Source organism: Lysobacter sp. ESA13C (assembly GCF_019970005.1).
Taxonomy (GTDB): Bacteria; Pseudomonadota; Gammaproteobacteria; order Xanthomonadales; family Xanthomonadaceae; genus Lysobacter; species Lysobacter antibioticus_B.
The window spans coordinates 113,965-575,337 of record NZ_JAHXYK010000004.1 but is presented as its reverse complement, the minus strand read 5'-3'; the positions used below and the strand labels follow the sequence as shown (position 1 = coordinate 575,337).

The 461,373-nt window shown below is 67.6% G+C and carries 355 protein-coding genes, 2 tRNA genes, 1 other RNA gene and 4 pseudogenes (2 of these 362 cut by a window edge); 161 read left to right on the top strand and 201 right to left on the bottom strand.

What is annotated here, in order from left to right:
* The 3 genes from LC490_RS11295 to LC490_RS11285 all read left to right on the top strand — a co-directional run.
* On the top strand, window positions 1-9,183 hold the 3' portion of the coding sequence (locus tag LC490_RS11295) for a non-ribosomal peptide synthetase (protein WP_223620243.1). It extends 4,512 nt beyond the left edge of the window; the window shows 9,183 of its 13,695 coding nt (coding positions 4,513-13,695); the start codon falls outside the window, past its left edge; it ends in the stop codon at window positions 9,181-9,183.
* Window positions 9,184-9,239: 56 nt separating this feature from the next.
* Window positions 9,240-10,502, top strand: coding sequence for an aminotransferase class V-fold PLP-dependent enzyme (locus LC490_RS11290; RefSeq protein ID WP_223620226.1), 1,263 nt, complete (start codon window positions 9,240-9,242; stop codon window positions 10,500-10,502).
* A gap of 133 nt (window positions 10,503-10,635) precedes the next feature.
* Window positions 10,636-10,854 (top strand): MbtH family protein, encoded by a 219-nt coding sequence (locus LC490_RS11285; RefSeq protein ID WP_031372417.1) that lies wholly within the window; start codon window positions 10,636-10,638, stop codon window positions 10,852-10,854.
* Between the two features lie 148 nt (window positions 10,855-11,002).
* Here LC490_RS11285 and LC490_RS11280 read toward each other — a convergent pair whose 3' ends face one another.
* Entirely contained in the window at window positions 11,003-12,292 is a 1,290-nt protein-coding gene (locus tag LC490_RS11280) for an MFS transporter (protein ID WP_051885072.1), read from the bottom strand.
* Window positions 12,293-12,677: 385 nt separating this feature from the next.
* On the opposite strand from LC490_RS11280, the gene cyoA reads away from it, so the two are divergent.
* The 35 genes from cyoA (at window position 12,678) to LC490_RS11100 (ending at window position 62,367) form a co-directional block, all read left to right on the top strand.
* The gene (gene cyoA / locus LC490_RS11275; protein WP_223620242.1) at window positions 12,678-13,691 is read left to right on the top strand and encodes a ubiquinol oxidase subunit II; all 1,014 of its coding nucleotides are present in this window, start codon (window positions 12,678-12,680) and stop codon (window positions 13,689-13,691) included.
* A 102-nt stretch (window positions 13,692-13,793) separates the two neighbouring features.
* Complete coding sequence (cyoB, locus tag LC490_RS11270) at window positions 13,794-15,770, top strand: cytochrome o ubiquinol oxidase subunit I (RefSeq protein WP_223620241.1); 1,977 nt, start codon at window positions 13,794-13,796, stop codon at window positions 15,768-15,770.
* The gene (gene cyoC / locus LC490_RS11265; protein ID WP_031372413.1) at window positions 15,763-16,398 is read left to right on the top strand and encodes a cytochrome o ubiquinol oxidase subunit III; all 636 of its coding nucleotides are present in this window, start codon (window positions 15,763-15,765) and stop codon (window positions 16,396-16,398) included. The genes cyoB and cyoC overlap by 8 nt, the downstream gene beginning before the upstream one ends.
* Window positions 16,395-16,790 carry a cytochrome o ubiquinol oxidase subunit IV gene (gene cyoD, locus LC490_RS11260; RefSeq protein ID WP_031372412.1) on the top strand — a complete coding sequence of 132 codons (396 nt, stop codon included), beginning with the start codon at window positions 16,395-16,397 and terminating at the stop codon, window positions 16,788-16,790. Before cyoC ends, cyoD begins: the two co-directional genes overlap by 4 nt.
* Window positions 16,791-17,072: 282 nt before the next feature.
* Complete coding sequence (locus LC490_RS11255; RefSeq protein ID WP_223620225.1) at window positions 17,073-17,852, top strand: SURF1 family protein; 780 nt, start codon at window positions 17,073-17,075, stop codon at window positions 17,850-17,852.
* A gap of 18 nt (window positions 17,853-17,870) precedes the next feature.
* On the top strand, window positions 17,871-19,196 hold the full coding sequence (locus tag LC490_RS11250; protein ID WP_223620224.1) for an ATP-binding protein: 1,326 nt from the start codon (window positions 17,871-17,873) through the stop codon (window positions 19,194-19,196).
* On the top strand, window positions 19,186-19,761 hold the full coding sequence (locus tag LC490_RS11245) for a response regulator transcription factor (RefSeq protein WP_051885069.1): 576 nt from the start codon (window positions 19,186-19,188) through the stop codon (window positions 19,759-19,761). Before LC490_RS11250 ends, LC490_RS11245 begins: the two co-directional genes overlap by 11 nt.
* A gap of 312 nt (window positions 19,762-20,073) precedes the next feature.
* Window positions 20,074-21,483 (top strand): sigma-54 dependent transcriptional regulator, encoded by a 1,410-nt coding sequence (locus LC490_RS11240; RefSeq protein WP_081930935.1) that lies wholly within the window; start codon window positions 20,074-20,076, stop codon window positions 21,481-21,483.
* Between the two features lie 355 nt (window positions 21,484-21,838).
* The gene (locus tag LC490_RS11235; protein ID WP_223620223.1) at window positions 21,839-22,114 is read left to right on the top strand and encodes a hypothetical protein; all 276 of its coding nucleotides are present in this window, start codon (window positions 21,839-21,841) and stop codon (window positions 22,112-22,114) included.
* 4 nt (window positions 22,115-22,118) lie between these two features.
* Window positions 22,119-22,706 (top strand): DUF4255 domain-containing protein, encoded by a 588-nt coding sequence (locus LC490_RS11230; RefSeq protein ID WP_223620222.1) that lies wholly within the window; start codon window positions 22,119-22,121, stop codon window positions 22,704-22,706.
* Window positions 22,703-23,623, top strand: a complete 921-nt coding sequence (locus tag LC490_RS11225; RefSeq protein WP_223620221.1) for a hypothetical protein — start codon at window positions 22,703-22,705, stop codon at window positions 23,621-23,623. Before LC490_RS11230 ends, LC490_RS11225 begins: the two co-directional genes overlap by 4 nt.
* Window positions 23,624-23,689: 66 nt before the next feature.
* Window positions 23,690-25,600 carry a phage tail sheath subtilisin-like domain-containing protein gene (locus LC490_RS11220; RefSeq protein ID WP_223620220.1) on the top strand — a complete coding sequence of 637 codons (1,911 nt, stop codon included), beginning with the start codon at window positions 23,690-23,692 and terminating at the stop codon, window positions 25,598-25,600.
* 15 nt (window positions 25,601-25,615) lie between these two features.
* On the top strand, window positions 25,616-26,068 hold the full coding sequence (locus tag LC490_RS11215) for a phage tail protein (protein WP_031372403.1): 453 nt from the start codon (window positions 25,616-25,618) through the stop codon (window positions 26,066-26,068).
* Window positions 26,069-26,073: 5 nt separating this feature from the next.
* Entirely contained in the window at window positions 26,074-29,007 is a 2,934-nt protein-coding gene (locus LC490_RS11210; protein WP_223620219.1) for a phage tail sheath C-terminal domain-containing protein, read from the top strand.
* A gap of 2 nt (window positions 29,008-29,009) precedes the next feature.
* Window positions 29,010-29,471 (top strand): phage tail protein, encoded by a 462-nt coding sequence (locus LC490_RS11205; protein ID WP_031372401.1) that lies wholly within the window; start codon window positions 29,010-29,012, stop codon window positions 29,469-29,471.
* 19 nt (window positions 29,472-29,490) lie between these two features.
* Window positions 29,491-30,357, top strand: a complete 867-nt coding sequence (locus tag LC490_RS24510) for a hypothetical protein (protein ID WP_305067579.1) — start codon at window positions 29,491-29,493, stop codon at window positions 30,355-30,357.
* An 11-nt stretch (window positions 30,358-30,368) separates the two neighbouring features.
* The gene (locus tag LC490_RS11190; protein WP_223620218.1) at window positions 30,369-30,545 is read left to right on the top strand and encodes a hypothetical protein; all 177 of its coding nucleotides are present in this window, start codon (window positions 30,369-30,371) and stop codon (window positions 30,543-30,545) included.
* Between the two features lie 18 nt (window positions 30,546-30,563).
* Window positions 30,564-31,631 (top strand): contractile injection system protein, VgrG/Pvc8 family, encoded by a 1,068-nt coding sequence (locus LC490_RS11185; protein WP_031372399.1) that lies wholly within the window; start codon window positions 30,564-30,566, stop codon window positions 31,629-31,631.
* A gap of 3 nt (window positions 31,632-31,634) precedes the next feature.
* On the top strand, window positions 31,635-32,357 hold the full coding sequence (locus tag LC490_RS11180) for a phage baseplate assembly protein V (protein WP_223620217.1): 723 nt from the start codon (window positions 31,635-31,637) through the stop codon (window positions 32,355-32,357).
* Window positions 32,358-32,409: 52 nt separating this feature from the next.
* On the top strand, window positions 32,410-34,464 hold the full coding sequence (locus LC490_RS11175; RefSeq protein ID WP_223620216.1) for a hypothetical protein: 2,055 nt from the start codon (window positions 32,410-32,412) through the stop codon (window positions 34,462-34,464).
* Entirely contained in the window at window positions 34,461-34,847 is a 387-nt protein-coding gene (locus LC490_RS11170; protein ID WP_031372396.1) for a GPW/gp25 family protein, read from the top strand. The genes LC490_RS11175 and LC490_RS11170 overlap by 4 nt, the downstream gene beginning before the upstream one ends.
* Before the next feature lie 11 nt (window positions 34,848-34,858).
* Window positions 34,859-37,171: a baseplate J/gp47 family protein gene (locus tag LC490_RS11165; protein WP_223620215.1), complete on the top strand. Its 2,313-nt coding sequence runs from the start codon at window positions 34,859-34,861 to the stop codon at window positions 37,169-37,171.
* Window positions 37,171-40,236, top strand: coding sequence for a phage tail protein (locus tag LC490_RS11160; RefSeq protein WP_223620214.1), 3,066 nt, complete (start codon window positions 37,171-37,173; stop codon window positions 40,234-40,236). The genes LC490_RS11165 and LC490_RS11160 overlap by 1 nt, the downstream gene beginning before the upstream one ends.
* A 25-nt stretch (window positions 40,237-40,261) precedes the next feature.
* Entirely contained in the window at window positions 40,262-41,731 is a 1,470-nt protein-coding gene (locus LC490_RS11155; RefSeq protein ID WP_223620213.1) for a hypothetical protein, read from the top strand.
* A gap of 7 nt (window positions 41,732-41,738) precedes the next feature.
* Window positions 41,739-43,094 (top strand): hypothetical protein, encoded by a 1,356-nt coding sequence (locus LC490_RS11150; protein WP_031372392.1) that lies wholly within the window; start codon window positions 41,739-41,741, stop codon window positions 43,092-43,094.
* 21 nt (window positions 43,095-43,115) lie between these two features.
* Window positions 43,116-44,069 carry an IPT/TIG domain-containing protein gene (locus tag LC490_RS11145; RefSeq protein ID WP_223620212.1) on the top strand — a complete coding sequence of 318 codons (954 nt, stop codon included), beginning with the start codon at window positions 43,116-43,118 and terminating at the stop codon, window positions 44,067-44,069.
* Window positions 44,070-44,083: 14 nt separating this feature from the next.
* On the top strand, window positions 44,084-46,585 hold the full coding sequence (locus tag LC490_RS11140; RefSeq protein ID WP_223620211.1) for a vWA domain-containing protein: 2,502 nt from the start codon (window positions 44,084-44,086) through the stop codon (window positions 46,583-46,585).
* A 24-nt stretch (window positions 46,586-46,609) separates the two neighbouring features.
* Window positions 46,610-48,676 (top strand): hypothetical protein, encoded by a 2,067-nt coding sequence (locus tag LC490_RS11135; protein ID WP_223620210.1) that lies wholly within the window; start codon window positions 46,610-46,612, stop codon window positions 48,674-48,676.
* 9 nt (window positions 48,677-48,685) lie between these two features.
* A complete protein-coding gene (locus LC490_RS11130) occupies window positions 48,686-50,755 on the top strand; it encodes an ATP-binding protein (protein WP_223620209.1) in 2,070 nt (689 codons plus the stop codon).
* 2 nt (window positions 50,756-50,757) lie between these two features.
* The gene (locus LC490_RS11125; RefSeq protein WP_223620208.1) at window positions 50,758-53,889 is read left to right on the top strand and encodes a hypothetical protein; all 3,132 of its coding nucleotides are present in this window, start codon (window positions 50,758-50,760) and stop codon (window positions 53,887-53,889) included.
* A 27-nt stretch (window positions 53,890-53,916) separates the two neighbouring features.
* On the top strand, window positions 53,917-54,381 hold the full coding sequence (locus tag LC490_RS11120; protein ID WP_223620207.1) for a DUF6882 domain-containing protein: 465 nt from the start codon (window positions 53,917-53,919) through the stop codon (window positions 54,379-54,381).
* Complete coding sequence (locus LC490_RS11115) at window positions 54,378-57,074, top strand: glycosyltransferase (protein ID WP_223620206.1); 2,697 nt, start codon at window positions 54,378-54,380, stop codon at window positions 57,072-57,074. The genes LC490_RS11120 and LC490_RS11115 overlap by 4 nt, the downstream gene beginning before the upstream one ends.
* On the top strand, window positions 57,071-58,501 hold the full coding sequence (locus LC490_RS11110) for a class I SAM-dependent methyltransferase (protein WP_223620205.1): 1,431 nt from the start codon (window positions 57,071-57,073) through the stop codon (window positions 58,499-58,501). The genes LC490_RS11115 and LC490_RS11110 overlap by 4 nt, the downstream gene beginning before the upstream one ends.
* Before the next feature lie 159 nt (window positions 58,502-58,660).
* Complete coding sequence (locus tag LC490_RS11105) at window positions 58,661-60,988, top strand: isoamylase (protein WP_223620204.1); 2,328 nt, start codon at window positions 58,661-58,663, stop codon at window positions 60,986-60,988.
* 149 nt (window positions 60,989-61,137) lie between these two features.
* Window positions 61,138-62,367, top strand: coding sequence for a hypothetical protein (locus LC490_RS11100; RefSeq protein ID WP_031372379.1), 1,230 nt, complete (start codon window positions 61,138-61,140; stop codon window positions 62,365-62,367).
* 15 nt (window positions 62,368-62,382) lie between these two features.
* On the opposite strand, the gene LC490_RS11095 is transcribed toward LC490_RS11100, so the two are convergent.
* The gene (locus LC490_RS11095) at window positions 62,383-63,426 is read right to left on the bottom strand and encodes an AraC family transcriptional regulator (RefSeq protein ID WP_223620203.1); all 1,044 of its coding nucleotides are present in this window, start codon (window positions 63,424-63,426) and stop codon (window positions 62,383-62,385) included.
* A gap of 278 nt (window positions 63,427-63,704) precedes the next feature.
* Here LC490_RS11095 and LC490_RS11090 point away from each other — a divergent pair, with 278 nt between their 5' ends.
* Window positions 63,705-64,400, top strand: coding sequence for an alpha/beta hydrolase (locus LC490_RS11090; RefSeq protein WP_223620202.1), 696 nt, complete (start codon window positions 63,705-63,707; stop codon window positions 64,398-64,400).
* 300 nt (window positions 64,401-64,700) lie between these two features.
* On the opposite strand, the gene LC490_RS11085 is transcribed toward LC490_RS11090, so the two are convergent.
* On the bottom strand, window positions 64,701-65,495 hold the full coding sequence (locus LC490_RS11085; RefSeq protein WP_031372376.1) for a helix-turn-helix transcriptional regulator: 795 nt from the start codon (window positions 65,493-65,495) through the stop codon (window positions 64,701-64,703).
* Window positions 65,496-65,701: 206 nt separating this feature from the next.
* Between LC490_RS11085 and LC490_RS11080 the strand changes: the two genes are divergently transcribed.
* Both LC490_RS11080 and LC490_RS11075 read left to right on the top strand, forming a co-directional pair.
* The gene (locus tag LC490_RS11080) at window positions 65,702-66,847 is read left to right on the top strand and encodes an MFS transporter (RefSeq protein WP_223620240.1); all 1,146 of its coding nucleotides are present in this window, start codon (window positions 65,702-65,704) and stop codon (window positions 66,845-66,847) included.
* Between the two features lie 67 nt (window positions 66,848-66,914).
* Window positions 66,915-67,493: an alpha-ketoglutarate-dependent dioxygenase AlkB gene (locus LC490_RS11075; RefSeq protein WP_223620201.1), complete on the top strand. Its 579-nt coding sequence runs from the start codon at window positions 66,915-66,917 to the stop codon at window positions 67,491-67,493.
* 18 nt (window positions 67,494-67,511) lie between these two features.
* Here the strand turns inward: LC490_RS11075 and LC490_RS11070 are convergent, their stop codons facing one another.
* From LC490_RS11070 to LC490_RS11045, 6 genes are all read right to left on the bottom strand, one after another.
* Window positions 67,512-67,718, bottom strand: a complete 207-nt coding sequence (locus LC490_RS11070; RefSeq protein WP_031372373.1) for a hypothetical protein — start codon at window positions 67,716-67,718, stop codon at window positions 67,512-67,514.
* 96 nt (window positions 67,719-67,814) lie between these two features.
* Window positions 67,815-68,486 carry a GIY-YIG nuclease family protein gene (locus LC490_RS11065; RefSeq protein WP_223620200.1) on the bottom strand — a complete coding sequence of 224 codons (672 nt, stop codon included), beginning with the start codon at window positions 68,484-68,486 and terminating at the stop codon, window positions 67,815-67,817.
* An 80-nt stretch (window positions 68,487-68,566) separates the two neighbouring features.
* Window positions 68,567-68,800: a hypothetical protein gene (locus tag LC490_RS11060; RefSeq protein ID WP_031372371.1), complete on the bottom strand. Its 234-nt coding sequence runs from the start codon at window positions 68,798-68,800 to the stop codon at window positions 68,567-68,569.
* A gap of 63 nt (window positions 68,801-68,863) precedes the next feature.
* A complete protein-coding gene (locus tag LC490_RS11055; protein ID WP_081930933.1) occupies window positions 68,864-69,199 on the bottom strand; it encodes a DUF3247 family protein in 336 nt (111 codons plus the stop codon).
* Between the two features lie 90 nt (window positions 69,200-69,289).
* Entirely contained in the window at window positions 69,290-69,655 is a 366-nt protein-coding gene (locus LC490_RS11050; protein WP_031372369.1) for a BON domain-containing protein, read from the bottom strand.
* Between the two features lie 181 nt (window positions 69,656-69,836).
* The gene (locus tag LC490_RS11045) at window positions 69,837-70,019 is read right to left on the bottom strand and encodes a hypothetical protein (protein ID WP_031372368.1); all 183 of its coding nucleotides are present in this window, start codon (window positions 70,017-70,019) and stop codon (window positions 69,837-69,839) included.
* Window positions 70,020-70,207: 188 nt separating this feature from the next.
* Between LC490_RS11045 and LC490_RS11040 the strand changes: the two genes are divergently transcribed.
* Window positions 70,208-70,681, top strand: coding sequence for an MgtC/SapB family protein (locus LC490_RS11040; RefSeq protein ID WP_031372367.1), 474 nt, complete (start codon window positions 70,208-70,210; stop codon window positions 70,679-70,681).
* A gap of 4 nt (window positions 70,682-70,685) precedes the next feature.
* Here LC490_RS11040 and ligD read toward each other — a convergent pair whose 3' ends face one another.
* The 6 genes from ligD to LC490_RS11010 all read right to left on the bottom strand — a co-directional run bounded on the left by ligD (window position 70,686) and on the right by LC490_RS11010 (window position 81,392).
* The gene (ligD, locus tag LC490_RS11035) at window positions 70,686-73,238 is read right to left on the bottom strand and encodes a DNA ligase D (RefSeq protein ID WP_223620199.1); all 2,553 of its coding nucleotides are present in this window, start codon (window positions 73,236-73,238) and stop codon (window positions 70,686-70,688) included.
* Between the two features lie 24 nt (window positions 73,239-73,262).
* A complete protein-coding gene (locus LC490_RS11030) occupies window positions 73,263-74,153 on the bottom strand; it encodes a Ku protein (protein ID WP_223620198.1) in 891 nt (296 codons plus the stop codon).
* A 256-nt stretch (window positions 74,154-74,409) separates the two neighbouring features.
* The gene (locus LC490_RS11025; protein ID WP_223620197.1) at window positions 74,410-75,018 is read right to left on the bottom strand and encodes a hypothetical protein; all 609 of its coding nucleotides are present in this window, start codon (window positions 75,016-75,018) and stop codon (window positions 74,410-74,412) included.
* Window positions 74,981-75,439 (bottom strand): low affinity iron permease family protein, encoded by a 459-nt coding sequence (locus LC490_RS11020; RefSeq protein ID WP_223620196.1) that lies wholly within the window; start codon window positions 75,437-75,439, stop codon window positions 74,981-74,983. The genes LC490_RS11025 and LC490_RS11020 overlap by 38 nt, the downstream gene beginning before the upstream one ends.
* Window positions 75,436-75,804 (bottom strand): hypothetical protein, encoded by a 369-nt coding sequence (locus tag LC490_RS11015; protein ID WP_223620195.1) that lies wholly within the window; start codon window positions 75,802-75,804, stop codon window positions 75,436-75,438. The genes LC490_RS11020 and LC490_RS11015 overlap by 4 nt, the downstream gene beginning before the upstream one ends.
* Before the next feature lie 1,166 nt (window positions 75,805-76,970).
* Window positions 76,971-81,392, bottom strand: coding sequence for a DEAD/DEAH box helicase (locus tag LC490_RS11010; protein WP_223620194.1), 4,422 nt, complete (start codon window positions 81,390-81,392; stop codon window positions 76,971-76,973).
* A gap of 240 nt (window positions 81,393-81,632) precedes the next feature.
* Between LC490_RS11010 and LC490_RS11005 the strand changes: the two genes are divergently transcribed.
* Together LC490_RS11005 and cueR are read left to right on the top strand one after the other, a co-directional pair.
* Window positions 81,633-84,107, top strand: coding sequence for a heavy metal translocating P-type ATPase (locus LC490_RS11005; protein WP_255610796.1), 2,475 nt, complete (start codon window positions 81,633-81,635; stop codon window positions 84,105-84,107).
* Between the two features lie 11 nt (window positions 84,108-84,118).
* Entirely contained in the window at window positions 84,119-84,577 is a 459-nt protein-coding gene (gene cueR / locus LC490_RS11000) for a Cu(I)-responsive transcriptional regulator (protein ID WP_031373912.1), read from the top strand.
* Between the two features lie 290 nt (window positions 84,578-84,867).
* On the opposite strand, the gene LC490_RS10995 is transcribed toward cueR, so the two are convergent.
* From LC490_RS10995 to LC490_RS10965, 7 genes are all read right to left on the bottom strand, one after another.
* The gene (locus LC490_RS10995; RefSeq protein WP_031373913.1) at window positions 84,868-85,158 is read right to left on the bottom strand and encodes a hypothetical protein; all 291 of its coding nucleotides are present in this window, start codon (window positions 85,156-85,158) and stop codon (window positions 84,868-84,870) included.
* An 11-nt stretch (window positions 85,159-85,169) separates the two neighbouring features.
* Entirely contained in the window at window positions 85,170-85,409 is a 240-nt protein-coding gene (locus LC490_RS10990) for a hypothetical protein (RefSeq protein WP_031373914.1), read from the bottom strand.
* Window positions 85,410-85,619: 210 nt separating this feature from the next.
* The gene (locus LC490_RS10985; protein ID WP_031373915.1) at window positions 85,620-86,375 is read right to left on the bottom strand and encodes an SDR family oxidoreductase; all 756 of its coding nucleotides are present in this window, start codon (window positions 86,373-86,375) and stop codon (window positions 85,620-85,622) included.
* Between the two features lie 25 nt (window positions 86,376-86,400).
* Window positions 86,401-87,159: a histidine phosphatase family protein gene (locus LC490_RS10980; protein WP_031373916.1), complete on the bottom strand. Its 759-nt coding sequence runs from the start codon at window positions 87,157-87,159 to the stop codon at window positions 86,401-86,403.
* A 1-nt stretch (window position 87,160) separates the two neighbouring features.
* Window positions 87,161-88,261 (bottom strand): phosphotransferase family protein, encoded by a 1,101-nt coding sequence (locus LC490_RS10975; protein WP_031373917.1) that lies wholly within the window; start codon window positions 88,259-88,261, stop codon window positions 87,161-87,163.
* The gene (locus LC490_RS10970) at window positions 88,258-89,097 is read right to left on the bottom strand and encodes an SDR family oxidoreductase (RefSeq protein WP_031373918.1); all 840 of its coding nucleotides are present in this window, start codon (window positions 89,095-89,097) and stop codon (window positions 88,258-88,260) included. Before LC490_RS10970 ends, LC490_RS10975 begins: the two co-directional genes overlap by 4 nt.
* Window positions 89,094-90,341, bottom strand: a complete 1,248-nt coding sequence (locus LC490_RS10965) for an acyl-CoA dehydrogenase family protein (RefSeq protein WP_031373919.1) — start codon at window positions 90,339-90,341, stop codon at window positions 89,094-89,096. The genes LC490_RS10970 and LC490_RS10965 overlap by 4 nt, the downstream gene beginning before the upstream one ends.
* Before the next feature lie 90 nt (window positions 90,342-90,431).
* Between LC490_RS10965 and LC490_RS10960 the strand changes: the two genes are divergently transcribed.
* Complete coding sequence (locus LC490_RS10960; RefSeq protein WP_223620193.1) at window positions 90,432-91,358, top strand: LysR family transcriptional regulator; 927 nt, start codon at window positions 90,432-90,434, stop codon at window positions 91,356-91,358.
* An 801-nt stretch (window positions 91,359-92,159) separates the two neighbouring features.
* Here LC490_RS10960 and LC490_RS10955 read toward each other — a convergent pair.
* Complete coding sequence (locus LC490_RS10955; protein WP_223620192.1) at window positions 92,160-92,936, bottom strand: TorF family putative porin; 777 nt, start codon at window positions 92,934-92,936, stop codon at window positions 92,160-92,162.
* Between the two features lie 294 nt (window positions 92,937-93,230).
* On the opposite strand from LC490_RS10955, the gene LC490_RS10950 reads away from it, so the two are divergent.
* The 5 genes from LC490_RS10950 to LC490_RS10930 all read left to right on the top strand — a co-directional run bounded on the left by LC490_RS10950 (window position 93,231) and on the right by LC490_RS10930 (window position 97,751).
* Window positions 93,231-94,376 carry a polyamine ABC transporter substrate-binding protein gene (locus LC490_RS10950; RefSeq protein ID WP_223620191.1) on the top strand — a complete coding sequence of 382 codons (1,146 nt, stop codon included), beginning with the start codon at window positions 93,231-93,233 and terminating at the stop codon, window positions 94,374-94,376.
* A 4-nt stretch (window positions 94,377-94,380) separates the two neighbouring features.
* Window positions 94,381-95,538 carry an ABC transporter ATP-binding protein gene (locus LC490_RS10945; RefSeq protein WP_031372313.1) on the top strand — a complete coding sequence of 386 codons (1,158 nt, stop codon included), beginning with the start codon at window positions 94,381-94,383 and terminating at the stop codon, window positions 95,536-95,538.
* A gap of 241 nt (window positions 95,539-95,779) precedes the next feature.
* A complete protein-coding gene (locus tag LC490_RS10940; RefSeq protein WP_223620238.1) occupies window positions 95,780-96,637 on the top strand; it encodes an ABC transporter permease subunit in 858 nt (285 codons plus the stop codon).
* Window positions 96,634-97,449, top strand: coding sequence for an ABC transporter permease subunit (locus tag LC490_RS10935; protein WP_343223013.1), 816 nt, complete (start codon window positions 96,634-96,636; stop codon window positions 97,447-97,449). The genes LC490_RS10940 and LC490_RS10935 overlap by 4 nt, the downstream gene beginning before the upstream one ends.
* A gap of 5 nt (window positions 97,450-97,454) precedes the next feature.
* Window positions 97,455-97,751, top strand: a complete 297-nt coding sequence (locus tag LC490_RS10930; RefSeq protein WP_223620190.1) for a hypothetical protein — start codon at window positions 97,455-97,457, stop codon at window positions 97,749-97,751.
* Window positions 97,752-98,031: 280 nt separating this feature from the next.
* Here LC490_RS10930 and LC490_RS10925 read toward each other — a convergent pair whose 3' ends face one another.
* Entirely contained in the window at window positions 98,032-98,772 is a 741-nt protein-coding gene (locus LC490_RS10925; protein WP_223620189.1) for a SapC family protein, read from the bottom strand.
* 350 nt (window positions 98,773-99,122) lie between these two features.
* Here LC490_RS10925 and LC490_RS10920 point away from each other — a divergent pair, with 350 nt between their 5' ends.
* The gene (locus LC490_RS10920; RefSeq protein ID WP_031372309.1) at window positions 99,123-99,335 is read left to right on the top strand and encodes a hypothetical protein; all 213 of its coding nucleotides are present in this window, start codon (window positions 99,123-99,125) and stop codon (window positions 99,333-99,335) included.
* Between the two features lie 42 nt (window positions 99,336-99,377).
* Here LC490_RS10920 and crcB read toward each other — a convergent pair whose 3' ends face one another.
* On the bottom strand, window positions 99,378-99,764 hold the full coding sequence (gene crcB, locus LC490_RS10915) for a fluoride efflux transporter CrcB (protein ID WP_200875831.1): 387 nt from the start codon (window positions 99,762-99,764) through the stop codon (window positions 99,378-99,380).
* Window positions 99,765-99,905: 141 nt separating this feature from the next.
* Window positions 99,906-101,291, bottom strand: coding sequence for a replication-associated recombination protein A (locus tag LC490_RS10910; protein WP_343223012.1), 1,386 nt, complete (start codon window positions 101,289-101,291; stop codon window positions 99,906-99,908).
* A gap of 283 nt (window positions 101,292-101,574) precedes the next feature.
* On the opposite strand from LC490_RS10910, the gene LC490_RS10905 reads away from it, so the two are divergent.
* The gene (locus LC490_RS10905) at window positions 101,575-102,111 is read left to right on the top strand and encodes an N-acetylmuramidase (protein WP_031372306.1); all 537 of its coding nucleotides are present in this window, start codon (window positions 101,575-101,577) and stop codon (window positions 102,109-102,111) included.
* 123 nt (window positions 102,112-102,234) lie between these two features.
* Complete coding sequence (locus LC490_RS10900; protein ID WP_031372305.1) at window positions 102,235-102,711, top strand: GNAT family N-acetyltransferase; 477 nt, start codon at window positions 102,235-102,237, stop codon at window positions 102,709-102,711.
* Window positions 102,712-102,864: 153 nt separating this feature from the next.
* On the opposite strand, the gene LC490_RS10895 is transcribed toward LC490_RS10900, so the two are convergent.
* The 6 genes from LC490_RS10895 to LC490_RS10870 all read right to left on the bottom strand — a co-directional run bounded on the left by LC490_RS10895 (window position 102,865) and on the right by LC490_RS10870 (window position 109,847).
* Window positions 102,865-103,863, bottom strand: a complete 999-nt coding sequence (locus LC490_RS10895) for a hypothetical protein (RefSeq protein WP_223620188.1) — start codon at window positions 103,861-103,863, stop codon at window positions 102,865-102,867.
* A 413-nt stretch (window positions 103,864-104,276) separates the two neighbouring features.
* On the bottom strand, window positions 104,277-104,909 hold the full coding sequence (gene lolA / locus LC490_RS10890) for an outer membrane lipoprotein chaperone LolA (RefSeq protein ID WP_036148737.1): 633 nt from the start codon (window positions 104,907-104,909) through the stop codon (window positions 104,277-104,279).
* Window positions 104,910-104,998: 89 nt separating this feature from the next.
* On the bottom strand, window positions 104,999-105,142 hold the full coding sequence (locus tag LC490_RS10885) for a hypothetical protein (protein ID WP_161786118.1): 144 nt from the start codon (window positions 105,140-105,142) through the stop codon (window positions 104,999-105,001).
* The gene (locus LC490_RS10880; protein ID WP_031372302.1) at window positions 105,142-105,987 is read right to left on the bottom strand and encodes a class I SAM-dependent methyltransferase; all 846 of its coding nucleotides are present in this window, start codon (window positions 105,985-105,987) and stop codon (window positions 105,142-105,144) included. The genes LC490_RS10885 and LC490_RS10880 overlap by 1 nt, the downstream gene beginning before the upstream one ends.
* 97 nt (window positions 105,988-106,084) lie before the next feature.
* Window positions 106,085-108,448, bottom strand: a complete 2,364-nt coding sequence (locus tag LC490_RS10875) for a DNA translocase FtsK (protein ID WP_031372301.1) — start codon at window positions 108,446-108,448, stop codon at window positions 106,085-106,087.
* 328 nt (window positions 108,449-108,776) lie between these two features.
* Entirely contained in the window at window positions 108,777-109,847 is a 1,071-nt protein-coding gene (locus tag LC490_RS10870) for an alanine dehydrogenase (protein ID WP_031372300.1), read from the bottom strand.
* Between the two features lie 385 nt (window positions 109,848-110,232).
* Between LC490_RS10870 and trxB the strand changes: the two genes are divergently transcribed.
* The 4 genes from trxB (at window position 110,233) to infA (ending at window position 113,631) form a co-directional block, all read left to right on the top strand.
* Window positions 110,233-111,186 (top strand): thioredoxin-disulfide reductase, encoded by a 954-nt coding sequence (trxB, locus tag LC490_RS10865; RefSeq protein WP_057918101.1) that lies wholly within the window; start codon window positions 110,233-110,235, stop codon window positions 111,184-111,186.
* Window positions 111,187-111,355: 169 nt separating this feature from the next.
* Window positions 111,356-112,540 (top strand): GNAT family N-acetyltransferase, encoded by a 1,185-nt coding sequence (locus LC490_RS10860; RefSeq protein ID WP_223620235.1) that lies wholly within the window; start codon window positions 111,356-111,358, stop codon window positions 112,538-112,540.
* Window positions 112,537-113,274 (top strand): leucyl/phenylalanyl-tRNA--protein transferase, encoded by a 738-nt coding sequence (gene aat, locus LC490_RS10855; protein WP_031372297.1) that lies wholly within the window; start codon window positions 112,537-112,539, stop codon window positions 113,272-113,274. The genes LC490_RS10860 and aat overlap by 4 nt, the downstream gene beginning before the upstream one ends.
* A 138-nt stretch (window positions 113,275-113,412) precedes the next feature.
* Window positions 113,413-113,631, top strand: a complete 219-nt coding sequence (infA, locus tag LC490_RS10850; RefSeq protein WP_031372296.1) for a translation initiation factor IF-1 — start codon at window positions 113,413-113,415, stop codon at window positions 113,629-113,631.
* A 173-nt stretch (window positions 113,632-113,804) separates the two neighbouring features.
* Here infA and LC490_RS10845 read toward each other — a convergent pair whose 3' ends face one another.
* Both LC490_RS10845 and LC490_RS10840 read right to left on the bottom strand, forming a co-directional pair.
* Window positions 113,805-114,011, bottom strand: coding sequence for a hypothetical protein (locus LC490_RS10845; protein ID WP_031372295.1), 207 nt, complete (start codon window positions 114,009-114,011; stop codon window positions 113,805-113,807).
* Window positions 114,012-114,130: 119 nt separating this feature from the next.
* Entirely contained in the window at window positions 114,131-114,328 is a 198-nt protein-coding gene (locus LC490_RS10840) for a hypothetical protein (protein WP_031372294.1), read from the bottom strand.
* A gap of 441 nt (window positions 114,329-114,769) precedes the next feature.
* Between LC490_RS10840 and LC490_RS10835 the strand changes: the two genes are divergently transcribed.
* The gene (locus LC490_RS10835; protein WP_223620187.1) at window positions 114,770-115,120 is read left to right on the top strand and encodes a DUF6491 family protein; all 351 of its coding nucleotides are present in this window, start codon (window positions 114,770-114,772) and stop codon (window positions 115,118-115,120) included.
* Between the two features lie 75 nt (window positions 115,121-115,195).
* Here the strand turns inward: LC490_RS10835 and clpA are convergent, their stop codons facing one another.
* The gene (gene clpA, locus LC490_RS10830; protein ID WP_031372292.1) at window positions 115,196-117,478 is read right to left on the bottom strand and encodes an ATP-dependent Clp protease ATP-binding subunit ClpA; all 2,283 of its coding nucleotides are present in this window, start codon (window positions 117,476-117,478) and stop codon (window positions 115,196-115,198) included.
* Between the two features lie 89 nt (window positions 117,479-117,567).
* Window positions 117,568-117,888 carry an ATP-dependent Clp protease adapter ClpS gene (gene clpS, locus LC490_RS10825; protein WP_031372291.1) on the bottom strand — a complete coding sequence of 107 codons (321 nt, stop codon included), beginning with the start codon at window positions 117,886-117,888 and terminating at the stop codon, window positions 117,568-117,570.
* A 156-nt stretch (window positions 117,889-118,044) separates the two neighbouring features.
* Here clpS and LC490_RS10820 point away from each other — a divergent pair, with 156 nt between their 5' ends.
* Genes LC490_RS10820 through hflD form a run of 4 tightly spaced genes read left to right on the top strand, consistent with a single transcriptional unit; the run spans window position 118,045 to window position 120,845 of the window.
* Complete coding sequence (locus LC490_RS10820; protein ID WP_223620186.1) at window positions 118,045-118,605, top strand: YbjN domain-containing protein; 561 nt, start codon at window positions 118,045-118,047, stop codon at window positions 118,603-118,605.
* Between the two features lies 1 nt (window position 118,606).
* The gene (locus LC490_RS10815; protein ID WP_031372289.1) at window positions 118,607-119,101 is read left to right on the top strand and encodes an NUDIX hydrolase; all 495 of its coding nucleotides are present in this window, start codon (window positions 118,607-118,609) and stop codon (window positions 119,099-119,101) included.
* A gap of 5 nt (window positions 119,102-119,106) precedes the next feature.
* Window positions 119,107-120,237 (top strand): tRNA 2-thiouridine(34) synthase MnmA, encoded by a 1,131-nt coding sequence (mnmA, locus tag LC490_RS10810; protein WP_031372288.1) that lies wholly within the window; start codon window positions 119,107-119,109, stop codon window positions 120,235-120,237.
* A complete protein-coding gene (hflD, locus tag LC490_RS10805) occupies window positions 120,237-120,845 on the top strand; it encodes a high frequency lysogenization protein HflD (RefSeq protein WP_031372287.1) in 609 nt (202 codons plus the stop codon). Before mnmA ends, hflD begins: the two co-directional genes overlap by 1 nt.
* A 618-nt stretch (window positions 120,846-121,463) precedes the next feature.
* Here the strand turns inward: hflD and acnB are convergent.
* On the bottom strand, window positions 121,464-124,052 hold the full coding sequence (gene acnB, locus LC490_RS10800) for a bifunctional aconitate hydratase 2/2-methylisocitrate dehydratase (RefSeq protein WP_031372286.1): 2,589 nt from the start codon (window positions 124,050-124,052) through the stop codon (window positions 121,464-121,466).
* Between the two features lie 411 nt (window positions 124,053-124,463).
* On the opposite strand from acnB, the gene acnA reads away from it, so the two are divergent.
* Window positions 124,464-127,262: an aconitate hydratase AcnA gene (gene acnA, locus LC490_RS10795; RefSeq protein ID WP_031372285.1), complete on the top strand. Its 2,799-nt coding sequence runs from the start codon at window positions 124,464-124,466 to the stop codon at window positions 127,260-127,262.
* Between the two features lie 449 nt (window positions 127,263-127,711).
* Here acnA and LC490_RS10790 read toward each other — a convergent pair whose 3' ends face one another.
* Entirely contained in the window at window positions 127,712-128,167 is a 456-nt protein-coding gene (locus LC490_RS10790) for a nuclear transport factor 2 family protein (RefSeq protein ID WP_223620185.1), read from the bottom strand.
* Window positions 128,168-128,462: 295 nt separating this feature from the next.
* Between LC490_RS10790 and LC490_RS10785 the strand changes: the two genes are divergently transcribed.
* A complete protein-coding gene (locus tag LC490_RS10785) occupies window positions 128,463-130,136 on the top strand; it encodes a long-chain fatty acid--CoA ligase (RefSeq protein WP_031372283.1) in 1,674 nt (557 codons plus the stop codon).
* 239 nt (window positions 130,137-130,375) lie between these two features.
* A complete protein-coding gene (locus tag LC490_RS10780) occupies window positions 130,376-131,287 on the top strand; it encodes a crotonase/enoyl-CoA hydratase family protein (protein ID WP_051885052.1) in 912 nt (303 codons plus the stop codon).
* 48 nt (window positions 131,288-131,335) lie between these two features.
* On the opposite strand, the gene LC490_RS10775 is transcribed toward LC490_RS10780, so the two are convergent.
* The 12 genes and pseudogenes from LC490_RS10775 to LC490_RS10720 all read right to left on the bottom strand — a co-directional run bounded on the left by LC490_RS10775 (window position 131,336) and on the right by LC490_RS10720 (window position 159,195).
* Window positions 131,336-133,504, bottom strand: a complete 2,169-nt coding sequence (locus LC490_RS10775; RefSeq protein ID WP_223620184.1) for a response regulator — start codon at window positions 133,502-133,504, stop codon at window positions 131,336-131,338.
* A gap of 3 nt (window positions 133,505-133,507) precedes the next feature.
* Complete coding sequence (locus LC490_RS10770; RefSeq protein WP_255610821.1) at window positions 133,508-134,626, bottom strand: two-component system response regulator; 1,119 nt, start codon at window positions 134,624-134,626, stop codon at window positions 133,508-133,510.
* Between the two features lie 260 nt (window positions 134,627-134,886).
* On the bottom strand, window positions 134,887-136,404 hold the full coding sequence (gene lysS / locus LC490_RS10765; protein WP_031372279.1) for a lysine--tRNA ligase: 1,518 nt from the start codon (window positions 136,402-136,404) through the stop codon (window positions 134,887-134,889).
* 348 nt (window positions 136,405-136,752) lie between these two features.
* A protein-coding gene (gene prfB / locus LC490_RS10760) for a peptide chain release factor 2 (RefSeq protein WP_144436410.1) occupies window positions 136,753-137,881 on the bottom strand; the annotation gives its coding sequence in 2 pieces (ribosomal slippage) (window positions 136,753-137,805 and window positions 137,807-137,881; 1,128 coding nt in all).
* 224 nt (window positions 137,882-138,105) lie between these two features.
* Window positions 138,106-141,009, bottom strand: a complete 2,904-nt coding sequence (locus tag LC490_RS10755) for a VIT domain-containing protein (RefSeq protein ID WP_223620183.1) — start codon at window positions 141,007-141,009, stop codon at window positions 138,106-138,108.
* A 393-nt stretch (window positions 141,010-141,402) separates the two neighbouring features.
* Window positions 141,403-144,012: a glycoside hydrolase family 2 protein gene (locus tag LC490_RS10750; protein WP_223620234.1), complete on the bottom strand. Its 2,610-nt coding sequence runs from the start codon at window positions 144,010-144,012 to the stop codon at window positions 141,403-141,405.
* Between the two features lie 365 nt (window positions 144,013-144,377).
* The gene (locus LC490_RS10745) at window positions 144,378-147,284 is read right to left on the bottom strand and encodes a TonB-dependent receptor (RefSeq protein WP_223620182.1); all 2,907 of its coding nucleotides are present in this window, start codon (window positions 147,282-147,284) and stop codon (window positions 144,378-144,380) included.
* Between the two features lie 171 nt (window positions 147,285-147,455).
* Window positions 147,456-149,879 carry a family 20 glycosylhydrolase gene (locus LC490_RS10740; RefSeq protein WP_223620181.1) on the bottom strand — a complete coding sequence of 808 codons (2,424 nt, stop codon included), beginning with the start codon at window positions 149,877-149,879 and terminating at the stop codon, window positions 147,456-147,458.
* Between the two features lie 293 nt (window positions 149,880-150,172).
* Window positions 150,173-152,524: pseudogene (locus LC490_RS10735) on the bottom strand (GH92 family glycosyl hydrolase); the annotation flags it as partial.
* 204 nt (window positions 152,525-152,728) lie between these two features.
* Entirely contained in the window at window positions 152,729-155,629 is a 2,901-nt protein-coding gene (locus LC490_RS10730) for a TonB-dependent receptor (protein WP_031372271.1), read from the bottom strand.
* Between the two features lie 1,806 nt (window positions 155,630-157,435).
* On the bottom strand, window positions 157,436-158,164 hold the full coding sequence (locus LC490_RS10725) for a copper homeostasis protein CutC (RefSeq protein WP_031372346.1): 729 nt from the start codon (window positions 158,162-158,164) through the stop codon (window positions 157,436-157,438).
* A gap of 8 nt (window positions 158,165-158,172) precedes the next feature.
* Window positions 158,173-159,195 (bottom strand): N(4)-(beta-N-acetylglucosaminyl)-L-asparaginase, encoded by a 1,023-nt coding sequence (locus tag LC490_RS10720; protein ID WP_031372345.1) that lies wholly within the window; start codon window positions 159,193-159,195, stop codon window positions 158,173-158,175.
* Window positions 159,196-159,601: 406 nt separating this feature from the next.
* On the opposite strand from LC490_RS10720, the gene LC490_RS10715 reads away from it, so the two are divergent.
* The 23 genes from LC490_RS10715 (at window position 159,602) to LC490_RS10605 (ending at window position 186,820) form a co-directional block, all read left to right on the top strand.
* Window positions 159,602-160,642: a sigma-54 dependent transcriptional regulator gene (locus LC490_RS10715; RefSeq protein WP_223620180.1), complete on the top strand. Its 1,041-nt coding sequence runs from the start codon at window positions 159,602-159,604 to the stop codon at window positions 160,640-160,642.
* A gap of 218 nt (window positions 160,643-160,860) precedes the next feature.
* A complete protein-coding gene (locus LC490_RS10710) occupies window positions 160,861-161,127 on the top strand; it encodes a hypothetical protein (protein WP_031372343.1) in 267 nt (88 codons plus the stop codon).
* A 28-nt stretch (window positions 161,128-161,155) separates the two neighbouring features.
* On the top strand, window positions 161,156-163,063 hold the full coding sequence (locus LC490_RS10705; RefSeq protein WP_031372342.1) for a phage tail sheath subtilisin-like domain-containing protein: 1,908 nt from the start codon (window positions 161,156-161,158) through the stop codon (window positions 163,061-163,063).
* Between the two features lie 30 nt (window positions 163,064-163,093).
* Entirely contained in the window at window positions 163,094-163,618 is a 525-nt protein-coding gene (locus tag LC490_RS10700) for a phage tail protein (protein WP_031372341.1), read from the top strand.
* On the top strand, window positions 163,615-164,397 hold the full coding sequence (locus LC490_RS10695; RefSeq protein WP_152566252.1) for a hypothetical protein: 783 nt from the start codon (window positions 163,615-163,617) through the stop codon (window positions 164,395-164,397). Before LC490_RS10700 ends, LC490_RS10695 begins: the two co-directional genes overlap by 4 nt.
* A complete protein-coding gene (locus tag LC490_RS10690) occupies window positions 164,394-165,350 on the top strand; it encodes a hypothetical protein (protein ID WP_223620179.1) in 957 nt (318 codons plus the stop codon). Before LC490_RS10695 ends, LC490_RS10690 begins: the two co-directional genes overlap by 4 nt.
* Window positions 165,347-166,630 (top strand): DUF4255 domain-containing protein, encoded by a 1,284-nt coding sequence (locus LC490_RS10685; protein ID WP_223620178.1) that lies wholly within the window; start codon window positions 165,347-165,349, stop codon window positions 166,628-166,630. Before LC490_RS10690 ends, LC490_RS10685 begins: the two co-directional genes overlap by 4 nt.
* Window positions 166,627-168,744 (top strand): ATP-binding protein, encoded by a 2,118-nt coding sequence (locus LC490_RS10680; RefSeq protein WP_223620177.1) that lies wholly within the window; start codon window positions 166,627-166,629, stop codon window positions 168,742-168,744. Before LC490_RS10685 ends, LC490_RS10680 begins: the two co-directional genes overlap by 4 nt.
* Window positions 168,741-169,001, top strand: coding sequence for a hypothetical protein (locus LC490_RS10675; protein ID WP_223620176.1), 261 nt, complete (start codon window positions 168,741-168,743; stop codon window positions 168,999-169,001). Before LC490_RS10680 ends, LC490_RS10675 begins: the two co-directional genes overlap by 4 nt.
* A complete protein-coding gene (locus LC490_RS10670; RefSeq protein WP_223620175.1) occupies window positions 168,998-171,517 on the top strand; it encodes a DUF4157 domain-containing protein in 2,520 nt (839 codons plus the stop codon). The genes LC490_RS10675 and LC490_RS10670 overlap by 4 nt, the downstream gene beginning before the upstream one ends.
* Complete coding sequence (locus LC490_RS10665; protein ID WP_223620174.1) at window positions 171,514-172,227, top strand: hypothetical protein; 714 nt, start codon at window positions 171,514-171,516, stop codon at window positions 172,225-172,227. Before LC490_RS10670 ends, LC490_RS10665 begins: the two co-directional genes overlap by 4 nt.
* A 106-nt stretch (window positions 172,228-172,333) precedes the next feature.
* Window positions 172,334-172,969, top strand: a complete 636-nt coding sequence (locus LC490_RS10660) for a hypothetical protein (protein WP_223620173.1) — start codon at window positions 172,334-172,336, stop codon at window positions 172,967-172,969.
* A 236-nt stretch (window positions 172,970-173,205) separates the two neighbouring features.
* Complete coding sequence (locus LC490_RS10655) at window positions 173,206-173,760, top strand: hypothetical protein (RefSeq protein WP_223620172.1); 555 nt, start codon at window positions 173,206-173,208, stop codon at window positions 173,758-173,760.
* A gap of 24 nt (window positions 173,761-173,784) precedes the next feature.
* Window positions 173,785-174,438: a hypothetical protein gene (locus LC490_RS10650; protein WP_031372331.1), complete on the top strand. Its 654-nt coding sequence runs from the start codon at window positions 173,785-173,787 to the stop codon at window positions 174,436-174,438.
* A 66-nt stretch (window positions 174,439-174,504) separates the two neighbouring features.
* The gene (locus LC490_RS10645) at window positions 174,505-174,828 is read left to right on the top strand and encodes a LysM domain-containing protein (protein ID WP_223620171.1); all 324 of its coding nucleotides are present in this window, start codon (window positions 174,505-174,507) and stop codon (window positions 174,826-174,828) included.
* 4 nt (window positions 174,829-174,832) lie between these two features.
* Complete coding sequence (locus LC490_RS10640; protein WP_223620170.1) at window positions 174,833-175,960, top strand: hypothetical protein; 1,128 nt, start codon at window positions 174,833-174,835, stop codon at window positions 175,958-175,960.
* On the top strand, window positions 175,957-176,499 hold the full coding sequence (locus tag LC490_RS10635; RefSeq protein ID WP_031372328.1) for a phage baseplate assembly protein V: 543 nt from the start codon (window positions 175,957-175,959) through the stop codon (window positions 176,497-176,499). The genes LC490_RS10640 and LC490_RS10635 overlap by 4 nt, the downstream gene beginning before the upstream one ends.
* A gap of 10 nt (window positions 176,500-176,509) precedes the next feature.
* Window positions 176,510-176,869 carry a hypothetical protein gene (locus LC490_RS10630; protein WP_223620169.1) on the top strand — a complete coding sequence of 120 codons (360 nt, stop codon included), beginning with the start codon at window positions 176,510-176,512 and terminating at the stop codon, window positions 176,867-176,869.
* A gap of 28 nt (window positions 176,870-176,897) precedes the next feature.
* Complete coding sequence (locus LC490_RS10625; protein WP_031372326.1) at window positions 176,898-177,254, top strand: GPW/gp25 family protein; 357 nt, start codon at window positions 176,898-176,900, stop codon at window positions 177,252-177,254.
* 19 nt (window positions 177,255-177,273) lie between these two features.
* The gene (locus LC490_RS10620) at window positions 177,274-179,784 is read left to right on the top strand and encodes a putative baseplate assembly protein (protein ID WP_223620168.1); all 2,511 of its coding nucleotides are present in this window, start codon (window positions 177,274-177,276) and stop codon (window positions 179,782-179,784) included.
* Window positions 179,781-182,939: a putative baseplate assembly protein gene (locus LC490_RS10615; protein ID WP_223620167.1), complete on the top strand. Its 3,159-nt coding sequence runs from the start codon at window positions 179,781-179,783 to the stop codon at window positions 182,937-182,939. The genes LC490_RS10620 and LC490_RS10615 overlap by 4 nt, the downstream gene beginning before the upstream one ends.
* Before the next feature lie 8 nt (window positions 182,940-182,947).
* Window positions 182,948-185,200 (top strand): hypothetical protein, encoded by a 2,253-nt coding sequence (locus tag LC490_RS10610; protein WP_223620166.1) that lies wholly within the window; start codon window positions 182,948-182,950, stop codon window positions 185,198-185,200.
* A gap of 18 nt (window positions 185,201-185,218) precedes the next feature.
* Window positions 185,219-186,820: a DUF6519 domain-containing protein gene (locus tag LC490_RS10605; RefSeq protein WP_223620165.1), complete on the top strand. Its 1,602-nt coding sequence runs from the start codon at window positions 185,219-185,221 to the stop codon at window positions 186,818-186,820.
* A gap of 177 nt (window positions 186,821-186,997) precedes the next feature.
* Here LC490_RS10605 and LC490_RS10600 read toward each other — a convergent pair whose 3' ends face one another.
* The 11 genes from LC490_RS10600 to LC490_RS10550 all read right to left on the bottom strand — a co-directional run bounded on the left by LC490_RS10600 (window position 186,998) and on the right by LC490_RS10550 (window position 200,597).
* Entirely contained in the window at window positions 186,998-188,236 is a 1,239-nt protein-coding gene (locus LC490_RS10600) for an XVIPCD domain-containing protein (RefSeq protein ID WP_223620164.1), read from the bottom strand.
* A 163-nt stretch (window positions 188,237-188,399) separates the two neighbouring features.
* On the bottom strand, window positions 188,400-189,152 hold the full coding sequence (gene cobA, locus LC490_RS10595; RefSeq protein ID WP_223620232.1) for a uroporphyrinogen-III C-methyltransferase: 753 nt from the start codon (window positions 189,150-189,152) through the stop codon (window positions 188,400-188,402).
* Between the two features lie 79 nt (window positions 189,153-189,231).
* Window positions 189,232-192,054, bottom strand: coding sequence for a nitrate reductase (locus tag LC490_RS10590; protein WP_223620163.1), 2,823 nt, complete (start codon window positions 192,052-192,054; stop codon window positions 189,232-189,234).
* The gene (gene nirD / locus LC490_RS10585; RefSeq protein ID WP_031372318.1) at window positions 192,054-192,398 is read right to left on the bottom strand and encodes a nitrite reductase small subunit NirD; all 345 of its coding nucleotides are present in this window, start codon (window positions 192,396-192,398) and stop codon (window positions 192,054-192,056) included. Before nirD ends, LC490_RS10590 begins: the two co-directional genes overlap by 1 nt.
* 3 nt (window positions 192,399-192,401) lie before the next feature.
* Window positions 192,402-194,855, bottom strand: a complete 2,454-nt coding sequence (nirB, locus tag LC490_RS10580) for a nitrite reductase large subunit NirB (protein WP_223620162.1) — start codon at window positions 194,853-194,855, stop codon at window positions 192,402-192,404.
* A 20-nt stretch (window positions 194,856-194,875) separates the two neighbouring features.
* Window positions 194,876-196,045, bottom strand: coding sequence for a nitrate/nitrite transporter (locus LC490_RS10575; RefSeq protein ID WP_223620231.1), 1,170 nt, complete (start codon window positions 196,043-196,045; stop codon window positions 194,876-194,878).
* Between the two features lie 1,352 nt (window positions 196,046-197,397).
* Window positions 197,398-197,658 carry a hypothetical protein gene (locus tag LC490_RS10570; protein WP_152566283.1) on the bottom strand — a complete coding sequence of 87 codons (261 nt, stop codon included), beginning with the start codon at window positions 197,656-197,658 and terminating at the stop codon, window positions 197,398-197,400.
* A gap of 601 nt (window positions 197,659-198,259) precedes the next feature.
* A complete protein-coding gene (locus LC490_RS10565) occupies window positions 198,260-198,850 on the bottom strand; it encodes a hypothetical protein (RefSeq protein WP_200875851.1) in 591 nt (196 codons plus the stop codon).
* A gap of 51 nt (window positions 198,851-198,901) precedes the next feature.
* The gene (locus LC490_RS10560; RefSeq protein WP_200875850.1) at window positions 198,902-199,507 is read right to left on the bottom strand and encodes a hypothetical protein; all 606 of its coding nucleotides are present in this window, start codon (window positions 199,505-199,507) and stop codon (window positions 198,902-198,904) included.
* A gap of 109 nt (window positions 199,508-199,616) precedes the next feature.
* A complete protein-coding gene (locus LC490_RS10555) occupies window positions 199,617-200,063 on the bottom strand; it encodes a hypothetical protein (protein ID WP_031372742.1) in 447 nt (148 codons plus the stop codon).
* Between the two features lie 45 nt (window positions 200,064-200,108).
* On the bottom strand, window positions 200,109-200,597 hold the full coding sequence (locus LC490_RS10550) for a DUF4019 domain-containing protein (protein WP_031372741.1): 489 nt from the start codon (window positions 200,595-200,597) through the stop codon (window positions 200,109-200,111).
* Window positions 200,598-200,870: 273 nt separating this feature from the next.
* Between LC490_RS10550 and LC490_RS10545 the strand changes: the two genes are divergently transcribed.
* On the top strand, window positions 200,871-201,632 hold the full coding sequence (locus LC490_RS10545) for a glutathione S-transferase N-terminal domain-containing protein (RefSeq protein ID WP_223620161.1): 762 nt from the start codon (window positions 200,871-200,873) through the stop codon (window positions 201,630-201,632).
* Between the two features lie 34 nt (window positions 201,633-201,666).
* Here LC490_RS10545 and LC490_RS10540 read toward each other — a convergent pair whose 3' ends face one another.
* Complete coding sequence (locus LC490_RS10540; RefSeq protein ID WP_223620160.1) at window positions 201,667-202,887, bottom strand: serine hydrolase domain-containing protein; 1,221 nt, start codon at window positions 202,885-202,887, stop codon at window positions 201,667-201,669.
* Window positions 202,888-203,207: 320 nt separating this feature from the next.
* Between LC490_RS10540 and LC490_RS10535 the strand changes: the two genes are divergently transcribed.
* Window positions 203,208-203,681, top strand: a complete 474-nt coding sequence (locus tag LC490_RS10535) for a DUF1456 family protein (protein ID WP_031372738.1) — start codon at window positions 203,208-203,210, stop codon at window positions 203,679-203,681.
* Window positions 203,682-203,741: 60 nt separating this feature from the next.
* Here the strand turns inward: LC490_RS10535 and LC490_RS10530 are convergent, their stop codons facing one another.
* Both LC490_RS10530 and LC490_RS10525 read right to left on the bottom strand, forming a co-directional pair.
* A complete protein-coding gene (locus tag LC490_RS10530) occupies window positions 203,742-204,818 on the bottom strand; it encodes a CmpA/NrtA family ABC transporter substrate-binding protein (RefSeq protein ID WP_223620159.1) in 1,077 nt (358 codons plus the stop codon).
* A gap of 7 nt (window positions 204,819-204,825) precedes the next feature.
* Window positions 204,826-205,401, bottom strand: coding sequence for an ANTAR domain-containing protein (locus LC490_RS10525; protein ID WP_223620158.1), 576 nt, complete (start codon window positions 205,399-205,401; stop codon window positions 204,826-204,828).
* A gap of 86 nt (window positions 205,402-205,487) precedes the next feature.
* Here LC490_RS10525 and LC490_RS10520 point away from each other — a divergent pair, with 86 nt between their 5' ends.
* The 3 genes from LC490_RS10520 (at window position 205,488) to LC490_RS10510 (ending at window position 208,379) form a co-directional block, all read left to right on the top strand.
* Window positions 205,488-206,468, top strand: coding sequence for an NAD(P)-dependent oxidoreductase (locus LC490_RS10520; RefSeq protein ID WP_223620157.1), 981 nt, complete (start codon window positions 205,488-205,490; stop codon window positions 206,466-206,468).
* Between the two features lie 522 nt (window positions 206,469-206,990).
* A complete protein-coding gene (gene tssA / locus LC490_RS10515; RefSeq protein WP_223620156.1) occupies window positions 206,991-208,037 on the top strand; it encodes a type VI secretion system protein TssA in 1,047 nt (348 codons plus the stop codon).
* A 3-nt stretch (window positions 208,038-208,040) separates the two neighbouring features.
* Window positions 208,041-208,379: a hypothetical protein gene (locus tag LC490_RS10510; RefSeq protein WP_223620155.1), complete on the top strand. Its 339-nt coding sequence runs from the start codon at window positions 208,041-208,043 to the stop codon at window positions 208,377-208,379.
* A 6-nt stretch (window positions 208,380-208,385) separates the two neighbouring features.
* Here LC490_RS10510 and recJ read toward each other — a convergent pair whose 3' ends face one another.
* The 13 genes from recJ to hrcA form a co-directional block, all read right to left on the bottom strand.
* Complete coding sequence (gene recJ, locus LC490_RS10505; RefSeq protein WP_223620154.1) at window positions 208,386-210,122, bottom strand: single-stranded-DNA-specific exonuclease RecJ; 1,737 nt, start codon at window positions 210,120-210,122, stop codon at window positions 208,386-208,388.
* Between the two features lie 8 nt (window positions 210,123-210,130).
* Window positions 210,131-211,072 (bottom strand): phosphoglycerate mutase, encoded by a 942-nt coding sequence (locus LC490_RS10500; RefSeq protein WP_223620153.1) that lies wholly within the window; start codon window positions 211,070-211,072, stop codon window positions 210,131-210,133.
* Window positions 211,073-211,114: 42 nt separating this feature from the next.
* On the bottom strand, window positions 211,115-211,591 hold the full coding sequence (greA, locus tag LC490_RS10495; RefSeq protein ID WP_036149007.1) for a transcription elongation factor GreA: 477 nt from the start codon (window positions 211,589-211,591) through the stop codon (window positions 211,115-211,117).
* Between the two features lie 213 nt (window positions 211,592-211,804).
* Entirely contained in the window at window positions 211,805-215,056 is a 3,252-nt protein-coding gene (gene carB / locus LC490_RS10490) for a carbamoyl-phosphate synthase large subunit (protein ID WP_223620152.1), read from the bottom strand.
* Between the two features lie 7 nt (window positions 215,057-215,063).
* The gene (locus LC490_RS10485; protein ID WP_223620151.1) at window positions 215,064-215,510 is read right to left on the bottom strand and encodes a hypothetical protein; all 447 of its coding nucleotides are present in this window, start codon (window positions 215,508-215,510) and stop codon (window positions 215,064-215,066) included.
* A complete protein-coding gene (carA, locus tag LC490_RS10480) occupies window positions 215,510-216,637 on the bottom strand; it encodes a glutamine-hydrolyzing carbamoyl-phosphate synthase small subunit (protein WP_031372727.1) in 1,128 nt (375 codons plus the stop codon). The genes LC490_RS10485 and carA overlap by 1 nt, the downstream gene beginning before the upstream one ends.
* Before the next feature lie 349 nt (window positions 216,638-216,986).
* On the bottom strand, window positions 216,987-217,952 hold the full coding sequence (locus LC490_RS10475) for a zinc metalloprotease (RefSeq protein WP_081931015.1): 966 nt from the start codon (window positions 217,950-217,952) through the stop codon (window positions 216,987-216,989).
* Window positions 217,953-218,066: 114 nt separating this feature from the next.
* Complete coding sequence (gene dapB, locus LC490_RS10470; RefSeq protein WP_223620150.1) at window positions 218,067-218,804, bottom strand: 4-hydroxy-tetrahydrodipicolinate reductase; 738 nt, start codon at window positions 218,802-218,804, stop codon at window positions 218,067-218,069.
* Window positions 218,805-218,949: 145 nt separating this feature from the next.
* The gene (locus LC490_RS10465; protein ID WP_223620149.1) at window positions 218,950-220,884 is read right to left on the bottom strand and encodes a DUF3857 and transglutaminase domain-containing protein; all 1,935 of its coding nucleotides are present in this window, start codon (window positions 220,882-220,884) and stop codon (window positions 218,950-218,952) included.
* Window positions 220,885-221,361: 477 nt separating this feature from the next.
* On the bottom strand, window positions 221,362-222,495 hold the full coding sequence (gene dnaJ / locus LC490_RS10460; RefSeq protein WP_031372723.1) for a molecular chaperone DnaJ: 1,134 nt from the start codon (window positions 222,493-222,495) through the stop codon (window positions 221,362-221,364).
* A 315-nt stretch (window positions 222,496-222,810) separates the two neighbouring features.
* Entirely contained in the window at window positions 222,811-224,727 is a 1,917-nt protein-coding gene (dnaK, locus tag LC490_RS10455; protein ID WP_031372722.1) for a molecular chaperone DnaK, read from the bottom strand.
* A 228-nt stretch (window positions 224,728-224,955) separates the two neighbouring features.
* Complete coding sequence (grpE, locus tag LC490_RS10450) at window positions 224,956-225,474, bottom strand: nucleotide exchange factor GrpE (RefSeq protein WP_223620148.1); 519 nt, start codon at window positions 225,472-225,474, stop codon at window positions 224,956-224,958.
* A 512-nt stretch (window positions 225,475-225,986) separates the two neighbouring features.
* Window positions 225,987-227,039: a heat-inducible transcriptional repressor HrcA gene (gene hrcA / locus LC490_RS10445; protein WP_031372720.1), complete on the bottom strand. Its 1,053-nt coding sequence runs from the start codon at window positions 227,037-227,039 to the stop codon at window positions 225,987-225,989.
* A 252-nt stretch (window positions 227,040-227,291) separates the two neighbouring features.
* On the opposite strand from hrcA, the gene recN reads away from it, so the two are divergent.
* Entirely contained in the window at window positions 227,292-228,974 is a 1,683-nt protein-coding gene (gene recN, locus LC490_RS10440) for a DNA repair protein RecN (protein ID WP_223620147.1), read from the top strand.
* A gap of 177 nt (window positions 228,975-229,151) precedes the next feature.
* Here recN and LC490_RS10435 read toward each other — a convergent pair whose 3' ends face one another.
* Both LC490_RS10435 and fur read right to left on the bottom strand, forming a co-directional pair.
* Window positions 229,152-229,664 (bottom strand): DUF2199 domain-containing protein, encoded by a 513-nt coding sequence (locus LC490_RS10435; RefSeq protein WP_152566281.1) that lies wholly within the window; start codon window positions 229,662-229,664, stop codon window positions 229,152-229,154.
* A gap of 8 nt (window positions 229,665-229,672) precedes the next feature.
* Window positions 229,673-230,074 (bottom strand): ferric iron uptake transcriptional regulator, encoded by a 402-nt coding sequence (fur, locus tag LC490_RS10430; protein ID WP_031372717.1) that lies wholly within the window; start codon window positions 230,072-230,074, stop codon window positions 229,673-229,675.
* Window positions 230,075-230,295: 221 nt separating this feature from the next.
* Here fur and bamE point away from each other — a divergent pair, with 221 nt between their 5' ends.
* Window positions 230,296-230,697 carry an outer membrane protein assembly factor BamE gene (gene bamE, locus LC490_RS10425; RefSeq protein ID WP_031372716.1) on the top strand — a complete coding sequence of 134 codons (402 nt, stop codon included), beginning with the start codon at window positions 230,296-230,298 and terminating at the stop codon, window positions 230,695-230,697.
* A 101-nt stretch (window positions 230,698-230,798) separates the two neighbouring features.
* Here the strand turns inward: bamE and LC490_RS10420 are convergent, their stop codons facing one another.
* Both LC490_RS10420 and LC490_RS10415 read right to left on the bottom strand, forming a co-directional pair.
* Complete coding sequence (locus LC490_RS10420) at window positions 230,799-231,065, bottom strand: RnfH family protein (RefSeq protein WP_223620146.1); 267 nt, start codon at window positions 231,063-231,065, stop codon at window positions 230,799-230,801.
* Between the two features lie 11 nt (window positions 231,066-231,076).
* Window positions 231,077-231,544 carry a type II toxin-antitoxin system RatA family toxin gene (locus LC490_RS10415; RefSeq protein WP_031372714.1) on the bottom strand — a complete coding sequence of 156 codons (468 nt, stop codon included), beginning with the start codon at window positions 231,542-231,544 and terminating at the stop codon, window positions 231,077-231,079.
* A gap of 336 nt (window positions 231,545-231,880) precedes the next feature.
* Here LC490_RS10415 and smpB point away from each other — a divergent pair, with 336 nt between their 5' ends.
* Window positions 231,881-232,393, top strand: coding sequence for an SsrA-binding protein SmpB (gene smpB / locus LC490_RS10410; protein WP_031372713.1), 513 nt, complete (start codon window positions 231,881-231,883; stop codon window positions 232,391-232,393).
* Between the two features lie 896 nt (window positions 232,394-233,289).
* Here the strand turns inward: smpB and LC490_RS10405 are convergent.
* Genes LC490_RS10405 through LC490_RS10395 form a run of 3 tightly spaced genes read right to left on the bottom strand, consistent with a single transcriptional unit; the run spans window position 233,290 to window position 236,271 of the window.
* On the bottom strand, window positions 233,290-235,515 hold the full coding sequence (locus LC490_RS10405) for a CHASE domain-containing protein (protein WP_223620145.1): 2,226 nt from the start codon (window positions 235,513-235,515) through the stop codon (window positions 233,290-233,292).
* A 55-nt stretch (window positions 235,516-235,570) separates the two neighbouring features.
* Window positions 235,571-235,963: a hypothetical protein gene (locus LC490_RS10400; protein ID WP_223620144.1), complete on the bottom strand. Its 393-nt coding sequence runs from the start codon at window positions 235,961-235,963 to the stop codon at window positions 235,571-235,573.
* Window positions 235,963-236,271, bottom strand: coding sequence for a hypothetical protein (locus tag LC490_RS10395; protein WP_223620143.1), 309 nt, complete (start codon window positions 236,269-236,271; stop codon window positions 235,963-235,965). Before LC490_RS10395 ends, LC490_RS10400 begins: the two co-directional genes overlap by 1 nt.
* A 187-nt stretch (window positions 236,272-236,458) precedes the next feature.
* Here LC490_RS10395 and LC490_RS10390 point away from each other — a divergent pair, with 187 nt between their 5' ends.
* From LC490_RS10390 to LC490_RS10370, 5 genes are all read left to right on the top strand, one after another.
* Complete coding sequence (locus LC490_RS10390) at window positions 236,459-236,830, top strand: helix-turn-helix domain-containing protein (RefSeq protein ID WP_031373591.1); 372 nt, start codon at window positions 236,459-236,461, stop codon at window positions 236,828-236,830.
* 197 nt (window positions 236,831-237,027) lie between these two features.
* Window positions 237,028-237,381: a transfer-messenger RNA gene (gene ssrA / locus LC490_RS10385) on the top strand.
* 116 nt (window positions 237,382-237,497) lie between these two features.
* Complete coding sequence (locus LC490_RS10380) at window positions 237,498-238,208, top strand: hypothetical protein (RefSeq protein WP_031373590.1); 711 nt, start codon at window positions 237,498-237,500, stop codon at window positions 238,206-238,208.
* A 177-nt stretch (window positions 238,209-238,385) separates the two neighbouring features.
* Window positions 238,386-238,946: a hypothetical protein gene (locus LC490_RS10375; protein WP_152566365.1), complete on the top strand. Its 561-nt coding sequence runs from the start codon at window positions 238,386-238,388 to the stop codon at window positions 238,944-238,946.
* Window positions 238,943-239,695, top strand: a complete 753-nt coding sequence (locus tag LC490_RS10370) for a hypothetical protein (RefSeq protein WP_152566364.1) — start codon at window positions 238,943-238,945, stop codon at window positions 239,693-239,695. The genes LC490_RS10375 and LC490_RS10370 overlap by 4 nt, the downstream gene beginning before the upstream one ends.
* A 224-nt stretch (window positions 239,696-239,919) precedes the next feature.
* Here the strand turns inward: LC490_RS10370 and LC490_RS10365 are convergent, their stop codons facing one another.
* The 6 genes from LC490_RS10365 to LC490_RS10340 all read right to left on the bottom strand — a co-directional run bounded on the left by LC490_RS10365 (window position 239,920) and on the right by LC490_RS10340 (window position 255,774).
* Window positions 239,920-240,966: a hypothetical protein gene (locus tag LC490_RS10365; RefSeq protein WP_223620142.1), complete on the bottom strand. Its 1,047-nt coding sequence runs from the start codon at window positions 240,964-240,966 to the stop codon at window positions 239,920-239,922.
* Window positions 240,967-241,567: 601 nt separating this feature from the next.
* On the bottom strand, window positions 241,568-244,513 hold the full coding sequence (locus LC490_RS10360; RefSeq protein WP_223620141.1) for a winged helix-turn-helix domain-containing protein: 2,946 nt from the start codon (window positions 244,511-244,513) through the stop codon (window positions 241,568-241,570).
* Between the two features lie 85 nt (window positions 244,514-244,598).
* The gene (locus LC490_RS10355) at window positions 244,599-247,526 is read right to left on the bottom strand and encodes a winged helix-turn-helix domain-containing protein (RefSeq protein WP_223620140.1); all 2,928 of its coding nucleotides are present in this window, start codon (window positions 247,524-247,526) and stop codon (window positions 244,599-244,601) included.
* Between the two features lie 277 nt (window positions 247,527-247,803).
* Window positions 247,804-248,160, bottom strand: coding sequence for a hypothetical protein (locus LC490_RS10350; RefSeq protein WP_031373586.1), 357 nt, complete (start codon window positions 248,158-248,160; stop codon window positions 247,804-247,806).
* 309 nt (window positions 248,161-248,469) lie between these two features.
* Complete coding sequence (locus LC490_RS10345) at window positions 248,470-248,910, bottom strand: transposase (protein ID WP_223620139.1); 441 nt, start codon at window positions 248,908-248,910, stop codon at window positions 248,470-248,472.
* A gap of 204 nt (window positions 248,911-249,114) precedes the next feature.
* Window positions 249,115-255,774, bottom strand: a complete 6,660-nt coding sequence (locus LC490_RS10340) for a hypothetical protein (RefSeq protein ID WP_223620230.1) — start codon at window positions 255,772-255,774, stop codon at window positions 249,115-249,117.
* 370 nt (window positions 255,775-256,144) lie between these two features.
* Between LC490_RS10340 and LC490_RS24395 the strand changes: the two genes are divergently transcribed.
* Entirely contained in the window at window positions 256,145-256,315 is a 171-nt protein-coding gene (locus tag LC490_RS24395; protein ID WP_255610784.1) for a hypothetical protein, read from the top strand.
* Window positions 256,316-257,032: 717 nt separating this feature from the next.
* Window positions 257,033-257,434, top strand: a complete 402-nt coding sequence (locus tag LC490_RS10330; RefSeq protein ID WP_031370818.1) for a hypothetical protein — start codon at window positions 257,033-257,035, stop codon at window positions 257,432-257,434.
* Between the two features lie 98 nt (window positions 257,435-257,532).
* On the opposite strand, the gene LC490_RS10325 is transcribed toward LC490_RS10330, so the two are convergent.
* From LC490_RS10325 to LC490_RS10315, 3 genes are all read right to left on the bottom strand, one after another.
* The gene (locus tag LC490_RS10325; RefSeq protein WP_223620138.1) at window positions 257,533-260,610 is read right to left on the bottom strand and encodes an autotransporter domain-containing protein; all 3,078 of its coding nucleotides are present in this window, start codon (window positions 260,608-260,610) and stop codon (window positions 257,533-257,535) included.
* 716 nt (window positions 260,611-261,326) lie between these two features.
* Entirely contained in the window at window positions 261,327-264,194 is a 2,868-nt protein-coding gene (locus LC490_RS10320) for a pitrilysin family protein (RefSeq protein ID WP_223620137.1), read from the bottom strand.
* 237 nt (window positions 264,195-264,431) lie between these two features.
* A complete protein-coding gene (locus LC490_RS10315; protein WP_223620136.1) occupies window positions 264,432-265,895 on the bottom strand; it encodes an MBL fold metallo-hydrolase in 1,464 nt (487 codons plus the stop codon).
* Between the two features lie 300 nt (window positions 265,896-266,195).
* On the opposite strand from LC490_RS10315, the gene LC490_RS10310 reads away from it, so the two are divergent.
* The 3 genes from LC490_RS10310 (at window position 266,196) to LC490_RS10300 (ending at window position 269,619) form a co-directional block, all read left to right on the top strand.
* Window positions 266,196-266,747 (top strand): GNAT family N-acetyltransferase, encoded by a 552-nt coding sequence (locus LC490_RS10310; protein WP_223620135.1) that lies wholly within the window; start codon window positions 266,196-266,198, stop codon window positions 266,745-266,747.
* Window positions 266,748-266,756: 9 nt separating this feature from the next.
* A complete protein-coding gene (locus LC490_RS10305; RefSeq protein ID WP_223620134.1) occupies window positions 266,757-267,014 on the top strand; it encodes a DUF6868 family protein in 258 nt (85 codons plus the stop codon).
* 73 nt (window positions 267,015-267,087) lie between these two features.
* Window positions 267,088-269,619, top strand: coding sequence for a cation-translocating P-type ATPase (locus LC490_RS10300; RefSeq protein WP_223620133.1), 2,532 nt, complete (start codon window positions 267,088-267,090; stop codon window positions 269,617-269,619).
* Between the two features lie 3 nt (window positions 269,620-269,622).
* Here the strand turns inward: LC490_RS10300 and LC490_RS10295 are convergent, their stop codons facing one another.
* From LC490_RS10295 to LC490_RS10235, 13 genes are all read right to left on the bottom strand, one after another.
* Window positions 269,623-270,780, bottom strand: a complete 1,158-nt coding sequence (locus tag LC490_RS10295; protein ID WP_223620132.1) for a hypothetical protein — start codon at window positions 270,778-270,780, stop codon at window positions 269,623-269,625.
* Window positions 270,773-273,265 (bottom strand): xylulose 5-phosphate 3-epimerase, encoded by a 2,493-nt coding sequence (locus LC490_RS10290; RefSeq protein WP_223620131.1) that lies wholly within the window; start codon window positions 273,263-273,265, stop codon window positions 270,773-270,775. The genes LC490_RS10295 and LC490_RS10290 overlap by 8 nt, the downstream gene beginning before the upstream one ends.
* The gene (locus LC490_RS10285; protein WP_223620130.1) at window positions 273,262-274,173 is read right to left on the bottom strand and encodes a ribose-phosphate pyrophosphokinase; all 912 of its coding nucleotides are present in this window, start codon (window positions 274,171-274,173) and stop codon (window positions 273,262-273,264) included. The genes LC490_RS10290 and LC490_RS10285 overlap by 4 nt, the downstream gene beginning before the upstream one ends.
* Complete coding sequence (locus LC490_RS10280; RefSeq protein ID WP_223620129.1) at window positions 274,170-275,717, bottom strand: thymidine phosphorylase family protein; 1,548 nt, start codon at window positions 275,715-275,717, stop codon at window positions 274,170-274,172. Before LC490_RS10280 ends, LC490_RS10285 begins: the two co-directional genes overlap by 4 nt.
* Window positions 275,718-275,850: 133 nt before the next feature.
* Window positions 275,851-276,207 (bottom strand): DUF4377 domain-containing protein, encoded by a 357-nt coding sequence (locus LC490_RS10275; protein ID WP_223620128.1) that lies wholly within the window; start codon window positions 276,205-276,207, stop codon window positions 275,851-275,853.
* Between the two features lie 200 nt (window positions 276,208-276,407).
* Complete coding sequence (locus LC490_RS10270) at window positions 276,408-278,087, bottom strand: AarF/UbiB family protein (protein ID WP_223620127.1); 1,680 nt, start codon at window positions 278,085-278,087, stop codon at window positions 276,408-276,410.
* A 52-nt stretch (window positions 278,088-278,139) separates the two neighbouring features.
* Window positions 278,140-278,562, bottom strand: coding sequence for a universal stress protein (locus tag LC490_RS10265; RefSeq protein WP_223620126.1), 423 nt, complete (start codon window positions 278,560-278,562; stop codon window positions 278,140-278,142).
* A gap of 154 nt (window positions 278,563-278,716) precedes the next feature.
* Window positions 278,717-278,971 carry a cyd operon YbgE family protein gene (locus tag LC490_RS10260; protein WP_223620125.1) on the bottom strand — a complete coding sequence of 85 codons (255 nt, stop codon included), beginning with the start codon at window positions 278,969-278,971 and terminating at the stop codon, window positions 278,717-278,719.
* A complete protein-coding gene (cydX, locus tag LC490_RS10255; RefSeq protein WP_082559664.1) occupies window positions 278,971-279,096 on the bottom strand; it encodes a cytochrome bd-I oxidase subunit CydX in 126 nt (41 codons plus the stop codon). Before cydX ends, LC490_RS10260 begins: the two co-directional genes overlap by 1 nt.
* Window positions 279,096-280,235: a cytochrome d ubiquinol oxidase subunit II gene (gene cydB / locus LC490_RS10250; RefSeq protein ID WP_223620229.1), complete on the bottom strand. Its 1,140-nt coding sequence runs from the start codon at window positions 280,233-280,235 to the stop codon at window positions 279,096-279,098. Before cydB ends, cydX begins: the two co-directional genes overlap by 1 nt.
* Entirely contained in the window at window positions 280,235-281,812 is a 1,578-nt protein-coding gene (locus LC490_RS10245; RefSeq protein ID WP_223620124.1) for a cytochrome ubiquinol oxidase subunit I, read from the bottom strand. Before LC490_RS10245 ends, cydB begins: the two co-directional genes overlap by 1 nt.
* 6 nt (window positions 281,813-281,818) lie before the next feature.
* Window positions 281,819-282,025, bottom strand: coding sequence for a cytochrome oxidase putative small subunit CydP (gene cydP / locus LC490_RS10240; RefSeq protein ID WP_223620123.1), 207 nt, complete (start codon window positions 282,023-282,025; stop codon window positions 281,819-281,821).
* Window positions 282,022-282,672 carry a BON domain-containing protein gene (locus tag LC490_RS10235; RefSeq protein ID WP_223620122.1) on the bottom strand — a complete coding sequence of 217 codons (651 nt, stop codon included), beginning with the start codon at window positions 282,670-282,672 and terminating at the stop codon, window positions 282,022-282,024. The genes cydP and LC490_RS10235 overlap by 4 nt, the downstream gene beginning before the upstream one ends.
* Before the next feature lie 228 nt (window positions 282,673-282,900).
* Here LC490_RS10235 and LC490_RS10230 point away from each other — a divergent pair, with 228 nt between their 5' ends.
* Window positions 282,901-283,737: a universal stress protein gene (locus tag LC490_RS10230; RefSeq protein ID WP_223620121.1), complete on the top strand. Its 837-nt coding sequence runs from the start codon at window positions 282,901-282,903 to the stop codon at window positions 283,735-283,737.
* A gap of 17 nt (window positions 283,738-283,754) precedes the next feature.
* Window positions 283,755-284,042 (top strand): hypothetical protein, encoded by a 288-nt coding sequence (locus LC490_RS10225; protein WP_223620120.1) that lies wholly within the window; start codon window positions 283,755-283,757, stop codon window positions 284,040-284,042.
* A 46-nt stretch (window positions 284,043-284,088) separates the two neighbouring features.
* On the opposite strand, the gene LC490_RS10220 is transcribed toward LC490_RS10225, so the two are convergent.
* Window positions 284,089-284,985 (bottom strand): hypothetical protein, encoded by an 897-nt coding sequence (locus LC490_RS10220; protein ID WP_223620119.1) that lies wholly within the window; start codon window positions 284,983-284,985, stop codon window positions 284,089-284,091.
* A gap of 220 nt (window positions 284,986-285,205) precedes the next feature.
* Between LC490_RS10220 and LC490_RS10215 the strand changes: the two genes are divergently transcribed.
* The gene (locus tag LC490_RS10215; protein ID WP_223620118.1) at window positions 285,206-285,928 is read left to right on the top strand and encodes a helix-turn-helix domain-containing protein; all 723 of its coding nucleotides are present in this window, start codon (window positions 285,206-285,208) and stop codon (window positions 285,926-285,928) included.
* On the opposite strand, the gene LC490_RS10210 is transcribed toward LC490_RS10215, so the two are convergent.
* Window positions 285,922-287,958: a PAS domain S-box protein gene (locus tag LC490_RS10210; protein WP_223620117.1), complete on the bottom strand. Its 2,037-nt coding sequence runs from the start codon at window positions 287,956-287,958 to the stop codon at window positions 285,922-285,924. The two genes, LC490_RS10215 and LC490_RS10210, sit on opposite strands and share 7 nt — an antisense overlap.
* A complete protein-coding gene (locus LC490_RS10205) occupies window positions 287,955-288,701 on the bottom strand; it encodes a response regulator (protein ID WP_223620116.1) in 747 nt (248 codons plus the stop codon). Before LC490_RS10205 ends, LC490_RS10210 begins: the two co-directional genes overlap by 4 nt.
* Before the next feature lie 147 nt (window positions 288,702-288,848).
* Here LC490_RS10205 and LC490_RS10200 point away from each other — a divergent pair, with 147 nt between their 5' ends.
* Both LC490_RS10200 and LC490_RS10195 read left to right on the top strand, forming a co-directional pair.
* Window positions 288,849-289,886 (top strand): zinc-dependent alcohol dehydrogenase, encoded by a 1,038-nt coding sequence (locus LC490_RS10200; RefSeq protein ID WP_223620115.1) that lies wholly within the window; start codon window positions 288,849-288,851, stop codon window positions 289,884-289,886.
* 30 nt (window positions 289,887-289,916) lie between these two features.
* Window positions 289,917-291,158, top strand: coding sequence for a DUF4010 domain-containing protein (locus LC490_RS10195; protein WP_223620114.1), 1,242 nt, complete (start codon window positions 289,917-289,919; stop codon window positions 291,156-291,158).
* 27 nt (window positions 291,159-291,185) lie between these two features.
* On the opposite strand, the gene LC490_RS10190 is transcribed toward LC490_RS10195, so the two are convergent.
* Together LC490_RS10190 and LC490_RS10185 are read right to left on the bottom strand one after the other, a co-directional pair.
* Window positions 291,186-291,557: a low affinity iron permease family protein gene (locus LC490_RS10190; RefSeq protein ID WP_223620113.1), complete on the bottom strand. Its 372-nt coding sequence runs from the start codon at window positions 291,555-291,557 to the stop codon at window positions 291,186-291,188.
* A 54-nt stretch (window positions 291,558-291,611) separates the two neighbouring features.
* The gene (locus LC490_RS10185; protein WP_223620112.1) at window positions 291,612-292,166 is read right to left on the bottom strand and encodes a GNAT family N-acetyltransferase; all 555 of its coding nucleotides are present in this window, start codon (window positions 292,164-292,166) and stop codon (window positions 291,612-291,614) included.
* A gap of 163 nt (window positions 292,167-292,329) precedes the next feature.
* On the opposite strand from LC490_RS10185, the gene LC490_RS10180 reads away from it, so the two are divergent.
* A complete protein-coding gene (locus LC490_RS10180; protein WP_223620111.1) occupies window positions 292,330-293,178 on the top strand; it encodes a universal stress protein in 849 nt (282 codons plus the stop codon).
* Window positions 293,179-293,249: 71 nt separating this feature from the next.
* On the opposite strand, the gene LC490_RS10175 is transcribed toward LC490_RS10180, so the two are convergent.
* The 5 genes from LC490_RS10175 to LC490_RS10155 all read right to left on the bottom strand — a co-directional run bounded on the left by LC490_RS10175 (window position 293,250) and on the right by LC490_RS10155 (window position 296,132).
* Window positions 293,250-293,519, bottom strand: coding sequence for a hypothetical protein (locus tag LC490_RS10175; protein WP_031370821.1), 270 nt, complete (start codon window positions 293,517-293,519; stop codon window positions 293,250-293,252).
* A 280-nt stretch (window positions 293,520-293,799) separates the two neighbouring features.
* A complete protein-coding gene (locus LC490_RS10170) occupies window positions 293,800-294,186 on the bottom strand; it encodes a hypothetical protein (RefSeq protein ID WP_031370822.1) in 387 nt (128 codons plus the stop codon).
* A gap of 246 nt (window positions 294,187-294,432) precedes the next feature.
* Window positions 294,433-294,633 carry a hypothetical protein gene (locus tag LC490_RS10165; RefSeq protein WP_152566097.1) on the bottom strand — a complete coding sequence of 67 codons (201 nt, stop codon included), beginning with the start codon at window positions 294,631-294,633 and terminating at the stop codon, window positions 294,433-294,435.
* A gap of 282 nt (window positions 294,634-294,915) precedes the next feature.
* The gene (locus LC490_RS10160; protein ID WP_223620110.1) at window positions 294,916-295,362 is read right to left on the bottom strand and encodes a hypothetical protein; all 447 of its coding nucleotides are present in this window, start codon (window positions 295,360-295,362) and stop codon (window positions 294,916-294,918) included.
* A gap of 299 nt (window positions 295,363-295,661) precedes the next feature.
* Window positions 295,662-296,132: a GNAT family N-acetyltransferase gene (locus LC490_RS10155; RefSeq protein ID WP_223620109.1), complete on the bottom strand. Its 471-nt coding sequence runs from the start codon at window positions 296,130-296,132 to the stop codon at window positions 295,662-295,664.
* 248 nt (window positions 296,133-296,380) lie between these two features.
* Here LC490_RS10155 and LC490_RS10150 point away from each other — a divergent pair, with 248 nt between their 5' ends.
* Together LC490_RS10150 and LC490_RS10145 are read left to right on the top strand one after the other, a co-directional pair.
* Window positions 296,381-297,004: an antitoxin Xre/MbcA/ParS toxin-binding domain-containing protein gene (locus LC490_RS10150; RefSeq protein ID WP_081930626.1), complete on the top strand. Its 624-nt coding sequence runs from the start codon at window positions 296,381-296,383 to the stop codon at window positions 297,002-297,004.
* Window positions 297,005-297,038: 34 nt separating this feature from the next.
* Window positions 297,039-297,515 (top strand): RES family NAD+ phosphorylase, encoded by a 477-nt coding sequence (locus LC490_RS10145; RefSeq protein ID WP_031370827.1) that lies wholly within the window; start codon window positions 297,039-297,041, stop codon window positions 297,513-297,515.
* 127 nt (window positions 297,516-297,642) lie between these two features.
* Here LC490_RS10145 and LC490_RS10140 read toward each other — a convergent pair whose 3' ends face one another.
* From LC490_RS10140 to LC490_RS10125, 4 genes are read right to left on the bottom strand one after another with little or no spacing between them, the layout of a single operon-like run.
* Window positions 297,643-298,419 (bottom strand): DUF4166 domain-containing protein, encoded by a 777-nt coding sequence (locus LC490_RS10140; protein WP_223620108.1) that lies wholly within the window; start codon window positions 298,417-298,419, stop codon window positions 297,643-297,645.
* Window positions 298,391-299,902 carry a TIGR01777 family oxidoreductase gene (locus LC490_RS10135; protein ID WP_223620107.1) on the bottom strand — a complete coding sequence of 504 codons (1,512 nt, stop codon included), beginning with the start codon at window positions 299,900-299,902 and terminating at the stop codon, window positions 298,391-298,393. Before LC490_RS10135 ends, LC490_RS10140 begins: the two co-directional genes overlap by 29 nt.
* A gap of 13 nt (window positions 299,903-299,915) precedes the next feature.
* Entirely contained in the window at window positions 299,916-300,353 is a 438-nt protein-coding gene (locus LC490_RS10130; RefSeq protein WP_051884494.1) for a DUF393 domain-containing protein, read from the bottom strand.
* Between the two features lie 55 nt (window positions 300,354-300,408).
* A complete protein-coding gene (locus tag LC490_RS10125; RefSeq protein ID WP_081930628.1) occupies window positions 300,409-301,086 on the bottom strand; it encodes a MarR family transcriptional regulator in 678 nt (225 codons plus the stop codon).
* A gap of 369 nt (window positions 301,087-301,455) precedes the next feature.
* On the opposite strand from LC490_RS10125, the gene lexA reads away from it, so the two are divergent.
* The 4 genes and pseudogenes from lexA to LC490_RS10105 all read left to right on the top strand — a co-directional run bounded on the left by lexA (window position 301,456) and on the right by LC490_RS10105 (window position 307,538).
* Window positions 301,456-302,124 carry a transcriptional repressor LexA gene (gene lexA, locus LC490_RS10120; protein WP_031370832.1) on the top strand — a complete coding sequence of 223 codons (669 nt, stop codon included), beginning with the start codon at window positions 301,456-301,458 and terminating at the stop codon, window positions 302,122-302,124.
* An 8-nt stretch (window positions 302,125-302,132) separates the two neighbouring features.
* Window positions 302,133-302,756 (top strand): annotated as a pseudogene (imuA, locus tag LC490_RS10115) (translesion DNA synthesis-associated protein ImuA); the annotation flags it as partial.
* 220 nt (window positions 302,757-302,976) lie between these two features.
* The gene (locus LC490_RS10110) at window positions 302,977-304,416 is read left to right on the top strand and encodes a DNA polymerase Y family protein (protein ID WP_223620106.1); all 1,440 of its coding nucleotides are present in this window, start codon (window positions 302,977-302,979) and stop codon (window positions 304,414-304,416) included.
* Window positions 304,413-307,538, top strand: a complete 3,126-nt coding sequence (locus tag LC490_RS10105) for an error-prone DNA polymerase (protein WP_223620105.1) — start codon at window positions 304,413-304,415, stop codon at window positions 307,536-307,538. Before LC490_RS10110 ends, LC490_RS10105 begins: the two co-directional genes overlap by 4 nt.
* A 56-nt stretch (window positions 307,539-307,594) precedes the next feature.
* On the opposite strand, the gene pssA is transcribed toward LC490_RS10105, so the two are convergent.
* Together pssA and LC490_RS10095 are read right to left on the bottom strand one after the other, a co-directional pair.
* Window positions 307,595-308,209, bottom strand: coding sequence for a CDP-diacylglycerol--serine O-phosphatidyltransferase (gene pssA, locus LC490_RS10100; RefSeq protein ID WP_031370836.1), 615 nt, complete (start codon window positions 308,207-308,209; stop codon window positions 307,595-307,597).
* Between the two features lie 279 nt (window positions 308,210-308,488).
* Window positions 308,489-310,462 carry a 3-hydroxybutyrate oligomer hydrolase family protein gene (locus LC490_RS10095; protein WP_051884496.1) on the bottom strand — a complete coding sequence of 658 codons (1,974 nt, stop codon included), beginning with the start codon at window positions 310,460-310,462 and terminating at the stop codon, window positions 308,489-308,491.
* A 100-nt stretch (window positions 310,463-310,562) separates the two neighbouring features.
* Here LC490_RS10095 and LC490_RS10090 point away from each other — a divergent pair, with 100 nt between their 5' ends.
* Window positions 310,563-311,228: a response regulator transcription factor gene (locus tag LC490_RS10090; protein WP_031370838.1), complete on the top strand. Its 666-nt coding sequence runs from the start codon at window positions 310,563-310,565 to the stop codon at window positions 311,226-311,228.
* A gap of 348 nt (window positions 311,229-311,576) precedes the next feature.
* Here LC490_RS10090 and LC490_RS10085 read toward each other — a convergent pair whose 3' ends face one another.
* Together LC490_RS10085 and LC490_RS10080 are read right to left on the bottom strand one after the other, a co-directional pair.
* Window positions 311,577-314,927: a PAS-domain containing protein gene (locus LC490_RS10085; protein WP_223620104.1), complete on the bottom strand. Its 3,351-nt coding sequence runs from the start codon at window positions 314,925-314,927 to the stop codon at window positions 311,577-311,579.
* 425 nt (window positions 314,928-315,352) lie between these two features.
* Window positions 315,353-317,596, bottom strand: a complete 2,244-nt coding sequence (locus tag LC490_RS10080) for a TonB-dependent receptor (protein ID WP_223620103.1) — start codon at window positions 317,594-317,596, stop codon at window positions 315,353-315,355.
* A 259-nt stretch (window positions 317,597-317,855) separates the two neighbouring features.
* Here LC490_RS10080 and LC490_RS10075 point away from each other — a divergent pair, with 259 nt between their 5' ends.
* Window positions 317,856-319,253: a GntP family permease gene (locus LC490_RS10075; RefSeq protein WP_223620102.1), complete on the top strand. Its 1,398-nt coding sequence runs from the start codon at window positions 317,856-317,858 to the stop codon at window positions 319,251-319,253.
* A gap of 125 nt (window positions 319,254-319,378) precedes the next feature.
* On the opposite strand, the gene LC490_RS10070 is transcribed toward LC490_RS10075, so the two are convergent.
* Window positions 319,379-321,466, bottom strand: coding sequence for a S8 family serine peptidase (locus LC490_RS10070; protein ID WP_223620101.1), 2,088 nt, complete (start codon window positions 321,464-321,466; stop codon window positions 319,379-319,381).
* A 513-nt stretch (window positions 321,467-321,979) separates the two neighbouring features.
* Here LC490_RS10070 and LC490_RS10065 point away from each other — a divergent pair.
* Complete coding sequence (locus tag LC490_RS10065; RefSeq protein WP_051884497.1) at window positions 321,980-323,089, top strand: glycoside hydrolase family 99 protein; 1,110 nt, start codon at window positions 321,980-321,982, stop codon at window positions 323,087-323,089.
* A gap of 219 nt (window positions 323,090-323,308) precedes the next feature.
* On the opposite strand, the gene LC490_RS10060 is transcribed toward LC490_RS10065, so the two are convergent.
* Both LC490_RS10060 and LC490_RS10055 read right to left on the bottom strand, forming a co-directional pair.
* Window positions 323,309-323,851 carry a response regulator gene (locus LC490_RS10060; RefSeq protein ID WP_031370844.1) on the bottom strand — a complete coding sequence of 181 codons (543 nt, stop codon included), beginning with the start codon at window positions 323,849-323,851 and terminating at the stop codon, window positions 323,309-323,311.
* On the bottom strand, window positions 323,848-325,056 hold the full coding sequence (locus LC490_RS10055) for an ATP-binding protein (RefSeq protein ID WP_223620100.1): 1,209 nt from the start codon (window positions 325,054-325,056) through the stop codon (window positions 323,848-323,850). The genes LC490_RS10060 and LC490_RS10055 overlap by 4 nt, the downstream gene beginning before the upstream one ends.
* A gap of 243 nt (window positions 325,057-325,299) precedes the next feature.
* Between LC490_RS10055 and LC490_RS10050 the strand changes: the two genes are divergently transcribed.
* Entirely contained in the window at window positions 325,300-325,710 is a 411-nt protein-coding gene (locus tag LC490_RS10050) for a hypothetical protein (RefSeq protein ID WP_223620099.1), read from the top strand.
* A gap of 92 nt (window positions 325,711-325,802) precedes the next feature.
* Here the strand turns inward: LC490_RS10050 and LC490_RS10045 are convergent, their stop codons facing one another.
* The gene (locus LC490_RS10045; protein WP_223620098.1) at window positions 325,803-328,544 is read right to left on the bottom strand and encodes a TonB-dependent receptor; all 2,742 of its coding nucleotides are present in this window, start codon (window positions 328,542-328,544) and stop codon (window positions 325,803-325,805) included.
* Window positions 328,545-329,026: 482 nt separating this feature from the next.
* Between LC490_RS10045 and LC490_RS10040 the strand changes: the two genes are divergently transcribed.
* Window positions 329,027-330,784 carry a DUF1800 domain-containing protein gene (locus tag LC490_RS10040; RefSeq protein WP_051884501.1) on the top strand — a complete coding sequence of 586 codons (1,758 nt, stop codon included), beginning with the start codon at window positions 329,027-329,029 and terminating at the stop codon, window positions 330,782-330,784.
* 12 nt (window positions 330,785-330,796) lie between these two features.
* Complete coding sequence (locus LC490_RS10035) at window positions 330,797-332,230, top strand: DUF1501 domain-containing protein (protein ID WP_051884502.1); 1,434 nt, start codon at window positions 330,797-330,799, stop codon at window positions 332,228-332,230.
* Window positions 332,231-332,488: 258 nt separating this feature from the next.
* On the opposite strand, the gene LC490_RS10030 is transcribed toward LC490_RS10035, so the two are convergent.
* Window positions 332,489-333,394 carry a LysR family transcriptional regulator gene (locus LC490_RS10030; RefSeq protein ID WP_223620097.1) on the bottom strand — a complete coding sequence of 302 codons (906 nt, stop codon included), beginning with the start codon at window positions 333,392-333,394 and terminating at the stop codon, window positions 332,489-332,491.
* Between the two features lie 154 nt (window positions 333,395-333,548).
* Here LC490_RS10030 and LC490_RS10025 point away from each other — a divergent pair, with 154 nt between their 5' ends.
* Window positions 333,549-334,301 carry an SDR family oxidoreductase gene (locus LC490_RS10025; RefSeq protein ID WP_223620096.1) on the top strand — a complete coding sequence of 251 codons (753 nt, stop codon included), beginning with the start codon at window positions 333,549-333,551 and terminating at the stop codon, window positions 334,299-334,301.
* Between the two features lie 90 nt (window positions 334,302-334,391).
* Window positions 334,392-335,321: an SDR family NAD(P)-dependent oxidoreductase gene (locus LC490_RS10020; RefSeq protein ID WP_223620095.1), complete on the top strand. Its 930-nt coding sequence runs from the start codon at window positions 334,392-334,394 to the stop codon at window positions 335,319-335,321.
* A 33-nt stretch (window positions 335,322-335,354) separates the two neighbouring features.
* On the opposite strand, the gene LC490_RS10015 is transcribed toward LC490_RS10020, so the two are convergent.
* Both LC490_RS10015 and LC490_RS10010 read right to left on the bottom strand, forming a co-directional pair.
* Window positions 335,355-335,795: a hypothetical protein gene (locus LC490_RS10015; protein ID WP_031370853.1), complete on the bottom strand. Its 441-nt coding sequence runs from the start codon at window positions 335,793-335,795 to the stop codon at window positions 335,355-335,357.
* Window positions 335,792-336,442 carry a DUF5671 domain-containing protein gene (locus LC490_RS10010; RefSeq protein ID WP_031370854.1) on the bottom strand — a complete coding sequence of 217 codons (651 nt, stop codon included), beginning with the start codon at window positions 336,440-336,442 and terminating at the stop codon, window positions 335,792-335,794. The genes LC490_RS10015 and LC490_RS10010 overlap by 4 nt, the downstream gene beginning before the upstream one ends.
* 388 nt (window positions 336,443-336,830) lie before the next feature.
* Here LC490_RS10010 and LC490_RS10005 point away from each other — a divergent pair, with 388 nt between their 5' ends.
* Complete coding sequence (locus LC490_RS10005) at window positions 336,831-337,295, top strand: nuclear transport factor 2 family protein (RefSeq protein WP_223620094.1); 465 nt, start codon at window positions 336,831-336,833, stop codon at window positions 337,293-337,295.
* Window positions 337,296-337,401: 106 nt separating this feature from the next.
* Here the strand turns inward: LC490_RS10005 and LC490_RS10000 are convergent, their stop codons facing one another.
* On the bottom strand, window positions 337,402-337,845 hold the full coding sequence (locus tag LC490_RS10000; protein WP_031370856.1) for a helix-turn-helix transcriptional regulator: 444 nt from the start codon (window positions 337,843-337,845) through the stop codon (window positions 337,402-337,404).
* A 344-nt stretch (window positions 337,846-338,189) separates the two neighbouring features.
* On the opposite strand from LC490_RS10000, the gene LC490_RS09995 reads away from it, so the two are divergent.
* Window positions 338,190-339,770, top strand: coding sequence for a discoidin domain-containing protein (locus LC490_RS09995; RefSeq protein WP_223620093.1), 1,581 nt, complete (start codon window positions 338,190-338,192; stop codon window positions 339,768-339,770).
* 132 nt (window positions 339,771-339,902) lie between these two features.
* On the opposite strand, the gene LC490_RS09990 is transcribed toward LC490_RS09995, so the two are convergent.
* The 28 genes from LC490_RS09990 to tpiA all read right to left on the bottom strand — a co-directional run bounded on the left by LC490_RS09990 (window position 339,903) and on the right by tpiA (window position 369,854).
* Window positions 339,903-340,943, bottom strand: coding sequence for a TraB/GumN family protein (locus LC490_RS09990; protein ID WP_223620092.1), 1,041 nt, complete (start codon window positions 340,941-340,943; stop codon window positions 339,903-339,905).
* A gap of 219 nt (window positions 340,944-341,162) precedes the next feature.
* Window positions 341,163-343,271, bottom strand: a complete 2,109-nt coding sequence (gene pnp / locus LC490_RS09985) for a polyribonucleotide nucleotidyltransferase (RefSeq protein ID WP_223620091.1) — start codon at window positions 343,269-343,271, stop codon at window positions 341,163-341,165.
* Window positions 343,272-343,527: 256 nt separating this feature from the next.
* On the bottom strand, window positions 343,528-343,788 hold the full coding sequence (gene rpsO, locus LC490_RS09980; protein WP_031370860.1) for a 30S ribosomal protein S15: 261 nt from the start codon (window positions 343,786-343,788) through the stop codon (window positions 343,528-343,530).
* Between the two features lie 222 nt (window positions 343,789-344,010).
* Window positions 344,011-344,658, bottom strand: a complete 648-nt coding sequence (locus LC490_RS09975) for a hypothetical protein (protein WP_223620090.1) — start codon at window positions 344,656-344,658, stop codon at window positions 344,011-344,013.
* Window positions 344,659-344,716: 58 nt separating this feature from the next.
* On the bottom strand, window positions 344,717-345,649 hold the full coding sequence (truB, locus tag LC490_RS09970; RefSeq protein WP_031370862.1) for a tRNA pseudouridine(55) synthase TruB: 933 nt from the start codon (window positions 345,647-345,649) through the stop codon (window positions 344,717-344,719).
* Window positions 345,633-346,067 carry a heme-binding protein gene (locus LC490_RS09965; RefSeq protein ID WP_031370863.1) on the bottom strand — a complete coding sequence of 145 codons (435 nt, stop codon included), beginning with the start codon at window positions 346,065-346,067 and terminating at the stop codon, window positions 345,633-345,635. The genes truB and LC490_RS09965 overlap by 17 nt, the downstream gene beginning before the upstream one ends.
* 195 nt (window positions 346,068-346,262) lie before the next feature.
* A complete protein-coding gene (rbfA, locus tag LC490_RS09960) occupies window positions 346,263-346,682 on the bottom strand; it encodes a 30S ribosome-binding factor RbfA (protein ID WP_223620089.1) in 420 nt (139 codons plus the stop codon).
* A gap of 109 nt (window positions 346,683-346,791) precedes the next feature.
* A complete protein-coding gene (gene infB, locus LC490_RS09955) occupies window positions 346,792-349,434 on the bottom strand; it encodes a translation initiation factor IF-2 (RefSeq protein WP_031370865.1) in 2,643 nt (880 codons plus the stop codon).
* Window positions 349,435-349,641: 207 nt separating this feature from the next.
* Window positions 349,642-351,129: a transcription termination factor NusA gene (gene nusA, locus LC490_RS09950; RefSeq protein WP_031370866.1), complete on the bottom strand. Its 1,488-nt coding sequence runs from the start codon at window positions 351,127-351,129 to the stop codon at window positions 349,642-349,644.
* Between the two features lie 76 nt (window positions 351,130-351,205).
* A complete protein-coding gene (gene rimP / locus LC490_RS09945) occupies window positions 351,206-351,802 on the bottom strand; it encodes a ribosome maturation factor RimP (RefSeq protein WP_223620088.1) in 597 nt (198 codons plus the stop codon).
* 293 nt (window positions 351,803-352,095) lie between these two features.
* Window positions 352,096-352,172 (bottom strand) — tRNA-Met (locus LC490_RS09940).
* Between the two features lie 794 nt (window positions 352,173-352,966).
* Window positions 352,967-354,412, bottom strand: a complete 1,446-nt coding sequence (gene nuoN, locus LC490_RS09935; protein ID WP_031370868.1) for an NADH-quinone oxidoreductase subunit NuoN — start codon at window positions 354,410-354,412, stop codon at window positions 352,967-352,969.
* Between the two features lie 158 nt (window positions 354,413-354,570).
* The gene (locus tag LC490_RS09930; protein WP_031370869.1) at window positions 354,571-356,088 is read right to left on the bottom strand and encodes an NADH-quinone oxidoreductase subunit M; all 1,518 of its coding nucleotides are present in this window, start codon (window positions 356,086-356,088) and stop codon (window positions 354,571-354,573) included.
* 19 nt (window positions 356,089-356,107) lie between these two features.
* The gene (nuoL, locus tag LC490_RS09925; protein ID WP_223620087.1) at window positions 356,108-358,234 is read right to left on the bottom strand and encodes an NADH-quinone oxidoreductase subunit L; all 2,127 of its coding nucleotides are present in this window, start codon (window positions 358,232-358,234) and stop codon (window positions 356,108-356,110) included.
* 6 nt (window positions 358,235-358,240) lie between these two features.
* Window positions 358,241-358,537 (bottom strand): NADH-quinone oxidoreductase subunit NuoK, encoded by a 297-nt coding sequence (nuoK, locus tag LC490_RS09920; RefSeq protein WP_148649187.1) that lies wholly within the window; start codon window positions 358,535-358,537, stop codon window positions 358,241-358,243.
* A 26-nt stretch (window positions 358,538-358,563) separates the two neighbouring features.
* Window positions 358,564-359,202: an NADH-quinone oxidoreductase subunit J gene (locus LC490_RS09915; RefSeq protein WP_031370872.1), complete on the bottom strand. Its 639-nt coding sequence runs from the start codon at window positions 359,200-359,202 to the stop codon at window positions 358,564-358,566.
* 11 nt (window positions 359,203-359,213) lie between these two features.
* A complete protein-coding gene (nuoI, locus tag LC490_RS09910; protein ID WP_031370873.1) occupies window positions 359,214-359,702 on the bottom strand; it encodes an NADH-quinone oxidoreductase subunit NuoI in 489 nt (162 codons plus the stop codon).
* A 13-nt stretch (window positions 359,703-359,715) separates the two neighbouring features.
* Window positions 359,716-360,792 (bottom strand): NADH-quinone oxidoreductase subunit NuoH, encoded by a 1,077-nt coding sequence (gene nuoH / locus LC490_RS09905; RefSeq protein WP_031370874.1) that lies wholly within the window; start codon window positions 360,790-360,792, stop codon window positions 359,716-359,718.
* A 5-nt stretch (window positions 360,793-360,797) separates the two neighbouring features.
* Complete coding sequence (gene nuoG, locus LC490_RS09900; RefSeq protein WP_223620086.1) at window positions 360,798-363,029, bottom strand: NADH-quinone oxidoreductase subunit NuoG; 2,232 nt, start codon at window positions 363,027-363,029, stop codon at window positions 360,798-360,800.
* Between the two features lie 103 nt (window positions 363,030-363,132).
* Window positions 363,133-364,497: an NADH-quinone oxidoreductase subunit NuoF gene (nuoF, locus tag LC490_RS09895; protein WP_031370876.1), complete on the bottom strand. Its 1,365-nt coding sequence runs from the start codon at window positions 364,495-364,497 to the stop codon at window positions 363,133-363,135.
* An 11-nt stretch (window positions 364,498-364,508) separates the two neighbouring features.
* Entirely contained in the window at window positions 364,509-365,036 is a 528-nt protein-coding gene (nuoE, locus tag LC490_RS09890; protein ID WP_223620085.1) for an NADH-quinone oxidoreductase subunit NuoE, read from the bottom strand.
* Between the two features lie 151 nt (window positions 365,037-365,187).
* The gene (locus LC490_RS09885; RefSeq protein ID WP_031370878.1) at window positions 365,188-366,477 is read right to left on the bottom strand and encodes an NADH-quinone oxidoreductase subunit D; all 1,290 of its coding nucleotides are present in this window, start codon (window positions 366,475-366,477) and stop codon (window positions 365,188-365,190) included.
* Window positions 366,478-366,497: 20 nt separating this feature from the next.
* Window positions 366,498-367,217, bottom strand: a complete 720-nt coding sequence (locus tag LC490_RS09880) for an NADH-quinone oxidoreductase subunit C (RefSeq protein WP_223620084.1) — start codon at window positions 367,215-367,217, stop codon at window positions 366,498-366,500.
* Window positions 367,214-367,801: an NADH-quinone oxidoreductase subunit B gene (locus LC490_RS09875; protein ID WP_223620083.1), complete on the bottom strand. Its 588-nt coding sequence runs from the start codon at window positions 367,799-367,801 to the stop codon at window positions 367,214-367,216. Before LC490_RS09875 ends, LC490_RS09880 begins: the two co-directional genes overlap by 4 nt.
* A complete protein-coding gene (locus LC490_RS09870) occupies window positions 367,792-368,148 on the bottom strand; it encodes an NADH-quinone oxidoreductase subunit A (protein WP_031370881.1) in 357 nt (118 codons plus the stop codon). The genes LC490_RS09875 and LC490_RS09870 overlap by 10 nt, the downstream gene beginning before the upstream one ends.
* 178 nt (window positions 368,149-368,326) lie before the next feature.
* Window positions 368,327-368,411: transfer RNA gene (locus LC490_RS09865), tRNA-Leu, on the bottom strand.
* 122 nt (window positions 368,412-368,533) lie between these two features.
* Entirely contained in the window at window positions 368,534-369,028 is a 495-nt protein-coding gene (secG, locus tag LC490_RS09860; protein WP_031370882.1) for a preprotein translocase subunit SecG, read from the bottom strand.
* 73 nt (window positions 369,029-369,101) lie between these two features.
* Complete coding sequence (gene tpiA / locus LC490_RS09855) at window positions 369,102-369,854, bottom strand: triose-phosphate isomerase (RefSeq protein ID WP_223620082.1); 753 nt, start codon at window positions 369,852-369,854, stop codon at window positions 369,102-369,104.
* Window positions 369,855-370,034: 180 nt separating this feature from the next.
* Between tpiA and LC490_RS09850 the strand changes: the two genes are divergently transcribed.
* Both LC490_RS09850 and LC490_RS09845 read left to right on the top strand, forming a co-directional pair.
* Window positions 370,035-370,571: a DNA-deoxyinosine glycosylase gene (locus tag LC490_RS09850; RefSeq protein WP_031370884.1), complete on the top strand. Its 537-nt coding sequence runs from the start codon at window positions 370,035-370,037 to the stop codon at window positions 370,569-370,571.
* 559 nt (window positions 370,572-371,130) lie between these two features.
* The gene (locus tag LC490_RS09845) at window positions 371,131-372,279 is read left to right on the top strand and encodes a hypothetical protein (RefSeq protein ID WP_051884506.1); all 1,149 of its coding nucleotides are present in this window, start codon (window positions 371,131-371,133) and stop codon (window positions 372,277-372,279) included.
* Between the two features lie 135 nt (window positions 372,280-372,414).
* Here the strand turns inward: LC490_RS09845 and LC490_RS09840 are convergent, their stop codons facing one another.
* Window positions 372,415-373,350, bottom strand: coding sequence for a 2-oxoglutarate and iron-dependent oxygenase domain-containing protein (locus tag LC490_RS09840; RefSeq protein ID WP_031370886.1), 936 nt, complete (start codon window positions 373,348-373,350; stop codon window positions 372,415-372,417).
* Window positions 373,351-373,630: 280 nt separating this feature from the next.
* Here LC490_RS09840 and LC490_RS09835 point away from each other — a divergent pair, with 280 nt between their 5' ends.
* A complete protein-coding gene (locus LC490_RS09835) occupies window positions 373,631-375,490 on the top strand; it encodes a sulfatase-like hydrolase/transferase (RefSeq protein ID WP_223620081.1) in 1,860 nt (619 codons plus the stop codon).
* A 511-nt stretch (window positions 375,491-376,001) separates the two neighbouring features.
* Here the strand turns inward: LC490_RS09835 and glmM are convergent.
* From glmM to prmB, 11 genes are all read right to left on the bottom strand, one after another.
* The gene (gene glmM / locus LC490_RS09830) at window positions 376,002-377,342 is read right to left on the bottom strand and encodes a phosphoglucosamine mutase (RefSeq protein WP_223620080.1); all 1,341 of its coding nucleotides are present in this window, start codon (window positions 377,340-377,342) and stop codon (window positions 376,002-376,004) included.
* Between the two features lie 184 nt (window positions 377,343-377,526).
* Window positions 377,527-378,417: an acetyl-CoA carboxylase, carboxyltransferase subunit beta gene (accD, locus tag LC490_RS09825; RefSeq protein ID WP_031370889.1), complete on the bottom strand. Its 891-nt coding sequence runs from the start codon at window positions 378,415-378,417 to the stop codon at window positions 377,527-377,529.
* Between the two features lie 116 nt (window positions 378,418-378,533).
* Window positions 378,534-379,334: a tryptophan synthase subunit alpha gene (trpA, locus tag LC490_RS09820; RefSeq protein ID WP_223620079.1), complete on the bottom strand. Its 801-nt coding sequence runs from the start codon at window positions 379,332-379,334 to the stop codon at window positions 378,534-378,536.
* Between the two features lie 134 nt (window positions 379,335-379,468).
* Window positions 379,469-380,683 (bottom strand): tryptophan synthase subunit beta, encoded by a 1,215-nt coding sequence (trpB, locus tag LC490_RS09815; protein WP_031370891.1) that lies wholly within the window; start codon window positions 380,681-380,683, stop codon window positions 379,469-379,471.
* A 155-nt stretch (window positions 380,684-380,838) separates the two neighbouring features.
* On the bottom strand, window positions 380,839-381,507 hold the full coding sequence (locus LC490_RS09810) for a phosphoribosylanthranilate isomerase (RefSeq protein WP_031370892.1): 669 nt from the start codon (window positions 381,505-381,507) through the stop codon (window positions 380,839-380,841).
* Complete coding sequence (truA, locus tag LC490_RS09805; RefSeq protein ID WP_031370893.1) at window positions 381,504-382,298, bottom strand: tRNA pseudouridine(38-40) synthase TruA; 795 nt, start codon at window positions 382,296-382,298, stop codon at window positions 381,504-381,506. Before truA ends, LC490_RS09810 begins: the two co-directional genes overlap by 4 nt.
* A gap of 109 nt (window positions 382,299-382,407) precedes the next feature.
* Entirely contained in the window at window positions 382,408-384,393 is a 1,986-nt protein-coding gene (locus tag LC490_RS09800) for a FimV/HubP family polar landmark protein (RefSeq protein WP_223620078.1), read from the bottom strand.
* A 352-nt stretch (window positions 384,394-384,745) separates the two neighbouring features.
* Window positions 384,746-385,768: an aspartate-semialdehyde dehydrogenase gene (locus tag LC490_RS09795; RefSeq protein WP_223620077.1), complete on the bottom strand. Its 1,023-nt coding sequence runs from the start codon at window positions 385,766-385,768 to the stop codon at window positions 384,746-384,748.
* A 106-nt stretch (window positions 385,769-385,874) separates the two neighbouring features.
* Window positions 385,875-386,936: a D-glycerate dehydrogenase gene (locus tag LC490_RS09790; RefSeq protein WP_223620076.1), complete on the bottom strand. Its 1,062-nt coding sequence runs from the start codon at window positions 386,934-386,936 to the stop codon at window positions 385,875-385,877.
* The gene (aroC, locus tag LC490_RS09785; protein WP_031370897.1) at window positions 386,923-388,038 is read right to left on the bottom strand and encodes a chorismate synthase; all 1,116 of its coding nucleotides are present in this window, start codon (window positions 388,036-388,038) and stop codon (window positions 386,923-386,925) included. Before aroC ends, LC490_RS09790 begins: the two co-directional genes overlap by 14 nt.
* Before the next feature lie 612 nt (window positions 388,039-388,650).
* Complete coding sequence (gene prmB, locus LC490_RS09780) at window positions 388,651-389,580, bottom strand: 50S ribosomal protein L3 N(5)-glutamine methyltransferase (protein ID WP_223620075.1); 930 nt, start codon at window positions 389,578-389,580, stop codon at window positions 388,651-388,653.
* Window positions 389,581-389,904: 324 nt separating this feature from the next.
* Between prmB and LC490_RS09775 the strand changes: the two genes are divergently transcribed.
* The 3 genes from LC490_RS09775 to LC490_RS09765 are packed head-to-tail and all read left to right on the top strand — an operon-like array spanning window position 389,905 to window position 392,433.
* A complete protein-coding gene (locus LC490_RS09775) occupies window positions 389,905-390,552 on the top strand; it encodes an SCO family protein (protein WP_031370899.1) in 648 nt (215 codons plus the stop codon).
* Window positions 390,549-391,397 (top strand): archaetidylserine decarboxylase, encoded by an 849-nt coding sequence (gene asd, locus LC490_RS09770; protein WP_223620074.1) that lies wholly within the window; start codon window positions 390,549-390,551, stop codon window positions 391,395-391,397. The genes LC490_RS09775 and asd overlap by 4 nt, the downstream gene beginning before the upstream one ends.
* Window positions 391,398-391,437: 40 nt before the next feature.
* A complete protein-coding gene (locus tag LC490_RS09765) occupies window positions 391,438-392,433 on the top strand; it encodes a hypothetical protein (protein ID WP_223620073.1) in 996 nt (331 codons plus the stop codon).
* A gap of 49 nt (window positions 392,434-392,482) precedes the next feature.
* Here LC490_RS09765 and LC490_RS09760 read toward each other — a convergent pair whose 3' ends face one another.
* From LC490_RS09760 to LC490_RS09740, 5 genes are all read right to left on the bottom strand, one after another.
* Window positions 392,483-394,267, bottom strand: a complete 1,785-nt coding sequence (locus tag LC490_RS09760; RefSeq protein WP_223620072.1) for an XVIPCD domain-containing protein — start codon at window positions 394,265-394,267, stop codon at window positions 392,483-392,485.
* 90 nt (window positions 394,268-394,357) lie between these two features.
* The gene (locus LC490_RS09755) at window positions 394,358-394,822 is read right to left on the bottom strand and encodes a hypothetical protein (RefSeq protein ID WP_152566101.1); all 465 of its coding nucleotides are present in this window, start codon (window positions 394,820-394,822) and stop codon (window positions 394,358-394,360) included.
* 109 nt (window positions 394,823-394,931) lie between these two features.
* Complete coding sequence (locus LC490_RS09750; RefSeq protein ID WP_051884517.1) at window positions 394,932-395,621, bottom strand: lysoplasmalogenase; 690 nt, start codon at window positions 395,619-395,621, stop codon at window positions 394,932-394,934.
* Window positions 395,618-396,835 carry a M50 family metallopeptidase gene (locus tag LC490_RS09745; RefSeq protein ID WP_223620071.1) on the bottom strand — a complete coding sequence of 406 codons (1,218 nt, stop codon included), beginning with the start codon at window positions 396,833-396,835 and terminating at the stop codon, window positions 395,618-395,620. Before LC490_RS09745 ends, LC490_RS09750 begins: the two co-directional genes overlap by 4 nt.
* Before the next feature lie 27 nt (window positions 396,836-396,862).
* Complete coding sequence (locus tag LC490_RS09740) at window positions 396,863-398,443, bottom strand: transglycosylase SLT domain-containing protein (RefSeq protein ID WP_031370906.1); 1,581 nt, start codon at window positions 398,441-398,443, stop codon at window positions 396,863-396,865.
* A gap of 241 nt (window positions 398,444-398,684) precedes the next feature.
* On the opposite strand from LC490_RS09740, the gene LC490_RS09735 reads away from it, so the two are divergent.
* From LC490_RS09735 to LC490_RS09720, 4 genes are all read left to right on the top strand, one after another.
* The gene (locus LC490_RS09735) at window positions 398,685-400,220 is read left to right on the top strand and encodes a helicase HerA-like domain-containing protein (RefSeq protein ID WP_036148070.1); all 1,536 of its coding nucleotides are present in this window, start codon (window positions 398,685-398,687) and stop codon (window positions 400,218-400,220) included.
* Window positions 400,221-400,367: 147 nt separating this feature from the next.
* A complete protein-coding gene (locus tag LC490_RS09730) occupies window positions 400,368-400,868 on the top strand; it encodes a copper resistance protein NlpE (RefSeq protein ID WP_081930633.1) in 501 nt (166 codons plus the stop codon).
* Window positions 400,869-400,878: 10 nt separating this feature from the next.
* Complete coding sequence (gene greB / locus LC490_RS09725) at window positions 400,879-401,394, top strand: transcription elongation factor GreB (RefSeq protein ID WP_031370909.1); 516 nt, start codon at window positions 400,879-400,881, stop codon at window positions 401,392-401,394.
* A 7-nt stretch (window positions 401,395-401,401) separates the two neighbouring features.
* Window positions 401,402-401,881 carry a GNAT family N-acetyltransferase gene (locus LC490_RS09720; protein ID WP_036148071.1) on the top strand — a complete coding sequence of 160 codons (480 nt, stop codon included), beginning with the start codon at window positions 401,402-401,404 and terminating at the stop codon, window positions 401,879-401,881.
* Between the two features lie 72 nt (window positions 401,882-401,953).
* Here the strand turns inward: LC490_RS09720 and LC490_RS09715 are convergent, their stop codons facing one another.
* Both LC490_RS09715 and LC490_RS09710 read right to left on the bottom strand, forming a co-directional pair.
* A complete protein-coding gene (locus LC490_RS09715) occupies window positions 401,954-402,598 on the bottom strand; it encodes a hypothetical protein (RefSeq protein ID WP_031370911.1) in 645 nt (214 codons plus the stop codon).
* 196 nt (window positions 402,599-402,794) lie between these two features.
* Entirely contained in the window at window positions 402,795-403,199 is a 405-nt protein-coding gene (locus LC490_RS09710; protein ID WP_031370912.1) for a hypothetical protein, read from the bottom strand.
* 129 nt (window positions 403,200-403,328) lie between these two features.
* Between LC490_RS09710 and LC490_RS09705 the strand changes: the two genes are divergently transcribed.
* From LC490_RS09705 to LC490_RS09690, 4 genes and pseudogenes are all read left to right on the top strand, one after another.
* Window positions 403,329-404,147 (top strand): helix-turn-helix transcriptional regulator, encoded by an 819-nt coding sequence (locus LC490_RS09705; protein WP_223620070.1) that lies wholly within the window; start codon window positions 403,329-403,331, stop codon window positions 404,145-404,147.
* A gap of 91 nt (window positions 404,148-404,238) precedes the next feature.
* On the top strand, window positions 404,239-404,688 hold the full coding sequence (locus LC490_RS09700; RefSeq protein WP_223620069.1) for a metalloregulator ArsR/SmtB family transcription factor: 450 nt from the start codon (window positions 404,239-404,241) through the stop codon (window positions 404,686-404,688).
* Between the two features lie 43 nt (window positions 404,689-404,731).
* Window positions 404,732-405,283, top strand: coding sequence for an SRPBCC family protein (locus tag LC490_RS09695; protein ID WP_223620068.1), 552 nt, complete (start codon window positions 404,732-404,734; stop codon window positions 405,281-405,283).
* Window positions 405,284-405,529: 246 nt separating this feature from the next.
* Window positions 405,530-405,892 (top strand): annotated as a pseudogene (locus tag LC490_RS09690) (FKBP-type peptidyl-prolyl cis-trans isomerase); the annotation flags it as partial.
* 868 nt (window positions 405,893-406,760) lie between these two features.
* Here LC490_RS09690 and LC490_RS09685 read toward each other — a convergent pair.
* From LC490_RS09685 to LC490_RS09675, 3 genes are all read right to left on the bottom strand, one after another.
* Window positions 406,761-407,747: an LLM class flavin-dependent oxidoreductase gene (locus LC490_RS09685; protein WP_223620067.1), complete on the bottom strand. Its 987-nt coding sequence runs from the start codon at window positions 407,745-407,747 to the stop codon at window positions 406,761-406,763.
* Between the two features lie 308 nt (window positions 407,748-408,055).
* Window positions 408,056-408,526 (bottom strand): hypothetical protein, encoded by a 471-nt coding sequence (locus LC490_RS09680; protein WP_223620066.1) that lies wholly within the window; start codon window positions 408,524-408,526, stop codon window positions 408,056-408,058.
* Between the two features lie 50 nt (window positions 408,527-408,576).
* Window positions 408,577-408,729 (bottom strand): hypothetical protein, encoded by a 153-nt coding sequence (locus LC490_RS09675; RefSeq protein WP_161786141.1) that lies wholly within the window; start codon window positions 408,727-408,729, stop codon window positions 408,577-408,579.
* Between the two features lie 320 nt (window positions 408,730-409,049).
* Between LC490_RS09675 and LC490_RS09670 the strand changes: the two genes are divergently transcribed.
* From LC490_RS09670 to LC490_RS09660, 3 genes are all read left to right on the top strand, one after another.
* On the top strand, window positions 409,050-414,974 hold the full coding sequence (locus LC490_RS09670; protein WP_223620065.1) for an alpha-2-macroglobulin: 5,925 nt from the start codon (window positions 409,050-409,052) through the stop codon (window positions 414,972-414,974).
* 26 nt (window positions 414,975-415,000) lie between these two features.
* Entirely contained in the window at window positions 415,001-417,379 is a 2,379-nt protein-coding gene (pbpC, locus tag LC490_RS09665; protein ID WP_223620064.1) for a penicillin-binding protein 1C, read from the top strand.
* 109 nt (window positions 417,380-417,488) lie between these two features.
* Window positions 417,489-418,157 (top strand): hypothetical protein, encoded by a 669-nt coding sequence (locus LC490_RS09660; RefSeq protein WP_152566324.1) that lies wholly within the window; start codon window positions 417,489-417,491, stop codon window positions 418,155-418,157.
* A gap of 25 nt (window positions 418,158-418,182) precedes the next feature.
* On the opposite strand, the gene LC490_RS09655 is transcribed toward LC490_RS09660, so the two are convergent.
* Together LC490_RS09655 and LC490_RS09650 are read right to left on the bottom strand one after the other, a co-directional pair.
* On the bottom strand, window positions 418,183-419,496 hold the full coding sequence (locus tag LC490_RS09655) for a sorbosone dehydrogenase family protein (RefSeq protein WP_223620063.1): 1,314 nt from the start codon (window positions 419,494-419,496) through the stop codon (window positions 418,183-418,185).
* A gap of 690 nt (window positions 419,497-420,186) precedes the next feature.
* Complete coding sequence (locus LC490_RS09650) at window positions 420,187-420,870, bottom strand: cold shock domain-containing protein (RefSeq protein WP_223620062.1); 684 nt, start codon at window positions 420,868-420,870, stop codon at window positions 420,187-420,189.
* 289 nt (window positions 420,871-421,159) lie between these two features.
* Between LC490_RS09650 and LC490_RS09645 the strand changes: the two genes are divergently transcribed.
* Complete coding sequence (locus tag LC490_RS09645) at window positions 421,160-422,092, top strand: alpha/beta hydrolase (protein ID WP_223620061.1); 933 nt, start codon at window positions 421,160-421,162, stop codon at window positions 422,090-422,092.
* Window positions 422,093-422,429: 337 nt separating this feature from the next.
* Here the strand turns inward: LC490_RS09645 and LC490_RS09640 are convergent, their stop codons facing one another.
* Window positions 422,430-424,148, bottom strand: a complete 1,719-nt coding sequence (locus tag LC490_RS09640; protein ID WP_223620060.1) for a serine hydrolase — start codon at window positions 424,146-424,148, stop codon at window positions 422,430-422,432.
* A 140-nt stretch (window positions 424,149-424,288) separates the two neighbouring features.
* Here LC490_RS09640 and LC490_RS09635 point away from each other — a divergent pair, with 140 nt between their 5' ends.
* Complete coding sequence (locus LC490_RS09635) at window positions 424,289-425,572, top strand: TIGR03862 family flavoprotein (RefSeq protein WP_223620059.1); 1,284 nt, start codon at window positions 424,289-424,291, stop codon at window positions 425,570-425,572.
* 66 nt (window positions 425,573-425,638) lie between these two features.
* Here LC490_RS09635 and LC490_RS09630 read toward each other — a convergent pair whose 3' ends face one another.
* The 4 genes from LC490_RS09630 to LC490_RS09615 all read right to left on the bottom strand — a co-directional run bounded on the left by LC490_RS09630 (window position 425,639) and on the right by LC490_RS09615 (window position 428,098).
* On the bottom strand, window positions 425,639-426,067 hold the full coding sequence (locus tag LC490_RS09630; RefSeq protein ID WP_223620058.1) for a hypothetical protein: 429 nt from the start codon (window positions 426,065-426,067) through the stop codon (window positions 425,639-425,641).
* Between the two features lie 30 nt (window positions 426,068-426,097).
* Window positions 426,098-426,460, bottom strand: coding sequence for a hypothetical protein (locus tag LC490_RS09625; RefSeq protein ID WP_223620057.1), 363 nt, complete (start codon window positions 426,458-426,460; stop codon window positions 426,098-426,100).
* Between the two features lie 84 nt (window positions 426,461-426,544).
* On the bottom strand, window positions 426,545-427,174 hold the full coding sequence (locus LC490_RS09620) for a hypothetical protein (protein WP_223620056.1): 630 nt from the start codon (window positions 427,172-427,174) through the stop codon (window positions 426,545-426,547).
* 183 nt (window positions 427,175-427,357) lie between these two features.
* On the bottom strand, window positions 427,358-428,098 hold the full coding sequence (locus LC490_RS09615) for a sulfurtransferase (RefSeq protein WP_031373190.1): 741 nt from the start codon (window positions 428,096-428,098) through the stop codon (window positions 427,358-427,360).
* A gap of 207 nt (window positions 428,099-428,305) precedes the next feature.
* Here LC490_RS09615 and LC490_RS09610 point away from each other — a divergent pair, with 207 nt between their 5' ends.
* Window positions 428,306-428,617 carry an HPF/RaiA family ribosome-associated protein gene (locus LC490_RS09610; RefSeq protein ID WP_031373189.1) on the top strand — a complete coding sequence of 104 codons (312 nt, stop codon included), beginning with the start codon at window positions 428,306-428,308 and terminating at the stop codon, window positions 428,615-428,617.
* 136 nt (window positions 428,618-428,753) lie between these two features.
* Here the strand turns inward: LC490_RS09610 and LC490_RS09605 are convergent, their stop codons facing one another.
* The gene (locus LC490_RS09605; RefSeq protein WP_223620227.1) at window positions 428,754-429,365 is read right to left on the bottom strand and encodes a hypothetical protein; all 612 of its coding nucleotides are present in this window, start codon (window positions 429,363-429,365) and stop codon (window positions 428,754-428,756) included.
* Window positions 429,366-429,755: 390 nt separating this feature from the next.
* Entirely contained in the window at window positions 429,756-436,427 is a 6,672-nt protein-coding gene (locus tag LC490_RS09600) for a putative Ig domain-containing protein (RefSeq protein WP_223620055.1), read from the bottom strand.
* Window positions 436,428-436,744: 317 nt separating this feature from the next.
* Here LC490_RS09600 and LC490_RS09595 point away from each other — a divergent pair, with 317 nt between their 5' ends.
* The 4 genes from LC490_RS09595 to LC490_RS09580 all read left to right on the top strand — a co-directional run bounded on the left by LC490_RS09595 (window position 436,745) and on the right by LC490_RS09580 (window position 439,036).
* Window positions 436,745-437,275, top strand: a complete 531-nt coding sequence (locus tag LC490_RS09595; protein ID WP_031373185.1) for a tail fiber protein — start codon at window positions 436,745-436,747, stop codon at window positions 437,273-437,275.
* Window positions 437,276-437,338: 63 nt separating this feature from the next.
* Window positions 437,339-437,869 (top strand): tail fiber protein, encoded by a 531-nt coding sequence (locus tag LC490_RS09590; RefSeq protein WP_031373184.1) that lies wholly within the window; start codon window positions 437,339-437,341, stop codon window positions 437,867-437,869.
* A 31-nt stretch (window positions 437,870-437,900) separates the two neighbouring features.
* On the top strand, window positions 437,901-438,431 hold the full coding sequence (locus LC490_RS09585) for a tail fiber protein (protein WP_031373183.1): 531 nt from the start codon (window positions 437,901-437,903) through the stop codon (window positions 438,429-438,431).
* A gap of 53 nt (window positions 438,432-438,484) precedes the next feature.
* Window positions 438,485-439,036, top strand: a complete 552-nt coding sequence (locus LC490_RS09580) for a GNAT family N-acetyltransferase (protein WP_031373182.1) — start codon at window positions 438,485-438,487, stop codon at window positions 439,034-439,036.
* Window positions 439,037-439,152: 116 nt separating this feature from the next.
* On the opposite strand, the gene LC490_RS09575 is transcribed toward LC490_RS09580, so the two are convergent.
* The 4 genes from LC490_RS09575 to soxR form a co-directional block, all read right to left on the bottom strand.
* Window positions 439,153-439,443 carry a hypothetical protein gene (locus tag LC490_RS09575; protein ID WP_031373181.1) on the bottom strand — a complete coding sequence of 97 codons (291 nt, stop codon included), beginning with the start codon at window positions 439,441-439,443 and terminating at the stop codon, window positions 439,153-439,155.
* A gap of 642 nt (window positions 439,444-440,085) precedes the next feature.
* Window positions 440,086-440,511: an Ig-like domain-containing protein gene (locus LC490_RS09570; RefSeq protein ID WP_223620054.1), complete on the bottom strand. Its 426-nt coding sequence runs from the start codon at window positions 440,509-440,511 to the stop codon at window positions 440,086-440,088.
* Window positions 440,512-441,208: 697 nt separating this feature from the next.
* A complete protein-coding gene (locus tag LC490_RS09565; protein ID WP_031373179.1) occupies window positions 441,209-441,718 on the bottom strand; it encodes a DUF1993 domain-containing protein in 510 nt (169 codons plus the stop codon).
* Between the two features lie 88 nt (window positions 441,719-441,806).
* Window positions 441,807-442,286 (bottom strand): redox-sensitive transcriptional activator SoxR, encoded by a 480-nt coding sequence (gene soxR / locus LC490_RS09560; protein ID WP_051885232.1) that lies wholly within the window; start codon window positions 442,284-442,286, stop codon window positions 441,807-441,809.
* 71 nt (window positions 442,287-442,357) lie between these two features.
* On the opposite strand from soxR, the gene LC490_RS09555 reads away from it, so the two are divergent.
* Window positions 442,358-443,353, top strand: coding sequence for an NADP-dependent oxidoreductase (locus tag LC490_RS09555; protein ID WP_223620053.1), 996 nt, complete (start codon window positions 442,358-442,360; stop codon window positions 443,351-443,353).
* Window positions 443,350-444,786 (top strand): MFS transporter, encoded by a 1,437-nt coding sequence (locus tag LC490_RS09550; RefSeq protein WP_223620052.1) that lies wholly within the window; start codon window positions 443,350-443,352, stop codon window positions 444,784-444,786. The genes LC490_RS09555 and LC490_RS09550 overlap by 4 nt, the downstream gene beginning before the upstream one ends.
* 848 nt (window positions 444,787-445,634) lie before the next feature.
* Here the strand turns inward: LC490_RS09550 and LC490_RS09545 are convergent.
* The 3 genes from LC490_RS09545 to LC490_RS09535 all read right to left on the bottom strand — a co-directional run bounded on the left by LC490_RS09545 (window position 445,635) and on the right by LC490_RS09535 (window position 450,209).
* Window positions 445,635-446,855: a glycosyltransferase gene (locus LC490_RS09545; protein ID WP_223620051.1), complete on the bottom strand. Its 1,221-nt coding sequence runs from the start codon at window positions 446,853-446,855 to the stop codon at window positions 445,635-445,637.
* A gap of 49 nt (window positions 446,856-446,904) precedes the next feature.
* Complete coding sequence (locus LC490_RS09540; RefSeq protein WP_223620050.1) at window positions 446,905-449,742, bottom strand: type 2 lanthipeptide synthetase LanM family protein; 2,838 nt, start codon at window positions 449,740-449,742, stop codon at window positions 446,905-446,907.
* A gap of 242 nt (window positions 449,743-449,984) precedes the next feature.
* The gene (locus LC490_RS09535; RefSeq protein ID WP_200875773.1) at window positions 449,985-450,209 is read right to left on the bottom strand and encodes a DUF6229 family protein; all 225 of its coding nucleotides are present in this window, start codon (window positions 450,207-450,209) and stop codon (window positions 449,985-449,987) included.
* Window positions 450,210-450,563: 354 nt separating this feature from the next.
* On the opposite strand from LC490_RS09535, the gene LC490_RS09530 reads away from it, so the two are divergent.
* Complete coding sequence (locus LC490_RS09530; protein ID WP_223620049.1) at window positions 450,564-452,042, top strand: phospholipase D-like domain-containing protein; 1,479 nt, start codon at window positions 450,564-450,566, stop codon at window positions 452,040-452,042.
* Window positions 452,043-452,121: 79 nt separating this feature from the next.
* On the opposite strand, the gene LC490_RS09525 is transcribed toward LC490_RS09530, so the two are convergent.
* Complete coding sequence (locus LC490_RS09525) at window positions 452,122-452,808, bottom strand: hypothetical protein (RefSeq protein ID WP_223620048.1); 687 nt, start codon at window positions 452,806-452,808, stop codon at window positions 452,122-452,124.
* A gap of 187 nt (window positions 452,809-452,995) precedes the next feature.
* Between LC490_RS09525 and LC490_RS09520 the strand changes: the two genes are divergently transcribed.
* Entirely contained in the window at window positions 452,996-454,822 is a 1,827-nt protein-coding gene (locus tag LC490_RS09520) for a PHB depolymerase family esterase (RefSeq protein ID WP_223620047.1), read from the top strand.
* A gap of 79 nt (window positions 454,823-454,901) precedes the next feature.
* Window positions 454,902-455,393, top strand: a pseudogene (locus tag LC490_RS09515) (YgjP-like metallopeptidase domain-containing protein); the annotation flags it as partial.
* A 47-nt stretch (window positions 455,394-455,440) separates the two neighbouring features.
* Here LC490_RS09515 and LC490_RS09510 read toward each other — a convergent pair.
* On the bottom strand, window positions 455,441-455,797 hold the full coding sequence (locus LC490_RS09510; RefSeq protein ID WP_223620046.1) for a darcynin family protein: 357 nt from the start codon (window positions 455,795-455,797) through the stop codon (window positions 455,441-455,443).
* A 76-nt stretch (window positions 455,798-455,873) separates the two neighbouring features.
* Here LC490_RS09510 and LC490_RS09505 point away from each other — a divergent pair, with 76 nt between their 5' ends.
* Complete coding sequence (locus LC490_RS09505; RefSeq protein ID WP_051884232.1) at window positions 455,874-456,560, top strand: TetR/AcrR family transcriptional regulator; 687 nt, start codon at window positions 455,874-455,876, stop codon at window positions 456,558-456,560.
* A 30-nt stretch (window positions 456,561-456,590) separates the two neighbouring features.
* Here the strand turns inward: LC490_RS09505 and LC490_RS09500 are convergent, their stop codons facing one another.
* Window positions 456,591-457,871, bottom strand: coding sequence for an MFS transporter (locus LC490_RS09500; protein ID WP_031369984.1), 1,281 nt, complete (start codon window positions 457,869-457,871; stop codon window positions 456,591-456,593).
* 271 nt (window positions 457,872-458,142) lie between these two features.
* On the opposite strand from LC490_RS09500, the gene LC490_RS09495 reads away from it, so the two are divergent.
* The 3 genes from LC490_RS09495 to LC490_RS09485 form a co-directional block, all read left to right on the top strand.
* Window positions 458,143-459,204: an oxidoreductase gene (locus tag LC490_RS09495; RefSeq protein WP_223620045.1), complete on the top strand. Its 1,062-nt coding sequence runs from the start codon at window positions 458,143-458,145 to the stop codon at window positions 459,202-459,204.
* Window positions 459,205-459,392: 188 nt separating this feature from the next.
* Complete coding sequence (locus LC490_RS09490) at window positions 459,393-460,253, top strand: AraC family transcriptional regulator (protein WP_031369986.1); 861 nt, start codon at window positions 459,393-459,395, stop codon at window positions 460,251-460,253.
* A gap of 132 nt (window positions 460,254-460,385) precedes the next feature.
* On the top strand, window positions 460,386-461,373 hold the 5' portion of the coding sequence (locus tag LC490_RS09485; RefSeq protein ID WP_223620044.1) for a carboxylate-amine ligase. 143 nt of this gene lie beyond the right edge of the window; only the first 988 of its 1,131 coding nucleotides appear in the window; its start codon is at window positions 460,386-460,388; the stop codon falls past the right edge of the window.

Below are 461,373 nucleotides of genomic sequence, written 5' to 3'. Positions count from 1 at the left end.
CGCTTCGATCTCGAAGGCCACGGCCGCGAAGCCATCCTCGACGGCGCCGACCTGTCGCGCACGGTCGGATGGTTCACCAGCCTGTTCCCGTTGCAACTCAGCTTGCCGCGCGGCGAACGCGAAGCCGCCCTGCGCGGCGGCGCGCCGCTCGAGCGCGCGCTCAAATCGGTCAAGGAGCAACTGCGCCGCCTGCCCGACCACGGCATCGGCTACGGCCTGCTGCGCTATCTCAGCGACGCCGGCCGCGAGGCCTTGCAGCCGCTGCCGCCGTCGCAGATCGGCTTCAACTATCTGGGCCGTTTCAGCGTCGCCGGCGCCGGCGCCCACGAGCCGCACTGGACCCTGGCCGACGAGGCCGCACTCGGCGGTGACGGCGACGAGGCGCGTCCGCTCGCGCATGCGCTCGATCTCAACGCCAGCACCGAGGACGGCGCCGAGGGCCCGGTGCTCTGCGCCGGTTGGAGCTGGGCCGGCGAATTGTTCGAGGAGGACGCGATACGCGATCTCGCCGAAACCTGGTTCGCGGTGTTGCGCCGCATCGCAGAGACCGTCGCCGACACCGAGCGGCATCTGCTGACGCCCTCGGACGTGCCGCTGACCGCGCTCGACCAGACCCAGATCGAGGCCATCGAAGCCGCGCAACCGCCCCTGCTCGATCTGCTGCCGCTGTCGCCGCTGCAACACGGCTTCCTGTTCCACGCCGTCTACGACCAGGACGCGGGCACGCCTGCAACCGCGGCGGCCGACAGCTACGTCGTGCAGATGGCCTTCACCCTCGACGGCGAGCTGGACGGCGCCGCGCTGCGTCGCGCTGCGCAGGCGCTGCTGCAACGCCATCCGAACCTGCGCGCGGCCTTCGTCCATCAGGACCTGGCCGCGCCGGTGCAGGCGATACCGCGCGATGCGGTGCTGCCGTGGCGTTCGATCGCCCTGGAAGGCAATGCCGAAGCGCGCAGCACCGCACTCGACGCGCTGCTGCACGAAGACCGTGCGCAAGGCTTCGATCTCGCACGCGGCCCGTTGCTGCGCTTCACCCTGGTGCGCGAACACGAGCGCCTGCATCATTTGGTGCTGACCAATCACCACATCGTCTTCGACGGCTGGTCGCTGCCGATCCTGCTCGAAGAACTGTTCGCCTTGTACGGCAACGGCGGCGACATCGATGCCTTGCCGCGGGTCGCGCCGTATCGCGATTATCTCGCCTGGCTGTCCAAGCGCGACCGCGGCGCCGCGCAACAGGCCTGGCGCGCTTACCTCGACGACGTCGACGAAGCCACCCGCGTGGCCGGCGGCACACGCGCCGAGGCGAGCACGCAAGTGCTCGCCCGAAGCCTGCCCGAGGCCTTGAGCTGCCAGCTGAGCCATCAGGCGCGCCGGCTCGGCCTGACCCTCAACACCCTGACCCAGGCCGCCTGGGCCTTGTTGCTCAGCCGCATCACCGGCCGCGACGACGTGGTCTTCGGCACCACCGTATCGGGGCGCCCGCCGGACCTCGCCGGCGTCGAACGCATGGTCGGCCTGTTCATCAACACCGTGCCGGTGCGCGTGCGTCTGCAGCCGCAGCAAAGCCTGGAAAGCCTGTTGCGGACCGTGCAGGCCGAGCAATCGGCCTTGCTCGAACATCAGCACTTGAGCTTGCCGGAGGTGCAACGACTGGTCGGGATCGGCGAGCTGTTCGACACCCTGACCGTGTTCGAGAACTACCCGATCGACGAGACCGCGTTCGGCGACGACGGCGCCAGCGTGCCCGGTGCCGGACTGCGCATCGGCCGCCACAGCCAGCACGGCGGCGATGCCTCGCATTACCCGCTCGGCCTGGCGGTGATGCCGGGCGAGGCCCTGCGCCTGAGCCTGAGCCACCGCGACGACGCTTTCGACGCGGCCCAGGCCGCACAACTGCTCGGCGCCTATGGGCGCATTCTCGAAGCGATCGCGCAGGACCCGGCGCGCAGCCTCGGAAGAGTCGAACTGCTCGACGACGGCGCACGCGAACGCCTGCTGCTGGCCTATAACGCCACCGCGGCCGAAAGCACCGGCTGCACCGGCCTGCACGAGTTGTTCCAGGCCCAGGCCGCCAGCACGCCGAACGCGCCGGCCCTGGTCGGCGCCGACAGCCAGCTCGACTACCTCGCCCTGGAACGTCGCGCCAACCGTCTCGCCCATGTCCTGATAGCGCGCGGCATCGGCGCGGAGGATCGCGTCGCGGTGGCGTTGCCGCGCTCGCCGGAGGCCATCGTCGCCTTGCTGGCCGTGCTCAAGGCCGGTGCCGTCTATCTTCCGCTGGACCCGCAACATCCTTCGGAACGTCTCGGCCATATCCTCGGCGATGCGCGGCCGGTGCTGCTGGTCGCCCACGAGGCCTTCGCCGCTCGCCTGCGCACCCTGGGCGATGCGACGCCTGTGCTTGCGATCGACGCGCCGGCGACGCGCGAACTGATGCAACTGGCCAGCGAACGCGCCCCGCGCGACAGCGACCGTCGTTGCGTCCTGCGCGATCACCACATTGCCTACGTCATCTACACCTCCGGTTCGACCGGACAGCCGAAGGGCGTCGCGGTCGAGCACCGTCAGGCGCTGAATTCGATCCGCGCCCGTGCCACGCGCTATGCGCCGCATCGCAGCGCGGTGCTGCTGCCGTCGCTGGCCTTCGATGCCTCGCTCGCGGCGATCTTCGGCAGCCTCGCCATCGGCGCCAGCCTGGTCTTGCCGGCCAGCGGCCTCGAACACGATCCGCAGGCCCTGGCCGCCCTGGTCCGGCAACACCGGGTCGAGCAATGGATCAGCGGCCCGAGCCTGTATGCGGCGGCGCTGGAACATGCCGACGCCCTGGCCACGCTGCGCAGCGTCGTACTCGGCGGCGAAGCGATTCCGCCGAGCGTCCGCCAACTCCACGGCGAACGCGCTCCGCTGGCGCGGCTGTACAACGAATACGGCCCCACCGAAGCGACGATCTGGTGCTCCTCCGCCGAGGTCGGCGAAGCCGATGCGAGCGAACTGGGCTGCATCGGCGGGCCGATCGCCAATACCGGCTTCTACGTGCTCGACGCCGCCCTGCAACCGGTCCCGGTCGGAATCGCCGGCGAGTTGTACATCGCCGGCGCCGGCATCGCCCGCGGCTATCTCGGCCGCGCCGGCCTCAGTGCCGAGCGCTTCGTCGCCACCCCGTTCGAGCCGGGTGCGCGCATGTACCGCACCGGCGACCGCGTGCGTTGGCGCGACGACGGCCAACTGGCCTACCTCGGCCGCGTCGACCAGCAGGTCAAGATCCGCGGCTACCGTATCGAGCTCGGTGAGATCGAGGCCGCGCTGGCCCAGGCCGGCCATGCGCGCAATGCGGTGATCCTGCGCGAGGACCGGCCCGGACAGAAGCAACTGGTCGCCTACCTGGCCGGCGACCGCATCGATACCGCGGCGTTGCGCGAGACGCTCGCCGGGCAACTGCCCGACTACATGCTGCCCGCGGCCTTCGTGGTGCTCGACCGACTGCCGCTGACGCCGAACGGAAAACTCGACCGCAAGAGCCTGCCGGCGCCGGATTTCGCCACCGGCTCGCGCGAACCGCGCGATGCCCTCGAAACCCTGCTGTGCGAGTTGTTCGCACAGGTGCTCGGTCTGCAGCGGGTCGGCATCGACGACAGCTTCTTCACCCTCGGCGGCGACAGCATCGGTTCGATCCAACTGGTCAGCCGCGCGCGCCGCGCCGGCCTGCGCTTCAGCGCCCGCGACGTGTTCCAGCAGCAATCCGTGCAAGCCCTCGCACGCGTCGCCACGGCGATAGAAGGCGTGGGCACGGCGCCGGTGGAAGCGCCGGTCGGCGTGGTGCCGGCCACCCCGATCATGCATTGGCTGTTGCAGCAGGACGGGCCGTTCGACCATTTCGCCCAATCGATGTTGCTGCAGGTGCCGCGACTGCAACGCGAGCCGCTGATCGCCGCACTGCAAGACCTGATCGACCATCACGATGCCCTGCGTCTGCGTCTGAAGGGCGACGACGTGCTCGAAATCGGCGAGGCCGGCAGCGTCGCCGCGATCAGTTGCCTCAACCACGTCGATCTGCACGGGCTCGACGCGCAGATCCGCACCTGGACCATCAACCAGCACGCCCAGGCCGCGCAACAGCGTTTGTCGCCGCGCGAAGGCCAGATGCTGCAGGCCGTATGGTTCGACGACGGCGACGATTCGCGCTTGTTCCTCGCCCTGCATCACCTCGTGGTCGACGGCGTGTCCTGGCGCATCCTGATCCCGGACCTGCAAGCGGCCTGGGAAGCCCGCAGCGCCGGTCGCGCCGCCGAACTGGAAGCGGTGCCGACCTCGCTGCGTCACTGGGCGCTGGCCTTGCCGAAGGCGGCGGCCCGGCGCAGCGGCGAGCTGCCGTTCTGGCGTTCGATGCTCGACGGCCTCGATCCACCGCTGGCTACCCGAACGCCAGCTCCGCAGAGCGACACCAACGCCGGCCGGCACAGCCTCGGCCTGCGCCTGCAGCCCGAGGTCACCCGGCTGCTGCTGACCCGCGCGACCGAACGCATCAACGGCCGCATCAACGATGTCCTGCTGTGCGCGTTCGCCCTGGCCGTGGCCGAATGGCGTCAGCGTTACCTCGGCATCGACCTCGATACGGTCCGCTTCGAGCTCGAAGGCCACGGCCGCGAGGCCATCGTCGACGGCGCCGATCTCTCGCGCACGGTCGGTTGGTTCACCAGCCAGTTCCCGCTGCAGCTGTCGCTGGCGGATATCGAGCGCGATGCGGCCCTGTCGGGCGGCCCCGAGCTCGAACGCGCGCTCAAGTCGATCAAGGAACAACTGCGCCGCCTGCCCGACCAGGGCATCGGCTACGGCCTGCTGCGCTACCTCGACCCGGTCGCCGGCGCAGCCTTGGCGGCCTTGCCGGCGCCGCAGATCGGCTTCAATTATCTGGGCCGTTTCGCCATCGCCGGCACGACCGCGCAGCAGCATTGGACGCCGGCAAGCGAAGTCTTGCTCGACGGCCCCGCCGGCGCGGCGCAGGGCCTGGGACATGCGCTCGACCTCAACGCCACCACCGAAGACGGCCCGCAAGGCCCGGTGCTGTGCGCCGCCTGGAGCTGGAACGGCGAACTGTTCGACGAGATCGCCGTGCGCGACCTCGCCGAGACCTGGTTCGCGGTGCTGCGCCGCATCGCCGCCACCGTCGCCGCCGGCGAGCATCGGCTGCTGACCCCGAGCGACCTGCCGCTGATCGCGCTGGATCAGCGCCAGATCGAAACCATCGAGGCGAACCAACCGCGCTTGCTCGACGTGCTGCCGCTGTCGCCGCTGCAACACGGCTTCCTGTTCCACACCCTCTACGACGAACAAGCGCAGGACCGCTACATCGTGCAGATGGCCTTCACCCTGAGCGGAGCGCTCGATGCCGCGCGTCTGCGTCGCGCCGCCCAGGCCTTGCTCGAACGCCATCCGAACCTGCGCGCCGCCTTCCTCCATCAGGGCTTGCGCGAGCCGGTGCAGGCGATTCCCTGCGAGGTCGATCTGCCCTGGCAGGAACACGCGCTCGACGGCGAGGAGGCGAGCCGCGAGGCCGCACTCGAAGCCTTGCTAGTCGACGACCAGCGCCGTCGCTTCGATCTCGGACGCGGACCGTTGCTGCGCTTCACGCTGATTCGCGACGGCTCCGACCGCGACGGCCATAGCGCGCGTCACCATCTGCTGTTCACCAGCCACCATATCCTGCTCGACGGCTGGTCCTCGCCGATGCTGCTGCAGGAGCTGTTCGCCCTGTACCGCAACGATGGCGACGGCGCCGCTCTGCCGCAAGTCGCGCCGTATCGCGATTACCTGGGCTGGCTGTCGACGCGCGATCGCGAGCGTTCGGCCGCCGCCTGGCGCGAGGCCTTGGCCGGTCTCGCCGAACCGACCCGCCTGGCCACGGCCTCGACCGCGGCGACGGTGCCTACTGCGTTGTCGCTGAGCTTGCCGGCCAGGCTCGGCGATGCGCTCGCGCTGCAGGCGCGGCGCCATCAGCTGACCCTCAACACCCTGGTCCAGGCGGCCTGGGCGATCGTGCTGGGGCATCTGACCCGTCGCGACGACGTAGTGTTCGGCGTGACCGTGTCGGGACGCCCGCCGGACGTCGCCGGCATCGAACGCATGATCGGTTTGTTCATCAACACCGTGCCCTTGCGCCTGCAACTGCGGCCGCAGGAGCGCCTGCTCGAATTGTTGCGACGCTTGCAATTGCAGCAATCGGGCCTGCTCGAACACCAGCACCTCAGCCTGGCCGAGATCCAGCGCATCGGCGGGCTCGGCGAGTTGTTCGACAGCTTGCTGGTGTTCGAGAACTTCCCGGTGGAGCCCTCCGCGGTCGGTTGCGGCAATGACGACCACGACAGCGTCGAGATCGCGCTGCGCGGCAATCACGGCGCCGCGGCGACGCACTACCCGCTCGGCCTGTCGGTAACGCCGCCGATGCCGGGGCAGCCGCTGCATCTCGACCTCAGCTATCGACCGGACCTGCTGGATGCCGCGCGTGTGCGCGCTATCGCCGGCCGTTTCGCGCGCGTGCTGGAAGCCATCGCGCAGGCTCCGGACACCCGCGTCGCCGCTCTCGATCTGCTCGACGACGACGAACGCGCGCAGGCACGGCAACGCAACGACACCGCACGTGCGGTGCCGGACGCGACCGCGATCGCGCTGTTCGAGGCCCAGGCTGCGCGCACGCCGGATGCGGTGGCGCTGATGTTCGGCGAGCAACGCATCGCCTATGCCGAACTCGACCGCCGCGCCGACCGACTCGCCCGCCGCCTGCAAGCCGAGGGCATCGGCCCCGACAGCATCGTCGGCCTGTGCGTGGAGCGCTCGCCGGACGCGGTGGTCGGCCTGCTCGGCATTCTCAAGGCCGGCGGCGCCTACCTCGCGCTCGACCCGGACTACCCGCAGCAACGCCTGGCTTACATGCTCGGCGACGCGCGTCCGGTGGCCGTCGTCACCCAAGCTTCGCTCCGTACGCGCCTGCCGGAATCGCCGGCGCGGCTGATCCTTATCGACAGCGAAGACGCTATCCCCGAGGCCCCGGTGCGCGACACTCCGCATCCCGAGCACCTCGCCTATCTGCTCTACACCTCCGGTTCGACCGGCAAGCCGAAGGCGGTCATGGGCACGCACCGCAACGTCGCCTCGCGCCTGCACTGGGACATCGAGTCGGACGGCGAAGTCGAGGAGATCTACGCGCAAAAGACCACGGTCAACTTCATCGACGTGCTGTGGGAACTGTTCATGCCGCTGATCCGCGGCCAGCGCGTGCTGGTCCTGACGCGCGAACAGGCCACCGAGCCCGAGCGCCTGATCGAGGCGCTCGCCGAGGCCGAAGCGACCCGCATCGTGCTGGTGCCTTCGTTGTTGCGGGCCATGCTCGACAGCGGCATCGATCTCGCCGCCCGCCTGCCGAAGCTCTACTACTGGTCGTGCAGCGGCGAAGCCTTGAGTTTCGAGCTGGCGAACCGCTTCAAGGCGGCCTTGCCCAAGGCGCGCCTGCTCAACATCTACGGCACCTCCGAGTTCTGGGACGCGACCTGCTTCGAGGCCCGCGCCGAGGACACCGGCGACCACGGCGTGCCCCTGGGGCGCTTGATCGACAATATGCGCGCCTACGTGCTCGATCCCTTCCTGCGGCCGGTGCCGGTGGGTGCGCCCGGCGAACTCTACGTCGCCGGCAGCGGGCTCAGCCGCGGCTATCTGCGCCAGGCCGGGCTCAGTGCCGAGCGCTTTCTTGCGAATCCGTTCGAGCCCGGGGCGCGCATGTACCGCTCCGGCGACGTGGTGCGTTGGCGCGAGGACGGCGAGCTGGAGTACCTCGGCCGCGCCGATCATCAGCTCAAGATCCGCGGTTTCCGCATCGAGGCGGGCGAGATCGAGGCCTTGCTCGCAGCCGACGACGCGGTCGCCCAGGCCACGGTCAGCGTTCGCGAGGATCGGCCCGGGCAGCGGCAACTGGTCGCTTATCTGGTGCCGGCCGCGGGCCGTCGCCCGGACCCGCAGACCTTGCGCGAAGCGCTTGCGGCGCAGCTGCCGAGCCATATGCTGCCTTCGGCCTGGGTGGCGATCGAACGCCTGCCGCTGCTGCCGAACGGAAAAATCGACCGCAAGGCGCTGCCGCCCGCCGACGCGCCCGCACGCCGCGCCGCCAGCACGCCGCAGCAACAAGCGCTGTGCGCCTTGTTCGCCGAAGTGCTGGGACTCGACGAGGTCGGCATAGACGACGACTTCTTCGAACTGGGCGGCCATTCCTTGCTCGCACCGCGTTTGATCGGCCGCATCCGCAGCACCCTCGGCGCCGAACTGTCGACCCGGGTCCTGTTCGAGACCCCCACCGTCGCCGCCTTGGCGCAACGGCTCGCCGAGCCGCTGCAGGCGCTGTCGTCGCTGCAACCGTTGCTGCCGATCCGGACCCAGGGTTCGTTGCCGCCGTTGTTCTGTCTGCATCCGGCCGGTGGCCTGGGCTGGTGGTATAGCGGCCTCGCACGGCATATCGATCCGCAGCGACCGATCTATGCCTTGCAGGGTCGTGCACTGACCGACGGCGCGAGCTTGCCGGAGCGCCTGGAAGACGTCGCCGAGGACTGCCTGGCGCAGATCCGCGCCGTGCAACCCGAAGGGCCGTATCACCTGCTCGGGTGGTCCTACGGCGGCGTGCTCGCGTTCGAGATCGCGCAACGCCTGCAGCAGGCCGGCGAACAGGTCGCGCTGTTGGCTTTGCTCGACAGCTACCTGCTCACCGCCTTGCCGCAGTTCGACCCGACGGCGAACGACAAACCGCGCGAACGCATCCTGCACGAGTTCCTCGAACACAGCGGTTGCGACCTCGCCGGTTACGACGCCGCGGTGCCCGACTACGCCCGCGCCGCGCAGTTGCTCGACGGCAGCGTCTATTCGGGCTTCGACGCCGGCCAACTCGAACGCTTCATCGCCGCGACCGCCAACGACGTCGCGATGCTCGGCCGCTACCTGCCGCGCCAGCGACTGCAGGGCGAGCTGGTCTATTTCAACGCCGCCGCCGGCAAGGGCGATGGCGATCCGGGCGCAGCCGAATTCCAGGCCCAGGTCGACGGCCGCGTACATGTCCACGACATCGAGTGTCGACACGACGAGATGGCGCACCCGCAGCACCTGGCCCGGATCGGCCGGCTGCTCGCCCAGCGCTACCGGATCTGAGCCATGACCTCCTTTTCCCTCGATTTTCCCTTTGACCTGATACGAGACAGCGCACCATGACGCGGTTCAATTTCAACGGTCGCAAGACCCTGCCCTCGCGCGGCCAGGCCTGGAGCGAGCTGCAGGAAGCCATGTCCGATCTGCGCAGCGGCGACGCCGACTGGCGCCACGGCCGCACGCCTCTGCACGTCTATTACGCCGGCGAGGACGTGCTCGACGTCGCCCGCCAGGCCTATGCGATGTTCATCAGCGAGAACGCCCTGGCGCCGGCGGCGTTCCCTAGCCTGAAGCGGATGCAGGACGACATCATCGACATCTCGCTGTCGCTGCTCGGCGGCGGCGACGATGCCGGCGGCACCATGACCTCGGGCGGCACCGAAAGCATCATGCTGGCGGTGCGCAGCGCCCATCGCGCCTTCCGCGAGCGGCGTCCGCAGGCGCGTCCGCACTTGCTGCTGCCGACCAGCGCGCATCCGGCCTACGACAAGGCCGCCGACCTGATGGGCCTGGACGTAGTGCGGGTGCCGATCGGCGCCGACTACCGCGCCTGCGCCGACATCCTCGCCCGGCACATCAACGACGACACGATGATGATCGTCGCCTCGGCGCCGTCGCTGCCGTTCGGCACCATCGACCCGATCGCCGACATCGGCCGGCTCGCGCTCGAACGCGGCGTGTGGTTGCACGTCGACGCCTGCATCGGCGGTTTCCTCGCCCCGCACGTGGCCAAGTTCATGAGCGGCCTGCCGCGCTTCGACCTCAGCGTGCCCGGCGTGCGCTCGCTGTCGGCCGACCTGCACAAGTTCGGCTACGCCGCCAAGGGCGCCTCGGTGATCCTGTACGCCGATGCCGAAGACCAGGAACACCAGTACTTCGAGTACTTCGACTGGCCCAAGGGCATTTACCGCACCGAAACCCTGACCGGCACCCGCCCCGGCGGCGCCGTCGCCGCGGCCTGGGCGGTGATGCATTACCTCGGCGAGGCCGGCTACCGCGCGCTCGCACAGCGGGTGATGCACATCCGCGACCGTTACATCGAAGGCATCGACCGCATCCCGGGCCTGCACTTGCTCGGCCAGCCCGACCTCAGCGTGATCGCCTTCGCTTCCGACCGCTACGACATCCACGACGTCGGCGACGCCATGGAGGCCCGCGGCTGGTACATCAGCCGGCTGTCGAACCCGGCCGCATTGCACATGACCGTGACCCCCGGCCACGACCAGGGCGTCGACGATTACCTGAGCGACTTGGAACGGTCGATCCCGCATGCGGACCGGCCGGTCCTGCGTTCGCAATCGCGGACCGTGGTCACGTACTGATCGCAGCGCCGATCCGGATCATGCGCGATCGATCCGATCGGTAACCCAAGCACGACATCCTTCCACCCTCGGGACCGGCGAACACCGCACCGCTCGCCTTCCCCTTCATCGCAACCGCAAGCAGGAGCACGATATGAGCAATCCCTTCGACGATCCCAACGGCAGCTTCCTGGTCCTGGTCAACGACGAGAACCAGCATTCGCTGTGGCCCGAATTCGCCGAAGTTCCGGCCGGCTGGCGCAGCGTGCACGGCCCCGGCGCGCGCCAGGCCTGCCTGGACTACATCGAGACGAACTGGACCGACATGCGTCCGGCCAGCCTGATCAAAGCGCAGGAACAGCACGCGCATTGAAGGACGCGCGCGATCGGACGCTCCGGCCACCGGCCGGATGCGTCGCGATCGCGAGTGGCGAAAGAATGAAACGACGACGGGCCGACCCGACGGTAAGCGGTCGGCCCGCACGACGCGCCCCGGACGACGCGTCGGAATACGCAGCGGTTTAGCTGCGCAGCTTCAGGGCGCGGTTGACGCCCAGCGCCGCCAGGGTGCAGATCGCGCCCGACAGCAGGTACACGCCGACGAAGGCCAGGCCGAAGTGCGCGCACAGGCCCAGCGCCACCAGCGGCGCGAACGCGGCGCCGATCAGCCAGGCCAGGTCGGAGGTCAGCGCGGCACCGGTGTAGCGGTACTTGGAGCCGAAGTTGGCGGTCACCGAACCGGCGGCCTGGCCGTAGGACAAGCCGAGCAGGATGAAGCCGATCAGGATGAACACGTCTTGGCCCACTTCGCCGGACCCGAGCAGCGTCGGTGCGAAACCGCTGAACATGGCGATCGCCGCGGCCAGCGCCGCCAGCGTGCGCGGGCGGCCGTAGCGGTCGGCGATTACGCCCGACACCACCATCGAGCCGCAGGCCAGCAGCGCGCCGACGATCTGCACGCCGAGGAACTGGCTTACCGACTGATCCGAATACAGCAGGATCCACGACAGCGGGAAGATCGTGACGATGTGGAACAGCGCATAGCTGGCGAGCGCAGCGAAGGCGCCGATGACGACGTGGCGGCCCTTCTGCTGGAACAGCTCGACCACGTCGGTGGGTTCGAGCTCGTGCTCGCCGAGTTCGCGCTCGTACTCGTGGGTCACGACCAGGCGCAGGCGAGCGAACAAGGCGACGACGTTGATCGCGAACGCCGCGAAGAACGGATAGCGCCAGCCCCAGTCGAGGAAGTCGCTCGGCGCCAGGCTGGTGTTGAGATAGGCGAACAGACCGGCGGCGATGATGAAGCCGGCCGGCGCGCCGAGCTGGCCCAGCATCGCGTACCAACCGCGGCGGTGCTTCGGCGCATTGAGCGCGAGCAGCGACGGCAGGCCATCCCAGGAACCGCCGAGGGCGATGCCCTGGCCGACCCGGAACAGCGACAACAGCGCGATCGAGAGCACGCCGATCTTGCCGAAACCGGGCAGGAAGGCGATGCCGGCGGTGCAGGTGCCGAGCAGGAACAACGCGACGGTGAGCTTGGTGCTGCGGCCCCAGCGGCGCTGGATCCACATGAAGGTCACGGTGCCGATGGGGCGCGCGACGAACGCCAACGCGAAAATCGCGAACGACCACAGCGTGCCTTCCAGGCGGCCCAGGAACGGGAAGAACACCGTCGGGAACACCAGCGCCGAGGCGATGCCGTAGACGAAGAAGTCGAAGTACTCCGAAGCGCGGCCGATCACCACGCCGACCGCGATGTCGCCGGGCGCGACCTCGGCATGCGAACCGGTGTCGTGCACCGAAACGGTCATGGAGGAATCCGGGTTTGCGTGATTTGGCGTATGCATCGTCGATTCGGTGGTGGGCGCCGCGGCACGGTCGTGGCGACCGGGCCTGGACACTGTGCCTAAACAGGCGGGTACGTTCAGTTAAAGCGCGTCCGACGGCGACGGAACCGGAAACGACGCCCCAGGCCCCAAATGCGGCAAAGGACGAACGCCCGGCTACCGGGACGACGCTAGCTTCCCACCACCGGCCCGGCGCTGCCATAGGACAAAACGTCCAATCGTCGTCACAGTCCTGCGCCTCTACAGTGCGCGCATCGCCGCGACTGCCGCGGCCTCGATCGTGCTGCTTGCTCCTTAGATGACCGCCATCGAACCCCTGCTCCGCCCGTCCCTGCTCCGCCGCCTGTTGATGGCCGCGGCCATCCTGCCGCTGGCCGGCTGCAACACGATCTTGCTGAACGCGCCCGGCGACGTCGCCGCGCAGCAAGGCGACCTGATCGTGGTGTCGACCGTGTTGATGCTGCTGATCATCGTGCCGGTGATCGCGCTGACCCTGTATTTCGCCTGGCGTTACCGCGCCTCCAACACCAAGGCCACCTACAAGCCGGACTGGGATCATTCGACCCAGCTCGAGCTGCTGATCTGGGCCGCGCCGCTGCTGATCATCATCGCGCTCGGCGCGATCACCTGGATGAGCACGCACACACTCGATCCCTATCGCCCGCTCGACCGCATCGCCAAGAACCGTCCGGTGCCGGCCGACGTGAAACCGCTGGTGGTCGAGGTGGTGGCGCTGGACTGGAAGTGGCTGTTCCTCTATCCCGAGCAGAACATCGCCACGGTCAACGAACTCGCCGCGCCGGTCGATCGCCCGATCCAGTTCAAGATCACCGCCTCCACGGTGATGAACTCGTTCTACATCCCGGCACTGGCCGGACAGATCTACGCCATGCCCGGCATGGAAACGCAGTTGCACGCGGTGATGAACAAGCCGGGCGACTACGAAGGCTTCTCGGCCAACTACAGCGGCGCCGGTTTCTCGCACATGCGCTTCCGCTTCCACGGCCTCGACCAGGCCGGCTTCGATGCCTGGGTCGCGAAGAATCGCGCCAGCGGCGCGACGCTCGAGCGCGCCGGCTACCTGGAACTGGAAAAGCCCAGCGAGAAGGAACCGGTGCGCCGCTACGGCGCGGTCGCCCCGGGCTTGTACCGGGCCATCCTCAACCGCTGCGTCGACAGCAGCAAGATGTGCATGGACGAGATGATGGCCATCGACGCCGGCGGCGGCCTCGGCCTCAACACCGATGCGCTCGCGCCGCGCCGCAAGGGCGACCTGCGCGGCGGCCCGGTGGTGACCTCGGCGATGTGCCTGACCGAACCCTCGGCCGGCTCGACCCTGGGCGTGGCCACGCTCGCCCCCTGACCTGTTTCGTAAACGCATTCACCGGGCGCGCCGAACGCGCGCCGAGTCCGCCCGCGGACTTCTGGAGTCGAGATGTCTGACCAATCCAACCTCGCCACGATGATCTTCGGCCGGCTCACCTGGGACTCGATCCCGCTGCACGAACCGATCCTGATCGCGACCTTCGCCATGGTCGTGCTGGGCGGCCTCGCCGTGGTCGCCGCGATCACCCGCTACAAGCTGTGGGGCTATCTCTGGAACGAGTGGTTCACCAGCATCGATCACAAGAAGATCGGCATCATGTACATCGTGCTGGGCCTGATCATGCTGATGCGCGGCTTCGCCGACGCGATCATGATGCGCCTGCAGCAGGCGATGGCGTTCGGCGACAACGCCGGCTACCTGCCGCCCGAGCACTACGACCAGGTCTTCACCGCCCATGGCGTGATCATGATCTTCTTCGTGGCCATGCCGCTGGTCACCGGCTTCATGAACTACGTCGTGCCGCTGCAGATCGGCGCGCGCGACGTCGCGTTTCCGTTCCTCAACAACTTCAGCTTCTGGATGACCGCCTGCGGCGCGGCCCTGGTGATGGTCTCGCTGTTCGTCGGCGAGTTCGCCAAGACCGGCTGGCTGGCGTATCCGCCGCTGTCGGGCATCGCCTACAGTCCCGGGGTCGGCGTCGACTACTACATATGGGCGCTGCAGATCGCCGGCGTCGGCACCTTGCTGTCGGGCATCAACCTGATCGCGACCATCGTCAAGATGCGCGCGCCCGGCATGAGCATGATGAAGATGCCGGTGTTCACCTGGACCTCGCTGTGCACCAACGTGCTGATCGTGGCGGCGTTCCCGGTGCTGACCGCGGTGCTGTTGCTGCTCTCGCTCGACCGCTACGCCGGCACCAACTTCTTCACGAACGATCTGGGCGGCAACCCCATGATGTACGTGAACCTGATCTGGATCTGGGGCCACCCGGAGGTCTACATCCTGATCCTGCCCTGCTTCGGCATCTTCTCCGAGATCGTCTCGACCTACAGCGGCAAGCGCCTGTTCGGCTACGCCTCGATGGTCTATGCGACGGTGGTCATCACCATCCTGTCCTACCTGGTGTGGCTGCACCACTTCTTCACCATGGGCTCGGGCGCCAGCGTCAACTCGTTCTTCGGCATCACCACGATGATCATCTCGATCCCGACGGGCGCGAAGATCTTCAACTGGCTGTTCACCATGTACCGCGGCCGCATCCGCTTCGAGGTGCCGATGCTGTGGACGATCGGCTTCATGGTCACCTTCACCATCGGCGGCATGACCGGTGTGTTGCTGGCGGTGCCGCCGGCCGACTTCGTCCTGCACAACAGCCTGTTCCTGATCGCTCACTTCCATAACGTGATCATCGGCGGCGTGCTGTTCGGCCTGTTCGCCGGCATCAACTTCTGGTGGCCCAAGGCCTTCGGCTTCAAGCTCGACCCGTTCTGGGGCAAGTGCTCGTTCTGGTTCTGGATCACCGGCTTCTTCTTCGCCTTCATGCCGCTGTACGTGCTCGGCCTGATGGGCGTGACCCGGCGCATGAGCCACTTCGAGGACCAATCGCTGCAGATCTGGTTCGTCATCGCCGCCTTCGGCGCGGTGCTGATCGCCATCGGCATCGCCTGCATGTTGATCCAGTTCGTGGTCAGCATCCGCCGCCGCCACGAGCTGCGCGACGAGACCGGCGATCCCTGGCAGGGCCGCACCCTGGAGTGGTCGACCTCCTCGCCGCCGCCGGACTACAACTTCGCCTTCACCCCGGTGGTGCACGACAACGACGCCTGGCACGACATGAAGCAGCGCGGTTACCAGCGTCCGACCTCGGGCTTCTTGCCGATCCACATGCCCAAGAACACCGCCGCGGGCGTAGTGATCGCCGGCCTCAGCACGCTGTGCGCGTTCGCCCTGATCTGGCAGATGTGGCTGGTCGCCGGCCTGTCCTTCGCCGCCATGCTGGTCGCCGCCATCGTCCACACCTTCAACTACAAGCGCGACTACCACATCCCGGCGGAGCAAGTGACCGCCACCGAAGCCAAGCGCACGCAACAACTGGCCGCCGCCCATGTCTGACGCCCACGCCATCGCCACCCACACGCCCGACGGGCGCCCGGTCTTCTTCGACCTCAAGGGCAAGCACCATCCGGAGAACGGCACCCTGCTCGGGTTCTGGCTCTACCTGATGAGCGACTGCCTGGTGTTCGCCTGCCTGTTCGCGGTCTACGGCGTGCTGGGCCGCAGCTACGCCGCCGGCCCGTCCGGCGCCGACCTGTTCGACCTGCAACTGGTCGCGATCAACACCTCGATGCTGTTGCTGTCGTCGATCACCTATGGCTTCGCGATGATCGCGATGCAGAAGCGCAAGATCGCCGCGGTGCAGGGCTGGCTGGCGATCACCGGCTTGTTCGGCCTGGCCTTCATCGGCTTGGAACTGTACGAGTTCGCCCACCTGATCCATGAAGGCGCCGGCCCGCAGCGCAGCGCGTTCCTGTCCTCGTTCTTCGCCCTGGTCGGCACCCACGGCCTGCACGTCACCTTCGGCATCGTCTGGCTGGTCACCTTGATGGTGCAGGTCGGCAAGCACGGCCTGACCGCCGAAAACCGCCGCCGCCTGCTGTGCCTGTCGATGTTCTGGCATTTCCTCGACGTCGTCTGGATCGGCGTCTTCACCTTCGTTTACCTGATGGGAGTGCTGCCGTGACCGAGCCCACCACTCACGCCGCGCACGATCATGGCCACGGCCATGACGACCACGACGACGGCGCCCACGGCAGCGTCGGCAGCTACACCATCGGCTTCCTGCTATCGGTGGTGCTGACCGCGATTCCGTTCTGGCTGATCATGGCCAAGGTGATCCCGAACTCCGGCACCGCCGCCTTCGTGGTGCTGGCCTTCGCCGTGGTCCAGATCGTCGTGCACATGGTGTATTTCCTGCACATGAACACCAAGTCGGAGGGCGGCTGGAACATGCTCGCGCTGATCTTCACCCTGGTGTTGGTGGTGATCCTGCTGGCCGGTTCCTTGTGGGTCATGCACCACCTCAACGTCAACATGATGCCGATGGCACCGCACGACATGCGCAACATGCCTTGATTCGGGATTCGGGATTCGGGATTCGGGATTCGGGATTCGGGATTCGGGAATCGGGAATCGGGAATCGGGAATCGAGTTTCGGGTCTTCGGTTCTCGCCGTGTTCTTTTTGCCCGTCGTTCCCGCGAAGGCGGGAACCCAGGGTTTCACCGCGACATGACTCTGAAGTCTCTGGATCCCCGCCTTCGCGGGGATGACGGATGAGGAGTACGTAGGCCGCTGCACGAGCTTGAAATCGAGCAACACCGAACGCCCTATCGGCGATCCATGAAGAGGCCCCGACCATGACCGCGAACCCCGCCAAGCGCCCGCGCAGCCGCTTCGCCCTGGCGGTCCTGTCGTCGGTCTTTCTCGCCGCCTTCCTCGGCCTGATCGCCCTCGGCGGCTGGCAGGTGCAACGCCGCGCCTGGAAGCTCGATCTGATCGAACGCGTCGAAGCGCGCGTACATGCGCCGCCGGGCGCGGCGCCCGGGCCGGCCGATTGGCCCCAGGTCAGCGCCGCCCGCGACGAATATCGCCACGTCCAGCTCGAAGGCCGTTATCTGGGCGGAAAAGACAGCCTGGTCCAGGCCGTGACCGCGATCGGCCCCGGTTTCTGGCTGATGACTCCCTTCCAGACCGACGAGGGCCCGATCGTGCTGGTCAACCGCGGCTTCGTCCCGGGCAAGCGCGAAGCCGCTGCCGCGGCCGCTTCGGCCGACACCCGGGTCACCGGCCTGCTGCGCCTCAGCGAACCCGGCGGTGGTTTCCTGCGCAAGAACGCGCCGCAGCAGGATCGCTGGTACTCGCGCGACGTGGCCGCCATCGCCGCCGCCCGCGGCCTGCAGCGCGTCGCGCCCTACTTCGTCGACGCCGACCGCCACGACGAGCCCCCTGTCGCCGCCAACGCCGAGCCGGCCTGGCCGGTCGGCGGACTGACGGTGATAAAGTTTCCCAACAACCATCTGGTCTATGCGCTGACCTGGTTCGGGCTGGCCCTGATGGTCGCTGCCGCCGCATGGCGGGTGGCGCTGGAAGAACGTCGGCGCCGTCGCGCCGCCGCGTCGCTCGACGACATCCGCTGAGGGCCGCCGATGCAGGATTTGCCGCTACCCCGCACGCTCGACGCCGAAGCGCCCGCCTCGACGGCCTCGCGCGACAGCGCCGGGGTCAAGAACATGCACCAGCTGATCCAGTTGCGCTGGATCGCGGTGATCGGCCAGGTCGCGACCATCGTCTTCGTCCACTTCGCCTTCGGCATCGCCCTACCGCTGGCGCCGATGGCGATCGTCTTGGCCTGCCTGGCCGCGTTCAACCTGGTCAGCCTGCTGCGCTGGCGGCACCGCGAGAAGGTCACCAACGGCGCCCTGTTCCTCGCCCTGCTGGTCGACGTGGTCACCCTGACCGCGCAGCTATACCTGAGCGGCGGCGCCGCCAATCCGTTCGTGTTCCTGTACCTGCTGCAGGTCGCGCTGGCCGCGGTGTTGCTGCGCTCGTGGGCGAGTTGGGCGGTGGTGTTCGCGACCAGCGCCTGCTTCATCGCCCTGACCATGTTCGCCGGGCCCGTGGTGATTCCGGCCGACCCGACCCGCGGCCTCGCCGACCCTTACGTCCAGGGCATGCTGCTGTGCTTCGTCCTCAACGCCACCTTGCTGGTGGTGTTCATCACCCGCATCGGCCGCATCCTGCGCGCCCGCGATGCGCGCCTGGCCGACCTGCGCCAACGCGCAGCCGAGGAAGAGCACATCGTGCGCATGGGCCTGCTGGCCTCGGGCGCCGCGCATGAGCTCGGCACGCCGCTGGCGACGCTGTCGGTGATCCTGGGCGACTGGCGGCGCATGGCGCCGTTCACCGAGCAACCCGAGTTGCTGCAGGAGCTCGACGAGATGCAGACCCAGCTGCATCGCTGCAAGACCATCGTCACCGGCATCCTGCTCTCCGCCGGCGAAACCCGCGGCGAAGCCCCGGCCGAGACCACGGTCGGCGCCTTCCTCGACGAACTAGTCGACGAGTGGCGAACGACCCGCCCGGTGCGCGGATTCGATTACGCCAACGGTTTCGGCGAAGATCTGCCGATCGTCTCCGACTCGGGCCTCAAGCAGATGATCTGCAACGTGCTCGACAACGCCCTGGAGGCCTCGCCCGACTGGATCGGCCTGGAAGCCTCGCGCGACGACGACCGCCTGGTGCTGAAGGTCAGCGACATCGGCCCCGGCTTCGCCCCGGCGATGCTCTCGCACTTCGGCAAGCCCTATCAGTCGAGCAAGGGCCGCCCCGGCGGCGGCCTGGGCCTGTTCCTGGCCCTCAACGTCGCCCGCACCCTCGGCGGCAGCATCACCGCGCAGAACCGCAGCCCGCGCGGCGCCATCGTCGCGATGACCCTGCCGCTGTCGGCGCTGACCCTGGTCGAGGCCGCCGATGAGCCCTGATCTCAAGAGTGAAGATCCCGGCCCGCCCCGGGACGCACCGCGCGAACTGCTGATCGTCGAAGACGATGCGGCCTTCGCCCGCACCCTGACCCGCTCGTTCGAGCGCCGCGGTTATCTGGTGCGCAACGCAACCGACCTCGGCGAAGTCGATGCCCTGCTGCGCGAACACTCGCCCGGTTTTGCGGTGGTCGACCTCAAACTGGCCGGCGGCGACTCCGGCCTGGCCTGCGTGCAAGCCCTGCACGCCCACGACCCCGACATGCTGATCGTGGTCCTGACCGGCTACGCCAGCATCGCCACCGCGGTCGAAGCGATCAAACTCGGCGCCTGCCACTACCTGGCCAAGCCCTCCAACACCGACGACATCGAAGCCGCCTTCGGCCGCGCCGGCGGCGACGCCACGGTCGAACTGACCGAGCGTCAGACCTCGATCAAGACCCTCGAGTGGGAGCGCATCCACGAGATGCTCGCCGAAACCGACTTCAACATCTCCGAGACCGCCAGGCGGCTGGGGATGCACCGAAGGACCCTGGCGCGGAAGCTGGGGAAGCATCGGGTCAAGTAGATCGAGCACGGAACTCGCTGACGAGCCCGGCCAATTATTCAATCGTTATCAATACCTTGAAGCGATAACTTCGCCTCTGCATCGGTGCGTCCGGGATCCTCTTCTGGCTCGGAGCGAGACGCTACCGCCGGTCGGAATCCCCCCCGATGTTACGTAAACGAACACCCCCACCGTGACCGGCGCGGGGATGGCGCCGCGTTGATCGTCCTGCAACACCTCGAAAACCTCCGGCTTGGCCTGGCGCCCCACGGCGCCGCGCCGTGGTCGGTTGCGCGGGTATCTGGCGGACTGTCCCGGTCATGGAGGCGTGCGATGGAAGTCCCCCGATGGGCCGTGGTTCCGCTCGCAAGCGCGCCTGCAGAAGCGCGCGACGTGCGCGAGGTGCTCGCGGCGTTGTCGTGTTGCGCCTCGGTCGAGCTGTCGCCATCGGGTTATCTGCAGGCGGCGATCCAAAGCGCCGACGGCATCGTCCTGGTACCAGGCCTCGATGGGCTGGCGACGATTCCCGAGTCGATCGCGGCGATCCGGCACGAGCGTCCGCAATTGGCGATCGTGGTGGCGACCCGCGATGCCGGAGACAGCGAGCTCGATGCCCTGATCCTGGCCGGCGCCTCGGACTTCGTATCCCTGCCCTCGACCGTGTCGGAATGGCGGGTGCGCCTGCATCGTGCGCTGCACACCGCTGCGGCGCCTTGCCGCGGCGAGCCGGTACAGGAGGAGGAACCGCACATCCGCGGTTTCGTCCACGGCAGCAAGGTCTGCGCGGCGATCGCGGCGCGTCTGCCGACCCTGGCCCGCTGCGACGCCAGCGTGTTGATCACCGGCGAGACCGGCACCGGCAAGGAGGTCTGCGCGCAGGCCATCCATTACCTGTCGATGCGCGCCGACCGCCCCTGGGTCGCGGTCAACTGCGGCGCCATACCGGTCGAGCTGGTCGAGAACGAACTGTTCGGCCACGTCAAAGGCGCCTATACCCATGCCCACAGCGCCTGCCCGGGCCTGGTGCGCGAAGCCGAGGGCGGCACCCTGTTTCTCGACGACGTCGACTGCCTGCCGCTGTCGGCGCAGGCCAAGCTGCTGCGCTTCCTGCAGGAACGCGAATACCGGCCGGTCGGCTCCAACACCGTCCATCACGCCGACCTGCGGGTGATCGCCGCCAGCAACTGCAATCTGTGCACGCTCTCGCAGAGCGGCGGCTTCCGACAGGACCTGTATTACCGCCTCAACGTCCTCAACATCACTCTGCCGCCGCTGCGGCAACGGCCGGAGGACGTGCCGATCCTGGCGCGCCACTTCGCCGCCCATTTCGCCCGCGAGTTCGGCCGCGCGCCTGCCGGTTTCTCCTACGGTGCGCTCGAACGGCTGCTGCGCCACGATTGGCCCGGCAACGTGCGCGAGCTCAAGCACGTGATCGAGCGCGCGGTGCTGTTGTCGAGCGGCCAGGTGCTGGTCGCAGAAGACATCGAGATCGAACCGGCCTCGCCCGACCTGCCCCTGCCGCGCTCGTTCGGCCTGGCCGCCGATTCGTTCCGGGCGGCGAAACAACGCGTGGTCGAAGACTTCGAGCGCGGCTACGTCGAGCACCTGCTCGCCGCGCACGCCGGCAACGTCACCCACGCCGCGATGGCGGCCAAGAAGGACCGCCGCGCCTTCTTCGAGCTGATGCGCAAGCACCGCATCGAACCCAAGCGCTTCCGCGCGTTCGAGTCGCAGCTCACCTGATCGCAGCGCTATCCGCGACGGCGACGGCAACCGCCGTGCCCGCGGCATCGTCGCGCCTGCATGTACGGCCGAACGGGTCTCCCGGATATGCGCCATTCGACGATGCGGTCGGCCTGTCCGTGCGCTCACAGGACAAAGCCACGCACTGCGCGGACAAAAACATCCTGGCTGCGCAGGCTTGAAAACACGGCGTTTGCGGCCGGCAATGTGACGGCCGTCGGGTTCGCGCCCGGATCAAAACATCCGCCCTCGCTCGCCGTGCCGCATCGATAACGCCCACTGCGCAAGCGTTTGCGTCATCCATCGCCGTTGGCATCGCTCTTGCATTGATCTGGTGCGCAGAGGGTCGATCGCGATGGACGAAAGCTCCGCGGTATCGGCATGTGTGAAGGCATTGGCCAGCTATATGCGAGCCAATCCGCACGCGTGCGATACCGCCGAAGGCATCCATCGCTGGTGGTTCGGAAGCGAGCACGAGGTCGCCATGGACGAATTGCAGGAGGCGCTGGACTGGATGAAACGCTGCGGGGTGATCGAGGAGACCGTGGCGGCTGACGGCCGCAGGCGCTACCGGCGGCTCGCCGGCGATGCGCTGCTCAGCGCTTTGCTGACGCAACGGCGCGGAGACTGAGGCCATGGCGAACTACCGCGCCATCGCCGCCACCAGTACCGCACTGGCCGGTCTGCTGCGCGATCGCTATCCGCGCGACGAATTCGGCGCCGGCCTCGACATCAGCCTGTACCAGGCGCGCGACTTCGAGTCGCCGATGCAGGACGGCTTCTCGATCTACCTGTTCCGCGTCGCCGTCAACGGCGCCATGCGCAACCTGACCCTGCGCCGTTCGCCCGACGGCCGTCGCTATCGTCCGTCGCTGCCGCTCGACCTGCACTACATGATCACGCCCTGGGCGCAGGACAGCGAACGCCAGCAGCGCATGCTCGGCTGGGTGATGCGCTTGATGGAAGACACCAGCGTGCTCAGCGCCGGCCATCTCAATCACTACATGCCCGAAACCGACACCTTCGGCGCGCAGGAAGGCATCGAGGTGGTCTGCGACCCGCTGTCGCTCAACGACTATCTGACCCTGTGGGATCGCCTGCGGCGCCTGCCGTCCTCGGCGACCTATGCCTTGCGCATGGTGCTGATCGATTCCGACGTCAGCGTCGACGACGCCGCCGCGGTGCAGAGCCGCCGCTTCGAAGTGCACGAGGCGATCACGTGAGCGCGGTCCTGTTCGAACTCGAAGTGCTGCAACGCAATGCCGCGCTGGGCCTGCGTTTCTGGGACATGGCGACGGCCAGCTCGGTCATCGACGGCCTGGTCGTCGAGGTCTACCCACGCAGCGCCCCGAACGCGCGCAAACGCGCCCTGCCCAATCCCAGCGGCATCTACGTGGCGCATCGGGTCAGCGGCCTGATCGATTTCGAGTTCGACCAACGCGAACCGGTCGAACAACCCTGGATCGATGCGTTGAACGCGTCGCCGCCGGCCTCGGGCTACCGCATCGAAGTCAGCGACCCGTTCGGCCGCTTTCTGCCGTTGGCCTTCGATGCCGAATTGCCTGCACGCGGGCTGTTCACCTGGCTGGCGCCATGGATCTCGCCGCCGCAGCCGCTCGCCCTGCCCGGCACGGCCTCGTCGCCGCCGCAGTTGCTGATCGAACGCATCCCGCTGTTCTCGGCGCCGAGCCGCCCCCTGCCGCAACCGCTCGCCGTGACCTATGCGCAGTTGCGCGAGGCCGGCACCCAGCGCGTGCCGGCCTGGAGCCTGCTCGCGGTCGACATCGACGGCGCGCCGCGCGGCATCGGCATGGCCGACCGCGACGGCCGGGTAGCGGTGATCTATCCCTACCCCGAGCCGCCGCGCACGCCGCTGTCGTCGCCGCCGGAAGCGCGCAGCGATTTCCGCTGGATGGTCGAGCTCAGCGCGTTCTGGTCGCCGACCTCGCCGCCGATCGAAGCGCCCGCCGTACCCGATCTCGCCGACGTGCTGGCGCAACTGGCCACGCCGTGCACGGTGATCGATTCGCTGTCGTCGCCGGCGCCGCCCCGGCGCCTGGAGTACCGCCGGCCGATGACGGCCAGAACCGAAGGGCAGCCGGCGGCGGACGCTTCCTGGCTGTTGGTATCCACCGCATGACCGCGCCGCGCCACTACGCCGACACGCGCGCCAAGACATGCGCCGTCTTAGGCAAGGAGAACTGCTATGTCTGAGTACCTGGCTCCCGGTGTCTTCGTCGAGGAAGTCTCCTTCCGCGCGAAATCGATCGAGGGCGTGAGCACCACCACCACCGGCTTCGTCGGTCCCGCCCGCTACGGCCCGCTCGACATCGAGCCGGAAATCGTCACCAGCCTGGTCGAGTTCGAACGCACCTACGGCGGTCGCGACAAACTGGTGTTCCAGGACGCCGGCGAAGTCGACAACTACCTCTGGCACGGTGTGCGCGCCTTCTTCGAGGAAGGCGGCAAGCGCCTCTACGTCAGCCGCGTGTTCACCCCCATCGACGCGACCGACGAACGCCCGGGCTGCGCCCGCGGCGGCCTGCCCGGCAGCCCCTCGTCGATGATGGTGTACGCGCGCTTCCCCGGCCGCGCCGGCAACGCGCGGGTCGGCTTCACCTTCAACGTCGGCCAGAGCCTGCTCTCCGACGTCGACGGCGTTACTTTCGCCAACTCGCTGCAATCGCGCGACGTGGTGTGGATCCGGCCGCGCGCCGGCGCGCCGTCGCCGGCGGTCGAGGACGGTTATTACCTCGCCCTGTGGGATGCGGCCAACGAAAGCTGGGCCTTCGTCTCCAGCGGCGACGACATCGGCACCGCCGAGGCCACCCTGACCGACCTCAGCGCCGCCAACTACGAGCTGCGCGTGGTCACCGTAACGGTGGTCGTGCAGCCGCTCGGCGGCGGCGACGCCTTCGTCGCCCCCGACCTGCCGCTGGACCCGCTGCACCAGCGCGCCGGTTCGCCGGATTCGCTGTTCGCCTATTTCGCCGAGTTCCCGGCCAGCCTCAGCCGCGCCCGCACCCTGCCGATCGTGATCCGCGCCGAAGACGTCGCCGCGATCGGCACCGGCACCGAATTGCTCGGCGCCTTCTTCGATGCCGACCCCAACGCATCGGTGTCGCCGCCGGTGGGCTTGCGTGCGGCCATGCAGAACTCGCAGAGCACGCCGGCCGAACGCAGCCTGGCGATCCTGATCGACGACGGCGACGACGGCCTGCGCCCGTTCGCGTCCGCCTACGAGGGCGAGGTCGACAGCGCCGACCGCAAGACCGGCCTGCGCCAGTTCGAGGACCTGGAAGACATCTCGATCGTCGCCGCGCCGGGCTCGACCTTCGGCTACGGCGCCGGCTATGCGACCCATGCGCCGTCGATCGTGCGCGCCCTGATCCGCCACGCCGAACGCATGAAGTACTGCATCGCCGTGCTCGACAGCGGCGACAACCAGGCGATCAGCGAAGTGCGGGCGATGCGCGCCCAGCTCGATTCCAAACACGCCGCGCTGTACTACCCCTGGGTGCGCGTGCTCGATCCGCTGACCCAGCGCGAGACCCATATGCCGCCGTCGGGCTTCGTCGCCGGCATCTACGCCCGCAACGACGTCAACCGCGCGGTCTACAAAGCGCCGGCCAACGAGGTCGTCAACCTGGCCCTGGGCTTCGAGCGCTTCCTCAACAAGGCGCAGCAGGAAGTACTGAACCCGGAAGGGATCAACTGCTTCCGCTATTTCGAAGGCCGCGGCATGCGCCTGTGGGGCGCGCGCACGATCAGCTCCGACCCGGAATGGAAGTACGTCAACCTGCGGCGCTACTTCGCCTATTTGGAGCGCTCGATCGACAAGGGCACGCAGTGGGCGGTGTTCGAGCCGAACGGCGAACAGTTGTGGGCCAACGTGCGCCGCACCATCGAGGACTTCCTCCTCAACGAATGGCAAAGCGGCGCCTTGCTCGGCGACAAACCGGAGAAGTCGTATTTCGTCAAATGCGACCGTTCGACCATGTCGCAGAACGATCTCGACAACGGCCGCCTGATCTGCCTGATCGGCGTGGCGCCGCTGCGGCCCGCCGAGTTCGTCATCTTCCGCATCGGCCAGTGGACGGCCGACCGCAAAGTCTGATCGGAGAGCAACGTCATGGCCACCCTTCGCGACCGCCCGTACGTGCAGTTCAATTTCCTCGTCGACCTGGGCGACGGGGTCACCGACGGGCCGCAGGCCGGGTTCCAGGAGCTCAGCGGCATCGGCATGGAAGTCACCGTGTCCGAATACCGCACCGGCAACGCCAAAGAAAACAGCGTGATGAAGATCACCGGCATGAACAAATCCACCGACGTGACGATGAAACGCGGCGTGATCGGTTCGCTCAACCTGTACCAATGGCTCGACCAGATCCGCAACGGCGACCAGAAGGCCATGCGCACGGTGACGATCCATCTGCAGAACGAGGACCACACCCAAATCGTGCAGACCTGGAAGCTGTTGCGTGCGCGGATCATCAAACACACCAGCGGGCCGTTCAACGCCAAGGGCACCGATGTGGCGTTGGAAGAGCTGACCCTGTCCTACGAACGGCTCGAGATGGAGTGAGGATCGTGGCGAACGCGCGCCGGCTGCCGGGCATCCAGGTCGACGTGGCTCCGCCGCTCGCGGCGGAGGCGCTGCCGCGCCTGGACGTGGCGGTATTCGTCGGCTTCGCCTCGACCGGCCCGCTGCACCTGCCGGTCGCGGTCGAAAGCGCGGCGCAGTACGCGACCGTGTTCGGCGCCGACGCGGCGCTGGCCTGGGACGAACGCCGCGGCGAGCGCGTGCATGCGCATCTCGGCCCTTCGGTACGCGCCTTCTTCGCCAACGGCGGTCGCCGCTGCTGGGTGATACGGGTTGCGCGCAGCGCCGAGATGGAGCGCGTGCGCGCCGAGGTCGACGCCGACGCCGATCCCTCGCTCGCGGTCGCCGTCGGCAACCGCTTCGCTCTGTCCGGAATGCTGTCGATTGCCACGGCCGGCGGCGAGGCCGAACCGGCCATCGTCGCCACGCGCTGCGAAGGTTCCTGGTCGGATCCATTGCGCGTCAGCGTGTCGGTGCAGTCGCGCGGTTTTGCCCTCGACGCCTGGTCCGGCGTCGATTCGCCGGCTTCGGGCCGATACGAATTCCTGACCCGGCACGCGCTGCGCGGCGGCGACCTGCTGCAGTTCGGCCGCAGCGTCGGCGATTGCGCCTATGCCCAGGTCGAGGACGTCGCCGCGGGTGCGACACCGGCGGCGCCGTACCAGGTCTCGGTGCGCATGCTGGCCGCGTTCGAACGCATCGTCGCCGAGGCCTCGCCGCCGGGCGAGCTTGCCGGTGTCGCCCACCTCGCCGGTCTGGAACTGCCGCTCGCGGCGACTCTACTGGCGCCGCCGAGCTTCGACAGCGATCCCGATTCGGCCGCCGAACCCGCACCGCTTGCCTTGCGCTTCGGCGAGCCGCTGCCCGAATCCGCCTTCGAGGTCGGCGCCTGGGTACGTTTCGATGCCGCCGGCGCGGTCCACTGGTTGCGCATCGACGAAGCCGACCGCGCGCCGGACCTGTCGGCGAGCCCGCCGTCGGCGACGACCTTGCAGGTGCTTGCGACCGTGCATGGGCCAGCCTGGCGCAGCGCCGATCTCGCCACCGCGCCGCTCGGCACGGTGGCCTCGGCGCAAGTGTTGGAAATCGAACTGCTTGCGACCTCGGAGAACGGTCCGCAAGCGCGGCTGCGCCAGTTGGCGTTGACGCCGAGCCGGCCCGGCAACTTCTGGGAACTACAACGCGACGGCGATTTCTATCGCGTGCACGACGATCTCGCCGCTGCGGCGCCGGCGCAATTACAACGTTTTCCACTGGCGCCCGACGAAGCGCCATTCCCCCTGGCCTGGCTGCCGCTCGGTGCGAGCGGTCTGTTCGGCGCGGCGGTCGGCCCGCTGCACCGCGAGCAGACCGCGCTCGAACGCGATGGCCTGGCAGCGTTCGACAGCGGATTGTTTCTCGACCCGGAACTCGCCGACGACGGCGTCGACGCCCTGCTCGCGCATGCCGACGACATCCGCCTGATCCGCGAGCAGACGCGCCCGCTGTACGGGCTGCACGCGGTGTTCGGCATCGGTGCCGGCGGCTTGTTCAACGAGGCCAGCCTGATCGCCGTGCCCGACGCCATCCACTGCGGCTGGCAACGGCGTGGCGCAGACGACCCGGAACCCGCGCAAGCGCCACCCGCGACGACGCCGGCGCATTGGCGCGCGCATCGCGGTGCCTGCCTGGCGACGGTGCCGGCCGAGTCCCTCTTGGCGACGCCCGATTTCGGCCGCTTCCTCGATTGCGGCACACGCCTGATCGAAGCGCCGCTGCTCGACGGCCCCGATGCGCCGATGCCGCCCGGCACCTATCGCTTGAGCTGGACCGAGAGCGAGCCCGGTGCGGTCTATGCCCTGTTCGAGGCCGGCAGCGCCGATTTCAGCGACGAACGCGAGATCTACCGCGGCGCCGACGGCGAGTACGTGGCGATGAGCCAACGCGAAGGCCTGTATCACTATCGCGTGTTCGCCTGGGTCGGCGACGAAAGCAGTCAGGGCTCGAATCCGGTCACGGTGCGCGTGCGCGCCGACGACTGGGAACAGGTGGCTCCCGAATCGGCCGGCGACCTGCACGAGGCCGACTGGCTCGAGGTGCATCGGGCCAGCCTGCGCTTGGCCGCGGCCTGCGGCGATCTGTTCGCGGTGCTGTCGATGCCGCGCCATTTCCGCACCGCCCAGGCCCTGCGCTACACCCAGCGCCTGCGCGCCGTACGCACGCCGACCGATCAAGCCGGGCCGAGCGATCCGCACGCCTTCGGCTTCGACGAAGCCCGCGCCCTGAGCTACGGCGCACTGTACTTCCCCTGGTTGCAGTCGGATGCACGCGCGAGCGGCACCGACAGCGCCGGTCAGCGCCCCTTGCGGGTCGTACCGCCGGACGGCGTCTCGGTCGGCGTGCTGTCGAAGCGGGCCTCCATGCGCGGCGCCTGGATCGCCGCCGCCAACGAACCGATGAAGGATGTGGTCGCATTGACCCCGCCGATCGCCGACAGCGACCGCCAGGCGCTGCAAGACGCGCAGATCAATCTGCTGCGCAACGATCCGCGCGGCTTCTTCGCCCTGTCCGCCGACACCCTGGCCCTGGACGAAGCGCTGCGGCCAATCAACGTGCGCCGCCTGCTGATCCTGCTGCGGCGCATGGCGCTGCGCCACGGCACCCGCTACGTGTTCGAGCCCAATGGGCCGGTGCTGTGGCGTTCGGTGCAGCGCGGCTTCGACTTGCTGCTGACCGATCTGTTCCAACGCGGCGCCTTCGCCGGCGCCACCGCCGCGCAGTCCTTCCGCGTGGTCACCGACGAGGGCGTCAATACGCCGCAGTCGGTCGACGCCGGCCGCTTCGTGGTCGAACTGCGGGTGGCGCCGTCGCTGCCGATGCGTTTCATCGCCGTGCGCCTGGCCCAGAACGGCGAGCGCCTGGCCGTGATCGAGGAGCTCTGAGCATGGCCGCCCAGCCCTACCCGTTCACCAATTTCAACTTCGCCGTCGAGATCAACCGCGGCGACGACGCCAAGCCGCTGGTCAATGCCGCGTTCGCCGAATGCGACGGCCTGGAAGTGAACATGGAAGTGAAGACCATCCGCGAAGGCGGCGCCAACGACCGCCAGATCCGCCTCAACGGCATGGTCAGTTACGGCCAGCTCACTCTGAAGCGCGGCATGACCGAGAACTTCGACCTGTGGCGCTGGTTCAAGGACAGCGTCGCCAACCCGCGTTTGCGCGCCAATGCCGAAGTGGTGCTGTTCGCCGCCGACGGCAGCACCGTGCGCGCGCGCTTCCAGCTCTCGCGCTGCGTCCCGGTCAAGCTCAAGGCGCCGGCGCTGAACGCGCGCGACGGCCAGGTGGCGATCGAGGAACTGCAGGTGGCCTACGAGACCCTGGCCCTCAAGGAGCTCGACGCATGAAACGCGCGGAGGCCACGTCATGAGCCTGGAAAAAGCCCAGCTGATCGAACTCGACCAGAGCTTCGCCAACGAGAAATCGGGCGGGCGCAAGGTCGCGGTGCAGTTCAATCCGGAAACGCTGAAGGTCACCTTCGCCAACCAGATCGTGCAACCGCAGGGCGGCGACCAGGCCGCCGGCAACGCCGGCCGTCAGTTCGTCGGCGCCGGCACCACCAAGCTCGCGCTGCAATTGTGGTTCGACGTCACCGCGATGGAGAAGGACGCGGTCGACGATGTCCGCCGCCTGACCCAGGACGTGGTCTATTTCATGACCCCGCAGAAGTCCGAAGAAGACCCGAAGAAACTGTCGCCGCCGGGGCTGCGCTTCCACTGGGGCACGTTCCTGTTCGACGGCATGGTCGAGGGTATGGAAGAGACCCTGGAGTTCTTCTCGCCCGACGGCAAGCCGCTGCGCTCCAGCATCACCATGACCCTGTCGCAGCAGAAGATCCTCGAAGCCAAGTTCGAGGGCGAAGGCAAGGTGCCCAACCAGCCCGGCCAGGCGCCGTTGAAGAGCGCCAACGAGGGCGACTCGCTGCAATCGATGGCCGGCAAGAGCGGCAAGCCGGACTGGCAGGGCATCGCCTCGGCCAACGGCATCGAAGACCCGCTGCGCATGTCGCCGGGCCAGTTGGTCGATCTCAATCTTTCCGCCGGCGCTTCGATCGGCGGCGGTGTCGGTGTCGGCGTCGGCATAGGCGTCGACGCGGGCATCGGCGGCAGCGCCTCGGTCGGCGCCGGTTTCGGAGCCGGCGTCGGCGGCAGCGTCGGTGTCGACGCCGGTGCCAGTGTCGGCCTCAACGCATCCCTCGGCGGCAGCGCCGGCGGCTCGATCTCGTTCGGATAAGGACCACCGCCATGGCCGTAGTCATCAACGAATTCGAAGTGTTGGCCGAGCCGCGACCGGCGGCGAAGTCCGATGCGAACAGCGGCGCCAAGTCCGAGGGTGAGGCGCCGGAGAAGCTCGAACCGCGCGACGTGCAGATGGCGTTGCGCCACATCGACCAGCAATCCCTGCGCGTCTGGGCGCATTGACGGAGCCATAGCCAGCCCATGGGCGATACCGCGACATTGCCGATCAAAGCTTCGCGTCCGTCGGTGGAAATCGACGGCAAGCGCGAAGCCACGCTGACCAGCTCGCTGATGTCGCTCGACATCGTCGAGTCGGAGGCCGGCCTGGCCCGCTGCGAGCTGGTGTTCGGCAACTGGGGCGGCCCGGACAAGGGCGGCTTCCAGCACTTCGGCCGCGACCTGCTCGAGTTCGGCAAACCGCTCACCATCAAACTCGGCGACGGCAAGTTGTTCGAGGGCCGCATCAGCGCGCTGTCGGCGAAGTTCCCCGACGGCGGCACGCCGCAGATCGGCGTCTGCGCCGAAGATCGTTTGCAGGACCTGCGCATGACCCGGCGCACCCGCGCCTTCGCCGACGCCAGCCTCGCCGACATCCTGCGCAGCATCGCCGGCGACCACGGCCTGCAGGCGCAGGTCGACGTGCAAGGCGAAACCTACAAATTACTGGCCCAGGTCAACCAGAGCGACCTGGCCTTCCTGCGCGACCTGGCCCGGCGCGAAGACGCGCAGATCTGGGTCGAGGGCACCCAGCTCAAGGCCGCGCAACGCGCGCAGCGCAACGGCCAGTCGCTGGAGCTGTCCTGGGCCGGGCCCTTGCGCGAGTTCGAGGTCTGCGCCGACCTTGCCCATCAGCGCACGCGCCTGGTCGGCGCCGGCTGGAGCGTCGCCGACAAGCGCGTGGCCAAGCACGAGGCCGATGAAGCCGCGATCCGCGCCGAACTCAACGGCGGCCCCAGCGGCGCCGAGACCCTGCAACAGGCCTTCGGCGCACGCGTCGACGCGCTCGCCCATGGCCTGCCGAGTTCCGACGGCGAAGCGCGCGCCCTGGCCGAAGCCAGCTTCCGCCACATGGCGCGACGCTTCATCACCGGCCACGGCGTGGCCGAGACCAAGGATGCCCTGCGGGTCGGCACCAAGCTGAGCATCAAGGGCGTGGGGCCGCTGTTCGAAGGCGACTACACCGTGACCGAAGTGCAGATCCGCTTCGATCCAAAACTGGGCGTGCGCACCGAATTCTGGTGCGACCGGCCCGCGATCGGACGGGGCTGAACCATGCGCATCGTCGAACTGCCGCCGTTCGAACAACTGTTGAACGAACGCCTGCCAAGCGGCTGGGGCGGGCGCTGGTACGGCGTGTTGGTGGCGCTGGTCACCGACATCAAGGACCCCGACAACCAAGGCCGCGTGCAGATCACCCTGCCGTGGTCGCCCGACGCCAGCGGCCAGCGCTACGAAGGCTGGGCACGGCTGGCGACGATGTTCGGCGGCAACAACCGCGGCAGTTGGTTCGTGCCCGACGTCGACGACGAAGTGCTGGTCTGTTTCGAACACGGCGACCCGCGCCGCCCCTACGTGATCGGCGGCCTGTGGAACGGCCGCGACCAGCCGCCCGAGTCGATGGACGGCGCCGGCAACAACTACAAGAAGGTGCTGCGCTCGCGCAACGGCGTGAAGATCACCCTCGACGACCAGGACGGCCGCGAACAGCTGTTGCTGGAAACGCCCGGCGGCCAAAGCTTCACTCTCAAGGACGGCCCCGGTGCGGTCGAGATCGAGGACAGCAACGGCAACTCGGTGAAACTGGAAATGTCCGGCATCACCGTCACCGCCGCGGCCAAGGTCACCGTCAACGCCAGCCAGGTCGCGGTCAGCGCCGGCATGGTCACGGTCGACTCGGCGATGTCGCGTTTCTCCGGCGTCGTGCAAGCCGACACGGTGATCTGCAACAGCATCATCAGCGCCTCCTACACCCCCGGCGCGGGGAACATCTGGTGAAGCCGATGACCGCCACGCGCCGAGTTCGCCCGCCATGCCCGCGGAGGACGCCATGAACGCCCATCCCTTACGCTGGCAGGCGCCGCAACCGCTGTGGTCGCGCTTCGGCGACGCCGCCGGCGCCGCGGCCACGCCGGAGCAGGCTCGCCCGGCGATCCTGCGCTTCGCCAGCGACGACTTCATGGAGCAGTTGCTCGGCACCCTGGCGCGCGACCCGACCCGCATCGACAAACTGGTCGCGCGCTACGAGACCTGGCGCAAGCCGATGGTCGACCCGCCCGACCTGGTCGAACGCGCGCCGATGCCGCAATTGGTGCAGGCTTCCAGCCGCAGCGCCGCAGCCAGGCTGCCGAAGCCGAGGGTGGCCCCGGCCGACGCGGATGCGCCGCCGTTGAAGCTGTATCAGCCCGCGCATCAGCGTCATTACGTGGCCACCGCGAGCCTGGTCTGCGGCATCCAGGGCCTGCCCGAGCACGCGCTGGTGCGCGGCGGCGGCGAAGAAGTCGGCATGGTGCTGCGGCGGCTGATGCCGGTGCCCGGCGACGCCAGCGGAACGCTGCACGAATTCGCCTACCTGAAGGACCTGCAGGGCGCGCGTTGGCAGCGTTGCAACGACAACAGCGACTTCGTGCCCGGCGAGGACCGCCTGCCGGCGTTCGCCTTGAGTTTTCTCGACGACGGCCAGCATCGACGTGCGCTGTGGGCCGGCAGCGTCCCGGTCGGCCGGCGCGAGGAGTACCTCGGCTGCCGGGTCGATACCGCGCCTTCGCCGGCGTACGCGGCCGCCCAGCGCGAACAACTGTCGCCGAGCGTTCCGGCCCCGGCGAACTCCAAGCTCGCGCGCACCTCGCAGTTCCAGATCGACGTCAGCGAGCCGTGGAAGACCATGATCCGCTCGGCCTTCAAGCTCGCCGCCGCGCCGGCCTCGACGCCGACCATCGGCGACGAAGCCGAACCGCCCGGCGATCGCGTCACCCGTGCGTTCAATTTCAATCTGCAGCAGCAAAGCGCGTCGTGGCTGGTGCTGCTGGATTGCGCCGACCATCTGCAGACCTATCTGCCCGATGTCTGGAACGCGATCGACAACAACGGCGCCGGCTATGCCGCGCTGTCGAGCAACCGCCGCGCCCTCTACGACTGGCTCGGCACGGTGGTCATGAGCGCGCCCTTGATCGCCGCACTGCAACCGACCGCGCAATACCCGGTCGCCGCCTCGATGCGCGCCGCACTCAAAGCCATCCGCGCGCCCGGCGTGCGCGAAAAACTCGAAGCGAGCACCGCGACCTTCGCCGCCACGCCCGACACCCGCGGTCTGCCGGACTGGCCGCGCTTCAGTTTCTGTCTGGCCGGGGTCGAGCAAAGCCTGGCCGCGAACGGGCCATACAGCGCGCTCGACAGCCTCGGCGACGATGCCTCGATCGATCCCGACCCGGTCGCCGGCAACGTGCCGGGCCAGGATGTGGCGCGCAAGGTCGACCGGTTCACCGCGCTGTACGCGCGCGCACTCGAAGCCACCACCGAAACCGACGCGCCGCCGGTGCCGTTCGCGTTGCAGGTCAAGAACGCGCTCGGCAACAACCTCGGCGCCAACCTCGGCGACGGCGGCTGGTTCGTGCTGCGCTTCGTCCACGGCCGCCGCGACTGCGGCCCGCTGCATCCGCCGCTGTTGTCGGCGCCGACCGAACGCTTCCGCCTGGCGAGCTTCTTCGATTCCGATGCGCCGGCGCGGCCGATCCGCATCTCGCTGCCGGCCGACACCAGCCCCGCCGGCCTGCGCAAGTATCAGAAGAACACCGCCTTCGTGCTCTCGGACATGCTCTGCGGCCAGGTGCAACGCGCCAAGGGCATGGGCCTGGTCGACCTGGTGCTGTCGGTGCTGCCGTGGCCGTTCCACAAGGACCTGCCCGCCGGCGACGGCGCGCCGTGCCAGAGCGGCGGCATCAACATCGGCATGATCTGCTCGCTGTCGATTCCGATCATCACCATCTGCGCGCTGATCCTGCTGATCATCATCGTCATCCTGTTCGACTTGATCTTCCGCTGGCTGCCCTACTTCGTGATCTGTTTCCCGGTGCCCGGGCTCAAGGGCAAAAAGGACTCCTCATGAGCATCTTCGGTCGGAGCCTGTCGTTCCCGCCGCGGGTCGGCGCCGACGGGCGTTTCGTCTGGTCGTCGGGCGAGGACAACATCCGCGAATCGATCGCGGTGATCCTCAAGACTGAGCCCGGCGAGCGCGTCGGCGTGCCCGAGTTCGGCGCCGGCCTGGCGCGCTTCCTGTTCGAGCCCAACAACCCGGCCACCCATGCGCGCATGCGCGATGCGGTGCAACGCGCGCTGACCCGCTGGGAGCGGCGCATCGAAGTCGAAGCGGTCGAAGTGGCCGCGCACGCCACCGAAGCCGAGACCGCGGTGGCCACGATCACTTACCGGCTGGTGGCGACCGCCTCGCGCGAACGCATCAGCCTCGCCATTCCGCTGGCCGTGACCTGAGGCCCGCATCCATGCCGCTGACGCCCCCGCCCATCGACGATCGCCGCTTCGCCCAACTGGTGGAAGACACGCTGGCGCGGGCGAGCGTGCACACGCCGGAGTGGACCAACTTCAACCAGAGCGACCCGGGCGTGACCCTGGTGCAGTTGTTCTCCTTCCTCACAGAGAACCTGCTCTACCGCGCCAACCTGACCCCGGAGCGCAACCGCCTCAAGTTCCTGCAGATGCTGCGCATTCCCCTGGCCAGCGCGAGCGCCGCGCAAGGCCTGGTGGCGATCGCCAACGAGCGCGGCCTGCCCAAGGTCGAAACCTTGCCGGCCGACCTGGAAGTACGCGCCGGCTCGGTACCGTTCCGCACCCAGCTCGGGCTGGACGTGTTGCCGGTCGAGGCGCGCGTCTACTTCAAGCGCCGCCTCGACGATCCCTCGCAGGAACTGCTGGATTACTACCGGCTGCTGTACGCGTCCTATCAACTGCCGTTCCCGTCCGAGGTGCAGCTGTACAAGACCCTGGCGCTGGATCGCAAGGTCGTCGACAGCGTCGACCTCAATGCCGACACCGTCGACCGCTCGTTGTGGATCGCCCTGCTGGCGCGCAAGACCGATGCGCCCGGCGATCCCGAGGACCCGTGGAAGTCGGTGCGCGATGCGCTCGGCGGCCGCACCCTGACCCTCGGCCTGGTGCCGGCGCTGGATGCGGTGAGCGCGCAACTGCTGCCGGCCGGCAACGCGCAAAGCCGGCAGCTGCTGCGCTTCGAATTGCCGAGCGTGCCGGCCGACGGCCGCGTACCGCGCGACGCCAGCGACCGTCCCGCACCGAGCTATCGCCAACTCGAGCCGCGCACCGAAGTCGACCTGCTGTCGGTCCCCGGCGTGGTGCAACTGGCGCTGCCGCCGGCCGCACAACTGAAAGTCTGGCAGGACATCGACCCGCTCGAAGGCGGCGTCGGCGACATGCCGCCGACCCTCGACGACGCGGCTCTGGCCGGACGCGTGATCACCTGGCTGCGCGTGCGCGCCGACGGTGCGGCGCAAGCGCGGATGCGCTGGGCCGGCATCAACGCCACCCCGGTGCGGCAGATCCAGCGTATCGCCGCCGAACCGCTCGCCGACGGCGACGGCCGGCCCGATCAAGTGCGGCGGCTGTCGCGCCGGCCAGTGCTGCGCCATTCGGTCAGCGTGTCGACCCGGGTCGGTGCGGCGGCGGCGCGTCGCTGGAGCGAGATCGACGACCTGGCCGCGGCCGCGCCGGAAGTGCCGGTCTCCGATCCGCGCTCGAGCACGCGCGACCTGGCCTGCGTCGAAACCGGCCCGACCGAGGTGTTCGAGCTCGACCCCGAAGCCGGCGAACTGCGCTTCGGCGATGGCCTGCGCGGGCGCCGCCTGCCGCTCGGTGCGCGCGTATTCGCCGCCTACGAGTTCTGTCTCGGTGCACAGGGCAATGTCGCCGAAGGCAAGATCGACAACGCTCCGCAACTGCCGTCCGGCTTCGTCGTGCTCAACCCGGTGCAGACCTGGGGCGGCGCCGACGCCGAATCGGCCGATACCGGCGAGAAACAGGTGCGCCGGCATCTGCAGCATCGCGACCGCATGGTCAGCATCGACGACTTCGAGTCGGTCGCTTACCGCGCGCCCGGCGTGCAGATCGGCCGCATCGAGGTGTTGCCGGCCTTCCATCCCGACCTGTCGCCGAACGAACCCGGCTCGGCGCCCGGCGTGGTCACCTTGATGGCGATCCCACGCTCCGACCCGACCCAACCCGATGCGCCGCGCGCCGACCGTCTGTTCCTCAACGCGCTGTGCCGCCATCTCGATCCGCGTCGCCTGGTCACCACCGAACTGGTCGTGCGCGGCGCCGAGTACAAGGGCATCTGGATCTCGGTGGGCATCGAAGCCGCAGCCGGTTATGCGATCGCCCAGGTCGTCGACGACGTCAAGCGCCGTCTGCGCGAAGTGCTGGCGCCGATCGGCCCGGCCGGCGCGATGCCGCGCAACGGCGCCTTGTTCACGCCGCGCGGCGCCGACCCGGCACGCGGCTGGCCCTTGCGCACCGCCGTCGCCAGCCGCGTCTTGCTGGCCGAAGTCGCGCGCGTGGCCGGCGTGACCTCGGTCGCCGACGTGCTGCTCGCCGAAGGCGAACTCAGCGCCAGCGACGTGGTCGAGATGAGCGGGCTGGAACTGCCGCGCATCCTCGGTATTTCGGTCGTCGCCGGCGAAGCCATGTCGCTGGATGCCCTGCGCGGTGGCGGCAGCGCCGGCGGCAGCGGTTCGACGGGCTCGACCACGCCGCTGTTGCCGGTGCCGGTCGTGCCGGAGACCTGCTGATGAACGTCAACGGCGCCCGCTTCCAGATGCTGTACGGACGCGACGACTGGGCGCGTTGCACGACCGCCGACTTTGCCGAGGCCACGTTCGCCGAGTCCGCAGCGACGCAGCCACTGGCGTTCTGGTGGGAAGTCTTCGCCAGCCCGATGCCGATCCCTCCAGCGACCCTGCCCGGATGGGACCCGTCGCGCAGCGAGATCACCCTGCAGCCGCAAGCGATCGAACTGCCGGCGACGCTCGGCGAAACGCCGCTGAGCCTGGACGCGCGCCGCCCGGCCGCCGCCGATCGTCACGGCAATGTCTATCGCGTGGCCGACGATGCCGCCTCCCTGCGGGTCGCCTCGACCGAAGGCGGCAGCGAAGCGCCGTTCTGGCCGGCCGACCCAGCCGACTGCGCGCAGACCCGCCGCGAGCGGCGCCTCGCCTTCGAGACTCATCAGGCCGCGCAGGCGCACGCCGCCGACCGCTACCTCGCGGTAGTCGTTACCGAAGACGACTACCTCGTCGCAGCGTTCGCGCGCGGCGACCTGTGCGGCCTGATGAGTTTCGACCTGATCTCCGGCGGGCCGCCGCTGGAAACCAGTTGGCCGGCGGCGGTACCGTTCGAACCCTTCGACCTGTGCCCGCGCCATGGCGGCGGCGCCTGGGTATTGGATCGCGTGCATCGGCGCTTGTGGGAACTCGACTGCACCCTGGCCGTGGTCAACAGCGGGCAGACCGCGCTGCCGTTGAGCGCAGCGGTCGTCGACGACTTCCAACCGCATTCCGGGCCGCTGCGCGAGCAAGCGGCGGTGCAATTCCCCGCCGGCTTGGACCTGGCGGCGCTGAGTCTGCCCGTGCTCGATCCGATCGCGATCGAATCCATCGGTGCGGGCACCGTCTTGCTGCTCGACCGCGACGCGCCCCTGCAACGCTCGCGCGTGGTGCGCTTGCGCCGCGAGGGTTCGGCCTGGTCGGTCGATGCCTCGCAATGGCTCGATGCCCTGCCCGCGCTCGCCCACGACATGGTCTACGCCAGCGGCCTTGGCCATACCCCGGCCTCGGTGGCCGAACTGGCGCCGCCGCGCTTGTTCATCGCCAGCGAAGTCGGCAACCAGGTCCACGCTTTCGAAGTGATCGACAACGACGGGCAGTTCGCCCTGCGCGCGCCGGCCGAGCTGTATCCACTGCGCCGCTACGGCGGCCGCGCCCTGGTCTCGGTTGCGGGCAAGGCCCATTACGACTGCGGCCTGGGCCTGCCGCGCTGGACCCCGGTGGTGCAGCAGCACCGGCAACGCTATGCCGCGCAAGCGGTGTTCGTGACCCCGGTGTTCGACAGCAACGAGCTCGGCACGGTCTGGGACAAGCTGTTGCTCGACGCGGCGATTCCGCCCGACACCGCGATCACCATCGAAAGTCGCGCCGGCGACGAACTCAGCGGTTGGTTCGACGGCGAGCCGCAACCGGCGGCGGATGCGCAAGTCATCGGCAGTTGGCTGCTCGAACCGGTGCCGCGCTTGCGCACGAGCGGCCCGGAGCTGCCCTGGCTGCGTCGCGAAGCCGCACGCGCGACCCGCCGCGAAGCCGGTGCCGGCACCTGGGAGTTGCTGCTGCAGCAAGCCCACGGCCGCTATCTGCAACTGCGCGTGACCCTGGTCGGCCGCAACGGCACCGCCACGCCGCGCCTGCGCGCCCTGCGCGTGTGGTCGCCGCGCTTCTCCTATCCGCAGCGTTTCCTGCCGGCGTTGTACCGCGAAGACAGCGCCAACGGCGATTTCCTCGAACGCTGGCTCGCCAACTGCGAAAGCACCCTGACCCAGATCGAGGACCGCGTCGCCAACGTGCAGTCCCTGTTCGATGCGCGCACGGTGCCGCAGGACGCGCTGGCCTGGCTCGCCGGCTGGTTCGACCTGGCCCTGGACCCGTCCTGGGACGAACGCCGCCACCGCCTGCTGGTCCGCCACGCCATGGATTTCTTCCGTTGGCGCGGCACTGTGCACGGCCTGCGCGTCGCCCTGACCCTGGCCTTCGAGCCGGGCTTCGATGCCGCCATGTTCGACGGCCCCGACCCCGACGACGAAGGCGCCGGCCGCATCCGCATCGTCGAGTCCTATCAAACGCGCCTGATCGAAACCCTGATCGCCGATGCCGCGCTCGGCAGCACCGCGTCCGACGACGGCCTGCGCAACGTGGTGATGCAAAGCTTGTGGACGCCGGCCGAAGGCAATGCCGGCCTGGTCGATCGTTATGCCGCCTGGCTGCAAAGCACGGCATCGGCCTTGCAGCAGATGACGCCGTTCTCGCTGGCACCGCCGCCGAACACCGCCGCGCATCCCGATGCCGCGCAGGAATGGAACGCGTTTTGCTCGGCGCACCTGGGTTTCGTGCCCAGCGTCGGCGCCGCCGAGCGCAGTCGTTGGCAGGGCTTCCTGATGTCGCGCTACGGCAGCCTGCCAGCCTTGAACCTCGCGCACGCCAGCGCCTACGCGCAGGTCTCGCAGATCCTGCTGCCGGGTGCGCCGTCCGCGCGCGAAGCCGCCAGCCAGGATTGGCAGGAGTTCTGCGCGCGCAGCGACGGTGCGCGCGAACGCAAGCTGTGGCACGACTTCCTGGCCCGGCGCTATCGCCGCATCGAGCGCCTGCGCAGTGCGCACCTCGCCGCCTGGCCCGAGTTCGAACAGGTGCCATTACCCGATCGCCTGCCGGCGAGCCTGGCTGCGCAGACCGACTGGCTGCAGTTCGAGCGCCAGTTGCTGGCGATGCATCGCACTGCGCACCGCTTCTCGGTGTTGCTGCCGGTGGCGAGCGTAATCGCCGACCCCTACCTCCTCGACGAACGCCTCGCACTCGCGCGGCGCATCGTCGAACTGGAAAAACCCGCGCACACCGTGTTCGACGTGCGCTTCTACTGGGCCTTCAACCGCGTCGGCGAGGCGCGGCTCGGGCTCGACACACAGTTGGGTGCCGGCAGCCGCGCAAGCGAGCTGATCCCCGATGCCGTGGTGGGCCGCGCCTACCTCGGAGCCAGCTTCGTCGGCGGTGCGCCGCGCCATCAAGGGCGCGACCGGCTGTCGCTCGAATGCTGAGCCGCCAAGTCTCAAGGAGCGAATCATGGGCTGCTGCAACGAACCGGTGACCACGCTGACGGGCCTGCCCGCAGACCCCACGCAGCATGTCAATTACGAGCGCGGCATGGTGCTCGGCGTGGACGACTTCACCCAGGAGTTCGCCTATCTGGCCGGACGCGACCAATGGCTGGCGCGCGACGCCGTCGGCTACGGCACGCTGAGCGGGCTGCGCATCCAATTCGAGAACGACGGCAGCGACGGACCGCGCCTGCACGTCGCCGCCGGTTCGGCACTGGTACCCAGCGGCAAGCTGGTGTGCGTGCCGGCCGATCAGTGCGCGGTGCTCAACCGCTGGCTGGCCAAGCCCGATAACGCCGCGCTGGTGAACCGGATGCTCGACCCCGGCTCGCCGCCGTTGTCGCCACCGCTCTCGCCGCCGCTGTCCCCGCCCGCGGTCGGCGCGGGCGAGATCTCGCTGTACCTGACCCTGTGCTACGCCGACTGCAAGACCCGGCCGGTGCCGATCCCCGGCGAGCCGTGCCGGTCCGAAGACGAGTTGATGAAACCCTCGCGCGTCGCCGACGACTTCCGCCTGGAACTGCGCCAGCACGCGCCGGCCCAGGTCGAAGAAGACGCCTTGCGCGATTTCGTGCGCTGGCTGCGCCGCAACGTCAGCGTGTTCGACAGCAGTCCGCCGCAGATCGCCGATCCCGACGCCTGGCTCGAGGCGATGCGCGGCGCCGTGCAGCCCTGGCTCGATGCGCAATCGATGTCGCCGCCGCTGTCGCCGCCGGCCTCGTTCGCAACCCTCGGCGATTATCTGTTCGATCTCGGCTCGCCGCGGCTCAGCCTTGCGCGCGAGCAACAATGCGAGTTTCTGCGCACCGCGTTCCGCTTCTGGGTCACCGAACTGCGGCCGCTGTGGATGGCCATGCGCTGCCATCGCCCGCAATACCCGGACGGCGATTGCGTGCTGCTGGCGCGGATCAGTTTCGAGGTGGTCTGGGTCGGCGGTTCGCCGAGCGGCGCCTGGCAGGTCGACGGCAGCCCGGCCAGCCTGCGCATCGACGAAAGCGCGCGGCCCTTCCTCGCCCATCTGCGCCTGCTGCAGGAATGGGCGCTGTGCGGCTGCGATTGCGCCGGCACCGGCGACGCCGCCGGGGCGGCGTTCGACGGGCCGATGCCGCTGGAGTTCGACGCGCCGATGGCGATCTCGCCGATGCAGGTGCCGATCCAATTCTCCGACCAGGACCTGGCGCTCGACGACAGCCAGTACCTGGTGATCGGCCGCAGCGCCGCCAAGCTCGCCCTGACCTTGCCGGCCTCGGTGCCGATGACCGCGGGGCGCACTTACGTGATCAAGAACCTCGACGTCGGCGCCTTGACCGTGTTCGCCGACACCCTGGTCGGCGACGGCATCGACGGCCTGCCCGAGTTCTCGGTCAAGAAGAAAAAGGCCGTCACCCTGGTCGCCGACGGCGCCGGGCAATGGCATTCGATCGGGACCGCATGAGGCCGCCATGAGCACTCTCGACAACGTCCTGCAGCTGCAACAACCCGTCAAAGAAGGCGGCATCCGCACCGTCAACTTCTTCAACGGGCGCCTGCTCACCAGCAAGGACCTGACCCGCGAGCAAGTCGCACGCCGCGAGGCCGACGCCCGGCTCGGGCTGGCGCTCGGCGACGGCGTCGCCTTCGGCCTGGAAGCCGCACGCGATGCCGACCTCGACCAGCCCAGCGCACCGGTGTTGCGGGTGCGCGCCGGGCTGGCGGTCAATCGCGCCGGCCAGACTCTGTGCCTGACCGCCGACACCAGCGTCGCCCTGACCCGGCGTTTCGATGCCGGCGAGGCCGCGGCCTGCGACTGCGTGTTCGCCAACTGCAATCCGCTCGCCGACGGTGTCTACGTCGCCGGCGCCGGCGTCTACGTGCTGACCATCGCGCCGGCGCAGACCAGCGAAGGTCGCGCCCCCACTAACGGTTTGGACCCGAGCAACGTGCGCTGCAACACCGACACCACCGTCGACGGCGTGCAGTTTCGGTTGCTTGCGCTGAATCCATTGCGCTTCGCCGACCTCGACCCGTCCTCGTCGCAGTTCCGCAATCGCCTGGCGTATCGCTGCTTCGGCATCGAGGCGCGCGACGCCAACGCGCTCGATCCTTGGCAGAGCGACCCGCCGAACTACGGTCTGGTCGACGAACTGCGCGACAGCGCGCTCAGCGACTGCGACGTGCCGATCGCCCTGGTCTACTGGACCAGCGCCGGCTTGAACTTCGTCGACACCTGGGCGGTGCGGCGGCGCCTGCTCGAACCCGATGCCTTGTCGGGCTATGCCTTCCAGCGCAACCCGCTCGACCCGGCCGAACTGTCCTCGTTCGCGTTCCAGGCGCGCGTCCGCCGCCTGGTCGAAACCCATGCGATGTGCGCGCAGTTCCAGCAGCACCTGGCCGATCTGCTCGCCGCATCGGCGGCGCCCTCGGCCTTGATCGCGACCCAGTATTTCCGCTACCTGCCGCCGTTCGGGATCGTGCCGCTGCACAGTCTGTCGCTGCGCGGTTTTTCCGACACCACTTTCTTCACCGGCATCGTGCGCCGGCCCGCGCCGGGTTCCGGGCAGAGCACGCCCTTCATCGACGCGCGCCAGCTCGGCGCCCTGCAGGCGCAAGCGCTGGCCTCCACGCCGACCGACGTGAACCAGAAGGAATTCGTCTGGGTGTATCGCCCCTGGCAGAACGTCAAAGCCTCGCGCGAAGGCGAGCCGGTGCAACCGATGCTGGTCTTCGCAAGCGGACAACTCCCCGACATCGCGGTCGCGCGGTTCGACATGGCGCGCCTGGACTACAGCAACCTGGCCGGTTGCTGCGGCGCCCCATAGCCAGCACTCAGGAGAACTTCCATGGCACTTCCCTCACAGGTACAGCCCGGCGATGTGATGTCATCGGACCTGATCAACGCGATCCTGGATGCGCTCGCCCAATTGCAGGGCGGCCCCGGCGGCGGCACGCAGACGGTGCCGAACCTGTTCGGCTCGCTGCTCAGCGAGGCCCGCGCGATCCTGCTGCAACCCGGGCGCCAGCTCACCCTCGGCTTCACCCTCGATGTCGCCGGCGCGGCGGTCGATCCGCTCGCCGCGGCCAACGCCAACCTGGTGGTGCTCAACCAGAGCCCGCCGGCGCAGATGCGCGTGGCGCCGGGCACACCGATCAACCTGGTAGTGTCGCGCGCCGCCGGCAGCGTGCCGAATCCGGGCAATCAGCCGCCGACCATCTCGCGCACCGAAACCGTCAGCGGCGTGGCCTCGACCAGCTTCGCGGTGAACACGCCGCTGGCCATCGTCGGCACCAACTTCAGCGCCACCGCGGCGCAGAACACGGTGACCTTCAACAACGTGCCCGCGGCCTCGGTCAACCCCGACCCGGTCGACCCGACCCGACGCCTGCTCGTGGTGGTGCCGGCCGGCATTCCCGGCGCGCCCGCAACCGGCGGCGCACCGCCCCTGCCCGGCGTCACCATCCGCATCGTCACGCCGAACGGCACGCCGGCGACGACTCAGATCACCGTCACCGCACCGGTGCCGGCGCAGCCGACGATCAGCAACGTCGCCCCGGCGGCGCAGCTCGAAGGCAACAACATCACCATCACCGGCACCAATTTCACCGCGGCGGCGCAGGTGCGCATACGCGGCACCACCGCGGCGATCGTCAGCGCCAATGCGACCACCATCGTCGCCACCGTGCCCAACTTCCCCGACATCCCGCAAGGCCCCGTGGTTGCGGCGACCGTGATCGTCTCGGTCCCCGGCTTCAGCGACATCGCATACACCGGCACCTTCAACGTAGTGGGCGCCTGAACCAGGAGAGTTCCATGACACGCATGACACGTCATATGCGTTTTCCCCGCGCCGGGTCTTGGTTGCTCGGCGGACTGTTGGCGATAGGCTCATCCGCCGCGTGGGCCCAGACCCTGACCTTGCAGGTGCCTTCGCGCGGGCCCAGCCCGCCGACCATGCAGACGGCCATGTCGGCGATCGAGTTCGATGCCGCTTCGATCGGCGGCGGATCGACGATCTCCGTCGACGGCACCAGCATCGCGGTCGCCGACGCCGGTTGCGCCGGCGTGGCCTGCAAGGCGGTCGGGGTCAGCCCGACCGGCGACATCGCCACGGTGACCCGCATCAGCGGCACTCAGCGCGCCCGTCTCGACATCAGCTACAAGAGCGTGTTCCCGGGTAATTTCTGCGCGCCGACCATCACCCCGGCCGGCTTGTCGATCACCTTGGAACTGACCGGTTTCACCTTCGGCGCCGGCAGGGGCTATCGCATTACCAGCTTCATGGCGCCTTCGGATGCGTCCTGCGACATCGCCTATGTGCGCGTACCGACCAGCCGGCCTTCGATCTCCGGCGCCGGTGCCGATTATCTGGGACGCCTGCCACTGAATATCGTGCTGGTGATCGACAAGTCGCCGAGCATGGACTGGGTGATTCCCGGTTCGCCGGACAAACGCTGGGATCGAATGAAGTCCTCGGTGCAATTGTTCGCCTCGGTCTGGGATGCGGTCGGCGCGCCGCCACCGCCGGCGACGATCTCCTCCGAAGGCCATGCCGACGATAGGCTCGGCATGGTCCTGTTCGGCGGCACCGCGGTCGAATCGCCGCTCGACGGCCTCAACTTCTTCAAGCAGCGCGGCGCGATCGCCGCGCCGTGGGCCGTGCCCGTCGCGGCCGGCCTGGCCGACGACACCTACATCGGCGGCACCTCGATCGGTGCCGGCACCACGATGGGGCGCGCCCGTCTGGTTCCGGTCGAACAACTGGTCGGCGATACCGCGGTCGTGCTGTTCACCGACGGCGAGCAGAACAACCCGCCGTGCATCTCGCGCCAGGGCGAGGTGTTGGCGCCGGTCGAGAAGCCCTATCCCGGCAAGCCGCCGGGCACGACCTATCTGGACAAATGCGCGGTCGCCGCGGCGATGCCGAGCAGCGCGCTGCTGACCTTGAACGGCGGCATCCTGGCTCGCGACGTGCTGCCGCGCGGCCCGATCTTCACTATCGGCCTCGGCGAAGGCGGCATGGCCGCGAGCGCGGAACTGCTCGACGAAATCTCCGGCGAAACCGCCGGCCGTTCGGCGTTCCCGAACAACGGCGTGGCGATGGACAACAGCTTCGTCGACAACCTGGTGACTCACCTCAAGGGCGGCACGGTGTCGCTGTTGGATCGCACGCTCGGCGATCTGGCCGCCGGCACGCCGGCGTCGACGCCGTTCAACTTCATCGTCGACCCCTCGCTGACCCGCGTCACCTTCGTGTTGAGCTGGGAGGGCAGCGCCCGTGAAGCGGGGCTGGAGATCCGCCGCCCCGACGGCACCATGACCACCGCCATCCAGAATGCCGCCGGGCCGAGCTTCCGCGTCGCCAGCGTCAACATTCCCCAGGCCGGCCCGGCCGGCGACTGGAAGGTGACAGTGCGGCAATTCGGCACCGCCGGCCTGAAGTACCAGTTGTCGGCCTACGGCGTGGAAAGCCGCCTGGGCGCGCGCGTCACCGAAACCCCGCGCCTCGGCACCGCCAGCCCGATCGGCGTCGTCGCCGAAGTCGGCTGGGAGCACGGCCCGCTCGCCGACCTGCCGGCCGGCGCGATCCGCGCCATCATCGAGCGTCCCGGCGCCAACCTCGGCACCTTGTTGCACGACGCCGGCGCCCAGCCGATCGACGGCGAGATCCGCAACGACACCTCGCCGCTGTCGATGAAACTCGACCAGCTGATCCGCACCACCGGCCTGCTGGACAAGATCGAACCCAAGCCGGTCGGCGAAGCGATCGAACTCAAGCATGTCGGCAACGGCCGCTACGAAGGCAAGTTCGACGCCACCAACGTCGGCGGCCGCTACCGCATCCGCATCGAGTACGACTGGAACGACCCGCGCACCGGCACGATCCGCCGCCGCGACCTCGCCGAACGCCAGGTGCCGGTGATCCCGACCGCGAAGGACTCGGCGGTGCGGGTGCAGCGCGAGCCGCGCAGCGCCGATGCGGTGATCGTGATCACGCCGCGCGACAAGTTCGGCAACTACGTCGGCCCCGGCCATGAAGGCGGCTTCAACGTCAAGATCGACGCCGGCACGATCGCCGGCGCGCCGACCGACAACGGCCTCACCGGCGAGTACACGATCAAGGTGGGCGGGCTCGCCCCGGGCGACGACCCCAAGGTCAGCATCGTGTTCGCCGACCAGGTGCTGCGCGACGGTCCGCTGTCGAGCTTGGGTACCGGCACCGAACCGCCTTCGCACGAGCCGTGGTGGAAGCGCTGGTGGTGGCTGATCCTGCTCTTGCTGCTGGTGTTGTGGCTGCTGTTGCGGCGCAAGTAAACGCCGCCCTCCGCCGAGGCCCGCATGCTCCGACTGGACTCGCGATGCGATCCGAACCAACTGCGCAGCGTCAGGCTGCGCAGCGCGGAGCGCGACACGCTGCGGGCCCGGCAGGGCCTGGAGCGGGCCTTGGCTGCGGTCGACTGGAGCCTGAGCGAACTGCCGCCGAACGCACTGTTGCTGGTACGCAAGCTGCAGACCATGTCTCACTCCATGGCGGCCTTCGGCCCGCGCGTGGCGCAAGCCCTGCGCGAGCAGCAACGCTACGCGAAACGCCCCTGGCGCGACGACGGCGCAGCGAGCGCCGACGCGGTCTGGTTCGACGAAGGCGAACTGGCCGCCTGCCTGATCCGCGATTGGCTGCGCGGTCACGTCTCGCAGCGTTGGTGGTGGCGCACCGTGCTGGGCCGGGCCGCGGTCGACGAGTGGCTGCGCGAGCAGGTGCTCGGCCGCGGCCAACACGTGGCGGCCACGCTGAATCTGCTGGCGCCGAACGGCGACGCCGCGGCCTGGCTGTCGCGCTTGCACGACGGCGATGCGAGGCGCGCATTGACGGCGCTGGCACGGGATTACGACGCGCCGCTCGCCCTGGCCTTCGCTGCCGCGCCCGAGACGGCGAAGACGGCAACAATCCAAACGAGCGTCGCTTCGGGTTCGTACGAGGCGCCGCATCGTCCGCATGGAGCCGGTTCCGGCGTTCGTTCCGAGCCAGACGCAAGCAGACGCACGTCGCCATCGCGTCGCGACGACACCCGCCTGCTCGCGGCACTACCCGAACTACGCAACGAAGCATTGCGGCCGACGACGCTGCGCCTGCTCGCATTCGCCCTGGCGGTAGTGCGCGAACCGGGCTGGCTGCGCAGCGCGTCCTTCGCCGATGCGGTAACGAGGTGGACGCAATCGTGCACGGCGGTGGCGCCGACAAAGTCGTTGTTGCCGCCGCCGGCCTCAGCACCCGCGTCGAATTGGCAACCCGGCAACACGACCCCGCTCGTCGCGCCGACGGCTACGGGCGAAACGATCGCATCGCCCGTGCACGCCATCCAATCCGCGGCCGCGAACGCCGCGCGCATCGTATCGGAAGCACCGACACCGCCTATGTTCGATTCATCGGCACGACCGAACAGTGAACCGGCAGCCAAGCGCGGCAAACGCAAGCCGTCGCCAGCGCCGATTGCAGCGCAATCCGGGGCCGGTACCGACCGACCGGCCTGCGTGATGGCCAGTAAGTCGGCGGCGAGTGCTGCGCTCGAACCTGCGACCGCCACGGAGCCTGTTCGAGTCGAGGCCGCCACCGATGTCGAACCGGCGCCACCCGAGAGCACGCCGCAGACCGCCTTCAACGCCGGCGGCGTGCAGATCGACAGCGACTACGGCGGCCTGCTGTACCTGCTCAACGCGGCCTTGGCGCTGGAGTTGTACGGCGATTTCAGCATGCCGCGTGCGCGCGGCCTGGCCCTGTCGCCATGGAACTGGCTGGCGCTGATCGGCGAAGCCTGGTTCGGCGCGGAATTTCGCCGCGACCCACTGTGGCGGCTGTTGGCCGATCTGGCCGGCCGCAAACCGCAGCAAGCGCCCGCATACGACTTTGTCGCACCGCTCGACTGGGCCATCGACGAGGCTTGGCTGCAGCCCTGGGATGCGGCCGAAACAGTCGCCTACCACGCCGGTACACGACGCTTGCGGCTGTGGCATCCACAGGGCTTCGTGCTCGCCGATCTGCCGCGGGCCGCATCGACTCCGGCCGTGCAGGCCGCCGACTGGTGCACGCAACGCACTGCCTTGCACGAGACCAGGCTCGTTCGCATGCCGCAGGCACCGACGCCTTCGCCACGCCAACGCAACCGCCGCTGGCTGCATTACCTGCTCACTTACCTGGAAGCGCGCCTGGCCCGCGCCCTCGCCGTCGACGACGGCGATATTCCCACTCTGGTCTGTCGCCACCGGGCGCAATTGCATTGCAATCTGGTCGACGTCGAGGTGCGTCTGTCTTTGGACGCGCTGCCCTTGTGTCTGCGCCTGGCCGGGCTCGACCGCGACCCCGGCTGGATTCCGGCCGCCGGCCGCAGCATCCGTTTCCGCTTCGTCTGAGGGCCGCGCATGAACGCCTTCCTCGCTCCGAGCGTCATCGCCTTCGCCGAAACGCCGTTCACCGCGCCCGCACACCTCAAGCTGGCGCTGTACGGAGTGATCGCGAGCATCGCCGAGGCCTGCACCGACGGCGACATCGACGACGCCGTGCAGGCCTACCCCTTCCTTGCCGACTACCTCGAAGAGATCGAGCGCGAAGTCGCCGCCGGCGCCTGCTTGTCGGCACGCTGGCGAGCCGCATTGGCCGAATGGGAAGGCCGCGCCGAAGCGCAAGCGCAGCGCTTGCCCTTGTCGGCCCTGCGCCGCGCCGGCTTGAACCCGCTCGACGTCGAGCTGCTGCTGGCAATCGGCCTGATCGAAGAGGACCCGCGTTTCGGCCTGGTGTTCGAGCAGGCACAGCGGCGCGACAACCGGCCGAGCTTCGGCCTGTTGATGGCCTGGTGGCGCGATCGCGGCGACGGCGACGACCGCATCGATCAGGTACGCAAGTCGCTGCAAAGCCTGATCGAACACGGCCTGGTGCAGTTGTCCAATCCGGAAGCGCCGCGCCCGGACTGGACCCCGAGCGTGACCCTGGCGGTGTGGGACGGCCTGCGCGGCGAATTGAGTTCGACCCGCTGGCTGCGCCATATCGCCCACGCGCAACTGCCGCAGTTGAGCGATTACGTCTTCCCTCTCGCCGGACTCGATGGCCAGGCCATCCTCGACGCCCTGCGCACCGGCGCGAGCGCACCGGCGCTGTTGATCCGCGGCCCGATCCACAACGGCCGCAAGACCCTCGCCGGCGCACTCGCCCACACCCTCGGCAAGGACCTGCTGATCGCCAGCGAGGCGGTGTTCGAAGACGAAACGCGCTGGCGTCTGTTCGGCACCCTGGCGGCGATGCTCGACGCGCTGCCCGTGGTCGAAGCCGATTCCTCGCCCGGCGAGACCCGGCGCCTGGCGCCGCTGCCGCTGGTCGACACGCCCTTGTTCGTGGTCACCGGCCGTCACGGCGCCTGGGCCTGCGAAGACCGCCGGCCGATGCTCGACATCGAACTGCCGCTGCCCGGCCCCGCGCAACGGCAACGCCATTGGTCGGCGTGCCTGCCCGAGCAATCGGCCGAGACCCTGGCCGACCTGTCCGGGCGCATGCGTTTGTCCAGCGGCCACGTGCGCCAGGTCGCGGCGGCGGCAAACGCGTTCGCACGCCTCGCCCAACGCGAGCGCCCGCAACACGACGACCTGCGCCGCGCCTGCCGCAGCCTGCAGACCGCACGCCTGGAAACCCTGGCCACGCGCCTGCAGGCAGCCGGCTCGCTCGACGACCTGATCGTCGACGACGCCACCCGCGAAGAGATCGACGCGCTGGCGACGCGCTGCCGCTGGCGCGAACCGCTGGCGAGCGGTTCGGCCGAGGTCGCGATGCACGGGGTCGGCGTGCGGGCCCTGTTCGCCGGCTCCAGCGGCACCGGCAAGACCCTGGCCGCGCGCCTGCTGGCGGCCGAGCTCGGCAAGGACGTCTATCGCATCGACCTGTCGGCGACGGTCAACAAATACCTCGGCGAAACCGAGAAGAACCTCGATCATGCCTTGAGCGCAGCCGAAGAACTCGACGTGGTGCTGCTGCTCGACGAAGGCGATGCGCTGATGGCCAACCGCACCGAGGTCGGCTCCTCGCACGACCGCTACGCCAACCTCGAAACCAATTTCCTGCTGCAACGCATCGAGTCCTTCGAAGGCATCCTGGTGGTCACCAGCAACGCCGCCGACCGCATCGACCGCGCCTTCGCCCGGCGCATGGACGTGGTGGTGAACTTCCGCGCCCCCGATGCCTGGCGACGCTACGAGATCCTGCGCCTGCACCTGGCCGGCGACGGCTGCGACGAAGGCTGGCTGCAGGACGCCGCCAGCCGCTGCGCCCTCAGCGGAGGCCAATGGCGCAACGTGGTCATGCACGCGCGCCTGCTCGCTCTGCAGAGCGGCAACGCCATCGCCGCGGTGCACCTGCAGGCGGCGCTGACCCGCGAATACCGCAAGATCGGTGCGAACTGCCCGATGCGTGCGCTCGATCCGCCACGCGGCGGCCCCGGACACTGACGATGGCCGTCGCGCGCGTCGCCAAACGGGCCAACCCGCGCAACGACCCGCGCTACAAGCGCGTGGTCGACAAACTCAACGCCGACAGCCGCAAGCTCAAGCAACACCCGCCGCCGTCGCGCAAGTCCGACGAATCCGGCAAGGCCGCCAAGGGCCCGGCCAACGAGAAAGCCGCCGGCGCGCGCGCCAAGCAGGTCGACCAACTCGAAGAGGCCGAGACGCCGAAACCGGAGACCGCCAGTTTCCTGTCGATACTGCGCGCCGAAATCGCCAAGGTCATGCCCAAGACGCTCGGCGACACCGAGAAGTTCATGAAGGGCGGCTCGGGCAACGAGATCAAGGGCTCGCTCAAAGGCGAAGTCGGCAACCAGAAACAGGCCGCCACCGGCGACCTGCAGCAGACCTCGAACGCACCGCCGTCGGAAGCCGGCGTCCCGGCCAAGCCGGTCACGCCGATTCCGCCCGAGCCCGGCGTGCCGCCGCCGCAGGTCGACGCCGCCGCGGCGATGCCGGCGCCGAAACCCGCCGCCGAGATTTCGCTGGAAGAAAGCAAGACCGAAGTCGCCGATGCCAAGAAGGCGACCAAGCAGACCGACACTCGCCTGAAGAACGCCAGCGACCCGCGCTTCTCGGCGGTGATGACCGCCGAGAAAGCGGTGCAGAAGGATTCGGATGCCGGCCCCGGCAAGTACCGCGGCAAGGAAGGCGCGACCCTGGCCAAGGCCGCCGGCCAGGCCAAGGCGGTCGCCGGCAAGGGCGTCAGCAGCCTGCTCTCGGTCAAGGGCGGCAGCAAGACCAAGGTGCTGTCGAAGCAGGAACAGCAGAAGGCACGCGAAGAGCTGGAACTGAGCAAGTTCAGCAACTTCGTCGTCGCCACCTTCAACACCGCCAAGGCCGCGGTCGACAAGCGCCTGGAGAACCTGGAGACCTCGGTCAACACGATCTTCGACCAGGGCACCGACGCCGCGCTGGCGCGCATGAAGAGCTACGTCGAAGACGCCCTGTTCGACTACAAACTCAAACGCTATCTGTTGATGCCGGGCGGCTCGCTGCTGTGGATCAAGGACCAGATCCTCGACCTGCCGCCGGAGGTCAACCGCTTCTACGAGGCCGGGCGCAATCTGTTCACCGCGGCGATGGACGCGCTGGCGGTCAAGGTCGCCAACCTGGTCGAACGCGAATTGGCCGCGGCCAAGAACGACGTCGCCCAGGCCCAGGCCAAGATCGCCACCGCGCAAGCGGCGCTGTCGCCCGGCGTGCGCGCCCGCGGCGCCCAGCTCACCGCCGAATACGCCGAAAAATTCAACGAACTCAAGTCCGGCATCGAGGACAAGAAGCAGGCGCTGGCCGAAGGCCTGGCGCAGAAGTACAAGGAAGCCTTCGACAAGGCCGACGAAGCGCTCAAGGCGATCCAGGATTCCAACAAGGGCCTGGTCACCCAGGCCAAGGAGAAGATCGCCGAAGTCGCCAAGGCGCTGATGGAGTTCAAGGACAAGCTGATGGGCATCCTGCGCAAGGGCGCGGACACCATCGACCTGATCCTCGACAACCCCGGCGGCTTCCTGTCCAACCTGATCGCCGCGGTCAAGGGCGGCTTCTCGGCCTTCGCCGGCAACATCCTCGGCCACCTCAAGCGCGGCTTCATCAAGTGGCTGTTCGGCGCATTGGCCGGTACCGGCATCGAGATACCGAGCGACCTGACGGTGGTGTCGATCCTGAAGATGGTGCTCGGCGTGTTGGGCATCACCTACGACCGCATGCGCGCCAAGGCGGTCAAGCTGCTCGGCCCGACCGCGGTGGCGGTGATCGAGAAGCTGGTGAGCTATCTGCAGACCCTGATCGGCGGCGGCCCGGCCGCGCTGTGGGAGCAGATCAAGGGCGACCTGTCCAACCTCAAGGACATGGTGATCGGCGCGATTCAGGACTGGATCGTCACCACCATCGTCAAGAAGGCGGTGGCCAAGGTCGTGTCGATGTTCAACCCGGCCGGCGCGATCATCCAGGCGATCATGATGATCGTCAACGTGGTGATGTTCGTGGTCGAGCGCGCCGCGCAGATCATGGAATTCGTCGAGTCGGTCATCAACTCGATCCATGCCATCGCCACCGGCTCGATCGGCGGCGCGATCAGCAAGGTCGAACAGGCCCTGGGCAACGCCGTGCCGATCCTGATCGGCTTCCTCGCCGCGCTGATCGGCCTGGGCGGCATCAGCGCCAAGATCAAGGGTTTCATCACCAAGGTCCAGACCAAGGTCGACCAGGCCATCGACAAGGCCATCAAGAAGGCGGTCGCCTACATCAAGAAGCTGTTCGGGAAGTTGACCGGGAAGAGCGACACCCCCGAGCAGAAACAAAAGCGTCTGGACGAGGGATCGGCGGCGGCGCTGGCCGCGGTCAACAAGTACTCCGGCAAAAAGGTCGGCATGATCGTGCTCAAGCCCTTGCTGTTCGCGGTCAAGGTCCGTTATCGCTTGACCACGCTGGAACCGGTCAAGCAAGGCGACAAGTGGGCGATCCGCGCCGAGGTCAATCCGGTCAAGATCACTCAGACCAACGTGCTCGTCGGGCCGACGGTCACCGAAGTGGAGATCGGCTACGAATCGCATTGGCCGTTGGACGAATTCACTTCCAAGGCCAACGCGATCAAGCGTGCGGCTGAAGGCAAGACCGCTAACCAAGCCCAGACTCTTGGGTTCGAAGCCGGCAGCACGACCAAGCAGAAGTCGACCAAGCCGCTGCGCCAGGGCGGACAGGACCGATTCCGCAGCGAAATTCATGCCGCGATCGACAAAATTCCGGTACCAGCCGACAAGGCTGCCGCGCGCGTGCTAATGACCCAGTTGCAAGCCGACCACCAGCAGGAACTGCAGATGGGAGGTACCGACACCGCTGAGAACATGGCCATGATCGAAAATCGCATGAACTCGCAGCTCGGCGCGATGTTCCGCGGTCAGCTCAAGAATCTCGCTCCCGACACCAAGCTCGATAAGGTCGTCGTCGAGACCGCGACCGGCACCGCGCCAGCCGCGGCGCATCGCCCCAGCGGCGCGGCAGCGGCATTGCAGACCATGTTGCTCCAGTACGCGGCCAAGATCGGTTCGCCAGCGACCATACGTAGCTGGTTCAAGCTTTGATATCAAATCACCACAGGAATCGAGAGCATGAACGCAGACGAGTATGAAACCTGGGTCGAGACGGCACGCGAACAAACCCGGCAACGCATGGCCGAGGCGCAGATGCGCTACGGTCTGGGGACGTTCAAGCGCTATCAGATCGACCTGCCCACCGCGACGATACGTTTCTATGATGAGAGCGGCGCCGAGCGAGTCTGCGCCGACATCCAGGTCGCGGGCAGCTGGGCGCCGGAAGCGGAGTCGTGGCTGTGGGGTTGGGACAATGAGTCGGTGCCTGCCTCGGCCTCGGCCCAACTCGCCGCGGTACGGGATCGCGGCATACGCGAGGATATCGAGCAACTGCGCGAGTCCTTCGCGCCTTGCGACGAGGCCGAAGCGTGGTCGATGGCCTCCCTGGCCGCCAACGTGCTCGATGCGCAATGCGTGTATCGGGCCCCCGGAGCCAAGAACAAACTGTTCCTGTTGCTGATGGCGATACACCCGCGTCAATGAACGCTCTGTCCGCCTATCGCGGCGCTCGCTCCGGCGCGGACCTCGTCGTCTGCGGCTGCGGCCCTTCCCTGTTGCAGTTGCCTCAGCCGCAGCGCTTCGTGACCATCGGCGTCAACGACGTCGGCCGCTTGTTCGACCCGACCTATCTGGTCGTGCTGAACCCGCGCCAGCAGTTCAAGCTCGACCGCTTCCGCTACGTCGAGCAATCCAATGCGCAGGCGCTGTTCACCCAGATCGAGCTCGGGCGGGTGCGGCCGCCGGTGGTGCGCTTCAAACTCGGCCAGTACGCCGGCACCGAAGCGGGCGCCGACGACGCGCTGCACTACACCCAGAACTCGCCTTATGTCGCGGTCTGCCTGGCCGCCTACATGGGCGCACGGCGGATCGGCCTGATCGGGGTCGACTTCACCGACGATCACTTCTTCGCCTCCACCGGCCGCCATGCCCTCGCCGCCCGGCTCAAGGAAATCGACGGCCAGTACGGCAAGTTGGCAGCCGCACTCGGCCGACGCGGCGTCGAGTTGCTCAACCTCAGCGCGATCAGCCGCCTGAATTCGCTGCCGCGAGCGCGGATCGACGCTTCCGGCGAATGGCTGCGCGACCCCGCCACCCTGCACCGCCTGCCCACGCCGGTGCCCACACCGGCCTCGGTGCGGGCATCTACGCCGACAACCGCAAGATCCCGCGCGCCCGCAAGGAGCTCCGCCATGAAAGTCGCGATCGAAAAACGTACCCCCGGCCTGGTCGGCGATCTGTTCGAGACCCTTGCCGTCTCGGTCGCCGCGCTTGGTCATACGGTCAGTCGCGACCCGCGTGCGACCGCGCGCAATCCGCGCGTGCTGTCGATCGTCTGGAACGGCCGCGGCCATAGCCTGCTGGGCCCGACGCTGTACTGCGAACACGGTTGGCTGCCGCGCGCCGACTACCAGATCAGCCCGCGCGGCATCAACGCCGATTCGCATGCCGCGCCCTTCGTCTGGGACGGCCAGCGCCTGAGCGCCGAGCAGGACGCCGCCCTCGACCTGCGCCTGGCCGCGATCAAGTCGACCGGTTTCAGCGGCTACTACCAGTACATGCAGGCCAATCGCGAACACCGCATCGAGCTGCCGGCGCAGTTCCTGCTGGTGCCGCTGCAGATCGAGTCGGACACCAACATCATCCGCCACGCGCCCTCGTCGCTGCGGACCATGCAGGCCCTGATCGATCACGTTAGCCGCCTCGACCCGCCGTGGCCGGTGATTTTCAAGCAGCACCCGGCCGACGCACGCACCCGCAACCGCCATCTGCGCCTGCAACTGCGCCGCAAACAGGACCTGCTGTGGCCGCAGACCCGCGGCAATATCCACGAGATGCTGCGCAGCGGCGCTTGCCGCGGCATCCTCACTCTCAACAGCAACGTCGCCCACGACGGCCTGCTCTGGGACGTGCCGGCGATCGTGCTGGGCCGCAACGTCTGGCCGCGCAGCGGCGCGGTGAAGCCGTTCCTGACCGAGGCGCCGCGCGATTGGGCGCTGCTCGCCGAAAGCGCGGCCAGCGCCGAAGGCATCACCTGCCGCCGCGCCTATGCGCAGCATCTGATCGCCCACCAATGCAGCCTGGGCGAGGCCGCCGACCCGCAGCGCGTCGCCGGTCTGCTCGAACTCGCCCTGCGCGAACGGCCGCTGGCGCCGACCGGCACGGTGATTCCGCGCGTCCTGCCGCGTACCGCCGTGCGCAAAGCCGCGCCGATGCCGGCGCCGTCGTTGCCGACCCTCAACGTGGTCGCCGAGAACAAGGGCTGGCTGTTCGAGCACTGGAAGCAGGCGCTCGCCGCGGCCGCGCCGCCCGGTTACCGCGTCGCCGCCACCCAGAAACCGCTGCCCCAGGCCGAGGCCTGGATCTTCCTGCGCGCCCGCGAAGCCGCACGCAGCCCCGATCCGATGCGCAGCGTGGTGCAGTTGCACGACATGAGCGGTGCCGAGGCGTACCGGCGCGGCGGCGCGCGTGCCGACGTCGCCCGCTGCAGCGGTCTCGTCCTCGCCCATCCCGATCAGCAAGCGATCCTGGCCGCGAGCGGCATCGACCTGTCGAAGCGACAGTGGATCGTGCGGCCAGTCGGCTGGAGCGAGGCCGCGCCGGCGCCGCCTAACGAGGACGCGGTGCCGGTACTGGCCTGGGTCGGCCGGCCGGCGAACCAGCAAGGCTGCGACGCCAGCGGCCTTGCCGACTTCATCGCCGCCGTACAACGGGCCAAGTCGCCGATGCGCATCGCCCTGGTCGGCGAACGTCTCGATGCCGCCGCCGCGAGCCTGCGCCGCGCCGGCATCGATTGCGCGGTCATGGGTCTCTCGCAATGCCCGCTGTCGCGCTGCGGCGAATGGATCGGGCGCTGCGACGGCGTGGTCGTAACCAGCGCCAGCGACTGCGGCCCCTGGCCCTTGTTCGATGCGGTGCGCGCTGGCGTGCCGGTGGTCGCCACCCGGGTCGGCTGGGCCGAGCAGTTGCTCGGCGACGGCCGTTGCGGCCATCTCGTCGACGACATCGATACGATGGCCGCGGCGATCGATGCGGTGCTCGGGCAACGCAGCCATTGGCGAGAGCGACGCCTGGCCTTGCCGCCGCAATGCCCCGAGTTCGGCATGGCCGCCTGGGTGGAAGCCAATCTACGGCTGGCGGTCGCGCTCGCGACCGGCGGCGAGCGAGCCGTGGCATGAAGACCCATCCGCTCCGCACCGTCGTCGCGCCGCCTAAACCGAAGCCGAAATCGGCACCGAACCCGGCACCGAGCCCGCTTGCGCGCGCCAAGCCCCGCAAGGCCGGCAAGAAGAAAGGCCCGCCGCCGCCATGGCTGGCCGACCAGGCTTTGAATCTGCTGCTGGCGCAGTACGAATTCGACAGCGTGCTGGATGTCGGCTGTGGCGACGGCCTGCAGGCGCGTCACCTCGCCAAGCACGGCAAGCGCGTCACCACGATCTCGTTCGAGTCCTACGGCGCCCATCGCCCGGACTTCGTCGGCGACTTCGAGGACTTCGCCAGCGACGAGCGCTACGACCTGGTCTGGTGCTCGCATGCGCTCGAACACCAGGCTAACGTCGGCCTGTTCCTGCAACGCCTGGTGAGTTTCGTCGCGCCAGGTGGCTTGCTCGCCATTACCGTACCGCCGGCACGGCCCTACATCGTCGGCGGCCACCTGACGGTGTGGAACGCCGGGCTGCTGCTGTACAACCTGATCGTCGCCGGCATCGATTGCCGCGAGGCCCGGCTCAAGGTCTACGGCTACAACATCTCGTTGATCGTGCGGGTGCGCAAGGCCGAGTTGCCCGCGCTGCGCCACGATATCGGCGACATCGAACGCCTCGCACCGTTCTTCCCGATGCCGGTGCAACAGGGTTTCGACGGCCGCATCGAAGAGATCAACTGGGAGCGGCCGCGTGGCGCCGCCATCGCGAGCATCGATCGCGGCGCGCATGCGGCGGCGAAGGCCGCTCCGGCGATGCTGGCAGCGGCCCCGGTGATCGATGCCGGCGCCGCGCTCGACATCGCCGCGTTTCGCGCCTTGCCGGTGCCGCATAAAAGCGACCTTGACAATCTGCTCGCTGTGACCCGGGCGCACTGCCCGAGCGGTCATGTGATGGAGTTCGGCGTGTTCCGGGGGCGTTCGCTCAGCGCCCTCGCCAACGCCCTGCCCGAACGCAGCGTGCACGGCTTCGACACCTTCAGCGGTTTGCCGATCCCCTGGCAACGCAGCGCCGACAGTGTCTATCCGGCCGGCCATTTCGATACCGGTAGCCTGCCCGAGGTGCCGGCGAATGCGCGGTTGTGGCGCGGCGAATTCGGCGCCAGCCTGCCCGCCTGGCTGGCCGCGCATCCCGGCCCCGCGGCGCTGCTGCACATCGACTGCGATCTGTACGAGTCCACCGTCACCGTGTTGACCTTGATGGACGAACGCATCGTGCCCGGCACGGTGTTGGTGTTCGACGAGTTGTGCGACTGGAACGAATCCGGCGTGTACCCGGCCTGGCGCGAGGGCGAATGGCGGGCGCTGCGCGAATGGCTGCAACGCCGTCCGCGCCGGCTGCGGCTGTTGGCGCGCGGGCCGAAGTTCTCCGCCGCGATCCAGGTGCTCGCCGCGCCCTCCTGAGCATCCGACCGACGCGGCGACGCCCGCGAGCCGCGTCCGCGATCACGGAACGCGGCATTGAATACGATTGCAGCCGTTCCGGAGCAGCGCAGCAACGGCCTTAGAGTAGCTCGGCGCGCGCAGACTGCGCGCCTTCCGACTCGACAGGAGTGCGTGGCGATGCGCGATCAGACGCGGTGGTGGAACGGCGTGGCGAGTGTGGTGCTGGCAACGATGTTGGGCCTGCTGGGCAACGGCCAGGCACGCGCCGCCATCGATGCCCAGCAGTTGGGCGCGCGCTACGACGCCAGCCAGAGCAATCTCAACTTTCGCGTCTATTCCTCGCGCGCCACTCGCATCGAGGTGTGGTTGTACAAGACCGCCTCCGGCGCGCAGGAAGTCGCTCGCCTGAGCATGACCAAGGATGCGGCAACCCAGGTCTGGTCGAAGTCGGTCGCGACCAGCACCATCAAGACCAGCTACGGCATCACAGGCACGGTCTACTACGGGTATCGCGCCTGGGGCCCCAACTGGCCCTACGACGCCGCCTGGAGCAAGGGCAGCGGCACCGGTTTCGTCAGCGACGTCGACAACGCCGGCAACCGCTTCAATCCGAACAAGCTGCTGATCGACCCCTACGCGCGCGAACTCAGCCAGGACCCGAACACCGCCGCCTGCGCCGACGGCACCCTCTACGCCAGCGGCGCCAGTCATCGCAACAAGGACAGCGGCGCCTGCGCCGGCAAGAGCGTGGCCCTGCCCGCCGATGCCTCGTCGATCGGCAGCAAGCCGACCCGCGCGCTCAAGGACGAGGTGATCTACGAAGTGCACGTGCGCGGCCTGACTCGTAACGACGCCAGTGTGCCTGTCGCCGAACGCGGCACCTATGCCGGCGCAGCGCGCAAGGCCGCCTACCTGGCGGGGCTCGGCGTCACCGCGGTCGAATTCCTGCCGGTGCAGGAGGCGCAAAACGACCAGAACGACGTCGACCCCACCTCGACGACGAACGATAACTACTGGGGTTACATGACCCTGAACTATTTCGCCCCGGACCGCCGCTACGCCGCCGACAAGAGCGCCGGCGGGCCGACCCGCGAATGGAAAGCGATGGTCAAGGCCTTCCACGACGCCGGCATCAAGGTCTACATCGACGTGGTCTACAACCACACCGGCGAAGGCGGCCCCTGGGGCGGCAGCGACGGACTGACCGTGTACAACCTGCTGTCCTGGCGCGGCCTCGACAACCCCGCCTATTACTCGCTGACCGCCGACCTCAAATACCCCTGGGACAACACCGGCGTCGGCGGCAACTACAACACCCGCAACACCGTGGCCCAGAACCTGATCGTCGACTCGCTGGCCTATTGGCGCGACGCGCTCGGCGTCGACGGCTTCCGCTTCGATCTGGCCTCGGTGCTCGGCAACAGCTGCCAGCACGGCTGCTTCAACTTCGACAAGAGCGACGCCGGCAACGCGCTCAACCGCATCGTCGCCGAACTGCCGCCGCGCGCGGCAGCGGGCGGCGCCGGTCTCGACCTGATCGCCGAACCCTGGGCGATCGGCGGCAATTCCTATCAGGTCGGCAACTTCCCCGCTGGCTGGGCGGAATGGAACGGCCTGTACCGCGATGCCCTGCGCAAGAAGCAGAACAAGCTCGGCGTCGAAGTGGTTACGCCGGGCACCCTGGCCTCGCGCTTCGCCGGGTCCAGCGACCTCTACGGCGACGACGGCCGCAAGCCCTGGCACTCGATCAATTTCATGGTCGCCCACGACGGCTTCACCCTCAACGACCTCTACGCCTACAACGACAAGCAGAACAACCAGCCCTGGCCGTACGGGCCTTCCGACGGCGGCGAAGACCACAACCTGAGCTGGGACCAGGCCGGCGTGGTCCTCGAACAACGCAAGGCCGCGCGCACGGGATTGGCCTTCATGATGCTGAGCGCCGGCGTGCCGATGATCACCGGCGGCGACGAAGTGCTGCGCACCCAATTCGGCAACAACAACACCTATAACCTGGACTCGGCGGCGAACTGGCTGTACTGGACCCGCGACAGCATCGAGGCCGACCACGAGACCTACAGCAAGCGCCTGATCGCCTTCCGCAAGGCGCATCCGGCGCTGCGTCCGGCCAATTTCTACAGCGGCTCGGACGGTAACGGCAACGTCATGGAGCAGTTGCGCTGGTTCAAGCCCGACGGCGCCCAGGCCGATGCGGCGTATTTCAACGGCAGCGGCAACCACGCCCTCGCCTGGCGCATCGACGGCAGCGAGTTCGCCGACCCGGCCAGCGCGATCTACGTCGCCTACAACGGCTGGTCGGGGCCGGTGAACTTCGTCCTGCCCTGGCCCGGCAACGGCAAGCAGTGGTACCGCGTCACCGACACCGCCACCTGGAACGAAGGCCCGAACGCAGTCGCGGTGCCGGGCTCGGAAACCCTGATCGGCGGCGAGAACGCGACCTATGGATTGCAGGCGCGTTCGCTGCTGCTGTTGATCGCGAAGTGATCGCGAGCGCCGCACCTGCGAGGTGGCCGTGATCGCCATGCCGTCGCGTTGTATGGGCTGATCCGCGACGGGAAAACGTCGGGCGACGCGTGTCGCCCGTCACGCTCCGCATCGCGGCCGCGTCGGTTCCGATACGCCGGGAGGCCCGCATGTGGCAGTTCCAGACCATCCGCAATCCAAGCGAGGCCTCGCTGTGGTTCAGCGACGGCCTGCCGATCGATAGCTGGCGCGGCGGCAAGGGCGTATCGAGCCGCTTGATCGTCGACGGCGAGGGCTTTCTCGACGTCACCGATTTCCAGAACGGCTTTCCGTTCGGTCCGGTGATGGATTTCATCGACTTCAACGGCGCCGATTTCGACTACACCCCGAACCCGAGCGCGAGCTTCGACCTGTACCTGCCCGGCGACGGCAGCTTCACGGTGACCGCGGCGGCAACCGGGGTTACCCGATCCGGACAGCTCAAGCCCTTGCCGGTGGTCGCGGCCGCCGATGCGGCCTACCTGGACCAGATGATCGCCGACAAGTACGTGCCCTATCAGGACATCCCCGATGCGCCGGGCAAGAGCTTCGCCCAGATCGCCGCGCTCGGCGCGCAGTTGTTTCCGTTCTCGCCGTACAGCTTCCAACTGGCGATGTCGATCTACGACTGGACCACGGCCTCGTTCACTCGCCTGGTGTTCATGAAGATCTTCGAATACACCGGCATGAGCCAGTCGCCGTTGCCGCTGGACCAGGACAGCATCGCCACGGCGATCTGGGAATCGAACTGGAACACCTACAACCCGAGCAACGCCGACTACATGAACTCCTTCATGATGACGCCGGCCTCGTCCCTGGCCGACGTGCAGTCGCAACTGGCCGCGGTGGCGACCCGGTTGCAGCAGTTCAGCGACGTCGAGAACCGTTTGCTCGCCGCTGCCTATCAGGCTATGCCGCGCACCAGCATCGTCGACCAGCCGCAGCTCTTCAGCGGGCAGATGGACATCTACCAACTCGGCATGGAGCACTTCGGCATCGAGTTCCTGCAGTGCCCGCTCAATGCCGGCCCCGACACGGTGCCGCTGCAGATCGACTTCAACCAGGCCATCGCCGATTACATCCGGCCCGGCGACACCATCACCACCAAGATGGTCTGGAGTTTCGGCAGCAGCATGAGCGAGGCGATGCAGTACCAGAACGGCATCGTCCTGGTCGCCAACCCGCCCGACGGCGCCTGGGTCTGGGATGCCGCCAGCTACATCACGCCGCTGTCGGACGACCCGGACAAGATCGAATACACCTTCGCCCCGGGGACCTCGTTCCTGGTGCAGTCGGTCGAACAGACCCAGAACAACGGCGTCGACGTCTGGGTCATCACCTTGCTCGTGTCCGGCGCTTGAGCGCCGCCGGCGCACTCAGCGCAGCGGCGGTTCGCGCAGCCGCTTGCGGTAATCGCTCGGCGCGCTGCCGAACACACGCCGGAAGCCGCGGCTGAAGGCCGGCTCGGAGCCATAACCGACCTGCGCGGCGATCTGCGAAATGCGCAGGTCGGTGCGCAGCAGCAGGTCTGCGGCGAGCTGCATCCGCCATCCGGCCAGATAGCGCATCGGCGGTTCGCCGACGCGTTCGGCGAAGCGCTGGCCGAGCGCGGAACGCGACTGATGCAGCCGTGCGGCCAACGCCTCGACGGTCCAGTCGAACGCCGGTTGCGCGTGCAGCAAGGCCAGGGCGCGGGCGACCAGCGGATCGCGCAAGGCGGCGATCCAGCCGCGTTGCTGCGTTGGCGCCTGCGCCAACCAATGCCGCACCGCCCAGATGAAAACGATGTCGATCAAGCGCGCGATCATGATCCGGCTGCCGATGTTCGGCTGCCGCGCCTCCTTGCGCATCGCCGCGAAGCTCAGCGCCAGCCATTGCTCGGGCGAGTCCTCGCTGGGGCCGTCGGCGCCGCCGGTGCGGACGTGCAGCCATTCGGGCAAGGCCCGCACCAGCGAGGCGCCGCTGAGCGCCTCGAACTCGAATACGCCGCTGGTCAGCTGCGCGCACGCACCGCGCTGTGCGCCCGTCGCGACCGCGTCTGCCAGGATCCGATGCGCGTGCCCTTGCGGCAGGATCAGCAAATCGCCCGGCTGCGCGACGATCCGCTGACGGCCGCCCTGCGCAGCTTCGATCACGAACAGGCAAGGCGCGTCGGCGACGAAATGGAACATCGCCCGGCCGCGCGGATGGCGCAGTGCCTGGCCGAGGCGCAGTCGAGTCTCGCCGAGCAGTTCGCCATGGAGTCGCGCCAGGCGAAAGGCCTCGAAGAACACATCGGTTTGGATCGGATCGGTCTGAAGCGGGTCTGCGGGCGGGTCGGTTCGTGCGGGGGGTTTGCGGGCCTTGCGCGCCTGCGCGGGCGGCGGCGCGACGACAGGATCGACGTTTCGGGCGGCGCGGACGCTCTGGCGTTTCGGCATCGGAGTGCGGCGTTTCGGTCACGCCGCGGCCGCGGCTGGGCTCTAAGTTAAGCGCTCGGGCCGGCACCGCCACAAGCCCCGCCGCGGCGACGTTGCGAACCTGCAACCGTGGGCCACGGCTTCACGGCGGGCATACACGCGGGCATGAAACGCTCGCCGCTCGCGAGGTATGAAGCGCTCGCTGATCGCGAGCTTGGGCCGCCGGCCCCGTCGGGTCGCCACGCCAACGGGCGATTCAGGCATCCAGTGCGTTGGCACCACCATTCGGGAACACCAACATGAGCAGTCAACCGACCATCGTCCTCGTCCACGGCTTCTGGGGCGGTGCGGCCCACTGGAGCCGCGTCATCGTCGAGCTTGCCCGCAAGGGCCACGCCCTGCGCGCAGTCGAGCTGCCGCTGACCTCGCTCGCCGACGACGTCGAGCGCACCCGCAAGATGGTCGCCCAGGTCGACGGGCCGGTGCTGCTGGTCGGCCATTCCTATGGCGGCGCGGTCATCACCGAGGCCGGCAATCATCCGCACGTGGCCGGGCTGGTCTATATCGCTGCGTTCGCGCCGGACGCCGGCGAAAGCCCCGGCGGCATCACCCAACAGGCAGTGCCGCAGGCGGCACCCGACCTCGCCCCGGACAGCGACGGCTATCTGTGGCTGAGCGCCGACAAGTTCCACCAGGACTTCTGCCAGGACCTCAGCGCCGACGAAGGCCTGGTCATGGGCGTGACCCAGAAGGCGCCGTTGGCCAGCACCTTCGGCGACACCGTCGCTACCCCGGCTTGGAAGAGCAAGCCGAGCTGGTACCAGATCTCCAGCCAGGACCGGATGATCGCACCGGAAAACCAGCGGCGCATGTCGGCGCGTCTGAACGCGCGCAAGGTGATCGAGCTCGATGCCAGCCATGCCTCGCTGGCTTCGCGCCCGGCCGAGGTGGCGGCGCTGATCGAGGAAGCGGCCGCGGCGCTGGGTTCTCGCTGACAGCGGTTTCGGCGAGCGGGATGCTGGCGTCCCGCTACGCTGGAGCTTCGTCGTGGCTGCAAGGGCGTGGTCGCGGCTCGCGCCGCTCCTACTCAGAAGCACGCAGCTCAGGGGGTAGGAGCGGCGCAAGCCGCGACCGCGAAAACCCGGAATCGACGCCGGCATCGGACACAGCTCGGACAACGAGAGCCGACTGAACCGTCTGTTCGCACGCCGGCCATCTCAACAAAGCAGGACATCGAATGACGGGGGTATTTGCGGATCATGGTCGCGGCTTGCGCCGCGCCTACCCTTGGCGACTCAAGCGCCCTCGCGCGCAGGCCCATGCGACATCGCCAGATACCGGCTCGGCGGCATGCCGATCAGGCGCTTGAACATGGTCGTGAACGCCGAGGCGCTTTCGTAACCCAGGTCCAGCGCCAGGGTCGTGATCGGCTCGCCCGCGGCCAGCCGCGGCAAGGCGGCGAAGATCGCCGCCTGTCGGCACCATTGGGCGAAACTGGTGCCGGTTTCGCCGCGGAAACGGCGGGTGAAGGTGCGCCGGCTCATCGCCAGGTCGCGGCACCAGTCGTCGATGGTGTCGTGCGGCGAGGGATGCGCGAGGTAGGTGCGGCAACGCTTGGCCAGGCGCGGATCGGCCGGAAAAGGAATGTCCAGCGGCAACACCGGCGCGCGTTCGATTTCCTGCACGATCAGCGAATAGATCAGGTCCGGCCGCGACCCGCTCTCGGCCTGCAACGGCAGGTCTAGGGTTTCCAACAACAGCTCCCGCATCAGCGGCGACACCCCGACCACCCGACAGTCCCGCGGCAAGGCCGCGCTGAGCTCGGGCTCGATATAGACGCTGCGCGTGCTGATCGCGACCAGCACATGCACGTCGTGGGCCATGCCGGCCGGAATCCAGGCCGCGCGTTCCGGCGGCACGATCCAGCGCCCGGTCTCGGTGCCGACCACCATGATCCCGTATGCGGCGTACAGCAGCTGCGAGCGGCGATGGCGGTGCCGGGCGATGCGATGGTGGCTCGGGTGGTCGTTCGAGGTCGCGACGATACGGCCCGGCAAGGCGTCGACCTGGGTCGCAAGGACATTGCGCATTGGCCCGATCTCGAAGATTGTTGACCTGAACAATAATGCGGGCATGCGCACGGCGGCGTCTACTGGTCGCCATGACCACCCTCGATACCCCGAACGCGTCGAACGACGCATCGATCGATACGCTCGCGACCGCCGCCCTGCCCGCTTTCGAAGCGGATCACAAACCCGCCGAAGCGGCCGGCCGCATCGCTTTGCCGATCCTGGCGATGCTCAGCGTCTGCCATCTGCTCAACGACATGATCCAGTCCTTGCTGCCGGCGATCTATCCGCTGCTCAAGGACGCGTTCAAGCTCGATTTCGGCCAGATCGGCCTGATCACCCTGACCTTCCAGGTCACCGCTTCGCTGTTACAGCCCTTGGTCGGCATCTACACCGACAAACGGCCGATGCCCTACTCGCTCGCCATCGGCATGGGCTTCACCCTGACCGGCCTGTTGCTGTTGTCGCGCGCATCGAGCTTCCCGATGTTGCTGCTCGCCGCGGCCCTGGTGGGTTCGGGCTCGTCGGTGTTCCATCCGGAGTCCTCGCGGGTGGCGCGCATGGCCTCGGGCGGCCGCCACGGCCTGGCTCAGTCGCTGTTCCAGGTCGGCGGCAACGTCGGCTCCGCACTGGGCCCCCTGCTCGCCGCCTTCGTGGTGATGCCGCGCGGCCAGGGCAGCGTCGGCTGGTTCGCTTTCGCCGCGCTGACCGCAATCGTGATCCTGAGCCGCATCGGCGTGTGGTACCGCGAACAGATCCCGGCGCAACGCAAGAAACAGGCTAGCGCTGCGCGCGCGTCGCTGCCGCGCAAGACCATCGCCCGCAGCATGGCGGTGCTCGCGGTGCTGATCTTCTCCAAGTATTTCTACATGGCGAGCCTGTCGAGCTACTACACCTTCTACCTGATGGAAAAATTCCAGCTCAAGGCGCAGGACGCGCAGGTGCACTTGTTTGTCTTCCTCGGCGCAGTCGCCGCCGGCACCTTGCTTGGCGGGCCGATCGGCGACCGCATCGGCCGCCGCTATGTGATCTGGTTTTCGATCCTCGGCGTGTTGCCCTTCACCCTGCTGCTCCCGCACGCCAACCTGTTCTGGACCACTGCACTAACCGTGGTGATCGGCCTGGTCCTGGCCTCGGCGTTCTCGGCGATCCTGGTCTATGCGCAGGAGCTGGTGCCGGGCCGCACCGGCGTTATCGCCGGCCTGTTCTTCGGCTTCGCCTTCGGCATGGGCGGCCTCGGCGCCGCGGCCCTGGGCCAGCTCGCCGACCGCATCGGCATCGAAGCGGTGTACGCCCTGTGCGCCTACCTGCCGGCGATCGGCCTGCTGGCCTGGTTCCTGCCGAAACTTGAGAAGCCGGCAGCCGCTGCCTGACGACCGCGAGCTGCGAGGCTGCGGCGCCCGTCTCGCAGCTTGAGAATGTTTCGTCGCATCATGCGCTATGCACCAGCATTCGTTGTTCGAGGCCGACCCGCAGCAACCGATCCGCGACGCCGAAGGCGGCGTGCGTTATCTGCCGGGCGTGTTCGATGGCGAGTGGTCGATGCGCTTGTTCTCGGCCCTGCTCGAACAGGCCGCGTGGACCTCGCAACAACGCATGATGTACGAGCGGCTGATCGACGTGCCGCGGCGCATGGCGATGTATCGCCTCGATCGCGACGCACTGCCGCCGATGCTCGCCGACACCGCCGAACGCATCGGCGAATTGTTGACGACCCCGTTCAACAGCGTCGGCCTGAACCTGTATCGCGACGGCCGCGACAGCGTCGCCCTGCACAACGACAAGCTGCACAACCTCGCACAGGGCCGGCCGATCGCAGTGTTATCGCTCGGCGCAACACGGCGCATGACCGTGCGGGCCAAGCGCCCGCCGCACGCAACCTGGCAGCTGCAGCTCGAATCCGGCAGCCTGGTGGTCATGAGCCATGCCTCGCAGCAGCATTACGACCATGGCATCCCCAAGGCGCCCGGCGTCGTCGACCCACGCATCAGCCTGGCGTTCCGGGTGCGTACCGATTGAGTGCGTCCGCCCGGCGGATCAGCCCATGGTCGAGGCGTGCCCGGTCGAAGCCTGCAGGGCCGCCGCCAGCGCCGCGTCGCCGGATACCAGATCGTTCCAGCTCAGCGCGATGCCCTTGCGCCGGCCTTTCTCGGACAGTTTGAGGCCATCGGGATCGACCGTCAGCGTGTACAGCTTGCCGTCGATCTCCACTTCGCGTCGCATCGGCTTGTCGAGTCGGGTCATGGTCGTATCGCTCCTGTGTGCGGTCGGATGCCGAAGCCTTGCTAGCCGATCTGCTTGCCGATCTGCGCCGTTCGAACGCTGGCGCGATCCGAACTCTCAGTCTCTCGAACCGCTCGCTCGATACCACGCCAGCAAGGCCTCGGGCAGGCGCGGTTCCAGCTCGACGCCCAAGGCCGCATGCGCATCGAGCGAGTCCAGCAACTTGCGCCGCAAGGTCCGCAACCCGGGTTGGTCGAGCAGCGAGACATCGCCTTGCAGTTGCGTCATCAGGGCGGCGCTGCGGTCGTACAAGTCATCGCCCTGCGCGGCGAGTTGCCGCCCCAGCCATTCGCGCAGCGGGCGATGCACGGTATGACCGACGGCTTGCAGGCGCACCGCCTCCTCGGCCAGCGCCCGATAGGCGCCGCGATACCACTCGCTGTGGCCGCCGGCCTGCGCGTTCACGGTCAACGGCGCCGGTGCGTTGTAGTCGCTCAGGCGACGGCGCAGGTCCAGTTCCAGCTTGCGCGCATCGCCGACGGTCTCGGTTTCGACCAGGAAGGCCAGGTCGAGATCGAAGAACTCGAAAAACCGCGTTTGCAGCGCTTGGATGCGCCCTAGCGGCCCGCGCGAGAAGCCCAGCTTGAGCAGGTCCTCGTAAGCGCAAGGCAGCACGTACAGATAGCAGACGCCTTCGCTGGCACTGTGGATGACCGCGGGGTCGGACGAGCGGATGGCGCGCATGCCGCTAGCATCGCCGATCGCCGGTGAAGCCGAAAGCATGCTCATAGGACGTTCCGCAACGGCTCTGAAAACTGTGCGCAAGTTCGAGGATTTGCGGATCGGCCCCGGTTGCCGACGCCCCAGGCTCATGCGCGGTCCGCCACCCCGCTGACGCCGGCGCTGCGGGCGCAATGCACGCAGCAGTAGAAGGTGCCGTCGTCCTCGATGCCGTGCCCGACGATGCGGCAGTCGCAGTGCGCGCAGCGCGGCGCCATGGCGTGGATCGCGCACTCGAAGGAATCGAAGGTGCCGCTGCGCGTCCCCATCGAAACGGTGAAGGTCTTGTCGTACTGGTTTCCGCAAACCTCGCAAACGGCCATGACGGGCTCCTGTGGTGTGGCGGCGCGGCGTCCGGCGAGATCGGCCTCGCCCACCGGCGCCGGCTAGCTGCCCGTCGGTTTCCCGCGGGCCGATGGACGAACGAATTCGCGTTCGTCGGATTGCAACGGGCAAACTTTCAGGATCTCGTCGAGCCAAAGATAGGCGACGCGGTCGCCGCCGCGGATGTCTTCCAGTCGCAGCACCGCATTGCTGCCTTCGTTGCCGTGGGCGTCGAGAAAGGTCTGCAGACTCGGCCGGGTCGCGACGACCCCGACCTGCCGACTGCCATCGACCAGAACGATATCGACCAAGCCTTCGTCGGGAAGCCGCTCGATCAAAAGGCTCAATCGGCGGATCTCGGCGGGATCGGTGTGAACACGGTCGGCTAGCTGGGTCATCGCTCCGTCCTATGGACTGTCCGTATGTGGACTGTCCTATGAGGAACTGTCCTTATGAGAGTCGGCAGGCCGGGGAATGCCGGCCGTCGCTTACTTGTTGTGGGCGCTCCTGGCCGAGACCAGCCCGGTGCTGTCGACCTTCTTGACGCCGTCGATCTTGCGCGCGATCTCGACGGCCTTGTCGGCCTCGGTCTTGCCGTCTACGTGACCGGACAGTCTGACTACGCCGTTGACGGTCTCGACATTGATATCGGTGCCGGTCACGCCCTTGGTGGCCAACAACTCGGCCTTGACCTTGGTGGTGATCCAGGTATCGCTGACCGGCTGCGCCGACTCGTTGCCGGTGCCCGTGGCCGGATCGTTGCCGGCGGGGCTGCCGTTGGATTGCGGCGCCGCCAGGGCGGTGCCGGAGACGGCCAGGGTCAGGGCGAGAATCGCGAGACGCATGGATTTCATGATGGAGCCCTCATATATGGGAGCGAGACATTCGGGATCGAGATACGGGATCGAGACATACGAGATCGGGCATGGGACCGCGCCCTGCGCCAGGCCATGAAGCCGCGGCCATGGTCGGAACGCTTGCTGCGTACGGCACGGGCCAGTTCGATGCCTTCGGGTGATGGAACTGCGATGGAGCTCAGTGATGGTCTTTGCGGCCCGAGCCGGATTTCTTGCCGCCGCCGTCCTGCTTGTTGACGGTGGCCCAGGCGCGCTCTTCGGCTTCCTTCTGCGATACGCCGTCTTTCCTGTATTGCTGCTCGATATGCTCGGCCTGGCGTTTCTGCTTGTCGGTATAGGACGACTTATCTCCACGAGACATGACCGGTCTCCTGATCGGAATCGTTGGAATCACGATGCCGACGCTAACCGCCGGAGAGTTAAGGCCGGGACAGCGCGTCGTTAGCGCGGGGTGTGCGGTTCATCTGCGCGCCGTCGCGACGGCAGCCGGTCACCGACGCCTCACATGACCCGGGTTATCAAGAGCGCTTACCCAGCCGGAGCGCATTCATGGAGCTGTTGAGTCAGCTGTGGGTCGTCGGCGGCACCGCCTACGCAATGGTGCTCGGCGGCACCATCGGCCTGGAGCGCGAACTGAAGAATCGACCGGCGGGATTCCGCACCCACATGCTGGTCGCGGGCGCCTCTTCGCTGCTGGTGGGCGTGGGCCAATTGGCGATCATGGACCCGCGTTTCCGCATTCCCTTCCTGGTCAACATCGATCCCTTGCGCCTGGTCGAGGCGGTCGTCGCCGGCGTGTCGTTCATCGGCGCCGGCACGATATTCGCCCAGCGCGGCGGCCAGGCGGTGTCCGGCGTCACCACCGCGGCCTCACTGTTGATGGTCGCAGTGATCGGCGCCAGCACCGGCCTGCGTTATCACCTGCTCGCCTTCGCAGCGACCGTGCTGACCTTGCTGGTCCTGTTCCTGCTCAACTTCGCCGAGCGCAAGGCCGGCACGAAACCACCGGACCAATCGACCTGAGGTTTCATATCGTCGGCAAGCGTTGTCGGCTCTCGGCGAAACCCTCCCAGGGATCGCTGCGCAGGCGCGCAGCGCGACGTAGTGCCTTGGCCAGATCGAAGTCAGTCGAGGAACGCGCTCGCGAGAATTCGTCCCAGCTCAGCGGCATCGCCACCGGCGCGCCTTCGCGCGCGCGCAGCGACCAACTCGCCACGCTGGTGGCGCCGCGCGCATTGCGCAGCCAGTCGATGAAGATGCGCCCCTTGCGGGCGACCCTGGATGCCGTCGCGACATAGCGCAGCGGCGCCTGCGCGACCATGGCGTCGGCTAAGGCCTCGCTGAAGGCTTTGACCTCGGCCCAGTCCGGGCCGGGCCGGATCGGCACTACCACGTGCATGCCCTTGCCGCCGGACAAGCGCGGCCAACTGTCGAGCCCGATCTCGGCGAGCCGGTCGCGCACATCGCGCCCGGCCCGCTTGAGCTCGCTCCAGGCGATGTCCTCGGCCGGGTCCAGGTCGAACACCAACCGGTCCGGCCGGTCCGGCGCCTGTCGTTTCGCGCCCCAGGGATGGAATTCCAGGGTGTTCATCTGCACCAGCGCCAACACGCCTTCGATGTCGCGCACGTAGACGTAGTCGGCCTGACCGGCGGACTCGCGCAGGCGGACCGGATGCACGCCCTCGCCCAGGCTGTCGGCGTGGTGTTTCTGGAAGAAACACGCCGATGCGATGCCGTCGGGGCAGCGCAGCAAGGACAGCGGACGTTCGATCAGTTCCGGCAGCAGCCAGGCCTCGACCGCGCGGTAATAATCGGCGACCTCGCCTTTGCTGATCTTCGCGGCGGGATAGACGATGCGTTCGGGATGGCTGAGCCGGGTGTCGCTCATCGCGGTTTCCTCGATGGATCGGGCGCGGATGGGCCGGGCGCGCCCCGCCCTGGCGCGTCGCGGCGCAGGCTCAGCCTGCGCGGCTGCGACGGCGGCGCTCAGGTCGGCGGCCCGTTTGTCCTCGCGCAGCCGCACGAAGCTGGCCTGGCGGATCAGGCCTTCCTTGCCGCGTCCGCGCGAATGCACGTCGACGACGAGTTCCGGCACGACCCAGCGCACCGAACCTAGCGGAAACGGCACGTGCCCGGGCAGTTCCACCGCCGCCTGTTCGCTGTGCAGCGCCTGCAGGCGCTTGCTCAAGCTGCGCAAGGCCGCATCGCTGAAACCGCTGCCGACGCGACCGACATATACCAGGCCGTCGGCGCCGGGCCGGGCCAACAGCAGGGAGCCGAAACCCTGGCGGCCGTGCTTCGGCGGCGTATGCCCGACGACGATGAATTCATCGTCTGCGACGTGCTTGAGCTTGATCCAGGCCTGGCTGCGGCCGCCGTGGTAAGGCGCATCGGCGCGCTTGCAGACGATGCCTTCCAGGCCGGCCTTGACGCTCGCCGCCAGCACCTGCCCGGCGTCGCCTTCGACATGTTCGCTGAAGGCCAGCACGTCCGAGGTCGAAGCCGCCAACACCTCACGCAGCAGGCCTCGGCGCTGCGCCTGCGCCGCCCCGCGCAGGTCGATGCCGTCCAGATACAGTAGGTCGAAAATCACATAGCGCAGCGAATCCAACTGCCCGGATTCGAGCAGGCGCTGCAACTCACCGAAATCGCTGCGGCCGCTGCGATCGGAGGCGATCAACTCGCCGTCGAGCACCGCGCTGCGCAGCGGCAGGCCGGCGATGGCCTCGGTCAGGTGCACGAAGCGCTCGCTCCAATCGACCTTATTGCGCGATTGCAGGCGCACGCCACGCTGGACGTAGGCGAGCATGCGATAGCCGTCCCACTTGACCTCGAACTGCCAGTCGCCGCCGTTCGGCGGGTGCTCGCGCAACGTCGCCAACTGCAGTTCGACGTCTTTCGGCATCGGCGCCGCGACGGCGCCGGCGATCTTCGCGGCGGCGCTGCGCCAGGCCCCGGAACCGCCTGCCCCGGCCTCTCGTGCGTTGGCGGTGGTCGCTCGGGATTTCCTGGCGACCTGTTTCGCTGGCGGCGGCGCAGGCTTGGCGGCCGCGGCGGGCTCGTCGAGCATGCGATCGGCGTCGCTGTCGCGCGCATGCTCGTCGCTGCGCTTGATCAGCAACCACTGCTGCCGTTTACCGACGGGGCGGGTCCGCACCAGGGTGAAGCGGCCCTGCAGGCGCTCGCCGTCGAGTTCGAAGTCGAGCTTGCCGGCGGCGATCTGGTCGAGGGCGTCGTCGTCGGTGCGCCAGGTGCCCTGATCGAAAATGTCGACATGGCCGGCGCCGTACTGGCCTTCGGGAATGTCTCCCTCGAAATCGGCATAGGACAGCGGGTGGTCTTCGACCTCGACCGCGAGACGGCGCTCGCCGGCACGCAACGACGGCCCCTTCGGCACCGCCCAGCTCTTCAGCACGCCGTCGGCTTCCAGGCGAAAGTCGTAGTGGCGGGCCCGCGCATGATGCAACTGGACGACGAAGATCGGCGCCTTGCGCCGCCCGCGACGCGCGCGGCCGCGGTCGGCGTCCGGCTCCGGCGTGGCGTCGAAGCGACGTTTGCGGACGTAGTCGCGCAGCGTCACGGCGCAGTCCTCAGAGCCGCGCCGTCACGCCGACTTGCGCGTGCGCTTCTTGGCCGCCTTCGCGGTCTTCTTGGCCGGGGCTTTTTTGGCCGCGCGCTTAGCCGCACCCTGCCCGCCCTTTTTCTCCAGGCTGCGCTTGAGCAGTTCGGCGAAGTCGATGACGTTGGTCGCGGCGTTCTCCGGCAGCTTGGTTTCGTCGGCAGGCTTGCCATGCACGACCTTCTTCGACTTGACCCGCTGCTCGATGACTTTGTGCAGGCGTTGGCGGAAGTCGTCCTTGTAGCTGTCCGGCTTCCACTCGCCGCTCATCGACTTGATCAACTGCTCGGCCATCTCGACCTCGCGCGGCGATATCTTCCACTTCGTCATGCTGCCCTCGGGCAGTTTGTAATCGCTGGGGTCGACCAGTTCCTGGGCGTAGCGCAGGATCATCAGCATCAGGGCGTCGCCCTGCGGCACTACCGCCGCCAGGTATTCGCGGGTGCGGATCACCACCCGGCCGACGCCGACCATGTCGGTGCGCTTGAGCACCTCGCGCAGCAGGACGTAGCCTTTCTCGGCTTTCTTGCCGGGTTCGAGCACATAGGGCTTCTCGTAAAACTCGGCGCCGATCGAGGCGGCGTCGACGAAGGTGTCGATATCGACGGTTTCCTTGTGGTCCGGTGCGGCCGCGGCGATGTCGGCCTCCTCGATCACCACATAGCTGCCCTTGTCGTACTCGAAGGCCTTGACGATATCCTTCCACGGCACTTCTTCGCCGGTCTCCTCGTTGACCCGCTCGTAACGGATCGGCGCTTTGTTGCGGCTGTCCAGCATGCGGAAATGCAGGTCGACGCGACGCTCGCCGGTCATCAGTTTGACCGGGATGTTGAGCAATCCGAACGACAGGGTTCCGGTCCAGATCGGGCGCGCCATGGCTACCTCGCAAGGCCGGCCTGAATCGCCGGCGGGAACATCGGGTCTCGACTGTGCCGCCGCGGGCGTTGAACCGGAGTGAACGGCGACACCTTGCGAAGGCCGTCTCTCCCGATTTCGCGCCCGCAGGTCGGCGAGCGTCGCGCCGCGGAGGCGCCGCTACGGGTCGCGACGTTCCTGAGTTGCCGCGACCGGCTGCATCCGCGTGAGCGAACCGTGGCCGGCCGCGACAACCCAGGGCCGCGCTCCCCTGCAATCACAACATCTGGCTGCGGGCTTTCTCGGCCCGAGCCGCGCCGATCGCGGTCTCGACCTGCTTGATTTCCTCGGGCGGCGGCAGAACCGCCGGCAACCCGAGCGACTCGATCCACAGCTCGCGGGTCCAGCCGGTCGTGTGATAGAGGTGATGGTCTTCGTCGGACTCGACCGCTTCATGAGCCTGCTTGAGCACCTCGAGGCCATCGCCCTTCGCATGCTCGACCAAGTGCCCGATCAGCTCCCAATTCATATGGTCCTTGGTCTCGGCCAGCACCACGCATTCGGCGGCGACCAGTTGTGCGGCATCGGGGTCGCCGGCTTTCTGCGCCATCCGGATGGCTTGCTCCAGCGCTTGGCCGATGTGGCCGACGACCTCGCGTCCGGGGCTGCGTTGTTTCGGGTCCAGGCCCAGTTCCTTGAACACGTTGAGCAATACTTTCTCGTGGGTGCGGGTTTCGGCGAGATAACCTTGCCACTCTTTATGCAGGTCTTCGTTGACGGCGCATTCGACCGCCGCCTCGTAAATCTTGATACCGCCCTGTTCGGTTTCGAGCGCTTGCAGCAGCAGCTCACGAACCTGCGGGGCGTGCGGCTGGGTCTTCTTCATCCTGTTTCTCCTGATGGGGGGAAAGGGTTTGTCCATCGGCGCCGATGGGGTGGCGCTTGCGAGCGCCGCGGGCGAGCCGTTCGTAGCGCTCGCGGAACTTCTCCAAGGTGTCTTCGTCGAGCTCTTCCAGGTCGAGCAAGGCGTTCTCGGCGGCCTCGGTGGCACGAATCAACTCATCGAGTTTGATCTGCACCGCGGCCGAGTCGCGGTTCTGCGAGTTCTGGATCAGGAACACCATCAGGAAGGTGATGATGGTCGTCCCGGTATTGATGACCAACTGCCAGGTGTCGCTGAAACCGAACAAGGGACCGCTGACCACCCAAACAAGCACCACGCCGAGCGCGAGACCGAAACACAGCGGATGCCCGGTGAAGCGGGAAGCCGCTTTCGCTCCGCGCTCGAAGGCGTGGCGCAGCGTCATGGGGGCGAACTCCGCTGTTCGAGCCGGCCCCAGGCCGCCTCCACCACCGTGCGGGCTTCGTCCCAATCCAGGCGCGAGGCGCCGCGGGTACGGCGATAGCACACGCCGATGCCGTCCTGCATCTCCTCCAGGGTCCGGCCTCGACTGCGCATGTAAGCGTCCAGGCCCAGTTTCACCGCCGGCTCGTAATCGCTGTAGCGCAAGCCCGGCCGATCGATCAGACCGCGATAGTGGCTGCGCCAATAGGCCAGTTCCGAATCGAGGTCCAGCACGGCCAGCGACAGCGCCGAATCCGCGGCATCGGTGGTCGACGAGTCGATCGTCGAAATATCCGTCTCGTGAAAACGGTTCGTATAGACGGTCATGGTCGACTCCTAGAACAAGAACCCGGGCACATGGCGAGCGATCAGTGCACGGGCAGGACCGAACGGAGTGAGGATCACCCGGTGCCGCGACGACGTCGCGACACGCTCGCTGTTCGACGAATCGATTCCAGGCCCCACAGTGCCACCACGGACCGCGAAGGCGACGTTACGGTCGCAACGATTTATTTTCGATGCATTCATCAACGTCATGGGGATTCCATGCATCGGCTTAACGCTTCAGCGAGAAACGGCGACGCAGTTCGCAGGCATGCCTGTCGATTCGGAGAAACGGATCGACAGGCACGCTGAACAGGGCTGGGGATTAATGACCATCCACTAGCTGCAACCCCTTGCATCTCGGGGTAGGAGCGGTGCGAGCCGCGGCCGGGCTTTCGTGCGGCGACGCAGTTGCTCCATTTTGGCTGCCGCGGCTTGCGCCGCTCCTACCCTTTGGTTCGCGGGCATTTGTTGCTGTCGCTATTGCCCTTGCTGCTGCCGTTGCTGTGCGCGGCCTATGCCTCGCGAGACCGAAGGACACCCGGAGGGCGGCGCGCAGGGACGCGCGCCGTGCAACACCGGGACAGGGATGTCCCGTGTGTTGCATGCCTGCGTATGCAACGAACGTGCGGGCTTGTGATCCAAAGAGAAAGCATTTTTCTTTGGCTACTTTTGACCGAAGGGAATCCAGACGGACTTTTGTTGCTTATGACAAAAGAAAGTAACCCGCCGCTTTAGTGGCGGAAGCTCTTATCGTTTGATCTTGATCTTTCTGGAAGTTTCAAGTTTCTGATCATTAAGATCAAACGCAAGGAGCTTTCGCCCGCAAGCGGGCGAGTTACTTTCTTTTGTCTAAAGCAACAAAAGTCCGTCTGGATTCCCTTCGGTCAAAAGTAGCCAAAGAAAAATGCTTTTGCTTTGAATCACAGGCCCGCACGATCGGTGCATCCGCGGGGATTTTTCATACGGGACATCCCTGTCCCGATGAAAAACGGCGCGCATCCCTGCGCGCCGCCCTCCGGGTCTTCTTCAGCCTTCGCGAGCGTGAGGCTGCGCACAGCCAAAGCTGATGCCAGAGTCAAGGGCAAGGGCAAAGGCAAAGGCAAGAGCAAGAGCAAGAGCAAGAACAAGGGCAAGGGCAAGGGCAAAAACCTATCGACATATTCCGATCAATGCCGCGCCAGATTGCGCATGACCTCGTCGATGCTGGCCTCGGCCGCAGCCGCGGCGCTGCCCGGCCGGCGCAACAGCAGGCGATGGACGTCGCGCTGAATGTCCGCAGGCAACTCGACCAGTTCTTCGACCTGACCGGCGAGCAGGCTGGCCACCGCCACGCCATCGCGGAAGGCGATGCGCGCGCCGGGGATGCGCGGCACTTTTACGCCGGCGAGTACGCTGCCGGCGAGGTTCAGCGGGTCGGCCGCGGACACGCAGACCACCGCACCGTCGTGGGCACGCTGGCGGATCTGGCGCAGGCTGTTGACCGCATCGGGCAAGGCGAATTGCTCGCCGGACATGCCGCTGACGAAACGGCCGCCGCGGATCTCGCCGCGCGCTTCCAGGCGCCGATAGACGCGCAGCAGGTCGCGCCACGGCGGCAGCCAGGCGGCTTCGCGCTGGATCAGGCGCCAGAACACCACGCCGTAGCGTTCGAGCAATCGCCAGGCGATGTGCTCGTTGGCTTCGGCGTTGCGCGCCGCGTCGGCAGGCGCGCCCTCGCCTTCGGCCGGCCCCGTCAACGACCAGCGGCCGGCATCCTGCAGGTCGGTCAGCAAGGCGCGGCGACGGCGGGCGCCGTGGGTCGACACGCGCTTGGACGGCGGCACCAGCAAGGCACGCAGGCCGGCGTAGCTGTCGCAGGTGATGCGGCCGCGGGTGACCAACTCGCCGAGCGCTTCTTCCAATTCGGTGCGCAGCAGATGCGCATTGCGTTCGAGTTCGTCGAAGAACGAGGCGCCGCGCGCTTCGAGCGCGGCGAGGACGCGTTGCGCGCGCGACGACACCGGCGCCGGGTCGGCCTTGCGGCCGGCGGCGAGGCGCCAATCGGCCAACGCGCGCCGCGGCAACAGCACGATCGGCGTCTGCCGCACGCTCGGCACGCCTTGCGGCACCGATGCTGCGGAGGTGCCGTTGACCGCGCCGGCATTCGCGTCCGGACGCAAACGCGCCCAGGTCACCCGGCCGGCGCTGCACAGTTCGTCGAGCCAGCTCGAATCGTAGTCGGCGATGCGCGCCGGCAGCAGCTCGCTTTCCCACACCGAAGCCGGCGCTTCGTAGCCTTCCAGTTGTTCCAGCACCGCGCGCAGGGCCTGCGGCCCGTTCATCCGCGTCGATGCGGTCGAATGCTGCCAATCGAACAGGAAGCGGGCGAAGTCGCGCGGTTCGACCGGTTCGATCTCGCGCCGCAGGCGGCCGACGGTGTAACGGTGAATGCGCGCCAGCAGATGCCGTTCGCACCATTCCTCGTCGCCGCCGAGCAGGCTGTCGCGGCCGAAGCGGCCGCGCATGACATAGCCTTCCTGCTCCAGCCGCAACAGCGCCAGTTCGATCTCGCCGACATCGCGGTGGCCGTCGCGAGCGAGGGCCGCGACCGTGGTCGGGCCGAGCGCGGTCAGGCGCGAACGCAGCAGCTCGACCGAGGCCTCCTCACTGCTCCACGCCGTCGCCAGGTATTCCTCGGGCACGACCACCGCCGGCTCGGCCACGGCGTCGGCGAACAGTGCTCGCGCCTGTGGCAGGTTCTCGGTCGCGACCCACCACGCCGGTGCGGGTTCGCTCGCCGACAACCGCAGGGCGGTGGCGCGGCCGCTGTCGGCCAATGCCGTCAGCCAGCGCGGCCAATCGTTCGCCGCGGCCTCGGCGACGGTGACGAAGCCGAGCCCCATCAGCGCCTCGTGCATTTCGTCGGCGTCGCGGACTTCCGGCCAGGCCTCGCCGCGGACTGCCTCGATGGCCTCCGGATCGAGCCGGCCCAGATCGCCGGCGTTGTCGGCCTCGGCATAGCGCCGCGCCATCACCGCCTGGGTGCGGCGTTCTTCCAGCGGCGCGTCGTCGAGGAAAGCATAGGGCCGCGCATTGATCGCCTCGGCCGCAATCGGCGACGGCGCGGTGACGTCGCGCCCGATCACCTGCACCTCGCCCTGTTCCAGCCGGCGCAGCATGCGCAGCCAACCGGCGCTGTCCATCGCCTTGTACAGACAGTCGTGCAGGGTCTGCGCGACCAGCGGATGGTCCGGCACCTCGCGCTCGCCGACCAGGTTCTCGGCGCAGGCGACCTGGTCCGGGAACACCGTCGCCAGCAAATCCTCGCTCTTCATCCGCTGCAATTGCGGCGCAACCTTGCGGCCGCCGACGAAACGCGGCAGGGCCAGCGCAGTGGTCGCGTTCCAACGCCAGCGCACCGCGAACAGCGGCGCATCGAGCAAGGCCTGGGTCAACACGTCGAGGGCCGAGGCCGAGTGCAGATAGCGGGCGACGTCTTCGAGCGGGAAGCTGTGGCTGGTCGACAGCGACAGCACGATCGCGTCCTCGGTGGCCGCGGCTTGCAGCTCGAAATTGAACTTGCGGCAGAAACGCTTGCGCAGGGCCAGACCCCAGGCGCGGTTGATGCGGCTGCCGTAGGGCGAATGGATCACCAGTTGGGTGCCGCCGGATTCGTCGAAAAAGCGCTCGAACACCAGGCGCTGCTGGCTCGGCACAACACCGAGCGCCTGGCGCGTGCGGCCGAGGTAGTCGACGAGTTGGATCGCAGTCTCGGCGTCGAAACCGAAGGTCTCGCTGAGCGCGCGCGCAGCCTCCCCGGCCTGCGGCGAGGCCGCGAGCAAAGTCTCGACCGCCTCGCGCAGCCGCGACACGCTGGCCGACAATTCGTCGCTGCGGCCCGGCGCTTCGCCGAGCCAGAACGGAATGTTCGGCGGCTGGCCCTGCGCGTCCTCGACCCGCACCCGCCCCGGCTCGACGCGCAGGATGCGGTAGCTGGCGTTGCCGAGCTGGAACACGTCGCCGGCGAGGCTTTCGATGGCGAAATCCTCGTTGACGTTGCCGATGGTGACGGCCTCGGGTTCGAGCAACACCGTGTAGTCGCCGGTGTCGGGGATGGTGCCGCCCGACATCACCGCGGTCATGCGGCTGCCGCGACGCGCGCGCAGGCGGCCGTGCACGGCGTCGCGATGGATATAGGCCGAACGCGGCCCACGCCGGGTGGTGAAGCCGTCGGCCAGCATGCGCACGATCGCATCGAAATCCTTGCGTTGCAGCCCGGCATAGGGCCAGGCGCGGCGCAGGCAGGCGTACAACGCGTCCTCGCCCCACTCCTGCGCGGCGACCTCGGCGACGATCTGTTGGGCCAGCACGTCCAGCGGCGCCGACGGAATCTGCAAGGCATCCAGCTCGCCGCGGCGCACGCTGTCGAGCAAGGCCGCGCACTCGACCAGGTCGTCGCGCGACTGCGGGAACAAACGCCCCTTCGGCACGCCGCCGACATGATGGCCGGCGCGGCCGACGCGCTGCAGGAAAGCGGCGATCGCACGCGGCGAACCGAGCTGGCAGACCAGGTCGATGTCGCCGATGTCGATGCCCAGTTCCAGCGAGGCGGTCGCCACCAGCACCCGCAATTCGCCGCGCTTGAGGCGCTGCTCGGCGTCCAGGCGCAGCTCGCGCGCCAGGCTGCCGTGGTGCGCGGCGACCGCGTCCTTGCCGAGGCGGTCGGCGAGATGGCGCGCGGCGCGTTCGGCCATGCGCCGAGTGTTGACGAACACCAGGGTGGTGCGGTGTTCGCCGACCAGGGCGGCGAGGCGTTCGTAGACCTCGTCCCACTGCTCGTGCGACATCACCGCCGACAGCGGCGAGCCCGGCAGTTCCAGGGCCAGGTCGCGCTGCTTGGCGTAGCCGATGTCGACGATCGCGCAGTCGGGGCGGCCGGCCGCGTCAACCGCATCGGCGCCGACCAGGAAACGCGCCACTTCGTCGATCGGTTTCTGCGTCGCCGATAGGCCGATCCGCACCGGCGGTTGCGCGCACAACTCGCGCAGGCGTTCGAGGGTCAGGCTGAGATGGCTGCCGCGCTTGTCGTCGGCGACGGCGTGGATTTCGTCGACGATCACCGTGCGCACGGTCGAGAGCATGGTCCGGCCTGACTCCGAGCCCATCAGCACGTACAGCGACTCCGGCGTGGTCACCAGGATGTGCGGCGGCTTGCGCCGCATCGACTGGCGTTCGCCGGCCGGGGTGTCGCCGGTGCGCACCGCGGTGCGGATGCCGGGGTCGTCCAGGCCCATGCCGCGCAAGGCTTCGCCGATGCCGGCCAGCGGCGCTTCGAGATTCAGGTGGATGTCGTTCGACAAGGCCTTCAACGGCGAGACGTAGACCACCGCGGTCTCGTCGCGCAGGCCTTGTTCCAGGCCTTCGCGGACCAGCGCGTCGATCGCGGCCAGGAACGCGGTCAGGGTTTTGCCGGAACCGGTCGGCGCCGCCACCAGGGTGTTGCGGCCGGCGCGGATGGCCGGCCAGGCCAGTTCCTGGGCCTGGGTCGGCGCCGGAAACGCCGAGCGGAACCAGGCGGCGATGGCGGGATGGAAGTCGTCGAGGACCATGCGTTCGCCGCGTCGCCGCGGCCTCGGGTTGTCCAGCCTAGATGGGGTCGATTCTGGCATCCCTAAACCGCAGCGAGACCGGAATCGAAGCGTTTGCGCTTGTCCGGTGAACCATTCAGCCCGGCTGCGGGCGCCCGCCAGGCAAGCGGACGCTCGTCACGCCGGCCGAAGCTTGACCTTCCCATCATGGGAAGCCCCAACCTGCCCGGCATCCGAACCAGGACTTCCGAGAGAACGCCCATGAATGCCGCCGCACACCCGACCCCGCTATACCCGCCGGCCGATCCGGCCGCGGCGCCCGCCGCCCATTCCTTGCGTTTCGGCATCGTCGGCATGACCTGCGGCTCGTGCGTGGCGCGGGTGGAGAAGGCCTTGCTCGCGGTGCCCGGCGTCGTCCGCGCCAGCGTCAACCTGGCCACCGAAACCGCCGAGCTAGGCTCGGCCACGGCCGTCTCAGCGGCTGAGATCGAACGCGCGGTCGCCGCCGCCGGCTACGCGGTGGTCGTGCGCGAGGTCGAGCTGGAACTGCGCGGCATGAACTGCGGCTCCTGCGTGGGGCGAATCGAGAAAGCCTTGAGCGCGGTCGCCGGAGTGGTCGCGGCCTCGGTCAACCTCGCGACCGAGCGCGCGACCGTAAAAGTCTTCGACGGTGTCGAAGCGGCCGCGTTGATCGAAGCCGTCGAGCGCGCCGGCTACGCCGCGGCCCTGCCCGCCGCTGCCCCCTCCGACGACGACGGCGGTACGCCGCAGGCCTCCCGGCAGGCTGAAACCGCGGCCGCGCCGATGTCGCGCGAGACCCGCCACCTGCTGATCGCCGCCGCGCTGTCGCTGCCCTTGGTCGCACCGATGCTCGGCCTGCTGTTCGGCGAGCATTGGATGCTGCCCGGCTGGCTGCAGTTCGCGCTCGCCACGCCGGTGCAGTTCTGGCTCGGTGCGCGCTTCTATCGGGCCGGCTGGCAGGCCCTGCGTGCGCGCAGCGGCAACATGGACCTGTTGGTCGCGCTCGGCACCAGCGCCGGTTACGGCCTGAGCCTGTATCACCTGCTGCGCGGCGACAGCAGCGCGCTGTACTTCGAAACCTCGGCGGTCATCGTCACCTTGATCCTGCTCGGCAAATGGCTGGAGGCGCGTGCCAAGCGCCAGACCACCGCGGCGATCCGCGCGCTGCAGGCGCTGCGTCCGCTCAGTGCGCGGGTGTTGCGCGACGGCGTCGAAACCCTACTGCCGATCGCGCAATTGCGCGTAGGCGACCGGGTCGTGGTGCGCCCGGGCGAACGCATCGCCGCCGACGGCCGCATCGACGAAGGCCGCACCCATGTCGACGAATCGCTGATCACCGGCGAGTCGCTGCCGGTCGCGCGCGGCGAAGGCGACCGCGTCACCGGCGGCGCGGTCAACGGCGAAGGCCGCATCGTGGTCGAAACGCTCGCGGTCGGCGCCGAGAGCGCGTTGGCGCGGATCATCCGCCTGGTCGAGGACGCGCAGGCGAAGAAGGCGCCGATCCAACACCTGGTCGACAAGGTCAGCGCGGTGTTCGTGCCGGTGGTGATCGTGCTCGCGCTGGCCACCCTGCTCGCTTGGGGCCTGTCCACCGGCGATTGGAACCAGGCCATCCTCAACGCGGTCGCGGTGCTGGTGATCGCCTGCCCTTGCGCGCTGGGCCTGGCCACGCCGACCGCGATCATGGCCGGCACCGGCGCCGCCGCACGCGCCGGCCTGCTGATCAAGGATGCCGAAGCGCTCGAGCTTGCACACCGCATCGACACCGTCGCCTTCGACAAGACCGGCACCCTGACCGCCGGCGAGCCGGTGTTGGCCGAACTGATCGCCATCGACGGCGATCGCGACGCGGTGCTGGTGCAAGCCGCGGCGCTGCAATCGGGCAGCGAGCATCCGCTCGCCAAGGCCGTGGGCCGGGCCGCCGATGGACTGACCCTGCCCTCGGCCTCGACCGTCGTCGCCGTGCCCGGGCGCGGTCTGCGTGGCCGGGTCGAGGGCCGCTCGTTGTTGCTCGGCAGCACCCGCATGCTCGAAGAACTGGGCGCCGAGTTGTCGCCGTGGCGCGCGCAAGCCGAGCGCTTGAGCGCGAGCGGCCACAGCGTGTCGTGGCTGGCGGCCGAGGATCAGCCATCCGTTGCGGCCGTTCGCGTGCTCGCTCTGCTCGGCTTCCGCGACACCCCGCGCCCGGACGCCAAGGCCGCCGTCGCGCGCCTGCATACGCTGGGCCTGCGCACCGTGATGATCTCCGGCGACCATGCCGGCGCCGCGCGCAGCATCGCCGATGCGCTGGGCATCGACGAGGTGCGCGCCGACGTGCTGCCGGAACAGAAAGCCGCTGTAGTCGCCGAACTGGCTCGCCGCGGCACGGTGGCGATGGTCGGCGACGGCGTCAACGATGCCCCGGCGCTGGCCGCGGCCGATGTCGGCATCGCCATGGGCAGCGGCACCGACGTGGCGATGCAGGCCGCCGGCATCACCCTGATGCGTCCGCAGCCGGGCCTGGTCGCCGACGCGATCGACATCTCGCGCCGCACCACCCGCAAGATCCGTCAGAATCTGTTCTGGGCCTTCGGCTACAACGTGGTCGGCATCGCCCTGGCGGCGATGGGCTGGCTGGATCCGATCATCGCCGCTGCGGCGATGGCCTTCTCCAGCGTCAGCGTGCTCGGCAACACCCTGCTACTGCGCCGCTGGCGCCCGGCCGCCGGCCGATGAGGACCGCATCCATGCCCCGCAATGCACTACCGCCCGAACTCGCCCAGGCCAAGGCCGACGGCCTGCACAACATCGGCGAAGCCGCCGCCCTCAGCGGGGTCAGCGCGAAGATGATCCGCCACTACGAAAGCATCGACCTGATCCCGCCGGCCGGGCGCAGCATCGCCGGCTACCGCTTGTACAGCGACAACGACGTGCACCGCCTGCGCTTCATCAAGCGCTCGCGCTCGCTGGGGTTCTCGATCAAGCAGATCGAGACCTTGCTGGGGCTGTGGGACAACCGCTCGCGCGAAAGCGTCGAGGTCAAGCGCCTGGCCCTGGCCCATGCCGAAGAGCTCGCCGGCAAAATCCGCGAGATGCAGACCATGCAGCGCACCCTGGAAGAACTGGCCCACCGTTGCCACGGCGACCACCGGCCGGATTGCCCGATCCTGGAAGATCTGGCGGAAAGCCGGGGCATTTCAGGGTAGGAGCGGCGCAAGCCGCGCCCACGATGTCGCGGCTGCGATTGACGCCCGAGGCAGGTTGCGACAGAGATGTGCATGGCGGCTGCAACGACATACGCCGCCGCCCGCATTGTCGCGGCGGCGGTCGATGCGTTTCAGGTCATTCGCGATGCGCGCGTCGGTCCCAACAACATGCGCCGTCGCGCGACTGTCGCGGTCGCAGCTTACGCAGCTCCTACAAAAGCTTCCGTAGCGACGCCTCCCCCTGTAGGAGCGGCGTGAGCCGCGACCGGAACGCTACGAAGACCCCACGATCAAGCGTGATTGCGCGTCGCCGCCGCCAGGGCCTGGCGGGTTTCCTCGCCGTCGCGCCGGCCCATGGCTTCGGCGGTCTCGGCGAGCCAACGCTTGGCCTCGTCTTCGCCGTCGCTGTCGACCCGGCGCAGATACTCGGGGGCGATCCGCGCCAGTTCGTCGCGCAGGCGTTGCGCACGCTCGTCGTATTGACGGATCAAGGCGTTCTCGTCGGACGCCTCGATCGCACCGATTTCGCGCATCGCCTGCAGGCGCTCGAGCCATTCGCGACGGCGCTGCTCCGGGTCCATCGCCGCGCGGCTCAATTGAAGCCGATGTCGTAGGCCGTGTTCAACACGAACTTGGCCGCTTCGGGCAGATCCGAATCCTGCGCGGCGTCGTTGGCCAGGCCGAGGAATTGGTCCGCGGCGCCGGCGACGAAATCGCCGATCACGCCACCGATTTCCCTGCCGATCATCGTGCCCAAGGGGCCGCCGAGCGAACCGATGCCTGCGCCGAGTGCCTGACCGATACCGCTCGCTAGATCGCCGAAAAGAGACATGGACAGTTCCTTTGTGGGGGATGGCGGAATCCAGTGTCGCCACGGAGAAATCCAGGTCAATCTGGGAATGACCCTAGGCGTGCGCGCCAGCGATGCTGAATCGGCGAGCGTTCGAGAACATGAACGAGGCGATGTTCCCGGCGCATGCGAGGAATCTCATCGCACGACGCATGCGTAGCGCTCAACCGCGCCAGCCGATGCGCGGCCCACTCAGTTGAGCTTGGCCACCCACGACAGCGGCAAGCGCTTCATCAACCAGCCCAACAAGGCCCAAGGCCACCAGGGCACGTAGGCCTTGGCCGATTCCCTGTCGATCGCACGCACCAGCAAACGGCAACCGGTGGCTTCGTCGATGATGTACGGAGTCTGCTTGGCCGGCGCCTGCTCGTTCATTTCGGTGCGGATATAGCCCGGGAAAATCGTGCTGACCTTGATCGAGGGCTTGCGCAGCATATCGGTGCGGATGCCTTCGGCGAGCGAGGCGACGCCGGCCTTGCTCGCCGCATAAGCGGTGAGGCCGCCGCGCATGCCGCGCATCGCGCTCATCGACGAGATCAATACCAGGTGGCCGAGGCCGGCTTCGCGAAAGATCTCCATCGCCGCTTCGCACTGCGCGAGTGCGGCGAGGAAATTGGTCTCGACGATGCTTCGATTAAGGGCGAACTGGCCCTTGCCGACCGGCGCGCCCTGGCCGATGCCGGCATTGACGATGACGCGGTCGAGCGCGCCGAGTTCGGCACGCAGGGAACGGAACACCGCGAACACCTGCTCGTGATCGGTAACGTCGAGGCTGCGGATGGCGACGCGGATGCCGGGATGTGCGGCTTCCAGTTCGGCTTTAAGCGCTTCCAGGCGATCGAGGCGTCGCGCGCACAGAGCGAGGTCGCTGCCGGCGCGTGCGAACTCGCGCGCCATGCCGCGTCCGAGTCCGGAACTGGCTCCGGTGATGAGGATGTGCTTGCGCATGCGGCCGGCTCCTGAAGCGATAAGTTCAGCGATAAGTGATGAGGTCGTCGCGCGTGTATAGATGCGCATGGCCGTTGAAGGTGGACAAGCGCAGGCCGCTGCGGGCGACATGCAGTTGGGTGACGCTGGCGTTGACCAGGCTCCAGCTCAGGCGCAGCGCCTGCGCATCGGGCGCATCGAGCAGGCCCTGCACGACCGCGGCGATCGGGCCGCCCGAGGTGAACACCCACACGTTGCTCGAACCCGCCGCGGCATCGGCGGCCGCTTGCAAGGCGTCGCGGCAACGTTGCCGGAACGCCGGCCAGGTTTCGCTGTAGTCGGGGTCGTGATCGCCGCTGGACCAGCGCGTCATCGCCGCGGCGAACAGCGACTGGAAGGCGCGGCGCGGATCGGCGGCAGCGCCCAGATCGGCGACCAGACGTTCGTGGTCGATGTATTCGGGTCGATGGCGGGCGACGATCTCGCGATGGTCGAATTCGTTCCAGCGCGGGTCGGTGTGTGGGCCTGGGTCAAAGTGCCCGGCATCCGAGGACCCAACCTGTGAGGATCCAGCCAAGCCGCCGTCGTTGCCGCAGGCGGAACGCATCGCCGCCAGACATTCCTGCGCGGTCTGCCGGTGCCGGCGCATGCCCCCGACGACGACGCGGTCGCCGTCTCGCCACAGCGGGGCGAGCGCGGCGCCGAGCAGGCAGGATTGTTGGCGACCCAGCGTGCTGAGTTCGTCGTAATCGGCCGCGCCGAATGCGGCCTGGCCGTGGCGGATCAGATGGATGCGCGCCGCCATCTCAGCCGCCCCACCCACGGCGGTCGCGCGCGATCGCGCGGCGGCAACGCCAATGCAGATAGTTCACCGACAGCCAGAAGCGCTTGAAAGCCGGGTTGCGGGTCTGACCATGGTGATAGCGGTAGTAGATCTGTTGCGCGATCGCCGACAGACGGAACAGCCCATAGACTTCGTAGAACGCCCAGCTACGCGGGCGCAGGCCGGTGCGTTCGCTGTAGTAGTCCATCACCTCGCGACGGCTGAACATGCCGGGCAGATGGGTCGGTTGGCGGCGGGTGCTTTGGGCGATGAAGTCGTCGCCGGCCTCGACCCAGTAAGCCAGGGTATTGCCGAGGTCCATCCGCGGGTCGCCGAGCGTGGCCAGTTCCCAGTCGAGCACGCCGATCACCCGGGTCGGGTCCTGCGCATCGAGCACCACGTTGTCGAAACGGAAGTCGTTATGGGTGAGGCAGATGCGCTCGTCCTGCGGCAGATTCGCGCGCAGCCAATCGACGATGCCGCGGCCGTTCGGCACGTTCCAGGTGCGGGCGTCGGCATAACGCCGGCTCCAGCCGTCGATTTGGCGTTGGATGTAGCCGGCGCCGGCGGCAAGTCGCTCCAGGCCTGCCGCACGGTGGTCGACCTGATGCAATGCGATCAAGGTATCGAGCACGTTGACACACAGGCTGCGGACCTGGTCGCGCGACAGCTCGACACCGGCCGGCAGGTTCTTGCGCGGGATCAGGCCGTCCAGGCGCTGCATCACGTAGAACTCGGCGCCGATCACCACCTCGTCTTCGCAATGGGCGTACATCACCGGCACGAACGGGAACACCGGCTTCAACGCTTGTTGGATGCGGAACTCGCGGCCCATGTCGTGCGCCGACTTGGCTTTCTTGCCGGCCGGCGGGCGACGCAGGATCAGGTCGTCGTTGTCGTAGTGCAGGCGGTAGGTCCAGTTCGACGCGCCCCCTGCGTATTGGCTGACCACCGGCCTGCCGCGCAGATGCGGCAGGCGCGGCTTGAGCCAGGCATCGACGGCGGCGGCGTCGAGTTCCTCGCCGGCGCGCACCGCGCGGCTGCCGTCGCCGGAGACGGCCGCATGGGCGGGCTGTGCGGTCATGCCCTGCCGTCCGCCGCCGCGGTTTTCTTGCGTGCGCGGCCGCCCTGCCCGGCACGGCGCATCGCCGCTTCGTAGAAACGGTACGGCAGCAGGCGCTTGAGCATCCAGAAGCGTTTTGCCGAGGCGTGGGTGAGGATGCGGAATTCGCCGCGGGCGACGCCGTCGCGGATCATCGCGGCGATCTCGTCGGCGCCGATGCTGGCTTCGTCGACCAACTTGCGCATCCAACGCGCATAGCGCGGATCGGTGCTGCGCAGGCTTTCGCTGAGATTGGTGCGGAAGAACGCCGGACAGGCGACGGCGATGCGGATGCCGTCGGCGTCAAGTTCGGCCTTGAGCGTCTCCGACAGCGCGACCACCGCAGCCTTGGTGGCGTTGTAGGCGGCCGCGTACGGCGGATGGATCAGCCCAGCCATCGAGGCGATGTTGAGGATGGTGCCGCCGCCCTGCCGACGCAGCATCGGCGCGAAGGTCTTGCAGCCGCGCACGACGCCGAGCAGGTTGATGTCGATCATCCATTGCCAGTCGGCGATCGGCATCGCCTCGACCGGGCCCATGTCGGCGACGCCGGCGTTGTTGACGACCAGGTCGACGCCGCCCCAGTTCGCCAGCAACCAGTCGGCCGCGGCTTGCAGGTCGTCCTCGCGGGTCACGTCGCAGTGCAGGTAGTGCGCGGTCGTGCCGAGCGCCTGCAAGGCCGCGAGGGTTTCCGCGCCGCGCACGGCATTGACGTCGCCGATGCACACGCGCGCACCGTCGCGCGCATAGCCTTCGGCGAGTGCGCGGCCGAGGCCGGAGGCGCCGCCGGTGATGAAGACTCGTTGAGCTGCGCTCATGCGGCTTCCTTGTGGCTGCGGCCGAGGCCGTACTTGGCCAGTTCCATGCGCGCGACCATGGCGCGATGCACTTCGTCGGGGCCGTCGGCGATGCGCAGGGCACGCGCGATCATGAACAAGCCGGTCAGCGGCACGTCATGGGAAACGCCGGCGCCGCCGTGGATCTGGATCGCCTGGTCGACGATGTCCTGCAGCAGGTTCGGCGCGACCACCTTGATCGCCGAAATCTCGGTCATCGCCGCCTTCACCCCGAAACGTTCGATCTTCCAGGCCGCATACAAGGTCAGCAGACGCGCCTGATCGATGGCGATGCGCGCCTGGGCCACGCGTTCGAGGTTGCCGCCCAGGCGCAGGATCGGCTGACCGAATGCCTGGCGCGCGCTGCCGCGGCGGATCATCAGTTCCAAAGCGCGTTCGGCCGCACCGATCGCACGCATGCAGTGGTGAATGCGGCCCGGCCCGAGCCGGCCCTGGGCGATCGCGAAGCCCTGCCCCAAACCCAGGATCAACTGGTCCCTGGGCACGCGCACGTTCTCGAATACGACCTCGCCGTGGCCATAGGGAGGGTCGTATTCGCCGAAGGTCGGCAGCATGCGTTCGATGCGTACGCCCGGCGCGTCCAACGGCACCAGCACCATGCTGTGGCGCGCGTGAGGTTCGGCCTCGGGATTGGACAGGCCCATGAAGATCGCCAGGCGCGCATCGGGATGGCCGATGCCGGTCGACCACCATTTGCGCCCGTCCAGGACCAGTTCGTCGCCGTCGACGCGGACGCTCGCCTGCATATTGGTCGCGTCGGACGAAGCGACCTCGGGCTCGGTCATGCAGAACACCGAACGGATCTCGCCGGCCAGCAACGGCGCCAACCACTGCGCCTTCTGCGCCGGCGTGCCGAAGTGATGCAGCACTTCCATGTTGCCGGTGTCGGGCGCATTGCAGTTGAAGACTTCGGCGGCGAATTCGTAATGCCCCATCGCCTCGGCCAGCGGTGCGTATTCGAGCACCGACAGGCCGCCACCGAGTTCGACATCGGGCAGGAACAGGTTCCACAGCCCGGCCTCGCGCGCCAGCGCCTTGAGTTCGGCGATGCGCGGATGCACCCGCCACTGCCGCCAGTCGGCGCCGGCATTGAGCTGCGCGTTCTCGCGCCGGTACTGCGCCTCGAACGGCGCGATATGTTCGGCGATGAAACCGCGCAAGCGTTGCAAGTGCTCGACGGTGCGGGCGCTCGGAGCGAAGTCCATCACGGATTCCTGGCGCGGGCGGTGGCCCGGTCGGGATCATCCTAGGCGGCCGGCCGGGCTGAATGAAGTGATATTTGCTAACTTCGCATGATGAGCCAAATTCATAGCAAGACCGACCAGCTCGACCTCAACCTGCTCAAGGTGTTCGAGGCGGTCTACCGCGAACAAAACCTCAGCCGCGCCGCCCAGGCCTTGTTCCTGACCCCGTCGGCGGTCAGTCATGCCCTGGCCCGCCTGCGCCTGCAGTTCGGCGACCCCCTGTTCGTCCGCGACGGCCGCCGCATGAGCCCGACCCCGGCCTGCCAGCGTCTGGCGCCGAGCCTGCTCGACGCCCTCGGCCGCTTGCGCGAGCTGTTGCAGCAGTGGGACCGCTTCGACCCGGCGCGGACCCGGCAGTCGTTCCGCGTCGGCATGCCCGACGCCACCGAAAGCGCCCTGCTGCCCGCGCTCGCGCAGGCCCTGGACGCGCAGGCCCCGGGTGCGACCTTGGCCAGCGTGGCGGTGGCGCGGCGCGAACTCGGCCGCGAACTGGCCGGCGGCCAGGTCGACCTCGCGATCGACGTCGCCCTGCCGATCAGCGAACCGGTGCGGCATCGGCCTTTGTTCCAGGACAGCTTCTGCGTGGTGATGCGCCGCGGCCATGCCTTGGCGAAGCGCCTGAGTCTCAAGCAGTACCTGCAGGCGCGCCATGTCGCGGTATCGACGCGCGCCAGCGGCCAGGTGATCGAGGACATCGCCCTGCTCAACCTCGGCCTGCAGCGGCAGATCGCCCTGCGTTGCCAGAACTACCACTCCGCCTGTCAGGTCGTGGCCGAATCCGAGTACCTGCTGACCATGCCCGCTGGGCTTGCTGGCCGTATCGCCGCGAGCGCGCAGTTGCAACGCGCCGCGGTGCCGTTCGCGCTGCCTGCGGCGCAATTGCATTTGTACTGGCACGCGAACAGCGAGTCCGATCCGGCTAATCAGTGGTTGCGGGAGGTGGTGGTCGAGGTCTGCGAGCGGGGGTTGTTCGGGTAAGTAGCGTGCCTTTAGGAGTAGGAGCGGCGTCCTACTGGATTTCCTTCGGTCACAAGCCGCGACCGCGCTGTAACGGGTTTTCGGCACTTCGTTCAAGCAAGATCAAGATCTAGATCAAACGCTTAAAGCTTCCGCCACTAAAGCGGCGGGTTACTTTCTTTTGTCATAAGCAACAAAAGAAAGGTAACCAAAGAAAAATGCTTTTTCTTTGAATCACAAGCCCGCACGAGCGGTGCATACGCGGGGCTTTTTCATACGGGACATCCATGTCCCGATGAAAAACGGCCCGCATCCTTGCGGGCCGCCCTTCGGGTCTTCTATTGCCTTCGCGAGGCGAAGGCTGCGCACAGCAAAAGCAACAGCAACAGCAACAGCAATGGCAAGACTGCTTTGGGGTAGGAGCGACGCAAGCCGCGACCTCTTTCATGCAGCGACGCAGGTCCACCATTGTCGTGGTCGCGGCTTGCGCCGCTCCTACCCTCGGAGCACGAGCATCAGCCGTTGTCGTTGCTGTGCGCCGCTCCGAACTCGCGAAGGCCATAGAAGACCCGGAGGGCGGCCTGCATGGATGCAGGCCGTTTTTCATCGGGACAGGGATGTCCCGCATGAAAAATCCCTGCGTATGCATCGATCGTGCGGGCCTGTGATTCAAAGCAAAAGCACTTTTCTTTGGTGACTTTCTTTTGTTGCTTTAGACAAAAGAAAGTTACCCGCCGCTTTAGTGGCGGAAGCTCTTGGCGTTTGATCCTGATCTTGACCTTGACCCTAGAAAAACGATCCCCCGCGATCGTCCGTGGCCCCCTAAAACTTCCACCCCACCACCAAACTCACCCGCCCATCCGCCAACTTCCCATCGTCGAGCGCCTCCGACAACTCCGCCCCATAACTGGAGGTATCGGTGTACTGCAACTCCGCCTGCACCGGCCCGAACTCCCGCGTCAGCGCCAGCAGATAATCGTTGTAGCTGTCGCCTGCGGCGTCTTCCAGGTCGTAATGACCGATCTGAGCCTTGAGGCCGAAGCCGCTCTCGCCGAGCGGCCATTCGCCGCCCGCGTTCCAGTAGTAACCCTTGCCGCCCAGGCCGAAAATGTCCGGCGAATACGCCAGGCCGACGTGGTAATGCTCGGCGAAACTCAGAGTGCCTTCGAGCTCGGTGTAGTCGTAGTCGAAGCCCGAGCGAGCGCCGGGATACGCGGCCCGCATCAGCGCCACATCCAGTTCCAGACCGGGCCGCAATTCGCCGGCCCAGCCGAGGTAGCCGTCGAGTTCGTAGTCGATGCCGTCGTCCTCTTCGCCGGCGGCGGTGAAGTCGATGCTCGAAGCCCACAAGCCCGCATAGAAGCCGCTGCGATGTTCAAGCTCGATCTCGGCCTGCAGCGCCGGGTCTTCCTGGGTCTGGGACACGCCGCGCCAGATGTAGTCGCTGAGCGCGCTCACGCCGCCGTGCACGGCCCAGGCCGGCGGTTCGGAGGCCGTGGCGTCCTGTGCGGCGGCGGGCAGCGGCGACAGCACAGCCAGACCCAAGGCCAACAGGATCGCGCTCGGTGCGCAGCGACGAAGGTGCGGGCGATCGGACATGCGGGTCTCTCCAGGCGGGCTGCCGGCGACGATAGCGCAGTCGGCCTGCCCTCACCCGAACTCTCTGCGCCCTCCCCCCAACCCCACCCCGGCCAGAACGCATAGCGCCTTGGCGTTCGTGAGCTCGCAAGCCGCGCTCGCTCACCCCGTCAACGGGAGAGGAGCTAAAGCCATCCGAGGCGGGCCGGCGATCGGGTCCTTCGCGTGAAGGCCGGCGCAAAGGGCTGTCTTACATTGACACCGCCCGAGCGCCCTCCGAACATCCCCGCCATCGCACCTGTTTTGGAGAACACCGTGATCCTGCGCCTCGCCCCGCTCGCCTGCGCCCTGATGCTCGTCGCCTGCGGCGGCAAACAGCCCGACCAGGCCGCGCCCGCCGCGCCGGCCGGCGCCGAGGAGAAGGTGCTCAACGTCTACAACTGGTCCGACTACGTCGCCGACGACACCATCAAGAACTTCGAGACGGCTACCGGCATCAAGGTCAACTACGACGTCTACGATGCCAACGAAACCCTGGAGAGCAAGCTCACCGCGGGCGCATCGGGCTACGACGTGGTGTTTCCGTCGGCGCGTCCGTTCGCCCAACGCCAGGTCAAGAGTGGGCTGTATGCGGCGCTCGACAAGAGCAAGTTGAGCCACTGGAAGCATCTCGACCCGCAGTTGCTGCAGAACCTGGACGGCATCGACCCGGGCAACGCGCACCTGGTGCCGTACATGTGGGGCACCACCGGGCTCGGCGTCAACGTCGACAAGGTTCAGGCCGCGCTCGGCCCCGGCGCCGCACTCGATACCTGGTCGCTGTTGTTCGATCCCGCCAACGCCGCCAAGCTCGCCAAGTGCGGCATCACCGTGCTCGACGACGACCAGGAAGCCTTCGGCGCGGCGCTGATCTGGCGCGGACGCGATCCCAACGCCGGCACCGCCGACGAGATCGAGGTGGTCAAGAAGGTCTACGAGGCGATCCGGCCCTACGTGCGCACCTTCAACAACGCCGAGTACAAGGATGCCTTCGCCAACGGCGACGCCTGCCTGGTGATGGGCTATTCCGGCGACATCGCCCAGGCCAGCACCGACGCTTTCGATGCCGCCGCCAAGGCCGGCAAGCCGGCGCCGAACCTGCGCTTCGTGCTGCCCAAGGAAGGCGCGATCCGCTGGGTCGACGTGATCGCGGTACCGAAAGACAGCAAACACTCGGGCAACGCCCACGCCTTCATCGATTACCTGCTCGATCCGAAGGTCGCCGCGGCGATCAGCAACCACGTCGCCTACGCCAGCGCCAACAAGGACGCGTTGCCATTGGTCGACCCGGCCATCGCCCAGGACCCTGGCGTGTATCCGCCGGCGGAGGTGCGTGCCAAGTTGATCGACCCCAAGTCCCTGCCCGAAGACGTGCAACGCCAGCGCGTACGCGCCTGGACCCGCATCAAGAGCGGGCACTGAGCGCGTGAGCGTCCCCGCCCGCAGCGCCGCCCTCGAACCCTGGCGCGACCCGTCCGCACAGCCGTTCGTGCGCATCGAAGGCGTGACCAAGACCTACGGCAAGGTCTACGCCTGCGACGACATCTCGCTGGACGTATACCGCGGCGAGTTCTTCGCCCTACTCGGCGGCTCGGGCTCGGGCAAGAGCAGCCTGCTGCGCGTGCTCGCCGGCTTCGAGACACCGGACCGCGGCCGCGTGCTGATCGACGGCGTCGACGTCACCGACCTGCCGCCGTACCAGCGCCCGGTCAATATGATGTTTCAGAGCTATGCGCTGTTCCCGCACATGAGCGTGGCCCAGAACATCGCCTTCGGCCTCAAGCAGAGCCTGCCCGGCGAGGCCCGCCTCGGCGCCGGCGAGATCCGCGACCGGGTGCAGGCGATGCTGGAACTGGTACGCATGCCGCAGCTCGGCAACCGCAAGCCCGACCAACTCTCCGGCGGCCAGCGCCAGCGCGTCGCCCTGGCCCGCGCGCTCGCCAAGCAACCCAAGCTGCTGCTGCTCGATGAGCCGCTCGGCGCGCTCGACAAGAAGCTGCGCGAGCACACCCAGTTCGAGTTGGTCAGCATCCAGGAACGGGTCGGCACCACCTTCATCATGGTCACCCACGACCAGGAAGAGGCGATGACGATGTCGTCGCGGATCGCGGTCATGGACACCGGCCGCATCGTCCAGGTGTCGACACCGGCGGTGTTGTACGAATACCCGGCGACCCGCTTCGTCGCCGAGTTCATCGGCGGCATCAACCTGCTCGACGGACGCGTGCTCGGCCACGACGACGGCGGTCTGCTGCGCGTGCATTGCGACGGGGTCGGCGGCGAACTGCTCGCGCGCCATCCCGATCCGCTGCCCGAAGGCACCGCGGTCGGCATCGCCGTGCGCCCGGAGAAAATCGACGTCCACGAAACCCGCCCCGAAGGCCTGGACAACGCCGTGGTCGGCAAGGTCCGCGACATCGCCTACCTCGGCGACGTTTCGATCTATCACGTCCAGACCGAGGCCGGCGCGACCTTGCGCGTGCAGGAAACCCACGTCGCGCGCAGCTCCGAGCCGCATTACGACTGGGACGACAGCCTGTGGCTGTCGTGGGATGCGAGCAGCGCGGTGGTGCTGACGTCGTGAAGGCTGACCTCGTGAAGCATGGCCTCGTGAGCGGCGGACTCGTGCATCGCCGGCTCATGCGTGCCGGAACGGTCTGCGCGGCCGTGCTGGGGATGCGCCCATGAGTGGGATGGAGCAAAAGCGGGACTTGGGGGGCTGGGGTTTCTGGGCGGATGTCGTTCAGAACCTCTTCGGTTGGTTCCGCGCGGTTGGCGACGAGTTTCGCAGCCGCCGCGGCCGCCTGCTGGTGACCGCTGTGCCGATGCTGTGGATGGCGCTGTTCTTCCTGGTGCCGTTCCTGATCGTGCTCAAGATCAGCTTCGCCCAGGGCCTGTTCGGCCAGGTGCCGCCGTACACCCCGCTGATCGAGACCGGTGCCGACGGCGCCACTTCGCTGCGCCTGCATGCCTCCAACTACACCGCGTTGCTGTCGGACCCGCTGTATATCGCCGCGTATCTGAAATCGCTGCTGTTCGCCTCGGTGTCGACCCTGTTCTGCCTGCTGTTGGGCTATCCCATCGCCTACGGCATCGCCCGCGCACCGCGGGTGCTGCGCCTGTTGCTGTTGGTGCTGGTGATCCTGCCGTTCTGGACCAGCTCGCTGCTGCGCACCTATGCCCTGATCGGCCTGCTGCGCGCCAACGGCCTGATCAGCCAGGCCCTGGCCTGGACCGGCCTGATTGAGCCCGGCGAGGCGGTGCTGCACACCGACCTGGCGGTCTATATCGGCATCACCTACAACTACCTGCCCTTCATGATCCTGCCGCTCGCCGCGACCCTGGTGCGGCTCGACTTCACCCTGCTCGAAGCCGCCGCCGACCTCGGCGCGAAACCCTGGCAGGCCTTCGCGCGCGTGACCCTGCCGCTGTCGATCCCCGGCATCATCGCCGGCACCTTGCTGGTGTTCATCCCGGCGGTCGGCGAGTTCGTGATCCCCGACGTGCTCGGCGGCCCCGACGCGCTGACCATCGGCCGCGTGCTGTGGACCGAGTTCTTCACCAACCGCGACTGGCCGCTGTCGGCGGCGATCGCCATCGCCATGCTGTTGCTGATCGTGCTGCCGACCCTGCTGTTCGAGTATGTCGAGAACCGTCGCGTGGCGCGCGAGGCCCGCTCGTGAGGCGGCGCCCGTTCACTCTGTACACGATGATGGCGCTGGGCTACGCCTTCCTGTACCTGCCGATCGTCTCGGTGATCGTGTTCTCCTTCAGCGGCTCCGAACGCGCCACCACCTGGGGCGGGTTCTCGCTGCAGTGGTACGGCGCGCTGATGCGCAACGAGCAGATCCTGGAGGCGGTGCAGCGCAGCCTGACCATCGCCGCGATCTCGGCCACCTCCGCGGTCGCGCTCGGCACCGCGAGCGGGCTGGCGCTGTCGCGCTTCGGCCGTTTCCCGGGCCGCGGCATCCTCAGCCTGATGAACTCGGCGCCGATGGTGATGCCCGACGTCATGCTCGGCCTGTCCTCGTTGCTGCTGTTCGTCGGCGTGCAGCAGTTGTTCGGCTGGCCCGAACGCGGCATGACCACGATCACCCTCGCCCACATTACCCTGACCGCCTGCTACGTCACCGTGGTGGTGCGCTCGCGCATGACCTCGATGGACGCGAGCCTGGAAGAAGCGGCGATGGACCTGGGCGCGAAGCCGTGGCGGGTGTTCTTCGTCATCACCCTGCCCCTGATCGCCCCGGCCCTGCTCGCCGGCTGGCTGCTCGCCTTCACCCTGTCGCTGGACGACCTGGTCATCGCCAGCTTCACCTCCGGTCCGGGCTCGACCACCCTGCCGATGCTGGTCTATTCCAAGGTCAAGATCGGCGTGACCCCGGAGATCAATGCGTTGACCACGATCATCGTGCTGTTGGTGGCGATCGGGGTCAGCGTGGCGGGTGTGTTGATGCATCGGCGCGAACGCAAGTTGGCACGGTTGCGCGATTGAGGCGCATGCGCGACAGCTCGGCAAGGTCGTGTGTCCTGACCGTTGCCGTTGCCGTTGCCGTTGCCGTTGCCATTGCCATTGCCATTGCCATTGCCATTGCCATGAAGAGCTTGGCGCAGTACCGAACTCGCGAGAACACTTGGAGACCCGGAGGGCGGCGCACAGGACGTGCGCCGTTTTTCGATAAGACAGGGACGTCTTATCGAAAAATCCCGGCGCAAGCTGCGTACTCGCACGGGAGCTTCGTCAAGGAAAGCCCTTTTCTTTGGTTACCTTTCTTTTGGGCCAGCAAAAGAAAGTAACCCGGCCGCGTAGCGGACGGAAGCTCTGCTCTTGCTCGAGGGATTTGCCCTCTTGCTTGAGGGACACGCCGGAGGCCGCGAAAACGTGGTCGCGACTTACGTCGCTCCTACCCTGGACTCCAGTCGGAAGCGACGCGAGATCAGAGCGTCGTGGCCGCCGGTTTAAAGAGTAGGAGCGGCGCGAGCCGCGACCGCGCCGTGTCGGCCTCGCGGCGTATCGCTCAAGCAAGGTCCAGATCTAGATCAAACGCCAAAAGCTTCCGCCACTAAAGCGGTCGGCTCAGTTCGTCGCCGGGGCGGCCTTGCTCTGCGCTTCTTGCGCCAAGGCCGAAAGCCGGTCGAGGTTCTGCATCGAAGTCAGATGGGTATAGATCAGCCCAAGCGCGCCGGTACGCAGCAGTTCCGGGATCAGCGCGTCGCCGAGCTTGAACAAACGCTCTTCCGACACGACGTAGACGCCGCCGAGTTCGCGCTGCGGTTCGCCTTCGCCGCCGAAACGGATCACCCGCTGCTCCAGCAGGTCGAGTTCCTTGAGCTTGGCGGTGAACGCGGCGGTGCGCCGGAACTCTTCGTGGTAATTCGACATGAAGCCCATCGCCCGCGCCAGGCTCTCGGTGTCCTCGCCGTTCTCCTGGAACAGCGGCTCGCCCTCTTCTTCCGACAGACCGTCGTAGCCCATGTCGATGCAGACCGTCATCGTATTGTTGGCGCGGTCTTCGCTGAGGATGAAGGGATACTGGCGCAGGAACGCCGGCACGTAGCCGCGCTTCCAGCGCGCGTCTTCGCCGACGTAGAGGTTCTCTTCGTTGCGCAGGCCGACCATGATCGCCGGCAGGAAATCGCCGCTTTCGAGCTTGGCGAACACGATGGCGTATTCGCAGGCGGCCTGCAGGAACTCGACCGTGGTCAACGGCACCGAGTTGAGACCTGCGGCGAAACGGGCGTTGTGCGAGGACGAACGCAGACGCAGGCGGCGATGGGTGTGGCGGTTCAGCGGCACGACTTTGTCGTAGATCAGCATGGAAGTCCCGAATCTGTGGTGTGCCCGCCGACCCGGCGGGTGCGGCGACGATGCCGCATCGCCAGGACAGTTACAACGGGGCCGGCCACTCCCGACGGCGCCTCCCGGCCACCGGCTGCCGCCTTCGCCACAGGGCCGCCCGGCACCGGCCGAAAGCAACTTTCAGGTGCACCAGTGCCTGTCAAAGCTGTCATCACGTCCGATCCCATATCGTGACTGCCGGCACATACAAGCCATACGTGCCGGGTGCTGAGAGGGGAAGTGCTTTGTTCAAGGTGTCATTGCGGGAACACGCTCTGCTGAGCGTTCTAGTGGGGTTGCAACGCGGGGTGCAACCGGAAACCAGTCACATGAAGCATGCATTGATCGAGGATGGGCTGGCCCTGAGCCACGACGGCCGCCTGATCTTGTCGAATGCCGGCATGACCTTGTTGCAGGCGCTGCAGCACATGGTCTGGGCCGAGGTCGAATCCCTGCAGCAGGTCCTGGCCAACAAGGTCGCCGCGCCAAGCGACGACGTGCTGCGCATGTCGCGTCGTCCGGTCCCGCCGTCCATCGAGTAATCGCGGGCGGCCGCTCAGCCGACGCGGCTCGGCCGGCGCCGCTCAGCCAGCACGACCCCAGGCCTGCACGCTGGCGATGCCGGCCGCGGTCATCGCGAACGAGCCCAGCATGTGCAACGCAGCCACGCCGAAGGCCCAGCCGAACTGCTCGCGCCCCAGCAAGTGCACGACTTCGGCCGAGAAGGTCGAGAAGGTGGTCAGCCCGCCGAGCAGGCCGGTGATGACGAACAAGCGCCACTCCGGCGCGATCGCGGGGTGTTGCGAGAACCAGGCCACGGCCAGGCCGATGCCGTAGCCGCCGATCAGGTTCGCCGCCAGGGTGCCCAAGGGCAGGCTGGCATGGCTCGGATTGAGCCACAGGCCCAGGCCCCAGCGCACCCAGGCGCCGATCGCAGCGCCGAGGCCGATTGCGAAGAACGAAGCCAACACCGTATGCGATCTCCCGTTATGCGCCGGCCTGTAGCGGCCTGCCCGCTGCCATCTGACACGCTCCCGTCTGACCGTCCGACCCGTCGCGGCCGGCCTGAACGGCCGCCGCGTTCGAGTATGTCCTCGCCAGCCGCCCTCGCCTCAGCCGCCCTCGCCTTCGCCCTGCCCGTCGCCCTCGCCGCGCGCCTGCGAACGCAGCGCGCGCAGGCGCGCGAGTTTCTCGCCGAGCTTGATCTCCAGACCGCGCGCGACCGGCTCGTAATACACCCGTTCGCCCATCGCCTCGGGAAAGCCGGTCTGGTCGAGGGCGATGCCGCCGTCCGCGTCGTGGTCGTACTGATAGCCCTTGGCGTAGCCCAGGCGTTCCATCAGCTTGGTCGGCGCATTGCGCAGGTGCATCGGCACGTCCTGGGTGCCGTACTGGCCGACATCGCTCTTGGCCGCGTTGAAGGCCGCATAGGCCGCATTCGATTTGGCCGTGCTCGCCAGGTAGATCACCACCTGGGCCAGGGCCAGGTCGCCTTCCGGGCTGCCGAGCCGGTCGTAGGTGTCCCAGGCGTCGACCGCCATCTGCTGGGCGCGCGGATCGGCCAGGCCGATGTCTTCGACCGCCATGCGCACGATCCGGCGCGCCAGATAATGCGGATCGCAGCCACCGTCGAGCATGCGCGCGAACCAGTACAGCGCCGCATCCGGGTTGGAGCTGCGCACGGATTTGTGCAGCGCCGAGATCTGGTCGTAGAACTGGTCGCCGCCCTTGTCGAAGCGGCGCGTGCGGTCGGCCAGCACCTGGGCCAGGGTCGCCTCGGTGATCAGGCCGTCTTCGTCCTGCGACAGTTCGGCGGCGATCTCCAGCAGGGTCAGGGCGCGGCGTACGTCGCCGTCGGCGGCGGTGGCGATCTGCAGCAGCAGTTCGTCGCCGACCTGGATCGACTGCCCGCCCAGGCCGCGCTCCTCGTCCTCGAGCGCGCGGCGCAGGGTCTGGCGGATGTCCTCGGGCGAGACCGACTCCATCACGTGCACGCGGCAGCGCGACAACAAGGCCGAATTGAGCTCGAACGACGGGTTTTCGGTGGTGGCGCCGACGAACAGGATGGTGCCGCGCTCGATGTGCGGCAGGAACGCATCCTGCTGGTTCTTGTTGAAACGATGCACCTCGTCGACGAACAGCACGGTGCGGCGGCCGTCGGCGAACCGGTGGGCGGCCTCGGCCAGCACCTGGCGCACTTCCGGCAAGCCCGACAGCACCGCCGAGATCGCCTTGAACTCGGCATCGGCGTAGCGCGCCAGCAGCAGCGCCAGGGTGGTCTTGCCGCAGCCCGGCGGCCCCCACAGGATCATCGAGTGCACGCGTCCGGACTCGACCGCGCGGCGCAGCGCCGAACCCGGCGCGAGCAGGCGGCGCTGGCCGACCATCTCATCGAGCGCGCGCGGACGCATGCGTTCGGCGAGCGGGCGCAGGCCGTCGCGGTCCACGCTCAACAGGTCGCGATCGTTAGCGGAGGAAGAGACGTTGCGGCGGGCCACGGGGCGAACGGGTTCCGGTGTCGGGCGGTCCGACACGATAGCAAGATCGCGGCGGCGGCGAGCCGCGCCTGGGCGCAAGTCCTTGATCCAGCGGGATAACGCAAACCGTGTGGCAGGTCTGAGCCGAACCCAGGAGCGAAGGTAGCGGCAAGCACGCCGGCGAGTGAGTAGGATCCGCGACCGGGCCTGCGTACGCAGGCCGCTCACAGCCCCGTCCCGGCGACGTTCTTGTTCACGAACCCGGTACGCCGGAACTCCATCCACCTACACAGCGAGCATCGCGATGGCGGATTTCAACGCGTTTTTCCCGCAACTGCTGAAGTTCGAGGGCGGCTACGTCGACGACCCGGCCGACCCGGGCGGCGCGACCAACAAGGGCATCACCCTGGCGACCTTCCAGGCGCATGCGCAGGCACTGCTCGGCATCGCGCCCACCCTCGACAACCTCAAGGCACTGAGCAACGGCCAGGCGGCGATCCTCTACAAGACCTTGTACTGGGACCCGCTCCAATGCGACGCGATCGGCCTGCAGTGCCTGGCCGAGGACCTGTTCGATTTCCAGGTCAACGCCGGCTTCCATGCGGTGTCGTTGGTGCAGACCCTGCTCGGCCCGCCGGTGGTGGCCGACGGCCGGTTCGGCCCGGACACGGCCGCGGCACTGCAGGCCGCCGATCAGGCGGCGCTGTACCCGCACTACCGCCAGGGCCGCATCGACTACTACCGCAACCTCGCCGCCGCGCATCCGGTGCTGCAGCGCTTCCTGGCCGGTTGGCTGGCACGCGCGGAGTGGTTCCCGGAGCAGGCGCCGGCATCGAGCTGAGGCCGCTCGGACCACTGCGCTAAGGACCGATCTCGCCATTCCTGTCGATGCATCGCGACAGCACAATGAGCGATCCATCGGCATCAAGCACCCGACGCTGCCAGGCAGCGTCGCCGCTCATCAATGACCAAAGCCCTGCTTCGGATCCGCCCGGCACGCTCGAACGACCGCGCCGCCGTACTGGCCCTGCTCGAGGAAACCTTCGTCGATACCTGGCGCCCGCAACTGAGCGCCGAGGCGATCGCCGCTTATCGCAACGGCGGCGGTACCGAACGCTTCGTCGATGCGCACCTGGGCCGCTTCGTGGTCGCCGAACTCGATGGGCGCCTGGCCGGCTTCGCCCACCGCGACGGCGGTTTCGTCGGGGCTCTGCATGTGACCGCCCCGGCACGCCGGCACGGCGTGGCCAGGCAACTGATGGCCACGCTGGAGACAGCGATGCGCGAAGACGGCATCGCGACGGCGAGCCTGGAAACCGACACCTTCAACACCGGCAGCCAGGCCTTGTACCTGGCCTTGGGCTATCGCGAAACGGCGCGTTATCCCGACCAGGAATGGAACAGCGGCCTGACCACGATCCGTTACGAAAAGACGCTGTAGCTGCGCCGTGCGCGACGCGGCGAGGTTACGCTTGACGCATTCGCTCTAGTCGCCGCGACAAAAAACGCGAGCCCCGCAGGGCTCGCATCAACGGCCGCCGACTGCGGCCATCGGGACGACCCGCATCGAGATCGGATCAACCCGTCCGAGCGCTTACCACTGTGCCCACGACGAGGCCGGGACATGCTGCTCGGCGTGCGCGATCACCGCCGCCACCGACGTCAGGTGCCCCACCGCCACCAGCCAACGCGCGGTATGCCACTCGGTGCCGACGATCTCGGTCGAGAAATCGTCGTCGCCCAACATCGACATCAGCCCGAGTTCGTAGGGCGCGCCCTGGCGGCGGCTGGCGTAGACGAGGGTCGGCTCGTGCGAATAGAACGCCATGCAGGTGCCCTGGTTCGGCTGCTCGACCATGTCGGGGCGATCGCACAAGGCGATGGCGTGGCCGCTCTGGTAGTAGTTCTCGTTCCAGGGCCATTGCTTGATGTCGTGGCTGAGGCCGGGCGTGGTCGACGGCTGGAAGCGCTGGAACTGGGAACCGTTGAGGCTGTAATAGGCGTAACGCAGGAAATTGACGTCGACGAACGCGACCGGCAGTTCCGATAGGGCCTTGACCGGGTTCTGCGCGCCCGAGAAATCCTTGCGGATCGACATGTCCAGCATCATGGCTTCGCGCGGCATGGCGAAGCCGTCGCCGAGCGTGACGCCGAAGGCCATGTCGTAAGGCGCGACCTGCGCCGGACGGCCCCGACAGGTACCGGAGAGATTCGGCTCGTCGTAGAGCAAAGGGTCGATGCCGAGCAGGATGCCGTGGCTGGCCGGCGTGCCGAGCTGGGCGCCGCTCCAGTTCGGGATCGAACCGGTCAGCAGCGAGGTGCGGCCGGTGCAGTCGCCGCCCTGGGTGGGGTTGTACTCGTTGCCCTCCCTGCTGCGCGTGGTCATCTGGAAGTCGGCGCCGACGTTGTCGTGCGGTACGGCCAGGCGGCCGGCGATCCACAGGCCGGTGATCATCGGCGAGCGAGTATTGTGCGGCGCAACTTTTTCGTTGAGCCGGATGCGGATGATGCCGTTGTCTTTCTCGAAGGTCTGGTCCTGGGCGGCCGCCATCGTCGGCAGCAACAAGGCGATCAATAACGATAGACGCTTCATGCGGTCGTGCTCCAGTCGGGTCGCTGGCGGGGCAACGCGCGCATGCGGCCAGCTTCGCTCCTGCGCCGGCTTCGCCTCGGTCTGGCGAAGCGCGGCGAGCATGTCACCGTGTCCGCGTCGGGGCATCCGGCGCCTTGGTTCGTGCTGTGACGCCGCGCAGCATGCGACGCGGCGCGGCCGCAGATCGGTACGGCCCGGCCCGGCGAATAACGCGACGCATCGCGACGATGCGCTGCGACCCGGCTCACAAACACGGCCCCCTGCGGCGCAAACGCTTTGATCGATGTCGCGCTTTGCGACATCGGTGTTCGCAGACGTGCGCACAAACGAAAAACGCGAGCCCCGGCGGAGCTCGCGTTTCGGTGATTGCGCGGTGCCTCGTTACCCAGCGCGGCGTCGCCGCGCGGTGTCGCTCAGCCTTCGCCGATCACGTCCACGCCCTTGGCCGGCGCGTACTTGAACGTGGTCGCCGGGAAGCTCGGATTGCGCTTCCAGCCGCTAAAGCTGATCTCGGTCTTCTGGCCCAGCGCGTCGACGATTTCCATCTTCGCCAGGCCGCCGGCGTTGAAGCCGAGCTTGGCGCTGCGGAAGCTGGCGTCGTTCCCGGTCTTGGGTTGCAGCGACAGCCAGTTGAGGCCGCCGTTGCTGCCGTTGTCCTTGACCACGAACATCGCATCCAGGCGGGTCGGGTCGATCAGCGCGGCAAGCGGGCTGTTCTGTTCCTCGGCGCCTTGCGGACGCACCGTGACCTGCTTGAGGTCGGGCTCAAAGACCCAGACCTTCTTGCCGTCGGCGACGATCAACTGCGGATACGGCTTGACGTATTCCCAACGGAACAGACGCGGCGCCGACAGCGCCACCTGGCCCTGCGAGGTTTCCTTAAGCTTGCCGTTGGCGTCGTAGACCTGCTGGGCGAACTGGCCGTCGAGGCCCTTGAGGCCGCGGGTGAAGGCGCCCAGGTCGTCGCGCGCGCCGGCGAAGGCGCTGGCCGAGAACAGTACGGCGGCGATCGCGCCGGCCGCGGCGAATTTGACGGTACGAATCATCGGAATACTCCAGAACGCTTGCGCAGAGTCTGACAACAAAAAACTGAACGGGCGCGCGCCAAAGCCGGCCCGGCGCGCAATCGGTTCAGCTAAGGCGGCGCTTCGGCGAGGCCGTCGATGAAACCGATCAAACCCTCCTGCAGCACCGGCTCGACCGCCAGCACCAACAGCAGCGCGCCCCGCCACCACAGCATCGCCGGCAGGCGCTCGGTAAAGCTGCGTGGGCCGATCATTACGCCGCTTCCGCCCGTCGCCCCAGCAGGACCACGTCGTGATGTTGCTGCAGCCCGCCTTCGACATGATCGAGAACGTCGAAATACCGACTCCAGGTCCGCGCGATGTAATCGCGAGTGTGGAAGGTGGTCTGATAGAAGTCCGGCAGGCCGTCGAGCTTGAAACGCCCCTTGTGATCGACGCGGAAGGCGATGCCGTACCTGTCCAGTTCGGCCCGCTCTTCCGGTGTGCAACTGTTGAGTGTGTACTTGCCGTGCACCGTTGTCAGCAGCACGCCTCCGGGCTTGAGGATGCGCGCCAGTTCCTCCAGCCAGACGTTCTGATTGGTCTCGTCCAGATGGGTGAACAGCGAAACGTTGTAGATCACATCGAACGACGCGTCTGCATAGGACGTCGGCGGCGCGGGCGCATTGACCTGGAAACGGGCGACCTGCGAGAGGTGCCGCTGCGCCCATTCGATGGCTTCCGGATCGATGTCGGAACCGTGGAATTCGCAGTTGCGCGAACGCGTTTTCATTTCGCCGACGATCCGCCCCGGCCCGCAGGCGAAATCCAGCACGGTCAGTCCATCCAGGCGCACGCCTCGGCTGTCCAGGCAGCTCAGCAAATCAGTGGCCACCAGTGGGCCGGTGGCCACGAAGCTGGCCTCGTCCAAGGCGCGGTGCACGCGATAACGCAACATCGGCGGCGGCACCGCCGCCTTGCCATGCCGCAGTTGCGCGTCGTAGAGCGCTTGCTCGCGCGCTAGTTCGCGGCGGAACTTGAGGTAATTGACCAAGCCGCCGAGCCAGTACACCGGCGGGATGCGTTTTCCGATCCGCTTCAATCTCGTCTTGAGCGCCATCACTATTTCCGTAGCCGTGATCTTCCAGGGCCGATACGACGTCGTGCCGCGGGAGTGCGGGAGTGCCTCGTAAGGCGCGATGTTACAAGGCGCGATCTTACTTCGGCGGCGGCGGCGCCAACACGCTGCGGTCGCCGTTGTGTTCTGGCGGGGTGACGATGCCGGCCGCTTCCATCGCCTCGATCAGGCGCGCGGCGCGGTTGTAGCCGATCTTGAGCCGGCGCTGCACGCCCGAGATCGAGGCGCGGCGGGTCTCGGTGACGATGCGCACGGCCTCGTCGTAGAGCGGGTCGGATTCGTCGCCGCCGGCATTGGCGGTTTCCGGCAGGCCGGTCGCGCCGACCACGGTGCCGTCGCCCATCGTCTGCACTTCGTCGAGCACGCCTTCGATGTAGTCCGGGCGGCCGCCGACCTGTTTGAGGTGTTCGACCACGCGATGCACTTCCTCGTCGGAGACGAAGGCGCCGTGGACGCGCTCGGGCATGGCGGTGCCGGGCGGCAGGTACAGCATATCGCCGTGACCCAGCAGGGTCTCGGCGCCGGACTGATCCAGGATCGTGCGCGAATCGATCTTGCTCGACACCTGGAAGGCGATGCGGGTCGGGATGTTGGCCTTGATCAGGCCGGTGATGACGTCGACCGACGGACGCTGGGTGGCGAGGATCAGATGGATGCCGGCGGCGCGCGCTTTCTGCGCCAGTCGGGCGATGAGTTCTTCGACCTTCTTGCCGACGATCATCATCATGTCGGCGAATTCGTCGATGAAGATGACGATGAACGGCAAGGTCTCGAGCTGGCGCGGCGCTTCGTCCAACTCGGGGTTGGGCTTGAACAGCGGGTCCATCATCGGCTGGCCCGCTTCCTCGGCGTCGCGGACCTTCTTGTTGAAGCCGGCCAGGTTGCGCACGCCGACCATCGACATCAGCTTGTAGCGGCGCTCCATCTCGGCCACGCACCAGCGCAGGCCGTTGGCGGCTTCCTTCATGTCGGTGACGACCGGCGCCAGCAGATGCGGAATGCCCTCGTAGACCGAGAGTTCGAGCATCTTCGGGTCGATCATCAGCATCCGCAGTTCCTTCGCGGAGGCTTTGTAAAGCAGGCTCAGCACCATCGCGTTGACCGCCACCGACTTACCCGAACCGGTGGTGCCGGCGACGAGCAAGTGCGGCATGCGCGCCAGGTCGGCCACGGTCGGGCGGCCGGCGATGTCCTTGCCCAGCGCCAGGGTCAGCGGGCTGCCGGACTTGTCGTATTCCTTCGAGCGCAGCAGCTCGGACAGATAGATCATCTCGCGGCTGGTGTTCGGCGTTTCCAGGCCGATCACCGACTTGCCGGGGATCACGTCGACCACGCGCACCGACTTGACCGACAGGCCGCGGGCGATGTCCTTGTCGAGCGAACTGATCTGGCTGACCTTCACGCCGGGCGCCGGCTGCACCTCGAAGCGGGTGATGACAGGGCCGGGATAAGCGCCCATGACCTGGGCGTCGATGCGGAAATCCTTGAGCTTGAATTCGATCTGGCGCGACAGGGTTTCCAGGGTCTCTTCGCTGTAGCCCTTGGGCTGCGGCTTGGGATCGTCGAGCAGGGCCAGCGGCGGCAGGCCGCTGCCGTCGCCGGTGTTGAACAACGGGATCTGTGTTTCGCGCTTGGCGCGTTCGCTCTTCTCCACCACCGGCGCCGGCGGCGGCTCGATCCGCACCTTCTCGCGCTTGGAACGCAGCTCGGTGTCGACCTTGCGCACTTCCTCGCGCTCTTCGCGCATGACCTGGGCCTGGCGCCACTCGGTCGCCTGCTGGCTGCCGCGGCGGAACAGCTTGCTCAGGGTCGGGCCCATCGCCATCGTCCACTGGCCGAGCTTGTCCATGACCGCGAACCAGGAGATGCCGGTGGCCAGGGTCACCGAAATCAGCAACAGCGCGAGCAGGAACAGATTGCCGCCGACCGGGCCGAAACCCGAATACAGCGAACGCCCGACCAACTGGCCGAGGATGCCGCCGCTGCCGGCGGAGAAATATTCGGCCGGGCCGAAACGCAGTTGCAGCAGGCCGGTCGCCGAGACCAGGAAACCGACGATGCCGATCAGGCGTAGCGCCGGACCGAGGTCGGCTTCGCCATCGCCGTCGGTGTCCATGCCGAACAGCGCGATCCAGGCGATCGCGCCGAGCATGATCGGCAGCAGGAAGGCGACATAGCCGCACAGGTACAGCAGCACATCGGCGATCCAGGCGCCGACGCGGCCGCCGACGTTGTGCAGCGGCGCGGTGATCGAGCCCGAATGCGACCAACCCGGATCGGCCGGCGAAAACGTCACCAGGCTCGCCAGCAGATACAGCAGCAGCGGCGCGATCACGATCAGGACGATGTCGCGCATCAGCCGCTGACGTCGCGGCGACGGCGGGCGCTTTTCGGTCTCGGCCGGCTTGGCCTTCTTGCGACTGGCTGTGGGAGCTTGCGCCACCGTGATGTGCTGCCTTAGGTTGATACTGTTAGTTGTTGAATATACAGCCGAATCGGGCGAAGTGGAAAGAAAGCGGCTGGGCGCCCACCCAGGGCCGACCCGCGCTTTCCTGCCGACGCCCACCGCGGCATCGTCGTCCGGCCGGGAATCGCGCCCCGCCCAACGAAACCGCCCCAAGAAAAACGGGGCGGCGGCGAGACGCTGGCGCCGAGATCGGCCACCGCCCCACCTTACCGCCCCGCTTCGCCGGCGCAAACCGGTCCCGGGCGAGCGGCGGCGATATCTCGCCTCCTCGCGCCCGGCCGGTCAGGCCGTGTCAGTCAGTCGCTTACAGCTTCATGCCCTGCAGGGCCGGGTGGATCAGCTGGCCCGCTTCGACGTTGATGCCACGCACCAGCGCCGGGTTGTTGCGCCACTCGGCGCCGGCGGCCAGCTTGTTGACCCAGGGCAGGATCGCCGCGCAGATCGCCTGCGAGGAGGTCTGCGGCACGGCGCCCGGCATGTTGGTCACGCAGAAGTGGGTCACGCCCTCTTCGACGTAGGTGGGCTCCTTCCAGGTGGTCGGGCGCGAGGTCTCGAAGCAGCCGCCCTGGTCGATCGAGATGTCGACCACCACGCTGCCGTCTTCCATGCCCTTGAGCATGTCGCGGGTCAGCACGTGCGGCGCGCGCGCGCCGGTCACCAGCACCGCACCGATCACCAGGTCGGCCGAGGCCACTTCGCGGGCGACCACGTCGACGTAGGGGAACAACGCGGTGACGTTGTTGCCCAGGCGCATCATCTGGTCCATGCGGTCCTGGCGCATTTCGAACACGGTCACGTTGGAGCCGCCGGCCGCGGCCAGCGCTGCCGACGCGCCGCCGGCCTGGCCGGCGCCGAACACGACGACCTTGCCGCGCTCGGTCGACGGCAGGCCGCCGAGCAGCTTGCCCTTGCCGCTCATAGGCTGGTGCAGCAGGTGGGTACCGACCTGGACGCCGATCTTGCCGGCGATGATCGACATCGGCGCCAGCAGCGGCAGGTCGCCGTTGGGCAGCTCGACGGTCTCGAAGGCGACGCCGGTCAGGCCGATGTCGAGCAACTGCTTGGTCAACACCGGCTCGGCGGCCAGGTGCAGATAGCAGAACAGCAGGTGATCCTTGCGCAGGTGCTGCAGGTCGCCGGCGATCGGCTCCTTGACCTTGACGATCAGTTCGCCCTTTTCGTACAGCGCCGCCGCGTCCGGGGCGATCTTCACGCCCAGACGGGTGTAGTCGGCGTCCTTGAACCCGCTCTTGATGCCCGCGTCCTGTTCCAGCCAGACCTCGTGGCCGCGCTTGACCAGATCGCCCGCCGCGGCGGGAACGAGCGCGACGCGCCCTTCGAGGGTCTTGGTTTCCTTCGGTACGCCGATACGCATTGCTGTCTCCAGTGCGGCCCAGAAAAAACGCCGCATGCGCGGCGCCCCAAGCCTGATTGTCTAAAGTTTGTCGTGTGGTGTCGGAACGGTTGCGGTGGAACGTGGGGCTGTCGCGGTATTCGGTGAAGCGCGTTACGGTGCCGCGGAGCCGAATGAGGCGGCTCTTATGCGCGACTGACCGGTGCGCGATTAGATAGGGCGCCGCGTTGGCCGGCAAGATGCGATTTGAGGCACGCAACATTGCGTCCCTGCGACACGCCTTGTTTTGCCGGGACGCCGCCTCCAAGCTATGCCCTGCTCCTGAAACTTCAACACGCCGGCGTATGGCTGGAATGTGGAGTTTCATTCTGCGCAGAGCGCGCTCCCAACTGCCGCGATTATATACATGACCCCTTCCAAGCACTCCCGTGTCGTCATTCTCGGTTCCGGCCCGGCCGGCTGGACTGCCGCCGTCTACGCCGCTCGCGCGAACCTGAAGCCGCTGGTGATCACGGGCCTGCAAATGGGCGGTCAGCTCATGACCACGACCGAAGTCGACAACTGGCCCGGCGACGCGCACGGCCTGATGGGCCCGGATTTGATGACGCGCATGCAGGCGCACGCTGAACGCTTCGATACCGAAGTGGTGTTCGATCACATCCACACCGCCGATCTGTCCAAGCGCCCGTTCCGCCTCAAGGGCGACAACGGCGACTACACCGCCGATGCCCTGATCATCGCCACCGGCGCGACCGCGAAGTACCTCGGCCTGCCGTCGGAAGACGCCTTCAAGGGCCGCGGCGTGTCGGCCTGCGCGACCTGCGACGGCTTCTTCTACAAGGACCAGGACGTGGCGGTGATCGGCGGCGGCAACACCGCGGTCGAGGAAGCGCTGTATCTGTCCAACATCGCGCGCAAGGTCTATCTGGTGCATCGCCGCGACACCCTGCGCGCCGAGAAGATCATGCAGGACAAGCTGCAGGCCAAGATCCAGGCCGGCAAGATCGAACCGGTCTGGCACCACACCGTCGACGAAGTGCTCGGCAACGACGTCGGCGTGACCGGCCTGCGGGTGAAGTCGGTGCAGGACGGCTCGACCCGCGACCTGACCATCCACGGCCTCTTCATCGCCATCGGCCACACCCCGAACACCACCTTGTTCGAAGGCCAGCTTGAGATGAAGAACGGCTATCTGACCATCCAGACCGGTCTCGACGGCAACGCCACCCAGACCTCGGTGCCGGGCGTGTTCGCCGCCGGCGACGTCGCCGACCAGGTCTATCGCCAGGCCATCACCTCGGCCGGTTTCGGCTGCATGGCCGCCCTCGACGCCGAGAAGTTCCTCGACAAGGACGCCTGATGCCGGGGCATCGCGGATCGATGCGAATCGGCCGCGAACCCGGCGCCCGCCTGCGGGCGTCGCCCCGCGACGCCCATGCAAGCCCCCCACGCCCGCGGCTGCGCTCGGAGCGCAGCCCCCTCGATAGCGACTCGCGCCGCCCGTGACCGCAAGCACCGACGCCCCGTCGATCCGGCTGCTCGCCTCGCTGTCCGAGGTCGCGCCCGCGCAATGGGATGCGCTGCACGACGGCCGCAATCCCTTCGTCGCCCACGCCTTCCTGCTCGGCCTCGAACAGCAGGGCTGCCTGCGCGAAGAATGGGGCTGGGCCCCGCATCACCTGAGCGTGTGGGACGGCAAGGAACTGATCGCAGCGATGCCGGCCTACCTCAAGCAGAACTCGCACGGCGAGTTCGTGTTCGATCACGCCTGGGCGCACGCCTACGCCCAGCACGGCCGCGACTACTTCCCGAAATGGCTGGCCGCGGTGCCCTACTCGCCGGTGACCGGGCCGCGCCTGCTCGCGAGCGAGGACGCACAGCGGCCGTTGTTGCTGTCGGCGATGGCGCAGTTGTGCGAGCGCCAGGGCCTGTCGTCGGCGCACGTGAACTTCCACGAGGCCGGCGAAGACGCCGCGTTCGAGCACGAAGCCTGCGGCGGCGACTGGCTGCAACGCATCGACGTGCAATACCACTGGCGCAACGAGGCCGATGCGCAGGGCCGGCGCTGGCAGGACTTCGACCAGTTCCTGGCCGCGTTCGACCACAAGCACCGCAAGAACATCCGCCAGGAACGCGCCAAGGTCGCGCGTGCCGGGGTCAGCTTCCGCATCGTCGAAGGCCGCGACGCCAGCGACGCCGACCTGGCGACGATGCACCGCTTCTACCTGACCACCTTCGCCGAGTACGGCAACCACCCGGCGCTGACCCTGGGCTTCCTGCGCCACCTGGCGCGGACCATGCCGCAGTCGCTGGTGATCTTCCTGGCCGAACGCGAGGGCGAGGCGATCGCCGGAGCGCTGTGCCTGCGCGGCGGCGACACCTTGTACGGCCGCTACTGGGGCACCGAGGTCAGCCTGCCCGGGCTGCATTTCGAGACCTGTTACTACCAGGGCATCGACTACTGCCTGCGCGAGGGCCTGACCCGCTTCGAGCCCGGCGCCCAGGGCGAGCACAAGCTCGCGCGCGGCTTCCTGCCGAGCGTCGTGCGCAGCCGCCACTGGATCGCCGACCCCGGCTTCCGCAACGCCCTGCGGCCCTGGTGCCGCGACGAGGCGGCCTCGGTGCGGCAGTACGCGCGCACCTTGTCGCTGCACACACCGTTCAAGGCGGTCGAAGCGCAGACTTTGGCCACTGCCACGGAGCCGGGCCCATGAGCCAGCTGCCGATCCTGCTCTCGCCCGACCCCGACGCGCCGTTCCCGTCGCCCGAACACGCCCTGCGCCAACCCGACGGCCTGCTCGCGATGGGCGGCGACCTGAGCCCGGGCCGGCTGCTCAACGCCTACCGCCACGGCGTGTTCCCGTGGCCGTCGGAAGGCTATCCGCTGCTGTGGTGGTGCCCGGACCCGCGCACCGTGTTCCGCACCGACGGCGTGCGGTTGCCGTCGAAATTCCGTCGCGGGCTGCGCCATTGCAACTGGACGGTGCGCGCCGACACCGCCTTCGCCGAGGTCATCGCCGCCTGCGCGCGGGCGCCGCGCCCGCACCAGGACGGCACTTGGATCACCGAGGACATGCTCGCCGCCTACCAGCGCCTGCACGAGCTCGGCCACGCCCATTCGGTCGAGGTCTACGACGGCGAACGCCTGGCCGGCGGCATCTACGGGGTCGCGATCGGGCGCATGTTCTTCGGCGAAAGCATGTTCAGCGCCCGCTCCGGCGGCTCCAAGGTCGCGCTCGCGGCGCTGGCCCATCGCCTGCACGAATGGGGCTGGCCGCTGCTCGACGGCCAGGTCGAGAACCCGCATCTGCTCAGCCTCGGCGCCGGATCGATGCCGCGCGCAGCCTTCCTGGCCGAGGTCGCGGCGCTCACCGCCATCGCCGAACCGGCCGGGCCCTGGACCGAGCGCTTCGGCGACTGGCCGGCCTCGCGCCTGGCGGAACGCTAGCGCGAGCGGTCTTGCTGCCGGCGCCAGTCCCAGCCGGCGGCGCGATTAACGGATTTTTGCTACCAGGCCGCCGGCGTGGCAGAATGTGCGGCTTCGCGGGCGCGCGACGCCCGCTTTTCGCGACTCCCTAGGAAACACATGGCAAAAGATGACGTGATCGAATTCGAGGGCACGGTGGCGGAAACTCTTCCGAACACCATGTTCCGCGTGCGTCTCGAAAACGGGCACGAGATCATTGCCCATATCTCGGGTCGCATGCGCAAGAACTACATTCGCATCCTGACCGGCGACAAGGTCAAGGTCGAAATGACGCCCTACGATCTCACCAAGGGTCGCATCACCTACCGCATGAAATAATCGCGGTAAGTTATTGAAAAAAGGTGGCATTGGCCGCCTTTTTCATGCCTCGGATTTGCCGGCGAGGCCTCGCTAAGGCCCTGCTTGCTTACGCGGCCATGGCGGCCGGCTACGCCGCCGCCCGCCTCCATGGCGAGCGCCCTCGCCCAGACCGGCAAGCCTACCCTTGGAACCTAGAACGGCGGTGCCGGGCAGCCGTAGCGCGCCAGGCATTGTGTGACCCTGTACTCGCAGTAGCCCGGGTCGCTGCCGACCTCGATGCACTTGTTGTAGGTGCGCCAGCAGCCATCGCAGGGATCGGCCGCGGTCGCGGTCAGCGATGCGGCGCTGGCGAACGCGAAGGCGGCCATCGCGGCCAGCGAAAAACGACGCAGTTGCATGAGTGAGCTCCTTTCCTTCGGGATGGGACGACGGTGGTCTTGGCGCCGGCTCGCAGCCTCGCGGACATAGCTATCGCTGCCGCTGCGACCGGCGTGAAATAAAACGGGCAGCGGAGCGACTACTCCAGCGGGCAGCCGGCCTGGATCAGGCAACGGCTGAATTCGGCTTCGCACTCGGCATCGGGATCGAGTTGGCAAGCCTGGTAAGCGTTGCGGCACACCTGGCACGGACCCGGCCAGATGCCCGCCACGGCCCAAGCCGAAAAACCGAAGGCGAAAGCGGCGACGGCCGCGAGAGAGAACTTGCGAAGCTTCATGAGTACTCCTTCCTTGAGTCGACGAAGATTCGTCGGCGCTCGCCGTCCATGGGCGCTTGCTGCGAATCCCCAGCGAAATCCGAGAACGGACTTCGATGGCGGACGACGACGCGACGAGGCGCGTGTAGTGCAACGTGCAGATGTTGCCAAGCGACGCTAGCATCGGGTCCATTGCGCGATCGAGCTGCACTGCGGCAATTGTGCGATGCGGCCTCACAGATCGCGACACGAGCATGGCGAAACGACGCAGCGCTTGCCGGCTGCGTCGGCCCATCGAAAAGGAAGCACAAACACACGTGGATGCACGAAGCGGCGAAAACGTTTATGCCAAACGTCATGCCGTGACGAAGGTCACAGCGACTTCTTCCAGATTCGCGCGCGGCGCCACGCGACTAACTTTGCTTCAGCTCAATCCGAGCTCGCTCAATTAGGACGCCCCCCATGTTGCCGCTATCAAGGACCGCTCTGGCCACCCTGCTCTGCCTTTCCGCGACCGTCGCGTTCGCGGATCCGATCGACGCCTGCGTCGATCTCGGCGCCGAGGCCCAGTTGTCGCGTGTCGGAGAGAAGGCCGTCCTGGTCAAGGATGCCGACAATTACTACCGCTTGAACGTACGCAAGGGTTGCTACGACCTGAGCTTCACGCCGAAGCTCGTGGTGACCGCCGAAAAGACCAAGGGCCGTGTCTGCCCTAGCGGCACCCGGGTCAAGACCCAGCGCGATTTCTGCGACATCGAGTCGGTCGAGAAGATCGACGAGACCGCCTACCAGAGCTATCGCCGCGTGCGCTGACCGGCGCTCGCCAACAGGCAGAAACGAAAAGGCGGCCCGAAGGCCGCCTTTTTTATGCCCTCACCGCTTGCGCGGTCAGACCGTAACCGGCAGCAAGCGCTCCGGCTCGGCATGGGCGTCGACGATCAGCTCGTCGTCGCGCACGTCGATGGTGACCCGGCCGCCGCCGACCAATTTGCCGAACAACAGCTCGTCGGCGAGCGGACGCTTGATCTTGTCCTGGATCACGCGCGCCATCGGACGTGCGCCCATCTGCGGGTCGAAACCGTGCTGGGCCAGCCAATCGCGTGCGGTCGGCGTCGCGGTCAAGGTCACGTTCTTCTCGTGCAACTGCGCTTCCAGTTCGATCAGGAACTTGTCGACCACGCGCAGGATGTGATCGAAGCCCAGAGCCTGGAACTGCACCACCGCATCGAGGCGGTTGCGGAATTCCGGGCTGAAGCCCTTGCGGATCACTTCCATCGCATCGGTCGAATGGTCCTGCTTGGTGAAGCCGATCGAGCGCCGCGAGGCCTGGGCCGCGCCGGCGTTGGTCGTCATCACCAGCACCACGTTCTTGAAGTTGGCCTCGCGACCGTTGGTGTCGGTGAGCGTGCCGCGGTCCATGACCTGCAACAGGATGTTGAAGATGTCCGGATGCGCCTTCTCGACCTCATCGAGCAACAGCACGCAGTGCGGGGTTTTGACGATTTTCTCGGTCAGCAGGCCGCCCTGGTCGAAACCGACGTAGCCCGGAGGCGCGCCGATCAGGCGGCTGACCGAATGCGGCTCCATGTACTCGGACATGTCGAAGCGGACCAGCTCGATGCCGAGCTGCAGCGCGAGCTGCTTGGTGACCTCGGTCTTGCCGACGCCGGTCGGGCCGGCGAACAGGAAGTTGCCGATCGGCTTGTCCGGGTTGCCAAGCCCCGAGCGCGCCAGCTTGATCGCCGACGCCAGGGTCTCGATCGCCGCGTCCTGGCCGAAGATGACCATCTTGAGGTTGCGTTCGAGGTTGCGCAGCACGTCCTTGTCGCTGGCCGAGACCTGCTTGGTCGGGATGCGCGCCATCTTGGCCACGATCATCTCGATCTCTTCGATGTCGATCAGCTGCTTGCGCACGTTCTCCGGCAACAGACGCTGGCGCGCACCGGCTTCGTCGATGACGTCGATGGCCTTGTCCGGCAGCAGGCGGTCGCCGATGTGCTTGACCGACAGGTCGACCGCGGCCTGCAAGGCTTCGTCGGCATAGGTCACGCCGTGATGAGATTCGTACTTGGGCTTGAGGCCCTGCAGGATCTCGTAGGTCTCGCCGACGGTCGGCTCGACGATGTCGATCTTCTGGAAGCGCCGCGCCAGCGCGCGGTCCTTCTCGAAGATGCCGCGGTATTCCTGGAACGTGGTCGAACCGATGCAGCGCAGCTCGCCCGAGGACAAGGCCGGCTTGATCAGGTTGCTGGCGTCCATGGTGCCGCCGCTGGCCGAGCCGGCGCCGATGATGGTGTGGATTTCATCGACGAACAGGATCGCCTCGGGCTGCTTCTTGAGCTGGGCCAGTACCGCCTTGAGACGCTTCTCGAAGTCGCCGCGGTACTTGGTGCCGGCGACCAGGGCGCCGAGGTCGAGGGCGAAGATGGTGGCGTTGCGCAGCACTTCGGGCACGTCGCCGTCGACGATGCGCTTGGCCAGGCCTTCGGCGATCGCGGTCTTGCCGACGCCGGCCTCGCCGACGTAGAGCGGGTTGTTCTTGCGCCGGCGGCACAGCACCTGGATGGTGCGCTCGACCTCGTCGCCGCGACCGACCAGCGGGTCGATCTTGCCCTCGCGGGCCAACTGGTTGAGGTTGCTGGCGAACTCGGCCAGGGCGTCGGACTTGCCTTCGCTCTCCGGGCCTTCGGCCGGCTTGGATTCGCTTTCCTCGTGGTGGCCGTGGCTGTCTTCGGCGTTGTGCTTGACGATGCCGTGCGACAGGTAATTGACCACGTCGAGGCGGGCCACGTCCTGCTGATTGAGGAAGTAGACCGCGTGCGAATCCTTCTCGCCGAAGATGGCGACCAGCACGTTGGCGCCGGTGACCTCCTTCTTGCCGGAGGACTGCACGTGATAGACAGCGCGCTGTAGCACACGCTGGAAACCCAAAGTGGGCTGGGTATCGCGGTCGACGTCGTCGGGCAGCACCTGGACCGAGGTCGCGATGGCCTGTTCGAGGTCGCTGCGCAGACGCGCGAAGTCGGCGTTGGTCGCCTTGAGGACGGCCTCGGCGGACGGGTTGTCGAGTAATGCGAGCAGCAGGTGTTCGACCGTCATGTACTCGTGGCGCGCCTCGCGGGCGCGCTTGTAGCACTGGCCGATGCTGTATTCGAGATCCTTGCTGAACATGGGGCGGAGCCTCCAGAACGTATGCACGCTACGTGGGGGCGCTCGCCGGCTTTTCCATGCCCCGCCCCAACGGGTGCGACAACTACCTTTTAGGCCTTTTCCATCGTACACAGCAAGGGGTGTTGGTGAAGTCTTGAAAATTCGTTCACCTGTGCAACCTTGGACTCGGCGACCTCGCGTGTGAAGACGCCGCATACGCCGCGGCCGCGGGTATGGACATGGAGCATGATCTGGGTGGCTTTTTCGACGTTCATCGGGAAAAAGCGCATCAGGACCTCGACCACGAAGTCCATCGGGGTGTAGTCGTCGTTTAGCAGGAGTACGGAATACAGCGGCGGCCGCGCGACTTCGGGCTTGCCGGTTTCCACCAATACGCCATGACTGTGTTCTTGTTCGGTCTGTTTTGCCATTGCGCGATTATAAACCCCTGCCCTGTCCCGCCGTGGATGCGGCCGCCGTGCGACATGGACGCATGCCCGGCCGCATTGCAAAATGCCGCAGCGCCGCCATCTTGGTCGGAGCCGCCGGTCAAGGTTGCGCCGGCGCCGCGAAATTCAAGGACCCTCATGCGTCTGCCCCGTTACCTGCCTGCCCTGCTGTTCTCGCTGCTGCCCGTCCTGGCGACGGCCGCGCCGACGACGAAGGCGGACGCCGCCTCGCTCAAGAGCGCCCCGGCCAAGGCCGAGCCGGCCGCAGCCAAGGCCGAAGCCGCCGCCAAGACCGCCGACCCGCGCATCGGCAAGCAGCTCGACGCCCTGGGCTACAAGTACGAAGTCGACAAGGATGGCGACTACACCCTGACCTTCGGCCTCGACGAGGACCGCAGCCAGATGGCCTACGTGATCTCGCACACCGAGCGCTACGGCAAGCTGCAGGTCCGCGAGGTCTGGTCGCCGGGCTACCGCACCTCGGACAAGGACTTCCCGGCCGAGGTCGCCAACCGCCTGCTCGAGGACAGCCAGCTCAGCAAGATGGGCGGCTGGGTCAAACAGGACTCGGTGGCCGTGTTCGTGGTCAAACTGGACGCCGACGCGAGCCAGGAAGACCTCGACGATGCGATCGACTATGTGGTCCGCGCGGCCGACGAGATGGAATCGCAACTCACCCCCGGCCAGGACGAATTCTGACGTGAGCTACCGCGAAGGCCGTTTCTGGCAACCCGATGTGACCGTCGCCACCATCGTGGTCGACGGCGGCCGCCTGCTGATGGTCGAGGAATCGGTCGGCGGGCGCCTGGTGATCAACCAGCCGGCCGGGCACCTGGAGCCGGACGAGAGCCTGATCGACGCCGCCCTGCGCGAGACCCGCGAGGAGACCGGCTGGGACGTGCGCCTGACCGCCTTCGTCGGCGCCTACCAGTGGAAGGCGCCGCAGCAGGAGGACGGCGCCGGCGGCCGCCACTACCTGCGCTTCGCCTTCGCCGCCGAACCGGTCCGCCACGACCCCGGCCGGAGCCTCGACGAAGGCATCGTCCAGGCCCTGTGGATGAGCCCGGCCGAGTTGCAGGCGCGCGCGCCCGAGCACCGCAGTCCGCTGGTCTGGCGCGTGGTCGCCGACTACCTCGGTGGACGCCGCCATTCGCTGGATCTGCTGCAGCAAATGGTCTCGCCCGACCCGGTCTGATCCTCATGGCCGTATCGGTACGCACCATCGTGGGCATGTCGGGCGGGGTCGATTCCTCGGTCGCCGCCCTGCGCCTGCGCGACGCCGGCGAGCCGATCGCCGGCCTCTTCATGCAGAACTGGGCCGACGACGGCAGCGGCGACTGCCGCGCCGAGGACGACCGCCGCGACGCGGTCGCGGTGTCCGGCCGGCTCGGCCTGCCGATCCATTTCCGCGATTTCTCCGGCGAGTACTGGGCCGGGGTGTTCGAGCACTTCCTCGCCGAATACGCCGCCGGCCGCACCCCGAACCCGGACGTGCTGTGCAACCGCGAGATCAAGTTCAAGCATTTCCTCGACGCTGCGCGCGAGCTCGGCGCGGAGTTCATAGCGACCGGCCATTACGCCCGCGTCGATAAGGCCGGGGCCGGCTTCCGCCTGCTGCGGGCGGTCGACCGCAGCAAGGACCAGAGCTATTTCCTGCACCAGCTCGGCCAGGCGCAGCTGTCGGCCACGCGTTTCCCGCTCGGCGACCTGCTCAAGCGCGACGTGCGCGAGATGGCGCGCGCGGCGCAACTGCCGACCGCGGCCAAGAAGGACTCGACCGGCATTTGCTTCATCGGCGAACGCGATTTCCGCGAGTTCCTGTCGCGCTACCTGCCGGCGCGCGAAGGCGAGATCCGCACCCCGGCCGGCCAGGTCGTCGGCCGCCATCCGGGCGTGTTCTATTTCACCCTCGGCCAGCGCGAAGGCCTCAACATCGGCGGCGTGCGCGGCTTCGAGCCGGCGCCCTGGTACGTGGTCGGCAAGGACGTCGCGACCAATGTGCTGTACGTCGACCAGGGCAGCGACAGCCCCTGGCTGCATTCGCAGACCCTGTGGTCGGAAACCGCCCATTGGATCGCCGGCCAGCCGCCGGCCGCCCGCTTCGTCTGCAGCGCCCAGACCCGTTACCGCCAACCCGACCAGGACTGCGAAGTCTCGGTGCGCGATGACGGCAGCTTGGAAGTCCGTTTCGCCCAATCCCAGCGCGCGGTCACGCCCGGCCAGTCGCTGGTGCTGTACGACGGCGAGGTTTGCCTGGGTGGCGCGGTGATCGCCGCCACCGATGCACCCGATTGCGCCGCCCCCCTGCCCCCCAAGGAACCCACTACGTAATGGCCGACCTCTCCGAACGCGTACTCGCACTCGCCGGCCTGGCCCAGGCCTTGGGCCAGGTGCGGCGCATCGCCGACACCGGCCAGGCCAACGCCTCCGTGCTCGACACCGCCCTGGACTCGGTGTTCCGCATCGATGCCTCGACCCCGGCGGCCGTCTACGGCGGCCTGGCGAACCTGCGCCCGGGTCTGGTGCTGCTGCAGGACTATTTCGTCAACCGCGCCAACGACGAGCACCTGCCGCGGCTGGCCCTGGCCGTGCTGCAACTGGAGCGCCGCTTCGTCCGCGACGCCGCCATGACCGAGAAGGTCCTGCGCGGCATCCACGGCCAGGCCACCGCCGCCGGCCGCCTCGGCAGCAGCCATCCCGACGTCATCGCCGCCCTAGGCAGCCTGTACGCCGAGACCCTGAGCCACCTGCGCCCGCGGGTGCTGGTCCAGGGCAACCCGCATTACCTCGGCCAGCCCGGCGTGGTCGCCGAAGTCCGCGCCGCCCTGCTGGCCGCGGTGCGTTCGGCGGTGCTGTGGCGCCAGCTCGGCGGCAGCTATTGGGATTTCCTGCTGCGCCGCCGCGCCATGGTCGACGCGATCGAGGCGCGTTTGGGCTGAGGAGCCGGGCCGCGCGTCGTTGCGGGGCCTCCCTGTAGGCTTGGCGCGAATCGCTACCTCGGTCCGGTTGCCGTGGCGTGCGGGCGGGTGACATCGCTTCGCCTCTCGCGGCTTGCGCCGCTCCTACCCCTTGCAGCGCGGCTTCCCTGCGGCAAAACCTCCTGTAGCCGCGGCGCGAGCCGCGAGCTCGGTCCGATTGCCGTGTCGTACGGGTGGCTGGCGTCGCTGCGCCAGTCGCGGCTTGCGCCGCTCCTACCCCTTGCAGCGCGGCTTCCCTGCGGCGAAACCTCCTGTAGCCGCGGCGCGAGCCGCGAGCTCGGTCCGGTTGCCGCGTCGTGCGGGTGATGACATCGCTTCGCCTCTCGCGGCTTGCGCCGCTCCTACCCCTTGATGGCGCGGTTTTCTTGCGGCGAAACCTTCCCTGTAGGAGCGGCGTGAGCCGCGACCTCGTTCCGGTTGCCGCGTCGTGCGGGTGGTTGCGTCGCTTCGCTTGTCGCGGCTTACGCCGCTCCTGCAGGGGCAGATGCGTCGCATGGGGTTTGAACCGTGCCGGCCGCGCCCAACAAAAAACCCCGGCCTGAGCCGGGGTTTTTCGTTTCTCGGTTTACCGCCGGCCGATCAGGCCGCGGCCACCGTGTCGGCGACCGTCTTGTAGTCTTCGATCTGATCGAAGTTCATGTAGCGGTAGATCTTGTCGCCGTCGGCCTTGAGCACGCCGACGTCCGCCATGTACTCCTCGCGGGTCGGGATGCGACCCAGGCGCGAGCAGATCGCCGCCAGTTCCGCCGAGCCCAGGTAGACGTTGGTGTTGCGGCCGAGACGGTTCGGGAAGTTGCGGGTGCTGGTCGAGAACACGGTCGCGCCTTCGCGCGCCTGCGCCTGGTTGCCCATGCACAGCGAGCAGCCCGGCATTTCCATGCGCGCGCCGGCGGTGCCGAAGGTGCCGTAATGGCCTTCCTTGGTCAGCTCGGACGCGTCCATCTTGGTCGGCGGCGCGACCCACAGGCGGGTCGGGATGTCGCGCTTGCCTTCGAGCAGCTTGGCCGCAGCCCGGAAATGACCAATATTCGTCATGCACGAACCGATGAAGACTTCGTCGATGACCGCGCCGGCCACGTCCGACAGCGTCTTGACGTCGTCGGGGTCGTTCGGGCACGCCACAATCGGCTCGACAATCTGGTTCAGATCGATCTCGATCACCGCGGCGTAGTCGGCATCGGCGTCGCCTTCCAGCAGTTGCGGGTTGGCCAGCCAGCCTTCCATCGCCTTGATGCGGCGGGCGAGCGAACGCGGATCGGCGTAGCCCTCGGCGATCATCCACTTCAGCAGCGTGATGTTGCTGGTGAGGTATTCGATGATCGGTTCCTTGTCGAGCTTGACCGTGCAGCCGGCGGCCGAACGTTCGGCCGAGGCGTCGGACAGCTCGAACGCCTGCTCGACCTTCAACTGCGGCAGGCCTTCGATCTCGAGGATGCGGCCGGAGAAGATGTTCTTCTTGCCCTGCTTGGCGACGGTCAGCAGGCCGGACTTGATCGCAGCCAACGGAATCGCGTTGACCAGGTCACGCAGGGTCACGCCGGGCTGCATTTCGCCCTTGAAGCGCACCAGCACCGATTCCGGCATGTCCAGCGGCATGACGCCGGTGGCCGCGGCGAACGCGACCAGGCCGGAGCCGGCCGGGAACGAGATGCCGACCGGGAAGCGAGTGTGCGAGTCGCCGCCGGTGCCGACGGTGTCGGGCATCAGCATGCGGTTGAGCCAGCTGTGGATCACGCCATCGCCCGGGCGCAGCGAGATGCCGCCGCGGTTGGAGATGAACTCCGGCAGGGTGTGGTGAGTCTTGACGTCGACCGGCTTCGGATAGGCCGCGGTGTGGCAGAACGACTGCATCACCAGGTCGGCCGAGAAGCCGAGGCAGGCCAGGTCCTTGAGCTCGTCGCGGGTCATCGGGCCGGTGGTGTCCTGCGAACCCACCGAGGTCATCTTCGGCTCGCAATAGGTGCCCGGACGCACGCCTTCGCCCTCCGGCAAGCCGCAGGCGCGGCCGACCATCTTCTGCGCCAGCGAATAGCCCTTGCCGGTGTCGGCCGGGTTCTGCGGCAGGCGGAACAGGGTCGAGGCCGGCAGGCCCAGCGCTTCGCGCGCCTTGGCGGTGAGGCCGCGGCCGACGATCAGCGGGATGCGGCCGCCGGCGCGCACTTCATCGAGCAGCACGTCGGACTTGAGCGCGAACTCGGCGATGACCTGGCCGTCCTTGATGGCCTTGCCGTCGTAGGGACGCAGCTCGACCACGTCGCCCATGTTCATCTGCGACACGTCGAGTTCGATCGGCAACGCGCCGGCGTCTTCCATGGTGTTGTAGAAGATCGGCGCGATCTTCGAACCCAGGCACACGCCTCCGAAGCGCTTGTTCGGGATGAAGGGGATGTCTTCGCCGGTGAACCACAGCACCGAGTTGGTGGCCGACTTGCGGCTCGAACCGGTACCGACCACGTCGCCGACGTAGGCGACCAGGTGGCCCTTGTCCTTCAGCGATTCGATGAAGGCGATCGGGCCGCGCTTGCCGTCTTCTTCCGGCACGATGCCGTCGCGGGCGTTCTTGAGCATCGCCAGGGCGTGCATCGGGATGTCCGGGCGCGTGGTCGCGTCGGGCGCCGGCGACAGGTCGTCGGTATTGGTCTCGCCGGTCACCTTGAACACGGTGATGGTCAGGCTTTCCGGCACTTCCGGACGGCTGGTGAACCATTCCGCGTCGGCCCAGCTCTGCAGCACCGACTTGGCGTTGGCATTGCCGGCCTCGGCCTTGTCCTGGACGTCGTGGAAAGCGTCGAACATCAGCAGGGTCTTCTTCAACGCTTCGGCGGCGATGGTGCCGACCTGGGCGTCGTCGAGCAGTTCGACCAGCGGATGGATGTTGTAGCCGCCGAGCATGGTGCCGAGCAGTTCGGTCGCGCGTTCGCGGCTGATCAGCGCGTTCTTCTCGGTGCCGAAGGCGACCGCGGCAAGGTACGAGGCCTTGACCTTGGCGGCGTCGTCGACGCCGGCCGGCACGCGCTGGGTGATCAGGTCGAGCAGGAACTCTCCCTCGCCCGCCGGCGGCGCTTTCAGCAGCTCGATGACCTCGGCGGTCTGCTGGGCGGTCAGGGGCAGCGGCGGAATGCCCAGCGCGGCGCGCTCGGCAACGTGTTGGCGATAGCTGGAGAGCATGGAGATTCCCGTCGGAGTGAAGCGGTAAAGACGTGGCACTGGCTGCGTGGGTCCGCCGCCGCGACCGGCGCGTTCGGACTTACGTGGCGAGTTGCTGGTGGCGAGTTGCTGGGAGGCAAGGCCGCGGGCGCCCACGAAGGGCACGGCCTCGACCGCGTATTTTGCCTTCAAAGGGCTTTCGCGGCAACGCGGAGGGTGTGCCGGCCCCTCGCCGCGCAAGGCTTTGCGCGATCCGTCCATACGCTTGGGGTGGAACGCTGTAGCGCGCTTGCGACCATGGTCTGCACGCTTCCTGAACCCGATAAAGCGATAATCGGCGCCATCGCCAGCCACCGCGCCCATACCCCCAGGCGCGCCAGCCTCCGTGCCGCCCCAGCGGCACGCCAGCCGTACCAAAGGAGCTCCACCGACATGCCCGACTCCTATTCGACCCGCCGCAAGCTTTCCGTCAACGGCCGCGACTACACCTATTTCAGCCTGCCGGCCTTGGGCGAGCGCTACGACATCAGCCGCCTGCCCTACTCGATGAAGATCCTGCTCGAAAACCTGCTGCGCCACGAAGACGGCGGCGCCACGGTCGGCAAGGACCACATCGAGGCCGTCGCGCAGTGGGACGCCACCCGCGAGCCCGACACCGAGATCGCCTTCATGCCGGCGCGCGTGGTCCTGCAGGACTTCACCGGCGTGCCCTGCGTGGTCGACCTCGCGGCGATGCGCGACGCGGTCGGCCGGCTCGGCGGCAACGCCCGCCAGATCAACCCGCTGATCCCCTCCGAGCTGGTCATCGACCACTCGGTCCAGGTCGACGTGTTCGGCAGCCCCGAGGCGCTGGACCTGAACGGCAAGATCGAGTTCCAGCGCAACATGGAGCGCTACAGCTTCCTGCGCTGGGGCCAGAAGTCGTTCGAAAACTTCAAGGTGGTGCCGCCGAACACCGGCATCGTCCACCAGGTCAACCTGGAGAACCTGGCCCGCGTGGTCATGGGCCGCGAGGTCGACGGCGACCTGCAGGCCTTCCCAGACACCGTGTTCGGCACCGACAGCCACACCACCATGATCAACGGCATCGGCGTGCTCGGCTGGGGCGTCGGCGGCATCGAAGCCGAGGCGGCGATGCTCGGCCAGCCCTCCTCGATGCTGATTCCGCAGGTGGTCGGCTTCAAGCTGACCGGCCAGTTGCCGGAAGGCGCGACCGCGACCGACCTGGTCCTGACCGTGACCCAGATGCTGCGCAAGCACGGCGTGGTCGGCAAGTTCGTCGAGTTCTTCGGCGACGGCCTGCAACACCTGCCGCTGGCCGACCGCGCGACCATCGCCAACATGGCGCCCGAGTACGGCGCGACCTGCGGCATCTTCCCGATCGACGCCGAAGCGGTGACCTACCTGCGCCTGTCCGGCCGCTCGGAAGAGCAGATCGCGCTGGTCGAAGCCTATGCCAAGGCCCAGGGCCTGTGGCACGAACCCGGCCAGCCGCATGCGACCTATTCGGCCACGCTCGAACTCGACCTCGGCGAGGTGCGTCCGTCGATGGCCGGCCCGAAGCGTCCTCAGGACCGCGTCCTGCTCGAACACGTGCACACCAATTTCAACGACAACCTCGGCCCGCTGATCGCCAACCGCAAGTCGAACAACGGCGGCAACGCCAAGCTCGGCTGCGCGGTCGACGAGCTCAAGAGCGAAGGCGGCGCCCAGGCCCAGGCCGATCACCTCGCCGCCAAGCCGGTGTCGAAGATCCGCATCCACGACCAGGACGCCGACCTGTCCGACGGCTCGGTGGTGATCGCCGCGATCACCTCCTGCACCAACACCTCCAACCCGGCGGTGATGCTCGGCGCCGGCCTGCTCGCGCGCAACGCCGCTCGCCTGGGCCTGAAGTCCAAGCCCTGGGTCAAGACCTCGCTCGGCCCGGGCTCGCTGGTGGTCACCGACTACCTGCGCAAGGCCGGCGTGCTCGCCGACCTGGAAAAGCTCGGTTTCTACGTGGTCGGCTATGGCTGCACCACCTGCATCGGCAACTCCGGCCCGCTGCCGGACGAAGTCTCCAAGGGCATCGCCGAGAACGAACTCGTGGTCGCCTCGGTGCTGTCGGGCAACCGCAACTTCGAAGGCCGCGTGCATCCGGAAGTGAAAGCCAACTACCTGGCCTCGCCGCCGCTGGTGGTGGCCTATGCGATCGCCGGCACGGTCAACATCGACCTGACCAAGGAGCCGATCGGCAAGGGCGCCGACGGCCAGGATGTCTACCTGCGCGACATCTGGCCGAGCAACAAGGAAATCGGCGACATGATCGCCGCCACCGTCGGCCCGGAACTGTTCGCGCAAAACTACGCCGACGTGTTCAAGGGCGACACGCGTTGGAACCAGATCGCCTCGCCCGACGGCGAGTCCTTCCAGTGGGACGAGGACTCGACCTACATCAAGAACCCGCCCTACTTCGACGGCATGACCATGCAGGTCGGCAACATCGACGACGTCCGCGGCGCGCGCGTGATGGGCCTGTTCGGCGACTCGATCACCACCGACCACATCTCGCCCGCCGGCAACATCAAGAAAGACTCGCCCGCCGGCCGCTTCCTGATCGCGCGCGGCGTGCAACCGGCCGACTTCAACAGCTACGGCTCGCGTCGCGGCAACGACGACGTGATGGTGCGCGGCACCTTCGCCAACATCCGCATCAAGAACCTGATGTTCGGCGGCGAGGAAGGCGGCAACACGCTGTATTTTTCCAAGGACGGCGGTGACGGCCGGCCTTCACAGGGCGAGAAGCTGGCGATCTACGACGCGGCGATGAAGTACAAGGCCGACGGCGTGCCGCTGGTGGTGTTCGCCGGCAAGGAATACGGCACCGGCTCCTCGCGCGACTGGGCCGCCAAGGGCACCAACCTGCTCGGGGTCAAGGCGGTGATCGCCGAGAGCTTCGAGCGCATCCACCGCTCCAACCTGGTCGGCATGGGCGTGCTGCCGCTGCAGTTCAAGGACGGCGAGAACGCGCAGAGCCACGGTCTGGACGGTTCGGAAGTGATCGACGTGGTCGGTCTCGACGACGGCGCGGCCAAGACCGCCACCCTGGTCGCCAAGAAGGCCGACGGCAGCCACAAGACGATCGAGGTCAAGGTGCTGCTGCTGACGCCGAAGGAAGTCGAGTACTTCCGCCACGGCGGCATCCTGCATTACGTGTTGCGCCAACTCGCTGCGCGCAAGGCGGCTTGAGCAGCAATTGACCGAGCGGAAGACCGGCCGATAGCCTCACGGCTATCGGCCTTCAGAGCGACACGCGCCCGTGGCGCGTTAGCGTCGCTCTTCAGCCGCCACGGCGGCATCCTGCATTACGTGCTGCGCCAGTTGGCTGCGCGCAAGGCGGCTTGAGCAGCAATTGACCGAGCGGAAGAGCGGCCGATAGCCCCACGGCTATCGGCCTTCAGAGCGACACGCGCCCGTGGCGCGTTAGCGTCGCTCTTCAGCCGCCACGGCGGCATCCTGCATTACGTGCTGCGCCAGTTGGCGGCACGCAAGGCGGCTTGGCCGGCGCCGGTACGAACGAAGAACGCCCGGCCCTACGGCCACCGGCACCTGGGAGAGCGGCTTCGGCCGCTCTCGTCGTATCCGGGTCTTGCTTGCGCTTGCCGGGGCATCGCCCGGCGCCGCGAAACGCTCGCGGACTACAGCTTCGCGGTCCAGCGCGCCGAGGTCATGCGCCAGTCGCCGTCTTCCTCGCGCCAGCCGGTCTCCACTTCGTACAGCCGCGCCGCTTCGGGCAGGGGCCGGCCGGAGCCGCCGGTCAATGCCGCGGTGAAACGTACGGTCGCGTGGTCGGGCTGCAGGGCGATATCGAGCGGGCCGACCGTCACGCCGAGTTGCCGATAGCGCAGGAAAGTGCCGACCGCGAGCCGGCGCGCGCCTTCGCGGTCCAGCCCCTCGGGGCCGACGAAATCGGCCGCCAGCCACTCCTGCAGGGCCGGCGCGTCGCGTTGCTCGATCGCGGCCTGGAATTGCGTCACCGAGTCGCGCAGGCGCTGCTCGGGCGGGTCGCGGCCGCAAGCCGTCGACGACAGCGCCAGGACCGCCGCCAGCACGAACCGGCGCCATGGCGGCCCGAGGCTCGATTTTCGTCGCACGGCGATCCCATTCTCGCGGCTGTTCGCACTATTCACCGGAAGCCTCCCTTTACCGCGGTCGCCTTGCCGCCATCCCTACGCCGGCGGCGGCGGCCGCTTCGCACGACCGTTCGCGCGCCCCCCTCGGAGCGCCATCGTGACAGGTCCGCGAGGCCGCGGACAATGTCCGCACCGCCCTTCGCAGCATCGCCTTGCCAGTCAGTAGAGCCTATGCTCCAATCGAGAAAATACCGTACGGCAGCGCACACAGCGGGCCGGCGGCCAGAATCGACGAGCGATTAGAGAGGGGATCGCGATGAGTTTCGAACGACCGTGGCTTGCTCAGTATCCTGAAGGCGTGCCGGCACAGATCGACGTGGACGAGTTCCCGTCCATCGTATCGGTGCTGGAAAACGCTATCGAAAATTATCGCGACCGTCCCGCCTTCTCCAATTTCGGCAAGGTACTAACCTACGGCGACATCGACCGGCTCAGCGCGCAGTTCGCCGCGTATCTGCTCGGCGAACTCAAGCTCAAGAAGGGCGATCGCGTCGCGATCATGATGCCCAACTGCCTGCAGTATCCGATCGCGACCTTCGGCGTGTTGCGCGCCGGCCTGACCGTGGTCAACACCAATCCGATGTACACCGCGCGCGAGCTCAAGCATCAGCTCGACGACTCCGGCGCGGCGGTGATCTTCGTGCTCGACAACTTCGGCAAGACCGTGCAGGAAGTGGTCGGCCAGACCCAGGTCAAGCAGGTCATCAGCACCGGCCTGGGCGACATGATCGGCGGGCTCAAGGGCCCGGTGATGAACTTCGTGCTGAAGTACGTCAAGAAGATGGTGCCGGACTACGACATCCCCGGCGCGGTGCGTTTCCGCGACACCCTCACCCTCGGGCAGATGCACAAGCTGCCGGAGATCGAGATCTCGCCGGACGACATCGCCTTCCTGCAGTACACCGGCGGCACCACCGGCGTGGCCAAGGGCGCGATGCTGACCCATCGCAACCTGGTCGCGAACATGCAGCAGGCCGCGGCCTGGGTCGGCGCCAACGCCAAGCCCGGCCACGAGATCATCATCACCGCGCTGCCGCTGTACCACATCTTCGCGTTGACGGCGAACGGACTGGTCTTCATGAAGTTCGGCGGCCTCAACCACATGATCACCAATCCGCGCGACATGCCGGCCTTCGTCAAGGAACTGAAGAAAACGCCGTTCACCGCGATCACCGGCGTCAACACCTTGTTCAACGGCCTGCTCAACACGCCGGGTTTCGACGAGGTCGATTTCTCGCATCTGCACCTGACCCTCGGCGGCGGCATGGCCGTGCAGCGCGCGGTCGCCGATCGCTGGAAGCAAGTCACCGGCATCACCCTGGTCGAAGCCTACGGCCTCACCGAGACCTCGCCGGCGGCGTGCATCAATCCGATGGACCTGGCCGAGTACAACGGCTCGATCGGCCTGCCGATCTCCTCGACGGACGCCTGCGTCAAGGACGAGAACAACAACAAGCTCGGCATCGGCGAAGTCGGCGAGCTGTGCATCAAGGGCCCGCAGGTCATGAAGGGCTATTGGCAGCGCCCCGAGGAAACCGCCAACGTCATCGACGACGACGGCTGGCTGCACACCGGCGACATGGCGCGCATGGACGAGCAGGGTTTCTTCTACATCGTCGACCGCAAGAAGGACATGATCCTGGTGTCGGGCTTCAACGTGTATCCGAACGAGATCGAGGACGTGATCGCGATGATGCCGGGCGTGCTCGAAGTGGCCGCGGTGGGCGTGCCCGACGACAAGTCCGGCGAAGCGGTGAAGGTCGTGATCGTGAAGAAGGATCAGGCGCTGACCGCCGAGGACGTCAAGGCGCATGCCCGGATCAACCTGACCGGCTACAAGCACCCCAAGTTCGTCGAGTTCCGCACCGAGCTGCCCAAGACCAACGTCGGCAAGATCCTGCGCCGCGAGCTGCGCGACGCGCCCAAGTAAGCCCCGCGGCACGAACCGGCGCCCTGGCGCCGCTCCCGAAAGGCCCCTCCCCGAGGGGCCTTTTTCGTGTCCGCCCGGGCCGGCCCCAGCCCCGATTCGCGTTTGGGTCCAGCCCCGGTTTTGTGCCGGAAATGAATGCGCCAGGACGAAGGCCGAACCTTGTCTGAACGATGCCTGGGCGAGGTGTAGCATCGAAACGCGGGTATCCCGACCCGCCACCCGTCCTTTAGGAGTCCGCCATGTCCATGTCCGCCCGTCTGCCAATCGCGAATGTCCCCGCCCTGTTCCGCCATGTCGCCGACCCGGCCAGCGGTACCGACTGGGGCTATATGCACGCCCAGCCCGCCAATCACGTCCATGGACAGGACGCGCCCTACTCGCCTTGCTTCTCCGAGCACCTGCTGCACGACATGAAGCGCGCGCAGGAACGCATTCGCCGCGAACTGGCTTCCGATTGCGATCCGCGCGCCGGCATCCGCCATTTCGTGCTTGCTTCCGACGCCGACGTGTTCAACCTGGGCGGCGACCTGGCGCTGTTCTCGCGCATGATCCGCAGCGGCAACCGCCAGCGCCTGCTCGAGTACGCATGCCTGTGCATCGAAGTCGCCTTCAATCTTTATCAGTTGCACGAAGACCGGGTCCACAGCATCGCGGTGATCCAGGGCGATGCGCTCGGCGGCGGCTTCGAGGCCGCGCTGTGCTGCCACACCATCATCGCCGAGGCCGGCACCGGCATGGGCTTCCCGGAGGTGCTGTTCGACCTGTTCCCGGGCATGGGCGCCTACACCTTCCTGACCCGCCGGGTCACCCCGGTCCAGGCCGAACGCATGATGCTCAACGCCCGCGTCTATCCGGTCGAAGAACTGCTGCGCATGGGCGTGGTCGACCAGGTCGTGCCGCGCGGTTACGGCTTGCAGGCGGCGTCCGAGCAGATCAAGCGCAACCAGCGCATGGGCAATGCCCTGCGGGCGATGAACACGGTCCGTCAGGCCTGCCGTCCGGTCAGTCTGGACGAGCTGCTGTCGGTGACCACCGAATGGGTCGATGCGGCGATGCGCCTCAACGATCGCGGGCTCAAGACCATGGAACGCCTGGTGCGTGCGCAGCAGCGCCGGGCCGGCGCGACCGCGCCGGCGCTGGCGCTGGCCTGATGTCTTACAGGGGGGGGCCTGCCACGCGCCTCGCGTGGCAGGATGCTGTCAAGAAACGTCGGGGACGTCCTTGCCGCGGTTGCCGCGACTGAGGCGCGCCACTTCCTGACGGCTGACGTCGGCCACCGCCGACAATTGCGTCGCGAGGTCCACGACCAGTTTCGGACACTCGCGAACGAGTACTTCGTCGCTTGCACGCATGACCTGCGAGCAGCGCTCCGCAATCGAGTGCGCGCCGAGATTTTCCGCCACGCCCTTGTAGGCGTGAGCGATCTCGCGGAACTCGTCCCAACGCGCCACCACCGCCGCCGCTTCCAGGTCGGTCTGGCAGGACTGCGCGTCTTTCAAACACTGCTCGACGAAATCGCGCAGGAACTGATCGCCCAAACCCATTTCGGCCAGTTCGGCCAACACCGCCGGGTTGGTCAGCGGACGGCTGACGTCGCTGATCGCGCGCACCGCCGGCATGCGCTGCGAATCGACCACGTCGGCGATGGTTTCGAGCAGGCGCCCGACCACGATGGGCTTGGTCAGGAACGCCATCGCGCCGGCTTCGCTGGCCGCTTCCGAGGCCTGCAGGGTCGCATCGGCGCTGAGGATGATGGTCGGCGTGCGGCGGCCGTTGCCGGCCTGCATGAAACGCAGTTGCCGGATCACGTCCAGGCCGCTGAGGCCGGGCATGTGCATGTCGAGCACGGCCAGGTCGAACTGGCCGAGCTCGAGCTGGTCCAGGGCCTGTTCGCCGTCGTTGGCGGCCTGCACACGGTGACCGGCGCGCTCCAGGATGCGGGTCAGCACAGTGCGGTTGGCCGACTGGTCGTCGGCGATCAACACCCGCAGGCTGCGCACCCGGGTCTTGTGGCGCAGGAACGGGTCCTCGAACGAGATGACCTTGCCGCTGCCCTCCTGCTGCGCATCGGGTTGGGTCAGAGCGGCCTCTTCCAGACGCAGCGGCAGCTCGACCCAGAAATGGCTGCCGCCGCCGGGATTGGCTTCCAGGCCGATCTCGCCGCCGAGCAACTGGGTCAGGGTCTTGGCGATCGTGGTGCCCAGGCCGGTGCCGCCGAAACGGCGGGTCGGGCCGTTGTCGACCTGCTCGAAGGCCTGGAAGATGCGGTCGACGTCCTCGCTCGGCACGCCGATGCCGGTGTCGCGCACCGAGAAGCGCAAGCGCACCTGGCGCTCGATCCCGGGCGTACCGGGACCGGTGGCGCCGCCGACCAGCCGGGTGACCAGCGACACCCCGCCCTTCTCGGTGAACTTGATCGCGTTGTGCAGCAGGTTCAACAGCACCTGGGTCAGCAGCGCGCTGTCGCCGTTGAGACGCACCGGCACGTCCTGCTCGACGTCGACCTTGAGCGTCAGCCCCTTCGCCGCGGCCAGCGGTTGCAGCATCTTCTGCAGCCGCTTCATCACTTCCTGCAGGTTGAAATCGATGTCGCGGCGCTGCAGCTTGCCGGCCTCGATCGCCGAAATGTCGAGCACGTCGTTGACCAGCAACAGCAGCGACTGCGCCGAGGCGTGGATGACGTCGGCGTATTCGCGCTGGTCCGGCGCCAGCCGCGTGCCGTGCATGAGTTCGGCCATGCCGATGATGCCGTTGAGCGGCGTGCGCAACTCATGGCTCATGTTGGCCAGGAAGCGGCTCTTGGCCTCGTTGGCGCGGCGCGCGTCCTCGGTCGCCTTCTGCAGGCTGCGCAGCAACGAGGACAGGTAGGCCGGGATCGCCACCAGGCCCAGCCACAGGCCTGTCGACAGATAGGGCTGGCCGCGCCAGTAATCGTTCTTGAGGATCACCGCCAGGAACGAGGCCCCGGCCAGGGACGCGGCGGTGTAGAGGTAGGTGGTGCCGTAGCGCAGGCCGTTGCCGATGGTTACCCACAGCACGATCACGTACAGCGGCGCCAGCGAGGGCGCGTCCAGCGACATCAGCATCGCCAGGGTCGAATAGTCGGCGAGCATGCCGATCCAGCGGCGCAGGTGCGAGACCCCGGGCCAACGCACGATCGCCGCCATCAGGCCCAGGCCGACCACCGATTCGGCCGACATCACCCACAGCATGGTCTGGGTGGCCACGCTGGCCTGGTCGAAGGCCTGCAGGCCCAGCAGGTAGGCGACGATCAGGCAGGCGATGACCAGCCGCACCAACGCCTGCCCATGCTCGCTGTCCGGGCGGTTCGAGAGGCGCTCCTTGACCACGCGCAGGGTGGAAGCCATCGGCTACTCCAAGCCGGGACGGGGGAAGCTGGCCGAATAACGATCGCAGATTTCGTCGAGCCGGGCCCGGCTGCGGATCAGGGCGTCCACGCAACGTGGATCGAACAAACGACCGCGCTGAGCGTACATATACCCCAATGCCTCCTCCACGTCCCAGGCTTTTTTGTAGGGACGCGGCGAAATCAGGGCGTCGAACACGTCTGCGACCGCCACGATCCGGGCTTCCAGGGGAATATCGTCCCCGACCAGCCCGTCCGGGTAGCCGCTGCCATCGTAGCGCTCGTGATGGCGCAAGGCGATCAGGGCCCCGGCCTGGATGAACCGGTTCTGGCTGCCGCTGAGCAGTTCGTAGCCGATCTTGGGGTGGCGGCGCATGACCGCCGTCTCCTCCTCGGTCAGCGGGCCGGGCTTCATCAGGACCGCGTCGGGGATGGCGATCTTGCCGATGTCGTGCAGCGGCGCGGCCATCTCGATGACCCGGATCTCGTCCTCGAACATGCCCAACTGCTCGGCGATCAGGCCGGCGATGTGCGACATCCGCTCCAGGTAGGCGCTGGTGCCGGCATCGCGGTATTCGATGGCCCGGGCCAGTCGCGACAAGGTCTCGCGCTCGCGCTCCTCGACCTCGTGCATGCTCGACAGCAGCCGCTGTTCGAGCGACAGGGCCCGCTGTTTGACGTTCTCGGACTGCTGGCGCAACTGCAGCAGGTTGCGGCAACGCGCACGCAGCTCGCGCGGACGCACCGGCTTGACCAGGAAATCGATCACCCCGGCTTCGAGTGCAGCCTGGCGCACCGGTTCGTCGCCGACCACCGTCACCAGGATGATCGGGATGTCCCGGTGCATCGGCAGGCGGCGGAAACGGCGCGCGAACTCCAGCCCGTCGATGCCCGGCATACGATAGTCGAGCAGCAACAGATCGGGCTGGTGCGTTTCGCACCACGCCAACGCGGCCTCGGGCTCGCCGAAATCGTGCACCGACAACTCGGACGCGATGTCCTCGATGATGTGGCGCAACATGGTCCGCGCGGACGTTTGGTCATCGACGATAACGACGTTCACACCGGCTTCCGTAATGGGGTCACCCCCTGTGGTGACCGATCTGGGAGCATACCCCGCCAGGATGCCCGTGACAGCCGCCGAAGGTCCCTAGACGATCCGACTTCGCCCGGTATTCGTACGGGCCAAGCTTGCGAATGAGCGCTGTACGTCACGGTTCAACGCGGGGCGACTGAAGAAACGGCCAACCCGCGTTGGCCGTCCATTGTGCTTGCCTGCGTTTGGACTCGGTCGATGGGTTTGGCCGATGGGTTGGGCCGGCGCTAGCGGCCATGCGGCCCATGCGGACCGGATGCCGCCGGGCGCCGCCGCCCGGGGGCGGCTCAGAGTCCGGCTTCGGGACGCATATAGGGGAACAACAGCACATCGCGGATCGACGAGGAGCCGGTCAGCATCATCACCAGGCGGTCGATGCCGATGCCCAGACCGCCGGTCGGCGGCAGGCCGACTTCGAGCGCGCGGATGTAGTCGGCGTCGTAGTGCATGGCCTCGTCGTCGCCGCCGTCCTTCTGGTCGACCTGGGCCTGGAAACGCGCGGCCTGGTCTTCCGGGTCGTTGAGCTCGGAGAAACCGTTCGCCAATTCCTTGCCGCCGATGAACAACTCGAAACGGTCGGTGAGCTCCGGATCGAGGTCGTTGGCGCGAGCGAGCGGGCTCACTTCGACCGGATGATCGGTGATGAAGGTCGGCTGGATCAAAGTGTGCTCGACGGTCTTTTCAAAGATTTCGAGCAGCAGCTTGCCCCAGCCGTAGCCCGGCTTGACCGCGACCTTGAGGCGCGCGCCGTGGGCGCGCATGGCGTCGAGGTCGCGCAGTTCTTCGCGCTTGATCTCGGGGTTGTGTTCGAGCACCGCATCGATCATCGACCAGCGGCGGAACTTCGGCCCGAGGTCGATCGGGTTGCCGTCCCATTCGACCTGGGTGGTGTTGAGCACGTCGGTCGCGGCGTGGCGGATCACCGCCTCGGTCAGGTCCATGATCTCGGTGTAGGTGGCGTAGGCCTCGTACAACTCGAGCATGGTGAACTCGGGGTTGTGCCGGGTCGACACGCCCTCGTTGCGGAAATTGCGGTTGATCTCGTAGACGCGTTCCAGGCCGCCGACGACCAGGCGCTTGAGGTACAGCTCCGGCGCGACGCGCAGGTACAGCTGCAGGTCGAGCGCATTGTGATGGGTGGTGAACGGCTTGGCCGCGGCGCCGCCGGGGATGTAATGCATCATCGGCGTTTCCACTTCGAGGAAGCGCCGCGTATCCAGCCAGGCGCGCATCGAGCGGATGATTTTGGAGCGCTTGACGAACACGTCACGCGCATCCGGCGACACGATCAGGTCGACATAGCGCTGGCGGTAGCGCTGCTCGACGTCGGCCAGGCCGTGGAACTTGTCCGGCAAGGGACGCAAGGCCTTGGTCAGCAGGCGCAGGGTCTCGGCCTTGACCGACAGCTCGCCGGTCTTGGTGCGGGTGATCGGACCTTCGGCGGCGACGATATCGCCGACGTCCCAGCCCTTGAACTTGTCGTAGGTCTCGCCGAGCGCGTTGGCCTGCAGGAACAACTGGATGCGCCCCGACTCGTCCTGGATCTGGACGAAGCTGGCCTTGCCCATGACCCGCTTGAGCAGGATGCGGCCGGCGACCGCGACCCGGCGCGCCTCGCTGTCCAGCGCTTCCTGGGTCCAATGCTCGGCGTCGATGTACTGCGCCTGCAGGTCGCCGACGAAATCGCCGCGGCGGAAATCGTTCGGGAAGGCGATGCCCTCGCCGCGCATGGCCGTGAGTTTGGCGCGACGCTCCGCGATCAGATGGTTCTCGTCGATGGGCGGCAGGCTGGTGTCGTCGGTCATGGTCTGGGTTTCAGGTAGGGCTTGGGAAAGCTGGAGGGATGCAGATTACTGAAGTCGCGGCGCGGGCGCTTGAGTGGCGGTCGGCGGCAGGCGTGGAGACGGCGTGGCGGATGCGGACGGTCTTGGCGGGCGATCTTGGCGGGCGAGCAAGGCAATGGAGGGACGGCAGCAGTCGGCGTGTATACGGCAACGCATTTCTGCTCCCTCCCCCTTCAGCCCGTCATCCCCGCGAAGGCGGGATCCAGAGCTTCACCGATGCGCACTCTGAAGTCGTTGGATCCCGCCTTCGCGGGGATGACGACCTGACAGACGCGACGGCTACAGGACCCGATTCCCGAATCCCGGCTCTCAGACCGCGTCGATGCGTTTCGAACCCACTTCCAGGCCCGACTTCAGGCTGGCCTCGACGAATTCGTCGAGATCGCCGTCGAGCACCTTCTGGGTGTCGCTGCGTTCGATGCCGGTGCGCAGATCCTTGATGCGGCTCTGGTCGAGCACGTAGTTGCGGATCTGGCTGCCCCAGCCGATGTCGGACTTGGTCGCCTCGACCGCGTCGCGCACGGCGTTGCGCTTCTGGATTTCCAGCTCGTACAACTTCGCCGCCAGCATCTTCATGGCGCGGTCGCGGTTGGCGTGCTGGCTGCGCTCGGTCTGGCAGGCCACCACGATCCCGCTCGGGACGTGGGTGATGCGCACCGCCGATTCGGTCTTGTTGACGTGCTGGCCGCCGGCGCCCGAGGAGCGGTAGACGTCGGTCTTGAGGTCGGCCGGGTTGATCTCGATGTCGATCTTGTCGTCGACTTCCGGCGACACGAACACCGAGGTGAAGCTGGTGTGGCGGCGGTTGTCGGAGTCGAACGGCGACTTGCGCACCAGGCGGTGCACGCCGGTCTCGGTCTTCAGCCAGCCGTAGGCGAAATCGCCTTCGACGCGGAAGGTCGCCGACTTGATGCCGGCCACGTCGCCGCCGCTGACTTCCATCAGCTCGGCCTTCCAGCCGCGCGATTCGGCCCAGCGCAGGTACATGCGCAACAGGATTTCGGCCCAGTCCTGGGCCTCGGTGCCGCCGGCGCCGGCCTGGATGTCGACGAAGGCCGAAGCCGCGTCCATCGGGCCGGAGAACATGCGCCGGAACTCGAGTTCCTCGACCTGCTTGGCGTAGCGCTCGACGTCCTCGACCACGGCCAGCGCGGTCGACTCGTCGTCTTCCATTTCGGCCAGTTCGAGCAGTTCGTCGGCGCCGACCAGCCCGTCGGTGAGACGGCGGATACCGTCGACCACCTTTTCCAGGCTGGCGCGCTCACGGCCCAGGCCCTGGGCCTGTTCGGCGTTGTTCCAGATATCGGGGCTTTCGAGCTCCCGGTTTACTTCTTCGAGACGTTCGACTTTGCTGTCGTAGTCAAAGATACCCCCTGAGCGAATCCAGCCGGCCCCGGAGGTCGGCGATGCGCTGGCGGACGGGATTGAGCTCGATCATGTCCGATGGTCTTGAATGCGGATGAGAACCGCCGATTCTAGCAGCCCGAGGGGCCGGGACGCCCGCCCGGCTCAGCGCCTCGGGGTAGGAGCGGCGCAAGCCGCGACCGCGCCCCACCCCGGCTCCGGCGAACCGGGCCAGGCCGGCGCCCCGTTCCGACGCGCCGCCCTGCCCCGCGACCTCATCGGCCGGGCTTACTTCAGCCCGGCTTGCTTCGGCCGGCCTCACTTCACCTCGAACTCGCCCACCATCACCACTTCGGCGTGGTCCTTCAGGCGCAGAGTCACCTTCTGCTCGGTCGGCTGGGCGCCGCCGAAGCCGGTGCTGAGCCACAGGTGCAGGGTCGTCGCCCCGGTCACCAGTTGCTGGCGGTCGCCGTAGAAGTTGGCCTCGACCTTGTACTTGCCGGGCTTGGCGTCGCGCAGGATGAATTCCTCAGGGCCGTAGCCGCCGGTGAAGTCGTTGGAGATGCGCCCGCCCTGATAGGTCAGCTTGTGGCGGTAGTAGCACTTCTCGCCGTTCGGGTCGGTCACCCACAGGTCCATGTCGCTGTTGTCGCTGTCCCAACTCAACACCACGCGCAGGTCCAGCGGCAGGTTACGCAGCAGGCGCCGGTCGATGCGCGAGGTATCCAGCCCTTGCGGGTGGGCCGCGACGATGGCGTTGAGCTCGGCCATGGCGATTTCCTCCACGCCCGGGAAGCGGCCGTCCCAATCGCGCAGGGCGATCTCGTACAAGGCCTCCACCGCCTGCGGGTATTGGGCATTGGCGGCATAGGCCAGGCCCAGGTCGCGGAAGCTTTGCGGCTCTTCCTCGGCCAGGCCGCGCACGCGCTCGAACACCGGCACCGCCAGCGCGGGCTGTTCGGCCTGCATCAGGCGATAGCCGAGCACACGCAGGATGTGGCGGTTCTCCAGGTCCATCTCGGCCAGGTTGGAGAGCACGCGCAGGGCCAGGTCGCGCTGGCCTTTCTCGATCAGCACGTCGGCGACGTCGAGATAGAACGCCGTGCTGGTCGCATGCGAATCGCGCTCGTCGAGGTAGATCGCATACACGCGGTCGGCACCGGCCTGGCGCAGGCGTCGTGCGTACGGCGAGTCGGGCTGCCACGGCTGCAGGACGATGCGGGCGCCGGCGCCGGCTTCTGCGTCCTGCCCGGCTTTGTCCGAGGCGGCATCGACGCGCGAGCCGGTCACCGTGATCGTCTCGAGTCTCGCCTCTGCCTCCATCGGCATAGGCGCGACTGCGGCGACCGGGGCCGCAGGCGCCGGCGCATAAGCCAGCGAACGCTGCACGTTGCCATGCGCCCCCGCCTGGGCACGCCGCAGCTTGGCCTCATCGGCTACTTGCGGCGGCGCGCCCTTCGGCCAACTGCGCTGCCACCATTCGATGCGTTCGGCGTAGAGCGCGGCGACCCGGTCCAGGCTCTGCCGGCGGGTACGCTCGCGCTCGTCGCTGCCTTCGGCCTTGAGCCGGCGAAATTCGTCGAGGCGGTCCGGCGGGGTGATGTCGTAACGCACGTAGTCGGCCAGATCGTCGAGCACGATCAGCGAGGTTTCCGCAGTGACGATGCCGAAGCGCTGGCCGAGGCGCGCGATCGCGGCGCGGTTGAGTTCGGGGTCGGCCTGCATCGCGCCGATCGAATACTGCGCCCACAGCGAAGCCGGGAAGACGCTGGCCGGCGCATCGGCATCGATAGGCACGACGAGCTCGCGCACCCGGCCGCCGTCGCGCACCTTCAGGCTCAGCTTGGCCGGGCGATCGCGCAGCTTGCCGGCGATACGCAACAGGCCGCCGTCGGCGAACGGCGAATCGGCGACCACCCCGGCCGTGCCGAGGCCGTCGACGCCGAGCAATTGCGGCCCTTCGTTGAGCAGGACATCGGCGGCGCGATCGAGCTCGCCGGCGCGCTGCCACGCCACCAGACGGCCGCCGTGCGCCTGCGCCAGGGCACGCAGGCCGTCCTGGTCGGAGGCCGCACCGGCCGAATTCAAGGCATACAGGCGCTGACCGGCGAGCAAGGCCGGGAAGCGGCGTTGGCCGTAGTTGAACAAGCCGTCGCTGACCAGCAGGTATTCCTCGATGCCGGCCTGCGGCTGCCAACCGCCCGGGTCGGTGGCGCCGTCGTAGACCGTGCTTTCGAGTTCGCGCTTGAGCGCCGACCAGTCGCCGCCCTTGACCGCGAAAGCCTGCGCGGGCTCGGCGCGATCGCGCAGCCGGACCAGGCTGACCCGGACCTCGCCGGCGGCGCGGAAATAACGATCCAGCAGTGCGAGTTCGCTGGCGCGCTCGCGCTTGCGGCCCGAGGCCGAGCTGTCCCACAGCAAGCCGATGGATTTCGGCAGCGCGCGCGGCTGGCGCGCACCGGCCAGCGGCACTTCGGCGAGGAAGAAACGTTCGCCGTCCAAGTCCTGGGTGTAGGCGCGCGGCGCAGTGGCGGCCTGCACCCGCAGGCTCAGGGCGTCGCCGAGCGGTCGGCCGCGCAGCGCCAGCCGGTAGCGGCCGGCGCTTGAGGCGATCTCCGCCTGCTGGCTCAGACCGACCAGGCGCGGCTTCTGCGCCGAGACCAGCTCGAGACTGAAACTGCGCGCCTGCGCGGCGAACGCCAGCGGCAGCTCGTAACGCCAGTCGCCGCCCTCGCGAGCGAGCGACTCGACCAACTCCAGCCGCACCCGCCGCGTGCCCTGGGCCGGGATCGGGTAGACCCGCAATTTGAACTGATTGCCGGCGGTCTTCTCCAACAGCGCCGGGTCGACGCCGCGGCGTTCGATCGCCTCGAACACCTGCCGGCCCTTGTCCTTCGGCACCGGCACCGCGGCGCGCAGCTTGCCGTCGATGTCGAGCGCGAAGCCGGCGACCTGCTGGCCGTCGCGCAAGGGGAACTGCAACTGCCCTTCGAGCACGCGTCGGTTCGGGTTGCGGAACACCAGCTCGACCGAGGTCCGGGCCAGCCCGCCGACGATCTCGCCGTCGACGCGGGCCGATTCGAGCACGATGGGCGTTTCGACGCCGCGCACTTCGAGCAAGGGCGGCGCGGTGACATCCCCGCGGATCTGCGCACTGGCGACGGTGGCGAGGGCGAGCAACAGGCAAAACACGGAACGAACGACTGCGAAGGACGGTTTCACCGGTCACCTCTTCCTTAAGAACGGGGTCTGCAACCTCTAACGCGGCGACTGCGCGAACGGGGTTGAAGGGCGTCGCTTCCATGCACGCGGCGCGGCGGTGGCGCGAACGTCACAGCCTGCGGGGCGTTGGGGTGGGATGCAAGTTGGGCTTGTTGCGGGGGCCAAAGAGCAAATCCCCCCTGCCCCCCTTTGCCAAAGGGGGGAGCAGCAAGCATCACCGGGGCTGGGTTTGGTATCGGTATCGGTATCGATGTCGGTGCCGATGCCCGAACACGTCAATCATCGCCCCCTTAGGAAAAGGGGGCGAACGCACCGCGACGGCTGATGAAACCCGATCACTGCAGCGTGGGGGATTTGCTCTGCCCAACGAAAGCCGAGACGGCCCCCTGGCCATCAAGGCCGATACAAGGATCGCAGGCTCAAGGCGCGTTGCAGGCTGTCCAGGCCGGCCTTCGACTTCAACCCGATCTCCACGGTTTCGCCCGGCAGCACAGTCAGGGCGTTGTCGGCCAACTCGACGTCGTGATCGCCGAAATCGATCCAGACCGCGCGTGCGAGCTTGCTCGCCTTCAATTGCAAACGGTATCCCTCGCCATCGCGGCGCAGTTCGCCGTGCAGCTCGGGGTCCTGCCAGGCCAGGCGCCTGGATTCGCCGAAGTAGACGGCGCGACGCGACACCGTCTTGCCGTCGACGATGAGGTCGAACACCGCCGCGGTGCGCAAGGGATCGGCATCGCCGAGCAGTTCGGCGTCGCTCCAGGCGCCGGCCGCGGTCGAGGCCAACGCCGACAGGGTCGCCGGCTTGCGTTCGTCGCGGTGGACGCGGCCGTCGAAATCCATGACCCGCAAACGCCATTCGCCCTGCAAGGGTATGGTGCGGTCCGACAGCAGGCTCAGCTCGGTGCGTCCGCCGCGCTCGCCGGACGGGCGACGCAAGGGCGCGATGGCGACGTCGGCGAAGAAGCGCTTGGCGTGGAAATGCAGCGGCTTCCAGCGCCCGTAGTAATCCAGGCTCGACCAGGACGCGCCCGGCCAGACGTCGTTCAACTGCCAATACAGCGAACCCATAGTTCGCGGACGCGAAGCGCGGTGGTGCAAGGCGGCCAGCTCGATGCCTTCGGCCTGTACCTGCTGGCTCAGATAGACGAAATCGGCGAAGTCGCGCGGCTCGCCGTATTCGCGGCGGATGTACAGCAGCAAGCGCGAGTTACCGTCGCCGGCCAGGAACTTTTGGTGCGCGCGGATCACCGGCGCGTTGATGCCCTGCTCTTCGGGGCGGGCGAGACTGGCGATGGTGCGCAGCGACGGCCAACCCTGCAGGCCGTACTCGGACATGAAGCGCGGGGTCTCGTCGAGGTAGGCCGTGGCCGGCAAGGCCGGGCCGCCCCACACGTCCCAGTAATGCTTGTCGCCGTTGTTGGAGTCGTTGGCCTTGTCGGCCAGGTCGTTGCTCGGCGAACTCGACCAGTACGGCACGCCGGCCCCCTCTTCGGCGACGACCCGACGCAGGTCCTTGCCGAACAAGGCCACATAGCCCTCCCACACCGTCTGCGCGAACTTCGGATCGGCCGCGGCCAGCTTGGTCCGATGGCCCCAGTCCTTCCAGGCGGTTTCTTCTTCGTTGTTGCCGCACCACAGCACGATGCTGGGGTGGTTGCGCAAGCGGCGCACATTGTCGCGCGCCTCGGCCACGACGTTAGCGCGGAAAGCGGGGTCATAGCCGGGCGGCATGCCACCACCGAACATGAAGTCCTGCCAGACCATCAGCCCGAGTTCGTCGGCCAGCTCGAAGAAGTCGTCGGACTCGTAATAACCGCCGCCCCAGTTGCGCAGCATGTTCATGTTGGCGTCGCGTGCGGACTGCAGGTCGCGGCGCAGGCGCTCGCGGGTCACCCGCGCCGGGAAGGCGTCGAACGGAATCGCGTTGGCGCCCTTGGCGAACACCGGGATGCCGTTGACGACGAAAGCGAAGCCCTGGCCGCCGGCATCGCGCTCGCGGCGCAGTTCGATGCTGCGCAAGCCGGTGCGACGCTGGGCCGCCGCCTGCACGCCATCGGCGTCGCGCACGCGGGCCTTGAAGGTGTACAAGGCTTGCTCGCCGTAACCGACCGGGTACCACAGCCGCGGCTGCGGGATCGTCAGCGGCACCGATACGGTGTTGCGGCCGCTGCGCAGTTCGGTTTCGTGACGCACGGTCTCGCCCTTGCCTTGCGGACCGGCGTAGTCGATCTCGACCGTGACCTGGCCGGCGCGGTCGCTGTCGATCTCCAGCTCGACCGTGGCCTCGGCGGCGTCCTGGGCGATGCGGCGCGGCTGCACGTGCAGGTCGGCCAGGCGCAGGCGGTCCCAGCTTTCCAGCCGCACCGCGCGCCAGATGCCGGCACTGACGTAGCGCGGGCCCCAGTCCCAGCCGTAGTGGTAGCCGGGCTTGCGCACGAAGTTGGCGGTCATCGCATCGCGCGGCTCGTCGCCGTAGGGCGACGGGTAATTACCGGCGATCTTGTGCGGCATCGCCTGCACCTGCGGCAGCGTTCGCCGGATCGGCGAATCGAACACCACCCGCAGCTCATTGCCGCGTTCGCGCAGATGGCCCTGGGTCGGCACGCGCCAGGTGCGGAAACTGTTGTCGGCCTTGAGCAGTTCGACGCCGTTGAGCTGCACGGTCGCGAAGGTGTCCAGACCCTCGAACACCAGCTCGATGTGCGCACGCTTCAGGGTGGCGCGATCGACGTCGAAGGTGGTGCGGTATTCCCACTGCGCCAGGCCGATCCATTGCAGGCTGCGCTCGCGCGCGCCGACGTAGGGGTCGGCGATCAGGCCGGCGGCGAACAGATCGGTATGCACATGCCCCGGCACCTGCGCCTTGCGCCAATCGGTGGCAGCGGCATGCGCGGCGGCTTCGGGGTCGCCCGGCACCAGCCGGAACTGCCAATCGCCGTGCAAGGGCTGCGCGCTCGCCTCGGCCGCCCGGGCCCAGTCCGCGCTCAGGGCCGCGGCCAGCATCAGGCCGATCGCGGCGGCCGTGCGCAGTGCCGAAACGAAGGTGTTCTTGGACCGGAGTGTCGCCATGCTTGCCCCAAGGGAGTCGCTTGCCGTGGTTGCGCGGCCGCAGCAGCGGCGGCCGGCCATGAATTCGAAACCGGTCGTGCCCGAGGCCCGGGAGAAAAACGGGAGCGCCCATCCAGGCGCCCCCTGCCCGAGAATCGGGAAAAAACCCTGCGTCCCGCCTGGAGAGCGCGGAATCGCCGGGCCACCACCGCTTACTGGAGAGCGTTTGCCGCGGCCGGTCGCGAACGGCCGGCCGCGGGTATTGCATCGATGCATCGATACCGACCGCATCGGTCGGACCTGCATCGGTCAAGCCTGCATCAATCGAACTTGTAAACGAACTCGGCCGAGATTTCGCGGCCCACGCGCGAGAACACCCGTTCGTTGGCGTAGATGAAGAACATCTTGTAGGGGTCCTTGTACTCGGCTTCGTCGAACAGGTTGTCGATGTACAGGTTGACCCGGGCCTGTTCGGTCAGCTGGTAGCCGGCGGTCAGGTTGAAGTAGATCGGCGCCTTCAGCTTGCCGACCATCCGGCATTCCGTCGAGGTTTGCCCCGGCATGATCGGTGCGCAACGGTTGTAGTTGTCGCCGTTGGTGTGGCCGATGCGATTGGCGAACAGGGTGGCGTTCCACGGCCCGCGCGACCAGCTGGCGCTGGCACGGGCGAAGGTGCGCACATCGTTGTCGCGGTTTTCCTGCATCGGCGCGCCCGGGTCGCGCTGCTCGTTGTTCTTCAACTGGTTCGTGTAGTTGAGCGCGAAGCTGAAGTCGCCCCAGGCCGTCGCCGGCAGCTTGTAGCGGGCCGACACGTCGACGCCCGCGACTTCGCGGTAGGCGATGTTGATCGGGCCGCTGCGCACCGAGGTCACCTGGCCCAAGGGATAGTTGGGATCGGCGACGCCGAAGGCGTTGGTGCCCGGGCTGCTGCGGCTCACGCGCGAGAGGATGCTCGAACACGTCGACGAGCCCGGCGCGACCTGCATCCGATCCGACGACCTGCGCGGAACGCCGTTGATGCACTGGCTTTCCAGGTCGAGGATGTCGGCGATGTCGAAATCGCGCACCTGGTTGTCGATGGTCATGCGCCAATAGTCGGCACTGAACGACAGGTTGTCGGTCGCATCCCAGACCAGACCCGCACTCCAGGACTTGCCGGTCTCACTGTCGAGCTTGAGGTTACCGGTGCGGCTGGTGGCGTGACGGTAATACACCGACGCCGAGCCGCAGTTCGGGCCCTGATTGCGCTTGATGCACGAAGCGACGTCGGCGCTTTCCTGGGTGCCGGTGCCGCTGGTGGCGAACAGGTAATGCATGTCCGGCGCGCGGAAGGTGGTGTTGTAGGCGCCGCGCAGCAGCAGGCTTTCGATCGGGCGCCATTCTAGGCCGGCGTTCCAGGTGAAGTTGCCTTCCTTGCGGCTGTCGTCGTCGTAGCGATCGAAACGGCCGGCGGTGGTCAGGTCCAGCGATTCGAACAGCGGCAACTTGAACTCGACGCCGATCGCATAACGCTTGCGGTCGCCGCCGCCCTGGTTGGTACCGCCGGGCTGGTCGTACTGCTTGTTGGGGCCGAAGGTCAGCGGATCGGGGCTCAGACGATAGCCTTGCGAGCCCGCTTCCAACACCGCGGCGAAACCGACCGGGCCGGCCGGCAAGTCGAACAAGTCGCCGTTGACCGCGAACTGGGCCTGGTTCATCCACGACTTGGCACTGGAATGGCCGTGGGTGGTCAAGCGCTGGAAGGTCGCCATGTCCATCGGGTTCCAGAAACGATCCTGGTTCAAGCGATAGGCCGGCAAGCCGCCATTCGTGCCCAGCTGCGGCCCGAGGAAATACTCGTCGACCGCGCTCTGCACCACCGAGGGGAAGCTGAAGTCGACCTTGTACTCGGTGCGGCCGACGGTGGCGTCCCAGTTGAACCTTTCGCCGAAGCGGCCGCGCAGACCGCCGGCCAGGTCCCAGGAGCGTTCGTTGGTGTAGAACAGGAACGGATCGCGGCCGCCGGCCTCGGGCACGGTGAAGGCGCGACGCGCCTGGTAGCTGCGGCCGGTGCCCTGGTCATAGAAGGCGCCGCCTCGGTTCAACTCGAAGCGCAGGGCCTCGTCCTGGCGCGACTCGCCTTCGCTGTCCCACAACGAGGCGCTGACCCAGGCCTGCATGCCGTTGTCGAAGTCGTAGCTGAAATTGCCGAAGGCCGAGACGTTGTTGGACCCGTTGCGCAGGCTCCACAAGGCGTTGCCCTTGCCCTGGGTGCAGCTGTAGCCGGGGAACTCGGGGGCATTGCCCTCGTTGCCGATGAAGTTGTGCAGCGGCAAGTCCTGGAAGCGGTCGCAGGCGCCGGTCGGCGGCGTCACGCGGCGCTTGCTGGCGCTGTCGATCAGTTCCACGCCCCAGACCCACGGCCAGGGATCGTTGACCAGCGGCTTGACCGTGTTGGCCGGCTCGAGGTCGGAGTCGACGAACTCGCGGTCGCCGGCGAACAAAGTTTCGCGGCCGCTCCACTGCACGCCGTAGGTCGCGCTCCACTTGTCGCCGGTGCGGCCACCGGTCCACGACAGGTCGAAGGAATCGCCGCCGCCGCGGGTGGTGGTGCCGCCCTTGATGCGCACTTCGTCGCCATTGAAGTTCTTCTTCATGATGACGTTGATCACGCCCGCCATCGCGTCGGAACCGTAGATCGCCGAGCCGCCGCTGGCCAGCACTTCGATGCGCTCGACCGCGGCCATGGGGATGTTGTTGAAATTGGCGAAGTTGCCGCGGCCCTCATAGGGCAGCGGGTAATCGGCGACGCGGCGCCCGTCGATCAGCAGCAGGGTGCGCCCCGGCCCGAGATTGCGCATGTTGAGCGGGCTGGCGTTCGGCGTCGGGCCCTTGTTGACGTCGGCCTGCACGGAGCCGGTGACCTCGGTCAGGGTGCTCAGCGCCTCGTACACGGTCGAGAAGCCTTCGCGCTTGATCTGGTCGGCGCTGATCACCGTGACCGGCGCCGGGCCTTCGACTTCGGCGCGCTTGATCCGCGAACCGGTGACGGTGATCTTGTCGATCGACTTGACCTCGCCGGCCGCGGCCGCCGGGTCCTGCGCGGTCGCTTCCTGCGCTGCCGCGGCGAACGGCAGATACAAGGCGACGAGCATCGCCGCGGTCAAGACGTTCCTGTGTGCGCGGCGGCGTTCCGTCGGCGTGCGGCTCGGATGCTGGCGCTCGTTGCGGTGCTGATTGTGGTTCACCTGCTACCCCTCCCAATCGCGGCCGAACCCTCGGCCAAGGTTACGTTCGTGCTCTGTGTCGAGCTGCTGTGGCGTTTTTGTGGCGTTCTCTATTTGGATCGATCTAAAAAAAGGGCAAAAAAAATCCACCCGCACTTCGTCGAACTAGCGATGCGAACGGCGCGGCGCGCATCAATGCACCGCACCCTTCACATCGAGATCCTGCAGCGTCTGTCCCGGCGCGGCCCAACGCAAGCGCAGACTCTGCCCGCCGCCACGCTGGTACCAGGCCAGGCGCAGACGATGCCAGCCTCGGCGCAGCGGCAGCGAACCTTCCAGGGTCTGGTCGTAACTGTCGTTGCGGATGACCCGCTCGCCGTCGACGTACAAGGCCGAACGGTCGTCGCCCTGCAAGGCGAAGCGATACACGCCGTCGGCCGGCACTTCGATCAGTCCTTCGTACTGCAGACCGTAGCGGCTTTGCCGCGCATACGGCGCCAGGTCCAGAGAGGTCGCGACGCCCTGCTCGACCGGCGCGGCCGCGGCTTCGAACTCGTCGAGAGTGGAGAACTGGCCTTCGTACAGGCGATAGCTCAAACCCGCGCTCTTGCGCTTGGGCGGCGCCACCGCCCCGCGATAGCTGCGGTACTGCACCTGCGCGCTGTGCACGCCGCTGCGACGGCCGTTGCCGAGCACGGTGACGGTGCGCAAGCTGCGTACCTGGTCGAGCGGCACGCGCAGTTCGATCGGGCCTGCGTAAGCCGGCGAGGCATCGCTCGGCTCGCTGCCGTCGACGGTGTAGCGGATGGTCGCGCCCGGCACCGATGCGGTCAGCTCGAACACCTGCACGAATTCGTCGGGCGCGCCCTGGCCCTGTACCTGCGTCACGTCCTTCAGCCCGGCCGGCGCCGAGATGCGGTAGCCGACCTGTTCGCGGTCCAGACGCGGAAACTGCCCGCGCAAGCGCTGTTGGAAATCGGCGAAATCGCGGTCGCCCTGCGGCGTCCAGGCGACTTCGGCCAGGGCGAGCATGCGCGGGAACACCATGTACTCGACCATCGCCTCGGTCTTGAGGTACTCGCTCCAGACGTTACCCTGCACGCCGAGCACGTGCTTGGCCTGCGCGGCATCGAGTTCCTTCGGCACCGGGTCGTAACCGTAGACCTTGTCCAGGCTCAGCTCGCCGCCGAGGTTCCACTGCTCATGCCGCGCCGGGCCCTGGCCGTAGTCGAAATAGCAGCACTGCGTCGGGGTCATGATGACGTCGTGCCCCTGGCGCGCCGCGGCGATGCCGCCGGCTTCGCCGCGCCAGGACATCACCGTCGCGTCCGGCGCCAGGCCGCCTTCGAGGATCTCGTCCCAGCCGATGATGCGCTTGCCGCGCGAATGCAGGAACTTCTCCATGCGCTGGATGAAGTAGCTCTGCAACTCGTGTTCGTCCTTCAGGCCTTCGCGGCGGATCACAGCCTGCGCGACTTCGCTGCTCTGCCAACGCGTCTTCGGCGCTTCGTCGCCGCCGATGTGCAGGTAGGGCGCCGGGAACAGCGCCACCACTTCGTCGAGCACGTTCTCGAGGAACTTGAAGGTCTCTTCTTTCGGGCAATAGATGTCGTCGTACACGCCCCAGTTGCTGCCGACCTCGAACGGCCCCGGCGTGCAGGCCAGTTCCGGGTATGCGGCCAGCGCGGCCAACGAGTGGCCCGGCATCTCGATTTCCGGGATCACCATGATGTGGCGGGCCTTGGCGTAGGCCACGACCTCGCGCACTTCGTCCTGGGTGTAAAAACCGCCGTAAGGCTTGCCGTCGCCGACATAGGGATCGATGTTGCGGCCGAGCACGGTTTCCTTGCGCTGCGCGCCGATCTTGGTCAGCTTCGGATAGCGCTTGATCTCGATGCGCCAGCCCTGGTCCTCGGTCAGGTGCCAGTGAAACGTATTGAGCTTGTACTGCGCCATCAGGTCGACATAACGCTTGATGAAGGCGACCGGGTACATATGCCGACCGACGTCGAGGTGCATGCCGCGATAAACGAAGCGCGGCTGGTCCTCGATACTCAACGCGGGCAAGCGCAATGCTTGCGCGCTGCGCGCTGCCGGCAACAACTGGCGCAGCGATTGATAGCCGTAGAACAAACCCGCCGGCGGGCCGGACAGACGGATGCCGCGCGCGGTGATTTCCAGGGTGTAACGCTCTTTCGAGCGCGCATCGGCATGGGCGGCGACCGGCTCGGCGACCAACTGCACATAGCGGCTGGGGTCGGCCTCGCCCTTGTGCACGCGCGGCGCGCCGCTGCGCAACGGCAGGGTCAGGTCCTGGGTCGCGATCAGTTCGTCGCGCAGCAACTGGGCAATGGCGCGCGCTTCGGCGTTGTTGGCATAGAGCGTGGTCGTAGCGTCGAGAACGAACTCGCCCTCGCCGCGCAGCAGCTTCGCCGGCAGCGGCACCAGTTCGGGCGCGGCCAGCGCCGTGCCGGCATTGGCGGCGACCTTGCTCGCACCGGCCAGCGGAACCTCGTCGGCGTGCGCCAACGGCGCCAGGCCGATCGCCGCGCCGACCAGGCTCAGCATCGCCACGCGCAGTTTCGAACGTCCCATCTTCGCCAATGCGTCTTTCATCGAATCGGTTTCCTCGAACTGCTTCGAATCAACTGCCGCTTTGAGTTCCGCGCCCCCGGCCGAGGCTGGGATCGCGGATCTGCACTGCCATGCCGCCCTGAAGTTCGTCATCCCCGCGAAGGCGGGGATACAGAGACTTCAGAGCTATAACGCAGTAAGGCCCTGGATCCCCGCCTTCGCGGGGACGACGGTCTGGAAACGGACGAACCCAGGCCGGACTTCAGCGCCTCGACTTCACCCTCATGGCCTCGCCGCCATGACGTCATTACCGAAACTTCACCGCATCGAACCCATCACTGCGGCGACGCGCAGGCCGACTTCGGCAGCGCCTCCGCCTTCGTGCCCCAACCTGCGGTCGGCGGCGTCTTGTCGAGCGCAAAACGCAAAGTGCCGCCGTTGCGCAACTTCGCCCAATCCAGCCAGACCCGGTCCTGCGGCTTGCCGTCGAAGCTGGCCGACTGCACGTACTGCAGGCCGCGGCCGTCCGCGCCGGGCGCTTCGATCGTCAGGGTCTTGCCCTGCCCCAGGTCGAGCTCGACCTTTTCGAAACGCGGCGTGTGCAGCAGCAGTTCGCCGGTGCCGGGCACTGCCGGGTACAGGCCGATCGCGCTGAACAGATACCAGGCCGACATCGTGCCGAGGTCGTCGTTGCCGGTGACGCCGTTCGGCGCGTTGGTGAACAAGGCCTGCGCCGAGCGCAGCACCGCCGTGGTCTTCCACGGCTGGCCGATCAGCGTGTACATCCACGGGCTGTGCAGATCGGGCTCGTTATTCGGGTTGTAACGGTATTGGTTGTAATAGCTGTAAGGCCCGACCACCCACTGCTTGCGCGCCGCATTGAGCGGGTCGGCGACGAGTTGGTCGTAGGCGAAGAACGCATCCAGGCGCTTGCCGGTCTGCTCATTGCCGCCCATCGCCGCGACCAGGCCGGGCATATCCTGCTGCACCAGCCACTGGTACTGCCAGGCCGTGCCTTCGTGGAAGCCGTGGTGCGAACGTGGGCTGTAGCCGCCGTCGGCCTCGACGTAGAACTGGCCGTCGTCCAGGCGCGGACGCGGGAAGCCGCGGAAACCCAGCTCCGGATCGGCCGCCTCGGCGTCCCAGACCTTGCGCCAGTTGCGGCCGCGTTCGCGCAAGGTCGCTGCGTCGGCGCTTTGGCCGAGGGCGTCGGCCATCTGCGACAAGGAGCAATCGGCCAGTGCGTATTCCAGGGTCGAGGAACCACCGTGGTGCGGATCGACGTCCATGCTCTTGGCCGGGAAGGCACGGTCGTACTGGACGAAACCGCGCTCCAGATAGCTCGGATTGCCGGCGCGGCCGTTGCTGCGCACCAGCGCCGGCGGCGTGCCGTAGGCGTTCTCGCGCAAGGCCTTATAGGCCTGCTGCTCGCGGCCTTCGAGCGCGCCGAAACGCCACAGATCGACCATGAACGGCGTCGCCGGGTCGCCGGTCATGACGTTGCTGTCGTAGTTGGCGTAGCCCCAGCGCGGCAGCCAGCCGTTCTGTTCGTGGATCTTGAGCATGGAGTTGGCGATGTCGCGTGCACGCTGCGGACGCAGCATGGCCAGCAACTGGTTCTGCGAGCGATAGGTGTCCCACAGCGAGAAGTACTCGTAGTAGGTCCAGCCTTCGGCCTTGTGAATTTCGGTGTCGTAGCCGCGGTAACGGCCGTCGCTGTCGCTGCCGGTCAGCGGCTGCAGCAGCGAGTGGTACAGCGCGGTGTAGAACACGACGCGGTCGTCGGCGCTGCCGCCGCTGACCCGCACCGAGTCCAGTTCCTTACGCCAGCCGTCCTGCGCCTGCTTGCGCATCGCATCGAAGCTCAGCAGCTTGCCGTTCTTCATGCCTTCGTCGCGCAGGTTGCGGCGCGCACCTTCGGCATCGACGTGCGAGATCGCGCTGACCGCGCTGACCGCGCGGCCGTCCTTGGTATCGAAGGTGAACCAGGCGCCGTGCGGGCGCGTGTCGCCCTGCATGCTGGCGCGGCCGCCGGCGTGACCGCCGGTTTCGTCCCAGGTGCCGAAGCTGGCGAAGGGGCGGTCGAACTCCATGCGGTACCAGGTCGTGTATTGCTGGCCGCCGCAGAAGCTCTTGGTGACTATCTTGCCTTCGACGACGCGGTCGCCGATCACCTGCACGCTGCTGCCGACGACGAGATGACGCTCGTTGGCCTGGCCGGTGTTGACCAGGATCGTGCCCTGCTTGGCGCCGGCCGGAAAGGTGTAGCGCTCGGCCGCGGCGCGCGTCAGCGCGGTCGCCTCGGCGTCGATGGGGCCGGCAGCTTCGCCGGTCAGGCGCACCTTGTAATAGCCGGCCTGGCCGACTTCGCCGTCGTGGGTATAGCCGGATGCATAGGCCTTCTGATCGAAGGACTTGAATTCTTTGGTGTCGAAACGCTTGCCCGGGCCGATCTCGCCGGTGGTCGGCAGCACCGACAGCTGACCGCCCTGCTCCCAACAACCCGCGCCGGAGATGAAAGAGTGGCCGAAGCCGCGGATCTTCGGATCGTCGTAACGCCAGCCGCTGTAGTGATCGCCGATCGGGCTGATCTGGATCAGGCCGAACGGTGCGCTCGCGCCCGGAAAGGTGTTGCCGTCGTCCTTGCTACCGATGAAGGTGTTGACCTCGCTCGCCGGATCGCGGCTGGGCGTGGCGGCATGGGCATTCAGCACGCCGGCGAGCGCCAGGTTCAGTGCCGCGGCGATCGGCCAGGCCTTGCCGTCGAAAACCGAAACCAAACCGCGCCTGCGCCGTACCGGATTGCGAGTCATCGTTGCCTTGCCCTGCCTGTGGTGTGGGAGATTCCGTCGCGGCGGCGCGGTTGCGCCGCCGCGACGGGTTGGCCTGCCTTAGTTGAAGTCCAGCACGTACTCGATGGCGACCTCGCGGCCGACCGGGCTGAAGATGCGGTCGGCGATGAAGGCGAAGTCCTTCTTGTACGGATCCTTCTCTTCGTTGACTTCGTCGAAGATGTTGCTGACGTAGAAGTTGACCTTGGCCTTCTCGGTGATCTGATAGCCGGCGCTGAGGTTCCAGGTGATCGCCGGCCCGACGCGGCCGTAGTACTTCTTGGTCGCCTGGCCGAAGGTCGGGCTGGCCGAGTCGTTGTCGACGCAGTTGTCGGAGTTGGGCACGTAGCCGTCGGAGAACGGCAGGCAGCCGTTGAAGCGCACGCTCGGCACGCTGCCGACGCGGTCGGCGTAGACGGTCGCGTTCCACTTCTCGCGCTGCCAGTTGACGCTGCCGCGGAACTTGCTGCGCGGTTCGTCGTTGCGCTTGTCCTGCATCTCTTCGCTTGCGTCGGTGCGGGTTTCGAGCTTGAGCAGGTTGGTGTAGTTCAGGCCCAGGCTGAAATCGCCCCAACGCTCGGTGGTGAAGCGGTACTTCAACGACGCGTCCACGCCTTCGACGTTGCGCGCGGCGCGGTTGACCGGGCCGGTGCGGATATCGGTGACCTGGCCCAGCAGCGGGCCGGCGCCGTCCGGATCGGCGGCGCGGGTGACGCGGCCGATCTGCAGCTTGCAGCGGTCCGCGCTCGGAGCGCTGACGCGCGGCTCGCCGGTCGGGGTCTTGCCGGTCAGGCAGTAGGCCTCGTCGAGCAGCACGTCGTTGGCTCCGACGTCGTCGATTTCGTCTTCCAGTTCGATGCGCCAGTAGTCGGTCGACACCGACAGGCCGTCGGTGATGTCCCAGACGAAGCCGGCGGTCCAGGAATTACCGGTTTCGTAATTCAGGTTCGGCGTGCCCTGGCGCGCGATGTTCGCGTCCTCGACCTTGAAGCCGGCGTCCCAGGTGCAGTTGCCCTGCTGGCCCGCGCGCAGGCAGTTCAGGTAATCGGTCTGGTCGGCGACCGAGGTGCTCGGCGTGGCGTAGACGAAGTGCATGTCCGGCGCACGGAAGCTGGTCGCATAGGTGCCGCGCACCAACAGGTTGCTGAAGGGGCGCCATTCCAGGCCGGCGTTGTAGGTCGACGCGGCGTCGCCGGATACGGCGTCGTACTTGTCGTAACGGCCGGCCAGCGATGCGGTCAGCGACTCCAGCAGCGGAATCTTGAACTCGACGCCGGCGGCGTAGTGATTGCGCGTACCCGAACCCAGATCGAGATTGGCGGTCTGGTCGTACTTGCGGTTGTCGCCGATGGTGTTCGGATCCGGCGCCAGGCTATACCCCTGCTTGGCCGCTTCGAGCTGGGCGGCGAAGCCGATCGGGCCGGCCCAACCTTCGAACAGGTCGCCGCTGACGATGAAGTTGGCCGAGGTCAGCCAGGATTCGGCGCGGTTCTTACCGCGCGTGGTGATCGAGGCGTAGTCCTGCGGCGAGATCGGGTTCCACAACCGGTTCTGGTCGATGCGATCGCGATTGGCGCCGAGGAAGTAGCGGTCGGCTTCGGCCAGCAGCACGGTCGGGAACTTCTCGTCGACGGTGTATTCGGCGCGGCCGATGCTGAAGTCCCAGTCGAAACGATCGCCGAACTGGCCGCGCAGGCCGGCCGACAGATCCCAGGACAACTCGTCGGAGCGGGTGTAACCGCCCTTGGCGCCGCCGATTTCCTGCGGAGTGAAGCGCTTGACCAGGTCGAGATCGGCGTTGAGGCCGACGTCGTGGTAAGTGCCGCCCGAGCTCCATGCCGGCATGAAGGTCATGTTGGTGCCGCGCGAGCTCCACACACCAGCGGTGACCCAACCCTGCATGCCGTTGGCGAAATCGTAGTTGCCGTACACGTAACCGGAGCGATCGTCGCTGCCGTTGCGCAGGGTCCAGTGCTGGTAGGCCGTCTTCTGGCCGCACTGCCAGCCGGTGTTGCCGATGGTGTTGCTGTTGCGGTTATAGGTACGGCGGTTCTGCAGGAAGAACTCGGAACCGTACTGATCGCAGGCGCCGGCCGGCGGCATCATGCGCTGGCCGGTGCCGGCGTTGAACATGCGGATGCCGACCGACGGCAGCACGCCGACCTTGCGGTCCTGCGGATTGAGCGAGGTCGCCGGCGCATCGAATTCCGAGTCCATGAACTCGCGCTCGCTTGCCGGCAGCGCTTCGCGGTGGAACCACTGCAATGCGTAGGTCACGTTCCAGTTGTCGCCGCTGCGGCCGCCGGCCCAGGACAGGTCCATCGAATCGCGGCCGCCGCGGGTCGAGGTGCCGCCGCGGATCTTGACCTGGTCGCCCTGGAATTCCTTCTTGAGGATCACGTTGATCACGCCCGCGACCGCATCGGAGCCGTAGATCGCCGAGGCGCCGCTGGCGAGCACTTCGATGCGCTCGACGATCGCGGTCGGGATGTTGTTGAAGTTGGCGAAGTTGCTCTTGCCCTGGTACGGCAGCGGATAATCGACGACGCGACGGCCGTTGATCAGCAGCAGGCTGCGACCCGGGCCCATGTTGCGCAGGTTGAGCGGACTGGCGTTGACCGTGTGCTGGCCCCAGGCGATGTCGGACTCGACCGTGCCCATGGCTTCGGTCAGCGTGGTCAGCGCGTCGTAGACGGTGTTGAAACCTTCCTTCTCGATCTGCGCGGCGGTGATGGTGAAGACCGGCGCCGGTCCTTCGATCTCGCTGCGCTTGATGCGCGAGCCGGTGACGGTGATCTTGTCGATTTCGGTTGGCTTGTTCGCCCGGCTGCTCTCGTCGGCGCCCGCGCTGGCCTGGCCGGCCGGCGTCTCGGCGGACTGCGCCTGCGCCACGGCAGGCGCGAACAGGATCGACAACAAAGCACCGGTCAGTGCGCTGCGTCGCAGGGTGGAATGGCTCATCTTCGCGGTGCTCCCCAAGAAAAAGTGGACTGCAATGGCGACCGCTCCCTGGTCTCAAACGGCTTTTCTCTCGATCTAAGTAAACTGCCCGGATGGCCCCGAAAGACCGCCCCGGCATACCCAACCCCCAAATTGGATCGATCTAAATTAACCACAACCTGGGACCGCGTTGCATGACGCGGCGCAGCAATGAGGGTGTGCTAGGGAGACCGCGTACACAGTCGCCGCGACGAGCCGGTCGCCGATACGCCGGTAAGTGATTGTTTTGCCGAGTCTGGCGACAGCCGTGAAGGCCGCGCGGCCTCGGCCTGCCCGAATCGATTTTTGCGTGCCGGCCTGCCGAAGGCATCGCCGCCTGCGCGCGATGCGCGAACCGGGTCGGCCTGCCGAGCCCAGCCCCTGCCCCTCGTCCGCGATGCCTCGCTCTTGGGTAGGAGCGGCGCGAGCCGCGACCCGACCTCCGGCTTGCGGCGCTGCCCACGGTTCGCGGTCGCGGCTCACGCCGCTCCTACCCTTAGAACAAGGTCCGCCGCTGTGATTGCCCCGCTGTCCTCATGTAGGAGCGGCGTAAGCCGCGACCCGACCTCCAGTCTGCGACGCCAACCCCGATTCGCGCTCGCGGCTCACGCCGCTCCTACAGGGGGAAATCGTCGAGCGTGAGGAAGAGCCTGCTTTGGGGTAGGAGCGGCGTCCTGCTGGATTTCCTTCGATCACAAGCCGCGACCGCGTCGTTTCGATCTCGCGGCGTATCGCTCAAGCAATATCAAGATCAAACGCCAAAAGCTTCCGCCACTAAAGCGGCGGGTTACTTTCTTTTGTCATAAGCAACAAAAGAAAGTAACCAAAGAAAAATGCTTTTGTTTTGAATCACAGGCCCGCACGTTCGATGCCAACGCAGGGCTTTTTCATACGGGACATCCCTGTCCCGATGAAAAACGGCCCGCATCCTTGCGGGCCGCCCTCCGGGTCTTCCATTGCCTTCGCGAGTGCGGGACGACGCACAGCCACAACAAAAGCGAAAGCGAAAGCGAGTCAGGGCCAGGGCCAGGGCCAGGGCCAGGGCCAGGGCTAAGCAGAGCATAAGAAGGTGCCTGCCGTTGCCGTTGCCGTTGCCGTTGCCGTTGCCGTTGCCGTTGCCGTTGCCGTTGCCGTTGCCGTGAAGAGCTTGGCGCAGCGACGAGCTTGCGAGAACACCTGGAGACCCGGAGGGCGCCGCACAGGACGTGCGGCGTTTTTCGATAGGACAAGGATGTCCTATCGAAAAATCCCGGCGACAGCATCGCACTTGTGGCCTGTGCCCTTGCAGGGAAAGCCCTTTTCTTTGGTTACCTTTCTTTTGGGCTTAGCAAAAGAAAGTAACCCGGCCGCGTCAGCGGGCGGAAGCTTTAGATCTTGATGTTGCTTCATCGCTCTGCGGCAAGGAACGCACCAACCGCGAGTTGCGCGGTCGCGGCTCGCGCCGCTCCTACCCGGCAAGAGTTCGCGACTTCGATCGATAACACCGGCCGTGCAGCCTCTACCCATCCCTTGGTCGCGGCTTACGCCGCTCCTACACGGGGCCACGTCCAGTAGCGCCGAGAAACTGAGGTGGCGCGGTCGCGGCTCGCGCCGCTCCTACCCGGCGACAGTTCGCGACTTCGATCGATAACACCGGCCGTGCAGCCTCTACCCATCCCTTGGTCGCGGCTTACGCCGCTCCTACAGGGAGCTACGTCCAGTAGCGCCGAGAAATTGAAGTACCGCGGTCGCGGCTCGCGCCGTTCCTACCCTAGGAGCGCGATTCGCCCCCCCGAAGATCATGCACCACTAACCGAGCAAGGCGCGCACCAACTCTCGCACCCGCTGCTCATCGCTCTGCTCCCAATCCGCCGACAACCCCGCCAACGCCTCGTTGCGATAGCGCATCGCCGAGCGCTTCGGCATCTTGGCCGAGGCGTGCAGCTCGCCGACTGCCGCGCGCTGCGCGAGCGCGACGATGTTCTGCACGGTGACACCGGCACCGGCCATCAAGCCGATGCGCCCGGCCGCCTGCTCCACCAGCGCCGCGATACGGTCGGCGCCGTTCCAGGCGTCGGCAGCGCCGCCCGAGGTCAGGATCCGCTCGCAACCCAGAGCGATCGCCGCTTCCAACGCCCGGCCCTGGTCGCGCGCCGCATCGAAGGCGCGATGGAAAGTCACGCCGAGCGATCCGGCCGCTGCGATCAGCTCGCGGCAGGTCGCAGCATCGACCTCGCCGTCGGCGTCGAGCGCGCCGATCACTACCCCGTCGCAGCCGAGCCGCACGCAGGCCTCGACGTCGGCACGCATCACCGCAAGCTCGGAGTCGTCGTAGAGAAAGTCGCCGCCGCGCGGGCGGATCAGCACGTACAACGGAATGCGCAGACGCTCGCGGGCAACCGCCAGCGTGCCGTAGGACGGCGTGGTGCCGCCCTCGCCCAGGTTCTCGCACAGCTCGACCCGGTCGGCGCCGCCGGCTTGCGCGGCGAGTGCCGAGCCCAGCGAATTCGCCGAGATTTCCAGGCTGCGCCGGCTCATCGCGCCGCTCACGTCTGTTCGGTCGTGTAGACCGAACGCGAGTCGAGCAAGGCATCGCGTTTGCCGGCATCGCAAACCGCGTAGACGAAGCCGCGGTGCAGCGCGTGCGCGCCGACTTCGCCGTGCTTGTTGATCGCCAGGAAACAGACCTGCAAGGTCTTGCTCGCTTGCGGACGCTTGCGCACCAGGCGGTCGATCGCCTCGCGGCAGGCCTCGTCCGGGCTGCGGCCTTGCCGCATCAGCTCGACCACCAGGAAGCTCGCGGCGTTGCGCAGCATTTCCTCGCCCACGCCGGACGCGGTCGCGGCACCGACTTCGTTGTCGACGTAGAGCCCCGCACCGACGATGGGGCTGTCGCCGACCCGGCCGTGCAGTTTCCAGGCCATGCCGCTGGTGGTGCAGGCGCCGGCGAGCTTGCCGCTGGCGTCGATGGCGAGAATACCGAGGGTGTCGTGGTTGCTGCTGTCGCCGGGCTTGGCGGTGTCGAGACGCTCGGCGTTGATCTTCGGTTCGTACTTCGAGGTCTTGCGCCATTCCTGCCAGGCCGCGCGGGCCTTGTCGGTCAGCAGGGCCTGCTTCGGGAAGCCCTGCTCGATCGCGAACTGCTGCGCCCCGGCGCCGACCAGCAACACGTGCGGCGTGCGCTCCATGACCCGGCGCGCGACGCTGACCGGATGGGCGATATCTTCGAGCGCGGCGACCGCGCCGCAACGGCCGTCGCCGTCCATGATGCTGGCGTCCAGGGTCAGCACGCCGTCGCGGTCGGGGTTGCCGCAGCGGCCGACGGTGCTGTTGCACAAATCCGCTTCGGCCCAGCGTGCGCCCGCCTCGACCGCATCGAGCGCCGAGCCGCCGGCAGCGAGCACCGGCCAGGCGGCCTGGTTGGCGCCGACGCCGAAGTCCCAGGTCGACACCAGCTTCGCACCGGTACCGCCTCGCCCCGGGGCTTGCCCGGTGGCGGCGAATGCAGGCAAGGCAGCGGAAGTGGCGGCGAGCAACGAGCTGTGCAGGAAACGACGGCGGGAGGTCATGAGATGGATTCGAAACGGCGCGAAGCGCGGACCGCCGACACGCTAGTCGTCGCCGTCGGTGCGCGCAAGCGTGGACAGGCCGCGCGCAGCACGCCTGCGCAACCGACCGATACGGCCCGGGGCGGTGTCATGGCACCGGCTACCTCGCGCTTTCGACGAATTTCAACGCGTTTGCGCATCCTTGATGCAGGCGGCAGCCGCACGACGCGGGAGGGGGCCGGAACGGCCACGGCCTGGGCGCTCGCCCGGTTTGGCCGCCGTCCGCCATCGCTTACGTTCCCTAGCAGGTGGCCGCGGCTGCGGCCCGTCTCCCCCGTTTCGGCGTCGCACGCCCGCGCCGGAAGCCAAGCGACAAGGAAGATGTGTCATGCAACGGACTTCCGCAACGAAGCCGACGGGACCGTCTATGTCGATGATCGGCGAGTCCGAGCCGATGCAGGCCATCCGGCGCCTGCTGCGACGTTACGCCGGCTGCAATGCCCCGATCCTGATCGAAGGCGAGACCGGTACCGGCAAGGAATTGGCCGCGCGCGAGGTCCACTACGCCAGCCCGCGCAGCCTGGGGCCGTTCGTTCCGGTCAATTGCGGCGCCCTGCCCGATTCATTGCTCGAATCGGAACTGTTCGGCCATCGCCGCGGCGCCTTTACCGATGCGCGTACCAGCGAGCCCGGATTGGTCGAATATGCGAACGGCGGCACCTTGTTCCTCGACGAGATCGACTCCCTGTCCGCGCGTGCGCAGACCATCCTGCTGCGCTTCCTGCAGAACGGCGAGTTTCGCGCGATCGGCGAACGGCCGCTGCGAGTGGCCGACGTGCGTATCGTCGCGGCGACCAATATCTCGCTGCTCGCGGCGGTCGAGGCCGGGCACTTCCGCCGCGACTTGCTGTATCGCCTTAACGCCTTGTATGTGGCCCTTCCGCCGCTGCGCGAACGCGGTGACGACATCGTCCTGCTCGCCCGGCATCTGCTGCGGGAGGTCGTGCGCGACCAGGACATGCCGCCGCGCGAATGGAGTCCTGCGGCGTTGCAGGCGTTGGCCCGGCAACGCTGGCCCGGCAACGTGCGCGAGTTGGAGAACGCGATCCTGCGCGCCTGTCTGCGCTCGGACCGGCTGGATATCGGCGTGGAGGAACTGAGCCTGACCGATGCGACGGCGCATGCCGAAGCGCGGGCGCATGCCGAATCGGCGCTTGTTGCATCCGCGCTTGTCGAATCGGTGCCTGTCGACTCGACGCCGGTCGATCCGATCCCGCACGAACAAGGTTTCGCCTCGGCCAAGCGCCGAGCGATCGAAGTGTTCGAGCGCACCTACCTGATCGGCCTGATGCAACAGGCCAAGGGCAACATCAGCCACGCCGCCGAGATCTCGCGCACCGAGCGCCGGCACCTCGGCAAGCTGCTCAAGCGCCACGGCATCCACGGCGACCGGCTGCGCATCGGCTGAACGCCGCAGGTGTCCGCGCGCACCCGGCGATGTGGGTGCGCGCGCACCCGGATGCCTTCGCCGGCCTCGGCCGCATACCACGCCGCCCTGCCGCCTTCGAGCCGGCTTCGCTCCGTTTTTCATGACCTTGCCGCGACTTCCTCGCCGCTCGCTGCAACCGCGAAGAAGTTGGCACGACGATTGCTTGCTATCCCTCGTCGGAGCAAGGAAACGCAGCAATGACGACGCCGGAGCGAGCGCAGGAACGCGACGCAGAAATCGAAGCCGCCGTGCTCGGCTACATCGGCGCGCATCCGCTCGCCGCCGACACGCTCGACGGCATCGTCCAATGGTGGTTGCCGCAGCAACGCTACGTCACCGCCCACGCGCGCATCGAAGCGACCCTCGAACGGCTGGTCGGCGACGGCGCCCTGCGCCTGCGCCGCCTGCCCGACGGCACCACGCTGTACTCGCTCGGCCGCGCACCGATGCCCCCCGCATTGTGATTCCACGAACCCAGCAAGGAGAATGGTCATGCCAGCTGCGCTCACCTACCCGGGCGTCTACGTCGAGGAGATTCCTAGCGGAGTCCGCACCATCACCGGGGTCGCGACCTCGATCACCGCCTTCGTGGGACGCGCCCGGCGCGGGCCGGTCGACCGAGCGATCGTGATCAACGGCTTCGGCGACTTCGAACGTCGTTACGGAGGACTGTGGCTGCAGAGCCAGCTCGGTTACGCGGTGCGCGATTTCTTCCTCAACGGCGGCAGCCAGGCGATCATCGTGCGCCTGTACGCCTCCACCACCGCCAGCTTCGCCAGTCCCGCCGCCGAAGCGGCCGCGATCGCGGTCGTCGCTGCCGCCACCGGCGACAGCGCCGCCGCAGCGGCCACGGCGGCCGAGACCAAGGCCAACACCTACCCCAACGACCCGGAGAAGAGCGCGGCCAAAGCGGTCGCCCTGGTCGCCAAAGGGGCTTCGGAAGAGCCCGGTGCGACCGCGCAAACGGTGCAGAAGGCGGCCAAGGCCAGCATCGCGCCCGCGCGCGCGCCGCTGACGATCGAGGAACTGTCGCTGGAGGCCGCCTACGAGGGCGCCTGGGGCGGCAAGTTGCGCGGCGAGATCGTCGCCTCGCCCAACGCCGAGGTCGCACTGGCTTTCGGCGTAGCCCCTTCCGCGTTGTTCAACCTGACCATACGCGACGCCAGCCCCGGCGGCGCGGTGGAAACCTATCTCAACGTCACCGTGGTCGAAAGCCCGCGCCGCATCGACCGGGTACTCGAATCCGAGTCGGCCCTGGTGCGGGTCAAGGGCGCCTTGCCCGGTTCGGTCAGCGCCGGCACCGATGCGATCACCACCGCCGAAGCCGAGGTCGGCGATGCCAAGACCGAGCTCGACGACCTGATCAAGGCCGGCGCGTCGCAAGCCGATATCGACGCCGCACGCGCGCTCTGGGAGACCAAGCGCGCGGCGCTGGCGGTGAAATACGAAGAGGCCGACCAGGCCGCCTCCGACGGCGGCCACCTGGGCGCGCTGCACTTCCTGCCCGACCAGGGCATGCAGCTGAAAAAGGGCTTGTACGCGCTCGAACAGTCCGACCTGTTCAACCTGCTGTGCATTCCGCCGTACAAGAGCGTCGACGGCATCCAGTTCGACGCCGAACCGATCGTGCTCTCGGCCGCGACCGCTTATTGCGAACGGCGCCGCGCCTTCCATGTGATCGATCCGCCTAGCGGCTGGACCAGCAAGGAGGCGGCGATCGCCGGCCTGGACACCGTCGCCGACCCGAAGAGCCGCAACGCCGCGATCTTCTTCCCGCGCCTGCGCCAGCCCAACTTGCTGCGCGACAACGGCATCGAGAGCTTCGCTCCCTGCGGCGCGGTCGCCGGCATCTTCGCCCGCACCGACGCCAGCCGCGGCGTGTGGAAAGCGCCGGCCGGTCTCGACGCGACCCTGGTCGGCGTGCCGCAGTTGTCGGTGCCGCTGACCGACGCCGAAAACGGAGAGCTCAACCCGCTCGGCATCAATTGCCTGCGCGCGATGCCGGCCAGCGGCCGCGTGGTCTGGGGCGCGCGCACCCTGCGCGGCGCCGACCAACTCGCCGACGAATACAAATACACGCCGGTGCGTCGCACCGCCTTGTTCATCGAGGAGAGCCTGTTCCGCGGCCTGAAATGGGTGGTGTTCGAGCCCAACGACGAACCGCTGTGGGCGCAGATCCGCCTCAACGTCGGCGCCTTCATGCACAACCTGTTCCGGCAGGGCGCGTTCCAGGGCAGTTCGCCGCGCGACGCCTACTTCGTCCGCTGCGACAAGGACACCACCACCCAGAACGACATCAACCTGGGCGTGGTCAACGTCGTGGTCGGCTTCGCGCCGTTGAAACCGGCCGAATTCGTGGTCCTGCGCATCCAGCAAATCGCCGGCCAGATCGACGTCTGAGTTTCTCATCCACGCCTCAGGAGCACTTCCATGGCCCAGTTCACCGTCAATGCGCAGCGCTTCGACCCGTACAAGAACTTCAAGTTCAGGGTCAAGTGGGACAACAAATACGTCGCCGGCATCAGCAAGGTCAGCGCACTCAAACGCAGTACCGAGGTGGTCAAGCACCGCGACGGCGGCGACCCCAGCAGCAGCCGCAAATCGCCGGGACGCACCGAATTCGAGGCGGTCACGCTCGAACGCGGCGTCACCCACGACAAGGAATTCGAGCAGTGGGCGAACAAAGTCTGGAACTACGGTGCCGGCCTGGGCTCGGAGGTGTCGCTCAAGGACTTCCGCAAGGACCTGATCATCGAGGTCTACAACGAAGCCGGCCAGCTTGCCATCGCCTACAAGGTGTATCGCTGCTGGGTCTCCGAGTTCCAGTCGCTGCCCGATCTCGACGCCAATGCCAATGCGGTCGCGATCCAGCGGCTGAAGCTGGAAAACGAAGGCTGGGAGCGCGACGTCGATGTGGTCGAGCCGGCCGAACCGAGCTTCACGGAGCCTGCATGAGTGCCGCTGGCGCGCCAGCATCGTACGTCGCGACGACCTCCGCCTCGGGCATGATCGAGGCCTTGCTGCGCGTGTGGGAAACCGCGTACTCGGCATCGCCGGCCGAGCGTGCGCTCGGCCTGCTGGCGGCGGTATGGCCCGAATACGATCGTTCGCATTGGCGCGGACTCTGCCTCGGCGATCGCGATGCCTGCCTGCTCCTGCTCCAGAAGAGCTTGTTCGGCGGACGCCTGCGCGCCGTCGCCGCATGCCCGGCCTGCGGCGACCGTCTCGAAACCGACTTCGATGCCGGCGAGGTTTGTCCCTTGCCCGCGCAGATGCCTTCGCCGCGCGAGCCCTTGTTGCTCAAGCACCGCGATTACCGGATCTACTTCCGCCCTCCCTGCAGCGACGACATCGAGGCGCTCGACGACAGCGCCGAGCAGGACGAAAGCGTGGGCCTGCTGTTGCAACGCTGCATAGTCAGCGCGCACTGCGGCCGGGAGGCATTGGCCGCGGCGCAGTTGCCGGCGTCGCTGCGCCGGCGCCTCATCGCCGCGATGGCCGATCACGACCCGCTCGCGGACCTGCAGTTGGCGGTCGAATGCCCCTCCTGTCGGCACGCCTGGTCGGCGTCGCTGGACGTCGCCGGCTACCTGTGGGAGGAACTGGACGACTGGGCGCAAGATCTGCTCGCCGAAGTTCACGTATTGGCGCGCAATTACGCCTGGAGCGAGCGCGACATTCTCGCCATGGCGCCGGCCCGGCGTCGCTTCTATCTCGACATGGTGCAAGCATGAGCGCCCGCAACGACACGGCCGGCGACGTGCGCGGTCCGGCGCGTCCCCGCGCGGATGCCGACGGCTTCCTCGATCGCGTAGTGGCGCGGACACGCCAGCAGACGCCGTTGCTGACCCGTCGTCGGCCCTCGCTGTTCGAGCCACGGCAGCCCTCGGGCCCGGCCCCGGACATCGTCGAATCGATCGTCGTCGCGGCGGCACCGGCGCCCATGCCGTCACTCGCCCGGCCGAATGCAATCGAAGAGCACGCGCAGTTGGAAGGCGCCTCAGCGCTGCCGAGATCCGAAACCGTTCCGCCCGTCGCCACTCCCGCGCCGACCATCGCCGCCTCGGCACCGCCGCCGGTGCCGCTGTCGGTGCCGACGGCAGTTTCCGTCCCGACGGGATCGCCTTACCGCAGCCATCGCCCGGCCGAACACGCCGAATCCGGTTCCACCGCGCAACGCCATCCGCATGCGCATGCGCATCCGAACCGGAACCCACCGATCGGCCCGACCCAGACCGCCGGCGTCTACGAACCCAAGCCGCACAGCGAGCGCATCGAACGTACCGCCCGCGTCGAACACATCGAACGGGTCGAGCGCCTGACCCGCATCGAACATACGCAGTCGCAAATGCAAGCGGACGCTGCGAGGTTGGCCGCCGCCCTGCATGCCCAGGAGCCCGCCGCGGAGCCGCAGCGCTTGAGCGTCCCGGCAGCCCTGCCCAGCCCGATGTCGCGCAGACGCGACGCGGCGCCGGTCGCACCGGTAGCGAACCCGGGCCGCGCGGCCGCGACATCGCTTGCGCCGCTCGCATCGTCTCCGGCGCCGATACAGGTCACCATCGGGCGGCTCGAGGTCGGCGCCCTTGCACCTAACTCAGTGGCGGGTGCATCCGCGCCGGGCCCGACGCGCGAACCGAAACTCGGCCTCGACGACTATCTGCGCCGGCGCCATGGAGGCCGGCCATGAGCAACGCGCTGGCGATCGCTGCGGTCACCGCGGGATTGAAAGACCTGATCGGCAACGGTCTGCTCGGGCTCGATCTGTCGGCGATAGGCAGCGTCAGCGTCAGCGCCCTGCCGCCCGACCGCATCACCACCGGCCAGACCGAGCCCAATCAGCTCAATCTGTTTCTCTATCAGGTCACGCCCAACAGCGGTTGGCGCAATCAGGAACTGCCCGCCCGCGACGGCGCCGGCGCCCGCATGGGCACACCGCCGCTGGCCCTGGACCTGCATTACCTGCTCACCGCTTACGGCGCCCAGGACTTGGCGGCCGAAGCCCTGCTCGGCCTGGGCATGCAGTTCCTGCACGAAACGCCCACCCTGAGCCGTGCGCAGTTGCGCATCGTGCTCGGCCCGCCGACGCCGCCGTTCGGCGACTTCTCCGCATTGAGCCTCGCCGACCAGATCGAGTGGATCAAGATCACCCCGAAGTATCTCAACACCGAAGAGCTGACCAAGCTGTGGACGGCGATGCAGGCGCGTTACCGCCCCTCCATGGCTTACCAGGTATCGGTGGTGCTGATCGAGTCCGACGCCGGTGCGCGCAGCGCGCTGCCGGTGCTCAAGCGCGGCGCCGACGACCGCGGCCCGAAGGCTCTCGCGGCGGCCGCCCCTCGCCTCGACGAAGTCCGTCCGGCGGCATCGGAACTGCTGCCCGCGGCACGCCTGGGCGATGTCCTGCGCTTGCGCGGCGAGCGACTGGTCGCCACCGGTGCGCAGGCGATGTTCGAAGCCGCACGCGGCGGCCTGCAGCAAACCCTGCCGGCGAGCGCGGGCGAAGACGAACATTCCCTGCTCGTGGCGCTGCCGGCGCCCGGCGATGCCGGCGCGCTGGCGGATTGGCGCATCGGGCAATACGCCGTGCGCTTGCGCGGCGAAGCGTCGCCGGGACAACCGGCGCTGCTCAGCAATACCGTGGTATTGGCGCTCGCGCCGTTGATCGAAGTGACTCCGCTGGCCGCACCTACCGGCGATCTCGCATTGACGATCCGGTGCCGGCCGCGCTTGTTGCCGGCCCAGCACGACGGTGTACGCCTCGTATTCGGCGACACCCAGGTGCGGGCCGACAGCATCGACACGCCCGCCGATCCGGCCGAAGCGAGCGTACTGGAGTTCACCGTGCCCGACGTGGCCGCCGGCGACTACCCGGTGCGCTTGCGCGTCGACGGCCTGGACAGCCTGCCCAGCATCGTCGGAGCCGACGGCTTCGAGTTCGACCCGCAACAAACCGTGGTGGTGGCATGACCCCCCGCAGCGACCAGGAGACCGACATGCACGCTCGCGTGGCCGACGAAATGGAACGCTGGGCCGAAGCGAACCAGGCTTACCTTACCGCGTCCCTGCATTGGCTACGGCTGCGGGTGCAGCGTTTGGCGACGGCGACGACGCAAGCGCCGCCGGCCAGCGAGCGCAGCGCGACGCGCTGGTTCGCGCGCGGCGCCGCGGCCGCACCGGTCGAAGTCTCGGCGGTCTCGATACCGTCGACGGCGGACGAGCAAGCCGCGGCCGCGGCGCGCGCGCAGGCGGCGCAGTCCGAACCCGCTCCCGCCCTGCTCTTGCTGGCCGAGCGGCTCGGCTTGAGCCCGTTCGAAACCGACACCCTACTGCTCTGCGTGGCGATGGAACTGGACCCTGCCCTGCCCGACATGATCGCGGCCGTGCAAGGTGCGCCCTATCCCAGTTTCGCGCTGGCGCTGCGCCTGTTCGAGCAACCGGTTTGGGACGCGCTCGCACCGCAGCGCCCCTTGCGTCATCTGCGCCTGATCGAGATCAGCCAACCCGGCGCGACGCCGCTGACCGCGGCCGCGTTGCGCGCCGACGAACGCGTGGTCAATTACGCCAAGAGCCTGAACCTGCTCGACGCACGCCTGGAAGCGCTGCTGCGCGATCAGCAGACCCTGCCGCCGATCGCACCCTCGCAGCAACTGCAGACCGAACAGATCGTGGCCATCCTGCGCGCCCATGGCGCGGAACGCGACGAGAGCGACACCGATCCCGGCCCACTGCCGCTGGTGCAACTGACCGGCGGCGACGCCGGCAGTCGCTACGCGATCGCCGCCCATGCCTGCGCCGCGTTCGGTTGCCGCCTGTATACCTTGCCGGTGCGTTCGCTGCCGACCGTGCGCAGCGAGTTGGAAACCCTGGCCCGGCTCTGGCACCGCGAAAGCCTGTTGCTGCCGGTCGCGTTGTACCTGGATGCCGACGAACTCGATGCCGACAGCGGCGAAACCGCGGACGCTTTGCGGACCTTGCTCGGGCATCCGCTCGGACTCGCCTTCGTCGGTCTGCCGGTTTCGCCACTGCGCGTGGACGGCGCGCAATGGACTGTCGAAGTGCAGCTGCCGAGCGCGGCGGAACAGCATGCGGCCTGGTGCGAGGCACTGCCCGCGGCTGTGCCGGACCGCGAACGCCAGGCCGAGGCGCTGTCCGGGCATTTCCGCCTCAACCTGCAGCAAATACGCGAAGTCGCCGCGAGCGCACCGGCGCGCGGCGGCGATGCCTGGGAGGCCTGCCGCGATCTGTCCGTGTCGCGCCTGGATTCGTTGGCCCAGCGCCTGGAGCCCAAGGCGCGTTGGGAAGACCTGGTGCTCGGCGAGGAAGCCGTCTGCCTGCTGCGCCAGATCGCCGGCCAAGTCCACGAGCGGCACCGCGTCTACCAGCAATGGGGCTATGCCCAGCGCATGAACCGCGGCCTGGGGCTCAGCGCCCTGTTCGCCGGCGAGAGCGGCACCGGCAAGACCATGGCGGCGGAAGTCATCGCCAACGAGCTGCGCCTGCATCTGTACCGCATCGACCTGTCCTCGGTGGTCAGCAAGTACATCGGCGAAACCGAGAAGAACCTGCGCCGCGTGTTCGACGCCGCCGAACAAGGCGGCGCGATCCTGTTTTTCGACGAGGCCGATGCCTTGTTCGGCAAGCGCAGCGAAGTCAAGGACAGCCACGACCGTTACGCCAACATCGAGATCAACTATTTGTTGCAACGCATGGAGGCATTTTCCGGACTGGCGATCCTGGCCACCAACATGAAGTCCGCGCTCGACGGCGCGTTCCTGCGCCGTCTGCGCTTCGTGGTCAACTTCCAGTTCCCCGGGCCCAACGAGCGGGCACGCATCTGGCACAACGCGCTCGCGCCCGGGGTGCCCAGGGAGACGCTCGACTACGACCGCCTCGCCCGCTTCGGCCTGTCCGGCGGCAACATCCACAGCATCGCCTTGAACGCCGCGTTCTCGGCCGCCCAGGCCGGCGTCGCCGTATCGATGCCGCTGCTGCTGGCCTCGCTGCGGGTGGAACTGCGCAAACTCGGCAAGCCGGTCAACGAAAGCGAATTCGCCGCGGGCGCCGGCCGGAGGCCCGGATGAGCGTCAAGCTGCATATCGAGCGAGTGGTCGTGCATGGCGCGAGGATCGGCGATGCGCAGTGCGGCGAGTTCGTACGTGCCTTGACCGACGAGTTGGCGCGCCTGATCGGCGATCGCCGCCTGGCGGACGCACGCAGCGGTGCCTCGCTGGCGCGGCTGACGGCGCCGGCGGTCCGCACCGATGCCGGAACCGCGCGACTGGCGCGCGCCGTCGCCGGCTCCGTCGCCACGGCCCTGGGGCGGGAGATCCGAAGATGAGCAAGAACGCTGCGCTCAAGGCCCCTTCGGCGCTGGCGCCGGTACCGGCGAGTGCCGGCGTCCTCGCGCGCCGCTGCGAATGCGGCAACCACACCATTGCCGGTGCGACCTGCGGCGAATGCGCGCGACATGCGCCCGCCGCCTCGTCGGCACCGGCGGCGGCGAATGCGCGTCCCACCACCAACGCGTCCAACGCAGCCACTCTCGCCGCGATTCCGCCGGGGCCCTCGCTGCAACGCCAACCGTCTGCCTTGCGCGCACCGCCGACGGCGCGTCGACCCGCGCCGGCTTCGCTCGCCGCCACGGTCCTGCCGCAGCGCATCGAAGCTGCGAGCGGGCATGAGCGCGAGGCCGACCATATCGCCGAGGCCGCCGTACAACGGCTCTCCCTGCCGACCGATCCTTCCGCGGGCGAGGACACCGCACAGGCGCCCGCATCGGCCGCGCGCATCGCCGAACTCGGCCCGGGCCGGCCGTTGTCGCAATCGCTGCGCAGCGCGTTCGAGAACGCATTCTCGTGGGACTTCTCCGGCGTGCGCGTGCACACCGGCGACGGCGCGCAGGCCGCGGCCGGCCGACTCGGCGCGCGCGCTTTCACTTATGCGCGCAATCTGATCTTCGGGGACAAGGTCGCCGATCCCGAAGCGGCCGAGCATCGCCATCTGCTCGCGCACGAGCTGACCCACGTCGTCCAGCAGGATCTCGGCGCCGGTGCATTGCCGGCACGATCGGGTTTGTCGCAACACATCGCGGCTGCGCCGATGCAGGCCCAGGCCGCGCCCTTGGTCACCGCCGTCGCCGTGTCCTCGGCCGAGCTCGGCGTCGGCGGCAACGACATCACCGCCACCGCTACGGTCGCCGGTCGTAGCGCGCTGACTTGGACGATCAATCCCGGCGGCGCCGTCCCCGCCGGCGTGTCCGTCGTGGGCGGCGGCCGTCGGGTCAGGATCCGTGCCGTGCAGCCGCCGCCGGGCACGGTGGTCGGCGGCGCGGCGCTGACGATTCGCGCCGAGGTCGCCGGCACGCCGGCCGACAACGCAAACTCCATCGCGGTGCGCTTGGTCCAAGTGACCAGTGCGACCTATGCCGCGGCGCCGGCGTTGGCCCCGGTGCCGGCATTGGTGGCAGGCGCAGCGCCGGCCGGCACCGCCGAGCCCAATCGCGACGGCATCAACGGCAACACCGCCACGGTCAACGCGATCACTGCGCCCGGCGGCCGTCCGGTGCGGGTGACCTTGCGCCGCGCGCTCGGCGCCCGCGTCGCCGGCAACGTCATCACCCCGGGCGCGCAGACCGGCGACATCCGCGTGCGCGTCGCCGACACCGCCACCGGTGCGCGACTCGACGAGACCCAGCCGGTTGCCGCACCGGTGGTCGGCGCTTCCGGCCTGATGGCGGAACTGACCGTCAATGCCGTGCCGACCCGGGTCACCGCGCTGACCTTCGCCGGTGGCGCGGGTCCCTATGGCGTGCAGAACCGCATCACGTTCCGATCCTCCGACGCCGCGCATGCGCCCTTGACCCGCATCGTCGGCGAGCTGATCACCCTCAATCGCAACGATTTCAATCTCGCTCCGGTCAATCCGCCGATCGGCTTCAACAACGCCTTCAATCTGCTCTTGGCCGTGCCGGCGAATGCCTGGGTCGATCAACTGGTCACGCCGGTCGCCCTGCCCAACGTCGCCGACGGGCTGCCGGCCATCGACGTCAATCGCTTCGTCGGACCCGGCGTGCGGCAGTTGCCGCGCTTCTGGAACTTCCGCCAGCGCTTCCAGTACTCGTCGTGGCGCGGCGCCGGCGCGGTGGTCAGCCGCACCTTCGCCGACGGCGTGCACGAACGCTCCCTGCGCGGTTCGCCCACGGCCGGATTCCAGTTCCGCACCGATCACCGTTTCGGCGGCGTTGCCGCTCCACCGCGCAACGATCCCTATGCCGGCAATCCGCTGATCGTGTTCAGCGCGGTGACGGCGACGCCGACCGCCGCCGGCGCGACCGCCTTGGCTGCCGACGGCAGGGCAACGGCTCGGCTGACCGTCGCCTCGACCGTCGCCGCACGCAGTGCCCGATGGAACGTATTGGCGGGCGATAGCGCAGTGACCGCAGGCAATCCCGCCGCGTTGCCGGCGGCGGCGACGCTGACCGCCGGCCTGCGCGCCGGAAATTTCCGCCTGCGCGCGGCCGATACGATCTTCCCCAACCGCCGTGCCGACGGCCGCGTCAGGGTCGAGGCCGTGCGCCTGCGCAACATGCGCGCGGCGCCCAGCCCGGTGCCGGTCGGCGTCTTGACCAGCGTGGTCACCCTCAATGCCAATCCGGGCGGACGGGTGGTGAATTTCATCGTCGATCCCGCCGCCGCCGCGGCAGGCGTCGTCGTGGCCGTCAACGCGGGTCCGCTCGGCGTAGCGGTCGCCGCGACCGTTACACGACCAGCAGGTTTCACCGGCGTGGTCACCGTGACTGCGACCGACTCGGTGCTCGCCGCGCGCAGCGCCACCACCAGGATCCGCTTCAGATGAACATGCGATCCGAACAGCACGAAGCGCTGCAATCGTTCGAGGTCGAGGGGCTGCGCGTGCGCGCAGGTCTGCGCGTCGCCAGTACCCTCCTGCTTGCCGGAGCGCCGATAGCGCTGCACTACTTCGTCGAGGTCGAAGGCCCGGGCCGCCTGCATCTGGCCGTGGGCGGCGACCGCGCCAAGCAACGCCCGGCAGGTTTCGCGTTCCATGCCACCCTGGCCGGCAGCGGCACGACGCTGGCCGACCCTTGTGCCGGCGTACCCGATGTAGGCGGACCGATCGGCCTGGTCGTCGTCGCGGCCGATACGCCATGGCGCCAGAGTTTGCTGCTGAACCAGTTCGTCGCCCTCGAGAACAGCCGCCGCTCCATCGCCGACGGCGAGCACGATCTGTTGACGCTGACCTGCCGGCGCGCCCTGAAGCTGGCGACGAGCGAGGACGGCGCGCTCGACCTGACGCACGCGACGTCGCTGGAACTGACGCTGTCGTTCTTCCTCGAACGCGACGACGCCGCCGTCGCGGCGACCGCGGCCACCCTCGCGCAGGAAGTCTTCGATGGTCCGATCGAACGTCGCGAACCGGCGCTCGCCGAATTGTTCGCGATGCGCGATGCCGCGCGGGTACAAATCCGCGCCCTGACCCAGCATCCGCAGGCGGCCGTGGTCGAACGCGCCAGGCAAGCGCTGGACGCCTTGGAGTCGGTGTCGTGAAACCGCCCGCAGCGACCATGCCGCGACCGTCGCATGCAGCGTTTTCGGCCTGCGGCTGCGCCCACCCGCGCAGAAGCCAAGTATGCGGCTTATTGAGGGGCGACTGATGGAACGCCACGCCATCGAACGCAGCCTGCTCAAACCCGCGAACTCGGCGGCGGCCAGTCCGTTCGCCTTGCGTCCGAACGACACCGAGCAAAAAACCCCCTCTGATGCGTCGCAAATCGTGGCGCGCATGCCGCGCTCCCAGGTCCGGATCGATTCCGCCGACCTGATGCAGCCGGTCTCTTCACAGTCCGGCCGAATGCGTTTGCCCGCCCATATGTCGCTGATCGCGCCCTTGACCAAACCGCGCTCGCCGTTCAAGCCAGCGCCGTCGGCCTGGCCAAGAAAAAAGCTGAAGCTGCCGCTGCCCTCACCGCAGAACAAATTGCCGAAGTGGGTGGAAGGGCCCGAGTCTCCGCCGCGGCTGGAGGTTCCTCGTGTCGACCTCAGCCGCTTGCCGGGCCGCGAATCGCTTGTTCCCAAGTTAGGTCCGAAGGCGGAATGGCTGTGGTCGTTCGTCACTACCCTGTTCGACCAGGATCCGGGCCTGGACCCCGACCCTCTCCACATGTTCGGGCCGTCGGGCAGGACAGAGCTGTTTCAACAGGCTCAAGACGAGCTTAAGGACGAAGGCGAGGGCCACGACTTTCAATTCGAGACAAAATTCGATTTCCCGCCGCGGCGAGGAACCCGCTGATGGAGCGCCATGGCCTTCATCCTCGCCTACGCCGAAAAAACTCCGTTACCGCGGTGCGGGCCTCCGCGGGCCTGAACCTGGCGGCCACCCACGAGTCCAGCCAGCGTCTACCCCACGCGCGGCCATCGGCAGGCGTGGACTTCGCGCGAATCAACGCATACGCGCCGCAAGTCGCACCGCAAGCCGCGCCTCAAAGCGCACGCGCCGAGCCCGATGACACCGCCACGATTCCGCAGGTGCCGTCTTTCGTCCTGCAGCCGCCGTCCCTGCTCTCGCCGCGCCCGCGCTTTCCGCGCCTTTCGCTGGTGCCGCCGCTGCGCTTGTCGCCCCCGCTGCCGGCGACGTCCCTTACTCCTCCGGTACCGGCACCGTCATTGATGCCGCTGCGGTTACCGTTGCAGGCGCAGTTCGGACCGATGGCTCCGCTGAGCGGCCTGGACCCGAATTTCTGGCGACCGCCATCGACCGATATGAACTCTCGTATCGATTGGCTCGGCATCCGCCGCGCCTATAGCGCCCGCGGCAGCTACTTCGGCTCGCGCGATGCGGATTCCTTCGTCGCCGAGGCGCAACGATCGTCCGAGCTGATGCGCACGATCGGCATGCCGGAGCGATTGCGCTTGGGCCCGCTCAACCTCGACTTGCTCAATCTGGGGCTGCGCCTGCAGGCCGACCAGCTCAACGCGCGCGAGAACCCGAACGTCATGGACCGCATGCAATCGGAATGGAAAGTCCACCACCCCAACGATATCAGGACGCCGATTTTCCCGTTCTTCAGTAGAGATTTCTGATCGGGCCGAAAGGGAAACCAGACGATGAGCGGATACCCACGATCACCGAAACTGCTGCGCGGCGGCCTGGTCCTGCTCGACCCCACGAGCGGCAACGTAATCCGCATCATCGGCCTGCAGTACAACCCCGACAGCATGACCCGCAGCCTGCAGATCAAGGGCATCGGCGGCGAATCCGGCGATCGTTCGGAAGCGCTGCGCTTGAAGGGGCCGCCGGCGGAAACGATCAAGCTCGAAGCCGAGATCGACGCCAGCGATGCCCTTGAGGCCGGTCAGGTGTCGTCCACGCTGAGCGGCCTGCATCCGCAGATCGCCGCGATCGAAGCGCTGGTCCACCCTGCCAGCGGCGACCTGTTCGCGGCCAATGCGATCGCGGCGACCGGCTCGCTGGAAATAGCCCCGGCGTTGGCGCCGCTGTCGGTATTCGTGTTCGGCCCCAACCGGATCGCGCCGGTGCGCATCACCGAGCTGAGCATCACCGAGGAGGCCTTCGATGTATCGCTGAACCCGATCAGGGCCAAGCTCAGCATAGGCCTGCGCGTGCTCAGCATCGACGACATCGGGTTCGACAGCAAAGGCGGCGGCTTGTTCATGAGCTACCTGCTGAGCAAGGAGCGCCTCGCGGCGCAGGCGATCGGCGCGGATTTCCGCGCCCTCGGCATTCCAGGCGTGTTCTGACCGCGAGCGGGAGATCGACCGGGACGACGCGGATTTCGATCCGCTGCAACGACGAAGGAGACGGCGATGGCGAACTACGACTTTCCTCCCGGCAGCCGCTACCACGCGGTGCCGGTGGCCATGCGGGTCGGCGATGACGGCACGGTCGTGCCCTATCTGCAACGGCGGTTCCTGCCGCCGCTGGACGGCTTCGTCACCTTGCACGAACACACGGTGGTCGAAGGCGAACGCCCCGACCTCGTCGCCGCACGCGAGCTCGGCGATTCCGAAGCGTTCTGGCGCTTGTGCGATGCGAACAGCGTGATGCACCCCGACGAACTCACCGACACGGTCGGCGAACGCGTGCGCATCACCTTGCCCGACGGCGTGCCGCCGCCGGCACGGGAATAAAGCCATGGTCCAGGGCATCCACCTGACGCTGATGATCGGGCCGGCGGTGCCGGTGCCGGCGCCGCGCGCGGTCGTGGATGCGTTGCAGAGCGTCGAGATCACCAGCGGCAAGGATAAGAGCGGGTTCCAGCTCAGCTTCGGCGTCGGCAAGGACTCGATGCTGTTGACCACCTTGCTGCCGGCCGGCTATTTCGACCCGATCACCACCCGCGTGGTGGTCATGGTCACGCTGGGCGGATTCCCGCACGTGCTGATGGACGGCCTGGTGACGCGGCAGGAGCTCGCGCCGAGCAGCGAACCGGGGCAGTCGGTGCTGACCATCACCGGCGACGATCTGAGCACCGCGATGGACCTGGTCGAACTGGCCCTGCCCTATCCCAACATGTCTTCGACCGTACAGGCCTACCAGATCCTGGCCCGATACGCCGGACTCGGCATCGTGCCGATCGTGATCCCGCCGTTCATCCCCGAACAGCCGATCATGACCAAGAAGATCGAAGCGCAGAACGGCACCGACCTGGAGCACCTGAAGAAGATCGCCGACGACAGCGGCTTCGTCTTCTACGTCGAACCGGGCCCCCTGCCCGGGCAAAGCATCGCCTATCTCGGGCCGAACATCCGCATCCCGGTGCCGCAACCGGCATTGAGCATCAACATGGATGCGCACACCAACGTCGAGTCGATGAGTTTCCAGCTCGACGGCCTGGCCAAAGAGACCTTGCTGGTCAACGTCCACGACCCGATCACCGGGCGCCTGCCGCTGGTGATTCCGATCCCGTCGGTGAACATCTTCCAGCTCCCGCTCGGCGCACGGCCGACGCCGCCGCTGAAGATGGTGATGTCGCACGACACCGGCGGCGACTCGACCGAGTTCACCCTCAAGAAGATGCTCGGCCGCATGCTCAAAGGCGCGGCCAATACGATCACCGTCAGCGGTTCGCTCGACGTGTTGCGCTACGGCCATGTGTTGCGCTCGAAGCTGATGGTCGGCGTGCGCGGCGCCGGGCTGGCCTACGACGGTCTCTACTACGTCGACAGCGTGACCCACAAGATCAAGCGCGGCGAATTCAAGCAGAACTTCGAGCTCAGCCGCGACGGGCTGATTTCCCTGACTCCGAAGGTGCCGATATGAGCGACGGATCCAGCGGCGTACGACTGTATCCGGGCATTTACCGGGGCACGGTCGCCATGAACACCGATCCCGAGTTCCGCGGCCGGCTGCTGCTGACCGCGGTCGACGTGGCCGGCTTCGTGCCGACCACCTGGGCCGAGCCCTGCACGCCGCTGTCCGGGCCGCCCGGCCCGGGCATGGGCGTGTACGCGGTACCGCCGGTCGGCGCCGGCGTGTGGCTGATGTTCGAACACGGCGACGTCAACAAGCCGGTGTGGCTGGGCTGTCGCTTCGACACCAGCGCCGATCCGCCGGCCATGGCCAAGCTCGGCAATCCGGCCGATCCCAACATCGTCATCCAGTCCTTGCTGCAGAACATGCTCATGGTCAGCGACATGCCGCCTACGCCGATCACCGGCGGCATCGTACTCAAGAGCACCACCGGCGCGATGTTGGTGGTCAACGACAGCGGCATCTACATCGACAACGGCAAAGGCGCCTCGATCTACCTGGTCGGGCCGACCATCACCTTCAACAAAGTCGCTATGGCGATCACCTGAGGACGCGGCCATGCCTGGATATCTGTTGCACGCCAACGCCGTCATGACCTGCCAGCACGCAGTCGGTCAGGCCAAGATCGCGCCGGTGCAGACGCGCGTGCTGGTGATGGGGCAACCGGTAGCGACGATCCCGCCGGGCGCGCCGACCATCGTCGTCGCCGGCTGTCCCTTCACCCTGCCTAACGGCAAGCCACAGCCCTGCGTCACCGTGCGCTGGTCGATGCCGAGCGCGCGGGTCGCCGTCATGGGCTTGCCGGCGATGCTGACGCCGGCGCCCGGGCCGGCCCCGGGCATCTGCCAGAGCGCCGAACAGATCCCGCAGGGCGCGCCGATCGTCGGCGCCATGCAGGCCCGCGTGTTCGCGATGTAGCCGCTGCAGCACTAGCCGGAGAATCGCCATGCATCTGGACTTTCCTTTCCATGTCGACGGCCGCGGCCGCAGCGCCGCCACCGATCATGCCGGCCATGTGCGCGACATGATCGAGCAACTGGTGTTCACCCAGGCCGGCGAACGGGTCAACCGGCCCGACTTCGGCAGCGGGCTGTTGCAGTTGGTATTCGCCGGCAACAGCCCCGAGTTGGCCGCGACCGTGCAATTCACCTTACAGGCGGCGCTGCAACGCTGGTTGCAGGACGTGATCGAAGTGCGCGCCTTGCAGGTCAGCGCGCAGGACGCCGCATTGACCGTCGAGCTGAGTTACGTGCTGCTGCGCACCCGCGAAGAGCAAAGCGCGCGCTTCACCCGCGCGATCTGACCGAGGCAGGGATTCCGTCATGACTCTTTCATGCTGCAACGATCCGCGCCGCCAGGATGTCCGCGCCTTCGGCGGACGGGTCGGCCTGGACTTCGTCGAAGTCTCCGCCGACCAGCTCGAACTGCACGTCTATTTTCTCGGCAAGCTGCCGCCCGAGCTCGGCGAGGACGGTCCCGGGCTGCTGCGCCATCTGCGCATCGAAGGCGGCACCCGCATCGTCGACATCGGCATCGTCGACGTCGACCCTCACCCCAGCGGAGAACCCGATGTCGACGATTGGTTGACGGTAGGTCTCGATCGCCGAGGCGACCATTCGCGTTACCGCTTGCGCCTGCTCGACATCGAGGGGCTGGACCCGATGTACGCCAGCGCCGAGTTCTCCTTCAAGGCCGGCTGCCCGTCCGACCTGGATTGCGCGGCGGCTCCGGCCTGCATCGAGGAACCGCCGAACGAACCCGCGTTGTCGTACCTGGCCAAGGACTACGCCAGTTTCCGTCGCCTGATCCAGGACCGGCTCGCACTGGTTTCGCCCGACTGGAACCCGGAGCATGTGCCCGATCTCGGCGTCACCTTGATCGAACTGCTGGCCTATGCCGGCGATTACCTGAGCTACTACCAGGACGCGGTCGCGACCGAGGCCTATCTCGACACCGCGCGCCAACGCATCTCGGTGCGCCGGCACGCGCGCCTGGTCGACTATCGCCTGCACGAAGGCTGCAATGCCCGCGCCTGGGTCGCCATCGAAACCTCGCAAGATCTCGATGTGGCGGTCGCCGACATCACCTTCCTCAGCGGCATCGCCGTCGATGCGCCGGTGCCGCCGTTGCTCGGCGACGAAGCCATGCGCACGCTCGCGTCCGACGATCACGGCCGCTACGACAGTTTCCTGCCGCTGACCAGTGGCGACTCAGGCTCGATCGCCCTGCGCAGCGCGCACAACCGCATCGCGTTCTACGACTGGGGCCGCGACGACTGCTGCCTGCCGCGCGGTGCTACGGCGGCGGTGTTGCGCGACGCATGGGCGCAATCGCAAGGCGAGACACGCGCGCTGGAGCTGAAGGCCGGCGACGTGCTGTTGTTGAAGGAAGTGCTGGGGCCGCGCAGCGGACTCGAGGCGGATGCCGATCCGTCCCATGTCTGGCCGGTGCGGCTGACCCGGGTCGAGGCGATCGAGGACACGCTTTATCCCACCGGTCCCGACGACCCACGGCCGATGCCTCTGCTGCGGGTGCAATGGCATGTCGACGACGCGCTGCCGTTCGCGCTGTGCCTCAGCGCGCTCGGCCCTGCGCCGGGCTGCGCGCGTCTGCGCGAAGTGTCGATGGCGCTCGGCAACGTGGTCCTGGCCGACCACGGCCGTCGCGCCGGCCCCCTCGACCTGGGCACGGTGCCCGAGGCACACGGCCAGGCCGAATGCGAATGCGAGGGCCAACCGTCGGAACTCGTGCAACGGCCCGGCCGCTTCCATTGGCACCTGCCCGATGCGCCTCTGACCCATCGCACCCAGATGCCGGCCGCCAGTCGCGCTGCGTCCGCCAGCCTCGATCAGGATCCGCGCGAAGCATTGCCTTCATTGCGGCTGGACGATGACGAGGGCGGTTCGTGGACGCCGGTGTTCGATCTGCTCGGCAGCGGCGACGAGGACCGCCATGTGGTCGTGGAGATCGACAACCAGGGCCTGGCCCATCTGCGCTTCGGCGACGACGACCTCGGCAAGCGCCCGGAGCCGGGCCGACGCTTCGCCGCCCGCTACCGGCTCGGTAACGGCAGCGCCGGCAACGTCGGCGCCCACGGCATCAACCGCGTGCATCTGCGCGGCGAATGGAGCGGCTTGCAGGTGCGCGTCGACAATCCTCTGCCGGCGCGAGGCGGCATCGACCCCGAGCCGCTGGCGCAGGCGCGCTTGCTGGCGCCCGGCGCGTTCCGCAAGCAACGCCTGCGCGCGATCACCGCCGACGATTACGCGCGCCTGGCCGAACGCGATCTGCGCGTGCAGCGCGCCGCCGGCGAACTGGTCTGGACCGGCAGTTGGTACGAAGCCGACGTGGCCCTGGACCCGTACGGTCGCGTGCCGGCCGACGCCGAGTTGATCGGCGAGGTCGAAACGGCCCTGCACCGCGTGCGCCGCATGGGCCACGACCTGCATGTGGAAACAGCGGTGTACGTGCCGATCGAACTGAGCCTGGAAGTCTGTGCCCTGCCCGGCTACGAGCGCGGCGCGATCAAGGCCGCACTGCTCGAACGCTTCGGTGCCGGTCGCCGCCGCGACGGCCAGCCGGGTTATTTCCACCCCGATCGTTTGAGCTTCGGCCACAGCCTGCGGGCCAGCGCACTGGTGGCCGAAGCGATGGCGGTGACCGGCGTCGAATGCGCTCGCGTGATCCGCCTGCAACGCCTGTACGCGGCCGCCAACCGCGAACTCAAGGACGGCATCCTGCGCTTGGGCGCGCACGAGATCGCGCGCCTCGACAACGACCCCAACTATCCCGAGCACGGCAAGCTCTCGATCTTCGTCGGAGGTGGGCGATGAGCGCTCACGACTGCGGATGCGGCAGCGCCCGCTGTGGCTGCTGCGAAGGCGTCGCGGCGTCGACGCCGGTGGCGCTGGACAACCGGCGCGGACTGCCGGCGCTGGCCTACCGGGTCGGCACCCACGGCCGCTTCCTCGCGAGCATGAAAGCGCGATTGCCGAGCATGGAGGTCGAAGTGCCCGGCGACGGCCGACAGGCCGCGCGCAGCTTGCGGCCCTTGCAGCCGCTGACCACGCGCGATCCGGCCGATCCGGCGATCGCCCTGCTCGACGGTTGGGCCACGGTCTCGGACGTGCTGAGCTTCTACCAGGAGCGCATCGCCAACGAAGGCTATCTGCGCACCGCCGGCGAACGCCGCTCCCTGGTCGAACTGGCGCGCCTGGTCGGTTACGCCCCGCGCGCCGGCGTCTCGTCCAGCGTATTCCTGTCCTACACCGTCGACGACAACCAGGCCGGGCCCGTGGAACTGCCGGTCGGCACCCGCGCGCAGAGCATCCCCGGCCCCGGCGAACTGCCGCAGTCGTTCGAGACCGACGAGGCGCTGCAGGCGCGGCGCGAGTGGAACGACCTGCAGATCCGCCGTGAGCGGCCGCAGCGGATCGAACTGGCCAACGTGCTCGCCCTCGACAGCATCCACGCGGTCGGTGTGGACACCGGCGTCCTGCCCGGCGACCTGTTGCTGCTCCAGTTCGGCGCCTCGGCCACCGCCGTGCACGTCGCACGTCGCGTGGTCGCGGTCGAACCCGACTTCGCCGGGCAGCGCACGCGTTTGCGCCTGCAGCCGCTGCCGCCACTGCAGGACCAGGCGCACCCGCTGTTGCAGATCCTGCAGAACAAACTGGCCTTTACCCAGGACAATCGCGCGATCGAGAACTGCGCGCAGCTGTTGAATGCGCTGCGCCTCGGCGCTCCGCGTCCGCCGATGGACGAATGGGCCGGCCTGCTGAACGGCGGGGTCGAGAACGGCAACGCCATGCAGGCCATCGACGCTTTCGGCGAGGCACTGGCCGAACTCGAACTACCGGGCGCGAGCGCGCCGAACGGCGGGCCCGACGACGCGGTCGAGCATCTGCTGGCGCCACGCCGGCTGCAGGCCGCCAACACCCTGCGCCTGCCGCGCAAACTCGACGAAACCTTCAGTTACGACGCCGATGTGCAGCCGCAACTGATCACCGATTTCGCGCCGACGCTCAAGGACAGTTACTACGCGGCCTGGCGCGGCTCCAGCCCCGAACAGGCGACGCCCTCGTTGACGGCCGTGCACGTGCTCGGCGCCGGCGAGACCCTGTTCGGCGCCGGCTCGTCCAAGCCGATGCCCGGCACCACCAACAACACCATCCCGCCGGTGGAATCGTGGGCGGACTGGGTCTACGAGGACGACGAAAGCGACAGCAACGCCTTCCTCGGCAAGGCCGATCCGCTGCTCGCGATCGGCGACCGGGTCCTGGTCGTGCGGCCACCGCTGCCGACCGAGCTGTTGGCGCGCTATCAGGTGATGCACGTCGCCAGCGCGCATACCGGGCCGCGCAGCGCGTACGGCCTGTCGCAGGAAAGCACCCGGATCGAATTCGGCGCCGAAGGCGAGCCCAACGCCTGGCGCGATGTCGCCGACGGTCAGACCCGCCGCCGGATCGACGAACTGCGCCAGACCTGGCTGCACCCGCAACGGCGCCGGCTGGAGATGGCGGCCGAACCGATTCTCGACGACGTCTCCGGCAGCCGCCTGGAACTGGGCCCGTTGCACGAGCAACTCAAGTCCGGTCGCTGGGTGGTGGTGGAAGGCGAGCGCAGCGACATCCCGGGGGTGCGCGGCGTGCGCGTCAGCGAGCTGATGATGATCGCCGGCCTGGAGCACGGCAGCGACTTCTGGCGTCCCGGCGACCGTCCGCACACCACCCTGCGCCTGGCCACACCCTTGGCCTACGTGTACTACCGCGACGGCCTGCGCATCCACGCCAACGTGGTCGCGGCCAGCCACGGCGAGACCCGCAAGGAGGTGCTCGGCAGCAGCGACGCACGCCGGCCGCTGCAACGCTTCGCCCTGCGCCAACCGCCGTTGACCTGGCGCCCCGCGCCGACCGCCGCGGGCGCGGCGAGCACGCTCAAGGTGCTGGTCAACGAGGTGGAGTGGCAGGAAACCGACAGCCTGGCCGGGCTCGGCCCCGACGCGCGCGCCTACGTCACCGTGACCGGCGACGACGGCGTGACCTCGGTGGTGTTCGGCGACGGCGTCAACGGCCTGCGCCCGCCGAGCGGCTTCGAGAACCTGCGCGCCGAATACCGCAACGGCATCGGCAAGGGCGGCAACGTGCACGCCGGACAGATCTCGCTGTTGATCAGCCGTCCGCTCGGGATCAAGGAGGTGATCAATCCGTTGCGCGCCTCCGGCGGCGCCGACCGCGAAAGCATCGGGCTGATCCGCGAGAACGCGCCGCGTTCGTTGATGGCGCTGGACCGGCTAGTGTCGCTGTCGGACTACGCCGACTTCACCCGCATGTTCGCCGGCATCGCCAAGGCCGTGGCGGCGCGGCTCAGCGACGGCGTGCGCGAAGTGGTGCACATCACCGTCGCCGGGGTCGACGACATGCCGCTGGACCCGAACTCCGATCTCTATCGCAACCTCATGCAAGCCCTGCGCGAACTCGGCGACCCCGCCTTGTCGGTGCAGGTGGCCATGCGCGAACGCATTGCCCTGGTGCTGCAGGCGCGGCTGCGTCTGTTGCCGGGCCATCGCTGGGAGCCGGTCGCGACCGCGGTACGCGAGCGCCTGCTGGAACGCTTCGGCTTCGACCAACGCGCCCTGGCCCGGCCGGCCCTGCTGTGCGAGATCGTCGCGGCGATGCAGTCGGTGCGCGGCGTCGACTGGGTCGACGTCGACAGCTTCGGCGGTATCCCCGAGACCGTCATCGACTGGCAGAGCGACCAACGCCGGCTGATAAGCCAGGACGAGATCACCGACATCGTCCAGGCCATCGTCTACGGCGACAGCGACAGCGGCTTCAACGGCAACGACGAACAGCCGATACCGGTCCAGCCGCCCGCCCGCGTCGAGGCCGGCCCCGCCGAGCCCGATGGCGACACGATCCGTCCGGCGCGGCTCGCCTGCTTCGTGCCGAACGTGCCCGACACCCTGATCCTCAATCCGGTCCAGTGAGCGACGACATGGACATCCCTTCGCTGCACATCGAACCGCGCATCGACCGCCTGTACCGGCTGCTGCCGACGATCCACCGCATCCGCGACATCGAACAGGGTTATCCGCTGCAGGCCTTGCTGCGTGTGATCGCCGAGCAGATGAACCTGGTCGAGGACGATATCGCGCAGTTGTACGACAACTGGTTCATCGAGACCGCCGACGACTGGGTCGTGCCCTACCTCGCCGATCTGATCGGCTATCGCCCGGTCGACGCCGCCGGCGCACCGGTGCAGCGCCGCGACGAAGCCGGGCGCGCACTCGAACGCGCGCTGGTGCCGCGGCGCGAGGTCGCCCAGTCGATCCAGCATCGTCGCCGCAAAGGCACGGTCGCCCTGCTCGAAGACCTGGCCCGCGACGTCGCCGGCTGGCCGGCGCGCGCCGTCGAGTTCTTCCAGCGCCTGGACCGTGCCCAAAACCTCGATCACCTGCACCTGCACCGGCTCGGCACTGCTTCTCTGCGCGATATGGCCGCTTTGGATCTGTGCGGCGGGCCGTTCGACCCGCTTGCGCACAGCGTCGACGTGCGCCGGATCGCTTCGCCGCGTCGCCCGGGGCGCTACAACATCCCCAGCGTCGGCGTGTTCGCCTGGCGCATGCGCAGCTATCCGGTCACCCGCACACCCGCCTACTGCGTCGAGGATGCCGGCCCGCATTGCTTCACCTTCAGCGTGCTGGGGCAGGACGCGCCGCTGTACCGCAAGCCGCGCCCGGAACCGGACCGCCACCATCTCGCCGGCGAGGAGAACCTGCCGATGCCGCTGCGTCGGCGTGCCCTGGAACGGCATCTCGACGACGAATACGGCATCGGCAAGAGCCTGGCGGTGTGGGCCGAACGCTGGGCCGGCCACGACGCCAACGAACCGCTCCCGGTCGGCGCGATCGTGGTCGCCGACCTCAGCGGCTGGCGTTATCGCGTGCCGCGCGGCAAGGTCGCGATCGATCCGGTGCTCGGCCGGCTGATGTTCCCGCCGAACCAGATTCCGAAGAAAGGCGTGCGCGTCAGCTATCACTACGGCTTCGCCGCCGACCTCGGCGGCGGGGAGTACCGGCGGACGATGCGCCGACCGGCGCAGGACTACCGCCTGTATCGGGTCGGCGAGTCCGGCGCGCACGACGCTTCGGCCGACGCCCCCGCGCCGGTGCCGCGCATCGCCGACGCCCTGCGCCTGTGGCAGGAACAGTCGCCGCAGCACGCGGTGATCGAACTGATCCACAGCGGAGTCTGGGTCGAACCGCTGCATATCCGGTTGCGACCGGGGCAGTCGCTGAGCTTGCGCGCAGCCAACGGTGTGCGTCCGGTGATCCGCCTGATCGACTGGCAGACCGACCTGGCCGATGCGCTGACCGTGGAGATGGACGTCGGCAGCCGCTTCGCTCTCGACGGCATCCTGCTGACCGGACGGCCGTTGCATGTGTCCGCGCCGCGCGAGCCCGAGACCTACGCCGAACAGGCCGCACGGCAACCCGATTGCGCCGCCGAGCTGTCGATCCGCCACTGCACCCTGGTACCCGGATGGGGCATCGGTTGCGGCTGCGAACCCGACCGCCCGGCCGAGCCCAGCCTGGAGTTGTACAACTTGCGCGCCAAAGTGCGGATCGAACGCAGCATCGTCGGCTCGATCCAGGTCCAGCAGGACGAGGTCGGCAGCGATCCGATGCCGCTGACGATCGAAGACAGCATCGTCGATGCCGCCGGCCCGCGCCAGGAAGCGATCGGCGCGGCGACCTCGGTGGTCGCGCATGCGCGTCTGAAGCTGCTTCGCTGCACCGTGTTCGGCACGATCGAGGCGCATGCCTTGGAATTGGCCGAGAACTGCCTGTTCAACGACTGCCTCAACGTCGCCCGCCGCCAGATCGGCTGCGTGCGTTTCAGCCACGTGCCCTGCCACTGCCGCACGCCGCGACGCTACCGCTGCCAACCCGATGGCGCGATCGCCGCGGTGCGCGAACGCAAGCTGCCGGCGCCGCTGGAGCAGCGCGAGATCGCCGCCGAACGCCTGCGGGTGCGGCCGCGCTATCGCTCGCGCCGCTACGGCCGGCCCGGCTATGCGCGGCTGCTCGATCACTGCGCGCCGGAGATCCTGCGCGGCGCCGACGACGAATCGCAGATGGGCGTCTACCACCACCTCTACGAGCCGCAACGCGAGGCCAACCTGCGCGCGCGGCTCGACCAATACACCCCGGCCGGCATGACCGTCGGACTTCTCTTCGCCGATTGACCTGGAAGGAAAGCAGCTATGAAAGGCGACTTCTCACGGGCGAGCTTCGATCCCCGCCATCATTTCAGCCAGGTCCTGCTGCAACAGGGCCGGGTCACCCTAGATGCCGACCCGAACGAACAAGGCGCGATCCTGCTGCATCTGCTGCGCACGCTCGCCCGCGACGTGTTCGGCCCCTATGCCGCGCCGGCCGGAACACCCGGGTTCGGGCTGACCCTGGAGCAGCACGACGGCAAGCGCTCGCTGCGGATCGGCGCCGGCCGCTATTACGTGGACGGCGTGCTGTGCGAATGCGACGGCAGCGATTATCTGGCGCAGCCGCATTTCACCCCGGCGGCGGCCAGCGAGCAGCCCGGCTCGGGCGATCCCTTGCGGTCGTGGCTGGAATCGTCCTCGAACCAGGACGACAGCCGTTTCTGGGTCTATCTGGACGTGTGGGAGCGCCATCTCACCGCGGTGGAAATGCCGCAGCTGCGCGAGGTCGCACTCGGCGGGCCCGACACCTGCAGCCGGCGCCAGGTGATCTGGCAAGTGCGCGCATTGAAACTGGAGACGATCCAGGAGCGGCTCGAAGAGCGCATCGAAGTCCTCAACGAACGCCTCGAGCAAACCCAGGACGAAGCCGAGCGCGAGCGCCTGAAACAGGAAATCGAACGCTTGCAACAGGGCCTGGACCAACTCGAGGAAGACTATCGCTCGGCCTGCCCCGCGCCGCTGCTGCTGTTCGATCGGCAACGGCCGAAACTTGCCGCGCAGTTGCAAGAACTGCCGCGCCTCGACGACCCCTGTGTCACCGACCCCGACTCGGCGTATCGCGGCGCCGAAAACCATCTGTACCGGGTCGAGATCCATCGCGGCAACGAGAACGGCAACCTCGGCGCCACCTTCAAATGGTCGCGCGACAACGGCAGCGTGCTGACGCGCTGGATCGGCGGCGGCGGCGACAAGCTCGAAGTCGCCAACGCGCGCGACTTCCGCGAGCGCCAATGGGTCGAGATCACCGACGAACAAGACGACCTGCTCGGCCGTCCCGGCCAGCTGAGCCAGATCAGCGGCGTCGAAGGCAACGTGTTGACGCTGACCCAGGCCCAGGGCCGCAGCCCCAATGCGACGACCAAGGTACGGCGCTGGGACCATGTCGGTACGGGCGACATCGCGCTCGTCGACGGCGCAGTGCCGGTGGACAAGCCCGACGACGGCAAGCCACTCAAGCCCGGCGAGCTGTACTGGATAGCGCTCGAGGACGGCATCCAGATCCGTTTCGCCGCCGACGGCGAGTATCGCAGCGGCGACTATTGGCTGATTCCGGCGCGCGTCGCCACCGGCGACATCGAATGGCCGCGCAACGGCGGCGTCGCCGAACTGCGGCCGCCGCTCGGGGTCGAACACCGCTACGCTCCGCTCGGTTTCGTCGGCCTTAACGTCGACGGCATGACGGGGGTCGACCCCTGCACCTGCGTCGTCTACCCCGACCGCAGCTGCGGTACCCAAGAACGCTTCGACGACGCGGTGTCCGGCGACACCACCGTCGGCACGGTCAAGACGGTCAAGCGCGCGCCGCAGGACACCGCCGTGGCCAAGAAAACTACGACGACGAAACGCAAACGGACGGAAAAATAGGTGGGACCGGAACACGCGGACGCCGGCCGCGTGACCGTGAAGGCCACCGGCCTGCACGCCGGCGTGCGCTGCGCTGCGCTGCGCGGACCGAACCGCCGCCGCGGCTCGATACGCGCGTCCGACAGCGCCCGGATCCGGTGCGGTTAAGACCGGCGTCCTTGAGACATGGCGCGCGCCTCAGACGTAGCGCGTATGCGGCTGGATCGCCACTTGTAGCGGAGTCTGCTGACGATTCAAGGTTTCATGCTGGTTGATGCTCTGGATCAACTGCTGGCCCAAGACACCGCTCGGCAAGGCGCCCTCGACTTTGGCGTACTTCGCGCTGGGATCGCCGAGTTTGCCCTCGACCAGGAAATGGCCCTTGCCGCCGTCTTTCTCCGCAACGATGTGATCGACCTTCGACAGCCCGCGTTTCTGCGCGATGTCGGCCAACTCGGCGACCTCGCGATTCTGCAGCGCGTCGCGCACCGTTCCGATGCCGTGCAACTTGAGCAGATGCTTGCTCCCATCCATGGCTGCGAACATGGAACGCGCCATGTCCAGGTCCGGGTCGTCGCCGGGCTCGTGACCGCGCAGACCGCTGTGCTGCTGAGGCTTGAACTCGAACTTCGGCCCCTGCAACTCCGTTCCCTGCCTGGGCGGCACCAGCGAGACCGCGCCAGTGCTTTGCAGGCTCTGTAAGGGTTCGCCCCCGACGACCAGGTTGGTCACCGATGGGCCGCCCTTGCCGTTGTGAAAAGTCTCGGGGTTGAAACCGTAGGCCTTGAGCGTGCCCTGGCTTGGCCAGGCCGGGTTCGCGGTGACGCAATCGACGCCGATCGCGTGTGAGACCAGCAGCGCTTGGCCGCCGCCTTTGGAATGCCCCGTCACCCCGACCAGGCTCGGACCGAGTGCAGCGCTGACTTCCTTGCCGAGCGTCATCGACTCCTCGTGCTGCGCGCTCTTCATGCCGAGGGCCTGGCGGAAATTCGCCGACCAATCACCGAGTCGGGCGGTACCGCGATAATCCAGCACGAACCCTTCGGACTCGGAGGCGGAGCCGGGTTTGCGATACAAGGTCGCATGCATGCCGCTGGGGCTGCTGTGGAATTTGCCTGGGTCCAGATTGAGCTTCTTCAGCATGTCGTCGTCGACGCGCTGCCAATCGCCGGTCTTGCCGGTGCTCTTGGGCTGGTAGCCGTCTTCCATGATCGCCGCGGCGCTGACCGGATCGAGCTTGGGACGTTGCGGCTGCACCGGCTCGGGCGTGGGCCGCGGTTGACCTTGGAAGCGGCCAAACAGGCCCGACAGAAATCCGGAAGAGGAGCCGCTTGGATCGGACGTCGGCATGGAAGATCTCCTGAGAAATACACAGTTGTCCTGGATGCGCACATCCGTAAACCATGACGTCAGCGCATGCCCGACACCGTCGAGCACTTGAAGCATGTACGAATAAAAACACGCAGCGCAAGCCCGAATTCAACTGCAGACACGAGTATTTGCGCTAGTCAACGCATTCTGTTTCGGTACGGATCGGCTCGAATAACGATTGCGATCTCAACGGCAGACGCGAAGATTTGTACCGGTCGACACAATTCTTCTAGGCCAGACCGACTCGACCCGCAAGGGTGTTCGCAGCGTTAGCGCGCGCTGCGGCCAACGCCGCACCGACCAGGATCACACCCGGCCGGCCGCCGCCTGTACCCATACCGATGCCCGCGGCGTCGCCGGCCAATCGCTCCAATGTCGTCAACAAGCGCGTTTCGCCGTCCTGGCTCGCGCCCTGCACGATCGCCGCCGGTGTCTGCGCGGGCAGATGCCGCAGCAAGCCGTTCGCGACGTTCGCAATCCGGCTCATGCCCATGTAGATCGCCAGGGTGGTGCCGGTGGCCGCGAGCGCGGCCCAGTCCGGTTCGCCGTGGTCGTGGGTATGCGCGGTGACGAAAGTGATGCCGTGGCAGTGATCGCGATGGGTCAGCGACACGCCCAGGCTCGCCGCGGCGGCGAAACCGGCGCTGATGCCGTTGACGATGCGCACCTCGATGCCGGCGCGTCGCAGAAAATCGATCTCTTCGCCGGCCCGGCCGAACAACAGCGCGTCGCCGCCCTTGACCCGCACCACCCGCTGCCCTTGCAGTGCATAACGGCGCATCAAGCGACAGATGAAAGCTTGCGGGGTCGAACGGCAACCGCCGCGCTTGCCGACGCGGATCACTCGCGCCAGCGGCGCCAGTTCGACGATGCGCGGGTCGACCAATTCGTCGAGCAGCACCACCTCGGCGGCGGCGAGCGCTTTCGCGGCCTTGATCGTCAGCAGCTCCAGGTCGCCGGGGCCGGCCGACAGCAACACCACTTCGCTGGGTGCGCGCCGGAACGAGTCGGAAACGATGCGATCCATGATGACTCCGTAGTGATGGCCCGGGAATTCGCGATCACGCCTGCGCCGCCTGGCGGCACAGCTGGTTCAGTTGCGGCCCGCAGGAGCCGCAGACGGTGCCGCAACCCAGGCGTTGTTTGAGTTCGGCGACGCCGGCGCCGCGCGCGATCTCGGCACGGATGCTCGACTCGCGGATCTGCAGGCAGTTGCACACCACCGCATCGCGCGCGCCGCCACCGCCGGACTGCGCGAACACCGCCAGGCGCGAGCCGCTCCAGGCACGCCCGGACAGAGCCGAATCGAGCAGGTTCTCGCCGGCGCCGTCGCGCTGCGCATCGGTCAACAGCAGGCCGTCGATGCGGTTGTCGTCGCAATCGGCGCGCCACGACACCCGCTTCAACAGGCCGCGGCGCGCGTCGCGGTACTCCAGGGTGTCGCGGCCGGCGTGCAACTGCAGCGCTTCGCTCAAGGCCTCCAGCCACTCGCTCGGCGGAACATTCTCGAAGGCGGCGCGCAGCACCAGCCAGGCGGAATCGTCAACGCCCTCGCCATCGCGCCCGTCGACCTGGCCATCGGCGCTCAGGGTGATCGCAGCGAAGCCGCAATCCCTGAGCAGCGGTTGCACCGCGGCCTGCAGGCTCAAGGCATCGCCGCGCCGGGCCGCGAGCAGATGCCAGGCGAATTCGGCTTTCTCTATCCGCACCGCCGCATGCTTGAGCTCCGGCTGCAACGAACGCGCATCCACCGCCGGCTGACTCACCTCGTTGATGCCGCCGCTGGACAGGAACTGCCCGCTCCAGTGCATCGCCGCGAACACCGTGCCGGAGGCGACCTCGTCGGAAAGTTCCAGCGGCAGCACCAATTCGCCGCGCTTGCTAATCACTTTGACCAGATCGCCGTGCGCCAGCCCGCGACGTGCCGCGTCCTGCGGCTGCATGCGCAGGCTCGGTTCGGGGCTGTGCGCGAACAGGCCCGGCACTCTTCCGCTGCGCGACATGCCGTGCCATTGATCGCGCAAGCGGCCGGTCAACAGACGCAGCGGAAAACGCGCCGAGGTCGCTTCGGCCACCGGCCGATACGGCGTGGGGTGAAAGCGCGCGCGGCCATCGGCGGTAGCGAACACGCCATCGCCGTAGCGCCGCGCCTGCCCCTGCGCGGCGCCGGCCGGGAACGGCCATTGCTGCGGCCCCTGGCTGTCCAGGCGTGCGTAGTCGAGTCCGCCGATGTCGTGGTCGCGACCGACGGTGAGGCGGCGATGCTCGTCGAAGATCTGCGCCGGCCCATCGAACGCGAACAACGGTGCGACGCCGGGCGGCCCCAAGCGCGCCTCCAGGCGCCTCGCCACTTCGTTGGCGATCCACCAGTCCGGCCTGGTCTGGCCGGGCGCCGGCACCGCCGCACGCACCCGCGAGATACGCCGTTCGGAGTTGGTCACCGAGCCTTCTTTTTCGCCCCAGCTCGTCGCCGGCAGCAGCACGTCGGCATAGGGCACGGTGTCGGTGTTGCGGAAGGCTTCCTGCACGATCACGTACTCGGCCTGTTGCAGCGCTTCGCGCACCTGGCCGATGTCCGGCATGGAATGCACGGGGTTGGTGCAGGCGATCCACACCGCCTTGACCCGGCCGCTGCGCAAGGCCTCGAACAAGGCCACCGCCGACAGACCGGGCTTGGCCGACAGGCTGTGCCCGGGCAGCCCCCACAGGTGTTCGAGTTCGGCGCGGTCGGCGTCGTTGCCGATCTCGCGATGCGCGGCGAGCATGGTCGCCATGCCGCCGACTTCGCGCCCGCCCATCGCATTGGGCTGGCCGGTCAGGGAGAACGGCCCCGCGCCGGGCTTGCCGATCTGGCCGGTGGCCAGATGCAGATGGATCAGGGCCAGATTCTTGTCGGTGCCGTGCGCGGACTGATTGAGGCCCATGCAGTACAGCGACAACGCCGCAGCGTCGCGGCCGAACCAGTCCGCCGCCTGGATCAGGTCGGCGACCGGGATGCCGCATAACTCGGCGGCCATACGCGGGGTGTAGTCGCGCAGCAGTTGCTTGAGTTCGGCATAGCCGTTGGTGTGTTCGGCGATGAACGCCGCATCGACCCGCCCCTCCCAAATCAAGTGATGCAGCATGCCGTTGAACAGCGCCACATCGGTGCCGGGCTGGATCTGCAGATGCAGGTCGGCCATCGCCGCGGTGTCAGTGCGGCGCGGGTCGATCACGATCCAGCGCACCTCGGGGTCGCGCACGCGTGTGGCTTCCAGGCGCCGGAACAACACCGGGTGCGCATAGGCCATGTTGCTGCCGGCGAACAGCACGGTCTTGGCCAGTTCCAGGTCTTCGTAACAGGTCGGCGGGCCGTCGGCGCCGAGCGCCAGCTTGTAGCCGGTGACCGCGCTCGACATGCACAGGCGCGAGTTGGTGTCGATGTTGTTGGTGCCGAGCAGGCCCTTGGCGAGCTTGTTGAAGACGTAATAATCCTCGGTCAACAATTGCCCGGAGATATAGAACGCCACCGCATCCGGGCCGTGCTGCTGGACGATGCCGGCCAGGCGGTCGGCCACCGTATCCAGCGCCAGCGCCCAATCGACCGCGCGGCGCGGCTCCTGCCGCAGGTGGCGCAGTTCCGGCGCCAACAACCGCCCGCTCAGGCTGCTCGCGGTCTGCGGCAGGCTGCGGCCCTTGGTGCACAGCCGGCCTTGATTGGCCGGATGCTCGGGGTCGCCTTCGATGCCGACGATGCGGCTGCCGTCGGGGCCGTGTTCGGCATCGATCAACACCCCGCAGCCCACCCCGCAGTAACAGCAGATCGAACGCGTGCGCGTGCGCCGCAACTCGGGCGCCGCCGCCGGCACCGTGTCGATCTCCTCGTGCAGCGCCAGATCTTCCATCAAGCCTCGCTCCGCGCGGTGGCGTCGAGCGACAGCCACACCTCGTCGCCGTCGATGCGCACCGGGAACTTGCGCGCGCACCCCACGTCGGGCGCGCAGGCTTCGCCGCTGGCCAGGGCGATGTTCCAACCGTGCAGCGGACAGGTGACGCTGTCGCCGGCGACGATGCCCTGCGACAGCGGCCCGCCCTTGTGCGGACAGCGGTCGACCATCGCGAACACGCGATCACCGGCGGTGCGGAACAAGGCGATGTTGTCGGCCCCGGCCATTTCCAACACCCGCGCGCCCAACACCGGGATGTCGTCGAGCCGGCATACCCGCAGCCAGGAGGCAGTCGATTCCATGGCTCAGGCCTCCGCGTCGACGAGCGTGGCGGGAATGCGCAGCGGCTGGAACTCGCGCGGGCGCGCCCCGGCGATGCGCGCGGCCCAGGGGTCCGGCAAGCCTTCCAGCGCATACAGCAGGCGCTCGAACAAGGCCTTGCGGTTAGCCGCGTCCTCGACCACACGCTGGACGATGTAGTCCATGCCGACGCGGGCGATGTAATGCACGGTGCGGTCGAGGTAATAGGCCTCTTCGCGGTACAGCTGCAGGAAAGCGCCGGTGTATTCGCGCACCTCGTCGCTGGTCTTGACCTTGACCAGGAAGCGCGCGACCTCGGTCTTGATGCCGCCGTTGCCGCCGATGTGGATTTCCCAGCCCGAGTCCACGGCGATGATGCCGACGTCCTTGATCCCGGATTCGGCGCAGTTGCGCGGGCAGCCCGACACCGCCAACTTGACCTTGTGCGGGCTCCACATGTTGGCGAGCATGGTTTCCAGGTCGATCCCCATCTGCGTGCTGTTCTGGGTGCCGAAGCGGCAGAACTCGCTGCCGACGCAGGTCTTCACCGTGCGGATCGACTTGCCGTAGGCGTGGCCGGAATTCATGCCGAGGTCTTTCCACACATCGACCAGGTCTTCTTTCTTGATGCCCAGCAGGTCGATGCGCTGGCCGCCGGTGACCTTCAACATCGGCACCGCGTACTTGTCGGCGACGTCGGCGATGCGCCGCAGTTCGCCGGCATTGGTCACCCCGCCCTTCATCTGCGGGATCACCGAGAAGGTGCCGTCTTTCTGGATGTTGGCGTGGGCGCGTTCGTTGATGAAGCGCGACTGCGGGTCGTCGACCGCTTCGCGCGGCCAGGTCGATAGCAGGTAATAGTTGATCGCCGGCCGGCAGGTCGCGCAGCCGTTCGGCGTGCGCCACTCCAGGAAGGCGTAGGCCGCGGCATGGGTGTACAGCCGGTGCTCGCGGATCGCCTTGCGCACGTCGCCGTGGCTGTGGTCGGTGCAGGCGCACACCGCCTTGGTCTTCGGGGTTTCCTGGAAGTTCGAGCCCAGGCAATTCATCAGGACCTGCTCGACCAGACCGGTGCAAGAGCCGCAGGAACTCGCCGCCTTGGTTTGCTTCTTGACCTCGTCGACGGTGAACAAACCCTGCTCGTTGATCGCCTTGACGATGGTGCCCTTGCACACGCCGTTGCAGCCGCAGACCTCGTCGCGGTCGGTCATGGCGCTGGCGCGGTTCTGCCCGGCGGTGCCGGAATCGCCGAGCGCTTTCTCGCCGAACATCAGCTGGTCGCGGCGGTCGTCGATGCGGCTGCCGTCCTTGAGCAGCTTGAAGTACCAACCGCCGTCGTTGGTATCGCCGTACAGGCAGGCGCCGATCAAACGGTCGTCCTTGATCACCAACTTCTTGTAGACGCCGCCGGCCGGGTCGGACAGGACGATCTCCTCGCTGCCGTCGCCGCCCATGAAGTTGCCGGCCGAGAACAGGTCGATGCCGGTGACCTTGAGCTTGGTCGAGGACACCGAGCCGCTGTAGATGCCGATGCCGTAGTTCGCCAGGTGATTGGCGCAGACCTTGGCCTGCTCGAACAGGGGCGCGACCAGGCCGTAGGCGATGCCGCGGTGGCTGACGCATTCGCCCACGGCGTAGACGCGCGGGTCGAAGGTCTGCAGCGAGTCGTTGACGACGATGCCGCGCGCACAGTGGATGCCCGAGGCCTGGGCCAACTGGATGTTCGGGCGGATGCCGACCGCCATCACCACCAGGTCGGCCGGCTCTTCGCTGCCATCGGAGAAGCGCACCGCGGTCACTTCGCCCTGCTCGTTGCCGATCAGTTCCTGGGTCGCAGTGTTGAGGCGGAACTTCAGCCCGCGCTCGGTCAGCGACTTCTCCAACAATTGCCCGGCGACCGGGTCGAGCTGGCGCTCCAGCAGCCAGCCGGCCAGGTGCACCACCGTCACCTCCATGCCGCGCTGCTTGAGGCCGTTGGCGGCTTCCAGCCCGAGCAGGCCGCCGCCGATCACCACCGCATGCCGCTTGACCTTGGCGGTGTCGATCATCGCCTGGGTGTCGTGGATGTCGCGGTAGCCGATCACGCCCTTCAGGTCCTTGCCCGGCACCGGCAGCACGATCGGCAGCGAACCGGTGGCGATAAGCAGGCGGTCGTACTCGGCCTCGGTGCCGTCGGCGGCGATGACCCGACGCCGCACCCGATCGATGCGGCTGACTTCCTTGCCCAGATGGAGACGGATGCCGTGCTCGGCGTACCACGCCAGCGAATTCAGCACGATGTCGTCGAAGGCCTGCTCGCCGGCCAGCACCGGCGACAGCAGAATGCGGTTGTAGTTCGGATGCGGCTCGGCGCCGAACACCGTGATGTCGTACATGTCCGGGACCAGCTTCAACAACTCTTCGAGGGTGCGTGCGCCCGCCATGCCGTTGCCGACCACCACCAATCTGGGTTTCTTCATGGGTTCGCTCCGGGACCGGTTCAGACGCGCGCGGCGCTGAGCGCCGCCCAACGGTGGCGCCACTGATGACGCAGACTCGCCAGCAAGCCCCAGGCCAACGCCGCGCAACCGGCGAACAGCCACAGGCCGAGCGCATAGCTGCCGGTGTGTTGCTTGAGCACGCCCATGCCGGCGGCGAGCAAGAACCCGCCGATGCCGCCGGCCATGCCGATCAAGCCGGTCATCAGGCCGATGTCGGCGCCGAAGCGCTGCGGCACGAGTTGAAACACCGCGCCGTTGCCGGCGCCCAGGCATAGCAGAGTGAGTACGAACAAGGCCACGGTTGCGACCGGGCCGCCGATGCCGAGCGCGGCGACGGCGACCAGGGTCGCGACCGCGAGATACACCGCAAGCAAGGTGCGGGTGCCGCCGATGCGGTCGGCGATAGCACCGCCGAGCGGCCGCATCACCGAGCCGGCGAGCACGCAGGCCGCGGTCGCCCAGCCGGCGATCTTCGGCTCGAAGCCGAACTGGTCGTGGAAATAACCCGGCAAAGCGCTGGCGAAGCCGGCGAAACCGCCGAAGGTGATCGCGTAGAACAGCATGAACCACCACGAGTCGCGGTTGCCGACCAGCACCCGGCCGTAATCGGCCCAGTGCTTGCTCGGCGTGTCGACCGGCGCGTCCTTGGCGCACACCGCGAACACCGCCCACACCAGCACCAGCGGAATGCAGGCCAGGCCGAACACGTTCTGATAGCCGAACGCGGCCGCCAACGCCGGTGCGAACAAGGCCGCGAGCACCGTGCCCGAGTTGCCGGCGCCGGCGATGCCCATCGCCGTGCCCTGATGCTCGGGTGGGTACCAACGCGAGGCCAGCGGCAAGGCGACCGCGAACGACGCCCCGGCGACGCCGAGCATCAAGCCGAGCAACAAGGCCTGGGCGAAACTGTCGACGCCGAGCCACCACGCTGCCAACAAGGCCGCGATCACCACCGCCTGCGCCATCAAGCCGGCGCGCTTGGCGCCGACGCGGTCGGCGAACATCCCCAGGAACAAGCGCAACACCGCACCGCAGAGAATCGGCGCAGCCACCATCAAGGCACGCTGTTGCGTATCCAGATGCAGCGCCTGGGCGATCTGCACCTGCATCGGCCCGAGCAGGTACCAGACCATGAAGCTCAAATCGAAATACAGAAAAGCCGACAACAGCGTGGGCGTATGCCCGGCCCGCCAGAAGGATCGATCCATCCGCGCAATCTCCGAACGGGGCCGCGGCGGACGCCCGATCCAGGCGTCCCGCAGCGGCCGTGAGGGGGAGAAACGAAAACGGCGCCTTCCCGGTTCGCACCGGAAAGACGCCGTTGTCTTCGACAGGCCGGACCGCCGTTGGCCCGTCTGCCGGAATCAGGTTGTCGCGGATGCGCCGTTGCACCCGCCTACTAGGCTACGCAATAGCCGTGCCAACTATGCGCATCGAAGCGAACGAGCTGCGTTCGTCACGATTTCAGTCACTTGGGTGAGCGATACGGATGCGCGCTCGGTGCCTGGGGAGCGTCGCGCTCCAAAATCGAGCGGGCTTGCACCATGTTTGTGCAACGCAGCATCGGAGGTGTAGGTTCGGTGTCTTTGCCGCTTGGGCCAGCGTCCCGAGCGGATGGCGGTTTTGGCTATGCCCGGGCAGATCCATGCAGCGAGTACCGATTTCAGGCCGCGGCTCTGGCTGTGGCTCTGGCTGTGGCTCTCGCTTTACCGGTCCAATGGAGACCCGGAGGGCGGCGCACAGGACGTGCGCCGTTTTTCGATAAGACAGGGACGTCTTATCGAAAAATCCCGGCGACAGCATCGCACTCGTGGCCTGTGCCCTTGCAAGGAAAGCCCTTTTCTTTGGTTACCTTTCTTTTGGGCTTAGCAAAAGAAAGTAACCCGGCCGCGTCAGCGGACGGAAGCTCTGCACTTGATGTTGCTTCGCTATCCTACGGCCGGAAACGCCGGAGAACGACAGGACGCGGTCGCGACTTGCGTCGCTCCTACCCTGGCCTCCAGCCGGAAGCGACGAGAGATTGAGACGCGTGGTCGTGGCATCTAAGAGTAGGAGCGGCGCCCTACTGGATTTCCTTCGGTCACAAGCCGCGACCGCGTCGTTTCGGTCTTGCGGCGCATCGCTCAAGTAAGATCAGGATCAAACGCTAAGAGCTTCCGCCACTAAAGCGGCGGGTTACTTTCTTTTGTCATAAGCAACAAAAGAAAGGTAACCAAAGAAAAATGCTTTTCTTTGAATCACCGGCCCGCACGAGCGATGCATCCGCGGGGATTTTTCATACGGGACATCCCTGTCCCGATGAAAAACGGCCCGCATCCATGCGGGCCGCCCTCCGGATCTTCGTTTGCCTTCGCGAGTGCTTGGCGACGCACAGCAACAGCACAGGCACAGGCACAGGCACAGGCACAGGCACAGGCAAAAGCATTAGCAACGGCAGAGGCACAAGCAACGCCAGCGGCGCCGGAACTTTGGGTAAAAGCACCCTCCTCCCGACTAGCGCGTCGACTGCACAACAACCGCCTCAAGCCGCTGCGACTTCCTCGCATACCGACCGGGCCGCTCGCTCCAACGCTTTCAGACAATTGTCGTGCAGCAGGGAGACGTGTTGGTCGCTCATGGTGTCGCTGTGCACGATCAAGGTCACCTGGGTGCCCACGCCCAGCCCCGAGAAAACGGTGCTGTGTATGACCTTGGTGCTCGGCGCTTCCGCTTGCGGCTTTGCCTGTTCGATGCTCGGCGCTGCCGGAACGACCGTATTACGACCGACGATTTGGATACTCATGCGAACCTTCCGCTGACGGATCATCTGCAGCTCGATTGACTAGTCGCGATTCCGTTCGCAGGCCCTGGAGAAACCGTGTCGCCGATAGCAAGCCGAAGCCTGTACAAGCGATACGCCCAATGGCTGGCACACTTCCTTATGCCCTTGCCCGACTTCGCAGGCATCACAGCCGTGCTAGGTCTCAAACCCAGCTTACAAAATAAAACGTGATGCAGTACACAATTCGCTTATGAAAATATCAACTCTAGTAAAGTTGGCACACTCAAAGCCGTGCATCCCTGTGATCTTCGGCACACATAGATATGACGAGCAAACCATCCCCGTGTGATCGATAAGCGAATGCAAGTGCGCTACGACATTGGGGCCGATGACTGCGCATGGTTCATGCGCGAACATTCGACAGCGGCATCTGCACGCTACCGCGCGTCTGTATTGCAGTGTGGAATCGGCCGCAAGCAGAAATCGAACAGACGACGAAGCCGCGCCGAATACGATCGGCGCGGCTTCAGCGTGATCCAGCGAAAGTTTCGATCACGACAGCCAGGACAGATCGCTTACTCAGCCGACGACACTGACAGGAAACGAGAGTCCGCCCCTTGCTTTACGCGGTCCGGGTATAGCGCATCACCCAGTTGGTCTCCCAGGTCGCACCGCCGTCGGGCGAAAACGCCTGCTCCCACTGCATGCGGCTGTCGCTGAGGTGGGTGAACACACCGCGCACCCGTACCGGCTTGCCGTCGTGGAGGTCCTCGGAAAAGAAGGTACCGACACGGCCTTCGAATCGTCCGATGCCAGGCGTGTCGATCTTCACCGGGTTGCGGCCGTCCAGCCACCAGTCGGCCCAGGTCTGGCTGTTGGCATCGAACGCGCGCAGACCCATGCCGCGATACACGCCACCGGCCCGATAAGACACGCTGTCGTTGATATTGGCGATGCCTCCGAGCAGGGACTGGCAACGGGTGCTGCCTTCGAATTCCTCCCAGTCGTTATTGCCCGCCAACCGCTTCTTGAGGCGACGATGTTTGACGTCCCAACTGCCGAGAAAGAAATCGAAGTCGCGCTCGGCACCGGCGCGGCGTGCATTCTCCTTCGTGGCCTTTTCGGCGCCGGCAGCGGTGCCGAGCAACATCAAGCCGGGAACCGCCGCGAGCGACCATTGCAGCAGGCGTCGGCGATCGATCGAGTCGGTCATGGGCGTTGTCATCGAGTTCGTGAAGAAGCCTGGCTACGGGACCGCGCCGGCTCAGTCGGCGGCGGCGGTCTTGGTATCGACGCGGATGAAATCGGTGACCCAGTTGAGCTCCCAGGTCTTGCCGTCGTCGATCGAGAACGCCTGCTCCCAACGCGGCGCGTCCGGGCTGGGTTGCGACCAGGTCACCCGCACCAGCACCGGTTTGCCTTGCATCGTGTCCTTGGCGAAGAAACGCCCGAGACCCCGCTCGAAGCGCCCCTTGTTCGGTGGGCTCAGGTCGTCGCCGGGATTGCGTCCGTCGAGCCACCACACCGTCCATTGCCCGGTCTGGGCGTCGTAGGCACGCAGGCTGACCCCGCGATAGGCACCACCAGGCAGGTTGAAGACGTTGTCGCCGGTGTTTCCCCACCCGTCCATCAACGGGCGCTGGCTGAAGCTGCCGTCGAACTCGATCCATTCGCTGCTGCCGACGAAGCGTTGCTTGAGCCGCCGGTGCTTGGTCTTCCAATGGCCGTTCAAGAAATCGAAATCGCGCAGGCCCGACAGATCGGCCGGCTTCGTCGTCTTGGGCGTGTCCTGCGTCGCCATCGCCACCGGGGCCATGACCATTGCCGCCGCCAATAGCGCGGCGCCGAGCGCGTAGCCGATCTGCTTCATCCGACCGTCCTCCTGTGCCTGCCGGAAAAATAGCGGCGCAGTGGACGGCGAAACAGGGCCATTAAGGCCGAAGCCGTAAGGCCAAACGGGTCGCTGCGGAGTCCCGCGCTTACCGGGACTGCAACAGGCGCTCGATTTGCTCGCGCTCGTCGAGCGGACGCTGAAAATCGGCCGGGTACACCGGTTGGTAGTCGTCGCCCTTGAGCAGGAAGATGCCGGTCGAACCCGTCACCTGCTCCTGGATGTCGCCCAGCTCGTAATGCCAGGCCGACCACAACGGCACGCGCAAGGCCGGCGGCAGCACCGGCGAACGGGTGAACAACAGTTCCTCGACCCGCAGATTGAAGCGCATCCGGTTCTTCGATCCCGGCCCAGTGCGCGCCTTTGGATCGATAATCGGCTCGCCACGGCCGCCGACCATGTCCACCGACTCAACCGTCGCGACCACGACGTGATCCGCCTCCCCGACCATCTCTTCGAGAGGCTTGAGAGGTACGGAAGTAGCGCAAGCTGCGCCCGCCAGCAGCAGGGCGAACAGTGCCAGGACGTATTTCATCGCTTGCCTCGGGTAATCACAATCCGGCTCACGCGCCGACCTGTCTTACTTGGATGGATTGAACGAGAGCGTCTGCTTCTTCGACAACCAGTAACCGACCAGCTTCCAGTCCTTGCCGGCCTGCTCGAACACGAAAGTTTCCTTCACGCCTCCGACCTTCGCAAAGTCGGTTTTCACGGCGATCGTCGCGTACTGTCCAGGCGGAGCATTATCGAGTTTCTTCTGAAAACCGAACCCGATGATCTCCCGCTTTCCGGCAGCGCCCAGGGGCTTGCGAATCGTGGCCAGGTGGCCGGTGAATTTTTGCTTCGTGCTGCTAGCCAAAAGCACCGGGCCGACCAGCTCCCAGCTCTCAGCGTAACGGCCCTTGTCCAGCCGATCCGCGAACTTCTCAGCCGCCGCAAGCACCTCGCGCTGCTGCTGCTCAGTACCCGCACTGACCGGCTCTTCTTTCTCCGGTCCGATTCTCACCTTGCACGAGCAAAGCACGAGCACCATCGCCAACATCATTGCCCAAGCGAATTTGCGCGACATCCCTTCCCCCGATCGATGGATCGATCCGCCGTGCACCCAACGCCCCGCAAGGACGTGAATGCACTCCCCTGCCTCGTCCTGAGTCTGGGCCAGTTGCTCGCTTGAAGAGCACTGCATACTCGGCCGGCCTCAGGCCTTACTGTACCCAGTCGCCCAGCCGCAAACCACTCCGCCGCGGGCCCGGCAGGCCTGCGCGAACATGGCCTATCGGCGGACCCGGTACGGTGTTCGCCGTCCGAGCCCATGGCAAGCCTTCCAACCAGGATGAGACGCATGACGGCAGATCCCGCAGTGCTCTTGGTCGGCGAATCCTTCTCGCCGTGGACGCAGAAGGCGCGCTGGGCGCTGGAGCACTGCGGCCTGCCCTTCGGCTATCGCGAATACACCCCCACCCTCAGCGAACCCTGGCTGCGCTGGCGGATGCGGCAATGGACCGGCGCGGTTTCGGTGCCGGTGCTGCTGACCGATGCGCAGGTCGTACGCGGGTCCTGGGACATCGCCCGCCATGCCGATGCCCAGGCCGGCGACGGCCGCCTCGGCGATTTCGCCGCGATTGCGGCCTGGAATGAACTCAGCGAGGCCGCGCTCGCCGAAATCCGCACCCGCGTCGTGCGCGGCGTGCTCGCCAGCCCCCCTGCCCTCGACGAAGCCCTGGCCGGCCTGCTGCCTGCGCCCTTGCGCCCGCCGCTGCGCTTCGTCGCCCGCGATGCCGCGCGCCGACTCGACAGGAAATACCAGCACCTGCTCGTCCCCGGCGCCTTGCGTCATGCGCTCGAACGACTGCGCGAAGGCCTGGATCGCTCCGGCAGCGGTTATCTGTTCGAGCGCTTCGGCTACGCCGACATCGCGATGGCGGTCGTGCTCGAAGGCATCGCCCCCCTCGCCCGTACCGAGCCGCCGCTCGGCCCGGCCCACCGCCGCTGCTGGAGCGACCCGCAACTCGCGCAGGAGTTCGGCGATCTGCTGGACTGGCGCGCCTCATTGGCACGCTCGTCGACAACTTCGTATTCGCAGTTGTCGGCAATCGCGGGCTGATTGCCTACGCGCAAATCCGCTGCAACGCCGCCGGCTATTTCTTGCAACTCGCCGCGGCATCGGCTTTCGTCGCATCCGCCATCCACAGGCAGACGATGCGGTCCAGCGCAAGACCGGTGCGCGAATTGCTGAAGAAGACGATGCCGTCGCGTTGGTGCGGACGCATCAGGAAGTTGGCGCGGAACCCGGCCTGATTGCGGCCGTCGTGGCCGACCGCGGTGCTGCCGTCGCTCAAGCGTTGGATGAAATGGCCCAGCCCGTAGACGGCATCGCCGGAAGCGCGTTCGGTGCTGAGCTTCGCCGGCTCGTACATTTGCGCGAGTTGCCGCGGGGACATCGGGCCGATAGTCGTTCCATCGGCCTGCTCCATGCCGGCGATCATCCATCGAGAGAAATCCTCGACCGTGGTGCTCAGGGTCGAGGGCGCCTGCTCGACGTAGTAGCGCATCGGCACCGGGCTGCCATCGTCGCCGTGGCCTTGCGCCGCACGGACCAACAGTTGCGGCGTCATCGCCACGCTGGAGTGCTTCATGGCCAAGGGCGCGAACACGAACTCTTGCGCGAGCTCGGAGTACTTGCGCCGGGTGCTGCGCTCGATCGCGAGCTGCATCAAGGTGTAGCCGCCACCGGAATACTGAAACTGCGCGCCGGCCGGTGCGAACAGTTCGACCGCGCCGCGTCCGTTGGTCTTGCCGGCGAGGGATTCCTCCAGGCTCGGCAATTCCTTGAAGTCGAGCCAACCTTGGTAGCCGCCGAGGGTGGTGCCGGCGGTGTGCGAAAGCAGATGGCGAAACGTGATCGCACGATGGTCGAACTTGCCTTCGGCCAGCGGCCAAGGCGACAACAGCTCGGCCACCGGCTGGTCCAGGCGGATCTTGCCCTGCTCCACCAGGCTCATCGCCACCCAGGCCGCGATCGGCTTCGACAACGAGGCGGCCACGAATACGGTGTCGGCGGTGGCCGGAACCCGGCCGGCGTGATCGGCGAAACCAAAACCTTTGGCGTACACCAGTTCGCCATCGACGATCAGACCCACCGCCGCACCCTGGATCTTGGCCGACTGCATCAAGGCAGGCACTTCGGCCTCGATGGTCGCGACGAAGGCCGGCGCGGCGGATGTGCGCGCGACAGACGATGCCGGCGCGCCGGTCGCCGTCCCGCAGGCCATGACCAGGGTCAGCGCCGTCGCCCACATCGGCGACGAACGACGGCTCCTGCTGTTGAACGGGTATTGCGCGGACGCGATGCGAGTCATGGATGCCCTTTGAGGAGTTGCGACGAGATGGCGGAGCGAGATCTCGCGTTCGGCGTTACAGCCCCCTGCCGGACACGAATACGGGCTTGGATGCACCGTTCGAGCATTCGGTTGCCACGGGCGGAGCGAAACCGCCGCGCCGACCGGCTGGCTGAACGCCCCCGTTCACCCCTGCGCGCCCAGGGATGCCAAAATGGCCCACCCACGACTTTCCAGCGGCTGGCCCGGCCTCGCGCCCGGCGCCGCCTGCACCACGAAAGACCCCGAACCCGACTCGCGCTACGCTCCGCCTGCAACAGGCGCGGCGCCATGGAACACCGATGATCAACAACGACGTACTGCGCAGCATCCGCTACATGCTCGACCTCAGCGACCTCAAGGTCGTCGAGATCGCCAAGCTGGCCGACCCGAACCTGGCCCTGGAAAAGGCCGATATTCTGGCGTTCCTGAAGAAGGAGGACGAGGAAGGCTATGCCGAGTGCAGCAATCTGGTGCTCGCGCATTTTCTCGACGGGCTGGTGTTCCACTACCGCGGCCGCGACGAAAGCCAGCCGCAGCGCCCGGTGGAAAAACGCGTCACCAACAACGTGGTGTTGAAGAAGCTGCGGGTCGCCTTCGAACTGAAGGACGTCGACATGCACCAGGCCTTCCAGGACGCCGGCTTCCCGATTTCCAAGCCCGAGCTGACCGCCTTGTTCCGCCAGGCCGACCACAAGAATTTCCGCCTCTGCGGCGATCAGCTGCTGCGCAATTTCCTCAAGGGCCTGACCCTGCGCGTGCGCGGCGGCGGCTGAGGCCGCACGGCACTCCGGTTGCGACGAACGGCGGCTAGGCCGCCTTCGCCCGCTCCTGCGTCATTCCCAGACCGTTCCGTCGAACAGCAGGCTGCGGCGGCTGTCGGCGGCCGGCACCGCGACCTGCAATCGCTGCGCCGCTTCGCGATAAGTGTCGAGGCGGTGGATGTTGCCGAGCCGGGTCGCGTCTTCGTCCGGCTGCGCCGGCGCCAGCCAACCCCAGCGGCGGAATTGCCGCAAAAACCAGCGCCCGTCCGACAGCCAGGGGAAGTTGACCCGGCCGTCGTCGTGGAAACGCAGGCCGCTGCCGCTGGCGTCGATGGCGCCGCCCGGCAGCAGACAGGCTTCGATCGACGCAGCGGGCAAACCGATCACCTCCGGTTGCGCCAGCCAGGGCACCGCTTGCCGTCGGTGCCCGGCATCGTCGAGCCAACGGCAGGCGTCGAGCAAAGTGGCGGTCAGCGCCAACGCGAGCTCCGGCTGCAGGGCGGCGAATTCGCGCCGGCAGGCCAATACTTTCTCCGGGTGCCCCGGCCACAGTTGGCCGCTGCGGATCGCCAGCCGGCCGACGCCGAGCGCTTCGGCCTGAGTCGCCCAGGGCTCTCCGGCGCAGTACCCATCGAGTTCGCCGTCGGCAAGCGCCGCCGGCATCTGCGGCGGCGGCAGGGTCAGACTGCGGACGTCGCGCAGCGGGTCGACGCCTTGTGCGGCGAGCCAGTAGTACAGCCACATAGCGTGGGTGCCGGTCGGAAAGGTCTGGGCGAACACCGGCCGCCTCGGCAGCTCGGCCAACAACTCGCGCAGCGGCCGGCCTGCCGCAAGGCCTTGCGCCAACGGCGGCGACAACGTGATGGCCTGGCCGTTCTGGTTGAGGGTCAGCAGGATCGCCAGATCGGCCTGCGGACCGGCGATGCCGGCATCGATGCCGTAGACCAGGCCGGCGAGCGCATGCGCGGCATCGAGTTCGCCGGACAGCAGTTTGTCGCGGATCGCCGCCCACGAGGCCTGCCGCCGCAGTACCAGGCGTAGGCCGTGGCGCCGGTCCAGCCCCAGCCGCACCGCCGCGATCAGCGGCCCGCAATCGATCAGAGGCATGTAGCCCAGGGTCAGCGTCGGCAGGTCGTCGTCGATAGTCATGCGGCCCTCATCCGATCAGGTCGGCCATGGCGATGATCTGGCGCGCCACGTCGACCAGCTTGGCGCCCTGGCGCATCGCCTGCTGGCGCAATGCGGCGTAGGCCTCGCTTTCGCTCATGCCGCGTTTCTCCATCAACAGGCCTTTGGCGCGGTCGATCAGCTTGCGGTCGAGCAACTGTTGCTGGACGTCGTCGAGCCGGCGCCGGATATGCAGTTGCTGCTCGAAGCGCGCCAACGCCACCTGGATGATCGAGGCCAGCCGTTCCGGGGCCAGCCCGTCGACCACGTAGGCGGTGACGCCGGCGCCGACCGCGGCGCGGATCAGCTGGTGGTCGCCGTCGGCGGAGAACATCACCACCGGCCGCGGTGCGTGCTGGTGCAGCATCGCCAGTTGCTCCAGCGAATCGCGCGAAGGCGAGTCGACGTCGACGATCACCACGTCCGGCTGCTGCGTCTCCACCGCCCGCAGCAAGGCGCCGGTGGCGGCCACTTCGTCCAGCACCTCGTGCCCGGCCGCCAGCAGCGCGTTGCGCAGCTGGCCGATCGGCTTGTCGGTGTCGGTGACCAAGAGGACGCGTAGCATTGCAGCCCTGGCTGGCGGAGTTCGACCCCATGTTGCCATGCAACATGAGCGGCCGCGAGCCACCCCCGCCGTCTCCAGGAACCCGCATGGCGCTGTTTCCCCTGTTCGCCAACCTGTCCGGCCGCGAGGTCCTGGTGATCGGCGGCGGCGAGGTCGCCACCCGCAAGATCGACGCCCTGCTGCAGGCCGGGGCGCGGGTCGAGGTGCACGCCCATGCGCTCAACGAAACCCTCCAGCAGTGGCTGGACGAGGGCCGGCTGAGGCGCCGCGAGGGGACCTTCGACCCGGACTGGATCGACCAGGCCTGGCTGCTGATCGCGGCCACCGACGACCACGCCTTCAATCAGCGCCTCGCCGACGAGGCCGGGCGCCGCAAGCGCCTGGCCAACATCGTCGACGACGCCACCCTGTCGAGCTTCCAGATCCCGGCCCTGGTCGACCGCGCGCCCTTGCAGGTCGCGATCTCCTCCGGCGGTGCCGCACCGATGCTGGCCCGGCGTCTGCGCGAGCGTCTGGAGTCGCAGCTCGATCCCTCGCTCGGCGAACTCGCCGCCCTGTTCGAACGCCACCGCGACGCGGTCCGGCAGGCGCTGCCGCAACTCGCGCAACGGCGGCGTTGGTTCGATCAGGTGCTCGACGGCCCAGTGCCGGGCCTGCTCGAACGCGGCGAGAGCGAACAGGCAGAACAGGCGTTCCGGGAGGCCCTGCAACATAGCGACGCGGTTTCGCGCAGCGGCATGGTGCTGCTGGTCGGCACCGGCGGCGGCGACGCCGGGCAACTGACCTTGCGCGCGCTGCGTGCGCTCAATCAAGCCGACGTGCTGTTGTACGGCCCCGACGTCGCCGCGCCGGTGTTGGTGCTGGCACGGCGCGACGCCCCGCGCCGGCCGTTGCCGGCCGATGCAGAGCAGCAATGGCAGTTATTGCTCCGCCACGTCGAAGCCGGCGATTGCGTGGTCTGCCTGCAACCCGGCGATGCCTATCGCAATGCGCCTGGCGACCGTTTGGCGCAGCGCCTCGCCGAACACGGCATCGCCCATGAGGTGATCGCGGGGCTGCCGGCGTAACCGCAAGCACCGGCATGGCACAGCGGACGCGCGACGCGGATCCGCCGAGCAACGCATCCGGCGACTGCATCCGATCTCGCGAATGCATCTCGTCGATCGCAGCCGCCGATGCCTGAATCGAGCGGCCGAGCTCGCCTGGTCGCCTCGGCGATATCGACATCAAGGAGGCGGGCGCAGCTCCAGCGCCGTGCCAAGGCGTCAAATGTGGACCAAGACATATTCACAACGAATTCATGCTTTCGCCCTCGTCCGCTCTCGCTTCCGGACCCGAGGCACGCTGCTGACGCAATTTCGAGGCTAAGCGCGCCGAGCGAATCCGGACGATCCGCCATGCCGGCCGGCACTCGCGTAGCCATCGTTCTCCCACCGCTTAGTAATGTGCCGCGAATTACATTCACTCTGTGGCAGAAGTGCATCACGGAACCTGCCGGGCACCGCGGTTGTTAGACTCCAGGGCGGCTGTTATCCATACCATTCGCTATCGAACGAGCAAGTCACGTCAAAGGACTAAGGACGGTTGGAATGCTTCCTTTCGACACACTGCATTGCGCGTCTTCGCTGATCGGGCCGATCGAACCCGATCGGCCTTGCGGAGAGAACCTCGATCGCGAGGAGGCCTACCTCGGCCTGCTGCGCATCGCGGCCGGTCGGGACCAACCCTTGTGCGGCGCATCCGTGCTCGCCGCGGCGCCGCCCGATTGGGTCCAGGTGGAGCGCGAAGCCTGCGACCTGTTGGCGCGCACGAAGGACCTGCGCATCGCCGCCTTGTTGACCCATGCCTGGTTGCAACGTTACGGCTTGCCAGGGTTCGCCAAGGGCCTGGAGCTGATCGAAGAATGGATGGATCGCTATTGGCTGGAAGTGCATCCGCGGCTCGACGTGCTCGGCCGTTACGACCCGCTGCCGCGTCTGTACGCGATCGCCGCGATCGCCGACGCGATGAGCATCGGCAAGTCGATCCGCAACGCAACCCTGCTGCGCGACCGCCACGGCGTGCTGACCTTGCGCGAGACCGTGCGCACGCTGGTCGAGGCACGCGTCGCAAACCTGCCTAGCGGTTGCAGCCTCGAGCGCAACAGCCTGGCCATCGATCTGCGCAATGCGCGATCCAGCGGACAAACCGAAGTCTTCGCGGTCGTGCACATCCTGGCGCTGCTCGCGCGGATCAAGGCCCGCCTCGGACAGGCGCTCGATCCGAGCCTGGTACCCGACTTCAGCGCGATCGAGGCGCCCTTGCGCGTCGTCCACGTGGTGCTGGATGCGAGCGCACCGCTCGACTCGCAAACCACGCCCCACCTGCACTCCGACGCCTGCGGCGAGCGGATCGTCCGCCAGGCCACTGCGACGATGTTGGAATTCCGCTCGCGGCGCGAGGTGGCCTTGGCGCTCGAACAGGCCAGCGCCTACCTAGAGCGCTACGAGCCCAGCCATCCGGCGCCGCTGCTGATCCGGCGTGCCCTGCGGATGATGGACATGAACTTCTGCGACATCGTGCGCGAGCTGGTGCCGGCCTCGTTGGCGCACGTGCAGAGCCTGGCCGGCACCTCGGTGTACGTACCGGCCGAGTGAATCTTGTCGGGCCGCGAGCTGCAGGCCGTGAATAATCTACGCGCGTTCGCCGTGCTGCACTGCCTGCTCGGTAATACGGACGTGGGCATCGGTCACGTGTACGCCGAAAGTCTCCATATCCGCGAGGCACTCATCGACTTCGACACCGGCCATCGGCTCGCCCTGCCGCATCTCCACGCTCATGAAATGCGACCAAGGAGCGAACTGCGCAGGCAGGTTGGCGCCGGACAGATCGGCGGTAAAGCCGAAAACCCTGCCGGGCCCTCGAAACAAATGTACTTGCATGGTGGTATCCACGATCTTGAAGGATGGCATCCGGGCGAAGCGGCCGGAGCGGCCTGATCCGCTTTAGAGCGACTCACGATAGACGACATTGAGCTGGATCGCGTCCCCGCCCCGGTAGTCGTCCGGCTCGAGTTTGAAGGCCGCCACGACGTACTTCGGCGGTGGCACTCCCTCCCAGCCGTTGAAATGGATGGCGTTCAAGGGCTCCGCCCTGCCTTCCATTCGCAGCACCAGCTTCAGGTGCTTCTCGCTCAGCACGCGATAGCTGACGACCTCGAAATTCCCGGAAAAAATCGGCTCGGGGAAACCTTGGCCCCAGGGGCCGCCATCGCGCAGCGATTCGGCGTGCACGCGATCGAATTCGCCGGTTTCGAGCTCGCCGTCGCTGAGCACGTCGGCCTGCAACAATTCCGGGGTCAGGATGCGGCGGGCGCAAGCCTCGAAGGCCTCGCGGAAGGCTTCGAACGCGTCCAGGCGCAGCGACAGGCCGGCGGCCATCGCATGGCCGCCGAAGCGTTCGATCAAGTCCGGGTGTTGCGCGGCGACATCGGCCAGGGCGTCGCGGATATGGAAGCCGGGAATCGAGCGCGCCGAACCGCGCAACTGCTCACTGCCGGGCTCGGCCGGCGCGAACGCGATCACCGGCCGGTGCAGGCGCTCCTTCATTTTCGAGGCGACCAGCCCGACCACGCCGGGATGCCAATCGTCGTCGAACAGGCACAGCGCCATCGGCATCGCCGCGGCATCGATGGCGACGCGGGCGAAGGCGAGCTCGGCCTCGTCGGTCATCTGCTGCTGCACGGCGCGGCGTTCGGCGTTGATCTCGTTGAGCGTGGAAGCGATGTCGCGCGCCTGCGCGGCGTTCTCGGTCAGCAGGCATTCGATGCCGAGCGCCATGTCTTCGAGGCGGCCGGCAGCATTGAGGCGCGGCGCCAGGGCGTAGCCGATATCGGACGCGGTGAGCCGCCGGTAATCGCGCTGCGCGACTTCGATCAGCGCGCGCAGCCCGGCGCAGCCCTGCCCGGCGCGCAAACGGCGCAGGCCGGCGGCGACCAGGGCGCGGTTATTGGCGTCGAGAGGCACCAGGTCGGCGACCGTGCCGACCGCGACCAGATCGAGCAATACGCTCAGGTCGGGGCCGTTGCCGTTGCCGTTGCCGTCGCCGAAGGCGCCGGCGTCGCGCAGGCGGCGGCGCAAGGCCAGCAACACGTAGAACATCACCCCGACGCCGGCCAGCATCTTGCTGGGGAAGGCATCGCCGGGTTGGTTCGGGTCGACGATGGCATCGGCGAGCGGCAGATGCTCGCCGGGCAGATGATGATCGGTGACCAGCACCTGCCAGCCGCGCCCGCGCGCGGCGGCGATGCCGGCATGGCAGGCGATGCCGTGATCGACGGTGACCAACAAGTCGGGTTGCAGCGCGGCGAGTTCGTCGACCAGGGCCGGCGACAGGCCATAGCCGTGCACGATGCGATTCGGCACCGCGTGTGACACGCGTTTGGCGCCGAGCATGCGCAGGCCGCGCACGCCGACTGCGCAGGCAGTGGCGCCGTCGCAGTCGAAATCGCCGACCACGACGATGTGGCGATCGGCGGCGATGGCATCGGCGAGCAAGGCGGTCGCCGCATCCAGGCCCAGCATGCCGTCGGGCGGAAGCAACTGGGTCAGCCGCGGCTGCGCCTGTTCGACGCAAGTCGCGCCGCGCGCGGCGTAGACCCGGCGCAGCAAGGGCGGAATCGCATCCGGCCACGACCCGGCTTCGGCCGGTTCGCGGCGGCGCAGGCGTGCGACGGGTTTCATCGTGCCATTCAATCCTGCAGTGAACGCAGCGGCTTGCGCCAGAAGCGCCAGCGCTGCGAGCGCGCGCACTCGAAACGTTCGCCGTCGGCGAAGGCCAGGCTGACGCGGTCGAGTGCGCCGGCATCCAGCGCGAGTCCGATCGGCTCGAACCAGTCGCGTTGCAAAGGGGTGACGTCGCGGGCGCCGCGCAGGTCGAACAGCCGCGCGCCCTTGCCCGCGCTCCAGGCCGGCGGCAGCTCGCCGGCGACGATGCCGGCCTGGGCGCCGAACGCGGTCAGGGCCTCGTCGTCGCTGCGCACTTCGCCGTATTCGCTGCGGACGTGATCGGGCAGCGCGCCGCCGCCCCAGAACCACAGCGAATTGATCGGCGCCAGCCCGGCGGCGATGCGCTGGGCGTTGTGCGGATGGTTGTGCAGCAGCACCTGCGCCTCGCTGAGCAAGGCGCGCCAGCGGCGACCTTCGGGGCCGTCGCCTTCGACGCCGGGCAGGTGCTGGAACATGTCTTCGCCGAGCGCCTGCTCGGGCGAGGCGAAACGCGGCAGACGCGCTTCGCGCGACAGCGCCAGATACCAGCGCGTCGGCGTCGGCGCATCGATCGGAAAGCCGGCATCGCCGAACAAAGGCTTCAAGGCCGGCAGCAGCGCGGCGCTGTCGCGTTCGCTCAGCGCCAAGGCCTCGCCATAAGCCAGCAGACGTGCGCCGTTGATGTCCGGGCGCACATAGGCCGGATCGGCGCGCAGCCAGGCGCCGAGCGCGGCATCGCCGACGTCGCGCTGACGCGTCACCGCCGCGACCGGCCAGCCGCGCGGCAGGATGTCGAACACCCGCGCAGCCTGGCCGCCGGCCTCGACGCTGCGATCGGCGCGCCCGAGCCGGCGCCCGAAGGCCTCGCTCAGGCGCTGACCGCCGAAACGCGCCCGTTCGGGCAACAGCAGGGTGACGCTGTTCATACGCGGCGGTTCATGCACGGCGAGCGCGGGTGCGGGTCACGGTCAGCCTTCGTAACTGACGCCGACGATCTCGTACTCGTGGGTGCCGCCCGGCGCTTCGATGACGACGCTGTCGCCTTCGTTCTTGCCGATCAGAGCGCGCGCGACCGGCGAGGAGATCGCGATCAGGCCGAGTTTGATGTCGGCTTCGAGGTCGCCGACGATCTGGTACTTGCGCTCTTCGTCGGTGTCGACGTTGGCCAGCTCGACGGTGGCGCCGAACACGACCTTGGAGCCGGCGTTGAGCTGGCTGATGTCGATGACCTGGGCATGCGACAGCTCGGCTTCGAGCTGCTTGATGCGGCCTTCGATGAAACCCTGCTGTTCGCGCGCGGCGTGGTACTCGGCGTTCTCCTTGAGATCGCCGTGGGCGCGCGCTTCCGAAATCGCGTTGATGACCGCCGGCCGCTTGACCGACTTCAGTTCTTCCAGCTCGGCGCGCAGACGCTGCGCACCCTTCACCGTCATTGGTGCTCTCATTCCAGCTTCCTCATACCGGGCTGTCCCGGCCGATCGAGTTGATTGTTGACCCATTGTGCCGGGAACGCGCGCGCTTGACACCCTTGTGACGGGGCGCCGGGTTCCGGAGCGGCAGCAAGCGGGAGAGGGCGTCCCCTGCCCCGCTCGAAGCGGGAAAGGGGCAAGCGGGCCCGGCCAGCGCCGGGCCCGCTCATTCGGATGGTCCGCGGCCGATCAGGCCGTGGCGGCGCCGATCTGCGCGTGCAGTTCCTGCAGCGACCAGACCGGACCGGTGCCTCGGTAATCCAGCGAGTTCACCAGTGCGCGCGCGCCCGACACCGTGGTCGAGTAGGTCACGCGTTGCTGCAAGGCCTCGCGGCGGATCGAGAACGAGTCCGAGATCGCCTGGCGGCCTTCGGTGGTGTTGATGATGTAGACGATCTCGCCGTTCTTGATCAGGTCGACGATGTGCGGACGCCCCTCGGTGACCTTGTTGACCAATTCGCAGGCGACGCCGTTCTCGCTGAGGAAGCTCTGGGTGCCGCTGGTCGCGACCAGCGTATAGCCGCGACGCACCAGTTCCTGCGCCACCGGCAGCACGCGCTGCTTGTCCGGGTCGCGCACCGAGATGAAGGCCTTGCCCACCGGCGGCGCCTTGATGCCGCCGGCTTCCTGCGCGCGCGCCATCGCCGCGCCGAAGTTCTTGCCGACGCCCATCACCTCGCCGGTCGAGCGCATCTCCGGTCCGAGGATCGGGTCGACGCCCTGGAACTTGGCGAACGGGAAGATCGCTTCCTTGACCGAGTAGTAATCGGGGACGATTTCTTCGAGCGCGCCCTGCGAGGCCAGGGTCTGGCCGACCATGCAGCGCGCGGCGATCTTCGCCAACGCCATGCCGGTGGCCTTGGACACGAACGGCACCGTGCGCGAAGCGCGCGGGTTGACCTCGATCAGGAAGATCGTGTCGTTGCCTTCGGCATCGGTCTGGATCGCGAACTGGGTGTTCATCAGGCCGACCACCTTGAGCGCCTTGGCCAGGGCCACGACCTGCTGGCGCAGGCGTTCCTGGGTGCCCGCCGACAGCGAGTACGGCGGCAGCGAGCACGAGGAGTCGCCCGAGTGCACGCCGGCTTCCTCGATGTGCTCCATCACGCCGCCGATCAGCACGTGGCCTTCGCGGTCGGCGATGATGTCGACGTCCACCTCGACGGCGTTGTCGAGGAAGCGGTCGAGCAGCACCGGCGAATCGTTCGAAACCTTGACCGCGTCGCGGATGTAACGGGTCAGGTCGGCGTCGGAGTAGACGATTTCCATGGCGCGGCCGCCGAGCACGTAGCTCGGGCGCACCACCATCGGGTAACCGATCTGGCCGGCCAGCAGCAGCGCTTCGTCGGGATTGCGCGCGGTGCGGTTGATCGGCTGGGCCAGACCCAGCTCCTGCACCAGTTGCTGGAAGCGCTCGCGGTCCTCGGCCAGGTCGATGCTGTCCGGGCTGGTGCCGATGATCGGCACGCCGTTGGCTTCGAGCGCGCGCGCGAGCTTGAGCGGGGTCTGGCCGCCGTATTGCACGATCACGCCCTTGGGCTTTTCGAGGTCGGCGATCTCGAGCACGTCTTCCAGGGTCAGCGGCTCGAAGTACAGGCGGTCGGAAGTGTCGTAGTCGGTCGAGACCGTCTCCGGGTTGCAGTTGACCATGATGGTTTCATAGCCGTCCTCGCGCAGGGCGAGCGCGGCATGCACGCAGCAGTAGTCGAACTCGATGCCCTGGCCGATGCGGTTCGGGCCGCCGCCGAGCACGATGATCTTGTCGCGGTTGCTCGGCGCGGCTTCGCACTCGTCCTCGTAGGTCGAGTACATGTAAGCGGTGCTGGTGGCGAATTCGGCGGCGCAGGAATCGACCCGCTTGTACACCGGGCGCACGCCGATGGCGCGGCGCAAAGTGCGCACCGCGGTCTCGTCGGTGCCGGTCAGCTGGGCGATGCGCGCATCCGAGAAGCCCATGCGTTTGATCGCGCGCATGCGGGTCTTGTCGAGCGCGCCCAGGCCGCCTTCGGCGATCTCGCGTTCGCTGGCGATCAGCTCTTCGATCTGGTCGAGGAACCACGGGTCGACGAACGACAGTGCGTGCACGTCCTCGACGCTCATGCCGGCGCGGAAGGCGTCGCCGATGTGGAACATGCGCTCCGGGCCCGGCTCCTTCAGTTCGCGGCGCAGCTTGGTCAGGTCGGCTTCGCTGCTCAGGTCCAGGCCAGTCGGGTCGAGGCCGACCTTGCCGGTTTCCAGGCCGCGCAGCGCCTTGTGCAGCGACTCCTGGAAGGTGCGGCCCATCGCCATGACTTCGCCGACCGACTTCATCTGCGTGGTCAGGCGGGCGTCGGCCTGCGGGAACTTCTCGAAAGCGAAGCGCGGGATCTTGGTGACGACGTAGTCGATGCTCGGCTCGAACGAAGCCGGGGTGGCGCCGCCGGTGATCTCGTTGCGCAACTCGTCGAGGGTGTAGCCGATGGCGAGCTTGGCGGCGATCTTGGCGATCGGGAAGCCGGTGGCCTTGGACGCCAGCGCCGAGGAGCGCGACACGCGCGGGTTCATCTCGATGACGACGACGCGGCCGTCGTGGGCGTTGATGCCGAACTGGACGTTGGAGCCGCCGGTGTCGACGCCGATCTTGCGCAGCACCGCGATCGAGGCGTCGCGCAGGCGCTGGTATTCCTTGTCGGTCAGGGTCTGCGCCGGCGCGACCGTGATCGAGTCGCCGGTGTGCACGCCCATCGCGTCGAAGTTTTCGATCGAGCAGACGATGATGCAGTTGTCCGCGGTGTCGCGGACCACTTCCATCTCGAATTCCTTCCAGCCCAGCACCGACTCTTCGACCAGGATTTCGTGCACCGGCGAGAGTTCCAGGCCGCGCTTGGCGATCTCCTCGAACTCTTCCTTGTTGTAGGCGATGCCGCCGCCGGTGCCGCCGAGGGTGAAGCTGGGGCGGATGATGGTCGGGTAGCCGACGCGGGTCTGGATGTCGACGGCCTGCTCGAAGGTGCGCGCGACTTCGGCCTTCGGGCATTCCAGGCCGATCTCGCTCATCGCGATGCGGAACAGCTCGCGGTCTTCGGCCATGCGGATCGCGTCGCGCTTGGCGCCGATCAGCTCGACGTTGTACTTCTCCAGCACGCCGTTGTCGGCCAGGTCGAGCGCGCAGTTCAGCGCGGTCTGGCCGCCCATGGTCGGCAGCAGCGCGTCGGGCTTTTCCTTGGCGATGATCTTCTCGACCGTCTGCCAGTTGATCGGCTCGATGTACACGGCGTCGGCCATGTTCGGGTCGGTCATGATCGTGGCCGGATTCGAGTTGACCAGCACGACGCGGTAGCCCTCGTCGCGCAGCGCCTTGCACGCCTGCGCGCCGGAGTAGTCGAATTCGCAGGCCTGTCCGATCACGATCGGGCCGGCGCCGATGATCAGGACGGTTTTGATGTCGGTACGCTTGGGCATGTCGTCCTCAGTAAAGTCGGTCCTGCCACGCGTCGGGCGCGCGCCAGGTGATCTGCTCGGGCGATCGTGCATCGATCGCCCCATGGTCGACCGCGGCGCGAACTTCGCGCTGCATCGCGGTCCAGGTCGGGGCGGCGGCGCCGAGGCGCGCGCCGATCCGGTTGTTGTGGGCATCCATCGCCCGGCTCGGGTTGCCTTGGCCGCCCCGCTCCATCACCGCGGTGACCCAGTCGACGCAGCGCGGCGACAAGGTGTAGGCGACGATCGCGCTGGCCAGGCTATGGCGGTACGCATCGGCCGGGCCGTTGCGTCCGCCCGGCAGCGCCGCGGCGAACCACTGCGCGTACACCGCGATCATCACGAAAGCGGGATACGCGGCGAGCGCGGCCAGCACCGCCAACGCACGCAGACACCAGCGGCGTCGGCGCGGCGGCTGGGCCGGCGCTGCGCTCATCAGGCCTTGGCCTGCTCGAGCATGGAAACGAAGCGGTCGAACAACGGCGATACATCGTGCGGACCCGGGCTGGCTTCCGGATGGCCCTGGAAGCTGAAGGCCGGCGCGTCGGTCAGGGCGATGCCCTGGTTGCTGCCGTCGAACAACGAGCGGTGGGTCACGCGCACGTTGGCCGGCAACGAGGCCTCATCGACCGCGAAACCGTGGTTCTGCGAGGTGATCATCACCCGGCCCGAATCGAGGTCCTGGACCGGATGGTTGGCGCCGTGGTGGCCGAACTTCATCTTCAGGGTCTTCGCGCCCGAAGCCAGGCCGAGCAACTGGTGGCCCAGGCAGATGCCGAAGGTCGGGATCTTCTTGGCGACGAATTCCTTGATCGCGGCAATCGCGTAGTCGCAGGGCTCCGGGTCGCCGGGGCCGTTGGACAGGAACACGCCGTCCGGATTCAGCGCCAGCGCCTCGGCGGCCGGGGTCTGCGCCGGCACCACGGTGACGCGGCAGCCGCGCTCGGCGAGCATGCGCAGGATGTTGAGCTTGACGCCGAAGTCGTAGGCGACGACATGGAAGCGCGGCTCGACGTTGACGAAGGCGTTGCGGTCCAGGTCGAGCTGGCCGTCGGTCCACTCGTAGCGTTCGCGCGTGCAGACTTCCTTGGCCAGGTCCATGCCCTTGAGGCCGGGGAACTTGCGCGCGGCTTCGAGCGCCTTGGCCACATCGATCTCTCCGGCCATCAGCGCGCCGTTCTGGGCGCCGGTGTCGCGCAGCAAGCGGGTCAGCTTGCGCGTGTCGATGTCGGAAATGGCAACCACGCCGCGCTCGCTGAGCCACTGCGGCAGCGCGACCTGGCTGCGCCAGTTGCTGGGGCGGCGCGGCACGTCGCGGACGATCAGGCCCGAGGCCCAGACCTGGCGCGCTTCGTCGTCCTGGTCGGTGCAGCCGGTGTTGCCGACGTGCGGATAGGTCAAGGTGACCAACTGGCGGGCGTACGAGGGATCGGTGAGGATTTCCTGGTAGCCGGTGATCGCGGTATTGAATACGACTTCGCCGACGCTGAGGCCGGGCGCGCCTACGGAAACGCCCTCGAATACGGTACCGTCTTCGAGGGCGAGGATTGCGGGTTGAGTCACGGGGGTCGCCTTGGCTGCCGAAGGATCTGATCCCGTGCGCGACATCGGCAAAACCGACTTGCAGCAAAGCGCGGACGCGGTGCGGGACCGGTCCGGCGTTCGGGATTCAGGCGAGCCGGAATTCTAGCGGCGATGGGCTCCGGAAGCCAGCTAAAATTTGCCCCGATCGCAGCAGCCAGGCCCGTTCAGGCAGCGCCGGCACGACACATTCGCCGCTGATTTATCGCGATTGCAGCGCTTCCAACCCTATGCAACTGCCTGAACAAAGCCTGGGCGCCCCGCTCCGCCGGCCCCGGCAGGCCTGTCCGAGGCTGGCGCGACGGCCTCGAGGCCGCCGCGCTGCCCGGGCTCAGGTTCCCAGCGACGGCTTGTAGGTCGCGGTCATGTCCTGCATGCGGATGCTTTGGTCGTCCGAAAACGTGTTCATGCACGAGTCGTAGCTGTAGTCCATGAAGTTGCGGATCGGGTCCAGCCCGCCGCCGGCGCAGCTGTCGCGGCCGACCGGGCAGCCCGAGGTCGGGCTGGCCTGCGGCGGGGTGTCGGCGATGTAGTCGCCGGGCGCGCTGCAACCGTTCTCGAAGGTGTGCTCCAGGCCGAGGTGATGGCCGACCTCGTGGGTCACCGTGTCGCCTTCGTTGTAGTTGGTCGAGGCGCCGCCCGGCAGCGAGGAATGCAGGGCCACCACGCCGTGGCGCTTGGACGCTTCGGGATAGGTGTCGGGCACGTAGGCATAGCCCAGGTAGCTGCCCGGGGTGCAGGTGTAGATGTTCAGATTGCGCGCCGGGTTCACCGCCAGCGCGTTCTTCATCTTCATCTCGTTGCTGAGGCAGTTGCCGTACCAGCTGTTGTTCTTGGTGCGGGTGACGCCGGCCAGGGTGAACTGGAAACCGCGCCCGGCGTAGGCCGCGTTGAGCACCTGCATCTGCTGCTGGATGCGCGCATCGGTGACGTTGCCGGTGTTGTCGGTGCGGGTGACCACATGGAACCAGACCGGCACGGTCTTGCTGGCCGCGACGGCCACGCTGGCGCCGAAGCGCACCGGCGAGGATTGGCGGAACTGCCGCAGGCGGCTTTCGACCTGTTGGCGGCGTTGCGGGGTCGATTGCGGCGCACCGCAGCGCAGGCCGTCGCGGACGAAGCCCTGAGCGTCCTGGATCTTGATCAGCGGCTGGCGGCTGTAACCGTTCGCGGTGGCCACGACCGTCTCGGTCGCGCCCGGTTCGGGGGCCTGTTGGGCCAACGCTTGTTGAGCCAGCGCTGGCGATGCAAACAACGACAACGCCGCGGTGGCCGCGAACATCCGGTGGTTAGGCATGGGTCTCTCTCTCCAGAGTGGGCGCCGCAGGTCGCGGCGGTCTCAATCTGGCCCAAGCGCGAACGCCCGGCTCGGCTCAGGCGTGCCCGCGCACGCTGCCGTTCGCGCCGGCGATCACAGATTCGGAAACATCAGCTCGGCCAGCCCGTAGCGCCCCGGCGCCTGGTGGGCGACGCGCAGTGCGGCTTCGAGCGCGCCGCGAGCGAAGATGTCGCGATTGGTGGCGCGGTGGATCAACTCCAGGCGCTCGCCGGCCGCGGCGAACTGGACCGTGTGCTCGCCGACGATGTCGCCGGCGCGCAGGCTGGCGTAATGCGGCTCTTCGCCGCGGCCGATCGCCGCGGCCGCACCGAGGTGCAAGGCGGTGCCGGAAGGCGCATCGAGCTTGCGGGTGTGATGGGCCTCGACCACGTCGCAGTCCCAGCCCGGCAAGGCCGCGGCGGCGCGGCGCACCAGCTCGGTCAACACCGCCACGCCGAGGCTGTAGTTCGCCGCCCAGACCACGGCGATGCCGTTCGCGGCGTCGTTGATCGCTGCGTTCTGCACCGAAGTGAGCCCGGTAGTGCCCGACACCAGCGCCTTGCCGCGTGCGGCGCACAAGGCCAGCACCGGGTCGAAGCCCTGCGGCAGGCTGAAGTCGATGGCGACGTCGAACTCCGGCGCCCCCGACAACTCGCCGACGGCGAAATGCGGCACCCCGTCGATGACCCGCTGCGGCGGCTGCGAACGCGAGTACGCCGCGACCACGCTCAAGTCCGCGCGCTCGGCGGCCAGACGCAACAGGGCCTGGCCCATGCGCCCGGAGGCGCCGTGGATCAGGAGACGGACCGGGGATTTGGTGTGTTCGCTCATGCGCGCAGGCTAGCGGCTGCGCGCCCCCGGCGACAAGCTAAACCGTTCGATCGAATCGCCTGGCGGAACTCGTCGCGGCATTCCCGCCGCGACGGTTCCTTCGCCGGTTCGGCCGCATTCGGCCGCTCCGGGCGGGCGGCCGGGGTTATTGATAAACCACCTGGGCCTTCAGGTTCGGCAACACCTTCTTCGTGAACGCATCGTAGGCCCGGCTGTATTCGCTGCTGCACACCGGCCCCACCGTTGCGTCCTCGATCACTCGGCTGGCCTCGAGCACATTGCCCTTGAGCGTATAAGTCGCGACATAACGCGAACCGCCCGACTCCAGGCTGAGATTCGGAGGGACCGCAATGACCTTCATCGTCGCCGGAAACTCGATGCGGTAGATCTCCTCCGAGCGCCCACCGGTGCAAGTGCTCTCGGCCTCATCGCGGGCTTCCTCGGTGCCGCTGCCGACCAGCGACGCGACCGGCATCGGATTGAAGAAGACCGGGCCGAGCGGGAACGCGCCCGGCACCGGCAATGCCTGTTTGACATCGAAGGTCGCGCTGTAGCGATGTGCGTTGCGCAGCGGCTTGGGATCGTCCTGGGTGAACACCCCTTCGGCGCTGAGGCCGCTGCGCTCGAACACCTTCTTGACCAGTTCCTTGGCGTCCGCGTCGCTGAGGTCCTTCAACCCGGCCCGGGTCGCGATCGCGGGCACGCCGGCCAGCTCGACCTCTACCTTGCCCTTCATCGAACCGTCTTCGAGCACGCTGATCTGGGTGCTGACGCGCTGGCGATTGCTCAGGGCCTTGAAGCCTGGCGTCTTGGCCGCCAGTTCGGGCCGGTCGATGCGCAACACCGGCTTGCCGGCGATCGAGATCGGCAATTCGCCGAACGGGATGCCCTTGGCCGTGGCGTCGACGTACAGGTCCAGGCCCGGCAGATAGTTCAGGACGTGGTTGACGCTGGACGCGACCGGCACGCTCGGCAGCTTGTAGACGTTGCCGGCGTTGATCAGCGCCTGGGTCGCCTCGATGCCCTTGGCCGCCAACAGCGCCTGCAGCAGGGTCGCATGGTCCTTGCAGTCGCCGATGCGGTTGTCGATCACGAACTCCTGATCGCGCGGCACCACCGCGCCCAGGCCGATGCAGTTGCCGGCGTAGTTGATATTGGTCGACACCCACTCGTACAAGGCCTGGGCGACGTCGCGCTGCGAACTCTTGCCGGCGGCGATCTCATCGGCGAGCTTGCGCACCCGCGGCGTCGGCACCGCCTTGGGCAGCGCGCGTTCGCCGTAGGCCTTGGCGATGTCGCCGTAAGTGCGGAAGGTCGAATAGGCGTAGCCGGTGGACTGCTCGATATCGTAGATCGTGCGGTTCTTGTCCTTGCTTTCGACGGGGTTGAGGTTCTGGAAAGACCATTCGACGATCTGGCGATCGCCGACGGTCTCGTCGCGCACCTGCTTGAGCGCGCCGAAGCTGCGCTTCTGGGTCCACATGCCGGCGGGCGCGTCGATCTTGATGCGCATATCGCCCTGATAGTTGTCGCTGTTGAAGCCGGTGATGTCGGAGAAATGGCCTTCGAACATCGGCTTCTTGCCGGTCAGCTTGTAGCTGAGCACGACCGTATCGCCGACCGCCAGGTCCGGATATACCAGGCTGGTGGTGGCGATGTCGGAGAACGCCGGGCCGCCGCCCTCGCGGCCGTCGTTGGTCTCGACCTGGAAATTCGACTTGGGCACGTCGATCCGGCGGCCATCGGCCTTGCGCGTGTAGGCCTCGAGGATGTCCAGCGTCTGGATGCTGGCGCTGTAGCTGACCGATTCGTGCTTGACGTATTCGAGCGCGGCCTCCTGCAGCACTTTAATCGCCGATTCGCGCTGTTCGATATAGGCGCCGTCCGGCTGGACCGTATAGGTCAGGTGCAGGCGCTCGTTGCGCAGCGGCTCGTCCTTGGCCGATTTGGCGCTGGCGGCCTTCGCGGTCCCGGCCGGCGCCTTGGCCTGCTCGACGGACGGAGCGGTCTGCGCCGCGGCGACGCCGACGCCCAGCACGAAACAGATCGCGGCCGACAGCCGCAGCGTAATCATTCGCATCCTTTCTACCCCTGATTCCTTATGAGAGGCGGTTGCCCGCAGCATCCCGCCGCGCCGATCAGCGCGGCAACGTTCTACCACATCGGTCGGCGTTTTGTTGCGCGACGCGGCGCGGCCGATTGCGAAGGAACACCCGGTCGACCCGGCCTGATCTTTCTCCGCTAGCAATGTGCCGCGTTGGCTATGTGCGGACAGATGCAAACGACGCTGCGACGGAAACCCCGCGGTCGCGGCTTGTGACCGAAGGAAATCCCCGTGGGACGCCGCTCCTACCCTTTGCATTCGCCGCTTTCGGGGTAGGAGCGGCGCAAGCCGCGACCGCGAACCACCGGACGCAGTGCACCGCCAAGCGGATGCCGAAACAACAGCGGCTACGGCACGAATACGCGCAAACGATCGCCGTGTTACGAACCACTTCACGTCGCCCACGAAAAAGGGGCCGAAGCCCCTCTTTCTATGCGTTCGAGACGGCGCCCGTCAGGACGTCATGCGGTCCCAGAACCCTTTGACCCCGTCGAGAAAGGTGGAGGACCGTGGCGAGTGCTTTCGCGCCCCCTCACCCACGAACGTAGCCTCGAACTTCTCCAGCAGCTCGCGCTGCTCGGGGGTCAGATTGACCGGCGTCTCGACCACGGCGCGACAGTACAGATCGCCCGGCTTGCGGCTGCGCACCGACTTGACGCCCTTGTCGCGCAGACGGAACAGCTTGCCGCTCTGGGTTTCGCCCGGAATGCGCAGCTCCACTTCGCCACCGAGCGTCGGCACCCGGATGGTGTCGCCCAGCGCGGCCTGCGAGATACGGATCGGCACTTCGCAATGCAGGTCGTCGCCGTCGCGCTGGAAGATCTCGTGCTCGCGCACGCGCACTTCCACGTACAGGTCGCCCGGCGGCGAACCGGTCGGGCCGGCCTCGCCTTCGCCGGTCAGACGGATGCGGTCGCCGTTGTCGACGCCGGCCGGAATCTTCACCGACAGGGTCTTGGTGCGTTCGACCCGGCCTTGCCCGTGACAGTCGCCGCAGGGGTTGGCGATGCTCTGGCCGCGGCCGTTGCAATGCGGGCAGGTCTGCTGCATCGAGAAGATGCCGCGCTGGAAACGCACCTGGCCGCGGCCGCCGCAGGTCGTGCAGTTCTCGACCTTGCCGTCGGCCGAACCGCTGCCTTCGCAGGTGTCGCAGGCGTCGAGGGTCGGGATTTCGATTTGTTTCTCGATCCCGCCGACCGCCTCTTCCAGCGACAGCTCCATCACGTAGCCGATGTCAGCGCCGCGACGCGGCGCGCGCGAACCGCCGCCTCCGCCGCCACCGAAGATGTTGCCGAAAATGTCGCCGAAAATGTCGCCCATATCGGCGTAGCCGGGGCCGCCGCCTCCGCCGCCCATGCCGTGTTCGAACGCGGCATGGCCGTGTTGGTCGTAGGCGCGGCGCTTGTTGGCGTCGGCCAGGACCTCGTAAGCCTCCTTGCATTCCTTGAACGCGGCCTCGGCGGCCGCGTCGCCCGGATTACGGTCCGGATGGTGTTTCATCGCGCAGCGGCGATAAGCCTTCTTGAGGTCGTCGTCGCCGGCGTTGCGCGCAACGCCCAGCACTTCGTAATAGTCGCGTTTGCTCATGGGCTGGGAATCGGGAGTCGAGAATCGGGAATCGTCAAATCAAAAGCGGTGGCCGCTGCGAGGGTGTGAACTTTTCGGCCGTCATTCCCGCGAAGGCGGGCTCTGCCGCTCTTCAGCGGCAGCCGAACATCCAGAGACTTCAGCACCATACCCCGGTGAAGCCCTGGGTCCCCGCCTGCGCCGGGACGACGATCGAAACACCAACGCATCGGCCACTGCCGCGTTGCGGATACGAGAACGGGGAACCGGGCCTTTGGACGCAAATCGCCGCGATGGCGAAAGCCCATTCCCGATTCCCCATTCCCGATTCCCGGCTTACTTCTTGTCTTCGTCCTTCACTTCGGTGAATTCCGCGTCGACCACGTCCTCGGACTTGGCCGAACCGGTTTCGGCGGCGCCGCCGGCGTCCGGCTGCGCGGCCTGGGCCGCGGCGAACAGCGATTGCGCGGCTTCTTCCAGCGCCTTCGACTTGGCCTCGATCTGGCCCTTGTCGTCGCCCTTCATCGCCGTTTCGAGGTCGGCGATGGCCGCCTCGGCGCGGCCGATCTGGTCGCCCGGCAACTTCTCGCCGTGCTCCTTGATCGTGCTGCGGGCCATGTGGATCAGGCCGTCGGCGTGGTTGCGCGCCTGCACCAGCTCGTGGAACTTCTGGTCTTCCTCGCGGTTGGCTTCGGCGTCGGCGACCATCTTGGCGATCTCTTCCTCGGACAGACCCGAGCCGGCCTTGATCTCGACCTTCTGCTCCTTGTTGGTCTTCTTGTCCTTGGCGCTGACGTGCAGGATGCCGTTGGCGTCGATGTCGAACGACACCTCGACCTGCGGCATGCCGCGCGGCGAGGGTTCGATGCCGGACAGGTCGAAGCGGGCCAGCGACTTGTTGAAGCGGGCCTGTTCGCGCTCGCCCTGCAACACGTGCACGGTCACCGCGGACTGGTTGTCCTCGGCGGTCGAGAAGGTCTGCGAGGCCTTGGTCGGCACCGTGGTGTTCTTCTCGATGATCTTGGTGAACACGCCGCCCAGGGTCTCGATGCCGAGCGACAGCGGGGTCACGTCGAGCAGCAGCACGTCCTTGACGTCGCCGGCCAGCACGCCGCCCTGGATGGCCGCACCCACAGCAACCGCTTCGTCCGGGTTGACGTCCTTGCGCGGTTCCTTGCCGAAGAACTCGGCCACCGCCTGGCTGACCTTGGGCATGCGGGTCTGACCGCCGACCAGGATCACTTCGGCCACGTCGCTGGCGCGCAGGCCGGCGTCGTTGAGGGCGATGCGGCAGGGTTCGATGGTCTTCTTGACCAGGTCCTCGACCAGCGACTCCAGCTTGGCGCGGGTCAGCTTGATGTTGAGGTGCTTCGGACCCGAGGCGTCGGCGGTCACGTACGGCAGGTTGACTTCGGTCTGCTGCGAGGACGACAGCTCGATCTTGGCGCGCTCGGCCGCATCCTTCAGGCGCTGCAGCGCCAGCGGATCCTTGCGCAGGTCGATGCCCTGGTCCTTCTGGAACTCTTCGACCAAGTAGTCGATGACGCGCTTGTCGAAGTCTTCGCCGCCGAGGAAGGTGTCGCCGTTGGTCGACAGCACTTCGACCTGCATCTCGCCGTCGACCGAAGCGATCTCGATGATCGACACGTCGAAGGTGCCGCCGCCGAGGTCGTAGACCGCGATCTTGCGATCGCCGCCCTTCTTGTCCATGCCGTAGGCCAACGCCGCCGCGGTCGGCTCGTTGATGATGCGCTTGACTTCCAGGCCGGCGATCTTGCCGGCGTCCTTGGTCGCCTGGCGCTGGCTGTCGTTGAAGTAGGCCGGCACAGTGATGACCGCTTCGGTGACCGGCTCGCCCAGGTAGGCTTCGGCGGTCTTCTTCATCTTGCCCAGCACTTCGGCCGAGATCTGCTGCGGCGCCATCTTCTTGTCGTCGAGGGTCGCGACCCAGGCATCGCCGTTGTCGTGCGCGACGATGTTGTAGGGCACCAGGCCGATGTCCTTCTGCACTTCGGCGTCGCTGAACTTGCGGCCGATCAGGCGCTTGACCGCATAGAAGGTGTTCTTGGGATTGGTGACCGCCTGGCGCTTGGCCGAGGCGCCGACCAGGACTTCGCCGTCCTTGGTGAACGCGACGATCGACGGCGTGGTGCGGTCGCCCTCGGAATTCTCGATGACCTTGGCCTTGCCGCCTTCCATCACTGCGACGCAGGAATTGGTGGTGCCCAGGTCGATGCCGATGATCTTGCCCATACGTAGTGCTCCCTCTCGAATGCTTGAATAGTTGGGGCGGTCCGCGCTGTGCGCCGTGCCGCCGATGTTCGTTATTTGGGGCTAGGTGCCGGGCAGTTCAAGCGCCCGTGCCCCGCCCTCGTGACGTCCGTCCCGGCCCTTCCCGGAACGTCCGCTTGCGGCTCGCGCCGCCCCCCGCTTCGGTTTCGCGACCGCGGCGAGCCGCGGCCGGGACCGTCCCGGGACCGTTCAGGCGTCCTGGGCGACCACCACCAGCGCCGGACGCAGCAGGCGCTCGTTGAGCAGCCAACCCTTCTGGTAGACCTGGACCACATGGTTCGGCGCCACGCCCGGCGCCGGCACCATGCTCATGGCCTGGTGATGCTCGGGATTGAACGGCTGGCCGGCCGGGTCGACCGCGACCAGGCCATTGTCGCCGGCGACCTTGAGCAGCTGGCGCAGGGTCAGTTCCATGCCCTGGCGCAGGGCGCTGGCGTCGTCGCCGGCCACGGCCAGGCCGGCCTCGAGGCTGTCGATCACCGGCAGCAGGTCGCCGAGCAGGCGCTCGTTGGCGAACTTGCGCGCCATCTCGACGTCGCGCGACACGCGCTTGCGCTGGTTGTCGAGTTCGGCGCGTTCGCGCAGCGTGTCCTCGCGCAGCTTGCTGAGCTCGGCGCGCAGCGCCTCGACTTCGGATGCCTCGGAGGAGCCCGGGACCTCGTCCTGGGACGCCGGGTTGAGTTCGGAATAAGGATCGTGTTGGTTCATGCCTGGGTCCTGGCGGTTTTTCCGCGACAGGCCAGCTATGGGGCCGCGATGGTGCGGTTCAAGTGCCCGGATCTGCATCGATCGCCCGGCATCGGCGTCGAGCGGCGGGTTTCGGGAGGCATTGCGCACCCCGGCGGCGCCGGCTTATGGGCAGGAGCGGAGCAAGCCGCGATCCACTGAGGTGATCAACCCCGGCTCGGCCCGAAGCCGATGGTCTCCAAAAGATTGGCCCCACCGGAGAGATGGCGGTCGCGGCTTACGCCGCTCCTACCCTGGGTTCCGGCTAAGTGGGATTGGCGGGACGATTGGACCGGCTGCGGAGGCGGAATCGCCCCTCGCTTTAGTCCACTTCGGTTGGTCGCGGCTCGCGCCGCTCCTACCCTGGGTTCCGGCTAACTGGGATGGGCGGGACGGTTGGATCGGCTTCGGAGGCGGGATCGCCCCTCGCTTTAGTCCACTTCGGTTGGTCGCGGCTCGCGCCGCTCCTACCCTGGGCTTCCGGACGGCCTCCCTCAGTCCCCCTCAGTGACGCCGAACGCATCCCCCAGCGCATCCGCGGCCGCCTGCACCACCGGGATCACCCGGTCGTAGGCCATGCGGGTCGGGCCGATCACCCCCAGCACGCCGAGCACGCGGCCGCCGGCGGTGTACGGCGCGGTCACCAGCGACACGCCCTCCAACGGCGCCAGGCCGGTCTCCTCGCCGATGAAGATGCGCACGCCCGGCGCGCGCACGGTGCGTTCGAGCAACTGCAGGATTTCGCGCTTGCGGGCGAAGGCCTCGAACAGCTCGCGCAGGCGGTCCAGGTCGGCCAGCTCCTGCACGCCCATCAGCCGGGTCTGCCCGGCCAGGACCATGTCGTCGTTGTCCGGGGTCAACACCTGCTCGGCCAGCTCGACCGACTGCGCGAGCAAGGTCTGCATCTCCGACTGGGCGTTGCGCAGATCCATCAGCAAGGTGGCGCGGATCTCGGCCACCGGCCGCCCGGCGAAGTGTGCGTTGAGGTAGTTGCCGACCCGTTCGAGTTCGCCGGCGTCGTAGGGGCGGCGGGTCTGGATGATGCGGTTCTGTACGTCCTGGTCGGCGAACACCAGGATCGCCAGCACCCGCTGGGCGTCCAGCGGCACGAAATCGATGCGCCGGAACGCGAACTGCTCGCGCTTGGGCACGCTGACCACACCGACGAAGTGGGTCATCGCAGACAACAGTTCCGAAGCGCTGCCCAGCAAGGCCTGGGTGCCCGAGCCCGACGGCAGCTCGCTGCGCAGGCGCGCGACCTCGCCTTCCGGCAACGGCCGCACCTGCAGCAGCGAGTCGACGAACAGGCGGTAGCCCTGCACGGTCGGGATGCGCCCGGCCGAGGCGTGCGGCGCGCTGAGCAGGCCGACGTCTTCCAGGTCGGCCAGGATGTTGCGGATCGTCGCCGCACTGACGTCGAGGCCGGCATGCTTGGCCAGGGTCTGCGATCCGACCGGTTCGCCGCTGTGGATGTAGCGGCCGATCAGCGTGCGCAGCAGTTGCCGCGCGCGCGGGTCGAGGCTCGGATCGGGCGGTCGGCGGTTCATGCTGTGGATATAGGCGCGGACGCGGGCCGGCGCAAGCGCCATCGTCCGATTCGACGATGGCGGTCCGCATCGGCCGCCCCGCCCTGCGCGCTGCGTCCGCATCGGTAAGAATCCTCGTGCACACTGCCGGCGGCGTACGCGTCCGCTCGCCTCGCCCTGCTCGTCTCACCCTGTGATCCGCATCCGCCCTACCCTCCGGCCCGCTTGCCGCCCATTCCCAGTCTCTCGCCGCCAAGGCACAATCGCCGCCGCATGCTCGCTCACCTCTCGCTCAAGCAATTCGCCGTCGTCAGCGCCGCCGAACTCAGCTTCGGTCCCGGCCTCACCGTGATCTCCGGCGAAACCGGTGCCGGTAAGTCGCTGCTGGTCGATGCCCTCGGTCTGCTGTCCGGCCTGCGCGCCGACAGCGGCGTGGTCCGCCATGGCGCCGACCGCGCCGAACTGGTCGCCGACTTCACCCTCGACGATGCGCCGCTGGCCGCGGCCTGGCTGCGCGACAACGAACTCGACGAAACCGGCGACGGCGAGGCTGCGATCTGCCAGATCCGCCGGGTGATCCGCGCCGACGGCGGTTCGCGCGCCTGGATCAACGGCCGCCCGGTCACCCTGAGCCAACTCGGCGAGCTCGCCGGGCGCCTGGTCGAGATCCACGGCCAACACGAACACCAGGCGCTAATGTCGCGCGCCAGCCAGCTCGGCCTGCTCGACGCTTACGGCCGCCACGACGCGCCGTTGGCCGTGGTCGAAGCCGCGGCGCAACAGTGGAGCGCGCTGCTGCGCGAACGCGACACGCTGTCGGCGCAGGGCGACGTCTCCGACCGCATCGCCTGGCTGGAACATCAGCACGCCGAGCTAGAACGCGAAGTGCTCGAAGCCGAGGCCTTGGCCAAGCTGCTCAGCGACCATCGCCGCCATGCCCATGCCGCCGGCCTCATCGCCGCCTGCGAATCGGCCTTCGCCCGCCTCGGCGGCGACGAAGGCCCGTCGCTGACCCGCCTGGTGCAACAGGTGCGCGGCGAGCTGCAGCGCGTCGCCGAGCACGAGCCGCGCTTGAACGATGTCGACGCCATGCTCGACAACGCCGCGATCCAGATCGACGAAGCGCTGACCCTGCTCGACCGGGTCCGCGACGATCTCGACCTCGATCCTTCGGCCTTCGAGCAGATCGAAAACAAGATCGGCCGCCTGCACGAGCTGGCGCGCAAGCACCGGGTCGCGCCCGAACAACTGCCGGCCACCCGCGACGGCATGGCCGGCGAACTCGACCAATTGCGCAGCGCCGGCGACCGCCTGCAGGTGCTCGACGGCGAAATCCAGAGCGCGCGCGCACAGTGGCGCCGCGCCGCCGACACCCTGGGCGAGGCGCGCCGCAAGGCCGCCAAGAGCCTGTCCGACACCACCAGCGTGCTGATCGGCGAACTCGGCATGGGCGGCGGGCGTTTCGACGTCGCCCTGGAGCCGCTCGACGAGGACCGCCCCGACCCGCAAGGCGGCGAGCGCGTCGAGTTCCTGGTCGCGGCCAACCCCGGCCAGCCGGCCCGGCCGCTGCGCAAGGTCGCCTCCGGCGGCGAACTCTCGCGCATCTCGCTGGCGATCGAAGTCGCGGCCTTCGGCCTCGACGCGGTCGCGACCATGGTCTTCGACGAAGTCGATTCCGGCATCGGCGGCGCCGTGGCCGAGATCGTCGGCCAGAAGCTGCGCGCGCTCGGCGCCAGCCGCCAGGTGCTGTGCGTGACCCACCTGGCCCAGGTCGCGGCCCAGGGCCACGCCCACTACCGCGTCAGCAAGGCCGCCAGCGAAGGCGTGACCCAGAGCGCGGTGCAGGTGCTCGGCGCCAAGCAGCGCGAGGAAGAACTCGCGCGCATGCTCGGCGGCATCGAACTCAATAAAGAAGTGCGCGCCGCGGCCAAGCGGCTGTTGGCCGACGTGGTCTGAGGTCGGGATTAGGGATTAGGGATTCGGAGCCTACATCGAGCTCAGCCTCGGAGCGGCTTCGACCTGGGTCGATCGAGCAAGCCCGTTGGGCTTGGATCGATCGAGCAAGCTCGTTCGACCTGGATCAATCGAGCAAGCTCGATTGATAGCCGACTCGATCCTAGATCGATAGCCGCCTCAATCGAGGTCCGGCAGCCCGGTGAAGAACGCCGCCCGGTGCGGGGTGATGCCCTGGCGCTGTTCGTCTTCGAGCGGATGCCCGCTGTCGACCAGGCGGAAGGTCGGCCGGGTGTCGTCGTGCAACTGCACCCGCAGCTCCAGGCCGAGGGTGCTGAACTCGTAGACGCGCGGGATGTGGTTGGCCAGGGTGCCGGCGAATTCGGGCACGCGGTCGTTGCCGGGCTCGTCCCACATCATCCGCGCCAGACGCCAATCGTGTTCGGCCAACTCGACCCAGGCGCCGATGCAGTAGTCGTCGCCGCCTTCGACCGGCAACGGAATCACCCCGCGCACGAACAGCTGGCCGCCGCCGATCGCGCAGAAGTTCGCGTCGCAAAAGGTGTCCGGCGCGCAGCGCGCGGCGTTGTCGAGGGCGTGGTAAGCGTCCGGGAAGGTGAAGGAGTACTCCATGTCCGACAGCGCGACGAGTTCGCCGCAGCACGAGCACGGCAGCATCGTCTCGCCGGACATGTCGGCCTTCACTTCTTCTTGCGCACGTACAGCACCAGCGAGTGCTCTTCGATCTCGTAGCCGTGCTTGGCCGCGATCTTGCGCTGCAGCTCTTCGATCTCCGAGCTTTCGAACTCGATGATCTTGCCGCTGTCGATGTCGACCATGTGGTCGTGGTGATGGCCGCGGTCGAGTTCGTACACCGACTGGCCGGCCTCGAAGTTGTGCTTGAGCACCAGCCCCGCCGACTCGAACTGGGTCAGCACGCGGTAGACCGTGGCCAGGCCGATGTCCTCGCCCTTTTCCAGCAACATCCGGTAGATGTCCTCGGCGGTCATGTGGCGCGGCTTGGATTGCTCCAGCAGCTCCAGGATCCGCAGGCGCGGATGGGTGACCTTGAGTCCGACGTTGCGCAGGTCCTGCGATTCCATGAGTGTTCCCTTCAGATCGATTCGGCCGGCGCTCGCCGTGCCTGGGTGTTGACCGGCTGGCCGTGGCCGCGGGCGGCTGCGCATGGAGCGGACGGGGCTGGCTGGGCCGGAATGGCGGATGAACGCGAGGGGTCTCCGCGCGCCGTGATCCGCCCTTGGTGGGTGCGGGCTTCAGTGTATCATCGGCCCCGTTGCCTTCGACTGCCGCAGAACCCTACCCGATGCGTAAGCTCCTGCTCGTCCTCTCGCTGTCCATGCTCACCGCCGGCTGCGGCATCATCTACAAGCAGCCGATCTATCAGGGCAATCTGCTCGAGAAGACCGCGATCGACCAGCTCCAGACCGGCATGACCAAGCAGCAGGTGCAGTTGCTGCTGGGCACCCCGTCGATCGAAGACCCGTTCCACCAGAACCGCTGGGACTACACCTCGACCCAGCGCGTCGACCGCCTCGGCCACACCGATCGCAAGAACCTGACCCTGTGGTTCGAGAACGACAGCCTGACCAAGTGGGAAGGCGACTACTTCGCCGAGCAGGACGAGCAGATCGCCCGCGCCTCGGTCAAGCAGTTCGGCCGCAACCTGGCCAAGGACAAGGATAAGGACAAGCGCCGCCGGCGCTGATCCCCGGCGCGCGGCCTCGCGGTCGCGCAGCCTCCCGCTGCAGCGTCACCCCTGCCGGTCCGGCCGCCTTGCGTCCGGGCCGTCGTTGGTTTTGCGCGCGCTTATTTCTTGAGCGGGCGCTCGGCGGCGCGGCGGCGGCGCGCTTCCTTGGGGTCGATCTGCAAAGGCCGCAGCAATTCCAGCCGGTCGCCATCGCGCAGCGGCGTGTCCGCCACCGCCTTGACCCCGAACACCGCGTAGCCGCTGATTTCGGCGTCCGCGCCCCACCCGGCCGCGGCGAGTGCATCGGCGACGGTGGCGCCGTCGGCCAGTTCCACGGTCAGCGCCTCGAAACGGCGCGGCCAGGCCCGGACCAGCTCGATCTTCACTGCGATGCCGCTCAGGCCGGGCTCGGGCCGGTCACCGACGGCAGCGCCGGCTCGGCGCCGCGATCGGCGACCCGGACGAAATCGTCGACCATGCGGTCGGCCAGGCTCTGGAAGCCCAGCGCCATCGCCGGCCCCAGCAGCTTCACCGCCGGCTCGAACTCCAGGGTCAGAGTGACCTTGCAGGCCGACTCGTCCAGCGCGTGGAATTCCCAGCGCCCGCCCAGCTTGCGGAACGGCCCATCGACCAGCTTGAGCTCGATGTGGTGCGGCGGCGACAAGCTGTTGTGGGTGGTGAACCAGGTCCGCAGCGCGCCCAGCCCCAGGTCGAGCCGCGCCACCATGTGGGCCTCGTCGGCTTCGAGCACCAGCGCCTGCTCGCACCAGTCGAAACGGCGCGGGTACGCGGCGACATCGTTGACCAGGGCGAACATGCGCGCGGCGGAGTGTTCGACGAGGGCGGAACGGCGAATCGTAGGCATGTGCTTATCGCAATAAGGTCCGCAAAGCGGATTTCAAGCGGGGGCCTCGGAACGGCCGTTGCCGCAAGGTCGTCGAAAACGTGTCCGAAAGGCCGCGGTTTCGACGGCCCGCTTCGGCAGTAGCACATCCTATCCGGGCCAAAGCCGGTAAGGGCGTCTCGGCCGCCTGCGGATCGTGAAACTTGATCCCAAACCGGGGCGACTCAGCCGCCCCATATCGGAGCGCTTCGCCTAAAACGCACGGCGGCTACTCAAACCGCCTCCGGATCGTGGGGAACTTCAATCCAAAACCGGTCGCGGCTACTCAAACCGCCTCCGGATCGTGGACAATCACTCATGGCTAAAACTACGAACAACAAGGCCGGCAAGGATAAAGGAAAGGGCAGCGCGGGCGGCACCATCGCGCTGAACAAGCGTGCGCGTCACGATTACCACCTCGAGGAACGCTTCGAGGCCGGTCTGTCGCTGCAGGGCTGGGAGCTCAAATCCATCCGCGCCGGACGCGCAAACATCACCGAAAGCTACGCCGTCATCCTGCGCGACGAGATGTTCCTGATCGGCGCGCAGATCAGCCCGCTGATCTCCGCCTCGACCCACGTCGTCGCCGAGGAACGCCGCACCCGCAAGCTGCTGCTGCACCGCAACGAGATCGACAACCTGATCGGCCGCGTCCAGCGCGACGGCTACACGGTCGTGCCGACCGCGATGTACTGGAAAGGCAACAAGGTCAAGCTCGAAATCTCGCTGGCCAAGGGCAAGCAGAGCCACGACAAGCGCGAGGCGAGCAAGGAACGCGACTGGGCGCGCGAAAAACAGCGCGTGATGCGCCGGCACAACCGCGACGCCTGATCCCAAGCCCGCCGACCGACGCGTTTCTCCAAACACCACCGCCCGCCTGTGCGCGTGCTGTTTGTTTACGCGGCCGCGTGGATTTCGCGGTCGCGGCTTGCGCCGCTCCTACCCGGGCAGGTCGCCGCTTTGGGGTAGGAGCGGCGCGAGCCGCGACAGGCGACCGGCACAAGGAACGCGACTGGGCGCGCGAAAAACAGCGCGTGATGCGCCGGCACAACCGCGACGCCTGATCCAAAGCCCGCCGACCGACGCGTTTCTCCAAACACCACCGCCCGCCTGTGCGCGTGCTGTTTGTTTACGCGGCCGCGTGGATTTCGCGGTCGCGGCTTGCGCCGCTCCTACCCGGGCAGGTCGCCGCTTTGGGGTAGGAGCGGCGCGAGCCGCGACAGGCGACCGGCACCTGGCGACGAAAACCGAATGCGCCGGCACAACCGCGACACCTGATCCAAAGCCCGCCGACCGACGGGCTTCTCCAAACACCACCGCCCGCCTGTGCGCGGGCTCTTTGTTTACGCGGCCGCATGGATTTCGCGGTCGCGGCTTGCGCTGCTCCTACCCGGACAGGTCGCCGCTTTGGGGTAGGAGCGGCGCGAGCCGCGACAGGCGAGCGGCACCTCGCGACGAAAAACAGCGCGTGATGCGCCGGCACAACCGCGACGCCTGATCCAAAGCCCGCCGACCGACGGGTTTCTCCAAACACCACCGCCCGCCTGTGCGCGGGCTGTTGGTTTACGCGGCCGCATGGATTTCGCGGTCGCAGCTTGCACCGCTCCTACCCGGACAGGTCGCCGCTTTGGGGTAGGAGCGGCGCGAGCCGCGACAGGCGACCGGCACCTGGCGACGAAAACCGAGGCATCGACCGGCGTTGCCGGACCGCTTCCGCGGCCCCCGCCTCACTCCCCTCGCCCGGCCCCATCGTGCGGCAGGGTGAAATAGAACACCGCGCCCTCGCCTTCGCGGCCTTCGGCGCGGATCGTGCCGCCGTGGCGCTCGACGATGCGCTTGACCGAGGCCAGGCCGATGCCGTGGCCGGCGAAATCCTCGACGCTGTGCAGGCGCTGGAACGGCCGGAACAGCTTGTCGACATAGGCCTGCGGAAAACCGGTGCCGTTGTCGCGCAGGTAGAACTCGCGCACGCCGCTCGCGGTCTCCTGGGTGCCGAACTCGATCTGCGCCGGGTCGCGGTCGCGGGTGAATTTCCAGGCGTTGCCGAGCAGGTTGCCGAGCAGATTGCGCAGCAAGGAGGCATCGCCGATCACCTGCATACCGGGTTCGATCGACACCTCGACCTTGCGCTGCGCGTCGCCCATGCGTAGCTCTTCGATCAACTCGTTGGCGATGCGGCTCAGGTCGACCGATTCGTGCTTGAGCTCGCTGCGCGCCAGGCGCGACATCTTCAGCAAGGCATCGATCAGGTCGCCCATGCGTGCGGCGGCCTTGCGCACCCGCGCCAGGTAATCGTTGCCGGCGGCGTCGAAACGGTCGGCGTATTTCTCGCCGAGGATGCGGCTGAAGCCGTCGATCGCGCGCAAGGGCGCGCGCAGGTCGTGCGAGACGCTGTAGGCGAAAGCTTCGAGTTCCTGGTTGGCCTGGCTGAGCTCGCGCGTGCGCAAGGCCACGCGCGCCTCCAGAGTGCGGTTGAGCGCGTGCACGCGCGCTTCCGCGCGCATGCGCTCGGTGACGTCCTCGACCTGGACCAGGCCGCTGATGTCCTGGCCGACGTTGCCCGGCACCGGCGAATACGTCAGCTGCACTTGGCGCGCGACACCGTGCTGGCGCCGCAGGCGGCGCGTGGCCCGGTGCACGCCGTCTTCTTCGGTGTGGCTGGCGCCGCTCGGCGTGTCGGCGTCCTCGTCTTCGAGCAGGCTGTCGAAACGCTGGCCCAGCAACTGCGCCGGCCCCAGGCCGACGATGGTCGCCAGGGCCGGGTTGGAATCGACGATGCGCCCCTCGCTGTCGAGCAAGGCCTTGCCGATCGCCGAGTACTGCATCGCGCTGCGGAAGCGGGTTTCGCTGCGGCGGAAGTCTTCGGTCATGCGCAGCGCGATGTGGCGCGCGCGCGACTCGGTGCGCGCCAGCATCAAGGCGATGCTGTACAGCAGCAGCGCCGAGAACAGGCCCAGGGCGAACATGTTGCGCAGGCCTTCCAGGCGCGGCACCGCTTCCTCCACCGGCGGCGATTCGTATTCGATGCGCCAGGTGCGGCCGTAGATGTCGAACGCGGCGCGGTGCACGAAGGCCGCGGTGGTATCGGTCTTCAGGTTCGGGCTGGCGTACAACAGTTCGTCGCGCCCGCCGGTTTCATCGAAAATGCGGAAGCGCATGTCGCCGTGGGTGTCGCCCAGCGCCACTTCGACGAAACGCTCCATGCGGAACGGCACGTACACCCAGCCCTGCATTTCCGCGCGCCGCAGCTCCAGGGTCTGCGGGCGCCCGCCGCCGAGGTAGACCGGCAAAGCCAGCAACATGCCGGTGTTCTGCTTATCGCCGTCCTGGATCAACTGGATCTTGCCCGACAGCCAGGCCTGGCCCGAGTCCAGCGCCGCTTCCAGGGCGGTGTGACGCACCTGTTCGGCGTACATGTCGTAACCGATCGCGGCGACGTTCGCCGGCGTCTTCGGCTCCAGGTACAAAATCGGCCCGTACACGTCGCGCCGGCCCTGCGGCCGTATCGACAGCAAGCCGTAGCCGGCGTCGCGCCATTCGTTCTGCAGCTGCACCAGCAGCCGCTGCGGCACGTAGCCGCTGAAGCCCAGGCCCAGCGTCGCCGGAAACCGGCGCTGCATGTTCATGCCTTCGACATAGGCCTTCCACTGCGCCGCCGTCGGCCGTTGCACCGAGGCGAACAGCGACACGCCACCACGCGCGACCAGTTCGTAATTGACCAGGCGTTGCTGGATCAGCTCAGTGACCTGCACGGTCTGGCTGATGAATTCCGCCTGCGCCGAGCGCAGTTCGCGGTCGCGCGCGATCCGCCACGCGGTGAACACCAGGATCAGCGCGCCGATCAGCACCGCGAGCGCGAGCAGATAACCGCGTCGCGGCATCAGGCCGGAAAGTTCGGAGTCGACCCCGTCGTTCGGGGGGCTGGCGTGGGCGGCCGGATCGGTCGTCGTCATCGCCGCAAGCATACCCGCCGGATTGTAGTGACGGCATCACGGCCCCGGCCGCCGATCAACGGTCGCCGGGCGGCTTGCCCTCCTCGTGCCAAACCCCTTCCAGCAACAGGCAATTGATGCACTCCAGGTGCTCGGCCGCGACCTGGCGACACAGTTGCGGCCAGTGCCGCTGCTGCCGTATCGAGATGCCGGCCTCGTGCTGGCGGATCAGGAAACCCTCGATCTCGTCGGCCAGTTGCAGCAGCGCGCGCCCGTTGCGGTCGGCGCGCCAGGCTAGGCGCTCGTGCGGCGACAGGCGCCGCCGCCGTCGCCACCACCACCCGGCCAGCCCCGCCGCAGCGAGCAATAGACACAGCCCGAAGACCAGCGCCGCCGGCTGCAGCAACAGCGCGCCCAGGCCCTGCCCCGCCCCCAGCTCCACCCCCACCCCTGGCCCAAACCGGGCCATCAGCCGTCCCCCTTCGGCAAGGCCATCAGCTCGACCGCCTCGATCCGGAACTCGCAGGCCTGCGCCATCAGCAAGGCCCGCGCCCGGGTCGAGACATAGCCGCGCACCCGCATGCGCCGCAGCATGGCCGCCGACACCCCGGCCGCCGACGCCGCCTCGCGGGCGGTGGCGAAACAGGCGATATAGCGTTCGATGGGATTGGGCGACCCGCCCCGCTCGAGCCTGCGCGCGCCCCTGGAACGGGGCGCCGCCGCGTTCGCAGCGTTGCCGGCACTCCGCCGGGCCTTCTTTTTAGCTCTGCCTTCCATAGCGTGACCTCTGAGTGGCATCCATGCCCAGCCAACTTACCACCGCAAATTGCTCTTTTCAACGACCAAAAAGAGTGATCAATTTCGGGAAGCGTACGCAACAATGAGTTGCGCTATCCTCGCCCGGCCGACAGCCAGGGTGGGCGGCGCCACGTTTCAGCCCTGCAGGATGCTCCGGCGAGACCTCATGACCAACGCGCCTCACCAAGAATTCGCCAATCGGCTGCACCAGGCCCTCGATTTTTCCGGATTTGCCAAAGGCCGGGCCCGCACAGGCGCGCTATCCGCTTACTACGACGTCAGCCGCGAAACCGCCCGCAAGTGGCTGGTCGGCCTGGCCCTGCCCGAACTCGAGCGCATGCTGCAGATCGCCGTGCAGCAGCACGTCAGCTTCGAATGGCTGGCGACCGGGCGCGGCACCATCGAAGGCAAATCGCTGTCGGTGCGCGAAAACGCAGCCAAATACAGCGATCCCGACGAACTGCGCCTGATGGGCCTGATGCGCAAGTTGTCGCGCAAGAAACGCCGCGCCCTGATCGAACTGCTCGACGGCAACTGAGCCGGACCAGGCTGCGCACGCGGCCGTTCCACCTCCACTCGATCGCATCGCGATGGCCGGCGCCTGCCTGTCGTTCGGCGGACACGCGCCCGCATTCGAGGCGCGCGCCTGAATCGCCGGTGCGTCATCGCACGGTAACGCTTGAGAACCCGGCGCCAGCCCCTATACTGAACACGTCAGCGATGGTTGCTGTCCCCGGGGGTGCACTGGCTTCGACGGGGGTCGCGAAATCACTTGGCGCATGCCGAGGGGGTAGCTTTCCTCGTAAATCCAGCTGCAAACTTTTAGTTGCCAACGACGACAACTACGCTCTCGCCGCTTAAGGCGTAAGCCCCGAAATTGCTTGTGTCCGTGCTCGCAATGTAGGGTCATTATCACGGAATCGCCGGGAGTGGTTGCCTGTCAGCACCCGGTCAACTCAAAACAGGCTGGCTCCTGGATGCGCTTTGCGCGCCGTGCTGTTCGGGGGCGAGATCTAACGGAGCGCTAAGCATGTAGTGCCGGGGATGGAGTGCCTTCGGACGGCGGTTCGATTCCGCCCACCTCCACCATTCAAACCCCTGATTTTTCAGGGGTTTTTTATTACCTATCCACCGCGCGGCTCGCCCGTACGGACATGCATTGCCGGGGCGTTGCCAGCTCATGTTGAAGGGCGCACATTGCTGGTATGACCCAGCCCGCACCCGCCCCAGACCTTCAAAACCTGGTCCCCGCTGCCCTGGAAAGCGTCACGGCCATTGACGGCTGCTATCCGGTATTGGCGAAGATGGAGCTTCCTAACGACGAAAGGACGAACGTCGCGATCGCCCTGCTATATGCCTCGGTAGAGCAGGCGCGGTCCGCGTGCTTTCTGGTCGCGCATGACGTACACCAGAGCGTATTCGGCGCATTGATCCTGCTTCGATCCCAGGTCGACCAGCTCATGCGCGCCGCATTCTTCGCCGGGCCTGCTACGGCGGAAGAATTGGCGTTCTACCTCGGCGAAGACGAGCTGCCACGCCGGGATGGGAACAAGCTCGGGCCGCGCTCCCTGGCCCGGATTAACGAAGCGCATTTCGGATGGACGCCTGCCGGTCGCATTCCGATCACCGTGGACAATTCCTGGGCGACGCTTAGCGGCATGACACACGGCGGACGCTCGCTACTGAACTACTATATTGGCGAAGATGGCATCGGCGCCTATCCGCCAAACGATGAATTCGTCGAGGTCCTGACGAACGCCGTCGTGCTATCGCACCTCGTCATCGCGATCGCGCTTTCGATGGCGGAAAACCAGGAAGCCGATGACTTACAAGCAGTGCTTCGGCCCTGGTATGACGCCGGGCACGCATACTTCACGAAGTGGGCGCCGAAGGTAGTCACAAGAACAACAAGTTGACTTTGCCGGACGCGCGCACCGCAATTTATGCTGTGTCGGCACCCCCGCAGCAGGCCCCACCTCTCGGGAGGACCCGCCTTAAGGCCTAGCGGTGCTGACAGATAAATTGCTGTATTCAACAGGCCGCAACCTAGCTAGGAAGCGACCGGCAGATACCAAGCTCGCAGGGGAGAAGATATGAGTAGCGACGACACGACCAAGGCCGCCGAGGCCGCAATTGCCGTCATGAATGCACTTCAGCCGTTGAGTCCCGACGAGAGGTCGCGGGTACTTCAATCAGCGGCCGCTTTGTTCGGAGTATCGGCAATCCTAGCCGTACCATCTGCAAGTCAACGCCAGGGAGAAGGGGCGCCGGCAGCCCAACAAGCCCCCCTTGGCGCGCCTCAAGCGATCAGTGGCGGCAAGCGAGTATCACTTGTGGAACTGCTAAAAGAGAAGGCGCCAGCAACAAACGATCAGCGCATAGCTTGCTTTGCATACTATCGTGAAAAGATCGAGGGAAAGCTGAACTTTTCGAGCATCGAACTCGCCGCGTATTTTCAACAAGCCAAGCTCCCTGCTCCAGGCCCAAACTACGCCAGGGATTACAAGAAGGCGGTTAAAAACGCATGGATTCATGATGAAGGCGCAAGTTCTTACCTAACGCAAGACGGTGAGGCCGCAGTACAGGCCGGCTTTGATGGAAAGCAAAATCCCCGCAAGTCGCCGACGAAGCGAAAGAGCAATAAGTCCAGATGATCGACCCGAAGACTTTACTCGCTAGCATTCCGGAAGCACTTCGGGGCCCACTCATCGATGAGTACAGGAACATTTGCAAGGCATTCAACGAAGGTCGATGGAAGCTTGCTGCACTGGACGCGGGCAGATTCTGCGAGGTCGCGTACACGATCATTCATGGGGCCATTGTCGGAAATTTTGCAGCCTCACCAAGTAAGCCGAATAATTTTGTTGCTGCATGTCGCGCTTTGGAAAGCTTATCACCGATTGCAGTCGGCGATCGCTCGTTGCGTGTGCTCATACCCCGCTTGCTGCCTGCGCTATACGAAATACGCAACAACAGGAATGTCGGCCATGTTGGCGGGGATGTTGTGCCGAATAAGATGGACGCGACGCTAGTTCGTGAAGGTGCTAGCTGGGTGGTCGCTGAACTTATCCGCATCACACACGGCGTAACCACGTCCGAAGCACAGGACGCCGTCGACGCATTGATAGAGCGATCACACCCTTTGGTTTGGGAGATTGACGGCACAAAGCGTGTACTAGCACCTGACATGAAGATGGCCGACAAGGTTCTTATGCTGCTCTATACAACACCGGGCTGGGTTACGCGAACAAACCTCAAGAAGTGGACACGTGACAATATCAACTTGAGCCGCGTACTGAACGGCCTGTTCGATAAACAATACATCGAGCTTGACTCATCGAGAGCGACGATAACGCCGCTTGGTGTTGCTCATATTGAAGGGACGCTCCTTAAGCCCAAATAGGCATACTGGGTACGTGGACACTGCTTTTCCATATGACAGATGCGATTCAAACCAAGCAAGCGGATCATCCCACGTATCGCAAATGAAGCTGGAAACCTAGGGATTTTCGGCTTTTTGTATTACGCCAGGCGAACATCACAGCCCTTAGTACGAGCATAGCCGCGTCACCCAATGCCGCGAAGCCAGTGAGCGCCCACGCAATCCTCACTTCTCGCTCCTAATTACTAGTTATGAGCTCCCAGCTTCCTCCCGCACCCCGCCAACCGCCCCTCGGCATAAGCGATGGCGCGCCGGGCCTGGTCGTAGGCGGTGTCGGCGGCGCGCGGCAGCATGTGCTCGCGGCGGATCGGGTCGGCGCCGTGGCCGTAGGCGTATTCGGCGCGCTCCAGTTCGGTCAGGTGTTTGCGCGCAGGGGCCAACCAGCTTTCCACGGTTTGCCGCTCGCAGCCCGTGGGCAGCTTGAGCAACAGGTCGATGGCTTCGCGGATGCGCCGGCTGGCTTCGCCTTCGAGGCCGGGCACCGCTTCGTACGCGACAGCCGCGGCCTTGTAGGCATTGCCGGTCGCTTCGCTGCCGAGGTCGGAAGGTCGTTCGTGCAATTCCGGACGGAACCGCACCGACGGCGGCGGGCGCGCCTTCGCCGACTGGATGTCTTTGCCGAAGATCGCCTCGGCGACACGATTGACCGAGACTTGGCCGTCTGCGCGTGCGGCCGCGTTCTTGGCCGCGTCGCCGAACCAGTCGTGCAGGGCCGGCGGCTGGTCCCCCAGCGGATTACGGCGCTCCAGCAGCTTCTTGGCGTAGTACTGACTGCGTTCGCTCGGGTCTCCAGGTGCGCGCGGTTTCGGGGCCAGCGCCGGGTCGGCCGGCGCATTGCGAGGGCGCATGCTGAAACGGTCCGGCAGCAGCCAGCGGTTCGGCGGTGCAGGCTCGACGGCCGGGTTCGGCTGAGCCGGTGGCGGTTCGACGACCGCCGGCTTCTGCGGAGAGAGCACTGCATTTTCGGACCGAGGCATCGATTCGCGCTGCGCATTCGGCTTCTTGCCGACCGGCGATGCGGTACCGGGACGTTGCGCTAACGGCTGCGATACGTCAGGCGCCGGTTCGATACGCACGATGCGATCGATCAACACCACGTCCATCGCCGACGCCGTCGACGGCAATGCGACCGGGCGGAACAGCAGCGCGCCGATCGACAAGGTCGTCGCCACCGCGATCGACGATGCGGCGATGCGGACGCTGCGTTCCTGGGAGAAATCGGTCGTGCTCATCCAACCTCGATCTGATGCCGTCGCGGCGGCCGTTACGGCCGGACGACGCGCAGCCGAAACGATTGCCCGAGCTGCACGGCAGCCGGCAAGCGAATTCATGGGGGAACGGACACCTCGGCGAAGAGCGGTGGCGTCTCCTCGCTTTCGGTCTCGACACGGTCGCCGTGCGACGCAGCCGCCGCAGCCGTTGTTCGGGCGCGAGGGTTTGCGACGCGATCGACCCGGATACTTCGCAGCGTTTATGAGCGCTGCATCACGAAGCTCGACCGCGAGCCGAACGATACAGAGAACACCGCCCCGGAGAGAATAAAAAAAGCGTTCGCTCGAACGCCGGAAGCGAATCCGTGCATCGGGCGTTCACGCTTCTCGAACGACCCAGCGCAAGCGACGGCCCGGACGCCGGCAACGCCGTCGCCCAGCAGCTTGTTGCCGCCCCTTCGCGGGCCTATGCGTGAGTGACGACTGGCACAGGTGTCGCCCTGCCCGCTTGGCGCGGACGGGCTTACGAGTCGCCGATGTCGATCGCTAGCGGGATCACGCGAAGGTATCGCGGGCCGGCACTTGCTGCGGCGACCACTCCCCGTCGTGTCGTGTGGAAAGCTCAGGGCGAGGCGCTTCGAGCAGCCCCGCCCGCAGGCACGAGCCAATCGACATCGATGCCGCGCATACCGGTGCGGGCGACCGAGGCCTCGCGCTCGGCCGCGTCGCAATCGTTATGCAAAGCGCCGGGCTCGAACATCCGGTGCACTTGCATCTCGACGATGACGTCGCCCAGTTGCCTGGCGCGCTGGTGCAACTTGCCCGCCATCGCGACCGCCGTGGTCCGGTCGCCGCGCTGGCGCGCATCGGCAACGGCCAGCAGATCCAATCGAGCGCTCAGGAACCAGGCATCGTCGGGAATCAGCTTGCGCACGTTGGCGGCGTGGATCCGGCTGCGCACCCAATCGCCTCGCGCCGCCGCGTTCTCCGCCAGCCCGGTAATGGCCTGGGCCACGAACAAGCTGTAACCGCTGCGCTGCAGTGGCGGCAGCAACTGCGAATAGATGCGTTCTGATTTCTCCGTCTGGCCCAACACAGTCGCCAACCGGGCGACCTCCAAGCCTTGGTTCCAACTGTCCGGCGCGGCAGTCGGCATGGATGCTTCGGCCTGCTCCAGCAAACCGGTGGCCTGGACGGAATCGCCTCCCACCAACGCCACTTGGCTCCGGCCCAGCAAGACCAGGCTGCGCAGGGTTTGCCGGTCGCCTTGCGAGCAACGGTCGAGCTCCTTGCGCACTTCGGCCAACCTGCCCAGGGCGAGCAAATAATCCGTACGTGCGCACCCCAACTGCGCATGCGCCTCCGACCCCTCCTGCCCCGCAGACAAGGCCGGCAACAGACGCTCGGTCTCGCGCGAGATTTCCAAAGCCTGCGCCGCATGTCCACGCATCAGGGCCAGTCCCCCGGCGAGTTGGTTCGACAGCAGACGCAGCCTGCCCTGCAGTTGCAGCTCGCGCAGACGTGCGCTGCGAACGGCGGCGCTGTCGAGCCTGAGCGTCAACAGGTCGTCGTACAGCAAGCGCACGTCCAGCAGCGCCATCGAGACCCAGTCTCCGGACGCGTTGGCGATGGCGGCCGCCTGCATCAACCGCGCGCGATAGCTGTCGGCATCGCCCGCCTTCAGGTACTGATCCGCGCTGGCGACCAGGACGTCGATCTCCAGGCGGTGATAGCCGCCTGCGTTGGCGCGCGCCAGCAATACGTCCAGCGCCGGATCCGCATCGCCCGTCAACGGCCCGGCGATACGCGCCAATACCCGCGCGCGCAGTGCGCCGGTCGAATTTCCGCCCTGCTCGTAGAGCTGGGCCGACTGTTCGTAGGCAGCCGGAACCGGGCGCTCGGGGAACTGATTGCTGTCGGCACGGGCCTTTGACAACAGGGCATCGGCTGTTTCCAATGTCCATCCCGGACCGGCCTGGCGGGCCAAGCGCTCGGCGGCGCTCGCCTGCGTACGCATCCGGGCGGGATCGCCGAGTTTGCCGTAGGCCTCGGCGCGCAACAGATGCTGGGCGACTCTCACCGCGATCGCATGCCGATCGCCGGCGCCGTCGGCCAGTCGTGCCAAGGCCTCCTGCGGCTTGCCGGCCTCGATCGACAGGCGGGCATATTCGAATCGATAAGCGACTTTGTCGGGATGGCGGTCGGCCAGGGAGGCGAACGCCTTCAGTGCATCCTGGCTGCGGCGCGGATCGAGCCCGAGGGCTTGCGCATGCAGCAACGCAACCGCCTCGGCCGGCGCGTTCGCGAGTAACTTTGCCGCGATCTCCATTTGCCCGGCGGCCGCGGAGCCTTGCGAGAGCCGCGCCTGCGCTTGCGCGAGTTGCAGCCGCATCAGGCCGAAGCGCGGTGCCGCCTCGGCCACTTCGCTACCGATCGAGACCGCCGACATCCAATCGCGGCGATCGAGCGCCAACGCGGCCTGCTCGTAACGCCGGGCGGCTTTCGCGCTCAGCTCCAATGCCGGCCACGGCGCTTCGCGAGCGGGCAGCAAACGGGCCAGGACCTGGCGGGACGCAGCATCGACCAGGGCCGGCATGTCGGAAGGATCGCCCTTGAATTCGAGACGTTCTTCCTTCTTGCCTTGCTCGTGGAAACGCACGTACAGCGTCATTCGCTTCGGATCGCCGGGCGACTGCACCGACGATAAAAATACGACCTTGGCGGCCTCCGCCCCCTGCCCGGCGGCCAGATCGCTTTCGCTGAGCAGATCGACCTCGGGCAGGCTGCCCAGCTTCCAGCTCAACCACTCCTCGAGCAGCTTGGCCGGCCATCGCGAGGCGGCCTGTTGGTCCTCGATCGTCACCAGCGCCACCGCCAGTTTCGGCTCGCTCGGCCCGAACCCGCTCCAACGCTGGGCGAACAAGAGCATCGCCGCTGCGACCACAACCAGGCCGGGCACCGCCAACGCCCACACCCGCTTGCCGCCTCGCAGGCCCCGCACCGCAGCCGGAACCGCAGCCGGTATAGGCAGAGGCCCGGAGTCGACGGCGGTCGACAGCGACACGGCATCGAGCACCTGCCCTGCTGCCGAACCCTTCGCGGCGGAAGGCTCGGCAAGCGCCACCTGCCGCGACTCGGCAAATGCGGCGTGCTCGGCGGCCTCGGCGAACGCTTTCGAATCCCCGCGCGCGCTGGGTGCGCCATCCGCCTGCGGAGCCGGCGGCAGTTGCTTGAACCACTGCAGCGGCCCCGGCGGCTCGAACACGTAGCCGCTCTTGGCCACGGTGCGGATCCAGTTCTTGCGCTCCTCGCCCAGGGCCTTGCGCAACAACCAGACGTTCTGCGACAGATTGGTGTCTTCGACGATCGTGCCGGCCCACAAGCGGTCGAACAACTCGGTGCGGGTATGCAGCCGGTTGGGTTCGCTCAGCAGCAACAGCCACAGATCGAAAACCCGCTGCGGCAATTCCACGCTTTGCCCGGAATGCATCAGGCGGCGAAAGCGCAGATCGATGGTCAGGTCGGCCAGTTGCAGATACCAGGCATCCGCGGGCCACGGCGTGCTCATCGTGTTCTCACCTTGGGGTCGCGGTCATGCGGCACTAGGTTGCCAGGATCCATCGTCGGGAAGTTTGGATGCAGGCACAGACTCGCTACCGCGAAGTCCCTCGGCCGGCAGGTCCCGAGAGGTTTAGCCAATCGACGTTGCTGCCGCGCATGCCGGTGCGGGCGACCAAGGCCTCGCGCTCGGCCGCGCTGCAATCGTCATCGAGAACGCCCGGTTCGAACATGCTGTGCACTTGCATCTCCAGGACCGCATCGCCGAGCCGATGCACGCGCGCGTGCAACGCGCTCGCCTTGGCGATGGCCGTGCGCCGGTCGCCGTGCTCTAGCGCATCGGCAATGGCGAGCAGTTCCAAGCGTTTGATCAGGAACCACACATCCGCGGGAATCGTCTGGCGAACCTCGGCCGCAAGGGCGCGGCTGCGCGCCCAGTCGCCCATGGCCGCGGCACTTTCGGCCTGCCCCGTCATGGTTTGGGCGACATAAGCGGTGTAACCGGTCGGCTGCAGCTGCGGCAGCAATTGCGCATGGATACGCTCGGATTTCTCCGGCTGCCCGAGCAGGGTCGCTTGCCTGGCCAGTTCCAGTTGTTGAATCCAGCGCTCGGGCGGTTTGTTCGGCAAGGATTGTTCGGCCTGGCTCAGCGAGGTCGCGGCCTGAATGCGGTCGCCCAGCAACAATTCGATATAGGTCTTGCTGAGCAAGCCCCGCGAGCGCGAGACCACCGCATCGCTCTGCGAACAGCGATCTTGATTGCGACGCGCCTCAGGCACCCGCCCCAGCGCCACCAAGGGCACCACGCGCGTGCATGCCAATTGCGCATGAGCTTCCGACTCGGCATGGCCGGCAGGTACGGCCGGCAACAAACGCTCGGCTTGATTGATGACCTCAAGACCTTCGACATAGTGCCCGCGCAGAAGCAGCAAGCTCGCAGCGAACTGTTCCGAAGCAGTCCCCAGGTTGCCCTGGACCTTCATGGAGCGCAGGCGTTCGATGCGAACCGCTGCGCTGTCGAATCGCAATGTCAGCATGTCGTTTCGCAGCAATCTGAAATCCAGCTGAGCCATCGACAGCAGATCGCCGGAAGCGTCCGCGACCGCCGCCGCCTGCAACAGCCGCGCGCGATACGTGTCGGCATCGCCGGCCTTCATGTACTGGTCGGCGCTGGCGACCAGCACGTCCACTTCGAGACGGTGGTAGCCACCGGCGTTGGCGCGCGCCAGCAACGCACCCAAGGCCGCGTCCGCTTCCCCGGTCAGGGGGCCGGCCATGCGCGCCAATACCCTGGCGTGCAGCGCGCCGGTCGAATTGCCGCCTTGCTCGTACAGCGTCGCCGCCTGTTCGTAGGCGGCAGGCACCGGACGCTCGGGAAACTGCAGGCTGTCGGCGCGAGCCGCCAACAGCAAGGCGTCGGCGCGTTCCAAGGTCCAGCCGGCACCGGCGTCGCGCGCAAGGCGCTCGGCGGCGGCCGCCTGCGTACGCATCCGCGCCGGATCGCCGAGTACCTGGTACGCGTCCGCCCGCAACAGATGCTTGGCGATGCGTAAGCCGATGACGTCCCGGCCGCCGGCATCGGCCAGCTGCGCCAAGGCCCCTCGCGGCTCGCCGGCGTTGACCAGCAAGCGCGCGTATTGCAATCGATAGGCGGCCTTGTCGGGATGCCGGTCGGCCAGGGCCGAGAACGCCTTGAGTGCGTCCTGGCCGCGGCGCGGATCGAGCGCCAGTCGCTGCGCTTCCAGCAAGTCGGCCGCCTCGGGCGGCGCGGTCGCCAGCAACTTCACCGCGACCTCCATCTGCGCCGTCGCCGCGGCGCCTTGTGACAGCCGTGCGTGCGCCTGCGCCAACTGCAGACGCATCAAGCCGAAGCGCGGCGCCGACTCGACGATCTCGCTGCCTATCGAAACCGCCGACATCCAGTCGCGGCGATCGAGCGCCAACGCAGCCTGCTCATAGCGCTGGGCCGCGGCCGCGCTGAGTTCCAGTGCGGGCCATGGCGCTTCACGAGCCGGAAGCAAGCGGGCCACGAGCTGGCGCGACACCGAATCGACCAGGGCCGGCATCTCGGAAGGATCGCCCTTCACTTCCAGACGCTGTTCCTTTCCGTCCTCCTGGAAACGCACGTACAACGCGATTTTCTCGGGGTCGTTGGGCACGCGCACCGACGACAGGAACACCACTTGCACCGTCCCCGAACCTTGATCGGCGACCAGATCGCTTTCGCTGAGCAGATTCACCTCGGGCAGGCTGCCCAGCTTCCAGCTCAGCCATTCTTCGAGCAGCTTGGCCGGCCATCGCGACGTGACCTGCAGATCCTCGATCGTCACCAGCGCCACGGCGAGCTTCGGCTCGCTCCTACCAAACCCGTTCCAGCGCTGGGCGAACAAGACCATCGCCCCGGCAAGCACGATCAAGCCGAGCACGGCGAACGCCCACGCTCGCCTGCCGCCGCGCAGGCCCCGTGCGGGAAGCGGCGCCGGCAGAGGCAGCGGCCTGGGTTCGACGGCCATCGACAGCGGCACCGGATCGAACACCGCCATCGGACCGGCCGAGGCAGAAGGCTCTTCAAGAACTGCCTGCTGCGACTCGGCGAACGCCACGTACTCGGCCGCCTCGGCGAAGGCTTGCGAATCCGCGGAAGCGATGGCCTCGCCAGCCGCCTGCGGAGCCGGCGGCAACTGCTTGAACCACTGCAACGGCTCCGGCGGCTCGAACACGTAGCCGCTCTTGGCCACCGTGCGGATCCAACCCTTGCGTTCCTCGCCCAGGGCTTTGCGCAGCAGCCACACGTTCTGCGACAGGTTGGTGTCTTCGACGATGGTGCCGGCCCATAGCCGGTCGAACAGTTCGGTGCGCGTATGCAGCCGGTTGGGCTCGCTCAGCAACAGCAACCACAGGTCGAAGACCCGCTGCGGCAACTCCACGCTTTGGCCTGAATGAATCAGCCGGCGAAAACGCAGATCGGTGGTCAGGTCGGCCAGTTGCAGATACCAGGCATCCGCGGGCCACGGCGTCGTCATCGTGTTCTCACCTTGGGGTCGCCGTCGTGCGGCGCAAGATCATCAGGAACGTTGGATGCGGGTACCGACGCAGGTCGAGCATTCGTCGCCGGCGGCCGTCCGAGGGTCGCCCACGATCTGAACACGCTGAATAATCATGCGTCCGGTACTGGCGTTCGGCAAGCCCGCTCATGCCCCTCTTGGCGCTTGACGCCGAGGATCGCGCAATGCGGTTTCGCGCGGGTCGCGGACAGGCCGCGGCATGTCCGGGCGATGGAGCGATGGCAGCAGTACGGGCTCAGGACGCCAGGGTGACGATCTCGCGCGGCTCTCGCTGCATGATGCATTCCAGTACGGGATTGGTGTCGTACAGGCGCTCCCGGCAAATCCAGGTCGCCCCGCTCACGCTGATGCGAACGCTCGCAAGGGCCTTCTTGCGTATCGCACGCAGGTATCTCTCGCCGACCAGGGTCGCCCGCGGGCAGGCGAACTGCCTGGGCTGCACCGATGCCGCCCGCACCGAAAGACCGTTCGAGGTCGAGCCGCAGTCGACGAACTTGCTGTCGTCGGCGCGCGTGGCATGGCCCTCGCTCACGCCCAGAGCGATGACCGCCAGGGCCAGGCAGAAACGGCTGAAAACGGTGGCGTTCTTCATGAATGGCTTTCCGGTTGGAATGTAGATCGATTCGAGTGCCCGTCCCCACAGCGGACCGTCCAACCGATTGCATGGAAACCGTGCGCAGCGGTCGAGAGCCGGGCGAAGCAGGGTCGCGGCAGGCAGGGAAAAAGCGCGTCGAACCGTCCGAAATACGGAGGGAGGGCCCGGCCCGACGCAAAGCAGCCGATGCGGCCGCAAAGCGGCCCGCGGGCCGGAGGGGGAGCCGGCCGTGGTACCGCTGTAAACGCCGCAGGGGTGCGGCGTGTCGAGATGGAAGCCTGGCTTCCTTAAACTTACGGGCGCGACTCAGCCCACTTTCAACACACCCCAGCGCCTGGCCATTTCGCCTTCCAGGTCGCTCTCCACCGCAACGGGCTTGGGCGACAGTGCTTCGCCGCGCTTGCGGCGCCAGCGGTTGCTCGCGTGGTAACGCTCGACGCGTTCGCGCAGGCCCTTGGCCAGTTCGCTGTCCATGCCGATGGCGCGTTCCACCGCGATCCAGTGTTCGTTTTCGGACCAACGCAGGAAGCGCACGTAGATCGCCCGCCACGAACCGAAGCCCTGCGGCACGCTGGTCCACGGCGCATTGTTGGCGACCACCCACAACACCGCCTCGATGAAAGTGCGGTAGTCACCGGTGTTGTTGAGAATGCGCGCCTGGTACTGGCGCGGAAGATGCGACGCGACGATCCGCCACTGCTCGTCGGTGAACCTGAATTGCGGCGACTCGACCAAGGATAAGGTCATACGAAGAACTCCGATGAATATCGCTTGCACAACGGGGAGGGACAAACGTCTTCGCTGCGGGTGCGTTCGAGGCAGGTCGGACGAGACACGGCGGCGGCCGAAGCCGCCTGAGACAATCCCGGCGCCGATGCAGCCCGGCCGGCTTACCGCAAAAACCGGCCCGCCTTGCGTACTGCATGCAAGACGGGCCGGACTACGCCTTACTCAGTCGCCCAGCACACCGCTCACGCCGATGTACGCGCCGATGCCGTCGCTGTTGGTCGACGCACCGCCTTCCAGGCTCCAGCGCCCGTTGTCGGCGGTATGCCGCAGGCTGACGCCGAACGCCGCTTCGCTCTTGTAGGCGCCGAAGCCCGCGTAGTACGTCGTGCGACCGGCCACATAGGGCGCCGGCTTGATCGCGATCGCCGTGGCGATGCCTGCATGCATGTCGCGTTCCAGGCGGCGGACGTCGCCGCCGAGCTTCCACACGTCGTTGCGGACCGTGGCGACCTGGCTGTCGGTGTAGCTGTTGGCCGTGGTCACCGCTTGGCCCAACTGGCTGACGTTGACCGCGTCGGTCGGGGCCTTGCCGGCCGCGACGTTGCGCAGGGTGGTCTCGCCGCTGCCGTTCGGGTTGAAGGTCACGCTGTTGGTGTTGTTGCTGCCGTCGGCGTTCTTGTCGTACTGCAGGCCGCCGGTGGTGAAGCCCTTCAACTGCGCGACGTTGACCGCATCGGTGTCGGCCGTGCCGGCCGCGACATTGCTCACCCGGCGTTCGTTGCCGGCCGAACCGACCGATACGGTGCCCTCCTGGTTCGCCACCGAACCGGCGCCCAGGGCCACGGCATTGTTCGCCGAGGCGATGGCGCCGTTGCCGAGCGCCGTGCTGCCGCTGCCCGAAGCCACCGCACCGGCACCGCCGGCCGAGGCATTGGCGCCGCTGACCGTCGGAGCCGCGGTGTTGTCCTGGCTCACCTGGAACAGACCCGCCGAGCCGTTCTTGACGTTGTTGACGTCGCCTTCGACGGTGCTGATGCGGTTGTCGTACTGAGCGACGTTGCCGGCGATCTGGTCGACGCGCGTGTCGGTGTAGGCATTAGCCTGGGTCACCGCATTGGTAACGCCGGCTTGCAGCTGGGCGACATTGACCGCGTCGTCCGCCGCCGAGCCCGCGGCCACGCCGCCGATGGTGCGGCCGCCGACCTGGACCTGGCCGGTCGAGTTGCTGCTGCCGACATAGGCCGCGTTGTAGCCGCTCTGCGCGCCGGCCGTGGTCGACGAACCGGCACCGAGCGCGACCGAGTTGGCATGGCCGGCGACCGAATCGCGACCCACCGCCACGGCGTTCCCGGCCGAGGCGGTGGCGTTGTAGCCCACCGCACTCGAACCCACCGCCTGTGCATGCGCATCCGCCTCGGCCAGGCCGGTGTCGTTGGTGCGCGCATAACGCGTACCGCGGCCGTTCTGACTGATGTAGGTCGCATCGTTCGGGCCGGCGACGTTGTAGAGCTGGGCACCGTTGACCGCATCGGTCGACGTGGCCGACACCTCGCCCTGGGCCAGGTTGGTGATCTTGCTGCCGCCGGTCGCACCGCCATCGGTGCTCACCGGGCCAGCCAGGGTCGCCTTGCTGTAGTCGACTTCGCCCGGATCGATCTGGCCGTCCGCATCGAGGTCGTTCCAGTCGTACTTCACCGAACGCTGCTCGGCCTGGGTGGCGCTGGTCGCCACCGCCTTGAGCTGGCCGACGTTGGCCGCATCGGTGTCTTCCGAACCCGCGGCGACGCCGGTGACGCGGCGGTTGCCGACGTTGACCTCGCCGGTCGCGGTGCCGCCGACCAAGTAGGCCGCATTGCCGAGCGTGCTGCCGTTGGCGACCGAACCTGCACCCAGCGCGACACTACCGGCATGGCTGGCCTGGCTGTTGCGACCGATCGCGACTGCATCGGCAGCCGAGCTGGTGGCGTTGTAACCCACCGCGGTCGAACCCACGCCCTGGGCGTGCGCATCGTCCTCGGCCAGGCCGGTGTCGTTGGTGCGCGCATAACGCGTACCGCGGCCGTTCTGCTGCAGGTAGGCCGGATCGGTCGGGCCCATCTGGTTCTTGATGTTGGTGATGTCGCCTTCGTTGGTGGTGACGCGGTTGTCGAGGTTGTTGATGTCGCCCTCGGCGGTGGTCACCCGGGTATCGAGCGCGGCCACGTCCTGGTTGGTCTGGAACAACTGCGAGCCGTTGACCGCATCGGTGCTCGCCGCGCTCAGATCGGCCGGCGCCACGTTGACGATCTTGTTCGGGCCGGTGCCGAGATGGTTGGCGTTATACGCACCGGTACCGCCGTTCGCGGTCGGGTCCCACAGCAGCGAGTCCTGGCCCAACGAGGTGATCTTGCTGTCCACCGCCTTGAGCTGGCTGATGTTGGCCGCATCGGTATCGACCGCGCCTGCCGCGACGTTGGACAGGCGGCGTTCGTTGCCCGCGCTGCCGATCGACACCTCGCTAAGCGCGGAGGTAGCGGCGACCGTGTACGTTGAGCCATCCGGCACGTAAGCCAGCTCGCCCAGCGTGGCGCCGTCGGCGATCGAATTCCAGCCCAGCGCCACGCTGCCCGCGTTACTGGCCCGGCTATCCAAACCGATCGCCGTCGTGCCCAATGCGCTCGCATTTGCTCTATTGCCAAGGGCCGCTGCCCCGACTCCCGCAGCACTGCTTAGAGCACCCAGCGCAGTGGCGCCGGTGCCACTCGCAACCGCCCCCAGGCCCACCGCCATCGCCGACTCTGCGCTCGCATTGGCGGTATCGCCCACAGCCAACGAGAATCTGCCGCTGGCCGTAGCTTCATCGCCGATGGCAATCGCATAATCGTTCGTCGCCTCCGAGCCCGAGCCGAGCGCCAGGGCACTGAGCGCGCTGGCCGCTGCGTTTTCGCCGATCGCGAGGGTTTCCTCGGCCGATGCCCGGGCGTTGTAGCCGACCGCGGTGGAGTTGGCGCCGGTCGCGAACGCATCCGACTCGGGCAAGCCGGTGTCGTTGGTGCGCACATAACGCACGCCGTGGCCGTTGGCGTCCTGGTAGGCCTGGTCGGTTGGGCCGACCACATTGTTGAGCGCGGCGATGTTGCCCTCGTTCGTGGTCACGCGATTGCCCAGCGCCACGGCGTCCTGGTTGGTCTGGAACAGCTGCGAACCGTTGACCGCCTCGGTGCTCGCCGCGCTCAGCTCCGCCGCGGTGACGCCGCTGATCTTGCCGGTACTGCCGTCGTTGACGATGACGTTGCCGAACTTCGGCGAATCGGCCAGTTGCACGTTGATCGCGCCGGTGGCCGGGTCGGTCACCGTCTTGATGTTGCCGCCGCTGTAGCTGCCGGCAGCTGTCGCGTCGCCGCGGATCGACAGGGTCTGGCCCAGGTCGCGATGCACATCGCCGGCGGTCGCGTCGTTGCCGGTGAAGTTCATGCCCAGCGTCGTGGAGCCGCCGGCCACGGCATCGAGCTGGCTCTTGTTGACGCCGTCGGTGCCGGCAACGCCCGCCGCAACATTGGTGATCACCTGATTACCGGCGTTGATGCCGGCCGAGGTCACGCTCGGGCCGCCGGCGATGGTCAGGCCGGTGTTGTTGAGCGTGGTGGCACCGGCCGTGACGCTGTTGACGGTGATGTCGTCGGCCAGGTCGAAGGCGACGTTGTCGTCGGCGCCGGTCTTGCTGACCACGATGTTGCCGTCGCTGTTGCTGAAGTCGACGGTCTCGCCCGGGGCAACGTTGGTGCTGTTGGCGCCCTGCGCACTGACGTTGAAGCCCGCGTTCGCGGTCGCGCCGACCGCATCGAGCTGGCTCTTGTTAACCGCATCAGTCGCCGCCGTGCCGGCGGTAACGCCGCTGATGCGGCCGCTGCCGCCGTCGTTGATCACGACGTTGCCGAACTTCGGCGAGTCGGCCAGTTGCACGTTGATCGCGCCGGTGGTCGGGTCGGTCACCGTCTTGATGTTGCCGCCGCTGTAGCTGCCGGCAGCGGTCGCATCGCCGCGGATCGACAGGGTTTGCCCCAGATCGCGATGCACATCGCCGGCGGTGGCATCGTTGCCGGTGAAGTTCATACCTTGCGTCGTGGCGCCGCCGGCCACTGCATCCAACTGGCTCTTGTTGACGCCGTCGGTCCCCGCGACGCCCGCGGCGACATTGGTGATCACCTGGTTGCCGGCATTGATGCCGGCCGAGGTCACGCTCGGGCCACCGGCGATGGTCAGGCCGGTGTTGTTGAGCGTCGTGGCACCGGCGGTAACGCTGTTGACGGTGATGTCGTCGGCCAGGTCGAAGGCGACGTTATCGTCGGCGCCAGTCTTGCTGACGACGATGTTGCCGTCGCTGTTGCGTAGGTCGACGGTCTCGCCCGGGGCGACGTTGGTGCTGTTGGCGCCCTGCGCACTGACGTTGAAGCCCGCATTGGCGGTCGCGCCGACCGCATCGAGCTGGCTCTTGTTGACGCCATCGGTCGCTGCAACGCCCGCCGCAACATTGGTGATCACCTGGTTGCCGGCGTTGATGCCGGCCGAGGTCACGCTCGGGCCGCCGGTAATGACCAAACCGGTGTTGTTGAGCGTGGTGGCACCCGCGGTGACGCTGTTGACGGTGATGTCGTCGGCCAGGTCGAAGTTGACGTTGTCATCGGCGCCTGTCTTGCTGACGAGGATGTTGCCGTCGGTGTTCTTCAGATCCACCGTTTGGCCCGGAGCGACGTTGGTGCCGTTGGCGCCCTGCGCGCTGACGTTGAAGCCCGCATTGGCAGTCGCGCCAACCGCATCGAGCTGGCTCTTGTTGACGCCGTCGGTGCCGGCGACGCCCGCGGCGACGTTGCTGATGACCTGGTTGCCGGCGTTGATGCCGGCCGAGGTCACGCTCGGGCCGCCGGTGATGACCAAACCGGTGTTATCGAGCCTGCTGTTGCCGGCGGTGACGCTGTTGACGGTGATGTCGTCGGCCAGGTCGAAGTTGACGTTGTCGTCGGCGCCGGTCTTGCTGACCACGATGTTGCCATCGCTGTTGTTGAAGTCGACGGTCTCGCCCGGAGCCACGTTGGTGCTGTTGGCGCCCTGTGCGGAGACGTTGAAGCCCGCGTTCGCGGTCGCGCCGACCGCATCCAGCTGGCTCTTGTTGACGCCGTCGGTGCCGGCAACGCCTGCGGCGACATTGGTGATCACCTGATTACCGGCGTTGATGCCGGCCGAGGTCACGCTCGGACCGCCGGCGATGGTCAGGCCGGTGTTGTTGAGCCGGCTGTTGCCGGCGGTGACGCTGTTGACCGTGATGTCGTCGGCCAGGTCGAAGTTGACGTTGTTATCGCCCGCGACCTTGCTGACGGCGATGTTGCCATCGGTGTTGCGCAGGTCGATCGCCTCGCTGGGGTCGACGTTGGAGCCGTTGGCGCCCTGCGCGGTCAGGCCGAAGCCGGCGCCGGCGGCCTGCACCGCCTGGTTGGTGGCGAACAACTGGCTGCCGTTGACCGCGTCGGTGCTGGTGCCGCTGAGACGGCCGGCAGCGACGTTGGTGACGGTGCGTTCGGCACCGGCCGTGCCCACGCTGACCGTGCTGGTCGGGGCGGTGCCGGCGAAGTTGTAGGTCGTACCGCGGATGACGGTGCTGGCGGTGCCGACCGCGGCGGCGGTCGTCGAACCGCTGCCCAGTGCGACGCTGCGCGCGATGCCGGCCGAGGCGCCGTCGCCGATGGCGACTGCGCCGGCCGGGACGGCGGAGCTCGAATTGCCGATGGCCACCGAGCCCTGCCCGTTCGCGGTGTTGAGATTGCCCAGGGCCACGGCGCCCTGGCCGCTGGCGTTGTTGTCCGCACCGACCGCCACCGCACCGGTGCCGGTCGCGGTATTCGGATCGCCGATGGCGACCGCACCGTTGCCGTTGGCGGTCTGGGCGCGGCCGATGGCCACGGCGCCGCCGATGGCGCTGCTGCTGTTGGCGGTGGTGCCGGTAGAACCGATGGCGACGTTGCGGCCGGTGGTGCCGGATACGACGCCATCGCCCTGGGCGATGCCGAAGGCGCCGTTGACCGTGGCGCCGCGGCCGAGGGCGATGCCCGAAGTGTTGGCTGCGCCGACTACGGCCGCCCGGCCGATCGCGACGGAGTCGACGGCGTTGGCTTGAGACGCTGCTGCTGCGCTGGTACCCGCGCCGAGAGCGACCGCGCCTGCGCCGGTGGCTTGGGCGAACTCACCGAGAGCGACCGATTCGACGCCCGTTGCGTCGGATTCGGTGCCGACTGATGTGGATCGCTGCCCCGATGCCGTTGCCAAGTAGCCTACTGCGGTAGCGCTGAGAGCCGCGGCGTTAGCCGAATCCCCGAAGGCAGAGCTGTACTGGGCCGATGCCGTGGCCGATTGACCGAGTGCGACAGCATCCAGGGCGTTGGCTTGCGCCTTATTACCGATGGCGATGCTGCCGACACCGGTCGCACTGACGCCGGCCTCGCGACCGATCGCGATGGAATCGACGGCGTTCGCATGCGCCGCTGCAGTCGTGCTAGTGCCTGCGCCAAGGGCGACCGCGCCGGCGGCAGTCGCTTGGGCATACTCACCGAGGGCCACCGATTCGTCGCCGGTCGCATCGGACTCGGTACCCACCGCAGTGGAACGCAAGCCCGATGCGGTTGCCACGTAGCCCACCGCGGTAGCGCTGAGCGCCGCAGCGCGGGCCGAATCGCCGAAGGCCGAAGAATATTGAGCCGATGCCGTGGCTGACTGACCCACCGCGACGGCATCTAGAGCACTGGCCGTGGCCTTGTTTCCGATGGCGATACTTCCAGTAAATGTCGCATCGACCTTGGCCTCGCGCCCGATCGCGATGGCGTCATCGGCCAGGGCGTTGGCGGCCTTATTCACACCACCGACATCAAGCGCACCGCCAAGAGCAATAGCGCCTGTCCCGGTCGCTTGCGCCTTGTTACCGATGGCCGTCGATTCCTGGCCAGTCGCATCGCTCAAGGTGCCTATCGAAGTAGCAGCCTCTTTGCTTGCATTCGCTTGGTAGCCGACCGCAGTTGCCGAGGCGCCTGCTGCTTGGGCCTGCATGCCGAGCGCAGTGGCCGCCGAACCAGCGCTGTTAGCGCCCGCGCCGATAGCGGTCGACTGATTACCGCCGGCACTCGACTGGTGTCCAAAGGCGGACGCTTGCTGGGATGCTGCCGTAGCCCCATCGCCACACGCCGTCGCATTGGTTCCGGCCGCAGTCGGGGCAGCCGTAGCTCCCGTCATGTTGCAGACGGCTCCTGCCAGAGCCTCGGGCGTCGCCCCGGCGATCAGCATGAACGCCACCGCCGAGACCACCGCCGACGAAGCCTTGCGCGCCTGCTTCTTCCCGCCCTTAGCCAACTCCGAAGCCACCACCCAGGTTCCCAGGCTCTTGCTCCACACCTTGCAGTAAATAAAGTTCATCGGTCATTCCCCTTCGCCTTCCCGGCGATTCGCTCAGTTGTGAATACCGATCTCGGACCGATATCCGCCCGCGGTTAAGACGCCCCGTGAAAGGCGAACCGTGTAATGGAGGGTCTTGAATGCCGATGCGCTGCCGTTCGATTGCTCGAACCGAGGCCGTCCCGGGTTTGGCCGATGGGCCTGCCATCGAATCCCCCCGCGAGCAGCAGCCACTCGGCTGTGTCGCTGTCCCTATGGCGGCCAGACTAGGGACGCCGATCGAAGCGGGCATCTAAGGAGATATATTTTTTTTGTGATTTTTTCGGGCCTTTTGCGCACCTCCTTCGACGACAAAGCTGAATGCCCTGGCGGCTTTCGCCCAGGCTGGGAAAGCCTTTCGCGGCCTGGGCCGACGGGGCGCGGCGGCCTGCGCGGGCCGCTCGCGGGCCCGGAAAAACGAGACTTGATCCACAAAAAAATGTGCGCCAGTACCGCTACGGAGATCTCGAGAAGAAAAATTGATCTTTCCCCGCAAGCGTTCCGACGCGAAATGAACGCTACTGGGCGGATGCCCCACCCCCTCGGACGGCTCACGGCGGTCCGCCCTGCACGCTCACCGAGAGGACGGCCTTGCCAGAGCCGGCAACCGCCCATCCGTTGCCCACCTGACGGAATCCTCCGCCGCCGCGTCGCCGCGCAGCGCGCGCCTTCACCCACCGAGAGCGTCATGACCGAAGCCGAGTTCGAGATCTTCATGGATTCCCTTCGCGTCCCGGGCTCGACCCATATCTCGCCGAAGCGGGTCATCACCGCCCTGGGCATCCGGGCCAAGGACCTCACCGCGATCTCCAACCCGCACGGCAACGCGACGATCCGCAATCCGCACGGCTCGGCGAAACTGCAGCTCGCGCTGCGCAACCTGGTGCGGATCCTGTCGGCGGCCAAGGCCAACCACGAGAACGCCGAGCAGATGCTGTATTGGTTCATGAATTACCCGATTCCGCAGTTCTATTACCGGACCCCGTTCGAGCTGTACGCCGACGCGCGCACCGAGGAACTGCTGTCGCTGTTGTCGATCAGCGCCCACCATCAAGCGGCCGGCGACGTCGCCGAGGCGCGCAAAGGCTGAACCCGATACGCAGGCGTACAGGGCTCGATCTCGCTCGGACATAAAGAAAGCCACGACGGTCGCGACCGCCGTGGCTTTGGGTGCCCCCTCGGGTCGGCTCAGAAGCGCAGCGAGTAACGCGCGTTGATGCCGTGGTCGTGCGCTTCGTCTGCGAATTGGCCGCTGTAGTTCAATTCCAGCAGGCTGCTCGGGCTCAGGCGTGCCGCCAGGCCGGCTTCGACCAGGGTGGCGTCTTCGCCCAAGGGCGCGCCGGCCACGCTGAAGCTGTCGCCGCCGCGCCAGGCCACCTGGGTCTGCGGCGTCAACTCGCCGCCGGCATGGCGGCGCGCCAGGCCACCGCGCAGGCTCAACCAACTCTGATCCTGTTGCGCCCCCTTCAGGCCGACATCGAAGCGCAGCCCCAGCGTCGACAGGTCGACGCGGCTTTCGCCGGCGCGACCGCTCAAGGCCGCGGCGCCACCACTTTCCTGGAACGAATCGCTCTTCACCCGCACCTGGGCGAACTGCGCATAGGGCTCGAAGCCCCAAGCGCCGGCCTGCAAGCGATAGGCGCCTTCGACGAAGCCCTGCCGCGTGTCGGCGTCGTAAGACGCACGGGTGCGATCGGCGAAACCGTCGAAGCCGATACGGCGATCGAGCTCCACGCTCTGGCGCGCGACGGCGGCACCGGCGCTGAGGCCGAACCCGCCCCAGTGGCGGCCGCCATACAGGCCGAACTGGGTGCCATGGATCCGGCCCCGGTCGAGACGGCCGTTGTCGCTGTCGATGCGGCCGCGGCCGGCGAGCGCACCGAGACGCCAACCGCCGTCGAAGCGATAGTCGTAACCGAGCAAAGTGGTCGAACCGCGGTACTCGTTGCGCGCGGCATTGCCGTCGCCATCAAGGGCGCCGCCGGACTTCAACAGCTCGATCCACGCTCCTTGCCTCAGCTCGTCACTCACGCCGTCGCCCTCGCCCGCCCATCCGCTGCCGTTGCGCGCGCGCACCAGCGCGGCTTCGCGCAGGTGGCGGCTGTCGTCGAGCAGGATCGAACGCAGGCTGGCGTGGCCTTCGCCGCTCAAGCCATCGAGCGCGGCCAGCGCCTGTTCCGGGAACAATTGGGTCAGCGGTTGCGGCAGGCCCTGCCCGACCACGAGGCGGTCGGCTGCCGCCGCGGCGGCGAGTTGATTGCGGGTGCGCGCCACCGAAGCGAACGAGGCGCCGCGTACCACGCTCAGATCGACCTGGCTGGCCGCATAGCTGAGGCCGAACTTCAGAAACGGCGACAGCCAGGCCTGTTCCAGGGCCGCGAACTGCCCGGCGACGCCGCCGGCTGCATTGATGACGTTGAAGCGCTGGCCGAGCAAGTACTGCCCCGGCGCATACGCCACCTGCAAGGCGCCGCCTTCGATGGTCGCCTTGCCGCTCACCTCGATGCGGTCGGCGCGGCCGTCGGACGCCAGCTCGACGAGATAGCTGGAACCGGCGGCCTGCACGTAATCGCCCTGCACGCTCAAGGTGCCGATGGAATTGCCGGGCGACACCCGGCCCTGCATCAGCACATCGCCGACGATGCGGCCGCTGCCGGCGAGTTCGCCCTGGGCCCGCACCGGCAGCGATGCGCTCGTCAGGCTGCCGTTGACCAATAAGGTGCCGCCTTCGACCTGTGCGGGATAGCGGTTGTCGCCGGTGAGTTCCAGTACGCCCTGTTTGACGTTGAGGCCGCCGAAGGCGTTGTCGCCGCTCAGGCGCAACCAACCCGCGCCGGACTTGCTCAACACGCCGGGGCCGCCGATGTCGTTGCGCCAGTCGTCCCAGGCATCGCCTTCCCACACCTTGAGGCCGCCGGCGGCGCGGTCCATCGCCACGTCGCTGTCTTTCAGTATCTGAGCCGGCCCGTCGATCGCCTTCTTCAGGTCGATCAGGCCCCAGCCGTAGATCTCGTCCACCCCGGCCACGCCGAGGTCGGTCGCCGTGGTCAGCAACACGTCGCGCACCTGCGGGCCGCTCAGGTACGGGAAACGCTCGAACAACAAGCCCATCGCGCCGATCGCATGCGGCGCGGCCATCGAGGTGCCGCTGAGGTCGGCGTAGTTCAATACCGGCTTGGTCTGGCCGAGCCGGATCTGCAGCGCCTGCTCGCCGCTGAGCTCGCCTTCGATCTGACCCTGCAGGGAGCCGCCGATGCTGGTGGAGTTGATCAAAGTGCCCGGCGCGGCCACGCACCAGTCCTTGGTGTAGGCGCAGATGCTGGAACTCGGCGAGATGACGTAACCGCCGGCGCCGGAGCGCTGCACGTTCGCCACGCTGAGCCAATACGGCTGCGCTTCGGGGCGGAACGCCGCCATGCCGGGATAGATGTTGGCAATGCGGCCGGAGTCGTTGCCCAAGGCGACGACGTTGACGATGCCGTGCCGGATCGCGCCGTCCATGTACGCGTCGTAAGAGGACTGATAGTCGCGATACGTTTGTTCGACCGCGGCCAGGGTGTTGGCTTGCGGCGAGTTGGCGATCGGCAACCAGATCTCCAGGTTCGCCGCACGCACACCGTGCGCACTCAGTTGCCGATAAAAATCCGTAACCACCTCGGCCTCGCCGCCAACGCCGCTGCTGGCGATGGCGGCGCGCTTCCAGGTGCCGTCGGCGCCCTGGTCCCAACGATAAATGGTGTCGCCGAAGAAACGCGCTGTCACCAGTCGCGAGCCCATCGCCACGCCGTGCATGCCGACGCCGTCGCGCTGAGCGACCATGGTGCCGGCCACGTGCGTGCCGTGGTTGCCGTAACCGGCGTATTGATACGGCGCGGTGCGGGCGGGATAGACGAAACTGAATTCGCGCGTGGGCGCATCGCCGCGCGTCGAGAAACAGCGGCTCGGCCCGCGAAAGACGATGACGCCTGGGTCGGAAATACAGCCCGATGCGCCCAGGCTGAGACTGACGTGCCCGCGCCCGGCGAATTCGGCATGGTCCAGGGCCACGCCGCTGTCGTACTGGCCCAAGGCGATGCCCGCGCCGGTCAGGCCGCGCGCGTAGGCATGATGGGCGTTGATCGCGCCCAGGCCCCAGTCCCTCTCGAACTCTTTGCTGCGCCAACTGTCGGCATCGCCGTAGCGGCCGTCGTGCTCGCCGGGTGCGGCGACTTGCGCCGACGAAGGCGCGGATGCGAACAACAGGACACAAGCGATGGCGAGGGACAAAGGCTGAGCGCGTGCGCCGAGCGCTCGCGGAACCGCAACCGGAGCAATACGGGATGGCATGGAGCGAGGTTCCTCTTCGGTAACGACGATGAAGGACGGCGACGAAGGCCGCCGACAGTGGATTCCGATCTGCCGATCGACAGCTGCCGATCAGCAGTTGCCGACTTCCGACGGCCGCTTTCGCGGCTTGCCGGTTCGCCTCGGTCGGTTTGGGTCCCGTGAGTGGGCGCCCGCTGCAATAACGTGATGACCGCCGTATCCCCCTACACCGACGCGCGCCATGCGTGACGGTTTTCTCGCTCGCGGTGATCGCGGGCACGCTGGCGACGGCTTGCACTCGAAGCCGAAGGCCGCAAACGTACGCGCGAATCGAAAGCAGGAGCCGACCGTACTCTTGCGAATACAGGCGGCATTGCTTCGCCGGGACGCCGCTACACCGACATCGAACGGCGTCCCGATCTTGTAACGCATGCAAGACAACGACACCCCAACGCTGTCACACCTGTAGTCGTGCGCATCGATAGTGTTCGTTCAGGCGCTTGCGCGGTCGCAGCCCGGTCTGAAACGAATCGCCGATGCCGATGCCGGCATCGGTCCGTTTGCAGAACGTCGCCGTCGATTACCGCGAAGGCACTGCGCGGCCTGTCCCAGTCGAATACCTGCACCGGCAAGGACGACTCCGGCGGCGGCAAACCCGATACAGCGGACCGATCTCGTCACCGCACCGCGGCCTCGCCGACAACGGGTTTCACCGCATCGCCTTCGATACCGTGCTCGCCGGTCGGGGCCGCTCCGCCATCGCGCTTGGCCTCACCCTTGGCGCCATCGATATCGCCCGCCACGTAAAAGCTGAATTGTTCCGGCTTGAGGTATTTCCGGATCGCGGCATTCACCGATTCGGCGCTGAGCGCGGCCATTTTCCGATCGTACTCGGCCAGGAAATCCAGGCTGCGGCCGTAATACATGAGACCACCGAGCACGGAGGCCAAGCCGGCATCCGTAGCGCGGGCCTGTTCCTGCTCGGCGCGCATCGCCGTCGCCACGGTGCGCACTTCATCGGCTCTCACGCCATCGCGCAGCAGGCGATCGAGTTCTTCGCGTACGCCGCGCTCGACCTGCGCGAGATTCTGCGGAGCGGACGTCGCGTGGACCATCCAGCTGCCTGCATCGTCGCGGCCGTCGAGGCTGGGCTGGGCGTCGAGCATACTGGCGACGCTGTAACTCAGCCCGCCCCGGTCGCGAATCCGCTGTCCCAACCGCGAATCGATGGTATGGCCGCCGAGAATCCGGTTCGCCACCCTCAACGCGAACGCGTCGTCGGTGTATTCGATCAAGGGAATATTGCTGCGCGCCAGCAGCACGCCACTGTCCTTGTCGGGCGTCGCGAAGCTGCGATGCTCGGCCGGCACCGCGACATGGCGCCTGGCGACCGGCGCATGGGCGCGCGGGGCCTTCCAATCGGCGAACAGCCGGCGCAATTCCCGCTCGGCCTCGACCGGATCGAAATCGCCGACCACGCTGATCACCCCGTTCGCGGTCCCATAGAAGTCCCGATGAAACGCCCGCACTTGTTCGCTGGTGAGGGCGCGGATGTCGGCCAGGGATCGTTCGGCATCGGCCTGGCGCATCGGATGGCCGACCGGCCAGGGATCGAAATGACGCGTCATGGCATCGCCGACGATGCTGTTCGCATCCTCGCGAGCGGCTTGCAGGCCGAGCGTCGCGCGTCGTTTGTATTGCTCGACCTGGGCATCGCTGTAGCGCGGCGTGCGCAACAGGCGCTCGGCCAAGGACAAGGTCTTGCCCAACTGCCCACGTTGCGTGTTCAGCGACAAATGCGCCGATTGCAAGCCGCCCCCGAGATCGATCGTGGAATTGAGTCTGGCCAGTTCCACCGCCAGTTCCGCGGCGCTCATCTTGAAGTTTCCGTCGCCCAGGAGCTCACCGGCGGCTTGTGCCGCCGTATCGCGGCCGCGCAGGCTCTCGACGTCGCCGAAACTGAAGAAGGCCTCGACCACGACCTTGTTGCCGCGACTCTTCTTGGGCAACAAAGCCAGGCGCAATCCATCACCGGAGCCCGTGTCGATGTGCACGAACCGGGTGCGTTGTCGGATATTGGAAAGCGATGCATCGAAGCGTTCGACCCTGTCGGCCTCGGCTTTGCCAGCGTAATCCCATAACAGGGATGCGGGCGACGGTGCGTCCGGGATCGCGACTCGCTGCGGCGATGCGGTCGCCAGCAAGCGCCCCAGGGTACGGTTGGCCGGCCGCAGATAAGTACGCGCGACGCGGTTCACCTGCTCGGCGTCGACGGTCTCCAGGCTATCGCGATAACGGAAGTACAAACGCCAATCGCCGACACTGATCGCAGGGGTAAGCGCCATCGCAAGCCGGCCGGCGTCGGTGACTTCGCGAGCGAAATTCTGCCGCAGAAGCTGTTTGGCCGCGTCGACTTCCGCGGCAAGGATCGGCCGCTTGTCCAGCCCTTCGACTTGAGTCAACAGAAGGTCCTGGGTGGCCGCGAGGTCGGAGTCCTTCGCTAAAGTCGCGTAGGCCATCCACAGCCCCGGGGCTCGCAGCCACTGCGTGCTTGCGCCCGCGCTGACGGCATGCCGATTGCCTACCACCGTCGAGTACAGACGCTCGCCGACCGGACCCTGCAGGACTTCGCCCAGGATCTGCAGCGCCGCGGAATCGGCGTGCGTCGCCGCCGGCACGTGATACGCCGCCAGAAGCTGGCTGTAGCCGCCGACACGCCGCACCGTGACCTCGCGCTCGCCGGCTTGCGCGGGCTCGGCCGTGTACAGCGTCTGCATCGGCGCATGCGGCCGGGCGATCCTGCCGAAACGGCGGGCCGCCGAGCTCAAGGCCTGCGCCGGGTCGAAACCGCCGGCGATCACCAGGGTGGCGTTGTCGGGCCGGTACCAGGCGCGATAGAACGCTTGCAGCCGTTCGATGCGCAGGTTTTCGACATCGCTGCGCGCACCGATGATCCGTTTCCCGTAGTGGTGCCACTGATAGGCGGTGGAGGCCACGCTTTCGTAGAGTACGCCGGACAGATCGTCGTCGCGATTCTCCATCTCGTTGCGCACTACGGTCATTTCCCGATCGAGATCCTCGCGCGCGACGCGCGAGTGCACCATGCGATCGGCCTCCATGCCGAGCAACCAATCCAGCTTGGCGGCGTCGGCGGCGAACGAAGAATGGTAGTTGGTGTAGTCGGTCGTCGTGGTGGCGTTGGCGTCGATGCTGCGCTTGCTCAGTTCGGCGAAGATATCGGCGTGAGTAGGCGTGCCCTTGAACAGCATGTGTTCGAGCAGATGCGCCATGCCGGCTTCGCCGTAATTCTCGTGCGCCGAACCGACGCCGTAGACCAGATTGACGATCAACTTCGATTCGCTGGCATCGGGAAGCAACAGCACGCGCATGCCGTTGCCGAGCCGATACTCGCAGACCCCTTCCATGCAGGCGCCCGCGCTCGCCCCCTTGGGCAGTTTGAAGGCGCCGGGTTGCGCGGCGAGCGCGGGAAACGACGAGGCGGCGAACAAACACGCGGCCAATAACCAACGTTTATTTAATGCCATGGGCTTTCCTAAAATCTAACGAAACGCCCGATCGTTGCGGGCGAGGTTCGCGATAGACGGAAAGCCATCGGGTATAGTTCCCGCTCCCGGCCGCCACAAGTGTGACTGCGGAAGCCGAGCATTAATAGAACGCGCCCTATTCGCCTCCGCCGGAATCGGACTCGACGGCATTCGTTGATGGCGGAGAACTATCAATCCGCGAACTGGCTTCGGACTGTGCTGGCCCGTCGTTGATCGCTAGCGGGACAACGGCGCACCGACGTGCTCAAGTGCCGGGCGATCGAGAGTCGCCAATCCGAGTTCGGCGGTCTTGGACATGAGATCCACGGTCGCGCCGAATTCCGGCACGCAGGCGGCCCAGCCCAATTCATGCTCGATGCGAACACGCAGCCGGTCGGCCGCGTTCGGTTCGCCGTGTGTCACGAACACCGCGCGCGGGCGGACCGGGCCCGAACGCAGCCAAGCGATGATCTCAGAAGCATCGGCGTGCGCGGACGCCGACGCCAGCTGCCTGAGCTCGGCATTGATTTCGACCTCCTCCCCATAGATGCGCACACGGCGCGCCCCACCGGCCAAAAGCGCGCCGCGCGTGCCGCCTGCTTGGTAGCCGCACAGAATGATCGCGTTGAGCGGGTCTGGAGCGAACGCGATCAGGTGATGGAGCACGCGCCCGCCGGTCACCATGCCGCTGGCCGATACGATCACCATCGGCCCCTTGCGGCGATTGAGCTCTTTGGACTCCTCCGGGCTGTTGATGATCCGGGTGTTGCGATACATCTTTTCCAAAGCCGTTTCGTCTAGGCGCAGCTGACCGGAATACTGCCGGTACAGCGAAGTCACATCGGTCGCCATGGGGCTGTTGAGATAGATAGGTGCGGCGGGAAGCTCCTTGTCTTCCTGCAGCTGCGCGATCACATGCAGCAAGGACTGGGCCCGACCTACCGCGAATGCGGGGATCACGGCGACGCCGCCCCGTTGCAGCACGGGCTTCAGCGCTTCGCACAGCTCCTGCCTCATGCCGCCCACTGGATGCTCCCGATCGCCGTAGGTCGACTCGGCGACGATCCAGTCGCTTGCCGCCGGCGCGCTCGGCGGCTGCATGACCGGATCGCTGTAACGGCCGATATCGCCGCTGAAGGTCAGGCGCACGCCGCGGTATTCGAGGGTGACGGCGGCGGCGCCGAGGATATGTCCCTGGCTCCTGAAACGAGCGGTCACCCCGGGCACCGGTTCGAACGGCGTCTCGAACTCCCAGGCGCGCATCCGTCGCACGGCCGTATGCGCGGACGCCACCTCGTAAAGCGGCTCGGCCGGATGGTGCCTGGTCGTGCCGAGCCGGTTGGCGTGGCCTGCCTCCTCCTCCAACAGATGGGCAGAATCGGGAAGCAGGATTCCGCACAGCCTGCGCGTCGCCGGCGTGCACCAGACGACGCCGTCGAAGCCTTCGTCCACCAGCCTGGGCAGGTAGCCGCTATGGTCCAGGTGCGCATGCGTGAGCACGATCGCATCGATCGACGCCGGATCCACGGGGAACGGCGCCCAATTGCGCAAGCGAAGCGTTTTGTAGCCTTGAAACAACCCGCAATCCACGAGCAGCCGCTTGTCGCCGGCTTCGACCAGGTATCTGGAGCCGGTGACGGTGCCGGTCGCACCCAGGAAGGTCAAACGGAATACGGAGGCTTCGGACGTGGCGATGCCCATGGCGCGTTACCTCTTTCGTGTATGGGTCGTGGATCCGCGAACAGTCCCAAGGCGACAACGCCATCGGTATCCGACTCGCCGGAGCGGACCGAGCCGGCGCGCGGACTCATCGCCCGCTCTTGCCCTCGACGTACCGAGGAAACGGGGCCGTGAACAGGGCCGCGGGCTGCAGGGCCAGATTGCAGTCCGACTGGCGGCGCGGCATTGATCTGGGTCAGCCCCCGGACGAAAGGAGTTGACCTGGATCAATGCAGCCGGCAGCCGCCGGCCTAGCCTGAAACGACCCTCCGGGAGCACGTCATGACTACCCAATCCTTATCCGCCTCAGACGTCATCGGTCCCGATACGCCGCGCTGGTCGGACACCTTGCGCGACGGCCGCCAGGTGACGATTCGCCCCATCGCCGCGAGCGACGGCGCGGCCGAACGCGAATTCATCGAAGGACTGTCGGACCAGAGCCGGCGTTTTCGCTTCCTCGGACAGACCCGCCGCCCCAGCGACGCGTTCATCCGCCAGCTGACGGACATCGACTACACCCACGATGTCGCCTTCGCCGCGTTCGACAGCGCCGACGAAGGCAGGATCGTCGGAGTCAGCCGATACAGCACCGCGCAAGACGGATCGCAATGCGAGTGCGCGGTTACCGTCGATGACGAATGGCAGAACAAGGGCCTGGGAGCGGTGCTGATGAAGCACCTGATTCAGGTCGCAAAGCTCCGCGGCATCCACAGGATGTATTCGGTCGACTCCGCCGAGAACCGGCAGATGCACGAGCTCGCCGCCTATCTGGGCTTCCGCACCGTGACCGACCCCGACGACGCCAGCCAGGTCATCCACGAACTGACCTTGTGAGGCCTGCCCATGGACCCGGCACTGTGGCCCGGCTTCCTGATGTGGTGCGCGATTTTCAACTACGGCCTGTTGCTGCTCGGATTCGTGGCCTTCGTGATGTTTCACGACGCCATGTATCGGCTGCATCGCCGCTGGTTCCAGCTCTCGGCGGCGCGCTTCGACGCGACGGCCTATCTCCTGTTCGGGCTGTACAAGATCGCGATCTGGATGTTCGTCATCGTTCCCTACCTGGTGCTTTGCTTCATCCGCTACACCCCGTATTTCTGAGGCCGGGCGGGTCGCGACGGGCCGGGCGACGGCCTCGCGCATGAGCGCCGTCGAGCCAGCGAGGACGAACGATATGGAATCCAGCCAGGGGGCCCGCGCCCACCCGACAGGGCTGTCGAGCGAAGAGGCCGCGCGCCGGCTGCAGGCCGGAGGGCCGAACCGGCTGCCGGAACCGGACCGTCGCAACTGGCTGCGCATCCTGGCCGGCGTGTTGCGCGAGCCGATGCTCCTGCTGCTGATCTTCGCCTCGGCCGTCTACCTGCTGTTGGGCGATGCCGAGGAAGCCTCAGCGCTGGCCGCTTCGGTCGCGCTCGTGATCGGCCTGACCGCGTACCAGGACTATCGCTCCGAACGCGCGCTGCAGGCCCTGCGCGAGCTGAGCACGCCGCAGGCGCGAGCGATCCGCGACGGCCTGGTCCGGTCGGTGCCGTCCTCGCAGCTCGTGGTCGGCGACGTGATTCTGGTCGCCGAGGGCGACCGCGTTCCGGCGGATGCGCGGGTGCTGGACGACGGCGACCTGATGCTCGACGAGTCCATGCTCACCGGCGAATCGATGCCGGTGCAACGTGGCGCCGCGGCGGCGGCCGAGCCGGACAAGAACCTCATCCATGCCGGCACCCTGGTGGTGCGCGGGCATGCCGCCGCTCGCGTGACCGCCATCGGCATCGCCACGGCGGTGGGCCGGATAGGCGAAGCGCTGCACACCTTGCGCTCGCCGCCGACGCCGATGCAGCGGGAAATCCGCTATGCGGTGCTGGTGTTCGCGGTACTGGGCCTCAGCGTCAGCGCGCTGGTCGCGCTGCTGTACGGCTGGACCCGCGGCGATTGGCTGCAAGGCCTGCTGGCCGGCATCACCCTGGCCATGGCCAATATCCCCGAGGAATTCCCGGTCGTGCTTACCGTGTTCCTCGCCTTGGGCAGCTGGCGCATGGCGCGCCGTAACGCCCTGATCCGGCGCGCGCCGGCGATCGAAGCCCTGGGGTCGGTGACCGTGTTGTGCACGGACAAAACCGGCACCCTGACCACCAACCAGATGACCCTGGTCGAGCTGGCGCGGGGCGACGAGCGCTCGAACCCGACGGCGCGACTCTCCCCCAGGCTGGCGGCGCTGCTCGATTGCGCCGGCCGCGCCTGCTCGGAGCACTCGTTCGACCCGATGGACCTCGCCATCCGCGCCGCCGTGGCCGGTTCGGCCGCGACCGCGCCGAGGACGGGAACGCACCGCGTCCGCGAATACCCGCTTTCCAAAGACCTGCCTGCGGTGACCCACGTCTGGCAGCTCCCCGACGAACCCGGCCTGGCGGTCGCCGCCAAGGGCGCGCCGGAAACCATTGCCGAGCTGTGCGCGCTGAGCCGCGAACAGCGATCGGCCGTGATGCAACTCGCCGCGGACATGGCGCGCCGCGGCTTGCGCGTCATCGCCGCGGCCTCGGCGGTCTGGCAGGACGGCCCTGCCTCGCTTCCGTCCACGCTTCACGGCTTTCGCTTCGAGTGGCGCGGCCTGCTCGGGTTCGAGGACCCGCTGCGAGCGGGCGTTCGCGACGCGGTCGCCGAGGCCCAGGCGGCCGGCATACGGGTCGTGATGCTGACCGGCGACCATCTCGATACCGCCCGCACGATCGCCACGCAGGCCGGACTGCGACGGGCCGACGCCGCCATGCTCGGGAGCGAGCTGGAAGCGCTCGACGAGAAGACCCTGGCCCAGCGCGTGCGCGATACCGATGTGTTCGCGCGGGTGAAACCGGATCACAAACTGCGCCTGATCGATGCATTGAAGCGGAACCGCGAGGTGGTGGCGATGACCGGCGACGGCGTCAACGACGCGCCGGCGTTGATGGCCGCCCACGTCGGCATCGCGATGGGCAAGCGCGGCACCGATGTCGCCCGCGAGGCGGCGTCCATCGTCCTGCTCGACGACGACTTCGTCACCGTGGTCGAAGCGGTGCGCCAGGGGCGCCTGATCTACGACAATATCCTGCGCGCCATCCGCTACATCCTGGCCGTGCACGTGCCGATCACCGGCCTGGCGCTGCTGCCGCTGATCATCGCCGCGCCGATGATGCTGATGCCGTTGCACGTGGTGTTCCTGGAGCTGATCATCGACCCGGCCTCGGCGCTGGTGTTCGAGCGCGAGCCCGCATCGGCGCAGATCATGCAGCGGCCTCCCCGGCCGCCTTCGCGGCGTTTGCTCGACCTGCCGACCCTGTCGGGCAGTCTGGGCCGGGGCATGGTCGTGTTCGCGGCGGTGGCGGCCGTTTACTTCCTCGGGCGCAGTGGCGCCCTGCCGACGCCGCAATTGGCGGCGCTCTCCTTCATCGCATTGATCTCGGGAAACCTCGGGCTGATCGTCGTCAACCGCGGCTTCGGCTATGCGCGCTGGTTCGGCCCGACCGGCAAGGCGTTCTGGATCCTGGTGGTGTCGGCGCTGAGCCTGCTGTTGTTGATCACGCGTTTCCAGGCGCCCGGCGCCTGGTTCCGCTTCGCGCCGCCTCCGCTCGGTCTGTCCTGCCTGGCCTTGCTCATGCCGCTGGCCGGATTGGCAGTGGTCGAGCTCGGCCGCAACGGGCTCGCCCGCATGCGCCTTAGCCGCCAGCGCAGCGGCTGAGGCTCAGGGCCAGGGCAAGGCGGTCGCCACCGCGCACACGGATGCGATCTCGGCTTCTTCGTCCACGTCCACGCGCCACACTTTCGTCCGGCTCTGCGGGCTTTCGAGCCGCGCATCGCCGCGGACATTGGCCGCCTCGGCCAGGCCGATGCCGAGCCATCCCAGGTAAGCCGCGATCGAACTGCGCACCAACGGCGCGTTGGCGCCTATGCCGCCGGAAAATATCAGATGGTCGATGCCGCCCAGCCGGGTCGCCATGGCGGCGATGCCTTGCGCGGTGCGCAAGGCGAAGATGTCCAGGGCCAGGGCGGCCTCGACGCTGTCGGCGGCGAGCAGATCGCGCGTGTCGCCGCTGAGCCCCGAGATTCCGCGCAGACCGCAGTCGCGGTACAGCGCACGTTCGACCGCGTCGGCAGTCAGGCCGCCGCTGCGCAGCAGATAGAGCAGCGCGCCGGGATCGAGCGTGCCGCTGCGCGTCGCCATCGGCAAGCCATCGAGCGGCGTGCTGGCCATCGTGGTGTCGATGCTTTGCCCATCGCGCACCGCGCAAAGGCTGCAGCCGCTGCCCAGGTGCGCCAACACCGCGCGCTCGCGGCCGAGCGAGGGATGCGCGGAGCGGATCTGGCGCATGGCCGAAGCGAAGGCCAGGCCGTGGAAACCGTACCGGCGGAGGCCGAGTGCATCCCAGGCCCGCGGCACGGCCAGCCGGCGGGTGTTTGCCGGAAGGTTGGCGTGCCACACGGTATCGAACGCCGCGTATTGCTCGACGCCGGGCCAACGATCGGCGACGGCGTCCACCAACGTCAGCGCGGCCGGCTGATGCAAGGGCGCCAGGCCGGACAGGGCGCGCAACCGCTCGCGTTCAGCGGCATCGAGCACACGCGCCCGTGCGGCATTGCCGCCATGGACGATACGGTGCCCGACCAAGGCCGGAGCGGCGGCCAATTCCAGGGTGTCGATCGCCTCGGCGAACGCGGCGCCCAGGCCGGGATTGGGATTGGGATTCGAATTCGGATCGGGATCGGCCCATGCGATCTGGATCCGCCGCGACAGTCGTGCCGACCCAGCCGCCGACGAGCCGCTCATCTCGTAGCGCGCCGCCTTGAGCGTGGACGAGCCGAGGTTGACGACCAACAAGGTGCGATCGCCCGGCTCAGTCATCGCTCTCGTCTCGGCACAAGTGCTCCGGCGCGCCCCGGCCCAGGGCGGCATCGTATTCCTGCGCGTCGAGCCAGGCCGCCGCGCTGCGCTTGAGCAGGGTGCCCGCGGCCAGGAGCGCATGAGCCCAGGTGCAGCGGTTGGCGAACATCAAGCCGTCGACGTCGAAGGTTCCGCCGCGATTGCGATAGCCCAGGGCGGCGGTGAGCGCCGGGCCGTCGTCGAGCCTGCGCAACGCGCCCAGGAACGGTTCCGGACGCGTGTGGGTGAGAAACACCCGGGGCCGACCGGGGACGAACCAGCGCCTGACGGTCTCGTCGTCGTGTATGTATTGCGCCTCTTCCTCGTCGCGCGGGGTCCTGAACCGTCCCGGCTCCGCGAGGTAGATCAGGTTCGTCGCCACGCCGCGCGAGCGCAGCCGGCGCCAGGCCCTGCCCGCGGCCGCCAACTGATAGGCCCCGGTGGCCACCAGGTCGATCTCCGCGTCGACCGATCGCTCCAGGAATGCAGCGCCGTCGTATTGCAAGGCCATCGCCTGCTCGGCATCCAGTGCGACCGGCACTTCGCGTTTCGGCACGACCAGGGCGAAGATCCTGCCGTGATCGGCATAGGCCGCCTGCAGCGCCGTGCACGCGCAGTTCGCGTCCGGTGGAAACACGATGCGTACGCAGTCCTGCATTTCCCCCAACAAGGCCTCGACCAGGGTCGGGTCTTGGTGCGACTGCTCGTTCTTGGCGTTTTCCCAGGTGTGCGAGGTCAGCACCAGCGGAACCGACAGCCAGCCTGGGGCCCGACCGGCGCGGCGCAACTGGCGAGCGAACGTCAGCTCCTGCCGCAGCGCGCCGAGCATTTTCACCGCGAAGGCTTCGTAGGTGACCACCAGGTTGATGCCGCCCTTGTTGGCCAGCGCCGCACACACCACCGCCTCTTCGTTGAGCGCGGTAATGACGCTGCCGGCATGAGATTCGGCCACGCCGGGCTCGGGCGATTGCACCCGATGCTTGAGCAGGTCCAGGCTGCGGTCCAGGCGATTGCTGCGCAGTTCGTCGGGATTTCCGACGCGCACGCGCAGGTCCGGGTTGGCGGCGGCTATCGCGACGAACTGCTCGTCCAGCGCCGCCATCGGCGAATGGGTTTCTCCGCGCGCGCGCCAGCGCGGCGTCGGCGACGCCGGCGGACGCACCTGACGCGTGGCCAGGGCGTGGTCGCGCTCCAGCGGACGCCGCTGCTGGCCGTGGGTGGCCAGAACGCCGATCGCCTCGCGCAGTTCCGCTTCCGCCACGTGCAGTGTCGCGCAGGCGGCGTTGAACAGCTCGCGCGAGGCCTGGTCGCTATGCGGATTTCCCGGCAACGGCAGGTTGTGCGCGCGGTTGCTGCCGGCACCGGGGAAGCCGTAGCCCTTGGGCGCTTGCGCGATGCCGTAGCGCAACGGCGCGGCGGTGTCGAACCCGGCGGAGGCGAACGCCTCGATGCGGGTCTGCTGGCGCAACTCGATCTCGTGGATGCCCCAGGCGATGCTGGCCGGGTCGCGACCATCCAGTCCGACCGGCTGAAAACCGTTGAGGCGCAGATGCGCGTGCAGCCAGCGCTCGCCGCCTTCCTGTGCGATCTGGCTGCGCTGCTCGATCCGCCGCCCGTTGAGCACCATGATCGGCGAGACCAGCCCGCTGTCCTGCGGACGCCACCAACGCGGCGCCCAATCGCTGCCGCGTTGCTCTTCGAACGCGCCGTCGCTGAGAAACGCCACCAGCCGTTCGCCCGGCAAGGGCGCATGCACGTAGTGCAGTTCCGCGAAGCCGAGATAGCCGCCTTCCTGCAGGCTGCCGCCGGTGTAGGCGTTGACGTGCGAGCCCAACGGCGAGCTGGGATAGCCGTCGGCGGTGACGCCGTAGGCATAGAAATCGCCGACGAAGTCCGACAGGCGGCGGTCGTCCAGCCCGTAGCGTCCGGCGTGCTCGGGCGTCATGTTCCCGCTCAGCAGGTTCAACGCGTCCACGGCGGCGACGCAGTGCCCCTGGCCCATCAGCCAGGCGCGGGTATCGCCGGTCAGGGCATTGATCGCCAGATAGCCCGCATAGGCCGGCACCATGTTCAACGAACCGCCGGTGTGCCCTTCGGGGTGGCGCTTGAAGTCGTCCGCGCCGAGCGGACTGCCGTCGAGGCGAACGCTGCGGGCATAGGTCATGTGAACGACCAGCCACATCGCGGCGCTGGCGATGCGGTCGGCGGCCGCCAGGCGACGATAGCCGGTCTGCGCATCGGGCAGGATGCGCTGGCCGACCAGGGTCTCGATCAACGCACGAACCCTTACCTGGGTCAGCGCGTCGTGGACGATCGCGCCGTAGCCTGCGGCCCAATGGGCGAAATCGCGATCGTTCGCACGCCGTCCCGCCGCCTCGGCTTCGATTCGGCGCCGCAGCGGGGCGTCCAGCGCTTCGCTGGTGCCGCAGGCAAGGACGCATTCGTCCGGGGTCGCGTCATAGATCATGGCTCGGTTCCTCTCTCGATCCTCGCCAACTGTCCGGCGATGGCGCGCGCGATCGGTCGGGTCAGGCCGATGCCGTTGCTGGGATGGCGGATGCTGTCGGTGCTGACAATGCGCTCCACCCCGGCCCGCTTCAGCAGCTCATGCGCGTTGTCGCTGAAGAGCGGATGGATGACCACGCACACCGGCGGCGGCAGCCCGAGCCGCCGCAGATGTTCGGCGGCCGCGATCAGGGTCCGCCCGGTCGAGACGATGTCGTCCACGAGCACCGGCGTCGCATTGCGCAAACGCTCCGGATCGGGGGCGCTGACCTCGACCTGACGGTCGCCGCGACGTTGCTTGTGCAGCACTTGGTACGGTATCCGCGCTGCGCCGGCGATGTTCGCCACCCATTGCGCGCTCTCTTCGTCGGGACCGACCAGGACCGGATCGCGAACCTCGCGACGTATCCATTCGGCCAACTCCGGCGCCGATTCCACGCATGCGACCGGAATCCGGTAGAGGTCCTCGAGCGCGGCGATGCGGTGCAGGTGAGGGTCGACCGTCACCAGCCAGTCGACGCTCTGCTCCAGGAACCGGGCGAATACCCGGGCGGCGATCGCTTCGCCGGGACGGAAGCGCGCGTCCTGGCGCATATAGGCCAGGTAAGGCGCCGCCAGCCCGACGCTGCGCGCGCCGAGTTCTCGCGCGGTGTCGGCGACGAAGCGCAACGGCAGGGCCTTGCGATCCGCGCCGTCGAGGCTGGCGAAGACCACCACGTCGGCGCCCGCGAGCGTCTCCTCGATCCTGAGCAGCGACTCGCCATCGGGGAAATGCCGCCACTCGAGCGACCCCAGCCTGGCCTGCAGTTCTCGGCTCACCGAACCAGCCAGCCCGGCATCGTCGGGAAAGGACAGCAGCACCGACTTCATGACGGCGGGCTCCGCACGCTCAAGGTGTCCGGGTGCGCCGCAGCGTAATCCAGCGCATAAGCCAGCTCGCCCCTGGAGCCGGCATGGACCAGGAACAACGGCATCCCGCGTCGGATCGTATCGCCCTGACGCAGCGTGCAGACCACGCCGGCGGCCGGGGTGCGCGGCGCTCCGGCGAGCTTGGCGATACGCGCCAGTTGCCGATTGTTGATGCATGCCAGCACTCCGTCGGAGCGCGCGATATAGGGCTCGACGAAGCGTGCCCGCTCGGGCTCGCGAAAGCCGCCCTGGGCGCTGCAGATCGCCAGGAACTTCCTCAGCGCCGAGCCCGAAGCGAGCGCGCCCGCGGCCTGGTTTCGTCCGCTGCCGGGGGCGATGCCGGGCAGCAGTTCGAGCACCGCTCCGGCCACGTCGAGCGCGCGCTCGCGCAGGTCGCTCGGCGCCTGCGGCGAGTTGCGCAACACCTCCAGCACATCGTGCGCTTCGAGCGCCGGGCCGATGCCGCGCCCCACCGGCTGGCGGCCGTCGGAGATGTGCACGCCTATGCGCAAGCCGAGCGCTTCCCCGACGAAGGCCAGGCGCCGGGCGATCGCATCGGCGGCGGCCATCGTGCGCACCTTGGCGGTGTCGCCCACCGGGATGTCGATCAATACATGGGTAGAACCCGCCGCGGCCTTCTTGGACAGGATGCTCGCGACCATCTGGCCGTCGCCGTCCAGGTCCAAGGGACGCTCTATCTGAATCAGGACGTCGTCGGCCGGGCTCAGGCGCATTTTTCCGCCGGAGGCCATGCAGCCGCCCTCGCGGTTCACCACGTCCCGCAGGGCCGCGATGTCGAGATCGACGACGGTCATGGTGGCCATGACATCGGCCGTTCCGGCGGGCGAAGTGATCGCCCGAGACGAGGTTTTCGGAATGCGATGGCCCAGCGCAGCGACGATGGACACCACGATCGGGGTGGTCCGGTTGCCGGGCAGGCCGCCGACGCAATGCTTGTCCAGCACCGGCCCCACGCCCCAGTCGATGCGCTCGCCCACCGAGACCATCGCGCGGGTCAGCGCGACCGATTCGTCCAGATCCAGCCGGTCGCCGGCGCAGACCGTCACGAATGCCGCCAACTCGATGTCGGACAATCTGGCGGTGAGCGTGTCGCGCAGCACCGCCTCGAACTGGGCCTCGTTCAAACGCTTTCCGAACACCTTGGCGCGCAGCACGCTCGCCGACCCCGGCGGTTCGGCATGGGCCAGGGTGGCGATGGCACCGGGCTCCGGCGCGAGCATTTGCCAGGCGGCATCGGACAACGCGGCCTCGTCCTTGCCCAGCCAGTCGCCGGTAACGATGTTCAGCAGAGCGACGACTTCGCGCTCGCCGCATTGCACGCTGACCCGGGTCAACGCGGCGAAGCCCTCGGCGCGCGACACCAGGCAGTCCCGGTGCAGATACAGGACCGGCTGCCGATAGGTGTCGATACCGGCTCGCCGCACCGGCAGCCGGGCGCTCGGCGGCTCGAAGTCGGGGCGCTCGTCGCGTTGGGTCGATCGCATGCCGGAGTTCCGAGAAAGCCCGGTCCCACCCTAGAGCGGTGGCGCGAACCGGCATTGATCTCGATCAATACAGGGGCACGCGCGGGCAATGAACGCCGTTCGGCATGCCCCCTGCTCCACTCGCGTGGCCTGGTCAGTTCCGCGCATGCGGGCGCTGTTCGATCACGCTTTTCAGTATCAGGCGGACGAGCGAGGCATCGCCCGCCGCCTGATGTTCGGTGACCTGCAGGACATAATCGTTACCGGGCCGGAACGCGAAACCTTCCACCTGAGCGCACAACCGCACCCAACCATCGCGGCCTCGTTCGACCACTTGGTACGGCAGGACGGGCTCCCGCCGACCGCACACTTCGCTGGATACGGCATATACGCGCTTCTCGACCGTAGTGCCCGCAATGTGCTCCTCGCCGCGGGGGCCGCCGTCGAGGAAGATCTGCGATACGCAGCCGGTCAGCGAAGCCGCCAACACGGGAAGCAATAGTCGGTTCATGATCGATACTCCCGGGTGGCCGTGGTGGAGCGGGATCGGCCCTGCAATGGAACGACTTGCGAACCGTCGTCACAGGCTAGGTCCGCCGTCATCGGTGAGGGCTGACCCAGATCAAACCGGAGGCATGCGCAACCGATCCCACGCTCGCCGGCAGGCTGCCGCGCCGCGCTTCGCTACCGACACGGTGGGCCGAACAGACGCTAGCGCCCGCCGCCGCTACGGAATATCGAAAGCAGGAGCCAAATGCCGGCGAGCGAAGCTCCGGCAAAACCGACCAATCCGAACAAAGGCAGACCGAACAGTGTGGGACCGCCCTCGACCGTCATCGCGATGGACGAACCGACGATCAGCGCGGCGATGACCATGCTGCCCGCCAGGCGATTGGCCGAATGCGCCATCTGGCTGCCGAAGTCGCGCAGCTCGTCCATCCCGATATGCAGCCGCGCCCCGCCCGTACGCATCGCACGCAGCGCGCGCCGAAGATCCTGAGGCAACGTCGCCAGCACCTCGACGGTGTCCGCCAGCGACTGCACGCCGCGCCGCACGACCCGGCGAGGACGGAACCGTGCCGTCATGGCGCGGCGCAGGAAGGGCCGCGCCTGAAGCGCCATGTCGAATTTCGGATCGAGGCTGCGCCCCATTCCCTCCAAGGTAAGGCAGACCTTGATCAACAGAGCCAGGTCGGAAGGCAAGGCCAAACGATGCGATCGAAGCAAACTCACCACTTCGAGCAGCATCGCCGCCAGGTCGAGCTGCCCGAGCGGGACTCCGTGATAGCGGTCGATGAACGCATCGATGTCGATGGCCAGTTGCGCTTCGTCCACATCGGCCCGCCCGGTCCAGTCGAGCAATACCTCGGTGACGCGTTCGGGGGCGCGTTCGACCAATCCGAACAACAGGCTCACCACCTCCGCGCGGCGCGCTGGCGACAGTCGCCCCACCATGCCGAAATCTATCAGGGCGATGCGCCCGTCGCGCAACACGAACACGTTGCCCGGATGCGGATCGGCATGGAAGAAACCGTCGTCGAGCATCATTTTCAAAACGATCTGCGCGCCGGTGCGCGCCACCCGAGCGCGATCCAGTCGGGCGGCATCCAGTGCGGCCAAGTCGGCTACGGCAATACCGTCGACGAAGTCCTGCACGTTCATCCGTTCGCTGGTACAGAGCCAATGCACCGCCGGAACGACCAGGCGTTCGTCGCCGGAAAGATTGGCCGCGATACGCTCGGCATGCCGGCATTCGGCGGCGAGATCGAGTTCCCCCTGCAGCGATGCGTGGAACTGCCGCACCATGCCGACCGGATGGTAGCGGCGCATATCCGGGAATTTCGCTTCGATCTTGCTTGCCGCGTATTGCAACAGCCGCAAGTCGGCCTCGATGAGCGGTCGGATATCGGGACGCCGAACCTTGACGACGACCTCTCGTCCGTCGGGCAAGCGTGCCCGGTGTACCTGGGCGATCGACGCCGCCGCTAACGGCGAAGGATCGAGCCAGGCAAATGCCGCCTCTGGGACGTGGCCCAGCGCCGCCGACATCTCCGAGCGGATCGCCTCAAAAGGCACCGGCGGGACAGCGCTTTGCAGACGGCTGAACTCGGCGATCCATTGCGGAGGAAAGAGGTCCACTCGCGTCGCCAGGACTTGGCCGAGCTTGACGAACGTCGGCCCCATTTCCTCGAGCGCGCAGCGCACCCGCACATGCGGAGGCAGGGCCACCAACTCCTCGAGGTGCGCGAGCGGCAAAACCTTGCCCGCACGCGCGAGCGTCTGCGCAAGCCCCAGCCGGCGCGCCAGATCGCCGAACCCGTATCGCGCCAGGATGGCGACCAAGCCGTGCAAGCGGGCGAGGTCCTGGCTGGCGGTCAGCGTCTCCCACATGCGCGAGGACTCCTCGTAGTGTCGCTGCAGCGCGAGCGTTGCCGCCGGGCGGTCAGCGCACGATGGTCAATGGCACCGAGCAACTGACCAGCACTTTGCTGGTCACCGAACCGAGAAACAGACTCTTCAGCGCCGAACGGCCGTGCGACCCCATGATCACCAGGTCGCATCGGTTGGCCTTGGCGAACTTGAGAATGGTGGCCGCCGGATCGCCGACCACCAGATGCTCTTCGCAAGCGGCCTTGGCCCGCTTGAGCATGGCCCTGGCCTTTTGGGTCGCCCCTTTGCCGTTGTCGGTGTGGTAACGGGCAGCGCCCTGCAACCCGAGGCTGAGCGCGACGCTGCGCATGAGCGGCTCATCGGCATACAGCAAGTGCATCTCGGGCGGTTCTTTGAGATCGCCCGCGAGTCTTATCGCATGGCGGACCGCGCGCAGCGCGGCGTCGCTGCCATCGACCGCGATCAGGATACGCATAACGTTTCTCCTCGAGGTTTGGATGCCGCCAGGATCCGACCGACGCTCGCCCAGCGTCTTGATCGAGATCAACGCAAGCGCCGGCTGTCGGCCCGGCCGCAGTCGGACAGGCCGGGCCGACCGCCAGCGGCTGGGCCGGGCCGCCGCGGTTCGCCTAGAAACTGCGTGCCCACATCACCGCCAGCCCCGCCATCGCCGGCCACAACAGCAACGGGTGCAGCAACGCCCTCGCCCAAGGCCGCACGGGCCGGTAGCCCACGCCATGGACGAAGCCCGCACAGATCGACAGCATCAGCGGGCTCAGCCAACCGTGCGCAGCCGTCGTCATCTCCCCGCCGCGCATCGCCGGCAGGAATAACAAGCCCAAGGACAGGGCCGATGCCAGCAGCAGCGAGACGGCGCGCGCCATCAGTCGTCCTCCAGCACTTCGCGGCGATCGCGCTCTTCGTCGCTGCGCAACTCGAACCACATGGCGTTGAGCACACCAAAACTGCAGGCCAGCGCAAGGCCCAATATCCAGGCGAAGTACCACATCAGTAGGCGCCTCCGGCGTCGTCTTGCGATTCCACATGGGCGCGCGTCACCGTGCCGCGCATGACCCGGAAAGCCCAGCCGGTGTACGCAAGGATCAGCGGCAGGAAGATCGCCGCGGCGACCAGCATGATGCCGAGCGTGCGTTCGCTCGACGAAGCGTCCCAGACGGTCAGACCGTGCCTCGGATCCGTCGCAGAAGGCATCAGGAACGGAAACATCGCCAGGCCCGCGGTCAGGACGATGCCGGCCACGGCAGTTCCGCTGGCCAGGAAAGCCATCCATCGTTTGCCGACCAGCACCACGGCGATCAATGCCGCCACCGTCGCCACCGGCACCGCGCTCATCCAGGGATTCAGGGCATAGTTCGCGTACCACCCGCCATCGATCATAAGCACGTGCTTGATCAGAGGATCCGACGGCGCATCCACGCGCATGCCGCCGACGATGGCCGGCGCCGGCAGGAAACGCAGCCACACGCCTGCCCCAACGAAGGCCGCCGCGGCCACGGCCGCGGCGATGCGCGCAATCCGCCTGGCGCGGGCGCCGACCGGGTCTTCGACCCGCATGGCAGCGAAACACGCGCCATGCATCACCAGCATGGCCAGGCTGATCAGGCCGGCCAGCAGCGCGAAGGGCCGGAACAGGCCGATGAAGTCGCCGTCGTAGATCGGCAGCAGTTCCGGGGTGAAATGGAACGGCACGCCGAGCAGCAGATTGCCGAACGCGACGCCGAACACCAGCGACGGCACCGCGCCGGCAATGGTCAGCGCCCAGTCCCAGGCTTCGCGCCATCTCGCCTGCGGCAGGCGGTTGCGGAAGGCGAAGCCCACCGGCCGCAGAATCAAGGCCACCAACAGCAGCAGCATGGCGAAATAAAAGGACGAGAACGACGCGGCATACAGCAACGGCCAGGCGGCGAACACGGCGCCGCCGCCGAGAACGAACCAGACTTGGTTGCCTTCCCAGTTGGGCTCGATCGATTCCAGCGCCATGCGCCGCTCGACGTCGTCGCGACCGATCAAACGCAGGATCGCGCCCAGGCCCAGGTCGTAGCCGTCGGTCACGGCAAAGCCGATCAACAGCACGCCGAGCAGCACCCACCAGATCTCGCGCAGTAGCGAGTAGTCGATCAGGTCGATCATGGCGCAGTCCTCAGCGGCAGACGGCGTTCGGCGGCCTCGCGCGACGCCGGCCAGAACCTCAGTTGGTCGGGCCCGGAACGGATCGCCCGCAGCATCAGCATCACGTCGACTACGGCCAGACCTGTATAGAGCACGACGAATCCGACCAAGCTCGCGAGCACTTGCGTGGAGCTGGTCGAGGACACGCCGAGGAAGGTCGGCAGCACACCGTCGATCGCCCATGGCTGGCGGCCGTACTCGGCGACGATCCAGCCCAGTTCGGCCGCGACCCACGGCAGCGGCAGGCTCCACAAGGCCACCCGCAGGAACAGCGGCCGTTCCAGCCGTCCACGCGCCGACAGATAGAAAGCACCAGCGAACAGCGCGATGAAAAAGATGCCCAGGCCGACCATGATCCGGAACGACCAAAACAGCACCGGCACATTCGGTACCGTGCTCCAGGCCGCCCGCTCGATGACGGCCTCGTCGGCCAGCGCCGGATCGGCGACGTAGCGCAGGGTCAACAGGCCGAAGCCCAGATCCTCGCGCAGCGCCAGAAAAGCGGCGGCCTTGGCCGGGTCGTCCCGGTCGGCGCGCAGCTCGCGCAGGGCCGCGTATGCGGCGATGCCACTGCGAATGCGCTGGCGATTGCCCTCGACCAACTCGTGAATTCCGGGAACTTCCTTGTCCAGCGATCGCGTCGCGATCAGGCCCAGCGCCCATGGAATACGCACCGCGTGCGCGGTCTCGCGGCGCTCCATATCGGGCAAGCCGAACACCGTGAATGCGGCCGGCGCCGGATGAGTCCTCCATTCCGCCTCGATCGCTGCGACTTTCATCTTCTGGTTTTCGGAAGCCGTGTACCCGCTTTCGTCGCCGAGCACCGCCACCGACAACGACGCGGCCAAGCCGAAGCTGGCGGCCACCACCATCGAACGGCGCGCGATCTCGACGTTGCGCCCCCGCAGCAGATACCAGGCGCTGATCGACAGGACGAACATCGCGCCGGTCACATAGCCGGCGCTGACGGTATGCACGAACTTGGCCTGGGCAACCGGATTGAACACCACCGCGGCGAAGTCGGTGATCTCCATACGCATGGTCTGGAAATTGAACTCCGACCCGACCGGGTTCTGCATCCATCCGTTGGCGATCAGTATCCACAAGGCCGAGAGGTTGGCGCCCAGCGCGGTCAGCCAGGTGACGGTCAGGTGCTGCAACTTGCCAAGTCGGTCCCAGCCGAAGAAGAACAGGCCGACGAAGGTGCTTTCCAGGAAGAAGGCCATCAGGCCCTCTATCGCAAGCGGCGCGCCGAATATGTCGCCGACGTAGTGCGAGTAATAGGCCCAGTTGGTGCCGAACTGAAACTCCATGGTGATGCCGGTGGCGACGCCCATGGCGAAGTTGATGCCGAACAACATGCCCCAGAAGCGGGTCATCTGCTTCCAGATCACCCGATCGGTCATTACGTACACGCTTTCCATGATCGCGATGATCAGGGCCAAACCGATGGTCAGCGGCACGAACAGGAAGTGGTACAGCGCGGTCAGCGCGAATTGCAATCGGGACAGATCGACGACGTGTAAGTCCGGCATGGCGGTTCACCTAGTGGGTAACAGGCGTTGGTCGACCGCGGCATCGTCGATATGCGGGCGGTGCGACGGCGAGAAAAACAGCAGATACAGCACGACCAACAGCGCCAGCTTCGCCGCGATGGTCGCGGCGATGCGGCGCAGCAGCGTGCGCGTGGGCCGCGACGGCGCCTGCGGCCCGTGCACGGATGCCCGCGGCGGGCCGGACTCGGTCACCGCACGCGCACTCGGTTGTCTACGTCCTTGACTCCGGCGACCAGCCAGGCCGCGTCTTCGACGGTGTTGCGCGCCTGCCAATCCTCGACCTTGCCCTTGAGGGTCACCTTGCCGGTCTCGTCGACGTCGACGCGTATGTTCGAGGCTTGCACGTCGGCGCGCCGGTGCATCGCGTCCTTGATCGAACGTTTGACGTCCTGCTTGCAGGAGATGCTACGGATCGCGATCTTGTTGTCGATATTGATGACACCGGCGAGGCAACGCAGGTCGTTCTCAATCTCGCTGCGCTGGAACTGCCAATCGACGGTGCCGGTCAAAGTCAGGCAGCCCTGGTCGACGGCCACCTTGACCGCGCCCCTGGGCAGAGTGGTATCCCACTCCAGCACGTCGGCGGCGCGCTTGGCCAGCACCTCGTCGGAAACATGCGAATCGGGCGGGCTGCGCACTTCGAGGTCGAGCACCACCCCGCGCACGCCCTTGACCCGCTCGACCGCCTCGGCAACCGCGATCTTGTCGGCGAGACTGTGGACATGCCCGGTCAACTTGACGATGCGTTCGTCGACGCTCACTCCGATGCCCGATGCGTCGACCCGCGGGTCGAAAGCCAATTCTTCCAGGACGTATTTGCGCAACCGCTCGCTGTTCATGGGCGACTCCGGATAAAACCCGAGGCCATTACGCCCAAGCCGGCGACCGGCCGGCTTGATCCAGATCAAGTGCCTGCCGCATCGCCGCAGTCCGGCCTGCACGGCCTATGCGGGTTATCCAGGTGTCACGCCGCGCGTCCCGACGCCGAGCGTTGACCCAGATCAATACGCGCGCTCTGCGCCGGATTGGAATGAGGGCGACGCCGATCGCGGCTGCGGAGAATGCTCATGTACAAGGACCTGATGATCCCGATGACCGGCAGCGACGGCGACGCCGATGCGTTGACCTTGGCCATGGCGCTGGCGAAATCGAGCGACGCCCACCTGACGGCGCTGGAAATGGTCGACTTGCCCATGCCGATGACCCATCCTTGGGGGCTGACGCCCGACGCGGCAACCGCCGATCTCCACGCGGTCTTGCGAGAACGCGGCCAACTCAACCTCGCGAAGCTCAAACTGCGGCTGGCGTCCGAATGCGCTTCGGCGGAAGCCCTGCTGATGGAAGCCCTGTACTCCGAGGCGCCTCGCTTGGCCGCCAAGCAGGCCTACGACGCCGACCTCACGATCGTCGCTGGCGCCGTCGGCGATACGGTCGAGTCGATCGTGCCGCACGACTATTTCGTCGCCCTCCTGCTCGAATCCGGGCGGCCGGTACTGGTGGTTCCGCCGCGCTGCGTCCTAACCGTGCCGCCGCGCCGCGTGGTGATCGCCTGGCAACCTACCCGCGAAACCACGCGCGCCGTCCACGATGCACTGCCACTGTTGGCGGCCGCCGAAACCGTGGAGGTGCTGACGGTGGAAACCGACGATGGCCAGGATATCGAGCCGTCCGCACGCCGGATCGTCGAGCATCTGGGACGCCATGGAATCAGGGCTTCGCGCCTCGCACGGCCGGCCCTCGGGCAGACCGTCGCCACCGCGCTGCTGTATTACTCGCGCGAAATGCGTGCGGATCTGCTGGTAGCGGGCGGTTACGGGCATTCGCGCTTGCGCGAGTGGGCGCTGGGCGGCGTCACGCGCGAGTTGCTGATCGCGTCCGACCTTCCCGTTCTGTTCGGGCACTGACATGGCCGGCCTTGCGGGTGTCCACCGCCCGTCCTTCTCAGGCGTCCGCCATGCATCGCGTTGATCCGCCTTCTTCGGAATCCGCCGATCTCGAAGCGGCGCTGCGGCTCCAGTTACGATGGATCGAAGACGATGTCGCGGCCACCCTGCTCGGCCCCGAAACCGCTCCGGCCGCGGCGCCGGCGCCGGTGGACGCAGTCGAGCAGCGTCCATCCGCCGCCGCGGCACCGGACGAACGCACTGTGCTTGCGCGCCTGCGCCATCGATCGGCCGCATTGCTACGGAAATTGTGGCGAAGGTTCTGACGCCCCTCCCGCGGCGTGTCCCGCAGCATCCGCGCGGAACCTTCGCTCAGCCGACGGCCTGGACCGCCCCACGGGCTCCTGTCGATACGCAGACCGGCGCGTCGATCCACGGCTGGACGGCAGCGCGAATCGCACGCGCGGCCAGTTGCAGCCCCGATCCTTCGCGTTCCAGTGCGGTCGTCTCCGCAGTCCGTGCCGGTTCCAATGCATCGCTCGCACCGTTGGCCAGGCAGGCCAGTTCCGGGTGCGACTCGACCCGGGTCAGGGATTCATAGCGCAGGTTTCGCGCTGCCGCTTCCGCCAGCGACGCCGGCAAGCCCCGATACATCCATAGCCCGGCAAGCCCGACGCCGCCGGCTGGGCTGCCGCGCTCCTCGGCCAATTGCAGCGCGCCGTGCAGGCAGCCGAACGCCAGACTCCGCGCGATCGCTTGCGCTACGGCGGGAGAGCGGCCCGAGGTGTACGCCAGACCGAGACGGTCCAGTGCATCGCCGACCCCTATCATGCCGATGCAGAGCCGCAGCGGCTGATCGTCGCCGGGGCCATAGGCCATCGCCGCATCGTCGAGCATGCGCACCGCCAGGGCGGCGGCCGCACCGAAGCGCTTGTGATCGAAACGGGCCTGGCGCGTGTGCGGATCGGAGACGAAGACCCCTGCGTTGACCACCGCCTGCGGTTCGTTCAAAGGCGGAACCGGCGTGTCGGTGCCTGCGTAGCGCAGCAGCCGAGGGTCCGGCAGTATCTGCCAACTTCCGAACGCGAACGCGTAACGGCTGCACCAGTAAGCGCCGCCATTGCCTTCGGTCGCGGCGAGCGCCTGGGCGACCCTTTGCCAGGTCGCATCGATGGTCCGATCGCATAGCCGATCGCCGCTGCGCCAGCGGAAGCGGCTGTCCCAGAGGTCGACCGCATGCGGGTCGGTGAATCGCGTGAGAAGGGTCAAGGCGGTTCCTGACGGCTCGATGCCGGATGGTCTGCGCTGTCACTGTGCCCTCGCCGGGCAGCTCCGCCTTGACCGGGATCAAGCTTGCCGCTTCGCCGCGCTCGCGAATCGCCGGGACGGAAAGGGGCTGTTACAAAACGTTACCGGCGGTTACCGGTTTGGAATCGTCCGGCACGCCGGCATGGCTAGCCTTGCCTCAACCCCGTCGCGGAATGCCGCCATGTTGCTCGATACCCTCCAACGCTCAGAGCCGTCCAGCGAGACCTGCTTCGGCGCATCCTCGAGCGGACGCGCCCACGAGACCCACAGCCTGGAGCGGTTGTTGCAGGCTTGGCCCTTGCAGCGCCGCCGGGTCTGCGCGAAACAGTACGTATTCCGCGCGGGACAAGCCCGGCACGCCCTGTATCTGGTGCATGCCGGCTTCTTCAAGACCGCCGTGGTCAGCGAAGACGGTCGCGAGAAGATCACCGGATTCCGCATGCGCGGCGACCTGCTCGGCCTGGATGCCCTGGACATGCCGACCTACGCCTGCGACGTCATGGCGCTGGACACCGGGGAGCTCTGGGAGTTGCCGTATGCCCGGCTGCGCGACGAACTGCCGCAATTCCAGGAACGCGTCACCGCGCTGCTCGCCGGCGAGATCCGTCGCGACTGGAGCTGGATGCTGACCCTGGGCACGCTCGGCGCCGAGCAACGCGTCGTTACCTTCCTGTTCGACCTGGCCTCGCGCCTCGAACTATTGGGGTTCAGCCCGAACCGCCTGCAACTGCGCATGACGCGCGCCGAACTCGGTAATTTCCTGTCGCTGACCCTGGAAACCGTCACCCGCGTGCTTTCGCGGCTGCAGGCCCGGGGCCTGATCGGCGTCGCCGGGCGGGAGATTTGCATCAAGAACCGTAACGGCCTGCAGAGCGTACTGCGCAACGACACGGCCTATCACTGAGGCGCGGCACGCTCATCGGCCAGCGGATCCAGCGCCCGCGCGACCGCCGCGGCCAATTGCTCGCGCCGGTAAGGCTTTCGCAGCAACTCGAAGGCTTCCGCCGTCGTCGCTGGCTCGGCGGCAGCGTCGGTTTCGTAGCCCGAGGTCAGCAATATCGGCAACCGCGGCCGCAACCCCCGCGCGGCGATGGCCAGTTCCTTGCCGTTCATGCCTTCGCCGAGCATGACATCGCTGAACAACAACGCGATCGATTCGTCGTCCGACAAGTGCTGCAGCGCAGCTTCGGCGCTTGCGACCGCCAGCACCCGATAGCCGGAAGAACGCAGGAACGCCACTGCGATATTGCGCACCGCCCCGTCGTCCTCGACGACCAGCACGGTCTCTCCCTTGCCTTGGGCGCGGGTCGCCGCGACCGTCGAGGCGGCCGCAGCGAGCGCCTTTGCGGCCGGAAGAAACAACGCCACGCGAGTGCCGTAGCCCAGGGTGCTGTCGATGCGCAGATGACCGCCGCTCTGCTTGGCGAAACCGTAGGCCATGCTGAGTCCCAGCCCGCTGCCCCGCCCGGCTTCCTTGGTGGTGAAGAACGGCTCCATCGCGCGGGCCAGGATTTCCGGCGCCATGCCGCGCCCGGTATCGGTCACGCTGATGCGCACATAGCGGCCGGCAGCGAGTTCTCCGTCGCCGGCATGATCCCCGACCTGGTGCACGCCTGCCTCGACGGTGATCTCGCCGCCGCGCGGCATGGCGTCGCGAGCATTCAGGGACAGGTTGACCAGCGCCGCGTCCAGTTGGGTCGGATCGACGTAGGCCGGCGGCAGATCGTCCTCGCAACGCACGTACAGGCGCACGCTGTCGCCCAGAGTGCGTTGCAACATCGTTTCGACGTCGCGCAGCAGCGCCGGCACGGCGACGGCTTGCGGCATCAGTCGCTGCCGACGCGCAAAAGCCAACAACTTTCCGGTGAGTTCCGCGCCCCGGCCTACCGAACGCAAGGCGCTGGCGATCAGCTCGCTGGCCTCCGGCTTCTGCTCGCACTCCATCTCCAGCAGTTGCAGGCTGCCGGACAAGACCGTCAACAGGTTGTTGAAATCGTGAGCGATGCCTCCGGTCAGCTGACCGATCGCGTCGAGCCGTTGCGAATGGGCCAATTGTTCTTCGGTACGCCGCCGTTGCACGAAAGCCGCGATCAGGTTGGCCACCGATTGCAGCAAGTGCAGCGCGTCGTGGTCGAAGTGGCGCGGCTGCGACGACACCACCAGCAGCGCGCCCATCGGACGCCCGCGGTCCGACAGCGGCAGCAAGGCCGCGCTGCCCGAGCCCGCCGCGACCAGCGGAAAGCGGCCGCCGGCATCGTCGGCGAGGTCCTCGACGACCAGAGTCTCGCCCTCGGCTATGCGTGCGAGCAGCGCTTCGCGGTCGAAACCGATCGGCGAGCGCGAAGCCGCGGCGGCTTCATCGAGCCCGATCGAGGCCCGTGTCGCTACGCTCTGACGATCGTCGGCGACGAACACGACCGCGACCACCGGGGTATCGAGCGCGGCCGCCAACAGCGCCGGGACGTGGTCGACCACTGCGGACTCGTCCTGAGCCTCGAGCGCAAGTTGGCCGATTCGCGCGGCCAGCGCATCGTAGCGGGCGCGTACCAGGGCCTGGCGGGCCCGTTGCGTCTCGGAGATGTCGCGCACCGATGCCAAGTAACGCGGCCCCTGGCCGCTGTCGATCGGACTGAGCGCGATCTCCACCGGAAACTGCGCACCGTCGAGCCGCTGACCGATCAGGCTCTGACCGGTCACCCCCATCGGTCGTACGTGCGGTTGCCTCATGTAACGCGCACGGTGATCGCGATGGCGATCGCGCGCGGACGCAGGAATGAGCTGCTCGATGGCGACCTGTTCCAGGTCGCCTTGTGGATACCCGAACAGGCGCTCGGCCTGCGCGTTGGCCTGCACGATCCGCCCGTCGCCGTCGACGACGATGAGCGCGTCCGGAACGGCTTCGAATAAGCCCGGAAACAGCGTGCTTTCGCTCATGCGTTGCGAACCTCGGCCGCGAACAGATAGCCGGCCCCACGCACCGAGCGTATCAATCGCGGCTCGGCGGGATCGTGTTCGATCTTGCGCCGCAGCCGGCCGATGCTCACATCGATGCTGCGGTCGAACGGGCCGGCCTGCCGACCGTGCACTCGGGTCATGAGCTCGTCGCGGCTGAGCACCTGCCGGGGTCTTTCCAGCAATGCCTTGAGCAACTCGAATTCGCCGGTCGTCAAAACCACCTCGGCCCCGGCGGCATCGGTCAGGCGTCTTGCCCCCAGATCCAGGCGAAACCCTTCGAAAGCCAGTCCGGCGGCTGTCGCCATCGCTGACGCCCGGGTGGTGGAGCGGCGCAACACCGACCTGGTTCGCGCCAGCAGCTCGCGCAGGTCGAACGGCTTGGTCACATAGTCGTCGGCACCGAGTTCCAGCCCCACGACGCGTTCGACCGCCTCGCCGCGCCCGGTGATCACGATGACCGGCCCTCGCCACTCGGTCTGCAGGTGCCGTAGAAGCGACAGGCCGTCCTCGTCCGGAAGCCCCAGATCCAGCAAGATCAGCTCGACCGTCTCCGAAACGATCAACGCACGCGCCCGGGCCGCGCTCGAAGCACCGATCACCCGATAACCGTTCGCGCCGAAGTATCGCGACAACAAGGCGACGATGTCGGCATCGTCGTCGATTATCAGCAGCCTGGGCAGGGGACCCGCCGAGGAGGTCGCGCCCTTCGCTTCCGATGGCATGGCGGTCGTTGGACTCGTAGGAAACGTGGAAAGAATGGGCCGATCCGGCGGCGCCCGCAAGCTCGGTCGGCGTCGATTGATCTATATCAAGGCATCCATGGCGCGCCTGGCCCAAAGTCGAGAACGACTCAGTCCGAGGGACGTTCGATGGACGGTACGATGCGAGCGGCGGTCGCGCACCGCCTGGGCGTTCCGCTGACGGTCGATCGCCTGCCCATTCCCACGCCCGGTCCCGGCGAGATTCTCGTCAGGATCCGCGCAAGCGGCGTCTGCCACACCGATCTGCACGCGGTGCAGGGCGATTGGCCGGTCAAGCCCGCGCTGCCTTTCATTCCCGGGCACGAAGGCGCGGGCACGGTCGCCGAGGTCGGGGCCGGAGTAAAGCACCTGCGTCCGGGCGATTCCGTCGGCATCGCCTGGCTGCACCACGCCTGCGGCCGCTGCGAGTACTGCATCACCGGCTGGGAAACGCTGTGCGAGCTTCAGCGCAACAGCGGCTATAGCATCAACGGCACCTTCAGCGAGTACGCGATCGCCGATGCGGCGTACGTCGCGGCCCTGCCCCACCGCTGCGACTTCGTCGGTCTGGCCCCCATTCTTTGCGCCGGCGTCACCAGCTACAAGGGCATTCGCGAGACCGAGGCGCGTCCAGGAGAGTGGATCGTCATTTCCGGCATCGGCGGTCTGGGCCATCTGGCGATCCAGTATGCCCAAGCGATGGGCCTGCACGTGGCCGCGATCGACGTGCGCGAAAGCAAGCTCGAACTGGCGCGTTCGCTCGGCGCCGAGATCGTCGTCAACGCCAACGATCTCGGCGCGCTGGAAGACGTACGCCGAGGCACCGGCGGCGGAGCGCAAGGCGTGCTGGTCACCGCCGTTTCGCCCAGCGCCTTCGCCCAGGCGCTCGGCATGGTTCGGCGCAAGGGCACGATCAGCATGGTGGGGCTTCCGCCCGGAGAGTTCGCGACCCCGATCTTCGATGTGGTGCTCAAGCGCGTCACCCTGCGCGGCTCGATCGTCGGCAACCGCCAGGACCTGGCCGAGGCGATCGCGATAGCGGCCAGCGGCAAGGTCGAGGCCATGGTCGAGCCCTATCCGCTGGATCAGGTCAACGCCGTACTCGACCGCCTGCGGGTCGGCGAAATCGAAGGGCGTGCCGTGTTGGATATGAGCCTGGTAGCCTGACGTGGCGTCTTGGCTTACAAGTCTGTCGCGATGAACCTTTTCTCGCCCGAGATCAATGGCTTGGTCGTCGCTCTGGGCATCGGCTTGCTGGTCGGCCTTGAGCGCGAGCGTGCCAAGGGCGGCGGTCCGCTGCGCGAGCCCGCCGGCATCCGCAGTTTTATCCTGTGCAGCTTGGCCGGAGCGGTCGCCTCGAGTCTCGGAGGCATGGCGTTGTTGGTCGCAGGCGCGTTCCTGGGCGCGCTGGTCACCGCCGCCTACCTGAGCACGCGCGATCACGACCCGGGGCTCACTACGGAAATCGCGCTGCTGGCCACCCTGCTGCTCGGCGCCCTATCGATGCGGTCGCCGGCCACGGCCGCTGCGTTGGGCGTTATCGTCGCGGTCGTGTTGGCCAGCCGACAGCGCCTGCACCGCTTCAGCAAACACGTATTGACCCGGCAGGAATTGCACGATCTGCTGCTCCTGGCGGCGGCGGCCTTCGTGGTCCTGCCGCTGCTTCCGGATCGGAGCATCGATCCCTGGGGTTCGCTCAACCCGCGCAGGCTGTGGATTCTGGCAGTCGCCGTGATGGCCATCGGCTCGGCAGGCTATATCGCCTTGCGGTTGTTCGGGGCCAGACTGGGTTTATCGATCGCCGGGTTGGCCGGCGGCTTCGTTTCGAGCACAGCGACTATCGCCGTAATGGCCGATCGCGCTCGCGCGACGCCGGAGCTAGCCCCCACCGCCGCCGGCGCGGCGCTGATGTCCAATGTCGCCACGGTCGTGCAGTTGGCGGTCGTGATCGGAGCCTTGTCGCCCGCGATGCTCCATTGGGCTACGCCGGCCCTGGTGGCGGCGGGCATCGTCGTGGCCGCGGCGGCGTGGCTATCGGCCGCATCGTCGCCGTCGACAGCGGCTCCGGTGCGAAAACCGATTTCCAAGCGGCCGTTCGAACCGCTGGCGGCGCTGCGCTTCGTCTTCCTGCTCGCCGCGATCATGCTGGGCGCCGCCATCGCCCAGGCGTATCTCGGCGCAGCCAGCCTGCCCTGGGTATTGACCGCCTCCGGATTGGCCGACGTGCACGCCGCCGCAGCGTCGGCCGCTCAGTCGATGACGCGTCTGCCTGGCGATGCCGCTTTGGCGCAAGCGGGGCTGATCGGCGCATTCGTCGCGAACTCGACGGTGAAATGCCTGGTCGCCGCGATCAAAGGCGGCCGACGCTTCGCACTGCGGCTGATCCCGGGCATCGTCGCGATGACGACTGCCTTTGCGTTGGCCGCTCACCTGGCCTGAAGCGCGGGCACCGGCTCGATCGCCCCGTCACGGCTGGCGCGCTTGCCGGGCCAGCAGTTCGTAACGCTGCCGGTAGAGATCCAGAGTTGCCTCGTCCAACTCCTCCAAGTCCATCAATCCGTTGCTGGCCGCTTCGGTGACGCGGATCAATTCGTCGAGCTTGATCTGAATCGCCTCGGTGTCGCGACTCTGGGTGTTCTGGATGAGAAAGACCATCAAGAAGGTGATCACGGTGGTGGCGGTGTTGATGACCAACTGCCAGGTATCGCTGAAATGAAACAAGGGGCCGGTCACCAACCACGCCAGGATGATCGCGACGGCTGCCGTGAATGCCAACGGCCGTCCGGCGAAGCGCGCCGACAGCTTTGAAAACCGGTCGAATGCAGGTATCCAGCCCATGACGTCCGCCTCGCACTCTTCGCTTCTTGGAAAACGCCGCCCGGCTCGATCCGGTCACAAATACAGTTCATGGATCACTTGACTGACATTGTCGGGATCGATTCGCACATGGAAACCGAGATAGATCGCGAGATCGCGCATTTGGACGTTCTCGGCCAGATCGATCGAGGACATGCGGCGGATGCCGCGCTGCCGCGCAATCTCGATCAGATGCTTCATCAACGCACTGCCCAACCCCTTGTTCTGCCAGTCGTCGAGCACCGTGACGGCGCATTCGCAACTGTTTCCGTCGGCCAAGGCACTGTAACGGCTGACGCCGACGATACGCTCCGCGCTGCCGTCCGGCACCGCCGCGACGAACGCCACTTCGCTCGCCGGGTCGATATCGACGAGCCGATCGATGAGCTGCTCTCCCGGGCACTTGATCTGACCGAGAAAACGGAAGCATCTGGCTTCGGAAGAAAGTGCTTCCAGAAAGTTCCGTTCGGCGGTTCTATCCTGCGGCGCGATCGGCCGTATCAGCACTTGGCTGCGGTCGCGCAGCGTCTGCGACCAGCGACCGGACAGCGCCGGCAACGAAGCGGAGAAAGGGGTGGATGACGTATTCACGGAGAGCTCCTGCGACCGGTTCGTACCGCACGTTAGCTCTCCGACGGCCGGGCCCATTGACCTGGATCAAGCACGAAACGGCTATCGGCCACCAATTTGACCGACATCAACACCGCCAGGACCGAGGCAATCAGGATGAACACGGCGAAACGGAGACGGCAGCATGTTCAAGGACATACTGGTTCCCTTATTGATGGGCGACATCCCCTGCCCGGCTCTGCGTGCGGCCTGCGCTTTGGCATCTACGTGCGACGGCCAGGTAACCGCCTTGGTGGGCGTCAGCCAGATCGCTCCGGTCGCGCAGGCCTGGAAGCACTATCCACCGGGGATCTATCGGAACATGCGCGAGTGCGCCATGGCCACCACCCAGGCCATGGCCGACGCTGCGCGACGCTGGATGGTCTGCGCACAGGTGCATTTCGAAATAAGCCAGTCGCAGGAGTTCTGGTGCACGCCGGGCGAAATCTGCATCGGACCGGCGCGCCGGTCCGATCTCATCGTCCTAGGGACCATCGACGGCGACGAACGCGAAGCGCGGCAGCGCCTGCTGTCCGAGATATTGCTGGGATCCGGGCGGCCGGTGCTGATCATCCCGCCGTCCGCCCCGCCCCCGACCAGCTCCGGCAAGACCAGTTCCGGCAAGGCGGTGATCGCTTGGAAATCCTCGCGCGAATCCGCGCGGGCGCTGCACGACGCGCTGCCGTGGTTACGGCAGATGCGCTCGGTCGATCTGTTGATGGTCGACGAAGAGCACGAGGCCTCGAATCGTCATTGCCTCGATGCTTTGATGATCGGCCATCTCGAGAACAACGGTATTCAAGCGCGCCTGGTCAGGCGCCGGGCATCGGCCGGCCAAGTCGGCGCCGTCGTTGCGGCGCACGCCGTGGAAGCTCAGGCGGATTTGCTGGTGGCCGGAGGTTACAGCCGGTCTCGGTTACTGGAACAAGTACTCGGAGGCACTACCCGCTACCTCACCGAATACGCGCCGGTGCCGACTCTGCTTTCTCATTGAGCGCGGCGCGGGTTGTTCCTGCGACCGGACCGCGCCCATGGGATCGGCAGCCAGAGCACCGAGGCGCCGGCTCAGAACACCTCTCGGATATCGGTGATCTTGCCCTCGGTGATCGTGATCAGCACGCTCTTGCCGGTCAGGTAATACTCGAAACGTTCGGCAATGGTCGCGCCGTATTTGTTCTGGATGGGGACGATGCGATCGGGCTTGCCGGCGACGTGCTGGAGGGTGCCGACGGTGTCGCCGACGTTGATCAATTTGTTGCCGAACGATACCGACTGAGCCCAGGCCGGCATGGCCAGAGTGGTGGCCAGGGCCAGGGCGATGACGAGACTGCGCATGGGAACTCCGTTTCGCGTGGGGGAACCGCCGACCGCGCGTGGCTTGTCGTCGGCCGGCGATGATGGAGGCTCGACGCCCGCGTTACAGCTAAGGCGACCAGGCCGGTAATCGCCGTTAACGTAATGCCGGATGGCGGGTCGGCGATGTGATGGCGTTCGCGGTGTTACATGCCGCTACGTCCAATCGACACATACGGCCAATCGGCAAGCAATAACAAGCCTGCTCCCCGCGAGCGAGGAGGTTCTTCGCCGGTACGGATGGCCCGAATCCGGCTCCGGATCAGCGCTTGCGTCGCGCCAGACGCCGGTGGTTGGCCGACACCGTGCGCGCGACCGGCGCCAGCCCGGCCGAGAGGATGCGTTCGCCGCTCTGGGCGCCGCGCACCCACCAGTCGGCCGGCGACGGCATCGACCAAGGCGTCCAGGCGCCGCTCATGAGGTTGGACCAGGCGTCGTAGTACGCCTCCCACAACGCCCCCGACATCGCCCACGAGCCTTGCAGAGCGGCCGTCCACTTTTCCTCGAGCATGCGCTGCCACTCGCGTTGGTCGAGGACCGAAGGATCGGCGCCGGCCGCGGCGAAACGCATCAGGCGCTCGGCGATGACGAAGGGTGCGGAATACGCGACGCTGGACAATTGCGTGGTCGAATGCGCGCGGCGTGTCATGGCTCATCCCATCGGATCGGAAAAATCCAGTCTGACAGGGCCGTGCGTTGCCCACGTGACGAGGCATCGCATTGCAGCGACCAAGCCACTGGCTGAACGATTAAGCCGACATCGCGGCATCCCTGTTTTGCATAGGCAAAAAAAACAGGCCCGCCATTGCCGGCGAGCCAAGAGGAGAGACGAGATGAGACATGAGATGAGAGATACGGAGATGAAAGGCTGCGCAGATAAGGAAGGCGCGGATGCTTAGGCGGCAGGCCACCCCGGCTCGTCGGAGCCGTCCACGCGATTGAACAGATGGTCGACGCGCTGGAAGAAATCGGAGATGTTCTCGAACACCTCGTGACGCAGCACCAGGCCGCCGGCCTCGCGAACGAAGTACTTGAACACCCAGCCGTTGTCGGCGCGCTCGAATTCGCCGGTCTTTTCCGCAGGGGTCGGGGTCATGTCGATCTCCATGAAATGCCGGCATCCGTCCCTGCCGGCAGGGTGTAGGCGTTGCGCCCGATGCATTATCGCAAGCCGCACTCGCACCGCCTGAGATGGCCGAAAACGCGAAAACCCCGGCGCGGGCCGGGGTTTCGGGGTCGTTGAACCAGTGTTGGCGAGGAGTGGATGCGGAACTCATCACCGGTCGGTGTTCAAGCTTGCGGCCGCGTCATCGCACGATGCCGTATGCGGTTCGCATCGCCTGCGGCCGCTTCGGCCCAGGCCACGCCGCGCGCCGGATCAACGCACCAAACGACCGCGGAACGCCGGCACCAAGGCCCCTTCGGCCAACTTGCCGTTCGGCTTCCAGACCACGGTCTGGGCCGGAAAGGATTTGTCTTTCGCATAGGCTGCGACCTTGCCGGCGAGCAACTTGACCGCGCCGCGGGCGCCGGGATTCCAGGCGAACACGCCTTCGCGGCCGTACCAGACCACCGGCGTCTGCGAGTCCAGGCGTCGGTCCGGGCACAGGGCGTAGTTGCGTTGCTCGATCACCCGCAATGCCGCGACGGGAATGCTTCTGATGCCGGGTCCGCTGCGTTCCGGCGAATGGTCGGGACACACGCGCGAGGCGCGCGCGATGGCTTCGTCGTAGACCTGGCGGTCGCCCGGGGCCGCCTGCGCCACGGACGCCGCGGCCAAGGCCCATCCGAAGCAAGTGGCGAAGATCTGCGCTTGGCGGTTCATGGAAACTCCTTACGTTTAACGATTGCGTTGACGCGTTTCGAGCGACGGCCCAGCCGGCCATGCAGAGCATAGCAACCGTAAATGGCTCTTCGATGCAGTACCAATGGCGGATGGACTCCATCGCAAACCAACGCGGAACGGCGGCGATGCAGGCCCTGCGAGCGGCTGGAAACACCGTTCGTCGACCGCCGCCGACGCTACCGGAAGCCTCGGGCCGGGCATGTGAAATCCGCGCTCCTCGCACGCCGGCCGCTGCCTTTCCGGCGTTCGCTCAGCCGGGAAAACGGCTTGCCATCAATTTACGGCGTAGCCGTCTCAAGGCCTGCGCCCACGCCCGCGTTTGCGCCGGGCGCGTAGATATCCGGTACGTACCGCTCCATGAAGGTCTGCGGGTAGCGCGGCGCGGTGAAGCCGTAGCGGGCGTAAAGCCCGTGCGCATCGCCGGTCGCCAGGGTGAAACGGCGCAGCCCCTGCAACTGCGGATGCGCCAGCACCGCCTCCATCATCTGCTTGCTGAAACCGCGGCCGCGGCATTCGGGCAACACGAACACGTCGACCAGGTTGGCGAAGGTGGCGTAGTCCGACACGACGCGTGCGAACGCGACCTGGCGGTCGCCGAGGAAGCCGCCGAAACACAGCGAGTGGGCGATGGATTTCTCGACCAGGGCCAGCGGGATGCCCTGGGCCCAGGTGCTGTGCTTGGACAAAAACCGATGCACGAAGCCGATGTCGATATGCTCGCGTTCAGAGGTGATGCGTAGTTCGTTCATTCCCCAGTCTCGATGGATGGCCGATCGCGGCGGCAAGCCGATCCATCCGCGACGATGGATCGCTGCCCATGAACCGGTAATTTTGCCGCCGATCGCCGGCGCACGCATCCGCCTGCGTTCGCGGCCGATCCGGGGCGCCGGACCGGAACGCCGGTCGGCCCCGGACAGGCTCGGGCGGGCCAGGCGCCACTTGTGATGGCCGTCCAGTTTTGTGCTAGAGTGAGTCCCGATCCAGACAGAGCCCCGCCATGAGCAAAGCCGCCAAGAAGCCCTCGCCGGCCAAGCCGCTCGCCAAGTCGGCGGGGCGCGCGCAGTCCAGCGTGCACGAAAGCAAGCTCGGCCTGCAGGAATCGCAGGCCTACCCCGCCTCCCAACGCCAGCGCGGCCTGTCGGTCAAGGAGCCGCCGCTGGACGTCCACGGCGCCCCCGCCACGCTCAAGGGCTATGTCAGTTATCTGCGCTCGGCCACGCCTCTGCAGCGCGTAGCGGCCGAACGCCAGGGCGTGCCGGCCCAGGTCGTCAAGCACATGGCCGCGAGCATGGAGTTGCCGGCAGTGCGCATGTTCAACATCCTCGGCATCGCCAAGGCCACCGCCGAAAGCAAGGCCGCACAACAGGCGCGCATCGCCGGCGCCAGCGGCCAGGCCGCGCTCGGCATCATGCGCTTGCTCGGCATCACCGAGGCCATCGTCGACGCGAGCACCGCCGAAGGCGCGCGCGGCTTCGATTCGGCCAAGTGGCTGGGGCGCTGGATCGAGCAGCCGCAGCCCGCGCTCGGCGGCCGCAAGCCGGCCGACCTGCTCGACACGCCGACCGGCTTCGACGTCGTCGCGCGTTTGCTCGGCTCGCTCGAAAGCGGCTCTTACCAGTGACGTCCGGCGCAGCCGCAAGGACGAGGCCGGCCTCATGAAACTCTGGCGCATCGCCACCGAAACCCGCGCTTATCGCGCCGACGATCTCAGCGGCGCCGGCGCGGCCGCGCGTCCGGGGCGTTGGAACGACGACGGCCAGCGCGTGCTCTACACCGCCACCTCGCTGGCGCTGGCGGCGCTGGAAACCGCGGCCTATGTCGACGCGCACGGCCTGCCCTTGAATCGGCACGTGGTGTCGATCGAGGTGCCGGCGGCGGTATGGAAGGCGCGCCTGCAACTGTCGCCGCAAGAACTGCCCGGCGCCTGGGACGCGGTGCCCGCCGGCATGGCCAGCGTGCGCGTGGGTTCGCAATGGCTGGCCAGCCAGGCCTCGGCGATTTTGCTGGTGCCGTCGGTGATCGTGCCGGAGGAATACAACGCCCTGATCAATCCCGAACATCGCGACGCCAAGAAGCTGCGCGCGACCACGGGCCGGCGCTTCCACTACAACGTGTTGTTCCGGGTGGCCTGAGCCGCAGCGACGCAGTGTGGCGCCGCATCGCGCGGCGCCCTCGCCCAACCCGCGCCAGGCCGTCCATGGCCCCTGCGCCGTCCTTGTCGGCGCTTCCTTGCGCCCCTCCCCGCGTCTCCTTCGCCGGTCAGACCCGCGCCGCTTCCATGCGCTCGAAGGTTCCGTCCTGATGGAACAGCGGTCCGAACCACGGGTGCACGACATCGATCGTGACTTCGAAATGCGCTGCATCGAGGTCTCTATGCACAAGAACGAAGCGGCCCGGCCAGAGCGGCCGCGGCAACGGCAAACGCAGGCCGCGCCAGTGCAGGAAAAACCCCTGATCGACGAACACCAGCCGGTTCGGCAGCACCTCCAGGCGCACGCGCATGCCCAGGCCGCCGCCGAAATGCTCGAGTAATTCGCCGTTTTCGCCCAGGACCATACGCGAGCGGAAACTGAACACCTCGTCGATGAAGTGATAGGTGCGGGTCTTGATCCAGCCCAGGCCGCTGCGCAAAGGCTGCACGTCGAAACGGAACGGCACTTCGTCGGCGTTCTGGTGCGGCAGCACGCGCGCATAGCGGATCGCACGCGCGAACAGGCCGCCCAGGCGCGTGCAGCGCACCTGGTGCATGTTGCCGACGTACTCGGCCTGGGCCTCGCCGTCGCCGAGGGTGAAGCGCGCTTGGATATGCGGATGCAGCAGCTTCCAGCGCGCTCCGAGCGCAGCCCGCAGCAAGGCGGCGAGATCGCTCGATGCCTCGGGTAAACGCGTTTCGCCGCGCGAACCGGCAAGACCGCGGTCGCTCGCCGCAGCGGCGCTCACCGAAGCTGCAGTGGCTTGCGGCTTCGAAGGCAGCGGGCCGGTACCGGCCGAATCGAGATCGGTGGGCTTAAAACAAGCCGGATTCAACAGTTCCATGTTGGTCCCCTGGGTGTTCGTCACCCGAATGAGTAGAACGGCAAGCGCGGTCGCTACCGGCGCTCAGTGCGCCGTCGAGATCGGGATGCAGGAAGCGGTAGCGCTGATCGAGCAAGCGACGCGGTTCGACCTTCGGGCCGTCGAGCAGCATTGTCGACATCTCGCCGAGCGCGAGCCGCAGCGGCCAGGCCGGCATCCGCAGAAAGGCCGGCCGATGCAGGCTGTGCGCCAATGCGCGGGTGAAATCGGCCTGGCTGCAGCCGCCCGGCGCGACCAGGTTGTAAGGACCGCGGATACCGGCATGTTCGACGGCTTGTTCGACGAAACGCAGCACGTCGTCCAGATGCACCCAGGCGAACCACTGTTTGCCGTCGCCGAGCACCGCGCCGGCGCCGAGCGAGGCCGACAACGACAGCATCGGCAACACGCCGCCGCTGCGATGCAGGACCAGGCCCAGGCGCATCGTGGTCAGGCGCACGCCCCACTCGCTGACCGGCGCGGCGGCGCGTTCCCATTCGCAGCACAACTCGCTGGCGAAATCGCCGGCCTGCGCCGCGGGCTCGCGCAGTTCCGGGCCGCTGCGCGCATGCGCGCCGTACACGCCGATCGCGCTGGCCTGCAGCCACAGCGCCGGCTTGCGTTGTGAACGCTCGCACCAGGCGCGCAAGGCATGGGTCGTATCGATGCGGCTCGCGCGCAACGCACGCTTGCGCGCCGGCGACCAGCGCGGGCCGACCACCGGTGCGCCGGCGAGATTCACCACCACGTCGATGGCCTCGTCGTCGCGCAATTCGGCGGTGTCGGCGATGCAGCGCACGCGGCCGCCGAAACGCAAGGCGGCACGTCGCGGATCGCGGCTGAGCACGGTCACGCGATGGCCGCCGGCGATCAAACCTTCGACGAGAGCGGTGCCGATGAAGCCGGTGCCGCCGCTGATCAAAAAACCGGTCTGCGGCTGCCCGGCGAGCAAGGCGCGCGGCGCCGGTTCGGCGGCATTGACGCCTGCGGCGAGTCCGTCGCGCAGCGCCGATACGCCGATGCCGAGCGCCGCCGCGGTCAGCGCCCACGACGCCCAACCGTGCGAGACCGGCAGCAAGGCGCTCGGCGCGCTCCAGTCCTGTGCGGTCGCCAGGGCATACACGGCGAACATCGCGCCGCCGTTGACGGCGAGGATGGTGTGCAGCACGCGCTCGGTCGGCGGCAGCAGGCGCGTCGCGTCCTCGACGACGAAATCCCACAAGGTGATGGCGACTTCCACCAGCACCAGCGCCCACACCAGCGCCAGCCACAGGCCTTGCGGATGCAGCCAGGCGAACACCAGGAACAACGCGCCGTAGATGAAGGCGCGCGCCGAATGCAGTTTCAGTTCGAGCGCGGCGCTGCGGCGATTGGCGAGTTTTTCCATCAGTTCGTGATGGGCGACGGTGTCGATCGCGCCCAGCACGACCTGGATCAGCAACAAGGCGATGAAGACACGTTCCATGATCGCGCTCCGCTCAGAAGTGGGTCGGGCAATGCTCGTTGTCGCAGCGCGGCGCAGGCTCGTGCCCGGCTTCGCGATAACCGAGCCAGCGCGACACGCGGTGCCGGTTCGGTGCGATCCAGCGGTAAGCGCGCGCAGCCATGCGTCCCGCTCCCGGCACGCGCAGCGGCCAGGTCAGCCAGCCGAGGCCGACCGCGCGATAGGCCTCGGCGATGCCGGGCACGCCGATCCGCCATTCGCCGTTCGGCAGTCGCACGTGCAGGGCATTGCGCAGCGCTTCGAGTTCGAAACCCCATTGCGCGGCGTCGAACTCCGGCGCGGCGATGTCGACCAATTGCAGGCGGCCGCGGCGGTCGTGGGCCTTGAGCCGGTGCATCTCGGTGCGGCACAGCGGACAGGCGTGGTCGTACAGGGCGATGACGGCGTGCGGGACGGGATCGTGCTTGCTCATGGCCTGCTCCTACAGTTATTTCGGTAATTAGAGAAATTACTGGGCAAAAAAACGCTCAGGACGGGTCGTCTCCGGCGCGCGCGCGGCCGGCTTCGGGCTGACGCGTTTCGGGGTGGCCTGCTTCGGGATCTGCTTCGGAGGCGGCGCCCGCTTCGGGATAAGGCTCGACCGGCGGAGCTTGGGGCGGCGGCAGCGGCTTGACCGGGCCGCGCACGTATTGCTGGATGCGCGCGCCCATCTTGAGCAGCTTGATCAGGGTCTTGGGGTCGAGCCGGTTCATCTCGTCGATCCAGCTGGTGCCGGTCTCCATGAAGTCCAGCACCTCGCGCATGCGCTCCAGGGTGCGCTGGTCGCGCGGATCGGCCGGGTGGCTGGCGCTGTCGAGCACCGAGCTGCGCAGCATGCTCAGGGTCGGCTCGATCTCGCGCCGGCGCCGCTCCTGGACCACGGCGCGGAAGATGTCCCAAACGTCCTTGTAGGTCTCGAAGTGGTCGCGGCGGTCGCCAAGCACGTGGGTGACCCGGGCCAGGTTCCAGCCCTGCAGTTCCTTGAGGCTGGTGCTGACGTTGGAACGCGCCAGGCTGAGGGTTTCGCAGATCTCGTCGGCGGTGATCGCGCGCTCGGACAGGAACAGCAGCGCGTGGATCTGGGCGACGGTGCGGTTGACGCCCCAGCGGCTGCCCATCTCACCCCAGTGGAGGATGAATTTCTCTTGGAGCGGGCTGAGCTGCATAGGTTTTCTCTTATTTCTGTTTAGACAGAAATTAAAGAATGATCCGGCGGGAGTCAATCTCCGTTCGTCGGTTTAGGGGCCGCTCGGATCAAGGGCTTCAAGGGTAGGAGCGGCGCAAGCCGCGACCACTCGAAGCCCGAATACGCAGGCCCTACGAATCATTCCGAAGCTACGCAGCTTTCGGCCGGCGACGACCTCACGGCCCGAGGTCGCGGCTTGCGCCGCTCCTACCCCGAAGCCCAAAGCACGAAGCGGGCTGTCTCAGCCTGCGCGACCGCCCCGACGCAGGCTCGCGCTGCGAGCCGGACCATCCGTCGGCTGCTTCGATCAAGTCTTACCGGCTTGCCCATTTGTTACTAAGATTAGTACATGAGCCTGACCGACACCCGCCGCGCCCTCCTCGCCTACCTGCGCGAACGCATCGCCGCCGACGGCCTGCCGCCGTCGCAGCAGGAGATCGCCGCGCATTTCGGCTTCCGCCAGAACCGCTCGGCCGGCTACCACCTGCAGGCCCTGCAGGCCGAGGGGCTGATCGAGCTGCTGCCCGGCCGCGCGCGTGGCATCCGCCTGGTCCACGAGGCCGGTCTGGACGGCGAATTCGATACCAGCGGCTTCGACGACAGCGACCGTGCCGATGCCGCCGCCAACGACGATTCGCGCCTGTCCCTGCCGATCCTCGGCCGCGTCGCCGCCGGCGCGCCGATCGGCGCCGCCGCCGAGGCCGAGAGCCACGTCCTGATCGACCGCCTGCTGTTCTCGCCGCGCCCGGACTATCTGCTGCGGGTCAAAGGCGATTCGATGCGCGAGGACGGCATCCTCGACGGCGACCTGGTCGCCGTGCACCGCACCCGCGACGCCGCCAACGGCCAGACCGTGGTCGCGCGCATCGGCGAGGAAATCACCATCAAGCGCCTGAAGATCACCGCCGACGGCATCGAGTTGCTGCCGCGCAATCCCGACTACGCGCCGATCGTGATCGCCGCCGACGCCGACTTCGCGATCGAAGGCATCTACTGCGGCCTGGTACGCCGGGCCTGAGCGCGGCCATGAGCCACATCGTCGCGCTCGACCGCTTGATCGACACGCGCCAGGTCTGGCGCGGGCAGTCGGCGAACCTGGCGCCGTCCTCGCAATCCACCGGCCACGCCGCGCTCGATGCCGCGCTGCCGACCGGCGGCTGGCCCAAGGCGGCCCTGAGCGAGTTGCTGCTGCCGGCCAACGGCGTCGGCGAACTGGAACTGCTGTGGCCGGCGCTGGCGCGGCTGTCGCAGGACGACGCCCTGCACGGCGGGCGGATGATCGCCCTGGTCGACCCCCCATTCGTGCCGTATGCGCCGGCCTGGCGCGATGCCGGGGTGGCGCCTGCGCGCTTGCAATGGATCCGCGCCCAGCATCGCGACGCCTTGTGGGCGGCCGAGCAATGCCTGCGTTCGGGCGCTTGCGCGGCGGTGCTGTGTTGGCCGCAGCGCGCCGACGACCGTGCGCTGCGCCGGCTGCAGGTCGCCGCCGAGACCGGGCAATGCCTGGGCTTCGCCCTGCGCGACAGCCGCGCCGCGTTGAACCCTTCGCCGGCGGCGCTGCGCATCGCCATCGACACCGCGCCGCGGCAACTGCGCGTGCTCAAGTGCCGCGGCGGCAATGCGCCGGCCCGGCCGATCGCCTTCGCCCATGGCGCGCACAACGGCATCGCCGATGCGGCAGTATCGACGCGTATCGAAACGATCCGCAACGAAAGCGAGCCGGGCCGGAACGAACCCGCCATTTTGCCATCGATCCGCCTCGCCGCGCAGCCGAGCCGAGGCGGGCGTCTCGATCTTGCACGGCATGAACCGTCGCCCGCGCCGCATCCCGCGCCGGTCCTGACCCTGCGCCCGCGTTGAGCCGGCCGACATGCGCTGGGCCTGCCTGCTGTTGCCGCAATTGGCGTTGGACGTGGTCCTGCGCGGGCATGCACAGCCCGAGCGCGCGCTGGCCCTGGTCGACGGCCCGCAGGCGCGGCGGCGCCTGTATGCGGTCAACGCCGGCGCACGCGCACTCGGCCTGAAACCCGGCATGTCGCTGATCGCCGCGCAGGCGATCGCCGACGGTTTCCAGACCGTCGACCACGACCCGCAAGCCGCCGAACAGGCGCGCCAGTTGCTCGCCGCCTGGGCCTATCGTTACAGCTCGCAGGTCAGCACCGCCTTCGCGCATGCAATCGTGCTCGAAGTCGGGCGCAGCCGGCGTTTGTTCGGGCCCTGGCCGCAGTTGCGCGAACGCCTCGCACAGGAATTGCACGAGCTGGGTTTCCGTCATCGCATCGCCGCCGCGCCGAACCCGCATGCCGCGCGTGTGCTGACCAATATCGAAGACGGGCTGTGCTGCGACGACGACCGGCTCGAAGCGATGCTGGCGAAGTTGCCGATCGAACGTTGCGGCTTCGACGCCGACACGGTCGAGGCGCTGCAGCGCATGGGCCTGCGCAGGCTCGGCGCGGTCTTCGCCCTGCCGCGTGCGCCACTGGCCCGGCGTTTCGGTCAGGACGTGCTGACTCGCCTGGACGCATTGCGCGGTGCGGCGACGCCGCCGCTGATCTATTTCCAACCGCCGGATGCCTTCGATGCGCGCATCGAACTGGGCCACGAAGTCGAATCCAGCCAGGCCCTGCTGTTTCCCCTGCGCCGGCTCACCGCCGACCTGTCGGCGTATCTGTCCGGCCGCGACGGCGGCGTCGAACGCTTCAAGCTGATCCTCGAACACGAGCGCCACGCCCACCATCTGAACCACCCGCCCAGCGAGGTCGTAGTCGGGCTGCTCGCGCCGGAACGCGATGCGACGATGCTGTTCGAACTCGCACGCGGGCGTTTGCAGCAGGCGCAGCTGCCGGCCGCGGTGGTCGGTTTGCGCCTGCTCGCCGAGGCCTTGCCGCCGTTCGTGCCGGCACGCCGCGACCTGTTCGACACCCGTCCGCAACAGGCACTGCCGTGGACGCAATTGCGCGAACGCCTGCGCGCGCGGCTCGGCGACGACGGCGTGCAGGGTCTCGCGCCGCAGGCCGACCATCGCCCCGAGCGCGCCTGGCGCAGTCTGCCCGGCGACATCGCCGCGCGCGCCGCCCCGCAGGCCGGCAAAGTGCCGCGCCCGGGCTGGCTGCTGCGCGAACCTGAGCCGCTGCACGACAAAGTCGCCCAGGTCCTGGCCGGCCCGGAGCGCATCGAATCGGGCTGGTGGGACGAAGACGACGTGCGCCGCGACTACTACCTGGTCGAAACCGTCAAAGGCCAGCGCGCCTGGGTCTACCGCAGCGCCGGCGGCGACGGCCCGCTGATCCTGCACGGCTGGTTCGCATGAGCGCCCTGCCCGACCGCGCCCTGCCCGATTACGCCGAACTGCATTGCCTGTCGGCCTTCAGTTTCCAGCGCGGCGCCTCGATCGCCAGCGAGTTGTTCGAGCGCGCGCAAGCCTTGGGCTATCGCGCCCTGGCGATCACCGACGAATGCAGCCTGGCCGGCATCGTGCGCGCCTGGCAGGCGGCGAAGCAGACCGGGCTGGCGCTGATCGTCGGCAGCGAGATCCGCATCGACGGCGGGCCCAAAGTCGTGCTGCTGGTCGCCGAGCCGGTCGGTTACGCCTCGCTGTGCGGGTTGATCACCAGCGCGCGGCGACGCGCGAAAAAAGGCGAATACCGCTCGCTGCGCGAAGATTTCGACGGCCGCTGCGAAGGCCTGCTGGCGCTGTGGCTGCCCGACGGCGATGCCCATGACGACGCTCACGCCGATTGGCTGCGCGAGCGTTTCGGCGCACGCCTGTGGCTGGCGGTGGAACTGCATCGCGGCCCCGACGACGACGCGCGCCTGGCCCAACTACAGGCGCTGGCCGCGCGCCACGGCCTGGCAACTGTGGCCGCCGGCGACGTGCACATGCACGAGCGCGCTCGCCGTCCGCTGCAGGACGTGCTGACCGCGATCCGCCATCGCACCACCGTCGCCGAGGCCGGCCATCGTCTGTTCCCGAACGGCGAACGCCACCTGCGCATCCGCAAGGCGCTCGCGGCGATCTATCCGCGCGCGATGCTCGAAGAAACCCTACGGATCGCGGCTATGTGCCGCTTCGACCTCAAGCGCGACCTCGAATACCAGTACCCGCACGAACTGATTCCGGCCGGCGAAACCCCGAAGACCTGGCTGCCGCGCCTGGTCGAAAAAGGCGCCGCGGCGCGCTGGCCGCTCGGCGTGCCCGCGGATGCGCAAAAACAGATCGAACACGAGCTGCGTGTCATCGCCCACCTCGACTACGAGTCGTATTTCCTCACCGTCCACGACATCGTCGATTTCGCCCGCTCGCAAGACATTCTCTGCCAGGGCCGCGGCTCGGCGGCGAATTCGGTGGTCTGTTACGCGCTGGGCATCACCGAGATCGACCCGATCCGCATGGGCATGCTGTTCGAGCGCTTCATGTCGATCGAACGCAACGAACCGCCGGACATCGACGTCGACTTCGAGCACGAACGGCGCGAGGAAGTGCTGCAGTACGTGTTCAATCGCTACGGCCGCGAACGCGCGGCGCTGACCGCGGTGGCGATCAGCTACCGCGGCCGCAGCGCGGTGCGCAACGTCGCCGCCGCCCTGGGCATGCCGCAGGACCAGATCGGCGAGCTGGCGCGCACGCTGGACCGCTGGAGCGAGGACGTACCCTTGCCCGAGCATCTGCGCGAACGCGGCTTCGACCCGGATTCGCCCCTGCTGCGGCGCGTGGTCGCGCTGTCCTCGCATCTGGTCCAACACGGTTTCCCGCGCCACCTGTCGCAGCACCCGGGCGGCTTCGTGATCTCCGAGCGGCCGCTGCACACCCTGGTGCCGGTCGAGAACGCGGCGATGGACGATCGCACCGTGGTGCAGTGGGACAAGGACGATCTCGACGCCCTGGGCATCCTCAAGGTCGACTGCCTGGCCCTGGGCATGTTGACTGCGGTGCGCAAGACCTTCGCCTCGCTAGAACGCCAGGGCCACGGCCAGCTCGACATGGCCGGCATCCTCGCCCGCGGCGAGGACGCGGCGGTCTACGACATGATCTGCGAGGCCGACACCATCGGCGTGTTCCAGATCGAATCGCGCGCGCAGATGTCGATGCTGCCGCGGCTGCGCCCGCGCACGTTCTACGACCTGGTGATCGAGATCGCGATCGTGCGGCCCGGGCCGATCCAGGGCGACATGGTTAATCCCTATCTGCTGCGGCGCAAGAATCCCGACTTGGTCGAATACCCGTCGGAAGCGCTGCGCACGGTGCTGGTGCGCACCCTCGGCGTGCCCCTGTTCCAGGAGCAGGTCATGCAGATCGCCATCGTCGCCGCCGACTACACGCCAGGCGAGTCCGACGAGCTGCGCCGCTCGATGGCGGCCTGGAAACGTCACGGCGGGCTCGAACCGCACCGCGACAAACTGCGCAGCGGCATGTTGAGAAACGGCTATACGGAAGACTTCGCCCACCGTATCTTCGAGCAGATCAAGGGCTTCGGCAGCTACGGTTTTCCCGAGTCGCACGCCGCCAGCTTCGCCCTGATCACCTACGTCAGCTGCTGGCTAAAGCATCACCACCCGGCCGCGTTCGCCTGCGGCGTCATCAACTCGATGCCGATGGGCTTCTACACGCCCGGGCAGATCCTCCACGACGCGCGCCGGCACGGCGTCGCGGTGCTGCCGGTCGACGTGCGCTACAGCGAATGGGACTGCACTCTGGAGCCGGTGCACGGCCGGGTCGGCAAGCATCCGCATGCGATCCGCATGGGCCTGCGCCTGATCAACGGTTTCGACGAAGCCTCGGCCGAGCGCATCGCCGACGCGCGGGTGCGGGCGCCGTGGCGCGACGTCGAAGACCTGTGCGCGCGCGCCGCCATCGACGCCCGCGTGCGCGCCCTGCTCGCCGATTCGGGCGCGCTGCGCGCGCTCGCCGGCCATCGCCACCGCGCGCGCTGGGCGGTCGCCGGCGTCGATACCCAGTTACCGCTGTTCGCCGGGGTGGCCCGCGACGAGGCGCCGGTGTCGCTGCCGTTGCCGACCGCAGGCGAAGACGTGCAGGCCGACTACGCCCTGCTCGGCACCACTCTCGGTCGCCATCCTTTATCGCTGTTGCGCAGTACCCTGCACGCGCGGCGCTGCCGGCGTTCTTCGCAACTGGCCAAGACCGAGTCCGGCACCCAGGTGCGTTTCGCCGGCCTGGTGACCGTGCGCCAGCATCCGGAAACCTCCGGCGGGGTGACCTTCCTCAGCCTGGAAGACGAAGACGGCACGGTCAATGCGATTGTCTGGCGCGATCTCGCCCAGCGCCAGCGCCGGGTCCTGGTCGAAGCGCGGCTGATGGCGATCGACGCGCGCCTGGAACGCGTCGACGGCGTGCAGAACCTGATCGTCTCGCGCATGGAAGACCTGACCGTCCTGCTCGGCAGCCTGAGCACGCATTCGCGCGACTTCCACTAATCGGCCAGCTGCGCACGCCGCCTTCGACGCAGGACACGCCCACGCAAGGACTTCGATCAGGGCTTGGGGATACGCAAGGTCTTGCTGATCATGAGCGAGCCCGACAGCGCGAACATCAGCACCAGCGGATGGAACTGCCAGGGCCCGAGCTTGAACATGCCCAGCCACAGATCGGCGCCGATGTCGCCCTGCACCGCGGCGATGGCGAGCACGATCACCAGCAGCAGGCTGGTCGGGATCGGCGTGCCCTCGAAGTATTTGACCTTGCCCTCGTCGCCGGCCAGGGCCTCGGCGGTGACGTTGTAGCGCGCCAGGCGGCTCACGCCGCAACCGACGAAATAGCTCAGCACCACCCAGTCCCAGCCGCCCTGCAGGCCGCAGGCATAGGCCAGCGCCGCCGGCGCGACGCCGAAGGAGATCACGTCGGCCAGCGAATCCAGTTCGCGCCCGAGCGTGGACGAGGACTTGCGCCAGCGCGCGACGCGGCCGTCGAGGGCGTCGAAGATGAAGGCCAGCGGGATCAGCGCCATGCCGATCATCAAATCGCGCACGCCGCCTTCCTGCAGGAAACGCATCGCGGCGAAGATCGCGCCGGTGCCGCAAAAGGCGTTGGCGAGGGTGAACCAGTCCGCGAGATGGAATTCGCGGAGCATCGAAAAATGACGCGCCATGCGGTGCTGCTCCGTGGCGAACGGCCGCAGGGCCGTCCAGTGAGGGCGTTCAGCCTGCCAAAGCCGATGCGCCCGCCGCAAGAGGCAGAGGTCGCAAAGGCATCGATCCTCGCCGGTAGCGGCCCTCGGCACGCCCCTCGCAAGCGCTAGCGTCCCAGCCGGCGAACCACGCAGCGAGCCGCGTCGGGCCTGCTTCAGGCCTGCATGGCGGCGGTTGCTGCGCGGATGAACCCCATGTTCGCGCCTGGCTTGCGCGCGGATGAACGGCGCGCCGGCGCCTCAGCGCGGAATCGCCAGGTCGGCGGCCTTCAAGGCCTGCCCTTGCGCGCGCGGCGCGGTCTGGATCAGCGCATCGGCCGGCAAGGGCTGGTCCCGGTCGAGGTGCGCGTCGACGCGGTCGAGCGCCTCGTAGACATAGGGCAACAAGGGCAAATAACGCGTGCTCAGCGCCGGCAGGCCGAGGAAGGCGTCGAAGTGCTGGACGTTGCGCACCTGCCAGTAACGCACCTGCGCGCCGGCCTCGCGCGCCATCGCCACATAGGGCGCGCTGCTGAAGGCCGGCGGGATCAGGCCGTCGTCGAGGCCGTGCACGACCACGATCGGCAGGTCCTTGCGCGGCGCCGACGCGCGGGTCGCCTCGATGCCCTTGCGCACGCGTTGTTGCGCGGCGGCGAGCGCGGCGCCGCGCCCGGGCTGTTGCTCAGCGAGCGGTTCGCCGTTCCACAACTCGCGCAGGCCCGCCAGCGGCGCGAGGCGTTGCTCGGGCTGCGCCGCATTCGGGCCGAACAGATACACCCCCGCGCCCGGCGGAATGCCGCTGGCATCGGACCACCAGGCCGCGCGTTCGGCTTCGCTGGCGGCGCGTTCGCTGATCGGCGCGCCCGGAGCGACCTGGCCGGCGCTGTAGACGTAGCGGACCCAGGGCTGGTCGGGATTGCGCGTGCGCGGCTGCTGTGCCGCGCTGAAGCGGCCGTAGGCCGAGGCATAGGTCGCCGCGACCGCGCGCCACAGATCGAAGTTGACCGACAAGGCGCCGGCGCGCAGTGCGTCGTCGCTCCAGCCGTTGCCGCGCATGCGCTCGTAGGCGGCTTGCGCACGCACCTGCGTGCTCGCCTGCTTCGCCGCCTCGCCGAGCAAGCCCAGGGCGGCGGCGTAGTTGCAGAACGATTCCGCGCTGTCGCCGCTGATCGGCGCCACCGGCATCGCACCCAGCGGCTTGTGCAACAAGGCGCAAGGCATCAACAAGGCGGCTTCGGTGGTGTAGTCGTACAAGGGCCGCGCGCCTTCGACGTAGACGTTCGGCTCGCCGGCCACGACCGCATCGAGCCAGCGACCCTCGCGCCCGCCCTCGTCGTCGAGTTCGGCCGCGCGTAACACCGCGCCGCCGCCGTTGGAAATGCCGACTGCGATCACCCGCGTATTGGCGAAGGTGAAAGGCGCCTGTTTCGGAAAGGCTTGGTCGAGCGAGCGCAAGCCGAACTGCGCGGCCTGACGCACGTGCCGGCCCCAATCGGCCTCCGGGTTGTCGCGCGAGTGCGCATGCTTGAAGGCGACGCCCTTCGAAGCTTCGCGTTCGTTCGCATTCGGAGTGAAGGCCAGCCCGCCTTCGGCGACCGGGCCGGTGGTGCCGTCGGCACGCACGCCGATGCCGGCATCGAAATCGAAATAGTCGGTGCCCGCGCCCTTGTCGGTGTAGGCCACCGCGCAGCCCTTCGGCAGGCCCCAGGCGCCGGCGACCGCGATCGAGCCGTAGACGCCGCGCGAGCCCGACGAGGCGCTGACCACCAGGCAACGCTTCTTGGCATCGAACTCGTCGGGCACCTGCACCAGTACGCGATGCGGCTGATGGGCGCCGGGCAAATTCGCGAACGCGCTGAACTCGCGCCCGGGCACGCGCGCGAGGCTGCCGTACAGCTCACCGTAGCCGCCGCCCGGGGCGAGGTCGGCGATGCCGCGCCAGTTCGCCCACAAGGCGCGCCGACGCAACTCCGCAGCGGTGGGATGCGCGGCGTCGGCGAACGCCGGCGGCAGCATCGCGCGCAAGCCGTCGAGGCCGAGGCCTGCGCTGAGCAGGTCGTCGTGCTCGCCGCGATGCTCGGTCTGGCGTTCGGCGCTGAACATCGATGCGGATTCCTGGCGGGCGTTCGGGGCGGCGGAGCGCTGCTTGGCGGCGACCGCCACCGGCGATGCCGCGCAAGCCAGCAAGACGAGGGCGGCGGTGGCCGCGGCGGTGCGAAGGGATTGGGCGCTCATCCTCTCAGGCTAGCAAGTCGCGCGCAGCGCCTCATCGTACTTTCGTACAGCCGTGCACGGCGGCCGCGGCCGGTGCGCCGGGCCTGTTAGGCTAAAGACGATGCCGACCCTGCTGATCGCCGACGACCACCCGCTGTTCCGCGCCGCACTGCGCCAGGCCGCGGCCGATGCCGTGCCCGACACCATGATTCGCGAAGCCGGCACGCTCGACGACACCCTCGCCGCGCTCGAAGCCGAGCCCGGCATCGACCTGGTTCTGCTCGATCTGCACATGCCCGGTAACCACGGCCTGGCCGGGCTCGCGGCGATCCGCGCGCAGTACCCCGGCACCGCGGTCGCGGTGGTGTCGGCCAACGACGATCCGCGCGTGGTGCGGCGCGCGCTCGACCATGGCGCCGCCGGTTATCTGCCCAAGAGTTCCGGCCTGGACGAATTGCGCGATGCGATTCGCGCGGTGCTCGCTTGCGAGCAGTGGCTGCCGGCCTCGTTGCGCGCCGCGGTCGCGCGCACTCACAGCGAGCGCGGCGACGCCGACCTCGCCTCGCGCCTGGCCAGCCTGTCGCCGCAGCAGTTCCGGGTGCTGACCCTGGTCGCACAGGGCTTGCTCAACAAACAGATCGCCGATCGCCTCGACGTGCAGGAGCGCACAGTCAAGGCGCATCTGTCGGCGATCTTCGACCGCCTCGGCGTGCGCAACCGCACCCAGGCCGGCGTGGTCTTGCGCGAACTCGAATTGTCCGACCCGGCGCGGCGAATCGAAGACTAAGCGCTAGCGTCGGCTCGGACGTTCCGCGCCCGCCGCTCGACCCCGGATTCCTTGGTGGCGTCTAGCGTCGGACACTCGCGCCGTCAAGACTGCGCACGCCATCGCGGATCGTGATAGGCCTGCGACGAAGCACGCGGCACAGACCTTGGCACATTCAGGCTGTTTATCGTTTTCGCGGCCCGTGTTGTCCACACAGCCTGTGGACAAGCCTGCGGACAGTTCTCTTCCAACCACTCGCAACGCATTGCTACACAAGCATTGCAATAGGGTTGGCTAGAAAATGACCACCAAATTTCCTTGACTTTGCTCACGCTTGGTCACCACCCGAATTCGGCGCGGCGATGGCGCTCAGCGCTCGATTCCGCCGGCGGCGAGCAAGCGGTCGAGCACCGATTTCAGGGCCAGCGGCTTGACCGGTTTGGCCAGCAGCGACCAGCCGGCGGCATGCACCGATTGCCGCACCGCAGCACCGGTGTCGGCGCTCAGCAGCAGGCAAGGCCGTGCGCCGAACTCGTCGCTGAGGCGCTGCGCCAGGGCCACGCCGGTGTCGTCGTCGTCGAGGTGGTAGTCGAACAGCCACAGCGCCGCGGGCTGCTCGCGCATGGCCCGGCGCGCGTCCTCGCCGACGCTAGCGGTGACCACGGCGCAGCCCCAGCGCCGCAGCGTCTCGCTCAATGCGCCCAAGGCCTGCGGATCGTTGTCGACCGCGAGCACGCGCAGCCCGGCGATGCCGCGCGCCGCGCCGGCGGACGCGATCGGCTGCGATGCGATCGGCTGCGGCACGGGCAGGCTCGGCACGCGTACGCCGAACGCGGTGCCGTGGCCGACGCGGCTGTGCAGGCTCAGCGGCGCGTCGAGCAATTGCGCGATGCGGTCGGCGATCGACAGGCCCAGGCCGAGGCCCTGCCCCGGCGCGTCCTCGCCACGGCGGAATTCCTCGAAGATCATCGTGCGCTGGTCGGCCGCGATGCCCGGGCCGCTGTCGTGCACTTCGATCGACAGGCCGCCACCGCGCCGACGCACGCCGATCAACACCCGCCCCTGCGCGGTGTAGCGCACCGCATTGGCGAGGAAGTTCTGCAACACGCGGCGCAGCAACTGCGGGTCGCTGCGCGTCCACGCGCGCGAGGCGACATAGCGGAAACGCAGGCCGCGCGCGGCGGCAATGGCGCCGAACTCCGAGGCCAACGGCTCCAGCACTTCGGCCAGCGGAAACTCGCGCGGCTGCGGCACCAGGCCGCCGGCCTGCAAACGCGACATGTCGAGCAAACCGGTCAACAGATCGCCGGTGGAATCGAGCGCGCCGCCGATCTGGGCCACGGTTTCGCGTTGCGCCGGCTCGGCGACCTGCTGCGCCAAGGCATCGGTGAATAACTGCGCGGCATGCAAGGGCTGCATCAGGTCGTGGCCGACCGCGGCGAGGAAGCGGCTCTTGGCTTCGTTGGCGCGCTCGGCCTCGCGGGTCGCCACTTCCAGGTCGGCGGTGCGCTCGGCGACGCGCTGCTCCAGGGTTTCGTTGGCCTGGATCAGGCCGGCCTCGGCGCGCCGGAACGCGGTGACGTCGGTGAAAGTCGCGACGAAGCCGCCGCCGGGCATGGGGTTGCCGCGAATTTCGATGATGCTGCCGTCGGCGAGCACGCGCTCGGACAAATGCGCGGTGCCCGCGCGCATGAAGGCCAGGCGCCGTTCCAGCGAATATTCGATATCGGCCTGCATCGGTAAGCGCTGCATCGCCCAGCGCGCGAGATCGGCGATCGGCCGGCCGACCTGCAGCAACTCGGCCGGATAGCCGAACAGCTCGGCATAACGGCGGTTCCAGGCGACCAGGCGCAGTTGCGCGTCGACCACGCTGATGCCTTGGCTCATGTTCTGCAACGCCGCTTCCAGCAGACGCTGGTTGAAACGCAGGTCGGCCGAGGCCTCGCCGACGATCGCCGCCACGGTGTCGAGATCGCGCCCGGCTTCGCGCCGCGCCGCGTCCAGCAGCACCCGCGCCGAGGCCGAACCCAGCACCGCGGCCAGTTCGCGCTCGACGCCGGCTTCGACCGTGGCATCGACCGCGCCGCCGGCCGGCACCCCGTCGAGCAATTGCGCGACGCGTTCGCGCGACAGAAAGCGCAGGCCGGCGTCGCGCAAGGTCTGTGCATCGAGCCCGCGGCGCGCATGGCGCGGCGATTCGCGCCGCCACAGCGCCGCCAGCACGGTGGTCAGGGTGCCGATGAACAGGCTGACGCCGACCGCGCGACCGAGCCGGCTCCAGCCGGTCAGGCCGAACAAACGTTCCGGCGCCAGCCAATGCCAACCGAACGGCCCCTCGTGCAGCCACGACGGCGCGATACCGCGCGCTTCGTACAACAGCGGCAGCAGCAACACCCAGACCCAGGCCGCGAAGCCGGCGACGATGCCGGCGAAGGCCGCGCGCGCCGGCGTCTGCGGCCGCCACACCGCGAACGCGAGCGCCGGCGCCAGGGTCGCCAATGCCGAGAACGACACCGCGCCGACGTCGGCCAGCGCCTCGCTGCCGGCGATCAGGCGGCTATAGCCCCAGGCCAACAGCATGATCGCGACGATGCCGGCGCGGCGCAGCGCGAGCACGCGCCCGCGCAAGTCGTCGTTGCGCGCCCACGCGCCGCGCAACAGGCCCGGCGCGAACCAGTGGTTGCCGATCATCAGGCTCAGGGTCAGGGTGCTGACCACGACCATGCCGGTGGCGGCGCTGAGCCCCCCGAGGAAAGCGAACAGCGCCAGCGATTCGTGCCCTTGCGCCAGCGGCAGGGCCAGCACGTACAGGTCCGACGGCACCTGGCTGCCGAGCAAGGACTGGCCGACCTTGGCCAGCGGCAGCACCGGCAACGCGATCAACAACAGATACAGCGGGAACTGCCAACGCGCGGTGCGCACGTCGGCTTCATCGCGGCATTCGACCACCGCGACGTGGAACTGATGCGGCAGGATGAACATCGCCAGCCCGCCGAGCAGCACCAGCGGCACGAAACCGCCGGCCGGCTGCGCCGGTGCGTCGACAGCGACCGCCGCGGCCTGCGGCAAATCGCCGAGGCCGAACCAGACGAAGGCGCCGAGCGCGAGCATCGCGGCGAGCTTGAACACCGACTCGAACGCCATCGCCAGGACCAGGCCGCGGTTGTGCTCGGCCGCGCTGGCGCGGCGGGTGCCGAATAACATCGCGAACAAGGCCATCGCCAAGGCCACGTACAGCGCACTGTCGCGCCAGGCCGGCAGCGCGCCGCCGTCGGTCGCGCGCGTGGTCAGCATCGCGAAGCTCATCGCCACGGCCTTGAGCTGCAGGGCGATGTAGGGGATCAGGCCGAGCGCGGCGATCAAGGTCACCAGCGCGGCGAGCCAGGCGTCCTTGCCCAGGCGCGTGGCGATCAGATCGGCGAGCGAGGTCGCGTTGGTTTCGCGCGCCAGCTTGACCAGCTTGACCATGAAGCCGAGCGCGAGCGCGTAGAACAGGATCGAGCCGAGGAAAGTCGGCGGCAACGGCCAACCGTAGCGCGCCGCCTGGGTGACCGTGCCGTAGAAGGTCCACGAGGTGCAGTGCACCGCGAGCGACAGCGCGTAGATATGGCGCCAATGCCGCGCCAGCACGTTCGGCCGCCGCTCGGCGAACAGCGCGGTGCCGAACATCAGCGCCAGCCAGGCCAGGCTGGCCAGCGCGACGACGGTAAGGCTCAGCATGAGGCGGCGACGGGAGGCATCGGCGCAGGATAGCGCAGCGGTTCGGTGCGGCGGATGGGGTCGTAGAGAGTGAGGGGCGCTTTGGCTAGGCGAGGCGAAGGCGGGGCAAAAGCAAAGGCAAATCCCCCCTGCCCCCCTCAACAAAGGGGGGAACGGCACGGGTTTTGGGTGGGGAACGAATCTCCCCGAAGCACTTCCCTGTTTACAAGAGAGAACGGCACGAGCTTCGGGATCGAACGAATCGTCCCGAAGTACCTCCCCCTTTGGAAAAGGGGGACCGAGGGGGATTTGCTCTCGGCTCTCGGCTCTCGGCTCTCGGCTTTCACTTCTCAATATCCGACCCAAGCCAAACAAAACGAATCCCCGCCATCCGTGGCAGAGGATTCACGCCGTCACGGCGACGTCGTCGGTCGCCGCGGCAACGATCAGAACGCGTACTTCACCGACAGCGTGTACTGACGCGGCGGGCCGTAGAAGCCGGTGTAGACGCCCAAGGCGGAATTGAGGCTGTAACCGGTGGTGCGGTATTCCTTGTCGGCCAGGTTGGTGCCCTGCAGCGACACCGTCCACGGGCCCGGGCTCTTCCAGGTCACGCCGGCGTTGACCAGGCCATAGCCGTCCTGGGTGATCGGCACCGCGCCGGTGCGGATGATCTCGGTGGTCGCCACCACGTCGCTCTGGTAGCTGTAGCCCACGCGCGCCGACAGATTGCTGCCGTTGCTCAGGTCGGTGCGGTACTCGACGTTGAGCGCGCCGGAGAAGTCCGGGGCGTTGGTGAACTCCTGCTCGTCGGCGATGTTGACGCCGGCATAGATGAATTCGTCGTACTTGGCGTCGAGCCAGGCCAGGTTGCCCGAGATCAGCCAATGCTCGTTCGGCAGCCACTGGTATTCGACTTCCAGGCCCTGCACCGTGCCGGAGCCGGCGTTGGTGAAATCGCCGAAAAAGGCATCGTTGGTGCCGTCGCCGTTGCTGTCGTAGGCGGTGAACACCGACAGCTGGATGTCTTTGTAGTCGTTGTGGAAATAGGCCAGGTTCAAGAACAGGCGCTGATCGAAGAAGGCCATCTTGCTGCCGACTTCGAAGCTGTCGACGACCTCGTCGTCGAAGGGCTCGGCCGAACGCGGCACCGCGGCGGCCTGTGCGCGGATGTTGTAGCCGCCGGACTTGAAGCCGCGCGTGGCCAGGCCGTACAGCAGAATGTCGGGCGCGATCTGGTAGTCGAGCGAGATCTTCGGCGAGGTGTTCTTGAAATTGATCTTGCGGTCGAAATTCGCCGCGACCAGGCCGTTGGGCACGCTGAAGCTGGCATCGCGGTAGCCGCGGTTCAGCACCTTGGCGCGCTTGTCCTCGTCGGTGTAGCGCACGCCGACGTCGAGCTTGAGCTTGTCGGTGAGATCGAAGGTCCAGTCGGCATAAGCGGCGATGCTCTCGGTGAAGACCGTGCCCTGGGTGTCGCCGAAGCTGAGGTTGAAGAAGTTGTTGAGCACCTGGCCGCCGGCCTCGCCGTCGAAGGCGTACACGCCCATGACGCCGCGGGCGCGGCCGCCGCCGTCGTAGTTGGCCTGCAGCTCGTGGGTGATCTGCTGGTCGCTGTAGAACGCCTTCACGTCGGCGATCTTGTTCTGCAGGGTGTCGAAGTCGATGTTGGTCTCGGTGTCCGACTCGCGCTTGGCCAGCACGTACTTGAAGCTCCAGTCCTCACTGGCGCGCCAGTTGACCGTCGCCGACGCGCCCTTGATGGTGGTGTCGTTGATGTTGGGCATGCCGCTGCGGATGTCGTAGCGCGAATTCAACGGCGCCTGGCCCGGGGCGAAGCGGTTGGCGGCGAGCATCTTGGCGCCGCGCACGCCGGACTGGTCGTCCATCCAGTCGAAGGCGAACTGGATGTCGAGGGCATCGCTGACGTAGGCGCCGAGGCTGCCGCGCAGGGCGAGAATCTCTTTATCGCTGACGTCCTGGCCGGTAACCACGTTCTCGCCAAAACCGTCGCGGTTGAGGCTGGCCACCGAGAGGCGGCCGCGCAGGGTGGCATCGCCGCCCTGGGTGCTGCCGCCGATCGGGCCGGCGATCGCCGCCTTGACGTCGAGCTGGCCGTAGTTGCCGACCGTGACCGAAGCGAAGCCGTCGAGCGAAGTCGGCAGGCCGCGCGAGATGTACTTGATCGCGCCGCCGATGGTGTTCTTGCCGTACAGCGTGCCCTGCGGGCCGCGCAGCACCTCGATGCGCTCGACGTCGAACACGTCGAGCAAGGCCCCCTGCGGACGGGCGATGTAGACATCGTCCATGTAGATGCCGACGCCCGGGTCGACGCCCCACAGCGGATCGGACTGGCCGACGCCGCGGATATAAGCGGTGATGGTGCTGCTGGAGCCGCGCGCGGCGTAGATGGTCAGATTGGGCACCTGCGCGTCGAGGTCGCTGAGGTCCTCGACGTTGAGCCGGTCCAGCGCCTCGGGCGTGAACGCGGTGATCGCGACCGGCACCTCCTGCAAGGTCTCCTCGCGCTTGCGCGCGGTCACGGTGATCGAACCCAGCGTCTTGGCCTGCGCCTCGGCGGCCGGCGCGGCTTCCTGCGCCCAGGCGGCCGGCGCCAGCAACGCGCCGGCGATGGCCAGGCTCAACGTGCTGTGGCCGATCTTGCTGCGTGTCTGCTTGCCTTGCTTCACGTGTGTCTCTCCCCTTGTAGCGGCCGTTTGCAGCAGCCGTTCGTAGCGATCGCGATGGGCCGGTGTCCGCACCGCCGCCATTCCGCCCCCACGCGAGAATGGCGGCGGCAGCTGGACGAAGGCCCCCGTCATGCCGCGCAGACTATGAGGACGCGGTCACGTCCGGCAGCTGTACCTTCGGACAATGCCCCGCCCGCCCGCGCTTGCCGACACTGCGCGCACCGACGGGCCTGGACGTTCGTCACGGGGAAACAAACCGATGGCGTTCGTGATCGTGCTGGCCGCGCTGTGCTTTCTGATGTATGTCGCCTACCGCGGCCACAGCGTGATCCTGTTCGCGCCGGTGGCGGCGCTCGGCGCAGTGCTGCTGACCGACCCGAGCCTGGTCGCGCCGATGTTCACCGGCCTGTTCATGGACAAGATGGTCGGCTTCCTCAAGCTGTATTTCCCGGTGTTCCTGCTCGGCGCGGTGTTCGGCAAGCTGATCGAGGTCTCGGGCTTCTCGAAATCGATCGTCGCCGCGACCATCCGCCTGCTCGGGCGCGAACGCGCCATGCTGTCGATCGTCGCGGTCTGCGCCCTGCTCACCTACGGCGGCGTGTCGCTGTTCGTGGTGGTGTTCGCGGTGTATCCCTTCGCCGCCGAGCTGTTCCGCCAGAGCGACATTCCCAAGCGCCTGATCCCCGGCACCATCGCGCTCGGCGCGTTCACCTTCACCATGGACGCGTTGCCGGGCACGCCGCAGATCCAGAACATCATCCCGACCGCGTTCTTCGGCACCGACACCTGGGCCGCGCCCTGGCTGGGCCTGATCGGCGGCGTGTTCATCCTGATCGTCGGCCTGCTCTATCTGAACTGGCGCCGCCGCGTGGCGCTGCGCGCCGGCGAAGGCTACGGCGAGAATCTGATCAACGAGCCGGCGCCGTTCGCCGGCGGCCGCCTCGCCCATCCGGCGGTCGCGATCCTGCCGCTGCTGCTGGTCGGCCTCGCCAACAAAGCCTTCAGCGTGTGGCTGCCGCAGGTGTACGGCGCTCGACACAGTTTCGACCCGGCGGTGATCGGCGACGCCGCACCGGTGGTGCAGGAGGTGTCGAAAATCGCCGCGATCTGGGCGGTCGAAGGCGCGCTGTTGATCGGCATCGCCGCGGTGGTCGTGTTTGCCTGGAAGCCGGTGACGGCGAGCTTCGCCGAAGGCAGCAAGGCGGCGATCGGCGGCGCCCTGCTCGCGGCGATGAACACCGCCAGCGAATACGGTTTCGGCGCGGTCATCGCCGCGCTGCCGGGCTTCCTGGTGGTCGCCAATGCCCTGGCCGCGATTCCGAACCCGCTGGTCAACGAAGCGGTCACGGTGACCGCCCTGGCCGGCATCACCGGCTCGGCCTCGGGCGGCATGAGCATCGCGCTCGCGGCCATGGCCGACAGCTTCATCGCCAACGCCAACGCCGCCGGCATCCCGATGGAAGTGCTGCACCGCGTCGCCGCGATGGCCTCCGGCGGCATGGACACCCTGCCGCACAACGGCGCGGTCATCACCCTGCTGGCGGTGACCGGCCTGACCCATCGCCAGGCCTACAAGGACGTGTTCGCGATCACCCTGATCAAGACCATGGCGGTGTTCGTGGTGATCGGGGTGTTCTATGCGACCGGGGTGGTGTGAGGCCGGCGTTGCGGCGGCTCATCGATCGTTCGTTGCGTATCGATCTGCCCTTACCTCACCTCATCCGCCCTCACCCCCACCCCTCTCCCGCACGCGGGAGAGGGGCTTTAAGCGGGTAGGAAGGCTCAAGCCGCGCAGTTGTAGCAGACCAGGGCGAAGTCCTGGTCGGTGTCGTCGCCGGCGTTCGGCAGTGCGTTGGAGTTGATGTCGGTCGCGCGCACTTCGACGTTGACGCTGCCGCCATGCTGCGCGGCCTGCAGGAACACGCCCTCGCCGTTGTTCCTGGCATCGGCGCTGCCGCCGGTGACCGACCAGCCGCTGCTGGAGAAAACGTTACCGAGGTAAGTGCTGGCGCCGGCGGTGACGCGCAGATCGAGGTTATTGTTCCAGGCCGGGGTGGTGCCGCCGAGGCCATGGCCGGGCGCATCGGTCCAGACCAGCATGATCCGGATCGGCTTACTCGGGTCGGCCGCGGTGAAGGTCCTCGTCCAGGTCTCGCCGCTGGCATTGAACACACGGCTCTGATCGACGTACTGCACGCTCTGCGCCGGCTGCAGCACCGGCTTGATCAGCATCCGCCCCCAGCCCTGCTTGCTGTCGGGCGCGGTGCCGAGGGTGCCGCCGTCGGCATCGAGACGGCCGATCAGGTTCTGCGCGACCGCGGTATAAGCGGCCTTGGTCAACGCCGGGCTCGGGTCGACGCCGAAGCGTGCGCGGTAGTACTGCACGAACAAGGCGCTGGCGCCGGCGACCTGCGGCGAGGCCATGCTGGTGCCGCACATCAGGCCGTGGCCGCTCGCGCTGTTGGCCGAGTCGATCGAACACCCCGGCGCGACCATGCTCGGTATGCGCCGGCCATCGAGCGCCGGCCCGTGCGCGGTGTTGCTGGACAAGTCGTTTATCGCGGTCAGCTGCACCGTGGCCGAGGTCTGTCCCTTGGTCGAGCCGATGGTGAAGGTGTTCTTGGCTTCGTCCGGCGTGCCCTGGCTCTGGGTGCCGCCGTTGCCGTTCATGAACGACAGCACGTAGTTCAGCGGCTGATCGCCGGGCGCATCGGGGTCGGCATCGCGCACGCCGACATCGACCTGGCGGGTGGCGTTGTCGTAACCGCGCGGCGAACCGGCCGGGCCCCAGCTGTTGCCGGAGATCACCGCGCGGTTGCGCACCGACTGGGTCATCAACAGCAACATGCCGCCGGCCTGGCTGTAGGTCGGCGAATAACGCTGCTCGACCAACTTGGCGCCCGGCGCCACGCCGAGACCGCGGCGGAAGCTGCCGTTCGGCGTGGTCGCGTTGACGTTCGATGCGCCGTCGCCGGCCATGATCGCCGCGGTGTGGGTGCCGTGCGCGCTGCTCGCCGCCGCGCCGCAGGTGCTGCCCACGCAGGCGGTCATGCGCGCGGCCAGGTCGGGATGAGTGTGGTAGATGCCGCTGTCGACGTTGGCCATGGTCACGCCGGTGCCGTCGACGCCGATGGACGTCAGATAAGCGCGATAACCGGGCAAGGCGAAATTGCTCGCGTTGACGTTGCCGGCGTTGATCTGGCTGCTGATCTCGCCGCGCAGGCCGCCGTCGGTCGGCACGCTCTGCACGCTGTAAACGCCGGGCGTCTGCGCCAGTGCCGAGAGGCGGTCAGCCGATATCCGCAGAGTCTGCGCCTGCAAGTGACGATCGATCGCGCGCGCCTCGGCGCCGACCTTGCTCGCACCGAGCACGTTCAATGCAGTGACGAAGCCGGAGTTGCCGCGGCGGCTGACGACATCGACCTCGACCGCCCCGGTCGCGGCCTTGCGCAGTTCGGCCTTGCGCAGTTCGGGCTGCACCCGATACGCCGGCAGGAAATCGCCGCTCCAACGCACTTCAGGACGGCCGGAGAGCCGCGCCAAGGCATCGCGACGGCCCCAGGCGACATAGGTGTAGGGATGGACGTACTGCACCGGCTCCAGGCCGGCACGACGCAGTTCGTCGAGCCAGGCCTGGCGCACCGGGCCGCCGAACTGGATCAGGCGCCAGTCTTCGCCATCGGCGCGCGCGCGGCCCCAGGCGCTGCTGGGCTGCACCGGCGTGGATGCGAGCGGGTCGAAACGCAATCCGCCCAGATCGAGTTCGAAACGCGGATCGGCGCCCGGCGAGGCGGCCGGAGCGGAAGAAGCGGTGGCGGCGAAGCCGATCGCTACGGCGATGGCGAGATGCAACAGACGACGGTCGGTCATGCGAGTTCTCCGATGGATCGATGGAACGCCGTCGGCGACGACGGCGGCTCGGGTTAGAGAAGTGCTGAAGAGCGACTGCGGGCGTCCCTGCTGCTGGCGTCGTGGGACGGCTACCGACACTGCGCCCGCGCCGGGGCGGCGTCCACGTGAATACGAACGGCGTTCCGCCGGCGACGTTGAGTGGCATCACAGAAAGCGATGCGCGCCGTTGGGTGCCGGCGGCCCGCGGCCGTGGCCTGAGACGGCGGTCGCGGCTTGCGCCGCGGCGGGGTTCGGCCGAAGCCAGGCCATCGGCCTTCAGCGCGACCGTCCGGCCATCCAAAAAATTCCAAACGAATCGAAAAATATTCGCCCTGGACGACGTGTCGGCGAGCGCAGCAGCGAAATCATCGGGGACCCGATGCGTTTCGACGATTTCGACAATGCCAAAACCGCGCGCTGCCGCTGCGCCGGCGCTGTGCGCGACGCGCGCGGCGTCCTATAGTCGGGCGGTCGCCGCTGCCCTACTCGTCCATGCGCCTGCTCTTACTGCGTTGCCTGTTGTCGATCGTCTCGCTGCTGTCGCCCTTACTCGCCTCGGCGGCGGATGCGCCGCACGCATTGAATCCGCGCGCGATCGCCTTCTACTACAACTGGTACGGCAGCCCGACGCTCGACGGCGCGCCGCTGCATTGGGCACACGATGTATTGCGCGAGAACGACCGCGACCGGACGGCCAAGCGCCTGCCCGGCAACGGCGACATCTCGGCCAATTTCTATCCGCAACTCGGCGAATACAGCAGCGCCGACCCGGCGGTGATCGAGCGCCACATGGCGATGATCGCCTCGGCGCGGATCGGTGTGATCGCGGTGACCTGGCTCGGCGTCGACGACCCGAGCTACAAGAGCCTGCGCCCGCTGTTCGAAGCCGCACAGCGCCACGGCGTGCGCATCTGCTTCCAGATCGAGCCGGCCGCGCGCAAGACCGCCGCCGACGCGCGCGCCTCGATCCGCTATCTGGTCGAGACCTTCGGCGCGCATCCGGCCTTCTATCGCGATCCGGACAGTAAACGCCCGCTGTTCTTCGTCTACGACTCCTATGTCATCGACGCCAAGGACTGGGCCCAGGTGCTCGGCCGCGACGGTGCCGACAGCATCCGCGGCACCGCTTTCGATGCCGATGTGCTCGGGCTGTGGGTCGGCGCCGACGAGCATGCCTTCTTCGAGCAGTCCGGCTTCGACGGCTTCTACACCTATTTCGCCAGCCGCGGCTTCAGCTACGGCGCCACGCCCGAGCATTGGCCCGAGTTGCAGCGCTGGGCCAAGCAACACGGCAAGCTGTTCGTTCCTTCGGTCGGCCCGGGTTATATCGACACCCGCGTCCGCCCCTGGAATGCCAAGAACACGAAGGAGCGCGACGGCGGCCGCTATTACGACGCGATGTTCGAGGCGGCGATCGACAGCGGCGCGCCGTTCATCGGCATCACCTCGTTCAACGAATGGCACGAAGGCACCCAGATCGAACCGGCAGTCGCGTTCAAGCACGCCGCCTTCGAGTATCTGGATTACGCACCGCGGGCACCGGAGTATTACCTCGAACGCACCGCGCATTGGCTGCAGCGCTATAAGTCCGCCGCCGAATAGCGCCTCACCGCTTCAAGGGTAGGAGCGGCGTCCCACGGGGATTTCCTGCGGTCACAAGCCGCGACCGCGCCGCCGCAGAGCCGGCGCAACGCGATGTAAAAGGTCGTGGCTGAAGCGTTCCCCACCCTACCGGGCTGACGAAGCCGCTTGAGATAGCGCGGTCGCGGCTCGCGCCGCTCCTACCCTTTACAGGCGCCGCGTCTTGCGGATTCGTCGCGGCTATCGCTCGCGCACCGGCCGTTTGGCCAGGCGCCGCTGCAGGGTACGCCGATCGACGCCGAGCACGCGCGCGGCGGCGGAGACGTTGCCGCCGCATTCGGCCAAGACGCGCTGCACGTGTTCCCAGCCCTGGCGCCTCAACGACGGCGGGTCGAGCGGCGGTTCCGGCGGCGGCGCTTCGGCCGCGGGCGACTCGAACGACTGCGCCAACGCTTCGATGTCGAACGGCTTGGGCAGGTAGTTCCAGGCACCGCGCCGCATCGCGTCGACCGCGGTGGCGATGCTGGCGTAGCCGGTCGCGAGCACGATCCGCGCCTGCGGGCAGCGCTCGCGCAGGTCGCGGATCAGCAGCAGGCCGTTGTCGGCGCCGAGCTTGAGGTCGAGCAGGATGCCTTCGGGCGCGAACTCGTCCAGCGCCGCCAGCGCACTCGCCGCATCGTGGCGCGCCTGCACTTCGACGCCGCGACGCTGCAGCAAGCGCGCCAGCACCTGGCAGAAGGCCAGGTCGTCGTCGATCAACAGCATGCGTGCGGGCAGGCTCATGCCGGCGCCCCGGTCAGCGGCAGATCGACTTCGGTAACGCAGCCCCCGCCCTCGCGTTCGAACTGGCGCACGCGGCCGCGGCTGCGTTCGATGCTGGCCTTGGAGATCATCAGGCCGATGCCGAGCCCCGGCCCCTCGCTGTCGTGGCGCGGGCGCGCGGCAATGCCGGCGGGGCCGGCGCCGCGGTCGAGGATCGTCACCACCAACCAGCCCTCGCGCACCTGCGTGGCGACCTCGACCGGCTCGTCGCGGCCGCGCGCGGCATTGGCGTCGGCGGCGTTGTTGATCAGGTTGATCAGCGCCTGCGGCAAGGCCGCGTCGATGCGCACTTCGCGATCGGCGGCGCCGCCGCGGAACACCGCGGTCGCGTTCGGCCGCAGCAAACGCCAGCGATCGACGCAGGCGTGGACGAAACGGTCGGCGTCTTCGACGGTGGCTTCGCCGGCGGCGCCACGGCGCGCCATCTCGGCCAGCGCGCGCACATGGTCGCGGCAATGCGCGAGCTGGCCGCGCAGCAGTTCGACGTCCTCGCGCGCCGGCGGCGCGTCGCTGGCGATCCAGTCGTCGACCAACAGGCTCATCGTCGCCAGCGGCGTATTGAGTTCGTGCGCGGTGCCGGCGGCGAGCGAACCCAGCGCCGACAACGACTCGTCGCGGATCGCGCGTTCGCGCGCTTCCGACAATCGGCGGCGCTGGTCGCGCACGATGCTCATGAAGCGGCTCAGGACTACGCCCATGATCACCGCCGAAAGCAGGAAATTGACCCACATGCCGGTCACGTGCAGCTCGAAATCGCCGCCGTGCACGTGCGGCAGCGGCACGTGGTGTTGCAGCAGCCAGGTGTAGAGCGCCGCAGTCAGCACGGTCAGGCCGAGCATCGGCGCGATTTCCAGGCCGATCGCCGCCACCGCCACCGGCACCAGGTACAGCGACACGAAGGGGTTGGCCGGGCCGCCGGAGAAATACAGCAAGGCGGTCAAGGTCAGCAGATCGACCAGCAACTGCAGGATCAAGGCGCGCGCACCGGCGTTGCGATGGCGCAGCCACCACACATGACTGACGACGTTGAAGGCCAGCAGGCCGGCCGAAATCGCCAACAAGGGCCGTGCCGGAATCGGCAGATTCAGGCGCTCGACGACATAGGCGACCGTGAGCACCTGCCCGGCCACCGCCATGTATCGCAGGTAGATCAGCAGGTGCAGCAAAGGCGGAGTCCACGGAGCGGGAGCGGCGATTATCGCATCCGCGCCAATGCGCCCGCGGGCCGCCCCGGAGCCTGCGTCATCCGGTCGCAGCCGCGGCCCGCGGCCGCGGCGGGGACTCGTGACGGCCCTGTCAGTTCCGACAGCCCGCGGCCCCGCCCGATATCCGCGCGTTATCCTCGGCCGGGCCAGAATCGTCTGGCCACTTCAGGAACGGACCTCATAAAATCAAAGGGATTGGCTCTCATGAACACCCTGTTCGGCAGCGCGCTCGTCGCCGCCGCGGTCGCCGCCTCCGCATTCGCGCCGGCGGCCGCGCAGCAGATCGCACCCCAAGCCATCACCGGGCCGGTGCTGTATTGCTTCGTCAGCCCCAACGACCAACCGCCGGTGGGCAACTTCGGCCGCTGCACCTCGTTCTATCCGGCCAGCAGCTACACCGCCACGTTCGAGATCCGCAATCTGCCGGCCGGCAGCTACAGCTATGTCTGGACCACCGAGCTGGGCCTGGTGCTGCCCTGCACCACTTCGCGCTGCAGCCAGCAGTACCGCGGCGGCATGGCGATCTCCGACATCGTCAACGTGACCTACACCAACCTGGCCACCGGCGAAGCCAAGACGCTGAGCCGCTCGCTGGCGATCAACGGGCCGTTCTGAGCGCAGGTTCGGCCACGTCCGCCGGATAAGAAAAAGCGGGCCGAGGCCCGCTTTTTCTTTGTCGATGCAGGACTCGCGCCTGTGCCGCGTCCTCAGCGGAAACGGTAGTCGAGCTCGAGCCAGAACTGACGGCCGTAGGGGTCGTAGTTGCCGACCGGATAGAACGGCCAGCCGCCGCCGCTGCGGTCCGCCGGCGGCTTGGAATCGCGCAGGTTGTTGACGATGAAGGCGATCGAACCGCGGTCGTTGAAGCGATACGAAACGCTGCCGTTGTAGCGCGTGTACGGCGCGATGCGGCCGCTGCCGTCGCTGTTGGGCAGGCTGCCGTAGCGCAGGGCGACGAGGTTCGAGCTCCAGGGGCCGATGTTCCAGGTCACGCCGGCATTGATCTTGCTGCGCCAATCGGTCGCGTCGAGCGAATCGCGGCGATCGGTCTTCTCGTCGTCGGAGAACTGCTGGTAATCGTGCTTGAGCACCAGGGTGTAGCCCAGGCGGCTGCTGAAGTCGCCGTAGCGGCCGGCGTTCCAACGGAAGTTGGTCTTCAGGTCGATGCCGTCGGTGCGTTCGGACGCGGCGTTGATCGCATTGATGAGCACGCGGCGAACCTGGTTCGGCTGCACCGCGGCATCGGCCGGGTTGCGCAGCACGCGGCTCAGCGCGTTCTGGCACAGCGGCGAGTTGATGTCGCGGCCCTCGCCGCCGACGGTCGCGCCAAGACGGCAATCGGCCTCCTCGCGCAGGATGCGGCTGCTGCTGAGGTTGGTGACTTCGTCCTCGAGACGGATGCTGTAGTAATCCAGCGAAACGTCGAAGCGTTCCGACGGCGACCAGACCAGGCCGAAGCCGTAGGACTTGCCGCTTTCCGGCTTCAGGTCGCGGTTGCCGGCGCTGGTGTAATCGATCGCCAGCCCCGAGTAATCGCAATTGTCGTAAGGCTGGCCGGCGGTGCGGCAACGCCAGTAGTCGGTCATGCCCGGGTTATAGCCGCGTGTTTCCGCGGCGAAGATGTAGTTCATGTCCGGCGCGCGGAAACTGGTCGAGGCGCTGCCGCGCAGCAGCAGGCTGTCGAAGGGGCGGTACTCGAGGCCGACGTTCCAGGTGCCCTTGCCGGATTTGCGCCCGGCGAAGCGGAACTCGTCGTAGCGCGCCGCCGCCGATGCGGTCAGGGTGCTGAAGATCGGCACGTTGATCTCGGCGCCGATCGCATAACGGTCGCGCTCGCCTTCGGCACGCGTACCCGAGCTGGTGTTCCAGAACGTGCCGTCGCCCAGGCGCGCATCGGGGCGGTTGCTGTAGCCCTGGTTGCCGGCTTCGAGCACGCCGGCGAAGCCGACCGTGCCGGCCGGCAGCTCGAACAGGTCGCCGTTGACGGTGAAGCTGAGGTTCTGGATCCAGGCGGCGTTCTCGCTTTCGTAGAAGCCGGTCAGGCGCTGGTAGTCGGCCGGCGTCAGCGGTTGGTACAGGCGCGAGGGACTCGGGTTGTACACGCCGATGCCGTTGCGCGTGCCCAGGCGCGGGCCGAGGTAGAACTCGTTGATGCCTTTCAGGAACTGGCGGCGCTTGGTGCGGTTCTCGTAGCGGCCGCGGTTGTAGGCGACCTCAAAGTCCCAACCCGACTCGCCGAAGCTGCCGCGCAGGCCGGTGGTGAACGCCCAGGAGCGTTCGAGGAAGCGATTGTTGTTGGCGTGCGCCGAGCCGATCTCTTCCGGGGCGATGCGGCGGTACCAGATTTCGTTGAGGCCGCTGGCCTGGTTGTAGAAATAGTTGTTGTCCGAAGTCCAGCTCGGCGCGCGGGTGTTGTTCTCGATGCTCGAAATGCCCAGTTGCAGGTCGGCGAACACCTCGGTGCGGTCGCTCAGACGCCAGGTCAACGAACCGTAGGCATCGGCGTTTTTCTTCTGGGTCTGCACGGTCCAGAACGCCGGCGAGGCCTCGTTGCTGCCGCAGTACCAGCCCTGGCGAGGATTGCGCGTGCGCTGCACCGAGCCGTGGTACAGCCCCGAGACCGCATCGCAGGCCGCGCCCGGGTCGATGAAACCGTTGCTCTGCGCGTTGCGGCGGAACGCCACCTGGGTCGGCAGCAGCGCGGTGCCGGAAGGTTGATCGAGCAAGGAGTCCATGAAGTCGCGCTGGTCGCCCCAGATCGCTTCGCGATGCAGCAGCTCGACGCCGAACACCGCATCGAACTTGTCGCCCGACAAACCGCTGACCACCTGCAGGCGCTGGTTCTGGCCGCCGCCCTGCTCGGTGCCGCCGACGCGCAGATTGACTTCGGTGCCTTCGAACTTGTCCTTGAGGATGATGTTGACCACGCCGGCGACCGCGTCCGAACCGTAGATCGCCGAAGCGCCGCCGGCCAACACTTCGATGCGCTTGATCAGCGCGGTCGGGATGTTGGCGAGATTGACGACGTTGACCGAGCCTTCATAGGCCAGCGGGTAATCGACCAGGCGCCGGCCGTTGACCAGCACCAGGGTGTGGTTGGGACCGAAGCCGCGCAGGTTGATGGTGTTGGCTGCCGGCGTGAAGGTATTGCCGAAATCCTCGCCCTGCACCGAGCCGGTGTTCTGGGTCAGCGCGCTGATCGCATCGAAGGCGCTGCGATAACCCTGCGCGTCGATCTCTTCCTTGCTGATGATGGTGACCGGCGACGGCCCTTCCAGGGTTGCGCGCGGAATGCGCGAGCCGGTTACGACAACTTGTTCGAGATTGGTCGCGGCCCGGTCGGCCGGCGGTGCCTCCGCGGCCTGGACAGCGGACGCGGCCATCATGGGCAACGCCAGGGCGAGAACGACGGAAAGCGGACGGCGTTGCAGCCGCAGGACAGCGTGCATGGGGAATCCTTGGCAGAGGGGTGGGCCAGGCCGCCGGGTGTTGCGATCCCCGGACACTGGCGACTGGCGTTCGATTCATCTTTGTTGCTATGCAGCACACACAGAAATGAAGGCGCTGCATCTGCATATGGCGACCGGGAATTTGCTTTGCGACGCAGAGCCTGCCGAGCCCGTCGAAACGGCGATGTGCGCTTGCGCACGAAGCCGATGCGAGCCGCTCGTGAACGTGGCGTCGGCAAATCGACAGAATCGGCAAAGCCGCACGCAATGCGATTCGATAAGTGCTCGTTATCTGCGTGACCGTTCGCACGTTGATGGGGATAACTGCGCCATCGTGGTGAATTCGCCGTCGCCTGTGCGCATTCGAACAGTGACGTAGCGCATCCCACGACACATTGATCTGTGACGCAACCGGGACTTTGCGGCTTGCCGGCCGACATAAGCTCGCGCTCCCCGACACGACCGATGACAGGAGCGCGCCGATGACCCGCTCGATAACCGCCTCCGAACAGGCCGCGATCCGCACTCGACTGCAGGATCGTTACGGCACGCTCGGACGCAGCACGCCGTCGAAAGCCGCGCGCGCCAAACTCGACGCGACGCAAAGCGCCGCGCCGGACGTGCAGGCCTCGCCGCTGCTGGTTTCGCCGCTCGACCTGCCGCGTCCTCCGTTCGTGGTGCGCGCGCTCGCCAGCCTCAGCTATGGCGCCACCGCGCAATCGATCAGCGAGTTCAACGCGCTCGGCACCACCGATACGCAACGGCTGGCCAACTACGTCGACTGGCAACTGGACTGGGCCAACATCGACGACAGCGCGGTCGAGACGCGTTTGCTCAACGCCGGCTACACCACCCTGGGCAAATCGCTAACCCAGTTGTGGGCCGACCATGTCAAGCCGAACCCGGCCTACGAAGTGCGCATGCGCCCAGCCTGGGAAGCGCAACGCGCTGCGCTGGTGCGCGCGGTGCATTCCAAGCGCCAGTTGCGCGAGGTCATGGTCAATTTCTGGCACGACCATTTCAACGTCACCGCCAGCGACTACGACGCCGGCCCGGTCTACGTGCATTACCAGCGCGACGTATTGCGCCCGCATGCCTTCGGCAATTTCCGCGCGATGCTCGAGGAAGTCGCCAAGAGCACCTCGATGCTCTACTACCTCGACAACGCCTCCAACACGCGCGCCGGCCCGAACGAAAACTTCGCCCGCGAATTGCTGGAACTGCATACGCTCGGCGCCGAGCATTACCTGGGTTTCATGGACCCGTTCCAGGTTCCGCCCGATGCCGAAGACCCGACCTACCCGGCCGGCTACACCGACATCGACGTTTACGAGACCGCCTCGGCCTTCACCGGCTGGTCGATCAAGAACGGCCACTGGCAGTACCCGACCGAGAACGACGGCAGCTTCGTCTATCGCCAGGCCTGGCACGATGCCGGCCCGAAGTTCCTGCTCGGCCGCATGCTCTATCCCGAGCAGCCGGCGCTGAAGGACGGGCGCGACGTACTCGACCGCCTCGCCAGCCACCCCGGCGTGGCCCGCTTCATCTGCAAGAAACTCATCCGCCGCTTCGTCAGCGACACGCCCAGCGCGGCTCTTGTGACCAGCGCGGCGGCGATCTTCCGCCAGAACTGGCGCAGTGCCGACCAGATCGCGCTGACGCTGCGCCACATCGTCTTGTCGAGCGCGTTCGCGCAGGCCTGGGGCCTGAAGTCGCGGCGCCCGTTCGAGGCCGTCGCCGCGGCGATGCGCACGCTCGGCAGCGACTGGACGATTGCGGTCGGCACGCCGAAGAGCGACGAGTTCGCCTGGCGCATGGGCTTCACCGGCCACGCGCCCTACGAATGGCCGGCGCCGAACGGCTATCCCGACACCCAGGCCGCGTGGTCGGGTTCGGGCAGTTATGCGATGACCTGGAAGATCCTCAACTGGATCACCGAAACCCAGGACGGCGGCGTGCCGATGGCGCCGATCCTCGCCACCACGCGCAGCAAGGTGCCGTCGTGGACGCCGACCAAGCTGGTCGATTTCTGGTGCAAGCGCATCCTCGGCTATCTGCCGACCGCGGCGCGCCGCCAGACCTTGATCGCCTTCATGGCCCAGAACGGCGACCCGCTCACTTACGTGGTCACCGACACCAACACCTGGGCGGCGAGCGACCTCAAGCGCCACTACAACCAGGACCGATTGCGCAGCATGGTGTCGCTGATCCTGATGTCGCCCGAATTCCTCAGCCGCTAGCAGGCCGCCGACATGACGCTGACCCGACGCGAGTTTCTCAAAGGCACCGCCGCCGTCACCGCCGGTGCGGTGGGCGGCCCCGCCCTGCTGTTCGCCAACCCCGCCTTCGCCGCCGCCAACGGCCACGACACTGTCGTGCACCTGTTCCTGCGCGGCGGCCTGGACGGCCTCAACCTGGTCGTGCCGATCAGCGGCAACGACCGCAGTTTCTACGAGCAGGCACGGCCGAATCTGTCGATCGCCGCGACCGGCACCTACGGCGCCTTGCCGTTGACGCTCGGCACTGGCGCCGCCACCGGCTTCGGCTTGCATCCCTCGGCGAACGGCCTGCGCGATCTGTGGAACGCCGGGCACCTGGCCATCGTGCACGGCTGCGGACTCGCTACTAGCGTGACCCGCAGCCACTTCGATGCGCAGCTCTACATCGATCTGGGCACGCCCGGGCAGCAAGGCATCGGCAGCGGCTGGCTGACCCGTGCGATGAACACCCAGCCGAACCTGAGCGGCGCGGAAAAACTGCCGGCGCTCGGCGTCGCTTCGCGGCAACCGGCCGGGCTGTTGGCTTCGGTGCAGGCGCTGACCATGGCCAGCCCGAGCGATTTCGCCCTCAACGCCGGCGCCTGGTCGTGGCAGACCGCGCGGCCCGATTCGCCGGTGGGCTTTCGCGGCGTCAACGAAACCCTGGCCAGCCTGTGGGCCGGAACGACCGCGCTCGAACTCGGCGGCCAACGCGCCGACCGCGCCTTGCAGGTGATCGCGCGCCAGTCCTACAGCGCGCCGCCGGCGGGCTGGCCGAGCAGCGGCTTCGCCCAGCAACTGTGGACCATCGCCCAGTCGATCCAGTTCGACCTCGGCCTGCACTACGCCACGCTCGACCTCGGCGGTTGGGACACCCATGACGGCCAGGGCACGGCCGGCAGCGGCTATCACTACTACCAGAACAAGATCGCCGAACTCTCGCAGGCCTTGTCGGCGTTTTATGCCGCGCTGGATGCGAGCGGACACGCCTCGCGCGTGACCGTGGTGGTGCAGTCCGAATTCGGCCGGCGCGTGCGCGCCAACGCCAACGGCGGCACTGACCACGGCTACGGCAATCCGGTGCTGGTGCTGGGCGGCCCGGTCAACGGCCGGCGTTTCTACGGCACCTGGTCCGGGCTCGATCCGGAAATCCTGTCGCCGCATTTCGGCGACGTGCCGGTGACCACCGACCACCGTCAGGTGCTGTCGGAAATCTTGGTGCGGCGGATGGGCAATACCGACCTTGCGACGGTATTTCCCGGATACACCGGCTATGCGCCGCTCGGGATCATGCGCGATTTCGGAACGCTGGCGAAACCGCTGCCGGAGCTGCGCCGGCTGTACAAACCGGCGACGAAACCGGCGGCGGCGGACGATCCGGATTTGCTGGAGCGTTTGCTGCGGTATATGCGGCAATTGGTGGACTGACGCCGGACCGTCCGCGCGCTGGCCGAGGGACGTTGCTTCTTTTCGCGGGGCGAGCAAGAGCAAATCCCCCGCGCTCTGCCTTCGCGGTCTTCACCGATTTCCGTCGGCGCCGCCCCCTTCTACAAAGGGGGCCATCGGTCAGCGCTCGCTGTCCCTTGCTTGATGCAACCCAAGTTCTTCCCCCCTTTGAAAAAGGGGTCTAAGGGGGGATTTGCTGTTGCTGTTGCTGTTGCTGTTGCTGTTGCAGCGCCCACCCCACTACTCCGCCCCGAACTTCTCCGCGAACAGCACCGACACCCAGTCGACGAACACCCGCACCCGCGGCGACAGCTGCCGGTGCTGCGGATACAACACCGACACCGGCACGCCCGGGCTGCAGTAATCGCCCAACACTTCCACCAGGCGGCCATCGCGCAGGTGCGGTTCGATGTGATGCCGCGGCAACTGGATCAATCCGCAGCCGCGCAAGGCCGCGGCGACATAGCATTCGGCTTCGTTGACCGAGATCCACGAGCTCAGCGGCACCTCGCGCAATTCGCCGTCGACGATGAACTCGAACGGATACCGCACATCGCGGTTGCTGGAGAAAAACCCCACCGACTGGTGCGCGGACAATTCGTCGGGATGTTTTGGGGTGCCGAAATACGCCAGATAGTCGGGGCTCGCACAGGTCGCTTCCGGCATCACCGCCAGGCGCTTGGCGATCAACGACGAGTCGCGCGGGTTGCCGGCGCGCACCACGCAGTCGATGCCCTCGCGCACCAGGTCGACCAGGCGGTCGCCGCTGCTGATCGCCAGGTCGATATGCGGGTAACGCGCGCGGAACTCGTCGATGCGCGGCAGGATGATCCCGGTCGCGTGCGAGCCGTGCAGGTCCAGGCGCAAGGTGCCGCGCGGATTGCTCGCGACCGAACGCAGCGCCGAATCGGCATCGTCGAGTTCGGCCAGGATGTGCACGCAGCGTTCGTAATAGGCCTGGCCGTCGAGGGTCGGCCGCACCTGGCGCGTAGTGCGTTCGAGCAGGCGCACGCCCAGGCTCGCCTCCAGCTCCTTGATCGCATGGGTCGCGGTGGCCTTGGGCAGGTCGAGCACGCCGGCGGCGCGGGTGAAGCTGCCGAGCTCGACGATGCGGGTGAACAGGCGCAGGGCCTCGAAACGGTCCATGGCGGGCTCCCGGGCGGCCGGCGGCGACATTGTTGTCAATTATTGAATTGTATTGCCAATCCAGCATGGTTTATCCAACCCAAGACAATCAGCAGACTGCCTCCACCGCGGAACCCTGGCATCCCGCCCCCGCCACCCAACCTGGAGTCCAGCCATGTCGTCCACCCAGCCCGTCCAGACCCAGACCGCCCTCGTCACCGGCGCCTCGCGCGGCATCGGCCGCGCCATCGCCCTGCGCCTCGCCGCCGACGGCTACGCGGTCGTCGTCAACTACGCCGGCAACGCCGCCGCCGCCGAGGCCGTGGTCGCGCAGATCCGCGACGCCGGCGGCCAGGCCATCGCCGCCCAGGGCGATGTCGCCGATCCCGCCGCGATGGAGCGCGTGTTCGCCCTCGCCTTGCAGACCTACGGCCGCCTCGACGCGGTGGTCAACAGCGCCGGCATCATGCCGTACGTGCCGATCCAAGGCGGCGACCTGGCCGAGTTCGACCGCGTCATCGGCACCAACCTGCGCGGCAGCTTCGTCGTGCTCGGCCTGGCCGCGCAGCACCTGCGCGACGGCGGCCGCATCGTCGCCCTGTCGACCAGTGTGATCGGCAAGGCCTTCCCTACCTACGGCCCCTACATCGCCTCCAAGGCCGGCGTCGAAGGCCTGGTGCACGTGCTCGCCAACGAACTGCGCGGCCGCAACATCACCGTCAATGCGGTCGCCCCGGGCCCGGTCGGCACCGAGCTGTTCCTGCACGGCAAGAGCGAAGAACAGATCGCCCACTTCCGCGGCCTGGCGCCGCTGGAACGCCTAGGTACGCCGGAGGAAATCGCCGCGGCCGTGTCCTTCCTCGCCGGCCCCGACGGCAGTTGGGTGAACTCGCAGGTGCTGCGCGTCAACGGCGGCTACGTTTTCTGATCGTCGGCGGCGCGGTCTTCGCCGCGCCGTCTCCCGCTACCCATCCCCTTCATCCCGGGCGTCGACGACGCCCGTCAGCGGAGCTTTGCCATGAACCAGCAGATCGTTCTCGTCACCGGCGCCTCCAGCGGTTTCGGCGCCCTCGCCGCGCGCGCGCTCGCCGACGCCGGCCACACCGTCTACGCCAGCATGCGCGACACCGCCGGCCGCAACGCCGTCCAGGTCGAGGCCGCCCGCGCCTATGCCCGCGAGCACCGGGTCGACCTGCGTGCACTCGAACTCGACATCGCCTCGCAGGCCTCCGCCGACGCCGCGATCGCGCACGTCGTCGCCGCGCATGGCTGCCTCGACGTGCTGATCCACAACGCCGGCCACATGGCCTTCGGCCCGGCCGAAGCGTTCATGCCCGAGCAGTACGCGCAGCTCTACGACACCAACGTGGTCGGCAGCCAGCGCGTCAATCGCGCCGCCCTGCCACAGTTGCGCGCGCAAGGCCGCGGCTTGCTGCTGTGGGTGTCGAGCAGCAGCGTGCGCGGCGGTACCCCGCCTTATCTAGCCCCCTATTTCGCCGCGAAGGCGGCGATGGATTCGCTGGCGGTCAGCTATGCCGGCGAACTCGCGCGCTGGGGCATCGAGACTTCCATCGTGATGCCGGGTGCGTTCACCTCGGGCACCCATCACTTCCTGAATTCGGGCACGCCGGCCGACAGCGCGCGCAACGCCGACTACGAGGCCGGCGTCGCCGCCGGTTTCGGCGAGGAGATCCTGGGCAAACTCGCCGGCACCGTGCCCGAGGACGCCGACGTCGCCAGCGTCGCCGAGGCCATCGTCGAGATCGTCGCGAGCCCTTACGGCCGGCGTCCGTTCCGCGTGCACGTCGACCCGGCCGGCGACGGTTGCGACGTCGTCAGTGCGGTCGGCGACCGCATCCGCGCCGAGTTCCTGCGCCGCGTCGGCCTGGGCGACCTGCTCGGAGTGCGCCTGCCGTCGAATACCCAGCCGCAGCGCGACCGCGGCTGAGCGCGCGACGGCCGGCATGCGGCCGCCGCCGGCTCAGTTCTCGGGCTTGGAAGCGTCGAGCTCGAAACAGTGTTCGCCGGCCGGATGACGCCAACTGCGCGGATGCCATTCGTTCGTAGCTCGACGCTTGGCATCCTCGCGCCCGGTGTCGGTGGCGAAGCTCGCGCACAGGCGAAAGCGGCCGGCCTCGCCGGCGAGGTAGCGGTAAGGCGCGGCGGTAACCGGATCGACCGTGCTCAGGGCCACGCCCGGTTGGTTCGCCAGGCTCGGCAGATCCGCCGGCAGGCGCGCCTGCTGTTTCCAATAGTCGCGCACCTCGTCGTTGATCCGGTCCAGTTCCTGCGTGCGGCGCTGATCGAGCTTGGCCTCGCGCTGCGAACCTGGGCCGCCCATGACCACGATCGCCGCCGTCACCGCCGCCGCGATCGCCACTGCGGCTGCGATCAGCAGCCAACGTCCGACCGGTGCGCTCATGCCTGGCTCTCCTCGCGACGCAGGTCCCACAGGTAGTAACCGAATACGCTGCCGGCGATCGTCGCGACCACCAGCACCTTGAGCACGAAACGCAGGCTCAATTCGCCGCCGAGCAGGTTGTAGACCAAGGCGGTCATGTCGCCGATCAACACCGTCGCGGCGATGAACAAGGTCAGGTAAGTCAGCCAGCGACGCACCGGCGACAGGCGCTTGATCGGATGCCGCGCAACGTCCTGGGCGACCCGGTGGGCGACGAAAGCGAACACCGGGAAAGCGATCACCAGCGCCGACACCGACCAGCGCAGCGAGTCGTCGACGCTCTTGCGCCAAAACTCGTAACCGTTGTCGGCGGCATCCGGCCAGGCGATGTTGATCAGATCGAACAACAGGCTGCCGAGGTGGTAGGCGACGAAGTACAGGGTGGTGAACATCACCAGGTAGGCGAAGGCCTCGCGCGCCGACAACGAGGCGCGCGGCTTCGGCACCGGCAGCACGAAACCGACGTCGGCATAGGCGTCGAGCGCGCCGCGGGTCTGCTCGGCACTCCAGCCGGCCGCCGCCAGCGCCTGTGCGGTCGCCTCCTTCGATTGCCCACGCAACAAGGCTTCGCGGACGAAACCCTCCAGTTCCAGACTTCCCGAGGCCATGGCCACCGCTCCATAAAGGGACGCCCGGAATGTAGCAGTGCCGGGGCTGGCCGGCGCAGGGATCGGCGAGGTAGCGGAAAACGCTACCCGCGGGGGACCGACGTCGCTACGCCGAGTCTTCGCCGCGCAGACCTTGCCAACAAGCGTCCGCGCGGCGGCGGCCTGCACCGCCGCTCGTCGAGCCTGGCCGTCGTCGTGCCCGAATGCGGCTATATTCCGCGAACGCGCCATGGACGGCCCGGCGCAAGCGCAGGAGCCGGAGCCATCGCCGCCGCACAGGGGACATGCTCATCACAGCAGGCCCATCACACAGCAGGCCCACTAAAGCACGCCCACCACAGGTCGAACCATGCGCCACACAGACGATGCAAGGCCAGCACGACTGTTGATGCTGGCATCGGCTTTTGTCCTGCTGCTGCCGTGGTGCAGCGCCGCAGCGCAAGCCCAAGCCGCGCGCCCGCCCGCGCCGGAAGCGAGCAAGCTCGTAGCCACGGCCTCTCCGGAAGACTATGCCGCCGTGCGCAAGGTCCTCGACCGCTATATCGAGGCCGGCCGCCAGGGCAAGAGCGAGCTCATGCGCCCGGCGTTCCTGCCGCAAGCGACCATCCACGGTCTCGCGGCCGACGGCAGCATCGGCGGCGGTCCGATCCGCAGCCTGTTCGACTACATCGACAGCGCGCCCGCGGCCAAGCAACTGCAGGCGCAGATCGTCTCGATCGAGATCGTCGGCACCATCGCGCAGGCACGGGTCGAATCCGACCAGTGGAACGGCGCGCGCTACAGCGACCTGTTCCAACTGCTGAAGGTCGGCGGCGAGTGGAAGATCCTCAGCAAGATCTACCACACCCACTGACCTTCATACTCTGGAGTAGGAGCGGCGGGAGTAGGAGCGGCGCAAGCCGCGACCACGCGGCTGCGGTCGGCGACGTACGATCCATCGGGAACCAAGCCCCACGACCTCAGGCGCTGCCCGTCTCCGGGGTTTCGCGTTGCCGGACCGGCCGCGTCACCTGCTTCTCCACGCACGCCGGCAGCCCGTCGCCCGCCTGTGCGGCCTCGCGCCGATAGACGCTCGGCGGCACGCCGACCAGTTCGGCGAACCGCGTGCTGAAGGTGCCCAACGATGAGCAGCCGACCTCGAAGCAGATCTCGGTGACGCTGAGGTCGCCGCGGCGCAGCAAGGCCATCGCGCGCTCGATGCGCCGGGTCATCAGATACGAATACGGCGACTCGCCGTAAGCGGCGCGGAACTGCCGGCTCAGATGCCCGGCCGACATGCCCACGCCCTGGGCGAGCGCCTCGACGTCGAGCGGCTGCGCGTACTCGCGGTCGATGCGGTCGCGCACGCGGCGCAGGCGCGCGAGGTCGCGCAGGTAAGTCGTGGCATCGGGGCTGTTACTCATCGGCGCGATCCTGCCATGCCCGGCGCGAGCCGCCTAGCGCGATCGGCCTGGTGCGATCGGCCTCGTCCAAGCATCGGCGACGCTGGTTGCGCCCGCGCTCCATCGAAGCGCGATCCGAAACTGCGGACGGCTGCTCTTAAATCGCCCTCCGCGCGGGCGCAGGCCTGGGTTGTGCGCTGCCGGGTTCCACTAATCTCGCGATTGGATCGATCTAAACCGTTCCGGTCGGTCCCCGTCGCGGCGGCGCCCCGCCGTTCCTGGCCAGTTCCAGTCGTCCCCTGCTGCAGCCCCTTCGCGGCAACGATCGTCGAGCCGGCCGCCTTCGCACCGACAAGGACATCCTCATGCCATCGAGACAGAGCGCTCCACCCCGGCCGGGCCTGCACACAGGCCTGACGTTGACGAGCCTGCAGTTGACGAGCCTGCAGTTCACTAGCCTGAAGTTCACGAGTTTGCAGTTCGCAAGCCTGTTGCTATGTCTGGGCTTCGCCGGCACGGCCTCGGCCGCCAACCTCGCCTTGAACAAACCCGCCACCGGCTCGGCCGCCTGCAACGCCAACGAAGCGCCGGCGAAGGCTTTCAACGGCAGCACCGGCGGCGGCAACAGCGACAAGTTCTGCTCCGCGGCCAGCAGCCGCTGGTTGCAAGTCGATCTCGGCGCCAGCCGTTCGATATCGAGTTTCGTGATCAAGCATGCCGGCGCCGGCGTCGAACCGGCGTCGTTCAACAGCAAGAGCTTCAACATCCAGACCTCGGCGAACGGCAACGCCTGGAGCACCGCGGTCAGCGTGAGCAACAACACCGCCAACGTCAGCACGCACCCGATCGCGGCGACCAGCGCGCGTTACGTCCGCCTCAACATCGCCACGCCGACCCAGGGCAGCGACAGCGCCGCGCGCATCTACGAGTTCGAGGTCCACGACGCGCCGCCGGCCACCGAGAAGCTGGTGCAGGTGCTCGACCAGGTGCCGCAATTCGGCATCTATCGCAGCACCGAGCCGACCACCTACACGCCGCCCGCGGGCGTGCTGATGTGGAAGCGCGGCACCGAGTACGCGCGCAAGCTCAGCGACGCCGAGAAGGCCAAGATCGGCGACGACGTCGCCCTGCGCATCGTCTATCACGCCCAGTGCGACCCCTACGATCGCTTCGCCTCGGCCTTCTTCATCAGTACGCCGAAGGGCATTGCGCCCACCGTCGACACGCCGCGGGTGACCTTCACCGATTTCATTTCGCCGTTCAGCGACATGTGGCAGGGCGCGAAAGCGACCCGGCTGTATCCGGATGCGCCGATGAACCCCTATGCCGCGGCGCTGGCCAACCCCGACCGCGACATCTGGGTCGGCATCAGCGGCGGCGCCAATCCGCAATACGGCGGCGATGCCTGCGAACAACACGGCGTGACCGACCCGGCGATCGCCGAAGTCGGCTTCAAGTACTCGCTGGCGTTGGTCTCCACCCAGGCGCTCACGCCCGGCAGCGACCCCGACGTGATCGACCTGCTGTCGCGCTCGTCGGAAAAGGACGACAGCATCGCCACCGCCACCGTCTCGCACACCGCCAACCTGGGCATCGCCACCCTCGCGGTCAGCATCGCCGGCTACGGCGCTTCCAGCGGCGGCCAGGAATACACCAACACCAACATCGCGGTGAAGCTCAACGGCACGCAGATCGCGACCTTCAGCACCAAGATCGATTGCGCGAGCTACGAGCAGTTCAGCCCGCGCGGCAACCCGGGCATCTTCCGAAACAACAACACCACCAACCCGCGCAGTTGGTGCCCGGGCGCACTGGTGCCGATGCGTTATTTCGACCTCGGCAACATCGCCGGCAAGACCCTGCAGGTCGGTCTCGGCGTCGGCAATCCCTCGCCGTGGACCGCCGACTCGCAATACGTGACCAGCGTGAGCGTGCTCGAACACTGATCGCGCGCAGGACGCCGGCCGCTCGCGACGGCCGGCGTCCTCCTGGGTCGATGGAATCGCCTTGGGATGGGCCGCGGCATCGGCGCAGCGGACAGGCGCGTCCCGGCGCCGGAATGGACCGTTTGCGGCCGGTTACGGCGCCTCGACCTCAAAGCCCTTGGCCTGCAGCTTGGCGACGACGCCGTCGGCCTTGAGCAACTGCGATATCGGCAGGACGGTGAAGACCACCCGCTGTTCCTTCAGCGCGCCGTCGACGGCGTGATACCAGTGCTCGGCCATCTGCGCCTGGACATCGTCCATACCGAGCTTCTGCGAGAAGCCCGAGCCGGTCAGTGCGTTCAGACAAGCCTCGTGCTGATCTTCGTAAGGCAAGGCACGCAGCGCGTCGATGTCGCCGGTGGCCCAGGCATTGGCGCGCGTAGTCATGATCGCCAGGTCGGTTTCGAGCCGGTCCAGCGTCTTGCGGAAGCAGGCCACGTCGTCGAGCGTGGTCGCATTGAAGGCCTTGAGGGTCTGTTTCGGATCCTCGACCTTGAGCGGCAGGCTGGTGGAGCGCGTTTCGATCCCGGCCGCCTCGACCGCCTTGCGGATCGCCGGCCCGACGATGCCGGTTTCGTCGAGACCGCTTTTCTTCAGCGCCGCACGATACAGCTCGCTCGCCGCGAACAGCGGCCGCCAGTTCTCGACGCTGTTGTCGCGGCCGATGTATTTGAGCTTCAACACCTGCCAACGCGCATACAAGTCCGCCGGCAGCACGTCCTGCAGTTTCGCGCCGCCGGGGTTCTTGCGCAGTTTCAGCATCGAAGGCAACAACGACAGGCGCCCGAACAGGCCGATATCGGCGCTGACCGACAGGCGCGGCGGCTGCAATGCGAGCTGCGATTGTGCGATCGCGGCATCCATGTCGCGCGACAGCCAGGTGATCTCCTTGGGCAGCGGCGACAGCGTTCCCAGGATCCACAACACGCGGTCGCCCTTGTGGAATTTCCACAGGCCGGGCCCCGGCTGCACGCCGGAAACCACCACCACCTCCATGTCGACGATGGGCGGCGGCGCCACGGCCGCCACGGCCGCGACGGAGGACGGTGCACCGCCTTGCGTTGACGACGGCTGCGCCGCCGCGGGCGCGGCCAGCATCGCGGTCGCCAGACCTAACAGCAGCTTCCTTCGCATCTCGGCGTTCTCCTTTGGTCGAACCGCAGTCGAGGCAGGGTTCGGCCACGATGGAAGCCCATCCGCGAGCCCGGCGCAAGTCGATCCGCCGCGACTGTCCCAGGCAATGCCTGCCGGTATGTCGCCGGCTGCTTCCGCCGCAGGCGCGAAGCTAAACGGCGCACAAAAGAAAAGCGGGCCGAAGCCCGCTTTTCTCGAATCCGACGTTGCGCGTGCCGATTACTCGGCGACGACGCCCTCGCCTTCTTCGACGGCCTTCATCGACAGGCGGATACGGCCCTGCTTGTCGACTTCCAGCACCTTGACCTTGACCACGTCGCCTTCCTTGAGCTTGTCGCTGACCTTCTCGACGCGCTCGTTGGAGATCTGCGAGACGTGGACCAGACCGTCCTTGCCCGGCAGGATCGTCACGAAGGCGCCGAAGTCCATGATCTTGGCGACCTTGCCTTCGTAGATGCGGCCCGGCTCGACGTCGGACACGATCTGGTCGATGCGCGCCTTCGCGGCCTGAGCGGCGGCGGCGTTGACCGAAGCGATGACGATGGTGCCGTCGTCCTGGATGTCGATCTGGGTGCCGGTTTCCTTGGTGATCGCCTGGATGGTCGAGCCGCCCTTGCCGATCACTTCGCGGATCTTGTCCGGGTGGATCTTCATGGTCAGCAGACGCGGCGCGTACTCGGACAGCTCGGTGCGCGATTCGGTGAGGGCGTGAGCCATCTCGCCGAGGATGTGCAGACGGCCGGCCTTCGCCTGGCCCAGCGCGACCTTCATGATCTCTTCGGTGATGCCCTGGATCTTGATGTCCATCTGCAGCGCCGAGATGCCCTCGGAGGTGCCGGCCACCTTGAAGTCCATGTCGCCGAGGTGATCTTCATCGCCCAGGATGTCCGACAGGACGACGAAGTTGTCGCCTTCCTTGACCAGGCCCATCGCGATGCCGGCGACCGGCGCCTTGATCGGCACGCCGGCGTCCATCAGCGCCAGCGAGCTGCCGCAGACCGAAGCCATCGAGGACGAACCGTTCGACTCGGTGATTTCCGAGACGATGCGGATGGTGTACGGGAATTCTTCCATCGTCGGCATCACGGCGAGCACGCCGCGCTTGGCGAGGCGGCCGTGGCCGATTTCGCGACGCTTCGGGCCCATCATGCGGCCGGCTTCGCCGACCGAGTAAGGCGGGAAGTTGTAATGGAACAGGAAGTGTTCCTTGTACTCGCCCGAGACGGCGTCGATGATCTGGCCGTCGCGCGCGGTGCCGAGGGTGGCGACCACGATGGCCTGGGTCTCGCCGCGGGTGAACAGCGAGGAGCCGTGGGTACGCGGCAGCACGCCGACGCGCGAAGCGATCGGACGCACGGTGTCGAGGGCGCGGCCGTCGATGCGGACCTTGGTGTCGAGCACCGAGTTACGCATGGTCTGGTACTCGAGCTCGCCGAATTCCTTCGACAGCTCCGAGGTGCTCCAGCCGTCGGCTTCGGCGCGGCCGGCGAGGCTCTGCAGCACGTCCTTCTTGATCGCGCCGATGGCGTCGCGGCGCTGCAGCTTGTCGCGCACTTGGAAAGCGGAGGCGAGCTGGCCGCCGACGGCTTCCTTCAGCGCGGCGATCAGCGCCTCGTTCTTGGCCGGAGCCTCCCACGTCGACGGCTTGGTGCCGGCTTCGACGACGAGCTCGTTGATGATGTTGATGACCTTCTGCATTTCGCGATGGCCGAACATCACCGCGCCGAGCATGACGTCCTCGGACAGCATCTTGGCTTCGGATTCGACCATCAGCACCGCGTTCGAGGTGCCGGCGACGACGAGCTCGAGCTCGGATTCGGCCAGCTCGGCGGCGGTCGGGTTGAGCAGGTACTGGCCGTTCTTGTAACCGACCTTGGCCGCGCCGATCGGGCCCTGGAACGGGGTGCCGGCCAGCGCGAGCGCAGCCGAGGCACCGATCAGGGCCGGGATGTCGCCGTCGATTTCCGGATTCATCGACATGACCGTGGCGATGATCTGGACTTCGTTACGGTAGTCCTCCGGGAACAGCGGACGGATCGGACGGTCGATCAGGCGCGAGATCAGCGTTTCCTTCTCGGTCGCACGGCCTTCGCGCTTGAAGAAGCCGCCCGGGATGCGACCGCCGGCGTAGAACTTCTCCTGGTAATCCACGGTGAGCGGGAAGAAGTCCTGGCCTTCGCGCGCGCTCTTGGCGGCGACGGCCGTCACCAGCAACACGGTGTCCTCCATCTTCACGATGACGGCGCCGCCGGCCTGACGGGCGATTTCGCCGGTCTCCAGGGTCACCTGATGGTTGCCGTATTGGAAGGTCTTGGTAATTTTTGCCACGGGTGGGTTCCTTCGGTATCTATGCGTTCCGGTCGGGGCCCTTGCCCCGCTCCGGTCGGTCGCCGGCGCCGGCGACCAATAGGTGGGTGTGCGTTGCGCCGGTCCGACCGGCCGCGTTGCACGTGACCCGGTTTCGCCAGGTCGAAGCCATGCGCTCATCAAGCGCAGGCGGCGTTGCGTCCTGCAGCGCCACGCGGGTTTTCATGCCCGCCAAAACAAACCGCGGCGCATCGCTGCGCCGCGGTTGGGTGTCCGGTTAGCGGCGCAGACCGAGCTTTTCGATCAGAGCCTTGTAGCGATCGCCGTCTTTGCGCTTGAGGTAGTCAAGCAGGCTGCGACGACGGTTGACCATCATCAGCAGGCCGCGGCGGCTGTGGTGATCCTGTTTGTGCTGCTTGAAGTGGCCGGTGAGCAACTCGATGCGAGCGGTGAGCAGGGCGACCTGGACTTCCGGCGAACCGGTGTCGGCGGCGCCGCGCTTGTTGTCTTCAATGATCTTGCTGGTGTCGATCGACATGACTTATGTTCTCTGTAGATGCGGGGCCCGCAGAAGCGAATCGGTCGCGACAAAATCGCCCCGACGCACCGCCTGGCCCGCCGCTTGCTTTAGTGAGGATTGCCGTCCAAGCAGGTCCCGTTTGGAAGTGCTTGAAAAGCGGCGGGATTGTACCAGCCCGCGGCGGCGAATGCGACCCGTGGGTCACTGGGCGGTGCCCGCCCGGACAGCTGCGACACCCGTTCAGTTACTGGTCGCCGGCTCGGCCTCTCCCGCCGCCTGCCCGGCCGCTTCCGGCGCCCAGGGACTGCCTGGCCGCGAACGCAGTCGCTTCAACAAATGGCGTATTTGCTGGAAATCCTTGGGCGGCTGCAGCCGCCAGCGCCCGTCGACCTTGCTCAGACTGATGATCCGCATCTCCCAGGCCGGACCGGCCCCGCCGCTTGCGTCATAGGTCGCCCGTCCCACCGCGTGATACAGGTCGGCCCCTTCGTAGAGCCCGCCGATGAGAGTCAGACTCTTCACTCGCTGCACCCCAGGCTGCCGGGTGAGGCCTGCCAGGAAGGTCGCGAAGAACTGGGCATCGTCCAGCGCTTTCAGTTCCGCTGGCGTCTTGCCGCCCAGCACCTCCAGGAATTCCAAGGGAATGAACTCGGGCTCGACCTGCTCGAAAACCTCGGTGAACACCTCGCGAATGTCCCTGAGCACCGCTGGATCGGCGAGATAGGCTGCACACAACCCGTCATTGGAGACTGCGCAGCCGCGCGCCTGCTCGGCGACCGTTTCCGGGCGGCTTCGATCGAGCCGCTGCAGCCATTCGGGCTCATCGGCGAATACCGGAGCAGCGATCGCCAGCAAACCGGCCAGCGCCGCACAAACGATGGATTTCATTGCGGCCCCCGCCCGTTGCGATTCGGTTCTGTGGTTGCTGCCGCCTCGCGGCAGCCGCTCAGCCGCCTTGCGCCGCCCAACGGAACAGGCGCTGCGGCTGCAGCCGCCCTTCGGCCTGGCGTAAACCGAGGCCCAGGCAGCGCCCGGCTTCGCCGAACACCGCCACCAGGCCCGGTTCGCCGGGCTCGCAGCTGACCGCCTGGCCATGGCCTAGGCGCTCGGCCGCGGTGGCATCCAGGCTGACCCGGCCGAAACCGCTCAGCCCGGCCTCGATCGGCAGCAGGCAGGCGTCGAGGGCGGGGTCGCTGCCCTGCTCGGCCAGTTCGCGCAACGCATCCAGGGTGATCATGCGCGGCTGCATGAACGGCTCGACCCAGAGCCGGCGCAAGGTCGCGACGTGAGCGCCGCAGCCGAGCGCCTCGCCGAGGTCGCGGACCAGGCTGCGCACATAGGTGCCGGAGCCGCATTCGATGTGCAGCTCCAGGCGCGGGCCGTCGCGGCCGGTCACGCTCAGAGAGTGGACGACGACGTCGCGCTCGGGCGCTTCGATGACTTCGCCGCGGCGGGCCTTCGCATACAGCGGTTCGCCGCCCTGCTTGAGCGCGGAATAGATCGGCGCGCGCTGGCGGATCGGGCCGCGTAAGGGCGCCAAGGCGGCTTCGATCGCCGCGTCGTCGAATTCGGGCACCGGACGTTCCAGCAGGGGCGCGCCGTCGGCGTCGTCGCTGTCGGTGGTCAGGCCGAGCACCGCGGTCGCGCTGTAGGCCTTGCGCGCGCCGAGCAGCAGCCCGGCGATCTTGGTCGCTTCGCCGAAGCACAGCGGCAGCAGGCCGGTCGCGAGCGGGTCGAGGCTGCCGGTGTGGCCGCCCTTCTCCGCGCGGAACAGATGACGTGCCTGCTGCAGCGCCTGGTTGGAGCTGATGCCGGGGGGCTTGTCGAGCAGCAGCAAGCCGTCGACGTTGCGCCAATTGCGTTTACGCGTCGTGTTCAAGCAAGCCGTCCGCCCCTGCCTGCGCGATTTGCGCGTCCTGAACCGCCTGCATCCCGGACACGCCGATCGCACCGATCAACTCGCCGCCCACGATCAGGGGCAGCCCGCCATCCAACGGCAACAGACCATCGATTCCGAGCAGTCGCAGGCCCAACCCGCCGGCAGCGACCGCGTCTTCGAATGCCTTGGTCGGACGGCGGAACTTGACCGCCGTCTCGGCCTTGGCCTGGGCCACGGGAATGCTGCCATATTGCGCCTGATCGAGCTTGTGCAACATCACCAGATGGCCGCCGCTGTCGACGATGGCGATCACCATCGGCCATTGCAGGCGTTCGGCCTCGGCCTGCGCGGCGCGCATGACCCGGCCGGCGGCCGCTAACGAAATCGGCGCGCCGTAACGCGGCGGTGGCTGCGACATGCGAGGGCTCCTGCTCGGGCAAGAAAGAAGGGAAAGAACGCCGCGCGAAGGCGGTCGGGGTGCTGCGAGACGCGCCGCGCGCGTGGATCGGACAGAGCCACGATCGAGTCCTCGCGGATCGCGAACGACTGCGCCGGACTTGGCGGCTTCGCGCCGGTACCGACCGACGGACCGGGCGCCAGCGCCTGCCTGCGCTTACTCCGGCTTGGCGTCGCCGTCGCTTTCGCCGGCGGCCTGATCGCCGTCGGCTTCAGCGTCGGTTTCCAGCGGCGGCAGATCGCGCAACAGGATGCCGATGCGCTCGCCGCGATCGACCGAATCGTCGTAATGGAAATGCAGTTCGGGTACGTGACGCAGCTTCATCGCCCGGCCCAGCTGGTAACGCAGCTCGCGCGAGAGTTCCTTGAGCGCCTTGACGGCCTCCTTGGAACGCTCGGCCTGCAGCGCGGTCACGAACACCTTGGCATGGGCCAGGTCGCGCGAGACCTCGACGTCGGAAACGCTTACCGACGGCAGGTTGTGCTCGCGCACAGCCTCATGCACCAGCGTCCCGAGCTCGCGGCGGAGCTGGGCGGAAACGCGGTCGGTGCGATGGAACGATTTGCTGCTGGGCATGTGGATCCGGGAAACGAGAAACGGGAAAGAGAATCGGTAGAGCGGAAGGGGGAACCGGTTGCCGATAACCGCCTTGCGATTCCCGACTCCCGATTCCCGATTCCCTGTCTTACAGCGTCCGCTGCACTTCGATTCGCTCGAAGCACTCGATCTGGTCGCCCGGCTTGACGTCGTTGTAGGCCTTCACGCCGATACCGCATTCGGTGCCGTTGCGCACTTCGTCGACGTTTTCCTTGAAGCGGCGCAGCGATTCCAGCTCGCCCTCGAAGACCACGGCGTTGTCGCGCAGGACGCGGATCGGCTTGCTGCGCTTGACCACGCCTTCGACCACCATGCAACCGGCGACCGCGCCGAACTTGGAGCTGCGGAACACGTCGCGCACTTCGGCGATGCCGATGATTTCTTCGCGGATCTCGACGCCGAGGATGCCCGAAGCCACCTGCTTCACCTGGTCGATCACGTCATAGATGATCGAGAAGTAGCGCAGGTCGACGCCGTTGCCTTCGATGATGCGGCGCGCGGAGGCGTCGGCGCGGACGTTGAAGCCGATCACCGTGGCCTTGGCCGTGGCCGCCGCGTTCGCGTCGGACTCGGTGATGCCGCCGACGCCGGAGCTGATCACGTTGATGCGGATCTGGTCGTTCGACAGCGCCATCAAGGACTGGCGCAGCGCCTCGACCGAACCCTGCACGTCGGCCTTGATGACCAGGTTGAGGCTCAGCTGGCCCTCGCCCTTGCCCATCTGGGCCATGATGTCTTCCATGCGGTTGCCGGCAGCGGCGACCAGGCGCGATTCGCGGCGCTTGGCGTCGCGCTGCTGGGCGACGTCCTTGGCCAGACGCTCGTCCTCGACGACCACGAAGTCGTCGCCGGCATCGGGCACGCCCGACAAGCCGAGCACCTGCACCGGGATCGACGGACCCGCTTCCTGCACCTGCGAACCGGTTTCGTCGAACAGCGCACGCACGCGGCCGTACTGCACGCCGCAGACGAGGTAATCGCCCTTCTTGAGCTGGCCCTGCTGGACCAGCACGGTCGCGACCGGGCCGCGGCCCTTGTCGAGCGCGGATTCGATGACCGTACCGGTGGCGCGGCCGATCGGCACCGCACGCAGTTCCAGCACTTCGGCCTGCAGCGAGATCGCGTCGAGCAGATCGTCGACGCCGTCGCCGGTCTTGGCCGACAGCTCCACCATCTGGGTCTCGCCGCCGAAATCTTCGGCGACGATGCCCTCGGCGAGCAGCTCGTTCTTGACCCGCAGCGGATCGGCGCCGGACTTGTCGATCTTGTTGATCGCCACGATCAGCGGCACGCCGGCCGCCTTGGCGTGCTGCACGGCTTCCTTGGTCTGCGGCATGACGCCGTCGTCGGCGGCGACCACCAACACGACGATGTCGGTCAGCTTGGCGCCGCGCGCGCGCATCGAGGTGAAGGCGGAGTGGCCCGGGGTGTCCAGGAAGCTGATCACGCCGCGCGCGGTTTCGACGTGGTACGCGCCGATGTGCTGGGTGATGCCGCCGGCTTCGCCCGAGGCGACCTTGGTACGGCGGATGTAGTCGAGCAGCGAGGTCTTGCCGTGGTCGACGTGACCCATGATGGTCACCACCGGCGGACGCGCGACCTTGTCGCCCTGCACTTCCTCGGCGTGCGCGATCAGCGCGTCCTCGGCGGCATTGGCGTTGGTGCGCACGACGGTGTGGCCGAGTTCTTCGGTCACCAGCGCGGCGGTGTCGTGGTCGATGCTCTGGTTGATGGTCGCCATGACGCCCATCTTGAACAGCGCCTTGACCACGTCGCCGCCCTTGAGGGCGAGCTTCTGGGCCAGGTCGGCGACCGTGATGGTCTCGCCGATCGCGACTTCGCGCACGATCGGTGCGGTCGGACGCGAGAAGCCGTGCTGGCCGCCGCCGGAGCGCGACTGCTCGGACTGGCGACGCGGCTGCGGCCGCGACTTGCCGCGCGAGCTGCTGGTGCGACGGGCGCGGTCGGAGGCGCTCAGATGCAGCTGGCCGGCGAAGCGGTTGGCCGCATCGTCGTCCTCGACGCCGGCGACCATCGCGTGCGAGCCGCGGGTCTTGTGGCGCGGCGCGTTGTGGTCGACCCGGGCCGGAGCCGGCGCGGCCGGCTTCGGATGGCCGTGACCGTGGGTCGTCGGCGGCTTGCGTACGGCCGTGGTCGTCTCTGCAGCGGCCTCGGCGGCCGCGACGACGACGCTGGCGTCGGCGAGCTTGGTCTTCTGCTCTTCCTCGGCCTGCTCGGCCTTGGCGCGCGCAGCTTCCTCGGCGGCGCGACGCACCGCATCGGCCGCGTCGGCGCGACGCTGGTCGTCGGCGGCCAGGCGCTGCTGTTCGGCGAGGTTGCGCTGCTTGGACTCTTCGAGCTTGCGCAGGATCTCGGCGCGTTCGTCGTCCGGCGAGATGGATTGGCCGGATTCGTTCGGCTTCACCAGCGTCACCTTCTTGCGCACGACCACGTCGACGGTGGTGCGGTTCTTGCCGCCACCGACGGTGATTTCCTGCTTGCGGCTGCGATTGAGCGTGATCTTCTTCGCCGCCTCGTCGGTCTCGGCCGGCTTGTCGACCTTGCCGTGAGCGCGCTTGAGGAAGCCGAGCAGCTTGACTTTCTCGATGCTGGTCACGACCTGGTCGGGGCCGCTGAACTTCATGCCGGCCTCGGCCAGCTGTTCCAGCAACTTCTCGACCGGCGTGTTCACCAGTTCGGCCAGCTTGCGGATGGTGGTTTGCTGCGACATTCGGTTTCCGTGTCCTCGTGGCGCGGGACGAGTCCCGCGCGTGATGGCGCCATTCTAGCTCCGCGCGCGCCGCACGACCGGCTCGCACAGACCTTTTTGGCCTGCCCGCGGACCGGGCCGATGCCCGATCCTGCGAATCCGAGGCCGGCCAGGCCGGTCTCGGTGTGCCGCAAGACGCTCTTTGAGCCTCTTGCGACGTGTGTCACCTCATTCGAACCAGTGCTTGCGCGCTTCCATGATCAGGGCGGCGGCACGTTCCTCGTCGACGCCTTCGATATCGGTCAACTCGTCGGTCGCCAGGTCGGCCAGGTCGTCGCGCGTGACCACCCCGCGCGAGGCGAGCGTGAAGGCCAGCGACTCGTCCATGCCTTCCAGCGACAGCAGATCGGCGGCCGGCTGGTGCTCGTCGAGCTCTTCCTCGGCGGCCAGCGCCTCGTTGAGCAGGGCGTCGCGGGCGCGGGCGCGCAGTTCCTCGACGATGTCCTCGTCGAAGCCCTCCACCGCCAGCAGCTCGCCGACCGGCACGTAGGCGATTTCCTCGACCGTGCTGAAGCCTTCCGAGACCAGGATGCCGGCGATTTCCTCGTCGACCTCGAGCTTGTCCTGGAACAGCTGGCGGGCCGAGGACTGTTCGGCCTCGGACTTCGCCGTGACCTGGTCCTGGGTCATGACGTTGAGCTGCCAGCCCGACAGGCGGCTGGCGAGGCGCACGTTCTGGCCGCCCTTGCCGATCGCCTGGGCCAGGCGGTCTTCGGCCACGGCCAGGTCCATCGAATGCTTTTCTTCGTCGACGATGATCGACTGCACTTCCGCCGGCGCCATCGCGTTGATGACGAACTGGGCCGGGTTGTCCGACCACAGCACGATGTCGACGCGCTCGCCGTTGAGCTCGTTGGACACCGCCTGCACGCGCGAACCGCGCATGCCGATGCAGGCGCCGATCGGATCGGTGCGGTTGTCGTGGGCGAGCACGGCGATCTTGGCGCGGTCGCCCGGATCGCGTGCGCAGGCCTTGATCGAGACCAGGCCCTGACCGACTTCCGGCACTTCGAGCTTGAACAGCTCCATCATGAATTCGGGGGCGGCGCGGCTGATGAACAGCTGCGGGCCGCGCGGCTCGGTGCGCACGTCGAACAGGAAACCGCGCACGCGGTCGCCGGCGCGCAGTACGTCGCGCGGAATGCCCTTGTCCTTCGGGATGATCGCCTCGGCGTTGCCGCCCAGGTCGACGTAGATGTTGCCGCGCTCCACGCGCTTGACGATGCCGGTGACCAGCTCGCCGACGCGGTCCTTCCACTGGTCCACGACCTGGGCGCGCTCGGCCTCGCGCACGCGCTGCACGATGACCTGCTTGGCGGCCTGGGCGGCGATGCGGCCGAAATCCGGATTTTCGATCTGTTCTTCGATGTAGTCGCCGACCTCGACGCCTTCGACTTCGTCGATCGCGTCCATCAGGCGGATCTGGCGGTCCGGCGACTCCATGACCACGTCGTCGGCGACCACTTCCATGCGGCGGAAAGTCTCGTAGCTGCCGTCCTTCTGGTCGATGCTGACGCGGACCAGCACGTCCTCATCGTGGTAGCGCTTCTTCGCGGCCGAAGCCAGCGCGGCCTCGATGGCCTCGAAGATCACTTCGCGCGGCACGCCCTTTTCGTTGGCCACCGCGTCCACTACCAGCAACAGTTCCTTGCTCATTTCGTCACTCCGCACGGGTCGGCTCGCAGCCGCCGGCTATTGGGATTGGTAATTGGCTGAATCTGAATCGTTGTGATCACTTCTTCTTCGAAGGCTTGGCCTTCGAGGACTTGTTCTTGGGTCGGCCCTTGGCCGGCGCGCCTTGCGGCTCGCCCTTGCTCGGGGCCAGGCCGAGCGCGGCCCAGTCGGGCACCAGACGGCCCTTGTCGATATTCGCGAACGGCACGGTGAACGTCGCGGCCTCGACCGTGAACACGACCTGCTCGCCTTCGATGGCGACGATCCGGCCCTGCAGGCGACGGCGGCCTTCGTGCGGCAGCTTGAGCGCGACCTTGACCGTTTCGCCGACCAGGCGGCGGTAATGCTCGAGCGTAAACAGCGGGCGGTCGATGCCCGGCGACGACACTTCGAGGGTGTAATTGCTGCTGATCGGGTCCTCGACGTCGAGCTGCGCCGACACTTCGCGGCTTACCGCCTCGCAGTCCTCGATCGACACCGAACGCGGCTCGGCGCCATCGGCGCCTGCGGCCGCTTCATCGGCGGGCACATCGATATAAATACGCAGCACTGCATTGCCGGCGGCCGGCAGATATTCCACGCCGAGCAGTTCCACGCCCAACGACTCCACCGTCGGGGCGAGCAATGCAGCGATTTGCGTTGCCTTGTCCGTCACGCGCCTGACTCCTGACTCGGGGTTGCGACTGGTGTAACCAATCCTGGTGTAACCAATGTTCGATATGTCATGTTTCCGCTGCCATCCGTTTCGCGGTCCGCAAGCGCATGAACGCGGGACGCCATTCGAAACGAAGCTTCCGGAAACCCAAAAACAACAAGGGGCCCATCGGGCCCCTTGTCCGTACAACTGGATTTCGGTGTGTTCGCGCGAGCAGAGCGCGATCACAAAGCCCGAGCTTCGCGGCCAAAAAAGAAAGCCTCTAGAGAGGCTTTCGATTCGCCAGCCGAAGCTGGTAGCGGGGGCAGGATTTGAACCTGCGACCTTCGGGTTATGAGCCCGACGAGCTGCCAGACTGCTCCACCCCGCATCAGGCCGACCATCATAACGGCCGGCGTTACTTTCTGCAAGCCTGCAATCAGATCTTCATGATTGCCGCTTACCGCTGCATCGAACCGGTGGATTCCCTTGGGAATTCGCGGCGTTGGTGCAGGCCGCAATATTAATGCGCATTCAAATATTTTCAAGTCTTTTTTGCGATGGGCGTTGCAATCGGTCCGGGCCGACAGAAAAACCTGTCGCAGATTTCAACGCCAGGCCATGCTGGGCCTGGTTGTCCGGCGCGTTCGGCGGCCTCGCAACGGGTGTCCAGTGGCGTCTGCGGCGAAGCCCCACCGTGCTCTTCGAGTTCGCCCGGCCCGTCATTCCCTCGAAAGCGAGCTCCGCCTTATTCCGGCGTAGCCGAATATCCGGGGTTTTATCGCAACATGACTCTGAAGTCTCTGCGGCCCGGCCGGAGCGCATGGCGCCCTGGCGTTCATGGATGCGCGAGCCTATGGCTCGCGAGCGCATCCATTTACCCGCCTCCGCGGGGATGACAGCAGAAAAGGCGATACCTCGCGGCTTTGCCTCATACGTAGGCTCAGAGGCCGAAAACCGAACGAGCCCGGCACATCTGCTTTCGATGCCGTCCACAGCCCCCTCGCCTTCCCCGGCGAATCGCAGATACGAATCCCGCCCTCGCTACCCGCTTCGGCCGGCGCTGCGCCGAGACGGCCGCACAGCCGCGAGGATCGCGCGCCACAAACGCATCGGGCCGGCAAAAGCCGGCCCGATGCTGAAAGTGTCAGCGAAACCGTCGAAGGTTTCGGATGCGGCCGTCGATCAGGACGGGAACGCGCGCATGCACCAGTCCATGATCGGGTTCCAGGCCAGGCCCAGCGCCAACAGCGCGAGCGCGTTGACCCCGAACACCACGCGCAGCGGACGGTCGTCGCTCGGCGGCGGCATCTTGCCGTCGGGCTCGTCGAAGTACATCGCCTTGATCACGCGCAGGTAGTAGAACGCGCCGATCACCGCGAACACGATGCCGACGATCGCCAGCCACAACATGTCGCCCTGCAGCGCGGCCTTGAGCACCGCCAGCTTGGCCCAGAAGCCGAGGAACGGCGGCAGGCCGGCCAGCGAGGCCATCACGCACAGGACCATGCCGGCCAGCCACGGGCTGCGCGCGTTGAGGCCCTTGTAGTCGTCGATCTTGTCGGCGTCGAAACCGCGGCCGGACATGACGATGATCGCGGCGAAGGCCGCGGCCGACATCAACGCATAGCTGATCGCGTAGAACATCGCCGCGGCGAAGCCCTGGGCGCCGCCGCCGGCCATGCCGAGGAACAGGAAGCCGACGTGCGAGACCGTCGAGTACGCCAGCAGGCGCTTGAGGTTGGTCTGGACCAGCGCGCTGAGGTTACCGATCGCCAGCGACAGCACGGCCAGGCCGGCCAGCAGCAGGCGCCAATGGTCCTCCTGCCCCGCCGCACCGACTTCGAGCAGGCGGTAGGTCATGCCGAACGCGGCCAGCTTCGGCGCCGAACCGATGAACAGAGTGATCGGGGTCGGCGCGCCCTGGTAGACGTCCGGCAGCCACATATGGAACGGCGCCGCACCGAACTTGAAGGCGATGCCGGCGACCACGAACACCACGCCGGTGATCATCATCAGCGAGGACGGACCGACCTGGGCCGCGATCGCGATCTGGTCGAGCATCAGGCTGCCGGTGGCGCCGTAGATCAGCGACAGGCCGTACAGCAGCAGGCCCGAGGCCAGCGCACCGAGCACGAAGTACTTGATCGCCGCTTCCGAGGCCAGCGGGCTGTCGCGGTCCACCGCGACCAGCGCGTAGGAACACAGGGCCAGCATTTCCAGGCCGAGGTAGACCATGACCAGGCTGCCGGCCGAGACCAACAGCATCATGCCGGCGATGGCGAACAGCATCAGCACCGCGACTTCGCCCTTGTACAGGCCGCGCGAACGCAGGTAAGGCCAGGTGTAGATCATCGACAGGATGCCGACCACGCCGATGCCGAGCTTGAGGCCGTCGGCGGCGGTGTCGCGCACGAACATGCCGCTGAGCACCGTGCCCTGCCCGCCGACATCGAAGGCGATCAGCGCCGTCGCCACCGCGACCACGACGATCGCGAACACGTGGGAAACGATGCGGTTGCGCTCCTCGATGAACAGATCGAGCATCAGCAGCGCGAACGCGCCGATGATCACCACCAGTTCGGGCAGCAGGGGCATCAGGTCGGCGATGGTCCGTACAGGCATGTTCATTAGTGAATCTCTTGGCGGATCCGGCCCTGGGCGAGCCTTGCTCTAGGAACGAGTTCAGAGGAGTGAGAAGTGAGCTGCCGCGTTCGCGCTTCCTACTCGTTCCTCACTACTCGCTTCTACTCACTTCTCCACCGCGCGGGCCTGAGCCCACGCGGGGTTCACAACTTACTGGCGACGATCTGGCTGGCCAGGTTCGCGATGGCGGGTTCCATCAGGTCGGTCAGCGGCTTCGGCCACAGGCCGAGCACCAGCACACCGGCCGCGAACACACCCAGCACCAGCGCTTCGCGCGGGTTGATGTCTTCCAACTCGGCGACATGGGCGTTGCCGACGTCGCCCCAGATCACCCGCTTGACCAGCCACAGGGTGTAGCCGGCGCCGACGATCAGGGTGGTGGCCGCGCCGAACGCGATCAGCGGGTGCTGCTGGAAGCTGGCCACGATCACCATGAACTCGCCGACGAAACCCGAGGTGCCCGGCAGGCCCGAGTTGGCCATCGCGAACAACACCACGAACGCGGCGAACCACGGCATCACGTTGGCGACGCCGCCGTAGTCTTTGATCATGCGGCTGTGCATGCGGTCGTAGAGCACGCCGACGCAGGTGAACATCGCGCCCGACACGAAGCCGTGGCTGATCATCTGCACCATCGCGCCCTGCAGGCCCAGGCGCGCGGCATCGGTGCCGTGCGCATCGCCGTTGTGGACCAGGGCGAAGGCGATGAACGTGCCCAGGGTGACGAAGCCCATGTGCGAAACCGACGAGTACGCGATCAGTTTCTTCATGTCGTCCTGGACCAGGGCGACCATACCGACGTAGATGATCGCGATCAGGCTCAGGGCGATCACCAGCCAGGCCCACTCGTGGCCGGCGTCCGGCACGATCGGCAGGACGAAACGCAGGAAACCGTAGCCGCCGATCTTCAGCATGATCGCAGCCAGGATCACCGAACCGGCGGTCGGCGCCTCGACGTGCGCGTCCGGCAACCAGGTGTGGACCGGGAACATCGGCACCTTGACCGCGAAGGCGATCAGGAAGCCGAAGAAGATCCACATCTGCTCGGCCGCGTTGAGCTGCAGCGCGTACATGTCCGACAACTGCCAGCTGCCGCCCTTCAGGTACAGGTAGATCAACCCGACCAGCATGAACACCGAGCCGAGGAAGGTGTACAGGAAGAACTTCACCGACGCGTAGACGCGGCGCGGGCCGCCCCAGACGCCGATGATGATGAACATCGGGATCAGCATGCCCTCGAAGAACACGTAGAACAGCATCGCGTCCAGGGCCGAGAACACGCCGACCATCAGGCCTTCGAGGATCAGGAAGGCGGCGTAATACTGGCTGACGCGCTTGTCGATCGAGGTCCATGCGCTGATCAGCACCAGGCTCGAGGTCAGCGTGGTCAGCGCGATCAGCGCCGCCGAGATGCCGTCCGCGCCAAGGTGGTAGCGGATGTCGTAGGTCGGGATCCAGGCGTGGTCTTCGACCAACTGCATCGCCGCGCTGCCGAAATCGGCATGGGTGAACATCATCACGCTCAGGCCGAGCGTGACGAGGGCCACCACCAGGGCGAACCAACGCGCGGCGTTGGCGCGCTCGTTGCCGAACGCGAGGGTGGCGAAACCGCCGAGGATCGGCAGCCAGATCAGAATGCTAAGCAAGGGCACGGGGCTCACGTCGGGTGTCCTTGTCGGATTAGTGCCAGAACCGGATGACGACGGCGAGCAATGCAATCAGGCCGAGGATCATCGCGAAGGCGTAGTGGTAGAGATAACCGGATTGGACGCGGCGGGTCAGGTTGGCGACGAAGCCGACCAGGCTCGCACCGCCGTTGACGACGGCGCCGTCGATCAGCTTGCTGTCGACCGCGCGCGAGGCCTTGCCGATGCCCACGCCGCCGGCGGCGAAGCCGTCGATCCACAGATTGTCCATGCCGTACTTGTTCTCCAGGATGCGCACCGGCAGCGCGAACAGCTTGCGCGCCTTGGCCGGCAGCTCCGGCTTCCACCAGTACATGACCGTGGCCAGGGCGAAGCCTGAGAACGCGAGCCAGAACGCCGGCGCCTGGAAGCCGTGCAGCGCGAACGCCACCGGACCGTGCCAGGCCTCCTCGCCGACCATCGCGATGGTGTCGCGGGCGGCGTCCAGGTCGATCGCACCGAGGAAGAACGGCAGCTGCTTGACCTTGTAGTCCAGCCAATCGGTGCCGAACAGCATCGGGCCGGCGGTGAAGAAGCCGATCAGCACCGACGGGATCGCCAGCAGGATCAGCGGCACAGTGACCACCCACGGCGATTCGTGCGGCTCGTGCGGGCCATGATGACCGTGGTCGTCGTGCGTCTCGTCGTGCTTGCCGTGGCCATGATCGTCATGGGCGTGCGCCGCATGGTCGTCGTGACCGTGCCCGGCATGCGCGTCGCGGAAACGCTCCTTGCCGTGGAAGGTCATGTACAGCAGGCGGAAGCTGTAGAAGGCGGTCACGAAGGCACCGAGCAGCACCGCCCAATAGGCGTACTGGGCGACCCAATTGGCGTGCTCGCCGTGCGCGGCGTGGTGCGCCGCCTCGATGATGGTGTCCTTCGAGTAGAAACCGGCGAAGAACGGCGTGCCGACCAGGGCCAGCGTGCCGAGCAGACTGGTCCAGTAGGTGATCGGCATGTACTTGCGCAGGCCGCCCATCTTGCGCATGTCCTGCTCGTGGTGCATGCCGATGATGACCGAGCCCGCGGCGAGGAACAGCAGCGCCTTGAAGAACGCGTGGGTCATCAGGTGGTAGACCGCCGCCGAGTACGCCGACACGCCGAGCGCGACGGTCATGTAGCCCAGCTGCGACAGGGTCGAGTACGCGACCACGCGCTTGATGTCGTTCTGGACGATGCCGATCAGGCCGGTCCAGAACGCGGTGGTGGCGCCGATGAAGAGGACGAAGTTCAGCGCCGTCTGCGACAGCTCGAACAGCGGCGACATGCGCGCGACCATGAAGATGCCGGCGGTGACCATCGTCGCGGCATGGATCAGCGCCGAGATCGGGGTCGGGCCTTCCATCGAGTCGGGCAGCCAGACGTGCAGCGGCACTTGCGCCGACTTGCCCATCGCGCCGATGAACAGACAGATGCAGATCACCGTCGGCAGCGACCAGACGATCGGGTGCTCGCCGCCCCACACCTGGATGGTGCGGTCGGCCAGGGTCGGCGCGTTGGCGAACACGGTGCCGTAGTCGAGCGAGCCCAGCGCCCACATCACCGCGCAGATGCCGAGCAGGAAGCCGAAATCGCCGACGCGGTTGACCAGGAACGCCTTCATGTTGGCGAACACCGCGGTCGGCTTCTTGAACCAGAAACCGATCAACAGGTAGGAGACCAGGCCCACCGCTTCCCAGCCGAAGAACAGCTGCAGGAAGTTGTTGCTCATGACCAGCATGAGCATCGAGAAGGTGAACAGCGAGATATAGCTGAAGAAGCGCTGGTAACCCGGGTCGTCGGCCATGTAGCCGATGGTGTAGACGTGGACCAGCAGCGAGACGAAGGTGACGACCACCATCATCATCGCGGTCAGCTTGTCGATCATGAAGCCGACGTGGGCCTCATAACCGCCGACCTGGAACCAGGTGTAGACGTTCTCGTTGAACGGCGAGGCGCCCAGCCCGGCCAACTGCCAGAGCACGTACACCGACATCGCGCAGCTCGCGGCGACGCCGAGGATGGTGATCGTGTGCGAGCCGGCGCGGCCGACCTTGCGTCCGAACAGGCCGGCGATGATCGAGCCGAGCAACGGCGCGAGCACGATCGCCAGCAGGATGGACTTGGAGATTGCGGGTTCCATGCCGGATCAGCCTTTCATCGTGTCGATTTCAGCGACGTTGATCGTGCGCCGGTTGCGGAACAGCGTGACCAGGATCGCCAGGCCGATGGCGGCCTCGGCGGCGGCGACGGTCAGGATGAAGAACACGAACACCTGACCGGCCGGATCGGCCAGCTGACGCGAGAACGCGACGAAGTTGATGTTGACCGCGAGCAGCATCAGCTCGATCGACATCAGCAACACGATCACGTTCTTGCGGTTGAGGAAGATGCCGGCGACGCTGATGCAGAACAGCACCGCGCCGAGGGCGAGGTAATGGCCCAGCGCGAGGCCCGACCCAAAGAATTCGCTCACGGCTTGGCCTCCTGCGCGGCGGGTTCGGCGGGCGCCGGCACCACCGGTTTGACCGCATCCATCTTGATGAGGCGGACGCGGTCGCTGGCGCGGACGCGGGCCTGGGCGCTCGGGTTCTGGTGCTTGGCGCCCGGGCGGCGGCGCAGGGTCAGCATGACCGCGGCGATCACCGCCACCGTCAGGATCACCGCGGCGATCTCGAACGGCAGCAGGAAGTCGGTGAACAGCGCATGCGCCAGCCACTTGGTGTTGGAGGCGCCGGCGGCGTCCGCGGTCAGCGGCGTGGCCAGGTTGGCCTTGACCCCGATCAGGGTCAGCATCTCGACCAGCATCACCACCGCGACCAGCAGGCCGAACGGCAGATAGCGCACGTAGCCTTCGCGCAGCGGCGCCACGTCGATATCGAGCATCATCACCACGAACAGGAACAGCACCATCACCGCGCCGACGTAGACCAGGATCAGGGCCACGCCGAGGAATTCGGCGCCGGCGATGATCCACACGCAGGCCACCGAGAAGAAGGTCAGCACCAGGCTGAGCGCGGCGTGGACCGGGTTTTTCAGGCTGATCACGGCCACCGCCGACAGCGTGGCCGCGGCGGCGAAGACGAAGAAAGCGATCTGGGCGAGATCCATATCGTGTGTACTCAGCGGAAGGCGGCGTCGGCAGCGCGGCGTTCGGCGATCTCGGTTTCGAGACGGTCGCCGATGGCCAGCAGCTGCTGCTTGTTGACGATGTTCTGTCCGCGTTGGTCGAAGTGATACTCGTGGATGTGGGTTTCCACGATCGAGTCGACCGGGCAGGACTCTTCGCAGAAGCCGCAGAAGATGCACTTGAACAGATCGATGTCGTAACGCGTGGTGCGGCGGGTGCCGTCGGCGCGCTTTTCCGAGTCGATCGTGATCGCCAGCGCCGGGCACACCGCCTCGCACAGCTTGCAGGCGATGCAGCGCTCTTCGCCGTTGGGATAACGGCGCAGCGCGTGCACGCCGCGGAAGCGCGGCGATTGCGGGGTCTTCTCCATCGGGTACATCAGCGTGTACTTGGGCTTGAACAGGTACTTGAGCGTCAGCCCAAGGCCCTGTGCGAGCTCGATCAGGAGCAGGCTCTTGAAATAGGAAACGATGCGGTTCATTAGGATGCCTGTCTCACTGTCCCGGCTGGAAGACGCCGTAGTACGCCATCACCGCGACCACGCAGATCCAGGCGATGGTCAAGGGGATGAAGACCTTCCAGCCCAGACGCATGATCTGGTCGTAGCGATAGCGCGGGAACGAAGCGCGGAACCAGATGAAGCAGCTGGCGAAGAAGAACACCTTGACCAGCAGCCACCACCAGCCGTCGACCGACAGCAGCGGAATGCCCAGGCCCTGGAACGGGCTGAGCCAGCCGCCGAGGAAGAACAGCGAGGTCAGGAAGCTGATCAGGATCATGTTGGCGTATTCGGCCAGGAAGAACAGCGCGAACGCCGACCCCGAATACTCCACCATGTGACCGGCGACGATTTCCGACTCGCCCTCGACCACGTCGAACGGCGCGCGGTTGGTCTCGGCCACGCCGGAGATGAAATAGACCACGAACAGCGGCAACATCGGCAGCGCGAACCATTCCAGCGCGCCGGCGTTGCCGGACTGCGCCATCACGATGTCGGTGAGGTTGAGGCTGCCGGCGCCGACCATCACGCCGACCATGGCGAAGCCCATGGCGATTTCGTACGAGACCACCTGGGCCGCGGCGCGCATCGCGCCGAGAAAGGCGTACTTCGAGTTCGACGCCCAGCCGGCCAGGATGATGCCGTACACGCCGAGCGAGGTCATCGCCAGCAGATACAACAGACCGGCATTGGCGTTGGACAGCACCAGCTTGGTGTCGAACGGCACCACCGCCCAGGCCGCGAACGCCGGCGCCAGGGTCAGCAGCGGCGCGAGCTTGTACAGGAAGGACTCGGCCTTGGTCGGCTGGATCACTTCCTTGAACAGCAGCTTGAACACGTCGGCGAAGGCCTGGAGGATGCCCATGCCGACGTACATCGGACCGCGGCGCACGTGCATCCAGCCGATCAGCTTGCGTTCCCAGACCACGTAGAAGGCGACGGTGATGATCACCGGCATCGCGATCAGCAGGATCTTGAGCACGATCCAGGCGACCGTGCCGGCCATGCCGAACGACTCCAGCCATGCGTGGAAGGGATCGACCACTTGGGCGATTGCGGTGGCAGTGTTCATCGCACTCATGCCCTCACCACGTTGACGCGGGCGGCGCCGAGCGGCGCGGTGGCGCCATGCCCGCTTTCGATCCAGACCGTACCCGGCGCGACCTTGTCGCTGATCGCGACCGGCAGCGTGGCGGTGCCGGCGCCGGCGCTGAACTTGCCCACCGCGCCAGCGGTGAAACCGAGCGCGGCGGCATCGCTGGAATGCAGCACCGCACGCGGCTCGAGATTGAGCGGGTGCGATTGCAATGCGGGCGCGCGGCGCACGGTGGCGTCGCTGCGGTAGATCGCGGTCGAGACCGCGACCTCCATGCCCTCGCCCGCCGCCGTCGGCGCACGGCCGGCGGCCGGCTTGACGTCGCGGCCTTGCAGACCGGCGCGCAGGCCGTCGAGATCGGTGAACTCGAAGCCCTTGGCCGCCAGTTCGCCGCCGAGCGCGCGCAGCACGCGCCAGCCCGGACGCGCTTCGCCCGGCAGCTTGCCGCCGGAGACCGCACGTTGCTCGATGCCGTCGAGATTGGTCAAAGTGGCGTCGACTTCAGGCAGCAGACCGATCGGCAGGATCACGTCGGCGACGGCCTGGGTCGAACGGCAGGCGTAATGGCTGAAGGCCACGACCTGGGCCGCGCCGAGCGCGCGCAGCGCACTGGCGGTGTCGGCGAAATCCAGACCCGGCTCGATGCCGTAGAGAATGTAGGCGCCGCGCGCTTCGTCGAGCATGCCGCGCGCATCGCGGGCACTCGGCAGCACGCCCTGGCGAGCCAGGCCGACCGCGTTCGCGCCCTGCGGAATACGGCACAGACGCGCGCCGGTGGCGTCGGCGAAAGCCTTCGCGGCGGCGCGGATGGCGGCGGCGTAGGGGCCGTTCTCGGCCAGCGCACCGACGATGACCGCCGCATGCGTGGCGTTCTTGGCGGCTTCGCGCAGCGCCTCGTCGCCGAGCGCGGCAGCGAGCTGCGACGGCGCGACGATGCGCTTGCCGGCGACGTCGAAGGTGAAATCGAAGTCGACCGGATTGACCACGTGCACCTTGGCGCCGCGGTTGAAGGCCTTGCGCACGCGCTGATGCACCAGCGGCAGTTCGTGACGCAGGTTGCTGCCGACGATCACCACCAGGTCGGCCTTGTCGATCTCGGCGACCGGCATGGCGAAGGTTTCGGCCATGGCGGCGTCGGACAGGTCGTGCTGGGAGATGCGGTGATCGAGATTGCCGGTGCCCAGGGCCTCGGCCAGACGAGCCAGCAGCGCGCCCTCTTCGTTCGAGGTCGCCGGGTGCGCGAGCACACCGAGGTTATCGCCGCCGTTGTCGCGCAGGATCTTAGCGGCGCGGGCCATGGCCTCGTCCCACGAGGCCTCGCGCCACTCGCCGCCGTCCTTGACCATGGGGCGCTGAGCGCGGTCTTCCGCGTACAGGCCCTGGTGCGAATAACGGTCGCGGTCCGACAGCCAGCACTCGTTGACCGCTTCGTTGTCGCGCGGCACGGTGCGCAGCACGTCGCCGCGGCGCACGTGCAGGAACAGGTTGCTGCCGAGCGCGTCGTGATAGCCCAGCGACTCGCGTGCGGTCAGCTCCCACGGGCGCGCCTTGAACTGGAACACCTTGTTGGTCAGCGCGCCGACCGGGCACACGTCGATGACGTTGCCCGACAGCTCGGTGGTCAAAGGCTTGCCGTCGAAAGTGCCGATCTGCAGGTTCTCGCCGCGGTACATGCCGCCGAGCTCGTAGGTACCGGCGATCTCGGCGGTGAAGCGGACGCAGCGCGTGCACTGGATGCAGCGCGTCATCTCGGTGGCGACCAGCGGGCCGATGTCCTCGTCGGGCACCACGCGCTTGCGCTCGGAGAAACGGCTGACCGAACGGCCGTAGCCCATCGACAGGTCTTGCAGTTCGCACTCGCCGCCCTGATCGCAGATCGGGCAGTCGAGCGGATGATTGACGAGCAGGAACTCCATCACGTTGCGCTGCGACTTCAGTGCCTTTTCGCTGCGCGTGACGACCTTCATGCCGTCCATGACCGGCGTGGCGCAGGCCGGCGCCGGCTTGGGCATCTTCTCGACTTCGACCAGGCACATGCGGCAGTTCGCCGCGATCGCCAGCTTGTCGTGGTAGCAGAAACGCGGGATCGCGATGCCGGCCTTGTCGGCGGCCTGGATGATCATCGAACCCTTCGGCGCGGCCATCTCGACGCCGTCGATGAAGACGGTGACGTGGTCCGGCGGCAGATTGGGATTTACCGGTTGAGCGCTCACAGCGAGCTCCCCATCAAAGCGAGGAACGAGCCCCTTGAGTCAAGGGGCGCATTGTTCGGACGCATTGCGTTCGAACAATGGGGGTTGTGGTAGTGCGCCGCGCTCATGCCGCCATCTCCACGTTGCCGGCGGCCTGATCGTCGACCAGGAAACGCTTGTTGACGATCGCGTACTCGAACTCGCTCCAGAAGTGATGCAGGAAGCCCTGCACCGGCCACGCGGCGGCTTCGCCGAACGCGCAGATGGTGTGGCCTTCGATCTGGCCCGCCGCGGCGCGCAGCATCTGCAGATCGTCCAGGGTCGCCTGCTTCTCGACGATGCGGGTCAGCATGCGGTACATCCAGCCGGTGCCTTCGCGGCACGGCGTGCACTGGCCGCAGCTTTCCTTGAAATAGAACCGGGCGATGCGCTGGCAGGCGCGGACCATGCAGGCGGTCTCGTCCATCACGATCACCGCGCCCGAGCCGAGGCCGGAACCGGCCTTCTGCAGCGAGTCGTAGTCCATCGTGCAGGCCATCATCGCCTCGGCCGGCAGCACCTTCATCGAGGAACCGCCGGGGATCACGGCCTTGAGCTTGCGCCCGCCGCGCACGCCGCCGGCAAGTTCGAGCAGGTCGGCGAACGAAGTGCCCAGGCGGATCTCGTAATTGCCCGGCTTATTGACGTGGCCGGACACCGAGAAGATCTTCGGGCCGCCGTTGTTCGGCTTGCCGAGGTTGAGGAACCACTCGGCGCCGTTGCGCAGGATCGCCGGCACCGAAGCGTAGGTCTCGGTGTTGTTGATCGTGGTCGGCTTGCCGTACAGGCCGAAATTGGCCGGGAACGGCGGCTTGTAGCGCGGCTGGCCCTTCTTGCCTTCCAGCGATTCCATCAGCGCGGTTTCTTCGCCGCAGATGTAGGCGCCGGCGCCGAGCGCACCGTAGATGTCGATGTCCACGCCGCTGCCGAGCACGTTCTTGCCCAGCCAGCCGTGTTCGTAGGCTTCCTTCAGCGCCTGCTCGAAATGCTCGAACGGCTCGTGATGGAATTCGCCGCGCAGGTAGTTGTAGGCGACGGTCGAACCGGTCGCGTAGCAGGCGATCGCCATGCCCTCGACCACCGCATGCGGGTTGAAGCGCAGGATGTCGCGGTCCTTGGCGGTGCCCGGCTCGGATTCGTCCGAGTTACACAGAATGTACTTCTGGGTGCCGCTGCCCTTGGGCATGAAGCTCCACTTCAGGCCGGTCGGGAAGCCCGCGCCGCCGCGGCCGCGCAGGCCCGACGCCTTGACCATGTCGACGATCTGCGCCGGGTCGGTCTTCTCGCTGAGGATCTTGCGCAACGCGCTGTAACCGCCGGTCTTGAGATAGTTCTCGTACGACCAGGGGGTTTCGTAGTGCAGTGTCGTGTAGACGACCTGGTGCTCCTGCGGAGCCGGGCCGACCGGGCCGTAGCCCTTGGAATAATCGTGGTGATCGTGATGCGCCATCGGGGCCGACCTCACTTCAAACCGTCGAGCAGCGCGTCGACCTGGGTCGCGTCGAGCTTCTCGTGGTAATGACCATTGACGACGACCACCGGCGCGCCGCAGCAAGCGGCCAGGCACTCTTCCTCGCGCTTGAGGAAGACGCGGCCGTCGGCGGTGGATTCGCCGAGCTTGCAGCCGAGCTTCTTCTCGGCGTGCCGGACCAGGTCCTCGGCGCCGTTGAGCCAGCAGCTGATGTTGGTGCAGAAGGCGACGTTGTTGCGACCGACTTTCTCGGTCTCGAACATCGAGTAGAAGCTCGCGACCTCGTAGGCCCACACCGGCGGCAGGCTCAGGTACTTGGCCACCGCGGCGATCAGCTCGTCGGTCAACCAACCGCCGTTCTGCTCCTGCGCCGCATGCAGCCCCTGCAGCACGGCCGAGCGCTTACGGTCCGGCGGAAACTTGCTCAGCCAGTGATCGATGTGCGCACGCGTCTTGTCCGATAGCGCGAGCATCGGATCGACGTGCTGGGTGGCTTCGAAATTGCCTGTCGCTTTCATAAGGGTAAAGCCGGGAATCGGGAATGGGGAATCGAGAGTCGGGAAAAGCGGAACAGCGAGAAAGCGGAGCGGGCGAATCGCAGAAGCTCGGCGCAAAACCGCACGGCCTCAGCTTTGTCGATTCCCCATTCGCGATTCCCGATTCCCGCCTTCACCGATCGATCTCGCCGAACACGATGTCGTAGGTGCCGATCATCGCCACCACGTCGGCGAGCATGTGGCCCTTGACGACCTCGTCCATCGACGACAGATGGGCGAAGCCCGGCGCGCGCAGCTTGACCCGGAACGGCTTGTTGGCGCCGTCGGAGACCAGGTAGCAGCCGAACTCGCCCTTGGGCGCCTCGACCGCGGCATAGGTCTCGCCGGCCGGCACGCAATAGCCTTCGGAGAACAGCTTGAAGTGATGGATCAGGGCTTCCATGTCGTCCTTCATCTCCTCGCGCTTGGGCGGGGCGACCTTGAAGTTGTCGACGATCACGGGGCCGGGATTGGCGCGCAGCCACTTCACGCACTGCTTGATGATGCGGGTGGATTCGCGCATTTCCGCGACGCGCACCAGGTAACGGTCGTAGCAGTCGCCGTTGACGCCGACCGGAATGTCGAAATCGACCTCGGCGTACTTGGCATAGGGCTGCTTCTTGCGCAGGTCCCAGGCGATGCCGGAGCCGCGGATCATCGGACCGGTCATGCCCCAGGCCAGGGCCTGCTCCGGCGAGATCACGCCCACGCCGACGGTGCGCTGTTTCCAGATGCGGTTATCGGTCAGCAGCGTCTCGTACTCGTCGACGCGCTTGGGGAAATCGTCGGTGAACGCATCCAGGTAGTCGAGCATCGAGCCTTCGCGCCACTCGTTGAAGCGCTTGAGGCTGCTGCCCTTCTTCCACGGCGATTCCTTGTACTTCGGCATCCGCTCGGGCAGATCGCGATAGACGCCGCCGGGACGGTAGTACGCGGCGTGCATGCGCGCGCCGCTGACCGCCTCGTAGCAGTCCATGAGCTCTTCGCGCTCGCGGAAGGCGTACAGGAACACCGCCATCGCGCCCAGGTCGAGCGCGTTGGAACCGACCCACATCAGGTGGTTCAGGATGCGGGTGATTTCATCGAACATGGTGCGGATGTACTGCGCACGCTCGGGCGCCTCGATCCCCATCAGGGTTTCGATCGCGCGCACGTAAGCGTGCTCGTTGCACATCATCGACACGTAATCCAGACGATCCATGTAGCCGATCGACTGGTTGAACGGCTTGGACTCGGCCAGCTTCTCGGTGCCGCGGTGCAGCAGGCCGATATGCGGGTCGGCGCGCTGCACGACTTCGCCGTCCATTTCCAGGATCAGGCGCAGCACGCCGTGCGCGGCCGGATGCTGGGGGCCGAAGTTGAGCGTGTAGTTGCGGATCTCGGCGTTGTTGAGGCCCGAGGTGCCGCTGTTGACGAACGGCATCGTGGTGGCGGGGTTGGACATCACTTCACCTCGCCGCGCTGGGCGGCTTCGCCGACGGCGGTCTGGTAGCGCGCGTCGTCGCGGATCACGCGCGGCACGCCGACGCGCGGTTCGATCGAGACCGGCTCGTAAACCACGCGCTTCTTCTCGGCGTCGTAACGCACTTCGACGTTGCCGATCAGCGGGAAATCCTTGCGGAACGGATGGCCGACGAAACCGTAGTCGGTCAGGATGCGGCGCAGGTCCGGGTGGCCTTCGAAGATGATGCCGTACAGGTCGAAGGCTTCTCGTTCGAACCAATTAGTGCCGGGCCAAATGGCGCTCAGAGAAGCGACCACAGGTAGGTCGTCGTTCGCAGCGAAGGTCTTCAGCCGCAGACGCAGATTGTGCTGGCACGACAGCAGATGGGCGACCGCGGCGAAGCGGCGCTCCGGCGTCGAGGCGTCGCCGTTGGGCGACTCGCCCCAACGGAAACGGCCGGCGCTCTTGCCTTCGACGCCGCGCGAGAAGCCTTCCGAGGACACGTCGGTGTCCCACTCGTCGCCGCCGTAGCTGAGGTAGTCGACGCCGCTGACGTCGACGCATTGCTCGAAACCGAACTCGTCGCGCAAGGCGCGCGCCGCGGCCAGCCAGGCGGCCGGGGAGACTTCGAGGGTCAGCTCGCCGCGCGGTTCGGCCACGACGACCAGAGCGTCGGCGAAACGTTCGCGCAGACGCTCGGCAAGGTTCGCAGTGCTCATTCGCGGACGCCCTGCTTGTGATCGCCGAAGTTGGTGCCGCGGCGGATCTTGCGCTGCAACTGCAGGATGCCGTAGACCAGCGCTTCGGCGGTCGGCGGGCAGCCGGGCACGTAGACGTCGACCGGCACCACGCGGTCGCAACCGCGCACGACCGCATAGGAATAGTGGTAGTAGCCGCCGCCGTTGGCGCAGCTGCCCATCGAGATCACCCACTTCGGGTCGGGCATCTGGTCGTAGACCTTGCGCAACGCCGGGGCCATCTTGTTGACCAGGGTGCCGGCGACGATCATCACGTCGGACTGGCGCGGCGACGGGCGGAACACCACGCCGTAGCGGTCCAGGTCCAGGCGCGAGGCGCCGGCGTGCATCATCTCGACCGCACAGCAGGCCAGACCGAAGGTCATCGGCCACATCGAGCCAGTGCGCGCCCAGTTCCAGAGCGTGTCCAGATTGGTCGTGACGAAACCCTGCTGCAGCAGCGGATTTTCGCCTTCCGGGCGCAGGATGTCGTCGAGGCGGCCTTCCGGGATCGGGTTGTGCATCAAGCCCGAAACCTTGTCGCCAGCGGTTTGGATCACTCCCATTCGAGCGCTCCCTTCTTCCAGACGTAAACGAAGCCGAGCAGGAGCATGCTGGCGAAAATGCCCATCTCGATCAGGCCGATCGGTCCGAGGTCTCGGAACACCGTGGCCCAAGGCACGATGAAGATGATTTCCAGGTCGAAGATGATGAACTGGATGGCGATCAGGTAGTAGCGCACGTCGAACTGCATGCGCGCGTCTTCGAAGGCTTCGAAGCCGCATTCGTACGGAGACAGTTTCTCCGCAGTCGGACGCTTGGGTCCGAGCGTATTGCCTACTACCAACAGGGCGACGCCAATGACGCTGGCGACGATCAGGAACAACAGAGTCGGCAGGTATTCGGCCAGCACGCGGTGTTCTCTCGGCTACTTGTTCGGCTACATGGGCGCGTTTCCGCGACCTTGGCTTGGCGCCCGGGCGCCCAGTCGTTGGGACGGCGGGTCGCGGCCCGCCGTGCGTGCCGCACCTGCGTACCGTGGTGCGAGTTGCGAATTGCTTGGAGCTAGGAGTGTGAAGCTAGGAATGGAATGGTGCCCAAAGGGGGACTCGAACCCCCACGACCTAAGTCGCTACCACCTCAAGGTAGTGCGTCTACCAATTCCGCCATCTGGGCACTGTATCCAACCAAGCCATCCTGGCTTCGACTTCACAAGGGTCTTGCGAAGTCGCTCGGTCATCGCTGACCTGCCCCGCCATCCGAGCGGGGCGCTGGAACTCTATTTTAACCTGTTTATCTCAGCCGCCAGTAGTCGGCTGCTTTGCCGGGGCTGCCTGCTCGGCCGGAACCTGCGCCGGAGCAGCGGCCGGGGCCGCCGGAACCTGGGTCGCGGGTGCCGGAGCCGTCGCCGGAGCGGACTGGCTTGCCGGAGCCTGCGGCACGCTGGTGGCCGGAGCCGCCGGGGTGCTGGTGGCCGGAGCAGCGGTCGCCGACGGGGCCGGAGCCGTCGCCTGCGGGACGTTGCCCATGAGGCCGACGCTGGGCTTGTCCGGGGTGACTGCGGTGCGACTCGCCTGCCAGGCCATGAAGAGGCTGATCACGAAAAACGCGATCGCCAGCCACTTGGTGGCCTTGGACAGGAAGTTCGACGAACCGCGGGCACCGAACACGGTCGCCGAGGCACCGCCGCCGAAGCCCGAGCCCGCCTGCGCACCCGCGCCGCGCTGCATCAGGATCAGCGCGATCATGGCGATCGCGATCAACACATAGATGACGTTGAGGAACAACAGCATCGTTAAGGATTCTTCGATTCGGACTGCTTGTTACGACCGTGCCGGGCCCGCGAGGTTCATCGGGCCCGCTCGATCAGGGTGCCGCCGCGAGTGCGATGGCGTTGAAGTCCGCTGCGACCAGGGAGGCGCCGCCGACCAGGCCGCCATCGACGTCCGGCTGGGAAAACAGCGCGGCGGCGTTGTCGGCTTTCACGCTTCCGCCGTAAAGGATCGGAAGCGAGCCAGCGATTGTAGCATCGTGTGAAGCGATTTCGCTACGAATGAATGCGTGGACTTCCTGGGCCTGCTCGGGCGTCGCGGTCTTGCCGGTGCCGATGGCCCAGACCGGTTCGTAGGCGAGGATCGCGCCTTCCAGCGCGGCCACGCCGAGCAGCTCGAAGATCGGGGCCAATTGCTCCTGCAGGCGCCACTGGGTCTGGCCGTCTTCGCGTTCGGCCAGGGTCTCGCCGATGCACAGGACAGGCACCAGCCCGGCGGCCTTGGCGGCGGCGAACTTGCGCGCGACCAGCTCGCTGCTTTCGGCATGGTACTGGCGGCGCTCGGAGTGGCCGACCAGGCCGTAGCCGGCGCCGACGTCCTTGAGCATCGCGGCGGAGACTTCGCCGGTGTAGGCGCCCTTCTCGTTGCTGCTCACGTCCTGGGCGCCGAAGCTCAGGCCGCGCTCGCCGTAGTGCTCGATCAGCTCGCCCAGGTACGGCAGCGGCGGTAGGATCAGGCGTTCGACACCGGACGGCGGCGTTTGCGCTGCGACTTCGTCGAGCAAGGCGAAAGCGAACTCGCGGCTGCCGTGCAGCTTCCAGTTTCCGGCGACGATTCTGCGGCGCATGGCGACTCCCTTGATGCTGAGGCGCGCAGTTTACATTCAACGACCAGGACTGAGTGGAGAGCAGTGAGGAGTGAGCCAAAGCGGCCCCACACACTCGTTTCCGGCGCGCCCGCCCTTACTTAGCCAGGCGCCACCCCACTCACTCCTCACTTTTCTTTACTCACTTTCCTTCCGCCCCGCATGAGCCCCACGCCCTCGCCCACCCTGCACAGCTTCGCCCCGATCGAGGCGCCGGACGCCAAGGTGCTGGTGCTCGGCAGCATGCCCGGCGTCGCCTCGCTGACCGCCGGGCGCTACTACGCCCATCCGCAGAACCGCTTCTGGCCGATCATGGGCGCGGCGGTCGGCGCCGGCCCCGAACTGGCGTACGAACAGCGGCTGCAGCGCCTGCGCGCCGCAGGCATCGCGCTATGGGATGTATTTGCCGAATGCGAACGCGAGGGCAGCCTGGACTCGGCGATCCGCGACGAAACCGCAGTCGCCAACGATTTCCCCGGCTTCCTGGCCCGTCATCGGCAGGTGCGCACCCTGCTGTTCAACGGCGCCAAGGCCGAGCACGCGTTTCGCCGCTTCGTCCTCAAGCCGCTGGCACGCCCGGACCTGATCCTGCGTCGGCTGCCCTCGACCAGCCCGGCCAACGCCTCGCAGCGCAATGAGACGAAGTGGACGGCCTGGCGCGAGGCCCTGCGCGAAGCCGGCGTCTGCGTAGCCGACTGATTCCCGGGCTCGTTCCTGGACTGATTGCCGGGCTGATTGCCGGGCTGAACGCCTGGCCGATCGGCGCCCTCGCCGGCCGATCCGGCCGCGAAACCCGCCTCGCCGCCATCGGTGACCGCTCGGCTGCGCCCTGCGGATCGCGGTACGGGTGATTCACGTCTGCAACATCCGCGGCCCCGGCCCGAACCGGGCCCGCACCACTGAAACCCGCGCCGCCATGGGCTTTCAGCCTGACGAAAGCGGCCCCGTCCCTGCCCGCCGGAGACCCGGCCGGCGACTTTTTTCCTTCTGCCCCTGTCCTGCGCTCCAGGGCACCGCCGTTTGTTGGGGTTAACCGCCCAGCAGGGCCCACCACCATCACTCGATCGCTTGCGGCCCTCCGGGCGCCGCGGGAAGCGGAGCTTTTCGTCCGCACCCACAGGAAGTCGCTGCGCCGTCGTCGTGATCGACACCAGCAGCGCCGAAACGCCGTTCGCGCCGTCCGGGTCGGAGCGCGAGCGGTCACACAGGGACCGACCCGTTCATCCCTCAGGGAAGCGCTACCACAAGGAGCTCCACCATGAAGACCCATCGCCACCGTTCCGCCTTGCAGCTCGCCGCGTTCAGCGCGCTCGTGCTGCTCTCCTCCACCGCCTCGGCCATCGCCGGCGAGACCGTGATCCGCACGCCGCAGGGCGACATCGCCGCGATCGACGCGCCGAAGTCGCAGCAACTCAATGCCAAGAACGCCCACGCCCATCCGTTCGCGACCGAACGTCAGCGCGCGGCAGCCAAGCCCATGGTCTGGACCGACCGCGGCAACGACGCAGCGCCGCAGGCCGCGGCCCTGACCGACAAACTCGTGCGCGCCGCCGGCAGCGCCCCGGGCGGCAGCGCCCCGGCCTTCGGCAATTACCTGGCCCGCAGCCATTTCCGCGCCGGCTGGGACAAGCTCGACGCGCTGGATGCGCGCCAGGGCGCGGCGGCGGACGCCTCGATCTCCTCGGAGAAAGACGGCGCCCACTACCCGTACACGCGCTTCCTCGGCAACTACTACACCACCCAGTGGAAGGCCTCGCCGTGGAACAAGATCGGCAAGCTCTATTTCACCAAGCCCAACGGCAGCACCTCGTACTGCACGGCCAACGTCGCCAGCGGCAACTCGGTGCTGGTGACGGCCGCGCACTGCGTGTACTCCTTCGGCCAGGGCTGGAACTCGAACTTCCTGTTCGTGCCGGCCGAGCGCTACGGCGTGGCGCCGTACGGCAAGTTCGGCTGGAGCGCCGCGCGCGTGCCGACCAACTGGATCAGCTCGGGCACGCGCCGCTGGGACGTGGCGGTGATCAAGCTGACCGGTGAACAGACCAGCGGCCTGCCGGTGACCAGCTATGTCGGTTGGCTCGGCCGCGCCTGGAACCAGCCCTACTCGCTGTACACCTACTCGCACGGCTATGCGAGCAACCTGAGCACGCAGTACACCAACATCTGCGCCGGCCAGACCTACGACTCGCCGACCGAAGGCACCAACGTCCTGGTCCAGGGTTGCGACATGACCTACGGCGCCAGCGGCGGCGGTTGGCTGATCAACTACACGCCGAACTCGAGCAGCGGCAACCACGTCAACAGCGTGGTCAGCGGCCCGCACATCGGCGCCTTCGGCACCGCCTGGGTCGGCGCGCGTTTCAACGACGACAACATCGTCCCGCTGTGCACGGCGATCGGTTGCTGAAGCCGGGATTCGGGAATGGGGACTCGGGATTCGTTCGCGGTCCCGGAACCCTGGCCAGGGACTGGCCGAGGCTGTAAAGAAAAAGCCGGCGCGAGCCGGCTTTTTCTTGTCTGCGGACAGCACCTGCGAAATCGACTACTTCAGCTTGATCTCGCGCAGGCGCTCTTCGAGATAGCCCTGGGCGGTGATCGGCTCGGGGTAGCGGCTCGGGTTGTCCGGGGTGATCGTCGAGGGCAGCACGTCGATCAGGAAATCCGGGTTCGGGTGCAGGAAGAACGGCGTCGAATAACGCGGCTGGCGCGCCTTCTCGCCCGGCGGGTTGACCACGCGGTGGGTGGTCGAGGGGTATACGTGGTTGGTCAGGCGCTGCAGCATGTCGCCGATGTTGACCACGATGGTGTCGGCATCGGCGGTGAACGGCACCCACTCGCCCTTGCGCGACTTCACTTCCAGGCCGGCCGAGCTCGCGCCGACCAGCAAGGTGATCAGGTTGATGTCCTCGTGGGCGCCGGCACGCACGTTCGGGATGTCGTCGGTGGTGATCGGCGGGTAGTGGATCGGGCGCAGGATCGAATTGCCCGAGTCGGTCTTGTCGGCGAAATACTGCTCCGGCAGGCCGATGTGCAGGGCCAGCGCGCTGAGCACGCGCGAACCGAGGCGGTCGAGCGACTGGTACAGGCCATAGGCCTGTTCGCGGAAATCGGGGATCTCCTCCGGCCACAGGTTCGGCGGCATCTCGGCGGCGTACTTGGAGTCGCGCGGGATCTCGCGGCCGACGTGCCAGAACTCCTTGAGGTCGAAATGCTTGGAATCCTTGGCGGTCTCTACGCCGAACGGGGTGTAGCCGCGGGCGCCGCCGCCGCCGGCGACGTGATACTTGCGCTTGACCTCTTCGGGCAAGGCGAAAAAGCGCTTGAACACGTCGTAGGAGCGGTCGATCTGCTGGTCCGAGATGTCGTGACCGCGAATGCCGGCGAAGCCCCATTCGCGATAGGCCGCACCGAGCTCGGCGACGAAGGCGTCGCGATCAGTATCGAAGCGGCGGATGTCCAGGGTGGGAATCTGACTCACGTTGACGTTCCTGTTGATGTTTCTTCCGGGCAGACCGCTATCTTCGCTCAAAGCCGCGGGCTGCGCGCAAGGCCCGCGCCGCGGGCCGCCCGTATGGACACAACCCGCACCGCCGGCCGCCCGTATGGGCAGTTGGACCCTACACAGGATGAACGCCTTCATGCGCAGCGCCCGCCCCCTCCTTCCGACGGTTCTCCACGGCTTTGTTACACGATAAAGTCGCGCCCCGACCCGGCGTTGCTGACCGGCAGCGCCACCGACCGCCCGAGACGCTCCTTAGATGGATGACCTAGCCGCCCGCCAAGCCTTCACGGTGCGTCGCGCCCTGGCCTGGCTGACCGGGTTCACCCTGACCAACGCGGCGGCGGCGATCGCGATCGCCGGCTTCAACATCCCCTTCGGCCATCTGGCCGAGCATTGGAAGGCCGCGTTCTTCCTGACCGTGGCCCTGCCCGGGCATTTCCTGTTCTTCGGCGCTCTGCTCGGCGTGGTCCCGCTGCTGCTGGGCTGGATCGGCCGGCGCATGCGCTGGACGACCATCGCCGCGGTGCTCCTGCAATCGGCCTGGATCTGCCTGCTGGTCGCCGACGCCAAGGTCTTCGCCCTGTACCGGTTCCACCTCAATGCCATGGTCGCGAACATGGTGTTCGGCGGCGCGATGCAGGATCAGGTGGTGTTTTCCGGTACGGTCTGGGGACTGATCGCGCTCGCGATCGGCTCGGTGCTGATGCTCGAGATCGTCGCCGCCTGGCTGTGGTGGCGCGCGGTGGAGCGCCGTCCCGGCACGATCGGTATCGTCAAGGCCTGGTGGATCGCGGCGGCGGTGATGCTGTTCGGCCAGGGCATGGTCGCCTACTACGACGCCCGCGGCGATCGCACGGTGATGTCGCAACTGCCCTACATCCCGTGGGCGCAACCGATCACCCTGAAGGACGCTCTGCATCGCTTCGGCGTCGCCAACGCCGAAGCCGCGCGCCTGCCGAGCGCGGGCGAAGGCCTGCTGGCCTACCCGCGCCGGCCGCTGCAATGCGAGGCTCAGCCCAAGCTCAACGTGGTGGTGATCCTGCTCGAATCGCTGCGCTACGACGTGCTCACCCCCGAAGTGATGCCGAACACCTGGCGCTATGCGCAGCAGTCGCTGTCGTTCGACGATCATTACAGCGCCGGCAACGCCACCCGCTTCGGCGTGTTCGGCCTGCTCTACGGCCTGCCCGGCGGCTACTGGCACAAGATGCTCGCCGAACAGCGCGGCTCGGCCTTGATCGGGCAGATGAAGCGCGACGGCTACGGCATGCACATCTACGGCAGCGCGCCGCTGTACAACCCGGAGTTCGACCGCACCGCGTTCTCGGAAGTGCGCGAGCACATCGTCAACGGCCCGCGCGAACGCAAGAGCGCCGAACGCGACCAGGCCATCCTGGAGCGGTTGCAGGCCGATATCGTCGCGACCCCGGCCGATAAGCGCTTCTTCGGTTTCGTGTTCCTGGATTCGCCGCACCAGCCCTATTACATGCCCAAGGGCTATGTCTCGCCGTTCCAGCCGATGGCGAAAGAGATCAACGTGTTCGAATTCGGGCCGGACCACGACCCGACCCCGGAGTTCAACCGCTACCGCGCCTCGGTGCGCTACAGCGACGAGCTGATCGGCCGTTTCCTCGCTCGGCTCCAGGCCAGCCCCTTCGCCGACAACACGGTGGTGGTGATCACCGGCGACCACGGCGAGGAATTCAACGACCTCAAGCAGAACTACTGGGGCCACAACGGCAATTTCTCCGACTACCAGTTGCGCACGCCGTTCGTACTGCACTGGCCGGGCAAGACGCCGCAGAAGATCGCCCACACCACCTCGCACGAAGACCTGGTCCCGACCCTGATGCTGCATGCGCTCGGCTGCCGCAACGACAGCGCCGATTACAGCACCGGCCGCGATCTGTTCGGCCCGGGGCAGCCGTCGCGCCCGCTGCTGGTCGAAAGCTGGTCGCAGCGCGGCATCCGCCAAGGCGACCGGATCTATCTGTTCGACAATTACGGCGCCGCCACGGTGGTCGACCGCCAATACCGCCCCCTGCCCGACGCCAAGGTCGACCCGGCGGCGGTCAAGCAGTCTTGGGAAATGCTGACGAGGTTTCAGCAGCGTTGAGGAATCCGCGGTGGGCCGTTTTACCCTTGTAGGAGCGGCGTGAGCCGCGACCATGGGGTCGCCGATGACTGCGCAGGTTCGGACGAATGGCGGTCGCGACTTGCGTCGCTCTTACCCCAAAGCTACGTAGCTCCTGTAGGAGCGGCGTGAGCCGCGACCGCGGGGCGGCCGATGGCTACGCAAAGCCGGATAGATCACGGTCGCGACTTGCGTCGCTCCTACCCCAAAGCTGCGTGCTCTTGGGTAGGAGCGGCGCGAGCCGCGACCGCGGGGCGGCCGATGGTTGCGAAGGTCCGGATCGATCACGGTCGCGACTTGCGTCGCTCCTACCCCAAAGCTGCGTGCTCTTGGGTAGGAGCGACGCGAGCCGCGACCGCGGGGCGGCCGATGGTTGCGAAGGCCCGGATCGATCGCGGTCGCGACTTGCGTCGCTCCTACACGAGCTCGGGCAGGACAAAAAAAATCGCACCGGCGCCTGCGCGCCGGTGCGATCGTTATCCCGCTCGAAACTTCAGACGGCCGCGCGTACGGCGTTGGCCAAGGCGTCGAGCGTGGTCTGCATCAGGGTCGCTTCGTCGGCTTCGACGGTCACGCGCACCACCGGCTCGGTGCCGGAGGGGCGCAGGAAGGCGCGGCCGCGGCCGGCCACGGCGGCTTCCGCCTGGGCCAGGGCCTGCTTCACCGAGGCCGCTTCTGTCGGCTTGTTGTTGCCTTCGTAGCGGACGTTGATGGTCTTCTGCGGCACGCGGCTCAAGCCTTCGAGCGCATCGCGCAGGCTCAGGCCGCGACGGCCCAGCACTTCCAGCACCTGCAGCGCGCTGACGATGCCGTCGCCGGTGCTGGTGCGATCCAGGCACAACAGATGCCCGGAAGCTTCGCCGCCCAGCACGCCGCCGTGCGCGATCAGTTGCTGATGCACGTAGCGGTCGCCGACCTTGGCGCGCAGGAACGGGATGCCGCGCTGCTCGAAGGCGCGTTCCAGACCGTAGTTGGTCATCAGAGTGCCGACCACCGGGCCCTGCAGGCGGCCGCTGTCCTGCCAGTCGGTGGCGAGCACGTACAGCAGGTCGTCGCCGTCGCAGATGCGGCCTTCGCCGTCGACGAACAGCACGCGGTCGCCGTCGCCGTCGAAGGCGATGCCGAGGTCGGCGCCGGTCGAGCGCACGCGCTCGACCAGGGTCTGCGGGTGGGTCGACCCCACACCGTCGTTGATGTTGAGGCCGTTCGGCTCGATCCCGATGGCGTCGACGCGGGCGCCGAGTTCGCTGAGCACCAGCGGGCCGCTCTGGTAGGTCGCGCCGTTGGCGCAATCCATGGCGATGCGCATGCCGCTGAGGTCGAAACCGCGCGGCACCGAGTTCTTGCAGGCTTCCAGGTAACGGCCGATGGCGTCGCGGGTGCGCACGGCCTTGCCGAGGCGTTCGGATTCGACGGTCTGGAACGGTTCTTCGAGCGCGGCTTCGATCGCCAGCTCGGTTTCGTCGTCGAGCTTCTCGCCTTCGGCCGAGAAGAACTTGATGCCGTTGTCGTAATGCGGGTTGTGCGAGGCCGAGATGACGATGCCGCCGTCGGCGCGCAGCGAACGGGTCAGGTGGGCGACCGCCGGTGTCGGCATGGGGCCCATCAACTGCACGTCCACGCCGGCGGCGACCAGGCCGGCTTCGAGCGCCGCCTCGAACATGTAGTTGGAGATGCGCGTGTCCTTGCCGATGATGACCATCGGGTTGCGCCAGCCGCGCCGGATCAACGCGTGGCCATAGGCGTTGCCCAGGCGCAGGACGAAATCGGCCGAGATCGGGCCTTCGCCGACCCGGCCGCGGATGCCATCGGTGCCGAAATACTTACGTGCCATACAGTTCAACCTCCAGGTAGCGCGACGCGTCGCACCTGGACGCGCGCGCTGGATGTGATCGGGAAAGGAACGAAGACATCGCCGACGATCGGCGCCCCCAGGCCATCCAGCCCGCCGTCGTGTGCAGAAATCGCTGGGACTGTCTCGACAGCCCCATAGTGACCGCGCGGACACGCCGCTACGATCAAGCCGCTGCCTCGGCGTCGTCTTCGGGTTGAGATTGTTTCATCATCATCGCCAAAAGATGGGCGAGACGATCACGCATTTCGCGACGGTCGCAAATCTGGTCGACCGCGCCGTGCTCGACGAGGAACTCGCTGCGCTGGAAACCTTCCGGCAGTTTTTCGCGCACGGTCTGTTCGATCACGCGCGGGCCGGCGAAGCCGATCAGCGCTTCGGGTTCGGCCATGTTGATGTCGCCGAGCATCGCGAACGAGGCCGACACGCCGCCGGTGGTCGGATGCGTCATCACCGAGATGTACGGCAGGCCGGCCGCGCGCAGGCGACCTAGCGCGGCCGAGGTCTTGGCCATCTGCATCAGCGAGAACAGGCTTTCCTGCATGCGCGCGCCGCCGCTGGCGGAGAAGCACACGAAGGGGCTGCCGATCTCCAGCGCGGTTTCGGCGCCGCGGGCGAAGCGCTCGCCGACCACCGACCCCATCGAACCGCCCATGAAAGCAAAATCGAACGAACTGGCCACCAGCGGCCGCTGCTTGAGCGTGCCGCGCAGGGTGATCAGGGCGTCGCGTTCGCCGGTGGCCTTCTGCGCCGCCTTGATGCGCTCGGAGTACTTTTTCTGGTCCTTGAACTTGAGCACGTCGGTCGGACCGAGCTCGGCTCCGATCTCGACCGTGCTGCCGGCATCGAACAGCGCGTTCAGGCGCGCGCGCGCGCGGATCGGCATGTGGAAACTGCACTTCGGGCAGACCTCGAGGTTTTCCTCGAGCTCGGGGCGGTACAGCACCGCGCCGCAGCGCTCGCACTTCTCCCACAGCCCCTCGGGCACGCTGCGTCGTTTGGCCGCGCCGGATTCGGTGCGGATGCCGGACGGCATGAGTTTCTTGAGCCACGACATACGATGAAACCTTCTGTTCAGGCAGCTAAATGAAGGACCGGACCGGCGACGATGAGGCCATCGCCGCCGCCAGCCTAGCGGGTCAGTTTAACGCAGCGAACCATACGGTCCGCGGTTCAGCCGTCCAGGGCCTGTCGCAGCGGGGTCAGGAAGCGCCGCGCGGTCTGGGCCGCGGCCTGCGCATCGGCGGCCTCGGCGAGCTCGGCCACCAGGGCGCTGCCTACCACCACGCCGTCGGCCTCGCGGGCCATGGTCGCGGCGCTGGCGGCGTCCTTGATGCCGAAACCGGCCACCACCGGCACCCGGCTGCGGGCGCGGATGGTGTGCAGGCGGTCGTTGGCAGCGCCGGTGTCGAGGCGGTCGGCGCCGGTCACGCCGGCGAAGCTGACGTAGTACAGGTAACCCTGGGCGTCGTCGCAGAGCAACGCCAGGCGCGCGTCGGTGGTGGTCGGCGAGGCCAGCAGGATCAAGGCCAGACCGGTCTCGTTGAAGGCCGCACGCAGGTCCCCGGCTTCTTCCGGCGGCAGGTCGACCAGCAACACGCCGTCGACGCCGGCCGCGACCGCGTCGCGGGCGAAGCGCGCGTTGCCGCGGATCTCGATCGGGTTCAGATAGCCCATCAACACGACCGGCGTGTCGGCGTCGCGGCCGCGGAACTCGCGCACCGCTTCGAGCACCCAGCTCAGGCCGGCGCCGCGCGCGATCGCGCGCTCGGAGCTGCGCTGGATGGTCGGGCCGTCGGCCATGGGATCGGAGAACGGCACCCCGAGTTCGAGCACGTCGGCCCCGGCCTCGACCAGCGCATGCATCACCGGCACGGTCGCCTCCAGCGACGGATCGCCGGCGGTGACGAACGGGATCAGGGCCTTGCGGCCGGCGGCCTGCAGATGTTGGAACTTGGCGTCGATGCGATTCATTAGGCGAGCAGTGAGTTCAGAAGAGTGAGGAGTGAGTCAAAACTAAAGCCGAGCCGCACGACGGGTGAGATCTCGCAAAGGCGGCGCGTTGCCGCCCTTACTCACTCCTCACTCCCACGCACTCGTTGCTCGCCTCAAAAGTGCAGCCCTTCGCGTCCGGCGATGGTGTGCACGTCCTTGTCGCCGCGGCCGGAGAGGTTGCAGAGCACGACCTGGTCCTTCGGCATCGAGCGCGCCAGCTTGATCGCCTGGGCGATGGCATGGCTGGATTCCAGCGCGGCCAGGATGCCCTCGGTGCGCGCCAGGGTGCGGAAGGCGTCGAGCGCTTCGTCGTCGGTCACGCCGACGTATTCGGCGCGGCCGGCGTCCTTGAGGAAGGCATGCTCGGGGCCGACGCCGGGGTAGTCGAGACCCGCAGAGACCGAATGGGTCTCAATGATCTGGCCGTCGTCGTCGCACAGGACATAGGTGCGGTTGCCGTGCAGCACACCAGGACGGCCAGCCGCGAGCGAGGCGGCGTGACGACCGGTGTCGATGCCGTCGCCGGCCGCTTCGGCGCCGACGATGCGCACCGCGCGGTCGTTGAGGAAGGCATGGAACAGGCCGATCGCATTGCTGCCGCCGCCGACGCAGGCGGTGATCGCATCGGGCAGGCGGCCGTACTCGGCCAGCATCTGCGCCCTCGCCTCGCGCCCGACCACGGCGTTGAAGTCGCGGACCATGCGCGGATACGGATCCGGGCCGGCCACGGTGCCGATGATGTAGAAGGTGTCGCGCACGTTGGTGACCCAGTCGCGCATCGCTTCGTTGAGCGCGTCCTTGAGGGTCTGCGAGCCGCTGGTCACCGGCACCACCGTCGCGCCGAGCAGCTTCATGCGGTAGACGTTGATCTTCTGCCGCTCGATGTCGGTCGCGCCCATGTAGACCACGCACTCCAGGCCCAGGCGCGCGGCCACGGTGGCGCTGGCGACGCCATGCTGGCCGGCGCCGGTCTCGGCGATGATGCGGGTCTTGCCCATGCGGCTGGCCAACAGGGCCTGGCCGATGGTGTTGTTGATCTTGTGCGCGCCGGTGTGGTTGAGGTCTTCGCGCTTGAGCAGGATCTGCGCGCCGCCGACTTCGTCGCTGAGGCGCTGCGCGTGGTAGATCGGGCTCGGCCGGCCGACGTAATGGGCCAGGTCGCGCTCGAACTCGGCGATGAAGGCCGGATCGACGCGGGCCGCGTCGTAGGCCGCGGCCAACTCTTCGAGCGGCGCGATCAGGGTCTCGGCGACGAAGCGGCCGCCGAAACGGCCGAAGTGACCGGAAGCGTCCGGATAGGCGTGGAAATCGATGGGGTCTGCGGACATCGGCTCGGGCGCGTTCTGCATCAGGGCGGACGTCGCCGTGGCGGCGACGGGAACGGGTGAGTTTAGGGCATCGAGGCGATCACCGTACGCACGAGGTGATCGCAGAATGGCGCCTCCGGACCCGGACGCCCTGCACCGCCGCCTTGCGCCAGGCCTCAGTCGACGTGACAGTCGGCGCGCCGCACTTCTTCGACGAAGTGGCGCATCTTGTCGCCGTCCTTGAGCCCCGGCGCGCTTTCGATGCCGCTGGACACGTCCACGCCCCAGGGCAAGGTCGCCAGGATCGCCTCGAACACGTTCTCCGGGGTGATGCCGCCGGCGAGCACGAAGGGTTTCTGCACGCCGACCGGAATCCGCGTCCAGTCGAAGGTCTTGCCGCTGCCGCCGCTGCTGCCCTTGGCGTGGCTGTCGAACAAAAAGCCGGCCGCGCCCGGATAACGCGTATGCAGCGCCGAGGGGTGCTGGTCGGCGAGTTCGCCGCCCATCGGGATGGCTTTCAGATAAGGCACGCCGAAGGCGCGGCAGAAGGCGTCGTCTTCGTTGCCGTGAAACTGCAACAGGCTCGGCCGGACCTGGCGCACCACCTCGCGCACTTCGTCGACCGGGTTGTCCATGAACAAGGCCACCGCATCGACCAGCGGCGCCAAGGCCTGGCGCATGGCGCGCGCCTCCTCGGCGGCGACGCGGCGCGAGCTGCCGGCGGCGAACACGAAGCCGATGGCGTCGGCGCCGAGCTCGCAGGCCAGGCGCACATCGCCGGGACGGGTGAAACCGCAGAACTTGATGCGGGTACGGAACAGGGTGCGGGGACAGGGCTGGCTCAAAACGTAACCTCGGCAGGCAGCTGGCAATCGGCGGGATAGCGTGGGCCGACGAACACCAGACCCGAGGACGGCGCGGTCGGGCCGGCGACGGTACGGTCGCGTCCGGCCAACAATTCCCCGATCCATGCCTCGGGCTGTTCGCCCCGGCCCACCATCAGCAAGCTTCCGACAATGTTGCGCACCATATGGTGAAGAAAGGCGTTGGCCTGGACCTCCATCTCGACCACCTCGCCGTCGCGGCGCACCCCGATGTACTGCAGGTCGCGGCGCGCATGCGGGGCCTGGCAGTGCACCGTGCGGAACGCCGAGAAGTCGTTCTCGCCGAGCAGGGCCTGGGCGGCGCGGTGCATGGCGTCGGCGTCGAGCGGCCGGCGCTCCCAGGTCAGGTACTGCCGTTGCAGGGCCGGCCGCACCGAGCGGTTGAGGATGCGGTAGCGGTAGCGACGCGCGCGTGCCGAGAAGCGGGCGTGGAAATCGGCCGCGACCGGCACGCACCAGCGCACGCATACCGAGGGCGGCAGGCGCGAAGTGGTGCCGAGCACCCAGCCGCGCAGGTCGCGCTGGGCACTGCTGTCGAAATGGACGACCTGGCAGGAGGCGTGGACGCCGGCATCGGTACGCCCGGCGCAGGTCACATCGACGCGGCCGCCGGCCACGAACGACAGCGCGTCCTCCAGGGTGCTCTGGACGGTGGCTTCGCCGCGCAGGTCGGGCTCGCCCGGGCGCACCAGGCGTTGCCAGCCGGAAAACTCGCCTCCGTCGTACTCCACGCCCAGGGCGTAGCGGCGCAGCGGCGCCGCCACTGCGGAGGGAGCCGCCACTACGGAAGAAAGGGCGTCCGTCTCGAAAACTTCGGTCATGCCTGGTTCGGTCGCGTGCTGGCGCGGCTCAACTCAACGCTCAGGATTCGAGTTCGCGCAGCAGGCGCGCAGCCTGTTGGCGCGCCGCATGGTCACCGTTGATCAACACCTCGCCGAGCAGCTGGCGGGCGCTGCTTTCGTCGCCGAGGTCGAGGTAGGCGCGGGCCAGCTCGATGCGCTCCTGGCCCGGCGCGGTCGCCGCTTGGGCGTTGCTGCCGGCCGCGCTCGGATCGAGCACCGGCGCGGCGACGAATTCGCGGATCTGCGGCGCTGCCGGTTCGGCCCGCGGCGCGCCTGCGCCGGTATCGGCCGGGCCGACCGGCGCACGGGCGCTGCCGGCTTCGGCAGCGTGCCAGGTCGGCACTTTCGCGCCGGTGCGCGGTTCGGTCTTGGGCGCGGTCCAGAACGGCGCGGCGATCGGTTCGGCGGTCGCGGCACGGTCGGCCTCGGGTTCGCCGATCAATTGCGCGACCGGGTCGACCAGGGCCGCGGCGGGGTCCGGGCGGCGGCGCAAGGAGTCGCCCGAATCGCTCGCAACGGCATCGACCGCGGCACGGTCCGGGCCGCCACGGCTCGGCGCATCCGCCGCCGAAGCCGGCGCGCGGAAGCTCGGCTTCTTGGGTTCGCGGCGGCTCAACACCCAGCCGCCGATCAGCAAAGCCAGCACGCCGAGGCTGCCGAACACCCACGGCAAGGGCGAGCCGCCCTCGCTGCGGGCCTGGTTTTCGGCCAGACGCTGCTGGCTCGCGGCCAGCTCGCTGTCCTTCATCGCAATGAGCTTCTGCTGCTGCGTCTGCAACTGCTCCAGCTCGGCGACGCGGCTCTTGAGGTCGGCCAGTTCGGCATCGCGCGCGGCGATGACCTCGTTGGCCTGCTGAATCTCCTGTCGAACCATGCTGCCCTCGCCTCCGGCGCTGATGCCGGACTGTGCGCCCGCCTGGGTGGCTTGGCTGGCCCCCGGCGGGACGATTTCAAGACGCGCGTCGTTGCTGCGCGAGGCCGCGCCGCTCTGCGCGGCCGGTGCCACCGGCGTTTTCGCGACGGCGTCGGACTCCAGGCTGATGGGCTGCGGAACCGGCTGCCGCGCCTGGCGCCACTGCTGGACCTGCACCCGCACCAATTCGCTGGCTTCGCGCGGATCGATCGCATCGAATTGGTTGCCAGGCGGCAGGCGCAGCACCGCGCCCTGCCGGAGGCGGTTGATGTTGCCGCCGATGAAGGCCTCGGGATTGGCCCGCAACAGCGCGATCATGGTCTGGTTGAGGGTGTTCTCGCCGGCCACGCCGGCAGCGATCGCCGACAGGGTCTGGCCGCGCTCGACCGTGATCTCGCCGTCGGCGCCTACGCTCGGTGCGGCCGCCACCGGGCGCGGCTCGCGCGGCGCCTGCGGGATGCGGCCTGCATTCGGACGCTCGGCCTGCGCCGGCGGCACCGCCTCGGGCTGCACCGGCTCGGGCTGGAGCGCGATGGGTTCCGGCGCCGGCGCCGGTGCCGCGGTGATCGCACTGCCCGGGTCGTAACGGTCGAGCTGGTTCTCCACCGCCAGCGGATCGGTCGCCTGCGGCTGCGCACCGAACGGCAGCGGCGCATCCAGCGGACGCTCGATGGTGTTGGCGGCGGCGCCGGTCGGAGCCTGGATCGGCGGCTGCATCGGTGCGGACACCGTGCGCGGCGCGTCGAGCAAGGCCGAGTATTCGCGGGTCAGGCGGCCCTGCCCCCAATCGACTTCGATCAGGAAGGTCAGCAGCGGCTGATTGACCGGCTGGGTGCTGGTGACCCGGATCACCGGCTTGCCGGCGTTGTCCAGGGCGAGCACGAAGCGCAGGTCGGTGACGATGCCTTGCGGCGGCTGCAGGCCGATGCGCTGGAAGGTCTCCGGCGAGGCCAGCCCCGCGCGCAACTGCGCCAACTCGTTGCTGTCGCTGGAAATGACCGGGATCTCGGCCAGCAACGGCTGGCCCGCGCGCGATTTGACCTCGATCTGCCCCAGACCGAGCGCACCGGCCGCCCCACTGGCCAGAGCCAACGCGAGAGCCAATGCTGTGCGTGCGAAACCTGATCTCACAGACGATCCCATTACCCTAGTCAGGCGGCGACTCTAGCGGTCGGCGGGCGGAATGCGCAACGCGGCGATGAAGGTCGGCCTTCGATTCGGCGTTCGATCGGCATCCGACCGCCTGAACCGATTCGGCCCGATGCCTGGCGCACCGCCGTCGACCCGTGTCTGCGCAGAGTGCACCACATCGGCCGGTCGACGCCAGCAGCCCGGCTCATTCCGGCGAAACCGGCCCACGGCCCGGTCTGGACATAAACGCATTGCGCAAAAAAATCGGGCCCCGCAGGGCCCGATCCGTACTTCGATCCGTGCGCTGCGGGGCTCAGCCTTCGTTCCAGACCAATTCCGCCAGTTGCACGGCATTGGTCGCCGCGCCCTTGCGGATGTTGTCGGACACCACCCACAGCGACAGACCGCGCGGATGCGAGATGTCGTCGCGGATGCGGCCGACGAAAACCGGATCTTGTCCCGAAGCGTGCGTGACCGGCGTCGGATATCCGCCGCCGACCGGGTCGTCGACCACCACCAGGCCCGGCGCCTGCTCGAGCAGTGCGCGCGCATCGACGGCGCTGAGCTTGTCGCGGGTCTCGATGTGCACCGCCTCGGAGTGGCCGTAGAACACCGGCACCCGCACCACCGTCGCGTTCACGCCGATGCTGTCGTCGCCGAGGATCTTGCGGGTCTCCCAGACCAGCTTCATCTCTTCGGTGGTGTAGCCGTTGTCGGTGAAGTCGCCGCCGTGCGGGATCACGTTGAAGGCGATCTGCACCGGATAGACCTCGGCCTTGGCTTCCTGGAAGTTCAACAGCGCCGCGGTCTGCTTGCCGAGCTCTTCCATCGCGCGCTTGCCGGTGCCGGACACCGACTGGTAGGTGGCGATGTTGATGCGTTCGAGCTTCGCCTTGCGGTGGATCGGCGCCAACGCGACCATCAACTGCATGGTCGAGCAGTTCGGATTGGCGATGATGCCGAGCGGGCGATGCTTGGCCGCTTCCGGATTGACTTCGCTGACCACCAGCGGCACGTCGTCCTGGTAACGGAACGCGGACGAGTTGTCGATCACCACCGCGCCGGCCGCGGCGAACTTCGGCGCATATTCCTTGGACACCGAACCGCCGGCCGAGAACAGCGCGATATCGACGCCGCTCGGATCGAATTTCGCCAGGTCCTGGACCACGATGGTTTTGCCGTCGAACTGGATTTTCTCGCCCGCCGAGCGTTCGCTCGCCAACACATGCAACTGACCGATCGGGAATTTGCGCTCGGCCAGCACCTTCAGCATGGTTTCACCGACTGCGCCGGTGGCACCGACGACAGCGACATTGCAGGACGTCTTGGCGTTCATCTGTTCCTATTTACCTGACTTGTGGGAGCCGCCGGACCCATTTCCGGCGGATGTTGCTCGGGTCGGCGCGCGAGGCGCCGGAAAAGCTTGGCCGCGGGCTGCGCCTTCATGGCGCGCCCTGTGCGCCCATTGTGCGGCCGCCGGCGTCGGCGTGGCGGGCCTCAGCTCGGTGGGCGAGCTGCGCGGCGTTCACGGGCGACGGCGGCCGGCCGGCGTCGGGCCCGTGGCCCAGCGCCGCGATCAGATTGTCCACCGCCAGCGCGACCATGGCACGCCGGGTGGCGAGGCTGCCGCTGGCGATATGCGGGGTCAGCACGACGTTGCGCAGCGCGAGCAGGCGCGGATTGAGCGCCGGCTCGCCCTCGAACACGTCCAGACCGGCCGCGGCCAGGCGCCCGTGTTCGAGGGCATCGGCGAGCGCGTCTTCGTCGACGATGCCGCCGCGGGCGATGTTGGTCAGGGTCGCGTGCGGCTGCATCCGCGCCAGCGCGGCGGCGTCGATCAGATGATGCGACTGCGGCGAGTACGGCAGCACCAGGACCAGGTGGTCGGCGCGTGTCAGCAGTTCCTCGAAACCGACGTAGGTCGCGGCCGACTCGCGTTCGACCGCTTCCAACAGACGGCTGCGGTTGTGGTAGAGCACGCGCATGCGGAAGCCGGCGGCGCGGCGCGCGATGGCCTGGCCGATGCGGCCCATGCCGAGGATGCCCAGGGTCGTGCCGTGCACATCGCCGCCGAGCAGCGAATCGAAACTCCACTGCCGCCAATGACCTTCGCGCAGCCAGTGCTCGGCCTCGCTGATCCGCCGCGCGGCGGCCATCATCAAGGCCCAGCCGAAGTCGGCGGTGGTTTCGGTCAACACGTCGGGCGTATTGGTGACGAGGATGCCGGCCGCGCTCAGCGCCGGCAGGTCGAGGTTGTTGTAGCCCACCCCGACGTTGGCGATCGCGCGCAGGCGGGCGGCGCCGGCGACCTGCGCCGCACCGATCGGGTCGTTCAGCGTGACCAGGGCGCCGTCGGCCTCGCGCAGCGCCGCGGCGATCGCCTCGGGGCCGTGCTGGGTCACGCGCGCGGTCGCGACGACGTCGAAGTGCTCGCGCAGGCGCGCGACGACGTCGTCGAACAACGGTTGCGAAACCCAGACCCGCGGCCGCTCAGGCATCGGCATCGAGCTCCAATTGGGCCGGGATGCGCGGGCTGACCACACCGACGTCGCCGCACTGGGCGCGGTGGCGCAGGGCCTGGTCGACCAGCACCAGCGCGACCATGGCCTCGCAGATCGGGGTGGCGCGGATGCCGACGCAGGGGTCGTGACGACCGGTGGTGATCACTTCGACTTCGTTGCCGTGGATGTCGACGCTGCGCACCGGCAGGCGCAGGCTCGAGGTCGGCTTGAACGCGGTCGAACAGCGCAACTGCTGGCCGGTGCTGATGCCGCCGAGGATGCCGCCGGCATGGTTGCTGGCGAAGCCGGAGCGCGACAGCTCGTCGCGATGCTCGCTGCCCTTGGACGCGACGACCGCGAAGCCGTCGCCGATCTCCACGCCCTTGACCGCGTTGATGCTCATCAGGGCGGCGGCGAGGTCGCCGTCGAGCTTGCCGTAGATCGGCTCGCCCCAGCCCGGCGGCAGGCCGTCGGCGATCACGTCGACGCGCGCGCCGACCGAGTCGCCGGACTTGCGCAGCGCGTCCATGTAGGTCTCCAGCTCGCCGACCTGGTCGGCGGCGGGCCAGAAGAACGGGTTCTCTTCCACCGCAGACAGGTCGTAGGCGTTCGGCACGATTTCTCCGATCTGCGACATGAAACCGCGCACGCTGACGCCGTAGCGCTCGGCCAGCCACTTCTTGGCGATCACGCCGGCAGCGACGCGCATGGTGGTCTCGCGCGCCGACGAACGCCCGCCGCCGCGCGGATCGCGCAGGCCGTACTTCTGCCAATAGGTGTAGTCGGCGTGGCCGGGGCGGAACTGCTCGGCGATCGAGCCGTAGTCCTTGCTGCGGGCATCGGTGTTGCGGATGACCAGGGCGATCGGCGTGCCGGTGGTGCGGCCCTGGTAGACGCCGCTGAGGATTTCGATGTCGTCGCTTTCCTGGCGCTGCGAAGTGTGGCGGGTGCGCCCGGTGGCGCGGCGGTCGAGGTCCCGGCGGAATTCCTCCGGCGCGATTTCCAGGCCCGGAGGGCAGCCGTCGATCACGCAACCGATCGCCGGACCGTGGCTTTCGCCGAAGGTCGTCACCGTGAAAAGCTTTCCAAAGCTGTTGCTGGCCACTGATCGAAGTCCTGATGCGTGCCGGTCTCGTCCGGCGTGGGGGGTGCGCGGAGTCGGTGCGAGCGTCGCTTGCGCGAAGCGCCCGTGCCGATGCGCGGCGGCAGGGGTGCGTCCTGCGCCGACGCCATCGCGATGCGCGCCGAACGCAGCCACCTGCCTACGCCGATGGTATGACGCAGCGGTGACGCGCGGCTTCACGAATCGCAGGGCGACGGCGATCGAGGACAGCGGATTCTATGCCGGCCGACCGCGCGGGCATGCGACGGCGACACGCATCGCCTGCGACTCGCGCCTCATCTCGAATTCCCGCGAATGTGAGGGAAAACCGACGATGTGGAGTGTGCCGTAGACACCGATCTCGCGCGAACTACCATCGCGACCTACGTCGTCCACCATAGCCGACGGCGCAGGTTTCCGCTGCAACGATGAGCGAAGCCCAATGCGACGAGGTGGTCGGCGACCCTACGCCGGAGTATCCGCGCGCGTGCACGAACCCAGACGCCGCGGGGCGCTTGCGGATTCCGGTCGGTCTGGCGCCTGGCGCGTGCTGGATCAGCGTTCAGGCGCTGCGGGGACGCGTCGCGTCGCCCGCCACCGGCCGCCGACGCACGCTCAACCGCGCGCGTCGGCGAGTCGTTTGATTTCGTCGTGGTGTTCGACGAGGTCGTGGCGTTCGGCCACGAAGATGCCCATCTGGCCGACCTTGAACTCGACCCAGGCCAGCGGCAGTTGCGGCAGCAGCTCGACGAGGGCGCGTTCGGCCTCGCCGACTTCGCAGATCAGCAGGCCGTGCTCGCTGAGGTGATCGGGCGCGTCGCGCAGGATCTTCAGCGCCAGGTCCAGGCCGTCGTCACCGGCACGCAGGCCGAGCTCGGGTTCGTAGGAGTATTCCTTCGGCAGCGCGTCGGTTTCGTCGTTGGTGACGTAGGGCGGATTGGTCACGATCAGATCGAAGACCTCGCCCTGCAGCCCCTTGAACAGATCGGACTTGCGCAGCTCGAGGTTATCGGCGTGCAGGCGGGCCTTGTTCTCGGTGGCCAGCGACAGCGCGTCGTCGTTGATATCGGCGCCGACCACCTGCCACTCCGGGTGGTAATGCGCGGTGGCGATGGCGATGCAGCCCGAACCGGTGCACAGGTCGAGCGCGCGCTCGACCTCGCGGCCGCCGAGCCAGGGCTCGAAGCCCGACTCGATTAATTCGGCGATCGGCGAACGCGGCACCAGGGCGCGGCGGTCGCTCTTGAAACTCAGGCCCGCGAACCAGGCCTCGCCGGTCAGGTAGGCGGCCGGGATGCGCTCGTTGACGCGGCGCTCGAACAGTTCCAGCACCTTGGCCTTTTCTTCGCCGGTCACGCGGCCGGCGCCGTACACCGGGCTCAGGTCGTGCGGCAGGTGCAGCGCGTGCAGGACCAACTGGGTGGCCTCGTCGAGCGCGTTGTCGTAGCTGTGGCCGAAGGTCAGCCCGGCCGCGCCGAAGCGGCTGGCGCCGTAGCGGATCAGGTCGACGAGGGTCAGCTGTTCGAAGGAGGCGGAAGCGGGCACGGCGGGTCCAGGGCAAAACAAGGCGCGCAGTATAGCGGGTGAGGTGGATTCGGGCTTGGGGGACGGCAAGAGCAAATCCCCCCTGCCCCCCTTTTTCAAAGGGGGGAAGCCCTTCGGGGCGGTTTCGGCCGGGCCTGTTGGAGGGGCCGAGCCTGGACGTGCTCCCAGTTTCCTTACGAATCCTCCAGACGAGTCCCCCCCTTTGAAAAAGGGGGGCAGGGGGGATTTGCTTTTCGCTCCCGGCCCGCCCCTCGATCCGTCACACCAAACAAGCGCCCGCCTCCGCGCCCGGTATCATGCCCCGGCGCAACAAACGGAATCGCCATGTTCAATCGCACCACCGCCATCGTCCTGGTCGCCGCGCTCGCCGCCGCAGCCGGCCTGTGGGCGTCCAGGCAGTACTTCGGCAGCGCCCGTCCTTCGCCCTGGCCGCAGACCAAGGCGGTGCGCCTGTTCGAGCCGCCGCGCACCCTGCCGGCGTTTTCGCTGCGCCAGTCCGACGGCACCCAGCTCATTCCCGGCGAACTCAAGGGCCACTGGACCCTGGTCTTCCTCGGCTTCACCCATTGCCCCGACGTCTGCCCGACCACCCTGGCCGAGCTGTCGGTGGCGCAGAAGCAATGGGACTCGATTCCCGAATCCACCCGTCCGCGGGTGTTGTTCGTCTCGGTCGACCCCGAGCGCGACCCGCCCGACCGCATCGGCGAGTACGCGCACGGCTTCCACAAAGACACCCTGGCGGCGACCGCCGACATCCCGGCGCTGGAAACCTTCACCAAGTCGCTCGGCATGGTGTTCGGCAAGGTGCCGGCGCCCGACGGCGCGCCCGCCGACCAGTACACGATGGACCACAGCGCCAGCATGGCCGTGCTCGATCCGCAGGGCCGCATGGCCGGCCTGATCCGACCGCCGCTGGACCCGAACGCCATCGCCGCCGACCTTGCCGCACTGACCGAAGCCAAGACCCCGTGAGTCTCGTCACCACCCTGACCTATGCCCTGCCGCACCGCGCGCTGTCCTCGATCGCGCGCTCGCTGGCCTATTCCTCCAACCCGCGCGTCAAGCAGTGGCTGATCGATACGGTCACGCGCAAGTTCGGCGTGAATCTCGGCGAAGCCGCTGAGCCCGATGCGCAGGCCTATCCGACCTTCAACGCTTTCTTCACCCGCGCGCTGAAGCCCGGCGCGCGCGTGCCCGAGGCCGACCCGCGCAGCTTGTTGATGCCGGCCGACGGCCGCATCAGCCAGTGCGGGCCGATCCGCGCCGGCGAAATCTTCCAGGCCAAGGGCCAGTCGTTCACCGCGACCGAGCTGCTCGGCGGCGACGAAGCCGCGGCCGCGCCGTTCCGCGATGGCGTGTTCGCCACGGTCTATCTGTCGCCGAAGGACTATCACCGCGTGCACATGCCCTGGGCCGGCACCCTGCGCGAAACCGTGCACGTGCCGGGCCGCTTGTTCAGCGTCGGCCCGGACGCGGTGCGCAACGTGCCGCGTCTGTTCGCGCGCAACGAGCGCCTGGTCTGCCACTTCGACACCGACTTCGGGCCGATGGCGATGGTCATGGTCGGCGCGCTGTTGGTCTCGGGCGTGGAAACGGTCTGGAGCGGAGTCGAGATCCCCCGCTACGGCGATCGCGTCCAACACAAGGACTACCGCGGCAAGGGCATCGCGCTCGAACGTTTCGCCGAAATGGCCCGCTTCAACTACGGTTCGACCGTGATCGTGCTGTTGCCGCCGGGCGTGGCGAACCTGGCCGACGGCCTCGGCGCGGAAACCGCGGTGCGCCTGGGCGAAGCCCTGGCCCGACGCAACGACTGAATCGCTGCGACTTCGCAAACCTCACCCAAGGAGGGGAATCATGTCATTTCATCAACGCCCGGCCCTGCGCCGGGCGGCCTGCCTGTTGTTGATCGCCGCCCTCGCCGCCTGCAGCAGCAAGAGCGAGAACGAGCAGTTGCTCGAACTGCGCGACGGCCTGGCCTACACCCAATATCGGCGCCTGTCCGAGAGCGGCTTGCCGGGCGCGATCGGCGCCTACCGAAAAGGCATGGAATGGAGCGGCAAGACGCCGCCGGTCGAGTTCGACGAGGCCGACTACTGCGCCATGCACGTGCTGCTTGCCTACGGCGCACTGGTCGCCGACAAGAGCACGATCGCCTTGGCCGAAAGCGACATCGTCGAGGCGCGCAAGTGCGGCAGCTTCGATCGCGTCGCCGCGAACTCGCTGCGTTCGGTGGTGTTCCAGCGACTGGAATGGCCGCAACTGGCCCAGGCCGAGAGCGACAAAGTCTGGACCGCGCCGCAGGCGCCCGGCGCGGATCAACCGCCGGTCGCGCACGTGATCACCTTGCATGCCGCCCTGACTTATCTGGCGGTGAGCGAGAAGCGCTGGGACCGCGCCCAGGTGCATATCGATGCGCTCGGGCAGCTGTTGAAGCAGCCGTGGATGAGCGAGCTGCCGCGCGCCGGCCTGGCGTTCCAGGAAGGCCGCACCCGCGACGGTCTGGTCACGCTCAAGCGCATGAGCCAGGACCCGAGCGCACCCGAGCCGGTGCGCAAGGAACTCGCGCGTTTCATCGCCAAGGTCGAAGCCAAGGGCGGCGACGTCGATTCCTTCGTCTTCATGCCGCGCCTGATCGCGGTGCTGACTTGGGAAGCGGTCAAGCAAGAAGGGCCGGACGTGCTGCGCACCACCACGCGCTTCGCCGAAGAGCAGGCCTGGAAGCCCTTGAACGATTCGGTCAAGGACGGCGCCGGCAAGGCCCGCGAAGTCGCCGGCGGCTGGTGGAATAAAGCCCGCGACGCGGTCTCCTCCGACGCGAAGGCGGCGCCCGAGGCCGCGAAACCGCAGTAAGCGCACCGCCGTCGCACCAGGCGACGGCGGTGCGATGCAGCGGGGCTTATTACATGCCCCGCGCGTGCGGCGGCAGCGCCTGCTGCTGGGTCTGGTGTTGCTGCTCGTGTTGCGCCGCCTGCTGCGGGCCGAGCTGGCTCAGGCGCTGCTGCGAATCCTGCACCGGCGTATTGGTCGCATCGGCGGTCGGCATGTGCGCGCGCAGGCTGGCCGGGTCGTTGGCCGCGCCCTGCACCACGAACACGTTCTGCCCGGCGCGCTGGGTCTCGGTCTGCTGGCTCAGGAACACGCCGTCGATGCGCTCGAAACCGTTCTGGCGGGCCAGGCAGGCGACGCTGAAGATCATGCATTCGCTGGTTTGGTCCGGGGTGCGCCCGAGCCGCGCGTCGAGCTGATTGACCTGGGCCCGCGCTTGTTGCACCAAGGGGTCTTCCGGCCCGGCACGTCCGCTCGCGTTCGCATGCGGCTGGGTCGCCTGCGGCGGGACCTCCGGCACCTGCACGCCCGGCGTCTGGGTGGCCGGGGTCTGCGCGCCAGGCGGCTGCGGCTGCGTCGCCGGTTGCTGAGCGGCCGGCTGCAGCGCCGGATCCGGCGTGGTGCGCAGCACCGGCGCATGCGGATCGACGTGCAGCAGGCGCGTGGTGGCGCCGTTGTGGGTCTGGCTGAGGTCGGTGGTGCCGTCGCGATTGCGCACCCGCGAAAGCTCGTTGCGATCGACATCGGCCCACACGCCACCGATATTGGAATGACCGCTGCCGTCGCGGTTCCAGACCACGAAGTCGTTGCCGGACGCGTACAGGCCTGCGGTCGGACGCCCTGCCCGGCCCTGGCCTTCCTGCTGCGGACGGCCATAGGCATAGGCGCCGCCCTGGTCGAGCGCGTGGATCAAGGCCGGCGCCTCGACCTTCTGCAGGAACAAATTCTTGGCGGTGTCGTACTCGGCGGCGAGATGCGGACGCGCCGCGTCCTGACCGGTCTGGCGGGGATTGACCAGGGGATTGGCCATCACGTCCTGCCAGGTCTGGTGCAGCGGGCTGCGCGAGTCGGCGTTGCGCAGCGCAATCATCACTTCCGCGCCCTGCAGCGCGGCGTCGCGGCCGGTCTCCATGTAGTCGCGGTCGCCGCTGGTCCTCGGCAACAGGCGGTCGACCGCGCCGCTGACGTCGGCGACGCTGTTATGGGTGCCGTTGTTCATGTCGCGCAACAAGGCCGGGGTCCAGCGCGTGCCGCTCTGGTTCTCGACCTTGGCCACCATCGTAGTCAGGCGCACTTGGTCGTCGGGCGTGGAATTGCGGTACAGCGCGGTCTGGCTGACCTGGGCCATGACGCCGCTGACCAGTTCGTTGGCCTGGGCGACGTCGCGGTTGTGGATGTAGGTGACGCCGGCGTCGGAGCGCAGGAATTCGTTGAGATTGCCTTCGATGCGCGCGTCCATCGCGCGCCCGCCCTGGGCGGTGATGGTGTTGCCGTTGCGGCCGAGGTCGGCGATGGTCTGGGTGCGTTCGGCGGCGCTGAGCACGCGGTCGGGATGATTCGCGCGGGCCCAGCCCTGATAGGCGTCGACCAGCGACGGCACCACTTCGGGATGCTGGCCCAGGTCGGTCTGCAAGGTGCCGATCGAATAGCCGCTGTTGCCGACCGGCTGCATCACCCCGTTGACGGTGTTGCCGGCGAAGGACAGGTGATTGGAGACGTCGCGGCCGCCGACGCTGCCCTCGGAGCCCACGCCGATGGCGAAATAGGCGATCGCGCGGCGTTCGTCGTCGGTCATGACGCGCGGCGGCGGGGCCGCAGGCGGTGTCGCCGCGGCGTCGTTCTGTGCGGGTTGGTTCATGGTCTAGCCTCCTTGCTGCGACACGGGCCGGAGCGCCCGCGGCTTCGCTGTCTGTTCGGACCCTTCTGTGCGGACCCCATCGTCCGCGGCTCAGTTGTCTTTGGGTTCGTCGTCTTTGGCTTCGTCGTCGGCGCACTGGTCGTCGGTCGGCACCTTCTGCCCGGCCTTGGCTTCGTGCAAGGTCAGATAGGGTTTGTAGTCGCTGCCGAACTTCCGGTACCAGACCACCGTCGCCTTATCGCGCACGAGATAGGCCGAAGCCTCGCCATAGCTCGGGCAGGCTGGCGTGCCGGTGTCGCTGCAGAACTGCAGGAACAACTTGTCGTCGCGCAGCTCGCCCTTGAGCTTGCCGCTGTCGCCGCCGACGCGGGTGCCGTCGTCCCAGCTGCCGGTATAGGACTGGCCCGAACCGGCCAGGTCCAGATTGGCGGTGTGGTTCCAGCCGCAGCTTTGCTGATAGCTCCACTGGCCATCGAAACGCACCCCGGCCGAAGCGCAGGAACACAACAATAAGGTCAGCAACGCCGCGGCGGCGCGATTACATCCTGTAAGCATGACGGACTCCAGACGGACCATGCGCAGCGATTTAGCACGCGCCCTGGCTTTAGTAAACCGATTCCCGGGCCCAGGTCCGGTTACGGGGCGATAGAGCATCAAAGCGCGATCAGCCGCGGCGAACCGACAGCGCGATCAGAGTCTGCGCGATCCAATAGGTCGCCAACACCACGGCCGAGGCGGCCGCGAACGGCGCGGCGAAGCGGTCGATCGCCAGGGTCGCGTCGGAGGCGACGAAGAACGCCCCGCCCAAGGCAGCCAAGGCGGTCGCCCGCGAGGCGCGGTGGCGCCATGCCGCGGCGGCCTGCGCCGCCATCGCCGCGAGCACCACCACGTAGACGATCACCGGGACCCGCAGTTCCCCCGGCAGATGCGGCCATAGCACCGACAGCACCGCCGCGGCCAGCGCGGCATACGCCGGAAACGGCCAGACCGCGGCGAACCAGGGCGCGCGCCGGGTCAGGCCGATCAGGTACGCGATATGGGCGCACAGAAAACTGCCGAGCCCGAACACGAACCAGTCGCCCGGCAACATCAGGAACACGTCGCCCAGGGTCGACAACAGCAGGCCGATCAGGATCGCGCGCCGGTAGCCGGTACCTGCGTCGACTTCGGGCTCCCCCTCGCCGCCGCGACGCAGCAGCATCGCCACGATCAACAGCGTGGTCAGCGGCTTGAATACATAGTGCAGCCACGGCGCCAGATAACTGCCGGCGATCGCCAGCGCTGCCGACAGCGCGATCGCTGCGAGCCACGGGTTTCGATGCGAAGACGAGGTCGTTGCGATGCGGTTTTTCATGCCGACGCCACTGTCTCACGATCCTTATGCAGCGAACCGGGACCGGCGTCGATCAAGGCTTCGATCTCTCGGCGCAGACGCGCCTCATGGGCCCGCAGCCTGGGCTCGATCGCGCCTTCGGCGTACCGGCGCGACACGACCAGTTGCTTGCGAGCCGTCTCCCGGTCGCCGCGCAAGGCCGCGGCCAAGGCACGCAGGCGCGGCAGCACATGCGGCACGTACCAGAGCACCGGCGTGCGCGGATCGACCAAGTCGATGATCGCGGCATCGCGCTCGGTCCAGGCCTGCAGATAGCGCCCCTCGATCTTGCACAACTCCATCGCGGCGAAGTTCTGCGCCTGCAATGTTTCGTCGTAAGTGTCGAAACGCGCCTGCATCTGCGCCAACAACCGCCTCGCTGTCTCTGCCCCACCACGTTGCAGCGCGTGTTGGAAGCAGAACCAATCGTGGACCAGCGGCACCGGCTCTGGTTCCGCGATCAAACGCCCCAACAACTCTTCGGGCAGTTGTTCGTGTGGTTCGCTATGCAAAAGCCACCTATGGATCTCATAGGAGGCCGCACCGGCCAGTTGCTCGTGACGGTTGCGCCAGGCCTGCAGAAAAAGCAGGCCGTCGTTGGCGGATCCATCAGTCGCTCGCGGTAACAGATTGCTCAAGCCTGTCGAAAGATTCAGGAAGGCGAACAGTTCCCAAAGCTTCTGGGAAGTCGGGGATTCAGAACCGAACGCGATCGCCAGGCCGGCGCCCGCCATTAGCAGATTCGCGAGCGGGCCACCGAGTGCCTGCACAAGCAGTGCTCGACGTGGATCGCACCCAGGTTGGGCGTACGCCTCGACCAAACCGCGAATACTGCTGTTACCGGTACAGGGACGGCGGCGAAGACGCAGGCCGCGCCGCCTCGGCTGGATCTCCAGAGAACCGACGATCACCCGCACCGTGGTCATGCCGAACAGATGCGCAGACAACCAATGTCCGCCTTCGTGAATCGCCAGCGTGAGCCATAGCACCGGCACGACCGTGGCGATCAGCAAAAGGGGGCCATACCGGTTGTACTGGGCATCCGTATTGACCAAGAGCACAACGAAGCCGCACCAGGTCAGCACGGTCAGCAGAGTGTTCAACTTGCCGAAGAACCTCTGCCACCGCGGCGACAAATCCCAGGCGACGGGCGCCGCCCGGGTCGGTGCAAGCTCATCGTCGGCGGGCGCGTCCATGCGTTCGCTCCGGGCTCGGCGACCGGCTTACGGGCCGCAACCGTTGAGTTTGAGCTTCTGGCCCGGCTTGACCATATAACGCGGGGCCTTGATGCCGTTGGCCTTGGCGAGTTGCTTGGTGTCGCACTGGAACTTCTGCGCGACGTCGGTCAGGGTTTCGCCGCGCTGGACGCGGTAGTCGCGCGGCGTCGCCGGCTTCTTCTTCGCCGGCGCTTGCGGCGAGGCCAGGCCGGCCAGTTCGCCGGCGGCGATGGTGGTCGGCAGGGTGCCGTCGACGGCGCCGTCGGAAGACGGCAACACCGTGAGCGGGCCGGTGCGGACGATGGCGTTGCTGGCATCGCTCATCACCAGGGTATGGGCGAGTTCGGCGCGCTTGCCCTGGGTGCACCAGCGGTTGTACAGGCCGACCATCTTGACCGTGGCGTTGAGGCTGGTGCCGGCCGCGAGATAGCTGCTGGGCTGGTAACGCGGGTTGAGGTTGCGCAGCGCGCGCATATAGCCCTCGCGGGTGCCGCCGTTGCCCAGGCAGATGGTCAGCTCGTAGATCGAAGTGGCTTTGCTCAGGCGCAGCGGCGCCGGCTTGGCGTCGATGCGGGGAAAACGCAGGCCGTATTCGCGCGGATGCAGGTACAACCAGGCCGCCGCGATCACCATCGGCACGTAGTCGCGGGTCTCGGCCGGGAACTGGTTATAGACCGACTCGTCCCAGAAATTGCGTCCGCCGCTGGCGTTGTTGATGCGCAGCGCGCGGCCTTCGCCGCCGTTGTAGGCCGCCAGCGACATCTCGATGCTGTTGTTGAGCTGGCCCAGGCGCTCGTTCAAATACGAAGCGGCGGCCTCAGAGGACGCGCGCGGGTCGTAGCGGGTGTCGAAACCGCTGCCGTCGTCGCCGAGCCCGAAGCGCTTGCCGGTGGCGAACATGAACTGCAAGGGACCGGCGGCGCCGGCGCGCGAGGTCACGTGGACCTTGCCGTTGGACTCCTTGGCCATGATCCCGAACAGCAGCGCTTCCGGCAGGCCGGCGCGCTCGAACTGCGGCCACATCATCTGGCGCATGTACTGATAGTTTTCGTGGGTCTGAATCAGCGAACCGCGCATGTCGGTGAGCCAGCGGCGGATGCCGGCCTGCACCGCCGGGTTGTACTGGACCATCTTGACGAAGCGCTGGCCGTCGTCGCTGAGCAGCGCGGCCGCGCGCGCGGCCTCCGGCACGTCGGCGCCGAGCCCTTCGCTGTCGAGCGTGCCGCCCTCGTCGAGTTCTTCGTCGCCGCCGGCAACGGAGGCATCGGCGTTGGCCTTGAGCAGGCGCTTGTAGCCGGCGAGCATCGTGGTCAGCTGGCAACCCTTCTGCTTCATGCAGGCCGCGATCACGTCCTCCATGTCCTCGAGCGCGGCATCGCTCTCGCGGCGCCCGGCCGGGTCGGCGTTGCGGATCTTGACCAGGGCCGACTGATAGCGGGCCTCGCCGGACTGCATGCGCTGGGTCAGGGCATCGACGGCGGCCTGGTCGCGCTTGGACAGCGCGGCGGCATCGGGCGAAAGACAGGACAGCGCGAGCGCGGCGGCGAACGGCGCGAGGGCGCCCGGGATGCGGAGGGAAGCAGGCATGTGGCGGGCAGCAGGTCCTTGTTGCGGGGGCCCAGGGTAACGGCGGGGTCCGGGCGCGGCAAGAAAACACGACGTTGCCGGCTTTTCCGTGTTTGCCGGGTTCATTCCGGCGCCGTCTGCGGCGAATCGCGACCCCGGTCGCGCCGGCGCATGAGCCCGACCGGATCACAGTTCACGAACCTCACGACGCTGCCGCTAGAATCGGCCCTTCGCTTTCTCTTCATGGATCACGGACGCGGATATGGCTTCGACCCCCGGCGCAACCCAGAACGACATCCTGATCGGCAAGGCCGTGACCACCCCCGACAGCGGCCAGGTGTTCCTGCACACCAAGCTCGGCAACCGCCACGGCCTGGTCGCCGGCGCCACCGGCACCGGCAAGACCGTCACCCTGATGACGCTGGCCGAAGGCTTCTCGCGCCAGGGCGTGCCGGTGTTCCTCGCCGACGTGAAGGGCGACGTCGCCGGCCTGGCCATGCCCGGCACCCTCAACGACAAGCTGCAGGCGCGCCTGGGCGAGATCGGCATCGCCGACTTCGCCCCCGCCGGCAACCCGGCGGTGTTCTGGGACCTGTTCGGCAAGCTCGGCCATCCGGTGCGCACCACCGTCAGCGAAATGGGCCCGACCCTGCTCGCGCGCATCCTCGAACTCAACGACACCCAGTCCGGCGTGCTCGACATCGTGTTCAAGCTCGCCGACGACCGCGGCCTGCTGCTGCTCGACCTGGAAGACCTGCGCGCCCTGCTCGGCCTGGTCGCCGACGAGCGCAAGGACATCTCGACCAGCTACGGCCTGGTCAGCACCCAGTCGGTCGGCGCGATCCAGCGCTCGCTGCTGCGCCTGGAACAGGAGGGCGGCGCGCATTTCTTCGGCGAGCCGGCGCTGGAGCTGAACGACCTGATGCGCACCACCAGCGACGGCCGCGGCGTCATCAACATCCTCGCCGCCGATTCGCTGATCCTCAAGCCGCGCCTGTATTCGAGCTTCCTGCTGTGGCTGCTGTCGGAGCTGTTCGAGCAACTGCCCGAAGTCGGCGACCTCGACCGGCCCAAGCTGGTGTTCGTGTTCGACGAGGCCCACCTGCTGTTCGACGACGCGCCGCCGGCGCTGCAGCAGCGCGTCGAACAGGTCGTGCGCATCATCCGTTCCAAGGGCGTCGGCGTGTATTTCTGCTCGCAGTTTCCCGACGACATCCCCGACAACATCCTCGGCCAACTCGGCAACCGCGTGCAGCACGCGCTGCGCGCCTTCACCCCGCGCGACCAGAAGGCGGTCAAGACCGCGGCCGAAACCTTCGTGCCCAATCCGGCGCTGAAGGTCGCCGAGGTGATCTCCCAGCTCGGCACCGGCGAGGCGCTGGTCTCGACCCTGCAGGACAAGGGCGTGCCGATGCCGGTCGAACGCACCCTGGTGGCGCCGCCGCGCTGCCGCATGGGCGCGATCACCGAGGCCGAACGCGCGCAATTGCGTGCGAGCAGCCCGATCGGGCCGAAGTACGACAACTCGATCGACCGCGAATCGGCCGCGGAAATGCTGGCCAAGCGCGCCGAAACCGCCGCCGTGCAGGCCGACGCCCCCGCCGCCAAGACCCGCGAGCAGGACGACCAGGAGGAAGGCGGCATCGGTCAGTCGATCAAGGACGCGGTGTTCGGCACCAAGCGCCGCCAGGGCATGGTCGAGACCATGGCCAAACAGACCGCGCGCACGGTCGGCAACCAGATCGGCCGGCAGATCCTGCGCGGCCTGCTCGGCGGCATCTTCGGCGGCAAGCGCTAGCCGTACGGCACGGCCCGACGCGACCGCGCTGCGCGGCCGCTCGGGCAGGCCGCGCCCCGGTTTCCCTGCTCTTCGCAGCACTCGCTACTCGCAGCACCCGCCCTCGGTTTCATCGATCGTTTCCACCATCCCGACCAGGAGTCGCTCATGACCAAGCAATCGCTCGCTCTCGCCTGCCTCGCCGCGCTCGCCCTGAGCGCATGCAATAAACCTGCCGAAGCGCCGACCGCTCCGGCCGATGCGCCCAAGGCCGCCGAAGCCGCACCGGCAGCCCCCGCGCCCGAACCGATTCCGGCCGAAGCGCCGAAGACCGGCTTCGACGTGGCCGCCTTCGCCGGCAGCTTCAGCGGCACCCTGCCCTGCGCCGATTGCGCCGGCATCGACACCAAGGTCGAATTCAAGAGCGACGGCACCTACGCCATCGAAGAGACCTACCAGGGCAAGAAGGACGGCAACGCCAAGGGCGACGGCACCTGGACCGCCGAGGAAGAAGGCAAGCGCCTGCGCCTGGACCCGAACAGCAAGAGCGACCAGGACCGTCTGTTCGAAGTCGTCTCCAAGGAAGAGATCCGCCTGCTCGACCAGGAAGGCAAGGCGATCGACTCGCAGCTCAACTACAACCTCAAGCGCGTCAGCGCGGCGCAGTAAGCGAGCACCCATGGCCCGCTGGCGACCTCCTGCCGAACACAGCACCGCGCTGATCACGCGCGAGGGCCACGCGCGCCTGAAGCACGAACTCGACGACCTGTGGCGCGTGCGTCGCCCGGAAGTCGTCAAAGCCCTGGCCGCCGCGGCGGCCGAGGGCGATCGCTCGGAAAACGCCGAATACATCTACCGCAAGAAGCAACTCGGCGAGATCGACCGGCGCGTGCGCTACCTCAGCAAGCGCCTGCCGCTGCTGCATGTCATCGAGACCACGCCGAGCGACCCGCGCTCGGTGTTCTTCGGCGCCTGGGTCGAGGTCGAGAACGTCGCCAACGGCGAACTGGCGCGTTATCGCATCGTCGGCCCGGACGAGACCGACGCCAAGCTCGGCCACATCAGCATCGACTCGCCGCTGGCGCGGGCCATGCTCAAGCGCCGCATCGACGACGAATTCGAGGCGATGCTGCCGGCCGGCCCGCAACGTTACGCGATCGTCGAGGTCGCCTATCGGCCGCCCGCCGACGAGTGAGCGGCCGATGACGGACGAGGTCAGCCTGCGGATCGCCACGGCGGCGGACGCCGAAGCCATCAGCGCCCTGGTCCTGGCATCGGCGCAGCACTGGATCTTTCCGCTTTGCGATGCCGACGGCCGCGCCATCCTGGCCGCCTCGATGGGCGCCGAAGCCACCCGCGAACGCCTGCTCGCCGGGCATGCCTACCTCGTCGCCGAAGCCGAAGGCCGCATCGTCGGCGTGGCCGCGCTGCGCTTGCCGGCGCATCTCTATAACCTGTTCGTCGACGATCGCTTCCAACGCCGCGGCATCGCGCGTCGGCTCTGGTCCGGTCTGCGCGCGCATCCCTTATTGAAGGACGCCTGGCCCACGCAGGTTACCGTCAACGCTTCGCGCCACTCCGTCGGCGTCTATCTGCGCCTGGGCTTCGAGGCTCAGGGCGAGGAGCAGGCGCGCGGCGGCATACCGTCGACGCCGATGCGGTGGCGGGCGCCGCAGGCCTGATCGGGTCCACGCTGCGACCGCGCCGACGTTCGGCGCAGATCGGCAAGTACGGCGACTCCTTCCCAGGCCGTCTTACAAAGACTCCAGCAGCGAATCCGGATTCGGCGTGGTTTCCATGTACAGCGGCTTGCTCGGTCGCTTGTCGCGCTTAGCCGGCGCGTAATCGATGGCCTGATCGCCCTGGCCCGAGTCGTTGACTTCGCCGCGTTCGACGATGCGGTCGCCGGTCAACAGATTCCAACTCAGCTTGACGGTGCCGTGGCTGTTGGTGCGGCTGTAGCGCTCGGCGTCCAGGCCGATCAGGCGCATGCGTTCGGCCTTGGAATCGTAACGGTAACGGTAGGTCGACTGGGTCGCAGTGGTACCGCCGGTCAGGTCTTCGATCACCAGCACGCCCTTGCGGATCGACAGGTCGACATCGCCGAGTGGATAGGGATCGAGTTGCAGCGTGCCGACCGGCTGATGGCCGAAATCGACCTCGCTGCGATACGCCAGCCAGACCATCAGGCTGCGTTGGTCCTCGCCGCGGCCGACGAAGACCGTGTCGATGTCGCCGTCGCCGTTGAGGTCGCCGTCGATGCGCTTTTCCAGTCGGTTGCCGCCGTCGAGCATGCTGGCGACTTGTTCGGCGCTCATCGCCGGGATCGGCCCGGGTTGCGCCGATAGCGGCGCAGCGATCAGCAACGTCGCTGCGAACAGACACAAAATCGGTTTCATCGCATTCTCCCCTAGGCCGCGCAGGCCGGCGCCCGAATATCCGGGCCGACGATTCATCTGACGCCCAATCTAACGCGTCCAGGCCACGGCGGTGGCGGCTCGCGGTCCATCCATCCCGACCCGGCTGCCCAAAACGACGACGGCCCTCGCCTGAGCGAGAGCCGTCGATGCGACGGGTCGGTTTGCAGCCCCGCCCTCAGCCACGCGACTGCCTGCGCAGGCCGAAGAATTGCACCTCGGCGAAGATCGCCACGACCGCCGCCTGCGCCAGTACGTAGGCCATGCCCAGGGTGTTCGGCGCGATCGCGCCTTCGACCAGCACCAGGATCGAGGCTGCGATCCAGGCCAGGTTGATCCCGATCACCGTCCACGCCATCGGCGGCGAGACTGCCTTGCGGGTCAGCATCCAGCCGAGCAAGGCGGTCCAGGCGAGCAAGATCAGGCCGCTGCGCTGCAGCCAACCCGCCTCGATGGCCAGCAAGCCGGACAGGGGTCCGGCCGCGGCGAGTTGCAAGGCGCCGACGGCACCGGAAATAACGGCGTCGGCGACCAGCGCACGACGTAACAAAGAAGAAGGACGAGCTTGAACGGCGATGGCCATGGTCGACTCCTGAAGGCTTGCGGTTGAAGGGCGTGTGGATCTCGGAAGCCATCACACCGCCGCGGCGGCTGCGGGTCGATTACCTGCCAGGTAATGCCGCCGACCGAGGCCTCGGGCTATGGTGAGCGCATGAACGATCTCCGCCCCGTGGGCGAGCTGCTGCGCAATTGGCGCCAGCGTCGCCGCCTGACCCAGTTCGACCTCGCCGAAATGGCCGAGGTCTCGACCCGCCACGTCAGCTTCATCGAGACCGGGCGCTCGCTGCCGAGCCGCGCCTTGCTGCTGCGCCTGGCCGACCGCCTCGACGTGCCCCTGCGCGAAAGGAACCAGTTGATGACCGCCGCCGGTCTCGCGCCGATGTACGCCGAGCGCTCGCTCGACGACCCCGCCCTGCGCGAGGCCCACGCCGCCATCGAGATGGTGCTGTACGGGCACGAGCCACATCCCGCACTGGCGGTCGACCGGCACTGGAACCTGATCATGCACAACCGCGCGGTCGCGCCGCTGCTCGCCGGTATCCCCGATTTCCTGCTTGCGCGGCCGTCGAACGTATTGCGGGTGAGCCTGCACCCCGAAGGCCTGGCGCCGCGCATCATCAATCTCGGCGAATGGCGCGCGCACTTGCTGCACCGCCTGCGCCACCTGGCCGACACCACCCGCGATCCGTTCCTGTCGACGCTGTACGACGAACTGGTCGCCTACCCCTGCGACGATCCTTACGACGAAACCGAACTGACCGCCTCGGCCCACGTCGCGGTGCCGTTCCGGGTGCGCAGCGAGTTCGGCGACCTCGCCTTCATCAGCACCATCACCGTGTTCGGCACTCCGCTCGAAGTCACCCTGTCGGAGCTGGCGATCGAATCCTTCTTCCCCGCCGACGCCGCCACCGCGCAGGCGATGCGCGCCTTCGGCGCCAGCCTGGAGCCGGCGCAGTTCGCCGGGCATTGATCCTCGCCGCCGGCTGACCGCTCGTCGGCGCCCAGGCCAAAATTATACCAATCGGTTGACAATCGCCCCGGCGAAACGGATATTCAACCGCATGGTTGACTATCGCTCCGCACGGCTCGACGCCGTATTTCATGCCCTCGCCGATCCGACCCGGCGGGCGATGCTGCATCGCCTGGCCGAACGCGAGCACAGCGTCGGCGAACTCGCCGAGCCCTATCGCATGACCCTGGCCGCGGCCTCCAAGCACATCAAGGCGCTGGAACGCGCCGGCCTGGTCCGTCGCACCGTGCTCGGCCGCACCCATGTCTGCCGCCTCGAAGCCGGGCCGCTGCACGGCGGCTTCGAGTGGCTGCGTCATTACGAGCGCTATTGGAACCAACGCCTCGACAGCCTCGAAGCGCTGCTGCACGCCGAGGACGAAGCCCTCCGCCCGCGCCAACCGGACGCATCGAAACAGGCTGTGCCCAAAGCGAAACCGAAAGCGAAACCGTCTGCGGCCGAGCAAAAGACCGCCGCTCCGCGGCGCAAACCCCGCGCCTGAGCGCGCATCACCCAGGCCGCGCTCGCGGCCTCAGGAGACCGCCATGAACCTGTCCCCGACTCACGACGACTACGGCACCGTCACCGCCGCCGACACGGTGCGCATCGAACGCCTGCTGCCCGGCCCGATCGATCGGGTCTGGGCCTATCTGACCGAATCCGACAAACGCCGCCGCTGGCTCGCTGCCGGCGACATGGAGCTGCGCCTCGGCGGTGCGGTCGAACTGGTCTTCAACAACGACCGGCTCACCCGCGACGACGACCCGCCGCCGGCGAAGTACGCCCAGTACGGCGGCGAGCACCGCGAACACGGCCAGATCACTGCGTTCGACCCGCCGCATCTGCTCAGCTACACCTGGAGCGACGTGCCGCCCTCGGAGGTGCGCTTCGAACTCGCCGAAGAAGGCGAGCGCGTGCGCCTGGTCGTGACCCATAGTCGCCTGGCCGATCGCGCCATGATGATCAGCGTCGCCGGCGGCTGGCACACCCATCTCGGCATCCTGGTCGCCCTGCTTTCGGGCGAACAGCCGCAAGGCTTCTGGCGCACTCACACCCGGGTCGAGGCCGAGTACGAACGGCGCATCCCCTCGGCGTGAGCGAACGGCATCCCACCGGATTCGCCGACAGCGGCTAAGCTTGGCGTCCTGTCGGCGAAAACTCAGAGGTCGCGCGTGTCCATCGGTCATTCCACATCCTCCTCGTCCGCTAACGTGGCCCCCTCGCGCCTGCACCGTTGGGCGCGCGCCTTGCCGCTGGCCTTGGCCCTGGTTTCGACCGCCGTCGCCGTGAGCGCCTGCCGCAAGCCGGCGTCGCAGGAAGAAGCGGCGGCGAAGGTCTTCCGCGGCCGCATCGCCCAGTTCCAGACCATCGACGAACGCGTCGGCACCGGCGAGGTCGCCCAGTCCGGCCAGGACGTGATCGTCCACTACACCGGCTGGCTGTACGACGAGAAGGCCGCCGACAAACACGGCACTAAATTCGACAGCTCGCTCGACCGCGGCAAGCCCTTCGACTTCTTGCTCGGCGCGGGCCGCGTGATCCGCGGCTGGGACGACGGCGTCGCCGGCATGCGCGTGGGCGGCAAGCGTATTCTGATGGTGCCACCGGAAATGGGCTACGGCCGCGAAGGCGCCGGCGGCGGAGTGATCCCGCCGGATGCCTCCTTGGTGTTCGAGGTGGAGTTGTTGCGGGTGGAGAAGCACTGAGGCGCGTAGCGCGGTTGCGGTTGCTGCCGTTGCTTTTGCCGTTTCCGTTTCCGTTTCCGTTGCCGTTGCCGTTGCCGTTGCCGTTGCCGTTGCCGAGATTTTGATCTGTTTTGCCGCTTTGCTGCTTTGCCGGTCAACAGTAGACCCGGAGGGCGCCGCACAGGACGTGCGGCGTTTTCCGATAAGACAGGGATGTCTTATCGGAAAATCCCGGCGCTAGCTGCGAACTCGTGGCCTGTGCCCTTGCAAGGAGAGCCCTTTTCTTTGGTTACCTTTCTTTTGGGCTTAGCAAAAGAAAGTAACCCGGCCGCGTAGCGGGCGGAAGCTCTGCACTTGCTTATGACTTTCATACAAGCAAGATCAAACGCCAAAAGCTTCCGCCACTAAAGCGGCGGGTTACTTTCTTTTGTGATAAGCAACAAAAGAAAGGTAACCAAAGAAAAATGCTTTTCTGTGAATCAAGGGCCCGCACGAGCGGTGCCTCCGCGGGGATTTTTCATACGGGACATCCCTGTCCCGATGAAAAACGGCGCGCATCCCTGCGCGCCGCCCTCCGGGTCTTCGATTGCCTTCGCGAGTGCCAAGCGACGCACAGCTACAGCAAGCGCAAGAACAAGAACAAGAACAACGACGCTACCAGGGTAGGAGCGCGGCGTCTGCAAGGCGCGTGGTCGCGACTTGCGTCGCTCCTACCCCGCGATAGTTAACAGCTCCGATCAATCTCGAAGGCGCCCCGACGTCTGCGCATCCCGCGGTCGCGACTTGCGTCGCTCCTACACCGCGATAGTTAACAGCTCCGATCAATCTCGAAGGCGCTCCGACGTCTGCGCATCCCGCGGTCGCGACTTACGTCGCTCCTACCGTCGATCTACACCGCACGACATACCTCGGCGGCGATTTCGAACGAACGCAAGCGCGCCGCATGGTCGTAGATGTTCGCGGTCAGCATCAATTCGTCCGGCCGGTGCCGTTCGATGAAGGCGGCGATGCCCTCGCGCACCTCACCGGCATCGCCGACCACGGCGCAGGCCAGGGCCTGGGCGACACCGGCTTTTTCGATCGGGGTCCAGAAGGTTTCGATGTCGTCGATCGGCGGGGGGATCAAACCCGGGCGGCCGCGGCGCAGGTTGACGAAGGCTTGTTGCTGGGTGGTGAACAAACGCTTGGCCGCGGCGCTGTCGTCGGCAGCGACTACGTTCAAGGCCAGCATCGCGTGCGGGCGCTGCAGCCGCGACGACGGCTGGAAGTCGCGGCGGTACAGGCTCAGGGCTTCGTCCATCGCATCCGGGGCGAAGTGCGAAGCGAAGGCGAACGGCAGACCCAGGGCGGCCGACAGGCGAGCACTGAACAAACTCGATCCCAGCAGCCACACCGGCACGTCGAGGCCGGCGCCGGGCACGGCGCGCACCGCTTGCCCGGGTTGCACCGGCTCGAAGTAATGCAGCAGTTCACTGACGTCCTGCGGAAAGCTGTCGGCGCCGTCGTAATAGCGACGCAGGGCGCGCGCGGTCGCATGGTCGGTGCCGGGCGCGCGTCCCAGGCCGAGGTCGATGCGGTCCGGGTACAGCGAAGCCAAGGTGCCGAACTGTTCGGCGACCTGCAGCGGCGCGTGGTTCGGCAGCATGATGCCGCCGGCGCCCACTCGAATGGTCGAGGTGCCGCCGGCGATATGGCCGATCAGCACCGCAGTCGCGGCGCTGGCGATGCCCGGCATGTTGTGGTGTTCGGCGAGCCAATAGCGGTTATAGCCCAGGCGCTCGGTATGTCGGGCCAGGTCGAGGCTGTTGGCGAAGGCCTGGCGGGTGTCGCTGCCTTCGGTGACGGGCGCCAGGTCGAGTACGGAAAACGGCAGCATGCGGTCGCGCTCGGAACGTAGTTGCCTTCGATCTGGGGGCGATGCGGGGCGAATTCAGCGCTGCCCCGCTTGGATCGGACGCGATGCTGTGTTGCGTAGGCGACGCTGACATAGCGGTGACGACATGTCGATGTCGGGGCGCTGGGCTTCGGCCCTCACTTCAACCCCACCCGGCCCGAACACAGAACGTTCCGGACGCTGCGAGCCTATCGCTCACAAGCGGCGCTCCCTCCCCATGTGCATGGAGAGGGGCCCGGAAAACCGATGCGGCGCTTGCAGCGATGACGCCGCGCCTATCGCTCATGCCTTCAGAACAGATCGAAGCGCAGCCCTTCGCGCTCGTTGTCCCAGACCGTGCAGAACACCCACCAGCGCCCCTGTTCGTGGCAGAGCTGGATGCTGTTGGCGCCGCGCTTGAGCACGGTCGTCGAGTCCGGCGTCGGCCGCGCCTCGTACTTGCTCCAGATATGGGCGATCTGGCCGAAGCGTTCGATCCGCTGGTCGGTCTCGACTTCGTGGAAGTCGTTGCCGGCGAAGAAGGCCTCGACGTCGGCGATGTAGCTGTCGACGTCGAACACCGCCGCGCGGGTCGAGCCGTCGGCCTCGACCACGGTGCGCAGGCTCAGCGCGCGCGGGTGCTGCAGGTAACGGAAGCGCGCCCAGTCGCGCGGCGTGCCGGCCGGGCCGGAAATGCATTCGTAGACGGCCCGGACCAGGCGTCCGGCGTCCTGGGTGTCTGCATGCCAATGGGCGGGTACGGCGTCGGTGCGGTCGTTCATGGCGAGTCGGTTTCCTTGCGACGGGGACGAAGACGACGGCGCAGCGGCGCTCACCAGGGCACGGGCCAACCGGCGAGCGGTGCGATCAAGTAGTAGAGCCCGGCCAGGACCAGCAGCCACATCGCCGACTTCAGCAGGAAGCCGACCAGCTTGAAGGCCAGGTACAGCCCCAATGCCACCATCACGATCGCCACGATGTCCATGCCAGCTCCCACAGTGCAAAACGGCCCCGAGCTTAAGCGTTCGCGGACGAGGCGACCAAGTGCCGGGGGTACCGCCTGCGCGGGGTGGGTCCCTGGCCGCCGTCGCAAGCGGCGATACCCACGGCGTTAAAAAATCCTTAGGATTCCGACGAACGGCAGGAACGTTTTTCTAACATTCCGGTCTAGGCCATCGATCGATCACGCAGTGCCGCGCGCAAGCGCCCGGCGAGGTCGGGAAAGGGACGAACACGGGGACCGGCCAGGCAACGGATCGCACTGGCCCGGCACTAGCCACAGCACCACGGATTGGAACACCCGCAATGCAAAACACCGACTCGCCGTCGCAACCGGCTCCCACCGCGGAGGCCGGCGACGCCGGCCGCGCCACCCCCTGGGCGCGGGCTTCGCGCTCCCTGTTCGGCCAGGTCGACTGGGTCCCTCCGGCCTGGCTCGCCGCCGTGCTCGCCCGGGTGCGGCAACGCCCCAGGCTGTACCTGCGCAGCGTGCTCGGCCTGATCCTGGTCGGCACGCTCGGCTATTGGCTTGCCACCCGGCCCAAGCCGATCGTTCCCGGTGCGCTGGACGTCGAAGTCCACACCCCGGCACTGACCGACTACACGCGCGCGCCGGCCGAAGTCGACAGCCTGCGCCTGACCTTCTCCGACACGGCTGCACCCATCAAGCAAGTCGGCCTGGCGCCGGCCGGCGTGACCCTAAGCCCCGAACTCAAGGGCTCATGGCGCTGGGAAGACGACAAGACCCTGGTGTTCAAGCCCTCGGCCGACTGGCCGGTCAAGACCCGCTATACGGTCGAACTCGATCCCAAGCTCAGCCTCGCCCCCAAGGTGGTGCTGCAGGAGTATCAGTTCGAGTTCGAGACCGCGCCGTTCACCGCGCAGATCGCCAGCAGCGAGTTCTACCAGGACCCGCAAGACCCCGCGCTCAAGAAAGGCGTGTACGAACTCAAGTTCTCGCACCCGGTCGATGCCGCCCAGCTCGAACGCCGCATCGCCCTCAAGCTCGCCGACGGCGCCGGCACCGCGTTGGCGGCGCCGAAGTACACGGTCAACTACGACGAAAAGGGCCGGCTCAAAGCCTGGATCCATTCGCAGCCGCTGACCCTGCCGGAGAACGGCGGCAGCCTCAAGCTCGAACTCGCCGCCGGCATCGTCAGCACCCTGGGCGGCAGCGGCAGCGCCGAGGCGCTCAACGCCACCGTCGCCCTGCCCTCGCTGTACAGCGTCAACGTCACCGACGTCGCCGCCGCGCTGGTCGACAACGAGCGCTTCGAGCCCGAACAAGTGCTGGTGCTGAGCTTCAACAACGCCATGCGCGACAGCGAAGTCGCCGGCGCCGTGCGCGCCTGGCTGCTGCCGGTCAAGGACCCGCGCCGCCCCGCCGCGCAACAGAGCGGCGCCTACACTTGGAGCCGCGACGACGTCGACGAGGCGGTGCTCAAGCACGCCACGCCGCTGCCGCTGAGCGCAGTGCCGACCGAACGCGAATACGTCGAGACCCACAGCTTCAAGTTCCAGGCCCCGCCCGGCCGCCGCATCTATCTGCGCGTCGACAAGGGCCTGAAGGCCTTCGGCGGTTTCATGCTCGGCGCGCCCCACACCACGGTCGCCACCGTGCCCGACTACCCGAAACTGTTGCGCTTCGTCGGCGAAGGCGCGTTGCTGTCGCTGCGCGGCGAGCGCCGGATCAGCCTGGTCTCGCGCAACGTCGCCGGCGCGCGTCTGGAAATCGCTCGCGTGCTGCCTGAGCAAATCCAGCACCTGGTCTTCAACAACGAAGGCAGCTACGCCAAACCCAGCTTCTACAACCTGTCCGCCGACAGCCTGGTCGAGCGCGAGGAAAAACGCCTGACCCTGCCGGCCGAAAATCCGGCCAAGGCCCATTACGAAGGCGTCGACCTCGGCCAATACCTCAAGCCCGGCCGCCGCGGCGTGTTCCTGCTGAGCCTGCGCACGCTCGACGAAGACGACAAGAAACGCAGCGCCGAGGAAACCCTGGCCGACGATGCCGGCAGCGAAGAGGACAGCCGCCTGGTGGTGCTCACCGACCTGGGCATGGCGGTCAAGCAGGCGCTCGACGGCCGCCGCGACGTGTTCGTGCAATCGCTGTCGAACGGTGCGCCGGTCGCCGGCGCGCGCGTGCGCGCGGTCGCCCGCAACGGCGAAACCCTGGTCGAAGCCGAGACCGACGCCAGCGGCCGCGCCCAGTTGCCCTCGCTGAAAGGCTTCAAGCGCGAAAAACAGCCGACCATGCTGACCGTGAGCCAGGGCGAAGATTATTCGTTCCTGCCGATCGGCGCCCACGACCGCACCCTGGACTATTCGCGTTTCGACATCGGCGGCGAGCCCAACGACCTGGAGGCCGGCGCACTCAACGCCTTCCTGTTCTCCGACCGCGGCCTGTACCGGCCCGGCGACACCGTCAACATCGGCATGATCGTGCGCGCCGCCGACTGGAAGCGCGCCCTGACCGGTCTGCCGCTGGAATGGGAGTTCACCGATCCGCGCGGCACCGTCGCCAAGCGCGAGCGACTCAAGCTCAGCGCCAGCGGTTTCGAGAGCGCCAGCTTCACCCCGGGCGACAGCGCGCCGAGCGGTACCTGGCAGGTGCAGTTGTTCCTGCTCGGCCGCGACGACAAGCGCACCACCATCGGCTCGACCTCGGTGCAGGTGCGCGAGTTCGCCCCCGACACCATGCGGGTCAAGGCGAAGCTGTCGGCGGAGAACCCCAATGGCTGGATCAAGCCCGAACAGCTTGCCGCCCAGGTCGATGCCGAGAACCTGTTCGGCACGCCCGCGCAGCAGCGCCGCGTCGAAGGCACGATCGTGCTGCGCCCGGCCTTCCCGAGCTTCCCGGCCTATCCGGGCTATCAGTTCTTCGACCCGCAACGCGCCAAGGAAGGCTACGACGAATCGCTCAGCGACCAGACCACCAACGCCGAAGGTCGGGCCGAGTTCAAGCTCGATCTGACCAAGTACGAGCGTGCGACCTATCAGCTGAGCTTCCTCGCCCGGGCCTTCGAACCCGGCAGCGGCCGCAACGTCGCCGCCCAGACCAGCGCCCTGGTGTCGAGCAACGATCACCTGGTCGGCATCAAGTCGCAGGACGACCTGAACTACATCCAGCGCGGCGCCAAGCGCGCCTTGCAATTGCTGGCCATCGGCCAGGACGGCAAGCCGAAGACGGTCGCCGGCCTGCGCGCGGTGGTGGTCGAGAAACGCTACGTATCGGTGCTGACCAAGCAGGATTCGGGGCTGTACCGCTACGTTTCGCACGAACGCCGCTTCGATCGCCGCGACCAGGCCTTGGCCCTGGCCGGCGGCCGCGAGAACGTGTCGCTGACCACCGACCAACCCGGCGACTTCGTGCTTGAGGTGCGCGCCGCCGACGGCAAGGTGCTCAACCAGATCGGCTACCAGATCGCCGGCGCCGCCAACCTGTCGCGTTCGCTCGAACGCAATGCCGAGCTGAGCCTCAATCTGTCCAAGCCCAGCTACAAGCCCGGCGAGACCATCGAGATCAGCGTGCGCGCGCCCTACGCCGGCAGCGGCCTGATCACGCTGGAGCGCGATCGCGTCTACGCCCACGCCTGGTTCCGCGCCGACAGCAACGCCAGCGTGCAGAAGATCGTCGTGCCCGCCGATTTCGAGGGCAACGGCTACGTCAACGTGCAGTTCCTGCGCGACCCGAACTCGGACGAGATCTATATGAGTCCGCTGTCCTACGGCGTGGCGCCGTTCGCGGTCGACCGCAGCGCGCGTACCCAGCCGATCAAGGTCAGCCTGCCGCGGGTGACCAAGCCGGGCACGCCGATGACCGCCGATGTGGTCACCCAAGGCAAGGCGCGGGTAGTCCTGTTCGCGGTCGACGAAGGCATCCTGCAGGTCGCGCGCTACCGCGTCGGCGACCCGCTCGATCATTTCTTCCGCAAGAAGATGCTACAGGTCGACACCGCCCAGATCCTCGACCTGTTGCTGCCCGAGTTCAGCCGCATCGCCGGCCAGGCCGCGCCGGGCGGCGACGGCGAAGGCGGCATGGCCAAGCACCTCAATCCGTTCAAGCGCAAATCCGAAAAACCGGCGGTGTGGTGGTCGGGCATCGTCGATGTCGACGGCCAACACCAGTTCAAGTTCACCCTGCCCGATCACTTCAACGGCCAGGTGCGGGTGGTCGCGGTGGCGGTGACGCCGGAGCGGGTCGGCGTGTTCCAGACCGAAGCGCTGGTGCGCGGCGATTTCGTGTTGACGCCGACGGTGCCGACGCACGTCGCGCCCGGCGACGAGTTCGACCTGCCGGTCGGCGTCGCCAACACCATCGAAGGCGCCAAGGCGGCAGCCAAGGTCGCCGTGAATCTGCAACTGCCGCCGTCGCTGACCCTGGTCGGCGCGGCGCCGGCGCCGGTGTCGATCGCCCCGCGCGGCGAAACCACGCTGCGCTTCCGGGTTCGCGCCGGGCAGGCGCTGGGTGCGGTGCCGGTCGCGATCCAGGCGAGCTCGGGTGCGTTCAAGGCGCAGCGGCGCATCGAGCTGTCCTTGCGTCCGGCCGTGGTCGCACGCCAGGACCTGATCGCCGGGCGCGCCACCCAGCGCACCGTCATCCAACCCTTGCGCAGGATGTACGACCAGCGCGCGACCCGGCAGCTGTCGGCCTCGGTCTCGCCCTTGGTCGCGCTCGACGGGCTCACCGCCTATCTGAGCGATTACCCGCACCAGTGCACCGAACAACTGCTGAGCGGCGCCTTCCCGGCGTTGGTGCTGCAATCGCACCCCGAGCTCGGCAAGGTGGTCGGCCCGGGTGCGGGCCAGCCGAAGCACAACATCGTCGACGTGTTGCGTTCGCGCCAGAACAGCGAAGGCGGCATGGGTCTGTGGACGGCGACGCCGCAGGCCGATGCCTTCGTCACCGCCTATGCCGCCCTGTACCTGATCGAAGCGCGCGAACGCGGCCAGCCGATCCCCGAGGATCTGCTCAAATCGCTCAACGGCTATCTGGAGTCATTGGCCGCCGACCGCTCCGGCAACGACCTGGCGACACTGCGCAGCCGCGCCTTCGCGGTGTATCTGCTCGTCCGCCAGGGCCGCACCGCCAGCAATCTGCTCAGTTCGGTGCACGAGCAGATCAAGCGCGACCAGCCCAAGACCTGGGAGAACGACAGCGCCGGCCTGTTGATCGCGGCGAGTTATCAGCTGTTGCAGCAGGACAAGGCGGCGCGGCCGCTGGCGGTTAAAGCTTTCACCCGCGCCAACCGCAGCGCCGGCGCAGCGCCGGGCCCCTACGCGTATTACTACGACGGCGGCATCGACCAGGCCTGGACGGTCTACCTGCTCAACCGTCACTTCGCCGCGCTGGCCAAGGACCAGCTCAAGCCGGTGGCGTTGGAACGCTTGCTCGACCCGCTGCGCAACAACAGCTACAACACGCTGTCCTCGGCGCTGACCGTGCTGGCGATGGACGCCTACGCCAACGCGCAACCGGCGCAGGCGACACCGGTGCTGGAAGCGGCCGGCAAGGACGGCAAGTCGCGACGCATCGGCAGCAGCCAGGGCTTGATCGCCCGCGGCGCCTTCACCGGTGGCGACCTGCGCCTGTGGGTGGCGCCGGCCGGCCCGGTCCCGGCCTGGTACCTGGTCAACCAAAGCGGTTACGACCGCGCCGCGCCGAAGGCGGTGCAGGATCGCGGCCTGGAAGTGGTCCGCGATTATCTCGACGCCGCCGGCAAGCCGATCACCGCGCTCAAGCAGGGTCAGGAAATCACCGTGCGCCTGCGCGTGCGTGCGCTCGGTGCGCCGGCCCGCGGCAACATCGCCATCGTCGACTTGTTGCCGGGCGGTTTCGAACCGGTGATGCAGTACGCGGCCGCGTCGGTGACCGACGAAGCGGCATCGAGCGACGAGGGTTCGGAAGGCTGCGAGGAGGAATGCGAAGACGGCGGCGAAGAAGACGGCCAGCCTTCGCGCGACGGCGGCGAGCAGAACGCGGCGCCGCAGCAGACCCTCGCCCTGCCCGGCTCGAGCTTCCTGCCCGACCACGTCGAACAACGCGAAGACCGCATCGTGCTGTACGGGGGCGTCGGCTCGGAGGTCGTCGAGTTCCGCTACAGCGTGCGCGCCAACAACACCGGCAAATTCATCGTGCCGCCGGTATACGCCGAGTCGATGTACGAACGCTCGGTGTATGCGCAAGGCGGCCCCGCCGGTCAGCTGCAGGTCGACGCGCCCAAGCCATGAGGGGTTCGTCGGGCGAGACGGGATACATGCGACTACGAGGCGACACAGGAAGCATCCGACGGCAGTGGTGGATTGCACTGCTGAGCCTCACCGTCGCCGTTACGGTGCTGGTCGCGGTGCGCTATTCGCCGCGCCCCTCGCTGTCGGAATCGGTGCCGCTGTCGACGGTGGTCCGCGATCGCGAGGGTCGGCTGTTACGGCTGACCCTCGCCAGCGACCAGCGTTACCGGCTATGGGTGCCGTTGTCGGAGATCTCGCCGTCGCTGGTCGAGGCGGTGATGCTGCAGGAAGACGCCTGGTTCCGCTGGCATGCCGGCGTGAACCCGGTCAGCCTGGTGCGCGGGGCCTGGTCGACCTACGCCAGCGGCGAGGCGCGCATCGGCGGCTCGACCCTGACCATGCAGCTCGCGCGGCTGCGCTGGCGTCTGCAGACCCGCGACGTGCGCGGCAAGCTGGTGCAGATCGCGCGCGCCTTGCAGTTGGAGCTGTGTTACTCGAAAGACGAGATCCTCGAGGCCTATCTCAACCTCGCCCCGTACGGCGGCAACATCGAAGGTGTCGGCGCGGCGAGCCTGATCTATTACCGCAAACCCTCCGATCGCCTGACCCTGCCCGAAGCGCTGGCCCTGGCGGTGTTGCCGCAGGCGCCGTCGCGGCGCGGCCGACTGACCGCCCGCGACGACGACGCCTTCTACATCGGCAGCGGCCTGGAAGCGGCGCGCGCGCGCCTGTACGCGCGTTGGCGCGAACGCCATCCCGAGGACGCCGCCGAAGACGCGCTGCTGAAATTGCCGTTGCGCCTGCACAGCGCGCGCGAGCTGCCGTTCCGCGCCCCGCACCTGGTCGACCGCGTGCTCGCCGAACGCGCCTGGCACCCGCACGACGGCCCCGAGCTCAAGACCACGCTCGACGCCCGCCTGCAACGCCTGCTCGAAGAACGCGTGCGCAATCATCTGCAACGCGAACGCAGCCGCGGCCTGCGCAACGCCAGTGCGATCCTGATCGACACCCGCGACATGGGCGTGCGCGCCCTGGTCGGCTCGGCGGATTACTTCGACGCCGGCATCCAGGGCCAGGTCAACGGCGCCGATGCCAAGCGCTCGCCCGGCTCCACCCTCAAACCCTTCATCTACGCGCTCGCCCTCGATCAGGGCGTGCTGCATCCGGCCAGCGTATTGCGCGACGTGCCGAGTGCGTTCGGCCCGTACACGCCGGAGAATTTCGACGGCCGTTTCATGGGGCCCGTCACCGCCACCGAAGCGCTGGTGCGCAGCCGCAACATCCCCGCGGTCGGCGTCGCCGCCCAGCTCAAGCAGCCGAGTTTCTACGACTTCCTGCGCCGCGCCGGCGTGCGCGATCTCGCCAGCCAGAACCACTACGGCCTCGCCCTGGTGCTCGGCGGCGGCGAGGTGACGATGGAAGAGCTCGCGCGCATGTACGCGATGCTCGGCAACGACGGCCGCCTGCGCGCGCTGCGCTGGCGCGACAGCGATCCGCAGGAGGAAGGCGCGCGCCTGCTCAGCGCCGAGGCCGCCTTCGTCACCCGCGACATGCTGCGCCAGAATCCGCGCCCCGACGCCGGCTCGCAATCGGCCTCGCGCCCCCTGCCGGTGGCGTGGAAAACCGGCACCTCGTGGGCCTTCCGCGACGCCTGGAGCGCCGGCCTGGTCGGCCCCTACGTGCTGGTGGTCTGGCTCGGCAATTTCGACGGCTCCAGCAATCCGGCCCTGGTCGGCGTCGAGGCCGCGGCGCCGCTGTTCTTCGACATCGTCGACGGTCTGCAGGCGGCGCGGGTCGATCTGGGCGAGCCGGTGCGGCAATGGCCCTTGAACCTCAAGCGCGTGGAAATCTGCCGCGCCAGCGGCGACCTGCCGAACGCCTGGTGCCCGCAGCGCGGCATGACCTGGTTCATCCCCAGCAAATCGCCGATCCGGATCAGCACCGTGCACCGCGCCATCGCCATCGACATCGCCAGCGGCCGCCCGGCCTGCGGGCCGTTCGATCCGCGCAGCATGCGCAACGAGGTGTTCGAGTTCTGGCCGTCCGACTTGGCGCGGGTGTTCGTGCAGGCCGGTATTCCGCGCCGGCGCCCGCCGCCGGGGCACGACTGCGCCGGCTCGCAAGACTGGCTGGGCTCGCCGCCGAGCATCACCTCGCCCTATCGCGCCACCCGCTACACGATGCGGCTGTCGCATCCCGAGCAGGTCGCCTTGAACCTGGCCGCGACGGTCGATGCCGACGTCACCCGACTGTACTGGTTCGTCGGCAACACCTTCCTCGGCAGCGCCGAACCCGGCACCGCCCTGGCCTGGACGCCGGACCGCACCGGGCATTTCCGCTTGTCGGTGGTCGACGATCACGGCCGCAGCGACGAACGCGAGGTCGAAGTCGCGGTGGTGCAATGAGGCGGTCCTTGCGGCGACGCTGAACCCCGCCTCGCCCGGCCGCCGCGAAGGCTTTGGAAAAGCGCCGGCGGCGCTTATGGTGAGCGCGTCCATCCCGCAGGAAACCTCCATGTCGCGCCATCGCTTCCGTCCGCATTCGTTCGCCATCCCGTCGCGCCGTCTCGTCGCCCTCGCTGTCGCCGCGTTCGCTCTTAGCGCCGGCGGACTCGTAGCCGCGAGCGCTCATGCATCGCCCGCGCCAGCCGAGTATCCCGACGACATCGACAAGGTCCGCGGCTGCTGGATCCAACGCGTCGAACCCGATGGCCCCGCCACCTTGTTCCTGCGCCTGCTGCCCGAGCCCGAGCGCAAGGATTGGCTGGTCGGCGCATTACAGCGCGCCGACGGCGACGACCCCGACCGCCGCCTGCGCCTGCAGTTCGCGCGCAGCGGCCAGGGCGCGGTGCTCGGCCCGAATACACCGAGCGGCGATGCGCCGGCGCCAACCGACACCCAACCGGCGCCACTCAAGACTCTCAAGGCCATCCGCCCAGTGCGATCCGGTCTGGTGCATCTGCCGAAGACGCAGATGGAGTACTGGCGCATGGCGGGCCTGTCCCCTCCTCCCACCGGCGCGCCCGAGCAGACCAGCGTCATCTTCTACCACCACGACAAGACATTCTTGCGCGTGGAGGTCTCGCCCGAGCATCTCAAGCTGAGCATCGGCGGCACGCATCCGCACACCAGCAAAATGCCCGAAAAAGTGCTGTTCGACGGCCGCCGCGACGGTTGCGACTGAGGCATGCAGCCGCTCCGGCTGCGTATCACCTCGCCGCGGTGACGCGCCAGACGATGTTGCCCACGTCGTCGGTGACCAACAAGGCGCCGTGCTTGTCCAGGCGCACGTCGACCGGCCGGCCTTGCGCGTTTTCTGCCGTGTCGAGGAAGCCGGTCAATACATCGACCGGCTGACCTTCCGGCTGGCCGTTGTCGAAAGCGACGTAGATCACCTTGTAGCCACTCTTGGGCTTGCGGTTCCAAGAGCCGTGCTGGCCGACGAACAGACCGTTCGCGAACTGCGCCGGCAGACTCGTGCCCTGCGAGAAAGCGATGCCGAGCGAGGCCGTATGCGGCCCGAGCGCGTAATCCGGCACCAATGCTTTAGCGACCAGTTCGGGTTTCTGCGGTTTCACCCTCACGTCGACGTGCTGGCCGTAATAGCTGTAGGGCCAGCCGTAGAAACCGCCGTCGCGCACCGAGGTGATGTAGTCCGGCACGAGGTCGCTGCCGATCTCGTCGCGTTCGTTGACTGCCGTCCATAACGCGCCCGTCGTGGGCTCCCAAGCCAGGCCGTTGGGATTGCGCAGGCCGGTCGCGAACAAACGCTTCTTGCCGCTGGCGCGGTCGAGTTCCCAGATCGCAGCGCGGCCCTCCTCCATGGCCATGCCGTTCTCGCCGACGTTGCTGTTGGAACCGACGGTGACGTAGAGCTTGCTGCCGTCGGCGCTGGCGATGAGGTTCTTGGTCCAGTGGTGATTGATGCCGGCCGGCAGGTCGGTGATCTTGACCCCCGCCTGAGCGATCGAGGTCTCGCCTTCGCGATACGGGAAACGCAGCACCGCATCGGCATTGGCGACGTAGAAATCGTTGCCGACCAGGGCCATGCCGAACGGCGAATGCAGGCCTTGCAGGAACACACTGCGGAACTCGGCGACGCCGTCGCCGTCGGCGTCGCGCAACAGGCTGATGCGGTCGGCGCTGGGCACCGCCGCGCCGGCGCGCTTCATCATCCGGCCCGCGATCCAGGCCTTGATGCCCGAAGCCTTCTTGTCCGATGCCGGCGCATTGCTTTCGGCGACCAAGACATCGCCGTTCGGCAGCACATGCAGCCAGCGCGGATGATCCAGGCTGTCGGCGAACGCCGCCACCGCCAGACCCGCGGCCGGGACCGGCTTGCCCCCGGACGGCCAACCCACCGCCGGCGCGATGTTGACGGTCGGCAGCAGGGTCTTGTTCGGTACCGGCAAGGTCGGCCGCTGGCCGGTGCCGTCGGCCACCTGCAGGGTCGCGGTCTCGCCGCAAGCGGTCAGGATCAATATCGACAGTATCGGCGCAACGACTTTCGATGCTGAGGCCATGTCGTTCTCCTGTAGTCGCCGGACATCGGCTGGAGCATGCCTCGACCGTGATCAAGGCAATGAGAACCCGATCGCTCCGCGGCTGGCCGCCCTCACCCCAACCCCTCTCCCGCAGTTTCAGGATTCGACTCTTTCCGCGACAGAGGGTTGTTTCCTTCTCCCGCTTGCGGGAGAAGGTGCCCGAAGGGCGGATGAGGGTTGCTCCCGCTTGCGGGAGAAGGTGCCCGAAGGGCGAATGAGGGCCATTCCCGCTTGCGGGAGAAGGTGCCCGAAGGGCGAATGAGGGCCGTTCCCGCTTGCGGGAGAAGGTGCCCGAAGGGCGAATGAGGGCCATTCCCGCTTGCGGGAGAAGGTGCCCGAAGGGCGGATGAGGGTCGTTCCCGCTTGTGGGAGAAGGTGCCCGAAGGACGGATGAGGGTCGTGCCGGAAGCCCAATGAAGAAGGCCCTGCATCGCAGGAGACGGTGATGCAGGGCCTTAAGTGACGCAACGGGCACGGTCCCTTGCGCCACAAGCTCCCGCCGTCATCCCCGCGAAGGCGGGGATCCAGGGCTGTATCGCGGCACGACTCCGAAGTCTCCGGATCCCCGCCTGCGCGGGGTTGACCAACTACGAATCACCGCGACTGCCCGGCAGAGCCCGCACCGATGCACCGATGCTCGTATGCCACGACGCACCTGCGCATCCATCGCTAGCGCGGACACTGTTGCTCGCAAGGTTCTCCGTCGCCATCGCCGTCCATTTTCGTATCGGGACAATGGCGAAGAAAATACTCGGCCTCGGCGCACGAACTCATCTGCGAACAATGCTGACGGCCATCGCAAACGAAACCCTGCGACGACTGCGTCGACGACCGTACCGACGCAGGCCCGGATGAGGATGCCGAGTCCGGCGCGGGGGCCGCCACCGATTCCCGTAGCGACGCGGCCGGCGATGCGGATGCCGCCGGGCGTGTGGACTCGATGCCATCCGGATGCGGCGGCGTCGAGCGGCTGTAGACGTATCCGCCCACCGCGACGATGGCCGCGACCGCCAGGGCCGCGATACCGATCGCGCTGCGCGCAGGAGCGTCCGAATCGCGGCGTCGCGCCGACGGTGTCCTCTTGCCCTCACCTGCCCGCATGACCCGAACGGCCTCTCGCTTGCCGTCGCTCTTGGTACGAATCTCGAACGACACCAATTCGTTGAGTGCGGGCCTGACGCCGCGGCGGTTGAACTCGGAGATATGCACGAACAACTCGTCGCCGCCCTGGGCCGGGGCGATGAATCCGAACCCGCGCTCATCGTTCCATTTGATCAAGGTGCCGTGAGTTCGCATGCCGATCCCTGGGCCGATGCCTGAGCGAAGCATCCGGCCCCTCAGCGTCCGGATCAAGGCCTCTCGTCCGTGGTCGTTGCGCAGAGCTCACGGCGACGAACTCCATTGCCTGCCGACCCGTCCGCCGACGTGCCACCTGCATCGCTTACGGCATCAGGGCGCCCCCACCGAGCGGTTCGCCCCGCCTCGGAACAAACGCCGTGGTCATACAGACAGCCGCGGCGGCAGCGCCCCAAGCCCGCCCCGCGATTACGGCGCCTCGTTCCGATATGTCCGGATTGCTGCAGCGTTTATCGCCGATTGCGGCGCGCGTAGCTTGCGCGGACCTTCCCGTTTCGGAACCGCTATGCCTCTGCACCCGCAAGCCCGCGCCATGATCGATGCCTATGCCGATGGCCCGGCACTCGACTTCGAGCGCCTCGAGGCCGCCCGACTGCGCGCCGATTTCGTCTTGCCCGCACCGTCCGCGCCGCCGCGCGCCGACGTACGGATCGAGGAGCATGCGATCGCGGGCCCCAGCAGCTCCATCCCGGTACGTCTGTACCGCCCTGAGCGCGTGGCGTCCGATCCGCCGCGATGGCCGATGACCTTATACCTGCACGGTGGCGGCTTCGTCCTCGGCAGCCCCGACACCACCGACGGCCTGTGCCGCACCTTGGCCGCGTTGGCGCGCACCCTGCTGATCTCGGTCGACTACCGCCTCGCTCCCGAGGCTCCGTTTCCGGCCGGGCTCGACGACGCTCATGCCGCCTTGCTGTGGGCGTATGGTCAGGCGGCCGCGATCGGCGGCGACGACGAACGCATCGCCGTCGCCGGCGACAGCTCCGGCGGCAATTTCGCCGCCGCGCTCGCGCAGGGTGCCTCGCGCGACGGGCTGCGTTTGCGCCATCAGTTGTTGTTGTATCCGGTGCTCGACGCCGCTTGCGACCGGCCGTCCTATCGCGAGTTCGCCGAAGGCTATTTCCTCAGCGCGCCGATGATGCATTGGTACTGGCGCCAGTACCTTGCCGATGCCGACCCGGCCGATCCGCGTGCCTCGCCACTGCGTTCGCAGGATCTGCGCGGTCTCGCCGACGCGACCGTATTCAGCGCCGAGTACGACGTGCTGCGCGACGAGGCCGAGGCCTATGCACAGGCGCTGTCAGAGGCCGGCGTGCCCACGCGCCTGCAGCGCTGGGACGGGCAGATCCACGGCTTCCTGTTGCAGCAAGGCAAGAACGACGACGCCGATGCGGCCCTGGAGCAAGCCGCGGCGGCCTTGCGCGCCGCGTTCGCCTGAGGACGGCGCCGGCCCTGCGCAATCCGGCCGCGCAATGAAGAAGGCCCTGCATCGCGGGACACAGCGATGCAGGGCCTTAAGTGACGCAATGGGCACGGTCCCTATGCGCCACAAGCTGCCGCCGGCATCCTGGAGACATGCAGGCGGGGACGACCGGGTACCCAGTCCTAGCTAACAACGAGACAGGATCGCCGCCCCCCTACCTCGCCCGGCCAGGAAAACGCTGCCGGTCGTCGGATCGCGACCCACTCCCGCTTTACCTGGAGCGTCGCACAGGCTTGGTAGGCCATGACGGCTGCGTGCGGCGTCCGTGGCTCCGATGACGTCCTCGCTTCGCTCAACCCTCGCGCTTGCCCGCGGCCGGGCCGGCCTTGACCGGGGCGCCCTTCGCCGCAGGCGCAGGGGCAGGCGGAGCCGTGTCCTTTTCCGCGGCGGCCACCGGCGCCAGGCGCAGGTCCTGGAAGTCGAAGCTGAAGTCGGTCAGCGGCGAGATCGCCTCCATCCGCACTTCGCGCACCTTGCCGTCCGGGGTCAGGGCGAAGTTGACGAAGGCGTCGGCGTTGAGCCAGCGCTGATTCCAGCGGACGATGAAGGTGTCGTGCTGCCAGTGGCTGAGTTCGCCGACCAGATCCTTGCTGCGGCCGAAACGCAGCCGCCATTGGCCGTTGCCGGCCGCTTCGACGAAGACGTCGCCATACCACGGGTCGCGATAGGTGCCGGCATAGGCCTGCAACGGCAGCGACGGCTTCGAGTTCGCATCGCGCGCGGCGACGTGCTTGCTCCAGTCGTCGTCGGCCTTGCTGCGGCTCTTGGCCAGGGCCGCGGCATAGGCCGCGTTCCAGTCGGTCTTGGCCGCGCCCAGGTAGGCGTCGAGCGCGCGCATGGTCACCGCCTGGAAGGCGCCGCCGAGTTCGGCGTTGGTCAGCACCACCACGCCGAGTTTTTGCTCCGGCACCAGGGTCACCCGCGAGACCATGCCGGGCCAGCCGCCGGTATGCCAGACCAACTTGCGCCCGCGGTAATCGGTCAACTGCCAGCCTTCGCCGTAACCGGCGAAATTCGGCTTCGCCGGCGCCAGTTCCGGCACCGAGGGTTCGGCGATCGGCATCGGCGTGACCACCGACCACATCGCCTGTTGGCGCTTGGCGCTGAACAAGCGCCGCTCCTGGTCGCCGTCGCGCCCGTAGACCCCGCCGTCGAGCTGCACGCGCATCCACTTGCTCATGTCGTGCACGCTCGAGTACAGGCCGCCGGCGCCGGCGACATTGGCCCAGGTCATCCGCGGCGCGGTCTGCAGATCCTTGAAATCGGCCTTGGCATGGCCGCTCGCGACCGCATCGCCGCTGCGCAGGGCGTCGCTGTTGTAGCGCGTCTCGTCCATGCCGAGCGGGGCGAAGATGCGCTGGGCAAGGAAGTCGCGATAGCTCTGGCCGCTGACCTTCTCGATCACCAGTTGGGCGACGCCGTAGAGGATGTTGTCGTAGGCGTACTGGCCGCGGAAGCCGCCGCTAAGAGGTACTTCGGCAAGACGGCGGGCGACTTCCTCGTTGCTGTAGTCGGTGCCCGGCCAATACAGCAGGTCGCCGGCGCCGAGGCCCAGGCCGCTGCGGTGGGCGAGCAGATCGCGCAGGCGCATCTCGCGGGTCACGTAGGGGTCGGCCATGCGGAACCAGGGCAAGCGGTCGATCACCCGGTCGTCGAGGCTGAGCTTGCCTTCGTCGGCGAGCATCGACAGCGCGGCGGCGGTGAAGGCCTTGGTATTGGAGGCGATGGCGAACAGGGTGTGGGCGTCGACCGGCTCGGGCTTGCCGATCTCGCGCAGGCCGTAGCCGCGTTCGAGCACGACCTGGCCGTCCTTGACGATCGCCACCGCGATGCCGGGCACCTCGAACTGCTTGCGCACCGCTTCGACGTAGGCGTCGAAATCCTGCAACTGCTCGGGCAGCGCCGGCGCCGCGGCCGCGGCCGCCGCTTCGGGCGCCTGCGCGGCCGCACCGGCGGCGCTCACGCACAACAGCAGACCGGCGCCGTGCGCCTTCCAGTCGTTGGCTCGCATCGTTGTCCTTCCCGGAAAAACGCCCACTCTCGGCGATCGTCGCGGCGGGCGCCAGAGGTCGGAAGTCGTGCGTGGGCGCGGCCCGCACGCCGCGGCGGCATAATGGCCGGCCGCTACCGCGCCGCCGTGCCTTACCGCCCATGTCCGTCAACGCAAGCACCCTGCCCGGCCTGGTCGTGATCGGCGGCGGCCCTGCCGGCCTGATGGCCGCGCAGACCGCGCGCGCTCTGGGCGTCGAGGTGGACCTGTTCGACGCCATGGGCTCGGTCGGGCGCAAGTTCCTGATCGCCGGCAAGGGCGGGCTCAACCTCACCCACGGCGAACCGCGTCCGGCCTTCGACCGCCGCTACGGCGCGCGCAGCGAGGCGGTCGGCCGCTGGCTCGATCAATTCGACGGCGAAGCCTTGCGCGAATGGGCGCGCGGCTTCGGCGTGGACACCTATGTCGGCACCTCCGGGCGAGTGTTCCCGATGGACCGCAAGGCCGCGCCGCTGCTGCGCGGCTGGGTGCGCAGGTTGCGCGAGGACGGCGTGCGCTTCCACGTCCATCACCGCTGGACCGGCTGGAGCGAGGACGGCGCCCTGCGTTTCGCCACGCCCGAGGGCGAGTCGCGGGTGCAAGCCGCGGCGACGGTGCTGGCGCTCGGCGGCGGTAGTTGGCCCGAACTCGGTTCCGACGGCGCCTGGGCGCCGTGGCTGAGCGAACGCGGCATCGACGTCGCCCCGCTGCAACCCTCGAACTGCGGCTTCGACATCGGCTGGAGCCCACATTTCGCCAGCCGCCATGCCGGCGCACCGCTCAAGCCGGTGATCGCGCATTGGCACGACGAAGCCGGCGAACACAGCTTGCAGGGCGAATGCGTGATCACCGCGACCGGCATCGAAGGCAGCCTGATCTATGCCTTGTCGGCGGGCCTGCGCGACCGCATCGCCGCGCACGGCGAAACGGTGTTGCGCCTGGACCTGGCGCCCGGTCGCGAACTCGATCGCCTGCAACGCGATTTCGCCCAGCCGCGCCGCGGCCGCAGCGTCGGCGAGCATCTGCGGCGCCAGACTGGCCTGGATGGGGTCAAGGCCGCGCTGATGTTCGAGGTATTGGGCAAGGATGGCCTCAACGATCCGGCCGTCGTCGCGCAGACGATCAAGCGCCTGCCGCTGCGTCTGCTGCGCGCGCGCCCGATCGCCGAAGTGATCAGCAGCGCCGGCGGCGTGCGGCTGGAAGCCTTGGATTCGCAACTGCGCCTGCTTGCGCCGACCGAGGGCGATTCCAGCCTGGAAGCATCGAAGCCGGCGATCTTCTGCGCCGGCGAAATGCTCGATTGGGAAGCCCCGACCGGCGGCTATCTGTTGACCGCCTGCTTCGCCAGCGGTCTGATCGCGGGGCGCGCGGCCGCGCAGCACCTGCTGGGTGCCGCGGACGAATGAGCCGCGCGGGGCGCCTTGCGCGCGTCGGGTGATCCGCTACGGCTTCGACGACGGCGCGGCGACCTGTCAGAGCTTCGACCTGACGACCAAGCGGCTCGTCCAGCGCTCGTCGCGCCTCGAAGCGCCGTTGAATTCCGTACCCGGGCCTACGCTCTCGTGCCACGACGAGTGCTTCGACAATCGATACTCGCGGCCTTCGATCAGCGCTGTTCCCGACAGCGGATAAGGCACCTTGGCCACCAGGTCCAGGTAACTCCTGGTGTCGCTCAGCCGATCCAGATAGAACTCGCTCTCTTCGATTTCGATCACCAGAATCGACGACTCCGGGGTCTGCGCACGCTCGAGCGAACGCAGGTTATCCGTGCAATCGGATAAATGAATTCTGTCCTGCGAGTTGTCCTGGATTTCGAGCCTGGTCTGGATGCGGCGTATTTCCGCTGCCAGATGCTGCTTCAACCCGATCAACAGCGCCTGTTTGTCGGCCGAGTCCGGCATGGAGCACTCCCTTGTTGGCCTGGCGCGTCCTCAAGAACGCGACCAGCTCCTCGTGCAGAACTCGTCCGCGGCCTTGGCGAGCTTGTCCAAACCGGTCTTGCTGTCGGATGCCTGCCGGCCCTTCAGGCGCAAGGTGTTCAACTCCGGAAATCCTTCCGCCTTGGCCGCCTCGTTGAGGGCGAACTTCCCCTCAGGCGTGGCCATCGTATTCGCATACCCTCTGGGGCGGCAGGTCAGCGTCGCCCTCTCGTAGGGCAGCGGCCAGATACCTTTGAAGCTGGACTTGGTAACGACGACGTCCTTCTCCGGCACGCTTTCGGTTGCCGGTACGGGACCGGCCTGGAGCAGACCGGCAACAACCAGCGCTGCCGCGAGCGCATGACAACGGTCCATCGTTATCTCCCAAGGCCGTCAGGCCTCTCCGGTCGGCGATGGCTCATCAGCGTGCGCAAACCACCGGCGCGGCCGCGCCGGTGCTCAGGCCGCCGGCTTCTCGCTCGCCTTGCCCATGTAGAACATCGAGGCGCACAGGCCCACGCCTTCTGCGGTCGCGGCCGGTACGTTGCTGCCCTGCAGCGCGATCAGCTTGACCACGTCGCCGGTGCTTTCGGTGACTTTGGCCAGCGCGATGAAACCGGTCGGGGTGGTGCCGCAGAACGCGTTGCCCGGGGTTTCCTTCGGCGGCACCTGCTCGATCACGCGGCGCAGCTCGATCGGCTGGCTGGCTTCGACCTGCATGATCGCGCCGTAGGTTTCGCCGGCGGTGTATTGGTCGCCGCCGCGCACCAGCGCGACGCGCTCGGTCTTGTACAGCGAGCCGTTCTCGCCCTTGAGTTCGAGATCGTCGATGGTGAGTTTGCCGGTGGTCGCCTGGGCGACCGGGTTGCCGGGCTCGAACGTGCCCAGGGCGACCGGCGGCAGCATCGGCGGGGCCGCGCGCGAGACCGGTTCGGCGTTCGGGTCGGGCACCGCCTGCGGCGCCTGCGGCAGGGCCGCGGTGGTTTCCTGCGGGGCGGCAGTGTTGACCGGCGCGCTTTGGTTGCACGCGGCGAGCGCCACGACGGCGAGCGCGAGCGTCGACAAAGCGGGGAACAGACGTCGGTTCATCAGGGGTCCTCTGTGCAAAATCCTGGTTCGGTTGCTGCAGGTCGCGGATGCGTCGGCAATGCCGACGCAGGCCCGTGTCGCGTCGCTGGGGGAAGCCCGCACGAAGTGCCGGCGCGGCGCGAACGCGCAGCCTAACCGTTGGCCGTTAATAGTTCGTAAGGCCGCGCGGGCCGTGGGCTGCGCTCAGGCAGCCGCATCGTGCAGGGGCTGCAGCGCCGGATCGAGCGCCACGCGTTCATCGAACACGAAACAGCGGCCCTGGTAATGACGGCCGCCGACCTGCTCGAAGTAACCGAGGATGCCGCCGTCGAGCTGGAGCAGATTGTCCATGCCGTCGGCGCGCAGCCACAAAGCGGCCTTTTCGCAGCGGATACCGCCGGTGCAGAAGCTGACCACGGTCGCATCGGCCAAGGCCTCGCGGTGCGGCGCCAAGGCCTCGGGCAGTTCGGTGAAATTGTCGATCGGCAAGGTCAGCGCGTCGGCGAAGCTGCCGTAATCGACTTCTTCGCGGTTGCGCGTGTCCAGCAATACGACCCGGCGGCCGTCGTCGTCGTGACCGCGATCGAGCCAATGCGCAAGCGTGTCCGGCGTCACGGTTGGTGCGCGCTCGTGCAAGGGCGAGGACTTATCGCGGCGGAAGGCGATGATTTCCTTCTTCAGCTTGACCTTGAGCCGGGCGAACGGCTGGCTGCGGCTGTGGCTGTACTTGACGACCAGACCGGCAAAGCGCGGGTCGGCGCGCAGGCCGTCGAGCAGCGCCTCGATCGGCGCAGCGGCGCCGGCCAGGAACAGGTTGATGCCCTCGCCCGCAACCAGCACGGTGCCGCGCAGCTCGCCGGCTTCGGCCTGTTCACGGACCCAGGTGGCTAGCTGCGGCGGGTCGTCGATAACGGCGAAATGGTAGGCGGCGATATTGACGATCATGCCGCCATTCTACCGCGCGGCGCCTCCGCGGGCCTGACATGCGGCCCCTGGGCCGGACCTGAACCGAGCCGCGAACCTTCCGCGGAAACCGCGGTCCCATCAATTGCGCGGCCCAGACAAGACGGCCAAGCAGGCCCGGACCGCGTGAAACGCCGCCGCAAGGGCGGCGGCGTTGCCCTCTCAACTGCTCCATCAGGAGGCGTTTGCATGAAGGTACAGCTCAACACCGACCACCATCTCCGCGGCGATCAGTCGCTTGCCCAGCACGTCGAAGGCGTGGTCGACCACAGCCTGTCGCGGTTCCGCGACCAGGTCACCCGGGTCGAAGTCCACCTGCGCGACGTCAACGGCGCCAAGGCCGGCGGCGGCGACAAACATTGCACCATGGAAGCGCGTCTGGAGGGCCGCCCGCCGGTGGCCGCGACCGAAGACGCCGACACCATGCGCGGAGCGATCAGCGGCGCGGCGCGCAAGCTGCAACGCGTGCTCGACAGCTCGCTGGGCCGGTTGTCCAGCTGACATAAACGAAACCAACCCGTCCGGCGGCGAGGACCGCCGGCGCTCGAACACGAGGGCTGCCGCAGCGATGCGGCGGCCCTTAGTTTTTCGAGGAGAACCAGGCGCGCGGGTGCAGCGGCATCCCTGCCCTGCCCGCTCAGCGTTTGGTGGTGATCGCCCGGCGCAGGTTGTTGCGGGCCGCCGCGTCGTAACGGGCGTGGTAGTAATCGCTGAGGAAGATCCGCTCGCGCTTGAGCAGCCCCTTGAGAAAACGGCGGCGATTCAGCCGGAACAAGGGCCCCGGCACATGGCCGCGGTATTCCGAGGCGATGCCGCGATCGTAGGCGTCGAACACCGCCGGTTCGGCGCCGAGGATGGCCATGTCGCCGTCGAGAAACAGGCGCGTCTCCTCATCCACCTGGTCGCGGGCGATGGCGCCGTGGCGCGCGGTCAGATCGATCAGTTCGGCGACGCGGTCGGCGTCGATGCCGGCCTCCGCCCACCAACGCGCGATGTGTTCGCGTGCGAGCACGGCCGAACGCGCCTCGTTGTCGCGCCGCCCTGCCTCGTAGATCGCATCGTGATACAGCACCGCCAACGCGACCTCGCGCGGCTGCCGCCAGCCCGGGCCGGCGGCGACGTCGAGGTAATGGCGCAGCACTTCGGCGACATGGCCGATGTTGTGATAGGCGCGCGCCGGCGTCGCATACGCGGCTTCGAGCGCAGCGCGTTGCTCGGGCGGAAGCTGCAGCGGCAGTGCCGCGAGCAGCGTCTCGGGCAGGCTGGGTCTGGATTCGGCGAACGACATCGGCATCGCGGCAAGGTTACGCAGGGGCGATGGCGGCATCTTGGCATGTTGCCGTGGACGCGGCATGGCGGCTCGCCGGTGGCGGGGTTGCCGAGACTTCGGGTTCTGTCGGGATGAAGCCCTGGATCCCCGCCTTCGCGGGGATGACGGCCGGGTAGTCCCGTATTCGGCCTTTGCGGGGATGACGGGTGGGAGGTTTCGTACCCCCCGCGCGGGAACGGCGGGTGGGAGGTCCTGGATGCCGGTCTTCGCCGGCGGTTCGCTTGCAGAGCCCTTGAAAAGAAACACCCAGCAAAACCGGGTGTTTCGGGCCCTGCCCGTCTGGCGCGGCCGGAGCCGCGCCAGGGGCGATCAGTACTTCTTCTCGATGTTGATCATGAAGCTGTTGTCGTCGTCGTTGCCGCTGCCGAACAGGCCGCGATACTCGAAGCGCAGAACCAGGTCGCGCTCAGTCTGCAAGACCGCGCCGATGCCGAACACGAAGCGGTTGCGGTCCAGGCCTTCGAGGCGGGCGCGGAAGAACGGACCACCAACCATGTCGGCATAGCTCATCGTCGCGAAGCTCTCGTCCTGGAAGTCGTGCTGGTACTCCAGCAGGACCATCGGCGAGAACGTGCCCAGGCGCACCGGATAACGGTAGTCCAGACGCACGCCGAGGCTGGTCGTGGTGGTATCGACGTCCATGCCCTGATAGGTCAACGAGTACGACGCGTCGCCCTGTTCGGTGTAGCCGTCCAGGCGGGCGCGAGCGACGTCGAGGCGGGCGTACGGCGAGACGTGCAGACGGTCGCGCTGGTAGTCCATGCCGGCCGAGACCGAGGCGAACCACTGGGTGCCGTCGCGGTCGCCGCGGACCATGCCGCCGGTGTCGGTGACATAGCGGCGGGTATCGAACGACAGCCACTGATAGCCGAGCAGGCCGTCGAGATAGAAGCTCTCGCCCGGGTGGTAGCTGGCGTACAACACCGCGCTGTAGCTCTTGGCCTTGCTGCGGCTGCCGCGCTGACCGACGTCGGTGTCGTCGCGGCCGTAGCCGATGCCGCCGCCGAGGGCGAAATCGTCGCGCAGGCGGTAGTCGGCGCCGGCGCTGATGCCGCTGGTCTCGAAGTCGAAGCCGGCCGAGCCGCCGCTGCGTCCGTCGCGGTTACCGGTGTTGATCGAACCTCCGGTCCAGATGCCGTAGCGCGTCCCGCTGCCTTCGACCGGCGGCTTGGGCTCGATCGCGGCCTGCTCGTCGCCCAGCGTGGGCTGGCGGCAATCGCTGCCCGGCGTACGCCGCGCTTCGTCGCGGCAACGCGGGTCGATCGAGAAGCTCAGGCCGTTGTCGAAGCGCGCGCCGTCGCTGCCGCCCTCGTGCATGCCCTGCATGCGCTGCTGGAAGTTGCCGATCTGCGAATTGGCGAAACGGCGCGTGGCCGAGACCTGGGCGTTGAGCACGCCGAGCACCTCGGCGTCCTTGGAGGGATCGCTGCGCGGCATGACTTCGATTTCGATGGTCGCCACCGCCGAGGTCGCATGGGCGTTGTTGAGGGTGAAGCTCGCCAGCGCGACGCCGGAGAAGCCGATCACCGGCGTATAGCGCAAGGTGTACACGCCGCCGGAACCGCTGATGGCGGCGCTGCCGGACGACGCCGGGGTCAACGACACCAGGGTGGCCGCGGTGAACGGACCGCCGGTGGCGCCCGCGGTGAGGTCGACCGTGACCGCGGCGCCCGCGATGGTGCGGACGCGACGCGATTGCGCGACCGGCACCGCATTGACGGTGATCGTCGAGGTGATCGGCGCGGACGGGCCGAAGGCGTTGTTGAGCGTATACACCAGGGCGATCGGACCGACGGTGTTGGCCGCCGGGGTGTAGACGATCTGGGTGCCGGTAACCACGGCCGTGCCCGACGACGGCGGGCTCAGCAGGGTCACGCCGGTGAACGGGCTGCCGGTGGCGCCGGCGGCCGCGTCGATGGTCGCGGTCTGCGTCGACAGGATCGTCGCCGTTTGCGGTTGGCCTTGCGGCACCGGCAACGCGTTGACGGTGATCGTCACCGTGGCCGGCGCCGAGGTGCCGCCCGGACCGCTGGCGGTGTAGGTGAAGCTGTCGCTACCGAAGTAGTTGCTGCTCGGCGTGTAGACCACATCCAGGCCGCTGACCACTGCCGTGCCGTGGCTCGGCGCCGAGGCGACCGCGACGCTGGCGATGATGCCGGTGTCGTTGGCCGTGACCGGGATCGTCACCGCCTGGTTCGACATCGTAGTGGCGCTGTCGTCGACCGCGACCGGCACCGCGTCGACGATCACGATCGTCAACGGCACCGTGGTGTTGTAACCGGCGTCGTCGGTGGAACGGATGTTGGCGGTGTAGCTACCGGCCGTGGTCGGGGTGCCGCTGTACACGCCGGCGGAACTGAAGGACAGGCCGACCGGCAGGTTGCCCGAGACGATCGCGTAGGTATACGGCGCGATGCCGCCGCTGCTGCTCAGGCTCTGGTTGTAGGCCACGCCGACGGTGCCGCCCGGCAAGGTCGCCGGCGAGATCACCACGGTGGCCGGATCGATGGTGAAGGTGTACACGCGCGAGCCGGTCTGGCCGTTGCTGTCGGTGCCCTGCACAGTCACGCTGAAATTGCCGTCCGAACGCGGCACGCCGGACAGCGTGCCGCCCGAGGAGAAGCTCATGCCGATCGGCAAGGCGCCGCTGAGCAGCGAGAAGCTGTACGGTGCGACGCCGCCGGTGGCGGTGATGGTCGTGTTGTAGGCGGTGCCGGCGGTGCCATTGGGCAAGGTCGGCGGATCCAGGACGATGCTCGGGGTGGCGACCACGATGGTGTAGTTCTGCTGCAGGGCGAACGGCGCACCGGTGCCGGTGCTGCTGTCCTGCACGCGGACAGCGACGTTGTAATTGCCCGGCACTGTCGGCGTGCCGCTGAGCACGCCGGCCGAACTGAAGCTCACGCCGACCGGCAGCGAGCCGGCGACGAGGCTGAAGCTGTAGGGCGCCGAGCCGCCGCTCGCGGCGAAGTTGATGGTGGTGGCGACGCCGTAGTTCATCGGCAGGTTGCCCGCAGCCGGGGTCATCGCCAGAGTCGGCGCGCCGACCGTCAAGGTGAACACCTGGCCCTGGGTGAACGGACCGTTGCCGGTGCTGCTGTCGGTCGCGCTGGCGTTGAGGCTGAAGCTGCCCGCCGCGGTCGGCGTGCCGCTGACGGTGACGCTGTCGGCGGTGATACCGGTGATGCTCAGGCCCGCCGGCAGACCGGCGACGTTGTAGCCGCTGTACGGCGAGGTGCCGCCGGCCCAGGTGAAGGTCTGGGTATAGGCGGCGCCGACTTGCGCGGTCAGCGGGCCGCCCGCGGTCACCGTGATCGTCGGGTTGCTCACCGTGATGGTGACCGTGGCCGGCGCCGAAGTGCCGGCGACATTGGTCGCGGTGTAGGTGAAGCTGTCGCTGCCCGCATACCCCGCAGTCGGCTGGTAGGTGATCGTAGTGCCGCTGGCGATGGCCGTGCCATGCGCCGGCGCCGCCGCGATCGCGACCGAAGCCGGGATGCCGCCGGTGATGTTGAGGGTGATCGGATTGGCGCCGCTGCCGTAGGCCACCGTGGCCGAAACCGGATTGGCGACCGGCGCGATGTCGGCGACCGTCAGCGAATAGCTCTGCGGCGCCGACGTGTAAGGACCGGTACCGGTGCTGCTGTCGGTCGCGGTCGCGCTGAAGTTGAACGTGCCCGGTGCCGTCGGCGTGCCGCTGATCACGCCGGCGCTGCTGAAGCTCATGCCGGGCGGCAGCGCGCCGGAAGCCACGGCATAGCTGTAGGGCGAAGTGCCGCCGGTGGCCCCATTGATGTTGGCGCTATAGGGCGATCCGACGGTCGGGCCGGCGAACGAGGTCGGCGGCAACACCACGGTCGAGGCGCCGATGCTCAAGGTGTAGGCACGCGAGCCAGTGTACGGACCGCTGCCGCTGCTGCTGTCGGTCGCGGTGACGGTGAAGTTGAAACTGCCGCCCGCGGTCGGGGTGCCGCTGAGCGTGCCGTTGCTGGCCAGGCTGAGGCCGGCCGGCAAGGCGCCCGCGGTGATCGCGAAGCTGTAGCCGGGCGTGCCGCCGGACGCGGTCAGGGTCTGGCTGTAGACCTGGGCCACACCGCCCGCCGGCAGCGTCGTCGGCGCAACGCTGATGGTCGCCGCCGCGACGGTCAGCGCGTAGGCGCGCGAACCGGTCTGGCCGTTGGCGTCGGTCGCGGTGGCCGTGAAGTTGAAGCTACCGCCTGCGGTCGGCGTGCCGGCGATCGTGCCGCTCGAACTCAGGCTGATGCCGGCCGGCAAGGCACCGGCGGTCACCGCGAAGGTGTACGGACCGATGCCGCCGCTCGCGCTCAGCGCTTCGTTGTAGCTCACGCCGGTCTGTGCGCCCGGCAACGTCGCCGGCGCGATCACGATGGTCGGCGCAGCGACCTGCAACACGTAGTTCTGAGTGCGCGCGAACGGCGCGCCGGCACCGGTGGAACTGTCGACGGCGCGGACCGAGAAGGTGAACAAACCGGTCACGGTCGGCGTTCCCGACAACACGCCGGTGCCGCCGTCCAGGCTCAAACCTGCGGGCAAGGCGCCCGCCGAAACGCTGTACGCGTAGGTCGGGGTGCCGCCGCTGGCGACGAAGGTCTGGCTATAAGCGGTGGCGTAGGTCGCGCTCAGCGTGCCGGCGGCCGGGGTCATGCTCAGGGTCGGCGCACTCACCGACAGGGAGAAGGCCTGGCCGACGGTGAACGGACCGTCGCCGGTGCTGCTGTCGGTCGCGCTGGCATTGAGCGGGAAAGTACCGGCCACAGTCGCCGTGCCACTGACGGTCACGCTGTTGGCGGTGGTGCCGGTGATGCTCAGGCCGGCCGGCAGGCCGGTCACGTTGTAACCGCTGAACGGCTGGGTGCCGCCGGACCAGGTGAAGGTCTGACTGTAGGCGACGCCAACCTGCGCGGAGAACGGACCGGAAGCGGCCACGGTGATCGTCGGCGGACTCACCGTGATGGTGACCGTCGCCGGTGCCGAGGTACCGGCGCCGTTGCTCGCGGTGTAGGTGAAGCTGTCCGGCCCGGCATAACCCGCGGTCGGCTGGTAGGTGATCGTGGTGCCGCTGGCGATCGCGGTGCCGTGCAACGGCGCCGTACCGATGGCCACCGAGGTCGGCACGCCACCGGTGATGTTCAAAGTGATCGGGTTGGCGCCGCTGTCGTAGGCGACGGTGGCCGAGACCGGATTGGCGACCGGCGGGATGTTGATGATCTGCAGCGAGTAGCCACGCGGTGCCGAACTGTACGCGCCGGTGCCGGTGCTGCTGTCGGTCGCGGTCACGGCGAAGTTGAAGGTGCCAGCCGCAGTGGGCGTACCCGACAACACGCCGGCGCTGCTCAGGCTGATGCCGGGCGGCAGCGCGCCGGCGGTCACCGCATAGGTGTACGGCGCGGTGCCGCCGCTGGCGGGATTAAGAGTGGCGTTGTAGGCCACCGCGACCGTGCCGTTGGCCAAAGTCGTCGCCGGCAGGGCGATCGTCGGCGGAGCGATGACCAAGGTGTAGGCGCGCGAACCGGTATGCGGGGCACCGGTGCCGGTGCTGCTGCCGGTCGCGGTGACGGTGAAGTTGAAACTGCCGCCCGCGGTCGGCGTGCCGCTGAGCGTGCCGTTGCTGGCCAGGCTCAGGCCGGCCGGCAAGGCGCCGGCGGTGATCGCGTAGGTGTACGGCGCGATGCCGCCGCTGGCAGTGATGGACTGGCTGTAGGCCGCCGCGACGGTGCCGTTGGGCAGGGTCGTCGGTGCGATCGAGGTCGTCGGCGCGGCAACGGTCAGGGTGTAGGCGCGAGTGCCGGTGAAAGTATTGGCATCGGTCGCGCGCACGGTGAAGTTGAAGGTGCCCGCCGCAGTCGGCGTGCCGGTCAGGCCGCCGCCGCTCGCCAGCGTCAGGCCGGCCGGCAAGGCGCCCGCCGAGATCGCGAAGGTGTACGGCGAAGTGCCGCCGCTGGCGGTGAAGGTCTGACTGTAGGCGGCACCGACGGTCGCGCCCGGAATCGTGGCCGGGTCGACCACGATGACCGGCGCCGCCGTGACGGTGACAGTGTAAAGCCGGTTGCCGATATTGTCCGAGCCGTCCTGCGAACCGCTGCTGTCCTCGGACAGGATGCGGAAGGTGTAGGTGCCGGTGGTGGTCGGGGTGCCGCTGATCACGCCGCCGCTGCTCAGGCTCAAGCCCGGCGGCAGCAGGTTAGGTGCGGCCTGCACCGAATAGATGTACGGCGCAACGCCGCCGGTGCTGCTCAAACTCGTGTTGTACGGAATGCCGACCGCCATCGCCGGCAGGGTCGTCGGCGAAATTACCGGCGCCACGATCGGAATGACGATCGCATACGACTTGACCGTGGTCAGCGGCGTCGGCGTGCTCGAATCGGTCACGGTGATGTTGACCGCGAAGCTGCCGCGCTGGGTCGGGGTGCCGCCGAACGCGCCGCCCGAGAAGGTCAGGCCGGTCGGCAAGGTGCCGCTGGTATGCACGAAGCTGTAGGGCGCGACGCCGCCGGTCGCGCTCAGCGCCTGGCTGAAGGGCACGCCCAGCACCGGCGAGATCGAGGCCGGGCTGACGATGATCGGCGAGGTCGGCGCGCCGATGGTGACGTTGACGGTGACGTCGTTGTTGAGGCCGTCGTCGAATACGAAGGTGTCGCTGGTCGCCGTATTGCCGTTATGAACGTAGGTCACCGTCTGAGCGAGCTGATTGACCGTCGCCGTGCCGTTCGTTGGGAGGGTCTCGACGGTGCCGATGCCCAAGTTGTCCGGGCCGTCGCAGGCGCTGGCATCGATGGTGTGCGAGCCGCCATGAGCCACGGAGATGTTGAACGGCCCGCAATGCGGCGACGGCGCGGCGACCGCCATCGTGGACCACAGCCCCACCAGGCACAGCAGGAGCAGGCCCAGCCCCAGTTGCAGGTAGCTTCCCTGACGCCCGACATTCGAGATGCCCGCGCGACGTGCCCTGTGCAGATGCATGATTTCCGATCCCCTGACGCCGATGGGGCGCGGTTCCTCCGCTGCCGCCCTCGACGTTCCGCCTGTTCGACCTGGTCTGGTCCCACGCGCCGAACTGCCTCGGCGCACCCCTATCCTTGATCTAGTACGCAAATCGGCGGCGGAACCGGCCGCTTTCGCCGCGGCATTGCGTTAAGGAAAGTCATGGCGCTCCGGCGCCATGCCGGATCCGCTCGGATCGGCCCCCTCCGCCGTGCGCGGGCGGGCCGTGCGAGCGGGGTCTCCGGTACGCAGTCCGGGCTCGCACGGGGTCCGGACGACATCCTCTGGGGGAAGAGATGACAGAAGTATTCCTGGGACAGATCATCACGGTGGGGTTCAATTTCGCCCCGAAGGGTTTCGCGTTCTGCGCCGGCCAAACATTGCCGATCGCACAGAACCAGGCCTTGTTCTCGCTGCTGGGCACGACCTACGGCGGCAACGGCCAGACCACCTTCCAGTTGCCGGACCTGCGCAGCCGCACGCCGGTCGGGTTCGGCCAGTCCGTCGACGGCGGCTGGAACCCGACCGCCTATCAGTTGGGCGAAACCGGCGGCGTCGAGAACGTCACCCTGCTGACGACGCAGTTGCCGGCGCACAACCACGGCCTGGTCGGCACCAGCACCAATGCCGACACGCGTAACCCACGCGCTGGTTTGTACGGCAACTGCACGATCCCGCTGTACGCCGACGTCGGCGGCCCGCAGGTGGCCTTGTCGCCAGCCGTGCTCGGCCCGGCCGGCGGCACGCAACCGCATACCAATCTGCAGCCCTACCTGGCGATCAACTTCTGCATTGCTCTGAGCGGCATTTACCCATCGCGCAACTGACGCGGCCGGTCAAGCCGGCGCCTTTCGGCGCCTTTCATCGCATTCCGTTCCGGAGTACACATCATGAGCGAACCCTTCGTCGGAGAAATCCGTCTATTCGGCTTCGGCCGCACCCCTAACGGTTGGTTTGCCTGCGACGGCAGCCTGCAACCGATCTCCGAGTACGAGGTCTTGTTCACCCTGATCGGCACGACCTACGGCGGCGACGGCCAGAGCACCTTCGCGCTGCCCGACCTGCGCGGCCGCGCACCGGTCCACACCGGCACCGGCACGGGCCTGAGCAACTATGTCATCGGCCAGGCCAGCGGCACCGAAAGCGTCACCCTGATCGGCAACCAGATGCCCGCGCACACTCACACCATGTTCGCGACCACTTCGCTGGCCACCTCGAACAAGCCGGCCGTGAACGTGCAGCCCGGCGCCTTGTCCGGCGACACCATGTACCTGACCGACATCACCGGCCTGCCGCCGATCCCGCAGGCTGCCAGCGCAGTAACGCCGGCCGGCAACACCCAGCCGCACGCCAACCAGATGCCGACCTTGACGGTGCAGTACTGCATCGCCTGGGCCGGGATCTTCCCGCAGCAGCAGTGATCTCGCCGATCGCATTCAAGAGGACATCACCATGACCGAACCTTTCATCGGCCAGATCCAGATCTTCGGCTTCAACTTCGCTCCGCGCGGTTGGGCGTTCTGCAACGGCGCGACCCTGGCGATCCAGCAGAACACCGCGTTGTTCTCATTGCTGGGCACCCAGTACGGCGGCAACGGCACCACCACCTTCCAACTGCCGAACTTCGTCAACCGCACCGGCTGCAACCAAGGCCAGGGACCGGGACTCACCCCGCACCAGATCGGCGAGAACTTCGGCTCCAACAGCGTCACCCTGACCACCCAGGAGATGCCAGCGCATACCCACGCAGCGCAAATCTACGGCCAGAACGACGCGAGCAAGCGACAGTCGGCGCCGGCCAACGGCAACGCGCTGGGCACTCCGTTGGCTGCGGCCTTTACCGCCGCGGGCAGCACCGATTCGCCGTTCCCGCCGACCATGATCGGCCCCACGGGCGGCGGCCAGCCGCACGAGAACCGGCAGCCCTACCTGGCGATGAACTTCTGCATCGCTCTGCAGGGCATCTTCCCGTCGTTCCCCTGATCGGTTAAACCTCAGGAAAATCGCTTGAATCCCGTGCAAATCGCTTGAACGTCATGCACTCCGCCGCGCCGCTGTCGTTCCCGCAGGAACGCAGCGGCATGGGGCCCCTACCCGCGTCGCTGGCCGGGCGCGGGATCGGCCTGCGCGCGGCGCGCGGCGGGGACATCGATTGGCTGCGATTGCTGTATCGCGATCTGCGGGCGCCGGAGTTCGCCGAGTTGGGCTGGCCGCAATCGGCCCTGCACGCCTTTCTCGACCAGCAGTTCATGCTCCAGCACGTGCACTACCTGCGCCACTACGGCGAAGCCGAGTTCCTGATCGTCGAACAGGCCGGCCGCCCGGTCGGACGCTTGTATCTGTTACGCGAGGCGCGCGAGCACTTGTTGGTCGACATCAGTCTGGCGCCGGCGACTTGCGGACAAGGCCTCGGCGGTGCGCTGATCGCGATGGCGCAACAGGAAGCCGCCGCGCTCGGGCGCGGCATGCGCCTGCACGTCGAGTCCGCCAATACCGCGGCGCAACGGCTGTACGACCGCCTCGGCTTCCGCGTCGTCGAAGCCCTGCCGACCCACATCATGATGCGTTGGACGCCGCCTCAGGGCTGAAGCGGCCCATCACAGAACCGCTAACCGGCCGCACGGCACGCGGCGCGGACTCGTCGAAACTCTGGAACGAACCGCGGCGCGCGAACCGGCCGAAACCCGGCCCCGCTGCGATAGCCTCAGTTGAAGATCGCCTGGTACAAAAAGCCTTCGCGCTCGCGCGCGACCGGCACCAGAAAGATGCCGACTTCGCCGATGGAGTCGTGGCGCATCACATAGATCTGCTGCGGAAACAGGAAGGCCGAGCCGTTGCGGAACAGCAGCGAGAACGGCGCACGTTCGCCTTGCTGCGGACGCGTGCTCAGCGCCCGCGCCTCGACCAGCACGAACGGCACTTCGTTGTCGTTGAGCTGCGCCGAGTAGGTCTCGTTCACATGCGCAGCGAAGTGTTCCAGCGTCAATAGTTCCATCGCAGGCCTCCCCAAGCCGAGGCCGCATCGTCGTCGTGTCCGGCGTCCGATGCAAGTCCTGTCGTCGGTTTTGCGACGGATTCGCGGCTGCATGCGAGCCGCAGTCACCTTCCGGCGTCCGCGGCGCCCGGCTCGCAGCCGAAGCACGCCGGCAAACGCGCAGCCGAGAGATCGGCCGGCTAGGCGGCAAGCGGGACATCGTTCCCCCTGGCCGGCGAGGCCGGGCCAGGAGCAACCGATGACCACCGCCGCCGGCTCCGGACGCGCCGCCGCGATCCCAGTTCGCGGCGGACGACGGCCGGAGCCGCCGACAGCGCGGGCAATCCCTGCCCGTCCCTGCTTTCATCACTGACGGAGATGAAAGATTCCAAACAGTGCGGTCCGTGCCGGCCGCGGCGCCCGCCTGGCTCGAAGCCGGCGGACGCCGCGGACCGGTCGACACCGGGGAAGACGCGCCCCTGCCGTCACCACCACGACGCGGTGATCGGCGGACCCGCCGCGCTATCTGCGCGGACGTAGGCCTGGAGGCTGCGTTGTCGGCTTTCGCGCGTGGCGCGGGAAACCGTCCCCTACCCCTTCTGGGGGTACCTGCGTCGCCGCCGCGAGGTCGGTCGCGACAGCGGCAAAACCCTGCCGCCGCGCCTACAAGGCCGCGGCTGCGCTCGGCGGCAGTGCCCGGCCGCGGATCGAGGTCACCGCCACCACTGCATCGACGCTGGCATCGCCGGCATGGACGCGATAGGTGTAGGTATCGACCCCTTCGAAATCCGGATCGGGCGTATAGGTCGCCTGACCGTCCTGCAAGCTCACCGCACCGTGCCTCGGTGCCTCGACGATGCTGTAGCTCAACGAGGCGCCGCTGCCGATCGAACCGCGCAAGGCGACCGTCGAGGTCGCGCCGTCGACGCTGTTGGTGACCAGATCGGATGCGGCCAGCGGTTCGTAACGCTTGAAGCCGCGCACGCTGTCTTCGACCAGGACCATCGGATGACGGCCGTCGGCGTGACCGAAGCCGGCTTGGGTGAACATCGGCGTCGACGGACGCAGCTCATCGCTGCGCTTGGACATGAAAGTTTCGCTGTGCGCGTCGCGCGCAAAGCCGTGATTGGAACTCGAACTCGGGGCGCCGAACGCACCGGCACTGCTCGCGAGCAGCGTCAGGCACAGTACGACGGGCCCCTGGATACTCTTGCACAACATGCCTACTCCTTGGTCTGAATGGAAACGGATCTATCGTCTGTTCCGGACCGCGCCTGCCTGCGCTGGATCGATGTTCGATCGCTATGGCGACCGGGGATCCTTCTCCTGCATCGCCCTGTCCGGACCCGCTTGCGACCTCCTGTCGCCACCGGGAAAGCATGATCGCAGGCAGGCGTCGCAGAGGCCGAGACGGTAGAAGACGCGAGTGGAATTTCGTTGATCCGTGGCGACGTACCCAGGCCGGAGAGCTTCGCTCCGGTTCGCGAACAACGGGGTTTTCGACGGCCGTGCAACGACCGGGAGGGCGTCGTGCGATACGGCCTGTCGGATAATCCACACCCTCGTCGCAGACGCTGCGATTTCGCGCTTGTTCGCCGAGACGTTCGCGCGTGCGACAACGCGGTCGCGGCTTGCGCCGCTCCTACCCTATGAAGCCACCCCCAAGGCGATTGGATCGCAAACGACGAAGGCCCGCGGATGCGGGCCTTCGAGGGTCGAACCATGGACGGCGATGCCTAACTTATGCATGACCGGCGCTATCGCGCGCTAGGCCATGCGGTTCGCCTCAATATTTCCCCATGAAATCGCGCTTGCCGATGTTGACGCCGTGGCCGCGCAGGATCGCGTAGGTGGTGGTGACGTGGAAGAAGAACTGCGGCAAGCCGTAGTGCACCAGATAGTCGTGCCCGCCGAAGCGGCGTTCCTTCGGCGTGCCCGCACGCAGCACCACTTCGCGGTCTTCGGCGCCTTCGAACAGGGCCGGCTCGAGGCCGTCGACGAAGGCGATGGTCTTGGCGATCAGAGCCTGCAGTTCGGCGAAGCTGCGTTCCTTGTCGTCGTAGACCGGCACTTCGACGTCGGCCAGGCGCGCGCTCACGCCCTTGGCGAAGTCGCAGGCGATCTGGACCTGGCGCAACAAGGGGAACATGTCAGGGAACAGACGCGCCTGCAGGTAGGCGTCGTGGTCGATCTTTTGCTCGGTCGCATGGGCTTCGGTACGGGCCAGGATCTCGGCCAGGCTGCCGAGCAACTGCTTGAGCACCGGGACGGACGCGGAATACATCGAAATGGGCATGGTGGCGGGATTCGTGCAGGGGAAAGCCGCCATGGTACGACGGCGGCGTGTCCGCTGCCCTGCCGCGCCGAGGCGGCAGGCGCAGGCATCACGCCGGCGACTTGGCGCGGCGGCGCGGTTTGACCTGCTGCAAGGCCGCCGCCCAACGCTGAGCGCCCGCCCCCTGGTCGCCCCAGGTATCGTCGGGGTTGGCCAGCCGGCAACGGTCGATCGACAGGCAGCCGCAGCCGATGCACTGGTCGAGGGTGTCGCGCATCAAGGTCAGGTTGGCGATGCGCTGCTCGAGCTCGTCCTTCCAGGTGGCCGACAAGCGCGACCAGTCGCTGCGGGTCGGCACGCGCGAGTCCGGCAAGGTGTCCAGCGCCTCGCGGATGGTCGCCAGGGGCATGCCGACGCGCTGGGCGACGCGGATGATGGCGATGCGGCGCAAGGTGTCGCGACTGTAGCGGCGCTGGTTGCCGGCCGTGCGCAGGCTGTGGATCAGGCCCTTCGACTCGTAGAAGTGCAAGGCCGACACCGCCACGCCCGAGCGCTCCGCGACCTGGCCCACGGTCAGCTCCATCGTCATACTCATCGGCTATTGACCTCAACTTATATTGAGGTTCTATGCTGCACTCGGTCTCATTTCGACGTCAAGCCATGGCCCCCACCCACGCTTACGAACGCACCACGACGTCCCTGCCCGTCCCGCCGCAGGTCAAGGCGGTGGTATTCGACCGTTATGGCGCGCCCGAAGTCCTGCACGCCATCGAACTGCCAATGCCGCAGGCCGGCCCCGGCGAGGTGCGGATCCGCGTCCGCGCGGCCGGCGTGCGTCCCAGCGACATCGCCCTGCGCCGCGGCATCGGCGCCGCCGATGCCGGGCACGCGTTTCCGCGCCGCCTGGGCAACGAGTTCGCCGGCATCGTCGACCAGGTCGGCGCCGGCGTACGCGACCTCGAAGTCGGCGACGAAGTGCTCGGCTGGGCCGTGGCGATGAGTTATGCCGAAGTGCTGACCGTGCCGGCCGAACAAGTGGTGCACAAGCCCGAGACGATGTCCTGGGCGGTCGCCGGCGCCCTGCCCTCGACCGGCCAGAGCGCGCTCGGCGCCTTGCGCGTGCTCGGCGTCGAACACGGCCACACCGTGCTGATCCATGGCGCCGCCAGCGGCATCGGCAGCGTCGCGGTGCAACTGGCCCGGGCCTGGGGCGCGCAGGTGATCGGCAGCGCCGCCGCCAACGATCACGATTATCTGCGCTCGCTCGGCGCACAACCGGTGCTCGACGACCGCGAAGGCATCGAACAGACCCGCGCACTGGCGCCGCAGGGCGTCGATGCGATCTTCGACGCGCTCGGCAGCGAAGTCCACGAGGGCTGGCTGGCGCTCGGCGCCGCGCCCTCGCGCATCGCTACCTTGTGCGACTCCGACCAGGCCCGGCGTCTCGGCCTGCGCACCTTGCGCAGCCAACGCAGCCGCGCGCATCTGCGCGAGCTGATGGCCATGCACGTGCGCCACGGCCTGCTGGTGCATGTGCGCGAAATGTTCCCGCTGACCCGCGCCGCCGAAGCGCATCGCGCGGTCGAACGCGGTCACGGCCGCGGCAAGGTCGTGTTGATGGTCTACGAAGCGATAGAGGCGAAGCACAGCGCATGAACGACGCCAGCGCACTCGAACGCCCGCTCGCCGATGCCGGCCTCGGCCTGGCGCCGACTCACGACGAAGCGGCTGCGGTTCCGGAAAGTCTGTACGCGCCGCGTTACCGCAGCCTGACCATCGGCGCGGTCGCGCTGGTGGCCTTGGTCGCCTTCGAAGCCCTGGCGGTGACCACGGCGATGCCGACCGTCGCCCGCACGCTCGACGGCCTGGCGCTGTATGCGCTCGCGTTCGGCGGCACCCTCGCGGCGAGCGTGGTCGGCATGGTCGCGGCCGGCCGTTGGGCCGATGCGCGCGGGCCGGTCGCCCCGTTGCGCCAGGGCATCGTCTGGTTCGCCCTGGGTTTGATCGCAGCCGGACTGGCGCCGTCGATGGGCTGGCTGATCGCCGGCCGCGTCATCCAGGGCTTCGGCGGCGGATTGATCTCGGTCGCCCTGTACGTGGTGGTCGGCCGGGTCTATCCGCCGCAACTGCGGGTCAGGATCTTCGCCGCGTTCGCCGCGGCCTGGGTGGTGCCGGCGGTGGTCGGCCCGGCGATCAGCGGCGCGATCGTCGAGCACGCCGGCTGGCGCTGGGTGTTCCTGTCGGTGCCGATCGTCGCGGTGTTGGCGGCGTGGCTGGTGCTGCCGTCGCTGCGCAAGCTCGGCCCGACCGCCGGCGGCGCCGATGCCGGCAACGATCAACGCACACGTCTGCTGTGGGCGCTGTTGACCACGGCCAGCTTGCTCGCCCTGCACTACGGCGGCCAGCAACGCGGCTGGCTGGCCTGGGCGGTGCTGGTCCCTGCGCTCGCTGCGCTGGCATTGGCGGCATCGCGCTTGCTGCCGCGCGGCGCCCTGCGCGCCGCACGCGGCCTGCCGACGGTGGTCTCCCTGCGCGGCATCGGCGCGGGCGCGTTCTTCCTCACCGAGGCCTATATCCCACTGTTGCTGTCGCAGGAACGCGGGCTGTCGCCGACCTGGGCCGGGCTGGTGTTGACCCTGGGCGCGGTCGGCTGGTCGAGCGGCTCCTGGTATCGCGGACGCACCGCGGTCGCGGCGGCGCCGCAGCGCTTCCTGCAGGCCGGCATGGCGATGGTCGCGCTCGGCGTGATCGCGATCGCGGCGCTGGTATGGACCCAGGCGCCGCTCGCGCTCGGCGTCGCCGGCTGGATCGTCGCCGGCCTCGGCATGGGCCTGATCTACCCGACCCTGTCGGTGCTGATGCTCGAACTGTCGCCGCCCGAACAGCAGGGCGTGAACTCCTCGGCGCTGCATCTCGGCGATGCGATCTTCACCGCCACCGCGCTGGCGGTCGGCGGCTCACTGTTCGCGGCACTCATGACGCACTCGCATACCCTGGCCTATCTGTGCGGGTTCGGCATTGCGCTCGGTTTGGCCTTGTTGGGCTTGGTGCTGGCGGCGCGGGTGCGGGTGACCCGGGCGGCGCTGTGAATCGGGACGGGTCCATAGCGAATCCCCCTGTAGGAGCGGCGTGAGCCGCGACCACGGGACGCGCTGAGCCAGCAAGGCAGACGTCATCCATCGAAGCGGCGCACTTTCGCCAGCGCAGGAGCGGCGCGAGCCGCGACCGCGTTGGTTCGGCCAGTATCACCGGCCGGGATGGATATCTGTCTCAACCACGACGCCGTTGCCGTTGCCGTTGCCGGGATTTTGATCTTCTCTGCTGCTTTGCTGCTTTACCGGTCAAGTGGAGACCCGGAGGGCGGCGCACAGGACGTGCGGCGTTTTTCGATAGGACAAGGATGTCCTATCGAAAAATCCCGGCGTCGGCATCGCACTCGTGGCCTGTGCCCTTGCAAGGAGAGCCCTTTTCTTTGGTTACCTTTCTTTTGGGCTTAGCAAAAGAAAGTAACCCGGCCGCGTCAGCGGACGGAAGCTCTGCTTTTTGCTCAGGCTTCTAAAGAAACAAGATCAAACGCCAAAAGCTTCCGCCACTAAAGCGGCGGGTTACTTTCTTTTGTCATAAGCAACAAAAGAAAGGTAACCAAAGAAAAATGCTTTTCTTTGAATCACCAGCCCGCACGAGCGATGCCGACGCAGAGATTTTTCATACGGGACATCCCTGTCCCAATGAAAAACGGCGCGCATCCCTGCGCGCCGCCCTCCGGGTCTTCTGTTGCCCTCGCTAGTGCGAAGCGACGCACAGCAACGGCAACGGCAACGGCAATGGCAATGGCAATGGCAAAATCTTTACGGCTACGGCAGGTGCGACGGTAACGACAGGAGCTCTGTAGGAGCGACATCAGTCGCGACCGCGCAACCTCGGCCTCACGCCAAACCTAGCGCGACAACTCGGTCGCCGCGGTCGAAGTCGTGGTCATCAAGGCGGGTTTGGCCTGGGCGAGGCGTTGGTACAAGGCCACCACCTGCTCCATCAGGCCTTCGGTGCTCCAGGCTCGCGCGTCGAGCGGGCCGGCCGCGGACAGTTCGGCGCGGCGCTGCGGCGAACGCAGCACATCGCCGAGGTGCCCGGCGAAGGCTTCGACGTTCTCCTCGCTGACCACGGCGCTGCGCGCGCCGCGCAGGACCGTCGCCGTGCCCATCACCGCGGTCGAGACGATCGGCACGCCGAGCGCCATCGCTTCGATCAACACCAGGCCCTGGGTTTCGGTCGGCGAAGCGAACACGAAGGCATCGCCGGCACGGTAGGCATCGAGCAGGCTGGTGCGGCGATCGAGGTTGCCGAAGAAACGCACGTTGCGTTCCAGGCCGTACTCCTTCGACAGGCGCTTGAGGCGCTCCGCGTCCGGCCCCTCGCCGGCGATGATGAACATCAGCTCGGGGAAATCGGCGATCAGACGGCGCGCCACCTGCAGCAGGAAGGCGATGTTCTTCTCCACCGCGAGCCGACTGACGGTGACGATGGTCGGCCGCCGCGCGTCGATCTCGTGCTCGGCGCGGAAACGCGCGCCATCGCCGCGGGCGAATTCGGCCAGGTCGATGCCGGTCGGCAGCACCGTCGACGGCGTGGTCACGCCGTAGCGATCCAGCACTTCGACCATCTGCGCGGTCGGCACGATCAGGTGGTCGACGCCGTGGCAGAGCGTGCGCGACACGCGCCGGGCGACGAAGCGCAGCAGCGGCGCCGGCGCCCACGGCAGGTAGTGGCCGATGTATTCCTCGAAATAGGTGTGGTAGGTCTCGACCGTCGGCCGGCCGCTGGCCTGCGCCAGTTGCACGCCGAGCCGGTGGGCGCGGAACGGCGTGTGGATGTGGATGACGTCCCAGTGCCGCTGCGCCAGTTGCGGCAGAATCCGTCGCAATTCCGGTGCGCGGATCAGGCGGTCTTCGGGATCGAAGAAGATCACCCGCGCCTGCAGCCGGATGATCTCGAACTCGTCGCTGTCGTGCAGTTCCTGGCCGCTGCCGGGACCGTAGTCGGGCACGACCAGGGTCACCGCATGCCCGCTGCGCGCCAGCGACTGGGCGAACGTGCGGATCGAGGTCGACACGCCGTTGACCCGCGGGAAGTACACGTCCGACAGCATCAGGATGTTCATCCTGCCAGCCTAGGCCTCGCTCATGACGGATTTGTGGCGGCCGCGGCGCTCACGCCGGCGCATGCCGCTCGAACAGCAACGGGGAGGCCAGGCCGCACTGCGGGTGCATGCGATTGAGGGTGTGGATGGCGCCGGCCACGCCGGTCATCAGCCCCGGGGTGAAGGCGTCGCGGGCGCGGCTGCCGACCGCGCCGCGATGTTCCTCGATCGCCGAGACGATCTGGGCGCTGTGCTCGACCGGGTCGGTCTGGGCACTGCCCTCCGGGTCCAGGCGTGCGGCACGGGTCAACAGCTCCCACAGCGCCAGATCGCCGTGGCAGAGCGTATGCCCCAGCCCCCAGCCGTCGCGGCCGGCCGCGGCGGCGGCGCGACGCAGGGTGCGCAGATGCCGCGACGCGCCGGTGCGGGCATAGAGATCGCTCGCGGCCAGGCCGATGCCGACGCTGCCGTGGCACCAGGCATGCAGGAACTGGCGTTCGTCGGGCACGCGCGCGTCGAGCCAACTGCCGGCCGCGTCGTCGTAAAGGCTGTCCTCGAAGGCGAAAGCGCGCTCGGCCAGCGCCAGCCAGCGCGCGCGTTCGTCGGCATCGCCGGCCTCGCTGAGCCCGATCCGGGTCAAGGCCCAGCCGATGCCGCTGGCGCCGTGGGCGAAACCGCCGACCGGCTCGGCGAAGATCGTCGACGGCCAACGCGCGCCGCGTTCGTCGACGATCGCCTGCGTTTCCAGATAGCGCGCCGCCTGCGCCGCCAACGCCGGCCAACGCGGGTCGGCATGCACTTCGGCGAGTTGCAACAAGGGCACGATGCTGCCGCTGGCGCCTTCGAGCAGGTCGAGGTATTGGTCGCCGTCGAAGCCGGCCAGGGCCATCGCCTCGGCACGCTCGACCGCCCACTCCAACATCTGCGGCCGCCGCAACAGATCGTGCAGCGCGACCCAGGTCCAGACCTGCGCACCAAAGCCGATCATGCCGCCGACCGTGCTCGGCCGGTCCTGTGCTTCGATCGCGCGCATTACCGCGATGGCGCCGTCGAGTGCGGCCTCGGTGCCTTCGACCGGGTCGGCGCGGCCCTGCCCCACTTCGTGCAGATAGCCGGCCAAGGCCAGCGCCACCCCGCCGAGGCCGGTGTACAAGTCGGCCTGCAGCGGACGCGTCACCCAGCCGGTGTCGCCGAGCACCGGGCTGATCCAGGTCACGGTGCCGTCGCGCCCGCGCACCGCCAGTTGCAACAGTTGTTCGACCGCGCGCGCCGCCACCGCGCGGCGGCGCGCGTCGAGGCGTTCGGCGTGCGGATGACGCGCGACGATGTCGCTGCGTACGCGTTCGTTCTTGCCCAGGCGCTGATTGAGGTCGACCGTGACCAGGGCGCTGCGGATGGTCAGCTCTTCCAGCTCGACGCGCATGCCGCGCCAGTGGGTCAGTGCCTCCTCGATGCGCGCGGCATCGAGCGGGGCGACGAAGATCGGCACGTCGCCGCGGCGCATGTCGTCGATCTCGCCGTCGATCTCGGCCGGCGCCGACGGCGCGATCGGCAGCACCGCGGCATTGCGCGCCAGGATGTCGCGGGCGCGCTCGATCGCCTTGGGCTCATCGTGCAACGAGGCCGGATGCCAGAGCATGCGCATGATCTCGACGTAGGCCTGAGTCGGGCGGCGGATATCGCGCACTCGGCAACCGAGAAACACCTGCAACAACGGGGCCAATGCAGCCTGCGCATCGAGCGCGCGCAGGCGCGCGGTCGCGGCCAGGAAGCCGTCGGCGATGCGGTCCCAATAACGCGACACGTCCGGATGCGGGCTGGGATGGTTCTGCGACTGGCCGAAGTCGGCGCTGACCACCGCCAGCCGCGCCTGCATCGTGCCCTCGTCGGCGATGGTCGGCACCCGGATCTGCGGCTGCTCGCCGGGCAAGGCGCCGGCCGCGGAAATGTCGACCCCGCCGAAGCCGAGCGCGGGCGCGCGGAACGGCACGATGCCGGTGCGCAGCACCGAGGTGCGGATCAGTTCCGAGGCGAGGTCGAAGGCATGCCCGCGCCCGGACGGCGGCGCTTCGATCTCGACCGCGAACAGGCTTTCGACGTCGATCGCCACCGGCACCGGCCCGGCCGCGATCAGGTTTTCCTGATGGATGTCGGTGCCGCCGAGCAATTGCATCACCGCCAGCCAATGGCCGAGGTTGCGATAGAAGCCGGCGAGTTCGTCGTCGCCGTCGCAGTAACGGTGCTCGACGAAACCGGCCCAACCGTAGGCGCCGCGGTCGAGCGCGTGCGGCACCCTGATGCGTTGCGCATCGTCGGCGAAGACCTGGGCGAGGAAAGCGTCCAGCGCCAGGTCGATCTTCAACGAGCGCGGCTTGTACATGACCCGCCCGCCTTCCAGGGTCAGGCGGGCAACGGTCTGGCCGCCGTCGTGCAGATCGCCCTCGCCGGGTTGCAGGGCGAGCAAGCGCCCGGCCGGGCGGCCGAGCAATGCCGACAAAGCCTCGCGATCGGCGGCGAAACGCGCCGCCAGCGATTCCAGCGCCAGACGTTGCAATTCCAGCGAGCGCTGCAGGCGCCCGTGCAGCGCCGGATAGCGGCGGCGCAGATGCGGCTCGAACTCCGCCTGCGTGGCCAGGGCGATGAACTGGGCGAACTGGCCGGCGTCGTCCTCGGCGTCGAGTTGCCCGCCAAGCCTGGCCGCGTGCAGCTCCAGCAACAGGGTGCGGCTGATCTTGAGCCGGGCGTTGTCGTTGAGGCCTTGTTCGCCGACCTGACGCAGCAAGGCGATCTCGTCGCCGTGCAGGCGTGGCGCCAGCGCTTCCAGGCTCGCGCCGAGCGCGCGGCGCGCGTCGGCGGTGAACATCTCGATGATCGGTAAAAACGATTCGCCGCTACGGGTGTCGCTCATCGGTTCGACGCATCCTGCCTGGATCGATGGGAAGCAAACACGAGCCCGGCCGGCGCGGCACGCGCTGCAGCGGCGACGCTCCGTCGCTCGGCACGCAGGCGTTGCCCCGCGCGGCTATCGATGCGCGGCGGCGCGGTGGGGTCGGGCTCGTGGTGACGATGGCGGCCGCGGACCTGATCGTCGCCGCCGGCCGCAAAAACTCGCTCCCGACTCGCATCGGGAGCGAGCCCTTCAGCTACGGCTTAGCAGCACTGGCCGCCGCCGGAAGCGCTACAGCTGCTGCAACGCGTCCACAGCGGCAGGCTGCTGTCGGTCAACGCGGCTTCGGTCGCGGACGTGCCTTCGATGTACAGCGGGCCGGCAGGATTTTCCATGCCGCCTTCCGCACCATTCAGCCAGCCCGAAACGATGTCGTCGATCTGTTGCATAAACTTCTCCTTGTTCACAACATAAGTGAAATCGGTCACAGTCCATCCCGGACATCCGTTCATCGATATCCGAGCCTGGGCCGGTCCCGATCGTTGACGTCGAACGTAAGCGAAGCCCTTTGCTCCGGAGCGATAACGTGCCGCCATCGAACCCGTCGCCTCAACTCCGCGCCGACACGCTGCGCGCTCGGACCGGCCGATGTCAACTGTCAATTACACCGCTGCAATGCACCATCGGATTGCGCATGACCTCGCCTTGACCGGCCATGCCGCACCCTGCATCGCGGTGTCGTCGCGGGGCTCGCGCCGCATCGATGCCGAGCGACACCGACGCCGCATGTCCAGTCCTATAACTTCGTCACGGAATGCACGGCGCCAGCCGACAGGAATATCTTGAACATCGAACTCGATCCGCCCGCCCCCCGTCGACGCCGCTGGCTGCGTTCGGCCTTCGCCGTATTCGCGCTGGCCTGGTTGGCGATTGGCGTCTATCACGTCTACAAACCCTTGCCGCCCGGCATCAGCCAGCACTGGCCTTTGCGCTCGGCCGACAACGTCGAGTTGTTGACCGACGTCAGCTGGGTCGACGGCGCCAAACAAAGGCTCGCCGAGCAACACATATTCGACGAAACCCTGCGCCTGATCGGCCAGGCGCAGCGCGGCGTGGTCGCCGACCTGTTCCTGTTCAACGACTTCGGCGCCGATGCCGGCAACCTGCGGCACCGCCGCCTCAGCAACGAACTCAGCGCGGCCTTGATCGCGCGCAAACGCGCCGTGCCGCAACTGCGCGCGGTGCTGATCACCGATCCGATCAACACCGTCTACGGTGGTCTCGAATCGCCGCAATTGCAGGCCTTGCGCGCGGCCGGCGTGGAAGTGGTGATCACCGACCTGCGCCGCCTGCGCACGCCGAACCCGACCTGGTCGGGGCTTTGGCATCTGTGCTGCAGTTGGGCCGGCAACGACGCGCAGGGCGGCTGGCTGGCGAATCCGTTCGGGTCGGGCAAGGTCACCCTGCGCAGTTGGTTCGCTCTGTTCAACCTCAACGCCAACCATCGCAAGACCTTGGTCGTCGACGAGGGCGATGGCTGGACCGCCCTGGTGTCTTCGGCCAACCCGCACGACGGCAGCAGCCGCCACGGCAATATCGCCCTGCGCTTTCGCGGCGCCGCCGCGCTCGACGTGCTGATGAGCGAACGCGCAGTGGTGGCGATGTCGCACGGGCATTGGCCGCAAGGCCTGCCGGTCGCGGCGCCGCCGCCGACCATCGTCGACACGACCTCGGCGCCGCGCGTGCAGTTGCTGACCGAAGCCAAGATCCGCGACGGCTTGCTCGCCGCCATCGACGGCGCGCGCGGCGGCGATCGCATCGACATCGCGGTGTTCTATTTCTCCCATCGCGACCTGGTCCACGCCGTGGTCGCCGCGCACAAACGCGGCGTCGCCCTGCGCGTGCTGCTCGATCCCAACGAAGACGCGTTCGGGCGCAAGAAGGACGGCGTGCCGAATCGCCAGGTCGCCAGCGAACTGCAGGCCGCCGGCGTGCCCCTGCGCTGGTGCGACACCCACGGCGAGCAATGCCACGCCAAGCTGCTGCTGAAGACCGCCCGCGACGGCCGCATCGAACTGATCGCCGGCTCGGCCAACTACACCCGCCGCAATCTCGACGACTACAACCTGGAAAGCAGCGTGCGTGTCGTAGCCGAGTCCGACGCGCCGGTCGCGCGCCAGGCCGCGGGCTATTTCGAGCAGAGCTGGGGCAACGGCGACCACCGCGGCATCAGCGTCGACTATGCGGCCTACGCCGACGAATCCGGCTGGCGCAAACTCTGGTACCGCTTCGGCGAAGCCAGCGGGCTGTCGAGCTACTGACGGCGGCGACGAACGAGGGCGCGAGAACGCTTCGCCCTGATGCAGTCGCTGCCGTCGGCAACCGCGCCGTGCGGCGAATTCAAGCGTCGCGGCCGCCGTGCCCGGCCAGGAACTCCTCCAGGCCGGGACAGCCGAGGCGATGCCAGGCCGGATAGTCCATGCGATAGAACGCCGTAGCGCTGCCGCTCATCGCCGCCAGCGCCGCGGCGCTGCCTTCGCGACGGTAGAGCTCGCGGATGCGTTGGTCCTCTTCCTGCAGACGCTGCTGTAGCGACGGCGCAGGTGCGCGACGCAGCGGCACCGCGGGTCTCGGCAAGGCATCCAGCGCGGCGCGGATACGCTGCGTGTCGGCGAAGGTCTGCGCATCGCAAGGCCATTCGCCGCGGTCGCGACCTTCGCCGTCGAGCATGGCCAGGGCCAGATCGATCAGGTATTGCTGATGCGGCGCGCGATCGCGCGCGTCGAGCAGGTACCGGCGATACGACGGTTGCGGCGCCAAGGCCGCCAGCCAGGCGCCGCAGGCCAGCTCGCGGAAGGAATGCGCGAACAGCAGGTCGTGAAGCAGATCTTCGTCGAGAGCGCCGATACCGCGCAGGCTGAGGTAATACGCCTCCAGATCTTCATGCCGCGCCTGCGGGTATTCGGCCAGCACCAGCGCATGTTCTTCGCCCGCGGCCAGCATGGCGGCGAGGAAATGCGGCTTGGCCAGGGCCAACGGCGGCAAGCCGTCGATCACCCAGGCCAGGTCTTGAGACAGGTAGTGCATGTGGACCGCTCCGGATCGGCATCTGCGGCCGCGCGATCGCGGCCCGCGGCAGTATCGCCCAGCCCGCGACGCAGCGGCGCGGCCCCGTGCTGCAACGCAATGTGCCCTATCGGACGATGGCGCGCGCGGGCCCGCGGTGGCCCACTGCGGCCACGCCGGACTCGCTGCCGGCCTGGGAGTCGATCGCATGTCCGCTTCGCACCGCCGCTCCGCGAGTCTGCGTCCGCATCGCCCGGCCGCACGCATCGCCGGCTGCGCCCTCGCTCTCGCCGCGATGTGCGCGGCGACGCCGGCGCTGGCCTTGATCGAAGTCACCGGCTTCGGCAGCAACCCGGGCAATCTGCGCATGTACAAATACGTGCCGCCCGGATTGCCGGCCGATGCGCCCCTGGTCGTGGCCCTGCACGGCTGCGCCCAGAGCGCGGCGAGTTACGACGCCGAAACCGGCTGGGAGTTGCTCGCCCAGCGCTGGCATTTCGCCTTGCTGCTGCCGCAGCAGCAAAGCGCCAACAACGCCAACGCCTGCTTCAATTGGTTCGAGAGCGGCGACAGCGCGCGCGGCCAGGGCGAGGCCTTGTCGATCCGGCAGATGATCGAGCGCATGCGCAGCGATCATGCCGGCGCCGCCGACCGCGTCTATATCACCGGCCTGTCCTCGGGCGGCGCCATGACCGCGGTGATGTTGGCGACCTATCCCGAAGTGTTCGCCGGCGGCGCCATCGTCGCCGGCATTCCCTACCGCTGCGCGCTGGGCTCCAGCGCGGCGTTCTCGTGCATGTCGCCCGGCACCGACCTGACGCCGGCGCAATGGGGCGACAAGGTGCGCGCCGCGAGCAGCCACGCCGGCCCCTGGCCGATCGTCTCGATCTGGCACGGCGACGCCGACTACGTCGTGCGTCCGGCCAATCAAGCCGAAAGTCTGCAGCAATGGACCAACGTACATGGCATCGACGCGGTCGCCGACGTCGAAGACAGCGTCGCCGGCTATCCGCATAAGGTCTATCGCGATTCCGCCGGGCAGCCGCGCGTGGAAACCTACTCGATCACCGGCATGGGCCACGGCACGCCGGTCGACCCCGGCAGCGGCGAAAGCCAGTGCGGCACGGCCGGCGCCTACGTGCTCGATGTCAACCTGTGTTCGAGCTACTACATCGGCCGCTTCTGGGGGCTGGACGATCTGGACGCGAATCCGCCGCAGGTCGCGCTGACCTCGCCGGCCAACGGCGCCTCGGTCAGCGGCGTGGTCGCCCTCGGCGCGAACGCCAGCGACGACGTCGGCGTGGAGCGCGTGGATTTCCTCATCGACGGCGCGCTGCTCGCCAGCGATGGCGAAGCGCCCTATGCGGCGAGCTGGGACAGCAGCACCGTCAGCAACGGTATCCACCATCTGCAGGCGCGCGCCGAGGACGTGACCGGCAACACCGCCGTCTCGCTCGCAGTCCAAGTCGAGGTCAGCGGCGGTACCAGCGGACCGCCCCTGGTGATGGAATTCGACAACGAAGACGCCAACGACGGCTACGTCAAGGCCAATGCCGACGCCGGCGCGGCCGCGGTCGGCACGCTCGAAGCGAGCTATGGCCTGGCGATCGGCCGCGGCAGCGACGGCAAATACAACCGCAGCCTGCTCTCGTTCGATACCTCGGCCCTGCCCGATGGCGCGACCGTGGTCGCGGCCTCGCTCAGCGTCGCCTATCGCAGCGCCTACGGCGATCCCTGGAGCCAGCCGGCCGGCAATCGCCTGTTGGTCGATGCGCGCAGCGGCTGCTTCGGCGCCTGCACCGTCGAAGCCGGCGACTATTCGGCCGCCGCCGATGCAACGGCGGTGGCGGAACTCGCGCGCTTCAGCGGCGGCCGCCAGACCAGCACCGCATTCAGCGCGGCCGGCCTGAATGCGCTCAACCGCGGCGGCCGCACCCAGTTGCGCCTGCGTTTCGAGCAGGCGCCGGGCGCTACCCACTACCTGTGGATCGACCGCGGCGCGAGCGCGAAGCTGAGGGTCGAATACCGGCCCTGAGTCCCAATTCAGCCCCGGCGCCGAAGCGGCCTCGACCCCGGTCTCGCGGCCCGGGACGGGTTTGCCGTATCGTTCGCGCATGGACGACCTTCGCTACCTGCGCGGCTACAACGAGCGCGTGCTGAACCAGGTGCGCGCGCTGATCGACAGCGGGCGCCTGGGCGAAGTGCTGCGCAACCGCTACAGCAGCCGCCACCAGGTGCGCGACGACAAGGCCTTGTTCGAGTACGTGGTTCAGATCAAAGACCGCTACATGCGCAAGAGCGACCCGCTCAACAAGGTGATCTACGACAACAAGCTGCATGTGGTCCGGCATGCGCTGGGTACGCACACGGCGATCTCGCGCGTCCAGGGCGGCCGGCTCAAGGCCGCGCGCGAGATCCGCATCGCCACCCTGTTCCGCGATGCGCCGGCCGAGTTCCTGGAAATGATCGCGGTGCACGAGCTGGCTCATCTCAAGCACCGCGACCACGACAAGCCGTTCTATCAGTTGTGCGCGCACATGAACCCGGACTATCACCAACACGAGTTCGACCTGCGCCTGTACCTGACCCAGCTCGAGCTGGAAGCCGCGACCCGGCGCGAGGCCGGCGCCGCGGCGTCCGACGGCGCCGACGCTCAGGCGGCGAGCGGCGCGCGGCCGTAATTGCTGGCATAGGCGTTCTCCACGCCCGGCAGAATCTCGACGATCGCGAAATAGCGGTCCCAGAACGGCGTTTCGCGCAATGCCTCGACCACCAGTTCGTAGGCATGGTGGCTGCGCGCCTGCCACTGCCAGAGATCGGTGACCCGGGCGTTGTAGAACTCGATGTCGTAGAAGCGCAGGCTCACTTCGTCGCGGTGCTTGCGCAGGATCGGCGCGACGTGCTCGTCGAGCAGGCGGAAGCGGGTGTCGATGTCGAAACCGAGCCACTCCGGCTGGGTCTTGACCAGCATGAACACGGTCAGGGGGAAGGTCTCTTGTTGCTCGCTCATGAGGTTCTCGTTGGCGTTGCGGGGAAAGTGAGAACACAATATGAGCGATTGCTCACATTCACTACTCGCATTCGCCATGCCCTCGCCGCGCCGCAAAACCAACCTGAAACCGCGTAAAAAACCCAGCCAAAGCCGCGCCGCCGAAACCGTCGCGGCGATCCTGGAAGCGGCGGCTCGCATTCTCGAACGCGGCGGCCTGCCGGCGTACAACACCAACGCCGTCGCCGAGCGCGCCGGCGTCAGCGTCGGCTCGCTGTACCAATACTTCCCCAACAAGGACGCGCTGACCGCGGCGCTGATCGATCGCGAGACCGCCACCCTGCTCGCCGACCTCGCCGCGGTGCCGGAACAGGCGAGCTATGCCGACGGCGTCGTCGCCCTGGTGCGCGCGGCGATCGCCCATCAACTACATCGACCGGCCCTGGCGCGGCTGCTGGATTTCGAGGAACGGCGCCTGCCGCTGCGCGACCGCGACCTGCAGGTCGACCGTGCCGCGCAAAGCTGCGTGCTGGCCCTGCTGCAGCGGCCCGACGCGCCCGTCGTCGTCGGCGATGGCGCCACCGCCGCGGAGATCCTCGCCCTGGACACCATCGCCATCGTGCGCAGCCTGGTCGATGCCGCCGGCGAACGCGGCGAGACCGAAGCCGCGCCGCTGCAACGGCGCGTGCTGCACGCGGTGTTCGGCTATCTGGGACCGCCGCGCGCTGTCGATACCATCGCGAAGACGCGCAAGCGTAAGGACCCGCCTGGCAGCACGCACTAGCGCCGCAGGGCGTCGATCATCGACCGCGAATCAAACCGCGCTGCGATCCTCGCGCACCGCCAGCAAGGCGATCAGGGTCAGCGCCGCCGCGGCCGCCAGGTAATAGCCGACATAGGCCAGGCCGTAGCGGCCGGCGAGCCAGGTCGCGATGTAGGGCGCCAGCGACGCGCCGAAGATGCCGGCCAGGTTGAACGCCAGCGAAGCGCCGGTGTAGCGCACCGGGGTCGGGAACATCTCGGCGAGGATGGTGCCGAGCGGGCCGTAGGTCAGGCCCATGATGCCCAGGCCCAGACCGAGGAACAGCAAGGTGCCCCAGGCGCTGCCGGTCGCGAACAAGGGCGCGAAGAAAATCCCGAACAACAGGATCGCCAGGGTCGACAGGATCATCGCCAGGCGCCGGCCGCGGCGGTCGGCGAACATCGCCGACAACGGGATGGTCGCGGCGAAACACAACACGCCGCCGAGTTGCAGTTGCAGGAACTGCTCGCGCGAATAGCCCAGTTGCGAGGTGCCCCAGCTCAACGCGAACACCGTCATCAGATAGAACAACACGAAGGTCGCGAGCGCGGCGAAGGTGCCGGCGACCAGGGCGCCGGGATGCTTGACCAGCACCTCGAGCATCGGCAGGCGCACGCGTTCGTGATGATCGATCGCGCGCTGGAACGCCGGGGTTTCGCTGATCCGTAGCCGCACCCACAGGCCGACGAACACCAGCACCGCACTGGCCAGGAACGGCACCCGCCAGCCCCAGGCGAAGAAGGCCTCGTCGCCCATGGTGTCGGTCAGCAACAGGAAGATACCGGTCGACAGGAAGAAGCCGATCGGCGCACCGAGCTGCGGGAACATGCCGTACCAGGCGCGTTTGCCGGGCGGCGCGTTCTCGGTCGCCAGCAGCACCGCGCCGCCCCACTCGCCGCCGAGCCCCAGGCCCTGGCCGAAGCGGCACAGCGCCAACAGGATCGGCGCGGCGATGCCGATGCTTTGATGGGTCGGCAACAGGCCGATCGCCACCGTCGACAAGCCCATGGTCAGCAGCGCCGCGACCAAGGTCGCCTTGCGCCCGACGCGGTCGCCGAAGTGGCCGAACACCGCCGAGCCGACCGGGCGGGCGAAGAACGCCAGGGCGAAGGTCGCCAGCGACTGCAAGGTCGCCGAAGCCGGATCGGCCGAGGGGAAGAACAGCTTCGGGAACACCAACACCGCCGCAGTGGCGTAGATGTAGAAGTCGAAGAACTCGATGGTGGTACCGATCAGGCTGGCGAACAGCACGCGGGACGGGGAATTGGCGGACGCCGGTGCGGCTGCGCTCATTGCGTTTTCCAACCTGGGGACCGGTGAATTGTTACCCGATCCGGGCCCTCGCAGGCGAGGCCGCCACGCAATATCAGGCTTGGAGCGGCGTCCCGCAGGGATTTCCTTTGGTCGAGCCGCGACCGTCCTGCGTCCGATCGCGCCGATATCCGGCCGCCGCGAGCGGCGGCGCCGTTCTGGCAAAGCCTGCAACCCGACTGACCCGAACCCCCAGTGGCCGCACACGCGCCGATCCGGCAAGGTGTCCGCATCCCCCGCACGAGTCCCGGCAATGAGCGCACCCTCCATCCACGTCGCCCTGATCGGCTACGGCTTCGCCGGCCAGACCTTCCATGCGCCGCTGATCGCGGCGACGCCGGGCCTGCGCCTGAGCGTGGTCGGCTCGCGCGATGCCGGCAAGGTCCAGGCCGATCACCCCGAGGTCGCGGTGCTCGCCGATCCCTTTGCTGCCGCGACCGATGCGCGCGCCGATCTGGTGGTCATCGCCACGCCGAACGACAGCCACGCACCGCTCGCGCGCGCCGCGCTCGCCGCCGGCAAGCACGTGGTGGTCGACAAGCCCTTCACCCTCGACCTCGCGCAAGCGCGCGGGCTGGCCGCGTTGGCCGCCCAGCACGGACGCCTGCTGTCGGTGTTCCAGAACCGCCGCTGGGACAGCGATTACCTCGGCATCAGGCAGGTCATCGACGACGGACTGCTGGGCGAGGTCGCGCATTTCGAGTCGCATATCGACCGCTATCGGCCGCAGGTACGCGAACGTTGGCGCGAACAGGCCGGCCCCGGCAGCGGGCTGTGGTGGGACCTGGGCCCGCACTTGGTCGACCAGGCCCTGCACCTGTTCGGCTTGCCCGAGCAGGTGATCGCCAGCCTCGCGACCCAGCGTCCCGGCGCGCAGGTCAGCGACTGGGCCCATGCGGTGCTCGAATACGGCACGCGCCGCGTGATCCTGCACGGCAGCATGCTCGCCGCCGGCGGCAGCCCGCGTTTCCTGGTGCACGGCACCGGCGGCAGCGTGGTCAAGACTCTGGCCGACCGCCAGGAAGCGCAGCTGTTGTCGGGCATGCGCCCGGGTGCGCCCGACTGGGGCCGCGACGACGACGAACTGATCCTGCACGAGGGCGACGGCGTCCGCCGTTTGCCTACACCGGCCGGCGACCAACGTCGTTACTACATGGCGGTGCGCGATGCGCTGCTCGGCCACGGCGAGAATCCGGTGACGCCGGCGCAGGCGATCGCGGTGATGGCGGTGCTGGAAGCGGCGGTGGAATCCTCGGCCTCCGCTCGCGCCGTGGCGCCGGCCTTGAGCGACAGCGAACGCGCCGGTTTCGTCTGAAGCACCGCCTTCGCCGGAGCCAGGCTGCGTGCTCGATGGCGGAAACTTCGCTGCCGCCACGACGCGACGACCAGGCATCGCGGACGATCGCCGTCTCCCGCCCCGGCCGGGGCGCTTCCCGCAAATCCGCAACCTGGATCAAGTCCGCCGGCCCAGACTGGCCCGGCACGACGCCACCGGAGCCCCGCTTGAACCGCAGCAGCACCTTCGACCACTACAGCGCTCGCATCGAGAAGGTCGTCGCCTTCATGTCGAGCCGGCTCGACCAGCCGCTGACGCTGGCCCAACTCGCCGAAGCCGGGCATTTCTCGCCGTTCCATTTCCATCGGGTCTACCACGGCCTGATGGGCGAGACCATCGCCAGCACCCAGCGCCGGCTGCGCCTGCATCGCGCAGCCAACGATCTGCTGACCACCGAACACAGCATCGGCCAGATCGCCGGCCGCGCCGGTTACGGCAGCGTGGCCGCGTTCACCCGCGCATTCGGCGCCACCTACGCCTGTGCGCCGGCCGCGTTCCGCAAGCGTCGTGCCGCCCTGCCCGCGTTATCGCGCGCAGCCTTCGACCCGACCCTGGAGAGCCTGATGTACAGCGCCGAAATCACCACCCTCGCCCCGATCCGCACCGTCGCCCTGCCGCACGCCGGCGATTACCAAGCCATCGGCAACACCTTCCACGCCTTGTACGCCTGGGCCGGCCCGCGCGGGCTGATGCGCCAGGACACGCGTTGCCTCGGCATCTACTACGACAGCCCGGCCGATACGCCGCAGGACCAACTGCGCTCGGACGCCTGCCTGACGGTGCCCGGCGGCACCGAACTCGGCGAGGGCATGCGCTGGGTCGAAATCGCCGGCGGCCGTCATGCCGTGGTCGTGCACACCGGCCCCTACAACGAACTGCACCGCGCCTACGACTGGCTGTTCTGCCAATGGTTGCCGGCGAGCTTCGAGGAAGCCGGCGACGCGCCGGTGTACGAGGAATACCTCAACGACCCCTCGAGCTTGCCGCCGGCCGAATGGAAGACCGCGATCTGCCTGCCCTTGAAGTAAGCCCTCGAACAGAGTCCCGAGCAGAGGCGGCCGCGGGCGCCGGCCGCCTCTCTTCAACTCGCGCTTACATCCGGGGCGTTACCTTGGGGCCATGACGACATCGACCCCGTCGCAGTCGCGGAACGATCCGCGATGAGCGCGCAGTGCGATTACAGTTTCGGCATCGAGGAAGAATTTTTCCTGGTCCGCCCGGAATCCCGGCTGTTGGCCTCGCAGGTGCCGTCGCGTTTGTGGAAGCGGGCCCGCGCCGAGTTCGGCGATGCCATCGAGAGCGAACTGCTACAGGCGCAGATCGAAATCGCCTCGCCGATCCTGTGCGACGTCGGCCAGGCCCGGCGCCAACTCGGTGGCCTGCGCCGCGGCCTGTCCGCGCTCGCCCACGAACATGGCCTGGCCCTGCTCGCCGCCGGCACCCATCCGCTGGGCCTGTGGCGCGAACAGAGCGAAACCGACAAGCCGCGCTACCGGCGCCTGGTCGAGGATTTCCAGGTCGTCGCGCGGCGCAGCCTGGTCTGCGGTCTGCACGTGCACGTGCAACTGCCCGACGACGTCGACCGCGTTCGGGTCATGAACCGGGCGATGCCGTGGCTGCCGTTGCTGCTGGCGCTGTCGACCTCGTCGCCGTTCTGGGACCGCCTGCGCACCGGCCTGATGAGTTACCGCCAGGCCATGTACGACGAATGGCCGCGCACCGGCATTCCGGACTTCTTCGAGAGCGAAGCCGACTACGACGCCTTCGCCGCGGTGCTGGTGCGCGCCGGCGCGATCGCCGACGCGAGTTCGCTGTGGTGGGCGATCCGGCCCTCGCCGAATTTCCCGACCGTCGAGTTGCGCATCGCCGATGCCTGCACGCACCTGGACGACAGCCTGGCGATCGCGTCGCTGTATCGCTGCCTGATGCGTCATCTGGTCATGCATCCGGCCGAGGCGCCGCCGTGCAACGCCACCGTACGCCGGATCATCGACGAAAACCGCTGGCGCGCCAAACGCTTCGGCCTGCAAGCCGAGTTCATCGACGAACGCGGCAACACCGAGCCGGCGCTGGACCAGTTGCAACGACTGCGCGCACTCTGCCGCGAGGATGCGCAAGCGCTGGACTGCACCCAGGCCCTGGCCTCGA

Bases quoted from the DNA above. Each gene is read 5' to 3' on its own strand.
- accD (WP_031370889.1), bottom strand. From the start codon at position 378,417: ATGTCGTGGCTCAAGAAACTCATGCCGTCCGGCATCCGCACCGAATCC.
- hflD (WP_031372287.1), top strand. From the start codon at position 120,237: ATGGCCGACCTCTCCGAACGCGTACTCGCACTCGCCGGCCTGGCCCAG.
- LC490_RS10215 (WP_223620118.1), top strand. From the start codon at position 285,206: ATGTTGCTCGATACCCTCCAACGCTCAGAGCCGTCCAGCGAGACCTGC.
- carB (WP_223620152.1), bottom strand. From the start codon at position 215,056: ATGCCCAAGCGTACCGACATCAAAACCGTCCTGATCATCGGCGCCGGC.
- LC490_RS10975 (WP_031373917.1), bottom strand. From the start codon at position 88,261: ATGACCGCACAGCCCGCCCATGCGGCCGTCTCCGGCGACGGCAGCCGC.
- LC490_RS10835 (WP_223620187.1), top strand. From the start codon at position 114,770: ATGTTGCCGCTATCAAGGACCGCTCTGGCCACCCTGCTCTGCCTTTCC.
- LC490_RS09875 (WP_223620083.1), bottom strand. From the start codon at position 367,801: ATGGGAGTGATCCAAACCGCTGGCGACAAGGTTTCGGGCTTGATGCAC.
- LC490_RS10485 (WP_223620151.1), bottom strand. From the start codon at position 215,510: ATGAGCGCAGCGCCGGCCCAGCCGCCGCGCCGACGCCGCTGGTGTCTG.
- LC490_RS10035 (WP_051884502.1), top strand. From the start codon at position 330,797: ATGACGCTGACCCGACGCGAGTTTCTCAAAGGCACCGCCGCCGTCACC.
- LC490_RS10105 (WP_223620105.1), top strand. From the start codon at position 304,413: ATGAGCGCCCTGCCCGACCGCGCCCTGCCCGATTACGCCGAACTGCAT.
- LC490_RS10005 (WP_223620094.1), top strand. From the start codon at position 336,831: ATGCTGGCATCGGCTTTTGTCCTGCTGCTGCCGTGGTGCAGCGCCGCA.
- nuoF (WP_031370876.1), bottom strand. From the start codon at position 364,497: ATGGCGCATCACGATCACCACGATTATTCCAAGGGCTACGGCCCGGTC.
- recJ (WP_223620154.1), bottom strand. From the start codon at position 210,122: ATGAAACCCGTCGCACGCCTGCGCCGCCGCGAACCGGCCGAAGCCGGG.
- LC490_RS09550 (WP_223620052.1), top strand. From the start codon at position 443,350: ATGAACGACGCCAGCGCACTCGAACGCCCGCTCGCCGATGCCGGCCTC.
- LC490_RS09670 (WP_223620065.1), top strand. From the start codon at position 409,050: ATGCAAAACACCGACTCGCCGTCGCAACCGGCTCCCACCGCGGAGGCC.
- aat (WP_031372297.1), top strand. From the start codon at position 112,537: ATGAGCCAGCTGCCGATCCTGCTCTCGCCCGACCCCGACGCGCCGTTC.
- LC490_RS09635 (WP_223620059.1), top strand. From the start codon at position 424,289: ATGTCCGTCAACGCAAGCACCCTGCCCGGCCTGGTCGTGATCGGCGGC.
- LC490_RS10525 (WP_223620158.1), bottom strand. From the start codon at position 205,401: ATGCTACGCGTCCTCTTGGTCACCGACACCGACAAGCCGATCGGCCAG.
- LC490_RS11160 (WP_223620214.1), top strand. From the start codon at position 37,171: ATGAACGTCAACGGCGCCCGCTTCCAGATGCTGTACGGACGCGACGAC.
- LC490_RS10280 (WP_223620129.1), bottom strand. From the start codon at position 275,717: ATGCGATCGACCCAACGCGACGAGCGCCCCGACTTCGAGCCGCCGAGC.
- infB (WP_031370865.1), bottom strand. From the start codon at position 349,434: ATGTCGCAGCAAACCACCATCCGCAAGCTGGCCGAACTGGTGAACACG.
- LC490_RS09505 (WP_051884232.1), top strand. From the start codon at position 455,874: ATGCCCTCGCCGCGCCGCAAAACCAACCTGAAACCGCGTAAAAAACCC.
- grpE (WP_223620148.1), bottom strand. From the start codon at position 225,474: ATGAACCAACACGATCCTTATTCCGAACTCAACCCGGCGTCCCAGGAC.
- tssA (WP_223620156.1), top strand. From the start codon at position 206,991: ATGCTTCCTTTCGACACACTGCATTGCGCGTCTTCGCTGATCGGGCCG.
- LC490_RS09730 (WP_081930633.1), top strand. From the start codon at position 400,368: ATGACCAAGCAATCGCTCGCTCTCGCCTGCCTCGCCGCGCTCGCCCTG.
- LC490_RS10540 (WP_223620160.1), bottom strand. From the start codon at position 202,887: ATGACTCGCATCGCGTCCGCGCAATACCCGTTCAACAGCAGGAGCCGT.
- LC490_RS09835 (WP_223620081.1), top strand. From the start codon at position 373,631: ATGGATGACCTAGCCGCCCGCCAAGCCTTCACGGTGCGTCGCGCCCTG.
- tpiA (WP_223620082.1), bottom strand. From the start codon at position 369,854: ATGCGCCGCAGAATCGTCGCCGGAAACTGGAAGCTGCACGGCAGCCGC.
- LC490_RS11045 (WP_031372368.1), bottom strand. From the start codon at position 70,019: ATGTCTCGTGGAGATAAGTCGTCCTATACCGACAAGCAGAAACGCCAG.
- LC490_RS11020 (WP_223620196.1), bottom strand. From the start codon at position 75,439: ATGACGCTGCGCCACGCCTTCGAGCGCGGAGCGAAAGCGGCTTCCCGC.
- cyoA (WP_223620242.1), top strand. From the start codon at position 12,678: ATGGCCGCGGCCATCCTGCCGCTGGCCGGCTGCAACACGATCTTGCTG.
- soxR (WP_051885232.1), bottom strand. From the start codon at position 442,286: ATGACGATGGAGCTGACCGTGGGCCAGGTCGCGGAGCGCTCGGGCGTG.
- nuoL (WP_223620087.1), bottom strand. From the start codon at position 358,234: ATGGAACCCGCAATCTCCAAGTCCATCCTGCTGGCGATCGTGCTCGCG.
- lolA (WP_036148737.1), bottom strand. From the start codon at position 104,909: ATGATTCGTACCGTCAAATTCGCCGCGGCCGGCGCGATCGCCGCCGTA.
- lexA (WP_031370832.1), top strand. From the start codon at position 301,456: ATGAGCCTGACCGACACCCGCCGCGCCCTCCTCGCCTACCTGCGCGAA.
- acnA (WP_031372285.1), top strand. From the start codon at position 124,464: ATGCCCGACTCCTATTCGACCCGCCGCAAGCTTTCCGTCAACGGCCGC.
- LC490_RS11060 (WP_031372371.1), bottom strand. From the start codon at position 68,800: ATGGCCGTTTGCGAGGTTTGCGGAAACCAGTACGACAAGACCTTCACC.
- LC490_RS10665 (WP_223620174.1), top strand. From the start codon at position 171,514: ATGAACATGCGATCCGAACAGCACGAAGCGCTGCAATCGTTCGAGGTC.
- LC490_RS11075 (WP_223620201.1), top strand. From the start codon at position 66,915: ATGCACCAGCATTCGTTGTTCGAGGCCGACCCGCAGCAACCGATCCGC.
- LC490_RS09745 (WP_223620071.1), bottom strand. From the start codon at position 396,835: ATGGACGCGCCCGCCGACGATGAGCTTGCACCGACCCGGGCGGCGCCC.
- LC490_RS10500 (WP_223620153.1), bottom strand. From the start codon at position 211,072: ATGAACAGCGTCACCCTGCTGTTGCCCGAACGGGCGCGTTTCGGCGGT.
- LC490_RS10725 (WP_031372346.1), bottom strand. From the start codon at position 158,164: ATGAGCCGGCGCAGCCTGGAAATCTCGGCGAATTCGCTGGGCTCGGCA.
- LC490_RS10560 (WP_200875850.1), bottom strand. From the start codon at position 199,507: ATGAAGCAGATCGGCTACGCGCTCGGCGCCGCGCTATTGGCGGCGGCA.
- LC490_RS09645 (WP_223620061.1), top strand. From the start codon at position 421,160: ATGCCTCTGCACCCGCAAGCCCGCGCCATGATCGATGCCTATGCCGAT.
- LC490_RS10785 (WP_031372283.1), top strand. From the start codon at position 128,463: ATGAGTTTCGAACGACCGTGGCTTGCTCAGTATCCTGAAGGCGTGCCG.
- LC490_RS09575 (WP_031373181.1), bottom strand. From the start codon at position 439,443: ATGGAACTATTGACGCTGGAACACTTCGCTGCGCATGTGAACGAGACC.
- cydX (WP_082559664.1), bottom strand. From the start codon at position 279,096: ATGTGGTACTTCGCCTGGATATTGGGCCTTGCGCTGGCCTGCAGTTTT.
- LC490_RS10210 (WP_223620117.1), bottom strand. From the start codon at position 287,958: ATGAGCGAAAGCACGCTGTTTCCGGGCTTATTCGAAGCCGTTCCGGAC.
- LC490_RS11055 (WP_081930933.1), bottom strand. From the start codon at position 69,199: ATGACCCAGCTAGCCGACCGTGTTCACACCGATCCCGCCGAGATCCGC.
- LC490_RS11050 (WP_031372369.1), bottom strand. From the start codon at position 69,655: ATGAAATCCATGCGTCTCGCGATTCTCGCCCTGACCCTGGCCGTCTCC.
- LC490_RS10845 (WP_031372295.1), bottom strand. From the start codon at position 114,011: ATGCAACTGCGTCGTTTTTCGCTGGCCGCGATGGCCGCCTTCGCGTTC.
- LC490_RS11255 (WP_223620225.1), top strand. From the start codon at position 17,073: ATGACCGCGAACCCCGCCAAGCGCCCGCGCAGCCGCTTCGCCCTGGCG.
- LC490_RS10775 (WP_223620184.1), bottom strand. From the start codon at position 133,504: ATGGCTTCCACCCTGCGCGTGGTCAAGGAGCGCCTCTCGAACCGCCCG.
- LC490_RS10130 (WP_051884494.1), bottom strand. From the start codon at position 300,353: ATGAGCAAGCACGATCCCGTCCCGCACGCCGTCATCGCCCTGTACGAC.
- LC490_RS10900 (WP_031372305.1), top strand. From the start codon at position 102,235: ATGACCAAAGCCCTGCTTCGGATCCGCCCGGCACGCTCGAACGACCGC.
- LC490_RS10820 (WP_223620186.1), top strand. From the start codon at position 118,045: ATGCGTCTGCCCCGTTACCTGCCTGCCCTGCTGTTCTCGCTGCTGCCC.
- LC490_RS11280 (WP_051885072.1), bottom strand. From the start codon at position 12,292: ATGACCGTTTCGGTGCACGACACCGGTTCGCATGCCGAGGTCGCGCCC.
- LC490_RS10400 (WP_223620144.1), bottom strand. From the start codon at position 235,963: ATGGCCCGGTTTGGGCCAGGGGTGGGGGTGGAGCTGGGGGCGGGGCAG.
- LC490_RS11180 (WP_223620217.1), top strand. From the start codon at position 31,635: ATGCGCATCGTCGAACTGCCGCCGTTCGAACAACTGTTGAACGAACGC.
- LC490_RS10415 (WP_031372714.1), bottom strand. From the start codon at position 231,544: ATGCCTACGATTCGCCGTTCCGCCCTCGTCGAACACTCCGCCGCGCGC.
- LC490_RS10590 (WP_223620163.1), bottom strand. From the start codon at position 192,054: ATGGAAGATCTGGCGCTGCACGAGGAGATCGACACGGTGCCGGCGGCG.
- LC490_RS09590 (WP_031373184.1), top strand. From the start codon at position 437,339: ATGAGCGAACCCTTCGTCGGAGAAATCCGTCTATTCGGCTTCGGCCGC.
- LC490_RS10925 (WP_223620189.1), bottom strand. From the start codon at position 98,772: ATGCTGATCTACGACAAAGTCGTGCCGCTGAACCGCCACACCCATCGC.
- nuoH (WP_031370874.1), bottom strand. From the start codon at position 360,792: ATGAACACTGCCACCGCAATCGCCCAAGTGGTCGATCCCTTCCACGCA.
- LC490_RS09915 (WP_031370872.1), bottom strand. From the start codon at position 359,202: ATGGATCTCGCCCAGATCGCTTTCTTCGTCTTCGCCGCCGCGGCCACG.
- LC490_RS10095 (WP_051884496.1), bottom strand. From the start codon at position 310,462: ATGAGCGCCCAATCCCTTCGCACCGCCGCGGCCACCGCCGCCCTCGTC.
- LC490_RS10190 (WP_223620113.1), bottom strand. From the start codon at position 291,557: ATGGGCTGGATACCTGCATTCGACCGGTTTTCAAAGCTGTCGGCGCGC.
- LC490_RS09680 (WP_223620066.1), bottom strand. From the start codon at position 408,526: ATGAACGACCGCACCGACGCCGTACCCGCCCATTGGCATGCAGACACC.
- greB (WP_031370909.1), top strand. From the start codon at position 400,879: ATGGCCCGCTGGCGACCTCCTGCCGAACACAGCACCGCGCTGATCACG.
- LC490_RS10135 (WP_223620107.1), bottom strand. From the start codon at position 299,902: ATGGAACGTGTCTTCATCGCCTTGTTGCTGATCCAGGTCGTGCTGGGC.
- LC490_RS11110 (WP_223620205.1), top strand. From the start codon at position 57,071: ATGAAGACCCATCCGCTCCGCACCGTCGTCGCGCCGCCTAAACCGAAG.
- rpsO (WP_031370860.1), bottom strand. From the start codon at position 343,788: ATGTCGATCGACACCAGCAAGATCATTGAAGACAACAAGCGCGGCGCC.
- pbpC (WP_223620064.1), top strand. From the start codon at position 415,001: ATGCGACTACGAGGCGACACAGGAAGCATCCGACGGCAGTGGTGGATT.
- secG (WP_031370882.1), bottom strand. From the start codon at position 369,028: ATGCTGTTGTTCCTCAACGTCATCTATGTGTTGATCGCGATCGCCATG.
- LC490_RS24395 (WP_255610784.1), top strand. From the start codon at position 256,145: ATGTTGCAGACGGCTCCTGCCAGAGCCTCGGGCGTCGCCCCGGCGATC.
- LC490_RS10990 (WP_031373914.1), bottom strand. From the start codon at position 85,409: ATGTCTCTTTTCGGCGATCTAGCGAGCGGTATCGGTCAGGCACTCGGC.
- greA (WP_036149007.1), bottom strand. From the start codon at position 211,591: ATGAGAGCACCAATGACGGTGAAGGGTGCGCAGCGTCTGCGCGCCGAG.
- LC490_RS09975 (WP_223620090.1), bottom strand. From the start codon at position 344,658: ATGAAATCCATCGTTTGTGCGGCGCTGGCCGGTTTGCTGGCGATCGCT.
- LC490_RS10570 (WP_152566283.1), bottom strand. From the start codon at position 197,658: ATGAGTATCCAAATCGTCGGTCGTAATACGGTCGTTCCGGCAGCGCCG.
- LC490_RS09585 (WP_031373183.1), top strand. From the start codon at position 437,901: ATGACCGAACCTTTCATCGGCCAGATCCAGATCTTCGGCTTCAACTTC.
- LC490_RS10060 (WP_031370844.1), bottom strand. From the start codon at position 323,851: ATGAGCCTGCCCGCACGCATGCTGTTGATCGACGACGACCTGGCCTTC.
- LC490_RS10705 (WP_031372342.1), top strand. From the start codon at position 161,156: ATGCCAGCTGCGCTCACCTACCCGGGCGTCTACGTCGAGGAGATTCCT.
- LC490_RS10700 (WP_031372341.1), top strand. From the start codon at position 163,094: ATGGCCCAGTTCACCGTCAATGCGCAGCGCTTCGACCCGTACAAGAAC.
- LC490_RS10230 (WP_223620121.1), top strand. From the start codon at position 282,901: ATGTACAAGGACCTGATGATCCCGATGACCGGCAGCGACGGCGACGCC.
- LC490_RS10980 (WP_031373916.1), bottom strand. From the start codon at position 87,159: ATGGCGGCGCGCATCCATCTGATCCGCCACGGCCAGGCCGCATTCGGC.
- nusA (WP_031370866.1), bottom strand. From the start codon at position 351,129: ATGAGCAAGGAACTGTTGCTGGTAGTGGACGCGGTGGCCAACGAAAAG.
- LC490_RS11185 (WP_031372399.1), top strand. From the start codon at position 30,564: ATGGGCGATACCGCGACATTGCCGATCAAAGCTTCGCGTCCGTCGGTG.
- LC490_RS09735 (WP_036148070.1), top strand. From the start codon at position 398,685: ATGGCTTCGACCCCCGGCGCAACCCAGAACGACATCCTGATCGGCAAG.
- LC490_RS10075 (WP_223620102.1), top strand. From the start codon at position 317,856: ATGGCGTTCGTGATCGTGCTGGCCGCGCTGTGCTTTCTGATGTATGTC.
- LC490_RS10170 (WP_031370822.1), bottom strand. From the start codon at position 294,186: ATGACACGCCGCGCGCATTCGACCACGCAATTGTCCAGCGTCGCGTAT.
- dnaJ (WP_031372723.1), bottom strand. From the start codon at position 222,495: ATGAGCAAACGCGACTATTACGAAGTGCTGGGCGTTGCGCGCAACGCC.
- LC490_RS10200 (WP_223620115.1), top strand. From the start codon at position 288,849: ATGGACGGTACGATGCGAGCGGCGGTCGCGCACCGCCTGGGCGTTCCG.
- LC490_RS11220 (WP_223620220.1), top strand. From the start codon at position 23,690: ATGTCTGAGTACCTGGCTCCCGGTGTCTTCGTCGAGGAAGTCTCCTTC.
- LC490_RS11010 (WP_223620194.1), bottom strand. From the start codon at position 81,392: ATGGTCCTCGACGACTTCCATCCCGCCATCGCCGCCTGGTTCCGCTCG.
- LC490_RS10320 (WP_223620137.1), bottom strand. From the start codon at position 264,194: ATGGCATTAAATAAACGTTGGTTATTGGCCGCGTGTTTGTTCGCCGCC.
- LC490_RS10045 (WP_223620098.1), bottom strand. From the start codon at position 328,544: ATGCACGCTGTCCTGCGGCTGCAACGCCGTCCGCTTTCCGTCGTTCTC.
- LC490_RS10270 (WP_223620127.1), bottom strand. From the start codon at position 278,087: ATGTGGGAGACGCTGACCGCCAGCCAGGACCTCGCCCGCTTGCACGGC.
- LC490_RS11090 (WP_223620202.1), top strand. From the start codon at position 63,705: ATGAGCAGTCAACCGACCATCGTCCTCGTCCACGGCTTCTGGGGCGGT.
- pssA (WP_031370836.1), bottom strand. From the start codon at position 308,209: ATGGCGCGTCATTTTTCGATGCTCCGCGAATTCCATCTCGCGGACTGG.
- LC490_RS24510 (WP_305067579.1), top strand. From the start codon at position 29,491: ATGAGCCTGGAAAAAGCCCAGCTGATCGAACTCGACCAGAGCTTCGCC.
- LC490_RS11215 (WP_031372403.1), top strand. From the start codon at position 25,616: ATGGCCACCCTTCGCGACCGCCCGTACGTGCAGTTCAATTTCCTCGTC.
- LC490_RS10690 (WP_223620179.1), top strand. From the start codon at position 164,394: ATGAGCGCCCGCAACGACACGGCCGGCGACGTGCGCGGTCCGGCGCGT.
- LC490_RS11065 (WP_223620200.1), bottom strand. From the start codon at position 68,486: ATGAGCATGCTTTCGGCTTCACCGGCGATCGGCGATGCTAGCGGCATG.
- LC490_RS11170 (WP_031372396.1), top strand. From the start codon at position 34,461: ATGAGCATCTTCGGTCGGAGCCTGTCGTTCCCGCCGCGGGTCGGCGCC.
- LC490_RS10965 (WP_031373919.1), bottom strand. From the start codon at position 90,341: ATGGACTTCGCTCCGAGCGCCCGCACCGTCGAGCACTTGCAACGCTTG.
- LC490_RS10550 (WP_031372741.1), bottom strand. From the start codon at position 200,597: ATGTCGCGCAAATTCGCTTGGGCAATGATGTTGGCGATGGTGCTCGTG.
- LC490_RS09555 (WP_223620053.1), top strand. From the start codon at position 442,358: ATGGCCCCCACCCACGCTTACGAACGCACCACGACGTCCCTGCCCGTC.
- LC490_RS10010 (WP_031370854.1), bottom strand. From the start codon at position 336,442: ATGGCCTCGGGAAGTCTGGAACTGGAGGGTTTCGTCCGCGAAGCCTTG.
- LC490_RS10305 (WP_223620134.1), top strand. From the start codon at position 266,757: ATGGACCCGGCACTGTGGCCCGGCTTCCTGATGTGGTGCGCGATTTTC.
- LC490_RS10180 (WP_223620111.1), top strand. From the start codon at position 292,330: ATGTTCAAGGACATACTGGTTCCCTTATTGATGGGCGACATCCCCTGC.
- LC490_RS11145 (WP_223620212.1), top strand. From the start codon at position 43,116: ATGGCACTTCCCTCACAGGTACAGCCCGGCGATGTGATGTCATCGGAC.
- LC490_RS09580 (WP_031373182.1), top strand. From the start codon at position 438,485: ATGCACTCCGCCGCGCCGCTGTCGTTCCCGCAGGAACGCAGCGGCATG.
- LC490_RS10285 (WP_223620130.1), bottom strand. From the start codon at position 274,173: ATGAAGTCGGTGCTGCTGTCCTTTCCCGACGATGCCGGGCTGGCTGGT.
- LC490_RS10365 (WP_223620142.1), bottom strand. From the start codon at position 240,966: ATGAGCACGACCGATTTCTCCCAGGAACGCAGCGTCCGCATCGCCGCA.
- dnaK (WP_031372722.1), bottom strand. From the start codon at position 224,727: ATGGGCAAGATCATCGGCATCGACCTGGGCACCACCAATTCCTGCGTC.
- LC490_RS09790 (WP_223620076.1), bottom strand. From the start codon at position 386,936: ATGCCGATGCCTGAGCGGCCGCGGGTCTGGGTTTCGCAACCGTTGTTC.
- LC490_RS09760 (WP_223620072.1), bottom strand. From the start codon at position 394,267: ATGAACCAACCCGCACAGAACGACGCCGCGGCGACACCGCCTGCGGCC.
- LC490_RS09600 (WP_223620055.1), bottom strand. From the start codon at position 436,427: ATGCATCTGCACAGGGCACGTCGCGCGGGCATCTCGAATGTCGGGCGT.
- nuoI (WP_031370873.1), bottom strand. From the start codon at position 359,702: ATGAACCGCATCGTTTCCTATTTCAAGAGCCTGCTCCTGATCGAGCTC.
- LC490_RS10290 (WP_223620131.1), bottom strand. From the start codon at position 273,265: ATGATCTATGACGCGACCCCGGACGAATGCGTCCTTGCCTGCGGCACC.
- LC490_RS10530 (WP_223620159.1), bottom strand. From the start codon at position 204,818: ATGACTATCGACGACGACCTGCCGACGCTGACCCTGGGCTACATGCCT.
- LC490_RS09520 (WP_223620047.1), top strand. From the start codon at position 452,996: ATGTCCGCTTCGCACCGCCGCTCCGCGAGTCTGCGTCCGCATCGCCCG.
- LC490_RS09610 (WP_031373189.1), top strand. From the start codon at position 428,306: ATGAAGGTACAGCTCAACACCGACCACCATCTCCGCGGCGATCAGTCG.
- nirB (WP_223620162.1), bottom strand. From the start codon at position 194,855: ATGAAGAAACCCAGATTGGTGGTGGTCGGCAACGGCATGGCGGGCGCA.
- LC490_RS09765 (WP_223620073.1), top strand. From the start codon at position 391,438: ATGTCATTTCATCAACGCCCGGCCCTGCGCCGGGCGGCCTGCCTGTTG.
- LC490_RS10265 (WP_223620126.1), bottom strand. From the start codon at position 278,562: ATGCGTATCCTGATCGCGGTCGATGGCAGCGACGCCGCGCTGCGCGCG.
- LC490_RS10675 (WP_223620176.1), top strand. From the start codon at position 168,741: ATGAGCGTCAAGCTGCATATCGAGCGAGTGGTCGTGCATGGCGCGAGG.
- nuoE (WP_223620085.1), bottom strand. From the start codon at position 365,036: ATGAAAGCGACAGGCAATTTCGAAGCCACCCAGCACGTCGATCCGATG.
- LC490_RS10310 (WP_223620135.1), top strand. From the start codon at position 266,196: ATGACTACCCAATCCTTATCCGCCTCAGACGTCATCGGTCCCGATACG.
- LC490_RS10110 (WP_223620106.1), top strand. From the start codon at position 302,977: ATGCGCTGGGCCTGCCTGCTGTTGCCGCAATTGGCGTTGGACGTGGTC.
- LC490_RS10260 (WP_223620125.1), bottom strand. From the start codon at position 278,971: ATGGCGCGCGCCGTCTCGCTGCTGCTGGCATCGGCCCTGTCCTTGGGC.
- trpA (WP_223620079.1), bottom strand. From the start codon at position 379,334: ATGAATCGCATCGACGCCAAGTTCCAACATCTGCAGGCCGCCGGCCGC.
- cyoC (WP_031372413.1), top strand. From the start codon at position 15,763: ATGTCTGACGCCCACGCCATCGCCACCCACACGCCCGACGGGCGCCCG.
- LC490_RS10895 (WP_223620188.1), bottom strand. From the start codon at position 103,863: ATGAAGCGTCTATCGTTATTGATCGCCTTGTTGCTGCCGACGATGGCG.
- LC490_RS09500 (WP_031369984.1), bottom strand. From the start codon at position 457,871: ATGAGCGCAGCCGCACCGGCGTCCGCCAATTCCCCGTCCCGCGTGCTG.
- LC490_RS11230 (WP_223620222.1), top strand. From the start codon at position 22,119: ATGGCGAACTACCGCGCCATCGCCGCCACCAGTACCGCACTGGCCGGT.
- LC490_RS09850 (WP_031370884.1), top strand. From the start codon at position 370,035: ATGAGCCCCACGCCCTCGCCCACCCTGCACAGCTTCGCCCCGATCGAG.
- LC490_RS10435 (WP_152566281.1), bottom strand. From the start codon at position 229,664: ATGTCCGGCGAGACGATGCTGCCGTGCTCGTGCTGCGGCGAACTCGTC.
- LC490_RS10025 (WP_223620096.1), top strand. From the start codon at position 333,549: ATGTCGTCCACCCAGCCCGTCCAGACCCAGACCGCCCTCGTCACCGGC.
- LC490_RS10090 (WP_031370838.1), top strand. From the start codon at position 310,563: ATGCCGACCCTGCTGATCGCCGACGACCACCCGCTGTTCCGCGCCGCA.
- LC490_RS09700 (WP_223620069.1), top strand. From the start codon at position 404,239: ATGGTTGACTATCGCTCCGCACGGCTCGACGCCGTATTTCATGCCCTC.
- LC490_RS11105 (WP_223620204.1), top strand. From the start codon at position 58,661: ATGCGCGATCAGACGCGGTGGTGGAACGGCGTGGCGAGTGTGGTGCTG.
- LC490_RS10955 (WP_223620192.1), bottom strand. From the start codon at position 92,936: ATGTCCGATCGCCCGCACCTTCGTCGCTGCGCACCGAGCGCGATCCTG.
- LC490_RS11290 (WP_223620226.1), top strand. From the start codon at position 9,240: ATGACGCGGTTCAATTTCAACGGTCGCAAGACCCTGCCCTCGCGCGGC.
- LC490_RS09750 (WP_051884517.1), bottom strand. From the start codon at position 395,621: ATGAAAAACCGCATCGCAACGACCTCGTCTTCGCATCGAAACCCGTGG.
- LC490_RS10650 (WP_031372331.1), top strand. From the start codon at position 173,785: ATGAGCGGATACCCACGATCACCGAAACTGCTGCGCGGCGGCCTGGTC.
- LC490_RS09720 (WP_036148071.1), top strand. From the start codon at position 401,402: ATGACGGACGAGGTCAGCCTGCGGATCGCCACGGCGGCGGACGCCGAA.
- fur (WP_031372717.1), bottom strand. From the start codon at position 230,074: ATGGAATCGCAGGACCTGCGCAACGTCGGACTCAAGGTCACCCATCCG.
- LC490_RS11120 (WP_223620207.1), top strand. From the start codon at position 53,917: ATGAACGCAGACGAGTATGAAACCTGGGTCGAGACGGCACGCGAACAA.
- LC490_RS10345 (WP_223620139.1), bottom strand. From the start codon at position 248,910: ATGACCTTATCCTTGGTCGAGTCGCCGCAATTCAGGTTCACCGACGAG.
- LC490_RS10695 (WP_152566252.1), top strand. From the start codon at position 163,615: ATGAGTGCCGCTGGCGCGCCAGCATCGTACGTCGCGACGACCTCCGCC.
- LC490_RS11100 (WP_031372379.1), top strand. From the start codon at position 61,138: ATGTGGCAGTTCCAGACCATCCGCAATCCAAGCGAGGCCTCGCTGTGG.
- LC490_RS10020 (WP_223620095.1), top strand. From the start codon at position 334,392: ATGAACCAGCAGATCGTTCTCGTCACCGGCGCCTCCAGCGGTTTCGGC.
- LC490_RS09845 (WP_051884506.1), top strand. From the start codon at position 371,131: ATGAAGACCCATCGCCACCGTTCCGCCTTGCAGCTCGCCGCGTTCAGC.
- LC490_RS10125 (WP_081930628.1), bottom strand. From the start codon at position 301,086: ATGCAGCTCAGCCCGCTCCAAGAGAAATTCATCCTCCACTGGGGTGAG.
- LC490_RS09795 (WP_223620077.1), bottom strand. From the start codon at position 385,768: ATGAACGCCAAGACGTCCTGCAATGTCGCTGTCGTCGGTGCCACCGGC.
- LC490_RS09640 (WP_223620060.1), bottom strand. From the start codon at position 424,148: ATGCGAGCCAACGACTGGAAGGCGCACGGCGCCGGTCTGCTGTTGTGC.
- LC490_RS10315 (WP_223620136.1), bottom strand. From the start codon at position 265,895: ATGGGCATCGCCACGTCCGAAGCCTCCGTATTCCGTTTGACCTTCCTG.
- LC490_RS11205 (WP_031372401.1), top strand. From the start codon at position 29,010: ATGGCCGCCCAGCCCTACCCGTTCACCAATTTCAACTTCGCCGTCGAG.
- trpB (WP_031370891.1), bottom strand. From the start codon at position 380,683: ATGTCCGCAGACCCCATCGATTTCCACGCCTATCCGGACGCTTCCGGT.
- hrcA (WP_031372720.1), bottom strand. From the start codon at position 227,039: ATGAACCGCCGACCGCCCGATCCGAGCCTCGACCCGCGCGCGCGGCAA.
- LC490_RS09495 (WP_223620045.1), top strand. From the start codon at position 458,143: ATGAGCGCACCCTCCATCCACGTCGCCCTGATCGGCTACGGCTTCGCC.
- LC490_RS10720 (WP_031372345.1), bottom strand. From the start codon at position 159,195: ATGACCTCCCGCCGTCGTTTCCTGCACAGCTCGTTGCTCGCCGCCACT.
- LC490_RS10395 (WP_223620143.1), bottom strand. From the start codon at position 236,271: ATGGAAGGCAGAGCTAAAAAGAAGGCCCGGCGGAGTGCCGGCAACGCT.
- LC490_RS11080 (WP_223620240.1), top strand. From the start codon at position 65,702: ATGCTCAGCGTCTGCCATCTGCTCAACGACATGATCCAGTCCTTGCTG.
- LC490_RS11135 (WP_223620210.1), top strand. From the start codon at position 46,610: ATGCTCCGACTGGACTCGCGATGCGATCCGAACCAACTGCGCAGCGTC.
- LC490_RS11155 (WP_223620213.1), top strand. From the start codon at position 40,262: ATGGGCTGCTGCAACGAACCGGTGACCACGCTGACGGGCCTGCCCGCA.
- LC490_RS10615 (WP_223620167.1), top strand. From the start codon at position 179,781: ATGAGCGCTCACGACTGCGGATGCGGCAGCGCCCGCTGTGGCTGCTGC.
- LC490_RS11070 (WP_031372373.1), bottom strand. From the start codon at position 67,718: ATGACCCGACTCGACAAGCCGATGCGACGCGAAGTGGAGATCGACGGC.
- LC490_RS11015 (WP_223620195.1), bottom strand. From the start codon at position 75,804: ATGACCGTCTATACGAACCGTTTTCACGAGACGGATATTTCGACGATC.
- LC490_RS09740 (WP_031370906.1), bottom strand. From the start codon at position 398,443: ATGCCTGCTTCCCTCCGCATCCCGGGCGCCCTCGCGCCGTTCGCCGCC.
- cueR (WP_031373912.1), top strand. From the start codon at position 84,119: ATGCCCCGCAATGCACTACCGCCCGAACTCGCCCAGGCCAAGGCCGAC.
- LC490_RS09715 (WP_031370911.1), bottom strand. From the start codon at position 402,598: ATGAAACCGATTTTGTGTCTGTTCGCAGCGACGTTGCTGATCGCTGCG.
- acnB (WP_031372286.1), bottom strand. From the start codon at position 124,052: ATGCTCTCCAGCTATCGCCAACACGTTGCCGAGCGCGCCGCGCTGGGC.
- bamE (WP_031372716.1), top strand. From the start codon at position 230,296: ATGCGTAAGCTCCTGCTCGTCCTCTCGCTGTCCATGCTCACCGCCGGC.
- LC490_RS10545 (WP_223620161.1), top strand. From the start codon at position 200,871: ATGACGGCAGATCCCGCAGTGCTCTTGGTCGGCGAATCCTTCTCGCCG.
- LC490_RS10685 (WP_223620178.1), top strand. From the start codon at position 165,347: ATGAGCAACGCGCTGGCGATCGCTGCGGTCACCGCGGGATTGAAAGAC.
- LC490_RS09995 (WP_223620093.1), top strand. From the start codon at position 338,190: ATGCCATCGAGACAGAGCGCTCCACCCCGGCCGGGCCTGCACACAGGC.
- LC490_RS10140 (WP_223620108.1), bottom strand. From the start codon at position 298,419: ATGGAACTGTTGAATCCGGCTTGTTTTAAGCCCACCGATCTCGATTCG.
- LC490_RS11115 (WP_223620206.1), top strand. From the start codon at position 54,378: ATGAACGCTCTGTCCGCCTATCGCGGCGCTCGCTCCGGCGCGGACCTC.
- LC490_RS10630 (WP_223620169.1), top strand. From the start codon at position 176,510: ATGCCTGGATATCTGTTGCACGCCAACGCCGTCATGACCTGCCAGCAC.
- LC490_RS10275 (WP_223620128.1), bottom strand. From the start codon at position 276,207: ATGAACCGACTATTGCTTCCCGTGTTGGCGGCTTCGCTGACCGGCTGC.
- LC490_RS11175 (WP_223620216.1), top strand. From the start codon at position 32,410: ATGAACGCCCATCCCTTACGCTGGCAGGCGCCGCAACCGCTGTGGTCG.
- LC490_RS11165 (WP_223620215.1), top strand. From the start codon at position 34,859: ATGCCGCTGACGCCCCCGCCCATCGACGATCGCCGCTTCGCCCAACTG.
- LC490_RS10405 (WP_223620145.1), bottom strand. From the start codon at position 235,515: ATGACGACGACCGATCCGGCCGCCCACGCCAGCCCCCCGAACGACGGG.
- LC490_RS10780 (WP_051885052.1), top strand. From the start codon at position 130,376: ATGTCCATGTCCGCCCGTCTGCCAATCGCGAATGTCCCCGCCCTGTTC.
- LC490_RS10380 (WP_031373590.1), top strand. From the start codon at position 237,498: ATGACCCAGCCCGCACCCGCCCCAGACCTTCAAAACCTGGTCCCCGCT.
- LC490_RS09705 (WP_223620070.1), top strand. From the start codon at position 403,329: ATGAACGATCTCCGCCCCGTGGGCGAGCTGCTGCGCAATTGGCGCCAG.
- LC490_RS10520 (WP_223620157.1), top strand. From the start codon at position 205,488: ATGGCGCTGTTTCCCCTGTTCGCCAACCTGTCCGGCCGCGAGGTCCTG.
- LC490_RS10635 (WP_031372328.1), top strand. From the start codon at position 175,957: ATGAGCGACGGATCCAGCGGCGTACGACTGTATCCGGGCATTTACCGG.
- LC490_RS10920 (WP_031372309.1), top strand. From the start codon at position 99,123: ATGAAGCATGCATTGATCGAGGATGGGCTGGCCCTGAGCCACGACGGC.
- LC490_RS09685 (WP_223620067.1), bottom strand. From the start codon at position 407,747: ATGCTGCCGTTTTCCGTACTCGACCTGGCGCCCGTCACCGAAGGCAGC.
- LC490_RS11285 (WP_031372417.1), top strand. From the start codon at position 10,636: ATGAGCAATCCCTTCGACGATCCCAACGGCAGCTTCCTGGTCCTGGTC.
- LC490_RS10660 (WP_223620173.1), top strand. From the start codon at position 172,334: ATGGAACGCCACGCCATCGAACGCAGCCTGCTCAAACCCGCGAACTCG.
- LC490_RS10300 (WP_223620133.1), top strand. From the start codon at position 267,088: ATGGAATCCAGCCAGGGGGCCCGCGCCCACCCGACAGGGCTGTCGAGC.
- LC490_RS11130 (WP_223620209.1), top strand. From the start codon at position 48,686: ATGAACGCCTTCCTCGCTCCGAGCGTCATCGCCTTCGCCGAAACGCCG.
- smpB (WP_031372713.1), top strand. From the start codon at position 231,881: ATGGCTAAAACTACGAACAACAAGGCCGGCAAGGATAAAGGAAAGGGC.
- LC490_RS09775 (WP_031370899.1), top strand. From the start codon at position 389,905: ATGTTCAATCGCACCACCGCCATCGTCCTGGTCGCCGCGCTCGCCGCC.
- LC490_RS10645 (WP_223620171.1), top strand. From the start codon at position 174,505: ATGGCGAACTACGACTTTCCTCCCGGCAGCCGCTACCACGCGGTGCCG.
- LC490_RS10620 (WP_223620168.1), top strand. From the start codon at position 177,274: ATGACTCTTTCATGCTGCAACGATCCGCGCCGCCAGGATGTCCGCGCC.
- LC490_RS10085 (WP_223620104.1), bottom strand. From the start codon at position 314,927: ATGCTGAGCCTTACCGTCGTCGCGCTGGCCAGCCTGGCCTGGCTGGCG.
- LC490_RS10995 (WP_031373913.1), bottom strand. From the start codon at position 85,158: ATGGACCCGGAGCAGCGCCGTCGCGAATGGCTCGAGCGCCTGCAGGCG.
- LC490_RS09695 (WP_223620068.1), top strand. From the start codon at position 404,732: ATGAACCTGTCCCCGACTCACGACGACTACGGCACCGTCACCGCCGCC.
- clpS (WP_031372291.1), bottom strand. From the start codon at position 117,888: ATGGCAAAACAGACCGAACAAGAACACAGTCATGGCGTATTGGTGGAA.
- LC490_RS10000 (WP_031370856.1), bottom strand. From the start codon at position 337,845: ATGAGTAACAGCCCCGATGCCACGACTTACCTGCGCGACCTCGCGCGC.
- LC490_RS11140 (WP_223620211.1), top strand. From the start codon at position 44,084: ATGACACGCATGACACGTCATATGCGTTTTCCCCGCGCCGGGTCTTGG.
- LC490_RS09885 (WP_031370878.1), bottom strand. From the start codon at position 366,477: ATGCCGTTCGTCAACAGCGGCACCTCGGGCCTCAACAACGCCGAGATC.
- nuoN (WP_031370868.1), bottom strand. From the start codon at position 354,412: ATGAACATGCCTGTACGGACCATCGCCGACCTGATGCCCCTGCTGCCC.
- LC490_RS10065 (WP_051884497.1), top strand. From the start codon at position 321,980: ATGCGCCTGCTCTTACTGCGTTGCCTGTTGTCGATCGTCTCGCTGCTG.
- LC490_RS10750 (WP_223620234.1), bottom strand. From the start codon at position 144,012: ATGCTGGCCGCGGCCCTGAGCGCGGACTGGGCCCGGGCGGCCGAGGCG.
- LC490_RS10155 (WP_223620109.1), bottom strand. From the start codon at position 296,132: ATGAACGAACTACGCATCACCTCTGAACGCGAGCATATCGACATCGGC.
- LC490_RS10070 (WP_223620101.1), bottom strand. From the start codon at position 321,466: ATGACCGACCGTCGTCTGTTGCATCTCGCCATCGCCGTAGCGATCGGC.
- LC490_RS10625 (WP_031372326.1), top strand. From the start codon at position 176,898: ATGCATCTGGACTTTCCTTTCCATGTCGACGGCCGCGGCCGCAGCGCC.
- LC490_RS10930 (WP_223620190.1), top strand. From the start codon at position 97,455: ATGCGCGACAGCTCGGCAAGGTCGTGTGTCCTGACCGTTGCCGTTGCC.
- nirD (WP_031372318.1), bottom strand. From the start codon at position 192,398: ATGGAATCGACTGCCTCCTGGCTGCGGGTATGCCGGCTCGACGACATC.
- LC490_RS10885 (WP_161786118.1), bottom strand. From the start codon at position 105,142: ATGATCGGCCCACGCAGCTTTACCGAGCGCCTGCCGGCGATGCTGTGG.
- mnmA (WP_031372288.1), top strand. From the start codon at position 119,107: ATGGCCGTATCGGTACGCACCATCGTGGGCATGTCGGGCGGGGTCGAT.
- LC490_RS10940 (WP_223620238.1), top strand. From the start codon at position 95,780: ATGCTGTGGATGGCGCTGTTCTTCCTGGTGCCGTTCCTGATCGTGCTC.
- clpA (WP_031372292.1), bottom strand. From the start codon at position 117,478: ATGTTCAGCAAGGATCTCGAATACAGCATCGGCCAGTGCTACAAGCGC.
- LC490_RS10205 (WP_223620116.1), bottom strand. From the start codon at position 288,701: ATGCCATCGGAAGCGAAGGGCGCGACCTCCTCGGCGGGTCCCCTGCCC.
- LC490_RS10640 (WP_223620170.1), top strand. From the start codon at position 174,833: ATGGTCCAGGGCATCCACCTGACGCTGATGATCGGGCCGGCGGTGCCG.
- LC490_RS10840 (WP_031372294.1), bottom strand. From the start codon at position 114,328: ATGAAGCTTCGCAAGTTCTCTCTCGCGGCCGTCGCCGCTTTCGCCTTC.
- LC490_RS10370 (WP_152566364.1), top strand. From the start codon at position 238,943: ATGATCGACCCGAAGACTTTACTCGCTAGCATTCCGGAAGCACTTCGG.
- LC490_RS11040 (WP_031372367.1), top strand. From the start codon at position 70,208: ATGGAGCTGTTGAGTCAGCTGTGGGTCGTCGGCGGCACCGCCTACGCA.
- LC490_RS10390 (WP_031373591.1), top strand. From the start codon at position 236,459: ATGACCAACGCGCCTCACCAAGAATTCGCCAATCGGCTGCACCAGGCC.
- LC490_RS10710 (WP_031372343.1), top strand. From the start codon at position 160,861: ATGACGACGCCGGAGCGAGCGCAGGAACGCGACGCAGAAATCGAAGCC.
- LC490_RS10235 (WP_223620122.1), bottom strand. From the start codon at position 282,672: ATGAACAGCGAGCGGTTGCGCAAATACGTCCTGGAAGAATTGGCTTTC.
- LC490_RS10475 (WP_081931015.1), bottom strand. From the start codon at position 217,952: ATGCCTAACCACCGGATGTTCGCGGCCACCGCGGCGTTGTCGTTGTTT.
- LC490_RS09655 (WP_223620063.1), bottom strand. From the start codon at position 419,496: ATGGCCTCAGCATCGAAAGTCGTTGCGCCGATACTGTCGATATTGATC.
- LC490_RS10145 (WP_031370827.1), top strand. From the start codon at position 297,039: ATGAAACTCTGGCGCATCGCCACCGAAACCCGCGCTTATCGCGCCGAC.
- LC490_RS11240 (WP_081930935.1), top strand. From the start codon at position 20,074: ATGGAAGTCCCCCGATGGGCCGTGGTTCCGCTCGCAAGCGCGCCTGCA.
- LC490_RS10670 (WP_223620175.1), top strand. From the start codon at position 168,998: ATGAGCAAGAACGCTGCGCTCAAGGCCCCTTCGGCGCTGGCGCCGGTA.
- LC490_RS10150 (WP_081930626.1), top strand. From the start codon at position 296,381: ATGAGCAAAGCCGCCAAGAAGCCCTCGCCGGCCAAGCCGCTCGCCAAG.
- LC490_RS10030 (WP_223620097.1), bottom strand. From the start codon at position 333,394: ATGGACCGTTTCGAGGCCCTGCGCCTGTTCACCCGCATCGTCGAGCTC.
- LC490_RS11235 (WP_223620223.1), top strand. From the start codon at position 21,839: ATGGACGAAAGCTCCGCGGTATCGGCATGTGTGAAGGCATTGGCCAGC.
- LC490_RS10375 (WP_152566365.1), top strand. From the start codon at position 238,386: ATGAGTAGCGACGACACGACCAAGGCCGCCGAGGCCGCAATTGCCGTC.
- LC490_RS11245 (WP_051885069.1), top strand. From the start codon at position 19,186: ATGAGCCCTGATCTCAAGAGTGAAGATCCCGGCCCGCCCCGGGACGCA.
- LC490_RS11095 (WP_223620203.1), bottom strand. From the start codon at position 63,426: ATGCCGAAACGCCAGAGCGTCCGCGCCGCCCGAAACGTCGATCCTGTC.
- LC490_RS09710 (WP_031370912.1), bottom strand. From the start codon at position 403,199: ATGGCCATCGCCGTTCAAGCTCGTCCTTCTTCTTTGTTACGTCGTGCG.
- LC490_RS10195 (WP_223620114.1), top strand. From the start codon at position 289,917: ATGAACCTTTTCTCGCCCGAGATCAATGGCTTGGTCGTCGCTCTGGGC.
- LC490_RS09615 (WP_031373190.1), bottom strand. From the start codon at position 428,098: ATGATCGTCAATATCGCCGCCTACCATTTCGCCGTTATCGACGACCCG.
- LC490_RS10555 (WP_031372742.1), bottom strand. From the start codon at position 200,063: ATGAAATACGTCCTGGCACTGTTCGCCCTGCTGCTGGCGGGCGCAGCT.
- LC490_RS10330 (WP_031370818.1), top strand. From the start codon at position 257,033: ATGACCGAAGCCGAGTTCGAGATCTTCATGGATTCCCTTCGCGTCCCG.
- LC490_RS10870 (WP_031372300.1), bottom strand. From the start codon at position 109,847: ATGCGTATCGGCGTACCGAAGGAAACCAAGACCCTCGAAGGGCGCGTC.
- glmM (WP_223620080.1), bottom strand. From the start codon at position 377,342: ATGGCACGTAAGTATTTCGGCACCGATGGCATCCGCGGCCGGGTCGGC.
- infA (WP_031372296.1), top strand. From the start codon at position 113,413: ATGGCAAAAGATGACGTGATCGAATTCGAGGGCACGGTGGCGGAAACT.
- LC490_RS09565 (WP_031373179.1), bottom strand. From the start codon at position 441,718: ATGCCCATTTCGATGTATTCCGCGTCCGTCCCGGTGCTCAAGCAGTTG.
- LC490_RS11125 (WP_223620208.1), top strand. From the start codon at position 50,758: ATGGCCGTCGCGCGCGTCGCCAAACGGGCCAACCCGCGCAACGACCCG.
- LC490_RS09630 (WP_223620058.1), bottom strand. From the start codon at position 426,067: ATGCCGGACTCGGCCGACAAACAGGCGCTGTTGATCGGGTTGAAGCAG.
- LC490_RS10905 (WP_031372306.1), top strand. From the start codon at position 101,575: ATGGCGGATTTCAACGCGTTTTTCCCGCAACTGCTGAAGTTCGAGGGC.
- LC490_RS10360 (WP_223620141.1), bottom strand. From the start codon at position 244,513: ATGAGCACGCCGTGGCCCGCGGATGCCTGGTATCTGCAACTGGCCGAC.
- LC490_RS10465 (WP_223620149.1), bottom strand. From the start codon at position 220,884: ATGCGAATGATTACGCTGCGGCTGTCGGCCGCGATCTGTTTCGTGCTG.
- LC490_RS09880 (WP_223620084.1), bottom strand. From the start codon at position 367,217: ATGAGCACTGCGAACCTTGCCGAGCGTCTGCGCGAACGTTTCGCCGAC.
- LC490_RS10165 (WP_152566097.1), bottom strand. From the start codon at position 294,633: ATGACCCCGACCCCTGCGGAAAAGACCGGCGAATTCGAGCGCGCCGAC.
- LC490_RS09755 (WP_152566101.1), bottom strand. From the start codon at position 394,822: ATGCTTACAGGATGTAATCGCGCCGCCGCGGCGTTGCTGACCTTATTG.
- LC490_RS10355 (WP_223620140.1), bottom strand. From the start codon at position 247,526: ATGACGACGCCGTGGCCCGCGGATGCCTGGTATCTGCAACTGGCCGAC.
- LC490_RS11085 (WP_031372376.1), bottom strand. From the start codon at position 65,495: ATGCGCAATGTCCTTGCGACCCAGGTCGACGCCTTGCCGGGCCGTATC.
- LC490_RS10970 (WP_031373918.1), bottom strand. From the start codon at position 89,097: ATGAGCGCAGCTCAACGAGTCTTCATCACCGGCGGCGCCTCCGGCCTC.
- LC490_RS10985 (WP_031373915.1), bottom strand. From the start codon at position 86,375: ATGCGCAAGCACATCCTCATCACCGGAGCCAGTTCCGGACTCGGACGC.
- LC490_RS09510 (WP_223620046.1), bottom strand. From the start codon at position 455,797: ATGAGCGAGCAACAAGAGACCTTCCCCCTGACCGTGTTCATGCTGGTC.
- LC490_RS10015 (WP_031370853.1), bottom strand. From the start codon at position 335,795: ATGAGCGCACCGGTCGGACGTTGGCTGCTGATCGCAGCCGCAGTGGCG.
- LC490_RS09570 (WP_223620054.1), bottom strand. From the start codon at position 440,511: ATGTCCAAGCGCAGCGATGAGCTGCGTCCGTCGACGCCGATGTTCACC.
- lysS (WP_031372279.1), bottom strand. From the start codon at position 136,404: ATGACCGACGACACCAGCCTGCCGCCCATCGACGAGAACCATCTGATC.
- LC490_RS09675 (WP_161786141.1), bottom strand. From the start codon at position 408,729: ATGGACATCGTGGCGATCGTGATGGTGGCATTGGGGCTGTACCTGGCC.
- LC490_RS09965 (WP_031370863.1), bottom strand. From the start codon at position 346,067: ATGTCGCAGCCACCGCCGCGTTACGGCGCGCCGATTTCGTTAGCGGCC.
- LC490_RS10565 (WP_200875851.1), bottom strand. From the start codon at position 198,850: ATGACCGACTCGATCGATCGCCGACGCCTGCTGCAATGGTCGCTCGCG.
- LC490_RS10050 (WP_223620099.1), top strand. From the start codon at position 325,300: ATGAACACCCTGTTCGGCAGCGCGCTCGTCGCCGCCGCGGTCGCCGCC.
- LC490_RS10535 (WP_031372738.1), top strand. From the start codon at position 203,208: ATGATCAACAACGACGTACTGCGCAGCATCCGCTACATGCTCGACCTC.
- LC490_RS10160 (WP_223620110.1), bottom strand. From the start codon at position 295,362: ATGAACCGCCAAGCGCAGATCTTCGCCACTTGCTTCGGATGGGCCTTG.
- LC490_RS10175 (WP_031370821.1), bottom strand. From the start codon at position 293,519: ATGCGCAGTCTCGTCATCGCCCTGGCCCTGGCCACCACTCTGGCCATG.
- LC490_RS10740 (WP_223620181.1), bottom strand. From the start codon at position 149,879: ATGAAAGACGCATTGGCGAAGATGGGACGTTCGAAACTGCGCGTGGCG.
- LC490_RS10610 (WP_223620166.1), top strand. From the start codon at position 182,948: ATGGACATCCCTTCGCTGCACATCGAACCGCGCATCGACCGCCTGTAC.
- LC490_RS10960 (WP_223620193.1), top strand. From the start codon at position 90,432: ATGAGCCAAATTCATAGCAAGACCGACCAGCTCGACCTCAACCTGCTC.
- LC490_RS09625 (WP_223620057.1), bottom strand. From the start codon at position 426,460: ATGGACCGTTGTCATGCGCTCGCGGCAGCGCTGGTTGTTGCCGGTCTG.
- LC490_RS09620 (WP_223620056.1), bottom strand. From the start codon at position 427,174: ATGAACCGACGTCTGTTCCCCGCTTTGTCGACGCTCGCGCTCGCCGTC.
- LC490_RS09545 (WP_223620051.1), bottom strand. From the start codon at position 446,855: ATGAACATCCTGATGCTGTCGGACGTGTACTTCCCGCGGGTCAACGGC.
- LC490_RS10680 (WP_223620177.1), top strand. From the start codon at position 166,627: ATGACCCCCCGCAGCGACCAGGAGACCGACATGCACGCTCGCGTGGCC.
- LC490_RS09660 (WP_152566324.1), top strand. From the start codon at position 417,489: ATGTCGCGCCATCGCTTCCGTCCGCATTCGTTCGCCATCCCGTCGCGC.
- LC490_RS11030 (WP_223620198.1), bottom strand. From the start codon at position 74,153: ATGGCGCGCCCGATCTGGACCGGAACCCTGTCGTTCGGATTGCTCAAC.
- dapB (WP_223620150.1), bottom strand. From the start codon at position 218,804: ATGAGCGAACACACCAAATCCCCGGTCCGTCTCCTGATCCACGGCGCC.
- LC490_RS10880 (WP_031372302.1), bottom strand. From the start codon at position 105,987: ATGGCGCTCAAGACGAGATTGAAGCGGATCGGAAAACGCATCCCGCCG.
- LC490_RS09525 (WP_223620048.1), bottom strand. From the start codon at position 452,808: ATGCACTACCTGTCTCAAGACCTGGCCTGGGTGATCGACGGCTTGCCG.
- trxB (WP_057918101.1), top strand. From the start codon at position 110,233: ATGACCCCTTCCAAGCACTCCCGTGTCGTCATTCTCGGTTCCGGCCCG.
- LC490_RS10295 (WP_223620132.1), bottom strand. From the start codon at position 270,780: ATGACTGAGCCGGGCGATCGCACCTTGTTGGTCGTCAACCTCGGCTCG.
- LC490_RS11025 (WP_223620197.1), bottom strand. From the start codon at position 75,018: ATGAAGAAGACCCAGCCGCACGCCCCGCAGGTTCGTGAGCTGCTGCTG.
- LC490_RS10715 (WP_223620180.1), top strand. From the start codon at position 159,602: ATGTCGATGATCGGCGAGTCCGAGCCGATGCAGGCCATCCGGCGCCTG.
- LC490_RS09990 (WP_223620092.1), bottom strand. From the start codon at position 340,943: ATGCGAAGGAAGCTGCTGTTAGGTCTGGCGACCGCGATGCTGGCCGCG.
- LC490_RS10730 (WP_031372271.1), bottom strand. From the start codon at position 155,629: ATGAGCCATTCCACCCTGCGACGCAGCGCACTGACCGGTGCTTTGTTG.
- rbfA (WP_223620089.1), bottom strand. From the start codon at position 346,682: ATGCCCAGCAGCAAATCGTTCCATCGCACCGACCGCGTTTCCGCCCAG.
- LC490_RS09540 (WP_223620050.1), bottom strand. From the start codon at position 449,742: ATGAGCGACACCCGTAGCGGCGAATCGTTTTTACCGATCATCGAGATG.
- LC490_RS10350 (WP_031373586.1), bottom strand. From the start codon at position 248,160: ATGAAGAACGCCACCGTTTTCAGCCGTTTCTGCCTGGCCCTGGCGGTC.
- recN (WP_223620147.1), top strand. From the start codon at position 227,292: ATGCTCGCTCACCTCTCGCTCAAGCAATTCGCCGTCGTCAGCGCCGCC.
- LC490_RS10040 (WP_051884501.1), top strand. From the start codon at position 329,027: ATGACCCGCTCGATAACCGCCTCCGAACAGGCCGCGATCCGCACTCGA.
- LC490_RS09595 (WP_031373185.1), top strand. From the start codon at position 436,745: ATGACAGAAGTATTCCTGGGACAGATCATCACGGTGGGGTTCAATTTC.
- LC490_RS11190 (WP_223620218.1), top strand. From the start codon at position 30,369: ATGGCCGTAGTCATCAACGAATTCGAAGTGTTGGCCGAGCCGCGACCG.
- LC490_RS11005 (WP_255610796.1), top strand. From the start codon at position 81,633: ATGAATGCCGCCGCACACCCGACCCCGCTATACCCGCCGGCCGATCCG.
- LC490_RS10245 (WP_223620124.1), bottom strand. From the start codon at position 281,812: ATGCCGGACTTACACGTCGTCGATCTGTCCCGATTGCAATTCGCGCTG.
- LC490_RS10605 (WP_223620165.1), top strand. From the start codon at position 185,219: ATGAAAGGCGACTTCTCACGGGCGAGCTTCGATCCCCGCCATCATTTC.
- LC490_RS11150 (WP_031372392.1), top strand. From the start codon at position 41,739: ATGAGCACTCTCGACAACGTCCTGCAGCTGCAACAACCCGTCAAAGAA.